416 protein-coding genes, 11 tRNA genes, 1 pseudogene and 1 riboswitch (1 of these 429 cut by a window edge) are annotated in these 452643 nt (G+C 66.6%); of the genes and pseudogenes, 276 read left to right on the top strand and 152 right to left on the bottom strand.

Going from position 1 to position 452643, the window contains the following annotated elements; translation table 11 throughout:
- Window positions 1-212: the 3' portion of an acylphosphatase gene (locus tag FBY21_RS27135; protein ID WP_044414143.1), read on the top strand. It extends 64 nt beyond the left edge of the window; the window shows 212 of its 276 coding nt (coding positions 65-276); the start codon falls outside the window, past its left edge; the stop codon is at window positions 210-212.
- A gap of 28 nt (window positions 213-240) precedes the next feature.
- Here the strand turns inward: FBY21_RS27135 and FBY21_RS27140 are convergent, their stop codons facing one another.
- Together FBY21_RS27140 and FBY21_RS27145 are read right to left on the bottom strand one after the other, a co-directional pair.
- Window positions 241-1197: a hypothetical protein gene (locus tag FBY21_RS27140; RefSeq protein WP_044414140.1), complete on the bottom strand. Its 957-nt coding sequence runs from the start codon at window positions 1195-1197 to the stop codon at window positions 241-243.
- 10 nt (window positions 1198-1207) lie between these two features.
- Window positions 1208-2923, bottom strand: a complete 1716-nt coding sequence (locus FBY21_RS27145; RefSeq protein WP_142015397.1) for a proline--tRNA ligase — start codon at window positions 2921-2923, stop codon at window positions 1208-1210.
- Window positions 2924-3037: 114 nt separating this feature from the next.
- Here FBY21_RS27145 and FBY21_RS27150 point away from each other — a divergent pair, with 114 nt between their 5' ends.
- On the top strand, window positions 3038-3445 hold the full coding sequence (locus FBY21_RS27150) for a PaaI family thioesterase (RefSeq protein WP_253543941.1): 408 nt from the start codon (window positions 3038-3040) through the stop codon (window positions 3443-3445).
- A 71-nt stretch (window positions 3446-3516) separates the two neighbouring features.
- On the opposite strand, the gene FBY21_RS27155 is transcribed toward FBY21_RS27150, so the two are convergent.
- Window positions 3517-4857, bottom strand: a complete 1341-nt coding sequence (locus FBY21_RS27155) for an OprD family porin (RefSeq protein ID WP_074971891.1) — start codon at window positions 4855-4857, stop codon at window positions 3517-3519.
- 614 nt (window positions 4858-5471) lie between these two features.
- Between FBY21_RS27155 and FBY21_RS27160 the strand changes: the two genes are divergently transcribed.
- Window positions 5472-5897 carry an HIT family protein gene (locus tag FBY21_RS27160; RefSeq protein WP_142016632.1) on the top strand — a complete coding sequence of 142 codons (426 nt, stop codon included), beginning with the start codon at window positions 5472-5474 and terminating at the stop codon, window positions 5895-5897.
- 3 nt (window positions 5898-5900) lie between these two features.
- A complete protein-coding gene (locus FBY21_RS27165; RefSeq protein WP_142015406.1) occupies window positions 5901-6110 on the top strand; it encodes a SlyX family protein in 210 nt (69 codons plus the stop codon).
- Between the two features lie 74 nt (window positions 6111-6184).
- Here FBY21_RS27165 and FBY21_RS30405 read toward each other — a convergent pair whose 3' ends face one another.
- The 4 genes from FBY21_RS30405 to FBY21_RS27185 form a co-directional block, all read right to left on the bottom strand.
- Window positions 6185-6787 (bottom strand): cold-shock protein, encoded by a 603-nt coding sequence (locus FBY21_RS30405; protein ID WP_142016635.1) that lies wholly within the window; start codon window positions 6785-6787, stop codon window positions 6185-6187.
- A 158-nt stretch (window positions 6788-6945) separates the two neighbouring features.
- Window positions 6946-8013: a GGDEF domain-containing protein gene (locus FBY21_RS27175; RefSeq protein WP_044414125.1), complete on the bottom strand. Its 1068-nt coding sequence runs from the start codon at window positions 8011-8013 to the stop codon at window positions 6946-6948.
- Between the two features lie 107 nt (window positions 8014-8120).
- Complete coding sequence (locus tag FBY21_RS27180; protein ID WP_044414123.1) at window positions 8121-8591, bottom strand: Dps family protein; 471 nt, start codon at window positions 8589-8591, stop codon at window positions 8121-8123.
- Window positions 8592-8739: 148 nt separating this feature from the next.
- A complete protein-coding gene (locus FBY21_RS27185) occupies window positions 8740-9849 on the bottom strand; it encodes an HD domain-containing phosphohydrolase (RefSeq protein ID WP_142015410.1) in 1110 nt (369 codons plus the stop codon).
- A 244-nt stretch (window positions 9850-10093) separates the two neighbouring features.
- Between FBY21_RS27185 and aspS the strand changes: the two genes are divergently transcribed.
- The 16 genes from aspS (at window position 10094) to nadA (ending at window position 23281) form a co-directional block, all read left to right on the top strand.
- A complete protein-coding gene (gene aspS, locus FBY21_RS27190; RefSeq protein ID WP_142015413.1) occupies window positions 10094-11869 on the top strand; it encodes an aspartate--tRNA ligase in 1776 nt (591 codons plus the stop codon).
- A 62-nt stretch (window positions 11870-11931) separates the two neighbouring features.
- A complete protein-coding gene (locus FBY21_RS27195) occupies window positions 11932-12681 on the top strand; it encodes a YebC/PmpR family DNA-binding transcriptional regulator (RefSeq protein WP_044414115.1) in 750 nt (249 codons plus the stop codon).
- A gap of 133 nt (window positions 12682-12814) precedes the next feature.
- A complete protein-coding gene (gene ruvC / locus FBY21_RS27200) occupies window positions 12815-13339 on the top strand; it encodes a crossover junction endodeoxyribonuclease RuvC (RefSeq protein ID WP_069562198.1) in 525 nt (174 codons plus the stop codon).
- Between the two features lie 21 nt (window positions 13340-13360).
- Window positions 13361-13966 carry a Holliday junction branch migration protein RuvA gene (ruvA, locus tag FBY21_RS27205; RefSeq protein ID WP_044414109.1) on the top strand — a complete coding sequence of 202 codons (606 nt, stop codon included), beginning with the start codon at window positions 13361-13363 and terminating at the stop codon, window positions 13964-13966.
- A 6-nt stretch (window positions 13967-13972) separates the two neighbouring features.
- Window positions 13973-15025, top strand: a complete 1053-nt coding sequence (gene ruvB / locus FBY21_RS27210; protein ID WP_044414106.1) for a Holliday junction branch migration DNA helicase RuvB — start codon at window positions 13973-13975, stop codon at window positions 15023-15025.
- Between the two features lie 86 nt (window positions 15026-15111).
- A complete protein-coding gene (ybgC, locus tag FBY21_RS27215) occupies window positions 15112-15558 on the top strand; it encodes a tol-pal system-associated acyl-CoA thioesterase (protein WP_044414103.1) in 447 nt (148 codons plus the stop codon).
- 2 nt (window positions 15559-15560) lie between these two features.
- Window positions 15561-16256: a protein TolQ gene (tolQ, locus tag FBY21_RS27220; protein ID WP_044414101.1), complete on the top strand. Its 696-nt coding sequence runs from the start codon at window positions 15561-15563 to the stop codon at window positions 16254-16256.
- Between the two features lie 36 nt (window positions 16257-16292).
- Window positions 16293-16751, top strand: coding sequence for a protein TolR (gene tolR, locus FBY21_RS27225; RefSeq protein WP_044414098.1), 459 nt, complete (start codon window positions 16293-16295; stop codon window positions 16749-16751).
- Window positions 16751-17767: a cell envelope integrity protein TolA gene (tolA, locus tag FBY21_RS27230; protein ID WP_142015418.1), complete on the top strand. Its 1017-nt coding sequence runs from the start codon at window positions 16751-16753 to the stop codon at window positions 17765-17767. The genes tolR and tolA overlap by 1 nt, the downstream gene beginning before the upstream one ends.
- 2 nt (window positions 17768-17769) lie before the next feature.
- Complete coding sequence (tolB, locus tag FBY21_RS27235; RefSeq protein WP_044414092.1) at window positions 17770-19074, top strand: Tol-Pal system beta propeller repeat protein TolB; 1305 nt, start codon at window positions 17770-17772, stop codon at window positions 19072-19074.
- Between the two features lie 59 nt (window positions 19075-19133).
- The gene (gene pal, locus FBY21_RS27240; RefSeq protein ID WP_044414089.1) at window positions 19134-19631 is read left to right on the top strand and encodes a peptidoglycan-associated lipoprotein Pal; all 498 of its coding nucleotides are present in this window, start codon (window positions 19134-19136) and stop codon (window positions 19629-19631) included.
- A gap of 5 nt (window positions 19632-19636) precedes the next feature.
- Window positions 19637-20458 (top strand): tol-pal system protein YbgF, encoded by an 822-nt coding sequence (ybgF, locus tag FBY21_RS27245; protein ID WP_142015421.1) that lies wholly within the window; start codon window positions 19637-19639, stop codon window positions 20456-20458.
- 118 nt (window positions 20459-20576) lie between these two features.
- Entirely contained in the window at window positions 20577-21224 is a 648-nt protein-coding gene (gene queE / locus FBY21_RS27250) for a 7-carboxy-7-deazaguanine synthase QueE (RefSeq protein WP_142015426.1), read from the top strand.
- Between the two features lies 1 nt (window position 21225).
- The gene (gene queC / locus FBY21_RS27255) at window positions 21226-21900 is read left to right on the top strand and encodes a 7-cyano-7-deazaguanine synthase QueC (RefSeq protein WP_142015430.1); all 675 of its coding nucleotides are present in this window, start codon (window positions 21226-21228) and stop codon (window positions 21898-21900) included.
- A gap of 59 nt (window positions 21901-21959) precedes the next feature.
- Window positions 21960-22035, top strand: a tRNA-Lys gene (locus tag FBY21_RS27260).
- Between the two features lie 187 nt (window positions 22036-22222).
- A complete protein-coding gene (gene nadA, locus FBY21_RS27265; protein ID WP_044414080.1) occupies window positions 22223-23281 on the top strand; it encodes a quinolinate synthase NadA in 1059 nt (352 codons plus the stop codon).
- A 60-nt stretch (window positions 23282-23341) separates the two neighbouring features.
- Here nadA and FBY21_RS27270 read toward each other — a convergent pair whose 3' ends face one another.
- The gene (locus tag FBY21_RS27270; RefSeq protein ID WP_044414076.1) at window positions 23342-24775 is read right to left on the bottom strand and encodes a M48 family metalloprotease; all 1434 of its coding nucleotides are present in this window, start codon (window positions 24773-24775) and stop codon (window positions 23342-23344) included.
- 106 nt (window positions 24776-24881) lie between these two features.
- Between FBY21_RS27270 and FBY21_RS27275 the strand changes: the two genes are divergently transcribed.
- Both FBY21_RS27275 and FBY21_RS27280 read left to right on the top strand, forming a co-directional pair.
- Window positions 24882-25121 carry a sulfurtransferase TusA family protein gene (locus tag FBY21_RS27275; protein ID WP_044414073.1) on the top strand — a complete coding sequence of 80 codons (240 nt, stop codon included), beginning with the start codon at window positions 24882-24884 and terminating at the stop codon, window positions 25119-25121.
- Between the two features lie 22 nt (window positions 25122-25143).
- Window positions 25144-26223: an AI-2E family transporter gene (locus tag FBY21_RS27280; protein WP_074971884.1), complete on the top strand. Its 1080-nt coding sequence runs from the start codon at window positions 25144-25146 to the stop codon at window positions 26221-26223.
- Window positions 26224-26275: 52 nt separating this feature from the next.
- Here the strand turns inward: FBY21_RS27280 and FBY21_RS27285 are convergent, their stop codons facing one another.
- Window positions 26276-26749, bottom strand: coding sequence for a peroxiredoxin (locus FBY21_RS27285; RefSeq protein WP_142015434.1), 474 nt, complete (start codon window positions 26747-26749; stop codon window positions 26276-26278).
- 16 nt (window positions 26750-26765) lie between these two features.
- On the bottom strand, window positions 26766-27323 hold the full coding sequence (locus FBY21_RS27290; RefSeq protein WP_044414064.1) for a glycine cleavage system protein R: 558 nt from the start codon (window positions 27321-27323) through the stop codon (window positions 26766-26768).
- Window positions 27324-27489: 166 nt separating this feature from the next.
- Between FBY21_RS27290 and dapA (FBY21_RS27295) the strand changes: the two genes are divergently transcribed.
- The 4 genes from dapA (FBY21_RS27295) to FBY21_RS27310 all read left to right on the top strand — a co-directional run bounded on the left by dapA (FBY21_RS27295) (window position 27490) and on the right by FBY21_RS27310 (window position 30732).
- Entirely contained in the window at window positions 27490-28368 is an 879-nt protein-coding gene (gene dapA, locus FBY21_RS27295) for a 4-hydroxy-tetrahydrodipicolinate synthase (RefSeq protein WP_044414061.1), read from the top strand.
- Between the two features lie 18 nt (window positions 28369-28386).
- Complete coding sequence (gene bamC / locus FBY21_RS27300; protein ID WP_044414059.1) at window positions 28387-29502, top strand: outer membrane protein assembly factor BamC; 1116 nt, start codon at window positions 28387-28389, stop codon at window positions 29500-29502.
- A gap of 122 nt (window positions 29503-29624) precedes the next feature.
- Window positions 29625-30494, top strand: a complete 870-nt coding sequence (locus FBY21_RS27305) for a phosphoribosylaminoimidazolesuccinocarboxamide synthase (RefSeq protein WP_142015439.1) — start codon at window positions 29625-29627, stop codon at window positions 30492-30494.
- 148 nt (window positions 30495-30642) lie between these two features.
- Window positions 30643-30732 (top strand) — tRNA-Ser (locus FBY21_RS27310).
- Between the two features lie 61 nt (window positions 30733-30793).
- Here FBY21_RS27310 and FBY21_RS27315 read toward each other — a convergent pair.
- The 3 genes from FBY21_RS27315 to FBY21_RS27325 form a co-directional block, all read right to left on the bottom strand.
- Window positions 30794-31117 carry a type II toxin-antitoxin system RelE/ParE family toxin gene (locus tag FBY21_RS27315; RefSeq protein ID WP_142015442.1) on the bottom strand — a complete coding sequence of 108 codons (324 nt, stop codon included), beginning with the start codon at window positions 31115-31117 and terminating at the stop codon, window positions 30794-30796.
- Window positions 31114-31350 (bottom strand): type II toxin-antitoxin system ParD family antitoxin, encoded by a 237-nt coding sequence (locus tag FBY21_RS27320; protein WP_142015445.1) that lies wholly within the window; start codon window positions 31348-31350, stop codon window positions 31114-31116. The genes FBY21_RS27315 and FBY21_RS27320 overlap by 4 nt, the downstream gene beginning before the upstream one ends.
- Before the next feature lie 132 nt (window positions 31351-31482).
- Window positions 31483-31767 (bottom strand): hypothetical protein, encoded by a 285-nt coding sequence (locus FBY21_RS27325; protein WP_186355576.1) that lies wholly within the window; start codon window positions 31765-31767, stop codon window positions 31483-31485.
- 86 nt (window positions 31768-31853) lie between these two features.
- Here FBY21_RS27325 and FBY21_RS27330 point away from each other — a divergent pair, with 86 nt between their 5' ends.
- On the top strand, window positions 31854-32390 hold the full coding sequence (locus tag FBY21_RS27330; protein WP_232104215.1) for an Arc family DNA-binding protein: 537 nt from the start codon (window positions 31854-31856) through the stop codon (window positions 32388-32390).
- Between the two features lie 417 nt (window positions 32391-32807).
- Here FBY21_RS27330 and FBY21_RS27335 read toward each other — a convergent pair whose 3' ends face one another.
- The 9 genes from FBY21_RS27335 to FBY21_RS27375 all read right to left on the bottom strand — a co-directional run bounded on the left by FBY21_RS27335 (window position 32808) and on the right by FBY21_RS27375 (window position 44382).
- Window positions 32808-33359, bottom strand: a complete 552-nt coding sequence (locus FBY21_RS27335; protein WP_160158625.1) for a GNAT family N-acetyltransferase — start codon at window positions 33357-33359, stop codon at window positions 32808-32810.
- Window positions 33360-33677: 318 nt separating this feature from the next.
- Window positions 33678-34361: an outer membrane protein gene (locus tag FBY21_RS27340; RefSeq protein WP_044405569.1), complete on the bottom strand. Its 684-nt coding sequence runs from the start codon at window positions 34359-34361 to the stop codon at window positions 33678-33680.
- Window positions 34362-34394: 33 nt separating this feature from the next.
- Window positions 34395-34850 carry an SRPBCC family protein gene (locus tag FBY21_RS27345; RefSeq protein WP_142015451.1) on the bottom strand — a complete coding sequence of 152 codons (456 nt, stop codon included), beginning with the start codon at window positions 34848-34850 and terminating at the stop codon, window positions 34395-34397.
- A 31-nt stretch (window positions 34851-34881) separates the two neighbouring features.
- Window positions 34882-38238: a beta-ketoacyl synthase N-terminal-like domain-containing protein gene (locus FBY21_RS27350; RefSeq protein WP_142015454.1), complete on the bottom strand. Its 3357-nt coding sequence runs from the start codon at window positions 38236-38238 to the stop codon at window positions 34882-34884.
- Window positions 38239-38267: 29 nt separating this feature from the next.
- Complete coding sequence (locus FBY21_RS27355) at window positions 38268-39320, bottom strand: acyl carrier protein (protein WP_142015456.1); 1053 nt, start codon at window positions 39318-39320, stop codon at window positions 38268-38270.
- 99 nt (window positions 39321-39419) lie between these two features.
- Window positions 39420-41186: an FAD-dependent monooxygenase gene (locus tag FBY21_RS27360; protein ID WP_142015458.1), complete on the bottom strand. Its 1767-nt coding sequence runs from the start codon at window positions 41184-41186 to the stop codon at window positions 39420-39422.
- 3 nt (window positions 41187-41189) lie between these two features.
- Window positions 41190-41801: an HAD-IB family hydrolase gene (locus FBY21_RS27365; RefSeq protein ID WP_044405561.1), complete on the bottom strand. Its 612-nt coding sequence runs from the start codon at window positions 41799-41801 to the stop codon at window positions 41190-41192.
- A complete protein-coding gene (locus FBY21_RS27370) occupies window positions 41791-43305 on the bottom strand; it encodes a class I adenylate-forming enzyme family protein (protein ID WP_142015460.1) in 1515 nt (504 codons plus the stop codon). The genes FBY21_RS27365 and FBY21_RS27370 overlap by 11 nt, the downstream gene beginning before the upstream one ends.
- Window positions 43306-43341: 36 nt before the next feature.
- Entirely contained in the window at window positions 43342-44382 is a 1041-nt protein-coding gene (locus tag FBY21_RS27375; RefSeq protein ID WP_044405557.1) for an SDR family oxidoreductase, read from the bottom strand.
- A 534-nt stretch (window positions 44383-44916) separates the two neighbouring features.
- Between FBY21_RS27375 and FBY21_RS27380 the strand changes: the two genes are divergently transcribed.
- The gene (locus FBY21_RS27380; protein WP_044405555.1) at window positions 44917-45510 is read left to right on the top strand and encodes a TetR/AcrR family transcriptional regulator; all 594 of its coding nucleotides are present in this window, start codon (window positions 44917-44919) and stop codon (window positions 45508-45510) included.
- Window positions 45511-45558: 48 nt separating this feature from the next.
- Here FBY21_RS27380 and FBY21_RS27385 read toward each other — a convergent pair whose 3' ends face one another.
- The gene (locus FBY21_RS27385) at window positions 45559-46191 is read right to left on the bottom strand and encodes a TetR family transcriptional regulator (protein WP_142015463.1); all 633 of its coding nucleotides are present in this window, start codon (window positions 46189-46191) and stop codon (window positions 45559-45561) included.
- Between the two features lie 94 nt (window positions 46192-46285).
- On the opposite strand from FBY21_RS27385, the gene FBY21_RS27390 reads away from it, so the two are divergent.
- From FBY21_RS27390 to FBY21_RS27400, 3 genes are all read left to right on the top strand, one after another.
- Entirely contained in the window at window positions 46286-46951 is a 666-nt protein-coding gene (locus FBY21_RS27390; protein ID WP_142015465.1) for an O-methyltransferase, read from the top strand.
- A gap of 275 nt (window positions 46952-47226) precedes the next feature.
- Window positions 47227-48831 (top strand): M28 family metallopeptidase, encoded by a 1605-nt coding sequence (locus FBY21_RS27395; RefSeq protein ID WP_074971869.1) that lies wholly within the window; start codon window positions 47227-47229, stop codon window positions 48829-48831.
- 109 nt (window positions 48832-48940) lie between these two features.
- Window positions 48941-49366 (top strand): LexA family protein, encoded by a 426-nt coding sequence (locus FBY21_RS27400; protein WP_074971868.1) that lies wholly within the window; start codon window positions 48941-48943, stop codon window positions 49364-49366.
- Between the two features lie 27 nt (window positions 49367-49393).
- On the opposite strand, the gene FBY21_RS29670 is transcribed toward FBY21_RS27400, so the two are convergent.
- From FBY21_RS29670 to FBY21_RS27410, 3 genes are all read right to left on the bottom strand, one after another.
- Complete coding sequence (locus FBY21_RS29670; RefSeq protein WP_167368480.1) at window positions 49394-49567, bottom strand: hypothetical protein; 174 nt, start codon at window positions 49565-49567, stop codon at window positions 49394-49396.
- A 204-nt stretch (window positions 49568-49771) separates the two neighbouring features.
- Complete coding sequence (locus FBY21_RS27405; RefSeq protein WP_142015468.1) at window positions 49772-50167, bottom strand: hypothetical protein; 396 nt, start codon at window positions 50165-50167, stop codon at window positions 49772-49774.
- 36 nt (window positions 50168-50203) lie between these two features.
- Window positions 50204-50686, bottom strand: coding sequence for a GreA/GreB family elongation factor (locus FBY21_RS27410; protein ID WP_044405545.1), 483 nt, complete (start codon window positions 50684-50686; stop codon window positions 50204-50206).
- Window positions 50687-50818: 132 nt separating this feature from the next.
- Here FBY21_RS27410 and FBY21_RS27415 point away from each other — a divergent pair, with 132 nt between their 5' ends.
- The 4 genes from FBY21_RS27415 (at window position 50819) to rmuC (ending at window position 54287) form a co-directional block, all read left to right on the top strand.
- A complete protein-coding gene (locus FBY21_RS27415; RefSeq protein ID WP_044405544.1) occupies window positions 50819-51190 on the top strand; it encodes an XRE family transcriptional regulator in 372 nt (123 codons plus the stop codon).
- A gap of 18 nt (window positions 51191-51208) precedes the next feature.
- On the top strand, window positions 51209-51958 hold the full coding sequence (locus tag FBY21_RS27420) for an RES family NAD+ phosphorylase (protein WP_142016641.1): 750 nt from the start codon (window positions 51209-51211) through the stop codon (window positions 51956-51958).
- Between the two features lie 387 nt (window positions 51959-52345).
- Window positions 52346-52759, top strand: a complete 414-nt coding sequence (locus tag FBY21_RS27425; RefSeq protein WP_044405541.1) for a tetratricopeptide repeat protein — start codon at window positions 52346-52348, stop codon at window positions 52757-52759.
- Between the two features lie 166 nt (window positions 52760-52925).
- Window positions 52926-54287: a DNA recombination protein RmuC gene (gene rmuC / locus FBY21_RS27430; RefSeq protein ID WP_174244768.1), complete on the top strand. Its 1362-nt coding sequence runs from the start codon at window positions 52926-52928 to the stop codon at window positions 54285-54287.
- A gap of 160 nt (window positions 54288-54447) precedes the next feature.
- On the opposite strand, the gene FBY21_RS27435 is transcribed toward rmuC, so the two are convergent.
- Window positions 54448-57552 carry a transglycosylase domain-containing protein gene (locus FBY21_RS27435; protein WP_142015472.1) on the bottom strand — a complete coding sequence of 1035 codons (3105 nt, stop codon included), beginning with the start codon at window positions 57550-57552 and terminating at the stop codon, window positions 54448-54450.
- Between the two features lie 161 nt (window positions 57553-57713).
- On the opposite strand from FBY21_RS27435, the gene FBY21_RS27440 reads away from it, so the two are divergent.
- Window positions 57714-58412, top strand: a complete 699-nt coding sequence (locus tag FBY21_RS27440; protein ID WP_074971864.1) for a class I SAM-dependent methyltransferase — start codon at window positions 57714-57716, stop codon at window positions 58410-58412.
- Here FBY21_RS27440 and FBY21_RS27445 read toward each other — a convergent pair.
- Window positions 58394-59557, bottom strand: coding sequence for an OpgC family protein (locus tag FBY21_RS27445; RefSeq protein ID WP_142015474.1), 1164 nt, complete (start codon window positions 59555-59557; stop codon window positions 58394-58396). The two genes, FBY21_RS27440 and FBY21_RS27445, sit on opposite strands and share 19 nt — an antisense overlap.
- A gap of 161 nt (window positions 59558-59718) precedes the next feature.
- Between FBY21_RS27445 and FBY21_RS27450 the strand changes: the two genes are divergently transcribed.
- The 15 genes from FBY21_RS27450 (at window position 59719) to FBY21_RS27520 (ending at window position 81176) form a co-directional block, all read left to right on the top strand.
- Complete coding sequence (locus FBY21_RS27450; RefSeq protein WP_142015476.1) at window positions 59719-60279, top strand: cysteine hydrolase family protein; 561 nt, start codon at window positions 59719-59721, stop codon at window positions 60277-60279.
- The gene (locus FBY21_RS27455) at window positions 60272-61093 is read left to right on the top strand and encodes an aldo/keto reductase (protein WP_142015479.1); all 822 of its coding nucleotides are present in this window, start codon (window positions 60272-60274) and stop codon (window positions 61091-61093) included. The genes FBY21_RS27450 and FBY21_RS27455 overlap by 8 nt, the downstream gene beginning before the upstream one ends.
- Window positions 61094-61202: 109 nt before the next feature.
- Complete coding sequence (locus FBY21_RS27460; protein ID WP_409563824.1) at window positions 61203-61976, top strand: efflux RND transporter periplasmic adaptor subunit; 774 nt, start codon at window positions 61203-61205, stop codon at window positions 61974-61976.
- Window positions 61973-63292 carry an efflux RND transporter periplasmic adaptor subunit gene (locus FBY21_RS27465; RefSeq protein ID WP_142015484.1) on the top strand — a complete coding sequence of 440 codons (1320 nt, stop codon included), beginning with the start codon at window positions 61973-61975 and terminating at the stop codon, window positions 63290-63292. The genes FBY21_RS27460 and FBY21_RS27465 overlap by 4 nt, the downstream gene beginning before the upstream one ends.
- Window positions 63289-65385 carry an HlyD family efflux transporter periplasmic adaptor subunit gene (locus tag FBY21_RS27470; protein ID WP_174244745.1) on the top strand — a complete coding sequence of 699 codons (2097 nt, stop codon included), beginning with the start codon at window positions 63289-63291 and terminating at the stop codon, window positions 65383-65385. Before FBY21_RS27465 ends, FBY21_RS27470 begins: the two co-directional genes overlap by 4 nt.
- Window positions 65386-65422: 37 nt before the next feature.
- Entirely contained in the window at window positions 65423-66223 is an 801-nt protein-coding gene (locus FBY21_RS27475) for an aspartyl/asparaginyl beta-hydroxylase domain-containing protein (RefSeq protein WP_142015488.1), read from the top strand.
- On the top strand, window positions 66220-67188 hold the full coding sequence (locus FBY21_RS27480) for a sulfotransferase (protein WP_142015490.1): 969 nt from the start codon (window positions 66220-66222) through the stop codon (window positions 67186-67188). Before FBY21_RS27475 ends, FBY21_RS27480 begins: the two co-directional genes overlap by 4 nt.
- A gap of 171 nt (window positions 67189-67359) precedes the next feature.
- A complete protein-coding gene (locus FBY21_RS27485; RefSeq protein ID WP_236212253.1) occupies window positions 67360-67857 on the top strand; it encodes a GNAT family N-acetyltransferase in 498 nt (165 codons plus the stop codon).
- An 11-nt stretch (window positions 67858-67868) separates the two neighbouring features.
- Window positions 67869-68177 carry a DUF6916 family protein gene (locus tag FBY21_RS27490; RefSeq protein WP_052807580.1) on the top strand — a complete coding sequence of 103 codons (309 nt, stop codon included), beginning with the start codon at window positions 67869-67871 and terminating at the stop codon, window positions 68175-68177.
- A 72-nt stretch (window positions 68178-68249) separates the two neighbouring features.
- Window positions 68250-68825: a phage tail protein gene (locus FBY21_RS27495; RefSeq protein ID WP_240634142.1), complete on the top strand. Its 576-nt coding sequence runs from the start codon at window positions 68250-68252 to the stop codon at window positions 68823-68825.
- Window positions 68826-68905: 80 nt separating this feature from the next.
- Window positions 68906-69769, top strand: coding sequence for a sulfotransferase (locus tag FBY21_RS27500; RefSeq protein ID WP_107330703.1), 864 nt, complete (start codon window positions 68906-68908; stop codon window positions 69767-69769).
- 41 nt (window positions 69770-69810) lie between these two features.
- Window positions 69811-77181 carry an Ig-like domain-containing protein gene (locus FBY21_RS30100; RefSeq protein WP_301308383.1) on the top strand — a complete coding sequence of 2457 codons (7371 nt, stop codon included), beginning with the start codon at window positions 69811-69813 and terminating at the stop codon, window positions 77179-77181.
- Between the two features lie 49 nt (window positions 77182-77230).
- The gene (locus FBY21_RS27510) at window positions 77231-78727 is read left to right on the top strand and encodes a TolC family protein (protein WP_142016647.1); all 1497 of its coding nucleotides are present in this window, start codon (window positions 77231-77233) and stop codon (window positions 78725-78727) included.
- 199 nt (window positions 78728-78926) lie between these two features.
- Entirely contained in the window at window positions 78927-79940 is a 1014-nt protein-coding gene (locus FBY21_RS27515) for a hypothetical protein (protein ID WP_142015492.1), read from the top strand.
- A gap of 132 nt (window positions 79941-80072) precedes the next feature.
- Complete coding sequence (locus tag FBY21_RS27520; RefSeq protein ID WP_142015494.1) at window positions 80073-81176, top strand: hypothetical protein; 1104 nt, start codon at window positions 80073-80075, stop codon at window positions 81174-81176.
- An 81-nt stretch (window positions 81177-81257) separates the two neighbouring features.
- Here FBY21_RS27520 and FBY21_RS27525 read toward each other — a convergent pair whose 3' ends face one another.
- The gene (locus tag FBY21_RS27525) at window positions 81258-82865 is read right to left on the bottom strand and encodes a methyl-accepting chemotaxis protein (protein ID WP_142015496.1); all 1608 of its coding nucleotides are present in this window, start codon (window positions 82863-82865) and stop codon (window positions 81258-81260) included.
- Between the two features lie 124 nt (window positions 82866-82989).
- On the opposite strand from FBY21_RS27525, the gene arfB reads away from it, so the two are divergent.
- Window positions 82990-83403: an alternative ribosome rescue aminoacyl-tRNA hydrolase ArfB gene (gene arfB / locus FBY21_RS27530; protein ID WP_044411522.1), complete on the top strand. Its 414-nt coding sequence runs from the start codon at window positions 82990-82992 to the stop codon at window positions 83401-83403.
- Window positions 83404-83442: 39 nt separating this feature from the next.
- Here arfB and FBY21_RS27535 read toward each other — a convergent pair whose 3' ends face one another.
- Genes FBY21_RS27535 through phhA form a run of 3 tightly spaced genes read right to left on the bottom strand, consistent with a single transcriptional unit; the run spans window position 83443 to window position 85880 of the window.
- On the bottom strand, window positions 83443-84636 hold the full coding sequence (locus FBY21_RS27535) for an amino acid aminotransferase (RefSeq protein WP_107329711.1): 1194 nt from the start codon (window positions 84634-84636) through the stop codon (window positions 83443-83445).
- The gene (locus tag FBY21_RS27540; protein ID WP_044411526.1) at window positions 84633-84989 is read right to left on the bottom strand and encodes a 4a-hydroxytetrahydrobiopterin dehydratase; all 357 of its coding nucleotides are present in this window, start codon (window positions 84987-84989) and stop codon (window positions 84633-84635) included. The genes FBY21_RS27535 and FBY21_RS27540 overlap by 4 nt, the downstream gene beginning before the upstream one ends.
- A 60-nt stretch (window positions 84990-85049) precedes the next feature.
- Window positions 85050-85880 carry a phenylalanine 4-monooxygenase gene (gene phhA, locus FBY21_RS27545; RefSeq protein ID WP_309042769.1) on the bottom strand — a complete coding sequence of 277 codons (831 nt, stop codon included), beginning with the start codon at window positions 85878-85880 and terminating at the stop codon, window positions 85050-85052.
- A gap of 356 nt (window positions 85881-86236) precedes the next feature.
- On the opposite strand from phhA, the gene FBY21_RS27550 reads away from it, so the two are divergent.
- The gene (locus FBY21_RS27550; RefSeq protein WP_142015498.1) at window positions 86237-87796 is read left to right on the top strand and encodes a sigma-54-dependent transcriptional regulator; all 1560 of its coding nucleotides are present in this window, start codon (window positions 86237-86239) and stop codon (window positions 87794-87796) included.
- Between the two features lie 234 nt (window positions 87797-88030).
- Here FBY21_RS27550 and FBY21_RS27555 read toward each other — a convergent pair whose 3' ends face one another.
- Window positions 88031-88741, bottom strand: coding sequence for an XRE family transcriptional regulator (locus FBY21_RS27555; RefSeq protein ID WP_044411536.1), 711 nt, complete (start codon window positions 88739-88741; stop codon window positions 88031-88033).
- A gap of 147 nt (window positions 88742-88888) precedes the next feature.
- Between FBY21_RS27555 and FBY21_RS27560 the strand changes: the two genes are divergently transcribed.
- The 22 genes from FBY21_RS27560 to FBY21_RS27660 all read left to right on the top strand — a co-directional run bounded on the left by FBY21_RS27560 (window position 88889) and on the right by FBY21_RS27660 (window position 104998).
- Window positions 88889-89419: a hypothetical protein gene (locus FBY21_RS27560; protein WP_142015500.1), complete on the top strand. Its 531-nt coding sequence runs from the start codon at window positions 88889-88891 to the stop codon at window positions 89417-89419.
- Between the two features lie 161 nt (window positions 89420-89580).
- Entirely contained in the window at window positions 89581-89955 is a 375-nt protein-coding gene (locus FBY21_RS27565; protein WP_142015502.1) for a putative holin, read from the top strand.
- A complete protein-coding gene (locus FBY21_RS27570; protein ID WP_044411543.1) occupies window positions 89948-90223 on the top strand; it encodes a phage holin family protein in 276 nt (91 codons plus the stop codon). Before FBY21_RS27565 ends, FBY21_RS27570 begins: the two co-directional genes overlap by 8 nt.
- 90 nt (window positions 90224-90313) lie before the next feature.
- On the top strand, window positions 90314-90847 hold the full coding sequence (locus FBY21_RS27575) for an LIC_12616 family protein (protein ID WP_182850739.1): 534 nt from the start codon (window positions 90314-90316) through the stop codon (window positions 90845-90847).
- A 1-nt stretch (window position 90848) separates the two neighbouring features.
- On the top strand, window positions 90849-92348 hold the full coding sequence (locus tag FBY21_RS27580) for a DUF3383 domain-containing protein (protein ID WP_107329710.1): 1500 nt from the start codon (window positions 90849-90851) through the stop codon (window positions 92346-92348).
- A 62-nt stretch (window positions 92349-92410) separates the two neighbouring features.
- Entirely contained in the window at window positions 92411-92842 is a 432-nt protein-coding gene (locus FBY21_RS27585) for a phage structural protein (protein ID WP_044411548.1), read from the top strand.
- Between the two features lie 2 nt (window positions 92843-92844).
- A complete protein-coding gene (locus FBY21_RS27590) occupies window positions 92845-93252 on the top strand; it encodes a phage tail assembly chaperone (RefSeq protein WP_142015504.1) in 408 nt (135 codons plus the stop codon).
- Window positions 93249-93413, top strand: a complete 165-nt coding sequence (locus FBY21_RS29495) for a hypothetical protein (RefSeq protein ID WP_160158626.1) — start codon at window positions 93249-93251, stop codon at window positions 93411-93413. Before FBY21_RS27590 ends, FBY21_RS29495 begins: the two co-directional genes overlap by 4 nt.
- Complete coding sequence (locus tag FBY21_RS27595) at window positions 93403-95154, top strand: hypothetical protein (protein WP_142015506.1); 1752 nt, start codon at window positions 93403-93405, stop codon at window positions 95152-95154. Before FBY21_RS29495 ends, FBY21_RS27595 begins: the two co-directional genes overlap by 11 nt.
- 9 nt (window positions 95155-95163) lie before the next feature.
- Window positions 95164-95925: a phage baseplate protein gene (locus tag FBY21_RS27600; RefSeq protein ID WP_142015508.1), complete on the top strand. Its 762-nt coding sequence runs from the start codon at window positions 95164-95166 to the stop codon at window positions 95923-95925.
- Window positions 95922-96239: a phage baseplate plug protein gene (locus tag FBY21_RS27605; RefSeq protein WP_044411556.1), complete on the top strand. Its 318-nt coding sequence runs from the start codon at window positions 95922-95924 to the stop codon at window positions 96237-96239. The genes FBY21_RS27600 and FBY21_RS27605 overlap by 4 nt, the downstream gene beginning before the upstream one ends.
- Window positions 96236-97093 carry a phage protein gene (locus tag FBY21_RS27610; protein ID WP_044411557.1) on the top strand — a complete coding sequence of 286 codons (858 nt, stop codon included), beginning with the start codon at window positions 96236-96238 and terminating at the stop codon, window positions 97091-97093. Before FBY21_RS27605 ends, FBY21_RS27610 begins: the two co-directional genes overlap by 4 nt.
- Entirely contained in the window at window positions 97086-97727 is a 642-nt protein-coding gene (locus FBY21_RS27615; RefSeq protein WP_052807641.1) for a Gp138 family membrane-puncturing spike protein, read from the top strand. Before FBY21_RS27610 ends, FBY21_RS27615 begins: the two co-directional genes overlap by 8 nt.
- A 10-nt stretch (window positions 97728-97737) precedes the next feature.
- On the top strand, window positions 97738-98091 hold the full coding sequence (locus FBY21_RS27620; protein WP_044411559.1) for a hypothetical protein: 354 nt from the start codon (window positions 97738-97740) through the stop codon (window positions 98089-98091).
- Window positions 98092-98153: 62 nt separating this feature from the next.
- On the top strand, window positions 98154-99299 hold the full coding sequence (locus FBY21_RS27625; RefSeq protein ID WP_142015510.1) for a baseplate J/gp47 family protein: 1146 nt from the start codon (window positions 98154-98156) through the stop codon (window positions 99297-99299).
- Window positions 99296-99934: a DUF2612 domain-containing protein gene (locus tag FBY21_RS27630; RefSeq protein WP_044411565.1), complete on the top strand. Its 639-nt coding sequence runs from the start codon at window positions 99296-99298 to the stop codon at window positions 99932-99934. Before FBY21_RS27625 ends, FBY21_RS27630 begins: the two co-directional genes overlap by 4 nt.
- On the top strand, window positions 99931-101583 hold the full coding sequence (locus tag FBY21_RS27635) for a phage tail protein (protein WP_142015512.1): 1653 nt from the start codon (window positions 99931-99933) through the stop codon (window positions 101581-101583). The genes FBY21_RS27630 and FBY21_RS27635 overlap by 4 nt, the downstream gene beginning before the upstream one ends.
- Window positions 101583-102080, top strand: a complete 498-nt coding sequence (locus FBY21_RS27640) for a DUF4376 domain-containing protein (protein ID WP_160158627.1) — start codon at window positions 101583-101585, stop codon at window positions 102078-102080. Before FBY21_RS27635 ends, FBY21_RS27640 begins: the two co-directional genes overlap by 1 nt.
- 255 nt (window positions 102081-102335) lie before the next feature.
- Window positions 102336-103637, top strand: a complete 1302-nt coding sequence (locus tag FBY21_RS27645; RefSeq protein ID WP_142015518.1) for a gp53-like domain-containing protein — start codon at window positions 102336-102338, stop codon at window positions 103635-103637.
- Between the two features lie 103 nt (window positions 103638-103740).
- Complete coding sequence (locus FBY21_RS27650; RefSeq protein ID WP_142016650.1) at window positions 103741-104370, top strand: glycoside hydrolase family 19 protein; 630 nt, start codon at window positions 103741-103743, stop codon at window positions 104368-104370.
- Entirely contained in the window at window positions 104367-104747 is a 381-nt protein-coding gene (locus FBY21_RS27655) for a hypothetical protein (protein WP_142015521.1), read from the top strand. Before FBY21_RS27650 ends, FBY21_RS27655 begins: the two co-directional genes overlap by 4 nt.
- On the top strand, window positions 104744-104998 hold the full coding sequence (locus tag FBY21_RS27660; RefSeq protein WP_142015525.1) for a hypothetical protein: 255 nt from the start codon (window positions 104744-104746) through the stop codon (window positions 104996-104998). Before FBY21_RS27655 ends, FBY21_RS27660 begins: the two co-directional genes overlap by 4 nt.
- Before the next feature lie 108 nt (window positions 104999-105106).
- Here FBY21_RS27660 and FBY21_RS27665 read toward each other — a convergent pair whose 3' ends face one another.
- The gene (locus tag FBY21_RS27665) at window positions 105107-105613 is read right to left on the bottom strand and encodes a DUF4124 domain-containing protein (protein ID WP_074971832.1); all 507 of its coding nucleotides are present in this window, start codon (window positions 105611-105613) and stop codon (window positions 105107-105109) included.
- 315 nt (window positions 105614-105928) lie between these two features.
- On the opposite strand from FBY21_RS27665, the gene mgtE reads away from it, so the two are divergent.
- Complete coding sequence (gene mgtE / locus FBY21_RS27670; RefSeq protein ID WP_142015529.1) at window positions 105929-107371, top strand: magnesium transporter; 1443 nt, start codon at window positions 105929-105931, stop codon at window positions 107369-107371.
- A gap of 99 nt (window positions 107372-107470) precedes the next feature.
- Here the strand turns inward: mgtE and FBY21_RS27675 are convergent, their stop codons facing one another.
- On the bottom strand, window positions 107471-107797 hold the full coding sequence (locus FBY21_RS27675; RefSeq protein WP_044411587.1) for an Arc family DNA-binding protein: 327 nt from the start codon (window positions 107795-107797) through the stop codon (window positions 107471-107473).
- Window positions 107798-108248: 451 nt separating this feature from the next.
- Between FBY21_RS27675 and phnN the strand changes: the two genes are divergently transcribed.
- Window positions 108249-108809 carry a phosphonate metabolism protein/1,5-bisphosphokinase (PRPP-forming) PhnN gene (gene phnN / locus FBY21_RS27680; protein WP_142015533.1) on the top strand — a complete coding sequence of 187 codons (561 nt, stop codon included), beginning with the start codon at window positions 108249-108251 and terminating at the stop codon, window positions 108807-108809.
- Here phnN and FBY21_RS27685 read toward each other — a convergent pair.
- The 4 genes from FBY21_RS27685 to FBY21_RS27700 all read right to left on the bottom strand — a co-directional run bounded on the left by FBY21_RS27685 (window position 108806) and on the right by FBY21_RS27700 (window position 110109).
- The gene (locus FBY21_RS27685; RefSeq protein ID WP_044411593.1) at window positions 108806-108991 is read right to left on the bottom strand and encodes a PA3371 family protein; all 186 of its coding nucleotides are present in this window, start codon (window positions 108989-108991) and stop codon (window positions 108806-108808) included. The genes phnN and FBY21_RS27685 overlap by 4 nt on opposite strands.
- Before the next feature lie 16 nt (window positions 108992-109007).
- Window positions 109008-109187 carry a hypothetical protein gene (locus FBY21_RS27690; RefSeq protein WP_044411596.1) on the bottom strand — a complete coding sequence of 60 codons (180 nt, stop codon included), beginning with the start codon at window positions 109185-109187 and terminating at the stop codon, window positions 109008-109010.
- 10 nt (window positions 109188-109197) lie between these two features.
- The gene (locus FBY21_RS27695) at window positions 109198-109437 is read right to left on the bottom strand and encodes a hypothetical protein (protein WP_142015537.1); all 240 of its coding nucleotides are present in this window, start codon (window positions 109435-109437) and stop codon (window positions 109198-109200) included.
- 204 nt (window positions 109438-109641) lie between these two features.
- Entirely contained in the window at window positions 109642-110109 is a 468-nt protein-coding gene (locus FBY21_RS27700; RefSeq protein ID WP_142015542.1) for an Lrp/AsnC family transcriptional regulator, read from the bottom strand.
- 198 nt (window positions 110110-110307) lie between these two features.
- Here FBY21_RS27700 and FBY21_RS27705 point away from each other — a divergent pair, with 198 nt between their 5' ends.
- Both FBY21_RS27705 and FBY21_RS27710 read left to right on the top strand, forming a co-directional pair.
- On the top strand, window positions 110308-113775 hold the full coding sequence (locus FBY21_RS27705; protein WP_142015545.1) for an indolepyruvate ferredoxin oxidoreductase family protein: 3468 nt from the start codon (window positions 110308-110310) through the stop codon (window positions 113773-113775).
- 86 nt (window positions 113776-113861) lie between these two features.
- Window positions 113862-114917 (top strand): Leu/Phe/Val dehydrogenase, encoded by a 1056-nt coding sequence (locus FBY21_RS27710; RefSeq protein ID WP_142015548.1) that lies wholly within the window; start codon window positions 113862-113864, stop codon window positions 114915-114917.
- 17 nt (window positions 114918-114934) lie between these two features.
- Here the strand turns inward: FBY21_RS27710 and FBY21_RS27715 are convergent, their stop codons facing one another.
- A complete protein-coding gene (locus FBY21_RS27715; protein ID WP_044411612.1) occupies window positions 114935-115411 on the bottom strand; it encodes a GNAT family N-acetyltransferase in 477 nt (158 codons plus the stop codon).
- 93 nt (window positions 115412-115504) lie between these two features.
- Between FBY21_RS27715 and FBY21_RS27720 the strand changes: the two genes are divergently transcribed.
- Window positions 115505-115581: transfer RNA gene (locus FBY21_RS27720), tRNA-Arg, on the top strand.
- A gap of 56 nt (window positions 115582-115637) precedes the next feature.
- Here FBY21_RS27720 and FBY21_RS27725 read toward each other — a convergent pair.
- Both FBY21_RS27725 and FBY21_RS27730 read right to left on the bottom strand, forming a co-directional pair.
- Window positions 115638-115943, bottom strand: a complete 306-nt coding sequence (locus FBY21_RS27725) for a putative quinol monooxygenase (protein WP_142015551.1) — start codon at window positions 115941-115943, stop codon at window positions 115638-115640.
- A 105-nt stretch (window positions 115944-116048) separates the two neighbouring features.
- Entirely contained in the window at window positions 116049-116558 is a 510-nt protein-coding gene (locus FBY21_RS27730; protein ID WP_142015553.1) for a DUF2165 family protein, read from the bottom strand.
- A gap of 294 nt (window positions 116559-116852) precedes the next feature.
- On the opposite strand from FBY21_RS27730, the gene pqqF reads away from it, so the two are divergent.
- From pqqF to nahK, 4 genes are all read left to right on the top strand, one after another.
- Entirely contained in the window at window positions 116853-119267 is a 2415-nt protein-coding gene (gene pqqF / locus FBY21_RS27735; protein WP_142015556.1) for a pyrroloquinoline quinone biosynthesis protein PqqF, read from the top strand.
- A 243-nt stretch (window positions 119268-119510) separates the two neighbouring features.
- Entirely contained in the window at window positions 119511-120692 is a 1182-nt protein-coding gene (locus tag FBY21_RS27740; protein ID WP_142015559.1) for a porin, read from the top strand.
- A 403-nt stretch (window positions 120693-121095) separates the two neighbouring features.
- The gene (gene nosP / locus FBY21_RS27745) at window positions 121096-122259 is read left to right on the top strand and encodes a nitric oxide-sensing protein NosP (RefSeq protein WP_074973577.1); all 1164 of its coding nucleotides are present in this window, start codon (window positions 121096-121098) and stop codon (window positions 122257-122259) included.
- On the top strand, window positions 122246-124819 hold the full coding sequence (nahK, locus tag FBY21_RS27750; protein ID WP_142015563.1) for a hybrid sensor histidine kinase/response regulator NahK/ErcS': 2574 nt from the start codon (window positions 122246-122248) through the stop codon (window positions 124817-124819). The genes nosP and nahK overlap by 14 nt, the downstream gene beginning before the upstream one ends.
- Window positions 124820-125360: 541 nt before the next feature.
- Here the strand turns inward: nahK and FBY21_RS27755 are convergent.
- From FBY21_RS27755 to FBY21_RS27765, 3 genes are read right to left on the bottom strand one after another with little or no spacing between them, the layout of a single operon-like run.
- Window positions 125361-126719 carry an HlyD family type I secretion periplasmic adaptor subunit gene (locus tag FBY21_RS27755; protein ID WP_074973563.1) on the bottom strand — a complete coding sequence of 453 codons (1359 nt, stop codon included), beginning with the start codon at window positions 126717-126719 and terminating at the stop codon, window positions 125361-125363.
- A 9-nt stretch (window positions 126720-126728) separates the two neighbouring features.
- The gene (locus tag FBY21_RS27760; protein ID WP_142015566.1) at window positions 126729-128888 is read right to left on the bottom strand and encodes a type I secretion system permease/ATPase; all 2160 of its coding nucleotides are present in this window, start codon (window positions 128886-128888) and stop codon (window positions 126729-126731) included.
- A gap of 19 nt (window positions 128889-128907) precedes the next feature.
- Window positions 128908-130263 (bottom strand): TolC family outer membrane protein, encoded by a 1356-nt coding sequence (locus FBY21_RS27765; RefSeq protein ID WP_142015571.1) that lies wholly within the window; start codon window positions 130261-130263, stop codon window positions 128908-128910.
- Window positions 130264-130735: 472 nt separating this feature from the next.
- Between FBY21_RS27765 and FBY21_RS29500 the strand changes: the two genes are divergently transcribed.
- Both FBY21_RS29500 and FBY21_RS27805 read left to right on the top strand, forming a co-directional pair.
- A complete protein-coding gene (locus FBY21_RS29500; RefSeq protein WP_160158628.1) occupies window positions 130736-145711 on the top strand; it encodes a retention module-containing protein in 14976 nt (4991 codons plus the stop codon).
- A gap of 105 nt (window positions 145712-145816) precedes the next feature.
- Complete coding sequence (locus tag FBY21_RS27805; RefSeq protein ID WP_044412584.1) at window positions 145817-146155, top strand: hypothetical protein; 339 nt, start codon at window positions 145817-145819, stop codon at window positions 146153-146155.
- A 13-nt stretch (window positions 146156-146168) separates the two neighbouring features.
- Here the strand turns inward: FBY21_RS27805 and FBY21_RS27810 are convergent, their stop codons facing one another.
- The 4 genes from FBY21_RS27810 to FBY21_RS27825 form a co-directional block, all read right to left on the bottom strand.
- Window positions 146169-146663: a SprT family zinc-dependent metalloprotease gene (locus FBY21_RS27810; protein WP_074973557.1), complete on the bottom strand. Its 495-nt coding sequence runs from the start codon at window positions 146661-146663 to the stop codon at window positions 146169-146171.
- 80 nt (window positions 146664-146743) lie between these two features.
- A complete protein-coding gene (locus tag FBY21_RS27815) occupies window positions 146744-147340 on the bottom strand; it encodes a Yip1 family protein (protein WP_142015576.1) in 597 nt (198 codons plus the stop codon).
- 150 nt (window positions 147341-147490) lie between these two features.
- The gene (locus FBY21_RS27820; RefSeq protein WP_044412634.1) at window positions 147491-148090 is read right to left on the bottom strand and encodes a Yip1 family protein; all 600 of its coding nucleotides are present in this window, start codon (window positions 148088-148090) and stop codon (window positions 147491-147493) included.
- Between the two features lie 153 nt (window positions 148091-148243).
- Window positions 148244-148837 carry a DNA-J related domain-containing protein gene (locus FBY21_RS27825; protein ID WP_142015580.1) on the bottom strand — a complete coding sequence of 198 codons (594 nt, stop codon included), beginning with the start codon at window positions 148835-148837 and terminating at the stop codon, window positions 148244-148246.
- A 143-nt stretch (window positions 148838-148980) separates the two neighbouring features.
- On the opposite strand from FBY21_RS27825, the gene ttcA reads away from it, so the two are divergent.
- The 8 genes from ttcA to FBY21_RS27865 all read left to right on the top strand — a co-directional run bounded on the left by ttcA (window position 148981) and on the right by FBY21_RS27865 (window position 154453).
- On the top strand, window positions 148981-149805 hold the full coding sequence (ttcA, locus tag FBY21_RS27830; protein WP_044412573.1) for a tRNA 2-thiocytidine(32) synthetase TtcA: 825 nt from the start codon (window positions 148981-148983) through the stop codon (window positions 149803-149805).
- Between the two features lie 12 nt (window positions 149806-149817).
- Window positions 149818-150489, top strand: a complete 672-nt coding sequence (locus tag FBY21_RS27835) for a DNA-3-methyladenine glycosylase I (RefSeq protein WP_142015584.1) — start codon at window positions 149818-149820, stop codon at window positions 150487-150489.
- Window positions 150490-150519: 30 nt separating this feature from the next.
- Window positions 150520-151293, top strand: coding sequence for an NAD-dependent deacylase (locus FBY21_RS27840; RefSeq protein ID WP_044412566.1), 774 nt, complete (start codon window positions 150520-150522; stop codon window positions 151291-151293).
- 67 nt (window positions 151294-151360) lie between these two features.
- Window positions 151361-151954 carry a C40 family peptidase gene (locus tag FBY21_RS27845; RefSeq protein ID WP_142015589.1) on the top strand — a complete coding sequence of 198 codons (594 nt, stop codon included), beginning with the start codon at window positions 151361-151363 and terminating at the stop codon, window positions 151952-151954.
- 163 nt (window positions 151955-152117) lie between these two features.
- Window positions 152118-152648 (top strand): C40 family peptidase, encoded by a 531-nt coding sequence (locus tag FBY21_RS27850; RefSeq protein WP_142015593.1) that lies wholly within the window; start codon window positions 152118-152120, stop codon window positions 152646-152648.
- 21 nt (window positions 152649-152669) lie between these two features.
- Window positions 152670-153329 (top strand): O-methyltransferase, encoded by a 660-nt coding sequence (locus FBY21_RS27855; RefSeq protein WP_142015596.1) that lies wholly within the window; start codon window positions 152670-152672, stop codon window positions 153327-153329.
- Between the two features lie 3 nt (window positions 153330-153332).
- On the top strand, window positions 153333-153653 hold the full coding sequence (locus tag FBY21_RS27860) for a hypothetical protein (protein WP_044412554.1): 321 nt from the start codon (window positions 153333-153335) through the stop codon (window positions 153651-153653).
- Window positions 153654-153712: 59 nt separating this feature from the next.
- Window positions 153713-154453, top strand: a complete 741-nt coding sequence (locus FBY21_RS27865; protein WP_142015601.1) for an SIR2 family NAD-dependent protein deacylase — start codon at window positions 153713-153715, stop codon at window positions 154451-154453.
- A 44-nt stretch (window positions 154454-154497) separates the two neighbouring features.
- Here FBY21_RS27865 and lpcA read toward each other — a convergent pair whose 3' ends face one another.
- From lpcA to minC, 7 genes are all read right to left on the bottom strand, one after another.
- A complete protein-coding gene (lpcA, locus tag FBY21_RS27870; RefSeq protein WP_044412550.1) occupies window positions 154498-155085 on the bottom strand; it encodes a D-sedoheptulose 7-phosphate isomerase in 588 nt (195 codons plus the stop codon).
- Window positions 155086-155096: 11 nt separating this feature from the next.
- A complete protein-coding gene (locus FBY21_RS27875; protein WP_069559737.1) occupies window positions 155097-156386 on the bottom strand; it encodes a M18 family aminopeptidase in 1290 nt (429 codons plus the stop codon).
- 94 nt (window positions 156387-156480) lie between these two features.
- Window positions 156481-157056, bottom strand: a complete 576-nt coding sequence (locus tag FBY21_RS27880; RefSeq protein ID WP_142015604.1) for a class I SAM-dependent methyltransferase — start codon at window positions 157054-157056, stop codon at window positions 156481-156483.
- A 3-nt stretch (window positions 157057-157059) separates the two neighbouring features.
- Complete coding sequence (locus FBY21_RS27885) at window positions 157060-157695, bottom strand: RluA family pseudouridine synthase (RefSeq protein WP_142015607.1); 636 nt, start codon at window positions 157693-157695, stop codon at window positions 157060-157062.
- 57 nt (window positions 157696-157752) lie between these two features.
- On the bottom strand, window positions 157753-158007 hold the full coding sequence (gene minE, locus FBY21_RS27890; protein ID WP_044412541.1) for a cell division topological specificity factor MinE: 255 nt from the start codon (window positions 158005-158007) through the stop codon (window positions 157753-157755).
- Window positions 158004-158819, bottom strand: coding sequence for a septum site-determining protein MinD (minD, locus tag FBY21_RS27895; protein WP_044412538.1), 816 nt, complete (start codon window positions 158817-158819; stop codon window positions 158004-158006). Before minD ends, minE begins: the two co-directional genes overlap by 4 nt.
- Before the next feature lie 102 nt (window positions 158820-158921).
- The gene (gene minC / locus FBY21_RS27900) at window positions 158922-159671 is read right to left on the bottom strand and encodes a septum site-determining protein MinC (protein WP_044412535.1); all 750 of its coding nucleotides are present in this window, start codon (window positions 159669-159671) and stop codon (window positions 158922-158924) included.
- Window positions 159672-159809: 138 nt separating this feature from the next.
- On the opposite strand from minC, the gene FBY21_RS27905 reads away from it, so the two are divergent.
- On the top strand, window positions 159810-160730 hold the full coding sequence (locus FBY21_RS27905) for a lipid A biosynthesis lauroyl acyltransferase (RefSeq protein WP_142015610.1): 921 nt from the start codon (window positions 159810-159812) through the stop codon (window positions 160728-160730).
- Window positions 160731-160769: 39 nt separating this feature from the next.
- Window positions 160770-161960 carry a patatin-like phospholipase family protein gene (locus FBY21_RS27910; protein ID WP_142015613.1) on the top strand — a complete coding sequence of 397 codons (1191 nt, stop codon included), beginning with the start codon at window positions 160770-160772 and terminating at the stop codon, window positions 161958-161960.
- On the opposite strand, the gene FBY21_RS27915 is transcribed toward FBY21_RS27910, so the two are convergent.
- From FBY21_RS27915 to FBY21_RS27930, 4 genes are all read right to left on the bottom strand, one after another.
- Window positions 161957-162805: a pirin family protein gene (locus FBY21_RS27915; protein ID WP_142015616.1), complete on the bottom strand. Its 849-nt coding sequence runs from the start codon at window positions 162803-162805 to the stop codon at window positions 161957-161959. The two genes, FBY21_RS27910 and FBY21_RS27915, sit on opposite strands and share 4 nt — an antisense overlap.
- 141 nt (window positions 162806-162946) lie before the next feature.
- Window positions 162947-163726, bottom strand: a complete 780-nt coding sequence (locus FBY21_RS27920) for a VacJ family lipoprotein (RefSeq protein WP_142015620.1) — start codon at window positions 163724-163726, stop codon at window positions 162947-162949.
- A complete protein-coding gene (locus tag FBY21_RS27925) occupies window positions 163719-165017 on the bottom strand; it encodes a serine/threonine protein kinase (RefSeq protein ID WP_142015623.1) in 1299 nt (432 codons plus the stop codon). The genes FBY21_RS27920 and FBY21_RS27925 overlap by 8 nt, the downstream gene beginning before the upstream one ends.
- A gap of 139 nt (window positions 165018-165156) precedes the next feature.
- The gene (locus FBY21_RS27930; protein WP_052807652.1) at window positions 165157-165723 is read right to left on the bottom strand and encodes a hypothetical protein; all 567 of its coding nucleotides are present in this window, start codon (window positions 165721-165723) and stop codon (window positions 165157-165159) included.
- 133 nt (window positions 165724-165856) lie between these two features.
- Between FBY21_RS27930 and FBY21_RS27935 the strand changes: the two genes are divergently transcribed.
- From FBY21_RS27935 to FBY21_RS27945, 3 genes are all read left to right on the top strand, one after another.
- Window positions 165857-166237: a hypothetical protein gene (locus FBY21_RS27935; protein ID WP_107328568.1), complete on the top strand. Its 381-nt coding sequence runs from the start codon at window positions 165857-165859 to the stop codon at window positions 166235-166237.
- Between the two features lie 111 nt (window positions 166238-166348).
- On the top strand, window positions 166349-167836 hold the full coding sequence (pap, locus tag FBY21_RS27940; RefSeq protein ID WP_142015626.1) for a polyphosphate:AMP phosphotransferase: 1488 nt from the start codon (window positions 166349-166351) through the stop codon (window positions 167834-167836).
- 116 nt (window positions 167837-167952) lie between these two features.
- Window positions 167953-169137, top strand: a complete 1185-nt coding sequence (locus tag FBY21_RS27945) for a thiolase family protein (protein WP_142015629.1) — start codon at window positions 167953-167955, stop codon at window positions 169135-169137.
- A 76-nt stretch (window positions 169138-169213) separates the two neighbouring features.
- Here FBY21_RS27945 and FBY21_RS27950 read toward each other — a convergent pair whose 3' ends face one another.
- Window positions 169214-169420 (bottom strand): DUF6316 family protein, encoded by a 207-nt coding sequence (locus FBY21_RS27950; RefSeq protein WP_044412510.1) that lies wholly within the window; start codon window positions 169418-169420, stop codon window positions 169214-169216.
- A 214-nt stretch (window positions 169421-169634) separates the two neighbouring features.
- On the opposite strand from FBY21_RS27950, the gene FBY21_RS27955 reads away from it, so the two are divergent.
- Window positions 169635-170588 carry a DMT family transporter gene (locus FBY21_RS27955; protein WP_074970044.1) on the top strand — a complete coding sequence of 318 codons (954 nt, stop codon included), beginning with the start codon at window positions 169635-169637 and terminating at the stop codon, window positions 170586-170588.
- A 6-nt stretch (window positions 170589-170594) separates the two neighbouring features.
- On the opposite strand, the gene FBY21_RS27960 is transcribed toward FBY21_RS27955, so the two are convergent.
- A complete protein-coding gene (locus FBY21_RS27960; RefSeq protein WP_142015632.1) occupies window positions 170595-171446 on the bottom strand; it encodes an HDOD domain-containing protein in 852 nt (283 codons plus the stop codon).
- Window positions 171447-171567: 121 nt separating this feature from the next.
- Here FBY21_RS27960 and ung point away from each other — a divergent pair, with 121 nt between their 5' ends.
- The 16 genes from ung to FBY21_RS28040 all read left to right on the top strand — a co-directional run bounded on the left by ung (window position 171568) and on the right by FBY21_RS28040 (window position 186590).
- Window positions 171568-172263 (top strand): uracil-DNA glycosylase, encoded by a 696-nt coding sequence (gene ung / locus FBY21_RS27965; protein ID WP_044412501.1) that lies wholly within the window; start codon window positions 171568-171570, stop codon window positions 172261-172263.
- Between the two features lie 158 nt (window positions 172264-172421).
- On the top strand, window positions 172422-173027 hold the full coding sequence (locus FBY21_RS27970) for an outer membrane protein (RefSeq protein WP_074970048.1): 606 nt from the start codon (window positions 172422-172424) through the stop codon (window positions 173025-173027).
- 53 nt (window positions 173028-173080) lie between these two features.
- Complete coding sequence (locus tag FBY21_RS27975) at window positions 173081-173758, top strand: response regulator (protein ID WP_044412495.1); 678 nt, start codon at window positions 173081-173083, stop codon at window positions 173756-173758.
- The gene (locus FBY21_RS27980) at window positions 173755-175119 is read left to right on the top strand and encodes an ATP-binding protein (protein WP_142015635.1); all 1365 of its coding nucleotides are present in this window, start codon (window positions 173755-173757) and stop codon (window positions 175117-175119) included. Before FBY21_RS27975 ends, FBY21_RS27980 begins: the two co-directional genes overlap by 4 nt.
- Window positions 175120-175229: 110 nt before the next feature.
- Window positions 175230-175643, top strand: a complete 414-nt coding sequence (locus FBY21_RS27985) for a VOC family protein (protein ID WP_044412490.1) — start codon at window positions 175230-175232, stop codon at window positions 175641-175643.
- A gap of 55 nt (window positions 175644-175698) precedes the next feature.
- A riboswitch (cobalamin riboswitch) is annotated at window positions 175699-175913 on the top strand.
- Window positions 175914-175967: 54 nt separating this feature from the next.
- Entirely contained in the window at window positions 175968-177839 is a 1872-nt protein-coding gene (btuB, locus tag FBY21_RS27990) for a TonB-dependent vitamin B12 receptor (protein ID WP_409563807.1), read from the top strand.
- An 11-nt stretch (window positions 177840-177850) separates the two neighbouring features.
- The gene (cobO, locus tag FBY21_RS27995; protein ID WP_142015638.1) at window positions 177851-178462 is read left to right on the top strand and encodes a cob(I)yrinic acid a,c-diamide adenosyltransferase; all 612 of its coding nucleotides are present in this window, start codon (window positions 177851-177853) and stop codon (window positions 178460-178462) included.
- Window positions 178462-179751 (top strand): cobyrinate a,c-diamide synthase, encoded by a 1290-nt coding sequence (locus tag FBY21_RS28000; RefSeq protein ID WP_142015641.1) that lies wholly within the window; start codon window positions 178462-178464, stop codon window positions 179749-179751. The genes cobO and FBY21_RS28000 overlap by 1 nt, the downstream gene beginning before the upstream one ends.
- The gene (bluB, locus tag FBY21_RS28005; RefSeq protein ID WP_107328556.1) at window positions 179748-180398 is read left to right on the top strand and encodes a 5,6-dimethylbenzimidazole synthase; all 651 of its coding nucleotides are present in this window, start codon (window positions 179748-179750) and stop codon (window positions 180396-180398) included. The genes FBY21_RS28000 and bluB overlap by 4 nt, the downstream gene beginning before the upstream one ends.
- Complete coding sequence (cbiB, locus tag FBY21_RS28010) at window positions 180395-181303, top strand: adenosylcobinamide-phosphate synthase CbiB (RefSeq protein ID WP_142015645.1); 909 nt, start codon at window positions 180395-180397, stop codon at window positions 181301-181303. Before bluB ends, cbiB begins: the two co-directional genes overlap by 4 nt.
- The gene (gene cobD / locus FBY21_RS28015) at window positions 181296-182288 is read left to right on the top strand and encodes a threonine-phosphate decarboxylase CobD (RefSeq protein WP_142015648.1); all 993 of its coding nucleotides are present in this window, start codon (window positions 181296-181298) and stop codon (window positions 182286-182288) included. The genes cbiB and cobD overlap by 8 nt, the downstream gene beginning before the upstream one ends.
- Window positions 182285-183751 carry a cobyric acid synthase gene (locus FBY21_RS28020; protein ID WP_142015651.1) on the top strand — a complete coding sequence of 489 codons (1467 nt, stop codon included), beginning with the start codon at window positions 182285-182287 and terminating at the stop codon, window positions 183749-183751. The genes cobD and FBY21_RS28020 overlap by 4 nt, the downstream gene beginning before the upstream one ends.
- Window positions 183744-184262, top strand: a complete 519-nt coding sequence (gene cobU, locus FBY21_RS28025) for a bifunctional adenosylcobinamide kinase/adenosylcobinamide-phosphate guanylyltransferase (protein WP_069564179.1) — start codon at window positions 183744-183746, stop codon at window positions 184260-184262. Before FBY21_RS28020 ends, cobU begins: the two co-directional genes overlap by 8 nt.
- Window positions 184262-185320: a nicotinate-nucleotide--dimethylbenzimidazole phosphoribosyltransferase gene (gene cobT, locus FBY21_RS28030; RefSeq protein WP_142015656.1), complete on the top strand. Its 1059-nt coding sequence runs from the start codon at window positions 184262-184264 to the stop codon at window positions 185318-185320. Before cobU ends, cobT begins: the two co-directional genes overlap by 1 nt.
- Complete coding sequence (cobC, locus tag FBY21_RS28035; protein WP_142015660.1) at window positions 185317-185862, top strand: alpha-ribazole phosphatase family protein; 546 nt, start codon at window positions 185317-185319, stop codon at window positions 185860-185862. Before cobT ends, cobC begins: the two co-directional genes overlap by 4 nt.
- Window positions 185859-186590 (top strand): adenosylcobinamide-GDP ribazoletransferase, encoded by a 732-nt coding sequence (locus FBY21_RS28040; RefSeq protein ID WP_142015664.1) that lies wholly within the window; start codon window positions 185859-185861, stop codon window positions 186588-186590. Before cobC ends, FBY21_RS28040 begins: the two co-directional genes overlap by 4 nt.
- 34 nt (window positions 186591-186624) lie before the next feature.
- Here the strand turns inward: FBY21_RS28040 and sph are convergent, their stop codons facing one another.
- Together sph and FBY21_RS28050 are read right to left on the bottom strand one after the other, a co-directional pair.
- Entirely contained in the window at window positions 186625-188175 is a 1551-nt protein-coding gene (sph, locus tag FBY21_RS28045; protein ID WP_160158629.1) for a sphingomyelin phosphodiesterase, read from the bottom strand.
- Window positions 188176-188374: 199 nt separating this feature from the next.
- Window positions 188375-190195 carry an acyl-CoA dehydrogenase C-terminal domain-containing protein gene (locus tag FBY21_RS28050; RefSeq protein ID WP_142015671.1) on the bottom strand — a complete coding sequence of 607 codons (1821 nt, stop codon included), beginning with the start codon at window positions 190193-190195 and terminating at the stop codon, window positions 188375-188377.
- Between the two features lie 162 nt (window positions 190196-190357).
- Here FBY21_RS28050 and FBY21_RS28055 point away from each other — a divergent pair, with 162 nt between their 5' ends.
- From FBY21_RS28055 to FBY21_RS28070, 5 genes are all read left to right on the top strand, one after another.
- Entirely contained in the window at window positions 190358-190771 is a 414-nt protein-coding gene (locus FBY21_RS28055; protein ID WP_044412450.1) for a MarR family winged helix-turn-helix transcriptional regulator, read from the top strand.
- A 52-nt stretch (window positions 190772-190823) separates the two neighbouring features.
- Entirely contained in the window at window positions 190824-192014 is a 1191-nt protein-coding gene (locus tag FBY21_RS28060) for an MFS transporter (RefSeq protein ID WP_139233616.1), read from the top strand.
- Window positions 192011-192133, top strand: coding sequence for a hypothetical protein (locus FBY21_RS30025; protein WP_260845423.1), 123 nt, complete (start codon window positions 192011-192013; stop codon window positions 192131-192133). Before FBY21_RS28060 ends, FBY21_RS30025 begins: the two co-directional genes overlap by 4 nt.
- 71 nt (window positions 192134-192204) lie before the next feature.
- The gene (locus tag FBY21_RS28065) at window positions 192205-192753 is read left to right on the top strand and encodes a glutathione peroxidase (RefSeq protein ID WP_142015674.1); all 549 of its coding nucleotides are present in this window, start codon (window positions 192205-192207) and stop codon (window positions 192751-192753) included.
- A gap of 130 nt (window positions 192754-192883) precedes the next feature.
- A complete protein-coding gene (locus FBY21_RS28070) occupies window positions 192884-193942 on the top strand; it encodes a DUF2167 domain-containing protein (RefSeq protein ID WP_142015678.1) in 1059 nt (352 codons plus the stop codon).
- 126 nt (window positions 193943-194068) lie between these two features.
- Here the strand turns inward: FBY21_RS28070 and FBY21_RS28075 are convergent, their stop codons facing one another.
- From FBY21_RS28075 to FBY21_RS28085, 3 genes are all read right to left on the bottom strand, one after another.
- On the bottom strand, window positions 194069-195331 hold the full coding sequence (locus FBY21_RS28075) for an OmpP1/FadL family transporter (RefSeq protein ID WP_142015681.1): 1263 nt from the start codon (window positions 195329-195331) through the stop codon (window positions 194069-194071).
- Between the two features lie 191 nt (window positions 195332-195522).
- On the bottom strand, window positions 195523-196002 hold the full coding sequence (locus FBY21_RS28080) for a hypothetical protein (protein ID WP_142015685.1): 480 nt from the start codon (window positions 196000-196002) through the stop codon (window positions 195523-195525).
- 228 nt (window positions 196003-196230) lie between these two features.
- Window positions 196231-197085 carry a sulfurtransferase gene (locus FBY21_RS28085; protein ID WP_044412436.1) on the bottom strand — a complete coding sequence of 285 codons (855 nt, stop codon included), beginning with the start codon at window positions 197083-197085 and terminating at the stop codon, window positions 196231-196233.
- A 93-nt stretch (window positions 197086-197178) separates the two neighbouring features.
- Between FBY21_RS28085 and FBY21_RS28090 the strand changes: the two genes are divergently transcribed.
- The gene (locus FBY21_RS28090; RefSeq protein WP_044412433.1) at window positions 197179-197973 is read left to right on the top strand and encodes a lysophospholipid acyltransferase family protein; all 795 of its coding nucleotides are present in this window, start codon (window positions 197179-197181) and stop codon (window positions 197971-197973) included.
- Window positions 197974-198100: 127 nt separating this feature from the next.
- On the opposite strand, the gene rne is transcribed toward FBY21_RS28090, so the two are convergent.
- Window positions 198101-201220, bottom strand: a complete 3120-nt coding sequence (rne, locus tag FBY21_RS28095) for a ribonuclease E (protein WP_142015690.1) — start codon at window positions 201218-201220, stop codon at window positions 198101-198103.
- Window positions 201221-201782: 562 nt separating this feature from the next.
- Here rne and rluC point away from each other — a divergent pair.
- From rluC to sppA, 3 genes are read left to right on the top strand one after another with little or no spacing between them, the layout of a single operon-like run.
- On the top strand, window positions 201783-202736 hold the full coding sequence (gene rluC, locus FBY21_RS28105; protein ID WP_107329088.1) for a 23S rRNA pseudouridine(955/2504/2580) synthase RluC: 954 nt from the start codon (window positions 201783-201785) through the stop codon (window positions 202734-202736).
- Window positions 202729-203421, top strand: coding sequence for an HAD-IA family hydrolase (locus FBY21_RS28110; RefSeq protein WP_142015693.1), 693 nt, complete (start codon window positions 202729-202731; stop codon window positions 203419-203421). The genes rluC and FBY21_RS28110 overlap by 8 nt, the downstream gene beginning before the upstream one ends.
- Complete coding sequence (gene sppA, locus FBY21_RS28115; protein ID WP_142015696.1) at window positions 203414-204394, top strand: signal peptide peptidase SppA; 981 nt, start codon at window positions 203414-203416, stop codon at window positions 204392-204394. The genes FBY21_RS28110 and sppA overlap by 8 nt, the downstream gene beginning before the upstream one ends.
- A gap of 51 nt (window positions 204395-204445) precedes the next feature.
- On the opposite strand, the gene FBY21_RS28120 is transcribed toward sppA, so the two are convergent.
- On the bottom strand, window positions 204446-205024 hold the full coding sequence (locus FBY21_RS28120; protein ID WP_074970094.1) for a Maf family protein: 579 nt from the start codon (window positions 205022-205024) through the stop codon (window positions 204446-204448).
- A 107-nt stretch (window positions 205025-205131) separates the two neighbouring features.
- Here FBY21_RS28120 and FBY21_RS28125 point away from each other — a divergent pair, with 107 nt between their 5' ends.
- From FBY21_RS28125 to FBY21_RS28210, 18 genes are all read left to right on the top strand, one after another.
- Window positions 205132-205659, top strand: coding sequence for a YceD family protein (locus FBY21_RS28125; RefSeq protein WP_044412418.1), 528 nt, complete (start codon window positions 205132-205134; stop codon window positions 205657-205659).
- A 13-nt stretch (window positions 205660-205672) separates the two neighbouring features.
- Window positions 205673-205855, top strand: coding sequence for a 50S ribosomal protein L32 (gene rpmF, locus FBY21_RS28130; RefSeq protein ID WP_044412415.1), 183 nt, complete (start codon window positions 205673-205675; stop codon window positions 205853-205855).
- Between the two features lie 3 nt (window positions 205856-205858).
- Window positions 205859-206869: a phosphate acyltransferase PlsX gene (gene plsX, locus FBY21_RS28135; protein WP_074970096.1), complete on the top strand. Its 1011-nt coding sequence runs from the start codon at window positions 205859-205861 to the stop codon at window positions 206867-206869.
- 101 nt (window positions 206870-206970) lie between these two features.
- The gene (fabD, locus tag FBY21_RS28140; RefSeq protein ID WP_142015700.1) at window positions 206971-207909 is read left to right on the top strand and encodes an ACP S-malonyltransferase; all 939 of its coding nucleotides are present in this window, start codon (window positions 206971-206973) and stop codon (window positions 207907-207909) included.
- Window positions 207910-207923: 14 nt separating this feature from the next.
- Window positions 207924-208667, top strand: coding sequence for a 3-oxoacyl-ACP reductase FabG (gene fabG, locus FBY21_RS28145; protein ID WP_044412409.1), 744 nt, complete (start codon window positions 207924-207926; stop codon window positions 208665-208667).
- Between the two features lie 188 nt (window positions 208668-208855).
- On the top strand, window positions 208856-209092 hold the full coding sequence (gene acpP, locus FBY21_RS28150; protein WP_016493661.1) for an acyl carrier protein: 237 nt from the start codon (window positions 208856-208858) through the stop codon (window positions 209090-209092).
- Window positions 209093-209200: 108 nt separating this feature from the next.
- Window positions 209201-210445 (top strand): beta-ketoacyl-ACP synthase II, encoded by a 1245-nt coding sequence (fabF, locus tag FBY21_RS28155; protein WP_044412403.1) that lies wholly within the window; start codon window positions 209201-209203, stop codon window positions 210443-210445.
- Window positions 210445-211257 carry an aminodeoxychorismate lyase gene (gene pabC / locus FBY21_RS28160; protein WP_142015704.1) on the top strand — a complete coding sequence of 271 codons (813 nt, stop codon included), beginning with the start codon at window positions 210445-210447 and terminating at the stop codon, window positions 211255-211257. The genes fabF and pabC overlap by 1 nt, the downstream gene beginning before the upstream one ends.
- 3 nt (window positions 211258-211260) lie before the next feature.
- Window positions 211261-212316, top strand: a complete 1056-nt coding sequence (gene mltG / locus FBY21_RS28165; protein ID WP_142015708.1) for an endolytic transglycosylase MltG — start codon at window positions 211261-211263, stop codon at window positions 212314-212316.
- A complete protein-coding gene (gene tmk / locus FBY21_RS28170) occupies window positions 212313-212945 on the top strand; it encodes a dTMP kinase (protein WP_142015711.1) in 633 nt (210 codons plus the stop codon). The genes mltG and tmk overlap by 4 nt, the downstream gene beginning before the upstream one ends.
- Complete coding sequence (locus tag FBY21_RS28175; protein ID WP_142015714.1) at window positions 212938-213924, top strand: DNA polymerase III subunit delta'; 987 nt, start codon at window positions 212938-212940, stop codon at window positions 213922-213924. Before tmk ends, FBY21_RS28175 begins: the two co-directional genes overlap by 8 nt.
- 34 nt (window positions 213925-213958) lie before the next feature.
- Window positions 213959-214315, top strand: coding sequence for a PilZ domain-containing protein (locus tag FBY21_RS28180; RefSeq protein ID WP_044412389.1), 357 nt, complete (start codon window positions 213959-213961; stop codon window positions 214313-214315).
- Window positions 214316-214371: 56 nt separating this feature from the next.
- Window positions 214372-215157, top strand: a complete 786-nt coding sequence (locus FBY21_RS28185) for a TatD family hydrolase (protein WP_044412387.1) — start codon at window positions 214372-214374, stop codon at window positions 215155-215157.
- A 564-nt stretch (window positions 215158-215721) separates the two neighbouring features.
- Window positions 215722-216360 carry a TetR/AcrR family transcriptional regulator gene (locus FBY21_RS28190; protein WP_044412384.1) on the top strand — a complete coding sequence of 213 codons (639 nt, stop codon included), beginning with the start codon at window positions 215722-215724 and terminating at the stop codon, window positions 216358-216360.
- An 85-nt stretch (window positions 216361-216445) separates the two neighbouring features.
- Window positions 216446-217414: a GTP 3',8-cyclase MoaA gene (locus FBY21_RS28195; RefSeq protein ID WP_142015716.1), complete on the top strand. Its 969-nt coding sequence runs from the start codon at window positions 216446-216448 to the stop codon at window positions 217412-217414.
- Between the two features lie 25 nt (window positions 217415-217439).
- A complete protein-coding gene (locus FBY21_RS28200; protein WP_142015721.1) occupies window positions 217440-218327 on the top strand; it encodes a radical SAM protein in 888 nt (295 codons plus the stop codon).
- A gap of 63 nt (window positions 218328-218390) precedes the next feature.
- Window positions 218391-218993 carry a DUF4823 domain-containing protein gene (locus FBY21_RS28205; protein ID WP_044412375.1) on the top strand — a complete coding sequence of 201 codons (603 nt, stop codon included), beginning with the start codon at window positions 218391-218393 and terminating at the stop codon, window positions 218991-218993.
- 10 nt (window positions 218994-219003) lie between these two features.
- Window positions 219004-219564: a DUF1285 domain-containing protein gene (locus tag FBY21_RS28210; RefSeq protein WP_142015724.1), complete on the top strand. Its 561-nt coding sequence runs from the start codon at window positions 219004-219006 to the stop codon at window positions 219562-219564.
- Between the two features lie 58 nt (window positions 219565-219622).
- On the opposite strand, the gene FBY21_RS28215 is transcribed toward FBY21_RS28210, so the two are convergent.
- Window positions 219623-221287, bottom strand: coding sequence for an electron transfer flavoprotein-ubiquinone oxidoreductase (locus tag FBY21_RS28215; protein ID WP_142015727.1), 1665 nt, complete (start codon window positions 221285-221287; stop codon window positions 219623-219625).
- Between the two features lie 322 nt (window positions 221288-221609).
- Here FBY21_RS28215 and FBY21_RS28220 point away from each other — a divergent pair, with 322 nt between their 5' ends.
- Complete coding sequence (locus FBY21_RS28220; protein ID WP_069559679.1) at window positions 221610-222359, top strand: electron transfer flavoprotein subunit beta/FixA family protein; 750 nt, start codon at window positions 221610-221612, stop codon at window positions 222357-222359.
- Window positions 222360-223289 (top strand): electron transfer flavoprotein subunit alpha/FixB family protein, encoded by a 930-nt coding sequence (locus FBY21_RS28225; RefSeq protein WP_142015730.1) that lies wholly within the window; start codon window positions 222360-222362, stop codon window positions 223287-223289.
- A gap of 202 nt (window positions 223290-223491) precedes the next feature.
- On the opposite strand, the gene FBY21_RS28230 is transcribed toward FBY21_RS28225, so the two are convergent.
- Window positions 223492-225042, bottom strand: a complete 1551-nt coding sequence (locus FBY21_RS28230; protein ID WP_142015734.1) for a beta (1-6) glucans synthase — start codon at window positions 225040-225042, stop codon at window positions 223492-223494.
- Between the two features lie 115 nt (window positions 225043-225157).
- Complete coding sequence (locus tag FBY21_RS28235) at window positions 225158-225379, bottom strand: DUF2061 domain-containing protein (protein ID WP_142015739.1); 222 nt, start codon at window positions 225377-225379, stop codon at window positions 225158-225160.
- 223 nt (window positions 225380-225602) lie between these two features.
- Here FBY21_RS28235 and FBY21_RS28240 point away from each other — a divergent pair, with 223 nt between their 5' ends.
- Window positions 225603-225914 (top strand): DUF485 domain-containing protein, encoded by a 312-nt coding sequence (locus FBY21_RS28240; RefSeq protein WP_044412356.1) that lies wholly within the window; start codon window positions 225603-225605, stop codon window positions 225912-225914.
- The gene (locus FBY21_RS28245; RefSeq protein ID WP_142015742.1) at window positions 225911-227578 is read left to right on the top strand and encodes a cation acetate symporter; all 1668 of its coding nucleotides are present in this window, start codon (window positions 225911-225913) and stop codon (window positions 227576-227578) included. The genes FBY21_RS28240 and FBY21_RS28245 overlap by 4 nt, the downstream gene beginning before the upstream one ends.
- 71 nt (window positions 227579-227649) lie before the next feature.
- Here the strand turns inward: FBY21_RS28245 and FBY21_RS28250 are convergent, their stop codons facing one another.
- Entirely contained in the window at window positions 227650-227808 is a 159-nt protein-coding gene (locus tag FBY21_RS28250; protein WP_044412351.1) for a DUF3309 family protein, read from the bottom strand.
- 176 nt (window positions 227809-227984) lie between these two features.
- On the opposite strand from FBY21_RS28250, the gene FBY21_RS28255 reads away from it, so the two are divergent.
- The 7 genes from FBY21_RS28255 to FBY21_RS28285 all read left to right on the top strand — a co-directional run bounded on the left by FBY21_RS28255 (window position 227985) and on the right by FBY21_RS28285 (window position 232527).
- A complete protein-coding gene (locus FBY21_RS28255) occupies window positions 227985-228362 on the top strand; it encodes a DUF2784 domain-containing protein (protein WP_142016656.1) in 378 nt (125 codons plus the stop codon).
- Window positions 228363-228510: 148 nt separating this feature from the next.
- Window positions 228511-229323, top strand: a complete 813-nt coding sequence (locus FBY21_RS28260; protein WP_074970130.1) for an SDR family oxidoreductase — start codon at window positions 228511-228513, stop codon at window positions 229321-229323.
- A 127-nt stretch (window positions 229324-229450) separates the two neighbouring features.
- Complete coding sequence (locus FBY21_RS28265; protein ID WP_253543803.1) at window positions 229451-230590, top strand: CynX/NimT family MFS transporter; 1140 nt, start codon at window positions 229451-229453, stop codon at window positions 230588-230590.
- Between the two features lie 68 nt (window positions 230591-230658).
- Window positions 230659-231087, top strand: a complete 429-nt coding sequence (locus tag FBY21_RS28270; RefSeq protein ID WP_044412337.1) for a hypothetical protein — start codon at window positions 230659-230661, stop codon at window positions 231085-231087.
- A 43-nt stretch (window positions 231088-231130) separates the two neighbouring features.
- Window positions 231131-231463, top strand: a complete 333-nt coding sequence (locus FBY21_RS28275; RefSeq protein ID WP_074970136.1) for a YnfA family protein — start codon at window positions 231131-231133, stop codon at window positions 231461-231463.
- 136 nt (window positions 231464-231599) lie between these two features.
- On the top strand, window positions 231600-231914 hold the full coding sequence (locus FBY21_RS28280) for a hypothetical protein (RefSeq protein ID WP_044412331.1): 315 nt from the start codon (window positions 231600-231602) through the stop codon (window positions 231912-231914).
- Window positions 231915-232101: 187 nt separating this feature from the next.
- Window positions 232102-232527 carry an organic hydroperoxide resistance protein gene (locus FBY21_RS28285; protein WP_044412328.1) on the top strand — a complete coding sequence of 142 codons (426 nt, stop codon included), beginning with the start codon at window positions 232102-232104 and terminating at the stop codon, window positions 232525-232527.
- 45 nt (window positions 232528-232572) lie between these two features.
- Here FBY21_RS28285 and mdtI read toward each other — a convergent pair whose 3' ends face one another.
- Together mdtI and FBY21_RS28295 are read right to left on the bottom strand one after the other, a co-directional pair.
- The gene (mdtI, locus tag FBY21_RS28290; protein WP_044412325.1) at window positions 232573-232902 is read right to left on the bottom strand and encodes a multidrug/spermidine efflux SMR transporter subunit MdtI; all 330 of its coding nucleotides are present in this window, start codon (window positions 232900-232902) and stop codon (window positions 232573-232575) included.
- Complete coding sequence (locus FBY21_RS28295) at window positions 232899-233255, bottom strand: SMR family transporter (RefSeq protein ID WP_044412322.1); 357 nt, start codon at window positions 233253-233255, stop codon at window positions 232899-232901. Before FBY21_RS28295 ends, mdtI begins: the two co-directional genes overlap by 4 nt.
- Window positions 233256-233770: 515 nt before the next feature.
- Between FBY21_RS28295 and acs the strand changes: the two genes are divergently transcribed.
- The 21 genes from acs (at window position 233771) to FBY21_RS28400 (ending at window position 255812) form a co-directional block, all read left to right on the top strand.
- Complete coding sequence (acs, locus tag FBY21_RS28300; RefSeq protein WP_044412319.1) at window positions 233771-235726, top strand: acetate--CoA ligase; 1956 nt, start codon at window positions 233771-233773, stop codon at window positions 235724-235726.
- A gap of 546 nt (window positions 235727-236272) precedes the next feature.
- Complete coding sequence (locus tag FBY21_RS28305; RefSeq protein ID WP_044412316.1) at window positions 236273-237055, top strand: ABC transporter substrate-binding protein; 783 nt, start codon at window positions 236273-236275, stop codon at window positions 237053-237055.
- Between the two features lie 316 nt (window positions 237056-237371).
- The gene (locus FBY21_RS28310; protein ID WP_044412314.1) at window positions 237372-238061 is read left to right on the top strand and encodes an ABC transporter permease; all 690 of its coding nucleotides are present in this window, start codon (window positions 237372-237374) and stop codon (window positions 238059-238061) included.
- Window positions 238062-238077: 16 nt separating this feature from the next.
- On the top strand, window positions 238078-238776 hold the full coding sequence (locus tag FBY21_RS28315; protein WP_044412311.1) for an ABC transporter permease: 699 nt from the start codon (window positions 238078-238080) through the stop codon (window positions 238774-238776).
- Between the two features lie 4 nt (window positions 238777-238780).
- On the top strand, window positions 238781-239893 hold the full coding sequence (locus tag FBY21_RS28320) for a succinylglutamate desuccinylase/aspartoacylase family protein (RefSeq protein WP_142015750.1): 1113 nt from the start codon (window positions 238781-238783) through the stop codon (window positions 239891-239893).
- Between the two features lie 24 nt (window positions 239894-239917).
- Window positions 239918-240682 carry an arginine/ornithine transport ATP-binding protein AotP gene (aotP, locus tag FBY21_RS28325; protein ID WP_044412306.1) on the top strand — a complete coding sequence of 255 codons (765 nt, stop codon included), beginning with the start codon at window positions 239918-239920 and terminating at the stop codon, window positions 240680-240682.
- A 30-nt stretch (window positions 240683-240712) separates the two neighbouring features.
- Window positions 240713-241693, top strand: a complete 981-nt coding sequence (gene argR / locus FBY21_RS28330; RefSeq protein ID WP_142015754.1) for a transcriptional regulator ArgR — start codon at window positions 240713-240715, stop codon at window positions 241691-241693.
- Between the two features lie 360 nt (window positions 241694-242053).
- Complete coding sequence (locus FBY21_RS28335) at window positions 242054-243274, top strand: aspartate aminotransferase family protein (protein WP_142015758.1); 1221 nt, start codon at window positions 242054-242056, stop codon at window positions 243272-243274.
- A gap of 143 nt (window positions 243275-243417) precedes the next feature.
- Entirely contained in the window at window positions 243418-244434 is a 1017-nt protein-coding gene (gene aruF, locus FBY21_RS28340; RefSeq protein ID WP_044412298.1) for an arginine/ornithine succinyltransferase subunit alpha, read from the top strand.
- 72 nt (window positions 244435-244506) lie between these two features.
- Window positions 244507-245532 carry an arginine N-succinyltransferase gene (gene astA, locus FBY21_RS28345; protein WP_044412295.1) on the top strand — a complete coding sequence of 342 codons (1026 nt, stop codon included), beginning with the start codon at window positions 244507-244509 and terminating at the stop codon, window positions 245530-245532.
- A complete protein-coding gene (astD, locus tag FBY21_RS28350) occupies window positions 245529-246992 on the top strand; it encodes a succinylglutamate-semialdehyde dehydrogenase (protein WP_142015761.1) in 1464 nt (487 codons plus the stop codon). Before astA ends, astD begins: the two co-directional genes overlap by 4 nt.
- On the top strand, window positions 246989-248335 hold the full coding sequence (astB, locus tag FBY21_RS28355) for an N-succinylarginine dihydrolase (RefSeq protein WP_142015765.1): 1347 nt from the start codon (window positions 246989-246991) through the stop codon (window positions 248333-248335). The genes astD and astB overlap by 4 nt, the downstream gene beginning before the upstream one ends.
- Before the next feature lie 85 nt (window positions 248336-248420).
- Complete coding sequence (locus FBY21_RS28360) at window positions 248421-248711, top strand: hypothetical protein (protein WP_044412286.1); 291 nt, start codon at window positions 248421-248423, stop codon at window positions 248709-248711.
- 10 nt (window positions 248712-248721) lie between these two features.
- A complete protein-coding gene (astE, locus tag FBY21_RS28365) occupies window positions 248722-249717 on the top strand; it encodes a succinylglutamate desuccinylase (RefSeq protein WP_142015770.1) in 996 nt (331 codons plus the stop codon).
- A gap of 115 nt (window positions 249718-249832) precedes the next feature.
- Complete coding sequence (gene ltaE, locus FBY21_RS28370; RefSeq protein WP_142015773.1) at window positions 249833-250843, top strand: low-specificity L-threonine aldolase; 1011 nt, start codon at window positions 249833-249835, stop codon at window positions 250841-250843.
- A 113-nt stretch (window positions 250844-250956) separates the two neighbouring features.
- Window positions 250957-253578: an alanine--tRNA ligase gene (gene alaS / locus FBY21_RS28375; RefSeq protein ID WP_142015777.1), complete on the top strand. Its 2622-nt coding sequence runs from the start codon at window positions 250957-250959 to the stop codon at window positions 253576-253578.
- Window positions 253579-253722: 144 nt separating this feature from the next.
- Window positions 253723-254961 (top strand): aspartate kinase, encoded by a 1239-nt coding sequence (locus FBY21_RS28380; protein WP_044412275.1) that lies wholly within the window; start codon window positions 253723-253725, stop codon window positions 254959-254961.
- Between the two features lie 181 nt (window positions 254962-255142).
- A complete protein-coding gene (gene csrA, locus FBY21_RS28385) occupies window positions 255143-255328 on the top strand; it encodes a carbon storage regulator CsrA (protein WP_007159101.1) in 186 nt (61 codons plus the stop codon).
- 60 nt (window positions 255329-255388) lie between these two features.
- Window positions 255389-255479: transfer RNA gene (locus FBY21_RS28390), tRNA-Ser, on the top strand.
- Between the two features lie 108 nt (window positions 255480-255587).
- Window positions 255588-255664, top strand: a tRNA-Arg gene (locus tag FBY21_RS28395).
- A 71-nt stretch (window positions 255665-255735) separates the two neighbouring features.
- A tRNA-Arg gene (locus FBY21_RS28400) sits at window positions 255736-255812 on the top strand.
- Between the two features lie 90 nt (window positions 255813-255902).
- Here FBY21_RS28400 and FBY21_RS28405 read toward each other — a convergent pair.
- Window positions 255903-256847: an alpha/beta fold hydrolase gene (locus tag FBY21_RS28405; RefSeq protein ID WP_142015781.1), complete on the bottom strand. Its 945-nt coding sequence runs from the start codon at window positions 256845-256847 to the stop codon at window positions 255903-255905.
- A gap of 116 nt (window positions 256848-256963) precedes the next feature.
- On the opposite strand from FBY21_RS28405, the gene FBY21_RS28410 reads away from it, so the two are divergent.
- The 10 genes from FBY21_RS28410 (at window position 256964) to FBY21_RS28455 (ending at window position 266434) form a co-directional block, all read left to right on the top strand.
- Window positions 256964-257785, top strand: coding sequence for a substrate-binding periplasmic protein (locus FBY21_RS28410; protein WP_107329394.1), 822 nt, complete (start codon window positions 256964-256966; stop codon window positions 257783-257785).
- A gap of 39 nt (window positions 257786-257824) precedes the next feature.
- Window positions 257825-258154, top strand: coding sequence for a DUF4398 domain-containing protein (locus FBY21_RS28415; RefSeq protein ID WP_044412618.1), 330 nt, complete (start codon window positions 257825-257827; stop codon window positions 258152-258154).
- The gene (locus FBY21_RS28420) at window positions 258151-258960 is read left to right on the top strand and encodes an OmpA family protein (RefSeq protein WP_074970161.1); all 810 of its coding nucleotides are present in this window, start codon (window positions 258151-258153) and stop codon (window positions 258958-258960) included. The genes FBY21_RS28415 and FBY21_RS28420 overlap by 4 nt, the downstream gene beginning before the upstream one ends.
- A 255-nt stretch (window positions 258961-259215) precedes the next feature.
- Window positions 259216-260655, top strand: a complete 1440-nt coding sequence (locus FBY21_RS28425; RefSeq protein WP_044412266.1) for a PLP-dependent aminotransferase family protein — start codon at window positions 259216-259218, stop codon at window positions 260653-260655.
- Between the two features lie 324 nt (window positions 260656-260979).
- Window positions 260980-261834 carry a 4-hydroxy-tetrahydrodipicolinate synthase gene (dapA, locus tag FBY21_RS28430; RefSeq protein ID WP_142015786.1) on the top strand — a complete coding sequence of 285 codons (855 nt, stop codon included), beginning with the start codon at window positions 260980-260982 and terminating at the stop codon, window positions 261832-261834.
- Between the two features lie 86 nt (window positions 261835-261920).
- Entirely contained in the window at window positions 261921-263048 is a 1128-nt protein-coding gene (gene rnd / locus FBY21_RS28435; RefSeq protein ID WP_142015790.1) for a ribonuclease D, read from the top strand.
- A complete protein-coding gene (locus FBY21_RS28440) occupies window positions 263048-263341 on the top strand; it encodes a YcgL domain-containing protein (RefSeq protein WP_044412257.1) in 294 nt (97 codons plus the stop codon). Before rnd ends, FBY21_RS28440 begins: the two co-directional genes overlap by 1 nt.
- Entirely contained in the window at window positions 263341-264273 is a 933-nt protein-coding gene (locus FBY21_RS28445; RefSeq protein ID WP_142015795.1) for a D-2-hydroxyacid dehydrogenase, read from the top strand. Before FBY21_RS28440 ends, FBY21_RS28445 begins: the two co-directional genes overlap by 1 nt.
- A 404-nt stretch (window positions 264274-264677) precedes the next feature.
- Window positions 264678-265127, top strand: a complete 450-nt coding sequence (locus tag FBY21_RS28450; protein WP_074970169.1) for a YcgN family cysteine cluster protein — start codon at window positions 264678-264680, stop codon at window positions 265125-265127.
- 65 nt (window positions 265128-265192) lie between these two features.
- Window positions 265193-266434: a hypothetical protein gene (locus FBY21_RS28455; protein WP_232104212.1), complete on the top strand. Its 1242-nt coding sequence runs from the start codon at window positions 265193-265195 to the stop codon at window positions 266432-266434.
- A 12-nt stretch (window positions 266435-266446) separates the two neighbouring features.
- Here the strand turns inward: FBY21_RS28455 and FBY21_RS28460 are convergent, their stop codons facing one another.
- The 7 genes from FBY21_RS28460 to FBY21_RS28490 all read right to left on the bottom strand — a co-directional run bounded on the left by FBY21_RS28460 (window position 266447) and on the right by FBY21_RS28490 (window position 274133).
- Window positions 266447-268084 (bottom strand): BatD family protein, encoded by a 1638-nt coding sequence (locus FBY21_RS28460; protein ID WP_107329385.1) that lies wholly within the window; start codon window positions 268082-268084, stop codon window positions 266447-266449.
- Window positions 268081-269829 (bottom strand): VWA domain-containing protein, encoded by a 1749-nt coding sequence (locus tag FBY21_RS28465; protein WP_142015800.1) that lies wholly within the window; start codon window positions 269827-269829, stop codon window positions 268081-268083. Before FBY21_RS28465 ends, FBY21_RS28460 begins: the two co-directional genes overlap by 4 nt.
- On the bottom strand, window positions 269826-270854 hold the full coding sequence (locus FBY21_RS28470; protein WP_074970177.1) for a vWA domain-containing protein: 1029 nt from the start codon (window positions 270852-270854) through the stop codon (window positions 269826-269828). The genes FBY21_RS28465 and FBY21_RS28470 overlap by 4 nt, the downstream gene beginning before the upstream one ends.
- Window positions 270847-271341: a DUF4381 domain-containing protein gene (locus tag FBY21_RS28475; protein ID WP_142015803.1), complete on the bottom strand. Its 495-nt coding sequence runs from the start codon at window positions 271339-271341 to the stop codon at window positions 270847-270849. Before FBY21_RS28475 ends, FBY21_RS28470 begins: the two co-directional genes overlap by 8 nt.
- Window positions 271338-272270, bottom strand: coding sequence for a DUF58 domain-containing protein (locus tag FBY21_RS28480; RefSeq protein WP_044412235.1), 933 nt, complete (start codon window positions 272268-272270; stop codon window positions 271338-271340). The genes FBY21_RS28475 and FBY21_RS28480 overlap by 4 nt, the downstream gene beginning before the upstream one ends.
- 4 nt (window positions 272271-272274) lie before the next feature.
- Entirely contained in the window at window positions 272275-273234 is a 960-nt protein-coding gene (locus FBY21_RS28485) for an AAA family ATPase (RefSeq protein ID WP_044412232.1), read from the bottom strand.
- 152 nt (window positions 273235-273386) lie between these two features.
- Window positions 273387-274133 (bottom strand): carbonic anhydrase, encoded by a 747-nt coding sequence (locus FBY21_RS28490; RefSeq protein ID WP_142015807.1) that lies wholly within the window; start codon window positions 274131-274133, stop codon window positions 273387-273389.
- A 335-nt stretch (window positions 274134-274468) separates the two neighbouring features.
- Here FBY21_RS28490 and FBY21_RS28495 point away from each other — a divergent pair, with 335 nt between their 5' ends.
- Complete coding sequence (locus FBY21_RS28495) at window positions 274469-279334, top strand: NAD-glutamate dehydrogenase (RefSeq protein ID WP_044412226.1); 4866 nt, start codon at window positions 274469-274471, stop codon at window positions 279332-279334.
- A gap of 176 nt (window positions 279335-279510) precedes the next feature.
- On the opposite strand, the gene FBY21_RS28500 is transcribed toward FBY21_RS28495, so the two are convergent.
- The 4 genes from FBY21_RS28500 to FBY21_RS28515 all read right to left on the bottom strand — a co-directional run bounded on the left by FBY21_RS28500 (window position 279511) and on the right by FBY21_RS28515 (window position 285319).
- Window positions 279511-280485, bottom strand: coding sequence for an FAD:protein FMN transferase (locus FBY21_RS28500; protein WP_142015810.1), 975 nt, complete (start codon window positions 280483-280485; stop codon window positions 279511-279513).
- A complete protein-coding gene (locus tag FBY21_RS28505; protein WP_142015814.1) occupies window positions 280469-282655 on the bottom strand; it encodes a PepSY domain-containing protein in 2187 nt (728 codons plus the stop codon). Before FBY21_RS28505 ends, FBY21_RS28500 begins: the two co-directional genes overlap by 17 nt.
- A gap of 15 nt (window positions 282656-282670) precedes the next feature.
- Window positions 282671-283141, bottom strand: coding sequence for a DUF2271 domain-containing protein (locus tag FBY21_RS28510; protein ID WP_044412218.1), 471 nt, complete (start codon window positions 283139-283141; stop codon window positions 282671-282673).
- A 114-nt stretch (window positions 283142-283255) separates the two neighbouring features.
- Window positions 283256-285319, bottom strand: a complete 2064-nt coding sequence (locus FBY21_RS28515; protein WP_142015818.1) for a TerD family protein — start codon at window positions 285317-285319, stop codon at window positions 283256-283258.
- Window positions 285320-285581: 262 nt separating this feature from the next.
- Here FBY21_RS28515 and FBY21_RS28520 point away from each other — a divergent pair, with 262 nt between their 5' ends.
- On the top strand, window positions 285582-288554 hold the full coding sequence (locus FBY21_RS28520; RefSeq protein WP_160158630.1) for a WG repeat-containing protein: 2973 nt from the start codon (window positions 285582-285584) through the stop codon (window positions 288552-288554).
- A 34-nt stretch (window positions 288555-288588) separates the two neighbouring features.
- Here FBY21_RS28520 and FBY21_RS28525 read toward each other — a convergent pair whose 3' ends face one another.
- Complete coding sequence (locus FBY21_RS28525; protein ID WP_142015827.1) at window positions 288589-290085, bottom strand: aldehyde dehydrogenase family protein; 1497 nt, start codon at window positions 290083-290085, stop codon at window positions 288589-288591.
- A gap of 222 nt (window positions 290086-290307) precedes the next feature.
- Entirely contained in the window at window positions 290308-290514 is a 207-nt protein-coding gene (locus tag FBY21_RS28530; protein ID WP_139233612.1) for a hypothetical protein, read from the bottom strand.
- Here FBY21_RS28530 and FBY21_RS28535 point away from each other — a divergent pair.
- Entirely contained in the window at window positions 290513-290974 is a 462-nt protein-coding gene (locus tag FBY21_RS28535) for a GNAT family N-acetyltransferase (RefSeq protein ID WP_142015831.1), read from the top strand. The two genes, FBY21_RS28530 and FBY21_RS28535, sit on opposite strands and share 2 nt — an antisense overlap.
- Before the next feature lie 37 nt (window positions 290975-291011).
- Here the strand turns inward: FBY21_RS28535 and dctM are convergent, their stop codons facing one another.
- The 4 genes from dctM to FBY21_RS28555 all read right to left on the bottom strand — a co-directional run bounded on the left by dctM (window position 291012) and on the right by FBY21_RS28555 (window position 295648).
- Window positions 291012-292295 (bottom strand): C4-dicarboxylate TRAP transporter large permease protein DctM, encoded by a 1284-nt coding sequence (gene dctM, locus FBY21_RS28540; protein WP_142015835.1) that lies wholly within the window; start codon window positions 292293-292295, stop codon window positions 291012-291014.
- Window positions 292292-292939 carry a TRAP transporter small permease gene (locus FBY21_RS28545; protein ID WP_044412200.1) on the bottom strand — a complete coding sequence of 216 codons (648 nt, stop codon included), beginning with the start codon at window positions 292937-292939 and terminating at the stop codon, window positions 292292-292294. The genes dctM and FBY21_RS28545 overlap by 4 nt, the downstream gene beginning before the upstream one ends.
- 66 nt (window positions 292940-293005) lie before the next feature.
- Window positions 293006-294001, bottom strand: coding sequence for a C4-dicarboxylate TRAP substrate-binding protein DctP (dctP, locus tag FBY21_RS28550; protein ID WP_074970199.1), 996 nt, complete (start codon window positions 293999-294001; stop codon window positions 293006-293008).
- A gap of 318 nt (window positions 294002-294319) precedes the next feature.
- Complete coding sequence (locus FBY21_RS28555) at window positions 294320-295648, bottom strand: hypothetical protein (RefSeq protein WP_142015839.1); 1329 nt, start codon at window positions 295646-295648, stop codon at window positions 294320-294322.
- A 396-nt stretch (window positions 295649-296044) separates the two neighbouring features.
- On the opposite strand from FBY21_RS28555, the gene FBY21_RS28560 reads away from it, so the two are divergent.
- Complete coding sequence (locus FBY21_RS28560) at window positions 296045-297544, top strand: APC family permease (RefSeq protein WP_044412191.1); 1500 nt, start codon at window positions 296045-296047, stop codon at window positions 297542-297544.
- Window positions 297525-298106: a DUF3156 family protein gene (locus FBY21_RS28565; RefSeq protein WP_142015842.1), complete on the top strand. Its 582-nt coding sequence runs from the start codon at window positions 297525-297527 to the stop codon at window positions 298104-298106. The genes FBY21_RS28560 and FBY21_RS28565 overlap by 20 nt, the downstream gene beginning before the upstream one ends.
- Before the next feature lie 8 nt (window positions 298107-298114).
- On the opposite strand, the gene FBY21_RS28570 is transcribed toward FBY21_RS28565, so the two are convergent.
- Window positions 298115-299080, bottom strand: coding sequence for a hypothetical protein (locus FBY21_RS28570; protein WP_044412187.1), 966 nt, complete (start codon window positions 299078-299080; stop codon window positions 298115-298117).
- A 133-nt stretch (window positions 299081-299213) separates the two neighbouring features.
- Here FBY21_RS28570 and FBY21_RS28575 point away from each other — a divergent pair, with 133 nt between their 5' ends.
- Together FBY21_RS28575 and feaR (FBY21_RS28580) are read left to right on the top strand one after the other, a co-directional pair.
- Window positions 299214-299402 carry a hypothetical protein gene (locus FBY21_RS28575; RefSeq protein WP_142015846.1) on the top strand — a complete coding sequence of 63 codons (189 nt, stop codon included), beginning with the start codon at window positions 299214-299216 and terminating at the stop codon, window positions 299400-299402.
- 235 nt (window positions 299403-299637) lie between these two features.
- The gene (feaR, locus tag FBY21_RS28580; RefSeq protein ID WP_142015850.1) at window positions 299638-300588 is read left to right on the top strand and encodes a transcriptional regulator FeaR; all 951 of its coding nucleotides are present in this window, start codon (window positions 299638-299640) and stop codon (window positions 300586-300588) included.
- 72 nt (window positions 300589-300660) lie between these two features.
- On the opposite strand, the gene FBY21_RS28585 is transcribed toward feaR (FBY21_RS28580), so the two are convergent.
- The 7 genes from FBY21_RS28585 to FBY21_RS28615 form a co-directional block, all read right to left on the bottom strand.
- Entirely contained in the window at window positions 300661-301770 is a 1110-nt protein-coding gene (locus tag FBY21_RS28585) for a class II histone deacetylase (protein WP_044412174.1), read from the bottom strand.
- A complete protein-coding gene (locus tag FBY21_RS28590) occupies window positions 301767-302984 on the bottom strand; it encodes an MFS transporter (RefSeq protein WP_142015853.1) in 1218 nt (405 codons plus the stop codon). Before FBY21_RS28590 ends, FBY21_RS28585 begins: the two co-directional genes overlap by 4 nt.
- A complete protein-coding gene (locus tag FBY21_RS28595; RefSeq protein WP_142015856.1) occupies window positions 302968-303837 on the bottom strand; it encodes a transporter in 870 nt (289 codons plus the stop codon). Before FBY21_RS28595 ends, FBY21_RS28590 begins: the two co-directional genes overlap by 17 nt.
- Before the next feature lie 87 nt (window positions 303838-303924).
- On the bottom strand, window positions 303925-304908 hold the full coding sequence (locus FBY21_RS28600) for a helix-turn-helix transcriptional regulator (RefSeq protein WP_142015860.1): 984 nt from the start codon (window positions 304906-304908) through the stop codon (window positions 303925-303927).
- A gap of 142 nt (window positions 304909-305050) precedes the next feature.
- Window positions 305051-305815, bottom strand: coding sequence for an SDR family oxidoreductase (locus FBY21_RS28605; protein ID WP_142015865.1), 765 nt, complete (start codon window positions 305813-305815; stop codon window positions 305051-305053).
- Window positions 305812-306606 carry an SDR family NAD(P)-dependent oxidoreductase gene (locus FBY21_RS28610; protein WP_142015869.1) on the bottom strand — a complete coding sequence of 265 codons (795 nt, stop codon included), beginning with the start codon at window positions 306604-306606 and terminating at the stop codon, window positions 305812-305814. Before FBY21_RS28610 ends, FBY21_RS28605 begins: the two co-directional genes overlap by 4 nt.
- The gene (locus FBY21_RS28615) at window positions 306599-307420 is read right to left on the bottom strand and encodes a molybdenum cofactor biosynthesis F family protein (protein ID WP_142015873.1); all 822 of its coding nucleotides are present in this window, start codon (window positions 307418-307420) and stop codon (window positions 306599-306601) included. The genes FBY21_RS28610 and FBY21_RS28615 overlap by 8 nt, the downstream gene beginning before the upstream one ends.
- Window positions 307421-307611: 191 nt before the next feature.
- Here FBY21_RS28615 and tssI point away from each other — a divergent pair, with 191 nt between their 5' ends.
- The 6 genes from tssI to FBY21_RS28645 are packed head-to-tail and all read left to right on the top strand — an operon-like array spanning window position 307612 to window position 316609.
- A complete protein-coding gene (tssI, locus tag FBY21_RS28620) occupies window positions 307612-309741 on the top strand; it encodes a type VI secretion system tip protein TssI/VgrG (RefSeq protein ID WP_142015877.1) in 2130 nt (709 codons plus the stop codon).
- On the top strand, window positions 309741-310619 hold the full coding sequence (locus tag FBY21_RS28625) for a DUF4123 domain-containing protein (RefSeq protein ID WP_160158631.1): 879 nt from the start codon (window positions 309741-309743) through the stop codon (window positions 310617-310619). Before tssI ends, FBY21_RS28625 begins: the two co-directional genes overlap by 1 nt.
- A complete protein-coding gene (locus FBY21_RS28630) occupies window positions 310616-313825 on the top strand; it encodes a toxin VasX (RefSeq protein ID WP_142015884.1) in 3210 nt (1069 codons plus the stop codon). The genes FBY21_RS28625 and FBY21_RS28630 overlap by 4 nt, the downstream gene beginning before the upstream one ends.
- On the top strand, window positions 313822-314751 hold the full coding sequence (locus FBY21_RS28635) for a hypothetical protein (RefSeq protein ID WP_142015888.1): 930 nt from the start codon (window positions 313822-313824) through the stop codon (window positions 314749-314751). The genes FBY21_RS28630 and FBY21_RS28635 overlap by 4 nt, the downstream gene beginning before the upstream one ends.
- Entirely contained in the window at window positions 314748-315689 is a 942-nt protein-coding gene (locus tag FBY21_RS28640) for a hypothetical protein (RefSeq protein WP_142015893.1), read from the top strand. The genes FBY21_RS28635 and FBY21_RS28640 overlap by 4 nt, the downstream gene beginning before the upstream one ends.
- Entirely contained in the window at window positions 315686-316609 is a 924-nt protein-coding gene (locus FBY21_RS28645; RefSeq protein ID WP_142015896.1) for a hypothetical protein, read from the top strand. Before FBY21_RS28640 ends, FBY21_RS28645 begins: the two co-directional genes overlap by 4 nt.
- 15 nt (window positions 316610-316624) lie before the next feature.
- On the opposite strand, the gene FBY21_RS28650 is transcribed toward FBY21_RS28645, so the two are convergent.
- The 4 genes from FBY21_RS28650 to FBY21_RS28665 all read right to left on the bottom strand — a co-directional run bounded on the left by FBY21_RS28650 (window position 316625) and on the right by FBY21_RS28665 (window position 320019).
- Window positions 316625-317296: a helix-turn-helix transcriptional regulator gene (locus tag FBY21_RS28650; protein ID WP_142015900.1), complete on the bottom strand. Its 672-nt coding sequence runs from the start codon at window positions 317294-317296 to the stop codon at window positions 316625-316627.
- A gap of 74 nt (window positions 317297-317370) precedes the next feature.
- A complete protein-coding gene (locus FBY21_RS28655) occupies window positions 317371-317736 on the bottom strand; it encodes a cupin domain-containing protein (RefSeq protein ID WP_044412141.1) in 366 nt (121 codons plus the stop codon).
- A 210-nt stretch (window positions 317737-317946) separates the two neighbouring features.
- Window positions 317947-319245, bottom strand: coding sequence for an NAD(P)/FAD-dependent oxidoreductase (locus tag FBY21_RS28660; protein WP_142015904.1), 1299 nt, complete (start codon window positions 319243-319245; stop codon window positions 317947-317949).
- A 279-nt stretch (window positions 319246-319524) separates the two neighbouring features.
- Window positions 319525-320019: a GlcG/HbpS family heme-binding protein gene (locus tag FBY21_RS28665; protein WP_142015908.1), complete on the bottom strand. Its 495-nt coding sequence runs from the start codon at window positions 320017-320019 to the stop codon at window positions 319525-319527.
- Window positions 320020-320211: 192 nt separating this feature from the next.
- Here FBY21_RS28665 and FBY21_RS28670 point away from each other — a divergent pair, with 192 nt between their 5' ends.
- From FBY21_RS28670 to FBY21_RS28685, 4 genes are all read left to right on the top strand, one after another.
- Window positions 320212-321270 carry an extracellular solute-binding protein gene (locus tag FBY21_RS28670; protein WP_142015911.1) on the top strand — a complete coding sequence of 353 codons (1059 nt, stop codon included), beginning with the start codon at window positions 320212-320214 and terminating at the stop codon, window positions 321268-321270.
- A gap of 54 nt (window positions 321271-321324) precedes the next feature.
- Window positions 321325-321747 (top strand): homoprotocatechuate degradation operon regulator HpaR, encoded by a 423-nt coding sequence (gene hpaR / locus FBY21_RS28675; protein WP_044412130.1) that lies wholly within the window; start codon window positions 321325-321327, stop codon window positions 321745-321747.
- A gap of 220 nt (window positions 321748-321967) precedes the next feature.
- On the top strand, window positions 321968-323221 hold the full coding sequence (locus FBY21_RS28680; protein ID WP_142015915.1) for a sensor histidine kinase: 1254 nt from the start codon (window positions 321968-321970) through the stop codon (window positions 323219-323221).
- Window positions 323218-323853 carry a response regulator transcription factor gene (locus tag FBY21_RS28685; protein ID WP_044412124.1) on the top strand — a complete coding sequence of 212 codons (636 nt, stop codon included), beginning with the start codon at window positions 323218-323220 and terminating at the stop codon, window positions 323851-323853. Before FBY21_RS28680 ends, FBY21_RS28685 begins: the two co-directional genes overlap by 4 nt.
- Window positions 323854-323992: 139 nt before the next feature.
- Here the strand turns inward: FBY21_RS28685 and FBY21_RS28690 are convergent, their stop codons facing one another.
- The 3 genes from FBY21_RS28690 to FBY21_RS28700 form a co-directional block, all read right to left on the bottom strand.
- Window positions 323993-325261 carry an OprD family porin gene (locus FBY21_RS28690; protein WP_107330851.1) on the bottom strand — a complete coding sequence of 423 codons (1269 nt, stop codon included), beginning with the start codon at window positions 325259-325261 and terminating at the stop codon, window positions 323993-323995.
- A gap of 110 nt (window positions 325262-325371) precedes the next feature.
- Window positions 325372-326232, bottom strand: coding sequence for an MBL fold metallo-hydrolase (locus FBY21_RS28695; RefSeq protein WP_142015919.1), 861 nt, complete (start codon window positions 326230-326232; stop codon window positions 325372-325374).
- A 35-nt stretch (window positions 326233-326267) separates the two neighbouring features.
- Window positions 326268-326867: a glutathione S-transferase family protein gene (locus tag FBY21_RS28700; protein WP_142015922.1), complete on the bottom strand. Its 600-nt coding sequence runs from the start codon at window positions 326865-326867 to the stop codon at window positions 326268-326270.
- A gap of 147 nt (window positions 326868-327014) precedes the next feature.
- Between FBY21_RS28700 and FBY21_RS28705 the strand changes: the two genes are divergently transcribed.
- The 10 genes from FBY21_RS28705 to modC all read left to right on the top strand — a co-directional run bounded on the left by FBY21_RS28705 (window position 327015) and on the right by modC (window position 336882).
- Entirely contained in the window at window positions 327015-327587 is a 573-nt protein-coding gene (locus tag FBY21_RS28705; RefSeq protein WP_142015925.1) for a TetR/AcrR family transcriptional regulator, read from the top strand.
- Between the two features lie 102 nt (window positions 327588-327689).
- Window positions 327690-328910 (top strand): DUF5610 domain-containing protein, encoded by a 1221-nt coding sequence (locus FBY21_RS28710; RefSeq protein WP_142015928.1) that lies wholly within the window; start codon window positions 327690-327692, stop codon window positions 328908-328910.
- A 106-nt stretch (window positions 328911-329016) separates the two neighbouring features.
- Window positions 329017-329256 carry a glutaredoxin family protein gene (locus tag FBY21_RS28715; protein WP_044412105.1) on the top strand — a complete coding sequence of 80 codons (240 nt, stop codon included), beginning with the start codon at window positions 329017-329019 and terminating at the stop codon, window positions 329254-329256.
- A gap of 194 nt (window positions 329257-329450) precedes the next feature.
- Complete coding sequence (locus FBY21_RS28720) at window positions 329451-329927, top strand: MarR family winged helix-turn-helix transcriptional regulator (RefSeq protein WP_044412103.1); 477 nt, start codon at window positions 329451-329453, stop codon at window positions 329925-329927.
- On the top strand, window positions 329920-331392 hold the full coding sequence (locus FBY21_RS28725; RefSeq protein ID WP_142015931.1) for an efflux transporter outer membrane subunit: 1473 nt from the start codon (window positions 329920-329922) through the stop codon (window positions 331390-331392). Before FBY21_RS28720 ends, FBY21_RS28725 begins: the two co-directional genes overlap by 8 nt.
- 14 nt (window positions 331393-331406) lie before the next feature.
- Window positions 331407-332594 (top strand): efflux RND transporter periplasmic adaptor subunit, encoded by a 1188-nt coding sequence (locus FBY21_RS28730; RefSeq protein ID WP_142015934.1) that lies wholly within the window; start codon window positions 331407-331409, stop codon window positions 332592-332594.
- A 10-nt stretch (window positions 332595-332604) separates the two neighbouring features.
- Complete coding sequence (locus FBY21_RS28735; protein WP_074970362.1) at window positions 332605-334140, top strand: DHA2 family efflux MFS transporter permease subunit; 1536 nt, start codon at window positions 332605-332607, stop codon at window positions 334138-334140.
- A 163-nt stretch (window positions 334141-334303) separates the two neighbouring features.
- Window positions 334304-335065 (top strand): molybdate ABC transporter substrate-binding protein, encoded by a 762-nt coding sequence (gene modA / locus FBY21_RS28740; protein WP_142015937.1) that lies wholly within the window; start codon window positions 334304-334306, stop codon window positions 335063-335065.
- A gap of 43 nt (window positions 335066-335108) precedes the next feature.
- Window positions 335109-335789 carry a molybdate ABC transporter permease subunit gene (gene modB / locus FBY21_RS28745; RefSeq protein ID WP_069563663.1) on the top strand — a complete coding sequence of 227 codons (681 nt, stop codon included), beginning with the start codon at window positions 335109-335111 and terminating at the stop codon, window positions 335787-335789.
- 1 nt (window position 335790) lies between these two features.
- Entirely contained in the window at window positions 335791-336882 is a 1092-nt protein-coding gene (modC, locus tag FBY21_RS28750; RefSeq protein WP_142015940.1) for a molybdenum ABC transporter ATP-binding protein, read from the top strand.
- 6 nt (window positions 336883-336888) lie between these two features.
- Here modC and FBY21_RS28755 read toward each other — a convergent pair whose 3' ends face one another.
- The 6 genes from FBY21_RS28755 to FBY21_RS28780 form a co-directional block, all read right to left on the bottom strand.
- Window positions 336889-337542, bottom strand: coding sequence for an HAD family hydrolase (locus tag FBY21_RS28755; RefSeq protein ID WP_107330859.1), 654 nt, complete (start codon window positions 337540-337542; stop codon window positions 336889-336891).
- On the bottom strand, window positions 337542-338528 hold the full coding sequence (locus tag FBY21_RS28760) for an ABC transporter ATP-binding protein (protein WP_142015943.1): 987 nt from the start codon (window positions 338526-338528) through the stop codon (window positions 337542-337544). The genes FBY21_RS28755 and FBY21_RS28760 overlap by 1 nt, the downstream gene beginning before the upstream one ends.
- Window positions 338525-339322 (bottom strand): ABC transporter permease, encoded by a 798-nt coding sequence (locus FBY21_RS28765; protein ID WP_142015948.1) that lies wholly within the window; start codon window positions 339320-339322, stop codon window positions 338525-338527. The genes FBY21_RS28760 and FBY21_RS28765 overlap by 4 nt, the downstream gene beginning before the upstream one ends.
- Window positions 339309-340151: an ABC transporter permease gene (locus FBY21_RS28770; RefSeq protein ID WP_044408876.1), complete on the bottom strand. Its 843-nt coding sequence runs from the start codon at window positions 340149-340151 to the stop codon at window positions 339309-339311. Before FBY21_RS28770 ends, FBY21_RS28765 begins: the two co-directional genes overlap by 14 nt.
- A complete protein-coding gene (locus FBY21_RS28775) occupies window positions 340148-340954 on the bottom strand; it encodes an alkaline phosphatase family protein (RefSeq protein ID WP_142015951.1) in 807 nt (268 codons plus the stop codon). Before FBY21_RS28775 ends, FBY21_RS28770 begins: the two co-directional genes overlap by 4 nt.
- Window positions 340955-341017: 63 nt before the next feature.
- The gene (locus FBY21_RS28780; protein ID WP_142015953.1) at window positions 341018-342076 is read right to left on the bottom strand and encodes an ABC transporter substrate-binding protein; all 1059 of its coding nucleotides are present in this window, start codon (window positions 342074-342076) and stop codon (window positions 341018-341020) included.
- A 302-nt stretch (window positions 342077-342378) separates the two neighbouring features.
- Between FBY21_RS28780 and FBY21_RS28785 the strand changes: the two genes are divergently transcribed.
- Window positions 342379-343095 carry a UTRA domain-containing protein gene (locus tag FBY21_RS28785; RefSeq protein ID WP_044408867.1) on the top strand — a complete coding sequence of 239 codons (717 nt, stop codon included), beginning with the start codon at window positions 342379-342381 and terminating at the stop codon, window positions 343093-343095.
- A gap of 6 nt (window positions 343096-343101) precedes the next feature.
- On the opposite strand, the gene FBY21_RS28790 is transcribed toward FBY21_RS28785, so the two are convergent.
- The 8 genes from FBY21_RS28790 to FBY21_RS28825 all read right to left on the bottom strand — a co-directional run bounded on the left by FBY21_RS28790 (window position 343102) and on the right by FBY21_RS28825 (window position 353261).
- The gene (locus FBY21_RS28790; protein ID WP_142015956.1) at window positions 343102-345102 is read right to left on the bottom strand and encodes a TonB-dependent receptor family protein; all 2001 of its coding nucleotides are present in this window, start codon (window positions 345100-345102) and stop codon (window positions 343102-343104) included.
- Window positions 345103-345205: 103 nt separating this feature from the next.
- Window positions 345206-346060, bottom strand: coding sequence for a transporter (locus tag FBY21_RS28795; RefSeq protein WP_142015959.1), 855 nt, complete (start codon window positions 346058-346060; stop codon window positions 345206-345208).
- A gap of 83 nt (window positions 346061-346143) precedes the next feature.
- Entirely contained in the window at window positions 346144-348258 is a 2115-nt protein-coding gene (locus FBY21_RS28800) for a PQQ-dependent dehydrogenase, methanol/ethanol family (RefSeq protein ID WP_142015961.1), read from the bottom strand.
- 169 nt (window positions 348259-348427) lie between these two features.
- Window positions 348428-349357: a transcriptional regulator FeaR gene (gene feaR, locus FBY21_RS28805; protein ID WP_074970263.1), complete on the bottom strand. Its 930-nt coding sequence runs from the start codon at window positions 349355-349357 to the stop codon at window positions 348428-348430.
- A 172-nt stretch (window positions 349358-349529) separates the two neighbouring features.
- Window positions 349530-351476: a cyclic di-GMP receptor LapD gene (gene lapD, locus FBY21_RS28810; protein WP_142015964.1), complete on the bottom strand. Its 1947-nt coding sequence runs from the start codon at window positions 351474-351476 to the stop codon at window positions 349530-349532.
- A gap of 3 nt (window positions 351477-351479) precedes the next feature.
- Window positions 351480-352121 (bottom strand): cysteine protease LapG, encoded by a 642-nt coding sequence (gene lapG, locus FBY21_RS28815; RefSeq protein ID WP_243899009.1) that lies wholly within the window; start codon window positions 352119-352121, stop codon window positions 351480-351482.
- Between the two features lie 145 nt (window positions 352122-352266).
- Entirely contained in the window at window positions 352267-352668 is a 402-nt protein-coding gene (locus FBY21_RS28820) for a YbaN family protein (RefSeq protein WP_044408847.1), read from the bottom strand.
- 8 nt (window positions 352669-352676) lie between these two features.
- Window positions 352677-353261: a YecA family protein gene (locus tag FBY21_RS28825; protein ID WP_044408844.1), complete on the bottom strand. Its 585-nt coding sequence runs from the start codon at window positions 353259-353261 to the stop codon at window positions 352677-352679.
- Window positions 353262-353399: 138 nt separating this feature from the next.
- Here FBY21_RS28825 and recQ point away from each other — a divergent pair, with 138 nt between their 5' ends.
- The 6 genes from recQ to FBY21_RS28855 all read left to right on the top strand — a co-directional run bounded on the left by recQ (window position 353400) and on the right by FBY21_RS28855 (window position 362355).
- The gene (gene recQ, locus FBY21_RS28830) at window positions 353400-355526 is read left to right on the top strand and encodes a DNA helicase RecQ (protein ID WP_142015970.1); all 2127 of its coding nucleotides are present in this window, start codon (window positions 353400-353402) and stop codon (window positions 355524-355526) included.
- Between the two features lie 175 nt (window positions 355527-355701).
- Window positions 355702-356871: a diguanylate cyclase gene (locus tag FBY21_RS28835; protein ID WP_074970269.1), complete on the top strand. Its 1170-nt coding sequence runs from the start codon at window positions 355702-355704 to the stop codon at window positions 356869-356871.
- Window positions 356872-356970: 99 nt separating this feature from the next.
- Window positions 356971-357981 carry a DUF2804 domain-containing protein gene (locus FBY21_RS28840; RefSeq protein WP_142015973.1) on the top strand — a complete coding sequence of 337 codons (1011 nt, stop codon included), beginning with the start codon at window positions 356971-356973 and terminating at the stop codon, window positions 357979-357981.
- Window positions 357982-358060: 79 nt separating this feature from the next.
- A complete protein-coding gene (locus FBY21_RS28845) occupies window positions 358061-358495 on the top strand; it encodes a MarR family transcriptional regulator (RefSeq protein ID WP_044408832.1) in 435 nt (144 codons plus the stop codon).
- Window positions 358495-359898 carry a DHA2 family efflux MFS transporter permease subunit gene (locus FBY21_RS28850; RefSeq protein ID WP_142015976.1) on the top strand — a complete coding sequence of 468 codons (1404 nt, stop codon included), beginning with the start codon at window positions 358495-358497 and terminating at the stop codon, window positions 359896-359898. Before FBY21_RS28845 ends, FBY21_RS28850 begins: the two co-directional genes overlap by 1 nt.
- Window positions 359899-360150: 252 nt before the next feature.
- Complete coding sequence (locus FBY21_RS28855; protein ID WP_174244747.1) at window positions 360151-362355, top strand: FimV/HubP family polar landmark protein; 2205 nt, start codon at window positions 360151-360153, stop codon at window positions 362353-362355.
- Window positions 362356-362420: 65 nt separating this feature from the next.
- Here FBY21_RS28855 and FBY21_RS28860 read toward each other — a convergent pair whose 3' ends face one another.
- Window positions 362421-364613 (bottom strand): patatin-like phospholipase family protein, encoded by a 2193-nt coding sequence (locus FBY21_RS28860; protein ID WP_142015980.1) that lies wholly within the window; start codon window positions 364611-364613, stop codon window positions 362421-362423.
- A 71-nt stretch (window positions 364614-364684) separates the two neighbouring features.
- Here FBY21_RS28860 and FBY21_RS28865 point away from each other — a divergent pair, with 71 nt between their 5' ends.
- On the top strand, window positions 364685-364969 hold the full coding sequence (locus tag FBY21_RS28865) for a SelT/SelW/SelH family protein (RefSeq protein ID WP_044408823.1): 285 nt from the start codon (window positions 364685-364687) through the stop codon (window positions 364967-364969).
- 118 nt (window positions 364970-365087) lie between these two features.
- Window positions 365088-365594, top strand: coding sequence for a hypothetical protein (locus FBY21_RS29675; RefSeq protein ID WP_174244748.1), 507 nt, complete (start codon window positions 365088-365090; stop codon window positions 365592-365594).
- Here the strand turns inward: FBY21_RS29675 and FBY21_RS28880 are convergent.
- The 3 genes from FBY21_RS28880 to FBY21_RS28890 all read right to left on the bottom strand — a co-directional run bounded on the left by FBY21_RS28880 (window position 365587) and on the right by FBY21_RS28890 (window position 367644).
- Window positions 365587-366474 (bottom strand): DMT family transporter, encoded by an 888-nt coding sequence (locus FBY21_RS28880; RefSeq protein ID WP_142015986.1) that lies wholly within the window; start codon window positions 366472-366474, stop codon window positions 365587-365589. The two genes, FBY21_RS29675 and FBY21_RS28880, sit on opposite strands and share 8 nt — an antisense overlap.
- On the bottom strand, window positions 366471-366809 hold the full coding sequence (locus tag FBY21_RS28885; protein WP_069560974.1) for a tRNA-binding protein: 339 nt from the start codon (window positions 366807-366809) through the stop codon (window positions 366471-366473). Before FBY21_RS28885 ends, FBY21_RS28880 begins: the two co-directional genes overlap by 4 nt.
- A gap of 82 nt (window positions 366810-366891) precedes the next feature.
- Entirely contained in the window at window positions 366892-367644 is a 753-nt protein-coding gene (locus FBY21_RS28890) for a helix-turn-helix domain-containing protein (protein ID WP_142015991.1), read from the bottom strand.
- Between the two features lie 135 nt (window positions 367645-367779).
- On the opposite strand from FBY21_RS28890, the gene FBY21_RS28895 reads away from it, so the two are divergent.
- Both FBY21_RS28895 and FBY21_RS28900 read left to right on the top strand, forming a co-directional pair.
- Window positions 367780-368610 (top strand): UDP-2,3-diacylglucosamine diphosphatase, encoded by an 831-nt coding sequence (locus FBY21_RS28895; RefSeq protein WP_142015995.1) that lies wholly within the window; start codon window positions 367780-367782, stop codon window positions 368608-368610.
- Window positions 368607-369653 (top strand): glycosyltransferase family 4 protein, encoded by a 1047-nt coding sequence (locus FBY21_RS28900; RefSeq protein WP_142016000.1) that lies wholly within the window; start codon window positions 368607-368609, stop codon window positions 369651-369653. The genes FBY21_RS28895 and FBY21_RS28900 overlap by 4 nt, the downstream gene beginning before the upstream one ends.
- A gap of 276 nt (window positions 369654-369929) precedes the next feature.
- Here the strand turns inward: FBY21_RS28900 and FBY21_RS28905 are convergent, their stop codons facing one another.
- From FBY21_RS28905 to FBY21_RS28920, 4 genes are all read right to left on the bottom strand, one after another.
- Window positions 369930-371318 carry an adenylate/guanylate cyclase domain-containing protein gene (locus FBY21_RS28905; protein WP_044408805.1) on the bottom strand — a complete coding sequence of 463 codons (1389 nt, stop codon included), beginning with the start codon at window positions 371316-371318 and terminating at the stop codon, window positions 369930-369932.
- Window positions 371319-371474: 156 nt separating this feature from the next.
- On the bottom strand, window positions 371475-371792 hold the full coding sequence (locus tag FBY21_RS28910; RefSeq protein WP_044408802.1) for an Mpo1-like protein: 318 nt from the start codon (window positions 371790-371792) through the stop codon (window positions 371475-371477).
- A gap of 115 nt (window positions 371793-371907) precedes the next feature.
- Complete coding sequence (locus tag FBY21_RS28915) at window positions 371908-372570, bottom strand: class I SAM-dependent methyltransferase (RefSeq protein ID WP_044408799.1); 663 nt, start codon at window positions 372568-372570, stop codon at window positions 371908-371910.
- Window positions 372571-372644: 74 nt separating this feature from the next.
- Window positions 372645-372854 carry a cold-shock protein gene (locus FBY21_RS28920; RefSeq protein ID WP_044408796.1) on the bottom strand — a complete coding sequence of 70 codons (210 nt, stop codon included), beginning with the start codon at window positions 372852-372854 and terminating at the stop codon, window positions 372645-372647.
- 381 nt (window positions 372855-373235) lie between these two features.
- On the opposite strand from FBY21_RS28920, the gene FBY21_RS28925 reads away from it, so the two are divergent.
- Entirely contained in the window at window positions 373236-374240 is a 1005-nt protein-coding gene (locus FBY21_RS28925; RefSeq protein WP_074970287.1) for an AraC family transcriptional regulator, read from the top strand.
- A 63-nt stretch (window positions 374241-374303) separates the two neighbouring features.
- Here FBY21_RS28925 and FBY21_RS28930 read toward each other — a convergent pair whose 3' ends face one another.
- The gene (locus FBY21_RS28930; protein WP_074970289.1) at window positions 374304-375758 is read right to left on the bottom strand and encodes a TrkH family potassium uptake protein; all 1455 of its coding nucleotides are present in this window, start codon (window positions 375756-375758) and stop codon (window positions 374304-374306) included.
- 94 nt (window positions 375759-375852) lie between these two features.
- Window positions 375853-377307: a TrkH family potassium uptake protein gene (locus FBY21_RS28935; protein WP_074970291.1), complete on the bottom strand. Its 1455-nt coding sequence runs from the start codon at window positions 377305-377307 to the stop codon at window positions 375853-375855.
- A 168-nt stretch (window positions 377308-377475) separates the two neighbouring features.
- On the opposite strand from FBY21_RS28935, the gene FBY21_RS28940 reads away from it, so the two are divergent.
- Window positions 377476-378033, top strand: coding sequence for a nitroreductase family protein (locus FBY21_RS28940; protein ID WP_142016004.1), 558 nt, complete (start codon window positions 377476-377478; stop codon window positions 378031-378033).
- A 30-nt stretch (window positions 378034-378063) separates the two neighbouring features.
- Here the strand turns inward: FBY21_RS28940 and FBY21_RS28945 are convergent, their stop codons facing one another.
- The 6 genes from FBY21_RS28945 to FBY21_RS28970 form a co-directional block, all read right to left on the bottom strand.
- Window positions 378064-379377, bottom strand: a complete 1314-nt coding sequence (locus FBY21_RS28945; protein ID WP_142016008.1) for a sensor histidine kinase — start codon at window positions 379375-379377, stop codon at window positions 378064-378066.
- Window positions 379378-379447: 70 nt separating this feature from the next.
- Window positions 379448-379879, bottom strand: coding sequence for a Spy/CpxP family protein refolding chaperone (locus FBY21_RS28950; protein WP_044408780.1), 432 nt, complete (start codon window positions 379877-379879; stop codon window positions 379448-379450).
- Window positions 379880-380002: 123 nt separating this feature from the next.
- Window positions 380003-380680 (bottom strand): response regulator transcription factor, encoded by a 678-nt coding sequence (locus tag FBY21_RS28955; protein ID WP_142016011.1) that lies wholly within the window; start codon window positions 380678-380680, stop codon window positions 380003-380005.
- A 16-nt stretch (window positions 380681-380696) separates the two neighbouring features.
- Entirely contained in the window at window positions 380697-381134 is a 438-nt protein-coding gene (locus FBY21_RS28960) for a hypothetical protein (protein ID WP_142016017.1), read from the bottom strand.
- Between the two features lie 35 nt (window positions 381135-381169).
- Window positions 381170-381469: a YciI family protein gene (locus FBY21_RS28965; RefSeq protein WP_142016021.1), complete on the bottom strand. Its 300-nt coding sequence runs from the start codon at window positions 381467-381469 to the stop codon at window positions 381170-381172.
- An 8-nt stretch (window positions 381470-381477) separates the two neighbouring features.
- Entirely contained in the window at window positions 381478-382068 is a 591-nt protein-coding gene (locus FBY21_RS28970) for a septation protein A (RefSeq protein ID WP_044408769.1), read from the bottom strand.
- Between the two features lie 66 nt (window positions 382069-382134).
- Here FBY21_RS28970 and FBY21_RS28975 point away from each other — a divergent pair, with 66 nt between their 5' ends.
- The 6 genes from FBY21_RS28975 to rluB all read left to right on the top strand — a co-directional run bounded on the left by FBY21_RS28975 (window position 382135) and on the right by rluB (window position 386856).
- Window positions 382135-383010: a PHP domain-containing protein gene (locus tag FBY21_RS28975; protein WP_142016024.1), complete on the top strand. Its 876-nt coding sequence runs from the start codon at window positions 382135-382137 to the stop codon at window positions 383008-383010.
- A 13-nt stretch (window positions 383011-383023) separates the two neighbouring features.
- Entirely contained in the window at window positions 383024-383659 is a 636-nt protein-coding gene (locus FBY21_RS28980; protein ID WP_044408763.1) for an L-threonylcarbamoyladenylate synthase, read from the top strand.
- Window positions 383660-383778: 119 nt separating this feature from the next.
- Window positions 383779-384477, top strand: coding sequence for a ScpA family protein (locus FBY21_RS28985; protein WP_174244770.1), 699 nt, complete (start codon window positions 383779-383781; stop codon window positions 384475-384477).
- A gap of 3 nt (window positions 384478-384480) precedes the next feature.
- Window positions 384481-385284, top strand: coding sequence for an SMC-Scp complex subunit ScpB (gene scpB / locus FBY21_RS28990; protein ID WP_142016031.1), 804 nt, complete (start codon window positions 384481-384483; stop codon window positions 385282-385284).
- A gap of 9 nt (window positions 385285-385293) precedes the next feature.
- Window positions 385294-385473 (top strand): DUF1289 domain-containing protein, encoded by a 180-nt coding sequence (locus tag FBY21_RS28995; protein ID WP_074970309.1) that lies wholly within the window; start codon window positions 385294-385296, stop codon window positions 385471-385473.
- Window positions 385474-385560: 87 nt separating this feature from the next.
- Window positions 385561-386856 (top strand): 23S rRNA pseudouridine(2605) synthase RluB, encoded by a 1296-nt coding sequence (rluB, locus tag FBY21_RS29000; protein ID WP_044408751.1) that lies wholly within the window; start codon window positions 385561-385563, stop codon window positions 386854-386856.
- Between the two features lie 63 nt (window positions 386857-386919).
- Here rluB and FBY21_RS29005 read toward each other — a convergent pair whose 3' ends face one another.
- From FBY21_RS29005 to FBY21_RS29025, 5 genes are all read right to left on the bottom strand, one after another.
- On the bottom strand, window positions 386920-387849 hold the full coding sequence (locus FBY21_RS29005; RefSeq protein WP_142016035.1) for a GGDEF domain-containing protein: 930 nt from the start codon (window positions 387847-387849) through the stop codon (window positions 386920-386922).
- Window positions 387850-388091: 242 nt separating this feature from the next.
- Window positions 388092-388832: a YciK family oxidoreductase gene (locus FBY21_RS29010; protein WP_044408745.1), complete on the bottom strand. Its 741-nt coding sequence runs from the start codon at window positions 388830-388832 to the stop codon at window positions 388092-388094.
- Window positions 388833-388921: 89 nt separating this feature from the next.
- Window positions 388922-389602: an N-acetylmuramic acid 6-phosphate phosphatase MupP gene (gene mupP / locus FBY21_RS29015; protein WP_174244749.1), complete on the bottom strand. Its 681-nt coding sequence runs from the start codon at window positions 389600-389602 to the stop codon at window positions 388922-388924.
- The gene (gene ubiG, locus FBY21_RS29020) at window positions 389599-390297 is read right to left on the bottom strand and encodes a bifunctional 2-polyprenyl-6-hydroxyphenol methylase/3-demethylubiquinol 3-O-methyltransferase UbiG (RefSeq protein WP_142016042.1); all 699 of its coding nucleotides are present in this window, start codon (window positions 390295-390297) and stop codon (window positions 389599-389601) included. Before ubiG ends, mupP begins: the two co-directional genes overlap by 4 nt.
- Before the next feature lie 25 nt (window positions 390298-390322).
- Window positions 390323-391648: a TRZ/ATZ family hydrolase gene (locus tag FBY21_RS29025; RefSeq protein ID WP_142016045.1), complete on the bottom strand. Its 1326-nt coding sequence runs from the start codon at window positions 391646-391648 to the stop codon at window positions 390323-390325.
- A 119-nt stretch (window positions 391649-391767) separates the two neighbouring features.
- Between FBY21_RS29025 and mtnA the strand changes: the two genes are divergently transcribed.
- From mtnA to FBY21_RS29160, 27 genes are all read left to right on the top strand, one after another.
- Entirely contained in the window at window positions 391768-392844 is a 1077-nt protein-coding gene (gene mtnA, locus FBY21_RS29030) for an S-methyl-5-thioribose-1-phosphate isomerase (RefSeq protein ID WP_142016048.1), read from the top strand.
- 218 nt (window positions 392845-393062) lie between these two features.
- Entirely contained in the window at window positions 393063-395825 is a 2763-nt protein-coding gene (gene gyrA, locus FBY21_RS29035) for a DNA gyrase subunit A (RefSeq protein WP_142016053.1), read from the top strand.
- Between the two features lie 95 nt (window positions 395826-395920).
- The gene (gene serC, locus FBY21_RS29040; RefSeq protein WP_142016057.1) at window positions 395921-397006 is read left to right on the top strand and encodes a 3-phosphoserine/phosphohydroxythreonine transaminase; all 1086 of its coding nucleotides are present in this window, start codon (window positions 395921-395923) and stop codon (window positions 397004-397006) included.
- Complete coding sequence (pheA, locus tag FBY21_RS29045) at window positions 397006-398100, top strand: prephenate dehydratase (protein WP_069560944.1); 1095 nt, start codon at window positions 397006-397008, stop codon at window positions 398098-398100. The genes serC and pheA overlap by 1 nt, the downstream gene beginning before the upstream one ends.
- Window positions 398101-398187: 87 nt before the next feature.
- Complete coding sequence (gene hisC / locus FBY21_RS29050; protein ID WP_044408725.1) at window positions 398188-399300, top strand: histidinol-phosphate transaminase; 1113 nt, start codon at window positions 398188-398190, stop codon at window positions 399298-399300.
- A 4-nt stretch (window positions 399301-399304) separates the two neighbouring features.
- Window positions 399305-401533: a bifunctional prephenate dehydrogenase/3-phosphoshikimate 1-carboxyvinyltransferase gene (locus FBY21_RS29055; RefSeq protein WP_142016667.1), complete on the top strand. Its 2229-nt coding sequence runs from the start codon at window positions 399305-399307 to the stop codon at window positions 401531-401533.
- Complete coding sequence (gene cmk, locus FBY21_RS29060; RefSeq protein WP_142016060.1) at window positions 401533-402216, top strand: (d)CMP kinase; 684 nt, start codon at window positions 401533-401535, stop codon at window positions 402214-402216. The genes FBY21_RS29055 and cmk overlap by 1 nt, the downstream gene beginning before the upstream one ends.
- A gap of 121 nt (window positions 402217-402337) precedes the next feature.
- A complete protein-coding gene (rpsA, locus tag FBY21_RS29065; RefSeq protein ID WP_142016066.1) occupies window positions 402338-404017 on the top strand; it encodes a 30S ribosomal protein S1 in 1680 nt (559 codons plus the stop codon).
- Window positions 404018-404165: 148 nt separating this feature from the next.
- Window positions 404166-404447, top strand: coding sequence for an integration host factor subunit beta (ihfB, locus tag FBY21_RS29070; RefSeq protein WP_142016069.1), 282 nt, complete (start codon window positions 404166-404168; stop codon window positions 404445-404447).
- A gap of 221 nt (window positions 404448-404668) precedes the next feature.
- Window positions 404669-405985 carry a UDP-N-acetyl-D-glucosamine 6-dehydrogenase gene (gene wbpA, locus FBY21_RS29075; protein ID WP_142016073.1) on the top strand — a complete coding sequence of 439 codons (1317 nt, stop codon included), beginning with the start codon at window positions 404669-404671 and terminating at the stop codon, window positions 405983-405985.
- 54 nt (window positions 405986-406039) lie between these two features.
- Window positions 406040-406990: a Gfo/Idh/MocA family protein gene (locus tag FBY21_RS29080; RefSeq protein ID WP_142016077.1), complete on the top strand. Its 951-nt coding sequence runs from the start codon at window positions 406040-406042 to the stop codon at window positions 406988-406990.
- A gap of 7 nt (window positions 406991-406997) precedes the next feature.
- Complete coding sequence (gene wbpD / locus FBY21_RS29085; RefSeq protein ID WP_142016081.1) at window positions 406998-407582, top strand: UDP-2-acetamido-3-amino-2,3-dideoxy-D-glucuronate N-acetyltransferase; 585 nt, start codon at window positions 406998-407000, stop codon at window positions 407580-407582.
- Window positions 407579-408670: a DegT/DnrJ/EryC1/StrS family aminotransferase gene (locus tag FBY21_RS29090; protein ID WP_142016085.1), complete on the top strand. Its 1092-nt coding sequence runs from the start codon at window positions 407579-407581 to the stop codon at window positions 408668-408670. Before wbpD ends, FBY21_RS29090 begins: the two co-directional genes overlap by 4 nt.
- Entirely contained in the window at window positions 408667-409746 is a 1080-nt protein-coding gene (wecB, locus tag FBY21_RS29095) for a non-hydrolyzing UDP-N-acetylglucosamine 2-epimerase (protein ID WP_142016090.1), read from the top strand. The genes FBY21_RS29090 and wecB overlap by 4 nt, the downstream gene beginning before the upstream one ends.
- Before the next feature lie 399 nt (window positions 409747-410145).
- Window positions 410146-411135: an NAD-dependent epimerase/dehydratase family protein gene (locus FBY21_RS29100; protein ID WP_142016094.1), complete on the top strand. Its 990-nt coding sequence runs from the start codon at window positions 410146-410148 to the stop codon at window positions 411133-411135.
- A 2-nt stretch (window positions 411136-411137) separates the two neighbouring features.
- Window positions 411138-412244 (top strand): DegT/DnrJ/EryC1/StrS family aminotransferase, encoded by a 1107-nt coding sequence (locus FBY21_RS29105; RefSeq protein ID WP_142016098.1) that lies wholly within the window; start codon window positions 411138-411140, stop codon window positions 412242-412244.
- 8 nt (window positions 412245-412252) lie between these two features.
- Window positions 412253-412768 carry an acyltransferase gene (locus tag FBY21_RS29110; RefSeq protein ID WP_142016101.1) on the top strand — a complete coding sequence of 172 codons (516 nt, stop codon included), beginning with the start codon at window positions 412253-412255 and terminating at the stop codon, window positions 412766-412768.
- The gene (locus FBY21_RS29115) at window positions 412765-414084 is read left to right on the top strand and encodes a glycosyltransferase (protein ID WP_142016105.1); all 1320 of its coding nucleotides are present in this window, start codon (window positions 412765-412767) and stop codon (window positions 414082-414084) included. Before FBY21_RS29110 ends, FBY21_RS29115 begins: the two co-directional genes overlap by 4 nt.
- Window positions 414077-415528, top strand: coding sequence for an oligosaccharide flippase family protein (locus tag FBY21_RS29120; RefSeq protein WP_142016109.1), 1452 nt, complete (start codon window positions 414077-414079; stop codon window positions 415526-415528). The genes FBY21_RS29115 and FBY21_RS29120 overlap by 8 nt, the downstream gene beginning before the upstream one ends.
- A 38-nt stretch (window positions 415529-415566) precedes the next feature.
- Window positions 415567-417447, top strand: a complete 1881-nt coding sequence (asnB, locus tag FBY21_RS29125) for an asparagine synthase (glutamine-hydrolyzing) (RefSeq protein WP_142016113.1) — start codon at window positions 415567-415569, stop codon at window positions 417445-417447.
- Between the two features lie 52 nt (window positions 417448-417499).
- Window positions 417500-418582 carry a glycosyltransferase family 4 protein gene (locus tag FBY21_RS29130; protein ID WP_160158632.1) on the top strand — a complete coding sequence of 361 codons (1083 nt, stop codon included), beginning with the start codon at window positions 417500-417502 and terminating at the stop codon, window positions 418580-418582.
- Complete coding sequence (locus FBY21_RS29135; RefSeq protein WP_142016120.1) at window positions 418582-419307, top strand: glycosyltransferase family 2 protein; 726 nt, start codon at window positions 418582-418584, stop codon at window positions 419305-419307. The genes FBY21_RS29130 and FBY21_RS29135 overlap by 1 nt, the downstream gene beginning before the upstream one ends.
- Window positions 419308-419379: 72 nt before the next feature.
- Window positions 419380-420126 (top strand): glycosyltransferase family 2 protein, encoded by a 747-nt coding sequence (locus FBY21_RS29140; protein ID WP_142016124.1) that lies wholly within the window; start codon window positions 419380-419382, stop codon window positions 420124-420126.
- Window positions 420123-421088 (top strand): UDP-glucose 4-epimerase family protein, encoded by a 966-nt coding sequence (locus tag FBY21_RS29145; protein ID WP_142016127.1) that lies wholly within the window; start codon window positions 420123-420125, stop codon window positions 421086-421088. The genes FBY21_RS29140 and FBY21_RS29145 overlap by 4 nt, the downstream gene beginning before the upstream one ends.
- On the top strand, window positions 421085-422104 hold the full coding sequence (locus tag FBY21_RS29150) for an MraY family glycosyltransferase (protein ID WP_142016132.1): 1020 nt from the start codon (window positions 421085-421087) through the stop codon (window positions 422102-422104). Before FBY21_RS29145 ends, FBY21_RS29150 begins: the two co-directional genes overlap by 4 nt.
- Window positions 422105-422135: 31 nt before the next feature.
- Window positions 422136-424136 carry a polysaccharide biosynthesis protein gene (locus tag FBY21_RS29155; RefSeq protein WP_142016135.1) on the top strand — a complete coding sequence of 667 codons (2001 nt, stop codon included), beginning with the start codon at window positions 422136-422138 and terminating at the stop codon, window positions 424134-424136.
- Between the two features lie 59 nt (window positions 424137-424195).
- Window positions 424196-424513, top strand: coding sequence for a ComEA family DNA-binding protein (locus FBY21_RS29160; RefSeq protein WP_142016671.1), 318 nt, complete (start codon window positions 424196-424198; stop codon window positions 424511-424513).
- A gap of 134 nt (window positions 424514-424647) precedes the next feature.
- Here FBY21_RS29160 and FBY21_RS30410 read toward each other — a convergent pair.
- The 3 genes and pseudogenes from FBY21_RS30410 to FBY21_RS29180 all read right to left on the bottom strand — a co-directional run bounded on the left by FBY21_RS30410 (window position 424648) and on the right by FBY21_RS29180 (window position 427461).
- Window positions 424648-425803 (bottom strand): annotated as a pseudogene (locus FBY21_RS30410) (IS3 family transposase).
- A 316-nt stretch (window positions 425804-426119) separates the two neighbouring features.
- A tRNA-Asn gene (locus FBY21_RS29175) sits at window positions 426120-426195 on the bottom strand.
- A 69-nt stretch (window positions 426196-426264) separates the two neighbouring features.
- Window positions 426265-427461, bottom strand: a complete 1197-nt coding sequence (locus tag FBY21_RS29180; RefSeq protein ID WP_142016148.1) for an amino acid aminotransferase — start codon at window positions 427459-427461, stop codon at window positions 426265-426267.
- A gap of 186 nt (window positions 427462-427647) precedes the next feature.
- Between FBY21_RS29180 and uvrB the strand changes: the two genes are divergently transcribed.
- Window positions 427648-429663 carry an excinuclease ABC subunit UvrB gene (uvrB, locus tag FBY21_RS29185; protein WP_142016151.1) on the top strand — a complete coding sequence of 672 codons (2016 nt, stop codon included), beginning with the start codon at window positions 427648-427650 and terminating at the stop codon, window positions 429661-429663.
- 7 nt (window positions 429664-429670) lie between these two features.
- Here the strand turns inward: uvrB and FBY21_RS29190 are convergent, their stop codons facing one another.
- Entirely contained in the window at window positions 429671-431167 is a 1497-nt protein-coding gene (locus tag FBY21_RS29190; RefSeq protein ID WP_160480584.1) for an MDR family MFS transporter, read from the bottom strand.
- Between the two features lie 62 nt (window positions 431168-431229).
- Window positions 431230-432267, bottom strand: coding sequence for an HlyD family secretion protein (locus FBY21_RS29195; RefSeq protein ID WP_044408700.1), 1038 nt, complete (start codon window positions 432265-432267; stop codon window positions 431230-431232).
- A 104-nt stretch (window positions 432268-432371) separates the two neighbouring features.
- Between FBY21_RS29195 and FBY21_RS29200 the strand changes: the two genes are divergently transcribed.
- The 8 genes from FBY21_RS29200 to FBY21_RS29235 all read left to right on the top strand — a co-directional run bounded on the left by FBY21_RS29200 (window position 432372) and on the right by FBY21_RS29235 (window position 436859).
- Window positions 432372-433295: a LysR family transcriptional regulator gene (locus FBY21_RS29200; protein ID WP_044408697.1), complete on the top strand. Its 924-nt coding sequence runs from the start codon at window positions 432372-432374 to the stop codon at window positions 433293-433295.
- Between the two features lie 25 nt (window positions 433296-433320).
- Window positions 433321-434805: a glutamate--tRNA ligase gene (gene gltX, locus FBY21_RS29205; protein ID WP_142016156.1), complete on the top strand. Its 1485-nt coding sequence runs from the start codon at window positions 433321-433323 to the stop codon at window positions 434803-434805.
- A 232-nt stretch (window positions 434806-435037) separates the two neighbouring features.
- Window positions 435038-435113, top strand: a tRNA-Ala gene (locus tag FBY21_RS29210).
- A 45-nt stretch (window positions 435114-435158) separates the two neighbouring features.
- A tRNA-Glu gene (locus FBY21_RS29215) sits at window positions 435159-435234 on the top strand.
- Window positions 435235-435284: 50 nt separating this feature from the next.
- Window positions 435285-435360, top strand: a tRNA-Ala gene (locus FBY21_RS29220).
- A gap of 66 nt (window positions 435361-435426) precedes the next feature.
- Window positions 435427-435502, top strand: a tRNA-Glu gene (locus tag FBY21_RS29225).
- Window positions 435503-435774: 272 nt separating this feature from the next.
- Window positions 435775-436422 (top strand): bifunctional 4-hydroxy-2-oxoglutarate aldolase/2-dehydro-3-deoxy-phosphogluconate aldolase, encoded by a 648-nt coding sequence (locus tag FBY21_RS29230; protein WP_044408691.1) that lies wholly within the window; start codon window positions 435775-435777, stop codon window positions 436420-436422.
- A complete protein-coding gene (locus FBY21_RS29235; RefSeq protein WP_044408688.1) occupies window positions 436422-436859 on the top strand; it encodes an acyl-CoA thioesterase in 438 nt (145 codons plus the stop codon). Before FBY21_RS29230 ends, FBY21_RS29235 begins: the two co-directional genes overlap by 1 nt.
- 2 nt (window positions 436860-436861) lie before the next feature.
- Here FBY21_RS29235 and FBY21_RS29240 read toward each other — a convergent pair whose 3' ends face one another.
- On the bottom strand, window positions 436862-437233 hold the full coding sequence (locus FBY21_RS29240; protein WP_142016159.1) for a hypothetical protein: 372 nt from the start codon (window positions 437231-437233) through the stop codon (window positions 436862-436864).
- Between the two features lie 132 nt (window positions 437234-437365).
- Between FBY21_RS29240 and FBY21_RS29245 the strand changes: the two genes are divergently transcribed.
- On the top strand, window positions 437366-438361 hold the full coding sequence (locus tag FBY21_RS29245; protein ID WP_142016162.1) for a tRNA dihydrouridine synthase: 996 nt from the start codon (window positions 437366-437368) through the stop codon (window positions 438359-438361).
- Here FBY21_RS29245 and FBY21_RS29250 read toward each other — a convergent pair.
- Window positions 438319-439065 (bottom strand): SDR family oxidoreductase, encoded by a 747-nt coding sequence (locus tag FBY21_RS29250; RefSeq protein ID WP_142016165.1) that lies wholly within the window; start codon window positions 439063-439065, stop codon window positions 438319-438321. The genes FBY21_RS29245 and FBY21_RS29250 overlap by 43 nt on opposite strands.
- Before the next feature lie 109 nt (window positions 439066-439174).
- On the opposite strand from FBY21_RS29250, the gene FBY21_RS29255 reads away from it, so the two are divergent.
- Window positions 439175-439630 carry an Hsp20 family protein gene (locus tag FBY21_RS29255; RefSeq protein ID WP_044408679.1) on the top strand — a complete coding sequence of 152 codons (456 nt, stop codon included), beginning with the start codon at window positions 439175-439177 and terminating at the stop codon, window positions 439628-439630.
- A gap of 60 nt (window positions 439631-439690) precedes the next feature.
- Here FBY21_RS29255 and FBY21_RS29260 read toward each other — a convergent pair whose 3' ends face one another.
- Together FBY21_RS29260 and FBY21_RS29265 are read right to left on the bottom strand one after the other, a co-directional pair.
- On the bottom strand, window positions 439691-443362 hold the full coding sequence (locus FBY21_RS29260; protein WP_142016168.1) for a PAS domain S-box protein: 3672 nt from the start codon (window positions 443360-443362) through the stop codon (window positions 439691-439693).
- Window positions 443363-443479: 117 nt separating this feature from the next.
- Window positions 443480-444361 carry a LysR family transcriptional regulator gene (locus tag FBY21_RS29265; RefSeq protein WP_044408673.1) on the bottom strand — a complete coding sequence of 294 codons (882 nt, stop codon included), beginning with the start codon at window positions 444359-444361 and terminating at the stop codon, window positions 443480-443482.
- Window positions 444362-444566: 205 nt separating this feature from the next.
- Here FBY21_RS29265 and leuC point away from each other — a divergent pair, with 205 nt between their 5' ends.
- The 7 genes from leuC to FBY21_RS29300 all read left to right on the top strand — a co-directional run.
- Window positions 444567-445994, top strand: a complete 1428-nt coding sequence (gene leuC / locus FBY21_RS29270) for a 3-isopropylmalate dehydratase large subunit (RefSeq protein ID WP_044408670.1) — start codon at window positions 444567-444569, stop codon at window positions 445992-445994.
- 11 nt (window positions 445995-446005) lie between these two features.
- Complete coding sequence (gene leuD, locus FBY21_RS29275; protein WP_044408667.1) at window positions 446006-446647, top strand: 3-isopropylmalate dehydratase small subunit; 642 nt, start codon at window positions 446006-446008, stop codon at window positions 446645-446647.
- Window positions 446648-446667: 20 nt separating this feature from the next.
- The gene (locus FBY21_RS29280) at window positions 446668-447432 is read left to right on the top strand and encodes a class I SAM-dependent methyltransferase (protein WP_142016171.1); all 765 of its coding nucleotides are present in this window, start codon (window positions 446668-446670) and stop codon (window positions 447430-447432) included.
- 51 nt (window positions 447433-447483) lie between these two features.
- Entirely contained in the window at window positions 447484-448566 is a 1083-nt protein-coding gene (gene leuB / locus FBY21_RS29285; RefSeq protein ID WP_074968516.1) for a 3-isopropylmalate dehydrogenase, read from the top strand.
- A gap of 57 nt (window positions 448567-448623) precedes the next feature.
- On the top strand, window positions 448624-449736 hold the full coding sequence (asd, locus tag FBY21_RS29290; protein ID WP_107328359.1) for an aspartate-semialdehyde dehydrogenase: 1113 nt from the start codon (window positions 448624-448626) through the stop codon (window positions 449734-449736).
- 104 nt (window positions 449737-449840) lie between these two features.
- Window positions 449841-450845 carry an aspartate-semialdehyde dehydrogenase gene (locus tag FBY21_RS29295; protein ID WP_142016174.1) on the top strand — a complete coding sequence of 335 codons (1005 nt, stop codon included), beginning with the start codon at window positions 449841-449843 and terminating at the stop codon, window positions 450843-450845.
- Window positions 450846-450997: 152 nt separating this feature from the next.
- On the top strand, window positions 450998-452643 hold a 1646-nt coding region (locus FBY21_RS29300; RefSeq protein ID WP_313904207.1), incomplete at its 3' end, for a FimV family protein.

Below are 452643 nucleotides of genomic sequence, written 5' to 3' on the forward strand. Positions count from 1 at the left end.
CCACCCAGGAAGAGGCCGACCGGCTGGACCTGGATGGCTGGGTGCGCAACCTTGAGGATGGCCGCGTAGAGGTGCTGTTCGAGGGTGAAGAGGCTGCCGTTCGTGAGTTGGCAGCCTGGCTGGAGCAGGGCCCCGAGGAGGCACGGGTCAGCGCCGTGGAACTGGAGGTTCACCCGTTGCAGGGGATCGCGGGGTTCGTGGTCCGTCGCTGAATCGGCATGGCCGTCACCTTGTGACGGCCTACTCGCCTTCACCCGGGTCGGCCACCAGGCGGCCGGCATCCTTCATCAGCGCCTTGAGGAATTCCTGCTGGAGTTCCGGATCATTGCGCGTCAGTTCGATCAGGCTCTGTTCCAGTTCGCTGGCTTCTTCTTCCAGGCCCAGCTCGGAGAGGCGCTTGACGCGGTGGACCCACTGGGACACCTCGTCGTCTTCCAGGTCTTCGTAGATCAGCGCGTGGGCTTCCTTGAGCTTGCCGCGCAGGTCACGGCTGACCATCAGGGTGGTTTCGGCGCGGGCGCCGTCCTGCGGGTCTTCGACGCTCAACAGCAGCTTGCCGACGCGGCTGATGTCCTGGTCGGCGAAGGGGCCATCCAGCAGGTTGAGGCGCAGCACGCCATGGCGGTCGGTGAGCAGCTCGCTGGTCTGCTTGCCGGCGGTGACCATCACCGGGCGTTCCGACCAGGGCAGGCTGGAATACTCGACGCGCTTGTCGCGCTGTTCTTCGTCGATGCTGGCCAGGTTCTGTTCCGAGCGCCCGTTGGACTCGACGTTCATGAACGGGTTGAGCCCGGCGAAACCGTAGCTGATCCAGTCCTTGGTGGCGGTGTCGGGCAGGCTGCCCAGCAGGGCGACGTTGAGGACGTTGGCGCCTACACCGGCCACCACTGCGACGGCCCCGAGCGGGATCTCGTAGATCTCGCGCCAGGGCTGGTAGGGCGTGTAGCGGTCATAGCGGCGGGTGACTTCGAATTCGGTGACTTCGAAGGTCTTCTGGTCATAGACCCGCACGCGGCGTTGCGGCAGTTCGAGGACACGGGGTTCGCCAGCGTCGACCTGCAGGGCGTGGTTGAGCAGCTTGCGCTCGACACGCTCCTCATGTTCGCTGCGTTGGGGCAGGTGGTTGGCGCAGCCGCCGAGGAACAGGGAGCTGCACAAGGCAGCTCCCAGGAGGCGGGTGGTACGACGCTTGGACATGTCTTCTCGATCAGCGGTTGAGGCGGGCCTTGATGAAGGACAGCACGTCGTCGACGGCAACGGGCTGGCTTTCGGTCTCGCGACGGTTCTTGTATTCCAGGTTGCCATCCGCCAGGCCGCGTTCGCTGACGACGACGCGGTGAGGGATGCCGATCAGCTCCATGTCGGCGAACTTCACGCCGGGGCTGGTCTTCTTGTCGCGGTCGTCCAGTAGCACTTCGATGCCGGCGGCGGTGAGGTCCGCATACAGCTTGTCGGTGGCTTCCTTGACGGCGGGGGTCTCGTACTTGAGCGGAACCAGGGCTACCTGGAAGGGCGCCAGGGCGTCCGGCCAGAGGATGCCGCGGTCATCGTTGTTCTGCTCGATGGCGGCGGCCACCACGCGGGAAACGCCGATGCCGTAGCAGCCCATGATCAGGGTGACCGGCTTGCCGCTCTCGCCCAGTACGCTGAGGTTCATGGCCTCGCTGTACTTGGTGCCGAGCTGGAAGATGTGGCCGACTTCGATGCCGCGCTTGATCACCAGGGTGCCCTTGCCGTCGGGGCTGGGGTCGCCGGCGGCGACGTTACGCAGGTCGGCGACTTCGGGCAGCGGCAGGTCGCGCTCCCAGTTGACGCCGAAGTAGTGCTTGTCGTCGATATTGGCGCCGATGGCGAAGTCGCTCATCAGGGCCACGGAGCGGTCGACGATGCAGGGCATGGGCAGGTTCAGCGGGCCGAGGGAGCCTGCACCGGCGCCGATGGATGCACGCAGTTCTTCTTCGCTGGCGAAGACCAGCGGGCTGGCGACCAGGGGCTGGTTGGCAGCCTTGATCTCGTTCAGCTCGTGGTCGCCACGGACGATCAGGGCCACCAGGGTGCCTTCCTCGGCGCCGTGGACCACCAGGGTCTTGATGGTCTTCTCGATCGGCAGGCCGAACTTCTCCACCAGGGCGGCGATGGTCTTGGTGTCGGGGGTGTCGACCAGGCGCAGCTCCTCGCGGGGGGCCTGGCGCTCCTTCTCACGCGGTACGGCTTCGGCCTTCTCGATGTTGGCGGCGTAGTCGGAGCTGTCGCTGAAGACGATGTCGTCTTCACCGGACTCGGCCAGCACGTGGAATTCGTGGGAGCCGCTGCCGCCGATGGAGCCGTTGTCGGCCTGCACGGGGCGGAAGTCGAGGCCCAGGCGGGTGAAGACCTTGCAGTAGGCGCCGTACATGACGTCGTAGGTTTCCTGCAGGGAAGCCTGGGAGTCGTGGAAGGAGTAGGCGTCCTTCATGATGAATTCGCGGCCACGCATCAGGCCGAAGCGCGGACGGATCTCGTCACGGAACTTGGTCTGGATCTGATACATGTTGATGGGCAGCTGCTTGTAGCTGTTCAGCTCGTTGCGGGCGAGGTCGGTGATGACTTCTTCGTGGGTGGGGCCGACGCAGAATTCGCGACCATGGCGGTCTTTCAGGCGCAGCAGCTCGGGGCCGTACTGCTCCCAGCGACCGGACTCCTGCCACAGCTCGCCGGGCTGGATGGCCGGCATCAGCACTTCCAGCGCGCCGGCGGCATTCATCTCTTCGCGGACGATGGTCTCCGCCTTGCGGAGTACCCGCAGGCCCATCGGCAACCAGGTGTAGAGGCCCGACGCCAGCTTGCGGATCATGCCGGCACGCAGCAGCAGCTGGTGGCTGATCACCACGGCATCGGCGGGAGTTTCCTTGAGGGTGGAAAGCAGGTACTGACTGGTACGCATGTTTGGCCGTTTCGTCGGTTGCGATGGGTTTGAGTGGCTGGGCATTGTACGGCGCTCATCGGGGCGCGTACAGGTTGCGGGTCCAACCGTGATAGGAGGGTAGTGATGTCTTCATTGAGTGCTCAGCAGGTGCAGGCGCTGATTCGGGAAGGGGTGCCGATGGCGGCGGATATCGACTTGCAGATCGACCTCCTCGATACCCGCCGTGCCCTGGCACGGGTGCCCTTCCAGCCTCGCCTGGTCCGCCCGGGCGGCACACTGTCCGGCCCGACCATCATGGCGCTGGCCGATGCGGCGATGTACGCGGTGGTGCTGGGCAGCCTGGGGAGGGTGGAGATGGCGGTCACCAGCAACCTCAACATCAACTTCCTGGCGAAACCCAGGCCGGTTGACCTGCTGGCCGATGCTCGCATCCTGCGTTTGAGCAGGCGTCAGGCTGTGTGCGAGGTTGCGCTGTATTCGGTGGGGGCGGAGGAGGAGATGGTGGCCCATGTGACGGGCACCTATGCGCTGCCGATATGAATGACGGGACAGCGGAAAAGAAAAAGCCCGGCTAGGCCGGGCTTTTTCGTGAGTTCGCTATCCGTCCTGTGTTAGAGGATGTCCAGCGGGTACTCGGTGATGACGCGAACTTCATCCACAGCGCTGCTGCCAGCGGAGTAGAAACCGCCCATATCATTGTTGGAGCGCCAAGTCGCGTGACGGACGCGGAAGGACAGGTCTTTCGCCGGGCCTTCCTGAACGACGTACTTGACTTCCAGATCGCGTTCCCACTCTTTGCCGTCGCTGCCAAATGAGCCGGCGTAGGCGCCATTTGCATCGGCCTTCGTACCGTCGGCATGAGTACCGGTGATGTATCGGGCCATAAAGCTCAGGCCAGGAACGCCCAGGGTCGCCATGTTCAGGTCGTAGCGCAATTGCCAGGAACGCTCATTCGGAGCGTTGAAGTCAGAGTACTGAACAGAGTTCGCCAGGAAGATGGAGTCGCCAGAGTTCTGACCGTCCATCGAGATATAGTCGAAGGGCTCGTCACCGTTCACGCGTTGATGAGCCAGGGTCAGCTTGTGAGCGCCGATGGAGTAAGAAGCAGCCAGAGAGAAGGTGGTGTTGGAAATATCACCGGCCTTCGATTTGCCTTCATCATTGGTGCGGTAGATGTTGAAGTCAAAGCCCAGAGCTTGATCATCAGCCAACGGCAGGGTGTAGTTTACGTTGCTGTAGTACTGGCGGTAGATATCTTCCAGCTCTGCACCGTAGAGGCTCACCGACAGTTGATCATTGATGGTGTAGGTGCCACCAACGTAGTCGGCGTTTTTAGCGTCAATTGCGCCACCGTAGGCGAGAGTGATGTCACCGTCGCGGTTAGTGGAGGCGCTGCCGTCACGGATAGAGGTGAAGTGGCCAGCATCAATCGACAGGCCTTCGATCTCTTTGCTCAGGATCTGGAAGCCTTCAGCGCTGCCGGGGAACAGGCGAGCAGTGCCGGTAGCGAACACAGGCGCAACCGGAATCAAGTTGCCGTATTTGAACTCGGTGTTGGAGACGCGAACTTTAACCGCACCGCCAGCGTAGGAGTAATCATCTTGAGAACGACCGTCGGAGCCGGTGGGGAACAGTCCGGTGCCGGAGGTGCCCTTGCCGCTATTCAGTTTGATACCGAGCATGCCGTGAGCATCAACGCCGAAGCCGACGGTACCTTGGGTGTATCCGGACTCGTAGGTGGCCATGATGCCGTGAGCCCACTCATTACGGTAGTTCTGGCGGTCAGAAGCGTTGTTACGGAAGTCACGGTAGAAGGCGTAGTTCTTGTTCAGCACAGACAGCTTGCTGTCTTCGACGAAGCCCTTGGACTCGTCCTGGGCGCTGGCGAACGCCAACTGGGTGGTACCGGCGGTCACGGCCAGGGCCAGTGCGCTCCACTTCATCACTTGCATTGTGATTGCTCCTTTGGTTTTGAAGATTCTCGCCGCTTTCTTATTTATTGAAGGCGGTTCTTTCTTTTTGTGTCGGCGCTAACTTATAGCACGACGTCTCAAGATGGCGATAGCTGGGCTCCGCTCCTTACGAAAACTTCACGGCCATGTCGCAATTCGGGTGGGCGCGTGTCGCATATTCGTAGTTCTTGCTTCAATCCCTTGGTTCTTGTTTTTCTGCGGTCGTTACAGGCACTTAGTGCAACTAGGCCTGGCGCGACGTTCGCGTCCGGAACAGGCGTACCGAGATGACCCGGTCGACCATGGCGTTGCATAAAGCAACATCCGTGCACAAACCATACAAGCCTGCTCTTGCTGCTGTGAGTTTTCCGCCGGGCCTGCAGGTGTTGGGAAGAAATGATAGCTGGGTATTGGTCATTTGTTCTCGATGCGACCGAAACGGCTGCCTGAGGTGTTACGAGGTAACGCCTCACGGTGGTGCGTGTGGTCGATTCTGGTGCATGGCGGTAACCCTGCCGGGTTTGGCTGTCCCGGTCGGTGACGGTTGGGTATTCTTCGCAGCCATTTCTTGCCCCGTTTGATGGGTGTTTTGCATGACTGAGGTGAAGATCGCCATGTTCAATCTGGACCCAAGGCTTCAGCAGGATTGCCGGGTGATCGGGGACTACCCCCTTTCCCGCCTGTTGCTGATGAACGACTCGCAGTATCCCTGGTTCATTCTGGTTCCTAGGCGGGAAGAGGTGAGCGAGCTGTTCCAGCTGGACGCTGCCGATCAGCAGCGGCTCTGGAAGGAGGCGGTGTCGCTGGCCGAGGTGCTGAAGGACAGTTTCGGTGCGGACAAGATGAACGTCGCCACGCTGGGTAACGTTGTCAGCCAGCTTCACGTGCACGTGATCGCCCGGCGCAAGAGCGACGCTGCCTGGCCGGCTCCCGTGTGGGGGCGTGCTCCTGCCATTCCCTACACCGAAGAGCAGATCTCGGACCTGCTGGCACGTCTGCGCCTGGTCCTGACGGATGATTTCCGATTCGCGGAGGAGTAAGGCATGAGTCTGGAAATGCGCGTGATGGAGCTTGAGACTCGCCTGGCTTTCCAGGACGACACGATCCAGGCCCTCAATGATGAGATCGTGGCACAGCAGCGGATCGTCGACCGGTTGCAGATGCAGGTCGCGGCGCTGGCACGACGGCAGGAGGAGCTGCTGAGCCAGTTCGGTGCTTCCGACGGCGATGAGGCGCCGCCGCCCCATTACTGAGCTGTGACTGTTTCGCCTCTGTATAAAGAAGAAGCCCGCCGTGATGGCGGGCTTTTTCATTGGCTTGGTATTGCTCAGCGGCGGCCGGGCAGGGCGGCGATCACGTCTTCCGCCTGCAGGCCTTTGTCCCGCTGCATCACGGTGAACTCGACGCGCTGGCCTTCCACAAGGACGCGATGCCCTTCGCCACGGATGGCGCGGAAGTGGACAAAGATGTCGTCGCCCGAGTCCCGGGAGATGAAGCCGAAGCCCTTGGAGGTGTTGAACCACTTCACCGTGCCGGTTTCACGGTTGCTCATGTCCTGCAGGATCGGGGCGGCCTGGGTGACCTTGCGCAGGTTCAGCAGCAGGTGCAGAGCGACGGCGAGGAAGCTGGCCAGCAGGCTCAGCAGGATGGCGGGCTTGCCGCCGATTTCCGGGATCGGTGCCAGCAGCACGGCGATCTGCAGGATAACCGCGAGCACCAGCAGGACGGAGACAGACGCCTGGAGCTGGCTGCGGGTGCCGCGTGCCCAGACGGGAACGACGGGCGCCATCAGCAGGTTGAGCAGCCCGATCAGAGCGAGGTAGAGGGCGTCAGGTTGCTGCAGGTACGGCAGGGCATCACCGCGCAGGCTGGGAATGAAGGACAACAGGAGCGCAGCAGCGCCCGTCAGCAGATGGACGATTTTCAACATGTTCAATGGACTCACCTTGATAGGAAACGCACAACGGAAAGAGCGGGCGCGCCGGTAATCCGGTAAAGAGGTCGCGCCAGCCTATGCCTGTAACCCTGCTGTGTGGCGGGTTGCAGGCACCGGGCGCTATTTAACAGGAAAGACTAGGGCTACTCAAATCAAGCAGTTAGCGCAGCTTCTGGCGCGCCGGGATGGACCTGGTTGCGGCCGTTGCGCTTGGCCTGGTAGAGGGCATCGTCGGCTCGGGTGAGCAGGCTTTCCAGGTTGTCGCCCGGTTCGGCCAGGGCGATGCCAAAGCTGGCAGTGATGGTGTCCAGCACCTGGTCGGTGCGGCGTACCTTGACGCGCAGGGATTGGAACTTCAATCGCAGCATCTCGGCGAAGGCGCGGGCACTGGCCAGTTCATGGCAGTCGCGCAAGACGACACAGAACTCCTCGCCACCGTAGCGGGCTGCCAGGGCGCGCGGGGGCAGCAGGTCCTTGAGCAACTGACCGACATGCTGCAGCACGCGATCACCCAAGGGGTGGCCGAAGTGGTCGTTGAACTGCTTGAAGTGGTCGATATCCAGCATGATCAGGGCCAGGCCGGCTGTGTTTTCTGCCAGGGCCTGTTCCAGCAGGCGGGTGAAAGCGTGCCGGTTGAACACCTGGGTCAGGCTGTCCAGCGTGGCGGCCATCTGGGCTCGTTCCAGTTGCAGGCGCAGGGTGTGGATTTCGGCCTGGGCGGCGCGCAGGCGGTAGAGGAACTGCTCCTGCTGGTCATGCATCAGCTGGGTGCTCTGGTGCAAGTCGTTCAGCACGCTGGGCAGGTCGTCGATGATCGGGTCATGCAGGGCGGCCAGGCCCGCTTCCAGGCTTTGCTGGTAGACCGTGCTCCCCACGACGCTCCGGCTGACATCCGTCTCGATGTCGTCCACCAGTTCGATGACTTGCTGCTGCCCTGCGCGGGCCTCTTCCAGTTCGCCTCGGATGATGAAGTCGCGGAACAGCTTCACTGCCGAATCAGGCGGGAAAGCGTCGAAGTCCTTGACGATCTTGTCCAGGCGGCGGTTGAGGTCGGGCTGCTTGCCCTGGCTGTAGGTGTACCAGAGGGCGTAGTGGATGGGGTTTGGCGGAATGTCATGGCGAACCATGAGCGGGACGGCCTGCTTGAGCAATTCCGCTGCCTCGCGGGTCTCCTCCGGATAGAGTTCGAGCAGCAGGGGGGATTTGGAGGGCTGGCTCATCAACGGGTACTGACAAGGAGGGAGATTGTGCGAAGCATAGTTCAGGCGGGGTGCTGTCGCCCAGCAAAAAGGCCCGGCGAACCGGGCCTCTCGGAAGGTATGGAAGGTCAGGCAGCCAAAAGGCTGCGCAGCATCCACGCGGTCTTTTCATGGACCTGCATGCGCTGGGTCAGCAGGTCGGCGGTCGGTTCGTCGCTTACCTTGTCCAGTAGCGGGAAAATGCCGCGTGCGGTTCGAACCACGGCCTCCTGGCCCTGGACCAGTTGCTTGATCATGTCTTCTGCAGCCGGAACGCCTTCTTCTTCCTTGATGGAGGACAGGCGGGCGTAGGCGGCGTAGGTGCCGGGAGCCGGGAAGCCCAGGGCGCGGATGCGCTCGGCGATGGCGTCGACGGCCAGGGCCAGTTCGGTGTACTGGGCCTCGAACATCAGGTGAAGGGTGTTGAACATCGGACCGGTCACGTTCCAGTGGAAGTTATGGGTCTTCAGGTAAAGGGTGTAGGTATCCGCCAGTAGGCGGGAGAGGCCTTCGGCAATGGCTGCGCGGTCCTGTTCGGCGATTCCGATGTTGATTTCCATACGTCTCTCCTCAGTGGTGCGGGCCGGCTAGGGCCCGTGATCGGCAGAGACTAGCACAGGGAAATGGCGCTTCGATGCCGGTAAAAATCAATGGTTGCGATGCCTTATGCCTATCGTCGCGCATCGGGGAGCGGCTGCGCGGCGGGCGTTACAGCCGGGTCAGGTGGGGCTCTTCGCCGAGGCAGGCGTTGAATACCTCGACCCAGTGGGCGCTGAACTGGCTGCCGGCCAGGCCATTGATCTCCAGGATCGCACGCAGAACGGGGCGCTTGCTGAGCGTCTGGTGGGCGCGTTCGTGGGTGCGGGCGTCGAAGGTGTCGACGATGTTCAGGATCAGCGCGCCGGGGACGATCTCCGCCTCGCGCAGCCCTTTGGGGTAGCCGCTTCCGTCCGCGTGCTCCTGATGCTGAAGGATGATCTCGGCCGCTTCGTCCCACTGGGGCAGGCGTCGCAGCAGATCGGCGCCCATCCGAGGATGCGCTTGCATCAGACGGCGCTCCTCCCGAGTCAGGCGTTCGGCCTTGTGCAGGAGGGGGAGGGGCATCAGCGCCATGCCCAGGTCATGAAGGCACACGGCCGTGGCGAGTTGGCGCGGGTCGACGGGGTGGCCGGCGCGGCGGTTCATCGCCAGTGCCACCTCCAACTGGCGCTCACCCCGGCCGAGCCAATAGTGCGAGCGCCGCTCGGCGGCTTGCATGAGGTCGAGGAAGAACGCCAGGTCGGGGTCATCCGATAGCCCGTGGCGTGTCAGGGCGCCGGTGGCTGTTACGGGGTCGGCCTGTGGTGTGGTCAGTCGCGTGTTCGGGTCCAGGCGGAACAGCAAGGCCTGGCGCATCTCTGTCTGCCGTTGCCCGGGCGCCTGGGCCAGCGACGACAGCGCCTTGGCCAGTGGCAGGGTGTCGGGTGGCAGCCCAGGCTCACCGGCCAGTGCGCCCCTGACCAGATCGCGCAGGCGATCCAGTATCAGCAGCATGATGTCGCCCAGCAGGCTGTCGAAGGTCAGCCGCCCCTCGCGCAACTGGTCGAGGACATCCTCCAAGGCCTGAGGCAGGGTGTTGAGGCGTTCGAGGCCGACGTAACCCAGGTTGCCCTTGAAACTGTGGACCTGGCGGAAGAGCTGGCGCAGTCGCTCCGGATCGGTTGGCGTGCGCTCAAGGTCGATCAGCAATTGCTCGCAGCGATTGAAGCCCTCGTAGGCTTCCTGGCGGAAATCATCAAGGAGGTCCTGATTGAAGTCGGCTGGGCGTTGGGTGGCCATGGCGAGGCTCCGCGTGCTCGGGGATTTGAGTATAGAAAGCCTGTGGGCGGGCGGCTGCGCGGTATCGATTAACCATATATAATCCGGCCCTTTGCCACGGTTGCGGGCCTGTGCTCGGCCTGCCGAAGCACCGGGGCGATGCGCCTCCGGTCGCCTTGTCGGCCGGTCTGGCGCCGATGGACGATATTTCCCCTCGTGCCCAGCGGCCCGACGAATTCACGACTCAGAGAAGCGAAACACGACCATGATGCGCAGCCATTATTGCGGCCAACTGAACGAGAGCCTGGACGGCCAGGAAATCACCCTTTGCGGCTGGGTTCACCGCCGTCGCGACCATGGCGGGGTCATCTTCCTTGATATCCGCGATCGTGAAGGCCTGGCCCAGGTGGTCTTCGACCCGGATCGTGCCGACACCTTCGCCAAGGCCGACCGCGTGCGCAGCGAGTACGTGGTCAAGATCACCGGCAAGGTGCGCCTGCGCCCCGAGGGTGCGCGCAACGCCAACATGGCGTCCGGTGCCATCGAGGTGCTGGGCTATGAGCTGGAAGTACTGAACCAGGCCGAAACCCCGCCCTTCCCGCTGGACGAGTACTCCGACGTGGGCGAGGAAACCCGCCTGCGCTACCGCTTCATCGACCTGCGTCGCCCGGAAATGGCCGCCAAGCTGAAGCTGCGCTCGCGCATCACCAGCAGCATACGCCGCTACCTGGACGAGAACGGCTTCCTCGACGTCGAGACCCCGATCCTCACCCGCGCCACTCCGGAAGGCGCCCGCGACTACCTGGTGCCCAGCCGCACCCATCCCGGCAGCTTCTTCGCCCTGCCGCAGTCGCCCCAGCTCTTCAAGCAGCTGCTGATGGTGGCCGGCTTCGACCGCTACTACCAGATCGCCAAGTGCTTCCGCGACGAGGACCTGCGTGCCGACCGTCAGCCGGAATTCACCCAGATCGACATCGAGACCAGCTTCCTCGATGAGAACGACATCATGGGTATCACCGAGACCATGATCCGCAACCTGTTCAAGGAAGTGCTGGATCTGGAGTTCGGCGAATTCCCCCACATGACCCTGGCCGAAGCCATGCGCCGCTATGGCTCCGACAAGCCGGACCTGCGTATTCCGCTGGAGCTGGTGGACGTGGCTGACCAACTGAAGGATGTCGACTTCAAGGTCTTCTCCGGCCCGGCCAACGACCCGAAAGGCCGCGTCGCCGCCCTGCGTGTACCGGGCGGTGCGAGCATGCCGCGCAGCAAGATCGACGAGTACACCAAGTTCGTCGGCAACTACGGTGCCAAGGGCCTGGCCTACATCAAGGTCAACGAGCGCGCCAAGGGCGTCGAGGGGCTGCAGTCGCCCATCGTCAAGAACATCGCCGAGCCGAACCTGAACGTGATCCTCGATCGCGTAGATGCAGTCGATGGTGACATCGTGTTCTTCGGTGCCGACAAGGCCAAGGTCGTCTGCGACGCCCTGGGTGCTCTGCGCATCCGCCTGGGCCACGACCTGAACCTGCTGACCTGCGAGTGGGCCCCGCTGTGGGTGGTCGACTTCCCGATGTTCGAAGAGAACGACGACGGCAGTCTCACCGCCATGCACCACCCCTTCACCTCGCCCAAGTGCAGCCCGGAAGAGCTGGAGGCCAACCCGGCCGCCGCGCTGTCCCGCGCTTACGACATGGTGCTCAACGGCACCGAGCTGGGTGGCGGTTCGATCCGTATCCACGACAAGGCGATGCAGCAGGCGGTGTTCCGCGTGCTGGGCATCAGCGAAGACGAGCAGCAGGAGAAGTTCGGCTTCCTGCTGGACGCCCTGAAGTTCGGTGCTCCGCCGCACGGCGGCCTGGCCTTCGGCCTGGACCGCCTGGTGATGCTGATGACCGGCGCCTCGTCGATCCGCGAAGTGATCGCCTTCCCGAAAACCCAGAGTGCCGCCTGCGTCATGACCCAGGCGCCGGGTGTCGTGGATGCCAAGGCCCTGCGCGAGCTGAACATCCGGCTGCGCGAGCAGCCCAAGGCTGAGTAAGTAGAACCAACCGCGACGGCGCCCCAGGGCGCCGTCCGTCAAAGCAGAGTACGGAGTGCGTTATGGCTGGTCATTCCAAGTGGGCCAACATCAAGCACCGCAAGGGTCGGCAGGACGCCAAGCGGGGCAAGATCTTCACCAAACTGATCCGTGAGCTGACCGTGTCGGCCAAGCACGGCGGCCCGAACCCGGCGGACAACCCGCGTCTGCGCCTGGCCGTGGACAAGGCGCTGACCGCCAACATGCCGCGCGACACCATCGATCGCGCCATCGCCCGTGGTGCCGGCAACAACGATGCCGACAACATGGCCGAGCTGACCTACGAGGGTTACGCGCCCAGCGGCGTGGCCATCATCATCGAGGCCATGACCGACAACCGTAACCGCACTGCCGCCGAAGTGCGCCACGCCTTCACCAAGTGCGGGGGCAACCTGGGAACCGACGGTTCCGTCGCCTACATGTTCGACCGCAAGGGCCAGATCAGCTTCGCACCCGGCGTCGACGAAGATGCGCTGATGGAAGCAGCCCTGGAGGCCGGTGCCGAGGACGTGGAAATGGGCGAGGATGGTTCCGCTCTGGTATCCACCAGCTTCCCCGACTTCCATGCCGTGAACGAGGCCCTGCAGGCTGCCGGGTTCAAGGGTGAGGAAGCCGAGATCGCCATGATCCCGTCCATCAGCGCTCCCATCGCCGACCTGGAGACCGCCCAGAAGGTGCTGAAGCTGATCGACATGCTCGAAGACCTCGACGACGTGCAGAACGTCTATCACAACGCCGAGATCCCCGACGAGATCATGGAGCAGCTGGACTGAGTTCCAGCCTGCGCCTGAAGCCGGAAGTCGCCTCGTGCGCTTCCGGCTTTTTTGTTGGAGGGCCGGTCCGTATACTCGCGGCTGGATAAATAGACAGTGTGCTGGTTCGCCGGCACGTGGAGAGACGGGCGGCATGACCCTGATTCTTGGTATCGACCCGGGTTCGCGCATCACCGGCTACGGTGTGGTGCGCGACACCGGGCGAGGGTGCGAGTACGTCGCTTCCGGCTGCATACGCACAGGGGCGGGCCCGCTGCAGGAGCGCCTGCAGATCGTCTTCCGTGGCGTGCGTGAAGTGATCCAGACCCACGGCCCCGTCACCATGGGCATCGAGCAGGTGTTCATGGCACGCAATGCCGACTCCGCCCTCAAGCTCGGGCAGGCCCGGGGGGCTGCCATCGTGGCGGCGGTGGAGGAGGGGCTGGAGGTGGCCGAGTACACCGCCAGCCAGGTGAAGCAGGCCATCGCCGGCACCGGCGGCGCCGACAAGCAGCAGGTGCTGATGATGGTCATGCACCTGCTCAAGCTGGTGCAGAAGCCGCAGATCGACGCCTCCGACGCCCTGGCCATCGCCCTCTGCCACGCCCACCATCGGCAGAGCCTGATTCCCCATGGACTGGCCACCGCCAAGCGGCGCAGTGGCCGCCTGCGTTTGTAACCTCATTTAAGGACGCTCTTCGTGATCGGACGTTTGCGTGGCACCTTGGCGGAGAAACAGCCGCCGCACCTGATCCTCGACGTCAATGGCGTCGGCTACGAACTGGAAGTGCCCATGACCACCCTCTACCGCCTGCCCAGTGTCGGCGAGCCCGTCACCCTGCACACCCACCTGGTGGTGCGTGAGGACGCGCACCTGCTCTACGGCTTCTACGAGCGCCGTGACCGGGAGCTGTTCCGCGAGCTGATCCGCCTCAACGGCGTCGGCCCCAAGCTGGCCCTGGCACTCATGTCCGGGTTGGAGGTGGATGAACTGGTTCGCTGCGTGCAGGCCCAGGACACGTCCACGCTGGTGAAGATCCCCGGCGTCGGCAAGAAGACCGCCGAGCGCCTGCTGGTGGAGCTCAAGGACCGTTTCAAGGCCTGGGAGAACATGCCCACCATCGCCCCGCTCATTGTCGAGCCTGTAGCCGGTGCCGGTGTTTCCAGCGCCGAAAGCGACGCCCTCAGCGCCCTCATCGCCCTCGGCTTCAAGCCGCAGGAAGCCAGCCGCGCCGTCGCTGCGATCAAGGAAGAAGGGTTGTCCAGCGAGGAAATGATCCGCCGCGCCCTGAAAGGAATGGTGTAAGCCCCGATGATCGAAGCCGACCGCCTGATCACTGCCAGTAGCCGCGACCGCGACGAACAGCTGGACCGTGCCATCCGCCCGCTGAGCCTGGCCGACTACATCGGCCAGCCGGTGGTGCGCGAGCAGATGGAGCTGTTCATCAAGGCCGCCAAGGGGCGGGGGGAGGCCCTGGACCATACCCTGATCTTCGGTCCGCCCGGCCTGGGCAAGACCACCCTGGCCAACATCATCGCCCACGAGATGGGCGTCTCCCTCAAGAGCACCTCCGGCCCGGTGCTGGAGCGACCAGGCGACCTGGCGGCGCTGCTGACCAACCTCGAAGCGGGCGACGTGCTGTTCGTCGACGAAATCCACCGCCTCTCGCCCGTGGTCGAGGAAGTGCTCTACCCGGCGATGGAAGACTTCCAACTGGACATCATGATCGGCGAAGGCCCGGCGGCCCGCTCCATCAAGCTCGACCTGCCGCCCTTCACCCTGGTAGGAGCCACCACCCGCGCCGGGATGCTGACCAACCCGCTGCGGGATCGCTTCGGCATCGTCCAGCGCTTGGAGTTCTACAACACCCAGGACCTCTCCACCATCGTGGCGCGCTCCGCCGGCATCCTCGGCCTGCACATCGAGCCGGAGGGCGCCTTCGAGATCGCCCGTCGCGCCCGTGGCACGCCGCGTATCGCCAACCGCCTGCTGCGCCGCGTGCGGGATTTTGCCGAAGTCCGGGCCCAGGGGCAGATCACCCGCGTCATCGCCGACCAGGCGCTCAACCTGCTGGATGTGGATGAGCGTGGCTTCGACCACCAGGACCGGCGTCTACTGCTGGCGATGATCGACAAGTTCGACGGTGGCCCGGTCGGCGTCGACAGCCTCGCTGCTGCCATCAGCGAAGAGCGGCACACCATCGAGGACGTGCTGGAGCCCTACCTGATCCAGCAGGGCTACATCATGCGCACCCCGCGCGGACGGGTGGTCACCCGGCATGCCTACCTGCACTTCGGCCTGAAGCTGCCGGGGCGGCTGCTGGAGGAGCCCTCGGGGGATTTGTTCACCCCGGGTGACGAATGAACATCCCTGCGGTCGAAGCGTGCGTCGGAATGGCGCAAAAACAGTTGTCGGGCCGGATTGGCAACCCTTGGAGTAAGCACTAGAGTATGCGCGCGCAAAATGAGGCCCCACCTTTCGTGCATCGGAGCCGCGTCTATTACGAGGACACCGATGCCGGCGGCATCGTCTATTACGTCAACTACCTCAAGTTCATGGAGCGGGCTCGAACCGAGTACCTGCGGAGTCTGGGTTTTGCCCAGTCCGAGCTGGTCGGGGAGAACCTGTTGTTCGTCGTGCATTCGGCCGAAGCGCGTTACCACAAGCCGGCCCGCCTGGACGATGAACTGGCCATCAGCGCCGAAGTGATCGAATTGAACCGTGCGAGCCTGAAGTTTCGTCAACAGGTGAGGCGGGTTACGGATGATGCGCTGCTCTGCGAAGGGCAGTTCCTGGTGGCCTGTGTGCGCGCCGACAGTTTGAAACCCCGGGCGATCCCCGAAGCGCTGCGTGAAGCCTTCGCCGCCGTACCGGGCCAATCCCCTGCAGGAGACTAAGCGTGGAAGCCAACGTCGTCGACCATACCTCCATGTGGAGCCTGATCAGCAACGCCAGCCTCGTGGTGCAACTGGTCATGCTCACCCTGGTGGCCGCCTCGGTCACCTCGTGGATCATGATTTTCCAGCGCAGCAACCTGCTGCGTGCGGCCAAGAAGTCCCTGGAGGCCTTCGAGGAGCGCTTCTGGTCGGGCATCGACCTGTCCAAGCTGTACCGTCAGGCCGGCAGCAACCCGGATCCGGATTGCGGCGTGGAGCAGATCTTCCGTGCCGGTTTCAAGGAGTTCTCCCGCCTGCGCCAGCAGCCCGGCGTCGACCCGGATGCGGTGATGGAGGGCGTGGCTCGCGCCATGCGCGTGGCCATTTCCCGTGAAGAGGAAAAGCTCGAGCAGAGCCTGCCGTTCCTCGCCACCGTCGGCTCCACCAGCCCCTACATCGGCCTGTTCGGCACCGTCTGGGGGATCATGAACTCCTTCCGCGGCCTGGCCCAGGTTCAGCAGGCCACCCTGGCGACCGTTGCCCCCGGCATCGCCGAGGCCCTGATCGCCACCGCCATCGGCCTGTTCGCGGCGATCCCGGCGGTCATCGCCTACAACCGCTTCTCGGCCCGTGGCGAAACCCTGATCGGTCGCTACTACACCTTCGCCGACGAGTTCCAGGCCATCCTGCACCGCAAGGTGCACACCAGCGACGAGTGATAGACGCAGGTTCAACGAAAGGACAGGTTCCAAGCCATGGCCAGAAACCGCCATAAACGCAAGCCGGTCGCCGAGATGAACGTGGTGCCCTACATCGACGTGATGCTGGTGCTGCTGGTCATCTTCATGGTGACGGCGCCCATGCTCAACCAGGGCGTCAAGGTCGACCTGCCCAAGGTCTCCAGCGAGGTGCTGCCGCAGGACAACAACTCCCGCGTGCTCACCATCTCCATCAAGGCCGACAAGACCTACTACTGGAACATGGGCGAGGAAGTCGACCCGGATCAGGGCAAGGGCAGCGAAACCGCCACGGCGCTGCCGGACCTGGTGCGCACCGTGACCGCGATCATGAGCCAGAACGCCAGCCAGGGTAAGAAGGTTCAGGTCTTCGTCCGGGGTGACAAGGCGGTCGACTATGGCTCCGTCATGGCGGTCATGGGTGGCCTGCAGCAGGCCGGCGTCGGCAATGTCGGGCTGATCACCGAGGCGCCCTGATGCATCAGCAGAGCGAACGCTCCCCCTCTGAAAGCTACTTCTGGCCCGTCGTATGGGCTGTCGGGCTGCATGTGCTCATCTTCGGCATGCTCTTCGTCAGCTTCGCCTTCACCCCGGAGCTGCCGCCGGCGCGCCCCATCGTCCAAGCCACCCTTTACCAGTTGAAGTCCCAGAGCCAGGCGACCACCCAGACCAACCAGAAGATTGCCGGCGAGGCCAAGAAGACCGCGGCTCCGATGTATGAAGCCGAGCAGCTGGAAATGAAGAAGGCGGAAGAGCAGAAAGTGGCTGCCGCCAAGGCCGCGGAACAAAAGAAAGCCGAGGAAGCTCGAAAGGCGGCAGAAGCCAAGAAAGCCGAAGAGACGAAGAAGGCCGAGGACGCCAAGAAGGCGGCTGAGGAAGCGGCCAAGAAGCAGCAGGCCGACATCGCCAAGAAGAAGGCCGAGGAAGAAGCCAAGAAAAAAGCCGAAGAGGAGGCCAAGAAGAAGGCCGCCGAAGAGGCGAAGAAGAAAGCGGCTGAGGACGCCAAGAAGAAGGCGGCCGAGGAAGCGAAGAAGAAAGCCGCCGAGGATGCCAAGAAAAAGGCAGCCGAAGAGGCCAAGAAGAAAGCGGCGGAAGAAGCCAAGCGAAAGGCGGCCCGTGACCAGAAGGCGGCTGCGTTGGCGGAGCTGCTTGGAGATAAGGTCGAGAACCAGCAGGCGCCCGCTGACGAGGTGGGTGATACCACTTCTGGTAATTATGATGATCTTATCCGGCTGAGAGTATCTGAACTCTGGACTCGACCTCCGTCAGCTCGTAACGGTATGTCGGTGCAGGTTCAAATTAATATGCTGCCTGACGGCACCATCACAAACGCAACAGTTGTGCGCTCTAGTGGTGACCCGTCGTTCGACCAGTCGGCCGTCAGCGCGGTTAGGAATGTGGGCCGTATTCCAGAAATGCAGGGTATGAAGCCCTCTGAGTTCAATATTTACCGCTCATTCAAAATGACATTTACCCCTGAGGACCTGGAGTAGTGATGAAAATTCTTAGAGGTTTTCTTCTAATCGCGCTCTGCTTGGCAGGCTTCGCCAACGCTGAAGAGAAAAATATTCTTATTTCGAAAGGGGTAGATAGGGCCGTTCCAATCGCTGTCGTCCCGTTCGGCTGGCAGGGCGGCACCGTGCTGCCGGAAGACATGTCCGAGATCATCGGCAACGACCTGCGCAACTCTGGCTACTTCGAGCCCATCCCGCGTCAGAACATGATCAGCCTGCCGACCCAGGCAGCCGAAGTGATCTACCGCGACTGGAAGGCGCTGGGCGCCCAGTACGTGCTCGTCGGCAGCATCGTGCCGGCTGCAGGTCGCCTGCAGGTGCAGTTCGCCCTGTTCAACGTCGCGACCGAGCAGCAGGTGTTCGCCGGAACCGTCAGCGGTTCCACCGACCAGCTGCGTGACATGGCCCACTACGTCTCCGACCAGGCCTTCGAGAAGCTCACCGGTGTGAAGGGCGCCTTCTCCACCCGCATGCTGTATGTCACCGCAGAGCGCTTCTCGGTGAACAACACCCGCTACACCCTGCAGCGCTCCGACTATGACGGCGCCCGCGCCGTGACCCTGCTGCAATCCCGCGAGCCGATCCTATCGCCGCGCTATGCACCGGATGGTCGTCGCATCGCCTATGTCTCGTTCGAGCAGAAGCGTCCGCGCATCTTCATCCAGCACATCGATACCGGTCGCCGCGAGCAGATCACCAACTTCGAAGGCCTCAACGGTGCGCCGGCCTGGTCGCCGGAAGGCAATCGCCTGGCGTTCGTCCTGTCCAAGGACGGCAACCCGGAGATCTACGTGATGGACCTGGGCAGCCGTCAGCTGCGCCGCGTCACCAATCACATGGCCATCGACACCGAACCCTTCTGGGGCGCCGACGGCCAGACCCTGTACTTCACCTCCGACCGTGCCGGCAAGCCGCAGATCTACAAGGCCAACATCAACGGTGGAGAACCGCAGCGCGTGACCTTCGTGGGCAACTACAACGCCAACCCGAAACTCTCCGCTGACGAGAAGACCCTGGTGATGATCCACCGCCAGGATGGCTTCACCAACTTCAAGGTGGCCGCCCTCGATCTGACCCGTGCCGGGGCCGCTCCGCGCATCCTTTCCAACACCTCGCTGGACGATTCGCCCACTGTTGCGCCCAACGGCACCATGCTAATCTACGCCACCCGCCAGCAGGGCCAGGGAGTCCTGATGCTCGTGTCCACCAATGGGCGCGTGCGGCTTCCAATTCCAACCGTTCAAGGCGATATCCGCGAACCGTCCTGGTCGCCGTACCTGAACTGACGCGGTGCTGACTATTTGCTTTTTGCTAAACACACTGGGGCTCATTAGGAGTTACAACGATGGAAATGATCAAGTTCGGTAAATTCGCAGCACTGGCTCTGGCCATGGCCGTAGCAGTAGGTTGCTCCTCCAAGGGCGGCGAAAACTCCGGCGAAGGCGCCGTAGATCCGAACGCTGGCTACAACGCCAACAACAGTGGTCTGGATTCCAGCCTGAGCGAAGAAGCCGCTCTGCGCGCCATCACCACCTTCTACTTCGAGTACGACAGCTCCGACCTGAAGCCGGAAGCCATGCGCGCTCTGGACGTACACGCCAAGGACCTGAAAGCCAACGGCAACCGCGTTGTCCTGGAAGGCCACACCGACGAGCGCGGCACCCGCGAGTACAACATGGCTCTGGGTGAGCGTCGTGCCAAGGCCGTTCAGCGATACCTGGTTCTGCAGGGCGTTTCCCCGGCTCAGCTGGAGCTGGTTTCCTACGGTGAAGAGCGTCCGGTTGCCACCGGCAACGACGAGCAGTCCTGGGCTCAGAACCGTCGCGTAGAGCTGCGTAAGTAATAGCTATGCGCAAGTGCCGTCGTGCTTTGACTGTATTGGCCCTGGGTAGCCTGCCCTTCGCAGCGCTCGCCGAGGTTCCCGTGGTGGACGGAAACAACGCCGGTTACGGCGCCTATCCGCCCGCTGGTTATGGTACGAACGGCGCCTATGCCGGGACCGGGGCGCAAGCCCCGGTTTCCGCGCAAGGCGAGCTGTTCATGCAACTGCAGCAGATGCAGGAAGAGATCGGTCGCCTGCGCGGCATGGTCGAAGAACAGCAGAACGAGATCCAACAGCTGAAGCAACAGAGCCTGGAACGCTACCAGGACCTGGACAGCCGGCTGAGCTCTGGCGCCGCAGGTGCCCCGGCTCCGGCCCAACAGAATGCTCCCGCCGATGGCGCCATCAACGCCGCCGGTGCCCCGGCCGCTCCCGCCCAGCAACCTGCTGCGAGCAACGAGCCTGCCGACCCCGCCAAGGAAAAGCTCTACTACGAAGCCGCCTTCGACCTCATCAAGGCCAAGGACTTCGACAAGGCCAGCCAGGCCTTCACCGCTTTCCTGCGCAAATACCCCAACAGCCAGTACGCCGGTAATGCCCAGTATTGGCTCGGTGAAGTGAACCTGGCCAAAGGCGACCTGCAAGGTGCTGGCCAGGCCTTTGCCCGGGTCAGCCAGACCTACCCGCAGCACGCCAAGGTGCCCGACTCGCTCTACAAGCTCGCCGATGTCGAGCAGCGCCTGGGTAACGCCGACAAGGCCAAGGGCATCCTCCGCCAGGTGATTTCCCAGTACCCGGGCACTTCGGCTGCCCAGCTGGCCCAGCGCGACCTGCAGCGTCTTCGCTGAGTCCCTCGCGTCCATCGAGAAACCCGCGCCCGTCGCGGGTTTTTTCGTTTAGAATCGCCGCCCTTCTTACCCGCAACGGAGGCGGATGGCCTGTTTCGCCGTCACGCCCGTGGCCCTTATGCAACAGACCCTGCGAATCACCGAGATCTTCTACTCGTTGCAGGGGGAGACGCGTACCGCCGGCTTGCCGACGGTATTCGTGCGCCTGACCGGCTGTCCCCTGCGCTGCCTGTACTGCGACACCGCCTATGCCTTCAATGGCGGGCAACTCCAGTCCCTCGACGACATCCTCGAGCAGGTGGCCGCCTACCGGCCGCGCCATGTCTGCGTCACCGGGGGTGAGCCGCTGGCCCAGCCCAACTGCATCCCGCTGCTGGCGCGCCTGTGCGATGCCGGCTACGAGGTGTCCCTGGAGACCAGCGGCGCGCTCGACATCGCCGCCGTCGACACCCGCGTGAGCCGCGTGCTTGACCTCAAGACGCCCGGCTCCGCCGAAGTCGCGCGCAACCGCTACGAGAACATTGCCCAGCTCACCCCGAACGACCAGGTGAAGTTCGTCATCTGCTCCCGTGAGGACTACGACTGGGCGGTCTCCAAGCTCATCGAGTACCGCCTTGAACAGCGGGCCGGCGAGGTGCTGTTCTCCCCCAGCCACCACCAGGTGGACGCGCGCCAACTGGCCGACTGGATCGTGGCGGACAACCTGCCCGTCCGCCTGCAACTGCAGCTGCACAAGATTCTCTGGAACGACGAACCGGGACACTGACATGAGCGACAAGAAAGCGGTCATCCTTCTTTCCGGCGGCCTGGATTCCGCCACCGTCGTAGCCCTGGCCCGTGCCGACGGCTACGCCTGCTACACCATGAGCTTCGACTATGGCCAGCGGCACCGGGCCGAGCTGCGGGCAGCCGAGCGCGTTGCTCGCCAGCTGGGTGTCGTGGAGCACAAGGTCATCGGCCTCAACCTCAACGGCATCGGCGGTTCGGCGCTGACCGACGACAGCATCGCCGTGCCGGAGAGCCCCACCGAGGGCATCCCCGTCACCTACGTGCCGGCACGCAACACCGTGTTCCTCTCCCTGGCGCTGGGCTGGGCTGAAGTGCTGGGCGCGCGCGACATCTTCATTGGTGTGAATGCCGTGGATTACTCCGGCTACCCGGACTGCCGCCCCGAGTTCGTCGATGCCTTCGAGCGCATGGCCAACCTCGCCACCAAGGCGGGTGTGGAAGGGCAGGGGTTCCGTATCCAGGCGCCGCTGCAGAACCTCTCCAAGGCCGAGATCATCCGGGCCGGTATCGCCCAGGGGGTGGACTACGGCCTGACCGTTTCCTGCTACCAGGCCGACGACCAGGGGCGTGCATGCGGCAAGTGCGACAGCTGCCGGCTGCGCGCCGCAGGCTTTGCGGCGGCCGGCGTGGAAGATCCGACACCCTATTTCTGAAAAATTTTTCCGAGGGGTGTTGAATTCCTGAATAAAATCAGTATTATACGCCTCGCGTTGGGTCGTTAGCTCAGTCGGTAGAGCAGTTGGCTTTTAACCAATTGGTCGTAGGTTCGAATCCTACACGACCCACCATACAAGGCCTCGAAGAGGCCAGCAGAAGCGGGAAGATCGAAAGGTCTTCCCGCTTTTTCGTTGTGGCGCCGCAGCCATCCACCCCGTCATTGATCTGCGCTATCATCCGCCGCCCGCGTGCCTGACCGTCGTCCGGCCCGTGGTTCTACATGGCTTCCACGCTCAGGCGTCCCGCAGGTCCGCAGACATGTCCCAGCTCTCCGAACGTTTCCTCGTCCAGGCCCACCTGGCGGCCAAGCAACCCCGGCAACTGACGCCCGAAGAAGAGACCCAGCTGCGCCAGGCGATCGCGGCCGAGCTCAAGGCGCAGAACGCCGTCCTGGTGGCCCACTACTATTGCGACCCGGTCATCCAGGCGCTGGCGGAAGAGACCGGCGGCTGCGTCTCCGACTCCCTGGAGATGGCGCGCTTCGGCAACCAGCACGCTGCCCAGACCGTCGTGGTCGCTGGCGTGCGCTTCATGGGCGAGACCGCCAAGATCCTCAACCCCGAGAAACGCGTGCTGATGCCGACCCTCGAGGCCACGTGCTCCCTCGACCTGGGCTGCCCGGTGGATGAGTTCTCCGCCTTCTGCGACCAGCACCCCGAGCGCACGGTCGTCGTCTATGCCAACACCTCTGCAGCCGTGAAGGCGAGGGCGGACTGGGTCGTCACCTCCAGCTGTGCGCTGGAGATCGTCGAGAGCCTGATGGACAACGGCGAGAAGATCCTCTGGGCCCCCGACCAGCATCTGGGCCGCTACATCCAGCGTGAGACCGGCGCCGACATGCTGCTGTGGGACGGTGCCTGCATCGTCCACGAGGAGTTCAAGGCCAAGCAGCTCGAAGACATGAAGGCGCTCTACCCGGACGCCGCCATCCTGGTGCACCCGGAGTCGCCCGAGTCGGTCATCGAGCTGGCCGATGCCATCGGCTCCACCAGCCAGTTGATCAAGGCCGCCCAGACGCTGCCGAACAAGACCTTCATCGTCGCCACCGACCGCGGCATCTTCTACAAGATGCAGCAGCTTTGCCCGGACAAGCAGTTCATCGAAGCCCCCACCGCCGGCAACGGTGCCGCCTGCCGCAGCTGCGCCCATTGCCCGTGGATGGCCATGAATACCCTGGAGCGCACCCTGCAGTGCCTGCGTGAAGGCAGCAACGAGATCTTCGTCGACGCCGCGCTGATCCCTCGTGCCGTCAAGCCGCTCAAGCGCATGCTCGATTTCACCCAGGCCGCCCGCATGAAGCTCAGCGGCAACGCCTGAGCCCACGGCGCCCAAGAAAAAGCCCGGACGATGTCCGGGCTTTTTCGTTTCGGCGCAGGCTCAGCGCATCATCTGCTTCACCGCCTTCTGCTGCTCGATCAGCTCCTGCTGGCGCGCGTCGATGCGGGCGGCCAGCGGGAAGTTGCTGCTGGCCCGGCGCTTGGCGAAGTCCAGTTGCTCGATCGCCTGATCGAAATCTCCCACCAGGGCGAAGTATTCGGCACGGGCCTGGTGCAGGCCGATGGTGTTGCCGGCCAGGCCGCGCACTTCCGCCACCTGGTACCAGATGTCCGGGTCGTTGGCGCGGGTGCGGGCCAGGTCGTCCAGCACCTTCTCGGCGTCCTGGGGCTTGTTCTGCTTCAGCAGCAGGTCCACCCGGGCCTGCTTCAGCGGGTAGCTGGCAGGGTAGAGGCCGAGCAGCCGGTCCACCCGCTTCTGCGCGTCCGGCAGGCGGTTGGCGGTGATGTCCAGGTCCACCTGGGCCAGGTTGTAGGCCACCTCGTTGGGTGCCTTGGCCAGCAACTGCGTCAGCGCCTCGCGGGCTTCGTTCAACTGGCCGGCCTTGATCTGGGCGATGGCCAGGCCGTAGCGCGCCGCGTCCAGCTTGGGATCGCTGTCCAGCATGGCGCGGAAGCGCTTGGCGGAGATGCCCGGGGTTTCCTCGAACATCAGCTGCACCCGCGCACGCATCAGCTGGTAGCGCAGGCTGTTCTCCACACCGCCAGCAGGCAGCTGCTCGGCGCGGTTGCGGGTATCGGCGATACGGGATTCGGTCACCGGGTGGGTCAGCAGGAATTCCGGCGGCTTGGAGTCGTAGCGGTACTGGCGCATCAGCCGCTCGAACATGTTCGGCATGGCGCGTGGGTCATAGCCGGCCTTTTCCAGGTTGAGCAGGCCGATGCGGTCGGCCTCCTGCTCGTTCTGGCGGGAGAAGCGCCGCTGCTCCTGGATGGCCGCTGCCTGGGTCGACATGATCGCCGCCATGCCCGCGTCACCGGCGCCGGCCGCTGCCGCGACGATGCCGGCGAGCATCGCTGCCATCACCGGGATCTGCATGCGCTGTTGGGCTTCCACCCCGCGTGCGAAGTGGCGCTGGGACAGGTGCGCGAGTTCGTGGGCCATGACCGAGGCGTATTCGGCTTCGTTGGGCGCATAGAGAAACAGGCCGCCGTTGACGCCGATGATCCCGCCGGGGGCGGCGAAGGCGTTCAGTTGCGGGCTTTTCAGCAGCACGAATTCCAGGCGGCGGTCCTGCAACTGGCTGGACTCGGCCAGCCGGTAGACGCTGCTTTCCACGTATTCCTTGAGCTGCGGGTCGGGCAGTTGCTCCACCTGTGCGCGCAGCAGGCCCAGCCAGGCACGGCCCAGCTTGTGTTCCTGGTCGGGCGAAACGATGGAGGAGCTGGCATCCCCCAGCGAGGGCAGGTCATCGGCCATGGCCGGCGTGGCGAGGAGACAGGCAAGCGCTAGCAGGGTAGGGCGCAACGGGTTCATGCACGGTGGCTCGTAGCGGCAAAGGCGTAAATGTAGCTTTCATTCCGCTCGGCTGGCCAGCGCAGAGAACGCTTCTGTATCCTAGGCGCCCTTCTGGAGATGCCCCATGACCGACGCCGTCCCCTTCGACGCCGAGCTGGATGCCAGTGGGCTCAACTGCCCCCTGCCGTTGCTCAAGGCCAAGCTCGAACTCAACCGCCTCGCCAGCGGCCAAGTCCTCAAGGTCACCGCCACCGACGCCGGTTCGCAACGCGATTTCCGTGCCTTCGCCCGCCTGGCCGGACACGAGCTGCTGCACGAGGACGCCGCCGACGGCGTGTTCCGCTACTGGTTGCGCAAGGCCTGAGCGCCGCGTTCGAGGGATTCCGATGTTCAAGGTGCTTCGTGACTGGGTGCAGCGCTACTTCTCCGATGAAGAGGCCGTGGTGCTGGCCGTCTTCCTCGTGCTGGGCTTCACCCTGGTGCTCACCCTCGGCAACATGCTCGCCCCGGTGCTTGCCGGCCTGGTGCTCGCCTTCCTGATGCAGGGGCTGGTCAACCAGCTGGAGCGCCTGCGGATGCCGGGCCCGGCGGCCGTCTGGGTGGTGTTCACCCTGTTCATCGGCCTGCTGGCGCTGTTCCTCGTGGTGCTGCTGCCGCTGCTCTGGCAGCAGTTGAGCAACCTCTTCAACGAGTTGCCGCGCATGCTCGGGGAGTGGCAGTCGCTGTTGTTGCTGCTGCCGGAGCGCTACCCGCACCTGGTGACCGACGAGCAGGTGCTCAACGCCATCGAGGTCACCCGCAGCGAGATCGGCAAGTTCGGCCAGTGGGCGCTGACCTTCTCCCTCTCCAGCCTGCCGCTGCTGGTCAACCTGATGATCTACCTGGTGCTGGTGCCGATCCTGGTGTTCTTCTTCCTCAAGGACCGCGAACTGATCCTGCGCTGGCTGAGCGGCTACCTGCCCCGCGAGCGGCAGTTGATGACCCGCGTGTGGAAGGAGCTGCACCAGCAGATCGCCAACTACATCCGTGGCAAGGTCATCGAGATCGTCATCTGCGGCGGCGTCACCTACGTCGCCTTCGTTTCCCTCGGGCTCAACTACGCCGCCCTGCTGGCGCTGCTGGTGGGCCTGTCGGTGGTGGTGCCCTACATCGGCGCCGTGGTGGTCACCGTGCCGGTGGCGTTGATCGGCCTGTTCCAGTGGGGCTGGGGCGACCAGTTCATCTACCTGATGGTCCTCCACGGCATCATCCAGGCCCTGGATGGCAACGTGCTGGTGCCGCTGCTGTTCTCCGAAGCGGTCAACCTGCACCCGGTGGCCATCATCTGCGCCGTGCTGCTGTTCGGCGGGCTGTGGGGCTTCTGGGGCATCTTCTTCGCCATCCCGCTGGCCACCCTGTTCAAGGCCGTGCTGGATGCCTGGCCACGTACTTCTGCGGAGCCGGCCGGGCCTGCGCCCATCATGTGACGGGCAAAAAAATGCCGCGAAGATTCGCGGCATTTTTCATTGCGGCGGGGGCTCAGGCCTTGTTCAGCGCCTGCGCAGCGGCCAGCACCTCGTCGGCATGGCCCGGCACCTTCACACCGCGCCATTCCTGGCGCAGCACGCCGTCCTTGTCAATCAGGAAAGTGCTGCGGTCGACGCCCAGGTACTCCTTGCCGTAGAGCTTCTTCTGGCGAATCACGTCGAACAGCTGGCACAGCGCCTCGTCCTTGTCCGAGATCAGCTCGAAGGGGAAGGCCTGCTTGCACTTGAAGTTCTCGTGGGACTTCAGGCCATCGCGGGAGACGCCGAAGATCACCGTGTTGGCGGCTTCGAACGCGCCGTGGCGATCACGGAAGTCCTGGCCCTCGGTGGTGCACCCCGGGGTGCTGTCCTTCGGGTAGAAGTAGATCACCACCTGCTTGCCACGCAGGGCAGACAGCTTCACTTCCACGCCACTGGTGGCGGCAGCGGTGAAATCGGCGACAGGCTGGTCGAGGCTCACGGCCATGGGAAAGCTCCTCTGTTCAGGGGTGTTGCGGACGCCACGGTTCGATCAGCGCGTCCAGGTTCAACGCATCGGCGAAGTCCAGGAACTGATCGCGCAGCCAACTGATCTGGGTGCCGGCCGGCAGCGTCACGGTGATGGTCGCGTTGAGCATCGTGCCCATGGTCTGCGGCGCCTGGTAGGTGTCGCAGGTCAGGTTCTCGATCTCCACACGGTGGTCGAGGAAGAACTGGCACAGCTCGCTGAGGATGTCCGGGCGGTACACCGCGCTCACATAGGCGACGTACGGCATCGAGTTCGGACGCGGCTCCAGCAGGCCGCTGCGCACCATGTGGGTGGTGAAGTCGTGGCGCTTGGCCAGGGCCGGTACACCGGACTCCAGGCGCGCCAGCGCATCCCAGCTGCCGGAAACCTGCAGCACCAGGGCGCAGTACTCGCCGTGGCGGGTCATGCGGCTGCTGACCACGGCACAGCGGTTTTCCTGGCTGGCGCGGCAGAGCACGGTGGTCAGGTCCATCGGGTTCCGGCCAAGGGCACTGATCACGAGGAATTGTTCGCGGGGCGGGGTGGTGGACATGCAGCGTTCCTAAAGCGAGGGGAGGGCGGCGAGGCCGCGTCTATCAAAGCGGGAAGGGTAGCGAAAAGCGCCGCCAAGGGGAATGCTGGCAGGCCCCGTGTCACCTTGTGCTGGACCCAGGCCGCCAGTACCATTACCGCTCTCTTTTTCCGGCAGGAGCGGTTGCATGATTGCGGGCAGTATGGTGGCGCTTGTCACGCCCATGGACGCGCAGGGTCAACTGGACTGGGCGAGCCTGGCCAAGCTGGTGGATTTCCACCTCCAGGAAGGCACCAACGCCATAGTCGCGGTCGGCACCACGGGCGAATCGGCCACCCTGGATGTCACCGAGCACGTCGAAGTCATCCGCCGCGTGGTGGATCAGGTCAACGGCCGTATCCCGGTCATCGCCGGCACCGGCGGCAACTCCACCCGTGAGTCGGTCGAGCTGACCGCCGCCGCCAAAGACGTAGGCGCCGATGCCTGCCTGCTGGTGACCCCCTACTACAACAAGCCGACCCAGGAAGGCCTGTACCAACACTTCCGCCACATCGCCGAATCCGTAGCGATCCCCCAGATCCTCTACAACGTTCCCGGCCGCACCGTCTGCGACATGCTGCCCGAGACCGTCGAGCGCCTGGCCAAGATCGGCAACATCATCGGCATCAAGGAAGCCACCGGCGACCTCAAGCGCGGCCAGGAAGTACTGGATCGCGTCAGCAAGGACTTCCTCGTCTACTCCGGTGACGACGCCACCGCCGTCGAGCTGATGCTCATGGGCGGCAAGGGCAACATCTCCGTCACCGCCAACGTCGCCCCCCGCGAGATGGCCCAGCTCTGCGCCGCCGCCATGGCCGGCGATGCCGCCACCGCGCGTGGCCTGAACGACAAGCTGATGCCGCTGCACAAGGCCCTGTTCATCGAGTCCAACCCGATCCCGGTCAAGTGGGCGCTTCACGAAATGGGCCTGATCCCGGACGGCATCCGCCTGCCGCTCACCTGGCTCAGCCCCCGCTGCCACGAACCCCTGCGCCAGGCCCTGCGCCAGTCCGGCGTGCTTGCCTAACCCTTGGAGCAACAACGCATGAAGCGACTGGCCGGACTCTCCGCGCTCGCCCTGATGATCTCCAGTACCAGCGGTTGCGGCTGGCTCTGGGGCGAAAAAGGCTACTTCCGCGACCGCGGCAACGACTACCAGGAAGCGCGCCAGGCCGCGCCCATGCAGCTGCCGGCGGATGCCGACAGCAAGCGGCTCGACCCGCTGCTGCCGATCCCGGCCAACGTCGCCGACAACCGCACCGACCCCGACTACGAAGTCCCGCGCCCGCAGCCCCTGCAGGTGCGTGGCGAAGTCAGCGAGTACAGCCTGCAGAAGAGCGGCGATTCCCGCTGGGTCGTCGCCCAGCGCGTACCGGCCGAAGTCTGGCCGGTGGCCCGCCAGTTCTTCGAGGACGGCGGTTTCCGCATCGCCGACGAGCGCCCGCAGACCGGTGAATTCAGCACCGCCTGGCAGCGCCTCGACCAGCTCTCCGCTCCCCTGGCCCGCCGCCTCGGCAGCCGCGTGAGCGGCCTGGAGCCCGACAGCGAAGTGCGTGCCCGCGTGCGCATCGAGCCCGGCGTGCAGCGCAACACCTCCGAGATCTTCATCCTCACCACCAGCCGCCCGGCTGGCAGCAGCGCCGACACCGGCTGGCCGAGCCGTTCCGACAGCCCGGGCCTGGAAGCCGCGCTGATGGACGAAATGCTCGCCACCCTGGCCCGCAGCGCCGAACAGGGCGGCTCCGTCTCCCTGCTCGCCGCCCGCGACTTCGACGCCCCCAGCCGCGTCACCCTCACCCAGGACGGCAGCGGCAACCCCGTGCTCAACCTCGGTGCAGACTTCGACCGCGGCTGGTCCAGCGTCGGCCGCGCCCTGGAGATGGGCGACGTCCGCGTCGACGACATCAACCGCAGCCTAGGCGTCTACTACATCAACCTCGCCGAGGGTGCCGAGAAGGACAAGGAGCCCGGCTTCTTCAGCCGCCTGTTCGGCAGCGCGCCGAGCAAGGAAGAGATCGAAGCCCGTGCCGAGCGCTACCAGGTCCGCCTGACCCGCGTCGGTGAGAGCGTCCAGGTCACCGTCGAGAAGGACCTCAACACCGTCGCCCCCGCCGACGTGGCGCGCCGCGTGCTGACCCTGATCCAGGAAAACCTCGGCTGACAGCCGAAACCGGGCGGCCCTTGCGCCGCCCGGCATCCAATGGCCGGCCCCGTGCAGGCTGCGGAACCCGATAGGCGAAACCCCGGTTTCGCCTGTTTCGTTTGATAGAGGCGGAAAACGACATGACCACTCCCAGCACCCTGAGCCTGAAGAAGATCTATTCGGGCAAGGTCCGCGACCTGTACGAGATCGACGACAAGCGCATGCTCATGGTTGCCACCGACCGGCTCTCCGCGTTCGACGTCATCCTCGACCAGCCCATCCCCGAGAAAGGCAAGATCCTCACCGCCATCTCCAACTTCTGGTTCGACAAGCTCAGCGGCATCGTCCCCAACCACTTCACCGGTGACCGCGTCGAAGACGTCGTCCCCGCCGCCGAGCTGCCCCTCGTCGAAGGCCGCGCCGTCGTCGCCAAGCGCCTCAAGCCCGTCGCCGTCGAAGCCATCGTTCGTGGCTACATCGTCGGTTCCGGCTGGAAGGAGTACCAGAAGAGCGGCACCGTCTGCGGCATCCAGCTGCCGACCGGCCTCAAGGAAGCCTCCAAGCTGCCTCAGCCGATCTTCACCCCCTCCACCAAGGCCGCCGTCGGCGACCACGACGAGAACATCTCCTTCGAACAGTGCGAAGCCATCATCGGCAAGGAACTGGCCGCCAAGGTCCGTGACACCGCGATCGCCCTGTACAGCACCGCTGTCGAATACGCCGCCACCCGCGGCATCATCATCGCCGACACCAAGTTCGAATTCGGCATCGACGAAGACGGCACCCTGACCCTGATGGACGAAGTGCTCACCCCCGACTCCAGCCGCTTCTGGCCCGTCGAGAGCTACGTCGAAGGCAAGAACCCGCCCAGCTTCGACAAGCAGTTCGTCCGTGACTGGCTCGAGTCCACCGGCTGGAACAAGGAGCCGCCGGCCCCCGCCGTACCGGCCGACGTCGCCCAGAAGACCGCCGACAAGTACCGCGAAGCCCTCACCAAGCTCACCGCCTGAGCCGAGGGTGCGCCCCCGCCTGCCGTCCCCGATAACGGAGCGGCAGGCGGCTGGAAGCCCGACCTGCTGCAAGCATCTGAAACCACGCGAAAAAATCGCCTCATGGGCTTCGCCATCGGCGGATGAGCTGGTATGATGCGCGCCGTTCGGGAAGATGCCGGAGTGGCCGAACGGGACGGATTCGAAATCCGTTGTGTCAGCAATGGCACCTAGGGTTCAAATCCCTATCTTCCCGCCATACACAGCAAAGCCCCTGGTTCGAGAGAGCCAGGGGCTTTGTGCTTTCCGCGCCGGTGCTTTCAGTCACCCGACTGCATCCAGGCTGGTAGATCCCGATGGCTGTGCGGGACGCGCCACACATCGATGTGGTCTTCGCGTTCCATGTAGAACACCAGATAGGGATAGCGCCCCAGTGCCCATGAGCGCAGCCCCGGCAGGTCGAGTTCATGGGCGTACCGCGATGAGCCCGCCTCGGGATGGCGACCGATGCGCTTGTACGTTCTCTCCAGCGCGTCGATGAAACCGAGTGCCGCCTGCTCGGCGCCTTCGCTGAGGTAGTAGCTGATGGCGTCGTCGATATCCTGGTTGGCCCGTGCACGGGGGATGATGGGTTTGGCCTTCATGCCTTGGCATTCCGGACCCGGTTGCGCAGTGCTTCGAAGTAGGTGTCGTCAGCCGGAGTGGCAGGGGATGACGAGGCGCCCTCCAGGAGCAGGTTGCGCAGGCGCTGACGATCCTGGTCCTTGCGGATCAGCTCGCGCACGTACTCACTGCTGGTGCCGTAGCCGCGCTGGCTGACCTGTTCGTCGACGAAGCTCTTGAGGCTGTCGGGCAGGGAAATGTTCATGGTGCTCATCGCGTTCACCCTTTGGCAAAAATTGCCAAAGAATCTTAGCACCGGATACCGCAGGCCATTGTCGCAGAGCCCTGGGTCAGTCGTCGGCAACCCGGCCCCATGCCCAGCAAGACCCCAGGCCGCTTCGTGCTTTCAGGCATACCCGTGTGCTCCTGGCGCGGGCAGGGGGCGCTGCACCAGCACCTTCATCCGGCGGATGTCCGACCAGAACAGCTCATCCGGAAACGGCCCCGGCGCCAGCGCGTCCTTCACCAGGAAGTAGCCCTCCTCGCAAACCCCTTCCACCGGCACCACCACACCCACGATGTGGTAGCAGCAGAACAGCGGATGCGGCACTTCTTCCCAGTGCAACTCCATCACCACCGTCTGCCCCAGGTTTGCCAGGGCTCTGACGGTATCCAAGGACTCGTTGTTCATTTCTCTTCCCCTCCGGATTCCCAAACGCCGAATAGACTTGCGCGCTTTCCAAGGGCGGCCAGGGGAGCCGCAAAGAAGTCTTTGGGATGCATGAGTTGACTCCGATTATGCCTAAAGGGATCACGGTGGTTTATCTGTATTGGGATGGGATCACGGTGGTTCCATTGCTGTCAATACCACGGTGGTCCATCCTCCCGCGAATGAGCAGAGAAGACCCCCAATTCAAACTGAGAATGCCTGTCCAGCTGCGCGCCCAGGTGGAGCAGGCAGCCAAGACTTCAGGCCGATCACTGAATGCCGAGCTGGTTGCCCGCATCGAAGCCAGTTTTCTTGGCGAGTCCGCTACCGAGAAGTTGATGCCTGCCGCCAGAGCAAGGGAATTGGCGCTGATGGCGAGAGCGGGATTGCCGGATGAGATTCGTAGAAGAGCGATTGAGGCCATCGCGCGTGCCGTCAGGCTGGGTCATGACGGGGTGACGGTTGATGTCGGAGACCTGGGATTGAACTTCGGGCTTTCAGAGGCTGACCTGTCTCGCCTCATGGGGGATGTGCTGCAAGAGCTGTCTGAGGCGGGCTACAAAGCGAGCTGGGAAGAGACAGCTTCTATTGGCATCAAGTTTTGAGACGGCAACGTTCTGAGTAGCCACGAACTGCCGGACCTATTTATTGAGTCCACCTTCACCGCTCTGAAAGAAGACATGTGCGCAATCTAGTCAGCGCACGCTGGACGTGTGCTTGGTCGAGAAGGTGGGGCAGGGAAACTGCCCCTTCAGGAGGCCGAGCGGAGTCGTTGCGCAGGGGGACGAGCGGCATGGATGCCGCGAGAGGCGCGTCAGGCCATGGATGGCCCATCGCGCCGGCCCCCGTAGCAACGATGGAGCGAGGGGAGTCCCGCGAAGCGGGACCCGGATGCAGGGGCGAGCCCTTTTGGTTACTTTTCTGGGCGATTGAGAAAAGTGACTCGCCTGGGAAGGCGAAACAAAAAACATCAGCAGAACTCGATAACCAGCTTGACCCTCATCTGCCCACCCTTGCGTTGCTCATCGCCCCACCTCGTACTCCATCGGATAGTCGAACGGCTCCCGCTCCACCTGCTCCGGCCACAACCACTGCGCATCTACGCAACCCTGACGCTGGTAGAACAGCACCGTCTCCCGTGCCGAGTGGGAAGAGACGTACAGGTGCTGGAAGCCCTTGCGACGAGCCTCTTCAAGGCAGCAGGCAAACAGCAGGCGCCCGATGCCCCGACCACGCTCGCTGGCCTCGACGTGAAACTCCCTCAGCGGGTGGTAACGCCCGCCGGGATCGACAGGCGCGCCGTCCACACAGGCAAAGCCGACGACCCGCCCCTTACAGGTCGCCAGGCAGACCATGCCGCCGTTGGCCAGTACGGCCCGCAGCGTGTCCTTCACCTCCTGGCGTTCGGCCGTGGACCAGTCGTCGATGAAGGGATCGGCGCTCTCTACCGCGCGTCCCGCCTGCAAGCGAATGACCCGATCCACCACCTGCCGCCGCTCGAAGGTGAAAACGAAGTCCAGGTCCGAATCGGCTACCGGGGAGGTGTGAAGGGTGATGTCCGGGGGGCGGCTCATGGGCTTCCTGCTGGCAGTCGAGGGGCGGCCGAGCATGGTAATGCAGCACGCAAAGCATTCGTATCGGGTGCTGTGAATCGATGCGCATCGCGTAGCTCAGCGCATCCTACGGGGCGTGGGGGAGGTTGTACGTAGCTGGGGCGTGCTTCATCGATCCACTGTTCCCGGGCTGAAGCCCGGGCTACGGGTGAGCGTCGGTGTGGGGGAGATGCGCATCGCGTAGCTCAGCGCATCCTACGGGGTGGGGGGAGATTGTGCGTGGGTGGATCGCGCTTCATCGATCCACCCTGCCCGGGCTGAGCCCGGGGCGCCGTTGGGCTACAGCCCGTATTGCACGCCGAGCATCAGCGACTGGGCGTTGTACTGGGTGCTGACGTCGCCCGGTGGCAGGCCTTCGATGTCGCCGAAGTGCGCAGTGCGGGTCTGCAGGTAGCGGTAGTCCATGGAGACGGACCAGTGCGCGTCCCACTGGTAGGCGACGCCGGCGCCCAGCTGCCAGGTGCCGACGTCGTCGCGGTGGGTGGCGCCGAAGGACACGCCGTTGGCCTCCAGGTCGCGGATGGTCAGGCGGGTGTAGCCCACGCCGCCACCGATGTACGGCTTGATGCGGGTGAAGCCCTCGGGCATCGGCAGGTCGTACCAGAGGTTGGCCATCAGGCTGCTGCCGGCCTCCTGGCCCTTGCCGTCGATCTTGCCGCCGCCTTCGTACACGCGGTCGGCGAACTGGTCCAGGCTGTTGCGCCGGTAGGCCAGCGCCAGCTCCGGGCGCAGGCCGATGGGGGAGCGCCAGCCCACGGCCAGGTCCACGGCATAGCCGGAGGACAGCGGCTGTTCGTAGTCCATCTGCACGAAGTCCAGCGAGTTCTGCCGCAGGTTCTGGTGGGCCACCCAGTTGGCGCCGCCCAGCAGGCTGACGTACAGGCCGCTGTCATCGGCGAGGGCCGGGGTGCACAGGCCCAGCAGCAGGGGGAGGGGAGCAAGGCGTCGAAGCGATAGCGTCATGGTGGTCTCGGTTCGGGGTGGGAAGGGGTCGGTTCAGCGCGTAGCGCGCAGCGGCTCGCGGGTGTCCTGCACCGCGCGGGCTTCGGCCAGGCTTCGCAGGTTGCGCAGGGCCTGGCCCATGGCGGCCTGCAGCAGGCGCCGTACCAGCGAGCGGTAAAAGACGCTCAGCCGCCCCTCGATGCGCGCGGCATGGACCACATGGGTCTCGGTGCCGATGGGCGTCAGGTAGTGGCTGAAGGTCAGGCGCATGCCCAGCAGGCGGGCGGTGTTGGTGTAGCTGCGCAGGGGCGTCACCTGGGTGATCTGCAGCGGCATCTTCAGGCCGTTCTTCAGCACGCAGAGCCCCTGGGTGCCCACGCGGAAGGGGCCGTCCAGGGTGCATTGGCGCACGTCGGTGTCCCATTGCGGCGCGTTGGCCACGTCCTCCCACAGCTGCCAGATGGTGCTGGCGGGGGCGTTCATGCGCAGTTCCACTCTCACGTCACTCATGGTCTGTTCTCCTCGGGTCGATGGGCCGGCCTCAGGCCGGGTGCGCCTGCCGGCTGAGCACCTGGGCGGTCACGGTGGCGGCGCCGAGCGGTTGGCCGTCGGCCTCCAGCTCGATGACGATGCGGTTGGTCTTGAAGGCCTGGGCGTTGGCCGGCAGCGCGCTCTGCGGCGCCAGGGCCAGCGCCTGCCGGCGACCGATGGAGCGGGCCAGGGTGAAGTCGAGCACCAGCAGGTTCATGGGCGTCTTCAGCGGGATGCGCAGCGCGCCGTGGGCGATCTGCATGTAGGCCTGCCGGGCGATCTCCAGGAAATACACCATGGAGTGCTGCCGGGGGTGGCCGTCCTCGAAGAACTGCCCCGGCGGGATGGGGCATGCCAGCACCCGCGCCTGCGGGTCGATGTCGCCGACCAGCACGTTCTCCGCGCGGGCCTTGTGCAGCCAGTCCTGTCGCTGGCAGGGGCGTACCGGTGCGAGCGCCCCCCCGGAGGGCGGCACCTGGCCGGGGCTCAGCATCAAGGTGCAGGTGCACATCAGCTGCTCGTCCTGCATCACCCGCGCGGTGTAGCCGTGGGGGCCGTTCTGCTGCAGTTCGATGTCCACCGGGCGTTCCTTCATCACGTAGCGCTGGAAGCGCACGTTCAGCCCGCGGATGAACACCGCGTCGCCGCGCAGGGCCGGCACCGCGTGCTCCATCAGCTGCAGCACGCCTTCGATCAGCAGGATGCCGGGCACGTGGTCCAGCGGGTGGTCGAAGAAGTACGGATGACCCTCGTCGACCCGCAGGGTGGCGTTCAGGCTCTGCGGGCTGCGCCGCAGCACATGGGTGATCACCGTGTTGCGCTCGCTGCGGCGCCAGCTCTCGCCGGGCGCGCGTGCCAGCGGGTCGGGGCGGATGGCCAGCAGCTCGCGCAGGGCACGGCTGCGCAGGTGCAGGCTGCTGAGCAGGGTACGGGTGAGGGTGTCACCGAGGCCGATCAGGTCGACGCCGTCCTCCAGGCCCGGTTCGGCGGGGAGCAGTTGCGCCGCCGGCGCGAGTACCGCGGGGGCTGTGTGAGGCTTGGCGAAACGCAGGGTGAAGGCCGCCCGTGGCGTGGCCGGGGCCGGCGGTGCCTGCCAGGTGGCCAGGCACTCGGCCTGCAGCCAGCAGAGCACCCGCTCGCCGTCGCGCACCTCCACCAGCCGCTCGCCGGGTTCGCCCAGCAGGGCCTGGAGCAGGGTGGCGATGCCCGAGGCTTCGGCCAGGTAGCCGGTGAGTGCCTGCAGCGGGTCGTCTGCCGGGCCCGCCTGCACCTGGCAGGTGAGCAGGCGGGCGCCCGGGGCGATGCCCAGGCGCTCGGCCGCCTGCTGGCGGTCGGTGGCGGCACTGCCCGGCAGTGCTGCGACGAGCCGCAGCAAGGGCGCCTGGGGGCCGTCGGCCCGGTAGCGCTGCAGGGCCAGCACGCCCAGGCCCTCGCCCTGGGGCACCGGCGTGTCGGCCAGCGCGAGCAGCTCGCTGGCGCCGCTGATGAAGCGGCCCGCGCCCAGCAGCAGGGTGTCGATGCCCCGCTCGAACCAGTGCGGCGCCGCCAGCAAGGTGTGCCAGAACAGCCCCGGGCCGCCGGCCAGGGTCTGGTGGAAGCCGCGCAGGTCGAAGAACTTGGCGGGATAGCCGGAGAGCAGGCTGGGCAGCATGCTGGCTACGTCCGCCACCTCGATGCCCGGCGCCGGCCCCTGGCCTTCGCGGTAGTGACGCTCCGCCTCGCTGTAGGCGTTGGTGAAGCGTTCGCCGCCCAGGTTGCAGCACATGACCATGGCGGTGCGGTCCGAGGCGGCGGTGCCCGGCAGGCGCTTGAGCAACTGGCCGACGCGGTCGGTCACCAGCAGCTTGAACGGGTCCACATGGGCGAGGGGGCGGGGGCCCATGCCGTAGCCGTCGATGTCGATCACCCGGTCACGCGCCAGGAACTGCCCGGCCCGCACCGCCACCTGCGGGGCCTGGGCGCCGAAGCGGCCCTGGGGAAAGGGCAGCGGCGCCTGCGGGCCCTGGCGCAGTGCCTGGCCGAACTCGGCGAGGGAGCTGCCACCGGCCAGGGCGGCCTCGGCCTCCACCACCATCAGGTCGAGGCGGATCGGCTCCTCGGAGCGGGCCGGCGCGGGCACCGGTGCCGCAGCGGGCCGGTAGGCCTCCACCACCATGTGCGCATTGGCGCCGCCGAAGCCGAAGCTGGAGAGGCCGATGCGCAAGGGCTGCTCCCCCGCCGCCAGGGCCTGGGGTTGCCCCTCCACCAGGCGCAGGCAGGTGTCGGCCAGTTTGCCGCTGCCGGCGTAGGCCACCTGGGGTGGTAGCGTGCCGTGCCGCAGCATCAGCAGGGCCTTGGCCAGGGACGGACCGCCGGCGGCGGCAAGGGTGTGGCCGATGTTGGCCTTGATCGAGCCGAGGGGAATGGGCCCGGCGACATGGGGGCCGAAGAAGCGCTGCAGCGAGCCGATCTCGGTGGCATCCCCCAGGGGCGTGCCGGTGCCGTGGCTCTCGATGTAGCCCACGCTGGCCGGGTCCAGCCCGGCCCAGGCGCGCTGGTAGGCGGTGTACTGGGCCTGCTTGCCAGGGGTGAAGACCGAGCCTTCGGCGCCATCGGCGGAGAGCCCCAGGGCGCGCATCAGGCCCAGGGGCGTGCGGGCGCCCTCCAGTGCCCGTTGCAGCGGCTCCAGCAGGAAGGCTACGGCGCATTCGCCGGGGACGATGCCGTCTGCCTCCGCGCCGAAGGCCTGCAACTGCGCCCGGGGCGAGAACGCGGTGAGCTGGGAGAAACCCAGGTACAGCGGCGGCGGCATCAGGGTGTTGAGGGCCATGACCACCACCTGCTCCGCCTGGCCGCTGTCCATCAGCCCCTGGGCCAGGTCCACGGCATAGATGAACGAACTGCAGGCGGTGTCCACCGTCAGGGCCGGGCCGCCCAGGCCGCAGGCGTCGGCCAGCCGTGCCACCTGGTCGGCGGGCGTCAGCCCCGGGCGGGGGGCGTTGGCCGGGTCGGCACTGGCGAGGAAGTAGCTCTCGTCACTCCAGGAGGTGGCGACGATCAGCGCCGTGCGCGCACGCGGCAGCGTGGCGAGCGGTTCCAGCAGCTCCTCCAGCACCGCGCAGCCGATGGCCAGCTGGCGACCGTCGCTCAACTGCTCCGGTTCGTCGCCACCCAGGCCGTGGACCTGGTGCAGGTAGACCCGGTCCTTCTCGCCGGGGCGGGGGTGGTGGATCGCCTCGCGGGCCATGCGCCAGCGTCGCAGCAGGTCCTGCTGCGGGGCGCGCTGGCCCTGGCGGAGCAGCTTCCACAGTGCGTCGATGCTGGGGGCTCCGGGGAAGGTGCCGGCCATGGCGCTGAAGCACAGCGGGGCAGGGGAGGGGGCCGTCATGACGTTCTCCTTGTCGTGGGGCACGCAGGTCAGCCCATGCGTCCGAGCAGGGCGGCGGCGTCCTCGGGGCTGCGCCGGGACATCAGCGCCTCACCGGCGAAGGCGCTGGTGCTGCAGGTGCTGGCCATGCGTTCGCACAGGGCGGCGCGGTCGAAGCCGGTCAGGCCCAGTTCGGCGAAGGGGCGGCTGGCGTCGGCGCCCTGTTCCGCCAGCAGCGGTGCCACGGCCTCGCGCAGGCGTTCATCGGGGGCGATGGGCGCTGCGTCGGCGGCCTCGGCACGGGGGCCGTCGGCCAGCAGGCGGGTGACCTGGGCGATGGTCTGCTGGGCACAGATCGCCTCGCTCAGTTCGCTTTCGTGGGGCTTCAGGGCCGGCCACTGGCGGGTGACCAGGTCGAGGAAGTCCAGGCGGATCAGCGAATCCAGCCCCTGCTCCTCGTAGGGTTGGCGCGGGTCCAGTTCGGCGGCGTCGAACCCGGTGATCTCGGCCAGCAGCGCCAGCACCTGGCCGGCCACGTCCACGGGCTCGGTCGCCGGGGCGCTGGCGAGCTGGGCGAGCACCTCGGCCGGGCTCTGCAGGTCGAAGAAGTGCTCGGCGTGGGCGCGGGTCTCGGGGAAGGCCTGGCCGAGGGCATCGAACAGGTTCACCCGGCTGAGGGAATCCAGGCCCATCTCGTCGAAGCGCTGCTGCAGGTCGATGTCGGCGGCGGGCAGGCCGCTCATGGCGCTGATCTCCTCGCGCAGCCAGGCCTCGTAGCCCGGGGCCTCGGCGGGGGCTTCCGGCAGCGGCGCGGCCGGCACCACCCGCAGCGGGGTCACCGACAGCGGCGGGGCTTCGCGGCGTTCGGCGGCCAGGTCCTGGTGGTTGAGGTAGAGGCTCTGCACCACCTGCTGGTGGGCTTCCAGGTACTGCGAGGTGACCAGCTGGGCCTGTTCGATCAGGCGCAGCAGCACCGCTTCGCGGGCGCTGTGGGACTCGCACAGGGAGTCGATGATCTTGCCGGACAGATCGAAGTAGCTCTGGGCGATCTTGCCGTTGGAGACGATGAAATCCTGAACCACGTTATCCAGTGCCAAGTTCATGGGGTTGACCTCAAAAAGGGCGCGACATTGATCCACGGGCGAGCCGCCACGCTGGGGCGGCTCTCCGTCAGGGAATAAGGGTGTGGGTGGGGGCGGGCGTCAGGCCGTGGCCGGCTCCGGGGCATGCAGCGTCCGGCTGACCGGCAGCGGCTGGCGCACCAGGCCCGAGCGCAGCTGCAGGTAGCTCTCCAGCGCCATGGGTTGCAGGCCCTGGAAGGCGATGTAGCCGTCCGGGCGCACCAGCATCAGGCTGCCGGCCGGGGCGTGGTAGCGCTTGTGCAGCCGCCAGTCCGGGTCGAGCAGGGTTCGCGGGTGGGCCGGGAAGTCGCGGGTGTCGAGGGCGTCCACCACGCAGAAGGCCTGCACGGCAGGGTAGTCCCGTTCGATGCGCGCGGCCAGGTCACGGTAGCCGGGCAGCAGCGGGGAGAACTGGTCCTCGCCGGTGAACACCAGCAGGGTGAAGCCCTTGTCGAACAGGTCGATCAGGTGCTGCTCCGGTGCCCCCGGGTTGGCTTGCCATAGCGTCACGTCCGGGGCCAGGTGCCCGGCCAGCGGGGCGCGGCCGTGGTACTCGCCGGCGTGGCCCTTGCGCGCCCAGCGGTTGCGCTGTCTGGGCTCCAGCGACTGCTGGATGTGCTCGCTGGGGCGGTAGTGGTACTGGTGCCCCGAGATCATCGAGGGCAGCACGCGCTGCACCGCGCGGCGGCGGGTGATGAGCGGCAGCAGGTGGTCCCGCAGCCACACCAGCGGGCGCTTCTGCACGGTGATCAGGGTGGTCAGGCGGTGGGCGGTGTTCTCCACCTCCAGGGCCACGGGGTAGCGCTCCTCGTGGTAGCTGTCGAGCAGCGAGGCATCGGCCAGGCCCTGGTGCACGAAGGCGAGCTTCCAGGCCAGGTTGTACGCCTCGGACACGCCCAGGTTCATCCACTGCCCGCCGATGGGGCTGCCGATGTGGGCACTGTCGCCCACCAGGAACACCGGGCCTTTCTGCATCTGCTGCACGCGGCGGTGCTGGAAGGAGGCGATGGTGGTGGAGCTGAGGTTGGACAGGGTCATCTTCTGCCCGCGCCCTTCGCACAGGCGCTGGAAGTTCTCCAGGGTCAGCGGCGGGCGGTCGGCCTCGTCGGCCGGCAGGTCGTAGGGCATCTCGATGAACAGGCGGTAGCGCGACTGCGCATTGATCGGCGCGACCGCCACGTAGCCCTGGGTGTCGCCGAGGAAGAAGGCGCCTTCGTCCTGGCTGCCGTCCCACTGGATGTCGGCGTCGGCGAGCATGAAGAAGCGGTCGTAGAACTCGCCCTCGAAGGTCAGCCCCAGGTGCTTGCGGATCGGGCTGCGCGCACCGTCTGCGGCGGCCACCCAGCGTGGCCGGAGGATCTGCTGCGGGCCTTCGGCCGGCTGCAGCGTCACGGTGGCTTGGTCGCCGTCCACCTGCAGGTCGGTCAGCTCGGTGTTCCACTCCACCGTGATGCCCAGCGTGCCCAGGCGCTCCAGCAGGATGGCCTCGGTCTGCGGCTGCGGCAGGCTCAGCAGCATGGGGTAGGGCGCCTGCAACTGGGCGAAGTCGTAGTTGAGGATGCGGCTGCCGTCGGACTGCACGGAGAACTGGTTGATGGCGAAGCCCTGGGCCACGGCCTGCTCGGCCACGCCCATGGCGCGGAAGATCTCCAGGGTGCGCGAGTGGATGGCGATGGCCTTGGTGGCGGTGGAGGGGCCGGCGTTCTTCTCGATGATGCGCAGGGGGATGCCCTGCTGGGCGAGGAGGATGGCCAGGGTCATGCCGATGGGGCCGGCGCCGACGATCAGGACGGTGGGCGCGCCGGTGGGCCGGGTGGGGGTCTCGGTGGCGAAGGGTTGGCGGCTCATCGGTCAGTACCAGTTGCGGTAGAAGGGGAAGGTCGCCACGTCCAGCAGGTCGCGGTCACCGGAGGAGTCGCCGTAGGCATAGATGTCGTACTGGGCCAGGTCGCCGACGCAGGCACGCAGGCGGGTGACCTTCTCGCGCTCCACGCAGTTGCGCCCGTCGATGGCGCCGTTGAGGCCGCGCTTGTCGGTGGCCAGGCGGGTGCCGCAGACGTGGTCGAAGCCCACCAGGTTGCCCCAGGGCAGCAGGTAGTTCTCCGGGGAGTTGCTCACCAGCGCGGTGACGTGCCCTTGGGCCTGGTGCCACTTGAGCCGGCGCAGGGCCTCGGGACGCAGCCAGCGGGACAGGTGCTCGGTGATGAAGAAGCGCGCGTGCTCGCGCTCCTGCTCCACGGTCAGCCCCTTGAGGTAGCGCTCGATGAAGGCCTGCCGCGCCGTCATCAGCGGCACCAGGCCGAGCAGCACGCCGGCCATCTTCGGCAGCAGCGGGACCATGGCCAGCCAGAAGCGCGCCGGGCCGTGGATGAAGCGCATGTAGCGCCAGAAGGTGTGGCGGTCGGTCAGGGTGCCGTCGAAGTCGAAGACGGCGAGGACCGGTCGGTGGGTTTCAGCTTGCATGGGCTCTCTCCTTGAGCGTGAGGATTTCGAAGACGCGGGGCAGCTTGAAGCCGGACAGGTGGCGGGCGAGCAGGGTGTTCAGCTCGCCCTGGGCGACCTCGTCCGTGCACTGCACGGCCAGGTGCAGGACGTTGATGGCCTTGGCGTCGGGCACCACGTAGGCGCGGGCGGCGGTGACGGCGGGGTGGCGCAGGGCGACCGCCTCGATCTCGGCGAAGTCGATCATCTGCGCCTTGATCTTGGAGATGCGCAGGCGCTGGCAATAGAAGAACAGGTGGCCGCTGTCGTCCTGCCAGACCAGGTCGCCGGTGTGCAGCCAGCCGTCGCGGATGAACCGCGCACTGACCTCCGGTTCACCGTCGTAGGCCTCGATCACCATGGGGCCCTTGATCAGCAGCTCGCCGATCTGCCCGGTGCGCACGTCCTCGCCCCGGCTGTTCACCACCCGCACCTGCACATGGCGGATGGGCAGGCCCATGGCGCCGCGCGAAGTCGGTCGCAGGGAACTCTGCACCAGCATCGGCATGCTCTCGGTCAGGCCGTAGCCCTGCAGCACCGGGCGGCAGCCCAGCAGCTCGCCGAGCTTCTGGCCTTCGTCGGCGGGCAGGTGGCTGCCGCCCGAATAGAGCATCAGCTCCGGGTGCAGCGGCGGCGGCGGGGTCTTGCGCTTGGCCAGGCGCAGGTTGAAGTAGCGGATCACGTCCGGCACCAGGCAGGCGAAGCTGACCTGGTGCTCGGCCAGCACCTCGGCCAGGTCGCGGTTGAGCAGGGTGTTGGTCATCAGCAGGGTGGCGCCGATGCTCAGCGGGAACACCAGCATCACCGACAGACCGAAGATGGCGTACAGCGGCAGCGTCACCAGGTGCACCGAGCCCAGGCCCTGGGGGTGGAAGTGCTCGTGCAGGCCATCGCTGGACAGGGTCAGGTCCAGGTAGCGGTGGGGCACGCCCAGCGGCCGGCCGAGGCCACGGTAGGTGTACTGCAGCGAGGCGATCGGGTTGCCCTCCGGCAGCGCCAGCGGGGCCGGGGCATGGGCGAGCCCGTCGAGGCGTACGGCGTTGGCCGGCAGCGCTGCCTGGCTGGCGGGGCCGTCCACCAGCAGGCAGTGGCGGATGCCGGCGCGGGCGAAGGTGGCGGCGTGCTCCTCGGCCAGTTCGGCGAGGGTGATGAGGGCCACCGGCTGGGCGGCATCCATCACCGCGCCCATTTCATGAGGCGTGAGCTTGTAGTTGAGGATCACCGGCACGGCGCCCCGGCCCAGCAGGGCGAGGTAGAAGGCGATGAACTCGGCGCCGTTGGGCAACGCCAGGGCGACCCGCTCGCCGGGCTCCAGCCCCAGCGCCGCGAGGGCGCCGTTGCGCAGGCAGGCATGGGCGTGGAGCTGGGCGTAGGTGAAGTCGCTGTCGGGGCTGTCCAGGTCACGGATGGCGCAGTGGTCCGGGTGCGCCCGGGCGATGTCGAGGAAGCGGTGCAGGAAGCCGGGAGGGTGGGAGGTGGGGCTCATGGCAAGGGGAACTCCGTCCGGTATCGAGGGGAAGGCTCATTCGGCAGTAGGAAGGGGGTTCCCGGTTTCCGGCAGGTAGCCGTTCGCCCGGTACCAGTTCAGGGTGTCCGCCAGCGTCTGTTCCACGGGACGGAAGCGGCAGCCCAGTTCTTTTGCGCTTTTTTCGTGGCTGAAGTGAGTCCGGTCGCGTTCGCCGGCCATCAGCTTGATGGTGGAGTTGCTGATCAGCACCGGCTTGCCGGTGATCAGGTGTTGCAGTTCATAGAGGGCGGCGATCACCCGCAGCACCGCCAGGGGAACCTTGCGCTCCGGTGCAGGCAGGCCGCTGACCTGGGACAGGGCCTTGAAGATGCTGCCCATGTCCATGTGCACGCCGGCCGCCAGGTAGCGCTCGCCGCTGCGCCCCCGCTCCAGCGCGGCCAGTACGTGCTGGGCGACGTCGCGGGCATCCACCACCGAGAAGGTGCCGGGGAGCACGCCGGGCAGCTTGCCGTGCATGAAGTCGATGAGGAACTGGCCGGAGGAGGTGGGGCCGATGTCGCCGGGGCCGAACATCCAGCCCGGCAGCACCATGGCCATGCGCATGTCGGGGTGGCTGTGGAGGAATTTGCGCACCACGAGTTCGGAGAGGATCTTGCTGCGGTAGTAGTCGTCGGCACCGGCCTCGGGGCGCGACATGGTCTCGTCGATCAGTTGGCCCGGCTCGCCCTTGAGCACGGCGATGGAGGAGACATGCACGCCTCGACGGATGCCGGCCTCGTAGGCAGCGGCCAGCAGGTTCTCGGTGGCGATCACATTGGTGTCGTAGAGCACCTGCCAATGTTTGCCGCCCTTGTAACTGTCGCGGAAGTAAGCGGCGGTATGTATGAGTGCATCGCAGCCTTTCAAGTGAGCGCGAAACTTATCAACTTCCTGCAGGTCGCCCTGAACCAGTTCGACGGGCAGGTCACCAAATTGTTTTCTCGCTTTATCGATGGAACGAACCAGCGCTCTTACTTTGATATTGCGTTGTAAAAGTGCATGTACGGTGTTGTTGCCCAAGAGTCCCGTTGCGCCGGTTACGAATGCACATTCCATTGAAAAAACACCTTGTTTGAACACGTGGGTGAAGGGCTTCCTTTCGCTTGCCAGCGGTCTGTCAGATTTGTCCTAGGACGCTGGCGGCGCAGATTGAATACCAGTCGGTATTCAAAAATCAAGCGGTATCCGAATGTGTCAAAACCCCTGTTCATGTAGGGGTTTTAGGTGCATAACCTGTTGATTTTCATGGCTATGTTGTTCGGGTTCGGTATGGGTGCCGCTCGTCGGATCAGTGCGTTTGCAGGTTAATTTTTTGTGTCATCGCGCCGGATGCTGGCGAATTGATGACCCGCGCCTGGCGCCGGCGAGGGAATGGCCGGGCGCTGTGCGAGCGCTTCGGCAACCGGTGATAACGCGTTATCACCGGCGAGTTGGTTTTGATACCGGGTACGTCCGTGCCGGAGAACGATGCGTTATGCTGCGCCGGGTCAAAAGGCGGTGAAAGCCTGGTATTGCAGTCGGGGGGATGCAGGGCCGACCGGCATCTTTTCAGAATCGAGGTCTGGAGTTAGCACATTGACCAAAACCAGAATGGGCCGCGAAGAGAAGCAACTTCATACCCGCGAGCAATTATTCGAAGCGGCGACGGAACTTATGGTGAGCAAGGGATATCACGCCGCCAGTGTGAGTGATATCGCCGAGCAGGCCGGCTACTCCAAGGGGGCATTCTTTTCCAACTTCGCCAGCAAGGCCGACCTGCTGGTTGCCCTCACCCAGCGCTTCAAGGGCGTGGAGATCGAGCGTCTTGGCCAGGCCCTGGCCAGCGGGGCGTCCACGGCGGAGTTGAGCCAGGGTTTGCTGATGTACATCGACAACCTGAAGAACAACAAGCCGTGCGTGATCCTTGATGTGGAGCTGCAACTGATCGCCGCCCGCGACGCGGATTTCGCCCAGCACTACCACGACCTGCACCAGGCCAACAGCGAGGCGCTGGGCACGCTGATCGAGCTGATCTTCCACCACCGTGGCAAGCAGGCGCCGATGAGTCGGGAGCTGCTGGCCATGACCTTCACCGCTCTCTCCGAGGGGCTGATGCTGCAGGGCCGGGACGATCCGGCGGAGCAGATCCGCCTGGTGCTGGAGGCGCTGATCGAGAAGGCGCCGGGGTTGCCCGCCAGTCGCTGAAGGGCGGTAGCCCGCCCGAGGTGTAGCGGCCGGATCACGGCTTGCCGATCACTCCGCCCCCAACCCCCGCAGGTACGCACAGAGCATGTCCGCCAGCGCTTCGGAGAAGGCATGGATGGCTTCGGCCGTGCGGGGCTGTTCGGAGAAGTTCTTGCCCACGGCGCCGAGGGTGGTGGTGAGCAACTGGCAGGCGAGGGCGCGTTGCTCGTCGGTGGTGGTCGGCAGGGCTTCTTCGACGAAGGTGAGGAACAGCCGTTTGGCGTAGGCCTTGGCCTCCCTGGCTTCCGGGGCATCGCGGTAGAGCGGGGCGGCGTCGTTGAGGGCGGTGCGCATGTCCGCCTCTTCGCATTCCGAGTGGACGAAGGCCTGCACCAGCTGGCGCAGGCGGGCCAGCGGAGGCTGCTCGCGGTCTTCGAGGATCTGTCGCAGCAGGTCGGTGGTGCGCTGCCATTCGTCACTCTGCAGGCGGAACAGGATGGCCGCCTTGTTGGGGAAGTACTGGTACAGCGAGCCGATGCTCACCCCGGCGCGTTCGGCGACCCGGGCGGTGGTGAAGCGCGCCGCGCCCTCCTTCTGCAAAACCTGAATAGCGGCGTCGAGGATGCTCGCCACCAGTTCGGTGGAACGGGCCTGCTGGGGCTCCTTGCGCGTGGCGATGCGCGGGTTTCGGCGTTCGGGCATGGGGGCTCGGCGGAATGCGAATGGGTGAATGTGACGAAATCGTCGCATTCTATTCAGGCGCAACGTAGCGCTCAACCTGACCCACGGAGTCGCCATGACCACCCTCACTTCCGCCCCCCTTGCTTCCCTGCTGGACAGCCTGTTCCAGCAGGCCGACGCCCTGTCCGTCGACGACCATCCCGCCCTGGCCGGGCTGGACGGCGCGGCCCTGACCCGGCTCATGCACAGCAAGACCGATTACCTGGAACTGTATGCCCAGCTGCGCGACCTGCCGCTGCCGGTCTCGCGGGAGACCGGGCGCCTGCTGTACATGCTGGCCCGCAGCAGCGGTGCCCGGCACATCGTTGAGTTCGGCACCTCGTTCGGCATCTCCACCCTGCACCTGGCGGCCGCCCTGCGTGACAACGGCGGCGGTCGGCTGATCACCTGCGAGTTCGAGCCCGGCAAGGTGGCGCGGGCGCGGGGCAACCTGGAGGTCGGCGGCCTGCTGGACCTGGTGGAGATCCGCCGGGGCGATGCGCTGCAGACCTTGCGCACGGACCTGCCCGAGTCGGTCGACCTGCTCCTGCTGGACGGTGCCAAGGCGCTGTACCCCGAGGTGCTGGCGCTGGTGGAGCCGCGCCTGCGAGCGGGCGCGCTGGTGATCGCCGACAACGCCGACCACAGCCCGGAGTACCTCGCCCACGTCCGCACGCCTGCGGGGGGCTACCTGTCGGTGCCCTTCGGCGGTGATGTGGAGCTGTCCATGCGACTGGGCTGAGGCGGGGCACAGGCGCCGGGCCGTGGTGCGGAATCCAGGTGTGAAATTGCTGGCGTCTTGATGGCAAATACCTGGCGTTTCGTCGCCGTTTGCGGCCCTTTGCGCCTTTTTGTATCAAAAAAGCGACAAGTTTCACGAAACCGGCGACTCCCCGGGAGAACCCCGGCTACACCGTCCAGTCTAGGTTCGAGGCCGTCCGAAGGATGCCGTACGGACAATGGCATTGCGCCATTCCCAGGCCTGCCTAAAGCCACTTCAAATGGATTGGAGTCAACATGAAGAACAACGTCAAACGTGTTGCCGGTTCCATCGCATTCGCTCTCTCCACCGCCGCCCTGGCGGGGCCCACCTCGGACGCCGAGCAGTTCAAGGAATACTGGAGCCCCGGCAAACCCAACGCCGCCATCTGCAATTCACCCCTTCTGGTGGGCACACCCCTGGGGCTGCCGCGTTGCATGCAGGCGCGCAACGTGTTCGCGCGGCTGCAGGCCCTGGAAGACATCGCCAGCCTCAACGAGGGCAACCGCGCCGCCGGCCGGCCGGGCTACCAGGCCTCCATCGACTACGTGAAGCGCACCCTGGAGAAGGCCGGCTACAAGGTCACGGTGCAGCCGTTCCCCTTCACCGCCTTCTACCCGAAGGGGCCGGGCACCCTCAGCGCCGTGTCGCCCACTCCGGGCAACTACGTGTGGGAGACCGACTTCAACTACCTCTCCCAGACCGAGGCCGGTGACATCAGCGCCCCGGTGGTGCCGGTGGACCTGGCCCTGGGGGCCGGCAACACCAGCAGCAGCGGCTGCGAAGCGGAGGACTTCGCCAACTTCCCCAGCGGCGCCATCGCCCTGGTCCAGCGCGGCACCTGCAGCTTCGAGGTCAAGGCGGAGAACGCCGCGGCCGCCGGTGCGGCGGGGGTGATCATCTTCAACCAGGGCAACACCGACGACCGCAAGGGCCTGGAGAACGTCACCCTCGGCGACGGCTACGAAGGCGGCGTACCGGTGATGTTCGCCACCTACGACAACGGCGTGGCCTGGTCGCAGACCCCCGGCCTGCAGCTGCGCATGGTGGTGGACGTGGTGCGCGAGAAGACCCAGACCTACAACGTGGTCGCCGAGACCCGCTACGGCAACCCGAACAACGTGGTGATGGCCGGCGCCCACCTGGACTCGGTGTTCGAAGGCCCGGGCATCAACGACAACGGCTCCGGCAGCGCCGCCCTGCTGGAAATGGCCGTGCTGCTGCGCAAGGCCTACCCGCTGAACAAGCTGCGTTTCGCCTGGTGGGGCGCGGAGGAGGCCGGGCTGGTGGGCTCGACCTACTACGTGAAGAACCTCACCGCCGAGGAGAAGAAGAAGATCAAGGCCTACCTGAACTTCGACATGATCGGTTCGCCCAACTACGCCAACCAGATCTACGACGGTGACGGCTCGTCCTTCGGTCTGCAGGGCCCGCCCGGCTCCGGCGCCATCGAGCACCTGTTCGAGGCCTACTTCAAGCTGCGCAACCAGGCCAGCGAAGGCACCGAGATCGACTTCCGCTCCGACTACGCGCAGTTCTTCGAGGACGGCATCGCCTTCGGTGGCCTGTTCACCGGCGCCGAGGACATCAAGACCCCCGAACAGGCGCAGAAGTACGGCGGTGCTGCCGGCAAGCCGTTCGATCCGTGCTACCACAATGCCTGCGACAGCACGGCCAACATCAGCCTGGAGGCTTTGGAGCTGCATGCCGATGCCATGGCCTTCGTCACCAGCTGGCTGTCCATCTCCACCAAGGTGATCGACGACGAGATCGCCGCTGCCAAGGCAGCCGGCGGCAAGGGCCTGCTGCGCTCCCAGAGCGTTCGCCAGAGCGACCGCTGGGGTCCGGACTACGTGCGCTGATCCCAGCTGTTCCCTTGCGCCGATGGCCCCGGCGCAAGGGCTTCTCCCCGTTGACGGCGTTTCCTTTCTCGAAATACTGTATGTATGAACAGTATTCGGAGAATCCGCCATGGGGACTGTCCGCATCATCGGCCGCCTCGGCCCCTCGTACGCCACCCTGCCGCTCTACACCCTCGCCCTCGACCAGGCCCCCCGGCAGCCGGTCCGCCTGCACCTGGCGGGCAGCGCGCCGCTGGACGACCTGCTCGGCGTCGACATCCCGCAGACCTTCAGCCTGCGCCTGGAGGACGACAGCATGAGCGCCATCGGCCTGTACGCCGGGGACATCCTCATGGCCGACCGGGCCCTGGAGCCTGGCGATGGCAGCCTGGTGGTCGTCCGCATCGAGGGCGATTTCTGCATCCGCCGGCTGTGCCTGGAGAACGGCCATAAGGTGCTCCGCGCCGCCAGCGAGGGCTACCCGCCGGTAACGCTCGCACCGGGCGAAGCGTGGCGCGTCCGGGGCGTGGTGACCCACAGCTTCCGCCGGCCCTGAGGCAGGGATGCCCAGGGCCGTTCGGGGTCAGTGGAGGAGTTGGCGCGACTTGCCGGGCTTGCGCGGGTGGGGCGCCTGGCGTGGCGCTCGGGTGGTGGGATGGTGGTGGTGATGGGCGATGCGCAACATGCCCCACAACATGGCCACTGCCACCAGCAGCCAGCCCACGACCAACAGCACGATAAAGCCTTCAGGACTCATAACAACCGCCTTGGCACCCGCGTGTGGGTGCCTGCTGGAAAGTCTAGTCCGCGCCGCTTCGCCGGGTGTGTCAGGGCATGGCCTCCGGTCGGCAGGCGACAGGGCATTCGTCGGATGGCGCCAGGCCACCCCATGCAGGGTTGGGCAACCCGGTGGGCGGAAAGTGCAGGTCGCTTGGTCGGGCCGGTGCCGGCCCAACGGTTCTTACTGGCAGAAGCGCTCGACGTTCTGCCGGGCCTTTTCCGTCGGCGCATTGCGCTGCTGCTCGCGCCAGAACTGGCATTGCGGGCTTTGTGCGCGATCGCGGGCCTCCGCCCGTTCGTTGTCGCGCTGCTGGGCGGCGTCCAGCCGCTCCTGGTAGTGCTGGAACATCTCGCTGCCCTTGTCCACCTGGGGCGCCGGCGCATCGGCTGGCGGGATGGAGGGGAGGGCGGCACGCCCCGACGCCTGGCTCCAGGCCTGGGCCACCACTGCCTGGTAGCCGAGCCACGCAGTGGCCACCACGGCGACCGCGCCGAGCCAGATGCCCAGGGCGATGCACAGCACCAGTTGCAGCGGGGAATAGGTGATACGCAGGGGCGGGCGGGTACGGCGGGTCATGTCGGTCTCCTTCTGGATGGGGGCAAGGCTAGCCGCTCAGGCCACCTGCAGCACCTCGTACACCTGGGGCACGCCCGCAGGGGCGACCACCACTTCGTCACCCTCGCGCTTGCCCAGCAGGGCCTGGCCCAGGGGCGCGCGCGGGGTGATCACCGTCACCTCGGCACCCTCGGCCTGGACCAGCAGGCCGGCCGCCTCCGGGCCGAGGAACAGCCAGCGCTCGCCGCCCTGTTCGTCACCCAGGCACACCAGCGCACCCAGGGCGATGCCGCGCTCTGGGTCGTAGGGCCGCAGCACCAGCGCCTCGTACAGGCCCACCGCCTGGCGGATCTCCGCAGCACGGCGGGCCTGCCCGGTGGCCAGGTAGGACGCCTCCAGGCCGAGGGTGTCGTACTTGTTCTCGGCGATGTTCTCCTCGTGGGTCGCCGTCTCGTAGGCGGTCTGTGCCGCCCGCTGCAGCAACTGCAGGTCGTCGGCCAGGCGGTCGAGGATGAGGCGGAGCAGGTGGGCTTTGTCCATGGTCGGTCCGGTTCGCGTGGGCGGGCCATTCTACGTCCTGGCGCGTGGCTGTCGATGCGCCCGCAGGGCGCTTCCGTGTGTGATAAAGCAGCATCGATGATGTATATTGATGCCAACGCACGGAGGAAGACCATGAGCGCGCTGACCCGCCCCCACCTCGATCCCGACGCCGTCCTGGCCAAGGCCCTGCTCAACACCCGCGAGCAACTGGGGCTGACCCGCCAGCAACTGGCCGACATCGTCGGCGTCCACCGCACCGTCGTCACCCGCTGGGCCGACGCCGGCAGCATCCGCCCGCAGAGCAAGACCGGTGAACTGGCGCTGCTGGTGATCCGCATCTACCGCGCCCTGTTCGCGCTGTTCGGCGGCAACCTCGAGGACATGCGCCACTTCCTGCGCACCGAGAACCGTCACCTCGGCGGCGTACCCCTGGAGCTGATGGGGCAGGTGCAGGGGCTGGTGCGGGTGGTGGAGTACCTCGACGCCATTCGCGGCAAGGTCTGAGAGTTAGAGCGCATGGAAATGGACATCTGGAGCGCATGCGACGGCGAACGCCACATCACCCCTCTGCGCGGGCGCGTGGTACGCCTGGTGGAGAGCCAGGAACAGGTGGCGACCCTGCAACTGGTGGACAACCTCGCCGAACAGGCCCTGCTGGAAGAACTCATCGAGACCAGCAAACCGCTCCTGCCGCGCAGCGCCGAGCCGCTGCACTACCTGCTCAAGACCCCGTTCCGCTACCCGCCGCTGCGCTGGGGCTCGCGCTTCGGCACGGTGCACGAGCCCAGCCTGTTCTACGCCGCCGCGCGCCTGGAGACGGCCATGGCCGAAGGCGCCTTCTACCGCTTCGTGCTGTGGAGCGGCATGGCCACCCCACCGCCCAGCGGACGCATCCTCTCGGAGCACGCCTCCTTCGAGGCGCGCTTCCAGGTGGAGCGCGGCGTGAGCCTGCAGAACCCGCCGTTCGATGCCTACCCGGCGCTGCTCGATCGCCGCGACTACCGTGCCACCCAGGCCCTGGGGGCGGCCATGCGTGCCGCCGGGGTCGAAGCCTTCGAATACCGCTCCGCCCGCTGCCCGCAGCAGGGGCTGAACATCGCCCTGTTCACCCCCGACGCCTTCACCGAACGGCGCCCGCGCAACCTCACCCCCTGGTTCTGCGAAACCACCGCCGACTACGTCGCCTACAAGCACGCCCAGGCGCCGGACCAGCCTCGTTTGTTCCGCCGCGAAGCCTTCCTGGTGGACGGCGTCATCCCCCAGCCGGCGTGACCCGGAATGGGCCCTGTCACCCCCCGCCAAACGCCCTGAAACAGGGCGTTCGCGCGGGGCCGTGAACGCAGTTGTGCACACTCGCGAAGCACCCTGTCATTTCGCAGTCACAAACGCGCGTAACCATTTGATTCTTCGTCTTGTCAATCTAAAACGATGAAAAATAAGGACTTTTTCCACTGGTGAAAAAATCGCCAATCTGTCTGTAAGGCCCGTTCCATCGGGCCCCGGGAGAAGTGTGAGCACGTTTTTCACAAAGTTATCCACAGCTTCTGTGGATTGTCCCAAGGCGGCCCTCTAGAACGCCGCCTGTGGATATTGGCAAGTCTTTACCTGTGGAAAAAAAGGAGTAGAGTGGCGCGCCTTCTCGGCTTCCCCTGCCTTTCAATGAAGTTTCGCACCCCCGCCATCGACCCTTCCCGCACCGATGACCAACGCCTGCCGTTGCGCGTCGCCCTGTGGCTGCTGGACAGCCCGCGACTGAGCCAGGCCGACAGCGTCAAGCGCATCGCCGGCCGCCTGCTCAAGCAGCCCGCCCGCCAGGGCGTGGTCGCCGCCCAGAGCCGCCTTGGGCAGATGCTCTGCCGGGACTGTGGCAACACCCGCGACCGCCGCATCGGCCTCGACCTGCTGCGCCAGGCCGCCCGTGCCGGCGACCGCCGCGCCCAGCTCGAACTGGGGCGTCTTTATACCCAGCCGCGTACCCAGGAACTTCAGCAGGCCCGCCACTGGCTGGAACAGGCCGCCGCCCAGGGTTCCCACGAGGCCAGCCGCCTGCTGACCCGCCTGCCCCAGGCCTGACCGCCCCCAGAGCGCTGGGTATACTGCCCGGCACCCTGCCGCGGAGCCCTCCATGCCACTCGATCTGCCCAACCTGCTGCTTGGCCTGCTGCTGGCCGCCGCGCCGTTGCTCGGCCTGGCCTGGCGCCAGCAACGCCGGGTCACCGTCCTGGAGGCCGAGCGCCTGGTGCTGGACGAGCGCCTGGCCACTGCCCAACTGGCCCAGGACGGCCTCGCCGCCCAGCTGGAGGACTGCCGGGCGGAAGTGCGCGAACTGAACCAGTTCAACGCCGACCAGCAGGCCGAGCTTGCCGCTCTGCGCCGCGAGTCCGAACTGCTGGCCGTGGAGCGCCGCGCCGCCCGTGAAGCCGTCGCCGGCTGGAACGACGAACGCGCCAGCAAGGACGCCGAGCTGCGCCGTCTCGACAGCGAGCGCGCCGCCCTGGCCGCCGAACTGCGCGAGCAGCAGGAGGCCCACGCCCAGCGCCTGGCCGACCTGCAAGCCGCCCGTGACGACCTGCGTGCCCAGTTCGCCGAACTCGCTGGGCGCATCTTCGACGAGCGCGAGCAGCGCTTCGCCGAAACCAGCCAGCAGCGCCTCGGCCAGTTGCTCGACCCGCTCAAGGAGCGCATCCAGGCTTTCGAGAAGCGCGTCGAGGAGAGTTATCAACAAGAGGCGCGCGAGCGTTTCTCCCTCGGCCGCGAACTGGAACGCCTGCAACAGCTCAACCAGCGCCTGGGCGACGAAGCCACCAACCTCACCCGCGCCCTCAAGGGCCAGAAGACCCAGGGCAACTGGGGCGAACTGGTGCTGGAGCGGGTGCTGGAGCATGCCGGCCTGGAGAAGGGCCGCGAGTACCGCACCCAGGTCAGCCTCAACAGCCCCGACGGCCAGCGCTTCCAGCCGGACGTGCTGATCCAGCTGCCCGGCGACAAGCAGGTGGTGGTGGACGCCAAGGTCAGCCTCACCGCCTACCAGAGCTACCTCGCCGCCGAGGACGAGAATGCCCGCCTCCAGGCCCTCAAGGCCCACGTCGGCTCCCTGCGCGGCCACCTCAAGGGCCTCTCGGTGAAGGACTACCAGCGCCTGGAAGGGCTCCACAGCCTGGACTTCGTGCTGCTCTTCGTGCCCATCGAAGCTGCTTTCGCCGCCGCCGTGCAGGCCGACCCCGGCCTGTTCCAGGAAGCCTTCGACCAGCACATCGTCATCGTCAGCCCCACCACCCTGCTGGCCACCCTGCGGGTGATCGACAGCCTCTGGCGCCAGGAACGGCAGACCCAGAACGCCCGCGAGATCGCCGAGCGCGCCGGGGCGCTGTACGACAAGTTCGTCGCCTTCATCCAGGACCTGGACGAGATGGGCAGCCGCCTGCAGCAACTGGACAAGGCCTACGCCGCCGCCCGCAACAAGCTGGTGGACGGGCGCGGCAACCTCATCTCCCGTGCCGAGAACCTCAAGCTGCTGGGCGCCCGCGCCAGCAAGAGCCTCGCCCCCGACCTGCTGGAGCAGGCAGCGGCGTGGGGGGATGAAGACGAGGTACGGGAATAGGCGGGGGGCAAACGGCTTTTCGCAAGCGCTTCAGATTTGCTCACCGTCTGGCGGGCGTCTGCTTCAGAGACCAGGTGCTCGCCCGGCAAGGCGAGCGTGCCCTCGGCCTTTCCAGCTCCTCCGCCCAGCTGTCCACAGGCCGGCAACGCGGCCTTCATCGCTACAACTGCCTTACCTCCAACGCCGTCTGCGGCCCCTGGCACAAGGTGGCACGCCCAGGCTCCAGGTAGGGCTGCAGCAACGGCGCCATGCCCTTCATCACCTGCACCGGCAGCGCCGAGGTGAAGCGGAACCCCGAGGCTTCGTCGCCGGCCACGTACGCGGTCAGCGTGCCGAAGTGGCGTGGGCCCAGGTAGAACACGAAGGTCGCGGTGCGGTTCAGCGCCCGGGAGGCGAGCACCTGGCCGCCCCGGCCGAAGGTCTGCAGGCGGTTGTCGCCGGTGCCGGTCTTGCCGCCCATCACCAGCGGCTGGCCATCTGGCTGGCGGAAGGCGCCCTGCAGGCGTCGCGCCGTGCCGCCTTCCACCACCTGGGCGAGGGCGCCGCGCAGGGCGGCGGCCACCTCGGAGGGCATCACCCGCCTGCCGCCGCTGGTTTCGTGCAGCACCCGGGTTTCGTAGGGGGTGTCGGCGGCGAAGTGCAGGTCGTCCAGGCGCACCGTCGGCAGGCGCACGCCGTCGTTGATGATGATCCCCATCAGCTCCGCCAGGGCCGCCGGGCGGTCGCCGGAGCTGCCCAGTGCGGTGGCCAGCGACGGCACCAGGTGGTCGAACGGGTAGCCGAGCTGACGCCAATGCTGGTGGATGTCGAGGAAGGCCTCCACCTCCAGCATGGTGCGGATGCGCGAGTCCCGGGCGTTCTTGCGCTGGGACTTGAACAGCCAGCCGTAGACCTCGCGGCGTACCTCGCCACTGGCCTCCACCGCCTCGCGGAAGCTCGCCTGCGGGTGGCCTTGCAGGTAGGCCAGCAGCCACAGCTCCAGCGGGTGCACGCGGGCGATGTAGCCCTGGTCGTTGAGGTCGAAGGCGCCCGGCCCGTAACGGTCGTACAGATCCGCCAGGCGCTTGTCGCCGAGGGCTTCGCCGGGCAGGCGCGCGCGCATGAAGGCGGCGAAGGTGGCGCGGTCGGCCTGGGGCTGCAGGTAGCGGTGGATCGCCGCCAGCCGGGCGGGCCAGGGGTTCAGCCCGTCGAGGAAGGTGGCCATGCGGGCGTCGGCGTCCTTGCCCTTGTACTTGTTCCAGAAGCGCAGCAGGTAGGTCTGGCTCTCGCGGGACACGAACAGGTCCAGGTAGCCCTGCCGGCGCGGGTCGCGGTCGTCCCGCAGCAGGGCGGCCTTGTCGCCGTCGGGGCAGTAGATGGCGTGGCGCACCAGGTCGCGCAGCAAGCGCACGAAGGGCAGGTTGATGGATTCGCGCAGGGCCTCGCGCAGGGTCGGGGTGCGGCCGTTGTCCTCGCGACGGAAGTTGCCGAAGGTGTGCATGCCGCCGCCGGTGAAGAAGCGTTCCGCCGGGCTGGCGGAGTAGGTGCGCTCCAGCGCGGCATCGAGCATCGGCGCCAGGCGCGCGTCCGGGTGGCTGGCCAGGTAGTCCAGCGCCCAGCGGCTGAGCACGTCCTGCGGGTCCACGTTGACCTCGCGCAGGGCCTTGGTGTCGAGCCCGGCGTAGCGCTGGTGCAGGCGGGCGACGAAGTCCAGGTAGGTAGCCAGCACCCGCAGCTTGGCGGTGGAGCCCAGCTCCAGCTTGCTGCCTTCGTTGATGTCGAAGGGCTGGTCGGTGTTGTCGGTCTGCACCCGCACCTGGTTGCCCGCCGGGGTGCGCTCGAAGAGGGTGAAGCTGTAGCGCACGTCGCGGGTCTTCTCCGCCGTCAGCATGCGCTCGCCGAGCAGCCCGGCCTGTTGGGCGAAGGCGGGTTCGGCAAGGTCGTGCAGGTAGGTGGTGACGGCCTGCTGCAGCTCGCCCTGGAGGCTGGTGCGGGCGCCCAGGTCGAGGCGGTCGAGGTCGTACAGCGGCATCTGCAACAGGCTCGACAGCCGGGTGCGGGCCAGGCTGATGCCCTTGTTGCCGTCCACCCGTGCCAGCGCCGGGTCCTGTTCCAGATCGCGGAAGGTCAGCCGTGCGCCGAGGGCGGCGTCCCGCAGGGCGGGCTGCAGCACCCCGGCGCCGGCCAGCAGGCGCAGGTGGCTGTCGGTGAGGGCCTCCAGCTCGTCGCGGCCGCGCCCGAGGTAATGGGACGGGCGCCGCTGGGCGATCATCAGCGCCACCGCCTCGCGCAGGGCCAGGCCCCGTTCGGCCAGGCCGCCGGGCTCGTCCTGGGGCTGGCCCAGCAGGCGGTTGCTGCGCTCGAAGTCGGCGCCGAACCACACCCGCAGCCCGTCGGCCAGGCCGTGCACCTCGCCGTGGCCGGGGGCGGCGGAGAGCGGCACGCTGTTGAGGTAGTCCTGCACGATGCGGCGCCGCGCCGGCAGCGTCTCCGGCCCGCCCTGGTAGGCGCGCACACTGGCCGAGGCCATCTGCAGCAGCTTGTCGCGGGCCGAGAGGGTCAGCCCGGCGGGGGAGTGGCGGTACTTCTCCAGCTGGGTCGCCAGGGTGCTGCCGCCGGCGCTCTGGCCGGGCACGTCCAGCACCTTGCCGGCCTGGGTCAGGGCAGCCTTGGCGAAGCGCGGCCAGTCCACCGCCGGGTTGGCCAGGGGCGAGGTGTCCAGCAAGTGGCGGTTCTCGATGAACAGCAGGCTGCTCACCAGCAGCGGCGGGATCTCGTCGAAGGCGCCGTAGAGCTGTTGCGGATAGCGGAAGGTGTACAGCGGTTCGTTGCGGCAGTCGCGGATGTCCAGCCCGGCCTGGACCTTCTCCCGGTAGGGCGGGAACAGCCCGTGCTGGGTGTATTCCAGCAGCGCCGGGGAGAAGCGCACCTGCTGGCGGATCTCGTAGCCGCGCTGTTCCAGGCGCTGCAGCATGGCCGGCAGGTGGGCGTAGCCCAGGCGCTTGTCGAAGGGGCCGTCGTGGGGGAAGAGGATGGCCGGGCTGGGCCCGTCGCCAAGGCGGTAGTCCAGGGTGGCGGCGTAGCGGCTGATCTCGCGGGATTGCAGCCAGGCGTGGCGCATTTCCTCGCGGGCCAGCAGCGCCAGGATCACCGCCACCAGCAGCAGGAACAGCCACACGGCGAGGCGGTGACGGCGTCGGCGGGCCCGGCGGCGCGCGATCACCGGGTCCAGGCTGTGCGAAGACAACCGGGTCGATGATGCGTGGGACTGCCAGGCAACGCCCATGATCGAGAACCCGCCTCAGGTGACTGCTCTCGCTGCAAGCGTAGTCCGTCGCGGCGCACCCGGCGGGCAATGGGGCCGGTGCGCCGATCATCGGCCGCCGGTCATGGGCAGGGTGGGGCGCGCTGTGCTTTCATTCGCGCGTTTTCCCGGGAGCGAGCGCCATGACCGATTCGACGAGCCAACGTATCCGTGACAGCTGGCGGGCCAATGCGCAGGCCTGGGTCGACGCCGTGCGCAGTGGCCGTATCGAGAGCCGCCGCCTGGTCACCGACCAGGCCGTGCTGGATGCGGTGCTCACGCCCCGGCCGCGCCGGGTGCTCGACCTGGGCTGTGGTGAAGGCTGGCTGTGCCGCGAGTTGCTCTACCGGGGGATCGATTTCGTCGGGGTGGACGCGTCCTATGAACTGATCGAGGCCGCCCGGCAGGCCCATGGCAACCAGGGCATCGGCCAGTTCGTGGCGGACGACTACCGGGTCGTGGAGATGGACTACAAGGTCTACGGCCAGTACGACCTCATCGTCTGCAACTTCTCCCTGCTGGAGGAGGACCTGAGGCCGATCCTCGCCACCCTGATACGCCTGCTCGAGCCCCGGGGGCGGGTGGTGATCCAGACCGTCCACCCGATGACCGCCTGCGGGCCGGAAGGCTACCGGGACGGCTGGCGCCTGGAGACCTTCGCCAGCATGGGCGAGGGCTTCCGCGAGCCGATGCCCTGGTACTTCCGCACCGTCCATGGCTGGTTCAACCTGGTCACCGATGCCGGCTTCCGGCTGGAGCGGCTCAGTGAGCCGTGCCACCCGGAAACCGGCATGCCGCTGTCGCTGCTGATGGAGCTGCGGGTTCAGGACGCCGCCGCGTAGGGCGTGGTGCCGTAGCCACGGGCGGCCAGCGCCGGCTTCGGCGGCTGCCGCTGGCCGAGCCGGCCGATCAGGTCCAGCCAGCCGGCCAGGGCCACCATCAGCAGCACACCGGCGCAGGCCAGGGCCACCTGGCCCACGGCCCCTATCCGGTAGAGGGTGGCCAGGGCATCGGCCAGCGGCGCCAGCAGCACGCTCAGGCAGAACACCTCCAGCGAGTGCCGCCCCATGCGCACCACCTCCCGTGCCGGCCAGCGCTGCAGCCAGGTGCCGCCCGGCAGCAGGCGCGCGGTGCAGTAGGCGAGGGCGAGGAAGTGCAGCAGGCGCAGGGGCGAGAGGTCGGTCTTGTCCAGGGGATAGATCACCCGCGCCACCGCGTCCGGCATCCAGGCATCGTGCAGGCCCGGCACCTTCCAGCTCAGCGCCAGCGCCGCGCTGGCCGCCAGGTACAGCAGGCAACCGGTCAGCAGCGTGCCGCGCCAGGCCGGGGTCAGGTTCGGGGCCGGGTGGCGCTGGGCGTGCAGGGCCGCCGCGCCGCCGAGGACGAAGAGGAACTGCCAGGCCAGCGGGTTGAAGAACCATTCGCCGCCCGGGTGCGCCGTCAGGTTCCAGTAGGGCGCGCCCAGGTACGCCAGCGCCGACAGCGCCACCGTGGTGCGCGGGTGGCGCAGCAGCAGCGGCAGCACCAGCGGCCAGCCGGCCAGCAGCACGATGTACAGCGGCAGCGGGTCCATCAGGTTGGGCTTGAAGCGCAGCAGCAGCTCGTCGATCAGCGCCTGCTGCGGGTTGGCCAGGAAGTAGTCCAGGCCCATTTCGTCGATGAAGTCGCGCCCGCCCACCTGGGCGTTGGCGAAGAACACCATCCCCATCAGCACCGCCAGCAGGAAGATGTGGGCGATGTACAGCACCCAGGCGCGACGCAGGATGCGCAGGCAGGCCACTCCATAGCCGTCGCGCCGCAGCAGCTTGCCGTAGGCCAGCAGCGCCGCGTAGCCGGCCAGGAAGACGAAGATCTCCGCCGCGTCGCTGAGCCCCACGTTGCGCGGCGTCACCGCGCCCAGGGGGTTGTGGGGGATGTGGTCCCAGAAGATGAACACCAGGGCCAGTCCACGGAAGAAGTCGATGCGGAGGTCGCGTCCTGTCTGCATGGCGGCGTACTCGGGCGGGCGGCAAGAGGCCGGAAAGGGGTCCTGAAGCTGTGACCGGGGCAGGGGGTGGAGTTTCCGCCGCGCAGACCAGCGGTCGTCTTTACCGGGGCGGCGCCAGCCGGCACTATCGCCAGCCACACCCTCCCTCCCAAGGAACGACGATGAGCAAGGCATTGCTGGTGGTGGACGTGCAGGCGGGGCTGTTCTTCGCCGACCCGGAGCCGTGGCGCGCCGCCGAGTTGATCGCCACCATCAACCGCCTGGCCGACCGCGCCCGCACCGCCGGCGCCCCGGTGCTCTACGTGCAGCACGACGGCGAGGCGGGCAGCGAGCTGGAACCCGGCTGCATCGGCTGGCAGCTGCACCCGGGCCTGGAGCGCGCGCCCCTCGACCCGGTGGTACGCAAGACGGCCTGCGACGCCTTCTTCGAAACCCCGCTCAAGGCCACCCTGCAGGCCCTGGGCGTCACCGAGCTGGTGGTGGTGGGCTACGCCACCGAGTTCTGCGTCGACACCTCCATCCGCCGCGCCACCAGCGAGGGCTTCAGCGTCACCCTGGTCAGCGACGGCCACACCACCAAGGACCGCCCGCACCAGCGCGCCGAGGCCATCGTCGAGCACCACAACTGGGTCTGGGCCCAGTTCATCCAGCCGCGCCATCCGCTGCGCCTGGCGCCGGCCGACTCCATCCGCTTCGAACCCGAGGAGGCGCCCCATGCGTGAGATCACCTTCCCCGACGGCACCCGCGTGCCGGCCATCGGCCAGGGCACCTGGCACATGGGCGAGCGCGCCGACCAGCGCCCCCGCGAAGTGGCCGCCCTGCGCCAGGGCCTGGAGCTGGGCCTGAGCTTGATCGATACCGCCGAGATGTACGCCGAAGGCGGCGCCGAAACGGTGGTGGGCGAAGCCATCGCCGGGCGTCGCGACCAGGTGTTCCTGGTCAGCAAGGTGTACCCCTGGAACGCCAGCCGCCGGGGCATCCCCCAGGCCTGCGAACGCAGCCTGCGGCGCCTGGGCACCGACCACCTCGACCTGTACCTGCTGCACTGGCCCGGCGAGCACCCGCTGGAGGAGACGGTGGACGCCTTCGAGCAGTTGCGCGAGCGCGGGCTGATCCGCCGCTGGGGCGTGTCCAACTTCGACGTTGCCGACCTCGACGCGCTGCCCCCCGGCTGCGCCGCCAACCAGGTGCTCTACAACCCCGAGGCGCGGGGCATCGAGTTCGACCTGCTGCCGCGCCAGCAGGCCGAGGGTCTGCCGCTCATGGCCTACTGCCCCGTGGGGCAGGGTGGGGCGCTGCTGCGGGATGCGGCGCTGCTGGAGGTGGCCCGGCGCCACGGCGCCAGCCCCGCCCAGGTGGCCCTGGCCTGGGCCCTGCGCCAGGACGGGGTGATGGTGATCCCCAAGGCGGTGGAGGCCAAGCACATCGAGCAGAACGCCGCCGCCCATGCCCTGCGCCTGGACGCGGAGGACCTGGCACTGATCGACCGCGCCTGGCCGGCCCCCACCCGCAAGCGGTCCCTGGCGATGGTGTGACGCTTCGTCCTCGGCGGAGGAATCTTTCCGACACCCGATTCCTATTGTCCGAGCGCTCTCCTAGACTCTGCACCACTTGGAATCTAGGGACAGACCTATGAAGCACCTGATGTACGGGCTGGCGGGTTCGCTGGCGATGGCAACCGCCGCCTGGGCCGACGAGCCCTCCGCCCACGATCCGTTGCTGGATGCCCCTGCACCCTCCACCGCCGCCGCATCGGCCCCCTCGCCACGGGGCGTGCTGCGGGCCCGCAACCAGGCGGTGCTGTCCAGCGAGCTGGCCGGGCGCATCGTCGAGATGCCCTTTGCCGAAGGGCAGTCGTTCAAGGCCGGCGACGTGCTGGTGCGTTTCGACTGCAGCGCCTACCAGGCCCAGCTCACCGCCTCCAACGCCGCCACCCGCGCCGCCCGCGAGGAGCTGAAGAACAAGCAGCAGCTGGCCGCCCTCAACTCCGTCGGGCGCTTCGAAGTGGCCCTGGCCGAGGCCCGCCAGGCCCAGGCCCAGGCTGAGGCGCAGGTCTACCAGGTGCAGGTGCAGCGCTGCCAGGTGAAGGCCCCCTACGACGGCCAGGTGGTCAACCGCCGCGTGCAGCCCCATGAGAGCGTGCCCGGCGGCGCGCCGCTGCTGGAGGTGGTGGACAACCGCACCCTGGAGATCCACCTGCTGGTGCCTTCGCGCTGGATCGGCGCCCTCAAGCCGGGCCAGCCCTTCGAGTTCATCCCCGACGAGACCGGCACGCCGCTCAAGGCCGTGGTCAAGCGCCTGGGCGCGCGCATCGACGAAGGCAGCCAGACGCTGCTGCTGATCGGCGGCCTGCCCGAGGATGCACCGGGCCTGGTGGCCGGCATGAGCGGCAGCGCGCGCTTCCCGGAGGCGCGATGAACGCACCGGTGCCCGGTTTCGCCGAGCGCGTCTTCGCGGTCTTCCTCGGCCTCCAGGCCCAGGCCCGGCAGGCCGCCACGACCGAGCAACTGGCCTTCGCCATGGTCAACGATGGCCAGGGCCTGTTCGGCTACCGCCACGCCGCGCTGCTGGTCGCTGGCAAGGTCAGCGCCCTCACCGGCATCAGCGTGGTGGAGCCCAACGCCCCCTTCGTCGCCTTCGTCGAACGGGCGGCAGCCCAGCGCCTGGCCGCCGGCCTGCTGGGCGAGCCTGGCGTGGTCGACCCCGGCAGCCTGGACGAGAGCAGCCGTGACGACTGGCAGGCACTGTCCGCGCCCCATGCCTTCTGGCTGCCGCTGAAGGACCGCCAGGGCGCCGTGTTCGGCGGCCTGTGGATCGCCCGCGACACCCCCTGGAGCGAGGCCGAGCAGGCCCTGCTGGTGCAACTGGGCGGCACCTACGGCCACGCCTGGCTGGCCCTGCAGCCGCGCAAGCCCTGGCGCCTGCGCTGGCCGAAGAAGAAGCTCCTGGCCCTGGCCGCCGCGCTGGCCCTGGTGCTGTTGGTGCCGGTGCGCCAGTCGGTGCTGGCGCCCGCTGAAGTGGTGCCCCAGGGCGGCCGCGTGGTGGCCGCGCCGCTGGACGGGGTGATCGCCGAATTCCTCGTCAAACCCAACCAGAGCGTCGCCGCCGGTGACCTGCTGGTGCGCTTCGACGCCACCACCCTCAAGGCCCAGGCCGACGTTGCCGAGCGCGCCCTGGGGGTGGCCGAGGCGGAGCTGAAGGCCAACAGCCAGCGCGCCTTCGCCGATGCCGAATCCAGCGCGCGCATCGACCTGCTGGCCGCCCGCGTGGAGCAGAAGCGCGCCGAGCGCGACTACGCCAGGCAGTTGCTGGCGCGCAGCGAAGTCCGTGCCGAGCGCGCCGGCATCGCCGTGTTCGCCGATGCCGAGCGCCTCACCGGCAAGCCGGTGCAGACCGGCGAGCGGCTGATGCAGATCGCCGACCCGGCCCAGGCCGAACTGCGCATCGAGCTGCCGGTGGGCGACGCCATCGCCCTGGAGCCTGGCGCCGAGGTGGCGCTGTTCCTCGACAGCGATCCGCTCAACCGCCATGACGCGCGCCTGGAGCGGGCTGCCTACGAAGCCCAGGCCACCGCCGCCGGGCAACTGGCCTACCGCCTCGACGCGGCCTTCGCCGACGCCCCGCCGCGCATCGGCCTGCGCGGCACCGCCAAGCTGTTCGGCGCCCGCGCGCCGCTGGCCTATTACCTGCTGCGCCGGCCCCTGGCGGCGCTGCGCCAGAACCTGGGGTTGTGATGCTGCCGGCCCTGCGTTCCGACCTGCAGTTGTCCGCCGCCGCGCCAACCCGCGAGGGCGCGCCGCAATGGACCCTGGCCGACCCGCTGCGCGGCCGCTATTTCAAACTCGGCGCGGCGGCCGTGCGCTTGCTGCGCCACTGGTCCCTGGGCGACCCCCGCGCGGTGCTGGCGGCGGCCAACGCCGAGCCGGGCGCGCCTCTCGGGGCCGGTGAGCTGGAGCAGATGCTGCGCTTTCTACGCGGGCACGACCTGATCGCCGCCCTCGACCCGGAGCAGCGCGCCAGCTACAGCCTCAAGCGCGCCAGCACGCGCCACAGCCTGTGGCAGCAGGTGCTGCACCAGTACCTGTTCTTCCGCATCCCGCTGTGGCGGCCGGACCGCTTCCTCAACCGTGCCTGGCCGGTGCTGGAGCGCAACGGGCCCTGGCTGCTGCGGCGCGGGCTGCCGGTGATCCTACTGCTGGGGCTGTTCCTGGTGGCGCGGGACTGGGAGCGCTACCTGGCCACCTTCCCGCACCTGTTCAGCCTGGGCGGCGCCCTGGCCTTCGGCATCGCGCTGACCTTCGCCAAGCTCTGCCACGAGTTCGGCCACGCTTTCATGGCCAAGCGCGCCGGCTGCCGGGTGCAGAGCATGGGGCTGGCCTTCATGGTGCTGCTGCCGATGTTCTACACCGACGTCAGCGATGCCTGGCGGGTGCAGGACCGCCGCTCACGCCTGCTGATCGGCGCCGGTGGGGTGCTGGCCGAACTGGTGCTGGCGGTGCTGGCGCTGCTGGCCTGGTCGCTGCTGCCGGACGGGCCGGCGCGCACTGCGGCCTTCATGCTCTCCAGCGCCACCTGGATCACCACCCTGGCGATCAACCTCAACCCCTTCATGCGCTTCGACGGCTACTTCCTGCTCAGCGACCTGTGGGAGGTGGAGAATCTGCAGAACCGCGCCTTCGCCCTGTGCCGCTGGCGCCTGCGCGAGGCGCTGTTCGGCTACGGCGAGCCGGCCCCCGAGCCCTGGCACGAGGCCATGCGCCGGCGCCTGCTGGTGTGGGGCTACGGGGCTTGGATCTGGCGTGCGGCGCTGTTCTTCGGCATCGCGCTGACGGTGTACCACCTGTTCTTCAAGGTGCTGGGCATCTTCCTGATGCTGGTGGAGCTGGTGTGGTTCATCGGCCTGCCGATCTGGAAGGAGTTCGGCGAATGGTGGCAGCGGCGCGACCAGGCCGACCCGCGCAAGGTGCTGCTCACCGGCTCGGCCCTGGGGCTGGTGCTGCTGGCGCTGCTGGTGCCCTGGCGCAATGCGGTGGACGTGCCGGCCATGCTGGAGGCTTCGCGCACCGGCACCCTGCACGCGCCCATCGGTGCACGGGTCAAGGCGGTGCGGGTGAAGGACGGCGACACGGTGGAGCAGGGCGCCCTGCTGGTGGAGCTGGAATCCCCGGACCTGGACGCGCGCCAGGGCATCGTCCGCCGCGAGATCGACATCCTCCAGTTGCAGTTGCGACGCCAGGCCGGGCGCAGCGAGACCGCCGCCGAGACCGGGGTGATCGAGCAGCAGCTGGCCGAGGCCGTGGCCGAGTACCGCGGCCTGGCCGCCCAGCGTGAGCGCCTGCAGTTGCGCGCGCCCCTGGCCGGCGTGGTGCGCGACCTGCCACCGGACCTGGTGGTGGGCCGCTGGCTGCACAGCGGCGAGACCCTGGCGCGGGTGATCGCCCCCGGGTTGCGCCTGCGTGGCTACCTGGCCGAGGAGAACCTCTGGCGGGTTGCGCCGGGCACCGAGGGCCGTTTCATCGCCGACGACCCGGCGCGGCCGGCCCTGCCGGTGCGCCTGGACGAGGTGGACACCACCGGCGTCGCCTTCCTCGAACTGGAGGCCCTGGCCTCCGACCACCACGGCCAGGTGGCCGTGCGACGCAATGCCCAGCAACGCGCCGAGCCGGTGCAGGCCCAGTACGGCGTGCGCCTCAGCCTGCTGCAGGACCTGCCGCCCCCCGACCAGCCGCTGCGCGGCGTGGTGGTGCTGGAGGGCAGCCGGCAATCGCTGCTGGGCTTCGCCTGGCGCCGCATGGCGGCGTTGGGGGTGAGGGAAAGCGGTTTCTAGCTCAACAATCGAACGGACAGCCTGCCAGGAGGGTTCCATGGACGAAGCCTTGCCGATCTGCTCCCGCCTGCCCTGGCGCTTCGACCTGGCGCCGCTGCTGGCGGCCCTGGAACGAATCGCCCCGACGGCCTGGGTGGCGCATTTCAACACCGGCTATTACCAGGGCGACTGGAGCGGCATCGACCTGGTGGCCGCAGTGGATGCGCCGATCCCCCTGGCGCCGGGTTTCGGCCCGGTGGCCCGCAGTGCCCTGTGCGCAGCCGAGCCGGCCTGGCTGGCGGCCATCGAATGGTTCGGCGAGGACCTGCGCAGCGCCCGCCTGCTGCGCCTGGGCGCCGGTGCCAGCATCCGCGAGCATTGCGATCCCGACCTGGGCAGCCCGGAAGGGCCGCTGCGCCTGCACGTGCCGCTGCTCAGCCCGCCGGATGTGGAGTTCCTGGTGGATGGCCGGCAGGTGCCGATGGCACCGGGGGAGTGCTGGTTCATCGACCTGTCCCGCCCGCACCGGGTGGACAACCCTGGCCCGGGGCCGCGCATCCACCTGGTGCTGGACTGCATGGTGAACCCACGCCTGCGCCAGGCCATCGCCGAGGGCCTGGCGACCACGCCCGCGCTGCAACCGAGCCGGGGCATGCGCGCCTTCGCCGCCTTCAACGAGCAGGTGCAGCAGCGCCCGGAACTGGCCCATGCCCTGCAACTGATCACCGACCCCACCGATTTCTGCCGCGATGCGGTGGCTGCCGGCCAGACCCTCGGGCTGGTGTTCAGCGAGGCGGATGTGCGCATGGTCATGCGCCAGGCACGGCAGGCCTGGAGCCGCCAATGGAGCATGCGATGACGGCCCTGGATTTCACCGAGTGGCTGCCGATCCGCGCCTTCGAGCAGGCCGGCAACTGGCAGCTGGACTGGGCCTGGTTCGGCACCACGCCCCTGGCCCGGCCCTTCTTCAGCGACGACGTGGACGAAGCGCTGCGCCTGCCGTTCAACCTGGCCCTGCGCCGCCAGACCGGCCTGGACGCGCTGCTCGACTGGCAGGCCCGCAGCCCCGGCCTTGAGCCTTCGCTGCTGGTGTTCCACACCTCCCGCTGCGGCTCCACCCTGCTGGCGCAGTTGCTGCGAGCCTTGCCTGGGCACGTGGTGCTGTCCGAGCCGCCGCCGCTGGATGCCGTGCTGCGCGCGCATTACCGCGACCCCGGCGCTTCTGCCTGGCAGGCGGAGACGGTGCGCGCGCTGTGCTCGGCCTATGGCCAGCGCCGCCGTGGCGGCGAGACCCGGCTGGTGGTGAAGCTGGACGCCTGGAACCTGTTCGAGGCGCAGCTGCTGCGCCGGCTCTACCCCGAGGTGCCGTGCCTGTTCCTCTACCGCGACCCGCTGGAGGTGGTGGTGTCCCACCAGCGCCAGCCCGGTTTGCATGCGGTTCCCGGATTGCTGGGCCTGTCCGGGCTGGACGGCCTGCCGGGGCGGGAGGCGCTGGCGCCCGGCGACTACCTCGCCTGGATGGTCGGGCAGCTGCTGCAGGCCGGGCTCGACCTGTGCTCGGCCGGCGAGGCGGTGGCCCTGAACTACCGCGAGCTACCCGGCGCCCTCTGGGGCCGCCTGGGCTCGCTGCTGGGCATCGACCCGGCTGCCGTGCCGCACCTGCAGGCCGTTGCCGGGCACGATGCGAAGCGCCCGGCGATGGCCTTCAGCGCCGACGGCGAGGCCAAGCGCGGCGAGGCGGACGACGCCACCCGGGCGGCCGTCGAGCGGTGGGCGAGGGCGCCTTTCGACGCGCTGGAGGCGCTTTCACCCCGCCAGTTGTGAATGCCACTTCACATTCATTGCAGAAACCGCCGAACGGCGGTTTTTCGATGGTGGCCAACTGAAATCCTCGTCTATGCTCCGTGCAGGGAAACTGTAACTACAGTTGTAGGCTCTATTCCCGGGGCCAGCAGGGATGCACGCCGTATGTCTCTCCACACCTTGAACCTCCGCTTGGCAACCGAAGCAGACCGCAATTTCCTGCGGACGCTGTATGGCACCACCCGTGCCCACGAACTGGAGCACACCCCCTGGGACCAGGCCGCTCGCGAGCGTTTCGTCGACCAGCAGTTCCAGGCCCAGCGCAGCTACTACCAGGCGCACTACGCCGACGCCGAGCAATACGTCATCGAGCAGGCTGGCCAGCCCATCGGCCGCGCCTACCTGCTGTGGACCGACACCCACCTGCAGATCATCGATCTGGCGCTGTTGCCCGAGGCCTGTGGCCGAGGCATTGGCGGTGAGCTGCTGGGCCGCTTCCTCGAACGGGCCGACCGCGAGGGCCTCAGTGCGGGGCTGCATGTCGAGTCCTACAACCCGGCCCAGCGCCTCTACTTCCGCCATGGCTTCGAGGTGGTGGGGGAGAACGGTGTGTACCTGAAGTTGCGCCGCCACCCGCGCGGCCATCAGGCCGCCGCCGAACCGGCGCTGCGCCCGGCCATGCCGTCCTGAGGAGCCCGTCCATGTACCCCATGCCGTCCTACGCGCTGCTCTCCGAGGCCGTCGGCCAGTCCTTCCACCTCTGGCTTTCGCCGGAACAGGTGTTGCCCGTCGAGCTGCTCGGTGTCGAGGAGGGCATCGCCATGACCCCTCGCCACCACTGCTACCACGCCCACTTCGTACTGCCGCCGCAGTGCAGCCTGCCCCAGGACGTGTACCGCCTGGGGCCGCCCGGCGAGGAGGGCTGGGCGCTGCTGCTGACCCCCGGCCAGCCCGTCGAGGATGGGCGCCATGTACTCCAGGCCGTGTTCCATACGGATCGGCCGGCATAACTACAACAACGAGCATGCATGTGCGACCGGGATTCCGGTTGCGCGAAACCAGAGCCAGAGGAGAGTCAACACGTGGATCCTTTCATCGGTGAGATCAAGATGTTCGGCGGCAACTTCGCACCCCGTGGCTATGCGTTCTGCATGGGGCAGAGCATGGCGATTGCGCAGAACACCGCACTGTTTTCCCTGCTGGGCACCACCTACGGCGGTAATGGCCAGACCACCTATGGCCTGCCGGACCTGCGTGGCCGCTCGCCGGTCGGCCAGTCCCAGGGGCCCGGCCTGTCGCTCATCGACCTGGGTGAGCTTGGTGGGGTTGAGAACGTGACCCTGCTGCAGACCCAGATGCCCATGCACACCCACCTCGCGTCCGGCACCAGCACGATCTCTGCCGCTGGCACACCGACCAACCCGGCACTGGTTCCGAGTGCGACCAACTCCGTCCTGGGTGGCTCCGCGGGCGGCTCGGCTTCGGCAGCGGCGATCTGGTCGAGCGCGATGTCGAACCCGGTCCCGCTGACCAACCCCAGCACCGTGAACGTGACGGTGCAGATCGCCGGCGGCAGCCAGCCGGTGGCCATCCGCAACCCCTACATCGGGATCAACTTCATCATCGCGCTGGACGGCATCTTCCCCTCGCGCAACTGAGGCACTCGACCCGCCGGTGCCTTGCGGCACCGGTGGCTCTCCGGCCCCGTATCACTGACAGGCAGACGTACACGCAGACCATGGCCCATCCATCACCCACCTATCACTTCATCTCGGGGCTGCCACGCTCGGGGTCCACGCTGCTGGCGGCGCTGCTGCGGCAGAACCCGCGCTTTCACGCCGGCATGACCAGCCCGGTGGGCAGCTTCTTCTCGGGCCTGCTCAAGCAGTTCGGCGCCGACAGCGAGTTCGGCCCGGTGGTGACCCAGGAGCAGCGCAAGCGCCTGCTGGCCGGCCTGTTCAGCAGTTACTACGCGGACCAGAGCGGGCATGAGGTGATCTTCGACACCAACCGCCTGTGGTGCGCGCGTCTGCCGGCCCTGCTGGACCTGTTCCCCCAGGCCAAGGTGATCGCCTGTGTGCGCAACGTCGCCTGGGTGATGGACAGCATCGAGCGGCTCTACCGCGCCAACCCGTACGAGATCACCAAGCTGTTCAACGACGACAGCGAACGCAACACCGTCTACAGCCGGGTCGAGACCCTGGCCCAGCGCAACCGCCTGGTGGGCCTGGCCTGGTCGGCGCTGAAGGATGCCTATTACGGCGAGCACGCCCGCTCCCTGCTGCTGGTGGACTACGACCTGCTGGTGGCCACGCCCGAGCGGGTGCTGCAACTGGTCTACGAATTCCTTGATGAGCCCTGGTACCCGCACGACTTCGAGCACGTTGAGTACGACGTCCCGGAGTTCGACCAGGCCCTGGGCCTGCGCGGTCTGCACAAGGTGCGGCCCAAGGTCGAAGTGGCGGCGCGGCGCACCCTGCTGCCGCCGGACCTGTTCGAGCAATACGCACAACTGGATTTCTGGAAGGACTCGCGCAACAGCGAGGCCCATGTGATCAGGACCTCCCGGGACGCCCGGGCCCTGGAACAAGAACGCAACTGAGCACCTGCCAAGGCGGGCGTCGGAATGAGGAGGTAGAAGTCATGGGCTGGGGTCTTTCGAAGAAGGCAGGTCGCAACGGCAAGGCCAAGGGTGCGGAGGCTGCGCCGCTGGCATGCCCGCTGCCGCTGATCAGTGCGCTGGAGCCGCGCATGATGTTCGACGGCGCGGTGGCGGCTACCGTCGCCGATACCGCCGCCGCGACGGCGACAGCCGCTCCCACGGCCGATGCGGCCCATGACACCGGCGCCCGCGACAGCAGCCACGCGAGCACCCCCGACAACAACCATGGCACCCAGGACCTGCAGGCCAGTCCGGTGACCGATGGTCAGAGCGGCGTGCGCAAGGAAATCGTCTTCGTCGACACCCGCGCGCCGAACTACCAGGAGCTGCTCAAGGCCGTCTCGCCCAATGCCGAGGTGGTGCTGCTGTCCACCAACAAGGACGGCGTGCAGCAGATCGCCGACGCCCTGGCCGGGCGCACCGGCATCGATGCCATCCACATCATTTCCCACGGCGATTCCGGGGTGCTGCTGCTGGGCAACGGCCCGTTGTTCGAGGGCAACCTCGCGCAGTACGCGTCCCAGCTCTCCACTATCGGCAAGGCGCTGACCGCCGAGGGCGACATCCTCCTTTACGGCTGCGAAGTGGGGGCGGGCAGCGAAGGCCATGCCTTCGTCTCCAAGCTGGCGGACATGACCGGTGCGGACATCGCCGCATCCGACGACAACACCGGCGGCAACGCCAAGGGCGGTGACTGGGACCTGGAGGTCACCACCGGCCAGATCGCCGCCAGCAATGCCCTGAACCTGTCGCGCCTGGGCAGTTACGACCACCTGCTGGTGACCACCTCGGTGAGCACCCTGGCCGAGTTGAAGAGCGCCATCACCACGGGCGTTGCCGATAACGCCGACGACGTGATCACCCTCACCGGCAACATCACCTTCACCGGCTTCAACGACACCATTTCCATCCATGTCACCGACGGCCACACCCTGCAGATCGTCGGCGGTGGCTTCGCCATCGACGGGGCCAACAAGGCTCGGATACTGGACGTGAACACCAGCGGCGCCAACTCCAAGGTCGCGCTGGACAACATCACCATCCGCAATGGCCTGATCGTCGGCAACGGTGGCAACGAGAACTCGGCCGCACCCGATAGCGTGGGTGCCGGTATCTACAACGCCGGCGTACTGACCATCACCAACAGCACCATTACCGGTAACAAGGCGTCTGGCGGCGGCGGCGGGGGTGGCGACTCCGGTGGCTACTACGGCGGTGGCGGCGGTGGCGGCGGTGGCTTTGGAACGACTCCCGGCGGCTCCGGCGGTACCAGTGCTGGCGCCGGCATCTCACCCACGCCCGCTTCCGGCATCAACGGCGGCAATGGCGCGGGCGGTACCAGCTCCTTCGGTGGGCGTGGCGGCGGCGCGGCCGGCGGCGCGGGTGGCAGCTACAGCGGTGACGGCAACAGCACCACCGGTTACACCGCAGGGGGCGGAGGTGGGTCGGCCAACAACGGCACCACCAGCATTGGCGGTGGCGGCGGCGGCGGCGGTGTTGCCGCCGTCGGCGGCAAGGGGGGCGCCGCTGCGGGGGGTATCTACAACACCAGCAGCGGCATCCTGACCATCGTCAACAGCAGCCTGACCAACAACCTGGGGGCTGGTGGTGGCGGCGGTGGCGGTGTTTCCAACGACGCGGCCACGGGGCCTGGCAACAGGGTCGGCAATGGTGGAGCGGGCGGTGCCGGGGTCGGTGCCATCTGGAACGCCGGCGGCACCGTGCGCATGGACAACACCAGCTTCAATACCCTGACCAACGGCAACATCGGTGCAGGTGGCCTGGGTGGCAAGGCGGCCGGCGGCACGAACGTCAACGGCGCCGACGGTGAGTCCACCTCGACCCTCTACACCACCAATGGCGGCATCACCGATACCAACTACAACCCCAACGCCGCGCCCACCCTCGGCAACCTCAACGGTGACAGCGTCGCCTGGGGCGGCGTGGGCAATACCGTGCGCCTCGACGTGGGCAGCAACGCCAGCCTGGCCGATGCCGAGCTGGGCGCGCTGAACGGCGGCAATGGCGATTGGTCCGGTGCCAGCCTGGTGATCCAGCGTAACGGCACGGCGGTGGGTGCCGACTTGCTGGACTTCGACACCGCCAGCGCGCTGTTCACCGTCAGCGGCAACAACCTGCAGGCGGGCGGGCTGACCTTCGCCACCTTCACCAATACCGGCGGCGTGCTGACCATCACCTTCACCAGCAGCGGTACCACGGCCACCACGGCATTGGTCAACGACGTGGCGCAGCGCATCACCTACCGCAACGACACGCCGGCCGGCGATGCCAACGTCAAGGTCACCCTCAATGACGGTGCCGGCGCCAGTGCCACCGCCAACGTCACCGTGGCCACGGACTTCATCTACGTCACCAACACCACCGACACCGCGACCATCGACCCCAGCAACGGCACCAGCTTCAGCGAGGCCGTGGCCATCGCCGCGGCCGACAGCACCGGCACCCAGACCATCATTTTCGCCAGCAACCTGGCCGGCCAGGCGCTGAACCTCAACGCCGTGTCGATCAACGAAAGCCTGACCCTCGACATGGACCAGGCCAGCGGCCTGATCCTCACCGGCGGCACCATCACCCTGGGCGCTGGCACCACCCAGACCTTCACCCATGGCGCCGGCGACACCGCGACCATCGCCAGCATCATTACCGGCAGCGGCGCCCTGACCAAGGCCGGGGCCGGCAACCTGACCCTCTCCGGCGCCGCCAATGCGTTCTCCGGTGCCACCACCATCAGCGCCGGCACCCTGACGGTGAGCGGCGGGGATGCGATCTCCTCCAACAGCAGCGTGTCCGTCGCCGCAGGCGCCACCCTGGCCCTGGCTGGCAACGAGGCGATCGGCAACCTCTCCGGCGCTGGCTCGGTAACGCTCGGTAGTTTCAGTCTCACCAGCACCCAGACGGCGGACACCACCTTCTCCGGCGCCATCAGCGGCACCGGTGGGGTGACCATCAACCAGGCAGGTTCCGCCACCTACTCGACGACCTTCTCCGGCACCAACACCTACACCGGGGTCACCATCCTGGCCAACTACGGCTGGCTGAAGCTCGACGGCGATGCCTCCATAGCCAACAACAGCGCCGTGCGGGTCAACGGCAACAGCACCCTGACGCTGCTCTCGGACCAGACCATCGGCAGCCTGGCAAGCAACAACGCCAATGCCAGCATCCAGCTGGGCAGCTACACCCTCACCGCCGGGGGTGACAACACCACCACCTCGGTGATCGGGGTGATTTCCGGGACCGGTTCGCTGGTCAAGCAGGGCAGCGGCACCCTGACCCTGTCCGGCAGCAATACCTACGGTGGCGCCACCACCGTCTCCGGCGGCACCCTGTCGATCTTCGGTGACAGCAACCTGGGCGGCGACACGGTCACCCTGGCGGGTGGAACCGTGCTCGACGTCTCCGGCGCCACCACCATCAACAACGCCATCGTCCTGACCGGCAACAGCAGCATCGGCAACAGCAACGCCGTCACCCTCAGTGGTGCCATCAGCGGTGCCTACGACCTGACGAAAACCGGCAGCGGCACCCTGACCCTGTCCGGCAGCAACAGCTACGGCGCCACCTACGTGAGCGCCGGCACCCTGAGCGTGAGCAGCGACGCCAACCTGGGCTCGGGGGCGGTGAACCTGGCCGCCGGCAGCACCCTGTTGGTGTCCAGCGCCACCACCATCGACAACGCCATCGTTCTCGGCGGCAATGCCACGGTCAGCGCAGCGGCCAACGCCACCCTGTCCGGGGTGATCAGCGGTGCCTTCACCCTGACCAAGTCGGGAGTCAACACCCTGACCCTGTCCGGCAGCAACACTTACGGTGCCACCACCGTGAGCGCCGGCACCCTCAGCGTCGCCAGCGACAGCAACCTGGGCAACGGCACCGTTACCCTGGCCTCCGGCTCGACCCTGGCGGTGACCAGCGCCACCACCATCGACAACGCCATCGCCCTCAGCGGCAGCGCCACGGTGGACACCGCCGCCAACACCACGCTCTCCGGCGTCATCAGTGGCAGCAACAGCCTGACCAAGTCCGGTGCCAGCACCCTCACGCTGACCGGCAGCAACATCTTCACCGGCAGCACCAGCGTCAACGCCGGCACCCTGAGCATCGCCAGCGACGCCAACCTGGGCGCCGGTGCGCTCAACCTGGCCAACGGCACCACGCTGCAGATCACCGGCACCACCACCATCGACAACGCCCTGGCGCTGACCGGCCTGGTCACCGTCAATGCCGGCGCCGCCGCTACCCTGTCTGGCACCATCAGCGGCACCGGCAGCCTGACCAAGACCGGCGCCAGCAACCTGACCCTCTCCGGCAGCAACACCAACAGCGGCGCCACCACTGTGGCGGCGGGCACCCTGGTGGTCGACGGCAGCACCAACAGCACCACCACTGTGGCCAGCGGCGCGACCCTGGCCGGCAGCGGCACCCTGGGCGGCGATGTCACCGTGCAGAGCGGCGGCACCCTCTCTCCGGGCGGCACGGGCGTTGCCACCCTGACCGTCAACGGCAACCTGACCCTGGCCTCGGGCAGCACCCTGGCCCTGGACATCAACGGCACCACCGCCGGCACCGGTTACGACCGGGTGGTGGTGAACGGCGCCGTCGATGTGTCCGGTGCCACCCTGGCGGTCACCCACGGCTACGCGGCCGGCAGCGGTGACAGCTACACGGTGATCGTCAACGATGCCGCCGATGCCGTGACCGGCACCTTCAGCGGCGTCACCGAGGGCAGCAAGTTCAACGCGTCGGGCAACGGCACCGAGCTGACCACCAGCTACATCGGCGGCAGCGGCAACGACCTGACCCTGACCGCGCCCATCGCCCCGACCGTCACCAGCGTCTCGTCCAGCACCGCCAACGGCACTTACAAGATCGGCGACGTCATCACCGTCACCGTGCGCTTCGACAGCGCGGTGAACGTGACCGGCACCCCGACCCTGACCCTGGAGACCGGTGTCACCGACCGTGTGCTCGACTATGTGTCCGGCTCGGGCACCGACACCCTGACCTTCAGCTACACCGTGCAGGCCGGCGACAGCTCAGCCGACCTCGACTACGCCTCCAGCTCGGCCCTGAGCCTGAACGGCGGCACCATCAAGGATGGCGCCAACCAGAACGCCATCCTCACCCTGCCGACCCCCGGCGCCGCCGGCTCCCTGGGTGCCAACAAGGCCTTGGTGGTGGACGGCGTGCGCCCGGCGGCCACCAGCATCACCCTCAGCGACACGGCCTTGCGCATCGGCGAGACCGCCACCGTCACCGTGACCTTCAACGAGCGGGTCACCGGCCTGGACATTGCCGACTTCAGCGTGGCCAACGGCAGCCTGAGTGGGCTCAGCACCAGCGATGGCGGCCTGACCTGGACGGCGACCTTCACCCCCAGCGCCAACATCAGCGACGCCACCAACCTGATCACCCTCGACAACACCGGGGTGATGGACCAGGCGGGTAACATCGGCAGCGGCACCACCGATTCGGTCAACTACGCCATCGACACCCAGCGTCCGACGGCCACCATCGTGGTCACCGACACCGTGCTGAAAGCCGGGCAGACCACCACGGTCACCATCACCTTCAACGAGGCCGTGGCCGGGCTGACCACGGCGGACTTCAGCGTTGCCAACGGCACCCTGAGCGGCCTCAGCTCCAACGACGGTGGCGTCACCTGGACGGCGACCCTGACGCCCAGTGCCAGCGCCAACGATCCGACCAACCTGATCACCCTGGACAACACCGGCTACACCGATGTCGCCGGCAACGCCGGCAGCGGCACCACCGACTCCAACAACTACGCCATCGACACCCAGCGCCCGACGGCCACCATCGTGGTCACCGACACCGCGCTGAAGGCCGGGCAGGGCACCACCGTCACCATCACCTTCAGCGAGGCGGTGACCGGGCTGGGCATTGGGGACTTCAGCGTCGCCAACGGCACCCTGAGCGGGCTCAGCTCCGCCGACGGCGGCATCACCTGGACGGCGACCCTGACGCCCAGCGCCAACGTCACCGACCCGACCAACCTGATCACCTTGGACAACACCGGCTACACCGATGCCGCCGGCAACACCGGCACCGGCACCACCGATTCCAACAACTACGCCATCGACAGCCGCGCCCCGGCCGTCACCTCCGTCGGTGTACCGGCCAATGGCACCTACCTGACCGGCAACACCCTCGACTTCACGGTGAACTTCGATGAGGCCGTGACCGTCGACACCACCGGCGGCACGCCGCGCCTGGCCATCACCCTGGACACCGGCGGCACCGTCTACGCCAACTACGTCAGCGGCTCGGGCGGCACCGCCCTGGTGTTCCGCCTCACCGTCGCCAGTGGCCAGCAGGACAGCAACGGCATCGCCGTCGGCGCCAGCCTCGATGCCAACGGCGCGACCCTGCGCGATGCCGCCGGCAACAACGCCCAGACCGTGCTCAACAACGTGGGCTCCACCGCCGGCGTGCTGGTGGATGCTGCCGCCCCGCAGGTCACCAACATCGCCATCGATGGCACCTCGCCGACCCGCGACACCACCCTCAGCTTCACCGTGACCTTCAGCGAGAACGTCAGCGGCGTCGACCTGGCCGACTTCGCCCTGGCCACCAGCGGCAGCGCCAGCGGCACCCTGCTGTCGCTGGTGCAGGTGGATGCGCGCACCTACCGCGTCACCGTCAGCGGCGTCACCGGCCAGGGCACCCTCGGGCTGTCCCTCGCTGCCGCCGGCAGCGGTATCACCGACACCGTCGGCAACGCCATGGCGAACAACTTCGCCACCGTGGGCTACGTGCTCGGCGGGGTCGAGGGCGATCCGGAATTCCGTGCCAACCCGACGCCCAGCGTGCCGACCACGCCGACCGCACCGATCCAGCCCAACGTGCCCAGCGTGCCGCCCTCCAGCACCACCTCGCCGTTGTTGCCGCCGCCGCTGTTCGAGCAGCCGACCCTGGGCAGCGGGGTGCCCACCGTGGGCAACATCTTCATCAACCCGAACGCCCTGGCGCCCAGCTACATCGCCCAGGTCTTCGCCAGCAGCGACAGCTCCGCCAGTGACGGCGGCGCCAACGGCTTCCTCGGCTTCGGCGGGGGCGACGGCGGCGTGTTCGGCAGCAGCAGCTTCTCCAGCATGTTCGGCAAGGATGTGCCGCAGCAGGACATGCAACTGAAGGTATTCGACGGTAAGCAGTGGCGCGGTGGCGACACCGGCAAGAACGGGCGGGGCCTGACCGGCGCCCCCACTCTCGGCCAGCAACTGCACGCCATGAAGGAAGCCGACCTGCGCCCGGTGCGCGAGTTGGCCCAGGCCCTCGGGCAGGTGGCGGGGGCCACCACCCGTGGCTGACATGACAAGAAAGGGAATCACCGTGCCGTACCAGGGGGCGGCCGCCAGCATGAACCAGACCTACAAGCTCTTCACTGCCAGCCTATTGGCCTTGGCCATCAGCGGGTGCGCCGTGACCACCCAGCCCATCGACCGCAGCGAGAGCGAGGCCCGCGCACGGGCGGACCTCTCCAGCATGTTCAAGGACCAGGAGCCCCTCAGCGGGCCCCTGACCCTGAACGAAGCCATGGCCCGCGCCATCAAGTACAACCTCGAGGCGCGCCTCAAGGTGATGGAGCATGCCCTGGCCGAGCGCCAGCTGGACCTGGCCACCTTCGACATGCTGCCGCGTATGGCGCTGTCCGCTGGCTACGCCGGGCGCAACAACGTCAGCGCCTCCAGCAGCCGCAGCATCGAGACCGGTTCCCAGTCCCTGGAACCGTCCACCTCCCAGGACCGCGACCGTGGCGTGGCGGACCTGACCATGGTGTGGAACGTGCTCGACTTCGGCGTCAGCTACATGAGCGCCAAGCAGCAGGCCGATCAGCGCCTGATCGTCGAGGAGCGCCGTCGCAAGGTCATCCACACCATCACCCAGGACGTACGCTCCGCCTACTGGCGAGCCGTGGCCGCCGAGCGCCTGCTTAAGCAGATCGACAGCCTCATGGCCCGTGTCGACAAGGCCCGCGATGACAGCCGCAACCTCAGCACCCAGCGCATCGGCGATCCGGTGCAGGCGCTGAGCTACCAGCGCGCGCTGATCGAGGCCACCCGCCAGCTGGAAGAGCAGCGCCGCGCGCTGTCCCTGGCCAAGACCGAGCTGGCCGCGCTGATCAACCTGCCGCTTAACACCGACTTCCAGCTGGCCGCCAGCAACGACTACGCGGTGCCCGAGCTGAAGGTGAACTTCGCCCAGCTGGAGCAGCAGGCCCTGGCCAGCCGCCCGGAACTGCGTGAGCAGGACTACCAGGCGCGCATCAGCGCCGCCGAGACCCGCAAGGCCATGCTGCGCCTGCTGCCCGGCCTGGAGTTCTCCGCCGGTGGCCACTACGACAGCAACAGCTTCCTGGTGAACCAGAGCTGGGCCGACTACGGCGTGAAGGTCACCTGGAACCTGTTCAACGTGCTCTCCGCGCCCGCGGCCATCGACGTGGCCAAGGCCGGCCAGGACGTCACCGCGGCCCGCCGCCAGGCGATGTCCATGGCCATCCTCGCGCAGCTCTACGTGGCCAGCGCCAACTACGCCGAGGCCCGCCGGCAGTTCCAGACCAGCCAGCAACTGGCCGACCTGGACGGGCAGATCGCCGAACAGTTGCGCAACCGCTACAGCACCCAGAGCATCGGCGAGCTGGAGCTGATCCAGGGCGAGCTGAACACCCTGCAGGCCCAGCTCAAGCGTGACCTGGCCTACGCCGACCTGCGCAACGCCTACAACCAGGTGTTCGTCAGCGCCGGTGTCGACCCGCTGCCCGGCTCCCTGCCGGACACCCGCCTGAGCACCCTCGCCAACGCCCTGGCCAGCAGCCAGGCGCGCCTCGAACAGGGCGACATCAGCCCGGCCAAGTAAGCGCCGGCGAGCCTGCCCGGTGGATCGTGCCCCTGCGATCTGCCGGGTGGGCCCGCATGCCTTCCTTCCTCTTCCTGACGATCCTGCGTCCGTCTTGTGAATCCACGAGTGTGATCGGCCTCGCGGATGGCCACCTGCGCCTGTCCGCCTTCCCGGGCTTTCTGCGAGCATGGGCGCCTGCCATTGCCGAGGTGCGCCGATGATCCCCGTTCCCAACCCCACCGTGTTCCTGATCATCGGGTTGATCTACCTGCTCGGCGTGCTGGCTGTGCCCGTGCTGCTGGCCCTGGCGGCCTCCCTGTGCTGGCCGCGCTCGCGTCGGCATGTGCTGGCGCGTCCCTGGCGCTACGGCCTGCTGACGCTGGTGATGCTGGTGCCGGTGGGGCTGATGGGCGCGTTGTGGTTGCATGAGCGCGAGTTCGCGGCGGAATTCGCCGCCCGCCAGGCGGCGCTCAACCCACGCCTGGAGCAGCCGTTGACCCTGGGCGACCTGACCTTCCCGGCGGGCAGCCAGGTCAAGCTGGAAACCCTCGATCCGCTGGACTGGCAGGACCAGCCCCAGCCCCACGGGCTGGAGAGCCTGAAGGAGGCCGAGCTGCCCGCGCCCATGGCACTGCTCGGCTTGCAGGTAGACGCCCTGGACCTGCCGACCGGCTATGACTCCAGCCGTGTGCGCCTGGCCCGCGAAGGCCAGGTGGACGGGTGGCCCTGCGCCGCCGGGGAGTGGGTGGAGTTCCGCCGCACCCAGGAGGACCGCCTGAAGCCCACCGGCTGGCACTTCGAGAGCTGCCCGCTGACCCCCGGCCACTCCGTGCAGGGCATCGACTGGCCGACCGGCACGACGCTGCGGCAGCTGGGCGAGCACTGGGTGCTGCGCAACGACGGCCCCGCCGACCTGCCGTTCGATGGCCTGCACTGGCTGTCCCTGGTGCTGGAGCTGGATGCCCGGCGCGAGCCGGTGTTCTGGGAGGGCGAGCTGGCCCGGCCGCTGGTGTTGGGTGGCTGGCACTACCCGGTGGGCACCCGTGTGCGTCACGAGGGGGATGGCCTGTCGCTGTTCAGCCCCACCGACCAGGCCGTGGCGGTCCGCGAGGCGGACGGCCTGAAGCAGGGCGCCGGTCGCTCGATCCTGCAGCGGCGCAGCGACGGCCAGGTGCTGAAAATGCCGGCCAACGACGAGGTGGGTGTCATCGACTGGATGGTCCTCGAATAGCCCCGGGGCCCCTTTCGGACCGGGCTTTCCGACCTTTCGCCCGCACCCGTCACTGGGTCCCGATTGCCCGTTGCAGCCAGCTCTGGGAGGGTAGCCGCTGCCCTGAGGCGTTGGAATTTTCGGGAGTCAGTCATGAAACTCGTTCTGCACTTCGACGGTTCTGTCGCGATCAATACCCTGCGCCAGGTGCTCCTGGCCGCTGGTGAAAACACCACCGTGCACTACGGGGCCGCCCACGGCCTGGATGCGGGGGCGCTGCTGTCGGTGGTGAGCGCCGCCGGCAGCGACCGCCGCCTGGTGCTCGGTTTCGACGGGGCCCGCGCCGAGACGCGCAACCTCCAGCAGGCGGTGAGCTTCGCCGGCCCGCACACGGCGGTGGAGATCAACGCCGCCCAGGCGGTGAACCCCGCTGCACTGCGCTCGACCCTGGCGGCGGCCGGTGATGGTCGCCAGGTCCGCGCCACCTTCACCGGCGGCCGCGCCAGCGCCGAAGCGCTGCTGGCCGCGCTGGGCGTGGCGGGTGAGCGGGTCGACATCGGCATCGGTGCCGCCCAGTCGCTGACCCCGGAAGCGCTGCTGGCGGCCCTGGAAGCGGCCGGCGACGGGCGCAACCTCGCCGTGGAGCTCAGCGGCACGCAACCGGCCGCGCACCTGCTGCAGGCGGTCGAGGCGGCCGGGGCGAGCACCGGCATCGTCATCGGTGGTGCCCAGGCCCTGACGGCGGACGAGCTGCGCGACACGCTGGGCGCCGCAGGCAACGGCCGCCACCTGAGCCTGGTGTTCAACGGCGCGCAGGCCGGCGAGACCGACCTGGCGAGCGTGGTGGCGGGCGCCGGCACCAACACCCTGGTGCGGGTGAACACTGCCGAGTCCCTGGACAGTGCCAGCCTGCTGGCCTGCATCGGTGCCACCGGCAACACCCGGCAGCTCTCGGTGGAATTCAACGGCGCCCTGCAGGCGGAAGTGAACCTGGCCCTGGCGCTGGAAGCGGCCGGGGTGAGCACCGCCGTGGCGGTGAACACGGCCCAGGAGGTGGCCGAACCCAGCCTGCTGGCGGCCTTCGAGGTGGCGGGTGACCAGAAGCGCTTCGACGCCGCCTTCAACGGCGCACAGCTGACGCCGGAAGCCTTGCAGCGTTATGCCGGGGCCGCCGGCCAGCAGGTGACCCTGAGCATCGGCGGCGCCCATGCGCTGCCGCTGCCGGCGTTGCTGGAGGCGGTTCGCCTGGCAGCCTGACCGCTGGCTTGGCCGCACCACGAAGCCGCCTTGCCCTGATGGGCAAGGCGGCTTTCTTGTGGGCGGGCAGGGGAGGGCGGGCTAGACCTGGAAGCGCGACACCGAGGACTGCATGGCGGCGGCCACCTGGTCCAGGCGCTGGGCGGCTGCGGCCAGTTCGTGCATGGCCTCGGTGTTGCTGCGGGACATGTGGGCGATGAGTTCGACCCGCTGGGCCACTTCGCTGCTGGCCTTGGACTGCTCGCCGATGGTGTGGGAGATCTCGTCCACCACTTCGGCGGCCTTGTGGGCACCCTCGCGGATCTCGCTGATGGAGCTGCCGGCCTGGGTGGCGAGGGTGACGCCATCCTGCACGCGGGTGACGCCGGTCTGCATGCTGTTCACCGCCTGGTCGGTGCTTTCGCGGATGCGCGCGATCATGCCGGTGATCTCCTGGGTGGACTGGGCGGTGCGCGCCGCGAGGTTGCGCACCTCGTCGGCCACCACGGCGAAGCCACGCCCGGCCTCGCCGGCCCGGGCCGCTTCGATGGCGGCGTTGAGGGCCAGCAGGTTGGTCTGCTCGGCGATGCTCTTGATCACCTGGATGATGGAGTGGATCTCTTCGGACGAGCGGCCCAGGGCGGTGATGGTGTTGGAGGAGCTGTTCACGGCCTCGGCGATGCGGTTCATGCCGTCCACCACGCCGAGGATGACCTGCCCGCCACTGCTGGCCAGGCCTTCGGAATGGGCGGAAATGCCTTGGGCGTTGCGCGCGTGGTCGGCGATCTGGGCGATGTTGGTAATCATCTGCTCCATGGCGGCGGCCATGCTGGCGGCGCTCTCGGCCTGCTGGTTGGCGCCGTCGACGATGCCCCGTGAGGTGTCGCTGAGGGTGGTGGCGGTGCCGCGCAGCTCTTCGCTCTCCAGGCGGATGCTGGCGATCATCTCGCGCAGGCTGTTCTGCATCTGGGCCAGGGCTTCCATCAGCTGGCCGGCTTCGTCGCGACTTTCCACCTGGATGCTGTTGCGCAGGTTGCCCTGGGCGATGGCACGGGCCACGTCGATGGTCTTCTTCAGCGGGCGCATGATGGCGCTCATCAACTGTACGGTGGCGAGGCAGAGCACGACGCAGACCAGCACCAGCCCGCCCAGCAGCCACCAGGCGGCGCTGTGTACGGCGTCGCTGGCAGTCTGGCGGGCCTCGTCGGCGCGGGTTTCGATCAGGGTGCTGAGCTTCTCGTTGCGTTCCTCCAGCTCGCTGAAAATGCGCTGGAAGTCGCTCAGCTGCGCGCGGCTCGCCTGGGGATCGCGCAGGGCGTCGTCCACCAGCTTGCCGGCTGCTGCGATGTAGGTGTCGATCAGCGGGCGCAGGTCGCGGATGGACTGGCTGAGCTCGGGACTCAGCGGCAGCTTGGCGTTCTCGTCCATGACCTTGCGGAACCACTGGCTGTGCTCGCTGAAGTCGTTGCGAACCTGGCTGGCGGCGGCGTTGTCGCCCGGGGCGGCGACGAAGGCGGCGAGCACGTCGGCGCGCAGGGCGTCGTGCATCATGTCGCCTTCCATGTGGTTGCGCAGGGCCGTGACGCTCAGCTGGTTCTCGGCCAGTGCATCGGCGAGGCGGTTCTGCCCGAGCAGGCCGATGCCCCCCAGCAGTGCGGCGGCGAGCACGCTGATGACGCCCGATGCCACCAGTTTCTGACGGATGTTCATCCCCTTGGCCTCCCTTGCGAAGCGGATCGTTGGCTAAGCGTAGTTCAGTGTTGGCGGGCCAGCGTGCTCGCACCAGGGCCTTTGCGCGGCGTATTCTGGGCGCCCTTTTTCGCGGGTCGTCGTCATGCTGCAGATTTCCTCCAACGTCCAGATCCCCGACGACGAGATCGAACTGACCGCCATCCGCGCCCAGGGCGCCGGTGGGCAGAACGTCAACAAGGTCTCCAGTGCGGTGCACCTGCGCTTCGACAGCCAGGCCTCGTCGTTGCCGCCGTTCTACAAGGAACGCCTGCTGGCGCTGCGGGATGCGCGCATCACCGCCGATGGGGTGGTGGTGATCAAGGCCCAGCAGTACCGGACCCAGGAGCAGAACCGTGCCGATGCGCTGGAGCGCCTGGCGACGCTGATTCGCGAGGCGGCGGTGGTGCAGAAGAAGCGCCGGCCGACGCGCCCCACCCTCGGCTCCAAGACCCGTCGCCTCGACGGCAAGAGCAAGCGCGGGGCGATCAAGGCCGGGCGCGGCAAGGTGGATTACTGAGCCGACCGGGCGACCCCGGGCAGGGGCCGCCCGGTGCGCTCAGCAGACCTTGGCGATGGCGGCGGCGAGGTCGCCGATGCGGCTGAAGTCCAGCCCGGCGATGTTGGCGCGGCCGGTGCCCACCATGTAGATGCTGAACTCGTTGCGCAGTCGCGCCACCTGCTCCGGCGACAGGCCGGTGTAGGAGAACATGCCGCGCTGCACGCCGATGTGGGCGAAGCGCTCGGCCAGGCCGTAGGGCTGCAGGGCTTCCACCAGGCCCCGGCGCAGGTCGGCGACGCGGCGGCGCATGCCCTCCAGCTCGGTGATCCATTCGGCCTTCAGCTTGGCGTCCTCGAGGATGGTGGCGACCACGGCGGCGCCGTGGGCGGGCGGGGTGGACCACAGGTTGCGCGCGTGGAAGGCCAGTTGGCTGCGGACGTCGGCGAGCTTCTCGGCATCTTCGGCGCAGACGATGAGGGCACCGGTGCGTTCGCGGTAGAGGCCGAAGTTCTTCGAGCAGGAGCTGGTGACCAGCACCTCCGGCAGGTTTTCGGCGAACAGGCGCACGGCCCAGGCGTCGTCGTCCAGGCCATCGCCGAAGCCCTGGTAGGCGAAGTCGATCAGTGGCAGCAGTTCGCGGCGCTTCACCACCTCCAGCACCCGTTGCCAGTCGGCCTGGGCCAGGTCGAAGCCGGTGGGGTTGTGGCAGCAGGCGTGCAGCAGCACCACGTCGCCGACGGGAATGCGCTCGAAGGCTGCCAGCAGGCCTTCGACGTCGAGGCGGTTGGCGGCGTCCACGTAGGGGTAGTGGCTGATCGCGACGCCGACGGCGTTGAAGATGGTTTCGTGGATCGGCCAGGTCGGGTCGCTCAGCCAGACGCCACGGCCCGGCAGGTTGCGGGCGATGAACTCGGCGGCCAGGCGCAGGGCGCCGGTGCCGCCCGGGGCCTGGGTGGTGCCGGCGCGACCGGCGCGCTGTACGGGGTTGCCGATGCCCAGCACCAGGTCCTGCAGCAGGCGGCCGAAGGCGGCATCACCGTGGCCACCGACGTAGGTCTTGGTGGTTTCCAGCTCCAGCAGGCGCTGCTCGGCGTGCTTCACGGCGTGGGGGATGGGGGTGAGACCACGGGCGTCCTTGTAGACGCCGACGCCCAGGTCGAGCTTGTTGGGGTGGGTGTCCTGGCGGAAGGCGTCCATCAACCCGAGGATGGGGTCGCCTGGCACCCGGCCCACGGCGGCGAAGTGGCTCATTTGCGGCCCTCGGCGGTTTCGGCGATGCGGTCGGTACGCGCGGCCATGATGAAGTCGTTGCGGTGCAGGCCCTTGGCTTCGTGGCTCCACCAGGTGACGGTGACCTTGCCCCACTCGGTGAGCAGGCCCGGGTGGTGGCCTTCTTCCTCGGCGGCGGCGCCGACGGCGTTGGTGAAGGCCAGGGCATGGCGGAAGGTGCGGAACAGGAAGACCTTCTCCAGCTGCATGATTCCGTCGCGGACTTCGATGTTCCAGTCCGGGATCTCCTTGATCAGCGTGGCCAGTTCGTCGTCGGAAACCAGCGGGGCGCCGGCGCGGCAGGCTTCGCAGTGGGCTTGGGACAAGGCGGTCATGGGGTTCTCCGTTGTTCGTTCGGCCGGCGTGGCTCGCCGGCTCCTTGAGTCTGGTTCGGTTCAGGCCGCCTTGGGCGGGAATTTCGGCGCGTGCAGGCCGAGGGCCATGGCCTGGTGGACCAGGGCCATGATGTCCTCGTGGGCCAGCTCGAACAGGCGCTTCAGCTCCGGCAGCACGAAGTACAGGGGTTGCAGGATATCGATCCGGTACGGCGTGCGCATCGCTTCCAGCGGGTCGAAGGCCTGGTGCTCGGGCTCGCTGGACAGCGAGTAGACCGTTTCCTTGGGCGAGGAGAGGATGCCGCCGCCATAGATGCGGCGGCCCTGGGGCGTGTCCACCAGGCCGAACTCGATGGTCATCCAGTAGAGGCGGGCGAGGTACACGCGCTCTTCCTTGGTGGCCTTGAGGCCGAGCTTGCCGTAGGTGTGGGTGAACTCGGCGAACCAGGGATTGGTGAGCAGGGGGCAGTGGCCGAAGATCTCGTGGAAGATGTCGGGCTCCTGCAGGTAGTCCAGCTCCTCCGGGGTGCGGATGAAGGTGGCCACGGGGAACTGCTGGCTGGCCAGCAGCTCGAAGAACGTCTGGAAGGGGATCAGCGCCGGGACGCGGGCAACGCGCCAGCCGGTGGCGGCCTGGAGCACGCGGTTGATCTCGTCGAGCTGGGGAATGCGATCGTGGGGCAGAGCGAGGCGTTCGATGCCGTCCAGGTAATCCTGGCAGGCGCGCCCTTCGATCACCTTGAGCTGGCGGGTGATGAGGGTGTTCCAGACGGCGTGCTCGCTGTCCGGGTAATGGATGAAGCCGCTGTCGTCCGGCTCGCGGGCCACGTAGTGGGTGGTTTTCATTCGGCCTCCCAGGGCGCGACGTTGTTGTTGTGTTGACCCAGGGATACCGCGTTTCGGTGGGCTGGGGCGGTGCAGGAGGTCGGGCTGGATGGGGAGGCGGGGGTGTGTTTCGTAACGAATTCTTTACGATTTTGCCGGTGGCCGGTGTTTCGGCCTTGCTGGTGCGTCGAAGCGTCACATATTCTTGACGGAAAAATCGGGCAGGACGCTGATTTTCCCGGCACTGCCCCTGGTGTGCGCCTCTAAAAACGTAGGCGAGGCAGTCAGCGCAAGGCAAAAACAGGCGAAAAAGCGCAGTTTACGTGGTGTAAATGAGCACTTTGAGTCGGTTTTTAACGCAGCGATGACAACGCAGGTAGTTTTTGGAGGTGCACTGACAAGAGCCCGTTTCGGGGTGCCTAATGCGTATCAAAGTCCATTGCCAGAACCGCGTAGGGATCCTGCGCGACATCCTCAACCTGCTCGTCGACTACGGCATCAACGTCAACCGTGGCGAAGTGGGCGGGGACCAGGGCAACGCCATTTATCTGCTGTGCCCCAACCTCATCAACCTGCAACTGCAATCCCTGCGGCCGAAGCTGGAGGCCATCTCCGGCGTATTCGGCGTGAAGCGCGTGGGGCTGATGCCCAGCGAACGCCGTCACCTGGAGCTGAACGCCCTGCTGGGGGCGCTGGAGTTCCCGGTGCTGTCGGTGGACATGGGCGGCTCCATCGTCGCCGCCAACCGCGCGGCGGCGCAGTTGCTGGGTGTGCGGGTGGACGAGGTGCCGGGCATCCCGCTGTCGCGCTACGTGGAGGATTTCGACCTGCCGGAGGTGGTGCGGGCCAACAAGGCGCGGGTGAACGGCTTGCGCATCAAGGTGCGCGGCGACGTGTTCCTGGCCGACATCGCGCCGCTGCAATCCGAGCACGACGAGAGCGAGGCCCTGGCCGGCGCGGTGCTGACCTTGCACCGCGCCGACCGGGTGGGGGAGCGCATCTACAACGTGCGCAAGCACGAGCTGCGCGGCTTCGACAGCATCTTCCAGAGTTCGCGGGTGATGGCGGCGGTGGTGCGCGAGGCGCGGCGCATGGCACCGCTGGACGCGCCGCTGCTGATCGAGGGCGAAACCGGCACCGGCAAGGAGCTGCTGGCCCGTGCCTGCCACCTGGCGAGCCCGCGCGGGCAGTCGCCGTTCATGGCGCTGAATTGCGCCGGGCTGCCGGAATCCATGGCCGAGACGGAGCTGTTCGGCTACGGCCCCGGGGCCTTCGAGGGCGCCCGGCCGGAGGGCAAGCTGGGGCTGCTGGAGCTGACCGCCGGCGGCACGCTGTTCCTCGATGGGGTGGGGGAGATGAGTCCGCGCCTGCAGGCCAAGCTGCTGCGCTTCCTGCAGGACGGCTGCTTCCGCCGGGTGGGCAGCGACGAGGAGGTGTACCTGGACGTGCGGGTGATCTGCGCCACCCAGGTGGACCTGTCGGAGCTGTGCGCGCGGGGCGAGTTCCGCCAGGACCTCTACCACCGCCTCAACGTGCTGTCCCTGCACATCCCGCCGCTGCGCGAATGCCTGGATGGGCTGGCGCCGCTGGTGGAGCACTTCCTCGACTCGGCCAGCCGGCAGATCGGCTGCCCGTTGCCGACCCTGGCGCCCCAGGCGCTGGAGCGGCTGTCGCGCTACCACTGGCCGGGCAACGTGCGGCAGCTGGAGAACGTGCTGTTCCAGGCCGTCTCCCTGTGCGAAGGCGGCCAGGTGCGTGCCGAGCACATCCGCCTGCCAGACTACGGCGCGCCACAGCCCCTTGGGGACTTCTCCCTGGAAGGCGGGCTGGAGGCCATCGTCGGGCGCTTCGAGCGGGCGGTGTTGGAGCGGCTGTTCGCCGACCACCCCAGCAGCCGGCAACTGGGCAAGCGCCTGGGGGTGTCGCACACCACCATCGCCAACAAGCTGCGGCAGTACGGATTGGGTCGGGAAGAGGCTTGAGCCGGCAGGCCGCTGGGGTTCCAGGCGGGGCAGCACAGGGCGTGTTCAACGGCCTGTTAGACCTTGGTGCAATGGTTGGGCCGGCGCTCGGGGGGTACAAAGGACGCGTCTGAATCTTGCGTGATCGGACACAAGCGTTTCTAGCATTCCCATCCCGGAATGAATTGGGCGGGCGACCAGATGGTCGCCCATTTTTTTGCCTGTGTTCCGGAGGTCACGCGGTGCCAGCGCTGCCTAGAGCAGCACCGAATACCAGAACACCCGACCAATGACGTTGATGTGCTCGGCCACTTCGGTGGCCTCGTAGCGCTCGTCGGGGTGTTCGTCGCTGTTGAAGCTGCGGATGCGCAGCCCGCCGCCAGGGAGGCGGTAGAGCAGCTTCACCCGCAGTTGCCCGTCGTGGTCGAAGGCGTACATGTCGCCGTCCTTGATGGTGCGCGAGCTGGTGTCCACGCCCACCGTGCTGCCGTCGGGCAGGACCGGTTCCATGCTGTTGCCGTTCACCGTCACGCAGGCCGCGCTGGCCGCGTCGATGTTCTTCTTGCGCAGCGAGTACTTGCCGAAGCGCAGTTTGCGCCCGGTGGTCTGCAGCACCACGGTGCTGCCCTTGCCGCCGGACAGTTCCACTTCCTTGTAGAAGGGCAGCTCGACCTCGTCGGGGTCCAGCGGGGTGTCGTCGTCCCAGGACTCCACGGCGCCGGCCCAGTTGGCGTTCGCGCCGGACGGCGGCATGCGGGTGTCGAGCATGCCGCCGTGGCCTTCGGCGAGCCAGCGCGGGCTGACGCCGCAGACGGTGGCGATCTGCGTGGCAAAACTGGTCGCGCGCGACTTGCCACGCTCCAGATCGGAGATGGAGGCCTGGGTCATGCCAGTCGCCTGGGCGAGCTGGACCTGGCTGAGGTTGGCGTGCTTTCGCGCCGCCCGGATTCGGTCTTTGAGTTCCATGGGGCAGCAGATTAACGGTGCGCCTATTTCATTGCAAGCACCTATATATGGGTATTATTATATATGCCTGTGCTGCCCCGTTGCCGTGAACCGGTCGACGGGGCTTTTGTTTAGCCCCGCCACGGGGCATGGAAAAGGAGACAGCCCATGTTTAACAGCACCGAACAGGCCCTGGCCGTAGCGTATTGGATGGCTGAACACCGGGTGGGGCCGAAGTCGTCCACGGCGATGGCGATCGATGTGCTGCGCGAGCGCTTCGACACTCAGTTCGTCGAGCGCCTGCCCAGCGGCCTGAGCCCTCACGAATGGCAGGCCCAGGCCACCATGACGATCCGTTTCGCCCAGCGCCTGCTGGCCGACCACCCCCTCGAACTGGCCGTGGTTCAGGCCGAATACGCCCACGGGCGCGACTTCGTGCTTGCCATGGCGGCCCTGCGTGACTGGCTCAAGCCGCAGGCCGATTCGGCCGAGCAGCGTGCCGCCCTGGCGCTGCTGATGCGCATGTTCCGCCGCCCGCCCCACAGCATCCGCGAGATCGAGCGCCTGACCGGCCTGTCCAAGAGCACCCTGCACCGCTGGGACCAGGATTGGCGCGCGCGCGTGGCCCTGAAACTGCGCGAAGCCCTGGCGCGCCTGGAGGTGCCGATGAGCCGTGCGGGGATTGTTGTGGCGCATTGAAAATATTTTTGAAAAAACAGTTTATCCCATATTGACCTGTTGGGACGATAAAGGTAACCTAGCTCCAAGATCGAAATCAGACCATCAAGAGCCCGCCCACCAGCGGGCTCTTTCGTTTCCGGGCCCGGTCGATCATCGGGCCCTCTTCAAGGAGTCCCATCATGACCGAGCCCAGTGTCGCTGCGGCAATGGCAGGGGGGATGACCGGCGCGGGGTTGGCGATCCTGATCCCCAGCATCGATGGCAACGCGCTGATCGGAGGATTCGGCGGTGCCATCTTCTTCGTGGTGTTCGCCCGTGACTACAAGCCCCTGACCCGCGCCAGCTACCTGCTGGTGTCCTGGGTGGGGGGCTACTACGCCGCCGTCGAGGCGGTCAGTCGTGGGCTGGCCCAGACCAGCGGGGTGGTGGCCTTCGTGGCCGCCACCCTCTGTGTCACCGGGGGGATCGGGATGCTCGAATGGATGCGCGGCGGGCAGTTGCCCAACTGGCTGCGCACCTTGTTGCGCCGAGGCGCGGGAGGCCGCAATGGATGACCCGTTGGCCACCGCGACCCTCTTCGTCTGTTCGGCCATCTGCCTGCGGCTGATCACCTACCGGCGGCGCGGTTCGCGCTTCCGCCCCGGTGTTTCGCTCTGCGCCTACCTGATGGCGCTGTGCACCGGCAGCCAGGCCCTGAGCATCGCGGTCGGCCGCTACCCCGTGGGGCAGCTGTCGCCGTGGATGCTGGGGGTGTTGCTGATCCTGCTGGTCCTGGTCTTCAGGGCCCGCGGCAACCTCGCCCGCATCCTGCGCCTGGGCTGACGCCCGGCGCCCACCCGTTCCATCCCCGGCCTGGCCGGGCGGCCCCGGTCGCCCGCGCTGGGTCGTGCCCTGCATATAAAGGAGAACACCATGAGCATCACCGCCACGCGGCTGGATGTGGCGGCCCTGCGCGAAGCGCTGCGCAGCCTGCTGGAGCTGCCGGCCGGGGCGCTGGTGGCCGCCGACCAGGCCGCTGCGCCGCCGGCGGGCCTGTACGCCAGCCTGCGCGAGCAGCAGTCCGCCGAGGTGGGCGTGTCCCGCCGCGAGTTCAACGGCAATGGCGAGCGGGAAACCGTCGTCACCGCCTGTGAAACCACCTTCCACCTCATCACCCATGGCCCCGGGGCGCTGGATCTGGCGCACGACGCGCGCTCGATCCTGCAGTCCAGCCGGGCCCTGGACAGCTTGCGCCGGCTGGGCGTTGCCCTGCCGCGCATGAAACCCATCGACAACCTGTCCGCCGTCGAGGCGGGCGTGGCCAAGGAGCAGGCCCGTCTGGAACTGGTCCTCGCTCATGGCCACCAGGTGGTCCTGGAACAGAAACGCATCGCTTCCTCGGTGGTGACCGCCCACACCGATACGGGCCTCACCGCCACCCTTACAGTGAATCCAACGGAGACCTGATATGTCCCTTCCGCTTTCGCAGATCGTCAACGTACAACTCAACGTTCAACCAGTGGCCAGCCCGCGCCGTGACTTCGGCCAGCTCGCCCTGTTCACCCCCGAGGCCGGCAACGTCTTCACCGACGCCGCCACCCTCTACATCAGCTGCGCTAGCCAGGCCGAGGTGGAAGCCGCCTTCGGCAGCACCTCCCAGACCGCCCTGGCCGCCAGCGCCTTCTTCGCCCAGAGCCCGCGACCCAAGCAACTGCTGGTGGCGCGCTGGCTGAAGAACACCCGCAACGTGCCGGCGGTGAAGGCCGCCCTCAACGGCACGCCGCTGGTGGCCACCCTGGACCAGCTCAAGGCCATCAGCGCCGGCCAGTTCTCGGTGACCGTGGACGGCGTCCGCCAGGACGTCACCGGCCTGAACTTCAGCGCCGCCAGCGACCTGCCGGCCATCGCCGCGCTGATCGACGCCAAGCTCACCGCCCAGGCCGTCAGCTGCCGCTACGACGCCGTGGCCAACCGCTTCATCCTCGAAGCCGACGTCGCCGGCCAGGCCAAGTCCGTCGGTTTCGTCCAGGACCTGGGCGCCACCGGCACCTACCTGGGTGGCCTGTTGCGCCTGGAGAACGGCATGGCGCAGAAGGTCGCCGGCCGCGATGCCCTGGTGCTGGCTGCGCAGACCCTGCCCGAGGCCTTCACCGCGCTGCTGGAGGTCAACTCCGGCTGGTACGCCGCCACCGTCGCCGCGTCCCTGACCGACGACGAGATCGAACAGGCGGCCGCCTGGGTGCTGGCTGCGGACAAGAAGGTCTTCGGCGTCACCACCCAGAACCCCAGCCACCTGGAGAACGTGCCGAGCAACCCGTTCAAGCGCCTGAAGGATCGCCAGAGCTACCGCACCGTCGCGGTCTACGACAAGAACGACCCCTACGCCGTGGCCAGCTGGCTGGCGCGCGCGCTGTCGGTGAACTTCGCCGCCAACAACTCCACCTTGACCATGAAGTTCAAGCAGTTGCCCGGCATCAGCGCCGACAACCTGACCCTCACCGAAGCGGACAAGTGCCGGAAGCTGGGCCTGAACTTCTACACCTACTTCGACGAGTCGGCGATGGTCGCCGAGGGCACCGTGATCGGTGGCCGCTTCTTCGATGAAGTGCACATCCTCGACTGGTACGTCGACGCGGTGCAGAAGGAGGTCTTCGCCACCCTCTACCGCTCTTCGAGCAAGGTGCCTCTGACCGACGCCGGTGTGGCGCGCCTGCTGGCCGCCGTGCGCAAGGTCTGCCGCGAGGGCGTGAACAACGGTGCCTTCGCCCCCGGTGTGTGGAACGGCGACCCCTTCGGCAACCTGGTCAGCGGCGAGCGCCTGGACGAGGGCTACTACGTCTGGGCCGACAGCGTCGACAACCTGTCCACCTCCGACCGCGAGCAGCGCAAGGCGCCGCCGATCCAGGTGGCCCTGAAGATGGCCGGCGCCGTTCACTCCGTGGACGTGCTGGTCAACTTCGACCGCTGATCCCGACCCACCCAACGTTTTCCGGCCCCCGCGTGGGGCCTTTCTATTTCCGGAGATTTTCCATGGCTATCTACGACCAGAAACAACTGTCCGTCCTGATCAACGGCTACGAGATCAGCGACTGGGGCGCCGGCGCCGATGTCCTCAAGCTGGCTTTCACCGCCGAATCCGGCTCCATGAAGATCGGCAGCAACGGCACCGGCGTGTTCGTTGCCAACAACGACCGGTCCGCGACCCTCACCCTGAAGCTCAAGCAGCATTCGCGTGACAACAAGTTCCTCAACAGCCTGCGCCTGCTGCAGGAAGGCAACCTCAAGGCCTTCACCCCGCTGACCCTGGAAATGCGCGACCTGCTCAACGAAGACCTGATCAGCGCCACCCGCGGCTACTTCACCAAGCGTCCCGAGGTGACCCGTGGCAGCGAGGCCAACGACACCACCTGGACCATCGTCTTCGAGCGCGCCAACGTGAACCTGGAACAAGGAGTCGCCTGACCATGAACGCCGAACATCGCATCAACCTCGACGGCTTCGACTACGTCATGCGCCCGGCCAACGCCATGCCGGCCTGGAACGCCCTGAAGAAGGCCGCGCGCCTGCTGCAGGGCGTGGAGATCAAGCGCGGCGAGGGCGGCGACAGCCTGGCCATCGGCGCCATCCTGGCCAACCTGGGCGATCCGGTGGTGGCGGAGATCGAAGCGCTGGTGATCCAGCAGACCAACGTGCAACCGGTCGACGGCGCGGCATTCCGCCTCGCCGACCGCGCCGAGGCGCACTTCAACCAACACCGCGGGCACCTGGTGCCGCTGCTGGTGGAGGGGGTGAAGTACCAGTTCGCCGATTTTTTCGCCGCCGCCGCGCCAGCCCTGTCGGCGATTCTGCCGGGACCGGCCAAGGCGGAGTGACCGACTGGTTCCTGTTCACCCCTGTCATGCGCCAGCTCTGCACCCTGCATGAGCTGCGCGCGCTCTACACCCTGGCCGACCTGTGCGACTTCCATGACGCGATAGCCGAATGGGATGACGCACAGCGTCAGGCCCACGAGAGGCAGGCCAATGGCAATTGAAATTGGAATCCAACAACTCAGCACGCAGTTCGCGCTGGGCCTGCAGCAGATCACCAACACCCTGAAGCAGGAGCTGAACGTCATCAGCAATACGCTGGTGCAGGAGATCAGCGTGGTGAACCACCTCAGGCAGAACGTCGAGGTCACCCGCAACACCCTGCTCTCCAGCAACAAGGCCCACTACACCTACATCGAGACCCTCAACCAGGTTCAGGGCAAGGCGGCGCAGGTCGAGGGCAGTACCTCCAGGATCGGCGGCGCCATTTCCCAGGTGTCCTCCAAGCTCTTCGACTTCGTGCAGTCCTCCCTGGGCAGCCTGAAGGACCTCAAGGCCGGGCCGGATGCCCTGGGCGTCGTCACCGACGAGCAGGCCCAGTCGGCCAAGGACTACCAGACGTCCATGGAGAAACTGGACAAGGTGCTGGACGGGGTGAAGGCACGGGTCGGCCTGGGCCTCGCCCCGCAGCTGTCATTCCTGGCGGATCGCTTCCTCGCGGTGGTGGACGCCAACAAGGAGCTGATCACTGAAGGGCTGCAGAAGACCATGACGCTGGTCGCCGAAGGCCTGGACGCGGTCTACAACTTCGGCCGCGCGCTGGACTTCGTGGTCAGCGGAACCGTCGGATGGGACAACGCCCTGATGATGCTCGGCACGGCCCTGCTCTGGGTCGGCCGCGCCAGCCTGATGGCCTTCGCCACCAACCCCATCATGTGGATCATCGCCGCCCTGGTGGTGGTGATCGCCCTGGTGGACGACTTCATGACCTACCTGGACGACGGCGAATCGGCCTTCGGCGGCGTCTGGGAGCCGCTGGTGAAGGGCTTCAAGGAAGTCGGCGCCATCCTGGCGGACATGAAGGCGCAGTTCGACGCCTTCTGGGCGGAGAACGGCGAGATGGTGATGGCCTTCGCCGACGGCCTGATGATGTTCATCGGCGCGGGCATCAGCAACGTCATCAACCTGTTCAAAGGCTTCTTCGCCTTGCTCAGAGGAGATTTCGACGGCGTCAAGGAAGCGTTCGGCGGGATATTCGAAGGCTTGGCCACGCAGTTCGAAGTGATCGGCAGCCTGTTCTCCTGGGAGCCGTTGCTCAATGGTATCGCTGCGGTAGAGGCCGTGCTGAATGGGCTGAAGGCGCAATTCATGGCCTTCTGGACGGAGGTCAGCGAGTCGGTGATGGCCTTCGCCGGGAGCCTGATGGCCGGCATCGGGACCAGCATCAACTACGTCATCAACCTGTTCAAAGGTCTGTTCGTCCTCGTCAAAGGCGGCTTCGACGGCGTCAAGGAAGTCTTCAACAGCTGGTTCGAAGGCGTAAAGGCCAAGTTCGAGGCACTCAGCGCCGGGTTCAAGAAGGTCGCCGGGATGTTCGGCTTCGGTGGCGACAAGGAGGGCGCGCCCGAGGCGGCCAAGGAATCGCCGGGGATGTTCTCCGGCGTGGCCAACCTCTTCGGCTGGAACAGCGACGACGACAAGGCCGCCACGGCACCTCGCCTGGTGGAAGGTGCCAGCCAGTTCACGGCCGGTGTGCAGGACGCACAGAGTCGTGCGGCCCTCGGCGCCGGCGTCGGCGCCGCCGCCCTCGTGGCCCCGGTGAGCAACAACAGCTTCAACCAGTCGGTCACGGTCCACGTGAGCGGAGACAACCCCCAAGCCATCGGACGGGAGGTCGCCGAGCAGGTGGCCTCCAACCAGCAGCGCCTGGCCACCCACAACAACCAGAGTGACATCAGACAGTGAGGTGAATCGATGGTCATGCTGATCAACCGCCGCATCGGCACGATGAGGCTCGATGCGGTCATCAACGAAACCCACACCGCTGAACTCAAGATCACCGAAAACCCGGTGGAGAGCGGCGCCAACATTGCCGACCACGCCTATGCGCAGCCCCGCACATTGAAGATCAAGGGCATCGTGGTCGAGCATTACGACCCCCTGGCGGCCCTGGCCGCCGAGGTCACGCCGGGGTTGCGCAGCAGTGTCGACTTCGTCGACGAGGTGAAGCCGGGGATCCTGGCCAACCTGACCCGGCAGGCCCGCAATCGGGCCCAGCGCGAGCTCAAGAGTTGGCTCAAGCCCCAGGTGGACACACCCAAGGCCCGGCCCCTGGCGCCCTGGATGCTGGAGTACCAGCCGCTGTCGCGCTTCGACAGCTCGCCCAGCCAGTCGCGCCTGCAACAGGTCTACCAATGCCTGCTGGACACCCAGAAGGCCGGTGAGCTGCTGCAGGTGCAGACCGGTTTCTACCTGTACAAGAACATGCTGCTCACCACGATTTCCGCCGTGCAGGCCATCGATGGCGCCATCGAGCTGGACCTGACCCTGCGCGAAGTCCTGGTGGTGGATACCCGCGTCATCAATGGCGTGGTTACCCCGGCGGCCGGGACCAAGCGCTCCGGCCGCTCCCAGTGCCAGGCAGCGGAGAAGAAGTCCAAGGGCAAGACCACGCCCAAGAACAAGAAGCGCAATGAGAGCTTTGCGCATGCGGTAGGCAGGACGGTGTTCTCATGAAGCAGATCCCCATCAGCAGCGACCCGCTGCAGGAGCAGAGCTTCGAGTTCGCCGGCTACCGCCTGCGCCTGACCCTTCGCTACAACAGCATCGGCGACCACTGGGCCATCGACCTGCTGGACGAGGCCAAGGGCACCTGGCTGGCCCAGGGACTGACCCTGGTGACCGGCGTGCCGATGCTCTGGCGAAGCACCCTGCCGTTCTTCCTCTGGCTGGAGGATGTCAGCGGCGTCGGCCTCGACCCCATCGGCGGCGATGACATGGGCAGCCGCTGCCTGCTCCACATCGGCGAGAAAGCGGAGGTGCAGCCATGAGGCAGTTCGGCCGGCGTTACCGCCTGATCCTCGGTGCCGACCAGGAAGGGCTGGTGATCGACAGCCTGCGGGTGGCCTTCGACTTCACCAAGAGCATCGACAACAAACCCAACCCGGGGACGATCCGCGTCTGGAACCTCAACCCCGAGCACCGCGAACAACTGCAGGACGGCACCTTGCGCAAGGCCTGGCTCTGGGCCGGCTACAGCGAGCTGCGCCTGCTCTACGCCGGCGACATCGCCGAGGCGGCGGTGGAGCGCAAGGGCCTGGACAACATCACCGTGCTCACCTGCGCCACCGGCGCGGTGGATTACCGCGAGGCGCGCATCAGCCGCTCCCTCGCCGCCGGCAGCACTGCCGACGACCACGTCAAGGCAGCGGTGCAGTCGATGAAGTCCACCACGCCGGGGCAGATCACCCTGCCCAAGCAACGGCCCCTGCCGCGCGGCAAGGTACTGGTGGGGCTGAGCCGCGACGTGCTCAGCCAGGTGGCGGCGGAGCAGGGCGCCGACTGGTCCATCCAGGACGGCGAACTGCTGCTGCTGCCCGCCGGCAACGTGCTGGACGACCAGGCCGTGTTCCTCTCCCAGGAAACCGGCCTGATCGGCTCACCCAAGGAAGTGGAGGGCGGCCTGGAGCTGACCTGCCTGATCGACCCGGCACCCCGGGTCGGTGGCACGGTGCGGGTGAAGTCCATCGAGCCGCGCTTCGACGGCGACTACAAGATCGTCAGGATCATCAGCAAGGGCGACGTCATGGAGAAGGACTGGTTCTGCGTGCTCACCGTGAGCAAGGGCGAGTTCCAGCCGGCCGGCGGCGCCAAGAGCCAATCCGGAGGCAAGAGCAATGGGTAACTACGACTGGCAGACCCCCTCGACCGAGGTCGCCATGGGCACCGCCCTCGACACCCGCATCAAGCGCCTGCACACCGCGCTGCCGGGGCGCATCGTCGCCTTCGATGCCGCCCGCCAGGTGGCCAGCGTGCAGCCGATGATCGAGCAGCAGCTGATGGATGGCTCGCGCCAGCCCCTGCCGATGCTGCCCGACGTGCCGGTGCAGTTCCCCCGGGGCGGCGGCTTCGTGCTGACCTTCCCGGTCAAGCCGGGCGACGAGTGCCTGCTGGTGTTCAACGAGCGCTGCATCGACGGCTGGTGGCATTCCGGTGCCTCCAGCGAACCGCTGGACTACCGCCAGCACGACCTGTCGGACGCCGTGGCGGTGATGGGCATCAGCTCGTTGCCCCAGGTGGTGCCGGCCTTCGCCACCGACGCGGTGGAGCTGCGCCGGCTGGACGGTTCGGCCTACGTACGCCTGGACGAGGGCGGCACCCTGACGCTGGACGGCGCCAAGGTGCTGATCAAGTGCCCGGTGGTGTTCGAGGCCGGCATGACCGGCAAGGGCGACGTGGTGTCCAGCGGCATCAGCCTGGAACGCCACCTGCACGGCCAGGTCATGGCCGGCCCGGCCGTCACCGGCGTGCCGCAATGAGGACACGACAATGAGAGTGAGACGAATAGACAAGGACGGCGACTGGACCTTCGGCCAGGGCCGCAACAACTACGCCGACGGCGGCGAATGCGTGGCCCAGCGTGTGTGCACGCGCCTGCGCTCCTTCCAGGGGGACTGGTTCCTCGACCTGGAGCACGGCCTGCCCTGGCTGCCCCGCATGGAGCGGCCGGCGGACCTGGCGCAGATCGAGGTGGACATCAAGCGCTGCATCCTCACCACCGAGGGGGTGAGCGAGATCCTCGATTTCCAGCTGGACGTCACCCCCGACGACCGGCGCCTGGCCATCGGCGTCACGCTGCGCGACAACCTCGGCAATGACCTGAGCACCCGCGTCCAGCGCTGATCGGCCGCCGCCGTCAAACCGAAGCCCCACCTCGCGTGGGGCTTTTTCTTTGGAGAACCAACATGGGACAACTGACCAACAAGGGCTATGTCGGTGTACGCCTGGACAGCATCCTTGCGGAGCTGGACCAGGGGTTCCGAGCCATCTATGGCAACGACATCGACCTCGCGCCCGACAGCCCCGACGGGCAGATGCTCGGGCTCATCGCCCAGGTCCGTGCGGACCTGGAGGAGCTGGGCGAGGTCATCTACCGCGCCCTCGATCCGGACCACGCCAGTGGCGACTGGCTCGAACAGCGGGTCGCCTACGCCGGCTTGACCCGGCGCCAGGCGCGCTACAGCTACCTGCGCGGCACCGCCCTCACCGGGCGTGCCGGCACCCAGATTCCCGCCGGCGCCGTGCTGCGCGACGCCAACCGCGGGCGCTGGCTGCTCACCGCCGACGTCACCCTGGGTGTCGACGGCTCCGCCCGCGCCGACCTGCGCAGCGAAGAACTCGGCGCCTACAACCTGCCGGCCAACAGCAGCCTCACCCTCGAGACCCTGGTGCTGGGCTGGGACACCGCCACCACCCAGGCGCCCGCTGAAGTGGGCGCCGAGGAGGAGACCGACGCCGAGCTGCGTGCGCGCTTCTTCCGCAGCCGCGCCCGCCCTGCGCAGAACAGCCTCGATGGCCTGGTGGCCGCGCTGCTGCAACTGCCGGACGTGCGCCAGGTGGTGGGGCTGGAGAACACCGGCCCGACCGTAGACGCCGACGGCGTGCCGGGCCACAGCCTCAACCTGATCGTCGATGGCGGCGAGGAGCAGGCCATCGCCCAGGCGATCTTCCAGCGCAAGCCGGCGGGCACCGGGCTCATGGGCCAGCAGTCGCGCACCGTGGTGGACGGGCAGGGCATGAAGCGCCTGATCCGCTTCGACCGCCCGGCGTTGGTGGACTGCAAGGCCTTCGTCCAGCTGCGGCGCGACGCCGAGTTCACCGCCATCGACGTGGCGGCGATCAAGGCGCAACTGGCGCAGCTGGACTTCCGCATCGGCCAGGACGTGCAGCTGTCGCGGCTCTACAGCCCGATCAACACCGTCCAGGGCTTCTGGGTCGAGCAGCTGAAGATCAGCCGCCGCAGCGGCACCCCGGCGGCGGACAACATCGCCATCGGTGTGCGTGAACGGGCGCGGTTCGCCCCGTCCGACATCGAGGTGGTGGTGCTATGAGCTATGACCGCCTGCTGATCTGGCAATACCAGGGCAAGCCCCGGGCCGCCGCCACCGCCGAACTGATCTCGCGACAGTTCGGTGACACCTGGCAAGGCCTGTCGAGCCTGCCCGACGCGCTGGACATCGACCGTGCGCTGGGCGCCAACCTCGACCTGGTGGGTAAGCACGTCGGCCAGAGCCGCGTGCTCAACGGGCTCGCCCCGCGCAGCCTGTTCGGCTTCCACGAAGTCCCCGGTGCCCGTGGTTTCGGCACCGGCAAGTGGTACCGCATGGGCGACCCGCTGGAAGAGTCGGCGGTGCTGGATGACGACGACTACCGCTTCCTCATCCGCTGCCGCATCGCCCGCAACTACCAACTCGGCACCGTCGACGACATCAGCGCAGCCCTGCGCTTCATCTTCGACAGCGAGAGCCTGGTCTTCGACCAGTACGACATGAGCCTGACCGTGGTCATCCGCAGCGACCAGGTCAGCGACTTCAAGCGCTATGCGCTGAACACCCTGGACATCCTGCCGCGACCGGCGGGTGTCCGTATCCAGTTCTACGTCGCTGTGCCCCAACGGGCCTTCGGCTTCCGGGGCGCCGCCGGCGCACTCGGCTTCAACCAAGGAAAATTCGCGAGGTTCCTATGACGCATTACTCCCGTCCTGACGAACTGGTCTTCGCATCCGGCGCCAAGCCGGGCGAGGTCCAGGGTTTCCCCGACATTCCCCGTGGCTGGGGCGTGGCCTACGACCAGACCGCCGGTATCCCGCCGATGGAGTGGTTCAATGCGCTGTTCAAGCGCGGTGACGAAGGCCTGCGCTACCTGCTGCAACGCGGCATCGCCGACTGGTCGGCCACCGAGGACTACCCCGTGGACGCCCACGTTCAGGAGGGGGGTAAGGTCTGGAAGGCCAAGGTGGCAAACCTTGGCAAGCGGCCGTCGGTCAACCCCGGCGAATGGGTGGAGACGGCGCTGACCCGTGAGGCGTTGAAGGCGCTGATCCAGGAGCAACTGGGTGGCGGCACCCTCAACTTCGGCCAGTGGCAATGGAGCAGCGCCACCTCCGGCGGCGTGGCCAACGGCTACCTGGCGCTGAACGCCACCAACCCGGCCGACGCCACCGCGCTGATGATCGCCAAGTCCAGCGCCGAAGGCCTGGACTACAGCCGCAGCGTGGCCCTGCTGCGGGCCGGCGACACCCTGTGCATCCAGAGCCGCCCGGGCGGCACCGTCGCCCACCGCTTCCGCGTCACTGGCGAGCTGGTGGACAGCGGCGCCTACCGCTCGGTGCCGGTGGTGTACGTCAGCGGGGCAGGGGGCGTACCGGCCTCCAATGCGCTGCTGCAGGTGTTGATGACGCCGGCAGGGGCTTCGGACATGGGCATGCCGCTGCTGTCCGTCCAGTGGTGGGTCAGCCGCGCCAGCATCCCCGCCGGCTGCGCCCCGGCCGACGGCCAACTGCTGAGCCGCGCGCTGTACCCCGACGTCTGGGCTGCCATTCGCGATGGCAAGGTGCCCAAGACCAGCGAAGCGACCTGGAGCAGCGATCCAACCCAGCGCGGCATGTTCACCGAGGGTGACGGCAGCACCACGTTCCGCATGCCGGATTACAACGGCAAGGCGATGGGGTCGTTGGGGGCGCTGTTCCTGCGGGGGGATGGGGCGTTGTCGGCGGGTGGTGCCGGCGTAGTTCAGCGAGATGCGCTTCAGAATATCGTTGGCAGTTTTTCCGTTCCTCCCTATTTGGGGCAGCTTGCTTCTGGTGCATTTCAGTTTCTCGGTTCTGACGGTACCGGGGACGTTGCGCGGCAGAGCAATAACGGGCGCCAGATGGGCTTCGATGCGTCTCTGGTAGCACGTACGGCGAGTGAGACACGTTCTCTTAACGTAACTGGCTGCTGGATCATCAAGATGGGCAGCGGAGTGAACAACCCCGGGGTGATCGATGCTGCTGCTGTTTCTTCGACCTATGCGAAGTTGGTGACGCGAGTTGAAGCGATGGAGGCGCGTTCACGTGCTTTAGGTGATGGCCAGAGTTGGCAAGATGTAATCGCAAGCAGAGCTTTGAATACTAATTTCACCAATACGACTGGCCGAACTATCGCTGTTTTAGTTGGAGCTGTGGGTGGAGCTGTGAGCAGTATTGGAGTTTCCGTGAATGGGGTGCAAGTAAGCTATGGGGGTTACAACAGTCCCACGAGTGCTGCACCTTGCTCATTTGTTTTGATTCCGCCGGGAAGTGTTTATTCGGTAACTTCCTATACTGCACTTAATAAATGGATGGAGCTGCGCTAATGAACTATCTACGTTCACCTATTACTGGAGAGGTTTATGCATTTTCTTCTGATGGGTCGGAAGATGCATTTATCCCTAGCGGTCTTATCACCATGACCTCCGCTGAGGTTGAGGCGCATCTCAATCCGCTCCGGGTAATGACACCGGGTGATGTGGATATTGAGCGCGATCACCGCCTTGCAAGTGCTATCGAATTCCAAGGCGCGTTGTTCCAGTCCAGATCCATCGACCGCGAACGAATCACCGAAGCCGCCCAACTGGCTTTCATGGCGGTAGCCAGTGGTGCCAAGTCGGGGGATTTGCGTTGGTTGGACCCGGGGCAGGACTTCACCTGGATTGCCGCCGACAACACTCTGGTGCCCATGGATGCACCTACTGTGGTGGCCTTCGCCAAGGTCATGGCGGCGCGCACCCAGGCATTGGTCCTGGCGGGGCGTCGCCTGAAGGACATGGACGCCATTCCGGGCGACTACACCGACGATAAGTGGTGGCCGTGATGGCGCCTCTTGCCAAGCCTCTGACCTCCCCGCGCCCCTTGGCGCCCGACCGGCTCGACTGAGCCTTCTCTCCCCAGCCCGCTCATGCGGGCTGGGCGTTTCAACCTGAGCCATGGCGAGCATCGATTCGTGATCGGTGGGGCGTTTGCCCCTCCTTTGTTCCCGAGCGCCAGCCCCCTTCCAGAGTGGGCCGCGCTCAATCGCCGGCCGTTGCGCCGGCGATTTTCTAGCCACGAATCGAATGAGGTTTTACCCATGACTCAATACAAACGTCCTGACGAGACGGTCTTTGCATCCGGCGCCAAAACCGGAGAAGTCGAGAATTTCCCCGACATCGCCCGAGGTTGGGGCGTGTCGTTCGACCAGACCAACGGCATCCCGCCAATGGAATGGTTCAACGCGCTGTTCAAGCGCAATGACGAAGCCCTGCGCTACCTGATGCAGCGGGGTATTGCCGAGTGGTCGGCGACCGAGGATTACCCCGTGGGCGCCCATGTGCAGGAGAGCGGCAAGGTCTGGAAGGCCAAGGTCGGTAGTTCTGGAAGAAGGCCATCTCAGACTCCTTCTGATTGGATAGAGACCGCACTTACCCGAGATGCCTTAGTTACTCTGATTCAAGAGCAACTAGCTGGAGTCAAGGCTCGAGTGCGAGCAGCCAGTACTACAAATCTAAAGCTGAATGGCCTGCAGACTATCGATGGAGTTAATTTGGTTGATGGTGACAGGGTTCTAGTAAAGAACCAGATTCTTGAGGTGGATAATGGAATTTATGTGGTTTCTCTAACGGATTGGACTCGTGCTAGTGACACTGACAGTAGCGCAGATTTGCAACCAGGATTGTTGGTTTATGTTGAGAGTGGACAAGCCCAACTGAATAGTTTTTGGCAACTGGCAACCGATGGGCCAATAGTCTTGGGCTTGACTGGGCTAACTTTCGAAATGGTAGCGGGCTACACAGGAGTTGATCCCGGTACCTATCGGTCGATAACTGTAGATCGTTACGGCCGGATAACCGCAGGTAGCAACCCGAGCACATTGGCCGATCACGGTATCAGTGCTGCGACTCAAGCTGAAGCGGAGGCTGGCTCCGATAATTCTAAGCCGATGACGCCATTGCGAGTCGCTCAAGCTATTCAAAATCGGTTTGTTCAGGCGACTGAGTCAGTACTTGGATTAGCTAAAACAGCAACTCAGGCACAGATCAACGCTGGCGCAGATGATGCAACTATAGTTACACCAAAAAAAATGCGAGCTGGATTTTCTGCAAGCCTAGGTGTAAATGGCTATATCTCGTTTCCGACTTGGCTTGGAGGTTTGATTTTTCAGTGGGGGTACTATAGCGGTAGTCTTGATGACTTGACGGCGCTAATAACGTTTCCAATTCCTTTTCCAAATCTAAATATAAATGTCTCCGTAACTGCGGATGGTGGACAGTCAGGTGCAGGTTATTTTGTCGCTGCTGGTGCGCAAAAGGTGAGTGCTGCGCAATTTCGGTTGAACGGTTATGGAACCAATATGCCAACGAATGGCTATCACTGGTTTGCAATCGGATACTAAGGTTTTTACGCGGGTAAGTATTTTGTTAGTGGTAGTTGGCTCTAATGTAGTAGCCGGCAGTCGATTGATGTGGGTGGATATAGACTATCGAAGGTGATTGTTTGTGCATGCGAAAAATGAAATTCTTTTGCTGTTATCTCCCGGCGCCCATTCTTATGCGGCTGTTTTCATTTCAGCTCTATGTAGTGAGCTGTCTCGCTTCTCCCTCACCACCCCCACCCGCCAATCCGCCTTCCTCGCCCAAGCCGCCCACGAGTCCGCCGGTTTCACCCGGCTGACCGAGAACCTCAACTACAGTGCCACCGGCCTGGCCGCTACCTGGCCGGGTCGTTTCCGGGGTGCGGATGGGCAGCCCAATGCGCTGGCTCGCGGCCTGCACCGTCGGCCCGAGGCGATTGCCAATGTGGTGTATGCCAACCGCATGGGGAACGGTTCCGAGGCTTCCGGAGACGGTTGGCGGTACCGGGGCAGGGGGCTGTTGCAGATCACCGGTCGGGCCCAGTACCAGCGTTGCGGTGCGGCGCTGGAGCTGCCCCTGGTGGAGCAACCGGATCTGCTCGCCCAGCCGGAGCCGGCCGTGCTCTCGGCCGCCTGGTTCTGGCAGGTGAACGGGCTGAACGAACTGGCGGATGCCGGGGACTTCGAGGCCATCACCCGGCGCATCAACGGTGGGCTCAATGGCCTGGCCGAGCGTCGGGCGTTGTGGGCGAAGTTCCGGGAGGCGCTGGCATGAGTGCCTTCCTTTCTAGCCGCTGGCTGGCCTGGGGGCTGTGCGCTCTCGGGCTGGTCGGGTTCGGCGCGTGGATGGCGGGGCAGTTCTACCGGCCCCGGTTGGACGAGGCCCGTGCGCAGTTGGTCGCGTTGCAACAGGCCGATCAGGCCAATCGCCTGGCGTTGCTCAAACAGGGCGCGGCGATGGCCGAACTGGAGCGCCAGGGACGTGCGCGCAGCGAGCGCGCCGAGGCAGCTGTTGCCGAGGCGCGGTCCCGGTCCGCCCGTGACTACCACGCCGCCGCCCAGGTGATGCTGGAGCCCACGCCCGTGGCCGATGCCTGCGAGGCGGCGAGGCACGCGTTTGCCGAGGAGCTGCGGCGCGAGCGTGCGCCATGAACGGGGTGTGGCTATTGCCCCTGGGTCTGCTGGCCGGGTGTGCCGCGCCAGCTGTGCCGCCGCCCATGGAGGTGCGCGTGCCGGTGCCGGTTCCGTGTCGTGTCGAGCTGCCGGCTGCTCCGGCGTTTGCGGTATCGGCACTGGCGCTGGATGCGCCGATCGATCAACAGATGAAAGCGCTGCGGGCCGAACGCCTGCAGCGCATGGGCTACGAGCGAGAGCTCGTGGCCGCCCTGGACGCCTGCCGCTAGCGGGCTGTTGAACACCTGGACGCTGCTATGGCAACGCCACGGTTTATTCAGCGGCCTGCCGGGGCGGGCGTCCGTTCCCTTCCCATTCCCTGCCTTCCAGGCGCTGCTTCAGCGCCTTCCCTTGACGCAGCCTTGTTCGTCGAATGCGACGACCTGGCTGCGTCCCTTTCCTTTCTTCGGCGTGTAGTGGTAACGGGTCAGCCCGTTGCTGCGGGTGATCCGGTCCGGTTTGCCGAGCATGCTTTCCACGTCCCGTTGTGTCATCCCGGTGCGCACCTGCTTGCGCAACATTGCCTGGCGCCGTTCGGTGCCGGTGATCCGATTGCCGCAGCCGTCCTGTCGTTCCCCCACCACCGTTATTTCGCGCCGATTCTCGGCCGCTTCCTTCCGACTCCTGCGCACGATCCGTTCGGGTTTGGCCGGCGGCAGCAGGTACTCCGCTTCGCCGTGGGCAGGAGCTGTTTCCTGGCTGGCGATGCGCTGGTCGTCGGGGCAACCCAGTTGCGAGTAGGTGATGCGCCCGTCCGGGCCCTTGCAGTGGTAGATGGTGGCGGCCTGGGGCGCGTTGAGCGGTGCAGCGAGCAGCAGGGCCAGGGTAGCGACGTATCGAAGCATGAGCGGTCCTCCATGACGATGAGCCTCGAAGGTATCTGCTTTACTTGCTTCCCAACGGTGCCTCGCCAGGGCGTGACGGCGTCCCACGGAAGGTGCAAGCAATCTCAGCTTTATGCTGCAACCGATTGTTCTGGCCACGATTTTGTAACGCGCAAAATGACTGACCGGTGTTATCATTGCGCGGTCAGCCTCGCCGAGGCTTTTGGACACCCCTCATGGACTTACCCAGTAGTTACTCAAGATCTCGATTTGCCAATCGCGTATTGACTGATTGACCCTCCTTGGCGTGCGCCGCCACTGGGGGTGGAGCGCGCTATGACCGAAGTAGAAGTAAAGAAGCCTCAAGAGAGCCTGCAGGATCGCCTGGCCCAGGTGGTCGAACTGCTGCATCGCCACAAGCTGGTGGAAGACCTGACCCACCGTCAGGAAGGCCAGCACCATGACCTGGTGGAAAATCTCGTCCACCGTCAGAACCTCGCCGAACTCCAGCGCAAGCTCGACGAACTTCACCCCGCCGACATCGCCCACATTCTCGAATCCCTGCCGCTCGAAGACCGCCTGACGGTCTGGCAGCTGGTCAAGGTCGAGCGCGATGGCGACATCCTGCTGGAAGTCTCCGACGCCGTCCGCGAGACGCTGATCGCCGACATGGACGATCACGAGCTGCTCGCCGCCGCCAAGGAGATGGACGCGGACGAACTGGCGGACCTGGCCCCCGAGCTACCTCGCGACGTGATCCACGAGCTGATGGAGTCTCTCGACGCCCAGCAGCGCGAGCGCGTGCGTTCGGCACTGTCCTATGAAGAGGATCAGGTCGGTGCGCTGATGGACTTCGAGATGGTCACCATCCGCGAAGACGTCACCCTCGAAGTGGTCCTGCGCTACCTGCGTCGCCTGAAGGAGCTGCCGGGCCACACCGACAAGCTGTTCGTGGTCGATTACGACGGCATCCTCAAAGGGGTGCTGCAGATCAAGCGCCTGCTGGTGAACGATCCGGACAAGCTGGTGGCCGAAGTGATGGCCAGCGACCCGGTGAGCTTCCACCCGGACGAGGACGCCAATGACGCCGCCCAGGCGTTCGAGCGCTATGACCTGGTATCGGCACCGGTGGTCGACAAGAACGGCAAGCTGATCGGCCGTCTGACCATCGACGAGATCGTCGACCTGATCCGTGAGGAGAGCGAAAGCGAAGTCCTCAGCATGGCCGGTCTGCGCGAAGAGGAAGACATCTTCGCCTCGGTCTGGAAGTCCGTCGGCAACCGCTGGGCCTGGCTGGCCATCAACCTCATTACCGCCTTTGTCGCCTCGCGGGTGATCGGCCTGTTCGAAGGTTCCATCGAGAAGCTGGTGGCCCTGGCTGCACTGATGCCCATCGTCGCCGGTATTGGCGGCAACTCCGGCAACCAGACCATCACCATGATCGTGCGCGCCATGGCGCTGGATCAGCTGAGCCCCGGCAACACCTCGCGCCTGCTGCGCAAGGAGCTGGGCGTGGGCCTGGTGAATGGCCTGGTGTGGGGCGGGGTGATCGGCGTCGTCGCCTTCTACCTCTATGGCAGCTGGTCGCTGGGGCTGGTGATGACCGCCGCGATGACCCTCAACCTGCTGCTCGCTGCCTTGATGGGCGTGCTGATCCCCATGACGCTCGCCCGCGTCGGCCGTGATCCGGCCATGGGCTCCAGCGTGATGATCACCGCCATGACCGACAGCGGCGGCTTCTTCATCTTCCTCGGGCTGGCGACCATCTTCCTGCTCTGATCACAAGGCCCCGCACCAGCGGGGCCTTTTTCTTCCAGTCTGAAAATCCCGGGCAATAAAAAGCCGCCTCGAGGGCGGCTCTTGAATGTCGCAACGGACTCACGCTTCTTCGGCGGCGAGTTCCACGTCGTGGGCGATCAGCGCGACCAGGGCGTTCTGCTGGCGGCGGGAGAGTTGACGGAAGCGCTGAAGCAGCTCGCGCTCATGAAGGGAAAGCTCCGGGCTGTCGATCCGCATGCTCAACCCCTCATCCAGCGCGCCTTCCTGGAGCATGCTCTGCTCCAGTCGCGCGATGATTTCGGAGTTCATGCTGCGGTGGTGGTTGCGAGCCACATCGGCGATGCGTTCACGCATGCCTTCGGGCAGACGGACGACGAACTTGTCAGCGGTACGGCTGGAGTAGATAGCCTGTTTCATAGGGCGCATACATTCATAAACCGGTTAGTTCAGGGAGCGATGCTGGCAATGAGCTACGTGATTGTCACCGGTTTGACAATCCTTCGCATCAGGCGTTCCGCCCGACATCGCATTTGGCGTCAGGAGCGACCCGGCGGGTCAGTGCAACGTTTCCTTGACGTCAAAACTGTGTCGTAAATTCTGGTCTGGGTGCAGGCTTTTTGCCAGCACCAATTGTCCGAAATGCGAGTCACTGTGCAATTCGGAGCCCTGGACAGAGCGCTTGCCGGTGAATCGACCGTCAGACAGCCGCATCGTTCCGTAAGGCTGCCGAACGGTTGCCATGATAACGCCGCTACGCTGGCGTTTTGATACTGTTCGACGTTCGGTGATTCCAGGTGACCGAGGCTGCCAAAACAAGCCCGATCCCGGTATCGTGGCGGCCGTTTCCAGGCCCCTCGGTAGCGCGAGCGAGAACCCCATGAACGGCAGGCTCTTCTATCTCATCGGACCTTCAGGATCGGGCAAGGACAGCCTGCTTGACGCCGCCCGGCCGCAGTTGGCCGAGCGCGGTTGCCGGGTGGTCCGGCGGGTCATCACCCGCTCCGCCGAAGCGGTGGGGGAGGCGGCCGAAGCGGTTACACCCCAGCGTTTCAATGAACTGGAAGCCCAGGGCGCCTTTGCCATGAGCTGGCATGCCAACGGTCTTTCCTACGGCATTCCCAGGGAAATCGATGACTGGCTGGGTAATGGACTGAATGTCCTGGTGAATGGTTCCCGCGGCTATCTTCCCGAAGCGCGTAGGCGCTACCCCCAGCTCCAGGCCATTTTGCTCGACGTGGCGCCGGACGTTCTGCGCCAGCGCCTGATGCGCCGAGGGCGGGAGACCGCGGACGAGATCGAAGCCCGCCTGGCCCGCAACGCCGCCTTCACCCAGGCCCTGCTGGCCGAAGAAAGTGAAGGGCTGGTGATACTCGACAACTCCGGCGACCTGCAAACCACCCTCGAACGCCTGCTGACGATCCTCGCTACAGCGGACTAACGCAGCACCGGGTCGAACTTGACCCGCTTGCCCACCAGCAGCGCCAGCACCAGCAGCACGCCGCTGGTGGCCAGCCCGATCTTCAGGGCCTGCGCCAACCACGCGGTTTCACCCGGCTCCAGCCACAGCCCGAACGCGCACAGCACGCACACCATCAGGCAGATCAAGGCCGACTTCGACATTTCGGGCTCCTTGCACTCAAAAGAAAGGGTCGTATTCCGAGTCATCCCCATTGGGGCGCTCGGCACGTCGTTGCTTGGCCTGCTGGTCCGGTGAGGTGACGCAGTCGATCACCCAGAACGCCAGGCAGGCCGAACCAGCCAGCACCAGGACCGAGACCGGGAGCGCCAGGCTCCAGAGGGCGTAGTCGAGCTGCATCTCACCGCCCTCAGAACGACAGGCGCTCGACCGGCGTGGGCACCTGCTGCTCGGTCATGCGCAGAGCCTTGGCCGCAGGCTGGCTGGTAGCGGGTTGCCGTGCGTGCACGAACTCCATCGGTGCGATGCGGATATCGGCGATCGCCTGGCGGGTGGCGTACTGCTGGTACTGCCCGTGCAGGGCAGCGAAACCAGAAGCCACGAGCAGGGTGGCGGCGATGGCGACGAACAGGGTGAAGAGGCTGTTCATGGGAGGGTCCTGCATCCATAGGTCCTTTTGCCATGGATAAGAGCAGGTGTCGTGCCAAGCCGGATTTTATAAAAAACCCATATAAATCAGATAGTTAAATACAAAACAAAACACTCGTTCCGTGCACTTTGCAAGGTGGGGTATTCCCGGCATTGCAAATTGCACGGTGACGCGCAGGCGCTCTGGAACGGGCCTGTCGCCGGCTCAATCGAGGGGCAGTTCGGTGGTCCGCTTCACTTCGCTCATGGCGATGTTCGAGTGCGCTTCCTGCACGTGGGGGCGCTGCAGCAGATGGTCCCGCAGGAAGCGTTCATAGCCCGCGATGTCCTTGGCCACCACCTTCAACAGGTAGTCCGAGCCGCCGGCCATGGTGTAGCACTCCAGCACCTCCGGGTAGCCGACGATGGCTTCCTCGAACTCCGTCAGGTTGTTGCGGCCGTGGGCCGACAGCTTCACGTTGACGAACACGGTGATGGAAAACCCCAGGCGCTGGGGATTGAGCAGGGCGACCTTGCGCTCGATCAGCCCTTCCTCCTGCAGGCGGTGGATGCGTCGCCAGCAGGGCGACTGGGACAGCTCCACCCGTTCCGCCACTTCGGCGGCGGAGAGGTCGGCGTTGTGCTGCAACAGGCGGAGGATCTTGCGATCGATGGGGCTGAGAAGGTTGTGCATGAATCAGTCCGTAATCTTGTTCTTGTTGGATGGATCATGCGCAAGTCTGGCCTTGGCGCCCGAAAATAGAAAGAAAAAAGCAGAACCCTTCGGTCAGATTATTGGGCATGCGTTCCGGGCAGCGATCCTGCCCAGGGACGGGACGATGGCCCCAACCGTGGTCATCCTGGTCGCCATAAAAATAAAAGGAGCGCCCGCATGTCACTGGCCGAGATCCGCCTGGATGACAAATACCGCCTCGAAACCGGTCACCTCTACCTGACCGGCACCCAAGCCCTCACCCGCCTGCCCATGCTGCAGAAGCAGCGGGACAAGGCCCACGGCCTCAACACCGCCTGCTTCATCTCCGGCTACCGGGGCTCGCCGCTCGGCAACCTCGACAAGAGCCTCTGGGAGGCCAAGTCCTTCCTCAAGGACAACCACATCCACTTCCAGCCCGGCGTCAACGAAGAACTGGCCGCCACCGCCGTCTGGGGCAGCCAGCAGACCAGCCTGTTCCCCGGCGCCCGCTACGACGGCGTGTTCGCCATGTGGTACGGCAAGGGCCCGGGTGTGGACCGCTGCGGCGACGTCTTCAAGCACGGCAACTCCGCCGGCGTGTCCGCCCATGGCGGCGTCCTGCTGCTGGCCGGCGACGACCACGGCTGCAAGTCCTCCAGCATCGCCAACCAGAGCGAGCACGCCTTCATCGCCGCCTCCATCCCCGTGCTCAACCCCGCCAACGTCCAGGAGATCCTCGACTACGGGATCATCGGCTGGGAACTCTCGCGCTACAGCGGCTGCTGGGTGGCCCTCAAGACCATCGCCGAGAACGTCGACTCCTCCGCCGTGGTGGACGTCGACCCGCTGCGGGTCCAGGTCCAGGTGCCCAAGGACTTCGTCCTGCCCGAGGACGGCGTGCACATCCGCTGGCCGGACCCGCCCCTGGCGCAGGAAAAGCGCCTGAACATGTACAAGATCTACGCCGCCCGCGCCTTCGCCCTGGCCAACAACCTCAACCAGGTCAAGCTCGACTCGCCCAACCCGCGCCTCGGCATCATCACCACCGGCAAGTCCTACCTCGACGTGCGCCAGGCCCTCAACGACCTCGGCATGGACGAAGCGCTCTGCGCCCAGGTCGGCCTGCGGGTGCTCAAGGTCGGCATGAGCTGGCCGCTGGAGCCGGTCTCCGTGCACGAATTCGCCCAGGGCCTGGACGAAATCCTCGTGGTGGAAGAGAAGCGCAGCATCATCGAGGACCAGCTCACCGGCCAGCTCTACAACTGGCCCGTGGACAAGCGCCCGCGCGTCGTCGGCGAATTCGACGAGCACGGCAACTCCCTGCTGCCCAACCTCAGCGAACTGACCCCGGCGATGATCGCCCGCGTCATCGCCAAGCGCCTCGCCCCCATCTACACCAGCGAGCAGATCGAATCGCGCCTGGCCTTCCTCGCCGCCAAGGAGAAGGCCCTCGCCGCACCCAAGCACACCACCGTGCGCACCCCGCATTTCTGCTCCGGCTGCCCGCACAACACCTCCACCAAGCTGCCCGAAGGCAGCCGCGCCCAGGGCGGTATCGGCTGCCACTACATGACCCAGTGGATGGATCGCAACACCGACACCTTCACCCAGATGGGCGGGGAGGGCGCCACCTGGATCGGCCAGGCCCCCTTCACCGACACCCCGCACATCTTCCAGAACCTGGGTGACGGCACCTACTTCCACTCCGGCCAGCTGGCCCTGCGCGCCGCCGTCGCCGCCGGCGTCAACATCACCTACAAGATCCTCTACAACGACGCCGTCGCCATGACCGGCGGCCAGCCCATCGACGGCGAACTGCGGGTGGACCAGCTCAGCCAGCAGGTCTTCGCCGAAGGCGTCAAACGCATCGCCCTGGTCACCGACGAACCCGAGAAGTACCCCACCCGCGCCACCTTCGCGCCCATCGTCACCTTCCACCACCGCCGCGAGCTGGACGCCGTGCAGCGCGAACTGCGCGAGTTCAAGGGCGTCTCGGTGATCATCTACGACCAGACCTGCGCCACCGAGAAGCGCCGCCGCCGCAAGCGCGGCAAGCTCGCCGACCCGGCCAAGCGCGCCTTCATCAACCCTGCCGTGTGCGAGGGCTGCGGTGACTGCAGCGTCAAGTCCAACTGCCTCTCCGTGCTGCCCCTGGAAACCGAACTGGGCCGCAAGCGGCAGATCGACCAGAACGCCTGCAACAAGGACTTCTCCTGCGTCGAAGGCTTCTGCCCCAGCTTCGTCACCGTTCACGGCGGCAGCCTGCGCAAGCCCGAGGCCGCCGGAGCCAAGGCGCTCTTCGTCGCCCTGCCCGAGCCGCGCCAACCGAGCCTCGCCCGGCCCTGGAACATCCTCCTGCCCGGCGTCGGCGGCAGCGGCGTCACCACCGTCGGCGCCCTGCTGGGCATTGCCGCCCACATCGAAGGCAAGGGCTGCACCGTGCTCGACCAGGCCGGCCTGGCGCAGAAATTCGGCCCGGTCATCACCCACATCCGCATCGCCGCCAAGCAGGACGACATCTACGCCGTGCGCATCGCCGCCGGCGAGACCGACCTGCTGCTGGGCTGCGACCTGGTGGTCGCCGCCAGCGAAGAGGCCCTGGCCAAGCTCAACGACCGCATCGCCACCGCCGTGGTCAACAGCCACGAGGCCGCCACCGCCGAGTTCACCCGCAACCCCGACGCCCAGGTGCCCGGCGCCGCCATGCGTGACGCCCTGGTGGAGGCGGTGGGCGAAGCCAAGACCCACTTCGTCGACGCCACCCGCCTGGCCACCCGCCTGCTGGGCGACAGCATCGCCACCAACCTGTTCATGCTCGGCTACGCCTACCAGAAGGGCCTGGTGCCCATCTCCGCCGCCGCCATCGACAAGGCCATCGAACTCAACGGCGTCGCCGTCACCCTCAACCAGCAGGCCTTCCTCTGGGGCCGTCGCGCCGCCCACGACCTGCCGGCGGTGGAGAAGCTCGCCCGCCCGGCCGAGATCGAAGCCCCGCGCTGCGAAACCCTGGAAGAGATCGTCCAGTACCGCGCCGACCACCTGCGCGCCTACCAGGACGCCGCCTACGCCGAGCGCTACCGCGCCCTGGTGGAGCGCGTGCGCCAGGCCGACATCGGCGAAGACAAGGCCCTGACCCGCGCCGTGGCCCGCTACTACGCCAAGCTGCTGGCCTACAAGGACGAATACGAAGTGGCCCGGCTCTACAGCGACGCCAGCTTCCGCAAGCAGCTGGAAGCGCAGTTCGAGGGCGACTACAGCCTCGAATTCCACCTCGCCCCGTCCTGGCTGGCCAAGCCCGACCCGGCCACCGGCGAGCCGCGCAAGCGTCGCTTCGGCCCCTGGATGCTCAAGGCCTTCGACGTCCTCGCGCGCTTCCGCTTCCTGCGTGGCAGCGCCCTCGATCCCTTCGGCTACAGCCACGAGCGCAAGCTCGAACGCCAGCTGATCGACGAGTACGAAGCCCAGGTGGAACTGATCCTCAAGGAGCTGCGCCCCGGCAACTATGCCGCCGCCGTCGCCCTGGCCGAACTGCCCGAGCAGATCCGCGGCTACGGCCCGGTGAAGGAACGCGCCCTGGCCAAGGTCCGCCAGCAGGAGCAGCAGCTGCGCGCGCGCCTCACCGCCAGCGACGTGCAGGTCTTGCACCTGTTCGACCCGGCAGCCTGACGCCCGATCAGAGGCCCCTCTCCCGGTCCATGGGGGAGGGCGCCCCATCGACTTGAAACACGACCAACCCGAATCGAGGAACTCCCATGTCCGTCTTCAGCCACGTCGAATTCGACCACCACGAACAGGTCGTCTACGGCCATGACAAGGCCAGCGGCCTCAAGGCCATCATCGCCATCCACAACCGCAACCTCGGCCCCGCCCTCGGCGGCTGCCGCATGTTCCCCTACGCCGACGACGAGCAGGCCCTGCGTGACGTGCTGCGGCTGTCCCGTGGCATGACCTACAAGTCCGCCCTGGCCAACCTGCCGCTGGGCGGCGGCAAGGCCGTCATCTTCGGCGACCCGCGCAAGGACAAGACCGAAGCGCTGTTCCAGGCCATGGGCGACTTCGTCGACAGCCTTGGCGGGCGCTACATCACCGCCGCCGACTCCGGCACCGGCCCGACGGAAATGCAGATCATGGCCGAGCGCACCCGCCACGTGGCCGGCGCCAACACCCGCGAAGCCTTCGACGGCGGCACCCGCAGCGGCGACCCGTCGCCGTCCACCGCCTACGGCGTGTTCATCGGCCTCAAGGTCGCCGTGCAGCACCGCCTGCGCCGGGACGACCTCAAGGGCCTGCGCGTCGCCATCCAGGGCGTCGGCCAGGTGGGCTTCCACCTCGCGCGCCTGCTGCATGACGCCGGGGCCGAACTGTGGGTGACCGACATCGTCGAGGCCAACGTGCGTCGCGCCGTCGAGCAACTGGGCGCCAAGGCCGTCGGCCAGCACGAGATCTACGGCCTGGACGTGGACGTCTTCGCCCCCTGCGCCATGGGCGGCATCCTCAACCTGCAGACCCTCGAAGCCCTGCGCGCCCCCGTGGTCGCCGGCGCCGCCAACAACCAGCTGGCCGACGCGCAACTGGCCGAGGAACTGCGTCGCAACGGCTGCCTCTACGCCCCGGACTACGCCATCAACGCCGGCGGCATCATCGACGTGCACTACGAGCGCAGCGGCGGCAGCACCGCCGCCCTCAAGGCCCACATCGAAGGCATCGGCGCCACCCTCAAGACCATCTTCCAGCGCGCCGACCAGGAGGGCCGCACCACCACCGAGGTGGCCGACCGCCTGGCCGAAGAGCGCTTCGGGCGGATCTGAAGCGCGCGATGCCGGCGCTACAGGTCCAGGTAGAAACTGACCCCGTGGCGCCGGTACCCCAGGGACTCGTAGAAGGCATGGGCCGCCTCGCGGCCCAGCCCGCTGGATAGCACCAGCTTGTAGCAGCCCAGCGCCCGGCCGCGTTCCGCCGCCTTCTCCATCAGCGCCTTGCCCACCCCCAGGCCACGGGCCTCGGCATCCACCACCACGTCCTCGACGATGGCCGAGCGGGCGAAGTTGTGGGCCAGGTGCTCCACCAGGATCACCGTGCAGGTGCCCAGCAACTGGCCCTCCCGCTCCGCCACCAGCACCTCGCGCCCGGCCGGCAGGTTCTCCAGGCGCAGCGCCAGCAGCGTCGGGTCCGGCTGCGGCTCGTCCGGCCCCAGCTGGTGCAGCAGCAACGCCAGCGCCGGGGCATCGGCCGGGCTGGCGGCGCGCAGCTCAAGGGTCATGAAGGGGGAGTCGGGGAGGGGATCAAGGCGGCTCGGTTGCATGGTGTCGCTCCTTTTTTCCGGAAGTCTGAGCCTAGCCGGTGGCAGTGGCATGACAAAAACGCCGAGCGCCGCTAACATGCCGCCCGTTCCGATGTCCCAGTAGCTCAATTGGATAGAGCATCCCCCTCCTAAGGGGAAGGTTGGTGGTTCGAACCCACTCTGGGACACCATGAATGACAAAGCCCCGCACAGCTCGCACTGGCGGGGCTTTTTAGTGGACGCTCGTTCAACCTGGGAAAGGTGGCGGCTCCACCCCATCCATGAACAGGAATGTCCCTTTCTGCCGCTGGTATGAATCGATCAATGGCACCAAACGCTGGAAGTGCTCGGTCTGGCAGTGCCGGTCCAGCGCGGCACGGTCTGGCCATTCCTCGATGAAGATGAAATGCCCCGGGTCGCGCTGGTCGATGTAGAGGTCATAGGCGATGCAGTCGGGCTCCAGGCGAGTCTTCTCCACCAGCTCGTGGTACAGCGGCAGCACGCGGTCGATGTGCTCGGGGTGGATGAAGTCCTGGGCGATCACTTTCAGCATCGGGCGCTCCTTGGCTTGTCTCTGGAGGGCGCACGCTAGCGCCGCCGCAGGCTGATCGGCAAGGGCCAGGTAGCCGGCCCGCGGAGGGCCGGGCCGGCCGCTCACTCAGGCGTTACCGGTTTCGCCGCCGTCGTTGGGCATAGTCAGGTAGATCAGCACCACCAGCAGCGTGATGAAGAAGCGGAAGGCATCCGGCACGCCGTTCCACTGCTTCGACATCCACATCCCGAACCATTCCCCGCCCACCGACATGAAGCCCACCTGCCAGGTCAGGAAGCCCAGGGTCAGGCCGGCCACTGCCCAGCCCTTGGCCGCGCGGAACGTCTCGGCCGGTGCCTTGATCGCCCGCAGCAGGCGCACGCCGCCGATCCAGCAGAGCAGGGCGGTCAGGCTTTCCAGCGCGATGATGAAGATGTAGCCCGCGTGGTGCAGCCAGGGCGTGGTGATGGAGCGGTACATGATCTGGTTGTCGGGGAACAGCGTGTCCATCAGGAACACGTGGCGCACGAAGGCGAAGTTGGTGCCGTAGTCGGTGATGTTGCCGAAGGCGACCAAGGTGGCGAAGAAGGCCATGGCCAGCACCATGGCGGCCTTGGACAGGCGGATCAGGGTCATGTCGTTTTCCTTTGGGGTAGGGGTGACCGCGCGCCCGAGGCAAGGCAGCCGGGCTCTGGGTCGGGTCGAAGGGGGGCGCAGGGCGCGCGGGTGCGGACATCGGGACTGGAAGACCTGAGGCCGGCGCCGCGCGGGGAAGCACGGCGGCTCGGCTGGATGGAACGGCCGCACCGGGAGGCGCGCGGATTCTCGGCAGGCCAGGCCGGAGCGTCAAGGCACCGCTGACGTCCAAAGAAGCATTGCCCTGTGCGCATGGGTTGAGGATGCTGTGCGCATTTGTCGACGGTGCTGCCCATGTCCGAGACGCCTGCCCCCTCCAGCCCGCTCCCCCTGCGCACCTGGCAGCAGCCGGGCCCCTTCGCCGCCGTGCTGCTGCGGGTCCACGCCGGCAGCCATGATGCGCCCCGCGAGTGGCCGGGCCTGGCGCACTTCCTCGAGCACCTGCGTTTTCTCGGCGGCCAGCGCTTCACCCAGGGCGAGCGGCTGATGCCCTTCGTCCAGGCCTGTGGCGGCCGCCTCAACGCCAGCACCCAGGCCCACCACACCGACTTCTTCTTCGAACTGCCCGCCGACCGCCTCCAGGCTGGCCTGGAGCGGCTCGCCGACCTGCTCCAGGCGCCGCTGCCCAGCCTCGACCTGCAGCGCCGCGAGCGGGAAATCCTGCAGATCGAATACCTCAACCGGGGGCGCGACCCCTGGACCCAAGCCCAATCCGCCCTGGCTGCCGCGCTGGCGCCGGGTCACCCCCTGGCCGACTTCCATGCCGGCCACCGCGACAGCCTGGCCATCGACGCGCCCGCCTTCCAGGCCGCCCTGGCCCGGTTCGCCGAGGCCGGCGAGCGGCAGCTGTGGGTGGTCGCGCCGCAGCCGGCGGAGCAGGTGCAGGCGCTCGTCCAGCAGGCCTTCGCCGGCTGCCCGCCGGGCCAGGCGCTGCCACACCGGGCAGCACCGCCCCTGCTGCCGTTGGCCTGCCACAGCCTGCGCCTGCAACTGCCCGGCGCCCCGCGCCAGTGGCTGGCCTTCGCCCTGGAGCGCCAGCCCGAGACGCTGCCCGACGCCGTGGCCCTGCTCAGCGAACTGCTGCGGGACGAAAGCCCCGGCAGTTTCCAGGGCTGGCTGTGCGAACAGGGCCTGTGCGACGGCCTCGACCTGCACCTGACCTATCACCACCAGGGCCAGGCCCTGCTGGTGCTGGAGCTGGCCCTGGCGGATGCCAGTGCCGACACCCGTGCCCGCATCGAAGGCGGCCTGTTCGCCTGGCTCGCCGCCCTGCGCGAGCGAGAGCCCTGGGCGCGCCTCCTGCATGAGCGGCCCGCCGCGCCCCGGCAGGCGCCCCTGGAGTTCATCCGCGACCAGGCACAGCGCCACGGCACCTTGCCCGCCAGTGCCCTGGCGGCCCTGCTGGCCCAGCTTCAGCCGGCCCGCCTCGTGCGCCTGCTGGGCGATGCGCGCCCGGTGTCGGCCCGCTGCCTGTCGGCCGGTTTCGAACTGGCGCTGGAGCCCGCGCCCCTGGCGCCGCCCCTGCGCCCGGAGGTGCGCTGGCGCTTCGGCCCCGCACCGGCCTTCCAGGCCTTCGTCGCGCCGTCCCAGGCGCCCTGCGCGGCACCTCCGCTGATGCGCTGGCCGGGGGACCCCGGGCACGCCCAGCTGCTCCTGCGCTGGCGGCTGAACCCCGGCGTTCGCGACCCCGCCCACTACCCGGCACTGCAGCGCGCCTTGCGCGGGTTGCGCAGCCAGGCCCAGCAACAGGGCGGTGACCTGCTGCTGCTGGAGCAGGGGCTGGATTGGCAACTGCAGGTCAAAGGCCGTTCCGGTGACCTCCCGGCCATGCTCGCCGCCGCCCTGCGCACCCTGCTGGCACCGCCGCTGGCCGCCTGCGAACAAGGCCCCCGGCTGCTGCAGGCCGGGCGCAACCGGCTGGCTGCCGAGCTGCCGATCCGGCAGTTGCTGCAGCGCCTGCCCGAAGTGCTCGCCACCCCGCGAGGGGCCGCTCCGGCGCAGGCCGTCGTCAGCCCCGCCAGCATCCGCCGCAGCCTCGACGCCAGCCGCTGGGACGTGATCGCCCTCGGCCTGGCCGACGACGACCTGCCCAGCGTGCAGGCCCTGCTCGACGCCCTGCCCGGCGAGGCAATGCCCCGCAGCCTCGCGCCGCCGGCGCTGGCCCCCGGTTACCACTGGCATCACCTGCCGGGCCAGGGCGAACCGGCGCTGGTGCTGTTCTGCCCGGTGCCGGATCGCAGCGCCCGCAGCGAAGCGCTCTGGTACTGGCTGGGTCGCAGCCTGGAATCGCCCTTCTACCAGCGCCTGCGCACCGAGCTGAACCTCGGATACGCCGTGTTCGCCGGCCTGCGCCACGTGGCCGGCCAGGCCGGGCTGGTCTTCGCCGTGCAGGCTGCCGACACGCCGGTGCCCGAAGTGCTGGTGCAGGTCCAGGCCTTCCTCGACCAGGCACCGCCCTTGCTGGCGCAGGCCGAGCCCCTGCGCGAGGCGCTCCTGCAGGCATGGCGGCAAGCGGCCGAGGACCTGCCCGGCAACGCCAGCCCCCTGCACCTCGGCGCCCGGCCGGCGGACTGGCACCTGCAACTCGCCCTGGCCCTCGCCACCCTCGGCCCCGACGACCTGCACCGCGCCCTGGCGCGGCTGGCGGCCGGGGAGGGCGGCTGGCACCTGCTGGCCAACGCCACGTCGCCCGGCCTGCCCTGGCGCTGACCCCTCCCTCCGTCCTACTCCTTCCGCAGCGACCCGCCCCCTGTCCAAGGGGGCGGGCCCTTGGTCGTCCGCCGTTCGCGACCTCCGCCCCGGGCCCGTCCCGCGACCTTCCGCCAGGCCCGCCCGCGACCCGCCAAGGAACCGCCGAAACAGCGCCAAGGCCTCATATGGCGGGGGTTCCGGCGTTTCGATAATCGCCTCCGACACGGCCCGGACGGGTCGTCCCACACCGCGGAGAGCGCCATGCACAACAACAAGAACGCCGTCATCGGATTCCTCCCCCTCGCCCTCACCACCGGCCTGGCCCTGGCCGCCATGGAGCAGGCCAAGGCCGAGATCGTCCTCTACGACAAGGACGGCACCACCTTCGCCACCGACGGCTACGTCAACGCCTTCTACGTCAACAGCGACGTCGACCGCGAAGGCGAGCGCTACGACCGCCGGCAGTCCCGCGTGAAGATGGGGTTCCTGCCCAACTGGATCGGTTTCAACATGGGCAAGCAGGTGGATGACCTCACGCTCGGCGGCCGCGCCTCCTTCTGGGTGACCATCAACGACAGCGAGACCAACGGCACCGACACCGCCATCGACGTGCGCCAGTTCTACGGCACCGTCGCCAGCGACTGGGGCGAAGTGCTGGTGGGCAAGGACTTCGGCCTGTTCGCCCGCTCCAACATCCTCCTCGACGAACTGCTCGCCGGGTACGGCCAGGTCAGCGACACCCTCGGCCTGGTGGATGGCGGCGGCGTGTCCTTCGGCAACATCGGCAGCGGCTACCCCTATCCCTTCCCCACCTCGCAGATCACCTACCGCACCCCCAAGTCCGACGGCCTGCGCCTGGCGGTCGGCATCATGGACCCGGTGGACACCAACGACAGCAGCGCCACCGGCAAGGCCTACCAGGAGAACCCGCGCTTCGAGTCCGAACTCACCTACGAATTCGAACTGGGCGGCGCGCAGATCTACTCCTGGCTCAACGGCGGCTACCAGACCTCCGACAACACCGACCCGGCCGTGGACAGCGTCACCTCCAAGGGCCTGGGCTACGGCGTGCAGGCCAAGATGGGCGCCTTCTCCATGGTCGCCTCCGGCTTCCAGGCCAAGGGCATCAACCCCTTCTTCACCAACAACGCCGGTGAAGCGACCCTGCGTGAAGTGGACAGCGACGGCTACCTGCTGCAGGGCTCCTACCGCTTCGGCAAGAACCGCCTGGCGCTGTCCTACGGCAAGACCAAGGACGACGGCAACGGCGCGGTCAATGCCGGCGCCGACTACAAGACCCGCGGCGTCGCCCTGTTCCACGACGTCAACGACAACCTCAAGCTGGTCGCCGAATACAACCAGTTCGAGATCGACGGCCACGCCGGCAGCACCCAGAACGAAGACACTGACACCCTCGCCCTGGGCGTGGTGCTCAACTGGTAAGCCCCACCCCTCGTTGCTCCCTTGGATTGGCGGGATGGCCTCGGCCTCCCGCCTTTTTTCATGGCACCGTGGCACGTAGCCCGGGCTTCAGCCCGGGAGCCGTTGGCGGATGAAAGTCCGCCATCCACCCGAGCCCCGGCATGATGCGCTTCGTGGCCTCAGCACATCCTACGAACCGGTAGCACCCGTAGGATGGGCTGAGCTGTGCGAAGCCCATCGCGGTACCGGCAGGTGCTTCGCCGGGCGCCTTGGTGGATGGAAAAATCGTCATCCACCTCACAACCCCATGCGCCCCGGCGCCTCCTCCCTTCGAACGAGCCCGCCCGCTACCCAAGAAGGATGGGGCCGGCCTCGGGGGCTCCGTAGAATTGCGCCAACTGCTGTTCGACACGCGAGGCGCGTCATGCAAGAGCTACAGGCCGAAGGCGTGGTCACCGCCATGTCCGCCGCCGACGACGCGGAGGTCGTCGCCCAGGACCTGGCACGCCAGCTGGTGCACCCGCACCTGGGCTTCGTGCTGTTCTTCTGCTCCGCCGAATACGACCTCCAGGCCCTGGGCGACGCCCTGGCCCAGTACTTCGGCGGCATCGAACTGGTGGGCTGCACCAGCGCCGGCGAAATCACCCCCCAGGGCTACGGCCGGGGCTGCGTCAGCGCCGTGGGCTTCGACTACCGCAGTTTCTCCATCGCCAGCGCCCTGGTGGACGAGATGGAGCGCTTCAGCCTGATCGACGCCCAGCAACTGGTGGAGCGCCTGGTGGGGGATTGCCGGGGCCACGACCTCGCCCCGATCAAGGACCACAGCTTCGCCCTGACCCTGCTCGACGGCCTCTCCAGCCGCGAAGAAGTGGTGCTCGCCGCCCTCAGCGCCGCCTTCGGCAGCATCCCCCACTTCGGCGGATCGGCCGGTGACGACAACCACCTCACCCACACCCACGTCTACCACGGCGGCCAGTTCCACACCGGCGCCGCCGTGGTGCTGCTGGTCAACACCGCGCTGGACTTCGAAGTCTTCAGCACCCACCACATCGAGCCCAACGGCCAGAAACTGGTGGTCACCCAGGCCGACAGCCACAGCCGCCGCGTCTACGAGCTGGACGCCGAGCCCGCCGCCCTGGCCTACGCCCAGTGGGTCGGCGTACCCGTCTCCGCCCTCGACCACCCGCTGTTCGCCGCCCACCCCCTCGCCGTAAGGGTCAACGACCAGTACTACGTGCGCTCCATCCAGCAGGTCCATGACGACCTCAGCCTCAGCTTCTACTGCGCCGTCGAGACCGGCATCGTCCTCACCGGCATGCGCCCCGGCCCTCTGCTGCCCAACCTCCAGGCCCTGTTCCAGCGCCTGGAGGCGCGCCTCGGCCCGCCACTGCTGACCATCGGCTGCGACTGCTTCCTGCGGCGCCTGGAGGCCGAATGCAACGGCCGCGACGCCGAGATCGGCGACTACCTGCGGCGCCAGCGGGTGATCGGCTTCAACACCTACGGCGAGCAGTACAACGGCATGCACGTCAACCAGACCTTCACCGGCGTCGCCATCGGCCGCCGCAGCCGCCATGGCGGACGCTGAACAGGGCGCCCGGCTCGCCGAGCTGGAGCGGGAGAACGCCAAGCTGCGGCGCATCAACGCCGCCCTGATCGAACGGGTGGAATCCGGCGGAGCCCGTCGCGAAGGGGCCTATGCCGCCTTCGAGCATTCCGTGGTGCTGGCCGAACAGGTGCGTGAACGCACCGACGCGCTGAACCAGGCCATGTCCGAACTCAAGGCCAGCAACCGCCTGCTCAGCGATGCCCGCCTGCGTGCCGAGACCGCCCACCAGCACCTGGTGGACGCCATCGAGAGCATCTCCGACGCCTTCGTCCTGTTCGACGCCCAGCAGCGCATCGTCCTGTTCAACAGCCGCTTCAAATCCTTCTGGGCCCGCAGCCGCGCCCGAATCATCAGCGGCACCCGCCTCGACGAGATCCGTCGCCTGGCCCAGAGCACCGGGCTGATCGTCGAAGAACAGCGCAGCAGCGACAACGAGCACAGCCTCTACCGCCTGCACGACGGGCGCTGGGTGCAGGTCAGCGAACGGCCCACCCGCGAAGGCGGGCTGGTGATCCTCTACACCGACATCACCGAACTGAAGGTCAGCGAAACCATGCGCCGCGAGCAGGCCCTGGCGCAGAAGTCGCGCCTGCTGCAGCGCGCCGTGGACAACCTGTCCCAGGGCATGGCCATGGTCAGCGCCGAAGGCACCCTCGAGCTGTGGAACCACCGCTTCCTCGAACTCTGCGGCCTGGCACCGATCCAGGCCCACCGGCCCTTCGCCGAGGTCATGGCCGACAGCGAGCTGGCGCTGCTCACCCCCGCCAGCCGCGACGCCGAGGGGCGCCCTCAGCGGCAGATGGAGCAGCGCCTGTTCGATGGCCGGATGCTGGAGGTGCGCACCCACCCGTTGCCCACCGGCGGCTTCGTCAACACCTTCACCGACATCACCGAGCGCTACCGCCACGCCGAGACCCTCGCCGAGAGCGAGCGCTGGATCCGCCTGATCACCGACCAGGTGCCCGCGCTGATCGCCTACCTCAATGCCGACCTGGTCTACGAATTCACCAACAAGGTCTACGAAGAGTGGTACCGCTGGCCCCGGGGCGGGCTGCTCGGCCAGCGCCTGCGCGACGTCCACAGCGAAACCCACTGGGAGCGCCTGGAGCCCTACGTCGAGCGCGCCCTGTCCGGCGAGAACGTCACCTTCGAAGTGGCCGAGGTCAACCTCGCCGGGCAGGAGCGCTACATGCTGCGCTCCTACGTGCCCAACCGCCTGCCGGGCGGCGAAGTGGTGGGCATCTTCGTGCTGATCCGAGACATCACCGAACGCCGCCGCACCGCCGAAGCCCTGCACCTGGCCTACCAGAACCTGGAGCAGCGGGTGCGCGAACGCACCGCCGAGCTCACCCAGCTCAACGAACAGCTGCTGCGCGAAGTGGGCGAGCGGCGCCAGGCCGAACAGCGCCTGCGCGAGGCCAAGCGCGAAGCCGAGCAGGCCAACCTGTCCAAGACCAAGTTCCTCGCCGCCGTCAGCCACGACCTGCTGCAACCGCTGAACGCCGCCCGGCTGTTCACCAGCGCCCTGCAGGAGCTGCGCGAGCCCGCCCGGGGCGACACCCTGGTGCGCAACATCAGCAACTCGCTGGATGACGTGGAGAACCTGCTCGGCACCCTGGTGGACATCTCCAAGCTGGACGCCGGGGTGATCCGCCCCGAAGTGGCGCCCTTCGCCCTCGGCGAACTGCTGGACAACCTCGCCACCGAGTTCCGCCAGCAGGCCGCCAGCGAAGGGCTGGCGCTGCGCTACGTGCCCTGCTCGGCGCTGGTGCGCAGCGACGTGCAACTGCTCGCCCGCATCCTGCGCAACCTGCTCAGCAACGCCATCCGCTACACCCCCAGCGGCCGCGTGCTGCTGGGCTGCCGGCGGCGTCGCCGCAGCCTGTCCATCGAGGTCTGGGACAGCGGCATCGGCATCCCGGCGGACAAGCTCAAGGAGATCTTCCAGGAGTTCAAGCGCGGCGACTCCCAGCGCCCGCAGCAGGACCGTGGGCTCGGCCTGGGCCTGGCCATCGTCGAGAAGATCGCCGGCATGCTCGGCCACCGCATCCGCGTCAGCTCCCAGCCGGGGCGTGGCTCCTGCTTCGCCCTGGAAGTGCCCCTGGCCCGCCGCGCCCCCCGTGCCCGGCCCGAGGTGGAACTGCCAGTGGCGCCCCTGGAACGGCTGCAGGGCGCGCGGGTCTGGGTGCTGGACAACGACGCCGCCATCTGCGCCGGCATGCGCACCCTGCTGGAAGGCTGGGGCTGCCGCGTGGTCACCGCCCTCTCCGAACAGGACCTGGCCCGCCAGGTGGACGACTACCAGGCCGAGGCCGACCTGCTGATCGCCGACTACCACCTGGACAACGACCACAACGGCGTCGACGCCGTCGCCCACATCAACGCCCACCGCGACCACGCCCTCCCGGCGCTGATGATCACCGCCAACTACAGCCACGAACTGCGCCAGCACCTGCGCGAACTCGGCCACACCCTCATGCACAAACCCGTCCGCCCCATGAAGCTCAAGGCCGCCATGAGCCACCTGCTGGGCGGCTAGCTCCCCGGACCGCCTCCTGGCACGCAATTGCCGGCGAGCACCGTGGGTGGATCACGCTTCACCGATCCACCATTCGTGGCCGTGCCGAGCGTCATTGGTGGATGGAAAGAGCGCCATCCATCCGGCGCGGTGACGCCCCTCGATGTGCTCTGGATGACGCCGTACAAGCGCCTGAAGCCCCGGCGTGATGCGCTTCGTGCCTCAGCGCATCCTACGACCGAACCGGTAGAACCGGTGGCACCCGTAGGATGGGCTGAGCTGTGCGAAGCCCATCGCACCCTGGCACGCGATTACCGGCGAGCACCGTGGGTGGATCGCGCTTCACCGATCCACCATTCGTGGCCATGCCGAACGCCATGGGTGGATGGAAAAAGCGCCATCCATCCAATGCGGTGCTCGCCCCTCGATGTGCTCTGGATGACGCCGTGCAAGCGCCTGACCCCGGCGTGATGCGCTTCGTGGCCTCAGCGCATCCTACGGACCGGTGGGCCTATCGCACCCTGGCACGCGATGGTCGGCGAGCGCCATCCGCCACCCTGCACTAGCGTTCGCGCATGGCTTCGGAGCGGGCCTTGAGGACGGGTTTGAGGAGGTAGTCGAGCACGCTTTTCTCGCCGGTGATGATGTCCACGGTGGCGACCATGCCGGGGATGATCAGCAGCGGTTTGGCGTCGCTGCCGAGGTGGCTTTTGTCGGTGCGGACCTGGATCAGGTAGAAGCTGTTGCCCTTGTCGTCGGTGATGGTGTCGGCGCCGATCAGTTCCAGCTTGGCCTTGAGCCCGCCGTAGATGGTGTAGTCGTAGGCGCTGAATTTCACCATGGCCTTCTGCCCGGGGTGGAGGAAGGCGACGTCCTGCGGGCGGATGCGTGCTTCGATCAGCAGGTTGTCCTCCAGTGGCACCACTTCCACCATGTCGCTGCCCGGCTGGACCACGCCGCCGATGGTGTTGACCTTGAGCTGCTTGACGATGCCGTGCACCGGCGAGAGCACGGTGGTGCGCGAGACGCGGTCGTCGATGGCGCGGCCGGTGGAGGTGATCTTCTGCAGCTCGGTGCGGGCTTCGTTGAGTTCCTTGAAGGCGTCGGAGCGGAACGACAGCTGGCTCTCCTCCATCTTCCGTTCGATCTCCTTCACCGCCGCCTCGGCCCGGGGGATGGCCAGGTTGGTGCCGTTCAGCTCGCCGCGCATCTCCACCGCGCTGCGCCGCAGGCGGAGGATCTCCACCTCGGAAATGGCGCCGGTGCCCACCAGCGGCTGGGACATGTTCAGCTCCTGCTGCAGCAGCGCCAGGCTGGAGGCGTACTGCTGGGACTTGGAGCGGAACTCGGCCAGTTCCTGCTCCTTCTGCCGCAGCTGTTCCTTGAGGATGTGCTGCTCGCTTTCCAGCCGCTGCAGGCGCGTGCGGTTCAGCGCGCGTTCGTCCTCGGCCAGCTGCGGCGCGCCCTTGGCGATCTCGTCGGGCACCTCGAAGGGGCGGCCCTCGGCTTCGGAGGCCAGGCGTTCGACCCGCGCCATCAGCGCCAGGCGGTCGGCCTCGGTCTCGCCCTTGTTGGAGAGGAAGCGGGTGTCGTCCAGGCGCAGCAGCACATCGCCCTTGTTCACCACCTGGCCCTCGCGGACGAAGATCTCCGAGACGATGCCGCCCTCCAGGTTCTGGATCACCTGCACTTTGCTGGAGGGTATGGCCTTGCCTTCCCCGGTGGTGACTTCCTCCAGCACGGCGAGCTTGGCCCACACCAGGGCGACGATCAGCAGGCTGCAGGCCACCCACACGGTGATGCGGGTGCCGGTGGGGGAGTCTTCGAGGATGGCGCCGTCCACCTCGGGCATGAACTCGGTGTCGGCACGGGCCGGGGCGCGGCCGCCGAAGTACTGGGCGGGGGTTTGAGCGTTGGCCATGGAGCCCTCCTAGACAGCCGCCGGGCCGACACGGCCCTTGCGCAAGGCATCGATGACGGCCTCTTTCGGCCCGTCGGCGACGATGTGCCCGGCGTCCAGCACCACCAGGCGTTCCACCAGGCTGAGCATGGAGGCGCGGTGGGTGATGAGCACCACCGTCTTGCCCTGGGCCCAGGCGTGCAGGCGGTTGCGCAGCAGGTCTTCGCTGGTGTTGTCCATGGCGCTGGTGGGCTCGTCCAGCAGCAGGATGGGCGGGTCCAGCAGCAGCGCGCGGGCCAGCAGCACGGCCTGGCGCTGGCCGCCGGAAAGCAGCTGGCCGCGCTCGCCCACCGGGCGGTCGAAGCCCTGGGGATGCTGCCGGGCCAGCTCGGTGACGCCGGTCAGCTCGGCCACCTCCAGCATCCGCGCGTCGTTCACGTAGCGGGCGCCGAGGGTGAGGTTGTCGCGCAGGCTGCCGGAGATCAGCGGCATGTCATGGGTGACGAAGCCGATCTGGTGGCGCAGGTCGGCCACGTCCAGCTGGCGCAGGTCGATGCCGTCCAGCAGCACCTGGCCTTCCTCGGGGCTGTAGAAGTTCATCAGCAGCCGCGCCAGGGTGCTCTTGCCCGAGCCGCTGCGGCCGATGATGCCGACCCGCTCGCCGGCGGCCATGCGCAGGCTGACGTTGTGCAGCGCCGGGGCGTTCTGCTCGGGGTAACGGAAGCTCACCCCGCGCACGTCGATGGCGCCGCGGATGTGGGTGCGTTCCAGCGGCTGCTGGGTGTTCTCCCGCTCCTGGGGCAGGCCCATCAGCGAGTCGGTGCTCTTCATCGTCAGCTGGGCCTGCTGGTAGCGGGTGATGAGCCCGGCGATCTGCCCGAGCGGCCCGAGCACGCGGCCGTTGAGCATGTAGCTGGCCACCAGGGCGCCGACGCTGAGGTTGCCGCCGATGATGCTGTAGACCCCGGCGACGATCATCGCCAGCCCGGCGAACTGCTGCAGGAACAGGGTGCCGTTGGTGACCAGCGCGGAGAGGAAGCGGGCGTGGCTGTCCAGACGGGTGAGGGCGCCGTGGGTGCGCTCCCAGCGGTGCTGGCGCTCGCTCTCGGCGCCGCAGGCCTTGAGGGTTTCCAGGCCGGAGAGGGTTTCGATCAGCAGTGCCTGGCGTTCCGCGCCCAGGGCCAGGCTGCGCTGCACGGTGTCGCGCAGGCGGGCCTGGATGATCCAGGCGAAGATCGCGGTGATGGGGAAGGCGAGGATCGGGATCACCACCAGCCAGCCGCCGAGCAGCCCGATCACCACCAGCATGAGGACGGAGAAGGGCAGGTCGATGAGGCTGGTGAGGGTGACGGCGGTGAGGAATTCCCGCAGGCCCTGGAAGTCATGGATGCTCTGGGCGAAGCCGCCGATGGTGGCCGGCCTGGCCTTCATCGACATGCCGGTGATGCGCTCGAAGAGGGTGGCCGAGAGCACCACGTCGGTCTTCTTCCCGGCGGTGTCCAGCAGGTGCGCCCGCAGCACCCGCAGCAGCAGGTCGAAGCCGGTGCCGATGAGCAGCCCGATGGTCAGCACCCAGAGGGTGGAGGTGGCCTGGTTGGGCACAACGCGGTCGTAGGTCTGCATCACGAACAGCGGCACCAGCATGCCCAACAGGTTGATCAGCAGGCTGGCCAGCACCGCGTCGGTGTAGAGCCAGCGCGACAGCCGCAAGGTGTCGCGGAACCAGGACTTGACCCGGGGCATCAGCGGCTTGCGGGTCTCCTCCAGCTCGTGGCGGGGGCGGGCGAACAGCGCCTGGCCGCTGTACTCGGCGGCCAGGGCCTCGCGGTCGATCCATTGCTGACCACCGTCGGACTCGCTGGGCAGGATCAGCGCGCGACCATCCTTGCCCCACTGGTGCAGCACCGCGCTGCGGCCGTTGCGCAGCAGCAGCAGCACCGGCAGGTTGAGCGGCGAGATGGCGTGCAGCTCGCGGCGCAGCAGGCGGCTCTGCAACCCGGCCCGGGCGGCTGCACGGGGCAGCAGCTCCGGGGTCAGGCGCTGTTCGGCCAGCGGCAGGCCGGCGGTGAGGCTGCCCCGGCTGGCGGGGCTCTCGTGCAGCCTGCAGAGGATCAGCAGGCCGTCGAGCAAGGGGTCATCGTGGCTCTGCCGCGGGTCGACTGCAGGGCCCGCCAGTTCCATGGTGGTCATCGACTGCTCCCGATCCGGGTTACTTCAGGTCCGGCAGGTGGGCCTCGCTCTTCACCTCGGTGGCGGCCACGGCTTCGGCCGGTACCACCACCCGCTGGCGCTGCAGCAGGCCGCCCATGGCCGCGAACACGCGGTACATGGCGAACTCCTCGGTGTAGCGGACTTCGACGTAGCGGCGGTTGGCGGTGAACAGCTCGTTGTCGCTGTCCAGCAGGTCCAGCAGGGTGCGCTGGCCGAGGCCGAACTGCTGCTGGTACGCCTCGCGCACGCGCTGGGTGTAGTCGGCGTATTCACGCGCCTTGGGGGTTTGCAGGCGGGCGTTCTCCATGGCGTTCCAGGCCAGGGCGAGGTTCTCGTTGAGGGTGCGCAGGGCGTTGTTGCGGATGTCCATCGACTGGTTGATGGAGTGGGCGGCGGCCTGCAGGCGGGCCTTGTCGCGCATGCCGTTGAACAGGTTGTAGTTCATCACCACGGCGGCGCGCCAACCCTTCACGTGGCCCTCGTCACCCTGCACGTCGTTGTCGGCGTTGGTGGCCAGCTCGCCGTCGAAGCGCGGGTAGAACGGCGACTTGGCCGACTCGTACTGGCTCTCGGCGGCCTGTACGTCGGCCTGGGCGGATTTCAGGTAGGGGTTGTTCTCCATCATGGTCTGGCGGGCCGCCAGCAGGTCGGCAGGCATCTCGCCACGGACGCTGGAGGGGGCTTCCAGTTCGTCCGCCGGGCGGCCGACGGCGCTGAAGAAGTTGGCCTCGGCATCGGCCAGGTTCACTTCCTCGGTGTAGAGGTTGTTCTCGGCCAGGGCCAGGCGGGCGGCGGACTGGTCGGAGTCGGCGGTGCTGCCCACGCCGCGCTGGCTGCGCAGGTTGATCTGGTCACCGACGCGCTGGTGCGACTGCAGGTTGTTGCGGGCCAGGGCCACCATTTCGCGGCGCTTGAGCACTTCCAGGTACACCTCGATGGTGCGCAGCGCCAGGCTCTCGGCGGTGGCCAGGGTGTAGTAGGCGCGGGAGTTCACCACCGATTGGGTGCGGCCTACCTCGTTGGGGGTGTTGAAGCCGTCGAACAGCATCTGCCGCAGGCGCAGCTCGGCGTTGCTGTAGTTGAGGGTCTCGGTGTTGTGGTTGCCCTGGGCGCGGGTGCTGGGGTTGTCGGTCATCTGCCGGCCGTAGCCGGCGATCAGGTCGACGGTCGGCAGGTAGCCGCCCTTGGCCACCTTCACCTGCTCGTCGGCGACCAGCCGGGCGTTGGAGGCGGCGCGCAGTTCGGGGTGGGTGTCGAGGGTGCTCTGAATCGCTTCCGTGAGATTCATCGCCTGGACCTGGGTGCTGGCGAAGGCCAGCAACATGGCGCTCCAGAGTGGGGTGAGTGCTCGCATGAGGGGTGTCTCCTTGTCCGATGCTTCTTGCTGCTTTCTTCTGGGTCGCCATTTTTTTGGCGAAATCGCCTGTTCAACCGTTTCAGGCTTGTAACATCAGAGCTAAGAACAACTTTTGACGGAGCTAAGAAATTTTTTTCACAACGGATATGCCGAAAAAATCTTATGCAGGTGCGGCAAACCGGCACATCTTGTTTTCCTGTCAGCCGCGGAATTCGGGCCTTTCAGGCATTCGCGGTCTGGTTTCAGGTGGTCAGTTGCGCGATTCGAGCCCTGGGGAGACGCGGTTTTTGCTGGAGCAGTTCGACACGGAAAATAAGTGACGTTTTTCTGTCGCGAATTTTTTGACCAAAAAATTGTCGCCCCGCCCCACGCATTTTTCCCCCCTTGAGCACCGCTCCTACGCAGCGCTGGCCCTATTCGAGAAGGGTTGTCGGCAGTGGTCGGCAGGTGTGCGCTGGAGGAAGGATTCATGGCTACGGTAATCGGTGTCGTCAGGCAGGTCGTAGGCGAGGTGTTCGCGGTAGCAGGCGATGGAACGCGCCGGCCGTTGGTGGAAGGGGACCGGGTGTTTGCCGGTGAACAACTGGTTACCGGCGCCGAAGGCGCGGTGGCCATCAACCTGGCCAGCGGCGGCGAGCTGACCCTGGGGCGCGACAGCAGCACCACCCTGAGTACCCAGATGCTCAGTGCCGGTGGCGACAACGCGGCGCCGGTCGACCCCACCGCCGACGCCCAGCCGCAGCCCCCGAGCCAGCAGGAGCTGACCGACGTCGAGCAACTGCAGGCCGCCATCGAGGCCGGCGTGGACCCGACCCTGGCCGCCGAGGCCACCGCAGCCGGCCCGGGCGCTGGCGGTGCCGGTGGCGCGGGCGGTGTGGGGGGCGGCCACTCCTTCGTGCTGCTGTCGGAAACCGGCGGTGCGGTGGACCCGACCATCGGCTTCCCCACCGGGCCCATCGACTTCACCCCGCTGTTCCCCGAGGGCGACATCCCCCCGCTGCCGGACGATTCCACCCCCTCGCTGACGGTGGTGTTCCTCGACCAGTCCGGCACCGTGGTGACCGGCCCCGGCGTGGTGGATGAAGAGGCCCTCAACGGCGGCGAAGGCGGGGGCGGCAAGGCCGGCAGCAATGCCGGCAGCACTGCCGAGAGCACCTCCGGCAGCCTGGTGATCACCTCGCCGGACGGCATCGACCGCGTCGAGGTGCTGGACGTCAACGGCAACTGGATCAACGTCACCGGCGGCGGCACCGTGCAGGGCGCCTTTGGCGTGCTGGTGTTCGACGGCGCCGGCAACTGGACCTACACCCTCACCGACAACAGCCTCGACCACGGCAACCCCAACGCCACGGGCGCCGACGACCAGATCTTCGACAACTTCAGCGTGCGGGTCTTCGACCTGGACGGCGACGTGTCGCCCACCGTGCCCCTGACCGTGGCCATCAACGACGACGGCCCCACGGCCGGGCTGCAATTCAACCAGGAAGGCGGCTTCGTGGTGCTGGACGAGACCGCCGGCCTGCAGCCGGACAGCCAGGAAGTGCCCGGCCCGCTGGCGGTGTTCGCCTCGGTGGCCAATGCCTCTGCTGACATGCTGGCCTTCGCCCAGGGCAGTGGCCCGGTCGTCGTGGGGGCCTTTGACACGGGGGCTGACGAAGCCGGCTCCTCCGCGGTGTTTTCCCTGGCCCTGGGCGAGGGTGATGGCGAAGGCGAGGGCGGCAGCGGCCTGTTCACCACCGCCGGCAGCCCCATCACCCTGGCCCTGGAGAACGGCCTGGTGGTGGGCCGTGATGGCAGCGGCAATGCCGTGTTCGCCATCGCCATCGACCCGGATTCCGGGCAGCTCAGCGTGGTGCAGTACGAATCCCTGCGCCACCCCGACAGCGGCAGTGATGACGAGGGCCTGAACCTGTCCGGCCTGGTGCGGGCGGTATTCACCGTCACCGACGGCGACGGCGACAAGGCCACCGCCAGTGCCGACATCGGCAGTGCCATCCGCTTCGAGGACGACGGCCCCACCGCAGTGATCCGCGTGACCGAGGGCGGCAGCGTGACCCTCGACGAAAGCGCCGGCCTGCAGAACGGCACGGCCACGCCCGGTGTCCCCGGCGATGCCGGCAACCAGGACACCAGCGACCCGGCCGTGGCCGCCCTGTTCAGCGGCGTGGCCAATGCCGGCAGCGACCTCGCCAGCCCCGGCTATGCCCAGAGCAACGGCCCGGTGGTGGATGTTTCCGGCAGCAGCACCGGCGAGGACGAGGAGGGCGCCACCACGGTGCTGAGCCTGTCCATCGTCGGCGGTGACGGCGCCGATTCCGGCCTGACCACCACCGACGGGCGCTCCATCGTCCTCAGCCTGGAAGGTGGGCTGGTGGTCGGGCGCATCGTCGGCGGCAGCCTCGACGGCCAGGCCGCGTTCGCCGTGGCCATCGGCCAGGACGGCACCCTCCAGGTCGCCCAGTACGTGTCGCTGTTCCACCCGGACACCAGCAGCGGCGATGACAGCGTCAGCCTCGCCGGCAAGATCAACGCCGTGGTCACCGTCACCGACGGCGATGGCGACGTGGCCGTCGACCAGGTCGGCGTCGGCGGAGCCGTGCGCTTCGAGGACGACGCCCCCACCGCCAGTATCCAGCTGGTGGAAGGCCGCAGCGTGACCCACGACGAAAGCCCCGAACTGCAGAACGGCACCACCACCCCGACCCCGGCCGGCGATGCCGACGACAACGACGTGGGCGGCAAGGCGGTCGCTTCGCTGTTCGACAGCGTGGCCAACGCCGGCACCGACCTGCTCGGCTTCGCCCAGAGCGAAGGCCCGCTGGTGAGCACCGCCGGCAGCAGCTTCGGCGAGGACCAGGAGGACGCCACCCTGGAACTCAGCCTGGCCATCACCGGTGGCAACGGCACCGATTCGGGCCTGACCACCACCGACGGCCAGGTGATCCGCCTGTACGTGGAAAACGGCCTGATCGTCGGCCGTGTCGAAGGCATCGACGGCCCCGGCCAGGCGGCCTTCGCCATCGTCCTCGGGGCGGATGGCACGGTGAGCGTGGCCCAGTACATGTCCCTGCATCACCCCGACACCGGCAGCGGTGACGAGTCGGTGGACCTGGCCGGCCTGATCAAGGCCGTGGTCACTGTGACCGATGGCGACGGCGACGTGGCCCGGAGCGAAGTGGACATCGGCGGTGCCGTGCGCTTCGAGGACGACGCGCCCAGCGCGGCCATCCAGGCCGTGGAAGGCCGCGTGGTGATCCACGACGAAACCCCCGGCCTGCAGAACGCCAGCGCCACCCCCGGCGTCCCCGGCGATGCGGCCAACCATGACACCAGCAACCCGGCCGTGGCAGCGCTGTTCGCCAGCGTGGCCAACGCCGGCACTGGCCTGGCGGCGGGCTATGCCCAGAGCACCGGCGCGGTGGTGGACACCTCCGGCAGCACCGTCGGCCAGGACCAGGAGGGCGCCACCACGGTGCTCAGCCTGTCCGTGCAGGACAGCGACTCGGGCCTGAAGGCCCTCGACGGCTCGTCCATCCTGCTCAGCGTCGAGAACGGCCTGGTGGTCGGCCGCGTGTCCGGTGGCGCCCTCGATGGGCAAGCCGCGTTCGCCGTGGCCATCGGCCAGGACGGCACCCTCAGCGTGGCCCAGTACCTGCCGCTGCAGCACCTGGACGGCAGCAACGCCGACGACGCCCTGAGCCTCACCGGCAAGATCAACGCCGTGGTCACCGTGACCGATGGTGACGGCGACGTGTCCGTGGCCTCCACCGGCATCGGCAATGCCGTGCGCTTCGAAGACGACGGCCCCACCGCCAGCGACGTGCGCGCCGAAACCGTGCTGGACGACGAAGGCCTGGCCGGCGGCATCAACGGCGGCCCCGGCGATGTGGCCGGTGCCGACACCAGCACCAGCGGCAGCCTCGGCTACGACGGCGGCGCCGACGGCGTGAAGAGCGTGGAACTCACCGGCCCCAGCAGCCTGGGCAGCGAGAGCGTCACCTCCACCTGGGATGCCAGTACCAACACCCTGACCATCAGCTCAGCCCGGGGCGCGCTGATGACCGTGGTGCTCACCGACCCGGCCACCGGCGCCTACACGGTCAACCTGCTGCAACCGTTGATGCACCCGCAGGGCGGCACCGAGGACAACATCACCCTCAACGTCGGCTACACGGTCACCGACGGTGACGGCGACAGCGCCAACGGCTCCCTCGCCGTGGTGATCAACGACGACTCGCCCAGCGTGCAGGCCAGCGAGCTGGACCTGAATTCCTCGGTGACCTTCCTCGGCACCAATGCCGGCTACTCCAACACCTACGGCTACTACATCAAGGGCGATGACGGCACGCCCCAGGGCGGCAAGATCATCTGGGCCAACGTGCACGACCAGAGCGTGGGCGACCAGGCCAGCCTCGATGGCCTGGACCCGGCCCACACCGGCTTCTTCATCATCCCCGACGGCGCCGCCAACGGCGGCCTGAGCAATGGCGCGGAGGTCACCTTCCAACTGGTGGGTGGCAAGTGGCAGGCCTTCATCGGCAGCACCCCGCTGGTGGGGGCCGACGGCGCCAACGTGCTGTTCAGCGACGCCGCCCTGAACCCCGGCGGTTCCCACCTGCAGGACACCGGCAGCGCCGGCAACCAGAACTGGGAAGACAAGACCGCCACCTCCGACTACGACTACAACGACGTCAGCGCCAACGTCACCTGGGGCTCGGCGATCGCCCTGCAGGTTGATGAATCCAACTTCGCCCAGGACGCCACCGCCAACTTCAGCGGCGTGTTCAACGTGCAACCCGGCGCCGACGGCGTGGGCAGCCAGACCTACAGCCTGAGCGTGCAGAACGCCAACTCCGGCCTGGTGGACACCGCCACCGGCGAGGCGGTGCTGCTGAGCCTCAACGGCTCGGTGATCGAAGGCCGTACCGCCGGCACCGGCGAGCTGGTGTTCACCCTCAGCGTGAACGCGGCCGGCACCGTCACCCTCGACCAGCAGCGCGCCGTGGTGCACCCCACCAGCGACGCCGACGAGGCCAAGTACCTGGGCGCCGGGCGTGTCAGCCTGACCCTCACCGTGGTGGACAAGGACGGCGACAGCGCCAGCGGCGCGGTGGACATCGGCAAGGTCATCAGCTTCAAGGACGATGGCCCGAGCATCAGCGCCGGCCAGGCCGGCGTCGCCAGCCTGGAGGTGGACGAAACCAGCCTCGGCATCGACGCCACCACCGATTTCAGCGGCGCCTTCACCAGCAGCTACGGCGCCGACGGTGCCGGCAGCATCGCCTACAGCCTGGCGGTGAGCGCCAACGGTGCCTCCAGCGGCCTGAAGGACAGCGCCAGCGGCAGCGACATCAAGGTCTACCTGGAAGGCAACCAGGTGGTCGGGCGCGTGGGCGGCAGCGGCGGCGCCGTGGCCTTCACCCTGACCGTGGACAGCGAAGGCAAGGTCACGCTCGACCAGAAACTGGCCATCCAGCACAGCCCGGATGCCGGGCCCGACCAGGCCACCGGCCTGTCGGCGGCGGACCTGGTGAAACTGGTGGCCACCATCACCGACAAGGACGGTGACTTCAGCAAGGCCAGCCTCAACCTGGGTGACGCCATCAGCTTCCGCGATGACGCCCCGGCCATTCGCGCGGTCTCCATCCCGGCGGACATCCTCCAGGTGGACGAAACCAACCTGGCCGGCGATGCCACCACCGACTTCAGCGGCGCCTTCATCCGCAACTACGGCGCCGATGGCCCCGGCACCACCACCTACGCCCTGCAGGTCAGCGCCGACGGCGCCAGCAGCGGGCTGAAGGACACCGCCAGCGGCACCGACATCAAGGTCTACCTGGAAGGCGGCCAGGTGATCGGCCGCGTGGGTGGCCCCTCGGGCGCCATCGCCTTCACCGTCAGCGTGGACAGCACCGGCAAGGTCACCCTCGACCAGCGCATCGCCCTGCAACACAGCCCGGACAGCGGGCCGGACCAGGAGGTGAGCCTGGGCAGCGCCGACCTGGTGAAACTGTTGGCGACCATCACCGACAAGGACGGCGACTCCAGCAGTGCCAGCCTGAACCTGGGCGACGCCATCAGCTTCAAGGACGATGCGCCCGGCATCCGCGCGGTGGAGATCCCCTCGGACATCCTCCAGGTGGACGAGACCAACCTGGCCAGCGATGCCACCGCTGATTTCAGCGGCGCGTTCATCCGCAACTACGGCGCCGATGGCCCCGGTACCACCACCTATGCCCTGCAGGTCAGCGCCGACGGCGCCAGCAGCGGGCTGAAGGACACCGCCACCGGCAGCGACATCAAGGTCTACCTGGAAGGTGGCGAAGTGGTCGGCCGCGTGGGCGGCCCCTCGGGCGCCATCGCCTTCACCGTCAGTGTGGACAGCACCGGCAAGGTCACGCTCGATCAGCGCATCGCCCTGCAGCACAGCCCGGACAGCGGGCCGGACCAGGAAGTGAGCCTGGGCAGCGTGGACCTGGTGAAACTGGTGGCCACCATCACCGACAAGGACGGCGACAGCAGCAGCGCGACCCTCAACCTGGGCAACGCCATCAGCTTCAAGGACGACGCGCCGACCATCAGTGCTGGTCAGGCCGGCGTCGCCAGCCTGGAGGTGGATGAAACCAACCTGGCCATCGACGCCACCACTGACTACAGCGGCGCCTTCACCGGCAGCTACGGCGCCGACGGCGCGGGCAGCATCGCCTACAGCCTGGCCGTCAGCGCCAGCGGCGCCAGCAGCGGGCTGAAGGACACCGCCAGCGGCAGCGACATCAAGCTCTACCTGGAAGGCGGGCAAGTAGTGGGCCGCGTGGGCGGCAGCGGCGGGGCCGTGGCCTTCACCCTGACCGTGGACAGCAGCGGCAAGGTCACCCTCGACCAGAAACTGGCCATCCAGCACAGCCCGGACGCCGGGCCGGACCAGGCCACCGGCCTGTCGGCAGCGGACCTGGTGAAACTGGTGGCCACCATCACCGACAAGGACGGTGACAGCAGCAGCGCCAGCCTCAACCTGGGTAATGCCATCAGCTTCCGCGATGACGCACCGGCCATTCGCGCGGTCTCCATCCCGGCGGACATCCTCCAGGTGGACGAGACCAACCTGGCCGGCGACGCCACCACCGACTTCAGTGGCGCCTTCATCCGCAACTACGGTGCCGACGGCCCCGGTACCACCACCTATGCCCTGCAGGTCAGCGCCGACGGTGCTTCCAGCGGACTGAAGGACACGGCCACCGGCAGTGACATCAAGGTCTACCTGGAGAGCGGCCAGGTGATTGGCCGCGTGGGTGGCCCCTCGGGCGCCATCGCCTTCACCGTCAGCGTGGACAGCACCGGCAAGGTCACGCTCGACCAGCGCATCGCCCTGCAGCACAGCCCGGACAGCGGGCCGGACCAGGAGGTGAGCCTGGGCAGTGCGGACCTGGTGAAACTGGTGGCGACCATCACCGACAAGGACGGCGACAGCACCAGCGCCACCCTCAACCTGGGCAACGCCATCAGCTTCAAGGACGACGCACCGAGCATCAACGCCGGCCAGGCCGTGGCCGACAGCCTGCAGGTGGACGAAACCACCCTGGCCACCGACGCCACCACCGACTTCAGTGGTGCCTTTACCGGCAGCTACGGGGCCGATGGCGCCGGCAGCATCGCCTACAGCCTGGCGGTGAGCGCCGAGGGCGCCAGCAGCGGGCTGAAGGACACGGCCAGTGGCAGTGACATCAAGCTCTACCTGGAAGGCGGCCAGGTGGTCGGCCGTGTCGGCGGCAGCGGCGGGGCCGTGGCCTTTACCCTGACCGTGGACAGCAGCGGCAAGGTGACCCTCGACCAGAAACTGGCGATCCAGCACAGCCCGGACGCCGGACCGGACCAGGAAGTGAGCCTGGCCGGTGCGGACCTGGTGAAACTGGTGGCGACCATCACCGACAAGGATGGCGACAGCACTAGCGCCAGCCTCAACCTGGGCCATGCCATCAGCTTCAAGGACGACGCGCCGACCATCAGCGCCGGCCAGGCCGGCGTCGCCAGCCTGCAGGTGGATGAAACCAACCTGACCGTCGACGCCACCACTGATTTCAGTGGTGCCTTCAGCGGCAGCTACGGCGCCGACGGCGCGGGTAGCATCGCCTACAGCCTGGCCATCAGCGCCAGCGGTGCCAGCAGCGGCCTGAAGGACACCGCCAGCGGGACGGACATCAAGCTCTATCTGGAAGGCGGCCAGGTGGTGGGCCGTGTGGGCGGCAGCGGCGGGGCGGTGGCCTTCACTGTCACCGTCGACAACGCCGGCAAGGTCACCCTGGACCAGCGCATCGCCATCCAGCACAGCCCGGACGCCGGGCCGGATCAGGCCACCGGCCTTTCAGCGGCGGATCTGGTGAAACTGGTGGCCACCATTACCGACAAGGATGGCGACAGCACGAGCGCCACCCTCAACCTGGGTAATGCCATCAGCTTCAAGGACGATGCGCCCACCATCAGCGCCGGCCAGGCTGGCGTCGCCAGCCTGCAGGTGGATGAAACCAACCTGACCCTCGACGCCACCACTGATTTCAGTGGCGCTTTCTCCGGCAACTACGGTGCCGATGGTTCCGGCAGCCTCGCCTACAGCCTGGCCATCAGCGCCAGCGGTGCCAGCAGTGGCCTGAAGGACACTGCCAGCGGCAGCGATATCAAGCTCTATCTGGAAGGTGGGCAGGTGGTGGGTCGCGTGGGCGGCAGCGGTGGGGCGGTGGCCTTCACCGTCACCGTGGACAGCGAAGGCAAGGTCACCCTCGACCAGCGCATCGCCATCCAGCACACCCCCAACACCGGGCCGGACCAGGCCACCGGCCTGTCGGCGGCGGACCTAGTGAAACTGGTGGCCACTATCACCGACAAGGACGGCGACAGCAGCAGCGCCAGCCTCAACCTGGGCAACGCCATCAGCTTCAAGGACGACGCGCCGAGCATCAACGCTGGTCAGGCCGGTGTCGCCAGCCTGCAGGTGGATGAAACCAACCTGACCCTCGACGCCACCACTGATTTCAGTGGCGCCTTCTCCGGTAACTACGGTGCCGATGGTGCCGGCAGCCTCGCCTACAGCCTGGCCATCAGCGCCAGCGGCGCCAACAGCGGCCTGAAGGACAGCGCCAGCGGCGGCGACATCAAGCTCTACCTGGAAAGCGGTCAGGTGGTCGGCCGCGTCGGCGGCAGCGGCGGGGCAGTGGCCTTCACCGTGACCGTGGACAGCGTCGGCAAGGTCACCCTCGACCAGCGCATCGCCATCCAGCACAGCCCGGACAGCGGGCCGGACCAGGCCACCGGCCTGTCGGCGGCGGACCTGGTGAAACTGGTGGCCACCATCACCGACAAGGACGGCGATTCCACCAGCACCAGCCTCAACCTGGGCAATGCCATCAGCTTCAAGGATGACGCGCCCACCGCCGGCAACATCGACGTGAAGCTGGACGACGACACCCTGGCCAACGGCAACCCCGGTGGCGTGGGCGACGACGTGGATGCGCAGAACACCAGCGGCACGGTGGCCCACAGCTTCGGCGCCGACGGCGCGGGCTCGATCACCTGGCTCACCAGCGGTGCGCCCAGCGGTTTCACCTACGAGACCTCGGGCAGCAACCTGCTGGTCAAGCAGGGCGCCACCACGGTGCTGACCGTCACCCTCAACAGCACCAGCGGCGCCTACCAGGTGGTGCAGAACGCGCCCATCCGCCACCCGGACGGGCAGGACGAGAACAACGTCCAGTTCCAGCTGACCTACAAGGTCACCGACAAGGACGGCGACAGCGCCAACGGCACCCTGAGCCTGAGCGTGGATGACGACACCCCGGTGGCACGCAACGACGTGGCCACGGTGGCCGAGTCCAACGCGCCGGACATCAACATGGTGTTCGTGCTGGACTTCAGCGGCAGCATCGACAACACCGAGCTGAACCAGATGCTGGATGCCGTGAAAGCCGCCGCCCAGGCGCTGTTCCAGGGCACCCCGGGTGACGTGCAGATGCAGGTGGTGGCCTTCTCCTCCACCGCCCAGGCCTATGCACCGGTCACCTCCTATGCGGCCTTCGAGTCGCTGGTCAACTCGCTCAACCCGCTGGATGGCGGCACCCGGCCGTTCGACGGTGGCACCGACTTCACCGATGCCATCAAGGCCACCATCGCCAACTACGTGCCGCAGGCGGGGTGGAGCAACCAGGTGGTGTTCGTCAGCGATGGCAACCCCAACGAGCAGACCGGCACGGGCGGCAACGCCCTGGCCGATGCCACGGCCACCGCCTGGGCGCAGTTCATCGCCAACAACGGCCTCAACGTCACCACCGTGGGCGTGGGTAACGGCATCGACGACAGCAAGCTGCAGAACGTCGACCTCGACGGCAGCGGTTCGCCGATCCGCGTCGGCACCTTCGACCAGCTGGTGGATGCGCTGCTGACCGGCGTCAGTGCCGGCCAGGTGAGCGGCAACGTGCTCAAGGGCTCCGATGGCGTGGCCGGCACCGCCGACGACGACAGCTTCGGCGCCGACGGCAAGGGCGGCATCAACTCGGTGACCGTGAGCGGCGTGACCTACACCTGGAACGGCAGTGATGCTACCGCCCAGCTGTCGGTGAACACCGCCCTGGGCGGCAAGCTGCAGTTCAACTTCAAGACCGGCGACTGGAGCTACACCGCGCCCTCGGGCTTGACCGGCAATGTTTCGGAAGTGGTCGGCTACAGCATCAGCGACGCTGACAAGGACGGCACCAACGGCCAACTGACCATCAACGTGACGGCCACCAACGATGCCCCGGTGGCGGTGAACGACACCTTCACCACCGCCGAGGACAGCCCGCTGACCATCACCGCCGACGGCCTGTTCGGCAGCGACGGCACCGGGCCGGTGAACGACCGCGACAGCGACTCCGGCAGCTTCACCGCCATCAAGGTGACCCAGCTGGCGAGCAACGGCGTGCTCACCCTCAACGGTGTGGCGGTGACCCTGAACCAGGTGATCTCGCTGTCCGACATCAACGCCAACAAGCTGGTGTTCGTCCCTGATGGCAACGAGAACGGTGCGCCCTACGCCACCTTCAAGTACCAGGTGAGCGACGGCACCACCTTCAGCAACGCGGCCACGGTGACCATCAACGTGACGGCGGTGAACGATGCGCCGGTGGCCGTGGATGACAACCTCACCACTGCCGAGGACACCTCGCTGACCATCACCACCACGGCCCTGTTCGGCTCGGACGGCACCGGCCCGCTGAACGACAGCGACGTGGATTCGGCCAGTTTCACCACCATCCGCATCACCCAGCTGGCCAGCGACGGCGTGCTGAAGCTCAACGGCGTGGCGGTGACCCTGAACCAGGTGATCAGCCTGGCGGACATCACCGCCGGCAAGCTGGTGTTCGTGCCGGACGGCAACGAGAACGGCTCGCCCTATGCCACCTTCCAGTACCAGGTGAGCGACGGCAGCCTGTACAGCAACACCGCCACGGTGACCATCGCCGTGACCCCGGTGAACGATGCGCCGGTGGCGGTCAACGACACCTTCAGCACCAGCGAGGACACGGCGGTGACCATCACCAGCGCCGGCCTGTTCGGCAGCGATGGCACCGGCCCGGTGAACGACAGCGACATCGACTCGGGCAGCTTCACCGCCATCCGCATCACCCAGCTGGCCAGCGACGGTGTACTGAAGCTCAACGGCGTGGCAGTGACCCTGAACCAGGTGATCAGCGCGGCGGACATCGATGCCGGCAAGCTGGTGTTCGTGCCCGATGGCAACGAGAACGGCACGCCCTACGCGACCTTCCAGTACCAGGTCAGCGATGGCAGCGCCTACAGCAACGTGGCCACGGTGACCATCAATGTGGCGGCGGTGAACGATGCGCCGGTGGCGGTCAACGACACCTTCAGCACCACTGAAGACAACGCCGTGACCATCACCAGTGCCGGGCTGTTCGGCAGTGACGGCACCGGCCCGCTGAACGACAGCGACGTCGATTCCGGCAGCTTCGCCAACATCAAGGTGACCCAGCTGGCCACCGACGGCGTGCTGAAGCTCGATGGCGTGGCGGTGACCCTGAACCAGGTGATCACCATTGCCGACATCGCCGCCGGCAAGCTGGTGTTCGTGCCCGATGGCAACGAGAACGGCGCGCCCTATGCCACCTTCCAGTACCAGGTGAGCGACGGCAGCCTCTACAGCAACACCGCCACGGTGACCATCAATGTGGCGGCGGTGAACGACGCCCCCGTGCTGGATCTGGACGCCAACAACAGCAGCGGCGCCACCGGGGCCGACTACCGCACCACCTTCACCGAAGGCCAGCCGGCGGTGGCCATCGCCGACCTGGACAGTCAGATCACCGACGTCGACGGCAGTACCATCGCCTCGGCCAAGGTGGTGCTGACCAACGCCCAGGCGGGCGATGTGCTCAGTGCCACCGGCATGCCGGCCGGCATTACGGCGGTGGTGGACACCAGCGTGGCCGGCAAGATCACTGTCACCCTCACCGGCGTGGCCAGCCAGGCCACCTACGAGACGGCGCTGGAGGCGATCCGCTTCTCCAACACCAGCAACACGCCGAGCACCACCCCGCGTGACGTGACGGTGACGGTGAGCGACGGCGCCACCGACTCCAACACCGCCCACACCACCATCAACGTGGTGGCCGTGGACAACGGGCCGGACGCGAAGGACGACGTGGCCAGCGTGGTGGAAGGGCACGGCCAGGACTTCAACGTGGTCTTCGTGCTGGACTTCAGCGGCAGCATCGACAACACCGAGCTGAACCAGATGCTCAGTGCGGTGCGCCAGGCCGGCAGCGAGCTGTTCGACGGCACCAGCGGCCATGTGCAGCTGCAGATCGTGGCCTTCTCCTCGACGGCCACCTCCTATGCGCCGGTCACCAGCGTGGAGGCGTTCTCGGCGCTGATCGCCAGCCTCAACCCCGCCGAGGGCGGTACCCGGCCGTTCGCCGACGGCACCGACTTCACCGCGGGCATCCAGGAAACCATGGGCGTGTACCAGCCGATTGCCGGCTGGAGCAACCAGGTGGTGTTCATCAGTGACGGCAACCCCAACGAGCAGACCGGCAGCGGTGGCAACTCGCTGACCGATGCCACGTCGACGGCCTGGAACAATTTCGTCGACAACAACGGCATCAACGTCACCACGGTGGGCATCGGCGATGGCATCAACACCGCGCGCCTGCAGGACGTCGACCTCGATGGCCAGGGCTCGCCGCTGAGCGTCTCCGGCTTCGGCCAACTGGTGGATGCGCTGCTGGGGCAGGTGGTTGGCGGCGATGTGACCGGCAACGTGCTCAAGGGCTCCGATGGCGTGGCCGGCACCGCCGACGACGACAGCTACGGGCCGGACGGCGCGGGCTACATCAAGTCCATCACCATCGGCAGCATCACCTACACCTGGAACGGCAGCAGCACCATCACCCCGAGCAGCGGTTCGCCCATCAGCGGCAACCAGCTCACCGGGATCGACACGCCGCTGCACGGCAAGCTGACCTTCAACTTCGCCACCGGGGCCTGGAGCTACGTGGCGCCGGAGGGACTCACCGCCAACGTCACCGAGCAGTTCAGCTACACCCTGGTGGACAGTGACGGCACCCCGGACAGCGCCAACCTGACCATCAACGTGATCGACGCCAACAGCCCGCCGGCCGGTGCCGACGCCACCCTGAGCCTGCTGGAGGACACCAGCCATGTGCTGACGGCGGCCAACTTCGGCTTCTCCGACAGCGAGGGCAACAGCCTGGCGGCGGTGAAGATCACCACGCTGCCCACGGCCGGCACGCTGTTGCTCAACGGCAGCGCCATCAGCGCCGGGACCTTCGTCTCGGCCGCCGACCTGGCTGCCGGCAAGCTGGTGTTCAGCCCGGCGGCCAACGCCAATGGCAACGGCTATGCGAAGTTCACCTTCCAGGTGCAGGACAACGGTGGGACGGCCAACGGCGGGATCAACCTCGACCCGAACCCGAACACCATCACCTTCAACGTCACCCCGGTGAACGATGCGCCGACCGCCGACATCAGCCGGCTCACCTACAGCATCGGCGAGAAGAGCAGCCTGACCCTCAGCGGCACCGGCATGAGCGTGGGTGACGTGGACGGCGGCAGCGACCTGCGCACCGTGACCCTGGCGGTGGCCCAGGGCGCGCTGACCGTCTCGGCGGGCAACAGCGGGGTGACCAACATCACCGGCAACGGCACGTCGCAGGTGACCTTCCGCGGAACCCTGACCCAGCTGAACAACCTGCTGGGAGGGATCGATACAGGGGCCGGCTCGGCGGGGAGCATTTCCTTCCTGGCCAGCACCAACACGGCGGCTGCGGTGGCGCTGATGCTGATGATCAACGACGCCGGCGCCATCGGAGGCGGCGCGCTGACGGCGGTGGACACGGCGACCATCAACGTCACCCTGGTGAACGATGCACCAACGCTGACCGGCGATTCGCTGATCACCAACGTGGCCTCGGGGGTCACGGTGCCGGTGCCGGAATGGGCACTGCTGTACAACGACACCGACCCGGACACCAGCACCTTGCACATCAGTACCGTGGGCAGTGCCAGCGGGATGACCGCGACCTTGGCGGCCGGGGTGGTGAGCGTCACCGACACCGGCACGCTGGGTGGCTCCTTCAGCTACATCGCCGAGTCGACGACTGCCTCGGTCAGCCTGACCCGCGACACCGACGGGATCCTCGATGGCAACAGCAGCGACAACCTGCTGGTGGACGGCCTGTCGGGTGGGCACACCCTCAACGGCAACGGCGGCAACGACGTGCTGCTGGGCAACGACGGCGACGACACCCTCAACGGCGGGGCCGGCAACGACCTGCTGGTGGGCGGTTCCGGCAATGACTACCTGGACGGCGGCAGTGGCACCGACACCGCCGGCTACCAGGACGCCACGGCCGGGGTCAACGTCAACCTGGGCATCACCGGGCAGCAAAACACCGGCGGGGCAGGGCTGGACACCCTGGTGAACATGGAGAACCTGACGGGCTCGAACTTCAACGACACCCTCACCGGCAACAGCGGGGCCAACGTGCTCAGCGGGCTGGCCGGCAACGACACGCTGATCGGCGCGGGCGGCAACGACACCCTCACCGGCGGCGACGGCGCCGACACCTTCAAGTGGCTGCTGGGCGACACCGGTACCACCCACATCACCGACTTCACCAAGGGTGTGGATGCGCTGGACCTGTCGCAGCTGCTGACCGGGGAACAGGCCAACCTGGGTAGCCTGAGCCAGTACCTGACTTTCAGCTTCGGCACCAACACCACCATCACGGTGGACAGCAACGGCAGTGGTAGCGGTACGGGCGGGCCGACCATCGTGCTCGATGGCATCAACCTGCAGGCAGCCTACGGTGCAGCCGATGCGGCGGGGGTGATCAGCGGGATGCTGGGTGACGGCACGCTGAAGACCGATACGGTCTGATGCGGCGCAGGGCCCGCCTCCTTTTGGGGGCGGGCCTTTTCACGTGTGGATGGGCCGCGCGCGGGGCGGTGGCTGTTCCTTCCTGGGCTACAGAGGGTGAAGTCGATGGTCTACGTACAACGAGACGAGCGGGGCCGGGTGCTGCGGGTGGAGCATGAGGCCTTCCCGGGGATGACCCACCGGGTGCCGGAAGCCGACCCGGAGGTGCGCAGCTGGCTGGCGAGCCGCTCGCTGCACGAGCACCTGTTGTCGCTGCAGCATTCGGACCTGGAGCTGGTGCGGGTCATCGAGGACCTGGTGAACGTGCTGGTGGACCGTGGGGTGATGCGCTTCACCGACCTGCCCGAGGCCGCGCGCAACAAGCTGCAGCACCGGGCCAACACCCGGGCGCAGGTAGAGGGGTTGTCGGGGCTGGTGCCGGATGACGGGGCGCTGCCGTATTGAGGGCAGGAACGGCCTATTCCTGTCGCTGCTCCCCGCTGAAGCGCAGGGTGGCCCGGCAGCGCCGGCAGAAGTAGCGGCGCCCTCGGCCGACCAGGGCGTGGCGCTGGGGCGAGAAGGGGAATTCGCCGTCGGGGCAGGCACACAGGTAGATGAAGCGGTTCACCGTGCGGCGCTGCACTTCGTAGCTGTGGCAGCGGTTGGGCGGCAGTTCGTAGACGCCGCGCATGATCAGCTGCCATTCCTCGCCGTGGGGCTGGATGCGCGGGCCGAACAGTTGATGGGCGACCAGGTGGGCGACTTCGTGGGCGACGGTCTGGCGCAGGAAGTCCTCGCGGTTCTCCCGGTACAGCTGCAGGTTGAAGCGCAGGCGGTTTTCGGTCAGGTGGGCGACGCCGGCCTTCTGGCCGCGCAGCTTGAAGCTGACCTCGGGGCGGGTGAACGGGCGTTGGAAGAAGGCTTCTGCCTGCTGGTAGCAGGCTTCGACGCGGGCGTGTAACTGCTCGGGCATAAGGGGCACTCCAGAGTGCGGCGATTATGCCCAAAGCGGTGGACGCCCGCTGCGTTCTCCTGCCGAGTGGTGCGACCGGGTCAGCGGTATTCCGGGGTCAGGTAGAGGAGCCAGTGGAGGATCACCGTTACCAGCACGTTCACCAGCACCAGCAGCCCGACGCCCCAGATCGAGGAGGCGTAGAGGAAGGCCTGCTCACGGTTCAGGCGCATGAACACCGGGGTGCCCAGGTAGAGCAGGACGCTGGCGTAGGCGCCGGCCAGGCCCAGGACCAGCACGGCCAGCCAGCGGGTGGGGTAGAGCGCGGCGAGCCCGGCGATGAACAGCGGGGTGGCGGTGTAGGCGACGAAGCCGACGCATTCGTTGAAGCCGGGGCGGGTTTCGAAGGCTCGCGCCATCCAGCGCACAAAGGCGCCCATCAGCAGGGTGCCGAGCACGGCGGCCAGGTACAGGCCGGCGCACAGCTCCAGGGCGCTGGCGGTGTCGAGGCGCACCACTTCGTCCTCGGCCAGGCTCCAGCCGACCACGGTGGTGCCGATGTAGAGGCTGATGGCAGGGATGAGGGCGAGCAGCAGCAGGTGCCCGAGGTAGTGCAGCGGGTTGCGGGTCTCCTGGGCGCGGATGTCCTGCCAGGCTTGTTCGGGGCGGGTGAAGAGGGTGAGCAGGTGCGGGGCCATGTCCGTCTCCTTCTATTCCGGTGGTCGGGCACGGGCCCGGTCTCGAAGGGTTGGAGGACGGCGGCGGGGGAGGTTTCAACGTTTCCGGCGAATGGTATGGCGCACAGCAAAGGGCCACCCCGTGGGGTGGCCCGGTTCACGGCAAGACGGTCAGCGGATGTAGACGGGGCCGACGCCCATGCCCCAGAGGATGACGGAGGTGGCGATCATGGCCACCAGCACCACCAGGCCCACCGCCAGCACGGAGCTGGAGAAGAGGAAGCCTTCGTCCTGCGGGATGTTCATGAAGGTCGGTATGCCCACGTAGAGCAGGTACACCGTGTAGCAGATGGCGGCGGTGCCGATGACCATGCCCAGCCACAAGTGCGGGTAGAGCGCGGCCAGGCCACCGATGAACAGCGGGGTGGCGGTGTAGGCGGCGAACACGATGCACTCGGTCAGGCTCGGCGAGGCGTCGTAGGTGCGCGCCATCCAGTGGATGAAGGCGCCCATGACGGCGACGCCGGCGAGCATGGCCAGGTAGGACAGCACCGTCATCTGCAGGGCGCTGGATGGTGTGAGTAGCACGGGGTCGCCCTTGCCGATCACCCAGCCGACCTGGGTGGTGCCGATGTAGGCGGAGATCGCGGGTATGGCAGCGAGGATCAGGATGTGGGTGAGGTACATGTGGCTGATGCTTTCTTCTTCGCCACGAATGTCCTGCCATTCCTGATCGGGATGGGTGAAGAGCCCCCAGACGTGATGGATCATGCTGAACACCTCCTCTCTTTTTATGAGACCGCCCCCTGTTCGGGGCGCGGGGTGCGGGCCTGCCGGTGGGCTGGGCCTGCGACCTTGTGTCGCAGTATAGGGCAGGCTGGAGGCCACGCAGCTCGGGGCTTTAGAGCAAATCGCGCTTAATCCTCAGTGGTAATAGCGTTGCAATATTTCCATCGCCTTGTTGATCGACTGCAGGCGGCTGGTGCTGCCGCCCCGGTCGGGGTGGTGCAGGCTGACCAGTTGGCGGTAGCGGCGGCGGATCACGGCGAGGTCCAGCGGGGCCTCGGTGTCCAGCTCGAACAGCTCCAGGGCGGCACGCTTCTCTTCGCCGCCCTGCATGCGCGTCCAGAAGCTGGCCAGCAGGCGGTCGACGTCGCGCTCGGTGGTGTCGCGCAGCTGGTTCATGTCCAGGTAGTAGGCGCGCAGCGGGTCGGGTTCCTCCAGGGCGGCCTCGCCGGCCTGGTAGGGCAGCAGCTGGATGTGCAGGGCGCCGATGGCCAGCCAGCCGCTGCGCTCGGCCAGCAGGCGGTCGCGCAGACGATAGAGGGCGTTGAACAGCAGGAAGTGGGTGCGGAACAGCACCAGGTGGTCGTTCAGGCCGAGCTGGGGGATGTGGGTGCTGTGACCGGCCTTGAGGCGCTTGATCAGCTCGAACTCGCCGAGGCCGTCGGGGGCGGCGCGCAGCAGGTCGAGCACCTGGTCGGCGAGGTCCTGGGTGGGGTCGAGGTCGTGATTCATCGGGCGAGCCTAGCAGGTTGTGCTGCAAGGGGAATGCGACGCGGGCCGCAGGTGGTCGCCCGGGCTCTGGAGGGGCTGGGGCGGCGCGTGCTTTGTGCGTAAAATGGCCAGCTTTTCGCATCGCACCCGGACTCCAGAGCACCATGGGCACCCTTTCGGTCAACCAGAACAAGCTGCAGAAACGCATCCGTCGCCAGGCCGGCGAGGCCATCGCCGACTTCAACATGATCGAGGACGGCGACAAGGTGATGGTCTGCCTGTCCGGCGGCAAGGACAGCTACACCATGCTGGACGTGCTGCTGTACCTGCAGAAGGTCGCGCCGATCAAGTTCGAGATCGTCGCCGTGAACATGGACCAGAAGCAGCCGGGCTTCCCCGAGCACGTGCTGCCGCAGTACCTGGAATCCATCGGCGTGCCGTACCACATCATCGAGAAGGACACCTACTCGGTGGTGAAGGAGAAGATCCCGGAGGGCAAGACCACCTGCTCGCTGTGCTCGCGCCTGCGCCGGGGCACTCTTTATACGTACGCCGACGAGATCGGGGCGACCAAGATGGCGCTGGGGCACCACCGCGACGACATCCTGGAGACCTTCTTCCTCAACATGTTCTACGGCGGCACCCTGAAGGCGATGCCGCCGAAGCTGCTGGCCGACGACGGGCGCAACGTGGTGATCCGCCCGCTGGCGTACTGCAACGAGGCGGACATCGAGGCCTACTCGCGGCTGAAGGAGTTCCCGATCATCCCGTGCAACCTGTGCGGCTCCCAGGAGAACCTGCAGCGCCAGGTGGTGAAGGAGATGCTCAACGAGTGGGAGCGCAAGTCGCCGGGGCGTACCGAGATCATGTTCCGCGCCCTGCAGAACGTGGTGCCGTCGCAGCTGGCGGACCGCAACCTGTTCGACTTCGTCAACCTGCGCATCGACGAGACCGCCACGCCCCGTACCCTCGACCTGGTGAACCTCTGACGGAGCGCCTGCATGCGTGACTATCGCTGGCTGCGTGAGTACTGCCTGAACCGCTTCGGCTCTGCCGAGGCGCTGGAGGCGCGCCTGCCGCAGCCCCGCTCCGAGGGGGAGCTGCGCTCGATCCCCGATGACCGCTACCTGTCGCTGCTGGCGCTGCGGGTGTTCCGTGCCGGGCTCAAGCACAGCCTGGTGGATGCCAAGTGGCCGGCCTTCGAGGAGGTGTTCTTCGGCTTCGACCCGCAGAAGGTGGTGCTGATGAGCGCCGAGCACCTGGAGCGGCTGATGCAGGACACCCGGCTGATCCGCCACCTGGGCAAGCTCAAGAGCGTGCCGCGCAACGCCCAGTTCGTGCTGGACGTGGTGCGGGAGAAGGGCTGCTTCGGGGCGCTGATCGCCGACTGGCCGGTGACCGATGTGGTCGGCCTGTGGAAGTACCTGGCCAAGCACGGCAACCAGTTGGGCGGGCTGTCGGCGCCGCGCTTCCTGCGGATGGCCGGCAAGGACACCTTCATCCCCACCGACGACATGGTGGCGGCGTTGAAGGCCCAGGGCGTGATCGACAAGGCGCCCACCAGCCAGAAAGACCTGGCCCTGGTGCAGGCGGCGTTCAACCGCTGGCACGAGGAAAGCGGCCGACCGCTGTGCCAGCTCTCGGTGATGCTGGCGCATACCGTCAACCATTGATCGAGGCCGCAAGGCCAGGGAGTGCAGCCGATGGACCTGAGCAGCCGAATCCGCCGCGTCGCCGAGGCCCTGTCGCGGGCCGAGCGCATCCTGGTGATCACGGGGGCGGGCCTTTCGGCGGACTCCGGCCTGCCGACCTACCGCGGGCTGGGCGGGCTCTACAACGGCGTGACGGAGGAGGGCATCCCGATCGAGGAGGCCATCTCCGGGCCGATGCTGCAGCGCGACCCGGCGTTGTGCTGGAAGTACCTCGCCCTGCTGGGGCGCGCCTGCCTGGCTGCCCGCCCCAATGGAGGGCACCGAGCCATCGCCCGCTTGCAGGCGCTCAAGCCCCAGTGCTGGGTGCTGACCCAGAACATCGACGGCTATCACCGCCAGGCGGGCTCGCCGGCGGAGCGGCTGATCGAGATCCACGGGGAGATGGCGCCGCTGTTCTGCCAGTCCTGCGGCCGGGAGAGCGACCACGTGTCGCAGTACCTGGAACGGGAATTGCCTCCCCGTTGCGACGGGTGCGGTGGTATCCTCCGCCCCCCTGTCGTGCTGTTCGGCGAAATGTTGCCGGAACACGCCATCGACACCCTCTACGCGCAACTGCGCCAGGGCTTCGATGCGGTGCTTGCAGTGGGCACCACGGCTGGCTTCCCGTACATTTCCGAGCCCGTCCTGCGCACGCGCCAGCAGGGCGGCTTCACGGCGGAGATCAACCCCGCCGTCACCGATCTCTCCCCCGTCGTCGATGTTCATCTCAAGGGTCGCGCCTTAGATGTTCTGGAAGAACTCCTGAGTCACATTTCGATCGATTAAATTTGCAAATCAGATCGATAGAGGGCATAGTCGCGCCTTCATTCAAAAAATCGACACGGTCGTGCCCATGCTCAAGCGCTTCGCACCCCTCGTGCCCCTCGCATTCGCTATTTTGTTGACCGCCTGCGCCGGTGTTTCGCCCAAGCCGCAATCGGTCGCCATCCAGGAACCCCAGGTCGAAGAACCGACCGCCCAGGAACTGGCTGATTTCACCGACGACAAGCCCTACGAGCTGCCGTCGCTGGCTGATGGCCTCCTGGAACGTGGCTTCGAACTGATCGGCACGCCCTACCGCTTCGGTGGCCGTTCCGAGAAGACCGGTTTCGATTGCAGCGGTTTCGTCGGCTTCCTGTTCAAGGAAGAGGCGGGCATCCAGCTGCCGCGCTCCACGCGCGAAATGATCAACCTCGACGCCCCGCTGGTTTCCCGCAATGAGCTGAAGCCCGGTGACATCGTCTTCTTCAACAACCGTGGCCGTGGTCGCGTCAGCCATGCCGGCATCTACATCGGCGACGACCAGTTCATCCACTCCTCCAGCCACCGCAGCGGTGGTGTGCGGGTAGACAGCCTGGATGACCGCTACTGGAGCGCCAGCTACATGGAAGCCAAACGCGTACTCGCCCAGGCTTCCCCGCAGCCGACCCACCCGCTGCACCGCTGATCGATCTGCTCACCTGACGGCCCGGACATTGTCCGGGCCGTTTCGTTTGTGGCATCCGTTGCCGGTCGTCGCTGGGGCCGCGCTGAAAGATGGCTTTTTGCTTGCATTATTCGAACTGGATCAGCACATTAGCGTGCAAACCTCAAGTCGGGACTGACTTGCCATGCGCGCCTTCCTCCGTTTTTCCCTCATCGCCCTGGCTGCCACCCTCGCTGCCTGCTCCGGCCACGCCCCGACTCCCGAGCCCGTCTACACCCCGCCCGTCTTCAGCAATGCCCAGAGTTCGCCCGAGGCCGAGGACGTGCTGTTCCGCGCGCTGGGCCTGGTGGGCACGCCCTACCGCTACGGCGGCAACACCCCCGACAGCGGGTTCGATTGCAGCGGCCTGATCGGCTACGTGTACCGCGACGCCGCTGGCATCCAGCTGCCGCGCTCGACCCGCGAGCTGATCGCCATGCGGGCGCCCTACGTGGGGCAGGATGCGCTGCAGAGCGGTGACCTGGTGTTCTTCGCCACCAATGGCGGCGGCCAGGTCAGCCATGCCGGCATCTATGTCGGCGAAGGGCGCTTCGTCCACGCGCCGTCGAGCGGTGGAACGGTGCGTCTGGACAGCCTGTCCAACCGCTACTGGCAGAAGAGCTACCTGAATGCCAAGCGCGTGCTGGCGGAGCCGAGGCTGGCCCGCACTCCCTGACGGCTTACCTGCGGTCCCGCCATGACCAACCGAACCCTGGCCCTCGACGACGCCCTCCACCGCTACCTCCTCGATGTCAGCCTGCGCGAGTCGCCCCTGCTGGAGCGCCTGCGTGCCGAAACGGCTGCCCTGCCGACGGCCAACTGGCAGATCGCCCCGGAGCAGGGCCAGTTCATGGCATTGCTGGTGCGCCTCATGGGCGCGCGGCGCATTCTCGAGGTCGGCACCTACACCGGCTACAGCGCCCTGGTGATGGCTGAGGCGCTGCCCGAGGACGGCCGGGTGGTCTGCCTGGACCGGGCGGGGGATTACCACGCCATTGCCCGGCGCTACTGGCACGAGGCCGGCGTCGAGGCGCGCATCCAGCTGCGCACAGGCGAAGCCCTGGCCTGCCTGGAGGCGCTTGAGCGGGAAGGGGGTAGGGCGTTCGACCTGGCCTTCATCGATGCCGACAAGGCCAACTACCCGCGCTACCTGGAGCATGCCTTGCGCCTGGTGCGTCGCGGCGGGCTGGTGTTGTTCGACAACGTGCTGTGGAGCGGCCGTGTGCTGCAGGCCGAGCCCGACAGTGACGACACCCGTGGCATCCAGGCGCTCAACCGTGCCTTGAAGACGGATCCGCGGGTGGAGGTCAGCCTGCTGCCCCTGGGTGATGGCCTGACCCTGTGCCGCAAGCGCTGAGCCATGGCCGACGTCATCCGCCTGCCACCCCAGCCCGAGGCCTGTGAGCTCTGCGGGCGCGCCACGCTGCTGACCCGCCACCACCTCATTCCCAAGGCGCTCCACGACAAGCCCTACGTGCGCAAGCGCTTCGACCGCAGCGAGCGCATCACCGCGACCCTCTGGGTCTGCCGGCCCTGCCACAACCAGATCCACCGGCTGTTCACCGAGAAGGAGCTGGCGCTCACCTACAACACCCGCGAAGCGCTGATGGCCCACGCGGACCTGCGCACCTTCGTCGATTGGCTGGCCACCAAGCCGCCGGGGTTCTCGCCGCGTCACTGACGCCGTTTTTCGGCCTGACCGAAGCGGGCACAATGGCGCTTTTGACCGAGGTGCCCGGAATGCCGCCGATCCCCGCCGAACTGACCCAACGCCTTGCCCGCAGCCAGCGCCTGGTGATCTTCACCGGGGCCGGGGTGTCTGCGGAAAGCGGGATCCCCACCTTCCGTGAGGCTCAGACCGGCCTCTGGGCACGCTACAACCCCGAGCAACTGGCCAGCCCCGACGGGTTCCGGGCGGACCCGCAACTGGTCTGGGACTGGTACGCCTGGCGCCGACAGCGCTGCCTGGAGGCGCAGCCCAACCCCGCGCACCGGGCCATCGCCGCCCTGCAGCAGCGCCTGCCGGGAACCGAGCTGATCACCCAGAACGTCGATGGCCTGCATGCACGGACCGGCAGCACGGGGTTGCTGGAATTGCACGGCAACATCCACCAGCTGCACTGCTTCCGCTGCGGAGCCAAGGGCGGCGAATGGCCTGAGGAGGCGGGGCCGGTGCCGCGTTGCGCGTGCGGCGGGCTGTTGCGCCCCTCGGTGGTGTGGTTCGGCGAGAACCTGCCGGCGCCCGTGCTGGCCAAGGCGGTGCAGGCCAGCGAGGCGGCCGACCTGTTCCTCAGCATCGGCACCTCCAGCCTGGTCTACCCGGCGGCGGAGCTGCCCTACCTGGCCCGGCACCAGGGTGCCTACCTGGTGGAGATCAACCCTCAGCCGACGCCCCTCAGCGCCCATGCTGACCTGTGCCTGCACGGCTCGGCGGGCGAGGTGCTGCCGGCCCTGCTGGCGAGCCTCGATCAGCCGGAGTAGGGAGGGATGCGCCGCTGTGGCCATGCCACAGCGGTGCGAGAGGGTCAGGCGTAATTCTGCGGAGCCAGCTTGCGTTCGACCAGCTCGATGAGGATGTGCACCACCTTGATGTGCAGCTCCTGCACGCGGTCGGCGAAGTCGCCGCCCGGCGCGCAGACGCACACGTCCGCCAGGGCTTCCAGTTGCGAGCCGGGCTTGCCGGTCAGGGCGATGACCTTCACGCCCAGCGCCTTGGCGGCTTCGGCGGCCTTGATCACGTTCGGGCTGCGGCCGCTGGTGCTGAAGGCCAGCAGCACGTCGCCTTCGCGGCCGTGGGACTCGATGTAGCGGGAGAAGATGTGGTCGTAGCCGAAGTCATTGGCGACGCAGCTGATGTGGCTGGCGTCGCTGATGGAGATGGCGGCGATCCCCGGGCGGTTCTTGCGGTAGCGCCCGGTCAGCTCCTCGGCGAAGTGCATGGCGTCGCACATCGAGCCACCGTTGCCGCAGGAGAACGCCTTGCCCTTGTTCTCGAAGCTGGCGACCAGCAGGTCGGCGGCCCGTTCGATGTTGCGCAGGGTCGCCTCGTTGTCGATGAAGGCGTCCAGGGCGCGCCTGGCTTCCTCCAGGCTGTTGCGGATGTGGCTCAGCATGGTGACTCCCTTCAGGGCAGATCGTGGCTGGAGTAGAACGCGGACAGCACCTTCACCAGGTGCGCCAGGTCATGGCTGCCGGCCAGTTCGCGGATGGAGTGCATGGCGAAGGTGGGCAGGCCGATGTCCACGGTGCGCACGCCCAGCTGGCTGGCGGTGATGGGGCCGATGGTGGAGCCGCAACCCATGTCGCTGCGGGTGACGAAGCTCTGCACCGGCACTTCGTTCTCCAGGCACAGGTGGCGGAAGAACCCGGCGGTCTCGCTGTTGGTGGCGTAGCGCTGGTTGCTGTTGATCTTGATCACCGGGCCGGCGTTGAGCTTGGGCCCGTGGTTGCCGTCGTGCTTGTCGGCGTAGTTGGGGTGCACGCCGTGGGCGTTGTCGGCGGAGACCAGCAGCGAGCGCTGGATCACCCGGGCGAAGGTGTCGCCTTCGGGCAGCAGGCGGCGCAGCACCTGCTCCAGGAAGGGGCCGTCGGCGCCGCAGGCGGAGCAGGAGCCCACTTCCTCGTGGTCGGTGCAGACCAGCACGCAGCTTTCGTCGCCCTCGGCGGCCAGCAGGGCCTGCAAGCCGGCGTAGCAGGAGAGCAGGTTGTCCAGGCGGGCGCCGGCGATGAAGTCACCGCCCAGGCCGATCACGGCGGCGTCCTGGGTGTCGTAGAAGCTCAGCTCGTAGTCGAGCACGGCATCGGCGGTGACGCCGTGTTCCAGGGTCAGCTGTTCGGCCAGCAGGTCACGGAATTCGCGGGTCTCGCCGGTGGCCAACTGGGCCAGGATCGGCGGCAGCTCGGTTTGCGGGTTGATCGCCCAGCCCTGGTTGGCCTCGCGGTTGAGGTGGATGGCCAGGTTGGGGATGACGGCGATGGGGGCCTGGAAGTCCACCAGCTGGCTTTCCACGCGCCCGGCGGAGCGGTAGGTGACGCGGCCGGCGATGGACAGGTCGCGGTCGAACCAGGGCGCCAGCAGGGCGCCGCCGTAGACTTCCACGCCCAGTTGCCAGAAGCCCTGGCGGTGCAGCTCGGGGTTGGGCTTGATGCGCAGGCACGGGCTGTCGGTATGGGCGCCGACCAGGCGCAGGCCGCCTTCGAGGGGCGCGCGCTTGCCGAGGCGTACGGCGATCAGCGAGGAGTCGTTGCGGGTCACGTAGTAGCGACCACCGGCTTCGGCACGCCAGGCTTCGCGCTCATCCAGATGCACGTAGCCGGCGGCTTCCAGGCGCTTGGCCAGGCTGCGGGTGGCATGGAAAGGGGTAGGCGAGGCCTTGAGGAAATCGATCAGGCCCTGGTTCAACTCTTCGCGCATAAAACACTCCAGGCGGCAGTGGGCCGGAGTTTATCCCATCAGGCTCGGGGTTTAGCAGGCGAAGGGCGATGAATTTTGGCCAGCGGGGCGATAGTCACGGGCGCCGTGCGATCAGGCCGTACAGGTGCCAGTGCTTGGTGCGGCCTCGGGCAGTGGTGCCGTCGCGGTCGATTTCCTCCAGGTGCAGCACCTCCCAGCCGGCCAGCAGGGCGTCCAGTTGCGTGCGGGTGAAGGTGCAGACCTCGGGGCTGGCCCAGTCGTCGCGCTCGCCCAGCAGGTTGCCGCAGAACAGCCCGCCGCCGGCCAGTGCCCGCTCGATGCGGTGCCACAGGCCGGGGAACTGCGTCGGGGCGCAGAAGGGCAGGGCGAAGGCGCTGTTCACCAGGTGGGCGGCGGGCAGCTCGGTGTGTTCGAAGGGTTCGCAACGGGTTTGCAGGCGAGGCGCCCAGGCGGGGTCGAGCTGGGCCTGGAGGCGCTCCAGGGCTTCGGCGGCCCTGTCCACCGCCAGCACCTGCCAGCCCCGGCGCAGCAGCTCCAGGCTGTCGCGCCCGGCGCCGCAGCCCAGGTCGATGGCCAGGCCATCGGTGCGGCCGAGGAGTTCCAGGGCCTTGAGCAGTTCGGGCCAGGGCGGTGCCCCCTGGGTGCGGTCGTAGTAGAGGCGGTCGGCCATTGCTCAGAACGGTGCGGGGCACTCGAAGCGCAGGCGCTCGCCGCTCACCGGGTGGGTGAAGGCGAGCATGCTGGCGTGCAGGCACAGGCGTTCGTGGGCGGCCAGGGCTTCGTCGTGGGCGTACAGGCGGTCCCCCAGCAACGGATGGCCGATGGCGAGCATGTGCACGCGCAACTGGTGGGAGCGGCCGGTCACCGGGGTCAGTTCGACCCGGCAGTGGTTGTCGCAGCGTTCCAGCACGCGCCAGAAGGTCAGGGCGTGGCGGCCCTGCTCGTGGTCCACCACGTGGCGTGGCTTGGTCGGCGGGTCGTAGCGCAGGGGCAGTTCGATGCGCCCGCTGTCCTGCTCCGGCTGGCCCCAGCACAGGGCGGTGTAGGCCTTCTCGGTCTCGCGGTCATGGAACTGGCGGGACAGCTCGCGGTGGCTGTCCGGGTCACGGGCCAGCAGGATGATGCCCGAGGTCTCCCAGTCCAGCCGGTGCACGATCAGCGCCTCCGGGTAGCCGTTCTGCTGCAGGCGGGTGATCAGGCAGTCCTTGTTGTCCTCGGCACGGCCGGGGACGGACAGCAGCAGCGTCGGTTTGTTGATGACCAGGAAGGCCGGGTCCTGGTGGAGTATCTGGATCTGCGAGAGGGGCATCTGGGGTACCGGAAATGACGACGGCGGCCGAGGCCGCCGTCCTTGCTCACCCGCCGATCAACGATCGGGGAGGGTGATGTTCAGCTCGAGGATGGAGCAGTTGCCCTGGTCCTCCAGCATGACCTGGACCTGGTCCTGGTCGATGTTGACGTATTTGCGGATCACCTCCACGAGCTCCTTCTGCAGGGCCGGCAGGTAGTCCGGCTGACTGCGTTGGCCACGCTCGTGGGCCACGATGATCTGAAGTCGTTCTTTAGCGATCGAAGCGCTGCTCTGCTTCTTCCGCTCGCGAAAGAAGTCAAGAATGTTCATTCACGGCCTCCAAAAAGGCGTTGCAGGAATCCTTTCTTCTGCACATCGAGGAAGCGGTGAGGCAGTTCCTTTCCGAGCAGGCGGTCGACGGCATCGCTGTACGCCTGACCGGCGTCGCTCTGATCGTCGAGGATGACCGGAATGCCCTGGTTGGATGCCTTGAGCACCGCCTGGGATTCCGGGATGACGCCCAGCAGGCGGATGGCGAGGATTTCCTCGACGTCCTCCACGCCCAGCATTTCGCCCTTGGTGACGCGTTCAGGGTCGTAACGGGTGAGCAGCAGGCGCTCCTTGATCGGCTCCTCGCCCTTCTCGGCGCGGCGGGACTTGCTGGCCAGCAGGCCGAGCATGCGATCGGAGTCGCGCACCGAGGAGACTTCGGGGTTGGTCACCACGATGGCCTCGTCGGCGTAGTACATGGCCAGGTGGGCGCCCTTCTCGATGCCGGCGGGGGAGTCGCAGACCACGTATTCGAAGCTCTGTGCCAGCTCTTCGATGACCTTGCCGACGCCTTCGATGGTCAGGGCGTCCTTGTCACGGGTCTGGCTGGCGGCCAGGACGTAGAGGTTGTCGAGGCGCTTGTCCTTGATCAGGGCCTGGGTGAGGGAGGCTTCGCCGTTGATGACGTTGACGAAGTCGTACACCACGCGGCGCTCGCAACCCATGATCAGGTCCAGGTTACGCAGGCCGACGTCGAAGTCGACGATGACGGTTTTGTGGCCGCGCAGTGCGAGGCCGGTGCCGATGGCGGCGCTGGTGGTGGTTTTGCCGACGCCACCCTTGCCGGACGTGACAACGAGGATCTTGGCCAAGGTGATTCACCCCAAAGAAGATAGAAATGGCGGGTAGCCTGCAGGCCCGGGATCGGCCGTCCTGGCGCCCGTTCAGGTCCCTTAAAATCGCGGCAGTATCCGTTAAAGGCGGGTGATGTTCAACACATCCCCCGACAGGCTGACCTGCACGGAATGGCCCCATGACGGATCGCGGCGCAGGTCCTCCGCGACCTTGTACTGGCCAGCCACCGAAACCAGTTCGGCGGCCAGTTGCTGGCAGAAGATCCGCGCCTGGGTATTGCCCTTGATGCCGGCCAGGGCGCGGCCTCGCATCGGGCCGTACACATGGATGTTGCCATCGGCCAGAAGTTCCGCACCCGGGCTCACCGGGGCGAGCACCACCAGGTCTCCACCGGGGGCGTAGACCTGCTGGCCGCCGCGCACCGGCGTGGTCACCAGCTTGGTGGGGCGGACCACCGGCTCCGGCGGCTTCTCGGGGGCTTTCTCTTCCTTCTTCACGGCGCCGGGCTCAACCGGGTCGATGGGGCGCTCGCGGGCGCCGGAGGGCGGCAGCACCGGCAGGTCCAGGGCATTGGCGGCCGCGACGTCCTGCTCGCGGCTGGCACGGATGGCCAGGGTGCGCAGGCCGTGGCGACGGCAGATTTCCATCAGCGCCGGCAGGTCCAGCTCGCCTTCGCCCTCGGGCAGCTTGTCCAGGGCCATGACCAGGGGCGTGTTCTGGAAGAAGTTGGGGGCCTGGGCGACCTTGTCCGCGAGCTGGCGATCCAGCCGTTCGAGGTCGTTGTGCGCCAGCTCCATCACGGTGATGGCGAGCATGCTGCCCTTGAGTTGGAACACGGGATCTTGGTCGAGGAGGTCAGCTTGGCTCATGGTCGTTCTGCGGGGTTCGGTGGGCAGGACTTATAGCGATATCGACCCGCCGTCGCAACCCGGATTCCGTGCCGGGGAGGCCGAGCGGCGGGCAATTCTGTAGAATGCCGGCCCTTGTCGATCTGCTTCGGAATCCTGATGGAACGTCCCCGTTTCCGTGCCGCCTTCCTGCACCCGCGTTTCTGGCCGCTGTGGCTGGGCCTGGGGCTGCTCTGGCTGCTCACCCAACTGCCTTACCCGGTGCTGGTGCGCCTCGGGCGCGTGCTCGGGGGCTGGATGGGGCGGCTGGCCGGCTCGCGTCGGCGCATCGTCCGGCGCAACCTCGAGCTGTGCTTCCCGGCCATGACGGCGGAGGCCCGTGAGCGCTTGCTGCGGGAGAACTTCGCCTCCACCGGCATCGCCTTCTTCGAGATGGCCATGAGCTGGTGGTGGCCGGCCGCGCGCCTGCGTCGCCTGGCCCACATCGAAGGCCTGGAGCACCTGCAGCAGGCCCAGGCCGAAGGGCAGGGCGTGATCCTCATGGCCCTGCACTTCACCACCCTGGAGATCGGCGCGGCGCTGCTCGGCCAGGTGCACACCATCGACGGCATGTACCGCGAGCACAAGAACCCGTTGTTCGACTACATCCAGCGCCGGGGCCGCGAGCGCCACAACCTGGACGCCACCGCCATCGAGCGCGAGGACGTGCGCGCCATGCTCAAGGTGCTGCGTGCCGGCCGTGCCATCTGGTACGCGCCGGACCAGGACTACGGTGCCAAGCAGAGCCTGTTCGTGCCGCTGTTCGGCATCACCGCCGCCACCGTGACCGCCACCACCAAGTTCGCCCGCCTGGGCCGTGCCAGGGTGCTGCCCTTCACTCAGGAGCGGCTGGCCGATGGCTCGGGTTACCGCCTGGTGGTGCACCCGCCGCTGGCGGACTTTCCCGGCGAGAGCGAAGAGGCGGACTGCATCCGCATCAACCAGTGGATCGAGCAGGAGGTCAGCCGCCTGCCCGAGCAGTACCTGTGGGCGCACCGGCGCTTCAAGAGCCGGCCCGAGGGCGAGCCCAAGCTCTATTAGCGCTGGCCTACACTTGCGAGAAAAACAGCGGACGCCGCCATGACTTCGACCCCCGCCGCCACACCCGTCACAGGCCTGATCCTTTCCGGGGGTGGCGCCCGGGCGGCCTACCAGGTGGGGGTGCTGGCCGCCATCGCCGACCTGCTGCCGGATTCGGCGTGCAACCCCTTCCCGGTGATCGTCGGCACCTCCGCCGGTGCCATCAATGCCGTGGGCCTGGCCTGCGGCGCCCTGCACTTCAGCGAGGCGATCCGTCGCCTGACCGCCGTCTGGCAGGGCTTCGAGACGCACCAGGTGTACCGCAGCGACTGGCCCGGGGTGATGCGCCAGAGCCTGCGCTTCCTCGGCCACAGCCTGCTGGGCATGAACCGCCACTCGCCGGTGGCGCTGCTGGACAACGCGCCGCTGCGCACCCTGCTGGAGCGCGAGCTGGATTTCTCCGGCATCGCCGCCGCCATCCGCATGCGCCAGCTGCGTGCCGTGGCGGTGACCGCCTTCGGCTACGAGACCGGCCAGGCCGTGACCTTCTATCAAGGCCGCGCCACCATCGATCCCTGGTTCCGCCACCGCCGTGGCGGTGTGCCGACCCGGCTGAGCGTCGAGCACCTGATGGCCAGCGCCGCGATCCCGCTGATCTTCCCGCCGGTCAGGCTGCACCGCGAGTACTACGGCGATGGCGCGGTGCGCCAGTCGGCGCCCATCAGCCCGGCGCTGCACCTGGGCGCCAGCCGGGTGCTGGTGGTGGGGGTGAGCGGCAACCCCAGGGAGGACGCCCGTGACAACGGCATGGCCCGCCTCGGCACCGGCAACCCGCCGAGCCTCGCGCAGATCGGCGGGCACATGCTCAACAGCACCTTCATCGACAACCTGGAAAGCGACATCGAGCTGCTGGAACGGATCAACCAGCTCAGCCGGCTGATCCCCGACGAGGCTCACCGGCGCAGCCTGGGGATGAAGCCGGTGGAGGTGCTGGTGGTGTCGCCCAGCCGGCCGCTGGATGAAATCGCCGCGCGCCATCGGCGCGAGCTGCCCCGTGCCATCCGCACCTTCCTGCGCGGACCGGGCGCCACCAAGGCCAGTGGTGCCGGGGTGATCAGCTACCTGCTGTTCGAGGCTGGCTACTGCAACGAGCTGATCGAGCTGGGCTACCAGGACGCGATGGCGCAGAAGCTGGAGCTGCAGGCGTTCCTTGGCCTGGTCGAGGACGCCACGCTGCCCGAACCGGCCTAGCCGGCCAGGCGGCCGTCGCGGTAGTCGCGCAGCGCCTGTTCGATCTCCTCCCGGCTGTTCATCACGAAGGGCCCGTACTGCACGATGGGCTCGCCCAGCGGGCGGCCCGCCAGCAGCAGCACCTTCGCGCCCTCGCTGCTCGCCAGCTCGACTGCACCCTGTTCCGAAAGACGCGCCAGGCGCCCCTTGCCGACCGGGTTGCCGTTCACATGCAGCGCGCCTTCGTACACGTACAGCAGCACCCGCAGGCCGTCGGCCAGGTGCGGCGCTACCCGGCTGCCGGCGGGCAGGTGGAGGTCGAAGAGGTGGGGTTCGGTGTGCGGGCGCTGCACCGCACCGTCCTGTTGCACCTGGCCATCGTCGAAGCGACCGGCGATCACCCGTGCCTCGACCCCACCGGCCGTGCGCAGGTGTGGAATCTCGGCCGGGGCGAAGTCGCGGTAGCCGGGGTCGCCGAGCTTGTCCCTGGCCGGCAGGTTGAGCCAGATCTGGAAGCCGCGCATGACGCCCTCCTGCTGCTCCGGCATCTCGCTGTGGATGATGCCGCGCGCGGCCGTCATCCACTGCACGCCGCCGTTCTCCAGCAGGCCGACGTTGCCCAGGTGGTCTTCGTGGCGCATGCGCCCTTCGAGCATGTAGGTGATGGTCTCGAAGCCCCGGTGCGGGTGGGCGGGGAAGCCGGCGACGTAGTCGTCCGGGTTGGCCGAGCCGAACTCGTCGAACATCAGGAAGGGGTCGAAGCGCGGGATGCCCTGCTCGGCGAAGACGCGGATCAGGTTGACCCCGGCGCCGTCGGAAGCGGGCTGGCCGGGGCGTTGCTCAAGAAGCTGGCGATAGGTGCTCATGGGAGCCTCCCTGGATGACGGACCGGGCGATCCTAATCCAGGGAATTGAATGAATGGTGCGTGATTTTGCGTGATTTCAATCGAGGTGCTGGATGAGTGGCCGATGAGCCCCCCACCCGGTTCCCGGGTGGGGAGGGCGCATCACTCGGCGATCTGCAGCTTGCGCGACTCGGTGTAGACGTAGCGGATCTTCTCGTACTCGAACGGCGAGTTGAGCTGGCCGTAGCGGAAGCTGGTGGTGTAGCGCTTGTCGACGATGCGCAGCGCGGTGATTTCCGGGTGGTCGCTGCTCACCTCCGCCACGTTGAGGAAGTTGATCTGGTTCTCTGCGGCGAAATCTACCACCAGGCCGGTGGTGTCGCGCAGGTTCGACGGCCCCAGCAGCGGCAGCATCAGGTAGGGGCCGGCGCCGACGCCGTAGAAGCCCAGAGTCTGGCCGAAGTCCTCACTCTGCTTGGGCAGGCCCATCAGGGTGGCCGGGTCCCACAGGCCAACCACGCCGATGGTGGTGTTGAGCAGCAGGCGCCCGGTGACCTCCATGGAGCGCTGGCCCTTGAACTGCAGCAGGCTGTTGACCAGGTTGGGCACGTCGCCGAGGTTGCTGAAGAAGTTGCTCACGCCGCTGCGCACGAAGCGCGGCGTGACGTAGGTGTAGCCACGCACCACGGGCAGGAACACCCACTGATCGAAGCGGTAGTTGAAGTGGTAGACGCGGCGGTTCCAGGACTCCAGCGGGTCGTAGACCTCCAGGGCGTCGAAGGTCGAGCGCTCGAACTCGCGCTGGTCCAGGCCGGGGTTGAACGTCAGCTGGCGCAGTGGCTGGGTGAAGCCGTCCGGGTCGGCAACGGGTTTGGCTGGGGTGTCGGCGAATGCCGGCAGGCTGGCCAGCAGCAGGGCGGGCAGGAGTGCGTACTTAGCCACGGAAGAACTCCAGCATGGCGTCGCTGTTGACGCGGTAGTTGAGGTTGCCGCAGTGCCCGCCATGGGGGTAGACGGTCAGGCGGTCGCCGAAGGTACGGCGCAGGAAGCCCAGGTCACCGGTGCCGAGGATCACGTCGTCGGCGTTGTGCATCACCGCGATCTTGCTGCTGCTTTTGAGGTAGTCCTCCAGGGCGTAGAGGCTCACCTGGTCGATCAATTGGGTGAGGCTGCCGCCGTCGAAGCGCGCGCGCCAGAAGGGGATCAGTTGCTCGGTGATGTAACAGTCGAAGTCACACAGCAGTGCGCCCTTGAAGTAGGGCGTCAGGTTGGTGCCTTCGGTGATGGGCATCTTCACCGGGGTGATCAGCCCGCGACGGTTGATCAGGTCCGATGTGAAGGCGATATCCGAGGCGGAGAAACGGAACGAGGTGCCGATCAGCATCGCCATCTGTTCGTTGGAGAGCTTCTGCTTGGACTGCTGGAAGTCGTAGAGCATCGCGTCGTTGATGTCGACGTAGCCGCGCTGCTGGAAGTAGCGGGTCAGCTTGCCCAGCACCACCTCATAGAAGTTGGTGTTGGTGTCGATGCCCTTCACCCGCGTCTGCACCAGGCGGTCCAGGTTGCTGATGGAGGTGTAGAGGTTCACCGGCGGGTTGAGCAGCAGCACGCGCTTGAAGTTGAAGCTGCGCCGGGTCTCGTCCAGGTGGCTGACGAAGGCTGCCTCCAGGGCGCCCAGGCTGTAGCCGGTGAGGTAGAAGTCGGTGACCGGCAGGCGCGGGTGCTGTGCGCGCACGGCCTGCATCACCCGGTACAGGTCGTCGGCGTCCTCGGTGGACAGGCCGGGGGTGGCGAAGCGCGAGGCGGCGGCCATGAAGTCGTAGCTGCTCGGCGAGGACAGCTGCACTACATGGAAGCCGGCGCCGTAGAACAGCTTCTTCAGGTACTCGGCGAGGGTGCTGGAGTAGTGCGCACCGGTGCCGGCGATGATGAACACCAGCGGCGCCGCGTGGTCCTGCTTGGCCAGGCGGTAGCCCAGGGTGCGCACCGGCCAGAAGTTGTCCGGCAGCTGGAACTCCCGCTCGGGGCGCAGCTTCAGCGAGTAGTCGGCCTGGTCGATGTCCTCGTCGTCCGGCAGCTCGGGACGCAGTTCGGGCGGCGTGGTGGCGATGGTCGCCTCGAATGGGTTGGTCAGCGGATAGCCGTAGCTGGCCGCGTCGATGTCGGCCGCCCACAGCGGGGCACAGAAAAGCAGGCCGCCAAGCAGGGCGGCGATACGGCGGGTCAGGGCCATGTGGGTCGTTCTCGTGGCTGGAGCGTGAGGGCCGAGTGAAGTACGCAGGCTATGACAAGCGCAACCGCAGCAAAGTGCCGCAGTGAGTGGCAATCTGCCTGCCCCCGGCCAGGCTGGCAAGAACAAAGCCGTGGGCGGCTCAGTCCAGGCGCTCGATGCGCTCCAGCCAGACCAGTTCGCAGGCACCGTTGCCGGTGTCCTCGCGGGTCAGCGAGCTGACCCAGGTGAAGCCGTCGTCGCCGTCCACCCTCACCAGTTGCCCGCTGATGCGGATGCGCTGGCCGGGCGCCACGTCCGCCAGGTCCCGGGCCACCTGCGCTGTGGCCGGGATCATGTGCATGTTGGCGCTGTGGGTCTCGATCTCCCGCCGGGGAATGGGGAAGCGCTCGGTGGACCAGTGGTACCAGCGGTTGCCCTGGGTGATGCGGATCTGCGCCAGCACCGCCGGATCGGCCATCGGCCCCCAGCCCAGGGCCAGGTCGGTGGGGGAGAGGCGGGCGCCGGCGTCGAAGCGGTAGTCCTCGCGGCCGAGGATGCGCGCCTCCAGCTGGAAGGGCTGCAGCGGGGTGATGCGGTCCTTGCCCACGCGCAGCTCCCCGGAGGCGCTGTTGGCCGGCGGTGCGTGCGGGGTGGGGCGGGCCATGGTGTAGAGCATCCAGGCCAGGGCCAGCGCCGCGCAGAGGTAGACGAAGCGGGACAGGTTCATGGGGCGCAGTGTAGTGGCTGCACGGCAAGGCGGAACCCGGCGCCTCGCCCCTCGTCACAATTGTGCGAAGCACCTTGCATAAGGCTTGCGGCGGTTTATCCTTGGCGCCGCTTTTCATCCACCGGAGAGAACCATGTCCCGCCGTTTCCCCCTCATTGCCCTGCTGGTGCTGTTCGCCCTCTGGTTGGCCGGCAGCTACGGGTTGCGCTATGCGCTGATGGAGGATGCCCAGTGGGTCGGGCTCTGCGTGGAAGACGCCCAGCGCTGGGAATGCCAGCTGCGTGCCGGCCTGGGCCTGTTGATCCACCACCGGGTGATCGCCCTGGGTGCCCTGGGCCTGGCGCTGGTGGCTTTCTTCCTGCCCGGCCGCGCCGGCTGGCGCCTGGGTGTGCTGGGCATGCTGGTGGCCCTGCCGGCCATGGTGTTGTACAGCGCCAGCATCGGTGTGTTCGCCGTGGTGATCGCAGCCCTGCGGCTGGTACGTCGTTCGGCGGGAACGCCCGCCACGGCCTGACGGCCCATGTCACTGGAAAGGGATGCCGAGGCATCCCTTTTTTATTGACGTCGTTCTGTACGCACTCACGCCGGCTCCGCTATTTTTTCCCGATCAACCAGGGAGAGACGCATGTTCGAATCTGCGGAAATCGGCCATTCCATCGACAAGGACACCTACGAGAAAGGTGTGCTGGAGCTTCGCGAGGCGCTGCTGGAGGCGCAGTTCGAGCTGAAGCAGCAGGCACGCTTCCCGGTGGTCATCCTGATCAACGGCATCGAGGGGGCCGGCAAGGGCGAGACGGTCAAGCTGCTCAACGAGTGGATGGACCCGCGCCTGATCCATGTCGAGAGCTTCCTCACCCCCACCGACGAGGAGCTGGCGCGGCCGCCGCAGTGGCGTTTCTGGCGCAAGCTGCCGCCCAAGGGGCAGATCGGCATCTTCTTCGGCAACTGGTACAGCCAGATGCTCCACGCCCGGGTGGAGGGCGACATCAAGGACGCCCGCTTCGACCAGGCCATCGACGGCGCCGAGCGCTTCGAGCGGATGCTCTGCGACGAGGGCGCGCTGATCTTCAAGTTCTGGTTCCACCTTTCCAAGAAGCAGCTCAAGCAGCGCCTCAAAACCCTGGAAAGCGACCCCCAGCGCAGCTGGCAGCTCAACCCGCTGGACTGGAAGCAGAGCGAGACCTACGACCGCTTCGTGCGCTTCGGCGAGCGCATGTTGCGCCGTACCAGCCGCGACTATGCGCCCTGGTACGTGATCGAGGGCATCGACGAGCATTACCGCAGCCTCAGCGTCGGCCGCATCCTGCTGGAGGGCCTGCAGGCGGCGCTCAAGCGCAAGGACCGCCAGCAACCGCAGCCCCATGCCGCACCGCTGACCTCCAGCCTGGACAACCGCAGCCTGCTGGATGCCCTCGACCTCGGCCTGTCCCTGGACAAGGACGAATACCGCGAACAACTGGCCGCCGAGCAGGCGCGCCTGGCCAAGCTGATGTGGGACAAGCGCTTCCGCAGCCATGCGCTGATGGCGGTTTTCGAGGGCAACGACGCTGCCGGCAAGGGCGGGGCGATCCGCCGCGTCACCGGCGCCCTCGACCCGCGCCAGTACCGCACCGTGCCCATTGCCGCCCCCACCGAGGAGGAGCGCGCGCAGCCCTACCTGTGGCGTTTCTGGCGGCACGTGCCGCCGCGCCGGCAGTTCACCATCTTCGACCGCTCTTGGTACGGCCGGGTGCTGGTGGAGCGGGTCGAGGGGTTCTGCAGCCAGGCCGACTGGCTGCGGGCCTACAGCGAGATCAACGACTTCGAGGAGCAATTGCACGACCACGGCATCGTGGTGGTGAAGTTCTGGCTGTCCATCGACAAGGACGAGCAGATGAAGCGCTTCAAGGAGCGCGAGCAGACCTCGTTCAAGCGCTACAAGATCACCGAGGAAGACTGGCGCAACCGCGACAAGTGGGACCAGTACGTCAGCGCGGTGGGCGACATGGTGGACCGCACCAGCACCGAGATCGCGCCCTGGACCCTGGTGGAGGCCAACGACAAGCGCTACGCCCGGGTGAAGGTGCTGCGCACCATCAATGACGCCCTGGAGGCCGCCTTCCGCAAGTCCTGAACCATGGGCGCGCATACGCCGGGTGAATGATCGTCGCGGGCGAGGATAGTCGGCATCTATCCTCGCCCCATCGTCAATGGACACCCGTCCTCCAACCGACAAGAAAGAGGTGCCTCATGCGTGAAGTGGTGATAGTCGACAGCGTCCGGACCGGCCTGGCCAAGTCCTTCCGCGGCAAGTTCAACATGACCCGGCCCGACGAAATGGCCGCCCACTGCGTGAACGCGCTGCTGGCACGCAACGACCTGGACCCGGCGCTGGTGGACGACTGCGTGGTCGGGGCCGGCTCCAACGAAGGCGCCCAGGGCCACAACATCGGTCGTAACGTGGCCGTGCTGTCCGGTCTGGGCATCGGCGTCGCCGGCATGACCCTGAACCGCTACTGCTCCTCCGGCCTGCAGGCCATCGCCATCGCTGCCAACCAGATCGCCTCCGGCTGCAGCGACGTGATGGTGGCCGGCGGCGTGGAGTCCATCACCCTGACGCTGAAAAGCATCAACCAGGACAACTTCGTCAACCCGCGCCTGAAGCTGGAACACCCCGGCATCTACTACCCCATGGGCCAGACCGCCGAGATCGTCGCGCGCCGCTACAACGTCAGCCGTGAGGTCCAGGACCTCTACGCCCTGCAGAGCCAGCAGCGCACTGCCCGCGCCCAGGCCGACGGCCTGTTCGCCGACGAGATCGTGCCGATGAACGTCAAGTACGCGGTGGAGGACAAGGCCACCGGCGAGAAGCAGGTTCTCGACGGTGTGGTCGACCGCGACGACTGCAACCGCGCCGACACCACCCTGGAGGGCCTGAACAGCCTCAAGCCGGTGTTCTCCGAAGACGGCAGCGTCACCGCCGGCAACTCCTCCCAGCTCTCCGACGGCGCCTCCATGACCCTGCTGATGAGCCTGGACAAGGCCATCGAGCTGGGCCTCAAGCCCCGTGCCTTCTTCCGTGGCTTCACCGTGGCCGGCTGCGAGCCGGACGAAATGGGCATCGGCCCGGTGTTCTCGGTGCCCAAGCTGCTCAAGGCCCGTGGCCTGAGCATCGACGACATCGACCTGTGGGAACTGAACGAGGCCTTCGCCTCCCAGTGCGTCTACGCCCGTGATCGCCTGGGCATCGACAACGAGAAGTACAACGTCAACGGCGGCTCCATCTCCATCGGCCACCCCTTCGGCATGACCGGCTCGCGCCAGGTCGGCCACCTGGTGCGTGAGCTGCAGCGTCGCGGCAAGCGCTACGGCATCGTCACCATGTGCGTGGGCGGCGGCATGGGCGCCACCGGGCTGTTCGAAGCGGTCCGCTGAGTTCCGGCGGCCCATATGCGCGAAACCCGCTGGAGGGGACTCCAGCGGGTTTCGTCGTTTCAGGGCGGCAGGTTCGTCAGGCGCGGCTGGCGATCATCTCCTTGGCCTGGACCATGCGGCGGATGTAGGAGGTGATTTCCCGCTCGGCATCGGCCCGGGTGAAGTAGGGGCCTTCCAGGGTGCCTTCGCGGGTGGCGAAGAAGTACTGGCCGTTCACCGAGCTGATCCGGTCGCTGCGGTAGTGGGTGCCGGGACCGGCGTCTTCAGTGCGTTGGCCGTACATGCGGGCTCTCCAAAAGCGGCGTACAGATGCCTGGAGTCTAATGCGCCGCCGCTGCGCTGCACGGGCCGGCGATGGACGGTTGTGATCACAGGTGCGGGTGGTCGACAGGTACAGTTGGCGGGCAGCCTTGCGGGCGGGTGTAGCTGTCCTGCCGGCCGGGCCCGCCCTAGAATGGCGCACCCGCCGTCCTGCGGGCCCTGCCCTGAGGTTTCCCATGCATGTTTCATCCGGCCGCTGGTTTCTCGGCCTGGTTCTCGCCCTCGTCACTGCGGTGCTCTGGGGCATCCTGCCCATCAAGCTGAAGGAAGTGCTGAAGGTGATGGACCCGGTCACCGTGACCTGGTACCGCCTGGTGGTTTCCGGCTCCCTGCTGTTCCTCTACCTGGCGGCCACGCGGCGCCTGCCGACGTTCCGACCGCTGGGGCGCAAGGGCGGCTGGCTGGTGGCGCTGGCCATCGCCGGCCTGTTGGGCAACTACGTGCTCTACCTGATGGGCCTGCGCATGCTGACGCCGGGCACCACGCAGCTGGTTATCCAGGTGGCGCCGATCCTGCTGTTGCTGGGCAGCCTGTTCGTTTTCAAGGAGCGCTTCAGCCTCGGCCAGGCCCTGGGCCTGCTGGTGCTGGTGAGCGGGTTCGGGCTGTTCTTCAACCAGCGCCTGGAGGAGTTGTTCACCTCCCTGGGCAGCTACACCACCGGTGTGCTGATCGTCCTTGGCGCGGCCTTCGTCTGGACCTTCTACGGGCTGGCGCAGAAGCAGCTGCTGACGGTGTGGAATTCCATGCAGGTGATGATGGTGATCTACCTCGGCTGCGCCCTGCTGCTGACCCCCTGGGTCTCGCCGCTGGAGGCGCTGCAACTGAGCCCGCTGCAGGGCTGGCTGCTGCTGGCCTGCTGCCTGAACACCCTGGTGGCCTACGGCGCCTTCGCCGAGGCCCTGGCCCATTGGGAGGCCTCCCGGGTCAGCGCGACGCTGGCCATCACCCCGCTGGTGACCTTCGCCTCGGTGGCGGTCGCCGCCAGCCTGTGGCCGGACCACGTCCACCCCGAGCAGATCAACGGCCTGGCCTACGGCGGGGCCGTGCTGGTGGTGCTGGGTTCGGCGCTGACCGCCCTGGCTCCCTCACTGGTGCGCAGCTGGAAGGCCCGCCGCCAGCGGGCCGGGTGATGCCGCTCAGGCGTGGCCCTTGCCGCCCATCAGCTTGAACCAGAACGCCACACCGCTGGCCAGTTCGGTGCGCAGGGTGGCAGCGTCCAACTGGTCCGCCCGCTCCCTGAGCACCCGCCGCCAGGCCGGTAGCTGGGGCAGGCTTTCGTCGTCCGGCTCGCTGGCGCAGAGGCGGCTGGCCACCTGCACCAGGTCGGCCAGGTCGGCCCGCTCGCCGTGCTGGCGATCCCAGTGGGTGCGATGGCGCGCGCAGTCCACCAGCACCGGGGGCAACTTCCAGGCGGTCAGCACCACCACGCCGATGTCCGCCGAGAGCTGGTCGCACAACTGCTCCAGCACGGCTTCCTCGCGGGGGATCTCGGGCCACTGGTCTGCCTCGTCCAGCAGCGGCAGGCTGCCGATGTCCTGCACCAGGCCGGCGAGCATGGCGTCCTCCAGGGAGAGGCGGGTGTAGTCCTGGGCCAGGCAGGCGCAGTAGGCGGCACAGAGCAGGGCGGTGTTCCAGCGATGGCGGAAGACCTTCTGCAGCACCGGGTCCTGGGTGGTCAGCAGGTTCTGCAGGGTGAAGCTGAGCACCAGGTTGTTCAGGCGCTGCATACCCAGGCGGGCGATCACCTCCTGCAGGTTCACCCCCGGCCGCAGGTTGCGCAGCAGCGGGGTGGCGGCGAACTGCATCAGGTAGGCCGCCAGCGGCGGGTTGCTGTGCAGCAGGCGCGTCACCTGCTCCAGGGAGGCGTGCTCGGACGAGAGCAGCTTGCGCAGCTGCATCGAGGTCTCCGGCATCTGCGGGACCTTGGCCTCGCCCTTCATGAAGTGGCTGAGCAGCGAGAACTTGAGGCGGTCGTAGCGGTTATCCATGGGGTGTGTCCTTCCTCCCTCCTCGATTGACAAGAGTAGAGGGCATTTCTTAGGGTGCCCGACCACTGGACGGCCGGCCGGCCGTGCTCATGCGCCACGGGCGCCGCAGACGGGATGCACCATGACTGAAAGCGATCGGATCAAGCTCGAGGCAGGCTGGAAAGAAGCCCTGCGCGACGAATTCGACAAACCTTACATGAAAGCGCTGGGAAATTTCCTACGCACTGAGAAGGCTGCCGGAAAAGAGATCTACCCGCCGGGACCGATGATCTTCAACGCCCTCAACTCCACGCCGCTGGACCAGGTGAAGGTGGTGATCATCGGCCAGGACCCGTACCACGGCCCGGGCCAGGCCCACGGCCTGTGCTTCTCGGTGCAGCCGGGGGTGGCCATCCCGCCGTCGCTGCTGAACATCTACAAGGAACTCAAGCGCGACCTGAACCTCGACATGCCCAGCCACGGCTACCTGCAGAGCTGGGCCGAGCAGGGCGTGCTGCTGCTCAACACCTCCCTCACCGTCGAGCGCGGCCAGGCCGGTTCCCACGCCAACCAGGGCTGGCAGCCGTTCACCGACCGGGTGATCGAAGTGGTCAGCCAGCACCAGCCGCACCTGGTGTTCCTGCTCTGGGGCGCCCATGCCCAGAGCAAGCAGCGGCTGATCGACACCCAGAAGCACCTCGCCCTGCGCTCGCCGCACCCCTCGCCGCTGTCGGCCCACCGGGGCTTCCTCGGCAACGGGCACTTCAGCCGCTGCAACAAGTTCCTCGAGCAGCACGGGCTGGCCCCCATCGACTGGCGCGTCCCGCCGCTGGACTGAGTCGCCGCAAGGGCCGCAACCCCCGCCCCGGGCCTGATTTCCTGATCGACCGGCTGTTCAGCCGAGGTTCAGAGAGGGTTCAGGGGCGGTTCAGTGACCCGCCTGCATCATGGCTCCCGAGTTCGACACCTACATACGTCAACAGGGAGAACCCCCTCATGAAGAAGATCCTCACCCCCCTCGCGCTGGCCACCACCCTGGGCTTCACCGCACTGTCCGCCCAGGCCGCCGAGCCGTTCGTGGGCCTGACCTGGGGCCAGACCAACAACAACATCCAGAACTCCTCGGCGCTGAACGCCAACATGGACCACCCGAGCCTGGACAAGGTCATCCACAAGACCGGTACCTGGGGCATCCGCGCCGGTCAGGCCGATGACAAGGGCCGCTACTACGCGACCTACGAGAACTTCTCCGACACCCACAGCGGCAACAAGCTTCGCCAGCAGAACCTGCTCGGCAGCTACGACCTGTTCCTCCCCCTGGGTGACAACAACACCAAGCTGTTCGGCGGTGCCACCCTGGGCCTGGTCAAGCTCGAGCAGGACGGTTCCGGTCTGCGTCGCGACAGCGACATCGGCTACGCCGCCGGCCTGCAGGCCGGTATCCTCCAGGAGCTGAACAAGAACACCTCCATCGAGGCCGGCTATCGTTACCTGCGCACCAACGCCAGCACCGAAGTCGCGCCCCACGGCGGTCCCAAGCTGGGCTCCCTGGACCTGCACAGCAGCTCCCAGGCCTACGTTGGTGCCACCTACAAGTTCTGACCCGCTGCACCCACGGGCCGGGCACCTGCCCGGCCCTCTTCATGGAGACGCTGATGAAACTGCTGGTCGTGGAAGATGAGGCGCTGCTGCGCCACCACCTCTACACCCGCCTGGGCGAGCAGGGCCACGTGGTGGACGCTGTCGCCGATGCCGAGGAGGCGCTGTACCGCGCCGAGGAGTATCACCACGACCTGGCCGTGGTGGACCTGGGCCTGCCCGGCATGAGCGGGCTCGACCTGATCCGCCAGCTGCGCAGCCGCGACAAGACCTTCCCCATCCTCATCCTCACCGCCCGCGGCAACTGGCAGGACAAGGTGGAAGGCCTGGCCGCCGGCGCCGACGACTACGTGGTCAAGCCGTTCCAGTTCGAAGAGCTGGAGGCCCGCCTCAATGCGCTGCTGCGGCGCTCGTCCGGCTTCGTCCAGTCCACCATCGAGGCCGGGCCGCTGGTGCTCGACCTGAACCGCAAGCAGGCGATGATGAACGGCGAGTCCCTCGGGCTCACCGCCTTCGAATACCGCATCCTCGAATACCTCATGCGCCACCACCAGCAGGTGGTCGCCAAGGAGCGGCTGATGGAGCAACTCTACCCGGACGACGACGAGCGCGACCCCAACGTCATCGAAGTGCTGGTCGGCCGGCTGCGGCGCAAGCTCGAAGGTGACAACGGCTTCCGCCCCATCGACACGGTGCGCGGCCAGGGCTACCTGTTCACCGAGCGCTGCCGATGAGGCGACACCCCCTGGCGGGGTTCTCCCTGCGCCTGCGCTTGATGCTCGGCGCCGCCGGCCTGGCGGTGCTGTTCATGCTGGCGCTGCTGCCGGTGCTCAGCAAAGCCTTCGACACCGCCATGGAGCAGGCCATCGAGAAGCGCCTCGCGGCCGATGCCAGCGCACTGATCGCCGCCGCCCGCATCGTCGACGGCAAGCTCGACATGCCGGACAAGCTCCCCGACGAGGAATTCGACAACCTCGACGCCCACCAGCTCGGCTTCATCTACGACAGCGACGGCCGCCTGATCTGGCAGTCGCGCTCCTCTCAGGACGAGAGCGTCCACTACATGCCGCGCTACGACGGACGTGGCCACGAGTTCACCCAGATCCACGACGACCGCGGTCGGCGCTTCTTCGTCTACGACGTCGAGATCGACCTGCTGCGCGACCAGGCCGCTGCCTTCAGCATCGTCACCATGCAACCGATGAGCGACTACCAGGTGATGCACGACGGCTTCCTCCAACAGCTCTACTTCTGGCTCGGCACGGCCCTGCTGGTGCTGCTGGTGATGCTCTGGTTCGGCCTCACCTGGGGCTTTCGCAGCCTGCGCCGCCTCAGCGAGGAGCTGGACCAGGTGGAGTCCGGCACCCGCGATGCCCTGAGCGATGCCCACCCCCGCGAGCTGCTGCGCCTGACCAAGTCCCTCAACCGCCTGCTGGACAGCGAACGCCGCCAGCGCGAGCGGTACCGCCATTCCCTCGACGACCTGGCCCACAGCCTCAAGACGCCGCTTTCGGTGCTGCAGGGCGTCAGCGAGACCATCGCCACCCGCCCCGGCGACACCGAACCGGCGCGGGTGTTGCGCAACCAGATCGAACGCATGAGCCAGCAGATCGGCTACCAGCTGCAACGGGCCACCCTGCGCAAGAGCGGCCTGGTGCGCCACCGGGTGCAGCTCGCCCCGCTGCTGGACACCCTCTGCGACGCCCTCGACAAGGTCTACCGCGACAAGCGGGTCAGGGTCCTGCGGGACTTCGACCCGAACCTGCAGGTACCCGTGGAGCAGGGCGCCCTGCTGGAGATGCTCGGCAACCTGCTGGAGAACGCCTACCGGCTGTGCCTCGGCACCGTGCGGGTCAGCGCCCGAGAGCACGAGGCCAGTTGCGAGCTGGTGGTGGAGGACGACGGCCCCGGCGTACCGCCGGACCAGCGCGCGCGCATCCTCCAGCGCGGCGAGCGGGCCGACGCCCAGCACCCGGGGCAGGGTATCGGCACCGCCGTGGTGCTGGACATCGTCGAGAGCTTCGAGGGCGAACTGGCCCTGGGCGACTCGCCCCTCGGCGGCGCCGAGTTCCGCATCCGCCTGCCCCGGAACTGAGCGGCACGCCGACGCCGTTCGCCGGACGGTCATCGACAATCCGGCGGATCGGCGGAGCATGAGGGGGACGCCACGGAGCGTGGCGGAACCCCACAGGGAGGAACCCCCTCATGCGCATCAATGCCTACCTGATCTTCCCCGGCACCTGCCGGGAGGCCTTCACCTTCTACGCCGATGTACTCGGTGGCGAACTCCGGATGATGACCTTCGGCGAAACCCCGGCCGCTGCCCACGTACCCACTGATTGCCACGGGCACATCATCCACGCCTGCCTGACCCGCGACGGCCAGTCGCTGATGGCCTCCGACAGCCTGCCCGAGCAGCCCCACGCCGGCATTCGCGGCTGCTCGGTGTCGCTCAACGTCGACAGCATTGCCGAGGCCGAGCGGGTGTTCAGCGGGCTCAGTGCCGGCGGCACCGTGCAGATGCCCCTGGAGCCCACCTTCTGGGCCGTTCGCTTCGGCATGTTCGAAGACCGTTTCGGCGTGCCCTGGATGGTCAACTGCGAGAAGGACGGCGCCTGAACCCTCCCGTCCGGCGCGGCGCGGGCTCGATTGACCCTGTCCCGCCGCGCCACTAAGCTGCGCGCCTGCACCAGGTGCCCCACGGCTTTTGGCCGGTGGGGTGAAACAGGGAAGCCGGTCCATTCCATCAAGAATCCGGCGCTGCCCCCGCAACGGTAGGCGAGTCAACCACCGCATCCAGCCACTGTGCCCACGCATGGGAAGGCGCGGTCGGGGAACCCCAGGTTCCGCTCGCAAGCCCGGAGACCGGCCCGGTGCGAGCGAGCATGGCCAAGCCATGCATCCATCCCTGGAGTCGCGCGGGTGGCGCGACGGAGACCCCACATGCAGTCCCCCGTATCCCGGGCATCCGCCACATGGATGCTGCTCGGCCTCGGTGCCGTTCTGCCGGCCCATGGCGAGCCCCTCGAACTGGCGCCCCAGAGCGTCACCGCCACGCGCACTTCGCAGCCAGTGCGCGCCAGCCTGGCCGCCACCACCGTCATCGACCGCGACGCCATCGAGCGCAGCCAGGCCCACTCGTTGCCCGAGCTGCTGCGCCAGGTGCCCGGCGTCACCCTCAGCAACAACGGCGGCCCCGGCAAGAACACCACGCTGTTCATGCGCGGTACCGAATCCGACCATGTCCTGGTGCTGGTCGATGGCGTCAAGGTTGGCTCCGTTAGCGCGGGCCTCACAGCCTTTCAGGACCTGCCGGTGGAGCTGATCGAGCGTATCGAAGTGGTCCGTGGGCCACGCTCCAGCCTCTACGGCTCCGAGGCCATCGGCGGGGTGATCCAGATCTTCACCCGCAAGGGGCATGGCGACGGCGCGACCAAGCCCTGGTTCTCCGCCGGCTACGGCACTCACGACAGCTATCAGGGCAGCGCTGGAGTGGCCGGTGGTGACGAGGAGGCCTGGTACAGCTTGGGTTTCAGCAGTCAGGACTCCGACGGCATCAATGCCAAGAAGCCTGATCGGTTTGATTCGTCGATCTATGAGCCGGACAGTGATGGTTACCGGAATATCTCTGGGCACTTCCGAGCGGGCTACACGTTCGACAGTGGCCTGGAGTTGGACGGCTCTGTACTGCGGACCAGGGGACACAATGACTATGACGGAATCTATGACGATTGGGATTCCGGTAGCAGGGTGGGTTTTCACTCCAATGCGGATGTGAACCAGACGGTGCTGGGCGCGCGCGCGCGGTACTCACCGTTGGATCCCTGGACCTTAACGTTGCAGGTAGGCAGAAGCGACGACAAGACAAGTGATTATCGGGATGGTGTGTTCGATACCCGAATTGATACCCGCCGTGACAGCGCGGCGTGGCTGAACGATATCTCCCTTGCAGATGGCCATACTTTGACGGTTGGAGTTGACTGGCAACATGAGCAGGTCAGCAGCAATAAGGAGTTTGGTGGGGATTCTCGCCTGAATAAGGGGTGGTTCGCTCAGTACATAGGCGAACATGAGCAGCAGGACTGGCAGCTCTCGCTGCGCCGCGACGACAACGAGCAGTTCGGTACCCACGACACCGGCAGCGCAGCTTGGGGCTACGCGTTCACCGATGAATTGCGCTTCAGCCTGAGCTACGGCACTGCCTTCAAGGCCCCCAGCTTCAATGAGCTCTACTACCCCCAATATGGAAACCCCGAGCTGGGTGCAGAGACCTCGGAGAGCTTCGAGGTGGGGCTTTCCGGGCAGCACGATTGGGGGCACTGGTCTGCCAATCTGTTTCGCAGCCATGTTGATGACTTGATTGCCTACGACAGCACGATCCTGGGCCCCAACAACATCGGCAAGGCCCGCATCGACGGCCTCGAGCTGGTGCTCGGCAGCCAATGGCTGGGCTGGGACTGGAGCGCCAACGCCACCTTCATCGATGCCGTGAACCGCGACCACGGTAGCAACGCCGGCAACGAACTGCCGCGTCGCCCGCAGCAGAGTTTCAACCTCGACCTCGACCGGCGCATCGGTCGCTTTGGCGTCGGCGCCACGCTGCACGCCGAAGGCCGCAGCTACGACGACCTGGCCAACCGCAATAAGGTGGCCGGCTACGCCACCCTCGACCTGCGCGGCGAATACTGGCTGACCGAGGAATGGCGCTTACAGGCCAAGGTCACCAACCTGCTGGATGCCGACTACGAAACCGCGCTGGACTACAACCAGCCCGGACAGGCAGTGTTCTTCAGCGTCCGCTACCAAGCCCTTTGACAGGAGCCCCCATGACCGAATCCATCGAACGCGATGCCCGCCACAAGGCGCGCATGCAGCGCAAGAAAGCCCTGATCGACGAGAAGATCGCCCAGGCCCAGGACGAGTACGGCCTGCTGCTGGTGCACACCGGCAACGGCAAGGGCAAGAGCAGCTCCGCCTTCGGCATGGTCGCCCGCGCCCTCGGCCACGGCTTCAAGGTGGGCGTGGTGCAGTTCATCAAGGGCGGCATGTCCACCGGCGAGGAAGCCTTCTTCCGCCGCTTCCCCGAAGAGGTGAGCTTCCACGTCATGGGCGAGGGCTACACCTGGGACACCCAGGACCGCCAGCGCGACATCGACAAGGCCCGCGCCGCCTGGGCCGTGGCCCGTGAACTGCTGGACGACCCCGAGGTGGGCCTGGTGGTGCTCGACGAACTGAACATCGCTCTCAAGCACGGCTACCTGGACCTGGAGACCGTGCTCCGCGACATCGAGTCCCGTCCCGAGCACCAGCACGTGGTCGCCACCGGCCGGGGCGCGCCCGAGGCGCTGATCGAGGCGGCGGATACCGTCACCGAGATGAGCCTGGTCAAGCACGCCTTCAAGGCCGGGGTGAAGGCCCAGAAAGGCGTGGAGTTCTGATGACCCGCACCTGCCCCGCGCTGCTCATCGCCGCCCCCGCCTCCGGCCAGGGCAAGACCACCGTCACTGCTGCCCTGGCACGCCTGCACGCCCGCCAGGGCCGGCGCGTGCGGGTGTTCAAGTGCGGGCCGGACTTCCTCGACCCGATGATCCTCGCCCGCGCCTCGGGCCACCCGGTCTACCAGCTGGACCTGTGGATGATCGGCGAGGCCGAGAGCCGGCGCCTGCTGTGGGAAGCGGCGGGGGAGGCGGACCTGATCCTCATCGAGGGCGTCATGGGGCTGTTCGACGGCTCGCCGTCCGCCGCCGACCTGGCGCGGCACTTCGGCGTGCCGGTGCTGGGGGTGATCAACGGCGCCGCCATGGCCCAGACCTTCGGCGCCCTGGCCGTGGGCCTGGCCACCTACCAGCCGGACCTGCCGTTCGCCGGCGTCCTCGGCAACCGCGTCGGCAGCCAGCGCCACAGCGACCTGATCCGCGACAGCCTGCCGGACTGGATCCGCTGGCACGGCGCCCTGCCGCGCAGCGCCGAGGTGGAGCTGCCCAGCCGCCACCTGGGGCTGGTGCAGGCCGAGGAGCTGGCCGACCTGGACGCCCGCCTGGACGCCGCCGCCGACGCCCTGGCCGCCAGCGCCGAAGTGGCGTTGCCGCCCGCCGTGGCCTTCGCCGCGCCGGCAGCCGAACCCCTGGAGCCCTGGCTCGAGGGCGTGCGCATCGGCGTCGCCCGTGACACCTCCTTCGCCTTCCTCTACCAGGGCAACCTCGACCTGCTGCAGCACCTGGGCGCCGAGCTGGTGTTCTTCTCGCCCCTTGCGGACGCCGAGCTGCCGGCGGTGGACAGCCTCTACCTGCCCGGTGGCTACCCGGAGCTGCACCTGCCGCAGCTGGCCGGCAACCCGGCCATGGCCGCCGCCATCCGCGCCCACCACCAGGCCGGCAAGCCGATCCTCGCCGAGTGCGGCGGCATGCTCTACCTGCTGGAAGCGCTCACCGATGCTGCCGGCCAGTCCGCCGAGCTGCTGGGCCTGCTGCCCGGCCGCGCGGTGATGCAGAAGCGCCTGGCCGCCCTGGCCCTGCAGGAAGCTGCCCTGCCGGAAGGCACCCTGCGCGGGCACACCTTCCACCACTCGCTGCTGGAGTCCCCCGAGGCACCGCTGGTGCGCGGCCTGTGTCCCAACGACAAGCCGGTGGCCGAGGCGGTGTACCGCATCGGCCGGCTGACCGCCTCGTACATCCACTTCTACCTGCCGTCCAACCCCCGGGCGGCTGCGGAGCTGCTGCGCCCATGAGCGACCACGCCTACCGCCCCGAGGACCGCGAGGCGATCTACCGGGTCATCGCCGAGCGTCGCGACATGCGCCACTTCGCCAGTGGCGAGGTGGCGCCCGAGCTGCTGGCGCGGCTGCTGGAGGCCGCCCACCAGGCGCCCAGCGTCGGCCTGATGCAGCCCTGGCGTTTCATCCGCATCCGCGACCGGGCGCTGCGCGAGGCCATCCATGGCCTGGTGGAAGCGGAGCGGGTGCGCACCGCCGAGGCCCTGGGCGAGCGTTCCGACGAATTCATGCGGCTGAAGGTGGAGGGCATCCTCGACTGCGCCGAGCTGCTGGTGGCCGGCCTGATGGACGGGCGCGAAGCCCATGTCTTCGGGCGACGCACCCTGCCGGAAATGGATATGGCTTCGCTGGCCTGCGCCATTCAGAATCTCTGGCTCGCCGCCCGCGCCGAAGGGCTGGGCATGGGCTGGGTCTCGCTGTTCGAGCCCCAGGCCCTGGCCGACCTGCTGGGCATGCCGCCCGGCAGCAAGCCCCTGGCGGTGCTCTGCCTGGGCCCGGTGGAAGCTTTCTACCCGGCGCCGATGCTGGCGCTGGAAGGCTGGGCGCAACCGCGCCCGCTGAGTGATCTGCTGTTCGAGAACCATTGGGGACACACGCAATGAGCCTGGGCCTGACCACACTGGTCGCACTGCTGCTGGACGCCCTGTTCGGCGAGCCCCGTCGCGGCCACCCGCTGGTGCTGTTCGGCCGCTGGGCCGAGCGCCTGGAGCGTCGTTTCAACCCGGGCGGACGCGGCTGGCGCAGCCATGGCGTCAGCGCCTGGCTGCTGGCGGTGCTGCCGCCGACGGCGGTGGTCTGGCTGCTGGCCGATATCCCCGGGCTGGGCTGGGTGGTCAGCGTGCTGGCGCTGTATGCCGCCGTCGGCCTGCGCAGCCTCAACGAACACGCCGAGCCGGTGGCCCAGGCGCTGGAGCAGGGCGACCTGGCCCGCGCGCGGGAGCGGGTCGGCTACATGGTCAGCCGCGACACCCGCGAGCTGGACGACAGCGCCGTGGCCCGCGCCGCCACCGAGTCGGTGCTGGAGAACGGCAGCGACGCGGTGTTCGCCGCACTGTTCTGGTTCGCCGTGGCCGGCGCGCCGGGCGTGGTGCTCTACCGCCTGGCCAACACCCTCGACGCCATGTGGGGCTACCGCAACGCGCGCTTCGAACGCTTCGGCTGGGCGGCGGCGCGCATCGATGACGTCCTCAACTACATCCCCGCGCGCCTGGTGGCGCTGACCTACGCCGTGCTCGGCAAGACGGCGCTGGCCCTGCAGTGCTGGCGCCAGCACGCGCCGCTGTGGGACAGCCCCAACGCCGGCCCGGTGATGGCCGCCGGTGCCGGCGCGCTGGGCGTGCAACTGGGCGGGCCGGCGATCTACCACGGCGAGCTGCACGAGCGGCCGCACCTGGGGGAGGGCGAGCCCGCCCGCGCCGCCGACATCCAGCGCGGCATGGACCTGGTGCGCCAGGGCGTGATGCTCTGGGTCGCCGTACTGATCGTCGGAGGGTGGCTCCTTGCTTGAACATGGCGGACGGCTGCGCCTCGCCGCGCAGCGCTATCGCATTCCCGAAGGCGACTGGCTGGACCTCTCCACCGGCATCGCCCCCTACGGCCTGACCCTGCCGCCGATCCCCGCCCAGGCCTGGGCCCGCCTGCCCGAGCGGGACGACGGCCTGGAAGACGCCGCCCGCGACTACTACGGCGCCTGCGGGCTGCTGCCGGTGGCCGGCTCCCAGGCGGCGATCCAGGCCCTGCCGCGCCTGCGCAAGCGCAGCCAGGTGGGCATCATCTCGCCGTGCTACGCCGAACATGCCGCCGCCTGGCGCCGTGAAGGCCACCGCCTCGAAGAGATCAGCGAAGCCGGCGCCCGCCGCGCCGTGGACCGCCTCGACGTGCTGCTGGTGGTCAACCCCAACAACCCCACCGGTCAACGCTTCACCCCGGACCTGCTGCTGGACTGGCACGGCCGCCTGGCCGAGCGCGGTGGCTGGCTGGTGGTGGACGAGGCGTTCATGGACGTCACCCCGGAGCAGAGCCTGGCCACTGCCAGCCACCTGCCGGGGCTGATCGTGCTGCGCTCCTTCGGCAAGTTCTTCGGCCTGGCCGGCCTGCGCCTGGGCTTCGTGCTGGCCGAGGGGCGGCTGCTGGGCGAGCTGGACGAACTGCTCGGCCCCTGGACCGTCAGCGGCCCGGCCCGCGCCCTGGCCCGGGGCCTGCTGGAAGACCGCGCCGGCCAGGCCCGGCAGCGCGAGCGCCTGCAGGCCGACGGGCAGCGCCTGGAGGCCCTGCTGGTCGGCCACGGCCTGGTGCCCACCGGCGGCTGCGCGCTGTTCCAGTGGGTGGCCATGCCCCACGCCAAGGTGCTGCACGAGTACCTGGCGGCGCGGGGCATCCTCACCCGGCTGTTCACCGCACCGCCCAGCCTGCGCTTCGGCCTGCCGCCGGACGAGGCCGGCTGGCGCCGCCTCGACGAGACGCTGGCCGGCTTCAACCAGGAGTTCGCATGACCACCCTCATGGTGCAGGGCACCACCTCCGACGCCGGCAAGAGCACCCTGGTGACCGCGCTGTGCCGCTGGCTCAAGCGCCAGGGCGTGGCGGTGGTGCCGTTCAAGCCGCAGAACATGGCATTGAACAGCGCGGTGACCGCCGACGGCGGCGAGATCGGCCGCGCCCAGGCGGTACAGGCCCAGGCCTGCGGGCTGGCGCCGCACACCGACATGAACCCGGTGCTGCTCAAGCCCAACAGCGACACCGGTGCCCAGGTGATCATCCACGGCCGCGCCGTCACCTCGATGAACGCCGTGGCCTACCACGACTACAAGAAGGTTGCCCTGCAGGCGGTACTGGCCTCCCACCAGCGTCTGCAGGCGGGCTACCAGGTGGTGATGGTGGAGGGCGCCGGCTCCCCGGCGGAGATCAACCTGCGCGCCAACGACATCGCCAACATGGGCTTCGCCGAGGCGGTGGACTGCCCGGTGATCCTCATCGCCGACATCGACCGGGGCGGCGTCTTCGCCCACCTGGTGGGCACCCTGGAACTGCTCTCGGACAGCGAGCAGGCGCGGGTGAAGGGCTTCGTCATCAACCGCTTCCGGGGCGACATCGCCCTGCTGCAACCCGGCCTCGACTGGCTGGAGCAGCGCACCGGCAAGCCGGTGCTGGGGGTGCTGCCGTACCTCACCGACTTCCACCTGGAGGCCGAGGACGCCATCGACCGCCGCCAGGCCGACAAGACCGGCGAGGTGCTGCGGGTGGCGGTGCCGGTGCTGCCGCGCATCAGCAACCACACCGATTTCGACCCCCTGCGCCTGCACCCGCAGGTGCAGCTCACCTTCGTTGCGCCGGGGCAGCCGCTGCCACCGGCGGACCTGGTCATCCTCCCCGGCTCCAAGAGCGTGCGCGCCGACCTGGCGCGGCTGCGCGAGCATGGCTGGGACCGCGCCCTGGCCCGTCACCTGCGCTACGGCGGCAAGGTGCTGGGCATCTGCGGCGGCTACCAGATGCTCGGCCGGCGCATCGCCGATCCCCATGCCCTGGAAGGCCCGGCGGGGGATAGCCAGGGCCTCGGCCTGCTGGAGCTGGACACCGTGCTGGAGCCGGAGAAGCAACTGCGCAACGTGCGCGGCCGCCTGAGCCTGGGCGACGTGCCGGTGAGCGGCTACGAGATCCACGCCGGAGTCAGCCAGGGCCCGGCCCTGGAGCGACCCGTCGCCCAGCTGGAGGATGGCCGCTGCGACGGTGCCCTGAGCCCGGACGGCCAGGTGCTCGGCACCTACCTGCACGGCCTGTTCGAAGGCGCCGAGGCCCGCGAGGCGCTGCTGCGCTGGGCCGGCCTGGAGCAGGTGCAGGCCGTGGACTACCCGGCCCTGCGCGAGCGCGACATCGAGCGCCTGGCCGATCAGGTCGAGCGCCACCTGGACACCGACCTGCTGCGCCGCCTCTGCGGCCTGGAGCCTGCCCATGGCTGAACTGATCCTCGGCGGCGCCCGTTCGGGCAAGAGCCGCCTGGCCGAACGACAGGCGGCCGACTCCGGCCTGGCGGTGGTGTACATCGCCACCAGCCAGCCGCTGGATGGCGAGATGAGCGCCCGCGTCGCCCATCACCGCGCCCGCCGGCCCGACCACTGGGGCCTGGTGGAGGAGCCTGTGGAACTGGCCCGCGTGCTGCGCGAGCACGCCAGTGCCGGCACCTGCCTGCTGGTGGACTGCCTGACCCTCTGGCTCACCAACCTGCTGATGCTGGAGGACGAGGCACGCCTGGCCGCCGAGCGCGATGCGCTGCTGGCCTGCATCGCCGAGCTGCCCGGCCGCGTGCTGCTGGTGAGCAATGAAACCGGCCTGGGGGTGGTGCCCCTGGGTGAACTGACCCGGCGCTACGTGGACGAGGCGGGCTGGCTGCACCAGGCCCTGGCCGAGCGTTGCACCCGCGTGACCTTCACCGTCGCCGGCCTGCCCATGCTGTTGAAGGGAGCTTCCTGATGAACACCGACGCCTGGTGGCTGGCTGCCTGCCAACCCGAAGACGCCTCCGCCCGCGACCTGGCCCTCGCCCGGCAGGACCAGTTGACCAAGCCCCGTGGCGCCCTGGGCCGCCTGGAGGACGTGGCTGTGACCCTGGCGGCCCTGCAGGGCCGCGAGCGCCCGCGCATCGAGAGGCCCTGGTTCACCGTGTTCGCCGGTGACCACGGCGTGGTGGCCGAGGGCGTGTCGGCCTATCCCCAGGCGGTGACCGGCGAGATGCTGCGCAACTTCGTGCGCGGCGGCGCCGCCATCAGCGTGCTGGCCCGCACCCAGGGCGCACCGCTGGAGCTGGTGGACCTGGGCACCGCCGTGCCCATCGAGCCGCTGCCCGGTGTGCTGCACCTGAACCTCGGGCCGGGTACGGCGAACTTCACCCAGGGCCCGGCGATGAGCGAGGCGCAGTGCCACGCCGCCCTGGCGGCCGGTCGCGACAGTGCCGAACGTGCCCGTGCCGAAGGTGCCGACCTGTACCTGGGCGGCGAGATGGGCATCGGCAACACCACCACCGCCAGCGCCTTGGCCGCCGCCCTGACCGGCACCTCCGCCACCACCCTGGCGGGCCCCGGCACCGGCCTGGACGCGGCGGGCGTGCAGCGCAAGGCCCAGGTGATCGACCAGGCCCTGGCGCTGCATCGAACTCACTGCGAAGCCCCGCTGGAAGCCCTGCGGCGCCTGGGCGGCTTCGAGCTGGCGGCCCTGGCGGGCGCCTACCTGGCCTGTGCCCAGCGCGGCATCCCGGTGCTGGTGGACGGCTTCATCTGCAGCGTTGCCGCGCTCTGTGCCGTGCGCCTCAACCCCACATGCCGCCCCTGGTTGCTGTTCGCCCACCGCTCGGCCGAGCCGGGCCACCTGGCGGTGCTGGAGGCGTTGGGCGCCGAGCCGCTGCTGGACCTGGGCCTGCGCCTGGGCGAGGGCAGTGGTGCGGCGGTGGCCTTGCCGCTGCTGCGCCTGGCTTGCGAGCTGCACGGCGGCATGGCCACCTTCGCCGAGGCCGCGGTCTCGGACCGCCCGGCATGAGCCGGGTCATCGACCTGCTGCGCCATGGCGAGACGGAGCGCGGGGGCGGCTTTCGCGGCAGCCTCGACGATGCCCTGACCGCCACCGGCTGGACGCAGATGCGCGCAGCCGTGGAAGGCGCCGGGCCCTGGACGCGGATCGTCAGCTCGCCGCTGCAGCGCTGCGCCGCCTTCGCCCGTGAGCTGGCGGAGCGGCTGGCGCTGCCCCTGGCCTTCGACGAGGACCTGCGCGAGCTGCACTTCGGTGACTGGGAAGGGCGCAGCGCGGCCGAGCTGATGGAAACCGACGCCGACGGGCTCGGTGCCTTCTGGAACGATCCCTATGCCTTCACCCCGCCCAACGGCGAGCCGCTGGAGGCCTTCGAGGTACGGGTGCTGGCGGCCCGCCAGCGGCTGCTGGAGGGCGGCGATGGGCCGGTGCTGGTGGTCAGCCATGGCGGGGTGATCCGCCTGTTGCTGGCGCAGGCCCGGGGCTTGCCTCGGCAGCAACTGATGAGCGTCGAGGTGCCCCACGCCTCGCTGCAACGGATCGTCCTGCCATGACGCCGTTGCTGATCGCCCTGCAGTTCCTCACCCGTCTGCCGGTGCGCCTGCCGGGCATGCCCGAGCCGCAGCAGATCGGTCGCTCGCTGCTGTTCTACCCGCTGGTGGGCGCGCTGCTCGGCCTGTTGCTGCTCGGCCTGGAGTGGCTGTTGGGGGATACCGCGCTGCTGCTCAAGGCGGCGCTGCTGCTGGCCGCCTGGGTGGCCCTGAGCGGTGGCCTGCACCTGGATGGCCTGGCCGATACGGCGGACGCCTGGGTCGGCGGCTACGGCGACCGCGAGCGCACCCTGGCGATCATGAAGGACCCGCGCAGCGGCCCCATCGCAGTGGTGGTGCTGGTGCTGGCGTTGCTGCTGAAGTTCGCTGCGCTGGTGGCGCTGCTGGAGCAGGGCCCCATCGCTGCGCTGCTGCTGGCGCCCTGGCTGGCGCGCGGCCTGCTGCCGCTGCTGTTCATGACCACCCCCTACGTGCGCCCGGGCGGCCTGGGCCAGGCCCTGGCCGAGCACCTGCCGCGCCAGGCGCTGCCCTGGGTGCTGGGCGCCCACGCGCTGCTGGGCCTGGTGTTCGGCTGGGTGGCGCTGGTGTCGCTGGCGGCGGCCCTGGCGGTGTTCGCCGGGTGGCGGCGCGGCCTGATGCGCCGGCTGGGCGGCACCACCGGGGACACCGCCGGGGCGCTGGTGGAGCTGGTGGAAGTGGGGGTGCTGGTGGCGGTGGTGCTGCTGGCCTGAGCACCGGGGCCGCGCGGCCCCGGTGCGACCCGGCTCAGAAACGCAGCTTGCTGCGCCAATCCTCATGGACGGCGGTGGGGGCTACTTCCACACGGAAGCGGCTGCCGTCCTGGGCGTTGCCCCAGAGGAACAGGTGGTCCTTCCAGGCGCCGTCGGGCCAGATCTTCAGGTAGTAGTCGTGGCCGGGCAGGGGGCGTTGCCCGCTGTAGTCGATGAAGGCCACCTGGTCGCCGTCCTTCAGGCACTGCCCCTGGTCGTTGTCGATCTGCACGCGCAGGTGCCGCGAGGGCTTGCCGGCGGCGGGGTAGTAGCCCCATTTGCCGGCGCCGTGTTCGTACCAGGTGAGGAAGTAGCCGGGGTAGGCGCGGGATTCCAGGGTGACGTAGTCGCCGTTGCGTACGCAGAAGCTGGCGAAGTGGTCCCAGGCATTGAGGCTGAAGGTGCTGGCGTCGTCGCGGCCGTTGCCGGTGACGGTGACCCAGTTGGTGGCCTTTGCCCCGGTGCGCAGGGCGTTGCCGTTGTCCAGGCTGCGCAGCACCACGCGGGCGTAGCGGTTGTCGGTGGGCTTGTAGGCCTGCTGCGGCGTGCGCAGCGGGTCGGCGTAGGTGAAGGCGGCCACCGGGTAGTGGTCGGAGTAGTCCTGGTAGTACCAGGTGTTGACGCCGTCGCTGGCGCTCCAGCGCGGGGAGGGGATGTCCAGCGCCTGGTTGTGCCAGTAGGACACCTGGCCGTGGCGGTTGGAGACGAGGATGTAGTCGAGGTACTCCGGCGGGTTGCTCGGCGCCTTGCCGGGGCCGTTGTCCTTGTAGGGGTACTGGTAGCCGGTGACGCCGTTGCGCCGGGTGTCGAAGGTGGCGGAGGCGCCGGCGTAGCTGTCGGGCTCGCGCAGGTCCAGCTGGGCCAGCATGTGCGGGTATTCGTCGCTGCCGCGGATGACGTTGAGGTCGCCGCCGATGAACAGCACTTCGTTGGCGGGGATGTTCTCGCGGTCGATGAAGGCGCGCATTTCCCTGAACTGGCTTTCCCGCACGGCACGGCCTCCATCCGGGCAGGCGCTGTCGGCGGCCTGGGTGTGGGTGGCGATGACGTGGAAGGGGCGCTCGCCGCGCAGCACCTTGACGTAGACGAAGCCCTTGTTGGCCAGCCGGTCGGCGCCACAGGCATCGTGGTAGAGGTATTGCACCCGGCGTGCGATGGGCCAGCGGCTGACGATGGCGACGCCGCCGTCGTCGAGGTTGGCGGCGGGGTTGCCGGTGGTGGCGTCCCAGCCGGCGCTGGAGCGGCCGAGCACGGGCGTCTGGTGCGGGTAGCGGTCCTTCAGGCCGTTCAGCAGGATGTCGGAGGCGGCGTTGTCGAACAGTTCGTTGAAGATGATCAGGTCGCGCTCTTCCAGGTAGTCGGCGCGGGTCATCAGCCGTGCGCGATCCTGGTTGCTCCAGCTGAACTTGAACGGCAGCGGTGTGAGGAAGAAGGCGTTGTGGGTGAGCAGGTTGTAGGCGTCGGGCCGGGGATCGGGGGCGGCCTGGGCCTGGGTGGCGGCGAGGAAGGCGAGCAACGCTCCGGTGATGCGGGCAGATGGGGTCATCGGCATGTCCTTGATGGGGGCTCAGGGCGGCGCGACGCTACCACCCGTTGGCGGACCGGCTAAGGCTTCGTCCGTTTCGTCCGCTGTAAGAAACATCAGCTGTATGACGGCGAGATTTCATGGGGATAGCTGAAGGCCTGGCGTCGTCTGCCCCAGGCCTCCCGCCTGGAGCGCCTGGGGCGATGCCCCACCCGGTGCCTCATTCGAAGACGAAATGCTCCCCCGGCAGGCCCATCACCGAGCCGGTGGGCTTGGTCATGGCGGCGGCGTGGCCCTTGGCGCGGGGCAGCAGGCGGTCGAAGTAGAAGTCGCTGGTGGCCAGCTTGGCGCGGTAGAAGTCCTCGGACTCGCTGCCGCCTTCACGCAGGTGGCGGCGGGCGGCGGCCTCCTGCAGGGCCCAGGCGTAGGCAAGGGCGGCGTAGCCGGCGTACATGAGGAAGTCGTGGCTGGCGGTGCCCACCAGGTCGCGGTCCTTGCGGGCGCGCAGGGCGATGCGCAGGGTCAGGACGTTCCACTGCCCGGCGAGCTTGAGCAGGGTGAGGGCGCGGCCGCGCATGGCGGGCTCCTGCTTGATCAGCTCCACGGCGAAGCGGGCCATCTGCCCGGTGAAGTCGCGCACGGCCTTGCCCTGGGTCATCAGCAGCACCTTGCGGCCGAGCAGGTCGAGGGCCTGGATGCCGGTGGTGCCTTCGTAGAGGGTGGCGATGCGGGCGTCGCGAACGATCTGCTCCATGCCGTGCTCGCGGATGTAGCCGTGGCCGCCGAACACCTGCATGCCGAGGTTGGCGCTCTCCAGGCCCAGTTCGGTGAGGCAGCCCTTGAGGATGGGGGTGAGGAAGCCGAGCTTGTCGTCCCAGTGTTCGTACTTGCCGGTGTCGTTCTGCAGGATGCCTTCGATCATGCGGTCGGCGTACTGGGTGGCGAGGTAGACCAGCGCGCGGCCGCCTTCGGCGATGGCCTTCTGGGTCAGCAGCATGCGCCGCACGTCACCGTGGTGCATCAGCACGTCGGCCACCTCGCCCGGCTCCTTGGTGCCGGAGAGGGCGCGCATGGAGCGGCGTTCGCGGGCGTAGGCGAGGGCGCCCTGGTAGGCCAGTTCGGCAGTGGCGACGCCCTGGATGGCGGTGCCGATGCGGGCGCTGTTCATGAAGGTGAACATGCATTCCAGGCCCTTGTTCGGTGGGCCGATGAGGTAGCCGGTGGCGCCGTCGAAGTTCATCACGCAGGTGGCCGAGGCCTTGATCCCCATCTTCTTCTCCAGCGCGCCGCAGCTGACGCCATTGCGCGGGCCGAGGCCGCCGTCGGCGTCGGGGAGGAACTTGGGCACGATGAACAGGGAGATGCCACGGGTGCCCTTGGGCGCGTCGGGCAGGCGGGCGAGGACGATGTGGATGATGTTCTCGGTGAGGTCGTGGTCCCCGGAGGAGATGAAGATCTTGGTGCCGGTGAGGGCGTAGCTGCCGTCGGCGTTGGCGTCGGCGCGGGTCTTCACCTGGCCCAGGTCGGTGCCGCACTGGGGTTCGGTGAGGCACATGGTGCCGGCCCAGCGGCCTTCGGTGAGCGGGGTGAGGTAGGTGCGTTTCTGTTCCTCGGTGCCGTGCTGCATGAGGGTGTTCATGGCGCCGAGGGAGAGGCCGGGGTACATGGAGAAGGGCCAGTTGGCGGTGCCGAGCATCTCCTGCTTGAGGGCGCCGAGGCTCATGGGCAGGCCCTGGCCGCCGTATTCCACCGGGTGCGAAAGGCCCTGCCAGCCGCCGGCGACGTAGGCGTCGTAGGCCTCCTTGTAGCCCTTGGGCGTGCGCACTTCGCCGTTCTCCAGGTGGCAGCCTTCCTCGTCGCCGCTGTGGTAGAGCGGGGCGATGACTTCCTCGCAGAGCTTCGCGCACTCGCCGAGGATGGCGTCGACCATGTCGGGGGTGGCGTCCTGGCCGTTGGCGAGGCTGCGGTAGTGGGCGGGGAAGTCGAAGACTTCGTTGAGCAGGAAACGGGTGTCGCGCAGGGGCGCCTTGTAGCTGGGCATCGGGACCTCGGCAGGCAGGTGGCAGTCGCGCCGAGTTATACGGCGCACCGGTCATGTCGGCCTTGGCAGCGGGAACGGGGGCGTCTGGCAGTTCGGACAATACCGGCCTGCGGTTGCGGTTTTCGTTGACGCTTTCCTTGATGCGGGTATATACACGCATCCATGTCGACCTCCCCCTGCCTGTGCACGCGGCTGCGCCGCGCCAGCCGCAACCTGACCCGCATCTACGACGAAGCGCTCGAATTCGCCGGGATCAACGTCGCCCAGTATTCGCTGCTGAGGAACCTGCAGCGGCTGGATCGGCCGAGCATCACCGACCTGGCGGAGGCGCTTGCGCTGGACCGCAGCACCCTGGGGCGCAACCTGAGGGTGCTGGAGGGCAAGGGCCTGGTCGGGCTGGGGGAGGGCGAGGACCAGCGCAACCGCGTGGCGTTTCTGACCGCTGAAGGCCAGGCCTGTGTCGCCTTGGCGCTGCCTGCTTGGGAGTCGGTGCAGCGACGGATGGTTGAGCGCCTGGGCGAGGGGCAGCGCGATGCGCTGATGGCCCTGCTGGGTGACGTGGAATCCCTGGACTGACTGTTTCGCGATAACGCGGGTGCCTGCCCGTAGAGGACATGCAATGAATTCGATGTGGCGCACGAGTGGTTGGGTGTTGCTGGGGGCGTCGCTGATCCTGGCGCTGTCGCTGGGCATCCGCCACGGCTTCGGCCTGTTCCTGGCCCCGATGAGCGGGGAGTTCGGCTGGGGGCGGGAGGTGTTCGCCTTTGCCATTGCGCTGCAGAACCTGATCTGGGGGCTGTCGCAGCCCTTCACCGGGGCCCTGGCCGACCGCTTCGGTGCGACGCGGGCCGTGGTGGTGGGCGGTGTGCTCTATGCGCTGGGGCTGGTGCTGATGAGCCTGTCCCATACGCCGCTGCAGCTCTCGGCCAGTGCGGGGCTGCTGATCGGCATCGGGCTGTCGGGGACGTCGTTCTCGGTGATCCTCGGGGTGGTCGGGCGGGCGGTGCCGATGGAGCAGCGCAGCATGGCCATGGGCATTGCGGCGGCAGCCGGTTCGTTCGGCCAGTTCGCCATGCTGCCGGGCTCCCAGGGGTTGATCAGTTGGCTGGGCTGGTCGTCGGCGCTGCTGGCGCTGGGGCTGCTGGTGGCGTTGATCGTGCCGCTGGCGGGGATGCTCAAGGACCGTCCGTTGCCCAGCAAGGGGCCGGAGCAGAGCCTGGCCGAGGCGCTGCGCGAGGCGGCGGCGCACCGGGGGTTCTGGCTGTTGTCGCTGGGCTTCTTCGTCTGCGGGTTCCAGGTGGTGTTCATCGGCGTTCACCTGCCGGCCTACCTGGTGGACCAGCACCTGCCGGCGACCGTGGGTACGACGGTGCTGGCACTGGTGGGGCTGTTCAATGTGTTCGGCACCTACATCGCCGGCTGGCTGGGCGGGCGCCTGGCCAAGCCTCGGCTGCTGACCGTGCTGTACCTGCTGCGGGCAGTGGTGATCCTGGCCTTCCTCTATATGCCGCTGTCGGTGTGGAGCGCCTACGCCTTCGGCATGGCGATGGGGCTCTTGTGGCTGTCGACGGTGCCGCTGACCAACGGCACGGTGGCGACCCTGTTCGGGGTGCGCAACCTGTCGATGCTGGGCGGCATCGTCTTCCTCTTCCACCAGCTCGGGGCCTTCCTCGGTGGCTGGCTGGGCGGCTACCTGTACGACCACACCGGCAGCTACGAGGTGGTGTGGCAGATCTCCATCCTGCTCAGCCTGATGGCGGCCGCGCTGAACTGGCCGATCCGCGAGCAGCCGGTTGCGCGCCTGCAGGTGGCGGTGTGAGGGCGCGCCTGGCGCTGGTCGCTGTGGCGGCCCTGGTGCTGGGTCTGACCGCGTTGGCCTGGTGGGGCTGGCAGCGGGGTGGCCTGGCGCTGCTGCAACTGAACATGAGCCTGTGCTGATTGCCGGCCGGCGGGCCCGGCGCTAGCCTTGCTCCACCGCTTGACCCGCCGCGTGCCCGAGGATGTCTGCCATGAAACGCCTGTTCGCCGTGCCCCTGCTCGCCCTGTTCACCTTGCCCGCCGTGGCGGCGGACTGCCCACCTCTGTTGCAGCACAGCCTGCCGCAGTTGCGGGCCAAGACGACGGTGGACCTGTGCGAGCGCTTTGCCGGCAAGCCGCTGCTGATCGTCAACACCGCCAGCCACTGCGGTTTCACCCCGCAGTTCAAGGGGCTGGAGGCGCTGTACCAGCGCTACAAGGCCGAGGGCTTCGAGGTGCTGGGCGTGCCTTCGGATGACTTCAAGCAGGAGGCGGCCAATGCGGAGGAGACCGCGAAGGTCTGCTACGTGAACTACGGCGTGACCTTCACCATGACCGAGCCGCAGCACGTGACCGGTGACGAGGCGACGCCGCTCTATCGCGAGCTGATCGAGCAGTCCGGGCAGGCGCCACGCTGGAACTTCTACAAGTACGTGGTGGATCGCCAGGGCAAGGTGGTGGCGCATTTCTCCAGCCTCACCAGCCCGGATGACGAGGACCTGCAGAAGGCGATCCGCCAGGCGCTGGACAGCAAGCCCTGACCCGGCGAGGGGGCGAAAAGGCTGATCAGCCGGGAGTGTGTTTCAGAATCTTTCGGCTGGTTCCGGTTTGCGTGGCGTTCCTGTGATAGGGTTCGCGGCCTGTTTTTCACCCCCTCTCCTGGAGACACCCATGTCGATCAAGGACCTGATCCTGGCCGGACTGCTGGCCGCCGCCATTCCCACCGCCTTTGCCGCCAAGCCGGCTGCCCCCGTGGAAGAGAACGCTGCCCAGGCCGAACAGGCCACGGACGAGGACGTCTCGGCCGACGAAGAGCAGGGCATCAGCGAGGAAGAGTTCCTCAACAGCCTGAACTTCAAGCAGGGCAAGGTGGTGATCGGTGACAACCTGGCCACCCTGGATGTACCCGAGCAATTCGTCTACCTAGACGGCAAGGACGCCGAGCGCGTGCTGGTGGAGGCCTGGGGCAACCCGCCGGATGCCGAGGAACCGCTGGGCATGATCCTGCCCAAGGGCATTTCTCCGCTGGCCGATGAGTCCTGGGCCGTGACCATCGAGTACGAGGAGAGCGGCTACGTGTCCGACGAGGATGCCAGCGACATCGACTACAACGAGATGCTGCAGGGCATGAAGGACGACACCAAGGAAGACAACAAATGGCGCGCCGAGAACGGCTACGAGCCGGTGCAACTGATCGGCTGGGCCTCCCAGCCGCGCTATGACGCCAACGGCCGCAAGCTGCACTGGGCCAAGGAGCTGAAGTTCGGCGATTCCGAAACCCACACCCTGAACTACAACATCCGCGTACTGGGCCGTAAGGGCGTGCTGGTGCTGAACTTCATCGCCAACATGGACCAGCTGCCGACCATCGAGCAGAACCTGCCGGCGGTGCTGGCGATGACCGAGTTCAACCCGGGCAACCGCTACGCCGACTTCAACCCGGACCTGGACAAGGTCGCGGCCTACGGCCTGGGCGCGCTGATCGCGGGCAAGGTCGCCGCCAAGACCGGCCTGCTGGCCATCCTGCTGGTGCTGCTGAAGAAGTTCTTCTGGGTGCCGATCGCCATTGGTGGCTGGGTCATTGCCCGTGTCCGCGGCAAGAAGAAGGAAGCCTCCCAAGTTGCCGAGCCGGCCCAGCCGGAGGTGGCACCGGTGGTGCAGCCGAGCAAGCCGGTGGAGCCTGCTGCGACGGTGATGGACCTGAACCGCGAAGAGCCGCCGAAGTCCTGATGGTGGCTGCTGCCTGGGTTGATGCGTCACCCCGGGCGCACATGAAAACGCCGCGATACCCGAGAGGGGATCGCGGCGTTTTCGTTTTGGGGTGTACCCCGGCGGCGACGGCCGCCGGGGTTCAGGTCAGAAGCGGTAGGTGACCTGGGCGCCCAGGCCGTGGGCGCTGTTCTTGTAGGTGGAGGAGTAGCTGCCTTTGGTGCTGCTGCTCTGGTTGATGGTGGCGTCGTCTTCCTTCAGGTAGGAGTAGGCGAGGTCCACGGTCCAGTCGTCGTTGGGGCTCCAGGCGGCACCGAGGCTGAGGATCTTGCGGTCATCGGTGGGGATGCGCGGGGAGCGGTACTCGTTGCGGGTCGGGCTCTGGTCGTAGGCCAGGCCGGCACGCAGGGTCCACTCACGGTTCAGCTTGTAGGCTGCGCCGACGGCGTAGGACCAGGTGTCGCGCCAGTTCTGTTCCTCGGTGATGGTGCCGAGTACTCCGGCCAGCGGGCCGCGCACGCCGTCGTTCTCCACCTTGATTTCTTCCAGGCGGCTCCAGCGGGTCCAGGTGGTGCCGGCGTAGAGGGTCCAGTCGGCGTTCAGGTCGTGGGTGATGGAGAAGTCGACCGATTCGGGGGTCTCCAGGTCAAGGGAGGCGTCGTACTTGCCGGACGAGCCGGCCAGTAGGCCATTGGTGGAGACGGTGGTGTCGCCACGCAGCTTGTACTTGACCTTGGAGTGGTAGGTCAGGCCCAGGCGGGTGCTGGGATCGACCTCGAACAGGACGCCGGCGTTGAAGCCCAGGGCGGTGTCGTCGCCCTTGACCTTGACCTTGCCATCGCTGCCACCGGGGAAGGGGTTGTTCAGGGCAGAGGTCAGCTCGCCGTCGATGCGGTTGATGGTGGGCCCGAAGCCGACGGAGAGCTGGTCGTTGATCTTGTAGCTGACGGTGGGCTGCAGGGTGACCACGCGGACTTCGCTGCGGGTGCCGTAGTAGCGGCCCTGGAAGCCCTTCTCATAGTCGGTCACCAGGCCGAAGGGCACGTACATGCCGAGGCCGAAGGTCCATTTGTCGTCGATGGGTTTGACGTAGTAGCCCATGGGCACGCCGATGAACGGGACCATGTCGCCGTCATTGCTGCCCGATACGGAGCCGCGGCCATGGTCGATGTCGGTCTTGGCGTCCAGCAGGGCGACACCGCCGCTGACCTGTTCGCGCTTGAGGCGCGACATGCCGGCGGGGTTGCCGAAGACGGTGGAGGCATCGTCGGCCGAGGAGGAGCGGCCGGCGAAGGCAGTACCCATACCGCTCACGCTCTGTTCGTTGATGGCGAAACCGCCGGCGAGGCTGTAGGTGGATGCGCCGGCAACAGCGAGAGCGAGGCTGGTCTTTATGATTCTTGTGATCACGGTTGACTCCTGGGTCTGGTAAGGCAGGGGGCGGAAACTAGCAGGATTTCCAGACCCTTTCCAGCCACGTTGAGTTCCCGCTAAATCGGCGTTCTAGAGGCTTTCGTGTGGCAAATTGCCGCTAATTTCACGCTTCGTGCAAAAAGCCTTGGACGCTCGTTCCTGACTGATTGGTCAGTGATCGATTTGTCCTAGGCAGCCTGTTGAGGAAGTCCTACGCAGCGATTCCAGGCAGCGAGGTAATCGCTGGGATTTCCCTGCGGGTTGAATACGCGCCGCCAGACATCCGCCATGCCCGGCCAGTCATCCGCCGAGGGCATCACGAGGACTTCGCTTTCCACCAGCAGCCAGGCGATGGCGGTGGCGTAGCGCAGGTTCACCGCGAGCTCCAGGTGGGGAGCGCCCAGGAAGGCATGCTGGCTGGCCAGGCCTCGCACCAGGCTGGCCAGGTCCGGATCGCGGGCCAGGTGCTGGTCCCAGAGCTGGCAGTGGTGGGCTTCGCTGATGTGGTAGAGGCCGTAGCCGGCGCGATCCCCCAGGGCCGTGCCAAGGTCGGACTGGCACGCGGCGGCGCCGAGCAGGAGCACTTCGGCCGTGGGGGAGGGGCGTTGCAGGTAGGCCAGGGTTGGGCGGATGACGTGTTGGCAGAGATCGTGTGCGGCTATGCCCATGATGCCCTCGCGGAAGGTGCCGGCGGGGTCGGGGGCGTGTGGCAGCTTCTCGTTCTGGGAAAGGACCCCGCCGGGAGCGGGGTTAGCCGCTCGATTTGAAGTGTAGTGGGATAAAGGTGCTGTAAAGGCCTGTTTTTAAACTGTTTGGCGTCTTGCGCCAGGCGCCATATGCCAGGCAGTCATTAACAGGCTGCGGAGTAGGCCGCCCGGTATGACGGGCGGCCGGGATCACAGACCGGTGGCCACGGGGCGACTGGGGTCGGTTATCCATTCGCTCCAGGAGCCTGCGTAGAGCGGTGCGAGCGGGTAGCCGGCAAGGCTCAGGGCGAACAGGTTGTGGCAGGCGGTGACGCCGGAGCCGCAGTAGGCCACGAGGCTGTCTGCTGGGCGGTCGGCGAGGAAAGCCTGGAAGCGCTGGCGCAGGGCCTGGGCGGGCAGGAAGCGGCCGTCGGCACCGAGGTTGTCGGTAAAGGCGGCGCACTGGGCTCCGGGGATGTGCCCGGCGACGGGGTCGATGGGCTCCACCTCGCCCTTGAAGCGCGGCAGGGCGCGGGCGTCCAGCAGGGTGAGTGCGTGGGAGTCGAGGCGAGCCTGGAGCTGACGGGCATCCAGCACCAGGCTGAAGTCGGGGGTGCCGGTGAAACTGCCGGTGCGCTCGGTGGGCTGCTCCGCATCCAGGGGCAGGCCGGCTTCGCGCCAGGTCTTCAGGCCGCCGTCGAGCAGGTAGACGCCATCGCGCTTGCCCAGCCAGGCGAGCAGCCACCAGGCGCGGGCGGCGAAGGCGCCGGGGCCATCGTCATACAGCACGATGGTGCTGGCGTTATCCACGCCCCAGCGGCGTAGGGCTGCGACCAGTCGATCCGGCTCCGGCAGCGGGTGGCGTCCGGTGATGCCCGGTTGCACGGGGGCGGAGAGGTCACGCTCGAGGTCGGCGAAATGGGCGCCCGGGATATGCCCTTCGGCATGGCTGCGCTGGCCGTAGGACGGATCATCCAGGGCGAAGCGGCAATCGAGGATCACCAGGCCGGGCTCTCCCAGTCGAGGCGCCAGTTCATCAGGGCGGATCAGTTGCGCGAGGGGCATGACGGTCTCCTGTGTCGAATCGATGACGATGCGCATCATAAGGAACGATCGCGCGTTGCGTCGCGCGGATGAACACGAGATGGGAGGGCCACGATGCCAAACCTGCATTCATTCGCCCAGAGCGCCACCCTGGCACGCCGCGTCGGCGTGGTGGTCGGTTCGGTGCTCTGGACCCTGTATTTCTGCTGCCTTGTCCTGTGGCTGGCGCTCTGGCGGCGCCTGGATCGCCAGCGTGTGGACGGTTTCACGCGGGCCTGGTCGCGCGGGCTGCTGCGCCTGGTGCGGGTTCGCCTGTCGGTCCATGGGCAGTGGCCGGATTTCAATGATGGCCGGCGCTACCTGATCCTCTGCAATCACTCCAGCCACTACGACATTCCGGCCTCTTTCGTGGCGCTGCCGGGTTCCATCCGCATGCTGGCCAAGCAGGAGCTCTCCCGCGTGCCTTTCCTGGGCGCGGCGATGAAGGCGGCGGAATTCCCGTTCATTGACCGGCACAACCGGCGACAGGCGCTGGAGGACCTGGCCAAGGCGCGCGCCATGATGGAAAGCGGCATTGTGCTGTGGGCCGCGCCGGAGGGGACGCGTTCCCCGGATGGTCGGTTGCAGCCATTCAAGAAGGGCTGCTTCCACCTGGCTCTTGATACCGATGCGGTGATCGTGCCGGTGGCCATTCGTGGCATTCATCGGGTGCTGCCGGCGCGCTCCTGGCGTTTCAACCTGGGGCTGCCGGTTTCCGTGCATGTGGGTGAGCCGATCGATGCCAGCCAGTACGACGTGGCACGTCTCGGGATGCTCATGGAACTGACCCGTGAGCGCATGGAGGCCTTGTTGGAGCCTGGGGTGGCGCAGCCGGAAGCGGTGAGGCAGGTGCTGCTGGAGCCGGCCTGAAGCTGTTCGCAGCGGCGAAGGGGGAGGGCGCTTAACGAGCTGCCCAGCCTGAGAGGGCTCAGTGCTGTGAACGAGGCATGAAAAAAGGGACGCCATTGGCGTCCCTTTTTCATGGAGCAAGCAGGCCTCAGACGGTCGGCTTGTCCTTCTCTTCCTCGCTGGCCTGCTGTTCTGCAGCAGGTTGCTCGGCTTCGACGGTTGCGGCTTCTTCTGCCTGGGCCTCGGCCTGGGCGGCTTCAGCTTCGGCAGCCGGTGCGGCCTCTTCGGTCGGCTGAGCTTGTGCCTCGGCAGGGGCTTCGGCCACGACCGGCTCCTCGACCACCGCAGGTGCAGCCTCGGCTTCGACCGGGGCGGCGGCAGCGGCAGCAGCGGCTTCACGAGCCAGGCGCTCGGCTTCCTGCTGGCGACGACGAACCTCGCGAGGATCGTTGGGCGCGCGGCCGGTGCTGCTCACGCTGGCAGCGGGGGCAGCTTCGACGCTCGGAGCGGGCTCGGCGACGACCTCTGCCACGGGTTCCGGCTGAGGCTCGGCGGCTTCGGCCTGGGGCTCGACGGCAGCAGTCGGCTCGGCAGCTTCGGCGACCTCAGCCGGCTGGGCCTGAGGCTCGCTGGCCACTTCGGCGCTTTCGCTCTGCTCGGTCACGGCAGTGGCCGGTTCGTTCGCTTGCGGCGCGTCTTGCGGCTGGATCAGCTCCAGGCTGGCCTGCTGCTCGGTGGTTTCGCTGACGGCGTTCGCTTGCGGCTCGACCTCGGCTGCCTCTGCTGCTTGGCTGGCGGCTTCGACGGCGATCACGGAGCCGGCGGCGACCGCTGCAACCACGGCGGCTTCGGAGGGCTCGTTGGCCTGCTCGGCATCGCCTTCGGCTTCTTCATTACCGTCCAGCGACTCGTCGCCATTCACTTCACGCTGACGCTCGCGGCGGTTGCTGCGGCGGCGTTGGCCGCGGGAGCGACGACGGGGGCGTTCGCCGTCCGCGCCTTCCTGGCCGTCGTCCAGCAGCTCTTCGCTGTCGTTCAGCAGTTCTTCTTCGCTCGGGGCGGCGGCAGCCTGCTCGGGGCGCGGTTGGCGCTCTTCACGGGGCGGACGCTCACCACGCTCGCGGCGGTTCTCCTGGCCTTCACGCGGCTCACGGGCTTCGCGTGGCTGGCGCTCCTCACGGGGCTGACGCTCTTCGCGGGGTTGGCGTTCCTCACGGGCCTGGCGTTCTTCACGCGGTTGGCGCTCTTCGCGAGGCTGACGCTCCTCACGGGGCTGGCGCTCTTCGCGCGGGGCGCGCTCTGCACGAGGTTGGCGCTCTTCGCGCGGCTCACGGCCTTCGCGGGGCTGGCGCTCTTCACGCGGTTGACGGTCTTCGCGAGCCTGACGTTCTTCACGCGGCTGGCGCTCTTCGCGAGGCTTGCGCTCGTCGTCACGACGGCCTTCACGGCCTTCGCGGCGGCGGTTCTGCTGACGACCGTTGCGACGCTCCTCACCGGTACGGGCGGGGCGCTCGCTGGCGGCGGCCTTCTCGGGCGCGGGGCTCGGCTCGTCCTTGCCGGCGAACAGGCTGACCAGCGACTTCACCAGGCCCTTGAACAGGCTCGGTTCGGCGGCTGCAACGGCGGCGGTGGGCGGTGCCATCGGGGCCGGTGCGGTCGGGGCGGGAGCCGGACGCTCGGGGGCGACGGTCTTCACGGCGGCTTCCTGGCGAACCAGGGTGCGGGTGGAAGCGGCCGGGTGGTGTTCCTCGACTTCGGTAGGGGTCATCTCGTAGCTGGACAGACCAGTGAGGACTTCCGGGTTGTCGTCGCGCAGGCGCTGGACTTCGAAGTGCGGGGTTTCCAGGTGGTCGTTCGGCAGGATCACGATGCGTGCGCGGGTGCGCAGCTCGATCTTGGTGATGCTGTTGCGCTTCTCGTTGAGCAGGAAGGCGGCTACCGGGATCGGGACCTGGGCGCGGACTTCGGCGGTGCGGTCCTTGAGGGCCTCTTCCTCGATCAGACGGAGGATGGCCAGGGACAGGGATTCGACGTCACGGATGATGCCCTGGCCGTTGCAACGGGGGCAGACGATGCCGCTGGTCTCGCCCAGGGACGGACGTAGGCGCTGGCGGGACATTTCCAGCAGGCCGAAGCGGGAGATGCGGCCGACCTGTACGCGGGCGCGGTCGGCTTCCAGGGCTTCGCGGACCTTTTCTTCCACGGCGCGCTGGTTCTTGGCCGGGGTCATGTCGATGAAGTCGATGACGATCAGGCCGCCGATGTCGCGCAGGCGCAGCTGGCGGGCGATTTCCTCGGCCGCTTCCAGGTTGGTCTGCAGGGCGGTTTCTTCGATGTCACCGCCTTTGGTAGCACGAGCGGAGTTGATGTCGATGGACACCAGGGCTTCGGTCGGGTCGATGACGATGGAGCCGCCGGAAGGCAGCTTCACTTCGCGCTGGAAGGCGGTTTCGATCTGGCTCTCGATCTGGAAGCGATTGAACAGCGGAACGCTGTCCTGGTAGAGCTTGATCTTGTTCTGGTACTGCGGCATCACCTGGCGGATGAAGCTGAGGGCTTCTTCCTGGGCTTCGACGCTATCGATCAGCACTTCGCCGATGTCCTGGCGCAGGTAGTCGCGGATCGCGCGGATGATGACGTTGCTTTCCTGGTAGATCAGGAAGGGGGCGCCACGCTCACCGGAGGCTTCCTTGATGGCGCTCCAGAGTTGCAGCAGGTAGTCGAGGTCCCATTGCAGCTCCTCGCTGGAGCGGCCGAGGCCGGCGGTGCGCACGATCAGGCCCATGTCGGCCGGTGCGTTCAGGCCGTTCAGGGCTTCGCGCAGTTCGTTGCGCTCTTCGCCTTCGATGCGACGGGAGATGCCGCCGGCGCGGGGGTTGTTCGGCATCAGCACCAGGTAGCGGCCGGCGAGGCTGATGAAGGTGGTGAGGGCTGCGCCCTTGTTGCCGCGCTCTTCCTTCTCGACCTGGACGATGACTTCCTGGCCTTCGTTGAGCACGTCCTTGATGTTGACGCGGCCCTCGGGGGACTTCTTGAAGTATTCGCGGGAGATTTCTTTCAGCGGCAGGAAGCCGTGACGTTCGGCACCGAAGTCGACGAATGCGGCTTCAAGGCTGGGTTCGATGCGGGTGATGCGGCCTTTATAGATGTTGGCCTTTTTCTGTTCGCGGGCGCCCGACTCGATGTCCAGATCATACAGGCGTTGGCCGTCGACCAGGGCAACACGCAACTCTTCGGGCTGAGTTGCGTTAATCAGCATTCTTTTCATGTAGTACCGTCGGTTTCCGGGGCTACCGGAAACGGCGACCGGCACACACGACTCTCGCGGTCGGTGTCAGGTGCGTGTCAGGAGCGGGTTAATGCTCCCGTGTCCAGCGACATCAGGCCATCTGGCCGGAGTCGCGACGACGTCTCCCGCTGCTGTTGTCGTAACAGAAGCAACGTTTATCAGGAGGAGGAATCAGCCATCGGCAGCGGACGGAATAAAACGTCTTGGTTGAAGCGCTGCTACGCAGTCCGACGGTTGTGCATCTCCACCCTACACTTATCCCTTGAAAATCGGGTGCCGCTCGCAGAATCCGTAGCGGGTTGCATTTACCGCGACCGCCCTAGGGTGGTCACGCGTCATGGCTCAAGGCTTTTTTCTCCGAATGATCGCTGTTCTGGAGCGAAGATTCTGACGGACGGCCTGACGTCCTGAATGGGTTGCACGTGGCTGGGATGGCAGTTTTGGCGAGCATCCGGGGCACGGCCGCTTTTGGCGGCGTTCGCGACTATAGCAGCAATCATTAAGTGCTTCAAATCCATAAAAAATTGTTATGATCGCCGCCATGACGACTCCCTCCTCTCCAACTTCCGGCGTGCAAATGCTCGAAGTTGCGCCGGAATATGCCGGTCAGCGTATTGATAATTTCCTCCGGACCCAGCTGAAAGGCGTCCCCAAGACCTTGATCTACCGCATCTTGCGCAAGGGCGAAGTGCGGGTGAACAAGGGGCGCATCAAGCCTGAGTACAAGCTTCAGGCTGGCGATGTAGTTCGGGTGCCGCCGCTGCGTCTCGCGGAGCGGGATGAGCAGGTACCGGTTGCCCAGGGGCTGCTGGAGCGTCTCGAAGCTGCCATCGTTTATGAAGACAAGGGGCTGATTGTCCTCAACAAGCCGGCCGGCATTGCCGTGCATGGCGGCAGCGGCCTCAGTTATGGGGTGATCGAGGCGTTTCGCCAGCTGCGGCCCGATGCGCGCGAGCTCGAGCTGGTCCATCGCCTGGACCGGGATACCTCGGGCCTGCTGATGATCGCCAAGAAGCGCAGCATGTTGCGTCACCTCCACGAAGCACTGCGCGGTGATGGTGTGGATAAGCGCTACCTCGCCCTGGTGCGGGGGAGTTGGCCGACGTCGAAGAAGAAGGTCAGTGCACCGCTTCTGAAGAACACCCTGCGCTCCGGTGAGCGGATGGTGGAGGTGGATGACGAGGGCAAGGATGCTCTGACCGAGTTCCGCGTGCTGCGGCGTTTTGGTGAGTTCGCCACTTTGATCGAGGCGAGCCCGATTACCGGTCGTACCCATCAGATCCGGGTCCATACCCGGCATGCTGGTCATGCCATTGCGGGTGATCCCAAGTACGGCGATGAGGATTTTTCTCGTGAAATCCGCGAGTTGGGCGGCAAGCGCCTGTTCCTGCATGCCTATGCGCTTTCCCTGGTTTTGCCCGATGGCACGCCCCTGAGTCTTGAGGCGCCAGTGGATGAAATGTGGTCGCAGACCCTGGAGCGGTTGGGTGCCTGACTATCAGCTGCTGATCTTCGACTGGGATGGCACCCTGGTGGACTCCATTTCGCGCATCGTCGAGTCCCTTCGGGTGGCGGCGGAGGCTTGCGGTCTGTCGCAATTGGACGATTCGGCGCTCAAGGGCATCATCGGCCTCGGCTTGCCCGAGGCGATTGCAGTGCTTTACCCGGATCTGGCCGATCCGCAGCGGATCGCTCGCTACCGCGAGGTCTATGCGTCGCACTACAGTCATCTGGAGGCGGCCTCGTCGCCGCTCTTTGCGGGCGTGGAAGATGCGCTGGAGTCGTTTCGCGAGGCTGGTTATCGCCTGGCGGTGGCAACGGGCAAGACGCGGCGCGGGCTTGATCGTGTCCTGGCGGGGCGTGGTTGGGAGTGCTACTTCGATATCACTCGCTGCGCTGACGAAACGGCGAGCAAGCCTGATCCCTTGATGCTGCGCCAGATCATGGCGCATTGCGGTGTCAATGCCGGTGCGTCGCTGATGGTGGGGGACTCGCCCTTTGATCTGCGCATGGCACGCAATGCGGCAATGGACTGCGTGGCGGTCGGTTATGGCGCGCAGTCGCTTGATGTCCTGCGGCTGGAGTCGCCGACGCTGGCAATCGAGCGTTTTGATGAGCTGCGCCATTGGTTGGCTGGTGGCGCGAACAACCCGGTGAACAAGGTGGAATTGCATGTCTGATGAATGGAACGCATCGGCACCCGCTGGTGGTGATGACAAGAGTTGGAGGCTGCTTGAGAAGGCTGTCCTGGCGGGCGTTCAGGAACAGCGGCGAGCTCGGCGCTGGGGTATTTTCTTCAAGCTCCTGACCTTCCTTTATCTGTTCGGCGCGCTGCTGATGTTTTCGCCGTTGTTCGATCTGCAGAAGACGGCGGCGCGTGGTGAGACCCATACGGCACTGGTCGAGGTTCGCGGCATGATTGCGGATAACGAGGCTGCGAGTGCCGACAACATCGTGAGCAGTCTCAGGGCGGCCTTCGAGGATCCGAAGACCAAGGGGGTTGTTCTGCGCATCAACAGCCCGGGCGGCAGTCCCGTCCAGTCGGGCTACATCTATGACGAGATCCGGCGGCTGCGGGGTGAGCATCCCGATACCAAGGTCTATGCGGTGATCACTGATCTTGGGGCATCTGGTGCCTACTACATTGCCAGTGCAGCGGACGAGATCTACGCGGACAAGGCGAGCCTGGTGGGGTCCATTGGTGTCACGGCGGCCAGCTTCGGTTTCGTCGACCTGATGGGTAAGCTGGGTGTCGAGCGTCGCGTCTACACCTCGGGCGAGCACAAGGCGTTCCTTGATCCGTTCCAGCCTCAGAAGGACGACGAGACTCGCTTCTGGCAGGGTGTGCTGGATACCACTCATCGCCAGTTCATCGAGAGCGTGAAGAAGGGGCGAGGTGATCGGCTGAAGGTCGATGGGCATCCCGAGCTCTTCAGCGGCCTGGTCTGGTCCGGTGAGCAGGCTCTTGAGCTGGGTCTGGTGGATAAACTCGGTAGCACCAGCTACGTGGCGCGCGAGGTCATCGGCGCCAAGGAAATCGTCGATTACACGAAGCAGGACACGCCGTTTGATCGCTTTGCCAAGCGCCTGGGTGCGAGCATGGCTGAGCAGTTGGCGATGTGGATGGGGTTCCAGGGGCCTTCGCTGCGCTGAACCTCGCAGGTAGTTGCCAGAAAAGCCCGGCTTGTGCCGGGCTTTTTCGTTTCAGGGGACCTGTTGGCCTTCGGCGAGCAGCATGTCCACCAGGCGGATCAGTGGCAGGCCAACCAGGCTGGTGGCGTCCTCGCCCTCTGTGGTGCGGAACAGTGCGACGCCGAGCCCTTCCGCCTTGAAGCTGCCGGCGCAGTCGTAGGGCTGCTCTGCCTGCAGGTATCGCTCGATGGTGGCTTCGTCCAGTTTGCGGAAGTGCACGGTGAAGGGGATGCAATCCACCTGGCAGCTGCCGGTTCGCGTATTGAGCAGGGCTAGGCCGGTCAGGAAGCTTACGCTGGCGCCGCTTGCGGCCATGAGTTGCTGCTTGGCGCGGGTGAAGTCGCCGGGCTTGCCCAGGACCTGCTGGCCGAGCACGGCAACCTGGTCGGAGCCGATGATCAGGTGCTGCTCATGGATGTGCGCCAGGGCACGGGCTTTCTGTTCGGCAAGGCGGCGCACCAGTTGCTCGGCGCCTTCTCCCGGGTGGCGTGTTTCATCGATGGCGGGCGCGCTCCAGGTGAAGGGAAGGCCCAGGCGCTCCAGCAGGGCGCGCCGGTAGGGTGAGCTGGATGCGAGCACCAGATTGGTCATGATCGACTCCGCGAAAAAATGCCGCGATTCTATCGGGCGTGCCGTGCGGCGGACAGGTCGGAATTTGTTTTGACAGGGCAGGGGGGCATCCCTAGAATACCGCGCCTATGTTGAATGGGCCGATTCCAACTCACGTCGATCCGCGCAAGATGGCTGATCGCAGCGCCACCCTCCAGGGTGAGCTGCCTCTCGCCAGTCTCGAGCGTTTGTGCGATCCCCTCTCCGATGACGCAGGTCGCGTCACCGTGAGGCTTTCGTTCGAGCGCGACGAGCAGCGCACTGTGGTGATCCACAGCGAGCTCGACGTCGAGGTCAAGATGGTATGTCAGCGTTGCCTGGAGCTGGTCGCGCTGCCGATCCACAGCGAGTGTACGTACGCCGTGGTGAAGGAGGGTGCGGACAGCCAGTCACTGCCCAAGGGCTATGACGTGCTGGAAGTGGGTGAGGATCCGCTGGATCTTCTGACTCTGGTCGAGGACGAGCTTCTGCTGGCCTTGCCCATTGTTCCGGCCCATGACCCTGAGGAATGCCAGCAGCCGGCGGGGCTTGATGAGCCCGAACCGAGCGAGGACGAGGTTCCGCGGTCCAACCCGTTCAGCGTACTGGCGCAGTTAAAGCGTGACCCAAACGTTTAGGAGTTAATTGATTATGGCTGTTCAGCAGAACAAAAAATCCCGCTCTGCCCGTGACATGCGTCGCTCCCACGACGCCCTCGAGGCCAATGCCCTGTCCATCGAGAAGAGCACCGGTGAAGTTCACCTGCGCCACCACGTCTCCCCGGACGGCTTCTACCGTGGTCGCAAAGTGATCGACAAGGGCTCGAACGAGTAATCCTTGTCTGTCTCTGTTATAGCGATTGACGCAATGGGCGGGGACTTCGGTCCCCGTTGCATTGTTCCGGCCAGCATTGCCTGCCTGGCTGAGTTCCCCTCCTTGCATCTGGTCCTTGTCGGCCAAGCCCCTGTCCTTGAAGAGCTCATCGCCCGCGAAAGCGGAGTCGATCGTCGACGCCTGTCCGTCGAGCATGCTGCCGAAGTGGTGGCGATGGACGAGCGGCCCTCGCAGGCGCTGCGCAGCAAGCCCGACTCTTCCATGCGTGTCGCGCTGGACCTCGTCCGTGCCGGGCGTGCCCATGCCTGCGTGAGCGCCGGCAATACCGGTGCGTTGATGGCGCTTTCCCGCTATGTGCTCAAGACCCTGCCGGGAATCGATCGACCTGCCATGGTGACTGCGATCCCCACGGCGCGCGGCCATTGCCACCTGCTGGACCTGGGCGCCAACGTGGATTGCAGTGCCGAGCATCTCTATCAGTTTGCGGTGATGGGCAGCGTTGCGGCTGAGGCGCTCGGGTTGCGCAGCCCTCGTGTGGCGTTGCTGAACGTCGGCACGGAGGACATCAAGGGCAACCAGCAGGTCAAGCTCGCTGCCAGCCTGCTTCAGCAGGCCAATGGGTTGAACTACATCGGCTACATCGAGGGCGATGCGCTGTATCGCGGCGAAGCGGATGTGGTGGTCTGCGATGGCTTCGTCGGCAACATCCTGCTCAAGTCCAGCGAGGGTCTGGTGGCGATGATTGCCGCGCGCATCGAGTCCCTGTTCACCGAGAATCTTGGCTCCCGTCTGGTTGGTGCGCTGGCACTGCCGCTGTTGAGTCGTCTCAAGGGTGACCTGGCTCCGTCCCGCCACAATGGCGCGAGCTTTCTCGGGCTGCAGGGGATCGTGGTGAAGAGCCACGGCTCCGCTGGCGCGGATGGTTTCCAGAGTGCGATTCGTCGTGCCGTCATCGAGGTGCGGGAGAATCTGCCGCAGCGACTCCATGGGCGGCTCGAGGATCTGTTGCTCTAGGATGTGACCGCTGGCCGAGGGTTGTCATCCAACTGTCAGTCCGTTGCGCCTGGCGCCGCCAGGTGTGCGAATCGAACAAGGCAAACACGGGAACCGTTCCAATGTCCGCATCCCTCGCATTCGTTTTCCCCGGTCAGGGCTCTCAGTCCCTTGGCATGCTGGCTGAGCATGGCGCTTCGAGCCGCCTGGTCGCAGAGACCTTCGGCGAAGCCTCCGAAGTACTCGGCTACGACCTGTGGGCCCTGACCCAGCAAGGTCCCGAGGAAAGCCTCAACCAGACCGACAAGACCCAGCCGGCGATCCTGACCGCATCCATCGCCTTGTGGCGCCTGTGGCTGCAGGAATGCGGCGCACGTCCCGCCTATGTAGCCGGTCACAGCCTGGGCGAATACTCCGCTCTGGTAGCCGCAGGCAGCCTGCAGTTCGCTGACGCCGTGAAGCTCGTCGAGCGCCGTGGGCAGTTGATGCAGCAGGCCGTCCCGGCTGGACAGGGCGGCATGGCGGCCATCCTGGGTCTCGAGGATGCCGATGTACTGGCAGCCTGTGCCGAGGCTGCAAAGGGCGATGTGGTCAGCGCGGTGAATTTCAACGCGCCGGGCCAGGTGGTGATTGCCGGTTCGGCTGCAGCTGTCGAGCGTGCCATCGAAGCCTGCAAGGCGCGCGGTGCCAAGCGTGCGATGCCGCTGCCGGTGAGCGTGCCGTCCCACTGCGCCTTGATGAAGCCTGCTGCAGAGCGTTTCGCCGAGTTTGTCCAGGCGCTGGACTGGAAGGCACCCGAGATTGCGCTGGTGCAGAACGTCAGTGCCTCGGTGGTGACCGATCTTGATGTGCTCAAGGCCGACCTCCTTGCTCAGCTCTACAGCCCGGTCCGCTGGGTCGAGTCGATGGTGCGCCTGTCCGAGCAGGGTGTGACCGATCTCGTCGAGTGCGGCCCCGGCAAGGTCCTGAGTGGCCTGAACAAGCGCTGCGTCAAGGGCATCGCTACCCATAACCTGGATACCCCCGACGCCTTCGCAGCCGCTCGCGCTGCGCTGGCCTGATCAAGGAGAAGACCATGAGTCTGCAAGGTAAGGTCGCACTGGTTACTGGCGCGAGCCGTGGTATCGGCCAGGCCATCGCCCTGGAACTGGGCCGCCAAGGTGCCGTCGTCATCGGTACCGCCACCACGCCGGGCGGCGCCGAGCGCATTGCCGAGTACCTGAAGGAGCACGGCATCGAAGGGGCCGGCCTGGTTCTGGATGTCAGCAGTGATGAATCCGTCGCCAGCACGCTGGAGCACATCCAGCAGCATCTGGGGCAGCCGCTGATCCTGGTGAACAATGCCGGCATCACCCGCGACAACCTGATGCTGCGCATGAAAGACGACGAGTGGTTCGACGTCATCAATACCAACCTGAACAGCCTGTTCCGCTTGAGCAAGGCAGTTCTGAGGGGCATGACCAAGGCGCGCTGGGGCCGCATCATCAACATCGGCTCCGTGGTCGGTGCGATGGGCAACGCCGGCCAGGCCAACTACGCTGCTGCCAAGGCCGGTCTCGAGGGCTTCGGTCGGGCGCTGGCCCGTGAAGTGGGCTCTCGCGCCATCACCGTCAACTCCGTTGCCCCTGGCTTCATCGATACCGACATGACTCGCGAACTGCCCGATGCGCAGCGCGAGGCCCTGTTGACCCAGATTCCGCTGGCTCGCCTTGGTCAGGCCGAGGAGATTGCGAAGGTGGTCGGATTCCTCGCTTCCGATGGTGCTTCCTACGTCACAGGGGCTACCATTCCGGTGAACGGTGGGATGTACATGAGCTGAATGTGACGAATCCCCTCAGGAAACTGTCATACGAGCTGTCTAAAATCCGGTACTCGAGTGCAATTGGGTTCTGGACGGCTCCTGACGGGGCCTGAAGGGGTTCGGAGTCCTGCTTGAAAAGCAGAAAACCCTTTCTATACACTGCAGCCCAAGCTGCACGGATTTTTCCATAGGAGTGAAAACAAGGTATGAGCACCATCGAAGAACGCGTCAAGAAGATCGTCGCCGAGCAACTGGGCGTCAAAGAAGACGAAGTCACCAACAGCGCTTCCTTCGTTGAAGACCTGGGCGCCGACTCCCTTGACACCGTTGAGCTGGTGATGGCTCTGGAAGAGGAATTCGAGACCGAGATTCCGGACGAGCAAGCCGAGAAGATCACCACCGTTCAGGAAGCCATCGATTACATCAACGCTCACGCGCAATAAGTAATCGTCGGTTCCCCGACCTGGAAAAGCCGCACGACCCTGAAGGTCGTGCGGCTTTTCTTTAAGCGGTTTTTGCCGCCGATCAGCAACATGTAAAAGGAGAGCGCTGTGTCGCGTAGACGCGTCGTGATCACCGGCCTTGGCATGCTGTCGCCCTTGGGCAACACCGTCGCCGATAGCTGGCAAGGCATCCTGGCTGGCCGCAGTGGCATCGGCCTCATCGAGCATATGGATCTGTCGGCCTATGCCACCCGTTTCGGCGGCTCGGTCAAGGGCTTCGATGTCGAGCAGTACCTGTCGGCCAAGGAAGCACGAAAGCTCGACCTGTTCATCCAGTACGGCCTGGCCGCGAGTTTCCAGGCCGTGCGTGACGCTGGCCTGGAAGTGACCGATGCCAACCGCGAGCGCATCGGCGTGGCCATGGGGTCGGGCATCGGTGGCCTGACCAACATCGAGAACAACTGCCGTTCGCTGATCGAGCAGGGACCGCGGCGCATCTCGCCGTTCTTCGTCCCGGGGTCGATCATCAACATGGTGTCCGGCTTCCTGTCGATCCACCTGGGTATCCAGGGGCCTAACTATGCCATCGCCACGGCGTGCACCACCGGCACCCACTGCATCGGCATGGCTGCGCGCAACATCGCTTACGGTGAGGCGGATGTGATGATCGCCGGTGGCTCCGAGATGGCGGCCTGCGGCCTTGGTCTCGGCGGCTTCGGTGCGGCCCGTGCACTGTCTACCCGCAACGACGAGCCGACTCGCGCGAGCCGCCCGTGGGACAAGGGTCGCGATGGCTTCGTGCTGTCAGATGGCGCCGGTGCGCTGGTGCTTGAAGAGCTGGAGCACGCCCGTGCCCGTGGCGCCACCATCTATGCCGAGCTGGTCGGCTTCGGCATGAGTGGCGATGCCTTCCACATGACCTCTCCGCCGGATGACGGCGCCGGTGCCGCGCGCTGCATGCGCAACGCCCTGCGTGATGCTGGTCTGAATGCGGACCAGGTGCAGTACATCAATGCCCATGGCACCTCGACGCCGGCCGGTGACCTGGCGGAAGCCGCTGCCGTGAAGAGCGTCTTCGGCGATCACGCCTACCGCGTTGCGGTGAGCTCGACCAAGTCGATGACCGGCCACCTCCTGGGCGCTGCCGGGGCCGTTGAGGCGATCTTCAGCGTGCTGGCGATCCGCGACCAGGTGGCTCCGCCGACCATCAACCTGGAGGAGCCGGACGAAGGCTGTGACCTGGACTTCGTGCCTCACCAGGCGCGCTCCATGCCCATCGACGTCGTTCTGTCCAACTCCTTCGGTTTTGGCGGCACCAACGGTTCCCTGGTGTTCCGTCGCTTCGAGGGCTGATGGACGACTGGATCGATGGCCGGCCGGCCGCCTCCCTTCCCATGAGGGATCGCGGCCTGGCCTACGGCGATGGACTGTTCGAGACCATCGCCGTTCGCCGGGGCGTTCCAAGCCTGTTGGAACGTCATCTGGCGCGCTTGGCTGAAGGCGCGCGTCGGCTCTTCCTGTCCCTGGATCTGGAGACGGTTCGTAACGAGCTCCTGGCATTCTCCGCCGAGTTGGGGGAGGGCGTTGCAAAGCTCATCGTCACCCGGGGTGATGGCCTGCGCGGCTATGCACCCTCCAGCGGTCCGGCCCGTCGCCTGCTGATGGCCAGTCCATTGCCTGCCTACCCATCGGTATGCGCCGAAGAGGGCATCGAGCTTTTTCCCTGCACCACGCGCCTGGCCGAGCAACCCCTGCTGGCTGGCCTCAAGCATTTGAACCGGCTTGAGCAGGTTCTCGCGCGTGCCGAGTGGAGTGATTCCCGCTATGCGGAAGGGCTGGTACGAGACCATTCGGGCCGGCTGATCGAGGGCGTGTTCAGCAACCTTTTCCTCGTGCATGACGGCCAGTTGCTGACGCCGGACCTGCAGCGCTGTGGTGTGCAGGGTGTCATGCGCGCGGCATTGCTGGATCTGGCCGCAGCCGAGGGAATCAACGTCCAGGTCCGCGACATCGCGTTCGACGAGTTGGCGGTCGCTGACGAGGTCTTTACCTGCAACAGCCTCTATGGCATCTGGCCGGTGCGCGCCTGCAGCGAGCATGTCTGGTCGGTGGGCCCGCTCACCCGTAAACTGCAGCCCCTTGCCCTCGCCCAACTGGACTGCTGATTCGTGATTCGCAAATTGCTCATGCTGCTGCAGGGTGGCCTGTTCCTCGTTGGTCTCTTGCTGGCGTTCGCGGGTTGGCAACAGCACCTGGCCCTCACCCAGCCCCTCGACCTCAGCGAGGAGCGCCTGCTCGATGTTCCGGCGGGTGCCACCCCGGGTGGCATGCTCAATCGACTGGAGGAGCAGGGCGTGATCCACAGCGCCTTCTGGCTGCGCCAGTACTGGCGTTTCAACCTTTCCGGCCAGGCACTGCACAGCGGTGAGTACCGCATGACCCCGGGCATGACCGCCGAAGGGTTGCTCGGACTCTGGCAGCGGGCCGATGTCGTCCAGTACAGCCTCACCCTGGTCGAAGGCTGGAATTTCCGCCAACTGCGAGCCGCGTTGGCCAAGCAGGTCAAGCTGGAACAGACCCTGGCCGGTGCCAGCGATGATGAAGTGATGAAGCGCCTCGGTCTGGAAGGCCAGCATCCCGAGGGGCGATTCTTCCCCGATACCTACCGTTATGTACGCGGCATGCGTGATACGGACCTGCTTCGCCAGGCTCACCAGCGCCTGGAGCAGGTCCTGGACGAGGAGTGGCAATCCCGTGCCCAGGGCTTGCCCTACAAGGATGCCTACGAGGCATTGATCATGGCCTCGATGGTGGAAAAGGAGACCGGCGTCCCGGAGGAGCGTGGGCAGATCGCCGGCGTGTTCATCCGTCGCCTCCAGCAGGGCATGTTGCTGCAGACCGATCCCACGGTGATCTACGGCCTGGGTGAGCGCTACACCGGCAAGATCACCCGTGCCCACCTGCGCGAGGCGACGCCCTACAACACCTACGTCATCGCCGGAATGCCGCCGACACCCATCGCCATGGTGGGGCGCGAGGCCATCCATGCGGCCCTCAACCCGGTGGAAGGCAAAAGCCTTTACTTCGTCGCCCGTGGCGACGGTAGCCACGTTTTTTCGGAGACCCTCGAGGCGCACAACAAGGCGGTCCGTGAGTTCCAGCTCAACCGCCGTGCGGACTACCGCTCGAGTCCCGCTCCCGTCAGCAAGAAGGACACCCCGTGAACGGCCTGTTCATTACGCTCGAAGGCCCCGAAGGGGCCGGCAAGAGCACCAATCGCGACTTCATCGCCTCTCGCCTGCGCGAGCGTGGCGTTGAAGTCCTGCTAACCCGCGAGCCCGGTGGCACGCCGTTGGCCGAACGCATCCGCGAGCTGCTGCTGGCGCCCAGTGACGAGTCGATGGCGGTGGATACCGAACTGCTGCTGATGTTCGCCGCCCGCGCCCAGCACCTGGACCGCGTCATTCGCCCTGCGCTTGAGGCCGGGCAAGTGGTGCTGTGTGATCGCTTCACCGACGCCACCTACGCCTACCAGGGCGGTGGCCGGGGTGTGTCGATGGCGCGTATTGCCGAACTGGAGCGCTTCGTCCAGGGCAGCCTGCGCCCGGACCTGACCTTGGTGTTCGACCTGCCGGTGGAAGTGGGCCTCCAGCGCGCCGCAGCTCGTGGCCGGCTGGACCGTTTCGAGCAGGAGAACCGCAGCTTCTTCGACGCCGTTCGCCAGACCTATCTCGAGCGTGCCGCCCAGGCGCCCGAGCGTTACCGGGTGATCGATGCGGCGAAGCCCCTGGCCGATGTCCAGCGTTACCTGGACGCTCTCCTGCCGGAGTTGCTGGAGCGCTGCCATGGCTGAAGCCTACCCCTGGCAGGACTCGCTCTGGCAGCACCTGGCCGGTCGCCCGTGTCATGCCCATGCCTACCTGCTGCATGGGCCGGCCGGCATCGGCAAGCGTGCGCTTGCTGAACGCCTGATGGCACGGCTGCTGTGCCAGCAACCTGCGGGAAACGATGCCTGTGGTCAGTGCAAGTCCTGCTTCCTGCTGGCAGCGGGCACTCACCCTGACAACTACGTGCTGGAACCGGAGGAGGTCGACAAGGCAATCCGTGTCGATCAGGTGCGAGACCTGGTGGATTTCGTCGTGCAGACCGCTCAGTTGGGGGGGCGCAAGGTCGTACTGCTCGAGCCGGCGGAGTCCATGAACCTGAACGCGGCCAACGCCCTGCTCAAGAGTCTGGAGGAGCCCTCCGGCGACACCGTGCTGCTGCTCATCAGCCACCAGCCGAGCCGCCTGCTGCCCACGATCAAGAGCCGCTGTGTACAGCAGGCATGCCCGTTGCCAGGTGAGGCGGAGAGCCTGGCCTGGCTCGCCCGGGCCCTGCCCGACAGTGATGCCGCGACTCGCTCGGACCTGTTGGCCCTGGCCGGCGGCTCGCCCCTGACCGCGTTGCGTCTGCACGGACAAGGCGTGCTGGAGCAGCGTGCCCAGGTGGTGGAGGGGGTGAAGAAGCTGATCAAGCAGCAAGTCGGCGTCAGTCAGTTGGCCGAAGGCTGGAACGCAGTGCCGCTGGTGCTGCTGTTCGACTGGTTCTGCGACTGGGCCCAGTTGATGCTGCGCTACCAGTTGACGCAGGACGAAGCGGGGCTGGGGCTGGCGGACATGCGCAAGGTCGTCCAGTACCTGGCGGACAAATCCTCCCAGGCCAAGGTGCTGGCGATGCAGGAGTGGCTGCTACAGCAGCGGCAGAAGGTGCTGGGCAAGGCCAATCTCAACCGTGTCTTGCTTCTCGAAGCCTTGCTGGTGCAGTGGGCAAGCTTGCCCGGACCGGGCTAGAATCGCCCACTGAGCCAGCCAGCAGGAACGCCGAATGAGTCTCCCACCCAATCTAGGCCCGCGTAACGGGATCCTGTCCCTGACGATCAAGGACAAGTCCGTGCTCTACGCCGCCTACATGCCGTTCATCAAGAACGGTGGCCTGTTCATCCCTACCAACAAGAGCTACAAGCTCGGTGACGAGGTGTTCATGCTGCTGAACCTAATGGATGAGCAGGAGAAGATCCCGGTGGCGGGCAAGGTGGTGTGGATCACCCCGAAGGGCGCCCAGGGCAACCGGGCTGCCGGTATCGGCGTTCAGTTCAACGATGGCGACACCACCGCCCGCAACAAGATCGAGACCTACCTGGCCGGTGCGCTGAAGTCCGATCGTCCCACCCACACCATGTAATCTCCGGCGCCGCCCAGGCGGCGCTTCCCTGTATCCCTCCAGTGGCACCCCGCACCATGTTGGTCGACTCTCATTGTCATCTTGATCGCCTTGACCTGGCTGCCCATGGCGGCTCCCTCGATGCAGCGCTCGATGCGGCGCGCGCCCGGGGCGTTGGGCAATTCCTCTGCATTGGCGTGAGCGCCGACAACGCTGCCGCAGTGAAGGCCCTGGCCGACCGCTACGGTGATGTGCACTGCTCGGTCGGCGTCCATCCGCTGGACCTCGCGCCTGGTCAGCCCCCAGCCTTGGACTGGTTGCTGCAGGAACTGGATCACCCGCGTGTGGTGGCCATTGGCGAGACCGGGCTCGACTATCACTACGAGCCGGAGGCAGCGGAGCTCCAGCAACAGGCTTTCCAACTGCACCTCGAGGCTGCACGGATCACCGGCAAGCCGGTCATCGTCCACACGCGCGAGGCGCGGGCGGACACCCTTGCCCTGCTGCGAGAAGCTGCCTTGCCCCAGGCAGGCGTGTTGCATTGCTTCACCGAAGACTGGGACATGGCCCGGGCTGCGCTCGACATCGGCTTCTATATCTCCCTTTCAGGGATCGTCACCTTCCGCAATGCCGAGGCGCTGCGTGAGGTCGCTCGCCAGGTGCCTGCCGATCGGTTGCTGGTAGAGACGGATTCCCCCTACCTGGCACCGGTGCCCCACCGGGGCAAAGCGAACCTGCCGCAGTATGTGCGCGAGGTGGCGGAGTTCCTGGCGGAGCTGCGGGGTGTGTCCTATGACGCGCTGGCCGAGCAGACCACGGCCAACTTCTACCGTCTGTTCCCGCTGGCCCAATCGGCTGCCTGACGCACAGGCAAAAAAAACCCGGGTTCTGGGGGATGAATCCGGGTCAAGACCATTAGGAGTAAAACAAAGTACGCGATCCTCGGTACTTTGGCCGGCGGGGCACTTGGGGGGAGATGCCGCGCACCGGTAAAGGGAAGTATTGGCCAATATCCCCGAGCGTCCAGAGCAGATCGGTCGTTTTTTAAACAGATTTGGAATACTCCCGCGCCCGCTGAGTCCCCCCTGTTCCTGCCTACCGTCTTGCATGCCGCAGCCCCAAAGAATGGGCGCAACATGACTTTTTCCACTTTGATCGGGCTTACAGCGAGCGTCGAATCGTCTGGCGTCGTCTTATAGATTGCTGATCGAATCCGGTCGGATTGATGTCTGGATATCTTCCAGGCGTTCTGTTTGGAGGGGGCGAAACCCTTCTGGGTCGCGCTTTCCAGCCATCCGGGGGCGTGTCGGCTGCTGCCTAATATGCCCGGCTGGGTGCTGGCAATACGCTCATAGTCGGATGTTCCGTGCATTTTGCCGGCATTTAGGCATAATACGCGGCTTGATTTTTGACCCTATAGTCCCTTTATGCAGAAAGAACCCCGTAAAGTCCGTGAGTTTCGCCGCCGCGAGCAGGAAATCCTCGATACCGCGCTCAAACTGTTCCTGGAGCAGGGCGAGGACAGCGTCACCGTCGAGATGATTGCCGACGCAGTGGGTATCGGCAAAGGCACGATCTACAAGCACTTCAAGTCCAAGGCCGAGATCTACCTGCGCCTGATGCTGGACTACGAGCGCGACCTGAACGAACTGCTCCACTCGGCGGACGTGGATCGCGACAAGGAAGCCCTGTCCCGCGCCTATTTCGAGTTCCGGATGCGGGATCCGCAGCGCTACCGCCTGTTCGACCGCCTGGAGGAGAAGGTGGTGAAGAACAGCCAGGTGCCCGAGATGGTGGAGCAACTGCACAAGATCCGTGCGTCCAACTTCGAGCGCCTGACCCAGCTGATCAAGGGGCGTATCGCCGAAGGCAAGCTTGAAGACGTACCGCCTTACTTCCACTACTGCGCGGCCTGGGCGCTGGTGCATGGCGCCGTTGCGCTCTACCACTCGCCTTTCTGGAGCAACGTCCTGGAAGACCAGGAAGGCTTCTTCCAGTTCCTGATGGACATCGGCGTGCGCATGGGCAACAAGCGCAAGCGTGACAATGAATCGCCATCCGGCTGAGTGATGGACGCCTGCTGGGCGCCGAGCCATGGGACGGGCTCGGGGCCCGGCGATATACTGCGCCACCCCCTCCTCGGAGCGTCCCGTGATCGTCGATCGACAAGGCAGGCGGTTTCGTAACCTGCGCATCAGCCTCACTGCCGCTTGCAACTATGCCTGCACCTACTGCGTGCCTGACGGCAAGCGCCTGGTCGCCGCCCATGACGAGTTGCCTGCCGATGCGCTGGTGCGCGGTGTGGCCTACCTGATCGAAGCCGCAGGCATCGAACGGTTGCGCATCACCGGCGGAGAGCCCTTGGTCAGCCCCAAGCTCGAAGCCTTTCTGGATGGCATCGGCCAGCTCGGTCTCGATGACATCAGCCTGACCACCAATGGCCAGCTGCTTTCCCGCAAGTTGCCCGCGCTGCTTGCCAGCGGCATCCGTCGCCTCAATGTTTCCCTGGATACCCTCGATGCGGATGCCTTCCGCCGGATCGCCAGGGGAGGAGACCTGGCGTCCGTGCTTCGTGGAATGGATGAAGCGGCCGCTGCCGGGATCAGGATCAAGGTCAACATGGTGCCGCTGCGGGGCCAGAACCTCGACCAGGTGCTGCCCCTGCTGGAGTACTGCCTGGCGCGCGGCTTCGAGCTGCGCTTCATCGAACTGATGCGCATGGGGCACCTGGCACGCGACGCGGCTGGCTTCCTGCGTCAGTTCGTCGGCCTGGATGAACTGCTGGCCGCCATTGGCGAGCAGTACGCCTATGTCCAGGCCGATGCGCCGGTGGACGCGACCGCGTTGCGCTATGAGATTCCGGGGCGCGGCCACTTCGGGGTGATCGCCAATGAGAGCGTGCCCTTCTGCCGGACCTGTTCGCGGCTGCGCCTGTCGTCCACGGGCTGGCTGCATGGCTGCCTGTCCTCCAGCAATCGTCACTATGTGGGGGACTTGCTGCACAAACCCCGTCACCAGGCACTCCCTGCACTGCAGCGGCTGCTCGTCAGCGCGTTGGCGGACAAGCAGGATGTCGCCTTCTCCGGTGGTGTGACGGTCATGAAGATCATCGGCGGCTGATGGCCGCCTCGGCGAGAAACAGCCCATGAGCTTTCCCGTTTCCTATATCGAACCCGTGTTCCGGCCGCCGAGTGAGGCGAACTCCCTGATCCTGCCGGTGACCAACGGCTGTTCGTGGAACCAGTGCACCTTTTGCGAGATGTACACGCAGCCCCAGAAGAAATTCCGGGCGCGTGATGAAGCGCAAGTGCTGGAGGAAATCCGTCGCTGCGGCGAACAACTGATCGTCCAGCGGGTTTTCCTGGCTGATGGCGATGCGCTGGTGCTGCCGACTCACCGCCTGCTGACGATTCTCCGCGCCATTGCCGAGCACCTGCCGGAGGTGAGGCGTGTCTCCAGCTATTGCCTGCCGAGGAACTTGCGTCGCAAATCGGTCGAGGAGCTGAAGGAGTTGGCCGATGCGGGCTTGGGGATGGTGTATGTCGGTGCCGAGTCGGGGGACGACGAGGTGCTGGCCCGGGTCAACAAGGGTGAAACCGCGGCCTCGACCCGCGATGCACTGCTGAAGCTCGGCGAGGCTGGCATCACCCGTTCGGTGATGATCCTCAACGGGTTGGGCGGAACGGTGCTCAGTGACCAGCATGCTGATCATTCAGCGCAGTTGATGAACGAGACCCAGCCCGAATTTCTATCCACGCTGGTGGTCAGCTTTCCCATGGGGGATGACCGCCTGCGGTCGCGTTTCGAGGATTTCCGCCCCCTGGACCAGATCGGCCTGTTCCGCGAAGTCGAGCGGATGCTGGAGGGGCTGGAGCTGCACGACACCGTCTTCCGCAGTGACCATGCGTCCAACTACCTGGTCCTCAAGGGGCAGCTGGGAGCGGACAAGCCGCGCCTGCTGGAGCAGGTGCGCCAGGCCATCGCTATGCCTGGGCGCGCCAATCTTCGCCAGGAATGGCAGCGCGGGTTGTGATGGCGCGGAACCTGCATTTCATACCGCCAGTGCCGGATTTACGTCGCTGGACGGAGGAACGTTATGCATAGGCTGATGGTGTTGCTGGTGATCGTGGCGTTGGGTGGCTGCATGAAGGTGAGCGACCTGGCCCTGGGCGCGCGGGACCATATGAGCGATGCGGGCCTGCTGGACCACAGCGAGACGCGCCGTGCCAATACGTGGCGCCTGCAGGCGGACTCCCTCATCTATATCGCCCAGAGCGCCTTCATGCCGGAGAACGGCACCCATACCCGGCCGAACGTGGTGGCGGAGGAGGCGTTCCGGGGCTTCGTCGAGTATTTCCCCATGGTCCGTCGCGCACGCCAGCCAGTGAGCCTGGAGCAGGCGATGAGCGAGGCGCGGGCGGTTGGGGCGAACTACCTGCTGTATACGCGCTTCGCCGATGCGGATGACCGGATCGGCACGCTGGAAGAGTGGGAGGACCAGGAAGCGGTGGATAGGCTCGGCGTCGACAACGGCGTGATCCAGCTGATGCTGATCGAGACCAACACCCGCTACCTGGTGGACACCGCGCGGATCACCAACCGCGGCGGGCTGTTCACCTTCTATGACCAGAAGCCCGAGGACCTGATCGGTCCGCCCCTGAGAGAGTATGCGCGCAGCCTGTTGGGGCTGAGCCGCTGAGGAGGATGCCATGAGCGATACAGGCAAGGCAGGTGATCTGCTGGCACAGCTGCCCAAGGGAAAGGGGCTGCCACCTGTCCACCTGTGGAACCCCGATTTCTGTGGCGACATCGACATGCGCATCGCCCGGGACGGGACCTGGTACTACCTCGGTTCGCCCATCGGGCGGAAGCCGATGGTGCGGCTGTTCTCGTCCATCATCCGCCGCGACGGCGATGACTACTTCCTGGTGACACCGGTGGAAAAGGTCGGCATCACCGTCGAGGACGCGCCCTTCGTTGCGGTAAGTGTCGAGGTGAGCGGGGAGGGCGAGCGTCAGGTGCTGCGCTTCGTCACGCATGTCGAGGACGAGGTGGAGGCCGGCGCCGAGCATCCCATTCGCGTAGTGATCGATCCGGTCACCCAGGAGCCTTCGCCCTATGTGCATGTGCGGGCCAACCTGGAGGCGCTGATCCACCGCAACGTCTTCTACCAACTGGTCGAGTTGGCGGTGGTGCGCGAAATCGATGGTCGTCGCTGGCTGGGGGTGTGGTCGGGCGGGGAGTTCTTCCCGATCGGCGAAGAGCCTTGATCGGCTTTCCCACAAGCAACAAAAAAGGCCCCCTTGGGGCCTTTCCTGTTTGTGGCGATTACATGTTGGGGTAGTTCGGGCCACCGGTGCCTTCCGGGGCAACCCAGGTGATGTTCTGCGCCGGGTCCTTGATGTCGCAGGTCTTGCAGTGGACGCAGTTCTGGGCGTTGATCTGGAAGCGCTTGTTGCCGTCTTCCTGGGTCACCACCTCGTATACGCCGGCCGGGCAGTAGCGTTGGGCGGGTTCGTCGTACAGCGGCAGGTTCTTCTCGAGCGGAATGCTCGGGTCGGTGAGCTTCAGGTGGCAGGGTTGTTCCTCTTCATGGTTGGTGTTGGAGAGGAATACCGAGGACAGCTTGTCGAAGCTGATCTTGCCGTCCGGCTTCGGATAGTCGATGCGCTGGGACTGGGCGGCGGGCTTCAGGCAGGCGTAGTCCGGCTTGTTGTCACGCAGGGTGAAGGGAATCTTGCCGCCGAACCAGTTCTGGTCGATGTAGTTGAACGCACCGCCGACCAGGGCGCCGTACTTGTGGATGGCGGCACCGAAGTTGCGGCTGCAGAACAGCTCGTCGTACAGCCAGCTGGACTTGAAGGCATCGACGTAGCCGGTCAGTTCGTCGCCACCTTCCTTGCCGGCGGCCAGGGCGGCGGCGATGGCCTCCGCAGCGAGCATGCCGGACTTCATGGCGGTGTGGCTGCCCTTGATCTTGGCGAAGTTCAGGGTACCCAGGTCGCAGCCGATCAGCGCGCCGCCCGGGAAGACCATCTTCGGCAGGGAGTTCAGGCCGCCCTTGCAGATGGCGCGGGCACCGTAGGCGACGCGCTTGCCGCCTTCCAGGTACTGCTTGATCACCGGGTGGTGCTTGTAGCGCTGGAACTCGTCGAACGGCGAAAGGTAGGGGTTGGCGTAGGACAGGTCGATGATCAGACCCACGACCACCTGGTTGTTCTCCAGGTGATAAAGGAAGGAGCCGCCGGTGTTCTCGGTGCCCATGATGTCCATCGGCCAGCCGGCGGTGTGCACCACCAGGCCCTGCTCGTGCTTGGACGGGTCGATGTCCCAGATCTCCTTGATGCCGATGCCGTAGTGCTGGGCATCGGCCTCGGAGTCGAGGTTGTATTTCTTGATCAGCTGCTTGCCGATGTGGCCACGGCAGCCTTCGGCGAACAGGGTGTACTTGGCACGCAGTTCCATGCCGGGGGTGTAGTAGCCTTCCTTCGGGTGGCCTTCACGGTCGACACCGAGGTCGCCGGTGATGATGCCGCGAACCACGCCATTCTCGTCGATCAGCGCTTCCTGGGCGGCGAAGCCCGGGTAGATCTCGACGCCCAGGCCTTCGGCCTGCTGGGCCAGCCAGCGGCACAGGTTGCCCAGGGAGATGATGTAGTTGCCCTCGTTGTGCATGGTCTTGGGCACGAAGAGGTCGGGGATCTTGATCGCGCCCTCGGCATCCTTGAGCATATAGATGTCGTCGCGCTTGACCGGAGTGTTCAGCGGAGCGCCCAGCTCCTTCCAGTCAGGGAACAGTTCGTTGAGCGCGCGGGGTTCGAAGACTGCACCCGAGAGGATGTGGGCGCCGACTTCGGAACCTTTCTCGACCACGCATACGCTGATCTCCTGACCAGCTTCGGCGGCCTTCTGCTTCAGTCGGCATGCTGCGGACAGGCCAGACGGGCCGGCGCCGACGATGACGACGTCGAATTCCATGTATTCGCGTTCCACTGTCTATCTCCTCAAGGCTCTCTTCGATGTTTTATGTGGGAGGGCTAGGCTCGATCCCTGACCAGAGCTGGCGCATTATATCCACACCCTTTGGCGGGTCCAATACAAACGTTTGTTTGAATTTTGTCAAAGCCTGATAGGATAAGGCTCTGCGGCTTATGACTGGGTATTTTCCCGTATTGACCGGTTTGGGTGTTACGGTCAAGATACGGTCGGTTTTGCACTCGCCGTATGGGCTGACCGTCGGTTCCGGCCGATGAGCATCACCCGCCAGGTTCGCCTTGGCGACATTCTTATTTCACCGGAGAGTAACGAGGAATCCATGAAGGTTCTTGTAGCTGTCAAACGAGTGGTCGACTACAACGTCAAGGTCCGCGTCAAGGCGGACAACTCCGGCGTCGACCTCGCCAACGTCAAGATGTCGATGAACCCCTTCTGCGAGATCGCTGTCGAAGAGGCCGTGCGTCTGAAGGAAAAAGGCGTCGCGACCGAAATCGTCGTCGTCACCATTGGCCCGAACACCGCTCAAGAGCAGCTGCGTACTGCCCTGGCCCTCGGTGCTGACCGCGCCATCCTGGTCGAGTCGGCCGATGAGCTGAACTCCCTGGCCGTCGCCAAGCTGCTGAAAGCCGTCGTGGACAAGGAGCAACCCCAGCTCGTGATTCTCGGCAAGCAGTCCATCGACAGCGACAACAACCAGACCGGCCAGATGCTGGGCGCCCTCACTGGCTTCGCCCAGGGCACCTTCGCCTCCAAGGTCGAAGTCGCTGGAGACAAGGTCAATGTCACCCGTGAGATCGACGGCGGCCTGCAGACCGTGGCCCTGAACCTCCCGGCCATCGTCACCACCGACCTGCGTCTGAACGAGCCGCGCTACGCTTCGCTGCCGAACATCATGAAGGCCAAGAAGAAGCCGCTGGACGTGGTTACCCCCGACGCCCTGGGCGTTTCCACCGCCTCCACCGTCAAGACCCTGAAAGTCGAAGCGCCTGCTGCCCGCAGCGCCGGCATCAAGGTCAAGTCCGTGGCTGAACTGGTCGAGAAACTGAAGAACGAGGCGAAGGTAATCTAAATGGCTATCCTGGTTATCGCTGAACACACTAACTCCGCCCTGGCCGCCGCTACCCTGAACGTAGTGACCGCTGCCCAGAAGATCGGCGGCGACATTCACGTCCTGGTTGCCGGTTCCGGCGTTGGCGGTGCTGCCGAAGCGGCTGCCAAGGTTGCTGGCGTTTCCAAGGTACTGGTTGCTGACAGCGCGGCTTTCGCCCATCAGCTGCCGGAAAACGTCGCGCCCCTGATCGCCGAGCTGGGCAAGGGCTACAGCCACGTCCTGGCTGCTGCCACCACCAACGGCAAGAACTTCCTGCCGCGCGCTGCTGCGCTGCTGGACGTCGACCAGATCTCCGAGATCATCGCTGTTGAAAGTGCCGACACCTTCAAGCGTCCGATCTACGCCGGTAACGCCATCGCCACCGTGCAGTCCACTGCTGCCATCAAAGTGATCACCGTTCGTACCACCGGCTTCGACGCTGCTGCTGCCGAAGGTGGCTCCGCCGCCATCGAAGCCGTGGGCGCTGCCAACGACGCTGGCAAATCCGCCTTCGTGGGTGAAGAGCTGGCCAAGTCCGACCGTCCCGAACTGACCGCAGCCAAGATCGTCGTCTCCGGCGGCCGTGGCATGGGCAACGGCGACAACTTCAAGCACCTGTACTCCCTGGCCGACAAGCTGGGCGCTGCCGTCGGTGCTTCCCGCGCCGCCGTCGACGCCGGCTTCGTGCCGAACGACATGCAGGTCGGCCAGACCGGCAAGATCGTCGCCCCGCAGCTGTACATCGCCGTGGGCATCTCCGGTGCCATCCAGCACCTGGCCGGCATGAAGGACTCCAAGGTCATCGTCGCTATCAACAAGGACGAAGAAGCTCCGATCTTCCAGGTGGCTGACTACGGCCTGGTGGCTGACCTGTTCGAAGCCGTACCCGAGCTGGAAAAGCTGGTCTGATCCCGCTGCTCCAGTCGTGAAGAAGCCCGCCTACTGGCGGGCTTTTTCATGCCCGCATGATTCCTGGCGGCAACCATCCTGATCTGTCTCCTGAGGTCTGCACGTACGTCCCTGCTCCGCTCATGGACGGCGCTGCAGCCCCCGTTCGACTCCCAACAAAAAGCCCGCCATGAGGCGGGCTCTTCGAGCGGTCCAGCCGATCTCAGCGTGTCAGCTTTAGGCTGCGAACCATCGCCAGGGTCATCAGCAGGGCGGTGGCCGCCCAGCCGATGGCCTGGATGTTGCCCAGGGTTTCCTCGACAAGCTGGGGAATGATCCCCAGGCCGATCATCAGGGCCAGCAGCAGCGTCTCGCGGCGCGAGGCGCTGACCGGGCGGGCGAGATAGAACAGAGCCGGCAGCAGCAGTGCTGCGCTGGGGAAGCTGCGGTAGCGCGCATCGAATACCAGGCCCAGCATCAGCACCGCGCCGACGAAGCCGGCACTGAGCAGCCACCAGCCGCCACGGGCTTCCAGCCAGGCGAACAGGCGTTCACGCGCTGCATCCCGGGCGGACAGGCTCAGCACACCGTGGGCCAGCACCACCAGGTTCAGCGCCACGATGGCGGCGGCCCAGGCCCACTCGCCGGCATAGCGTGCGGTCACGCGGGTCAGCTCGGCCCACATGCCGATGCTGCCGGCGCCCAGGGCGGCCAGTAGCGGCATCAGCCAGGCCGCGCGCACCGAGGCGGGGCGGCCACCCAGAGCGAGGGCGACCAGGAACAACAGGGCGCTGGCGCCCAGCCAGTTCGGCCAGTGGGGGAGGTTGGAGACCGGCCCGGCCAGCACGCCTTTCTCGGTACGGTCGGCGCTGAACAGGCCCCAGTAGCCGCCCACCGCGCCTTCGCTGACGCGCTTCCAGGGCTGGTCGAAGGCTTCGATCAGGTTGTAGCGCCAGCCGTTCTCCTCGGCCATGTGGACGAAGCCACGGATGAACTTGGCCTCGTTCACGCGGCTGGGCAGTGCGGTTTCGCGCTGGCGTCCCTCGCTGGGCCAGCCGGTCTCGCCGATCAGGATGTCCTTGGGCGCGAAGCGCTTGCCGAAGTCCTCGCGGATTTCGCCGACGTGGGCGAGGGCCTCGTCGATCCCCGCCGGGTCGTCTTCCCAGTAGGGCAGCAGGTGGATGGTGAGGAAGTCCACCGCCGGAGCCACCTCCGGATGGCGCAGCCAGAACTCCCACACATCGGCGTAGGTCACCGGTTGCTTCACCTGGGCTTTCACCTCGGTGATGAGCTTGGCCAGCTGGGCGCCGGTCACCTCCTTGCGCAGCAGGGTCTCGTTGCCGACGATCACTGCCTCGACCACGTCCGGGTTGGCGTTGGCGGCTTTCACCAGCGCGGTGATTTCCTTGCCGGTGTCCACCGGGTTGCCGTTGACCCAGGCGCCGAGCATCAGCTTCAGCCCGTGCTTGCGGGCCAGCTCCGGCATGGCTTCGAGGCCGGTCATCGAATAGGTGCGCACGCAGTAGAAGCGCGTCGCCAGCAGCGCCAGGTCGGCATCCATGCGTTCGGGGCGCAGGACGAACGGCTGGTCGAACGGCGATTGGTCCTTGTCGAACGGGCTGTAGGACGCACATTGCAGCTTGTGGGTCGGCGTGGCGGCGTCCGGCAGGATCACCGGCTTGCCCTGGCCGTACCAGAGGCCGGCGAGCGACAACAGGGCGATCAGAGATGCGAACAGGTAGGGAAACAGGGGGAATCGGCTGGTTGGGCTCATTGGATGTGTCGCGACTGGCGGCAAAGCGCCGAATCTTAGCGGATTAGCACCCTGCGTAGGAATGTGCCTTTCCTTCCGATCCGCCGCTGCCTGTGTCCAGTCGTTACCGATGCCTTCAGGCGTGGCGATGACTCCAGCCCGCAAAGCCGTTCGCACCATCGATGCCCCGGGCTTCCAGGCGCTTCCAGAGCTTCTCGTGCAGGTGGAAACCCACCGAGTTCACCAAGGGTTCCACCAGGGCCACCAGGCCGCCGACCGTCACGCTGCCGGTGAGCAGGTAGGCCACCGTGAAGGCGATGCCGAAGTGCATGAGGGTGAAGGTCACGGTCTTGAGCATGATGGTGTTCCGCAGTTGCGAATGATTCATGTTCGCCAGACTAATGGCCGTGCAGCGTGGAAGGAAATGCAACGCGGGAATGGTGACGATAGCCCCGGTCAATCAAGGGTGTACGACCTTGGTCTAGAAAGCGGCGGCGCTACGACTAAGGTCGTCTGTCACCCGTGCATGGTCGATCTAGAGTTGCTTTCACCACCCATGTGCTGTGGAGGACAACAACAAAATGAACGACAGCATTTACCAACGGATTCACGAGAATCCGCGCTTCAAGGAACTGGTGACCAAGCGTGAACGTTTCGCCTGGTTGCTCTCTGCCATCATGCTCGGCCTCTACCTGGCCTTCATCCTGCTGATCGCCTTCGAGCCGCAGGTACTGGGCATGCGCCTCAGCGCCGACTCGCCGATCACCCTCGGCATTCCGATCGGCGTCGGGATCATCCTCACCGCCTTCGTCCTGACCGGTGTCTACGTGCGCCGCGCCAACGGCGAGTTCGACCGGCTGAACCAGGAAATCCTCAAGGAGGCGCAGCAATGAGCGCGCGTATTCTCTCGCTTCTTGCCGCCGCGGGCCTGATGGTCGCCGCGCCGGCACTCTGGGCAGCCGGTGCCATCGAAGGCGATGTGCAACGCCAGCCGGTGAACGTGTCCGCCATCGTCATGTTCGTGGCCTTCGTCGGCTTCACCCTCTGCATCACCTACTGGGCCTCCAAGCGCAGCAAGTCGACTGCCGACTTCTACACCGCCGGCGGCAGCATCACCGGCTTCCAGAATGGCCTGGCCATCGCCGGCGACTACATGTCCGCCGCGTCCTTCCTGGGCATTTCCGCGCTGGTGTTCACCTCGGGCTATGACGGCCTGATCTACTCCATCGGCTTCCTCGTCGGTTGGCCGGTGATCCTGTTCCTGATCGCCGAACGCCTGCGCAACCTCGGCAAGTACACCTTCGCCGACGTCGCCTCCTACCGCCTGAAGCAGAAGGAAATCCGCACCCTTTCTGCCTGCGGTTCGCTGGTGGTGGTGGCCTTCTACCTGATCGCGCAGATGGTCGGTGCCGGCAAGCTGATCGAGCTGCTGTTCGGCCTGAACTACCACGTTGCCGTGGTGCTGGTGGGCATCCTGATGGTCTGCTACGTGCTGTTCGGCGGCATGCTGGCCACCACCTGGGTGCAGATCATCAAGGCCGTGCTGCTGCTCTCCGGCGCCTCCTTCATGGCGATCATGGTGCTCAAGCACGTCAATTTCGACTTCGCCGCCCTGTTCAGCGAGGCCATCAAGGTCCACCCGAAAGGCGAGGCCATCATGAGCCCCGGCGGCCTGGTGAAGGACCCGATCTCGGCCATCTCCCTGGGCCTGGCGCTGATGTTTGGCACCGCTGGCCTGCCGCACATCCTGATGCGCTTCTTCACCGTGAGCGATGCCAAGGAAGCCCGTAAATCGGTGTTCTTCGCCACCGGCTTCATCGGCTACTTCTACATCCTGACCTTCATCATCGGCTTCGGCGCCATCCTGCTGGTCAGCACCAACCCGGCCTTCAAGGACGCCACCGGCGCCCTCATCGGCGGCAACAACATGGCAGCGGTGCACCTGGCCAACGCCGTGGGTGGCAGCCTGTTCCTCGGCTTCATCTCCGCCGTTGCCTTCGCCACCATCCTCGCGGTCGTGGCAGGCCTGACCCTGGCGGGCGCCTCGGCCGTGTCCCACGACCTGTACGCCTCCGTGGTCAAGAAGGGCAAGGCCAACGAGAAGGATGAGCTGCGCGTCTCGAAGATCACCACCGTCGCACTGGGCGTCCTGGCCATCGGCCTGGGCATCCTGTTCGAGAAGCAGAACATCGCCTTCATGGTGGGCCTGGCCTTCTCCATCGCCGCCAGCTGCAACTTCCCGGTGCTGATCCTTTCCATGTACTGGAAGAAGCTGACCACCCGTGGCGCCATGATCGGCGGCTGGCTGGGGCTGGTAACGGCCGTCACGCTGATGATCCTCGGCCCGACCATCTGGGTTCAGATCCTCGGCCACGCCGAAGCCATCTACCCCTACGAGTACCCGGCCCTGTTCTCCATCCTGGTGGCCTTCGTCGGTATCTGGTTCTTCTCCATCACCGACAAGTCCACGGCTGCTGATGAAGAGCGTGCGCGCTTCTTCCCGCAGTTCGTCCGCTCCCAGACCGGCCTGGGTGCCAGTGGCGCCGTCGCCCACTGATCGCTCGGCCAACAAGAAGAAGGGCAGCCATTGGCTGCCCTTCTTCTTTTCCGAGCCGGTCGTTCGCCGCGCTAGATGCGCCCCAGCAGCATCAGCACGATGAGGATCACCAGCAGCGCACCGACGATGCCGGACGGGCCATAGCCCCAGGAGCGGGAGTGGGGGAAGACCGGCAGTCCGCCGACCAGCAGGAGGATCAGGATCAGCAGCAGGATGGTGCTCAGGCCCATGGTGGACTCCTTGTTTCTGATTGGTTCTGGACTTCCTGGCGCAGGGCAGCGAGGCTTTGCGGCCTTTTCTACCCGTGCCTATGTGTTCCGACTTCAGCGGTGCGCAGCGGGTTCAGGGTGTTTTCATTCCAGCCTTTATCAAGGAGGCGGCGCGGGGATGCGCCGACAGCGAGCGGATGATCGAACGGATCGCGGCGGATGCGGTGGTGCTGGTGCACCTGGCCTTCATTCTTTTCGTGCTGCTGGGTGGGTTGGCTGTGCTGATGCGCAACTGGATGGCGATGCTGCATCTGCCGGCCGTGGCCTGGGGCGCCTGCGTGGAACTGCTGCACCTGCGCTGTCCGCTGACGGACCTGGAAAACAGCTTGCGGCACGCGGCAGGCGAGTCGGGCTACCCCGGTGGCTTCGTCGAGCGCTACATCCTGCCGGTGATCTACCCGGCCGGGTTGACCGACGCCATCCAGCTCTGGCTGGGCGCCGTGGTCATCAGTCTCAACCTGCTGGTCTACGGGCTGGTGCTGTGGCGTGGACTGAAGCGCCGCACGGCCTTCTGAAGCGTTCTCGGGGATGCCGCTCGCGGGGCGCTGCGCAAGCCCGTGAAGCAACGTTTTGCACCGGTCATTCAGCGTCCTGATTTCGCGCTTCGGCGCCAGGGGCCTCGCTACACTGCGGGCATCTAGCACAGCAGAAGGCACCCTCACCATGCACAACCGCATCATGATCACTGGCGCCGGCTCGGGCCTGGGCCGCGAGATCGCCCTGCGCTGGGCCCGCGAAGGCAGCAAGCTCGCCCTGTCCGACGTCAACGAGGCCGGCCTGGCGGAAACCCTCGCCCTGGTTCGCGAAGCCGGCGGCGATGGCTTCACCCAGCGTTGCGACGTGCGTGACTACAGCCAGCTCACCGCATTCGCCCAGGCTTGCGAGCAGAAGCTCGGCGGCATCGACATCATCGTCAACAACGCTGGCGTGGCCTCCGGCGGCTTCTTCGAGGAACTGTCCCTGGAGGATTGGGACTGGCAGATCGCGATCAACCTCATGGGCGTGGTCAAGGGCTGCAAGGCCTTCCTGCCGTTGCTGCAGAAGAGCCGTGGGCGCATCGTCAACATCGCCTCCATGGCGGCGCTGATGCAGGGCCCGGCCATGAGCAACTACAACGTGGCCAAGGCCGGCGTCGTGGCCCTGTCGGAAAGCCTGCTGATCGAATTGCGCCAGGAGGGCATCGGCGTCCATGTGGTCTGCCCATCCTTCTTCCAGACCAACCTGCTGGACTCCTTCCGTGGCCCGACCCCGGCCATGAAGCAGCAGGTGGGCAAGCTGCTGGAAAGCTCGCCGATCAGCGCCGCCGACATCGCCAGCTATATCTACGACGAAGTGGCCGCCGGCACCTTCATGATCCTGCCCCACGAACAGGGCCGGATGGCCTGGACCATCAAGCAGAAGAACCCCCAGGCCCTCTACGACGAAATGGCCACCATGGCCGAGAAAATGCGCGCCAGGAACCGCCAGGCGTCCTGATCGCTCGGTCAATTTATGGGGCTTCCAGCCTTGCCTGGCCGGGGAGGGGAGTAGTAGGGTTCCGCTCCCCGACCTGCCTGTCGACGACCCTGGAAGCCCTGTGAAGCCTGTATCCCGAGCCCTCCTGATGCTCGCTCTGGTGCTGGGAGCGATCAACCTTCGCCCCGGCATCACCTCCCTCGCCCCGCTCATCGAGCGCATTGCCGCCGAGTTGTCCCTGAGCCGCGGGCTGATCAGCCTGACCACCGCACTGCCGGTCCTCTGCATGGGGCTGCTGGCCCCGCTGGCGCCGCGTCTGGCTGTGCGCTTCGGGCTGGAGCGGGTCATCGCCGGATGCCTGGGCTTGATCGGCTTGGCTCTGGCGGCCCGTCTCGGGTCGCACCACAGCGCCGTGCTGATCGGCAGCGCGGCCGCCCTGGGCGCCGGCATCGCCATCGCCGGCCCACTGATGTCGGGTTTCATCAAGCGCCATTTCCATGACCACGTCGGCCGGGTCGTCGCCTGGTATGCCCTGAGCATGACCGTGGGCGGTGCAGCCGGTGCGGTGCTCACCGAGCCGGTGGTGGTGCTGGCCCAGGGTGGCTGGCACCTGGGCCTGGCCGCCTGGGCCATTCCCGCCGGGGTGGCGATGCTGCTCTGGCTGTGCCTGCCCAACCGGGCCGAGAAAGCCGAGGAGGGCGGGGCGGCTGGCCTGCCCTGGCGTGAGCCGCGTGCGTGGTTGATCACCGCTTTCTTCGCCATCCAGGCCGGCTTGTTCTACGCCCTGGCCACCTGGCTGGTGGCCCGCTATGGCGAGGCCGGCTTCAGCAGCCTGCGCAGCAACAGCCTGTTCAGCCTGTTCATGCTGATGGGGCTGCCCAGTTCCTTCGTGCTGCCCTGGCTGGCCCAGCGTTTCGGCAACCGCTATCACCTGCTGCTGGCGTGCGGCTTCATCAGCACGCTGTGCCTGGTGATGATCACCTTCGCGCCAACCCAGGCGCCCGAACTCTGGGCGCTGTTGCTGGGCCTGGGGCTCTCCGGTTCCTTCTCCCTGGCCATGGTGCTGCCGCTCTATGAGGTGAACAGTTCCCTCGCCGTCAGCCGCTGGACGGCGATGATGTTGTTCGCCGGCTACAGCCTCGGCAGCCTGACGCCGGTGCTCGCCGGCCTCGGCCGGGACCTTGCGGGCGACTACCAGGGGCCCTTCATGGTCATCACCGCGCTGGCCTCGCTGCTCTGCGTGCTGGCCTGGCTACTGGGGCGCGGCAAGGCGGATGCGCGGAAATAGCGCGCAGTTCCTTTCCTGGCCGCCGGCCCTGTGTTAGAAGGCTGCCTCAGTTTTCCTGGAGTGCTTGTGTGGACTCTGAATCCATCGTCTATGGCTGCATCCGCGATTGGCCGTCCGATGATCCCGAGGTGCTGGATCATCGCCGCGAGACCAACCGCGCGGTGATCGAGCGCCTGCCTGCCGGCGATATCTGGCCCTTTCTCGGCCGCGAGATGTTCTCCTTCAGCCGCCGCCCCGGGCTCGGCCTCTACCAGACCCAGGTGATTCACTTCGGCGCCAGCTACCCCGCCATCGAGTACGAGTGGAACCTCTGGGTGAAGCAGTTCGAGGCGTTGCTGGAGCAGCTCTACTGGGGCAGCGCCGTGGTGCACCTGGAGACGGAGCTCAACGGCACCCACACCTTCCGCTGGGAAAGCGAACAGGGCTTCCACAGCCCGCAGGAAGCCGGCCTGCGCGTGCGCTGCGCCTGGGAACGGGAAGGCGCGTTGCGCGGTTGACATCAGGCGGCCGGCCCCGGTCGCACTCGCCCTGGAGGCACCCATGCTCAACTACCTGTGGTTCTTCCTCGCGGCGCTGTTCGAGATCGCCGGCTGCTACGCCTTCTGGATGTGGTTGCGGCTTGGACGCAGTGCGCTGTGGATCGCCCCCGGGCTGCTGAGCCTCACCCTGTTCGCCCTCCTGCTCACCCGGGTCGAAGCGGCCTACGCGGGGCGGGCCTACGCCGCCTACGGCGGGGTCTACATCGTCGCGTCACTCTGCTGGCTGGCCTTCGTCGAGCGCACCCGCCCGCTGGCCAGCGACTGGCTGGGCGCGGCGCTCTGCATCATCGGTGCTGCCATCATCCTGCTCGGGCCGCGCGTTTCTTCGTCCTGACCCCTCCGTCGCGTTCGTCTGATCCTGTTACTGGTTGGGGTGGAAAGCCGCCCTGCGACTGCTAGATTTTCGCACTCGGTGTTCGAAGATCCCTACGTCAGGCCCGCTCAACCATAACAAGCAGGACGGACCCGCCATGGATACCTGCCAATCGTTTTCGACCGTCGAAATCAAGAACCTGGTGTTCCAGCACCTGTGCGACTGCTCGCCTGCCCAGCAGGTGGTGTTCGCCGCCTGCCGCGTGCCCTTCTATGCCTGCACCCGCCTGCGCTCCGGCGAGCCGGAGGATGTGCTGGTGGTGGCCGAACTGCCCAACGGCATTCTCTACTTCGGCGAGGGTGACGAAGGCTTCGGGCTCGGCCTGCCGGACGGGCAGGGGCGGCTGCATTGCCAGGGGCAATACGCCCTCGCACTGACCCAGGCGCTCAGCCGAGCGGGTTTTCATCGCTAGGCGCGCGGGCGCTGCGCTGGGCTTATGCCTCGCTGGAATGAGGTCATAGCGAAACGATCCAATTAAATATCTTGCGCGCAAAATTAATGAGCGATAAATTAATCGCCATGAAGATTTGAGCGCTAAATTAAATCGCGCAAATCGAATCGGATCTACCCCAACGCAACCTGATCACGAGGATCGCACCATGAGCATCGAAAACGTCGTATACCGCGCCTACGCAGAAGCCACCGGTGGCCGTGATGGCCGTGCCGTTTCCTCCGATGGCGTGCTGGACGTCGCCCTGACCACCCCGCGCGAACTGGGCGGTGCCGGCGGCTCGGGCACCAACCCCGAGCAACTCTTCGCGGCCGGTTATTCGGCGTGCTTCATCGGCGCGATGAAGTTTGTCGCGGCACGGGACAAGTACCCGATGCCGGCTGACGCCTCCATCGAAGGGATCGTCGGCATCGGCGCCATCCCCAACGGCTTCGGCATCGAGGTGGAGCTGCAGATCAGCCTGCCGGGGATGGACAAGGCCCAGGCCCGCGAACTGGTGGACAAGGCCCACATCGTCTGCCCGTACTCCAACGCCACCCGCGGCAACATCGACGTCACCCTGACCCTGGTCTGACCGTCGGCACAAATGAAGAAGGCCCCTCACGGGGCCTTTTTCATGTCAGGCGAGTTTCAGCAGGGTCATGCCGCCTACCAGCAAGCTCAGGCCGAGCCAGCCGCGCCAGGCCAGCCGCTGGCCGAACAGGGCCCAGCCCAGGGCAACGGTGGCGATGATGCCGAAGCCGCCCCAGATGGCGTAGGCCATCGACAGCTCCATGCCCTGCACCGCTTGGGCCAGCGCGGTGAAGGCCGCGAGGATGCAGAGGATGGACAGGCCGCCGAGCAGGCGCCGGCGGAAGCCGTCGGAGTACTTGAGCAGGATGTTGGCCAGGACTTCCAGGACGATGGCTACGCCCAGCCAGGCGAAGTGAATCCAGGTCACGGTGCTCATGCTGCCACCTCCTGGCGAGTCGGCTCGGTCGAGCTGTGGGTACCGAACTTGATCAACAGGATGCCGGCGATCATCACGCCGATGCCCAGCGCCTTGGCCAGGCCGAGGCTTTCCCCCAGCCAGGCGACGCTGACGGCGGTGATCAGCACGATGCCGATGCCCTCCCAGAGGGCGTAGGCGACCCCGACCGGGACGCGTTTGACGGCCAGTGCCAGGAAGAAATACGACAGGCCGATCAGCCCGTACATCAGCAGGTGCCCCAGCACCGGGTTGTTTTCGTTGGCAAAGGACATGGAGGTGGTGCCGACGACCTCGAAGAAGATCGCCGTCAGAAGATAGATCCAGGAACGCATGGTGCCCTCCCATGGGCATTGCGGGCTCGCCGGCAATGGCGAATCGCCCGTGTATCGGTTTCGGGTGTGCGCAGGGCGCAGGTGGCCGAAGTCGTCCGGCCCGAACGGGAGGGGCGCTACAGGTCGCCGGTCCAGTGGCCCTCGCGGGACACCAGACGGGAGAAGGACAGGGAAGGGGAGTGACTGTTCAACATAATGAACGGAATATTAACTTTAGGTATCCATGCGTATCAATCGATAGGTTTTGGCTAAATATTTCCGCGATTTTTACGGGTTTGAGCGCGCCTGCTTTCGGGGTTGGCAAAAACCTGTTCGCTTTATTGATCGTTCTGGGGCTTCGGCGCCCTGGAGCGGCAGACGCTGCCAGGGGCACCTGGAAAACGCGCTGGATGGCCCGTTCCACGGGGCTTAGACCATGGTCCAAGTCCGGTAAGACCATGGTCGAATGGCCCCACTGACAGGCGGGGGATACAAAAGACGGCATACAAAAACAACTACCCGTCGAGGTATGAGACATGAGTGCTGCTTCACTGTATCCGGTGCGTCCCGAGGTGGCTGAAAAGTCGCTGACCAACGAGGCGACCTACAAGGCCATGTACCAGCAGTCGGTGATCAACCCCGATGGTTTCTGGCGCGAGCAGGCTCAGCGCATCGACTGGATCAAGCCGTTCACCAAGGTCAAGCAGACCTCCTTCGACGATCACCACGTCGACATCAAGTGGTTCGCCGACGGCACCCTCAACCTCTCCGCCAACTGCCTGGATCGTCACCTCGCCGAGCGCGGCGACCAGCTGGCGATCATCTGGGAAGGCGACGACCCGTCCGAGCACCGCAACATCACCTACCGCGAGCTGCACGAAGAAGTGTGCAAGTTCGCCAACGCCCTGCGCGGCCAGGATGTGCACCGCGGTGACGTGGTTACCATCTACATGCCGATGATCCCCGAGGCGGTGGTGGCCATGCTGGCCTGCACCCGCATCGGCGCCATCCACTCCGTGGTCTTCGGCGGCTTCTCCCCCGAAGCCCTGGCCGGTCGCATCATCGACTGCAAGTCCAAGGTGGTGATCACCGCCGACGAAGGCCTGCGTGGCGGCAAGAAGACCCCGCTGAAAGCCAATGTCGACGACGCCCTGACCAACCCCGAGACCAACAGCGTCCAGAAGCTCATCGTGGTCAAGCGCACCGGCTCCACCATCAAGTGGAACCCGCACCGCGACGTCTGGTACGAGGACCTGATGAAGGTCGCCTCCAGCCAGTGCCTGCCGAAGGAGATGGGTGCCGAGGACCCGCTGTTCATCCTCTACACCTCCGGCTCCACCGGTAAGCCCAAGGGCGTGCTGCACACCACCGGCGGCTACCTGGTCTACGCCTCGCTGACCCATGAGCGCGTGTTCGACTACCGCCCGGGCGAAGTCTTCTGGTGCACCGCCGACATCGGCTGGGTCACCGGCCACACCTACCTGGTGTACGGGCCGCTTTCCAACGGCGCCACCACCCTGATGTTCGAGGGCGTGCCGAACTACCCGGACGTCAGCCGCGTCGCCAAGATCATCGACAAGCACAAGGTCAACATCCTCTACACCGCCCCCACCGCCATCCGCGCGATGATGGCCGAGGGCAAGGCTGCCGTGGCCGGTGCCGACGGCTCCAGCCTGCGCCTGCTAGGTTCGGTGGGCGAGCCGATCAACCCGGAAGCCTGGCACTGGTACTACGAGAACGTCGGCCAGTCCCGCTGCCCGATCGTCGACACCTGGTGGCAGACCGAGACCGGCGCCTGCCTGATGACCCCGCTGCCGGGTGCCCACGCCCTCAAGCCGGGCTCTGCCGCGCGGCCCTTCTTCGGCGTGCAGCCGGCCCTGGTGGACAACCTGGGCAACCTGATCGAGGGTGCCGCCGAAGGCAACCTGGTGATCATCGACTCCTGGCCGGGTCAGGCCCGTACCCTGTACGGCGACCACGACCGCTACGTCGACACCTACTTCAAGACCTTCAAGGGCATGTACTTCACCGGTGACGGTGCCCGTCGCGACGAGGACGGCTACTACTGGATCACCGGCCGCGTCGACGACGTGCTCAACGTCTCCGGCCACCGCATGGGCACCGCCGAGATCGAGAGCGCCATGGTCGCCCACCCGAAAGTCGCCGAGGCTGCCGTGGTCGGCGTCCCCCACGACATCAAGGGACAGGGCATCTACGTCTACGTCACCCTCAACGCCGGCGTGGAATCCTCCGAAGCGCTGCGCCAGGAGCTGAAGCAGTGGGTGCGCCGCGAGATCGGCCCCATCGCCACGCCGGACGTGATCCAGTGGGCGCCCGGCCTGCCCAAGACCCGCTCCGGCAAGATCATGCGCCGCATCCTGCGCAAGATCGCCGTGGCCGAGTACGACACCCTCGGCGACATCTCCACGCTGGCTGATCCTGGCGTGGTGCAGCACCTCATCGACACCCATCGCACCATGCAGGCCGCCTGACCCGGCGACCTCCCGCTCCAGCGAACGCCCCGCCCGGCCACAAGCCCGGCGGGGCGTTCTGCTTCTGGTCGATTGATATCGGACGGTGCCAGCGGCAGGCGTGTGGCAACGGGGGATAGCGAGCGGTAACAGTCGGGGTGTAACCTTGCGCGCCATTCTGGGGCGCCTGGGAGCGGATTGCCCCGGGCTGGTGCTGAATGAGGTGGGGCTGACAGCCCGGTAGCGGGCTGGAGCGCCCGTTTTTACTGGGGGTGTTGGAAAGTGGTCTGGTAATTGCTTTTCCAGAAGGTTCTGAATTGAACTGCCTAGTCACGAAAGCAGGTTGCTGTCAACCTCTCCCTCCCGGCCGTCCTGGCCTTTTGTAATTTGTTGTCGCATTGAAGAAATATCGACTTTAGGGCTGTCGCTAGAATGCCGCTCACCCGGCCAAGGCCATTTCCCTGAGTTCAATCAAGGTAAATTCCGCGCCTATTTCTACAATTCGCTGAATGGTCTGGGCACGATCTCTCCTGCCAGCAGATGCTTCCCTATTCCAAGGAGTCAAACATGAAGAAGATTGCCCTTCTCGGCGCTCTGGCGCTGACCCTGCTGTCGCCGCTGGCAGCCACTGCCGATGATTCCAAGCCCCTGCGCATTGGCATTGAGGCCGCTTACCCGCCCTTCGCCTTCAAGACCCCGGACGGCAAGATCACCGGCTTCGACTACGACATCGGCAACGCCCTCTGCGAAGAGATGAAGGTCAAGTGCCAGTGGATCGAGCAGGAGTTCGACGGCCTGATCCCCGCCCTCAAGGTGCGCAAGTTCGACGCCGTGCTGTCCTCGATGACCATCACCGAAGACCGCAAGAAGTCCGTCGACTTCACCAACCGCTACTACCTGACCCCGATCAAGCTGGCGATGAAGGCCGGCACCGTGATCAACGACCCGCTGGTGGACCTGAAAGGCAAGAAGGTCGGCGTCCAGCGCGCCAGCACCTACGACCGCTTCGCCACCGAGGTCTACGCCCCGGCCGGCATCGAAGTGGTGCGCTACAGCTCGCAGAACGAAGTGTTCCTCGACATGACCGCCGGCCGCCTCGACGCGACCCTGGCCGATGCCGTGAACATCGACGACGGCTTCCTCAAGACCGAAGCCGGCAAGGGCTTCGCCCTGGTAGGCCCGGACTACACCGATCCGAAGTACTTCGGTGAAGGCGCCGGCATCGCCGTTCGCAAGGGCGACAAGGCCCTGGCGGACAAGATCAACGCCGCCATCGCCGCCATCCGTGCCAACGGCAAGTACAAGGAAGTCCAGGACAAGTACTTCCAGTTCAACATCTACGGCGAGTAATCCCCTCCGCCCTTCCCCGGAAGTGGCACAACCAGGACGTTGAGGCTGCCCCGCGACCACGGGGCACCTCTAAAAACTACCTGCGTTGTCATCGCGGCGTTAAAAACAGCCTCAAAATGCTCATTTACCCCACGTAAACTGCGCTTTTTCGTCTGTTTTTGCCTTGCGCTGACTGCCTCGTCCACGTTTTTAGAGGCGCCCTACGGCACCGCGCGACCGGGCGTCACGGTCGGCGGCTAACCTGCAGGTTGTGCCACTTTTTCATTGCAGCGGTGCTGTCCGGTTTCACCTGGGGCGCTGCAAGAGGACCTGAAACATGCTCAACGGCTACGGCTCGACCATTCTCGAGGGTGCCTGGCTCACCCTGCTGCTGGCGCTGTCCTCCATGTCCATGGCCATCCTGCTCGGCCTGGTCGGCGCGGCCTTCCGCCTGTCGCCGGTGCGCTGGCTGGCCATCATGGGGGATGCCTATGCCACCGTGGTCCGCGGCATTCCCGACCTGGTGCTGATCCTGCTGATCTTCTACGGCGGCCAGCAGGTGGTGAACCTGGTGGGGCCTATGGTCGGCTATGACGACTACATCGACCTCGACCCGTTCTGGTCCGGGGTCTTCACCCTCGGCTTCATCTTCGGTGCCTACCTGTCCGAGACCTTCCGGGGTGCCTTCATGGCCATCCCGAAAGGGCAGGGCGAGGCCGGCTTCGCCTACGGCATGAACGGTCGCCAGGTGTTCTTCCGCATCCTCGTGCCGCAGATGATCCGCTTCGCCATCCCCGGCTTCACCAACAACTGGCTGGTGCTGACCAAGGCCACCGCGCTGGTGTCCGTGGTGGGCCTGCAGGACATGATGTTCAAGGCCAAGAGCGCGGCGGACGCCACCCGCGAGCCCTTCACCTTCTTCCTGGCCGTGGCGGGTCTGTACCTGGTGCTGACCAGCGTGTCGCTGCTGGCGTTGCGCTTCCTGGAAAAACGTTACTCCGTCGGCATCAAGGCCGCCGATCTGTGAGCGAGAGGGCGCATCCGTGATCTTCGACTACACCGTCATCTACGAGAACCTGCCGCTCTACTTCAGCGGCGTGCTGGTGACCCTCAAGCTGCTGGCCATTTCCCTGGCCGTCGGCCTGCTGGTGGCCGTGCCCCTGGCGCTGATGCGGGTCTCCAAGCAGCCCATGGTCAACTTCCCGGCCTGGCTCTACACCTACGTCATCCGCGGCACCCCGATGCTGGTGCAGCTGTTCCTCATCTACTACGGCCTGGCCCAGTTCGAGGCCGTGCGCGCAAGCTGGCTCTGGCCCTACCTGTCCAACGCCACCTTCTGCGCCTGCCTGGCGTTCGCCATCAACACCAGTGCCTACACCGCCGAGATCCTCGCCGGCAGCCTCAAGGCCACGCCCCATGGCGAGATCGAGGCGGCCAAGGCCATCGGCATGTCTCGCGCCAAACTGTACCGCCGCATCCTGCTGCCCTCGGCCCTGCGCCGTGCGCTGCCGCAGTACAGCAACGAAGTGATCATGATGCTGCACACCACCAGCCTGGCCTCCATCGTCACCCTGGTGGACATCACCGGCGCAGCGCGCACCGTGAACTCGCAGTACTACCTGCCGTTCGAGGCGTTCATCACCGCCGGCCTGTTCTACCTGTGCCTGACCTTCATCCTGGTGCGCCTGTTCAAGCTGGCCGAGCGCCGCTGGCTGGCCTACCTGGCCCCGCGCAAGGCCTGATGCCATGGAGCGCATCGATCACGAACTGCCCTGGGGCCTGCCCGGTACCCGTCGCCAGCTGAGCGTCTTCCGCTTCGGCGCCGGCGCGCGCAAGGCGTACCTGCAGGCGTCCCTGCATGCCGATGAACTGCCGGGCATGCGCGTGGCGGTGGAGCTCAAGCGGCGCCTGGCCGAACTGGAGGCCGAAGGCCGCCTGACCGGCTGCATCGAACTGGTGCCGGTGGCCAACCCCATCGGCCTCGGCCAGGTGCTGCAGGCCACTCACCTGGGTCGCTTCGAGTTCACCAGTGGGCGCAACTTCAACCGGGGCTTCGTCGACCTGGCGGCCCAGATCGAGGCCGGCCTGGAAGGGCGCCTGGGTGATGACGCCGATGCCAACCGCACCACCATCCGCGAGGCCATGCAGGCCGCCCTGCGCCAGCTGCCGCCGGCCACTTCGGAGCTGGAGGGGCTGCAGCGCCTGCTGCTGACCCACGCCTGCGACGCCGGCCTGGTGCTGGACCTGCATTGCGACCTGGAGGCGGCCGTGCACCTGTACTGCCTGCCGCAGCACGCCGCGCCGCTGGCCGGGCTCTCGGCCCGCCTGGGGGCCGCGGCCGTGCTCACCGCTGAAGAGTCCGGTGGCAGCTCCTTCGACGAGGCCTGCTCGCTGCCCTGGCTGCGCCTGGCGCGGCGCTTCCCGCACGCGTCGATTCCGCTGGCCTGTGTGGCCAGCACGGTCGAGCTGGGCGGCGTGGCCGATACCGACCGCCCGCTGTCCGAGGCTCGCGCCGAGGCCATCCTCGCAGTGCTCGCCGAGCACGGGTTGATCGACGGTGACTGGCCGGCCGCGCCGCCGGCACTGTGCGAGCCGACCCCTTTCGAGGGCACCGAACTGCTCTATCCGCCCCACGCCGGCGTGGTCAGCTTCCTGCAGCCTGCCGGTGCGCGGGTCAGGGCTGGCGAGCCGCTGTTCGAAGTGATCGACCCCTTGAGCGACCGCCATTCCACGGTGTGCGCCACGGTGGACGGCGTGCTGTTCGCCCGTGAGCGCACCCGCTTCGCCCAACCCGGACTGTGGCTGGCCAAGGTGGCCGGCCGTGAACCCATTCGTCAGGGACGCTTGCTGAGCGACTGATCCAATCGCATCGAGACCGAGACCATGTACAAACTGGAAGTCCAAGACCTGCACAAGCGCTACGGCAGCCATGAAGTCCTCAAGGGCGTCTCCCTGGCCGCCAAGGCGGGCGATGTGATCAGTATCATCGGCTCGAGCGGATCGGGCAAAAGTACCTTCCTGCGCTGCATCAACCTGCTTGAGCAGCCCCACGGCGGCAAGATCCTGCTCAATGGCGAGGAGCTCAAGCTGGTGGCCAACAAGGACGGCGGCCTCAAGGCGGCCGACCCCAAGCAGCTGCAGCGCATGCGCTCGCGCCTGGCCATGGTGTTCCAGCACTTCAACCTGTGGTCGCACATGAGCGCCCTGGAGAACGTCATCGAAGCGCCGGTGCACGTGCTCGGCGTGTCGAAGAAGGAAGCCATCGAGAAGGCCGAGCACTACCTGGCCAAGGTCGGCGTGGCCCACCGCAAGGACGCCTACCCGGCGCACATGTCTGGCGGTGAGCAGCAGCGCGTCGCCATCGCCCGCGCCCTGGCGGTGGAGCCGGAGGTGATGCTGTTCGACGAGCCCACTTCCGCCCTCGACCCCGAACTGGTGGGCGAGGTGCTCAAGGTCATGAAGGACCTGGCCCTGGAAGGCCGCACCATGGTGGTGGTCACCCACGAGATGGGCTTCGCCCGCGAGGTGTCCAACCAGTTGATTTTCCTGCACAAGGGCGTGGTCGAAGAGACCGGCTGCCCGAAGGATGTGTTGGCCAATCCACAATCCGAGCGGCTCAAGCAGTTCCTCTCCGGAAGCCTCAAGTAAATCGTGCCGACTGAGGCTAAGCTGCCTGCCATGACTGCCCAACGAATCGGTTTCCTGCTCTGGCCCGGCACCAAGGCCATGACCCTGGCGCTGGCCGAGGAGGCCCTGCGCGTTGCCCAGCGCCTGCACCCGGAAGTGGTCTACGACCTGCACTTCCTCCAGGCCGAGGCACCGGCCGAAGGCGGCTGGCGCCTGCCGGGCGAGCCCTGGACCGGCAAGCTGGAAGGGCTGACACGCCTGTTCCTGCTGGCCGACGAGCCACCGGCGGCGGTGTCCGTCGGGCTGGCCACGGCACTGAAGCAGGTGGCCCGCACCGGCTGCGTGGTGGGCGGGCTCTCCGCCGGGGTCTACCCGCTGGCGCAGCTCGGCCTGCTGGACGGTTACCGCGCGGCGGTGCACTGGCGCTGGCAGGACGATTTCAGCGAGCGCTTCCCCAAGGTCATCGCCACCAGCCACCTGTTCGACTGGGACCGCGACCGCCTCACCGCCTGCGGCGGCCTGGCGGTGCTCGACCTGCTGCTGGCGGTGCTGGCCCGTGACCACGGCGCCGAGCTGGCCGGCGCGGTGTCCGAGGAACTGGTGGTGGAGCGCATCCGCGAAGGCGGCGAGCGCCAGCGCATCCCGCTGCAGAACCGCCTCGGTTCCAGCCACCCGAAGCTCACCCAGGCGGTGCTGCTGATGGAAGCCAACATCGAGGAGCCGCTGACCACCGACGAGATCGCCCAGCACGTGTGCGTGTCGCGCCGCCAGCTGGAGCGCATCTTCAAGCAGTACCTCAACCGCGTGCCCAGCCAGTACTACCTGGAACTGCGCCTGAACAAGGCCCGGCAGATGCTGATGCAGACCAGCAAGTCGATCATCCAGATCGGCCTCTCCTGCGGCTTCTCCTCCGGCCCGCACTTCTCCAGCGCCTACCGCAACTTCTTCGGCGTCACCCCCCGCGAAGACCGCAACCAGCGGCGCAGCGGCGGCCCCTTCGACAACCAGCCGGCACTGTCCGAGCGCGGCTGATCACCGGCGCCGGGCGGGCGGCTTGCAGCGCCCGGCGCCTCGTTCCTGTCTTCCTTGTGCTGGCAGCCCCGGTCGCGGGTGCGGCGTGCCGGTGCATGGCGTCTCGATGCGCTGTCTCGCCTGGTGTCCTTGCGCATGACGGATACCCGCCGGTCATCCCGTGGCGAATACGCTGTGCCCCGTGCGTCCTGTGGCGATCCGCGTTTAAACTGCGCCTTCCCGACGCTTTCTGTCGCATTTCCGAAAGCCTCGGATTTTCGCGGGTTTGGGCTGTAAGAAGTTGTCGCTTGGCGGCAATGCCAACCCCGGATCACTCCCTACAATCCTTTCACCACTAGCCGCTTCAGGCAGGAGAAACTGATGTCCGTTGAGCATGCGCAGGTCGAGCGCGCCGATTTCGATCAGCTGATGGTCCCCAACTATGCCCCCGCCGCGTTCATCCCGGTGCGAGGCCAGGGTTCCCGCGTCTGGGACCAGAGCGGCCGTGAACTGATCGACTTCGCCGGCGGCATCGCCGTGAATTCCCTGGGGCATGCTCACCCGGCACTGGTCAAGGCACTGACCGACCAGGCCAACAAGATCTGGCACGTTTCCAACGTCTTCACCAACGAGCCGGCCCTGCGCCTGGCCCGGAAGCTGGTGGACGCCACCTTCGCCGAGCGCGTGTTCCTCGCCAACTCCGGTGCCGAGGCCAACGAGGCCGCGTTCAAGCTGGCCCGTCGCTACGCCCACGACGTTTATGGCCCGCAGAAGCACGAGATCATCGCCGCCACCAACAGCTTCCACGGGCGCACCCTGTTCACCGTCACCGTGGGCGGCCAGCCGAAGTACTCCGACGGCTTCGGTCCGAAGATGGAAGGCATCACCCATGTGCCGTTCAACGACCTGGAAGCCCTGAAGGCCGCCATCTCCGACAAGACCTGCGCCGTGGTCCTCGAACCCGTGCAAGGGGAGGGCGGCGTGCTGCCGGCCGACCAGGCCTACCTGGAAGGCGCCCGCAAGCTGTGCGACGAGCACAACGCCCTGCTGGTGTTCGACGAAGTGCAGAGCGGCATGGGCCGCAGCGGCCACCTGTTCGCCTACCAGCACTACGGCGTGACCCCGGACATCCTTTCCAGCGCCAAGAGCCTGGGCGGCGGTTTCCCCATCGGCGCCATGCTGACCACCACCGAGATCGCCAAGCACCTCTCCGTGGGCACCCACGGCACCACCTACGGTGGCAACCCGCTGGCCTGCGCCGTGGCCGAAGCGGTGCTGGACGTGATCACCACCCCCGAAGTGCTCAGCGGCATCACCGCCAAGCACGAGCGCTTCAAGGCACGCCTCGAGGCCATCGGCCAGAAGTACGGCCTGTTCAGTGAAGTGCGCGGCCTGGGCCTGCTGATCGGCGCGGTACTGGCCGATGCCTGGAAAGGCAAGGCCAAGGACGTGCTCAACGCCGCCGAGAAGGAAGCCGTGATGGTGCTGCAGGCCAGCCCGGACGTGGTGCGCTTCGCGCCCAGCCTGGTGATTCCGGATGCCGACATCGATGAAGGCCTGGACCGCTTCGAGCGCGCCGTGGCCAAGCTGACCCAGGCCTGAGGGCCCGGAAGGCGCGGCACAGGAGGTGCCGCGTCGCACAACCAGGGATGAAGGTTTTTCATGCGTGATCGGCGGCCCATTGGCCGCCGTTTTCTCCGGTCGGCCAACGGCGCCGCCGGAGCCTTTATTGAAGGAGTGACCCCATGCTGGTGATGCGCCCCGCGCAAATGGCCGACCTCGCCGATGTTCAGCGACTGGCCGCGGACAGCCCCGTGGGTGTCACGTCCCTCCCGGACGACGCCGGTCGCCTGGGCGAGAAGATCACCGCCTCCGAAGCGTCCTTCGCTGCCGAAGTGAGCTTCAACGGTGAGGAGAGCTATTTCTTCGTGCTGGAAGACACCGAGCGCGGCTGCCTGGTGGGCTGCTCCGCCATCGTCGCCTCCGCTGGTTTCTCCGAGCCCTTCTACAGCTTCCGCAACGAGACCTTCGTGCATGCGTCCCGGGAGCTGAAGATCCACAACAAGATCCACGTCCTCTCGCTGTGCCACGACCTCACCGGCAACAGCCTGCTGACCAGCTTCTACGTCGAGCGCGACCTGGTGAACACCGCCTTCGCCGAACTCAACTCCCGCGGCCGCCTGCTGTTCATGGCCAGCCACCCCGAGCGCTTCGCCGATGCGGTGGTGGTGGAGATCGTCGGCTACAGCGACGACCAGGGTGAGTCGCCGTTCTGGAACGCCGTCGGGCGCAACTTCTTCGACCTCAACTACGTCGAGGCCGAGCGCCTGTCGGGGCTGAAGAGCCGCACCTTCCTCGCCGAGCTGATGCCGAACTACCCCATCTACGTGCCGCTGCTGCCCGACGAGGCCCAGGAGTCCATGGGGCAGGTGCACCCGCGCGCGCAGATCACCTTCGACATCCTCATGCGCGAAGGCTTCGAGACCGACAACTACATCGACATCTTCGACGGTGGCCCGACCCTGCACGCCCGCACGTCCGGCATCCGCTCCATCGCCCAGAGCCGCGTGGTGCCGGTGCGCATCGGTGCCGCGCCCAAGGTGGGCCGCCAGTACCTGGTGAGCAACGGCCAGCTGCAGGACTTCCGCGCCGTGGTGGCCGAGCTGGACTGGGCCCCGGGCAAGCCGGTGGAACTCACCGCCGAAGCCGCCGAAGCCCTGGGCGTCGGCGAGGGCGCCAGCGTGCGCCTGGTGGCGATTTAACCCCGAGTGCCAGCCCTGGGCGGCGTGCCGCCCGACCTGCCGCTCGCAGCACGAAGCTCTAACGGAGTGACTATGATCGTTCGTCCCGTACGCAGCGCCGACCTGCCGGCCCTGATCGACCTGGCGCGCAGCACCGGCGCCGGCCTGACCACGCTGCCCGCCAACGAGGAGCGCCTGACCCACCGTGTGGGCTGGGCCGAGAAGGCATTCCGTGGCGAGGCCGAGCGGGCCGATGCCGACTACCTGTTCGTGCTCGAGGACGACGACGGCAAGGTCGTCGGCATCTCCGCCGTGGCCGGCGCCGTGGGCCTGCGCGAGCCCTGGTACAACTACCGCGTCGGGCTCACCGTCAGCGCCTCCCAGGAGCTGAACATCCACCGGCAGATCCCCACGCTGTTCCTGGCCAACGACCTGACCGGCAACTCCGAGCTGTGCTCGCTGTTCCTGCACGCCGGCTACCGCACCGGCCTCAACGGGCGCCTGCTGTCCAAGGCGCGCTTCCTGTTCATCGCCGAGTTCCCCGAGCTGTTCGGCGACAAGGTGATCGCCGAGATGCGCGGCATGTCCGACGAGCACGGCGTCTCGCCGTTCTGGGAAAGCCTGGGCCGGCATTTCTTCAAGATGGAGTTCTCCCGCGCGGACTACCTCACCGGCGTCGGCAACAAGGCCTTCATCGCCGAGCTGATGCCCAAGTTCCCGCTCTACACCTGCTTCCTCTCCGAGGCGGCGCGGGACGTGATCGGGCGCGTGCACACCGACACCGAGCCGGCCCTGGCAATGCTCAAGGGCGAGGGCTTCAGCTTCCAGGGCTACGTCGACATCTTCGACGCCGGCCCGGCCATCGAATGCCAGACCGCGAAGATCCGCGCCGTGCAGGACAGCCAGGCGCTGGTGCTGGCCGTCGGCACCCCCGGCGAGGACGCCACGCCGTACCTGATCCACAACCGCAAGCGCGAGGATTGCCGCGTCACCGCCGCTCCGGCGCGTCTGGCTGCCGGCACCCTGGTGGTGGACGCCGACACCGCCAAGCGCCTGAAACTCTCGGCTGGCGCCTCGGTTCGCGCCGTGCCCCTGTCGGCCAAGGAGTCCGTGAAATGAGCACCCATTACATCGCAGGCGCCTGGCAGGCCGGGCAGGGCGAGGCCTTCGACTCGCTGAACCCGGTCACCCAGGCATCCGTCTGGAGCGGGCAGGGCGCCAGCGCCGAACAGGTCGAAGCGGCCGTGGCTGCCGCCCGTGCGGCCTTCCCGGCCTGGGCCCGCCTGAGCCTGGACGCGCGCATCGCCGTTCTCGAACGCTTCGCCGCCACCCTCAAGACCCGCGCCGACGAACTGGCCCGTTGCATCGGCGAGGAGACCGGCAAGCCGCTGTGGGAGTCCGCCACCGAAGTGACCAGCATGGTCAACAAGGTCGCCATCTCCATCCAGAGCTACCGCGAACGCACCGGCGAGAAGAGCGGCCCGCTGGCCGATGCCACCGCCGTGCTGCGCCACAAGCCCCACGGCGTGGTCGCCGTGTTCGGCCCCTACAACTTCCCTGGCCACCTGCCCAACGGCCACATCGTGCCCGCGCTGCTGGCCGGCAATGCCGTGGTGTTCAAGCCCAGTGAGCTGACCCCCAAGGTGGCCGAGCTGACGGTCCAGTGCTGGATCGAAGCGGGCCTGCCCGCCGGCGTGCTCAACCTGGTGCAGGGCGGCCGCGAAACCGGCGTCGCCCTGGCCGGCAACCCGGGCATCGACGGCCTGTTCTTCACCGGTTCCAGCCGCACCGGCAACCTGCTGCACCAGCAGTTCGCCGGCCGCCCGGACAAGATCCTGGCGCTGGAGATGGGCGGCAACAACCCGTTGGTGGTGGACGAGGTGGCCGATGTCGATGCGGCCGTCTACACCATCATCCAGTCCGCCTTCATCTCCGCCGGCCAGCGCTGCACCTGCGCCCGCCGCCTGCTGGTGCCGGTCGGCGCCTGGGGCGACGCGCTTCTGGCGCGCCTGGTGGCGGTGGCGGCGAGCATCCAGGTCGGCGCCTTCGACGCCCAGCCGGCGCCCTTCATGGGCTCGGTGATCTCCCTGGACGCCGCGCGCCACCTGCTCAAGGCCCAGGAGCACCTGATCGCCCAGGGCGCCACGCCGCTGCTGGCCATGTCCCAGCCGCTGGAGACCGCCGCGCTGCTGACCCCCGGCATCCTCGACGTCACTGCAGTGGCCGAGCGACCGGACGAAGAGTTCTTCGGCCCGCTGCTGCAGGTGATCCGCTACGACGGCTTCGAGGCCGCCATGGCCGAGGCCAACGCTACCCAGTACGGCCTGGCTGCCGGCCTGCTCTCGGACTCCCGCGAGCTGTACCAGCGCTTCTTCATCGAGAGCCGCGCCGGCATCGTCAACTGGAACAAACAACTGACCGGGGCCGCGAGCAGCGCGCCCTTCGGGGGTGTCGGCGCGTCGGGCAACCACCGCGCCAGCGCCTACTACGCCGCTGACTACTGCGCCTACCCGGTCGCCTCGCTGGAAAGCGAAACCCTCGCCCTGCCTGCAACCCTGACGCCTGGAGTCAGCCTATGAGCGCCCATGAAGTGAACTTCGACGGTCTGGTCGGCCCGACCCACAACTACGGTGGCCTGTCCTACGGCAACGTGGCGTCGCAGAGCAACAGCCAGGCCGTCTCCAGCCCCAAGGAAGCCGCCCTGCAGGGCCTGGCGAAGATGAAGGCGCTGATGGACATGGGCTTCCAGCAGGGCGTGCTCGCCCCGCAGGAGCGCCCCAACGTCGCCGCGCTGCGCAGCCTCGGCTTCGCCGGGACCGACGCCCAGGTGATCGAGAAGGCCGCCCGTGAGGCCATGCCGCTGCTGGCCGCCTGCAGTTCGGCATCCAGCATGTGGACCGCCAACGCCTGCACCGTCAGCCCCAGCGCCGACACTGCCGACGGCCGCGTGCACTTCACCGCTGCCAACCTCAACTGCAAGTTCCACCGCAGCATCGAGCACCCCACCACCAGTCGCGTGCTGGGGGCGATGTTCGCCGACGAGCGCCACTTCGCCCACCACGCCGCGCTGCCGGCGGTGGCGCAGTTCGGTGACGAAGGCGCGGCCAACCATACCCGGTTCTGCAAGGGCTATGGCGAGGCCGGCGTGGAGTTCTTCGTGTTCGGCCGCAGCGCTTTCGACAGCCGCTTCCCGGCGCCCTCGCGCTACCCGGCGCGGCAGACCCTGGAGGCCAGCCAGGCCGTCGCGCGCCTGCACGGGCTGAGCGAGGCCGGCGTGGTCTACGCCCAGCAGAACCCGGCGGTGATCGACCAGGGCGTGTTCCACAACGACGTGATCGCGGTAGGCAATGGCGAGGTGCTGTTCCATCACCAGGACGCCTTCCTGGAGACCGACAAGGTACTGGCCGAGTTGCACGACAAGCTGGGCCGCGTCGGTGGCCGCTTCCAGGCCGTGTGCGTGCCCCGCGAGGCGGTGACGGTGGAGGACGCGGTGCGTTCCTACCTGTTCAACAGCCAGCTGCTCAGCCGCGCCGACGGCAGCATGCTGCTGATCGTCCCGGAGGAGTGCCGCAACAACGCGCGGGTGTGGCACTACCTGCAGACCCTGACCGCCGAGGACGGCCCGATCCGCGAGGTGAAGGTCTTCGACCTCAAGCAGAGCATGCAGAACGGCGGTGGCCCGGCGTGCCTGCGCCTGCGCGTGGCCCTGAAGGACAACGAGCTGGCGGCGGTCAACCCGGGCGTCATCCTCACCCCCTCGCTCTACGACACCCTGACCGCCTGGGTGGAGAAGCATTACCGCGATCGCTTGAGCGAAAGCGACCTGGCTGATCCACAATTGCTCACCGAATGCCGCACGGCATTGGATGAACTCACCCAGATCCTTAAACTGGGCGCCGTTTATCCGTTCCAACTGAACTGAGCGGCGTGCGGCCGGCGGTGAGGTGTTCCTCGGAACCCTCCGCCCCGCCCGCCGCTCTCTGCCTTACGATCCTGGAGTTCTACACATGTCCGACGCCCTGCAACTCATCCTCGAAGACACCGACGGCACCCAGCTGGAAACGTCCTGCACCCGTTTTGCCGTGGTCTGGCAGGGCAAGGAGGTCTGGATCCAGACCGCCGGCAACGGCCAACTGCTGATCGGCGTTGACGTGGAGGAGGGCGATACCGAGTACGCCAACCTGCTGCTGCGCCCGCTGGCCACCAACTTGGTGAGCCTGCAGCTGGAGATGGAACCGGCCGACGCCGACGACGAAGACGGCCACGTACACGGGCCGGACTGCAACCACGACCACTGAGGACGCGCGGATGCTGGCCCTTGGCAAGCTGCTTGAACTGACCCTGGCCGGCCGTGAGCCGACCGAGAAGATTCAACTGACCGCTGAGGGCACGCGCCTGCACTGGCTGGCGGAGGGCGCCCTGGAGGTGACCCCGCCCGCCGGCGCCGATGACGGCCTGGACCTGCTGCTCTCCGCCGGCATCCACGGCAACGAGACGGCGCCGATCGAGCTGCTCGACCGGCTGATCCAGGGTGTGGCCCGGGGCGAACTGAAACCCCGCGCACGCATCCTCTTCCTGCTCGGCAACCCCGAGGCCATGCGCCGGGGCGAGCGCTATGTGGAGCAGGACATCAACCGCCTGTTCAATGGCCGCCACGAGCAGACCAGCGGCACCGAGGCCATGCGCGCCAACGAGCTGGAACACCTGGCCGCTGCGTTCTTCGCCCGCGAGGGCCGCACCCGCCTGCACTACGACATGCACACAGCCATCCGCGGTTCGCGCATCGAACAGTTCGCCCTCTATCCCTACCGCGAGGGGCGTGCCCATTCCCCCCGCGAGCTGGCGCGCCTGGCCGCTGCCGGGGTCGAGGCCGTGCTGCTGCAGAACAAGACCGGCATCACCTTCAGCTCCTACACCTACGCGCGGCTGGAGGCCGAGGCCTTCACCCTGGAACTCGGCAAGGCCCGGCCGTTCGGGCAGAACGAGGGCGTGAACCTCGACCGCCTGGAGACCCGCCTGCGTCAGTTGATCGAGGGCGCCGAGCCGGAGGCGGACGCGCTGGGCGACCTCAAGCTGTTCGCCGTGTCCCGCGAGGTGATCAAGCACAGCGATGCCTTCCGCCTGCACCTGCCCGACGATGTGGAGAACTTCAGCGAGCTGCCCACCGGCTACCTGCTGGCCGAGGACATCGCCGGGACCCGCTGGGTGGTGGAAGAGCAGGGCGCGCGCATCATCTTCCCCAACCCCAAGGTGAAGAACGGCCTGCGCGCCGGCATCCTCATCGTGCCCGCCAACGTCGACTGATCCAGTGGGCCGAGCCCCTGCGGGCTGAGGCCCGCTTCGTGGGGCGCCTGGCGCCCCTTGCCCCACTCGCCGCGCTCCTTTAGGGTCACCCCCTTACCCAGCCAAGGAGCCCGAGATGTCCGTCATAGACCTGCGCAGCGACACCGTCACCCAACCCACTCCGGGCATGCGCGAGGCGATGAACCGCGCCCCGCTGGGTGATGACGTCTATGGCGAAGACCCCACCGTGAACCGCCTGGAAGCCTGGCTGGCCGAGCGCCTGGGGTTCGAGGCGGCGCTGTTCGTCCCCACCGGCACCATGAGCAACCTCCTGGGCCTGATGGCGCACTGCCAACGGGGCGACGAGTACATCGTCGGCCAGCAGGCGCACACCTATAAGTACGAAGGCGGCGGCGCGGCGGTGCTGGGCTCGATCCAGCCACAGCCCATCGAGGGCGAGGCCGACGGCAGCCTGGACCTGGCGAAGGTGGAGGCGGCCATCAAGCAGGACGACTTCCACTTCGCCCGCACCCGCCTGCTGGCGCTGGAGAACACCATGCAGGGCAAGGTACTGCCCCTGGCGTACCTGGCAGCGGCCCGCGAGCTGACCCGCCGCCGTGGCCTGGCGCTGCACCTGGATGGCGCGCGGCTGTACAACGCCGCCGTGAAGCTGGGGGTGGACGCCGCCGAGATCACCCGCCATTTCGACTCCGTCTCCGTGTGCCTGTCCAAGGGGCTGGGCGCGCCGGTCGGGTCGGTGCTGTGCGGCGGGACCGAGTTCATCCAGCGTGCCCGCCGGCTGCGCAAGATGGTCGGTGGCGGCATGCGCCAGGCTGGCCTGCTGGCCGCCGCCGGGCACTACGCCCTGGAGCACCAGGTGGCGCGCCTGGCCGACGACCACGCCAACGCCGCACGCCTGGGTGAAGGGCTTGCGGCGCTGGGCTTCAGCGTGGAGCCGGTGCAGACCAACATGGTCTACGTCGACATCGGCGAGCGGGCCGCTGCCCTCAAGGCCTTCATGGCCGAGCGCGGCGTGGTAGTGAGCGCGGCGGCACGCCTGCGCATGGTCACCCACCTGGATGTCGACGCCGCCGGAATCGAGCGGGTGATCGAGGGTTTTGCCGCGTTTCTGGATCATGCGGGCTGAAATCCCCCCGATAGCCCCTTTCTATCGCACAAGGCACTATCCGCGCGGCAAAGGGCCGATATAATGCGGCCCTTTGCCGGCGATTCTTGACCGCAGATTCCGTGGACGAACCTATGAAAAGCGCAGAAATCCGTGAAGCCTTCCTGAGCTTCTTCGAAGAGAAGGGGCACACCCGCGTCGCCTCCAGCTCCCTGATCCCGGGCAACGACCCGACCCTGCTGTTCACCAACGCGGGCATGAACCAGTTCAAGGACTGCTTCCTGGGCCTGGAAAAGCGCGCCTACACCCGTGCCACCACCAGCCAGAAGTGCGTCCGCGCCGGCGGCAAGCACAACGACCTGGACAACGTCGGCTACACCGCGCGCCACCACACCTTCTTCGAAATGCTGGGCAACTTCAGCTTCGGCGACTACTTCAAGCGCGATGCCATTCACTACGCCTGGGAATTCCTCACCGGCGACAAGTGGCTGAAGCTGCCCAAGGAAAAGCTCTGGGTCACCGTCTACGCCAGCGACGACGAGGCCTACGACATCTGGACCCAGGAAGTCGGCATCCCTGCCGAGCGCATGGTCCGCATCGGTGACAACAAGGGCGCGCCCTATGCGTCCGACAACTTCTGGGCGATGGGCGATACCGGCCCGTGCGGCCCCTGCACCGAGATCTTCTACGACCACGGCCCGGACATCTGGGGCGGCCCGCCCGGTTCCCCGGAAGAGGACGGTGATCGCTACATCGAGATCTGGAACAACGTCTTCATGCAGTTCAACCGCACCGCCGATGGCGTGATGCACCCGCTGCCGGCGCCCAGCGTGGACACCGGCATGGGCCTGGAGCGCATCAGCGCCGTGCTGCAGCACGTGCACTCGAACTACGAGATCGACCTGTTCCAGAGCCTGCTCAAGGCCGCCGCCGAGGCCATCGGCTGCGCCAACGACGACGCCCCGTCCCTGAAGGTCGTGGCCGACCACATCCGCTCCTGCTCCTTCCTGGTGGCGGACGGTGTGCTGCCGTCCAACGAAGGCCGTGGCTACGTGCTGCGCCGCATCATTCGCCGCGCCTGCCGCCACGGCAACAAGCTGGGCGCCAAGGGCACCTTCTTCCACAAGATCGTCGCTGCCCTGGTGGCCGAGATGGGCGAGGCCTTCCCCGAGCTCAAGCAGCAGCAGGCGCACATCGAGCGCGTGCTGAAGACCGAGGAAGAGCAGTTCGCCAAGACCCTGGAGCATGGCCTGAAGATCCTCGAGCAGGACCTTGCGTCCCTGCAGGGCCAGGTCATCCCGGGCGACATCGTCTTCAAGCTCTACGACACCTACGGGTTCCCGGTCGACCTGACCGCCGACATCGCCCGCGAACGCGAGCTGACCGTCGACGAGGAAGGCTTCGAGCGCGAGATGGAAGCCCAGCGTGAACGCGCCCGCGCCTCCAGCGCCTTCGGCATGGACTACAACAGCCTGGTCAAGGTCGACGGTGACACCCGCTTCCTCGGCTACGCCGGTACCAGCGGCAGCGGCAAGGTCGTCGCGCTGTTCAAGGCTGGCGCTGCCGTCGACAGCCTCGTCGAAGGCGAGGAGGGCGTGGTGGTGCTGGACCAGACCCCGTTCTACGCCGAGTCCGGTGGCCAGGTGGGTGACTGCGGTTACCTGGAAGGCGCTGGTATGCGCTTCGACGTCCGCGACACCACCAAGGCCGGCGGTGCCTTCCTGCACCACGGCATCGTGGCCAAGGGCGGCCTCTCGGTCGGTGCCGGCGTCAAGGCCGAGGCCGACTCCACCGTTCGCAGTGCCACGGCGCTGAACCACTCCGCGACCCACCTGCTGCACGCAGCCCTGCGTCGCGTGCTCGGTGAGCACGTGCAGCAGAAAGGCTCCCTGGTGGACAGCCAGCGCCTGCGTTTCGACTTCAGCCACTTCGAGGCCATCAAGCCCGAGCAGCTGAAAGCGCTGGAAGACATCGTCAACACCGAGATTCGTCGCAACACCGCAGTCGAGACCGAAGAGACCGACATCGAGACCGCCAAGGCCAAGGGCGCCATGGCGCTGTTCGGCGAGAAATACGGCGACCAGGTACGCGTGCTGAGCATGGGCGGTGATTTCTCCGTCGAGCTCTGCGGCGGTACCCACGTCTCCCGCACGGGCGACATCGGCCTGTTCAAGATCACCAGCGAAGGCGGCGTAGCCTCCGGCGTGCGCCGTATCGAGGCAGTCACCGGTGCTGCGGCCCTGGCCTACCTGAACGGTGCCGAGGAGCAGCTGAAGGAAGCGGCCGTGCTGGTCAAGGGCAGCCGTGACAACGTCCTGGACAAACTCGCAGCCCTGCTGGAGCGCAACCGCCAGCTGGAGAAGGAAGTCGACCAGCTCAAGGCCAAGGCGGCCAGCGCGGCCGGCGACGACCTGGCGGCATCGGCGGTGGAGGTCAAGGGCGTCAAGGTCCTGGCCGCGCGCCTGGACGTGGACGGCGATGCGCTGCTGGCGCTGGTCGACCAGTTGAAGAACAAGCTCGGCCGCGCAGTGATCCTGCTCGGCGGGGCGCTGGAGGGCAAGGTGACACTGGTCGCCGGCGTCACCCAGGACCTGACCGGCCAACTCAAAGCCGGCGATCTGATGAAGCAGGCCGCGGCAGCGGTCGGTGGCAAGGGCGGTGGCCGTCCGGACATGGCGCGTGGCGGTGGTACCGACGCGGCAGCCCTGGACCAGGCCCTGGCACTTGCCGTTCCGTTCGTCGAGCAGGGGCTCTGATGCCGTTGGCGCCCGGTTGCCACACGCACCGGGCGCCCGCCGGAACCCTTCGCCAGGAGCTCCGCGCCACGCCCGGCGGGCCCTTGGCAGTGTCCTGCGTTGATTGTTTAATGGGCGCCCTTCACGGGATTAGGCGGCTTTGAAATGGCTTTGATCGTACAGAAGTTTGGGGGGACCTCGGTCGGCACCATCGAGCGCATCGAGCAGGTGGCCGAGAAGGTCAAGAAATTCCGCGAGCGCGGTGACGACATCGTCGTGGTGGTTTCCGCCATGAGCGGCGAAACCAATCGCCTCATCGATCTGGCCAAGCAGATCAGCGACAACAAGCCGGTTCCGCGTGAGCTGGACGTGATGGTGTCCACCGGCGAGCAGGTGACCATCGCCCTGCTGGCGATGGCACTGATCAAGCGCGGTGTGCCGGCCGTCTCCTACACCGGCAACCAGGTCCGCATCCTCACCGACAGCGCCCACAACAAGGCGCGCATCCTGCAGATCGACGACCAGAAGATCCGCGCCGACCTCAAGTCTGGTCGCGTCGTGGTGGTCGCCGGTTTCCAGGGCGTGGACGAGCACGGCAACATCACCACCCTCGGTCGTGGTGGTTCCGACACCACCGGCGTGGCCCTGGCGGCTGCCCTCAAGGCGGACGAGTGCCAGATCTACACCGATGTAGATGGCGTCTACACCACCGACCCGCGCGTTGTCCCCCAGGCCCGTCGCCTGGACAAGATCACCTTCGAGGAAATGCTGGAAATGGCCAGCCTCGGTTCGAAGGTGCTGCAGATCCGCTCGGTGGAGTTCGCCGGCAAGTACAACGTTCCGCTGCGCGTGCTGCACAGCTTCCAGGAGGGTCCGGGCACCCTCATTACCCTTGATGAAGAGGAATCCATGGAACAGCCGATCATTTCCGGCATCGCCTTCAACCGCGACGAGGCCAAGCTGACCATCCGTGGCGTGCCGGACATCCCCGGCGTGGCCTTCAAGATCCTCGGCCCGGTGAGTGCGGCCAACATCGAAGTGGACATGATCGTGCAGAACGTCGCGCACGATAACACCACCGATTTCACCTTCACCGTGCACAACAATGACTACCAGAACGCCCTGGCCGTGCTGGAGAAGACCGCTGCTGAGATCGGTGCCCGTGAAGTCGGCGGCAACACCAACATCGCCAAGGTGTCCATCGTCGGTGTCGGCATGCGCTCCCACGCGGGCGTCGCCAGCCGCATGTTCGAAGCCCTGGCCAAGGAAAGCATCAACATCCAGATGATCTCGACTTCCGAGATCAAGGTCTCCGTCGTCATCGAGGAGAAGTACCTCGAACTGGCCGTCCGTGCCCTGCACACCGCTTTCGAACTGGATGCACCCGCTCGACAGAGCGAGTGAGCCTTATAACGAAAGGCGCGGCTCACCCCGCGCCTTTCGTCGTTTTTGGTCTGCGGTGGTGGAACTTTCCTTTTGCCACCGCTGGTCAATACTTGGGTGGACGCCCCTTGAAATTCATGGGGGGCCGACGCCATTTCTTTTTTGCAGACTGTCCCTGAAACACATCCGTGAGGAGAAAGGAATGCTGATTCTGACTCGCCGGGTCGGAGAGACCCTGATGGTCGGTGATGAAGTCACTGTCACCGTATTAGGCGTGAAAGGTAATCAGGTGCGCATTGGCGTCAACGCCCCGAAAGAGGTAGCCGTGCACCGTGAGGAAATCTACCAGCGCATCCAGAAAGAGAAAGACCAGGAACCAAACCACTAATTTTTCTACTTTTTTTCTTTGCAAACGGGGAAAACATGGTTATCATGCGCCCCGTGTTGCGGAGAGGTGGCCGAGTGGCCGAAGGCGCTCCCCTGCTAAGGGAGTACACCTCAAAAGGGTGTCGGGGGTTCGAATCCCCCCTTCTCCGCCATTATTCAGTGTTGTAGAGATGTCAGCGGTTAGTTCGATAAGTTATTGAAAAGTATCGAAAAAATCAGTTGACGGTGGTTTTGAAGTCTCTATAATGCGCGCCCACAACGCACTCGTAGCTCAGCTGGATAGAGTACCCGGCTACGAACCGGGCGGTCAGAGGTTCGAATCCTCTCGAGTGCGCCATTTTCAATCAGCTGATATAGCGTCGGTTGATTGAAGAAACCAGCGGTGATCTGGTCTAAAAACACCACAACGCACTCGTAGCTCAGCTGGATAGAGTACCCGGCTACGAACCGGGCGGTCAGAGGTTCGAATCCTCTCGAGTGCGCCATACAAGAAAGGCCTGCAGAAATGCAGGCCTTTTTCTTTTCCCGCCTTTTTTATTTCTCCGGTAATTGCGTCGCTCTGTACGAGCAAGCGGTCACGGTGTGGCCGTGCCGGTGGCGAGATCGTCGAGGAAGGCCTGGTAGTGGCGTGCCGTCTCGGCGGGGCGCTCGATCATCGGGGCGTGTCCGCAATCCTTCATGACCACCGTACTGGCGTGCGGGATCAGCGGCTTCATGACATCGAGGCTCGATACATCCAGCACGCGGTCCTGATCGCCCCAGAGCAGCAGGGTAGGGGCCTGGATCTTTGGCAGTTCCGGCTCCAGGGGGATGTAGCGCTGAACCAGTTGCTGAAAGACCGCTTCATAGTGGACCTGGTTGGCGATGGCCCTGTCGGCGAGGTAGCGCTTGAGCGGGGCTGGCAGGATCGGCGGATCGACGAAAACGAAGTCCATCAGCCTGTCGTAGTCGGAGACGCGGGTGACCACCAGGGGATTGGGGCGGCCCTGTTCCAGCAGGTCGAACAGTTCGCTCTTGTGTGGTGCAGTGACCCCCGCGTTGTCGAAGAGCGCCAGCGAACGCACGCGGTCCGGGTAGCGCGCCGCATACAGCGCCACGATGTGCCCACCCATGGAGTTGCCCACCAGATGGACCTTGCCCACCCCCAGCGCCTGAATGAAGTCCGCCAGCCGCTCGGCCTGAGTGCCGACGTCGTAGCTGCCCGCCGGCCGGCTGCTTTCACCGAAGCCCGGCAGGTCGGGTACCACCACGTGGTAGCGGCTGCTGAAGTGCCGGGCCATGCGCAGCCAGTTGTCCTTGTCCGCACCGAAGCCGTGGACCATGACGATGGTCTCGCCCAGCTTCGGGCCGCCGTCGTAGTAGGCGAAATCCAGTTCGCCCGCTGTCACCACCTGATTGCTCAGGCCGGCCAGATGGGTTTCCACCAGTCGCGCGCTGGCCATCAACGCAGGCGGATAGAAATAAAGCGTGGCCGCCACTGCTGCCAGCAACGTCACAAGTCCTGCAAGCAGTTTCTTCATCAAGGCTTCCTTATGACAAAAAACGATTTCAAATGGCCTAAGCTAGCACGGCGTTATGGTCGTGCAGTGACACGGCCGGCGTCTTCCCAACCAAGCTCCAGTACTGGGACTCCATGATGTACAGACGTCTCTTCCTCGCTCCGTTGCTGATCGCCAGCCTGCTGGTGCCGACCCTCGCCCTGGCGGCCAAGAAGTGCGAGCGCCTGGTGGCCACGGGAAACCCCGAGTACCCGCCCTACCTGTGGCGCGACCCACAGAACCCCAAGCTGCTGGTCGGCGCCAATGCCGACCTGCTGCACCGCATCGGCGAAGAAATCGGCGTGAAGATCGACGTCCTCTATACCGGCCCCTGGTCCCGCGCGCAGGACGAAGTGCGCACCGGTCGGGTCGACCTCATCGCCGGGGCCTTCCTCACCCTGCCGCGGCTGGAAACGATGGACTACATCCACCCCGCCTTCCTGGACACGCCCAGCGTGGTCTGGGTCAAGCACGGCCGCGCGTTCCCCTTCCAGGGACGTGACGACCTCAAGGGGCGTACCGGTGGCACCCTGGTGAACAACAGTTTCGGCCAGGACTTCGACCACTTCGCCCGCGACAACCTCACCCTCGAAGAAGTCCCCAGTGTCACCCAGGCCTTCCAGAAGCTGCTGCTGGAGCGCACCGAATTCGTCCTCTACGAGCACTACCCCGGCGTCGCCCTGGCGGAAACCCTCGGCATCACCCATGACCTGGAAGTGCTGGAACCACCTATCGCCAGCGAAGGGCTGTACCTCACGCTCTCTTACAACTCCGCCTGCAACGACCCCTGGCTGCGCGGACAACTGGCGAAAAAGATGACAGAATTGGTCGCCGCAGGGGTGCCGCAGGCCCTGCTGCAACGCAATCTCGAGCGGTGGCGGACCCAGCAGGTACAGCCCGCCACGGCCCCGAAACCGTAGGAAACCCCAGTGATCGAACACCGCATACTGGCCGCCGGCCTGGCACTTCTTGCCCTGTCCGGCTGCGCCAACGATCCCGCCCCCGTCGAGCAGATGCGCCTCTCCGAGCAGGCCGTGGCCCAGGCCCGTGCCGTCGGCGCAAGCGCCGACCAGATCCCCGAGATGAAACTGGCTGAAGAGAAGCTGGCCCGCGCCCAGAAGAACATGGGCGAGCAGGACTACAAGCGCGCACGCTTCTTCGCCGAGCAGGCCGAACTGGACGCCCGCCTCGCCGAATCCTTGGTGCTGACCCAGAAGAGCAAGGCCCAGCTCAACGACCTGACCGCCCGCATCAATCGCCTGCGCAAGCAACTGGGGGACCTGGAATGACCCCGCGTATCGCCATGGGCGGCCTCGTCGCCGCGCTCCTGTTGCTCGGCGGCTGCGCCTCCTCGCGCCAGGCCGAGCAGAGCCTGGATGAAGCCCGCAACCGCTTCCAGCAGGTGAAGGAAGACCCCCAGGTACTGGCCAGTGCACCCAAGGACGTGATCCGCGCCGGGGAATCCCTGGCCCGCGCCGAGCGCCTCGCCACCTACTGGGGCAACGACGGCGACGTCGAGCACTATGCCTTCCTCAGCCAGCGCTACAGCCAGATCGCCACCCAGCACAGCGAACTGGCCCGCGACCAGGAGCGCGCCGTGCGACTGCAGGGCGAGCAGGAGCGCCTCCAGCAATCCCTGCGCGAAGCCAAGCTGCTCAGCGCGCAGCAGAAGGGCAACTGGCTCGAGGAGCAGATGGTCGCCCTCGCCGCCACCGAGACCGATCGCGGCCTGGTGATGACCCTGGGCGACGTGCTGTTCGACACCGGCCGCTCCGAGCTGAAGGGCCGGGCCAACCGCACCGTGCTCAAGCTCGTGCAGTTCCTGCAGATCAACCCGCGCCGCACCGTGCGCATCGAGGGCTACACCGACAGCAGCGGCACCCGCGAGGAGAACCTCGCCCTGTCCCGTGACCGCGCCCAGGCGGTGGCCGACGTGCTCACCGACCTCGGGGTCGACGCCAAGCGCATCGAGGTGAAGGCCTATGGCGAAGCCTTCCCCATCGCGGAGAACGCCTCCAACAGCGGCCGCGCGCAGAACCGCCGCGTCGAGATCGTCATCTCCGACGAAAAGGGCAACCTCGGCGAAGCCCGCTGATCGCCCCCGCGCCTCCACAGGAACCCCGGCGGCCTCGCGGCCCCGGGGTTTTTTCATGCCCGCTCGCCACGCCTCGCACCCATACAGCTCGGGTTTGCAACGGGGCACTTGCGCAACGAGGCGCAACCGTCGGTCACTGTGGCGGTACAGTCCCTGGCAAATTTCACTGTATGGTCCACAATTTTGCGGACTGTACCGGTGCAATCCCGTCTCGCTTCGGTACTGTTACGGTCCAGTGAGACAGGTGCCGCCGCCATGACCAATCTGCTGCTTTACCAACGCATCGCCCAGCAACTGGCCGAAGACATCCGGCGTGGCGTGTACCAGCCCGGCGAACGGGTGCCCTCGGTGCGCAAGCTCAGCGCCCAGCTCAACGTCAGCCACGCTACCGTGCTGCAGGCGTACGCCAACCTGGAAGACCAGGGCCTGATCCGCGCGCGGCCGCAGTCCGGCTTCTACGTCCACCAGACCCCCGCGCTCACCGCCTCGACCCCCGACATCGCCCGGGTCGAACGCCCCGGCCTGGTCACCCGCGCCAGCATCATCAACCAGGTGCTCACCGAATCCCGCCGCGAGGGCGTGTTCCCCCTCGGCGCCGCCGTGCCCCACGTGGACTACCTCCCCGTGCGCGCCCTGCATCAGCAACTGGCCAAGGTCACCCGCTTCCACAGCCCGCGCGCCTTCAGCTACATGTTCAGCCCCGGTTTCGAACCGCTGCGCCGCCAGGTGGCGATCCGCATGCGCGATGCCGGCGTGGTGGTCGACCCGTCCGAAGTGGTCATCACCCATGGCTGCGTCGACGCCATCCAGATGAGCCTGCGGGTGCTGACCCGCCCCGGCGACCTGATCGCCACCGAATCGCCCACCTACTACGGCCTGCTGCAACTGGCGGACCTGCTCGGGCTCAAGGTGATCGAGATCCCCAGCGACCCCACCACCGGCATCAGCCTCGAAGCCCTGCAACTGGCCGCCAACCAATGGCCCATCAAGGCCCTGGTGCTCACCTCGCGCCTCAGCAACCCGCTGGGCGGTACCGTGCCCGAAGAGCGGCAGAAGCAGCTGCTGCGCCTGGCATCGGACTTCGACATCCAGATCGTCGAGGACGACATCTACGGCGAGCTCATGTTCGAGCAAGGCCCCTCCAAATCCCTCAAGGCCAGTGACCGTGACGGCCGGGTGATCTACTGCTCCAGCTTCTCCAAGACCCTCTCGCCCGGCGTGCGGATCGGCTGGATAGTCGCCGGCAAGTACCAGGACGAAATCCAGCGCCTGCAGACCTTCACCACCCACTCCGCCTGCAGCGTCACCCAGATGGGGGTCGCCGCCTACCTGGAGAACGGCGGCTACGACCGGCACCTGCGCTACATCCGCCAGGAGTACCGCAAGAACCTCACCGCCTTCCAGCTGGGGGTGCAGCAGTACTTCCCCGACGGCACCCAGATGACCCGGCCCAACGGCGGTTTCATCCTCTGGATCAGCCTGCCGGCCAAGGTCAACACCAAGGACCTGCACGTCCGCGCGCTGCAGCAGGGCATCAGCATCGCCCCGGGGCTGATCTTCAGTAACACCGAGCAGTTCAACCACTGCGTGCGCCTGAACTGCGGCATCCCGTGGAACCGCGAAGCCGAGCGCGCCATCATGACCCTCGGCATGCTCGCCAAGCAGCTCTGCCAGGAAGCCGGCGGCAGCTACTGAGACCAGGCGGAGGAGGGCGGACGCTCATCGGCGTTGACAGCCCTCCACCGTTCCCCGCAGTATCCAGCCCCTCGCAATCTGCAACCTGAGCCCGACCATGCCCGCCCACGCCTTCTCCCGCGCTTTCGTACCGGCCCTGCCGGCGCTTGCGCTTGGCGTCGCCGCGAGCAAGGTCAAGAAACAGCCGCTCATTTGACCGGGGCGCGCTGTCCCGTCAGATGGGCTGACAGGACAGCAGGCGCGAAGGTCGAACCCTCTCTCACTCCCGCATCCCTGTACCCCTCCGACGGCGACGACAGACGGTCAGCCTGAAGGAGTGAAGCAATGCCCGCGTTTTCTGGAGTCTGGGTCGCCCTGGTGACCCCCTTCGCCGACGGCGAACTCGACCTGCCCGCCCTGCAACGCCTCGCCCGGCACCTGCTGGATGCCGGAGCGGCCGGCCTGGTCGCCTGCGGCAGCACCGGTGAAGCCGCCGCCCTCAGCCGCGACGAGCGCCTCGCCGTGCTGGATGCCCTGCTTGAGGTCGTGCCCGGCGAACGCCTGGTGATGGGCCTGGCCGGCAACAACCTCAACGACGTCCTGGGCATGCTCGACGCCATCCAGCAGCGTCCCATCGGCGGCGTGCTGGTTCCGGCGCCTTACTACATCCGCCCCTCCCAGGCCGGCCTGCTCAGCTGGTTCAGCCGCATCGCCGACGCCTCCCGGCTGCCGGTGATCCTCTACGACATCCCCTACCGCACTGGCGCCACCCTGGCCCTCGACACCCTGCGCCAGCTCGCCCGCCATCCCCGCATCGTCGCCCTCAAGGATTGCGGCGGCGACACCGGCAAGACCCAGGCCCTGATCGCCGACGGGCAACTGGCCGTGCTGGCCGGCGAAGACAACCAGGTGTTCACCACCCTCTGCCTGGGCGGCAGTGGCGCCATCGCCGCCTCCGCCCACCACCACACCGAGCGCTTCGTCGAGATGGCCGCTTGCGTGCAGCGGGGCGACCTGGCCCGTGCCCGGGCCCTCGCGCACAGCCTGCAACCCCTGATCGAACTGGCCTTTGCCGAGCCCAACCCCGCACCGGTGAAGAGCCTGCTGGCCCTGCGCGGGCTGATCCGCGATGAGCTGCGCGAGCCCATGCAGCCCAGTTCGCCGGCCCTGGTGGAGTGCCTGCGCAGCCTGCTCGTCTGAGCCGGCTGCCGCCCGCCCGCCGGGCCGGGTGGGGCGGCGCCGGGGTTGCGATATATACTTCGCGCCTCTGAACCGAGGAGAGCCTTGTGGCCATCGATTTTCACTGGATTCGCGACGACGCCGAACTGGCCTCCCACTGCGAACGCTGGCGCCGACTGAGTTTCGTCGCGCTGGACACCGAGTTCATGCGTGTCGACACCTTCTACCCCAAGGCCGGCCTGGTTCAGGTCGGCGACGGCGAGACGGCCTGGCTCATCGACCCCCTGCTGATCCAGGACTGGCGCCCCTTCGCCGCCCTGCTCGAAGACACCGCCGTCACCAAGGTGCTGCATGCCTGCGGCGAAGACCTCGAAGTCTTCCTGCGCCTCACCGGCAGCCTGCCGCAGCCGCTGCTCGACACCCAGCTCGCCGCCGGCTACCTCGGCATCGGCTACTCCATGGGCTACTCGCGCCTGGTGAACGCCGTGCTCGGCATCGACCTGCCCAAGGAAGAGACCCGCTCCGACTGGCTGCAGCGCCCGCTCACCGAGATGCAGGAGCGCTACGCCGCCGAGGACGCCGTGCACCTGGCCGAGATCTACCGCATCCTCGACCAGCGTCTCGACGCCACCAAGCGCGCCTGGATCCTCGAAGACGGCGCCGAACTGGTGGCCAACCTGCGCCGCGAGACCGACCCCCAGACGCTGTACCGCGAGTCCAAGCTCGGTTGGAAGCTGTCCCGCCAGCAACTGGCCGTGCTCCGCGCCCTCTACGCCTGGCGCGAGGCCGAGGCCCGGCGCCGCGACCAGCCGCGCAACCGCATCATCCGCGAGCACGCCCTGTGGCCCATGGCGCGTTTCCAGCCGGACAACCTGGTTGCCCTGTCGCGCATCGAAGACATGCACCCGCGCACCGTCCGCCAGGACGGCAACACCCTGCTCAAGCTGATCCGCGACGCGGCCGAACTGCCGCCCGCCGAATGGCCCGAGGCATTGCCCGAGCCGCTGCCCGCCGAGGTCAACGGCCTGCTCAAGAAGCTGCGCGCCGTCGGCCAGGCCCAGGCCGAGCGCCTGGGCATCGCCCCCGAGCTGATGCTGCGCAAGAAACACCTCGAAGCCCTCATCAAGAGCGGTTTCCCCAACGGCCCCTACCAGCTGCCCGCAGGCCTGCGTGGCTGGCGCCGCGAACTGATGGGCCAGGCCCTGCTGGACGTCCTGGCCGGAGAGACCGCCTGATGAAACGCATCTGCTCGATCTACAAGAGCCCCCGCAAGAACGAGATGTACCTCTACGTCGACAAGGCCGAAGCCCTCAGCCGCGTGCCCGAAGGCCTGCTGGCCGCCTTCGGCGCTCCCCGGCACACCTTCGACCTGGTCCTCAGCCCCGAACGCCAGCTGGCGCGCGAGGACATCCACAAGGTGCTGGAGAACATCGAGAAGCAGGGCTACCACCTGCAGATGCCGCCGGGTGAAGAGGAGTACATCGAGCACCTGCCCGAAGAACTCCTGCGCATGAACGACCCGGTCTGATGCGCGTTCTCCTCGCCGACTCCAACCACGTCCGCCACGCCGAACTGCTGAGCGAGCTCGCCCCCGAGTTGGAGCTGCTGGCTGCAGATTCGCCTGACGAACTGGCCCGCCTGGCCGCCGACTGCCCGGTGTGGCTGGGCAGCCCGGATCGCCTCGCCGAGCTGCTGCGCCGGGGGCTCCGGCCTGAATGGGCGCAGTCCACCTGGGCCGGCATCACCCCGCTGCTGGCCGAAGGCCTGCCGCGCCAGTACCGGCTCACCCGTGCCGTCGGCATCTTCGGCCAGGTGATGGCCGAGTACGTGCTGACCTACCTGCTGGCCCATGAGCGCGCACTGCTGGCGCGCCTGGCGAGCCAGGTGGAAGGGCGCTGGGATGGTCGGCTGCCCCACAGCCTGGCCGGGCGGCGCGTGCTGGTGGTGGGCGCCGGGGACATCGGTAGCAGCGTCGGGCGCTTCCTCGCCCCCTTCGGTGTCGAGCTGCGCGGCATCGCCCGCCAGCCGCGTCCGCTGGAGCCCTTTGCCGAGGTCGCCGGCCTCGAGGCCCTGCCCGAACAGGTCGGCTGGGCCGACTGCGTGGTGAACCTGCTGCCGGACACCCCCGCCACCCAGGACCTCTACGACCGCGCGCTGTTCCAGCGCATGCAGCCCACGGCGCTCTTCATCAATGCCGGGCGTGGCGTTGCAGTGGTGGACCACGACCTGGTCGCAGCCCTCGAAGCCAACGAACTGGCCGGCGCCGTCATCGACGTCTGCCGCCAGGAACCGCTGCCGGGCGAGCACCCCTTCTGGCGCGCCCCGCGCCTGCTGCTCACCGGCCACAGCTCCGCCCCCACCTTGGCCGAGCCGCTGATCAGGCTGTTCACCGACAACCTCACCCGCTTCCAGCAAGGCCAACCGCTGCGCGGCGAAGTGGACTTCCAGCGCGGCTATTGACCCCGAGCGTGGGGGGAATCCGCCGGAACGTAGGATGGGCTGAGCTGTGCGAAGCCCATCATTGCCTAGGCGGCCCGGATTCGATGCGGTTCGCACAGCTCACCGCATCCTACGGGGCCCTTGCCATGGCTCGTGTAGGGTGGGTCGCGCTTCATCGACCCACGCGGAGGCGGAGGCCATCAATCCCATGGCGGGCTCCACTCCCGGGCTGAAGCCCGGGCTACGTCAGGCAGGTGTGTCGGGCGGATTACGCTTCATCGATCCACCGCCGGGGCGGCGCTGCTGGGAGATAGTGCGAACGATTTTCCTTACACCGCGCTACCGGTCGCTCCCGTGGCGGCGGTGCTTGGCCGGCACCGTCGGCGCGACTAGACTACCGCGCCCCTTTACCCAGTCAGATCGCCATGGCCGCCAAAGTCGAACCCTTCTGGAAGCGCAAGACCCTCGCTCAACTCGATCAGGAGGAGTGGGAGTCCCTGTGTGACGGCTGCGGCCTATGCTGCCTGCAGAAGCTCGAGGACGAAGACGACGGCGCGGTGTACTACACCCGCATCGCCTGCAAGCTGCTCGACCTCAAGACCTGCCGCTGCACCAACTACCCCAACCGCCGCGACTTCGTGCCCGACTGCATCCAGCTCACCCCGGCCCAGGCCGACGAGTTCCGCTGGCTGCCGCCCACCTGCGGCTACCGCCTGGTGGCCGAGGGCAAGGACCTGCCGCCCTGGCACCCGTTGGTCTGCGGCGACCCCGAGGCGGTGCACAACGCCGGCATTTCCCAGTCCGGGCGCATGGTCAGCGAGACCAAGGTGGCCGAGGACGACTGGGAGGACTACATGATCTTCCGCGCCGGCTAGCGCACCCCAAGGGATCGAATTGCCGTTCGCCGCGTCATAGGGAAATCGCCACGAGGAAGCCCGCCATGTCCCACCGCGCCACCCTGCTGCTGTCCGCCACTGCCCTGCTGTTCAGTGCCCCGCTGCTGGCGGCCAAGCGCACCGACATCGACTACAAGGTTCGCTTCCTGCCCGACAGCGACCAGGCCGAAGTCCAGCTGGTGGTGGAGGAGGGCGAGAAGGTCCGCCGCCTCAGCTTCGACCTGGGCGACAAGGGCTACTACAGCGACTTCAAGGCCGACGGCCAGTGGCAGCAGGAGGGCGCCGGCCGAGGCACCTGGCAACCCGCAGCGGGCAAGGCCACCCTCAGCTACCGCGTGCGCATCACCCACGACCGCGGCGACGGCACCTTCGATGCGCGGATGACCCCCGACTGGGCCCTGCTGCGCGGCGACGACCTGGTGCCCCCAGCCCGGGCCGACGTGGTGGAAGGCACCGACCTAGCCGCGCGCATCCAGTTCGAACTGCCCAAGGGCTGGACCTCCGTGGAAACCGGCTGGACCCGCGTCGGCAAGAACCGCTTCCGCGTCGACAACGCCGAGCGCGTGTTCGACCGCCCCACCGGCTGGATCATCGCCGGCAAGCTCGGCAGCCGCCGCACCGAACTGGGCAACACCGATGTCACCATCAGTGCCCCGGTGGGCGAGGGCATGCGGCGGATGGACATCCTCACCCTGCTGACCTTCGTCTGGCCCCACGCCCAGGCGGTGTTCCCCCGCGACCCCGGCAAGCTGCTGATCGTCGGTGCCGGCGACCCCATGTGGCGCGGCGGGCTGTCCGGCCCCAACTCCTTCTTCATGCACGCCGACCGCCCGCTGGTCAGCGAGAACGGCACCAGCTCCCTGGTGCACGAACTGGTGCACGTGTTCACCCGCATCCAGGACACCGAGCGCAGCGACTGGATCAGCGAAGGCATCGCCGAGTACTACGCCATCGAACTGATGCGCCGCGCCGGCGGGCTCAGCGAGGACCGCTACCACAAGGTGCGCGCCAACCTGAAGCACTGGAGCCGCAAGATCACCAACCTGCGCGGCGAGCATTGCACCGGGCCGACCACCGCCCGCGCCGTGCTGCTGCTGCAGGACCTGGACGAAGAGATCCGCAAGAGCAGCAAGGGCGCTCACTCCCTCGATGACGTGGTGCGCGGGCTGATGCGCCTGGACAAGGTCGCCACGGCGGACTTCGTCGGCATCGCCGAGAACGTCCTCGGCGGCCCCTCCAAGACCCTCGACACGCCGCTGCTGGACGACAAGGCCGCCGCCCAGTAGCCCTTCAGCGCATCAGTGCGGGTACAGCGGCGGCAGCGCGCTGGCCGTGGCCTGCTGCTGCACCTGGCGCGCCGGCAGCGCGCGGATCGCCTTCCACAGGTCCTCGCCCTGCCAGTGCTGGCCGCTCTCGCTGTAGAGCGCGCCGTTCAGACCGTCCATCGCATCCGACAGGGGCACGAAGCGCGCCGCCATCTCTGCCAGGGTTTCCGGCTGCTGGCGTGCCCAGGCATCCAGCGCCTGGCGGGTCGCCTGCGGGTCGTTGGCCTGGCAGGCGCGCTTGAGGTCGTCCAGCAGCGTGCGCGGGCTCGGCCCGGTCTGCACCGTCGGCAGGATCGCCGGCTGGCGGCGGGCATGCCACCACAGGCCGAAGCCCAGCAGGGTGGTCAGCGCCAGGATCAGCGTCGCCAGCTGCCAGGGCCACAGCGGCGCACCGGCCGGGGCCGGCTGGTCGGCACCGGGTGTTTCCACCGGGGCCTCCGGTTCCATCGCCGGGTTCACCGCCACCTCCAGGGTGCGGGCCGGCAGGCGGCTGTGCTCCAGGCGGTCGTCCCGGGTGTTCCACCACACCACGTCCACCGCCGGCAGCTCGATGCGCCCGGCCGCCGTGGGCACCAGCGCCTCGCGTTCCTCGCGGCTGCCGGTCACCCCGCGTTCGCCCACCTCGTTGGCCAGCTGGGGCTGGTCCGGGTAGCGGCGCAGGTCATTGGCGCTGGTGGCCGGCAGCGCCGGGATCTGCGCGCTGGAGAGCCCTTCGGTCTTCACCATCAGGCTGCGGGTCAGGGAGTCGCCGACCCGCGCCTTGTCCGGCTCCGGGCTCCAGGCCTCCACCAGGGTCAGGTTGCGCGCCGGCAGCCACGGCGCATCGGCCGGGTAGTCCGCCGGGCGCGGCTTCACCGCCAGGGGGATCTGCGGCGAGCTGACCCGCGTCAGGCGGCCCGGGCGCGGCCCGAAGGGCTGGTAGGCGTCCTGGCTGCTGCGTTCGGCCAGGGTCGCGCTGAACACCTGGGAGGGGATCATCAGCTGGCCGCTCTTCTGCGGGAAGATCGCGTAGCGCAGCTCGATCACCCCGTGGCGCACGCCGTTGATCTCCTTCTCGTAGGTGCGCGGCTCACCCAGCTGCTCGATGCGCGCGTCGGCCATCTGCAGCGGCGTCAGGCTGCTGTCGTCGTACAGCGAGACCGAGTGGTAGATGCGCAGGGTGAGGATCGCCTGGGCCTGCACGTAGACGCTTTCCTGGTCCAGGCTGGCGTCGATGAACACCGGCGCCAGCTTGCCGGAGTCCGCGTTGGGGTCGTTCTTCTGGATGTGCAGCGGGATCGGCTGGGTCTCGGCCTCGCCCAGCTTCAGCGGCGGGATGACCACATAGCCGGTCTGCTTCGGCTGCAGGGTGACGATCCAGCGGGTGGCGCGGTTGCTCTGGCCGTTGAGGGTGCTCAGGCGGTTGATCTGGCGGGTGCCGAGCACATCGAACAGCGACTCCAGCGGCGACAGGTCCGGCTTGCCGAACAGCGTCGGGTCGGAGGACTCCAGCACCAGCTCCACCGTCTCGCCTTCGCTGAGGCGGGTGCGGTCGACGCTGGCGGTGAAGCCGGCGGCGTGGGCGAGGCTGGCCAGCAGGAGGAGGATCAGGGCGCAGGTCAGGCGCTTCATTCTTGGTTTTCCTGGCGGCGTTGCTGTTCGTACCAGAACTTGCGGCGCAGCAGTTCGGCGGGGTCGTCGGGAATCTGTCGCAGCCACTGCTCCAGGGACTGGCGGCGTTCGTCGCCCAGGGGCTCGTGCTCGCTGTCCAGCGCTTGTGGCTCGCCGTCCGGTTCGGTGGGCTGGGCGTTGGCTGCCTGCTGGTCCTGGCCGCCGGCGCCCTGGCCGTTCTTCTGTTCGGCTTCCGCGCCGGCCTGCGAATCCTGGCCGGATTCGGGCTTGGCGTCCTGCTCCGCCGGCTGGGGCGTACCCTTGGGCGCGTCCTGGGCGGCATCGTCCTGGCCGGCCTGTTGCTGCTGTGGCGGCGAGGTGGGCTGGGGCTGCTCGGCCTGGGCCTGGCGCTGCTTCAGCAGCTCCTCCACCAGGGCCTTGTTCTTCAGTGCCGGCTGCAGGTCGGGCTGGCGCTCCAGGGCCGAATCGTAGGCATCCAGCGCGGCTTCCAGTTGCTCGGCCTTGGCCAGGGCGTTGCCCCGGTTGTAGTGATCGGCGGCGCTGTCGCCGGCGGCGAAGCGCTCCGCCGCCTCGCCGTACTGGCCGGCCTGGTAGAGGGCATAGCCCTGCCAGGCACGGTCCTGGAAGCGCTGCGCGGCCTCTGCCGGTTGTTGCGCTTCCAGCAGGCGCTGGCCCTGCTGGTCGGCCCGCAGCCACAGGTCGTCCAGCTCGAAGGCCAGGGCCGGGCGGGGCAGCACGAAGAACAGCGGCAGGCAGAAGATCCAGCCCCGGCGGCCGGCGCAGGCGGCGATCAGCAGCAGCGGTAGCAGCAGCCAGTGGCCCTGGTCGGCCCAGGCTTCCAGGCGGGTGGTTTCGCCGCTGTCGCGCAGGGTGGTGGCCCCGCCGAGCAGGCCGAGGTTGCGCAGGTCGCGCTCATCCACTCGGGCCGTGGCGTACTTGCCGCCCAGGTCGCTGGCGAAGCGCTTGAGCCCCGGAGCGTCCAGGCGCGGCAGGAGGATGGCGCCTTGGGCGTCCTTGAGGAAACCACCGTTGTCCTGGGCAATGGGTGCGCCCTGGGCGGTGCCGATGCCGAGGATCGACAAGCGGCCGCTGCGCGAGCCGAGGGCCTTGCGGATACCGTTGCGCTCGGCCTCGCTGAGGCCATTGGTGATCAGCAGCAGCCGGCCTTGGCCGCGCGCGCCCTGTTCCAGCAGCGCCAGGGCTTTCTGCACCGCCAGGTCGGCGCGCTGGCCGGGCTCGGGCATGATCGCTGGCTTGAGGGCGTCCAGCAGGTTGCCGGCGGTCATCAGGTCGTCCGACAGCGGCACCAGGCTGTGGGCGCTGCCGGCGTAGACGACGATGGCTGTCTGCGCGTCGCGGCGGGCATCCAAAAGGTCGCGCAGCTTGCGCTTGGCGTGCTCCAGACGGCTGGGCGGCACGTCGCCGGCGAGCATCGAGGGGGTCAGTTCGAGAATCACCACCAGCGGGTCGGCACGCTTCTGGGTGCTTTGCTCCACCCGCTGCCAGCTGGGGCCGAGCAGCGCCAGCAGGCCCAGCAGCCAGGCCAGGCCGAGGGCGATCCACGGCAGCCGGCTGCCGCGCTGGCGCCCGCCACCCAGCAGCCAGGGCTGGAAGTGCAGGGGCAGCAACTGCTGCCAACGGCCGGTGCGGCGTTCGCGGTGCAGCAGTTGCCAGAGCAGCCACAGCAGCAGCGGCAACAGCAGCAGCCACAGCGGGCGCGACCAGTGGGGCCAGAGTTCGCTCATGAACGCCTCCAGCGGCTGCGGGCCCAGGCCAGCCCCTGCTGGGGCAGGTCGGGCCAGAGTTCACGGGCGATCAGCACCAGGCTCAGCAGCAACGCCAGCCCCAGCGGCCAGCAGTACAGCGCCAGGGCCGGGCGTGCCTGGCTGGGCAGCTGGCTCACCGGTTCGAGGGTGTCCAGTGCCAGCTCGATCTCGGTCAGCTCCTGGCTGGAGCGGGCGCGGAAGTACTGGCCGCCGGTCTGCTCGGCGATCTGCCGCAGTGTGGGCTCGTCCAGGTCCAGCGCCGGGTTGAGGCCGAACAGGCCGAGCATGCCGCCCTGCTCGGGGTCGGCGCCGATGCCGATGGTGTAGATCTTCACGCCTTCCTCGGCGGCCAGGCGCGCGGCGGTCAAGGGCTCGATCTGGCCGCCGGTGTTGGCGCCGTCGGTCACCAGCACCAGCACGCGGCTGTTGGCCGGGCGCTGGCGCAGGCGCTTCACCGCCAGGCCGATGGCGTCGCCGATGGCGGTGTTCTTGCCGGCGATGCCGATCAGCGCCTCGTCCAGCCACACGTGCACGGTCTGCCGGTCGAAGGTCAGCGGCGCCTGCAGGTAGGCCTGGCTGCCGAAGAGGATCAGGCCGATGCGGTCGCCCACCCGGCCGTCGATGAACTCGCCCATCAGGTGTTGCACCAGCGCCAGGCGGCTGACCGGCTTGCCGTCCAGCTGCATGTCTGCGTAATCCATGGAGCCGGACACATCCACCGCCACCAGCAGGTCGCGGCCGCTGGCCGGCAGCGGCTGCGGCTCGCCGACCCACTCGGGGCGCGCGGCGGCGCACAGCAGCAGCAGCCAGAGCAGGGCGAAGGGCGCCTGCTGGCGCCAGGCCGGCAGGTTGGCGCGGGCGCGGCGCCCGGCCAGGGTTTCCAGCTCGCCGAGGAAACTCACCTTCAGCGCCGCCTCGCCGCTGTCGGCCGGCGGCAGCAGCACCCGCAGCAGCCAGGGCAGCGGCGCCAGCAGGAAGATCCAGGGCCAGGCCAGTTCAAACATGCTTGCGAATCCAGGTTTCGACGGCCTGGTGCAGGCCGGCGATGGCCTTGTCGTCGAGTTTGCACTGCGGGCGGTAGGCGCCCTCCACCAGCACCATCCAGCGGGTCAGGCCGGCGGCGGGGCAGCGGTTGTCCAGGTAGGCCAGCCAGGCGCGGCCGTTCAGGGTCAGCACCTGGGCGTCGGGGTAGCGCTGCCGGCACAGGCGCTTGAGCAGCGCATTGAGCTGCTGCAGCCAGGGGCCGGCATGGGCGCCGTCGTAGGGCTTGGCCAGCTGTGCCAGCTCCTGCAGCGCGGCCTCGCGCATCGGGTCCAGAGGCTGGGCCTGCTCGGCCTCCTGGCGCTGCCGCGACAGCCGCCGGGCCAGGCGCCAGGCGCCCCAGGCCAGCAGCGGCAGCAGCACGGCGAGCAGCCACCAGCCCGGCGCCGGGGGCCAGAACGGCACGGGCGGCGGGGCGATCAGGGGTTCGAGCTGGTCCAGCGGGTTCATCGCCGCGCCCCGCGCTGCAGGTGGTCGCGCAACTGGTCGACCATCTCTTCCTGGGTGGACAGCGGTAGCAGCAGCACCCCCAGGCGCAGGGCCAGGCGCTGCCAGCGGGCGCGGCGGGCCTCGCCCTGTTCGCGGTAGGCCTGGCGCAGCTCGGGGTTGTGGGTGTCCAGCTCCAGCTGGGCGCCCAGCTCGCTGAAGCGCAGCAGGCCGGCGGCCGGCAGCGCGTGGTCGAGGGGGTCGGACAGCGGCAGCAGGATCAGGTCGGTGTGCCGGGCCAGCAGCGCCAGTTGCTGCTCGGCGGTGTCCGAGAGGGTGCGCTCGTCACAGAGGATCACCACCAGGCTGCCGGGGCGCAGCACCTCGCGGGCGCGGCGCAGGGCCAGGCTGAAGCCTTCGCGGGGCGTCGCCTGCGGGGTGACCAGGCCCTGGTTGGCGCGCACCAGGCGGTTGAGCAGTTGCAGCAGGCTCTGCTTGCTGCGGCGGGGCTTGATCTCGTGGTGCTCGGCGTCGCTGAAGACCAGCCCGCCGATGCGGTCGTTGTGGCCCAGGGCGGCCCAGCCGATGAGGCTGGCGGCGTGGGCGGCGAGCACCGACTTGAACATCCGCCCGGAGCCGAAGAACAGCCGCTGGCTCTGTTCGACGACGATGAACACCGGGCGCTCGCGCTCCTCGTGGAACAGCTTGGTGTGGGGCTCCTGGGTGCGTGCGGTGACGCGCCAGTCGATGGTGCGCACGTCGTCGCCCGGCTGGTACACGCGCACCTGGTCGAAGTCGACCCCGCGCCCGCGCAGCTTGGAGTGGTGCAGGCCGATCAGCGGGCTGCGCCGCGAGGGCGTGGAGAACAGCTGCACCTCGCGCACGCGGTGGCGGATCTCGATCAGCTCGGCGAGGCTGACCTGCACGCCGGGGACGGCTGCCGGGCTGGTCATGGCGTCAGGCGACGGCGACCACGTCGAGGATGCGTTGCAGCACGCGGTCCTGGTCGATCCCCGCGGCCTCGGCCTCGAAGGTGAGGATCAGGCGATGGCGCAGCGCATCGAAGAGCACCGCCTGGATGTCCTCGGGGCTGACGAAGTCGCGCCCGGCCATCCACGCATGGGCCCGCGCGCAGCGGTCCAGGGCGATGGAGCCGCGCGGGCTGGAACCGTAGGCCAGCCACTCGGCCAGCTCGGCGTCGAACTTGGCCGGGGTGCGTGTGGCCATCACCAGCTGCACCAGGTACTCCTCCACGGCGTCGGCCATGTACAGGCCGAGGATTTCCTTGCGCGCGGCGAAGATCGCCTGCTGGCTGACCTGGTGCTCGGGCCGGGTCTCGCCGTTGAGGGCGACGCCACGGGCCTGCTGGAGGATCTTGCGTTCCACCGAGGCCTCGGGGAAGCCGATCTTCACGTGCATGAGGAAGCGGTCGAGCTGGGCCTCGGGCAGCGGGTAGGTGCCTTCCTGCTCGATGGGGTTCTGGGTCGCCATCACCAGGAACAGCGGCGGCAGGTCGTAGGTGGAACGGCCGATGGACACCTGGCGCTCGGCCATGGCTTCCAGCAGCGCGGATTGCACCTTGGCCGGCGCGCGGTTGATCTCGTCGGCCAGCACCAGGTTGTGGAAGATCGGCCCCTGCTGGAACACGAAGCTGCCGGTCTCCGGGCGGTAGATCTCGGTGCCGGTGATGTCGGCGGGCAGCAGGTCGGGGGTGAACTGGATGCGGTGGAACTCGGCCTCCACGCCTTCGGCGAGGTCCTTGATGGCCTTGGTCTTGGCCAGGCCCGGTGCGCCTTCCACCAGCAGGTGGCCGTCGGCGAGCAGCGCGATCAGCAGCCGGTCGATGAGTTTTTCCTGACCGAGAATCTGGGTGGAAAGGTACTGTCGCAGGGCGACCAGTGCATCGCGGTGTTCCATCGTCGGGCTCGCTCGGGGTGGACGGGGGCAGCCTGGGCCCTCGGAGAAGGCGGGGTACTTTAATCCAAGCAGAGGTCAGCGGCCTAGGCGAGTACGCGAGCGCGCGTCGAAATCGTGACGGGCCGAGCGCTGTGCGCCCGGCCCGTCAGGGCTCAGGCGATCAGTTCGACCTGGCCGCTGGCCAGCCGGTAGACGCCGCCCACCACCTTCAGGCGGCCTTCGGCGACGGCGTCGCGCAGCAGGGTGGAGCGCTCGGTGAGCTGCTTGAGGTTGTCCCGCACGTTCTGCGCGATGGCGTTGTCCAGGGTATTGCCCTCGTGCTTGAGCACCGCCTTCGCCGACGGCGCGATGGCCGCCGCCAGGGCCTGGATGTGGCCGGGGTAGCGGGCACCGTCGCGGGCCACCTTGAGGCCGGCCTCCACGGCGCCGCAGCCTTCGTGGCCCAGCACCATCAGCAGCGGGATGCCGAGCACGGCCACGCCGTATTCCAGGCTGGCCAGGCCGTCTTCATTGACGATGTTGCCGGCCACGCGCACGGCGAAGAGGTCGCCCCGCGCGGTGTCGAAGGCGTACTCCGGGGCGATGCGCGAATCGGCGCAGCTCAGCACCGCCGCGTAGGGGTTCTGGGCCGACACCAGCGCCTCGCGCTCGGTGAGGAAGTCGTGGCGGCGGGTCAGGCCTTCCACGTAGCGCTGGTTGCCCTGCATCAGGCGCTCCAGCGCCGCGTCGGGTGCCAGGCGGTTCTGCGGCTTGGGCGGCGGCGCAGCCGGGTCGGCGGCCAGGGCCGTCTGGCTCAGCAGGGGCACGGCGGCGACGGCCGCGGCGGTCATGCCGGCCAGGCGCAGGAAGCGCCGGCGCTCGGGACGATCAGGGGTGTGGGGTTCGTGGCAGGTGCACATGGCAGGTGCTCCGGTGGGAAAGGGGAGTGGCGAGTCTAGGGGGCACACCGGTCCTGTCGCTGTGGGCGCGCTGTAGGCGCTTCCGAAGCGCTCGTGTCGTCCTCCTTCCGTGATCCATGTCGGCTTGCTGAAGGCGGCTGTCCGAGATTGACCGAATATGTCGCAGGACTAAAAGCGTCGCACCGGGTGCCGCCCTTAATCTGTCCGCGAGGATGACTGCCCGGTCCCAAGCGGTTCCGGCCCGTCACACTGCCTGAATCTCCTCCTGATCCATCACCGCGCGAATAAGCGTTCTACGCTTAACCCCCAACAACAGAGCCAAGCGGAGCACAACCATGGCGTTCTTCACCGCGGCCAGCAAAGCCGACTTCCAGCATCAACTGCAGGTGGCACTGGCGCAGCACGTCAGCGAGCAGGTCTTGCCACAAGTAACCCTGTTCGCCGATCAGTTCTTCGGCATCATCGCCCTCGACGAACTCACCCAGCGGCGCCTGTCCGACCTGGTGGGCTGCACCCTGTCGTCGTGGCGCCTGCTGGAACGCTTCGATCCCGCCAAGCCCCAGGTCCGCGCGTTCAACCCGGATTACGAGAAGCACGGCTGGCAGTCCACCCACACCGCCGTCGAAGTGCTGCACCCGGACATCCCCTTCCTGGTGGACTCGGTGCGCATGGAGCTGAACCGCCGCGGCTACAACATCCACACCCTGCAGAACAGCGTGCTCAGCGTGCGCCGCGACAAGAAGGGCGCACTGCAGGAAGTGCTGCCCAAGGGCACCCAGGGCAAGGACGTGCAGCAGGAATCGCTGATGTTCCTGGAGATCGACCGGGTTGCCGCCCCCGCCGCCCTCAAGGCGCTGGAGAAGGCCCTGGAGGAAGTGCTGGGCGAGGTGCGCGTCGCCGTCGCCGACTTCAAGCCCATGACCGCCAAGGCCCGCGAACTGCTGGCCTGGCTGGACAAGGCCAAGCTGAAGGTGGACCCGGCCGAGCTGGCCGAGGTGAAGGTCTTCATGAACTGGCTGGTGGACAACAACTTCACCTTCCTCGGCTACGAGGAGTTCACCGTGGTGGACGAGGGCGAGGCCGGCGGCCACCTGGTCTATGACGAGCAGTCCCTGCTGGGCGTCTCGCGCCTGCGCCGTGCCGGCCTGACCAAGGCCGACCTGCACGTCGAGCGTGAAGCCGTCGACTACCTGCGCGGCCCGGTGCTGCTGTCCTTCGCCAAGGCCGCCGAGCCGAGCCGCGTGCACCGCCCCGCCTACCCGGACTTCGTCTCCATCCGCGAGCTGGACGCCAAGGGCCGGGTGGTCAAGGAATGCCGCTTCATGGGCCTGTACACCTCCGCCGTGTACGCCGACAGCGTCACCCGCATCCCCTACATCCGTGGCAAGGTCGCCGAGATCCAGCGCCGCTCCGGCTTCGACCCCCGTGCCCACCTGGGCAAGGAACTGGGCCAGGTGCTGGAAGTGCTGCCCCGCGACGACCTGTTCCAGACCCCGGTGGACGACCTGTTCGCCACCGCCATGGCCATCGTGCAGATGCAGGAGCGCAACAAGATCCGCCTGTTCCTGCGCCGCGACCCCTACGGCCGCTTCGCCTACGCCCTGGCCTACGTCCCGCGTGACGTCTACTCCACCGAGACCCGGGTGAAGATCCAGCAGATCCTCATGGAGCGCCTGCAGGCGACCGACTGCGAGTTCTGGACCTTCTTCTCCGAATCCGTGCTGGCCCGCGTGCAGTTCATCCTGCGGCTGGACCCGAAGAACAAGGCCGTGGTCGACCCCGTGCGCCTGGAGAAGGAAGTCATCCAGGCCTGCCGTTCCTGGAAGGACGACTACGCCAGCCTGATCAACGAGACCTTCGGCGAGGCCAAGGGCACCCGCGTGCTGGCCGACTTCCCGAAAGGCTTCCCCGCCGGCTACCGCGAGCGCTTCGCCGCGCACTCGGCGGTGGTGGACATGCAGCACCTGTACAGCCTGTCCGAGCAGCGCCAGCTGGTGATGAGCTTCTACCAGCCGCTGACCCAGGGCGAGCAGCTGCTGCACTGCAAGCTCTACCACGCCGACACGCCGCTGCCGCTGTCCGACGTGCTGCCGATCCTGGAGAACCTCGGCCTGCGCGTGCTGGGCGAGTTCCCCTACCGCCTGACCCGCCAGGATGGCCGTGAATTCTGGATCCACGACTTCGCCTTCACCGCCGCCGCCGGCGTCGAGGTGGACATCCAGGAACTCAACGACACCCTGCAGGACGCCTTCGTCCACATCGTCGGCGGCGACGCCGAGAACGACGCCTTCAACCGCCTGGTGCTGACCGCCTCCATGCCCTGGCGCGACGTGGCCCTGCTGCGTGCCTACGCCCGCTACCTGAAGCAGATCCGCCTGGGCTTCGACCTGTCCTACATCGCCAGCACCCTGCTCAACCACACCAACATCGCCAAGGAACTGGTGCGGCTGTTCAAGACCCGCTTCTACCTGGCCCGCAAGCTCTCCGCCGACGACCTGGAAGACAAGCAGCAGAAGCTCGAACAGGCCATCCTCGGCGAACTGGACAACGTCGCCGTGCTCAACGAGGACCGCATCCTGCGGCGCTACCTCGACCTGATCAAGGCAACCCTGCGCACCAACTTCTACCAGCCCGACGCCAACGGCCAGAACAAGGGCTACTTCAGCTTCAAGCTGAGCCCGCGGCTGATCCCCGACATCCCGCGTCCGGTGCCCAAGTTCGAGATCTTCGTCTACTGCCCGCGCGTGGAAGGCGTGCACCTGCGCTTCGGCGACGTCGCCCGGGGCGGCCTGCGCTGGTCCGACCGCGAGGAAGACTTCCGTACCGAAGTGCTGGGCCTGGTCAAGGCGCAGCAGGTGAAGAACGCCGTCATCGTGCCCATGGGCGCCAAGGGCGGCTTCATCCCCCGGCGCCTGCCGGTGGGCGGCAGCCGTGACGACATCCAGGCCGAGGCCATCGCCTGCTACCGCATCTTCATCAGCGGCCTGCTGGACATCACCGACAACCTCAAGGACGGCCAGGTGGTACCGCCGGCCAACGTGGTGCGCCACGACGCCGACGACCCCTACCTGGTGGTGGCGGCCGACAAGGGCACCGCGACCTTCTCCGACATCGCCAACGGCATCGCCCAGGAATACGGCTTCTGGCTGGGCGACGCCTTCGCCTCCGGCGGCTCCGCCGGCTACGACCACAAGGGCATGGGCATCACCGCCAAGGGCGGCTGGGTCTCGGTGCAGCGGCACTTCCGCGAGCACGGCATCGACGTGCAGAAGGACAACTTCACCGTCATCGGCATCGGCGACATGGCCGGCGACGTGTTCGGCAACGGCATGCTGCTGTCGGACAAGCTGCAGCTGGTGGCCGCCTTCAACCACATGCACATCTTCATCGACCCGAACCCGGACGCCGCCAGCAGCTTCGTCGAGCGCAAGCGCATGTTCGACCTGCCGCGTTCCTCCTGGGCCGACTACGACACCAAGCTGATCTCCGAAGGCGGCGGCATCTTCCTGCGCAGCGCCAAGAGCATCGCCATCAGCCCTCAGATGAAGGCGCGCTTCGACATCCAGGCCGACAAGCTGACCCCCACCGAGCTGCTCAACGCCCTGCTCAAGGCCCCGGTGGACCTGATCTGGAACGGCGGCATCGGCACCTACGTGAAGTCGAGCAAGGAAAGCCACGCCGACGTCGGCGACAAGGCCAACGACGCCCTGCGCGTGGACGGTCGCGAACTGCGGGCCAAGGTGGTGGGCGAGGGCGGCAACCTCGGCATGACCCAGCTCGGCCGCGTGGAATTCGGCCTCAACGGCGGCGCCAGCAACACCGACTTCATCGACAACGCCGGTGGCGTGGACTGCTCCGACCACGAGGTGAACATCAAGATCCTGCTGGGCGAGATCGTCGGCGCCGGCGACATGACCGGCAAGCAGCGCAACACCCTGCTGGCGAAGATGACCGACGCCGTCTCCAACCTGGTGCTCGGCAACAACTACAAGCAGACCCAGGCCCTGTCTCTGGCCCAGCGCCGCGCCCGCGAGCGCATCGGCGAATACAAGCGCCTGATCGCCGCCCTCGAGGCCGCCGGCAAGTTGGACCGTGCCCTGGAATTCCTGCCCAGCGACGAGGAACTCAACGAGCGCCTCGCCAACGGCCAGGGGCTGACCCGTCCCGAGCTGTCGGTGCTGATCTCCTACAGCAAGATCGACCTCAAGGAATCGCTGCTCAAATCCCTGGTGCCGGACGACGACTACCTCGCCCGCGAGATGGAGACCGCCTTCCCGCCGCTGCTGGCCGAGAAGTACGGCGAGGCCATGCGCCGCCACCGCCTGAAGCGCGAGATCATCAGCACCCAGATCGCCAACGACCTGGTCAACCACATGGGTATCACCTTCGTGCAGCGCCTGAAGGAGTCCACCGGCATGAGCGCCGCCAACGTCGCCGGTGCCTACGTGGTGGTGCGCGACGTGTTCCGCCTGGCGCACTGGTGGAAGCAGATCGAGGCCCTGGACTACAAGGTGCCCGCCGAGCTGCAGCTGACCCTGATGGATGAGCTGATGCGCCTCGGCCGCCGCGCCACCCGCTGGTTCCTGCGCAGCCGCCGCGAAGACCAGAACGCCGCCCGTGACGTCGGCCACTTCGGCCCCCGCGTCGCCGAACTGGCCGGCCGCCTGGACGAGCTGCTGGAAGGCCCGGCCCGCGAGCAGTGGCTGGCCCGCTACCAGGCCTATGTCGAAGCCGGCGCACCGGAGGAACTGGCCCGCGTCGTCGCCGGCACCAGCCACCTGTACACGCTGCTGCCGATCATCGAAGCCGCCGACGTCACCGGCAAGGACGCCGCCGAAGTGGCCGCCGCCTACTTCGCCATCGGCGGCGCGCTGGACCTGTCCTGGTACCTGCAGCAGATCACCGGCCTGCCGGTGGAGAACAACTGGCAGGCGCTGGCCCGCGAAGCCTTCCGCGACGACCTCGACGGTCAGCAGCGGGCGATCACCATCTCCGTGCTGCAGATGGCCGATGCCCCGGCGGACATGGACGAGCGCGTCGCCCTCTGGCTGGAACAGCACCGTCCGCTGGTGGAGCGCTGGAAGGTGATGCTCACCGAACTGCGCGCCGCCACCGGCACGGACTACGCCATGTACGCCGTGGCCAACCGCGAGCTGATGGACCTGGCCCTGAGCGGCCAGCACGGGGTGAACATCCCCTGATGCTCGGCCCGACCTGAGTTGTTGTGCTCTCAGCCCCGCCTGTGTGCGGGGCTTTTTTTCGCCTGTTCCCCGGTGTTGCGCGGCTGGCTATCGAGTGCTGCAGCCACTCGCTGATCCGTGAGGCCCGGCGCCCTGCCGTCAGGGGATAGGGAAGAGGGGAGCCAATCCGATGGGCACTACCAAGCGGTGCCGGGCTCAGAAGGTGCGGCGTCACCTCCCTCGATCCGCCCCTCGAACACCGTCACCTCCCGCACCCCATCCCCTTCCCGGATCAGGAAGATCGCCTCCAGTCCCCGCGCCTGCGCCAGCTTCGGCCCGTGCTCGGGGCCGCTGACCATCAGCGCGGTGGCCCAGGCGTCGGCCAGCATGCAACTGGCCGCGATCACGCTGACCGAGGCCAGCGGATTGCGCAGGGGCGCCCCCGTGGCCGGGTCGAAGGTGTGGGCGAGGCGCTCGCCGTCCTGCTCGACCCAGTGGCGGTAGTCACCGGAGGTGGCGATGGCCGCGTCCTGCAATTCCACCACCCCGCGTACCTCGCGGCGGCCATGCAGCGGTTGCTCCAGGGCCACGGCCCAGGGCTGCCCGTCGGGCTTGCGGCCACGGGCGCGCATCTCGCCGTCGATGCCCACCAGGTAGGCGGGGATGCCGAAGCCGTCCAGGGTCTCCGCCAGGCGATCGACCCCATGGCCCTTGGCGATGCCGTTGAGGTCCAGCGCCAGCGGGTGGTGCTTGCGCAGCCGGCTGCCGGCGCGGTCCAGCTCCAGGGCGCCGCGCCGGTGCGGGTGCGCGGGGGCGCCCGCCGTGCCGGGCGGGCCGAACCCCCAGGCCTGGACGGGCGCACCGAGGCTGATGTCGAAGGCCCCGGCGGAGAGCAGGCCGACGTTGAGGCCGGCATCCACCACCCGCAGCAGCGCCGGGGACAGCGGCAGCCAGGTGTCCAGCGGGGCGGCGTTGAGCCGGCTCAGTTCGGAGTCGGGCCGCCACAGCGACATCTGCTGCTCCACGCGCTCCACCGCCTCGGCCAGGGCCTGACGGATGGGCTCCAGGTCGCGTCCCGGCTCGGTGTAGAACAGCGCAGTGAAGCGGCTGCCCATGGTCGGCCCGCTGAGGGTCGCGCGCACCCGGGGCGGGGTATCAGTAGACGTCTTCACGGTAGCGCCCCTGTGCCTTGAGGTGGTTCACGTCCAGGCCCAGCGGGGCCAGTACGCGGTCCAGCGCGTGCATCACGCCCTGGGCCATGTCGCGGCCGCCGCACACCAGTACCTGGGCGCCCTGGGCCAGTAGTTGGCGCAGCACCGGTGCGTCGCCCAGCAGGCGGTCCTGCACGTGCTGGCGCTCGGCATGCTGGGAGAAGGCCGCGCACAGCCGGGTCAGGCGCTGGTCGGCCAGGTAGCCGCGCAGTTCGTCTTCATAGAGGAAGTCCGACGCCGGGTGGCGACCGCCCCAGTACAGGTGCATCGGGTGCTGCTCGCGGTTGTTGCGGATGAAGCCGGTGAGCGGGCCGATGCCGGTGCCGGCACCGATGAGGATCACCGGGTGGCGCCCGCTGGCGGGACGGAACTGCGGGTTCGGCTGGATGAAGGCCTGCACCTGCCCGCCGATGGGCAGCCTGTGCAGCAGGCTGGAGCACAGCCCGTCTTCGTGCCGGCGCACGCAGATCTCCAGCACACCGTCTTCGGCGCCACTGGCCAGGGAGTAGAAGCGCGGCATCGCGCTGCCGGGCGGGACGATGCCCACCAGGTCGCCGGCCTCGAAGGCGGGCAGGGCGGCGCTGCCGGAAGGCGCGCGGAAGCGCAGCACCTGGGTGGGTGCGTTCACCTGTTCGCCGTAGACCCGGCGCTCCATCAGTTCCAGCGGTTGGCTGGCGGGGGCGCTGGGCTGGTGCTCCAGTTGCAGCGGGTGCCCCAGGGCCTCGCCCAGGGCCAGGCCCCAGCGGTGGAAGGCCTGCGGCGATTGGCGGTCGATGCGCTCCAGCGGCAGCAGCGGCCGGGCGCCCCGGGCCTGCAGGGCGGCGTCCACCGCCTCGGCGTAGGCGCAGAAGCGCGGGAACTGGCGGTCACCGAAGCCCAGCACGGCCACTGGCAGGTCGGCCTGCAGCCCATCACGGGCCAGGCGTTCGAGGAAGCGCGAGGCGGATGCCGGCGCTGCGCCGTCGCCGTGGGTGGCGGTCAGCACCAGCAGCTGGCGGGCCAGGGGGTAGTGGGGCGCGAGGTCGTTCATCGGCGCGCAGTGGACGCGGTGCCCGGCGCTCGCCAGGGCCTCGGCCAGGGTGCGGGCGAAGCCCCAGGTGCTGTGGTGCTCGCTGCCCACCAGCACCACGCAGTCGGCGTCTTCGGCCGCGTGGTTGTCGTCCAGCCGCACCCGGTCGCTGCGCCGGCGCCACCACATCTGCACGCCGCTCAGGGTCATCAGCGGTACGCCCAGGGCGGCTAGGCCGAGGACGGCGGCCAGCCAGCCGAGCCCTTCGCCGGTGTGCAGGCGCCAGGCCCATTCATAAGCCTGGTGGGCCGTGTTGTAGGGCTGGAAGCCGAGCCACTGGCCGCTGGCCGGGTCGACGTAGCCTTCGCCGTCGCGGGTGCTCAGGCCGTAGGGCTCACCGGGGTTGTCGGGGCTGGGGAAGGTCAGCTCGCGCAGCTGCGCCAGGGGCAGCGCCTGCAGGGCGCCGAGCTCGGCCACCGGAGCGGGGCGGGCATCGGCCTGCCGCTCGGGGTAGGGCGGCTCCGCCCCGCTGCCATCGTCCACCAGGCCGAAGGTGCCCGCCGCCAGGTACAGCCCGGTGCAGGCGGTGAGCAGCAGCACCGGCAGGGAGGCGCGCGCCACCTGCAGGTGCCAGCGCTGCATCAGGCTGCCCTTGAGCGGGGCGAACAGGCGTCGCCAGCCGCCCATGCGCCGGGCCAGCAGCCAGGCCCCGGAGAGGCTCAGCACCAGCATGGCCAGGGCGCCCAGGGCAGCGCTGGCGTGGCCGGGCGTGCCCAGCAGCAGGGCCCGGTGCAGTTCACGCACCCAGCGCCAGAAGGGCGACGGGGCGTAGGCACCGAGGCTGGCGCCGGTCTGCGGGTCGACCCGCTCGGCCAGGGCCTGCCCGTCGCGGCGGTAATGCACCACCAGCGTGCCGGAGGGCAGCTGGCGCAGCTGCTCGACGTCGGGGAAGCGCTCGCTCACCTGGCCGGCCAGTTGGGCGACGCTCACAGGGGCCTCGGCGCGGGGCACGCTGGCCTGATCCAGCACCGGGGACAGGGCCAGCAGGGCGCCGCTGAGGGCCATCAGCATCACCAGCAGGGCGGCGAACAGGCCGGGCAGGGCGTGGGTCTTGCGCAGCATGGGGGTGCCCTCCGGTCAGAGGTCGTAGCGCAGGGATTGCACGTAGCCGTTGCCGCTCACCGGCTTTCCGGCGCCGTCGCGGGTCAGCGGCACCACCACGTCGGCGCGCACGTCACGGTGGTCTTCCACGGCGCTGTCGATGCGGATCTGGTAGCCGGCGTCGATCAGGTTGTCCGCCACCTCGGCGCTGATTTTGAGGGTGCCGCCGCTGCCGACGCTGGCGCCGGTCAGCCCGTCGAACTCGCTGGCCTTGAGCCCGCTGCCGCGTGCCCAGTCGGTGAGGTGGCGGTAGTACTTGGCCTTCTTCCCGGCGACCCAGAGGGTCTGCTGGTACTGGCCCTGGGCATTGGTGAGGTAGACCGCGAGGTAGGCGTCGTTACCGCTGTAGTCGGTGAGGTCGGCCTGCAGGGTGACTTCGCGGGCCTGGGCGATGCCCGAGACCAGCAGGGCGCTGGCGAGGCCGGAGGTGGTGAGGAGTCTGTTCATGGCAAGGGTCCGGGTGGCGGGAGATGGACACAGCCTGAACCCCTTGTCTGAAACCTGGCTTAAGCGGCCTGAAAAATGTGTGAAAGGCCGTGCACGCCCCGGATGGGGCGTGCCTCAGAGGAACTCGGCGCGGATGCGGTCGAGGTCCAGCGGGTCGATGTCGCCGTCGGGCCCGAAGCGCAGGTCGGCCTCGGCGGGGTCGTCCACCTCGCTGCCACGGGCCTCGGCGTGCAGCTCGAACAGGGTGTGGAGGTCCGGCGTGGCCAGGTCGCTCATGGCCCGGAGCATCAGGGCGATGCCGCTGAGGTTGTTGGCCACGTTGTTCCAGCGCGGGTAGCCACCCAGGCCGATGTCGGTCCAGATCACCTGCCGTGCCTCCAGGTCGAGGATGAACGGCAGGCAGGTCTGCTGGTCGCTGGCCAGGTCCAGGCGGTCTTCCACGGTGCGGGCCTCGAAGGGCTCGCCGGAGTTCACCTGGTCACGGGCCATCCAGCCGGCGAAGCACTCCGGCAGGTCGCAATAGGGCTGCCGGGTGTAGCTGTTGATGCAGGTGACCACGAAGCGGATGCCGCGTGTGCGCAGCAGCTCCAGGTCCAGGTCGATGAATTCCGCTGCGCCTTTCGGGGCGTCGACGATGTCGCCGCTGTGGTGCCCGCCGTAGTGGCGCAGGTTGTAGAAGGAGACCACGTCGCGGTAGCCGAAGCCGCCGTCGAAGAACGCTGCCGAGAGGTCGATGTCGGTGCGCTCGCGGCCGTTGGTCCACCAGAGGAACAGGCGGATGAAGCGGGTGTCCGGCAGCGGCAGGCGGCTGCCGCGCACCAGGGTGCGCAGTGCCTTGGCGGCCGAGCGCTGGGCCAGTGGCACCTTCAGGTCCGCCAGCGCCGGATCCAGGTAGCAGCGGCCCAGCGGAGGGCGTGTGGCGAAGCGCGCCACCAGGGCCGCGCGCAGGTGCGCGATGACCTGGGTGCGCAGCGTACCCGGCAGCGCCGCGCGTTGCTCCGGCGTGCACCAGGCGCGGGCGGCGTCGCCCTTGGGGAAGAAGGTGCGCAGCGCGGCCTGGCCGCGGTGCTGGAAATGCGCCAGGGCCTGCAGCAGCACAGCGGTGGACACCTGTTCGGCCACACGGGCGAAGGTGGCGAGGACGTCCTCGGGTTGGTCGCCGCTGCGCAGCAGGTGGTCCAGCCGACGGGCCAGCTCACCGGGGCGGGTGCGCAGCAGGCGGGTGGCGTCGGCGCTGTGGCCGGCCGCCAGGGCCTGTTCGACGCGGCTGTTGAACCCTTCGAAGGGGCGGTCTTCACGCAGCACCTGGAAGGCGTCCCAGGCCTGGGGGAAGCGCTCGCGCCACTGGCCGGGGTGCAGGGCTTCGCCCAGGCGCTTCCAGCGTTCCTTCCAGCGCAGCATGTCTTCCACCGGCGCCGGGCAGGCTTCCAGCAGCCCCAGCAGGAGGCGCCGCTCGCGCCGCGCAAGGCCCTTGAAGCGGCAGGCCTGGGCCAGGGAGGCATCGCCCTCGCACAGGCACACGGCCAGGCGCAGCACATCGGTGGCGGTGCGCAGCTGGGCCCGGGCAAAGGCCTCGGCGCCATCGAACGGCCCATGGCGCAGCAGCAGCGCGGCGATCAGCGCGAGGTTTTCCTTGAACGGGATGCTTGCCGGCAGCAGCCGCATCACCCCCTCGCCATAGACGCTGACGAAGGTGCGCAGGTCGTCCCGGTCCTCCACCGACAGCGAGCTGCTGGAGGCGGCCAGGCGGGTGAAGATCGCCTCGCGCTCGGCCACGCTGCCCAGGCGGATCAGCCGGGGCGCGCGGCCGTGCAGCAACGGCACGGGCGCGTCCGGCGTGGCCGGGTGTTCGCGAAGCAGGGTCAGGTAGTGCTGCACCGCGCGCTGGTACAGCGCGTACTCGGGCACCTGGCGCACGCTGCGGGGGAACTCGGGGAACAGGGGCCGGTACTGCCGGTGGGCACCGGTGAGCGCGGCCAGGGTGGTGCGCAGCTCGACCAGCACCTCGGCTAGTTGCGCCGTGGACTGGGTGGCCAGCCGCTCCACCAGGGGCTCGTCGAGCACGAAACCGAGGTTCTCCACCTCCTGCTGCACCATCACCACGTCCCTCGGGCTGGCACCGCCGGCCCCGGGCTCCAGTACGAAACGACGGCTGCGCCGCAGGAAGAGTCCGTTCACATCAGCTCCTGGAAATGAAAAGCCCACCAGGCGGTGGGCGGTGTGGAAAGCGGGCACCCTAGTTTCAGAGGTAGAAGGAAGGACGCCCATAGCCACGGCGCGATGATAGTGCGGTCCTGGCCAGCAGGAAAACCGCCGAAGTTGCGAAGCTTCGACGCCTTCGCATTTCCAGGGGCGGCGCTCTGGTGGCGCTGCCCGCGCCGCGCCATCATTGCGCGTTTTTTCGCAGGCCCTCAGGGGGGATGACGGCATGGAGCAGGGCATGGCATGGGAGGCGGCTTCGGGCGCCTGGTTGCACCTCGGGCAGGGCGACGCGCCGCCGCGCTGCCTGGCCTTCTGTGGCGAGGTCCCAGCGCTGTGGCTGGTGCTGCTGGGCGGTGCCCGCGAGGTGCCGGCCGTCACCCCGGCCACGGCGGGCTACCAGGTGCCGGCCATCGGCCTGCGGGTATCGCTGGAGCAGGCCCTGGCCAACTGGCAGCGGCTGAGCGAGTGGCTGCAGGCACACCCGCAGTTCTACCGCGTGCCCGCCCTGGGCCTGTGCCTGGGGGCGGTGGAGGCGTGGTTGCGGACGGCAGCCGAGGGCCAGGGCCCGACCTGGCTGCAGGGCGACCTGGATGCCGTTTCCGGGCCGTTCGACCGCAACGCTCCCTCGCGCAGCGGCTTCTGGCGCTGGAATGCCGATGACCGGCTCCAGGCCCTGGCCGATGGCTCGGCGGACCTGCACCGCCTCACCGGCGTGATGGATTTCGAGGAACTGGGCGAGTGGCACCGTGGGTTCGGCTTCGGCACCCTGCGCCACCCCTGGTTCGAGGCCCTGGGGCAACTGGATGGGTTCGCCGCGTTGGAGCACCCCTTCCCGGCGCTGCCGCCCCGCGAGCCGGTGGAACATGACCCCTGGTGTGAGCACGGCTACCGGGCTCACGCCCTGGGTGATCGCTGGGGCCTGGTCAACCAGGCGGACGGCACCTGGCACGAGGCCCCGCGCTGGGACGCCATCCAGCCGGACAGCCACAGCTTCATCCGCGTCTGGGTACGCCAGGGCGCGCTGTGGGGTGTGCTGCAGATCGAACCGTCGGTGGAGCTGCTGCTGGTCCCGCAATTCGACGCGGTGGTGGACAGCGCCTGTGACGACCACATGGTGGCCAGCCAGGGCGGCCTGCTGGGGCTGATGCACATTCCCAGCGGCCAGTGGCGGCTGCCGCCGCGCTTCCACGAGCTGCGCCGGGAGACCGACGAGCTGCTGCGGGCCCGGGAGGGTGCGCACTACGGCTTCCTCGACCTCGACGGTCAGTGGCGGGTGCCGCCCCGTTACCAGGACACACGGCCCTTCGGTGGCACGCTCGCCTTCGATGCCCCGGGCCTGGCCTGGGTGATGGCGGAGGGCCGCTGGGGCCTGCTGGACGAGCAGGGCCAGGAACGCCTGGCCTGCCGCTACGACCAGGTGGAGTGGCGGCAGGAGCATGACCATCGCGGCTGGCGCGTAGGGCGGGACGGCCGCCAGGGCTGGGTCGGCATCGACGGCCGCGAAGCGGTGCCCTGCGAATGGGACGAGGTGGACTGCTACGAGCCCTACCGGCACCCCCTTCAGGCCGAGGGCATCTACCGGGTGACCCGCAACGGCCTGCACGGCCTGCTGCCGGCGCTGGGCGACTGGCACGTGGCCCCGCGCTACACGGAGATCGAACCGCTGGGGCTCGGCCAGGGGGCCGCGCCGTTGCCGGCCGACCCCTGGCGCAGTGCGCCGGAGCCGGACGGCAGCCTGGCGGCGTGGATCGCCGAGGGCGGTGGCGAGCCCGGCGCGCCGCGGCTGCTGATCCGTGTGCGCGACCACCAGGGGTGCGCGGTGATCGACGAACGCGAACGGCAGTGGGTGCCGCCGTCGCCGGGGCTGGTGGAAACCCTGGGCAACGGCAACCAGCGCTGGCTGAAGCGAACCGATGAGCAGGACCGCCAGCAGCTCTGGAGCCTGGCCCGTGGAGAGCCCGCGCTGCCCGGCTGGCACGCCGGGGTCGAGGTGCTGGAGCTGCCGGACCAGCCGCTGCTGCTGACCTTCGAACGCCTCGACGGCCCCGAGGGTTTCAGCCTGGGCCTGCGCCTGTGGCGGGAAACGGGCGAACCTGCGCTGGAGGGCTGCTTCAGCGCCCTGGCGGGCCAATCGTTCTGGCTACCACGGTTGGATGACGACACCCGCGAACAACTGCTCGAGGCCTGGAGCCGTGGGCAGGACGTACCGGCCGAGGCCTGGGAGGCGGGGCAGGCACAGCCCTGTTTCGTCCGTCCCGGCCAGCCCCGGCAGAGTGCCCAGGCGGCCTGGCAGGCGCGCTACCAGGCCGGCGACCTGCAGGCCGCGTTGGCCCTGTCGCGCCTGGCCGCTTCCCCCACGGAGGCCTACGCCTGGGCCCGCCGGGCTTGTGCGCTCGACGGCGGCACGGGCACGCCGAGCGCGGGCGCCTGGTTGCAGCTGACGCGCCTGGCGCTGCAAGGCGCGGGCGGTGATGACGCCCTGCCGGCGGCCCGTGACTGGGTGGCCCGGGTGCGGGCGTCGGAGCCTGAGCTGGACGAAGGCTTCGAGGCGTCGGCCCTGGAGGCGCGCCTGTGGCTGGAGCCGGCCGCAGGCCCGGTGGATGGCGCGCGGGCCCTGGCGGCGGCCGATTACCTGGTGGCGGTGACCGGCACGACCCAGGCGCTGCACCACGAGGGGCGCTACCTGCTGGGGCGCTGTCACCGTGAGGGGCAGGGCACAGCGGTGGACCTGGACGCCGCCCGCGAGCACTGGCGCATCGCGGCCGCCGACGGCCATGGCGCCGCCACCCGGGCGTTGGTGGAGCTGCTGGCCGAGCAGGCCTCGGCCGAGGACGACCAAGCCGCCGCCGAGCGCCTGTGGCTGGAGGCCCGGCAGCACGCCTGGAATTACCTGGAGCACCCCGGCGACGCCGGTGACGCGGCGGTGATCAGCGCCTTGCACGGGTTCTGTGGTGAGCTGGAGCTGCTCAGCGAACCCCTCGATTGGGCGGCCGCCGAATACCACCTGTTGCAGGCCGCCGAGGCGGGCCATCTGCCTGCCATGGGCTTGCTGGCGGTGGAGGTCTATCGCCGACGCGGGAGTCCGCTGCGGGACGGTCGCCAGGCCCGTGCCTGGGCGCTGCGCCATGCCGAGGCCAGTGGCGCGTTGCCGACGGAAGCGCCGGCCGCCTGGCGCTGGCTGCTCGGCTGGTTCCTCTGGCTGCGGGGGTGAGGCATGGGCCGCCCGGGAGGGCGGCCCGTGGGCATCAGTAGGTGATGCACACCGACTTCAGCTCGGTGAAGCCTTCGATGGCGGCGCGGCCGAACTCGCGGCCGATGCCGGAGTGCTTGTAGCCGCCGAAGGGCAGGTTGGGGTCCACCGGGACGTGGTTGTTGACCCAGACGGTGCCGGCCTCGATGCGCGGGATGAGGTCCATCACCCGGCCCAGGTCGTTGCTCCAGATGCTCGCGGCCAGGCCGTAGGGGCTGTCGTTGACCATCTCCACGGCCTGGTCCAGGTCGGTCCAGGGCAGCACCGACAGCACCGGGCCGAAGATTTCCTCACGGGCCGGGGTCATGGACTGGCTGACGTTGGCCAGCACGGTGGGCTCGACGAAGAAGCCCGGCAGGTCCGGCTGGCCGCCGCCGATGCAGACCCGCGCGCCCTGTTCCCGGGCCTGGCCCAGGTGATGCAGGACGTGCTGCTGGTGGCGGCGCGAGACCAGTGCGTTGATCTGCGCCTCCGGGTCCAGACCGGGGCCGACCTTCATGCCGGCGACGCCGGCACAGAGCGCCTCGACGAAGGCGTCGTAGCGGCTGGCATGCACGTACAGGCGCGAGGCCGCCGCGCACACCTGCCCCTGGTTGAGCAGGCCGCCGCCGATTGCGCCGGCCACGGCCTGGTCGATGTCGGCATCGGGCAGCACCAGCATGGGGTTCTTGCCGCCCAGTTCGAGGGTGAAGCGGGTCAGGTTGTCCAGCGCCGCGTGGCCGACCTTGCGGCCCACGGCGGTGGAACCGGTGAAGGACACCTTGTTCACCAGCGGGTGGGCCACCAGGGCGGCACCGGCGTCGGCCCCGCCCACCAGCACGTTGAACACCCCGGCCGGCACCCCGGCCTGGAGCGCCAGTTCGGCCAGGCGCAGGGCGGTCAGGGGAGTCTCGTCCGCCGGCTTGATGACGATGGTGCAGCCGCAGGCCAGCGCCGGCACCACCTTCCACAGGGCGATCATCATCGGGAAGTTCCACGGCACGATGCCGGCCACCACTCCGGCCGGCTCGCGGCGGGTGTAGGCGTTGAAGCGCGCACCGGCGGGCACGGGGATGGACACGTCGAGGGTCTGGCCTTCGATCTTGGTGGCCCAGCCGGCCATGTAGCGCATGTAGTTCACCGAGGCGCCCACTTCCACTGCGCGGGCCAGGTGGATGGACTTGCCCTGGTTGAGGGTTTCCAGCTGGGCCAGTTCCTCGCCGTGGGCCTCCACCAGGTCGGCGAAGCGCAGCAGCACCCGCTCGCGCTCGGCCGGGGCCAGGCGGCTCCAGGCGCCGGAGCGGAAGGCAGCGCGGGCGGACTGCACGGCGGCATCCACCTGGTCCAGGTCGGCCTGGACGGTCTGTGCCAGCACCTCGCCGCTGGCGGGGTTGTGAATCGGCCGCAGGGTGCCCTGGGCGGGTTGCTGCTGGGCGCCGTCGATGAACGAGGCGTGGTGGCGGGCGACGAAGGCGTCGACGGCGGGCAGGGTGGGAATCAGTGCGTGGCTCACGGGCGGCTCCGGGTTCGAGGCAGTTCAGGGAAGGCCCGGAAAGGGCGTTCCCCAGCTTACGAACCCCGCTGCGACCCGGCTTGACTCTGCCTGCCAGGCGCACATGACCCTGCGTGCAGGGGCGGCGCCCCGTCACCCAGCGGCAACGGTGTTGGCACGCAGGGTCAAGCCAGCCTGCGGCGGCTGGGCGATAGTGAGCCTGCCGCTCGTGGGCGGCAGGCTTTACTTCATCAGCGCTCCGTTTTTCAGTTTTTGTGCCGCCGTGTTGGTCACCGGCGGCTTTTTTTCGCCTGCGGGTTTGTAGGCACGGTGATGCGGTTCGCCGAGCTCACCGCATCCTACGGGGCGCTCTGCATCGCCTTCTTGAAGCGCCGTGAGGCGCCGCGTAGGTTGGTGGGCCGGACTGATAACCCCAAGGATGATGACCATGGCTCTCGTGCGTGTTGCCCGTTCCGATGATCTGCCGGCCGCGAGTGCGGTGTGCCTGGCGGCGTTCCATGGTCGTGTGGCGCCGACCCTGGGGGCGGAAGGGGTGGCCACTTTCGAGGCGCTGGCGCAGCCCGAGGCGTTCGCGGCGCGGCAGGCCGGGGGCAACCGGTTGTGGGTGGCCGAGCACGCGGGGCGGGTGGTCGGGGTGGTGGAGCTGCGTGAGCAGCGGCACCTGTCGATGCTGTTCGTCGACCCGGGCTGCCAGGGGCAGGGCATCGGCCGGGCGCTGGTGCAGGCCGTGGTGCCGGCGGTGCTGGCCGAGGGGCTGACGGTGAATGCCTCGCTGACCTCGGTGGAGGCTTATCGGCGTTTCGGTTTCACCTGCACGGGGGAGGTGTTCGAGCAGCGTGGCCTGGTGTGCCAGCCGATGGTGCTGGCGCTGGAAGATCGCGCGCCCTGAACGCAGAAAGCCCGGCAGGGCCGGGCTTTCTCGGGGATCAGTTCATGCCGATCCAGTTGGGCAGGACCAGGGAGATCCAGGGGACGTAGGTCACCAGCACGAGGAAGCCGAGCAGGATCAGCAGCCACGGCATGGCGGCGCGGATGGTCTGGGTCAGCGGCATGCCGGTCACCGCGGAGGTGACGAACAGGTTGAGCCCCACCGGTGGCGTCACCAGGCCGATCTCCAGGTTCACCACCATGATGATGCCGAGGTGGATCGGGTCGATGCCCAGCTTCATGGCGATGGGGAACAGGATGGGAGCGAGGATCAGGATGATCGCCGACGGTTCCATGAACGCCCCGGCGATCAGCAGCACGATGTTCACCACCAGCAGGAAGGTCACCGGCGTCAGGCCGGCATCCAGCACCCAGGCAGTGATCTGCTGCGGCAGCTGCTCGGTGGTCAGCACGTGGGCGAAGAGCATGGCGTTGGCGATGATGAACATCAGCATGATCGACAGCTTGCCCGACTCCAGCAGCACCTTCGGCACTTCGCGGAAGGTCATGTCCTTGTAGACGAACAGCGCGATGAACGCCGAGTACACCGCTGCCACGGCGGCCGCTTCGGTGGGGGTGAACATGCCCGAGTAGATGCCGCCGAGGATGATCACCATCAGCAGCAGGCCCCAGACGGCACGGCGGGCGGCGGTCAGCCACTCGCGGAAGGTGGCGCGGGGCAGGGCGGGGAGGTTCTTCTTCACCGCGACGATGTAGATGGCGATCATCAGCACCACGCCGAGCATGATGCCGGGCACGACGCCGGCCATGAACAGCTTGCCCACCGAGGTCTCGGTGGCGGCGGCGTAGACCACCATGACGATCGACGGCGGGATGAGGATGCCCAGGGTGCCGGCGTTGCAGACGATGCCGGCGCCGAACGACTGCGGGTAGCCCGAGCGGACCATGCCGGCGATGGCGATGGAACCCACGGCGGCGACGGTGGCGGGGCTGGAGCCGGAGAGCGCGGCGAACAGCATGCAGGCCATGACGGCGGCGATGGCCAGGCCGCCACGGATGTGGCCGACGCAGGCGTTGGCGAAGTCGATCAGCCGACGTGCGACGCCGCCGGTGGTCATGAAGGCGCCGGCCAGCAGGAAGAACGGGATCGCCAGCAGGGTGTAGTGCTCGGAGGTCTCGAACAGCTTGATGGCCAGCGAGCGCACCGAATCCGGGCTGAACAGCATGATGGTCACGGAGCCGGCCAGGCCCAGGGACACGCCGATGGGCACGCCCATGAACATGAGCAGGAACAGCAGGAAGAACAGGAACAGGACGGTCATTTCGAGTCTTCCTTGTGCGGGCTGTCGTCGTGCTCGGAGAGCTTGACCGCTTCGGCGGCTTCATCCGCGAGGCCGAGGCCGGTCTGGCGGCCCTGCAGGATGCGCACGAGGACTTCGGCAAAGCGGATGAACACCAGGGCGAAGCCCAGGGGCAGGATCAGGCCGATGTGCCATTGCTGGATGCCGTAGTGGCCCAGGTCTTCGGCGCCGATGCCGGCGGTGAACAGGGTCTGCACCCATTCGAAGCTGGCGGTGCCCATCAGCCCGGCATAGGCCAGGCAGCACAGGCAGGCGAGGATGCCGATGATGCGCTGGGCCGGACGGGGGAACAGCTTGACCACGGCGTCCACGCCGATGTGGCCGGCGGTGCGCACGCCGTAGGCGAGGCCGAAGAAGATCAGCCAGGCGAACAGGGCCTTGGTCAGCGAGTTGCTCCAGGTCATGGCCTGGGCCATGGCGAGGATGGAGTCGCCGATGCCGAACAGGGTTTCGCTGGCCGACTCCCAACGGTCCGCCAGGTTGTAGAAGAGGGTGTAGAGGTTGTTGAGGATGACGTAGACGAAGGTCACCAGCGTCATGGCCGCCAGGAGGAAGGCGATGAAGGCCTCCTCGAAGTGGTCCCAGACGCGCCGGAGGGCGTTCATGGAGATTCTCCCGATGGCAGGAAGGACGACGGATGCGGGGCCTTGCGGCCCGCACCCGTGGTGGTCTTACGGGGCCTGGTTGGCGGCCTCGGCGGCCTTGATCAGGTCGGGGCCGATCTCGGCTTCGAACTTCTTCCACACCGGCTTCATGGCTTCGCGCCATTCGTTGCGCTGCTCGGGGGTGAGTTCGATGATCTCGCTGGTCTTGGCGTCGATGATGCGCTGCTTGTCGCCCTGGTTGAGGGCTTCGGCCTGCTTGTTCACCTCTTCGGTGACTTCGACGGTGATCTTTTCCAGCTCGCTGCGGACATCAGCCGGCAGGCCGTTCCAGAACTGGGTGTTGGTGATCAGCATGTAGTCCAGCACGCCGTGGTTGGACTCGGTGATGTACTTCTGCACCTCGTGCATCTTTTGCGAGTAGATGTTCGACCAGGGGTTCTCGGCACCATTCACCACGCCGGTCTGCAGGCCCTGGTAGACCTCGGCGAAGCTCATCTTGCGCGGGTTGGCGCGCACGGCCTTGAACTGCTCTTCCAGCACGGCGGAGGCCTGCACGCGGAACTTCAGGCCGCGGGCGTCCTTGGGCTCGCGCAGCGGCTTGTTGGCCGAGAGCTGCTTCATGCCGTTGTGCCAGTAGCCCAGGCCGGTGATGTTCTTGCTCTCCATGGACTTGAGCAGCTTCTGCCCTTCGGGGCTGTGCTGGAAGCGGTCCACGGCCTGGATGTCGTTGAACAGGAAGGGCAGGTCGAACAGCTGCACCTGCTTGGTGTACTGCTCGAACTTGGCCAGGGACGGGGCGATCATCTGCACGTCGCCCAGCAGCAGCGCTTCCATTTCCTTGCCGTCGCCGAACAGCGACGAGTTGGGGTAGACCTCGACCTTCACCTTGCCGGCCAGACGCTCTTCCGCGAGCTTCTTGAACAGCAGCGCACCCTGGCCCTTGGGCGTGTGCTCGGCGACGACGTGGGAGAACTTGATGACGATGGGGTCAGCCGCATGGGCCAGACCGGCGGCGCCCAGTGCGAGCGCACAGGCGAGGGCTTTCAGAGCAGGTTTGAACATTGGATGCATCCTCTTGTTGTTCTGGGTTGGAACGGTCGTTCCATCATTCCTTTGGAGACAACAAGAGAGTCCAGGCGCCATCCCCGGGGTTGGAGGTGGTGCAAAGGGCGCGGCTTGACTGTCGTTCTTGTTGGCTCGCGGCCTCAGGTGGAGCAAGGGATGTGCCAGGGGGTGGCGGGACGGGAAGGCGCGGGGGCGCTGGGCTGTGCGTCAGGGGTGAGATGTGCTGTGGCGGAAAACCGCCATATTCGGTCTTTTTAATGGCGGATTCCCGCCATCAAGGGGCGCGGAGCGGCTGGCACGCTCCGCGCCGTTTCCTCAGAACATCACGGCCAGGGTCAGCTGGCTGTAGACGTTGGTGCCGTTGCCGCCGACCTGGTTGCCGCCGCTGGTTTCGTCACGGTCGGGGCGGTAGAGGCCGACCAGGGGGCTGATCAGCAGGTGGTCGTTGACCGCCCACTCCAGGTACAGGTCCAGCTCGCGGCCGTCGAGGTTGAGCTGCTCGTGGCGGTCCAGGGTGTTGAAGTCGAAGTACAGGACGCCGAGGGTGAGGTTCTCCAGGGGCTTGGCCTTCAGGCCGACATGGTGGATGCCGGTGTTGCGGTTGAACGGGCCGGCGTAGTTGGAGGCCACTTCGCCCTGGAACCAGGTGCCGTAGCCGCTGGAGAAGCCGTTGAACATCGAGTCCCAGTCCTGGGAATAGCGGCTGTAGCGGTAGGTGAGCTTGGGCGCCCAGTCGACGTCGGCGAAGGTGTAGCCGGCCTCGGTGTACCAGGCGGTTTCGCGGCCGGCGTCCTTGTCCTGCCAGGCGTATTCGAAGCCGAAGCTGGCGTTCTCGATGCCGGCATCGCCTTCGCCGCGCAGGCTGTAGATGTCCATGCCTTCGCGCTGCTTCTGGAAGTCGCTGGCCCACTGGTCGGTGACGTCGAGGCCGTGGATCCAGGTCAGCCCCAGGGTGCCGGCCTTGCCGGTGTAGTCGAGGGTGCCGGCGGCCAGCTCGGTCTCGGCCTGGGCGCGGTTGTCGGACTTCAGCCAGAGCACGCTGCCGTGCAGGCCGTCCTGGCCGCCCAGGCGCAGCACGGCGGTGCGGTCGAAGGCGTGGCGGGCGGCGATGTAGTAGGCGCCGCCGCGGTCGAGGGCGCCGTCGGCCGGGCCCTGGCCGAGGTTGGGGCCGTCGTCGTTAATCAGGAAGCCGGTGCCCAGCTTGACCACCTGGCGGCCGAAGGAGACGTCGATGCCGTCCTCACCCAGCACCGGCACCAGGTCGGCGGAGCGCCAGCCCAGGTTGGCGTCTTCGATCTTGGTGGTGCGCTCGCGGCCGAGGGTGTTGCCGCCCGGGTCGCCGTCGCCCCAGGTGGCCGAGCTGACCCAGTTGAGGGCGCCGTAGAGGGTGCCGTTGCCGGCCAGGCCCTGGGTGCCGCTGACGCCGTACTTGATGAAGCCCTCGCGCCAGGTGGAGCCGCCGGAGGTGCCGTCGTAGTTCTTGCGGCTGTTCATCATGCCGTAGACGGCCAGCAGGTCGGCGTTCAGGTGGGTGTCCTCATCGGCGTAGAACTCGTAGGCGCGCGCGCCCTGGCTGGCGGCGAGCAGGGCCGCGCCCAGGGCGATGGCCTGTGCCAGCCTGTGCAGTCGGATCGGGTGCCCCATGGTGTGTCTCCCTTGCGTGGTGTTGTGCGTCCGGGGCGTCGGCCCCGTGGTGGGTTGGCATGCCGTGGCGCGGGGCGACGGCGGGGGCATTTGTGCGCCGATGGGGCTGGGCCGTCTTGTCCGTCCCTGCCAGGCGCTTGACCGCGCCGGACGTGGCCTGGCGGATGTCAGCCAGCTACAAGAGGGGCGGCAGGCAGGGGCAAGACGCTGGCGCGGGGCGGGGGCAAAGTGACCCGGACCCTGCACCGTTGCGCCGGTTTTGCGCAGCCCGGTGGGGGCGACAGACGGGCCTGGCGATGCGCCGAATGGCTGATAGGGGAACGGGGGTTGCCTTCATGCTCTGGCCAGGCCGGTGTCACGACAAATCAGAACAACAGACTCCGAGGTCCACCCACCATGTCGCTCAATGAACAGCTCAGCGTGCACCTGAGCCGAGGCTCGGTCGGCTTCCCGACGGCCCTGGCCAGTACCATCGGCCTGATCATGGCCAGCCCGGTCATCCTCACCGCCACCATGGGCTTCGGCATCGGCGGCAGCGCCTTCGCCATCGCCATGCTGATCGCCCTGGTGATGATGCTGGCGCAGTCCACCACCTTCGCCGAAGCCGCGTCGATGATCCCCACTACCGGCTCGGTGTACGACTACATCTCCTGCGGCATGGGGCGCTTCTTCGCCATCACCGGCACCATCGCGGCCTACCTGATCGTCCACGTGTTCGCCGGCACCGCCGAAACCATCCTCTCCGGGGTGATGGCGCTGGTGAACTTCGAGCACCTCAACACCCTGGCCGAGTCGGCAGGCGGCTCCTGGCTTTTGGGCGTGGGCTTCGTGGTGGTGTTCGGCATCCTCAATGCCTTTGGCGTCAGCGTGTTCGGCAAGGCCGAGGTGATCCTCACCTTCGGCATGTGGACCACGCTGATGGTGTTCGGCGTGCTCGGGGTGCTGGCCGCGCCGGCGGTCGAGCTGGATGGCTGGTTCGGCGCCTCCCTGGTGGGCACCGATGTGGTCACCGTGCTGTCCCTGGTGGGCATGGCGATGTTCATGTTCGTCGGCTGCGAGTTCGTCACCCCGCTGGCGCCGGACCTGCGCAACTCCGCCCGCACCATGCCCCGTGCCATGGCCCTGGGCCTGTGTGGCGTGGCCTCGTGCATGTTCATCTACGGCGCGGCGATGAAACGCCAGGTGGAGAACGTGCTGCTGGACGAGGCCACCGGGGTGCACCTGCTGGATACGCCGATGGCCATCCCGCAGTTCGCCCAGCAGGTGATGGGCGACATCGGGCCGATCTGGCTGGGCATCGGCTTCCTCTTCGCCGGGGCGGCCACCATCAACACCCTGATGGCCGGCGTGCCGCGCATCCTCTATGGCATGGCGGTGGATGGCGCGCTGCCGAAGGTCTTCGCCTACCTGCACCCGCGCTTCAAGACCCCGGTGCTGTGCATTGCCGTGGCGATGCTGATTCCCTGCGCCCACGCGGCCTACCTGGGTGGCAACGCCGACAACATCGTGCCGCTGATCCTCGCGGCGGTCTGTGCCTGGGGCACGGCCTACCTGCTGGTGACGATCTCGGTGGTGCTGCTGCGCCTGCGTCGGCCGGACCTGCCGCGCGCCTACCGCTCGCCGTTCTTCCCGCTGCCGCAGATCGTCTCCAGCGTCGGTATCCTCATCGGCCTGTGGTTCATCGCCCCGCCGGGCATGAGCCGCAGCGACGTCTACGTGCCCTTTGCCGTGATGCTCAGCCTGACCGCCGCCTACGCGCTGTTCTGGACCCTGGTGGTGCAGCGGGTGAACCCGTTCCGCCCGGTGCCGGTGGAGGAGATCCTGGCGAAGGAGTTCAGCCACGAGCCGGGCATTCACCCTGCGGAGTTCCCGGGCCATGTTGCAAAGGCTGTCTGACCGGCTGGGCTGGAACCGCGCACCCTCGGGCTACCGCCCGGGGGTGACCCTGGCCCACCTGCGGCGTGACCTGGCCGGGCTGGACTGCGAGCCGCTGGGCCCCGGCCTGGCGCGCTTCGTGACGGCGGACGGGGTGCCGTTCGAGGCCCGCGAGCGCACCCAGTCCGAGCTGCTGATGCACCTGGTGCTGGTGGAGTTCTCCCTCTGCGTGCCATCCCGCGAGGAGGGCCACGCGCGGTTGGCGCTGCGCCACACTGGGCTGGTACGTCGCGAGGGGCTGGCCATCCGCCGCATGGCGGGCCAGGGCGAGACGCTGGAGGCGCTGGTGCACGCGCTGGAAAACGACCCGGCGCTGAAGGCGGCGCTGATGCCGCTGGACTTCAAGCGCCTGGAGCTGGAACGCACGGGCAGCACCTGGCAGGTGCGCCTGGAGCACATGGGGGCCAGCGAGGTGGTCAACCGCATGCCGGCCTTCCGTCGCTACATCCGCCTCGACGGGCCGCAGCGGGCCCTGCTGCTGGATGCCTTGCAGGAACTGGCGCGGCTGCTGGCGCAGCATTGAGGGCCGGCTCAGGCCTCCGGTGTGGAGGCCTTCTTCTTCATGCCGGGGATCAGCACCAGCTGGCGCAGGTCCGCCACCTTCAGGTCGATGCTCTTGCCGCTGGGGGACAGCGCCAGCTCGCCCATGGCGAATACGCGGAAGTAGTCCACCTCTTCCCGTAGCAGGCTGTCGAGGTAGCCCCGGAAGCGGTAGGCGTCCATCTGCTCCTTGGCGATGTAAAGGAACACCGGTTTGTTGTCGATGCGGTCGTAGAACTTCAGCTTGAAGCCACTGCCGTAGCGGTCCACCAGCAAGGCACCGCCCTGCAGCACGCGGTTGGCATTGCCCAGCCGGGCGTAGCGGATGGCCTTGAAGTAAGCAGCGAGGGGCATCTCGCCTTCACCCACCACCCGCAGGCGCATGGCCTTGAAGTCCTCGTCGGACAGCTCCAGCCGTGCCTGCCGGTAGCACTCCACCAGGCGCTCCAGGCTGCTGGTGCGCTGGTTGGCGGAGGCGCGCTGGCGGGGCGTGCCGGCGCCTTCCTGCGGCTTGGCAGGGGCGGGGTTCGGTGCGGGTTTGGTGGCTGCAGCAGGCTCCTGGCCGGCCGCGGGGCGCTCGGCCAGGGGCTCGAACACGTCGATGTAGTCGTGCAGCTTGCGCCGCGCCTGGCGCAGCCGGGCCTCGGCTTCGCTCTCGCCGGGCAGGCGGCCTTCGGCGTCTTCCTCCTCGGTGCGCATCCACTCGCAGTCGGGGGCATGGGGCGAGTGGGGGTTCTCGCGGAAATGGGCGGCCTTGTAGGTCTCGTTCGGCTGCTTGTCGTAGTTGGCCGCCGTCACCTTGGTGCCCAGCGCGCGGCAGGCGGGGTTGGAGCAGAGGAAGTCGAAGCGGCTGCGCGGCTCCGGCAGGGAGAAGTACGCCCGCCGGGCTTCGGCGATGGACAGCACTTCGTCCAGCTGGACGCAGTAGGCGCGGGTGATGGGGGCTTTGCTGGGCATCCGAGCGGTTCCCTGGCTGGAGGCAAGAGCGGCGATTATGCCGGCCCCGGCGGTGGCGGCAAACGGTTGGCTGGAGTGGTTGCCGAGGCGGTGCTAGGGTCGTGGCGTTCGTGCATTCAACAAGGAGTGAGTCATGGCATCGCACAAGCTCAAGGGCGGCAAGCCCGTCGGCAGCGCCCGCTCGAAGGGCCGGGGAGGGCAGGCCGTACCCGGCAACCGCCAGGGCCGCGCCCCGCGCAACGCCCGCTCGGGGGTGCCGGCACTGTTGATCGCCGGCGGGATCGTGCTGCTGGTGATCGGCCTCGCAGTACTGACCCGCTGAGGCGGTTGGCGTGAGCCAGAAGAGCCCCGGTCATCGTGCCGGGGCTTTTGCATTCAGAGGGTCTGACGGGGCCGGAAGGCTCTGCACAGGGCGCTTGCCGAGGGGCTGGCCGGGCTGTTTCCGATTGGCACCAAACCTGCACAGGACGTGGCGTTGAGCCGCTGTTGCGCCTTCATCGATAACATGTTAACTATTCGCCGACAACAACAAGACAGCCACCCCAATGGAGGTGCCTATGAACGCCGCTCTCGCCGCCCAAGACGGTCTGGATGGCTGGAAAGCCGCGCTGCAAGCCATCTGCGGGAAGTTTGAAACCCAGATCGCCTTCAACCGCTCGCTGTTCATCGGCGACATCTCGCTGCGTGATCATTCCGGCCTCACGATGGCGCACCTGCGCACCAATGCCGGGCTCATTGCCCGCTCGTCGAACAAGGCCGACCACGACAACGACCAGCACTGCTTCCTGGTGAGCCAGCGCAGCGGGCATTCGCAGATCAGCCAGGACGGCGTGGTCATCCACCTTGCCCCCGGCGAGATGCTGCTGATGGATTCGGTGGGCTCCTGCGAGATCACCCCCTTCGGCCTGATCGAGCATTGCTCGCTGTCCCTGCCGCGCCGCGAGGTGGAGCAGGTGGTGAAGCAGCGCACCTTCGGCAAGATCCCCTCCGGTTGCTCCAGCGGGAAGATGTTGCACCTGCTGATGGACCAGCTCTGCCGCGAGGGCGAGGGGCCGGGCGAGGCGGGTGAGCGCGAGGCCATGCAGAGTGCCTTCATCTCGCTGCTGGCGCCGGCCATGGCCCAGTCCGACGAGGAGCTGCCGAGCAGCGAGCCCCTGCACGGCGCCAGCCTGCGCAGCCATGTGCAGAAGTTGATCGACGATTCCCTGTCCCAGCCCAACCTCACGCCGCTGGGGTTGGCCAATCGCCTGAACATTTCCGTGCGCCACCTCTACCGGCTGTTCGAGGAGCAGGGCGACAGCGTCTGCCGCTACATCCAGCGTTCGCGCCTGCAGCGCAGCGCCGCCGACCTGGCCAACCCGACCCTGCGCAGCGAGTCCATCACCGCCATCGCCTACAAATGGGGCTTCACCGACTCGGCGCATTTCAGCCGCTCGTTCAAGAAGCACTTCGAGCGCTCGCCGAAGGACTACCGCGCCAGCGCCTTGATGGTGGCCGGCGGTCGCTGAGCCGCCGCCCCCTGAACGCACAGCGCCGGACGGCCACGAGGACCGCCCGGCGCTTTCGTTTGCAAGCGGTGATCAGGCCAGGCGCGTGGCCAGTGCCTCCACCTGTTGCTCAAGGAACGCGGCGAAGGCCGCGCCCGGCTGCTGCAGGCCGATGAACTCCAGCAGCGGGTCCTCCACCGCCGTCCTCACCCCCGCCAGCGTCTCGATGGCCGCCAGCCCGCAGAAGGGCACGTAGGCTTCCGCATACCCCCCTTCGTGGACCAGCACCAGGCGTCCGTCGCAGAGCTGGTCCGCCGCTTCCAGCAGCAGGGCGGTCATCTGCCGGAAGGAGTCGCTGTGCAGCTGCATGCGCGCCAGCGGGTCCACCGCGTTGGCGTCGTAGCCGCAGGCCACCACGATCAGCTGCGGGCGGAAGCGCGTCAGCGCCGGCACCACGATGCGGCGCATGGCGTGTAGGTAAGCGTCGTGCCCGCTGCCGGCCGGCAGCGGGATGTTCAGGTTGAAGCCCAGCCCGTCGCCGATGCCCCGGTCCTCCACGCCGCCGTAGCCGGGTGGGAAGCAGTTCTCCTGGTGCAGGGACAGGGTCAGCACATCGTTGCGGGCCTCGTAGATGGACTGGGTGCCGTTGCCGTGGTGCACGTCCCAGTCCACCACCGCCACCCGCTCGATGCCGTGGCGCGCCCGCGCCGCCTCGATGGCGATGGGGATGTTGGCCAGCAGGCAGAAGCCCATGGCCTGGTCCGCCAGGCAGTGGTGGCCCGGCGGGCGGGAGAGGGCGTAGGCGTTGTCCGCCTCGCCCCGCAGCACCCGGTCCACCGCTTCGATGGCCAGCCCCGCCGAGCGCAGGGCGATGCCGTAGCTGCCCGGGCCCACTGGGGCTTCCGGGCCCAGCTCGCCGCCGCCGGCATCGCTCAACTGGCGGAAGCGCTCCAGGTAGTGCGCCGGGTGGATGCGCAGCAGGTCCGCCTCGGTGGCGGGCGCGGCGCTGCCCATCTGCAGGTGCTCGGCAAGCCCGGACACTTCCACCAGGTTCTTCAGCCGGCGTTTGGTCTCGGGGGATTCGGCGAACCCGGCGGCGGCCGGCGGTTGCACCCAGCCGCCCACCGGCAGGGTCAGCGCGCGCATGCCGGCGCTGTGCCAGAAACAGTGTTCATCGGAAAGAAAGGCGGTACGGCGACTCATGAGGTGGCTCCAGTGGGATCGAGAGGGGTGAGCGCGGCGCCGGTGGGGCGACGTGCCAGGTGCAGGGCGAGGAACGACAGCAGCAGGCAGCCGGCGCTGACCGCCAGCATGCCGCTGTAGCCCAGCGGGCTTTCCAGCAGTGGCCCGGCGACGGCGGGGCCCAGGGCCAGGCCGCCGCCGATGACCAGGTTGACGCTGTTCATCAGCCGGCCGCTGCGGTCCAGGTCGGCCAGGCAGGCCAGGATCAGCGGCAGGACGAAGGTCCAGGTGTACTTGAACAGCAGCGCCGCCACCGCGAAGCGCAGGGTGCCGGGCAGCCCCAGCAGGAGCAGCACCGACGCCGCCATGGCGGCGTAGCCCAGCACCAGCGGCAGCCCCCGGGGCCAGCGCCCGCCGATCAGGGTGACGGTGGTGGAGCCGGCGATGCCCAGCAGCGAAGCCACCGCCAGCAGGGTGCGGGTGGTGTCCGGGTCGACGCCGGCCCGTTCGGCCAGGGCGCCTATGAAGGTCCACACCCCGCTCAGGCCGATGTAGAAGGCCAGCACCGCAAACAGCCCGCACCAGGCGCGCAGGCGCGAGGGACTGGCAGCGGCCTGCATGCGGGCCTCCGGCGCCTTCATCCCGGCCGGGAAGGCGCGGGTCAGTGGCAGGCACAGCAGCATCATCCCGGCCAGCCCGAGGTACAGCGCGGCCAGGCCAAAGTGCGCGAACAGCACCGGCAGCACCCACAACCCCACTGCGCCCAGCACCAGCTGGCCGATCAGCCAGAAGCCATAGACCCGGTCACGCTGGTCGCTGGCCACCGCGCTGGCGATGCACAGCACCATCAGCGTGCCGCCAGCCAGGGCGCTGGTGAAGCGCAGGCCCATCAGCAGGGGCAGGTAGGCCTTGTCGGTGATGAAGGCCGAGGCCAGGTTGACGGCGATGAACAGCAGGGCCGCGACCCGTGCCACCCAGCGCCAGTCCAGGCGCGCCTGCCAGAGGTAGGCGGGCAGGGTGGCCAGGCTCATGGCCGCCAGCTCGATGGAGAACAGCTGGCCGATGGTGGCGGCCCCCAGGCCGAGCTGGTGGGCCAGCTGGGTGGCGATGGCGGGCGCGGCCATCAGCACCAGGGGCACCACGGCGGCGAACAGCACGATGGCGCAGAGACGCTCGCGGGGCAGCCCCGCCGATTCCTGTGTGGTCATGGCGGTGCCCTCAGAAGACGTGGACATAGCGCAGCAGCACGTTGCTCTGCTCGAAGGCGTTGGTGGTGGCGACGTTGCGGGTCACCCCCAGCAGCACCTGGTTCTGTCGGTCCAGCCAGTGGCCCACCTCGAAGCCCACCTGGCTGTAGCGCTGGTGGGTGTCGTCCAGGGTCCGGCCGTTGAGTTCCAGTTCGCCGCCGTCGGCGTGGATCAGGCGCAGGGCGCCGTAGGTGCTGGGGGTGAAGTCGTAGGAGGCGAAGGCCTGCAGGCGGTAGAGCGGCTTCTGTTCCAGGTCCTGGCCGAAGTAGTCGTCGTTCTTGCCGTAGAGCTGGGTCTCCAGGTTGGCTTCGAGCATCCAGCGTTCGCCGATGCCCTGGGTGTAGTTGTAGTTGAGGTGCAGGGCCCAGCGGTTGGCGCCGGGGGAGGCATCGGGGTTGCGCCCGTGGTACTCGCCCAGGGGCACGCTGAGCATGGTCAGCAGGCCGCTGTAGGTGCGGCGCTGCGGGTCGTTGATGAAGAACAGCGTGCCGCCCACCTGGGGATCGCCCAGGCCGCGTTCCGAGCTGCGGCTGGCGCTGCCCGGCGTGCGGATGTCGATGTCGGCGTAGGAGACGATGAACTGCGGCGTGCACAGCGTGCCGCAGAGGTCGGTGAATATCAGCTGGCGCCAGGCGAAGGCGTTCACCGCCAGGTCGGCCTTGCCGCTGGAGCCGGGGCCGTGGAATTCGCTGGCGCGGGTCATGGGCAGGTAGCCGACGCCGAGTACGGTGCCGACCGGGGCGGAGACGAAGTCCCGCGCGTTGAGGTCGGCGGCGTGGGCCGGGGCGGCCAGCGCCAGGGGCGCGAGTGCGAGCAGGAGCGGAGTACGACGGGCAAGCATGGGGCGGTCCTCGGATTGTGGTGGGCAAAGGGGCTCCGTCCCGCCGGGCGGACCGGCAGGTGGAGCAGACAGGGGGAGGGGCGGGCGTCAGCCCGGGGCGCGGTGCAGCAGCTGGCTGATGCCGGCCTTGCCGTTCACGCCGAGCTTGTCGTAGATGCTGCGGATGTGATGGCGCACGGTGTTGGGCGCCACGCCCAGTTCACGGGCGATTTCCTTGTAGGTGCGCCCGCTGCCGAAGCGCTGGGCGATCTCCGCTTCGCGGGCACTGAGGCGGGCCATCGCCGGTGTGCGACGGGCGCTGAGCAGGAACAGGTCGCCGACCTGCTTGGACTGCAGGCACAGGTTGCGCCCGCTGAAGCCCTCGGGCCTGACTTCGTCCGGCAGCTGTGGCCCGTTCCACTGCGGCCACTCGCCCAGCAGCAGGTCGACGAAACCGGGCTCGGCGTAGTGCAGCAGGCCGTGCCGGTCGCCCACCGCCAGCGCCGTGGCGGTGGGGCCTTCGAGGCTTTCCCGGTGGGTGACCAGGCTGCGCAGCTGGTTCAGCCCTTCGGCGGCCACCAGGTGCGGCATGCACAGGTCGAAGAGGAAGCGCTCCTGGGCGTTGAACGGCGCAGCCCCCTCGCGGCGGTAGAGCGCCAGGTGCACGCTGAGGCGGCTCTGCGGGTCCATGTGCACCCCGCAGAGCAGCTCGCGGAAGCCGTGGCGCTGGCCCAGCCAGCGCAGGCCGGGGGAGCTGGCGTCGGACTGGGTGTCGATGATCACCGAATGGCCCGGGTCGGCGTGGGTGCGCTGCACGGTCGGGTCCTGATCGCGGATGGTTTGCCAGTCCGCCAGGTAATGGCTGGGCAGGTTGTAGAGCTGGGTGCTGTGCTCGCAGGGCAGGCCGTCGATCAGGGCGGCACGGCCCCACCAGGCCTTGTCGAAGTCGATCAGCTGGCGCAGGCGCGACAGCACGCCAGCGTGGAAGCGCTGCATGGCGCGTTCCTGGGCCAGGCGGGTGAGGTCCAGCAGCAGGGCGTTGTAGGCGCCGATCAGCCGGGATGGGATCTGGATATCGGTGAGTGCGGACATGCAAAGCACCTCGCTGCGACTTTGTTGTTTTTGTAGTCATCAGTGGGCGGCCGGTGTCGGGACGACGGGGCAGGGCCATGGCGCCAGTATCCCTGGCGCCGGCAGGCCCCACCATCCTGCAAATGCAGGATGGTGGGGGTGTTCAGACGAACGCGCCGGGGGCTTCCGGCAGGGTGGCGCCGCCGTCCACCACCAAGGTCTGGCCGGTGATGTAGGCGGCCTGCTCGGAGGCCAGGAACAGCATGGCGCCGGCGATGTCGGCGGGCTCCCCCAGGCGCCCGAGCGGCACGCTGCGGGCGATGGCCGCGGCATGGCCGGCGTCCCCCAGGTTGGCCATCGCCGGGGTGCGGATCATCCCCGGCTCCACGCCGTTCACCCGCACCCGGTCGCCTGCCAGTTCCAGGGCTGCGTTGCGGATGAAGCCGTTGACCCCGGCCTTGGACGCGGCGTAGTGGGTCAGCCCCGGGTAGGCGACGCGCGGGCCGGTGACCGAGGAGGTCACCAGCAGGCTGCCGCCCCCGGCCCGGCGCAGCAGCGGGAGGGCGCCCTGGGCGAGCCAGAACAGCGCGCCGAGGTTGACTGCCAGGGTGCGCGCCAGCCGGGCTTCGTCCAGTTGCTCCAGGGGTGTGAGGGGGAAGTAGGCGGCGTTGTGCACCACCACGTCCAGGCGTTCCAGCCCGGCCATCAGCGCCTCGATGGCGCGGCGCTCGGCCAGGTCCACCGCGTAGGCGCGGGCTGCCCGGCCCTGGTCACGCAACCGGGCGGCCACGGCCTCGGCTGGTGCGGCCTGGAGGTCGACGATCAGCACTTCCGCCTCGGCTGCCGAGAAGGCCTCGACGATGGCCAGGCCGATGCCCTGGGCGCCGCCGGTGACCAGCACTGTCTTGCCGCTGAAGGCGCCGCTCATGGCGCACCGCCCAGGCGCTCGAAGGCCAGGGTGGGAACGTCCACCACCGTCGCGCCGCCATCGGCCACCAGGGTCGCGCCGGTGATGATCGAGGCCTCGTCGCTGACTAGAAAGCGACACAGCGCGGCGATCTCTTCCGGCCAGGCCGGCCGGCGCAGCGGCACGTCCGCCGTGACGCGGGCGTAGGCGCTGTCCAGGTCCTCGCCGTAATGGGCCATCAGCGGCTGCATCTCGGCATCGGCCATGGGCGTGCGCACCCAGCCCGGACACACGCAGTTCACCCGCACGCCGTGGGGGCCGTAGTCCCGCGCGAGCGAGCGGGTCAGGCCCAGCAGAGCGTGCTTGGCGGTGGTGTAGCCGCACACCTCGGGGCCGGCGGCGAGGGAGGCGATGGAGCCGAGCAGGACGATGCTGCCGCGCCGCTCCAGCAGCAGCGGCAGGCAGGCGCGGGCGCTCTGGAAGGCGCTGCCGAGGTTGCTGTGCAGGGCGCCGTTCCAGGCGTCGTCGTCGGTCTGGGTCGCGCTGCCCAGGCCGTGGCCGCCGGCACAGGCGATCAGCGCATCGAGCCCGCCGAAGCGCGCCTTCACGCGCTCGACGAAGCATGCCCAGTCCGCACTGCTGGCGGCATCGCCCACCAGCACCAGGCCGCCAGTGGCGGCAGCGACCCGCTCCAGCGGCTCACGGCGGCGCCCCACCAGCACCAGCTGGGCGCCGTCCTCGGCCAGGCGCCGGGCACAGGCCTCGCCGATCCCGGTGCCGGCCCCGGTGATGAGCACGGTGCGCTCACGCATCGCCGTACACCGTGCGGTTGAGCACGTCGCAGTGGGAGCTCACCGGGAAGTTGGAGAGGGCGGCGAAGTCGGCATCGGCATAGCCGAAGATCTTGCCGTCGCTGCGGTGGGCCTTCAGGTCGATCATCACCAGCCCCAGGGTGGGGACGATCTTCTCCCGCCAGACGAACAGGTAGAGCTCATCGGCGATGCGGTAGTAGTGGCAGCGGTCGGTGTCGCACAGGCCCTGCTCGACGCCGGCCAGGCATTGCCAGGTGTAGAACTGCTCGTTGAGGTAGATGTGCTCGTAGACCTCGGTGGGGCTGTAGCGGTAGCGGTTGCGCAGGCCCACCAGCTCGGCGGTCGGTGCGTGGGGGCAGGCGCCCGGCTCCCAGGGGCGGTCCAGGGTGCCGTGGAGGAACTGCACGGACACGTCGGTGAGGTCGCGCCCTTCCAGCGCCCGGCGGTACAGGCCCTGCTCGGTGGCCTCGCGCTGGGGCAACTGGCCGAGCACGGCGGTGAAGGACTGGCTGAGGGTGTCCAGCACCAGGCTCACCGACCAGGCCTGGCCGTTCTCGTGCTTGATGAAGTCCACCAGGTACAGCCCCGGCCGCACCGACGTGGCGCGGTAGGGCGAGCGCCCGCTGGCGCTGCCGTCGGCCAGCGCCCAGTCCAGCTGGCCCTCGGCGAAGACGTGGGCGATGCGCCAGCCGTTCTCGAACACCAGCTCGAAGCGGCGGCCATCCAGGTCCGCCAGGTTGGGCAGGATGAACGCCCCCGGGGCAAAGCCCTCGGCCAGTGCGCCTACGGTGATCCAGTCGGTTGATGCGGTCATGGGAAGCTCCTTGTTCAATGGAGCCTCCATGGTCCGCGCTGGCGGGCGGAGCGGGTATCAACCGGATGGTTGAGGGCGGTTGACACCGCCCAGTGGCGCGGCCGTACACGGCTATCGGAAGCGCCTGATGGAATCGCCCTTGCCCAACCCGGCAGGCTCCGTCCTCCCAGTTCCAATGGACGGAGCCTTTCATGTTCAACCCCGCCAACCAGGCGCACTTCAGCCTCGACATCGAAGGCGCCAACCCTGACTTCAAGGTCCTCGCCTTCACCGGCCACGAAGCCCTCAACCAGCCCTTCCGTTTCGACATCGAATTGGTCAGCGAGCGCAGCCGCCTCGACCTCGAAAGCCTCCTGCACAAACCCGCCTTCCTCGCCTTCACCCCCGACGGGCGCGGCGTCCACGGGCAGGTCTTCGGCATCGCCGTCGGCGAGATCGGCAACCGCCTCACCCACTACCACCTCACCCTCGTCCCCCGGCTCGCCTACCTCGCCCTGCGCCACAACCAGCGCATCTTCCAGCACCTGAGCGTCCCGCAGATCATCGGCCAGGTCCTCGAAGACCACGGCATCCTCGCCGACGCCTACAGCTTCCGCCTCGGCCCCAAGGCACCGCCGCCCCGGGACTACTGCACCCAGTACGACGAAAGCGACCTGCACTTCATCAGCCGCCTCTGCGAAGAAGAGGGCCTGCACTTCCACTTCGAGCATCAACCCGATGGCCACCTGCTGGTCTTCGGCGAAGACGCCAGCGCCTTCCCCAAGCTCGGCCGCCCCGTCGCCTACCTCGCCAACACCGGCCAGGTCGCCGACGAACCCGTCATCAAACGCTTCGGCCTGCGCATGGAAGCCCGCACCCTGCGCGTCACCCGCCGCGACTACCACTTCGAAAAGCCCAGGCTGCTGATGGAAGCCGCCCACACCCCCCAGGACGACCTCTCTCAACCCGACCTCGAAGACTACGACTACCCCGGCCGCTTCACCGAGCGCGATCGTGGCCGCCGCCTCGCCCGCCAGGCCCAGGAACGCCACCGCCGCGACTACCGCCTCGCCGACGGCGACAGCGACGAACCGCGCCTGGTCAGCGGCCACCTCCTCAGCCTCTCCGACCACCCCAAACCGGAATGGAACGACCTCTGGCTGATCACCGCCCTCCACCACGAAGGCAAGCAACCCCAGGTGCTGGAAGAGTTCGCCTCCATCGACGGCATGGTGAAAAGCGCCAAAGGTGCCTTGAGCAACCTGGCCAGCAAAACCCTCGGCGTCTCACTGCCCACCGCCAGTGAACCCGCAACCCTCGACGGCGACTTCAAACAGGGCTACCGCAACCGCTTCCAGGCCATCCCCTGGGACGTCCCCGCCCGCCCTGACCTCAACCACCCCAAACCCCGAGTCTTGGGCAGCCAGACCGCCGTCGTCACCGGCCCAAAGGGCGAAGAAATACACTGCGACCGCCACGGCCGCATCAAGGTCCAGTTCCACTGGGACCGCGAAGGCCAGGCCGACGAACACACCAGCTGCTGGCTGCGGGTCGCCAGCACCTGGGCCGGCAACGCCTACGGCGCCATCGCCATCCCTCGCATTGGCATGGAAGTGCTCGTCACCTTCCTCGAAGGCGACCCCGACCAACCTTTGGTCACCGGCTGCCTCTACCACGGCGTCCATCAGCCGCCCTACGAACTCCCTGCCCACAAGACCCGCACCCTGCTCAAGACCGACAGCAGCCCCGGTGGCGGGGGCTACAACGAATTGCGCATCGAAGACCTCAAGGGCCAGGAACAGATCTACGTCCACGCCCAGCGGGACTGGGACGAGAACATCGAACACGACCAGAAGATCCGCGTCGGGAACCAGCGCCACGACCGGGTGGAAGGCAGCGTCTACAGCGAATTCCTCGGCGAGCAGCACCACACCCTGCACAAGGACCGCAAGACGGAACTGAAGCTGGATGACCACCTCACCGTGGGCAATGAGCAGCACATCCAACTGGGCAGCGGGCAATTCATCGAAGCAGGGCAGGAGATCCACCTATCATCCGGCCTCAAGGTCGTGATGGACGCCGGCAGCGAAGTGACCTTCCAGGCTGGCGGCAGCTTCGTGAAGCTCGACGGCGGCGGCGTCACCCTCAGTGGGCCCAGCATCAAGATCAACTCCGGTGGTGGGCCAGGCAGCGGCAGCGGCGCCGCGCCCATCCTGCCGGGCGCGGTGAAGCCGGCCGACAAGGACAAGGCCGGCGGCGTGCTGATCGCCGCCCAGCGACAGGCGTTGCTGCGCAAGCAACCGTTGTGCGCGATATGCGCGCAAGCCAGGAGGGATGCCTGATGGCCCTGCCGGAATTTGCCCCCGACCTTCCCTGGGCGCTGGGAGCCAGCCTGCTGCTGGATGGCGTCAGCGTGCCGAACCCTCTGCAGCGCGTCTGGGAGTGGGGAGGCACGAGCATGGCCCAGGCGCTCTATGCCCAGACCCAATGGGCTGAACTGACGGATATCTCGCCCTGTCTGGTGCGCGTGTCAGGGCCGGATGACCCTGTGCTCGAGCATTACAAGGCCAGTGGGCAACCTGATTGGGGGTGCCTGCTCTTCAGCGACGCACCCTGGATGGAGCAGGTGCAGCATCTGCGTGGCTTGCTGCAGGTCGTGCACCCGCAAGGTGAAGGGCTTCTACTTCGCCTGGCGGATGCAACCATCGTCCATGCCCTGTTCGGCAACCCGGATAGCGCCGATGCAGGGCGCTTGTTCGGGCCCTTTCAGGAGGTGCTCGGCTATGACCTGGATACCGAGCAATGGTCGAGGCTTCAGAGCCCCGTCGCGCCACATCCCATCAACGCACCGCTGCTTTACCACCTGCGCGAAAGTGACCTCGAACGGTTGGGCCAGGTGCGTCAGCATCAGGTGCTTGAAGGCCTGGATGGCCATATGCACACCCACTTCCCCGCGTGGGGAGAGCAGTGGGATCGCCCCGCCAGGCGTGCCGAATTGCGTGCGCTTGCCGATCAGGCCTATGCCCGTGGCTTCTACGGCGAGGATGACCTTTACCGCTACGCCAACCTGTTCGGGCTGCTCGGCCCCAACGCCCTGGAGGATCACCCGCACGTCGCCAATCAACTGGATGCACGCGACTCGCGCACACCTTCACAACGCCTGAAGGACGCCGCCGACCTCGCCTATGCACTGAGCCTTCTGAAAAGGACGTCCCCATGACTGCCAACCCCAACCAGAGCGTTCCGCCACCCGCAGGCGACGCACGCGACCCCGTCAGCCCGTGCCCGGCTCGCCAGGCCCAGCTCTACATCGTACCTGCCCGCTATGCCCTGGCAGAGCAGCCGGCGAAGCACCCAGGCCTGCAGCCTGGCGTAAAGACGAACAGCCACCCCATGGCACTGCGCGTGTTGCGTGCGGGCTTTCTCTACCTGTGGGCGGGGCAGGGGCCACTCAAGCGCTATGCCGTGGCCAAGAACGGCCTGCTTCAGCCACAGCGACTGGATGTCGGCCGCAAGGTGCTAACGACGGGCAGTCTGGCCGGTGTGGCGTTGGGTAAAGGGGAGGATGCCTGGCTTCTGTATACCGAGCGCCCCTTGGGGAAAAAGGCATGCGAAGAGCTGGCCAAGCCGAAGGGACGTCGCGCCCACATGCGCCGTGTTCCCATGCAGGACATTGCCTGTAACCTCCAGGCCGCCCATTGCGTGCCGCTGGAAAAAGCCGAATCGCTCATCGCCGAGCTGATGCCCGAGGCGTTGGACAAAAGCAGGGCCTATGACCACAAGACGAACGGCAAGCAACACCAGGAGGACGCACGGGTCCTGGGCGAGCAGGTCAAAAATGACCCCACGCCGGAGAAGGTCAGTGCCTATGTCTGGGTGATGGAATGGCTGGGGTCGGGTGAGCAGGCGTTGCAGCGCCATCCGGACATCGAACAGCCGCCAGGCAGCTGGAGTGCAGAAGCCTGGGATGCCCGCCGCGCCACCCTGTGGCTGGACAAGGCCCGCTCGGAAGCCGGCCCCCTCTACCCCGTAGTGGTCGCGCTGGACGATGACCTGGGCGTCCTGCGTGATCTCAACCATGAGCAGGAGCAGCTCGAGGCCCGTCATGAGCGCTGGACGGCGGACAACAACCTGCGCCTGAACATGGCGGGCTTCATCCGCAGCCTGATAAGCGAAGAGGGGGGAGAACTCGCCAACCTCCTCGTCTATCAGTACCGCGAGCACAAGCTCAAGATCACCCAAGCCCAAGGTGATCAACTGCTGAAGACCCAGCGTGCGCTCCAGGGCCTGATCGATGAAGAAACCCAGGTCAACGTGCGCGAGCGGCACCGCATCGGCCATGCCGCCGCCGACGCGCGTATTGCCGACATCGCTCGCCGCAGGGAGCTGGAGTTGCAGCCCGTCCGAGCCTTCATCCCGGCCAACCTGCAGCGGGAGGTGCTGGATGTAGTGCGCGACTATCGCAAGGACAAGGTGGCTCAGCTCAAGGGCGATTCGGCGGGCGCCAAGGTGGCGGAGTACATCGATCTCAAGCGCATGAATGGCTGGTTGGAACGCGAGGCCCCTGCGCACTACAAGCAGGTGGAAGCACGGCACAAGGTGCTGTATGCCGATCGCAAGGTGTTTCTACCCCGGCATGGTCGGGGCACCTGGTTCGTCGATCACTTCAACGCCGAAGACCAGGCGTGGCTGGACGAGCTGGCACAGGCCTGCCTCAGCGCACAGTGCTACCGCCGGCAGGGGGCCGAACAACTGAGCGACCACCTGCGTGCGCGCGATGATGGGGTCTTCCACCTGCTGTTCATGGCCTGGAATCCCCCGCTGGAAGTGGCCTTGAACAGCGCCACCCGTGCGGGAGAGGTGTTGACGGCCCTCAGCCTCGACAACCTTGAAGCCAGCCGGGCAGCGCTCGCCAAGGTCATCGGAGCCCAGGCGATGCAAGCGTTGGACAGGGCGATCAACGCGGCTCATGGCGGGTGGCTGGCAAGCGTCAACCTGGCCAGCGCCGCACTGCTCAACACCGAGGTGGGCATAAAGATGACCCCGCACCAGATCGGCGTATTCGTGGTTGCCCGCCTGAAAGATGACGCCCGCCTGGTCAAGACCTTCAAGAACGGCGTTGCCCACTGGCGCCTGCTGGGGGACAAGGCACAGGCCCTGGGCACGTGGATGGAGCGCACCGCCTCCGGCATTGCCCGGGGTCTACCGGCCCGCATCGTCAACAGCCCGGCCGTGCAGAACAGCGGTGGGGTCCTGCCGCTGGCCATCCTGATCCTCAACATGGTCAACCTGCCGTCGACGGAGGGTATCGAGAGCCCGGATGAGCAACGAAAGAGCGAGGCGCTTTGCGCGAATCTCTATACCAGTGCCGCGTTGGTGGCGGTGATTCAGAGTTGGTTGATTAAGGGAACCGGGGTTGATGAGTTGGGGCGTGGTTCTACTGTGGCGCCAACACTCACGCTGTTTGGTGGCCTGGTTGGCCTGATTTCATTCGCAGCCGCCTCGAAAGAGTTCAGCGTACTCCAGCGACAAATGGAATCTGCGCAGATCGGCGTTGACCCCTGGCTGGATATCCGCCGATTGGCTGTGGCTGGGCAGGTTGCGGTGTATGGGGCCCAGGCCACGCTGGGACTCAGCCTTACGGGCATGCGACTGGCCAATCGCATCACCACCGCTCAAGCCGTGCTGCGTTTTCGCCTGGGCATGGGGCCGATCAACCTGTTGCTCATGGCCGCGGGCAGCATTCACTTCATCGCCTGGTCCAAGCAGCGCACCCCGATGCAGGCCTTTCTGGCGAGCTGTTGCTGGTCCAAAGGGCGTGCCCCAGGCAATGCCTCGATTCCTCCCGCCCAGCAACAGGCGGAGCTGGACGCCTTGTTGAAGCTGCTCTACCAACCCCGCCTCAGCCTTCAGAGCCGTAGCCATCAGGTGTACGGCAGCGCCGGGGATGTGATCGTCGAGGACGCGTACTACCACCTGCAAATCGACCTGCCCGGTGCCTTGCCCCAGCACGCCACCCTGGAGCTGGCCCTGTCGGGTGAGGCCTTGCCGTTCCAGTACCGGGTGGGTGCGAGCAACCGGGAGCCCAGCCTTGACCTGGGGGCGCAATGGCTGGCGCACAGCCGCTGCAGTTGGATACCGAGCAAGGAAGGGCAGGGTCTTCGGCTGGCAGGGCCGTTGCGGCCCAGCCAACGGCAACTGGCGTTGCGCCTGCGCTATCGGTTGCCGCTGGCCGCCCTGGCCCTGGCCTCGAGTGCAGGCCAGGAGGCGGAATACCTCGGCGGGGCGAACGGCGTGGCATTCGTGGCGCAGGCCGATGGCGACGTCATTGACCTGCGCCCGGGTGAAAGCGGCCCAGGGCTGGCCAATGCCCGTAGCCACGCCCTGACCGGGGATGATTACCTGCAACCCAGGGGGCGCTTATGACCCGCCCCACCGCCGGCCAGCAGACCAAGCGCCTGTTCTCCCGTGACGACTACCTGGCCCCGCCTGCCATCCCCACCGGCCAGCCGCCCAAGGATGTGTTGAACACCATCTGGCGCAAGAACGAGGTGTTTATAGATATTGGCGACTACAGCCCAGGCTCTGCTGTGATGGTCATGTGGCCCATGATCTTGCTTTCTCTTTGGTTGAGCATCCCCGCCGATGGAGACGAGTGGGATCTCTTGGTCGTGATTGGGTGCGGAATCATCGTTGGCATCCCTTCGCTAATGATGGCCTGGAGCTTGTTGACTCAACCCGCGCCCTTGCCAACCCGCTTCAACCGCCAGCGCCGCGAGGTGTGCGTACCCCAGGCGGATGGCACCTACTGGATCGTGCCCTGGGAGTCGGTGGAGGCCCAGGCCGTGGCGGTGGATACCTACGGCCAGCACGGCAAGATGACCCACGGCCTGTTGACGATCGGGTTTCGCAACCCGGACCCGGATGTGCCGGAGGGGGAACGGGACTATTCCATCGGCTTCAACTGCGGCGGCGGCACCACGGCCATGTGCCTGTGGGAGTGCATAAGGAGCTACATGGAGGTCGGGCCGGAGGCTGTGCCTGAGAGTCGGCTGGGCAAGCGGCCTTTTCGTGAGACCCAAATCGGCTCGATCATCACCAGCCTGTTCAAGGGGGATGTGCTTGATGTGCTGCATGGCTTGTTTTTCGTGATTTTCCTGGGGACTTACTTCGCGGAGAAAATCCAGAACTTCAAGCTTGGACCACCCCCAGAACTGACCGACCCCGCCATCGTCGAGTGGTCCCAGCGGCTGCCGCCTGAGCAGTGGGCCAAACGCTCCCCGGAACTGGAGGCGGCCATCCAGGCCCGTGAGGCCGAGCTGGCCGCACAGGCGGAGGCCAAGCAGGTATGACCTCGACTGCCGCTGGTAGCCAAACCAAGCGCCTGTTCTCCCGCGACGACTACCTGGCCCCGCCCGCCATCCCCACCGGCCAGCCGCCCAAGGATGTGTTGAACACCATCTGGCGCAAGAACGAGGTGTTCCTGGATATCACGGACTACACCCCCGGTTCTGCTGTGATGGTTATCTGGCCGATGATCTTGGCTTCTTTTTGGATGTGCCTTCCTGCTGATGGAGACGGATTGGATCCTTTGCTGGCAACTGTGTGCGGAATAATCGTTGGCATACCTACCCTGATTGTGCTGTACGGCCTAACTCAACCCGCCCCTTTGCCAACCCGTTTCAACCGCCAGCGCCGCGAGGTGTGTGTACCCCAGGCGGATGGCACCTACTGGGTCGTGCCCTGGGAGTCGGTGGAGGCACAGGCCGTGGCGGTGGATACCTACGGCCAGCACGGCAAGATGACCCACGGCCTGTTGACGATCGGGTTTCGCAACCCGGACCCGGATGCGCCGGAGGTGGAACGGGACTATTCCATTGGCTTCAACTGCGGCGGCGGCACCACGGCCATGTGCCTGTGGGAGTGCATAAGGAGCTACATGGAGGTCGGGCCGGAGGTGGTGCCGGACAGGCTGTCTCGCTTTGAAAACAAGCGGGGGATCATCGCCAGCTATGTCTTTGATGTGATCGAAGTGGGCAAGACCAAGGGTTGGGTCCGGGCGTTGCTGTGGGATGGCCTGTGCGGACTGTTCCTGTTCAACGTCTTGCTGATTTATGCAATCGAGCGGAAGAAGCTGACACCTCCGCCCGACTTCACCGACCCCGCCATCGTCGAATGGTCCCAGCCGCTGCCCCCTGAGCAGTGGACCAAACGCTCACCGGAACTGGAGGCGGCCATCCAGGCCCGTGAGGCCGAGCTGGCCGAGCAGATGGAGGCCAAGCAGGTATGACCTCGCCTGCCGCTGGTAGCCAAACCAAGCGCCTGTTCTCCCGCGACGACTACCTGGCCCCGCCCGCCATCCCCACCGGGCAGCCGCCCAAGGACGTGCTGAACACCATCTGGCGCAAGAACGAGGTGTACCTGGATATCACGGAATACACCCCTGGTTCTGCGGTGATGTGTATCTGGCCGATGATTTTGGTTGCCACGTGGATGACCTTAAAGGTGCGAGCGATGGGATTGGATTATGTATTTGAAATGGCGCTCCTAGGAGGAATCATCGTTGGCATCCCTGCGTTGATAATGGCCTGGAGCCTGTTGACCCAACCCGCGCCCCTACCAACCCGTTTCAACCGCCAGCGCCGCGAGGTGTGCGTACCCCAGGAGGATGGCACCTACTGGATCGTGCCCTGGGAGTCGGTGGAGGCCCAGGCCGTGGCGGTGGATACCTATGGCCAGCACGGCAAGATGACCCACGGCCTGTTGACGATCGGGTTTCGCAACCCGGACCCGGATGCGCCGGAGGGGGAGCGGGACTACTCCATCGGCTTCAACTGCGGCGGCGGCACCACGGCCATGTGCCTGTGGGAGTGCATAAGGAGCTACATGGAGGTCGGGCCGGAGGCTGTGCCTGAGAGTCGGCTGGGCAAGCGGCCTTTTCGTGAGACCCAAATCGGCTCGATCATCACCAGCCTGTTCAAGGGGGATGTGCTTGATGTGCTGCATGGCTTGTTTTTCGTGATTTTCCTGGGGACTTACTTCGCGGAGAAAATCCAGAACTTCAAGCTTGGACCACCCCCAGAACTGACCGATCCCGCCATCGTCGAGTGGTCCCAGCCGCTGCCGCCTGAGCAGTGGGCCAAACGCTCCCCGGAACTGGAGGCAGCCATCCAGGCCCGTGAGGCGGAGTTGGAATGTGGCAAGGCCTGACGCTGGTCGTTCCCCTCAATCCCCCTGCAAGAACAACATCCCCACCAGCTCCGTCCGGTTACGCGCGCCCACCTTGCGGAACAGGTTGAGCAGGTGCGTCTTGACCGTGGGCAGGCCGAGGTCGAGGTGGCGGGCGAGGGCCTTGTTGCCGAGGCCGTCGCGCAGGAGCAGGGCGATCTCCCGTTCGCGGGGGGTGAGTTCGGGCAGGGTGGGGGGGAGGGGGGCGAGGTGTTCGGCGCCAGCCTGCATCAGGCCGTGGAGGGCGCCGAGGCTGGCCAGTTCGGTGGGCTCGAAGGCGGGGAGGCCTTCATGGCGCAGCAGGGAGAGGCCGGCGATGGGGCGGTTGCCGGCGCGGGCGATCACTTCCACCACGTCGATCACCCGGTGCTGGCGCAGGAAGCCGAGGTACTGGCGGTTGTCCGCGTCGCTGCGGTGGGCCTGGCCGGTGCGCAGTGGCACCACGGGCAGGCCGATGGCCTGGCAGGTCTGCGGCTGCAGCGGGTCGAGGTGGCGGTAGTGGTTGAGGTAGTCGGTGTGCATGCCCGGCTGCATGTGCAGCAGCTGGAAGTCGTGGGCCTGCAACTGGTCGTCGATGCGGTAGAAGGCGGCGACGGACGCGGGGACGAAGTGGGTAAAGGTGTTCAGGCAGTGCCGGGCGAAGCCGGCGGGGTCGCGGGGGGCGGTCATGGCGGGTTCCTCGCGCTGGGCGGCCGCTCGCGGGCGAGGGCCGCAGGCCTGCCCCGTGGGGCAGGCCGGGTGGTTCAGGCCACGGCGTAGTAGTGCTTGACGAAGCCGTCGCCGGGTACTTCCCAGAGCACCGGGGTGCCCTTGGCGACGAACCAGCTGTCGCCGGCCTTGAAGCGGGTGGTCTGGCCGGTGGATTCGTCGGTGAGGATCACCTCGCCGCTGACCACGGTGGCCTGCTCGTTGAAGGGGTAGGTCATGCGGAACTTGCCGGCGGTGGTGCCGAAGTAGGCGGCGCTGACCGGGTCGGTGGGGGCGCCAGCGGTCATCTTGCCGAAGGCCTTGACCTCGCCTTCGAGGATTTCCGAGCCCAGGTCGGCCACGGTGCCCCAGGCATCCAGTTCAGCCAGGGTGATTCCGTTCTTGATGGGGGTGAGGGACATGGCAGTTGCTCCTGCGGGTGATGGAAAAGTGTGTTTGCTTGATGGATTCCCGCTTCGCGGGAATTACGGTGTTCTCAACGCTTCCGGCACGAGCGAGCTGGAGCGGTACAAGGCGGGAGCGCCTGCGGAAGCGGAGTTCACATCTGTGAATGAGCATTCCAAGGCCGATCCCAACGCCGTACCGCCGACGCTCAGCTGCGTCGATCACTGTTAGCGGCGGCCGGTCCAGAAGCCGGACACCTGGTGCCAGGACTTGCCGGCGGTGAGCAGCAGCGGGCGCAACTGGTCCTTGCCGACGATGTTGATGCGCCGCACCGAGCTGATCAGGTCGTAGCGCGCCGAGCCTTCGCTCATGCCCTCTGCCAGCACCTTGCAGATGATGTGGCTGGGGGTGACGCCGAAGCCGGAGTAGCCCTGCACGAAGAAGGCGTTGGGCCGGCCGGGCAGGGTGCCGATCTGCGGGAACAGGTTGGCGCTGCAGGCCATGGGGCCGCCCCAGGCGAGGTCGATCTTCACGTCCTTGAGGTAGGGGAAGATCTTCAGCATCAGGTTGCGGTTCCAGGCCTTCAGGTCGCGCGGGATGTGCTCGACGAAGGGGGTGGCCGCGCCGAACAGCAGGCGGTTCTCGTTGGTCACGCGGTAGTAGTCGATGACCGGGCGGATGTCGCTGTACGCCCCGCGGATCGGGCTGATGCGCTGGATGAGCTCGTCGGACAGCGGCTCGGTCATCATCTGGAAGGCGTAGGTGTTGATGGTGGTGCGATGCAGCTCGGGCTCCAGCTTGTTGAGGAAGCTGTCGCAGGCCCACAGCAGCTTGCTGGCCTTCACCGAGCCCTGGCCGGTGCGCACGGTGATGCGCTCGCCGTAGGTCACCTCCAGCGCCGGGCTGTATTCGAAGATCTTCACGCCGTGGCTGGCCAGCGCCTTGGCCTCGCCCAGCAGCAGGTTGAGCGAATGCACGTGGCCGCCGCCCATGTGCAGCAGGGCGCTGTTGTAGGCATCGGAGCCGATGATCTGCTTCACCTCCGAGCCGCCGAGGAAGCGGATCTCGTGGGGCGAGCCGAGGGATTTGAACTCCTTCTCCCAGGCCCGCAGGGTCTTTTCCTGGCGGGCGTTGAAGCCCATGTAGCCGTAACCGTGGCAGAAGTCGGCGTCGATGCCGTACTTGGCGATGCGGCCCTTGATGATGTCGGCGCCCATGTCGCTGATCTCGAAGATCTGCCGCAGGCCGTCCTCGCCCACGTCGTGGCGGATCTTCTCCAGGTCGTGGCCGATGCCGGCCATGATCTGTCCGCCGTTGCGGCCGGTCCCGCCGAAGCCCAGGTAGCGGGCCTCCAGCACCACGATGTTGGTGATGCCCTTTTCCGCCAGTTCCAGGGCGGTGTTGATGCCGGAGAAACCTCCGCCGATTACGACGACGTCCGCTTCCAGGTCCTGCTGGAGGGTGGGGAAGCTGAGGTCGTACTTCTTGGTGGCCGTGTAGTAGGTGGGTGTCTCGATGTTGATCATGACTGCAGCCTGGACAGTGGGGGGACGGCTGGCGCCGAAGCGCACCTCTAAAAACTACCTGCGTTGTCATCGCGGCGTTAAAAACAGCCTCGTGCGCGAGTCCGATCAAAGTGCTCATTTACCGCACTTAAACTGCGCTTTTTCGCCTGTTTGACGCGCTGGTGCGCGCCCTTCGGGCCAGCCTTCGGCTGTTACTCCCGTTGGTCGTTGCGCCTTGCGCTGACTGCCTCGCCTACGTTTTTAGCGGCGCGCCGAGCGGCCCGTGCCTGACGACGGATATTAGGAGCCGCTGCGGGGGATGGCGTCTTGTTCCTCAGTGCCGGGGTTCTTGTCCAGGTTTGACAAGTACCGGGCAACGCTCTGGGACGCGGCCTGGGCGCAGGCGCTGTCGATGGCTTCGGAGGCGCCGGAGACACCGATGGCGCCGATCACCCTGCCGTCATGCAGGAACGGCTCGCCGCCGCCGAACAGCGCCAGGTTCGGCTGCAGGGGCAGGCCCTGGCGCACACCGGGAGAGCAGGCGGCCAGGCGCTGGTCCCAGGTGCGGGTGGCGACGCCGAAGCCGGCGGCGGTGATGGCCTTGTGCAGGGCGATGTCGCGGCTGGGCTGGGGTGCGCCGTCCATGTGGGCGGTGTGGATCGGCAGGCCGGAGGCATCCACCACGGCGATGCTGACGCGCACGCCATGCTGTTCGGCGGCCTCCAGGGTGGCGTGCAGTGCCCGCATGGCGAGGGCGAGGCCGAGGTGGGTCTGCTGGTACAGCGGGGCGGGCATGGCGGCGACTCCGGGCTGGGTGGCGCCCGATCATGAATAGGTTAACGAGTGGCGGCAATGCCCGGTCGTGCAGCCGGGCAGGGCGGCAGGCAGGGACAAGCGCCCGTGGCAGGCAGCGACATGACGGGCATCCCGTGCCCCGGCCTAATGGCGCGTCCCGGCGTATCGCCGGTTGCCGCAAGGAGTCGCGCAATGAGAGTGCTGGCCGGCCTGTTGCTGGTGTGGGCCCTGGATGCCCGCGCCGACGAGGTGCTGCGGGTGCTGAACTGGAAGAACTACATCGAGCCCCAGGTGCTCGAGGCCTTCCAGCAGTCGACCGGTATCCGCGTCGACTACCGCACCATGACGGCAGCCGAAGAACTGGACGCCGCCCTGGCCGCTGGCGAGGCGTTCGACGTGGTGGTGCCGTCGCATTTCCAGCTCGCCCGATTGCTCCGCGAGAAGCGCCTGCAGCCCCTGGATACCGGCGCCCTGAGCCATTACCGCCAGGTCGATCCGGGCCTGCTGGCGATGCTCGCGGGTATCGACGGCGCCAATCGCTACGCCGTGCCCTACCTCTGGGGCTCGGTGGGGCTGGTGATCAACCCGGGGCCGGCCGAAGCGGCCTACGGCGGCGCCCTGCCCAACAGTTGGAGCCTGCTGTTCGACGAGCGCCAGGCCGCCCGCCTGGCCACCTGTGGCATCGCCCTGCTGGACGCCCCGGAAGAGACGGCCTCGCTCTGGTTCAACTACCGTGGCCGCAGCCTCGCCCTGCAAGGCCCCCGGCAGATCGAGCGAGGCCTGCAGGCGTTGCCCGGCATCGCCCGGCAGGCCCGCTACCTGGACAACGAGGCCTACATCGCCGCCCTGGCGGAAGGCCGGCTGTGCCTGGCCATGGGCTGGGTGGGGCACGCCCTCACCGCATCGGCCCGCAACCCGGCGTTGCAGTACCGCATTCCCGACGAGGGCGCGATGGTCTTCATCGACAGCCTGGCCATCCCCGCCAACGCCCCGCGGCCCGACCTGGCGCTGCGCTTCATCGACTTCCTGCTGGAGCCCCGCAACGCCCTGGCCGATGCGCGCGCCAGCCAGTTCTACTCGCCGCTGCCGGCGGATTCCGCCGAGCAGGCCGAACTGGCCCGCGAACGCCCGATGCAGGTGCTCAAGGCCGAGGAGCGGCGCCGCCTCTATCTGCTCGAACGGCTGACGACCGAGCAGAAGGCCGCCCTCGACAAGGTCTGGGCCCAGGTCAAGGCCGCCCGCGCGCCGTGACGCCTGAAGGCTTGATCGTTAAACTGTGAACAATTTTTTCGACCCACCAGACCCATGTCCAACACCCGCACATCCCTGACCCTCAGCCTGCTCCAGGCACGCGAAGCCGCCATGCGCTTCTTCCGTCCGCAACTCAACCTCCACGGCCTCACCGAGCAGCAGTGGCGGGTGATCCGCATCCTGCGCCAGAACGGCGAGATGGAGAGCCACCGCCTCGCGCGGCTGGCCTGCATCCTCAAGCCGAGCATGAGTGGCGTGCTGCTGCGCCTGGAGCGCGACGGCATGGTGCGCCGACGCAAGCAGGAACAGGACCAGCGCCGCGTACTGGTCAGCCTGGCGCCCAAGGGCGAGCAGTGCTTCGAGTCCATGAGCGTGGAGATGGAGCGCAACTACCAGCGCATCCAGGAACGCCTGGGGCCGGAGAAGCTCGCCGAGCTGCTGGCCCTGCTGCAGGAGCTCAAGGGCATCCGTCCCTGACCCTCGGCTGACCAAAGTAGGAGCGCGACCGGTACCAAGGTAGTAATCGGCTCGCCCGGGGGTACGCCTAGCATGGGCGCATCGGAAAATCCGCTCGAGGATCGGCCATGCGTGTGCTTAAGGCCCTGCTGCTGCCCCTGTTGCTGATCATCACCCTGATCGGCCTGGATCGCGTTCATGGCCCGCAGCCACCCAGCGCCCAGCCGGAGCAGGCGCGGCCATGAGCACGGCCCTGCGCATCCAGCTCTGGGTCAGCCTCTGCTTCGCCGCCGTGGCGCTGCTCTGCAGCCTGGTGCTGGTGCATCAGGGCGCCCAGTCCCTGGCCGAGGAACTGGCCACCGAGCGGGCCGCTGCCCATTACCTGCGCCAGGCCGCCGAGCAGGACCCGAACGTGCTCGACTCGGCCCTCGCCGCCGGGCTGCGGCACCTGCAGATCGTGCGCCTGCCGATGAATGCCCCGTCGCCCCTGACCCGCAGTGCCCCGAGCTGGCCCTTCCCACCGGCCGAGACGGTGGGCGACCCGCTGCCCCTGGCTGGCGGTGAACAGGCCTGGCTGCTGCTCGACCCCCGTGACGGCATCGACGAGGTACGCAACGGCGTGCTGCAGCTGCTGGTGCTGTTCGCCCTGGCCCTGGCGCTCAGCCTGGCCGCCATCCGCTGGGCCCTGGCCCGCGGGCTGCAGGCGCTGGAGGAGCTGCAGCAGGCCTTCGACGCGGTGGCGGAAGGGCGCCTGGACGTACGCCTGGCAGGGCACCCGCTGGACGAGGCCCAGCGCCTGGTGGGGCATTTCAACGGCATGGTCGGCACCCTGGAGCGGGTGCGCGACGAAAACGCCGCGCTCACCCAGGCCCTGCTGGACCTGCAGGAGCACGAGCGCAAGCACCTGGCGATGGCCCTGCACGACGACATCGGCCAGTACCTGGTGGGCATCCGCGCGCAGTTGCTGCTGCTGCGCTCGCTGTCCGGCCAGGCACCGGGCACCGTCACGGTGCTGCAGGACCTGGAGGGCAACTGCCAGCGCATGCAGGCGGCCTTCCGCGCGCTGGTGCGCGACCTCTACCCGACCGCCCTGGAACGCCTGGCCCTGGACGACGCCCTGCGCCTGCTCGCCGAGCAGTGGCAGCAGGCCCAGGGCATTCCCCTGCGCCTGCACCTGGGAGCGTCGCTGCCGACCCTCGCGCCGGGCGAGCGCGCGCACCTCTACCGCCTGCTGCAGGAGGCGCTGACCAACGTCGCCCGGCATGCCGGCGCCAGTGCCGTGAGCGTGCGCCTGGAGCGACGCGGGCAGCGGCTGTGCCTGCTGGTGGGGGACAACGGGCGGGGCGCCGAGCGCGCCCCGCAGCCCGGCATCGGGTTGCGCTCCATGTCCGAGCGCGCCCGCTGCCTCGGCGGCCGCCTGCGCCTGCGCACCCGCGCCGGCCGGGGTTGGCTGTTGCGGGTGAGCATGCCGCTGGACGGCCTGGAGGGCCCATGAAGATTCTGTTGGTGGATGACCACTCGGTGGTGCGCCAGGGCTACGCCAGCCTGCTCCGCGCCTTGCTGCCCGAGGTGCAGGTGAGCGAGGCGGCCAGCGGCGAGCAGGCCCTGCAGGCGGTGCAGGAGAGCATTCCCCACCTGGTGGTGATGGACTTCACCCTGCCCGGTATCAGCGGGCTGGAGACCACCCGCCGCCTGCGCCAGCGCCTGCCGCAGCTGCGGGTGCTGTTCTTCAGCATGCACGACGAGTTGCCCCTGGTCCGCCAGGCGCTGGAGGCCGGTGCCTCGGGCTACCTCACCAAGAACGCCTCGCCGGAGGTGCTGGTGGAGGCGGTGCGGCGCATCCTCGCCGGGCACGCCTACATCGAGCAGCCCCTGGCCACCCAACTCGCCTGTCACCCCAGCCGGGAGGCGGGCGACCCGCGCCTGTCGGGCATGACCCAGCGCGAGCTGGAGATCTTCACCATGCTGGCGCGGGGCATGCCGGTACGGCGCATCGCCGAGCACCTGTGCATCAGCGGCAAGACGGTCTCCAACCACCTGACGATGGTGAAGAACAAGCTGCAGATCGGCTCGCAGGCGGAACTGGTGCACCTGGCGATCGATACGGGTGTGTTGAGGGTGGGGTGAGGGGCGCCACGGTTCGGAGGGGCTCGGCTGGTCGAGCGAGGCTGAGCTCGATGATCCGCCTGGTCCCGAGCCGTTGGTTACCGGCCCATGAAAAACGCCGCCCGGTTCAGGGCGGCGTTTTCAACGCTGGCGGCTCGTCTTACCAGAGCGGAATGACGTAGCTGACGATCAGGCGGTTCTCGTCCAGGTCGTTGCCGAAGTTGGTGGAGCGCACGGTGGCGTTGCGCCACTTCACGCCCAGGTTCTTCAGCGGGCCGTCCTGGAACACGTAGGCGATGTCGGTGTTGCGTTCCCATTCCTTGCCATCCGGCCGGCCGGCGCCCAGGTCGACGTTGTCGCCGGAGAGGTAGCGGGTCATGAAGGTCAGGCCGGGGATGCCCACGGAGGCGAAGTTGAAGTCGTAGCGGGCCTGCCAGGACTTCTCGTCCTTGTTGGCGAAGTCGCCGATCTGCACGAAGTTCACCAGGTACGGGTCGGTGCCGTTGATGTAGGCGTAGCCGGTGTCGCCGCTCATGCTCTGGTAGCCGAGGCCGAAGGCATGGCCGCCGAGGGCGTAGGTGAACATGGCGCCGAAGGCCTTGTTGTCCACGTTGCTGGTGCCTTCGTCGGTGGAGCGGGCGTAGCGGATGTCGCTCTTCAGGGACTGCTTGTCACCCAGTGGCAGCGTGTGCACCAGGGTGAAGATGTGCTGTTTGTAGAGGTCGTCGAGGTTGCCGTAGTTGTAGCCGGTGGTGAGGTTATCGTTCCACTTGTAGGTAGCCCCGCCGAAGTTGAACGCATCGCTGGTGGTGCCGCTGCGGAAGGTGATGCCGCGCGCGCCGCCGCTGGTGATGGTCATGTCCTCGTAGTCGGAGGAGTCGCGCTGGTTCACCTGGGTCAGGCGGCCGGCGTCGAGGGTCAGGCCGTCGATCTCCAGGGAGTTGAGGTGGCCGCCCTTGAAGGTCTGCGGCAGCAGGCGCGAGTCGTTGTACTGCACGCTGGGCAGCTTGGGCATCAGGGTGCCGACCTTGAGCACGCTCTTGGAGGCGCGCAGCTTGGCGGTCACGCCGAGTTCGCCGTATTCGTCCTGGGCGCGCTTGCTCTCGCGGTCGCGCTTGAGCAGGCCGGTGCCGCTGCGGTCCGGGCTGGAATCGAGCTTGACCCCCAGCAGGCCGATGGCGTCGACGCCGACGCCGATGGTGCCTTCGGTAAACCCGGACTCGTAGCGCAGCAGGAACCCCTGGGCCCACTCCTCGGCCTTTTTCTGGGAGGCACCCGGCTGGCGGAAGTCACGGTTGAAGTAGAAGTTGCGCAGCTCGACGCTGGCCTTGCTGTCTTTCAGGAAGTCGGCCTGGGCGAGGCCGGGCAGGGTGAGGCCGGTGCCGAGAGCCGCCAGGGTGATGGCGGACGCGAGCGAGGTCTTGCTCATTGTTCTTGTCTCCTCGTTGGGGTTGCAGGGCGGTTGGGGCCGCCCTGTTACAACGCGGAAAAATTAAGCACCCGGTAACAATTTCGTCACCTTAGACATTGGTCGCGCACTTATTGGGTCCACTGCGGGTAGTAACCAATACGGTCCTGCACGGCGGCGTCGTGTGCCGGCACCACGGTCAGCGCGGGGTCGGCCTGGATCAGGTCGTGCACCCGCTGGAGCTGGGCCCGCGTGCCTTCGCGGTCGTTGTCGACCATCCGCCGGCTGACCCAGAACTTCTCGTTCGGGCCGGTGAAGCCTTCCAGACGCCAGCTGGTGTCGCCGGTGAAGAAGAAGCGCCGCCCGTCGGCCAGTGTCAGGAACGCCCCCACCGAGCCCGGTGTATGCCCGGTGAGCGGCACCAGCACCACGCTGCCGTCGCCGAACAGGTCGAGGCTCTCGTCGAAGCCCATGTAGGGCGTCGGCTCGAACTCGAAAGGCTGCCAGCGCACGCCATGGGTGAACTGGCTGGGCAGCACGGCGGGCGGGGTGGCGATGTGGCTGAAGTCGATCTCCGCCCAGGGCGCCCACACCGGCACCTCGGGGAAGTCGGCCAGGGCCGAGGCATGGTCCCAGTGCGCGTGGGTGAGCAGGATGCGGTCGACGCGGATGCCGTCCCGGTCCAGCTGGTCGCGGGCGGGCGTCACCGTCTGGTACTTGAACAACGGCTTGTCCCACCAGGGCATGTCCTTCTCGAACTGCGCGTCCACCTGGCGACCGAGGCCGGTGTCCAGCAGCAGGGTGGCGGCGTGGTGCTGGATGAGCACGGCGGTGTGGTTGACCGGGACGGTCCGGGTCCACTGGCCGCCCTCCACGGTGAAGGCGTCGAGGGTTTCCGCGCCGGAGGTCTTCACCAGGGCGAAGCGCAGGCCGTCGGCCTGGGCGAAGGCGGTGACGAGCAGCAGGGTCAGCAGCAGGGCGAAGCGGGGCATGGTGCGGCGTCCTTGGCAGGGGAGGGGGTGAGCGATCAGCCCGGCAGGCGGGGCGTGTCGATGAAGCCCGGCAGGGCGCGGATGCGCGCCAGCCAGTCGCCCAGGTGGCGATGGGGCGCCAGGTCGAGCCCGCCTTCGCCGGCCATCGCCAGGTAGGGGAAGGCCGCCACGTCGGCCACGCTCGGGGTCTCGCCTTCGGCCAGCCAGCGGTGCCGGGCGAGGTGGGCATCCACCAGGGCCAGCACCTGCTCGCCACGGGCCTGGGCGGCGGCCAGGTCGCCGGGGCGCTTGAACAGCTTGAGCACCCGCGCCTGGGCCGGGCCGTGGTGGATCTCGTTGGCGGTGAAGCTCAGCCAGCTGGCGACCCGCGCCAGGACCAGGGGCTCCAGCGGCAGCCAGGCGGGGGCGTAGCGGCTGGCCAGGTAGACGAGGATGGCCTGGGAGTCGCCGATGGCCTGGCCGTCATCCTCCAGCAGCGGCACCTGGCCGCGCGGGTTGAGGGCGAGGAATGCCGGCTGCTTCTGCGCGCCGGCCGGTAGGTTGACGAAGACGGTCTCCGCCTCCTGGCCGATCAGCCCGAGGAACAGGCGCACCTTGTAGCAGTTGCCGGAGAGGGGGAAGTCGTGGAGGCGCATGGCAGGTCATCCGTGTGGTGGAGGTGGGGTAAAAAAATAATAGACAGACCTGTCTGTTTATTTCAATCTTCTTTTCGCCACACCGCGAACCACGCGGTTTGAGCCGCTGCCGGGGGATGCGCATAATGCGCCGTCCAGGAGATTCCTATGGCTTCCAGCAAACGCGACCAGCTCATCGATACCGCCCTTACGCTGTTCTACCGCGACGGGTTCCATGCCACCGGCATCGACCGCATCCTGGCCGAATCCGGCGTGGCGAAGATGACTCTCTACAAGCACTTCAAGTCCAAGGACGAGCTGATCGAGGCTGCCCTGCAGAAGCGCATGGAAGCCCCCCGCGAGCGCATGGCCTGGGCGCTGGAGCACCTGCCGCCGCGCACTGCGATCCTGGCGGTGTTCGAGGGGCTGCACGGCCTGCTGCACGAGGCCGAGTACCACGGCTGTGCCTTCGTCAACGCCGCCGCGGAGTTCCATGACCGCGACCACCCCATCCACCGCGTCGCCGCCTCCCACAAGGGCCATACCGAGGCGCACTTCCGCGCGGCGCTGGAGCGCCTGGAGGTGGCCGAGCCGGCGCGCCTGGCGCGCCAGCTGCAGTACCTGCTGGAGGGGGCCATCACCATGGCGCACATCCAGGGGCCGGGTGACCAGGCGCTGGAGGCTGGCGCCGCTGCCGAGGTGCTGCTGTGCGCCGCCGGGGTGCCCGACCCGCAGGCATGAATGCAGCCGACCGTCCATCGGTTGCCCCCTAAATAGTCCTCAAGGTTTTTCCGTAGTCGCCGTCAAAAAATTCTGTACATCCGCTCAGACGGGGCTGCCACCATGAACTCGCTCGATTCCCTGGCTTCGGCCACCAGCCGCCCGAACTACCTGACCCGTAGCGACAGCGCCAACCGCAACGCCACCAACGCCCAGAACGTCCTGGCCAACCGTGTCGCCCAGCGACTCGGCGTCGACCCCGCGACCCTCGCCGGCAAGACCCAGGACGACTACACCCCCGACAAGGTTGCCGGGCGCATCCTCGACTTCGTCGGCGGTCGCATCCAGGCCGAAGCGGCCAATGGCGCCGACCCCGAGAAGCTGCAGAAGATGCTCGACCAGGCCCGCCAGGGCGTGGAGAAGGGCTTCGCCGAAGCCAAGAAGATCCTCCAGGGCATGGGTGTGCTGGGCGGCAAGATCGCCAGCGACATCGAAGACACCTTCCAGCGTGTGCAGGATGGCCTGGCCAGGATCGGCAGCACCTATGGCCTGGGTAACGCCCCGGCTGGCGACACCTCCAGCGTCTCCCGCACGGCGGTCAGCGCCAGCACCAGCACCCTGGTAGCCCGCTCCAGCACCTTCGACATGGAGGTGACCACCCGCGAAGGCGACAAGCTGAAGATCTCCATCGCCCAGGCCTCGGCCAACTGGTCCAGCACCTCGGCCAGCGCCAGCAGCACCCGCACCTCGGGCAATGGCGGCACCTCCACCAGCACCAGTGCCCAGGTCAGCGCCTCCAGCGGCAGCCTGCAGATCGGTGGCTGGTCGGTGCAGATCGAAGGCAACCTCAATGACGATGAGAAGGCCGCACTCACCGACCTGCTCGGCCAGGTGCAGGACATCTCCAGCAAGTTCTACTCGGGCGACCTGTCCGGCGCCTTCGACCGCGCCCTGGCCCTGAACATGAACGGCGACCAGCTCGCCTCCATGTCCCTCAACCTGTCCCAGACCACCTACGCCCAGGCCACCAGTACCTACGGCGCGGTGTCGGAGGAGGGCGGCCAGCCCGCCAGCGCGGTGAACACCTCCTTGCGCGACTACGCCCGTGGCCTGCTGGATGCGATGAAGAGCGCGGCGGCCTTCAGCAACGACGCCAAGGGCACCCTGCAGCAGTTGCTCGACGGTGGCTTCTCCCTCAACCAGAACCTCAGCGAAGGCCAGTTGGAGAAGGCCAAGACCCTCAACAGCCGCCTGCTGGAAGGCCTGGCACCGCTGCTGCAGGGCACTGCCGGCACGCCGGCCGAGAAGAGCCCGGTCGACGCCAGCGCGCCCAAGGCCAGTTGATGCCTGGCGGGGGCTGGCACCGTGCTAGCTCCCGTCTTTCCCGCCCGGCAGAAGGGGCGGGAGGCCGTGATAAACTGCGCGCCTTTCCCCTTGCGCGAGCCCTGCGATGCTTCCTGAATGCAGCCTGTTCGGCACCCTCGGATGCCACCTGTGCGAAGTGGCCGAGAACGTGCTCATGCCCTTCGTCGAGCACGGCCTGCTGGTGGAGGTGCTGGACATCACCGACCAGCCCCAGTGGGTGGATGCCTACGCCCTGCGCATTCCCGTCCTGCGTCGCAACGACACCGGTGCCGAGCTGAACTGGCCGTTCGACGCGGCCCAGGTCGCTGCCTTCCTCGAACCCTGACCATCGGTCGGGCGAATGGCTGCCCGGCGCCCCGCGTTTCATCCCCGCCGCGAGGCCCTGAATCGGGGCTTCCGCTGATCAATCCGTTTGCGGCGGAACGGATTGTCGCGCAAACGCAACAGTGACTGTCTTGCCAAATGTGTCTTCAGGCGTAACATCGCCGCATCGATAGCTGCCTAGGCAGATATTAGGAAATGAAGCACTACAGTCCCTCCGATTACCCCTTCAACGGCTCCATCGGCCAGTACCTCGGTCGCTCGGCGCTGCTCAAGGACCGCCTGCTGGACCTCCACCTGGCCCCGCTGGACATCACCGCCGCGCAGTTCAAGGTGCTGGTGTTCATCTTCATGGGGCGCGCCAGCACCCCGGCCGACCTGTGTCGCCAACTGGCCGTGGACAGCGGCTCCATGACCCGCATGCTCGACCGCCTGGAGAAGAAGGGCCTGCTGCTGCGCCAGCGCTGCGAAGAGGACCGCCGCAGCGTGCGCCTGCACCTCAGCGAGCAGGGCCTGGCGCTGAGCCGGGAGACCCCGCGCATCGTCGCCGACGCCATGAACGAGCTGACCAGCCCCTTGACCGCCGAGGAGCTCGGCACCCTGCTCGGGCTGCTGGGCAAGATCCTCCAGGGGCGCGACCCCTTCCTCTCTGCCGGAGACCCGAACCATGAATGAACGCCGTCCCGCCCTGCGCCTGGGGCTGGTGCTCGGTGCCAGCCTGGCCCTGGGCGCCTGCGCCAGCTACAGCGGCCTGGAGCCCGCCGGCCAGCGCCTCGACCCGGCCGGCCTGGCCGCTGGGGACAGCCTCGCCGGCCACGCCGTGGGGCCCGCCGCCTGGCCGCGCCAGGACTGGTGGACCCGACTGGGTGACGCCCAGCTCGATGGGCTGATCGGCGAAGCCCTGGCCGGCTCGCCCGACCTGGCGGCCGCTGCGGCCCGTACCCGCAAGGCCCTGGCCGATGCCCAGGTGCGTGATGCCGATCGCCAGCCCGGCGTCAACGCCAGTGCCGGCTACTCCGGCGCCAGCGCCCCGGAAAGCGTGGTGCCGGCGCCCATCGGCGGGCACTACGCCGGCATCAAGTACCTGTCCCTCAGCTTCAACTACGACCTCGACCTCTGGGGCGGCCGGCGCGCCGCCTGGGAAGCGGCCCTGGGCAAGGCCCGCGCCGCCGAGGTGGACCAGCAGGCCGCGCGCTTGACGCTGTCCGCCGACATCGCCCGGGCCTACAACCAGCTGGCCTATGCCTTCGTCGCGCGGGACCTGGCTGCCGAGGAAGTGAAACGCGCCGAGCAGCTCTACACCCTCAGCCGCCAGCGCATGGCCGCCGGCCTGGACAGCAAGGTGCAGCTGCAGCAGAGCGAATCCCAGCGCGCCACCGCCCGCCAGCAACTGCTGGCCGCCGAGCAGCAGATCGACAGTGATCGCACCACCCTGGCGGTACTGCTCGGCCAGGGGCCGGACCGCGGCCGCGCCATCCAGCGTCCGCAGGTGCTGCAGCCGGCGGCCCTGGCGCTGCCCTCGGAACTGCCAGCCGAGCTGCTGGGCCGTCGCCCTGATGTGGTCGCCGCGCGCTGGCGGGTGGAAGCCGCCAGCCGGGGCATCGACTCGGCGAAGACCGGCTTCTACCCCAACCTCAACCTCAGCGCCATGCTCGGCCTCGCCGCCCTCGGCGGGGATGGCCTGTTCAAGGGCGACAGCCGCTTCTACCAGGTGGCCCCGGCGCTGTCCCTGCCGGTGTTCGACGGCGGCCGCCTGCGCGCCGAGCTCGACGGCGTCGACGCCGACTACGACCTGGCGGTGGCCCAGTACAACAAGGCCCTGGTGGGCGCCCTGGGGGATGTCAGCGAGGACCTCAGCCAGCTCGACTCCCTGGCCCGGCAGATCGAGGCCCAGCGCGAGGCCCGCGACATCGCCCGCTCCAACTACGACCTGGCCATGCGCCGCTACGGCGAAGGCATCGGCAACTACCTCGACGCCCTCAGCGTCGAGCAGCAGCTGCTGGTCGCCGAGCGCCAGCTGGCCAGCCTGGACGCCCAGCGCATCGACGCCTCCGTGCGCCTGGTGCAGGCCCTGGGCGGCGGCTTCCAACCCGACAGCACCCCGCTGGCCCAGGCAGGCCAGCCGACTGCCACCGAATGAACGAGGCACCGACCATGAGCACCGAAACCCAAGCCACCCCCGAACAGGGCAACCCCCGCCGCAAACGCCTGCTGCTGGGCCTGCTGGCCGTGATCGTCATCGGCGGCGGCGCCAGCTTCGCCTGGCAGCAGCTGGTCGGCCAGTGGAGCGAAGGCACCGACGACGCCTACATCGGCGGCAACGTGGTGCAGATCACCCCGCAGACGGTGGGCACCGTCACCCGCATCGGCGCCGACGACGGCGACCTGGTGCAGGAAGGCCAGGAGCTGGTGAGCTTTGACCCGGCCGACGCCGAAGTGGGCCTGCAGCGCGCCGAGGCCAACCTGGCCCACACCGTGCGCCAGGTGCGTGGCCTCTACAACAGCGTGGACGGCTACCGCGCCGAGGTGGCCGCCCGCGAGGTGGCGATGGAGAAGGCCCGCGCCGACTTCGCTCGCCGTCGCAACCTGGCCAAGGACGGGGCCATTTCCCAGGAGGAGCTGGCCCACGCCCGTGACGCCCTGGAGTCGGCCCGCAGCGCCCTGACCAGCGCCCAGCAGCAGCTCAAGTCCAGCAGCGCGCTGGTGGACGACACCGTGATCGCCTCCCACCCCGAGGTGAAGGCCGCCGCCGCGCAACTGCGCCAGGCCTACCTGGAGAAGGCCCGCACCACCCTGGTGGCGCCGGTCACCGGCTACGTCGCCAAGCGCACCGTGCAGCTCGGCCAGCGCGTGCAGCCGGGCACCGCGCTGATGGCGGTGATCCCCCTCGACCAGGTGTGGATCGACGCCAACTTCAAGGAAACCCAGCTGAAGAAGATGCGCATCGGCCAGCCGGTGGAGATCGAGTCCGACCTCTACGGCGGCGACGTGAAGTACAGCGGCACCGTCGACAGCCTCGGCGTCGGCACCGGCAGCGCCTTCTCCCTGCTGCCGGCGCAGAACGCCACCGGCAACTGGATCAAGATCGTCCAGCGGGTGCCGGTGCGCATCCGCATCAACGCCGACCAGCTCAAGGAGCACCCGCTGCGCATCGGCCTGTCGATGAACGTCAAGGTCGACCTGCACGACCAGAGCGGTCCGGCCCTGGCCCAGCAGCCGCCCAAGCAGGCGCTGTTCGCCACCGACGTGTACCAGCGCCAGCTGGCCGAGGCCGACCACATGATCGAGCAGCTGATCCACGCCAACGGCCCGGATGCCGCCCGCCGCACCGCCCTGCGCTGAGGCCGCGACCATGAGCGAGAACGCCGCCGCCAGCTTCACCCCGCCGAACCTGGTCCTGGCCACGGTGGGCCTGTCCCTGGCCACCTTCATGCAGGTGCTGGACACCACCATCGCCAACGTCGCCCTGCCCACCATCGCCGGCAACCTGGGGGTGAGTTCGGAGCAGGGCACCTGGGTCATCACCTCCTTTGCGGTGAGCAACGCCATCGCCCTCCCGCTCACCGGCTGGATGAGCCGGCGGGTGGGGGAGGTGCGCCTGTTCATCGCCGCCGCGCTGCTATTCGTGCTGGCGTCGTTCCTCTGCGGGGTGGCCCAGTCGATGAACAGCCTGGTGGCCTTCCGCGCCCTGCAGGGCTTCGTCGCCGGGCCGCTGTACCCCATCACCCAGACCCTGCTGCTGTCCATCTACCCGCCGGCCAAGCGCGGCATGGCCCTGGCGCTATTGGCGATGGTCACGGTGGTGGCGCCCATCGCCGGGCCGATCCTCGGCGGCTGGATCACCGACGACTTCAGCTGGCCGTGGATCTTCTTCATCAACCTGCCCATCGGCCTGTTCGCTGCCTTCGTGGTCTACCAGCAGCTGCGCAAGCGGCCGGTGGCCCTCAAGCGCGAGCCCATGGACTGGGTCGGCCTGGCGACCCTGGTGATCGGCGTCGGCGCGTTGCAGATCGTGTTGGACAAGGGCAACGACCTGGACTGGTTCGAGTCGAGCTTCATCATCACCGGCAGCGTGATCGCCGCCATCGCCCTGGCCGTGTTCGTCATCTGGGAGTTCACCGATCGCCACCCCATCGTCAACCTGCGGCTGTTCCGCCACCGCAACTTCAGCGCCGGCACCCTGGCGCTGGTGGGCGGCTACGCCGCGTTCTTCGGCATCAACCTGCTGCTGCCGCAGTGGCTGCAGACCCAGCTCGGCTACACCGCCACCTGGGCCGGCCTGGCGGCGGCGCCCATCGGCCTGCTGCCGGTGATCATGTCGCCCTTCGTCGGGCGCTACGCGCAGAACTTCGACCTGCGGGTGCTGGCCAGCCTGGCGTTCTTCGCCATCGGCGCCAGCTGCTTCATGCGCGCGTCCTTCACCACCGAGGTGGACTACACCCACATCGCCCTGGTGCAGCTGTTCATGGGCTTCGGCGTGGCGCTGTTCTTCATGCCGATCCTCAGCATCCTGCTGTCGGACCTGCCCCAGCACGAGATCGCCGACGGTTCGGGCCTGGCCACCTTCCTGCGGACCCTGGGCGGCAGCTTCGCGGCGTCCCTCACCACCTGGATCTGGATACGCCGGGCCGACCAGCACCATGCGTACCTCACCGAGCACATCAGCACCTACGAGCCGGGCACCCGGCAGATGCTGGAGCAGATGGGCGGAGTCACCCAGCAGAACGCGGCGGCGCTGGACCGCATCGTCACCGGGCAGGCCTACATGATGTCGACCATCGACTACTTCACGATGATCGGCTGGGTCTGCATGGGCCTGATCTTGCTGATCTGGCTGGCCAAGCCGCCCTTCGGCGCCAAGGCGGGGGCGGCGGCAAACGCCCACTGAAGTACGGCCTCGCCTGGGCCTTTCAGCGGCGGTTCCACGGCCTGTTTCGACGGTCCGTGGAATTCCTTTTTTCGCTGTGTGGTTTTGTATATAGCGACTGGTGTAGAGTCTCCACCCGCTCACCGCTTCGCCCTTCCCGCACAAGAACAAAGGAGTGCTTCCCATGCTTCAGCTGTCCCGCGTGTTCGTCGCCCTGGCCGCCAGTGCCGCCGCCCACCTGGCCCTGGCCCAGGACGTCCAGGTGGCCGTTGCCGCCAACTTCACCGCGCCGATCCAGGCCATCGCCAAGGACTTCGAGCAGGACACCGGCCACAAGCTGGTGATCGCCACCGGTGCCACCGGCCAGTTCTATGCGCAGATCCAGAACGGCGCGCCGTTCGAGGTGTTCCTCTCCGCCGACGACAGCACCCCGGCCAAGCTGGAGCAGGAGGGCTCCACCGTGCCCGGCTCGCGCTTCACCTACGCCATCGGCACCCTGGCCCTGTGGTCGGCCAAGCCCGGCTACGTGGACGCCCAGGGCGAGGTGCTGAAGAAGAACGACTACCAGCACCTCTCCATCGCCAACCCCAAGGCCGCCCCCTACGGCCTGGCCGCCACCCAGGTGCTGGAGAAGCTGGGCCTGACCGCCCAGGTCAAGGGCAAGCTGGTGGAAGGCCAGAACATCACCCAGGCCCACCAGTTCATCGCCACCGGCAATGCCGAGCTGGGCTTCGTGGCGTTGTCGCAGATCTACAAGGATGGCAAGGTGACCGGCGGCTCCGCCTGGATCGTCCCGGCGGCCCTGCACGACCCGATCAAGCAGGACGCGGTGATCCTCGCCAAGGGCAAGGACAACCCCGCCGCCCAGGCCCTGGTGGACTACCTCAAGGGCGAGAAGGCGGCCGCGGTGATCAAGTCCTTCGGCTACCAGATCGAGAAACCCTGACGCGGCGACCGCCCGCTGCGTGCCCTGATTCAAGGAACCCTGCATGCCCCTGAGCGGTGACGACTGGGCGGCCATCCGGCTGACCCTGGAACTGGCGACCCTGACCACGGCCCTGCTGCTGGTGCTGGGCACGCCCATCGCCTGGTGGCTGTCGCGGACCGACTCCTGGCTCAAGGGGCCGGTGGGCGCGGTGGTGGCGCTGCCGCTGGTGCTGCCGCCCACGGTCATCGGCTTCTACCTGCTGGTGAGCATGGGGCCCCACGGTTTCGTCGGGCAGTTCACCCAGGCCCTGGGGCTCGGCACGCTGCCGTTCACTTTCGCCGGGCTGGTGGTGGGTTCGGTGTTCTACTCGATGCCCTTCGTGGTGCAGCCGCTGCAGAACGCCTTCGACGCCATCGGCCCGCGCCCGCTGGAGGTGGCCGCCACCCTGCGGGCCGGCCCCTGGGACACCTTCTTCCATGTGGTGCTGCCGCTGGCCCGGCCCGGCTTCATCACCGCGTCCATCCTCGGCTTCGCCCACACGGTGGGGGAGTTCGGCGTGGTGCTGATGATCGGCGGCAACATCCCGGAGAAGACCCGCGTGGTGTCGGTGCAGATCTTCGACCACGTCGAGGCCATGGAATACGCCCAGGCCCACTGGCTGGCGGGCGGCATGGTGGTGTTCTCCTTCCTCATCCTGCTGGCGCTGTATTCCAGCCGCCGGCTCAAGCCGGGCTGGAGCTGAGATGAGCACCCACGACCGCATCCAGGCCCGCCTGCGCCTGGCCTGGCCGGGCTTCGAGCTGGACACCGACCTGGACCTGCCAGGGCGCGGGGTGACCGCGCTGTTCGGCCAATCCGGCTCCGGCAAGACCAGCGTGCTGCGCTGCCTGGCCGGGCTGGAACGGGCCGAGGGCCGCGTGGAGGTCAACGGCGAGGTCTGGCAGGACAGCGCCCGTGGCCTGTTCGTGCCCACCCATCGGCGCGCCCTGGGCTACGTGTTCCAAGAGGCGAGCCTGTTCGAGCACCTGTCGGTGCGGCGCAACCTGGCGTTCGGCGAACGGCGCATCCCGGCGGCCCAACGCCGCGTGCCCTTCGACCAGGCGGTGGCACTGCTGGGCATCGAGCACCTGCTGGAGCGCATGCCGGCGCGACTGTCCGGCGGCGAGCGGCAGCGCGTGGGCATGGCCCGGGCGCTGCTCACCAGCCCCCGGCTGCTGCTGATGGACGAACCCCTGGCGGCCCTGGACGGCAAGCGCAAGGCGGAGATCCTGCCGTATCTGGAACGCCTGCACGACGAGCTGGACATCCCCGTGCTCTACGTCAGCCATTCCCCGGAAGAGGTGGCGCGCCTGGCGGATCACCTGGTGCTGCTGGAGGCTGGCCGCGTGCTGGCCAGCGGTCCCCTGGGCGAAACCCTGGCGCGGCTGGACCTGCCCACGGCCCTGGACGACGACGCCGGCGTGGTGGTGGAAGGGCGGGTGGTGGCTCACGACGCCGCTTACCAGCTGCTGACCCTCGGCCTGCCGGATAGCGGCCTCAGCGTGCGGGTGGCCCATGCGCCCGCCGAGGCGGGGCGGCGGGTGCGCTTCACGGTGCGCGCGCGTGACGTCAGCCTGAGCCTGCAGCGGCAGGCGGACAGCAGCATCCTCAACCTGCTGCCGGCCACGGTGCGCGACAGCATCCCGGCGGACAACGCCGCCCACGTGCTGGTGCGCCTGGACGTGGAAGGCACGCCGCTGCTGGCGCGCATCACCCGTTACTCCCACGACCAGCTCGGGCTGCACCCGGGCCAGGCGGTCTGGGCGCAGATCAAGTCGGTGGCGCTGCTGGCCTGAGCGGCCTCAGCGCCAGGCCAGGATCGGCCAGCCGGCCTGCTCGGCGTGGGCGCGCAGCACCGGGTCGGGGTTGACCACGCGGGGGTTGTCCACCATGCCCAGCAGCGGCAGGTCGTTGCGCGAGTCGGAATAGAAATAGGCGCCGTCCAGGCGCTCGCCGTGTTCGGCCAGCCAGGCGTTCAGGCGGGTCACCTTGCCGTCGCGGTAGGTCAGCACGCCCCGGGTCTTGCCGCTGTAGTGGCCGTGTTCTTCGGCCAGGTCGATGGCCAGGACTTCCTCCACCCCCAGCCGCTCGCCGATGGCGCTCACCAGGAAGTGCGCCGAGGCGGAGATGATCAGCAGCCGGTCGCCGGCCTGGCGGTGCCCGGCCAGGCAGCGCATGGCGTCGCTGTGGATGATCGGCTCGATCACGTCCTCGACGAAGGGCTCCACCACCGAGGCGACTTCCTCGGCGGTGCGGCCCACCAGGGGCGAGAGGCTGAAGGCCATGTAGTCCTCCATGGCCAGCTTGCCCTCGGCGTAGAGGGTCATCAGCTCGTGGTCCCTGGCCAGGAACGAGTCGCGGTCGACCCAGCCGAGGTCGGCCATGTGCGCGCTCCACAGGCTGGCGCAGTCGCCGTCGATCAGGGTGTCGTCGAGGTCGAAGATCGCCAGGGCCATCACGCCACCTCCCGGACAGCGTCCGCGTCGATGTGCAGGCCGATGCGCCGGCCCACCGGGTGCAGGTCGTCGGCGGAGCGGTTGAGCACGTCCACCAGCAGCTCCACGCCCTGGGCCTGGACCCGGTAGCGGATGACGTTGCCCAGCAGGCTGTGGCTGCGCACTTCGGCCTCGATGCCGCCTTCGCCCAGGGCGATGGCCTCCGGGCGGATCGCCACGCGGGCGCTGACCGGCCGTTGCAGCAGGCGGCTGGCGGCTTCGGCCTCCAGCAGGTTGTAGTTGCCGATGAAGCCGGCGGCGAAGGCGTCCACCGGCGCGGTGTAGAGGGTCTCGGCGTCGCCGCTCTGGACGATGCGCCCGGCGTTCATCAGGAAGATGCGGTCGGACAGGGTCAGCGCCTCCTCCTGGTCGTGGGTGACGAAGATGGTGGTCAGCCCCAGGTCCTGTTGGATGCTGCGGATCTGCTCGCGCAGGTGCTTGCGGATGCGTGCGTCGAGGGCCGAGAGCGGCTCGTCCAGCAGCAGCAGGCGCGGGCGGGTCACCAGGGAGCGGGCCAGGGCCACGCGCTGGCACTGGCCGCCGGAAAGCTGGTGGGGGTAGCGCTCGGCGTGCTGGTCCAGCTCCACCATGGCCAGGGCTTCCTGCACGCGGCGGGCGCTGTCGTCCTTGCCGACCTTCTGCATGCGCAGGCCGAAGGCGACGTTCTGCGCGGCGGTCATGTTGGGGAACAGGGCGTAGCTCTGGAACACCATGCCGATGCCGCGCTTCTGCGGTGACAGCGGCACCAGGTCCTGGCCGTCCAGCAGGATCTGCCCGCCATCCACCTCGGTGAGGCCGGCGATGCAGCGCAGCAGGGTCGACTTGCCGCAGCCCGAGGGGCCGAGCAGGGTGACGAACTCGCCCTTGCCGATCTCGCAATCGATGTCGGTGAAGATGGTGGTCTGGCCGTAGCGTTTGTGCAGGCCGCGGATCGAGAGAAAGCTCATGCCTTGTCCTTGTTCAGACGGTTGGCTGCCCAGGTGCCCAGCAGCACGAAGAGGAAGTAGGAGATCACCAGGGCGCTGTTGAAGTGGCCACTGCTGTTGCGCATGTTGTTCAGGTACACCTGCAGGGTCTCGTAGCGGGTGCCCACCAGCAGGTTGGCGAAGACGAACTCGCCGAAGAGGAAGGAGAACGACAGGAACAGCGACACCATCAGGCCCTTGCGCAGGTTCGGCAGCACCACCAGGAAGGCGGCCTTCCAGGTGCTGGCGCCGAGCAGGTGGGCGGCGTCCATCAGGTCGCGCAGGTTGATCGCCTGGAGGTTGTTGGTGATGGCCCGGTACATGAAAGGCAGGGCCACGGTGAAGTAACAGCCGATGAGGATCCACGGCGTGCCGATCATCGCCAGCGGGCCGGAGCCGTAGAGCTGCAGCAGGCCCACCGAGGACACCACCGGCGGCACCGCGAAGGGCAGCAGGATGAGGATGTTCATCAGCGCGTCCAGCTTCGGGAAGTGGTAGTGCACCACGAACAGCAGCGGCAGGATCAGCACCACCGACAGCGCCAGGGCGCCGAAGCACACCAGCAGCGACTGGCCGAAGGCGGCGAGGAAGCGGGCGTCGCTCCACAGCGCCAGGTACCACTTGAAGGTCAGCCCGTCCGGCAGGATGGTCGCCGACCAGCTGGTGGACAGCGAATAGAGCAGGGTGCCGGCCAGCGGCAGCAGCAGGATCAGGAACAGCACCCAGACCACCAGGTGGTGGTACAGGCCGGCGGCCCGGGTTTCAGCGCGCGACATGGTAGCTCCTCTTCAACAGCCACTGGTGGACGACGGTGATCAGCGCCATCAGCCCCACCAGCACCATGGCCAGGGCGCTGGCCAGGGTCGGGTTGAGGGCGATGTCGCCGGCCACCATGGCGGCGATGCGGATCGGCAGCACGTTGAAGTTGCCGGTGGTCAGCGCGTACACCGTGGCGTAGGCGCCCAGGGCGTTGGCCAGCAGGATGATGAAGGTGCCCAGCAGCGCCGGGGTCAGCACCGGCAGGCCGATGTAGCGCCAGAAGTGCCAGGTGCCGGCGCCCAGCAGCGCCGCCGACTCGCGCCAGTCCTGGCGCAGGGCGTCGAAGGCGGGGTAGAGCAGCAGCACCCCCAGGGGAATCTGGAAGTAGGTGTAGAGCACGATCAGGCCGGTCTTGGAATAGAGGTTGAAGTCCTCGATCAGCCCGCTCTGCTTGAGCAGCAGGGTCAGCGCGCCGTTGAAGCCCAGCAGGATGATGAAGGCGAACGCCAGCGGCACACCGGCGAAGTTGCTGGTCATGTTGGAAAAGGCCATGACGAAGTCGCGCAGGCGGCTGTCCACCTGGCGCAGCGAGTAGCTGCCGAGCACGGCGATGACAATGCCGAACAGGCTCGACCAGAAGGCGATCTCCAGGCTGTGCCTGATGGCCTGCAGGTAGAACTTGGAGCTGAACACCTTGGCGTAGTTGCCCAGGCCCCAGCCTTCGGGGCTGTTCAGGCTGTTGATGGCCACCCAGGCCAGCGGGGCGATCTGGAAGACCACGAAGAAGACGGCGAAGGGCAGCAGGCACAGGAGGGCCAGCCATTTGCCGCGGTTGGCTGAATTCACTTCAACAGCTCCCGGCAGAAGGGTTTGTCGTGGGGGATGCCCAGCAGCTCGCAGAGGGTGCCGCAGAGTTCGGTCTGCAGCGGGCGGGCGGTCGGGTCGAGGCTGAAGGCGTCGCCGATGACGAACAGCGGCACTTCGCGTTCCTCCGGCAGGGTGCCGTTGTGGGAGCGGTCGACGTTCATTCCGTGGTCGGCGGTGACCATCACCTGGTAGCCGGCATCCACCCAGCGCTGCAGGTACTCGGCGAGGATGACGTCGGCCATGCGCGCGGCGTTGCGGTACTGGGCGCTGTCCAGGCCGTGCTTGTGGCCGGCGTCGTCGATGTTCATCGGGTGCACCAGCAGCACGTCGGGGCTGTGGCGCAGGCGCAGGTGCTCGGCGTCGGCGAACAGGTGCGCGTCGGGGTAGTGGTCGGCCCAGTAGAAGTGCCCGTACTGGATGGGCAGCTCGGGGGCCTCGGTGTGGCGGTCGCGGGCCGGGTCGAAGGGCGAGCGGTTGTACAGCTCGCTGAACCAGTGGTAGGCCGCGGCTGCGGTGCTGAGCCCGGCGTCGCGGGCGATGTGGAACAGGCTGCGCTCGCGGGACAGGCGCGAGACGTCGTTGTGGACGATGCCGCTGTCGATGGGTGGCACGCCGGTGAGGATGCATTCGTAGAGCGGGCGCGACAGCGCCGGCAGCTCGCAATCCAGGCGGTACAGCGCTGCACGGTCGGCGGCGCACCAGGCGAGCAGGTGGCCCATGGCGTGGCTGGCCACCGGGTGGTTCAGCCCGTCGAGCAGGACGAGGACGGCTTTTCTCTTCATTCTGACTGCCTCAAGCGGGGGCTCGCCCCGGTGCGCGTGGCACACCGGGGCGGGCGACCGGGCTTATTCCATCTCGATGATGACCTGCTCCTGCCATTGCTGCGGCAGGGCCTTCGAGGTGGCTTCCCAGGCCTTGGCATCCTTGATCGGCTGGACCTTGGCGTACTGCTCGTTGGGCAGCAGCTTGGCCTGCACCTCGGCCGGCAGGGTCAGGTGCTCGGCGCGGATCGGGCGGGCGTTGCCCTTGGCCAGGTTGATCTGGCCGGCGTCGCTGAAGATGTACTCGCGGGCCAGCTTCGCGGCGTTCGGGTTCTTGGCGTACTTGTTGATGATGGTGGTGTAGCCGGAGATCACCGAGCCGTCGGAGGGGATCAGCACCTCGAAGCGGTTGGGGTCGATCTGGTCACGGTAGGAGAGGCCGTTGAAGTCCCAGACGATGCCCACTTCCACCTCGCCCTTCTCCAGGGTCTGGATGGTCGGGTTGGACAGCGACAGGCGCTTCTGCTTGGCGATCTCGGCGAAGAATTCCAGGCCCGGCTGGATGTTCTTCTCGTCACCGCCGTTGGCGATGGCGGCGGCCAGCACGCCGTTCACCGCCTGGGCGGCGGCGCTGACGTCACCGATGGCGACCTTGTACTTGCCCTTCTTCAGGTCCGCCCAGGACTTGGGCACTTCCTTGACCAGCTGCTTGTTGACGATGAAGGCGATGGAGCCGGTGTAGGCGAGGGCCCAGTGGCCGTCGGCATCCTTGGCCCAGGCGGGGACCTGCTCCCAGGTGCTGGGCTTGTAGGGTTGGGTAACACCCTGCTCCTTGGCGATGGGGCCGAAGGCGGCGCCGACGTCACCGATGTCGGCGGTGGCGTTGTCCTTCTCGGCGGCGAACTTGGCGATTTCCTGCGCCGAGCTCATGTCGGTGTCCATGTGCTTTAGGCCGTACTTCTTCTCCAGGTCGACCCAGGTGTCCTTCCAGTTGGCCCAGCTGTCGGGCATGCCCACGCTGTTCACGGCGCCTTCCTTGCGGGCGACTTCTTCGAGGGTCTTCAGGGCAGCGTCGTCAGCCATGGCCAGGTTGCTCATGGCCAGGGTCGTTCCAATCAGTGAAGCCAGCAGCAGGCGTTTCATATGAAGCTCCTTAGCGGGGTTGTGTTGTTGGTCTAGATCAGCAAGACCCAGGCCAATCTAATGGCCCTGGATGACGGTTTTATTTCACGGCACGCCGCGACCTCGCCTGCGGTCGCGGCGAGAGCAAGCGTAGACCATGGCTACAAGGTGGATGGCGCGTGGGCTGGAGCTATGCTCCTGGCATGGGCCATGCAGGCGCGGGGTGGTGTCACGGAACGGTCATGCAGGCTGCCTAGGATGGCGACGACCCCCCCGGCACCGCACTTTTATGGTGCTGGTCTATTCCAGATTGGAGTCTTTCGATGCGCGATGAGGCGCCCCGTACCGTAACCGCCATCTGCCATGCACTGCAGGCGCAGATCGAGCACGGCCTGCTGCCCCTGGGCGGCAAGCTGCCGGCCGAGCGCCGGCTCAGCGAGCTGTTCGACACCACCCGCATCACCCTGCGCGAGGCGCTGGGGCAACTGGAGGCCCAGGGGCTGATCTACCGCGAGGAGCGTCGTGGCTGGTTCGTTTCGCCGCCGCGATTGGCCTACAACCCGCTGGTGCGCAGCCACTTCCACGCGATGGTGGCCGAGCAGGGGCGGGTTCCGGGGACGGAGGTGCTGGGGGCGCGGCTGATCCCGGCCAGCGTGGAGATCTGCGAGCTGCTGGAGCTGCCGGCACTGTCCAGCGTCTACCAGATCCGCCGGGCCCGGCGGGTGGATGGGCGGCTGGTGCTGTACGTGGAGCACTACCTGAACCCGGCGTACTTCCCCGGCATCATCGAGTTCGACCTGACCCGCTCGCTCACCGAGCTGTATGCCAGCGAGTACGCCATCCGCTACGGGCGGGTGCGCTTCGACATGGTGCCCACCGCGCTGCACCCGGAGGCCGCCACCCACCTGAAGGTGACCGCCGGCAGCCCGGCGCTGAAGATCACCCGCATCAACCGCGACCAGCACGGTCGGCTGATCGACTGCGACCTGGAGTTCTGGCGCCACGACGCCATCCACGTCAGCGTGGAGGTGCCGGAGTAACGCCCTTCAGAAGCTCAGGCTGGCGCCGGCATAGATGACGCGGCCGGGGCCGGGCTCGAAGTAGCGGGCGTTGCCGTCGTTGATGCGGATGTTGTCGTAGTAGTCCCGGCCGAACAGGTTGTCGATGCCCAGGTAGGGCTCCAGGGCCTGGCCGTTCCATTCCAGGCGGGTGCCGAGGCGGGCGTTGACCAGGGTGTAGCCGCCGACCCGCACGTTGTTGGCGTTCTCGGCGTAGAGCCGGTCCTGGGTGACGCTGTTGAGGCGGGCGTAGCCGCCGTCCCATTCGTAGGCCACTTCGGCGAACAGCGACTGGCGCGGGATGCCGGGGATGGCGTTGTGGCCGTAGTCGGCGTTGCCGCTCTTGAACTCGATGAAGCGGTAGTCGTTGTAGCTGTAGGCGGCGGCCAGGCGCCAGTGCGGGTCGAGGCGCCAGTCCAGGCTCAGTTCCAGGCCGTCGCGTCGGGACTTGCCGGCGTTGGCGTAGTAGGTGATGCCGCTGCCGTAGGGCACCAGTTCGTCGTCCAGGTCGATGCGGTAGAGCGCCGCTTCGTAGCGCAGGTCGTTCCATTCGCCTTTCAGGCCCACTTCGCGGTTGGTGGCCTGGGCCGGGCCGAGTGCGGGGTTGAAGCCGCCGCCGGCCGGGTTGGCCAGTTCGTTGGCGGTGGGCGTTTCGAAGGAGGTGGCGTAGCGCGCGTAGAGCACGTGGTGTGCGTCCAGCCGGTAGCTCAAGCCCAGGCTGCGGTTCCAGTCGCTGTAGGTGCGGGCACTGGAGTCGTCGCCGTTGCTGAGGAAGCGGTCGTCCACCTCCAGTTTCACGCTGTCGCGGCGCAGCCCGAGGGTGGCCTGCCAGCGCTCGCCGAGCTGGATCGCGTCTTCCAGGAACAGGCCCTGGCTGCGGGCCTGTTCCCGTTGCTCCAGGGTCAGGGCGCCGGTACGGCCGTCGAGGTTGTTGTGGCGGTCGCGGTCGTCGCGCTGGGCTTCCAGGTCGAGGCCACCGGTGAGCCGCTGGGGCAGGCCGAACCACTCGGCGTGGTGGGTGTACTGAGCGCCAAGGCCGCTGAACAGGCGGTCGTAGCGGGTCTGGCCGTTGTTCTGCAGGGGCAGGCGGTTGCCGAACTGGCGGCTGCCGACCCAGCTGCGCAGCAGGTAGCTGTCGTCGCCGGCGGCCTGGCCTTCCCAGGTCAGCGCCAGGCGCTGCTGGCGGATGCGTTCGTCGGAGTTGAAGCGCAGGCTCTGGGCCCGCGCCTGGCTGCGGTCGGCGCGGACTTCGGCGCGGGTCAGGGCGCCGGGGTCTTCGGAGCGGTTGTCCAGGGCGCTGAGGCTGAGCCCGAGGCGGCCGGCCTCGGCCTGCCAGGCGAGCTTGCCGGTGAAGCTGTTGGATTCGGCGCGGCCGTGGTCGCGGTAGCCGTCCAGCTGGGTGCTGTTGAAGGCCAGCAGGCCGCCGAGGTTGTCGACGCTGCCGCTGGTCTCGGCGCGCACGCGGTGGTAGCCGAGGCCGCCGGCGCTGACGTCCAGCTGGCTGAAGGGCGTTTCCCCCGGCTCGCGGGTGCGGATGGCCAGCACGCCGCCTGCGGCGTTGCCGTAGCTGCTGGCGGCCGGGCCGCGGATCACTTCGAGGCTTTCCACCAGGGCGGTGTCGACGCCGTCCATTTCGGTCTGGCCGTCGGGCATGGTCAGCGGCACGCCGTCCACCAGCACCCGCACGCCGCGCACGCCGAAGCTGGAGCGGGCGCCGAAGCCTCGGATGGCGATGCGCATGCCCTGGGCGAAGTTGTAGCGGCTCTGCACGTAGGTGCCGGGCACCTGGGCGAGCTGGGTGTCGAGGGTCAGGCCCTGTTCACCGGGGCGGTTGGCGGTCTCCACGGCGCTGACGGCGACCGGGGCCGTGAGCCAGTCGGTGCGGGTGCGCGAGGCGGTGATCTCCAGCGGGTCCAGTTCGGCGACTTCCTCGGCCAGCAGCGGGCTGGAGGCGGCGAGCAGGGACAGGGTCAGGGCGGCGGGCTTCATGGCGTGTCGTTCTTATGGCTGGCTCGGGCTGTGCCGATCATAGGGGCCCGTGCCGGGGGATGCACGGCACGGGCCCTGGGCCTTTGGTAGGAGGCGGTGGGGGTCAATAGAAGTAGGCGAGGCGGAATTGCAGGGAGTTGTCGATCTTCACGCCCTCGCGCACCTGGGTGTCGTGCATCACCTGGCCCATCAGCTGCAGCTGCTTGTTGACCATGGTGGCCAGGGAGACGCCCACGGTGCCGTTGTCGCGGCTGGTGGCCAGGGTCTGGCCGTCGAGGGTTTCGCGGCCGCCCCAGTTGTGCCGGTAGGTGAGGGCGGCGTAGGTGTCGGGGGTGAAGTTGTAGCGCAGGTGGTTGTGAAGCTGGATCAGCGGGTCCTTTTTGGCATCGGTGCTGCGCTGGTCGCCGTAGAACTCGGTTTCGGCGATGACGTCCCAGCTGATGCGCTCGGTGAGGCCCTTGATGTAGCCGACCTGGAAGTCCACCGCCCAGCGGTTGTTGCTGAGGGCGAAGCCGTCGTTCTTGTCGCTGCCGGTGGGGGCGGTGACGAACACCGACCAGCCCAGGTGCTCGTTGCGCGCCAGGTCGCCAATGGTCCACAGGGTGCCGCCGAAGGTGATGTCGCCGAGGCCCGAGGTGCGGGTGTCGCTGGCGCCCACCTCCTGGGTGCCGAAGGGGATGACGATCTGCGGGTCCCAGGTGTAGCCGGTGCCGAAGAAGTCGGTGAAGTGGATCAGCCTGAGCACGCCGACGGTCATGTCCAGGTCGAGGTTGTCGGCCACCTTGTGGCCGCCGGAGTAGACCTCGTCGCCCCGTGGGTTCTGCTGGTAGAGCACCACCACGTCGGTGCCCTTGGGCAGGGCGGTGTAGTCGCCGGCATCGGGCTTGACGTCGGCCTGGGCGAAGGGGGCGGCCAGCAGCAGGCCGGTGGCGAGGGTAAGGGCGTGGCGTTTGGGCATGGCGGGGCTCTCTTGTTGTTTTTCGGGCATGGCTGCGCCCGGACGGCGCCCGGGTGGGCGTCGCCTGGGAGGCAGCGGTGGGGTCAGCGGGGGGCGTCGGCCTGTTTCAGCTCGGCCTGAAGGTCATGGGTGCGCTTGACCAGGTACTGGCGGATCAGCTCCATGTCCTCGGGCTTGAGGATGTCGGAGAAGTTGGGCATGCCGCGCCGCATCAGCGCGCCGCTGAGGTAGGCGGGGAAGGCGGCGTGCTTGTCGGCGGTGAGGTAGCGCAGGTCCGGGACTTCGCCACCGCTGATGGCGTTGAGGCCGTGGCAGCCGGCGCACAGACCGTTGAACAGGTCGCGGGCCTGGGCCAGTTGCGTGGGCGTGGCGTTCAGCGGCAGGTCGGCGTTGGGGAACACCGGGGCTTCGCGCGGCGGCGGCAGTTCGCCTTTGGCACCCAGCTTGAAGGCAATGACCCGGGCTTCGGCGCGCACCTTGCCCTTGTTGGTCAGCGGGCCGGTGAGACGCGGGATGATGCCGCCCCAGCCCACGGAGAAGGCGACGTACTGCTCGCCGTTGACGCTGTAGGTGACCGGGCCGGCCATGACGCCGGAGTTGGCGCGGTGCTCCCAGAGGGTGTCGCCCTTGTCGGCGCTGTAGGCCACCACGCGGCCATCGGCGGTGCCCTGGAACACCAGGTTGCCGGCGGTGCTGAGGGTGCCGCCGTTACCCGCGCCGGCGTAGGGGTGGGACCAGGCCGGGGCCTGGCGCACCGGGTCCCAGGCGATCAGCTCGCCGGTCCAGGCGTTGCGGATCTGCTCCAGCACCTTGGGGTCTTCCGGCAGGCTGGGCACGTCGAGGCCGAAGTTCACCACCGATTTGTTGGGCAGGAACATCGGCTCCTTGGCCGCCTTCAGCTCGGCCAGGGTGTGCTGGGCGGGGATGTAGACGTAGCCGGTGACGGGGTTGAAGGACATGGGGTGCCAGTTGTGCCCGCCGAGGAAGCTGGGCTGTACCACCTTGGGCTCCTTGGCGTAGTCGGCGGCGCCGGTGAGGATGGGCCGGCCGGTGGCGAGGTCGATGCCGCTGGCCCAGTTCACCGGGACGTAGTTGCGGGCCGAGAGCAGCTTGCCGTTGGTGCGGTCGAGCACATAGAAGAAGCCGTTCTTCGGCGCCTGCATCAGCACCTTGCGCAGCTGCCCGTCGATCTTCAGGTCGGCGAGGATCATGTGCTGGGTGGCGGTGTAGTCCCAGCGGTCCTGGGGGGTGACCTGGTAGTGCCAGACGTACTCACCGCTGTCCGGGCGCAGGGCGACGATGGAGGAGACGAACAGGTTGTCGCCCTTGCCGTTGCTGCGGAACTGGTAGTTCCACGGCGAGCCGTTGCCGGTGCCGATGTAGAGCAGGTCCAGCTCGGGGTCGTAGGCCATGGAGTCCCACACGGTGCCGCCGCCGCCCCACTTGACCCAGCCGTCGCCGTCCCAGGTCTTCAGCGCCATGGCCATGGCCTTGTTCTCGGGGGGCAGCTTGGGGTCGCCGGGGACGGTGTAGAAGCGCCAGGCCTCCTGGCCGGTCTCGGCGTCGTAGGCGGTGACGTAGCCGCGCACGCCGAACTCGGCGCCGCCGTTGCCGATCAGTACCTTGCCCTTGACGATGCGCGGGGCGCCGGTGATGGAGTAGCTCTTGCTGCGGTCGAGGATGGTGTCGACGCTCCACACCGGCTTGCCGGTGGCGGCGTCGAGGGCGATCAGCCGGCCGTCGAAGCTGCCGACGTAGACCTTGCCGTTCCACACCGCCACGCCCCGGTTGACCGGACCGCAGCAGCCCTGGCCGAGGTTCTCCGGCGGGACCTGGGGGTCGTACTTCCACAGCACGGCGCCGCTGGTGGCGTCGAGGGCGTAGACCACGCTGAAGGCGCTGGTGGTGTACATCACGCCGTCGACCACGATGGGGGTGGCTTCGACGCCGAAGTCCAGCTCCAGCTTGGTGGTCCAGGCCAGGCCGAGCTGGCCGACGTTGCCGGCGTTGACCTGGTCCAGCGGGCTGAAGCGCTGTTCGTCGTAGGTGCGGCCGTGGCTCATCCAGTTGCCCGGCTCGCGGTCGGCCTGGACCAGGCGCTGGGCGTCGACACGGGCGGGGCCGGTGGCATCGGCGGCGACGCCCGGCAGGCTGGTAAGCAGAAGGGGCAGCCCTATCAGCAGCGGAAGGGTCTTCACGGTCGTGGTACTCCGACTCAGGGTTTCTTGTTATGGGGGCCCGCTCGCGGCGGACCACAGGGTGGCAGCGGCACGGGTGCCTGGGGGTATTAGAGGGTTGGCCTCGGTCGGTCGCTTGACCCTGGCTGCCATTCTTTCTTGGCATTCCTTGCCAGGCCGGGGCGGAGGGTCAGGCGCAATGGGCCCGTGCGCGGTAGTCCCGGGGTGACAGTTCGAACTGGCGCTTGAAGGCGCGGCTGAAGTGGGCGGCGTCGAAGAAGCCCCATTTGAAGGCGATCTGGGTGATGGACTCGTGGCGCAGCACCTGGGCGCTGAGGTCCTGGGCGACCTTGTCCAGGCGTGCGCGCTGGATGTAGCGGCAGACGCTCTCGCCCTGGTCCTCGAACAGCCGGTACAGCCGCCGCACCGAGATGTGCAGGCGCTCGGCGAGCAGGGCGGGGGACAGTTCGGCGTCCTGCAGGGATTCGCCGATCAGTTGCAGCGCCACGCCGTAGAGGTCGCCGGTGTGCTCGGGCAGCGCCTCGACACGTTCGGCCAGGGCCGGCACCAGTAGCGCCAGCAGGGCGTCCTGCAGGGCCTGGCCGTCGGCGCTGGGGTCGAGGGTGCCGGCGCTGTCGCCGATGGAGCCCACCAGCGCGCGGATCATCCGGCTCGACAGGCTGTTGCGGGCCAGGCGGCCGAAGGGCTGCTGGCCCTGGAAGTGCTCCATGACCCGTTGCCGGGCCAGGTGCACCGAGACGTTTTCGATCAGGCCCTGGGGGCGGATCTCGAAGGGCAGGGCGGAATCCACCAGGGCGAAGTCCCCGGCGTGCAGCTCCAGTTCCACCCCGCGCTGGCGGATGCACTGGCGCCCGCTGCGCTGGAAGATCAGGAAGCAGTGGCGGTCGTCCTCGCCGTCCACGCCCACCCGTTCCCGTGCGATCAGCCCGGCGTTGGTGCGGATGTGCGCGGTTTCCAGCGGGCCGATGCAATGCGCGTGGATGTCGCCGATGAACTGGTTGTGCTGGGTGGATGGGCGGGTCTCGAAATTGCCGCAGACCGCGCGCAGGGACTGGCTGAAGGTGTCGAACGCGGCAAGGGTGCGAGTCGGAAAGGCCATGGCCGTCTCCTGTTCTTGTTTTTCGTTAACATATTATCGATGCCGGCATGGAGCAAGGAAAAAGCGCGGCGAAGGGGAGGGCGGCAGGGCATGAACGAGGCGCCCCGTCACCGGGGCGCAATGGGGACACTGTCAGAAAACCCGGTGGGTGCTGGCGGTGCCGGGAGCGGGATCAGTCCTTCCAGGGCGCTGGCGCACCCACCAGGCGGCCCATGGCGCCGAGGATGCCGAGGGCCTTGAGCGCCTCCAGTTCGCCGGCGCTCTCCACCATTTCGGCGATCAGCGGCAGGTCGATGCTGTTGGTGGCGCGGTACACGGCTTCGATGAACACCCGCTTGTCCTGCTCCACGTCCAGGTGGCGGATGTAGGCGCCGTCCACTTTCAGGTAGGCGAGGCCGAGGTGGGTGAGGTTGCCGATCAGGCTGAAGCGGCCGCCGAAGTGCTGCAGGCCGATGTTGAAGCCGGCGTCGCGCACCCGCTGGCTGAAGGCTTCCAGCTCGGCGGGCGGGGGCAGGTGGCGTTCGTCCACCTCCAGGGTCATCAGGGTGCTGTGTTGCGGGTGGGCCTTGAGCACGGCCAGCAGGCGGTCCTGGGTGGCGGCATCGCGCAGGGTGGCGGCGGAAAGGCTGAGGGCCAGCGGGGCGGGGTGCAGGTCGAGGTGGTCGAGGGTGTGCTCGAGCATCGCCAGGTCGAAGCGGGTGGCCCAGCCCAGGCGCTCGATCCAGGGCAGGAAGCGGCCGGCGGCGACGGCTTCGCCCTGGGGGTCGAGCAGGCGCGCGAGCACCTTATGGTGCAGCAGGCGGCCGGTGTCGGCGCACTCCACCACGGGTTGGAAGTAGAGCTGCAGCTTGCCTTCGTTGAGGGCCTGGTCGATCCAGCCGCGCCAGTCGTGCAGGCCCTGGCCGGCGTTGGTCTGGAAGTCGTCGAGGCGCTCCCAGTGGCGCGAGGGGTTGCTCTGGGCCTGGGCCAGGGCCTGGTCGGCACGGGCGAGGACGTCGGCCGGGTTCTCCCCGGGGCGGAAGGCGGCGATGCCCAGGTGGGCGACCGGGGTGCAGTCGCTGGCGCCGGTGGCGCGCAGGTTCTCCAGGGCGGCGCTGAGCACGTTGGCGAGACGGTCGGCACCGTCGCCTTCAAGGCCGGGGGCCAGCAGGGTGAACTCGCCACCGCGGTTGCGCGAGGCGAACCAGTCGGGCGTGCCGCTTTCGGCCAGGGCATGGCCGAGCACTTCGCCGACATCGCGGATCAGCGCGTCGGTGCGCTGGCCGCCCAGGCGCTGGTTGAGCCCGCCGAGGTCGTTGACCCGCAGCAGCACCAGGTAGCCGTCGGCGTTCTGCTCGGACGGGTCGAGCTGGTTGGCCAGGCGGGCGTCGAATTGGCGGCGGTTGGCCAGGCCGGTGAGGGTGTCCTGGTAGGCCTCTTCGCGCAGCTTTTCGCTGCGGGCGGCCTCTTCGGCGAACAGGGTCTTGAGCTTGTCGACCATCTGGTTCATGGCCAGCACCACGCGCTTGAGCTCGGGGGTGCGCGGTACGCGGGGCAGGGTGAGGAATTCGCGGCGGCTGATGGCCTGGGCCTGCTGGACCATGTTGTCCAGCGGGCGCAACTGGGTGCGCAGGAGGAAGCCGCCGAGCACGGCGCTGACCAGCCCGCACACCAGCAGCCAGGCGAGCATGCCCAGGGCGCTGTCCCACAGCTTGGCCAGGGCGAACTGCGGGTGGCTGACCACCTCGACCCGCGCGGCCTGCTCCCAGCCGCGCATGATCAGCGCATCGCCACCCTGGGGACGGAGGTCGACGATGCGGGCGAACCACTGCGGGACGGTGCCGGTGACGGTGTCGGTCTGGCGCTCCACCTGCACCTCGCCGTCGCTGATGCGCACCACGCGGATGCGGGCGAAATAGCCGCTGTCGAAGATGGAGCTGACCATCAGCTCCAGCATGGCCGGGTCGTCCACATGGGGCGTCATGGACAGCGCCAGGGCGGTGGCGGCGTCCTGGGCGTGGGAGCGCAGCTGGCTGCGCAGCTGCTCGCGGGAGCTTTCCACGCCGGCCAGGAAGCTCCCGGTGAAGGCCACCACCAGGAACAGGCAGATCGCTAGAAACAGCTGCTTGAGTAACGACATCGTCTATCCCTCTCCGATCGGGAAGCCTTCGGCGCGCATCTTCTGCAGGATGTCCTGCCAGCGCGAGAGCTTCTTGCTGTCACCACTGCGCTTGCCCCCGGTGTAGAGCCCCTCGGCGTTGAAGGCGTAGACCGGCAGCAGGTCCTTGCGCTGGGAGGCGGGGCGGATGTCGCTGATCAGGTTGTCCAGGACCAGCGGGTCCGCCGTGGGGGTGGCGTAGAAGGTGAGCACCATGTGCGCCTGGTTGTAGTTCAGCGCCTTGACGTAGGTGATGCGCAGCTTCTCGGCGGGAATGCCGAGGCGGCGCAGGGTGAAGTACTTGGCGATGGAGTAGTCCTCGCAGTCGCCGGCGCCCTTGACCAGGGCCTCGATGGGCGTGGCCCAGTAGTCGTTCTGGCCCCAGTTGCGCTGGTCGTCGACGAAACGCAGCTTGGCGTTGAAGAAGCGGTTGACGGCGGTGAGCTTGTCCTTCTCCGGCAGCTCGCCGCTGCGCTGGATCAGGTCGCTCCAGTCGAGGATGCGCTGGCGCGCCGGGCCGAGGTTGCCGTAGCGCTTCTCGGCGTTCTTGAGGATCACCTCGAAGTCCCAGTTGGCCAGGGCGAGCAGGCTGAGCAGGGCGCAGGCGACCAGCAGCAGCCACGCCATGCGCGGTCCGGCTGTGCGGGAGTGCTGGTGGTGCCCTAGCTGCATCGTCAGGGTCTCCGCCCCTTGGGTTCATGCAGTCTAGGCAGGCACCTGGCCTTTTGCCTTGCAGGGCGGTCGGAAAGTTCGGGAGGGCGTCGGGGCCGCGTCAGTCGCGGTGCAGGGTCTTCTGCCGAAGGATGTAGACGCTGACCAGCACCGCGCTGGTGAGCATGAAGCCCTGTGCCCAGGGGCGCGGCACCAGGTAGCAGGAGAACAGGATGCTCGCCCACATCAGCACCAGGGCGTAGACCTTGCCGCGCAGGGGGATGCCGTTGCCTTCGAGGTAGTCACGGATCCACGGGCCCAGGTGGGGGTGGTCCACCAGCCAGTGGTAGAAGCGCTCGGAGCTGCGCACGAAGCAGGCCGCTGCCAGCAGCAGGAAGGGGGTGGTGGGCAGCACCGGCAGGAAGATGCCGATGACCCCCAGGGCGACGCTCAGCCAGCCGATGCACAGCAGTCCATAGCGGACCGCTGCGCTGCGGGCGCGGGGGATGTCGCCGTGGGCCATCGCGTGACTCAGTGGCGCGGCTTGAGCAGGGCGGGCTTTTCTTCGGGGGCGTGGCAGAGCAGGAACAGGGCGGTCAGCAGTTCGGGGATCTGCTCGATCATTTCGTCGACCAGGTTGCGATCGGCGGCGATGTCGGCGAATTCCGGCTGTTCGTCGAACAGGCCCGAGCCCACCATGATCGGCAGCAGCAGTTCGCTGACTTCCTCTTCGGCGTGTTCGAACCAGGCGGCTTCACGCAGGAACACGCCTTCCATGAAGCCGATGCACCAGCCGCGCAGGTCGGAGTCGTCGGGCTCGTCGCCCAGGTCCAGGTCGCAGGGCAGTTCGAGGTCTTCGTCGCTGGCCAGTTGGCGGGCGATGTGGGCCTTGAGCTGGAGGAGGGCTTCTTCGATGGCTTCGTGCTCGGCGGCGTCGCGGTAGTGCGGCGGCTCGGCGAACAGGGCGTCGATCCACTCGCGGTCCGGCACCGGCTCGGGGGAGATGTTCAGGGCCGTCAGGTAGCCGTGGGCTGCCACGTAGTCCAGGGCTTCCTCGTGCAGGTCGTCGGCATCGAGAAAGGCTTGCAGGCGGGACAGTTGCTCAGCGAAGGACATCGGGGGGACTACCTTGAGGGGATAAATGAGCGTGGATTCTAGTCCAGTGCGCCGCAGGCGGCAAAAGCCGCGGCGATGGGCGAGGGCATCGCGACGGGCGGGCTGACGTATAATGCGCGGCTTGTTTCGGAGACCCCCATGCTCGACCACGCGCTGCGCATCCTCAAAGACGTATTCGGCTACGACGCCTTCCGCGGCAACCAGGCCGCCATCATCGAGCGCGTGGCCCGTGGCGGCGATGCCCTGGTGCTGATGCCCACCGGGGGCGGCAAGTCCCTCTGCTACCAGGTGCCGGCGCTGATGCGCGAGGGCCTGGCGGTGGTGGTTTCGCCGCTGATCGCGTTGATGGACGACCAGGTGGCGACCCTGGAGGAGCTGGGCGTGGCGGCGGTGGCGCTGAACTCCACCCTCGGCGCGGACGAGCAGCGGGAGATCGCCGACCGCATCCGCCGGGGCGAGATCAAGCTGCTCTACCTGGCCCCCGAACGGCTGGTGCAGCCGCGCATGCTGGCGTTCCTGGAGCGCCTGGACATCGCCCTGTTCGCCATCGACGAGGCCCACTGCGTGTCCCAGTGGGGCCACGACTTCCGTCCCGAATACCTGCAACTGGGCCAGTTGGCCGAGCTGTTCCCCGGTGTGCCGCGCATCGCGCTGACCGCCACCGCCGACCGCCGCACCCGCGAGGAGATCGTCCAGCGTCTGCACCTGCAGGAGGCGGAGCGCTTCCTGTCGAGCTTCGACCGGCCGAACATCTTTTACCGCATCGTGCCCAAGGACAATCCGCGCAAGCAGTTGCTGGGCTTCCTCGCCGAGCGCAAAGGCGATGCCGGCATCGTCTACTGCCTGTCTCGCAAGAAGGTGGAGGAGGTGGCGGCCTTCCTGTCCGAGCAGGGCTTCCCGGCGCTGCCCTACCACGCGGGCCTGGAGAACGAGCTGCGGGCCTACCACCAGCGGCGCTTCCTCAACGAGGAGGGGCTGATCATGGTGGCGACCATTGCCTTCGGCATGGGCATCGACAAGCCCAACGTGCGCTTTGTGGCCCACATGGACCTGCCGAAATCCCTGGAGGCGTACTACCAGGAGACCGGCCGTGCCGGGCGTGACGGCCTGCCGGCGGACGCCTGGATGGCCTATGGGCTGCAGGACGTGATCTTCCTCAAGCAGATGCTCAACAACTCCGAGGGCGACGAGCGGCACAAGCGCATCGAGCAGCACAAGCTGGAGGCGATGCTGGCGCTCTGCGAGGAGACCCGCTGCCGCCGCCAGGCGCTGCTGGCCTACTTCGACGAGGAGCTGCCGCAGCCCTGCGGGCACTGCGACATCTGCGTCGACGGGGTGCAGACCTGGGACGCCACCGAACCGGCCCGCCAGGCCCTGTCGGCGGTCTACCGCAGTGGCCAGCGCTACGGCGTCGGGCACCTGGTGGACATCCTCCTCGGGCGCGACAACGAGAAGGTGCGCGCCGCGGGCCACCAGCACCTGTCGGTGTTCGGCGTGGGCAAGGCCTTTTCCGAGACGGAGTGGCGCACGCTGTTCCGCCAGCTGGTGGCGCGTGGCCTGGCCGACATCGATCTCGAAGGCTTCGGCGGGTTGCGCCTGAGCGAGGCGTGCCGGCCGCTGCTGCGCGGCGAGGTGACCCTGCAGCTGCGCCGCGACCTGTCCACCAAGGCGCCCAAGCCGGCCGCCAGTGCGGCCAGCCAGCTGGTGCGTGCCGACGAGCGCGAGCAGTGGGAGGCGCTGCGTACGCTGCGCCGCAAGCTGGCGGAGGAGCACAGCGTGCCGCCCTACGTCATCTTCCCCGACGCGACCCTGCTGGAGATGTTGCGCAGCCGGCCGTCGAATCTGTCGGACATGGCGCGGGTCAGCGGCGTGGGCGCACGCAAGCTGGAGCGCTACGGCCAGGCCTTCCTCGAAGTGCTCAATGGCGCCGAAGCCGAGGCGCCCCGCGCCGTGGCGGACCTGCGCCACGAGCTGGTCAGCCTGGCCCGCGCCGGCATGACCCCGGCGCAGATCGCCCGCCAGCTGCAATGCACCGAGAAGAACGTCTATGCGCTGCTGGCCGAAGCCATCGCCGCGCAACAGCTCAGCCTGGAGCAGGCGCTGGACCTGCCCGAGGACACCCTCGGCGAGGTGCAGGACGCCTTCCTCGACGGCGAGGGCGAGCTGCCGCCGGTGGCCGAAGTGGCCCAGCTGCTGGGCGGCCGGGTGCCGGAAGGCGTGCTGTATTGCGTGCGTGCGGCGCTGCAGGCGGAGTTCGAGGCCTGACGCCAGGCGCTCACTTGTAGGCCATCCCGCCGGCTACTAATGTGCAACGTGGCGTGCGCGCAGCCGTCGAGGCGCGCGCAGTCTTCGTCATCCATGTGAGGTGGATGCCCGGAGCGCGCCGACGCTGCATGGCCGGGCGCAGCAGTAGGTCCCGGCCCCATAACAAGAGGTGGCCGTGACCACACCCCATGCCTGGCTGGACGATGTGCGTCCGAATCCCTATGCCGACCAGCTCGCCGTCGGCTTCCGCAAGCTGCGTTTCGTGCGTCCCCTGGAGCACGAGTACCGGCAGTTCTTCCTGGAACAGTCCTTCGACCTCAAGCGCATCGTGCTGCTGCTGTCGCTGCCCATGTGGCTGGCCTTCGCTGTGCTGGATTTCCAGCTGGTGAGCACGGCGGAGCGCTGGTGGATGCTGGCGGTGCGGGTGGTGGTGCTGGTGCTGCTGGTGATCTGTGGCGGCCTGGTGCTGCAGCGGCGTCACGTGCACCTGCTGGCGCCCCTCAGCCAGGCGTGCGTCGCCGCGCTGGGGCTGGGGGCGGCAGCGGTGGTGGCCATCGCCCATCGGGTCGATCCGTCGTTTCCCTATGAAGGCTTGCTGCTGGTGTGCATGGCCGCCTACTTCGTGGTGGGCCTGCGCCTGGGGGAGGCGCTGCTGGTGGCGGTGCTGGTGCTCTCGGTCTACGTGGCGCTGGAGCTGTGGGCGGGCCTGCCGCCGGCGCGGCTGGCGAACAACCTGCTGTTCCTGGTCTGCGGCAACCTGCTGGGTGCGGTGGGCGGCTACCTGGTGGAGTACAAGTCCCGCGAGCATTTCCTGGTGAGCCGGCTGATGCGGGTGCTGGCCGACCACGACAGCCTCACCGGCCTGCACAACCGCCGCAGCTTCAACCGGCAGCTGGAGCGGGTCTGGCGGCAGGCTCAGCGGGAATCGAGGCCGCTGGCGCTGCTGCTGTGCGACGTGGACCACTTCAAGGCCTACAACGACCTCTATGGCCACCAGCGCGGTGACGTGGCGCTGCAGCGGGTGGCCGGGGTGCTGGAGGATGCGGCGCGCCGGCCTCTGGACATGGCGGTGCGCCTGGGGGGCGAGGAGTTCGCCGTGCTGCTCTACGGCACCCCGGAAGAGGAGGCGCGCCAGCATGCCGAGCGCATCCGCGCTGCGGTGCAGGCCCTGGCGGTGCCCCACGAGGGTTCCAGCACCGGCGCGGTGCTGACCCTGTCCATCGGCCTGGCCTGCCTGGCCCCCGAGGCCGACAGCCCCATCGCCCACCTCTACGCCCTCTACGAACATGCCGACCGGGCGCTGTACCAGGCCAAGGCCTTCGGCCGCAACCAAGTGGTGGCGTGAGACTGGCGTAGATGGTCGCTCCGGCTGGCGCCATGGGTGACTGTGCCGCCGGGAGGGCGGTGCTAGCATCCCTCGCCCCTGAACCGGAGAGCCCGACCCATGGACATGCTGATCGGCCCGGACGGCCAGCCCCGCTACGGCCAGTTCGACACCACCCCGACCCTCATCAACTACCGGGATTTCGATTTCCGTTCGCCCATGGGGCGTCGCCGTGGCGCGTTGGCCAAATGGCGGCGTTTCCACCAGTTCCAGTACTTCGGGATCATCAGCAACGAGCTGATCGGCGGCTGCGCGCTGGCCAACCTGAGCCTGCTCGGGGTCGGCTTCGTCTACCTGTTCCACCCGGCCAGCGGGCGCATGATCGAGCGCCAGTTCAAGCTGCCGCTGGGTTGGGGCACACGCTTTTCCCAGTCACCCGACAGCGGCACCTGCGAGCTGCGCATGGGCCGCAACCTGCTGCGACTGGAGAACCAGGCCGAGCGCCGGGAAAAGCGCCTGCGCGTGGAGCTGGACGACGGCACCCGCATTGATGCGCTGTTCGCCGAGCAGGACTTCCAGCCCATGGGGTTGTGTACCCCGGCCGGGGCGGACGGCTGGGTCTACGCGCGCAAGGTGGCCGGTGTGCCCTGCCAGGGGCGGATCGAGAGCGCGCTGGGGCAGTTCGACCTCGGCACGCTGGGGGCCTACGCCCACCACGACTGGTCGGCCGGCTACATGCGCCCGGAAACGGTGTGGAACTGGGCCTGCCTGTCCGGCGAGGCGGCGGGGATTCGCCTCGGCCTGAACTTGTCTTGCGGGGTCAACGAGACCAGCTTCACCGAGAACTGCTTCTGGCTGGACGGCGAGCTGGTCAAGGTCGACACCGTGCGCTTCGCCTTCGATCGCCAGCAGCCGCTGGAGCCCTGGCACATCACCTCCCATGACGGGCAGGTGGACCTGCGCTTCCGTGGCGAGGGGCTGCACAAGGAACGCCTCAACGCCGGATTCCTGGCCAGTAACTTCAAGCAGGTCTTCGGCCGTTTCGACGGCGTTCTCCGTCCCCACGGCCGTCCGGCGATCCCGGTGGAGGGGTTGTGGGGCTTTGTCGAAGATCAATATGTGAAGTGGTAGTTACAGTCTGCGGCTTGCTCCGGATCGCCGCCTATGGTTAGCTCGCTAATTATTAGTTTTGGCTGTCAGAGTCCGTTTCATGTCCCACACCGATCAACACCGCTTCGCCATGCAGCTTGCGCAGATGTCGCGGGCCTGGCGAGCGGAGATGGACCGTCGTCTGGTCGACCTAGGCCTTTCCCAAGCTCGCTGGCTGGTGCTGCTGCACCTGGCCCGCTTCGAAGAACTTCCCACCCAGCGCGAGCTGGCCAAGAGCGTCGGCGTCGAAGGCCCGACGCTGGCGCGCCTGCTCGATAGCCTCGAAGCCCAGGAGCTGGTCCAGCGCCTGGCCGTGGCCGAGGACCGCCGGGCGAAGAAGATCACCCTCTGCCCCAAGGCCAGGCCGCTGATCGAGAAGATCGAGTCGATCTCCAGCCAGCTGCGCCGTGAGGTCTTCACCGGCATCGACGAGGACGAGCTGCGTCGTTGCCAGCAGGTGCACGCGAAGATCCTGGCCAACCTGGAACGGCGCTGATGTCGCAGGACCTCGAGGCCCTGCACACCCGCTACGGTTCCCGCTATCCCCACTGGCTGCTGGCGCTGCTGATGGTCGGTAGCATGGCGATGATCCTCGCCTCCACCAGCATCAACGTGGCCTTGCCGACCCTGATGGCGGAGTTCGCCATCGGCCGGCCCATGGCCCAGTGGCTGGCCACGGGCTTTCTCGCTGCGATGACCGCCGGGCTCCTGCTCTCGGCCTGGGCCCAGGCCCGGCTTGGCGCGCGGCGTACCGTCCAGCTCGGCATCGGGCTGTTCATCCTCGCCTCGCTGCTCGCGTTGCTGGCCCAGGCGGCCTGGCAACTCATCGCACTGCGCATTGTCCAGGGCGCCTGTGCCGGGGTCATCCAGCCTCTGGCGATGGTGCTGATCTTCCGCGTGTTCGCTGATGGCGGGCGCGGCATGGCCCTGGGCAGCTACGGCCTGGGGGTGATGGTGGCGCCGACCCTCGGCCCCACCATCGGTGGCTACCTGATCGACCAGTTCGGCTGGCAGGCCGTGTTCTGGCTGCCGCTGCCCATGTGCGTGGCGGCGCTGGTTGGCGCGCAATGGCTGATGCCCAGCGACCGCAACCGGCAGACGCCGGGCGTGGACCTGCTGGCCTTCGGCTTCCTTTGTGTGGCGCTGTTCGCCCTGCTCGGCGCCCTGGCCGAGGCCCAGCGCTTCGGCTGGCTGGCACCGTCGTGCTGGGTACCCGGGCTGCTGGGGATCGCGGCAGTCGGCGGATTTGCCTGGCGCAGCCGGGTGTCGACCCGGCCGCTGTTGCCGATGCGCCTGTGGCGTCATGTCGCGTTCCGCAAGGCCAGCTGGGTGGCCCTGGCATTGGGCCTCGGGCTGTACGGCTCCACCTACCTGATCCCGCTCTACCTGCAGACCGTCGATGGCTACAGCGCCGGCCGTGCCGGGCTGCTCCTGTTGCCCACCGGGGTGGTGCTGGGGCTGGCGTCGTTCGCCGGTGGCTGGCTGAGTGATCGGCTGTCGGCCGCCGCGTTGCTGGTGGGCGGCCTGCTGGTGTTCGCCCTGTCCTGCTTCGGCCTGGGGCTGGTGGGGGAGGGGGCGAGCTTCCTGGTGCTGTGCTTCTGGGCCTGCGTCGGCCGTCTCGGCCTGGGCCTGCTGCTGCCGGCCCTGAGCACTGGCTCGCTGGACGTGCTGAGCGCCGAGGAACTGGCCCAGGGCGCCGGCGCCATCACCTTCGTGCGCCAGCTGGGCGGCGCATTCGGGGTCAACCTGGTGACCTTCTTCCTCGAGTGGCGGCACCTGGCAGGCGGCGGTGATCACGCGGCCAATGCCTGGGCCTTCCAGCAGACCTTTTGGCTGGTAACGCTGCTTTTCCTGCTGGCGATCTGGCCCGCCCTGGGCGTGCGCGCGACAAAAGCCTGACGAAGCCGCTATAACCGCCCAGCGGTTGTGTGAATTCCGTCACTTTCATGACGAAAATCCAGTAAGATTCGTCCGTAATGGCCCGATGCCTTTACTTAGGGCGTTTCGGGAAATTGCATCCATACTAGTTTCAGCCGGGTTACACAGGGATCGGCCCGACATCACATCGTTCAATGCCAACGCCCGCTTTGGCCATTCCATGGATCGTGGAGTCGTCGTGGCGTTCGAGCCGGCATGACCGGGGGAGGGCTCATGGCTCGAGTCAACAAGTTCCTGGTGGCGCTCGCCTCGGGACCGCTGCTTTATTCAGGCCTGGCGTCGGCGCTGGGCCTGGGCGACATCACCCTGCATTCCGCGCTCAACCAGCCGCTGGAGGCGGACATCGAGCTGCTGGACCTGGGCGACCTGGGGGAAAGCGACATCAAGGTCAGCCTGGCGCCGAACGAGGTGTTCGAGCGCTCGGGGGTCGAGCGCTTCATCTTCCTCAACGACCTGCGTTTCAGCCCGATGATCCGTGGCAGCCGGGGCCATATCCGCGTGGCGTCGAGCAAGCCGGTGCGCGAGCCCTACCTGAATTTCATCGTCGAAGTGGCGCGTCCCAACGGCCGCCTGCTGCGCGAGTACACCCTGCTGCTGGACCCGCCGGAGTCCTCGGCCTACCGACCGGTGGCTGCGCCCCTGGCGGATGCCCGTACCGCCAGCGCCCGGCCGACCCAGGCAGTGCCGGCCGCGCCCCGCGAGGCGCCCCCGGCCACCCAGGGCAAGCGCTACACCGTGGCCCGTGGCGACAGCCTCTGGGGCATCGCCCAGCGCCTGAGCGCCGGCAGTGGCATGAGCACGGCGCAGATGATGAACGGCATCCACGCTCTCAACGCCGCGGCCTTCGCCAATGGTGATCCGAACCGCCTGAGCGTCGGCCAGAGCCTGCTGCTGCCGGATGCCGCGCGTGCCGAGCCGGCTGCGCCGGTGGCCCCGGTGTCCGCCCCCGACAGCCTGCGCCTGTCCGAGCCCGATGCCCCGGTCGCGCCCAATGCCCCGGCTCCCCACGAGCTGCCACAGCAGCTGGCCGAAGTGCAGCGTCGCGTCGACACCGAACTGGCCAACAGCGAGAGCGAGCGCCTGCAGCTGCGCCAGGACATCGCCGACCTGCAGCTGAAGCTGGAATCGCTGCAGCAACTGATGGCGGAAAAGGATGCCCAGCTGGCGAGCCTGAAAGGGGCCCTCCAGCAGGGCGCCGTTGCGCAGCCTCCGGCCGAGCCCGTCGCACCCGCTGCCACCACCGATACGCCACCCGCCGAGCAACCGGCTGCACAGCCCCAGGCCGAAGCGGCTCCGGCGCCGGCCCAGCCGAGCGCAGTGCCCAGCGTCGAGCCCGAGGACACCGGCCTGTTCACCTGGCCCAACAGCCTGCTGTTCCTCGGCGTGCCGGCCATCCTGCTGGCGCTTCTGCTGCTGGTCGCGCGTCGGCGCAAGCCCGCGCCTGACGACACGCCGGCCGAGCCGGTGATCGTCCCGGCAACGGAGCAGCAGCGTCCCCGCGCCACCGTCACTCCGCTGGTGCGCCCGGCTGCGCCTGCCGTCGCCACCCCGGTGGAGGCCCCCGTCGCCCCGGCGGCCCGGGTCGAAGCCCCGCTGTCGGCACCCCGCCCGTCCAGCGATTCCCTGGACGGCGCGAACATCTACATCGCCTACGGGCGCTTCCGCGATGCCGAGTCGGCGCTGCGCACCGCCATCGTCCAGGAGCCGCGTCGCACCGACCTGCGCCTGCGCCTGCTGGAGGTGCTGGGCGAGCTGGGCGAGTCCGCCGCGTTCGCCAGCGAGGCGCACACCCTGGCCGAGATGGGCATGGAGCCGGCGCGCATCGATGCGATCAAGGCGCGCTACCCCGCTGTCGATGTGCCGTCCGAGGCGGCGCCGATGCTGGAGGAGACCACCTTCATCCTCAACGAGACGCCCCTGGTCGACGAGGCGCCCAGCGCCCCGCGCGACGGCCTGGACGACGAGTTCACCGACGAGTTCCAGCTCAACCTCGCCGACCTGCCCCTGGATGCCGATTGGGACAGCCTCAGCCCGTTCAAGCCCGATGCGCCCAAGGGCCGTGCGGTGCGTGATGCCGAAAGCACGGCGAAGGCACCGGAGCCGGTGGTGGACCCGTCGTTCAAGAGCAACCTCCACGAGTTGCCCGAAGTGTTCGAGCTGGACCACCTGGGCGAACCGGAAGAAGCCGAGCCGCTGCCCCTGGCCGAGGCCGACGAGGAACTGGTGTTCGACCTGGGCGACGACGACCTGGATCACCTGGCCGCGCGCCAGGAGAACATCATGCGGCTCAACCTGGCCCTGGCCTACATCGACCAGGGCGATATGGAAAGCGCCTGCAACATCCTCAACGAGGTCATCGACCAGGGCGACGAGGAGCAGAAGCAGGAAGCCCGCGAGCTGCTCGCGCGGATCGCCTGATCACGCCCCACCTCCAACCGGCGCCCCAGGGCGCCGGTTTTCTTTGCGCTGTCGTCAGCCCTGGCTCAGAACGTCCGCCCCAGGTTGAGGTAGAGCGCCCGTTCGGCGGCGTCGTTGAGGCCGTAGCTGAAGTCCAGCGGCCCCAGGGGCGTGTCGAAGCTGACGAACAGGCTACCGGCGTTGATGTAGCCGCTGTCGAAGCTGTTGTCGCGGTTCCACGCGCGCCCGCGCTCCAGGCTGGCGCCCACGTAGAAGGGAAAGTCCAGCGGCAGGAACGAGCGCTGGGTCATGCGCCGGTAGTAGATCGCCCGCGCCAGGCTGATGTTCTGCCCGGCCACCGAGTTCTCGCGGAAGCCCGACAGCTGGCGCGCACCGCCCAGCTGGAAGCTGGAGAGCACCACTTCGGTGCTGTCCAGGGTGCGCCCGTAGCGGCCGCCCAGCACCAGGGTGTCGGGGCCCCGGGTGAAGGCCTTGTCCAGGCTGAGTTCCCACTGCCGGTAGCGGTCGTCGGCGCCCAGGCTGGGGTCGAACTGGCGCACGGTGAGCTTGATGTCCTCCCCGCTGTGGGGGTAGTCGACGTTGTCCAGGGTGTCGAAGGAGTACTTCGCCTCGTAGTAGCCGTTGCTGAAGCTGAAGCTGGGCAGGCGCCGGTCACCGATGCGCACGTCGGCCTCACCCCATTCCTGGCCGATGCCGAGGCGCAGTTCGCCGTTGTTGGCGATCTGCCGGCCCAGGTTGAAGCCGTAGCCGTAACGCTGCAGGCGGTATTCGGCGATGGGGTCGTTGTCCAGCGCGGCTTCGATGTTCTGCGCCGAGGCCGCCAGGTAAGGCGCGACGAAGTAGCGCGAGCCGTAGTCCAGCGGCTGGTAGAACTCGCTGTAGAGCACCTGCTCGCTGCCGATCTGGGCCCGGGTCAGCCATTCGGCGCCCAGGTCATTGAGGCCGTTCACCCGGTAGCTGGCGCCGAGGTTGTAGGTGCCGCCGCCGCGCATGTCGTCGGAGAGGTTCAGGCCCAGGCGCAGGTAGTCGGTGCCGTTGCGCTTGCCCCGGGCACTGATCACCAGGGTGTTGCCGTCCTTGTGCTTGACCACGCGGTAATGCACCTGCTCGAAGTAGTCGAGGCCGTAGAGGGTGCCCATGTCGGCCTGCAGGCGCGCGAGGTCCAGGGGCTCGCCGAGCTCCTGGCGGATCTGCCGGCGGATCACCTCGTCGCCCACCTTGGAGTCGTTCTCCACCTGGATGCGGGTGATCACCGGGCGTCGCTCTCCCGGTTGGCGCGCCTGCACCAGTTCCGCGTCCTGGCCGGGGCGGGTATCCCGGCGCAGCGTCGCCAGGCGGGCCTGGAGGATGGTGGCGGCCCGGTAGCCGGCGTCGATCACTTCGCGGGCGTGGCTGAAGTCGGTGGCGCTGTAGCCGGCCAGGGGCGGCTGCACAAGGATGTCGTCGGGGCCGAGGGTGGCGAGCTGCGCCTCGGAGTTGCGCCGGGTCATCAGCGTCACCGACTGGTTGAGCACGTCCACCACGGTGGTCAGCTCCTTGCGGCTGCGCAGGGGCGTGCCGATGTCGACGGTGATCACCCGGTCCACGCCCATCTCCCGCGCCACGTCCACCGGGATGTTGTCCACCATGCCGCCGTCCACCAGCAGGCGCCCGTCCACTTCCACCGGGGCGAACACCGCCGGGATCGACATGCTGGCGCGTATGGCCTGGGGCAGGTGGCCCTTGCGGAACACCACCTTCTCGCCGGTGGAGATGTCGGTGGCCACGGCGCGGAAGGGGATCCCCAGGCGGTCGAAGTCCCGGGTGTCGCTGGTGTGCACCAGCAGGCTTTCCAGCAGCAGCGCGAGGTTCTGGCCCTGGATCACGCCGAGCGGCAGGCCCAGGCTGCCGTCGTCGCGGAAGCTGAGCTTCTGCTTCACCAGGAAGTCGCGGTCGTCCTGCTTGCGGCGGAAGGGCACGTCCTCCCGCGCGGGGGCGTCGGAGAGGGCCTGGCGCCAGTCCAGGGTCAGCGCCAGCTTCTCCAGCTCCTCCACGCTGTAGCCGGAGGCATAGAGCCCGCCGATCACCGCGCCCATGCTGGTGCCGGCGATGGCATCGATGTGGATGCCCTGCTCCTCCAGCGCCTTGAGCACGCCGATGTGGGCCATCCCGCGGGCGGCGCCGCCGGAGAGCACCAGGCCGACGCGGGGCCGTGCGGCATCGGCCACGGCGCAGCAGGTGGTGAGCAGGAGGGTGAGGGCGAGGAGCACGCGGCGCATAACGCTTCCCTGGTCAGGCGGGGGAAAAAGGCCGCTATTATAGGCGCCCGCCCGACTGCCCCGAGCCTGAAATGAGCGCTGCCAAGCCCGAGATCGTCATCACCTATTGCACCCAGTGCCAGTGGCTGCTGCGTGCCGCCTGGCTGGCCCAGGAGCTGCTCAGCACCTTCTCCGACGACCTCGGCCGGGTGGCGCTGGAGCCCGGCACCGGTGGCGTGTTCCGCATCACCTGCGATGGCGTGGAGATCTGGGAGCGCAAGGCCGACGGCGGCTTCCCCGAGGCCAAGGTGCTCAAGCAGCGGGTCCGCGACCGCATCGACCCGGCCCGTGACCTGGGCCACAACGACCGCCCCTGAGCGGCGTGTATCAGAACGTTTACCGCCCCTTTACACAGCACTGACCACGTATCGACCGGCCGCGGCGAATAATTCGCCCGTGGCCGCCGTATGCGGCTGTCCTGCGATGAGGTGAGCGATGTCGGTGAAACGAAGCCTGGTCCTGGCGCTTGTGGCGCTGGGTCTGTCCACCCAGGTACTGGCCGGTCCGCCCGGCCCGGGCGGTCCCGGTGGGCCGGGGCCTGGCGGCCATGGCTGGGGCAATTGGGGGCCAGGCCCGGGAGGCGGCCATGGCCACGGGCTGCCGGACGGAGCCCGCGAACTGTGGATCGGCAGCATGCTGTACTTCGTTGCCGCCGGTTCCTACTACCTGTGGAATAGCACGGCACAACGCTACGAGGTGGTCGCCCCGCCGCCCACGGTGCAGGGCAACAGCGTGGCCAGCTACGAAGTGATCGCCTACCCGGCCAACGGCCAGAGCGTCGACCAGCAGGGCCGTGATCGCTACGAGTGCCACGGCTGGGCCGTCGGCCAGAGTGGCTTCGACCCCGCAACCGCGACGCGCCCGGTGGGCGCCGAGGCCACCGAGCGCTACCGCCGGGCCCTGGGCGCCTGCCTGGCCGGGCGCGGCTACAGCGTCAACTGACCTGGCGTTGCCCGGCTGCGCCGTCCACCGGCGGTGCAGCCCGGGCGGGCAGGGCGATGGCGGCGATGATCAGCACGCCGCCCACCAGCATCCGCAGGGACGGCTCCTCGCTGAACAGCCACCAGGCGAAGGCGATGCCGTAGACCGGCTCCAGGGCGAAGATCACCGCCGTGGTCCGTGCCTTGAGCACCTTCAGGCTGGCCACGAACAGGCTGTGGGCGAGGCCGGTGCAGAGCACGCCGAGCAGGGCGATCCACAGCCAGTCCAGCGCGCGGGGCTCGGCGAGGCTCGGCCACACCGGCAACACCAGCAGCCCGACGATGGTGAGGTTCTGCCAGAGCGCGGCGTGCACCGGGTCCAGCCCCCGGGTGGTGGCGCGGTTGAGCAGCGACAGCAGGGCGAACAGCAAGCCGGAGAGCACGGCGGCGATCAGCCCCTGGGTGGCATCGCTGGCCAGATCGAACTCCGGCGTCACCAGCACCAGGCCGACGCTCACCAGGGCCACCACCAGCACTTCGCGCAGGTGGATGCGTTCGCGGAACAGCAACGCCTCCAGCAACAGGGTGAAGGCCGGGAAGCTGGCGAAGCCGAGGGTGGCGATGGCCACGCCGCCGACCTTCACCGCCTGGAAGAACAGCACCCAGTGCCCGCCCAGCAGCAGGCCGCCCAGCAGCAGCGCGGGTAGCTGGCGCCGCCCCGGCCGTGCGCCGCGGTCACCGCCGACGAAGCGGGCGAACAGTGCCAGGGCGAGGACGGCGAACGCCGCGCGACCGAAGGTGATCACCGTCGGCGAGGTTTCCGCCAGCTTGCCGAAGATGCCGGAGAGGCCGAACAGCAGCGCGCCCAGGTGGATGGCGAGCAGGGCGTTGCGCGGCGTCATGCCAGGCGTGCGCCGTTGGGCAGGGGCTTGTCGAAGCTGGCCAGCACCACCTTCCCCTCGGCGTCATAGACGCCGGTGACCAGCACCTCGGAGCGGATCCCGGCGACGCGTTTGGGGGCGAAGTTGCAGACGCACAGCACCTGCCGGCCCACCAGGTCTTCGGCGGCGTAGTGGGCGGTGAGCTGGGCGCTGGAGGTCTTCAGGCCCAGTTCGCCCAGGTCCACCTCCAGCACGTAGGCGGGCTTGATGGCCTTGGGATTGGGCTGGGCAGAGCGGATGGTGCCGACGCGCAGGTCGACGTTCAGGAAGTCTTCCCATTCGATGGTGGTGGTCATGCTGATCCCCAGTGGAACGATGGCGGCAGTCTAGAGGCTCGTGCCGCCGATGTCTGTCGCGGGGCTCGCGGGCTTTGTCGCGCTACTCGCGCTGGCGGCGCAGGGCGCGGGGCGTGGTGCCGAGGCCACGGGAGAGGGCGGCGGTGAAGGCGCTCTGGGAGCTGTAGCCGACCCGCGCGGCGATCTCGCCCACCGGCAGGTTGCTCTCCAGCAGCAGGCGACGCCCCTGCAGCAGGCGGCGGGTGCGCAGGTAGTCCATGGGCGTCTGCCCGGTGGCATCGAGGAAGCGGCGGTGGAAGCGCGCCACCGAGAGCCCGCAGAGGCGCGCCAGGTCGGCGACCTGCAGCGGGCGGTCGAGGTGGCTGTCGAGGTGGGCATCCAGGGCTGCGAGGGGCAGTTCGCCGGGTGCCTCGCATGCGCCGTTGGGTGCCACCAGGCTGGCCAGCAGCAGGCCGACGCCCTGGTTGGCGATCACCGCGTCGTTGATCGGGCTGGCGGCCAGCCAGCCCACCAGCTGGCTCTGGTTCGGGTCCAGGCGCAGGGCGCCGGGGCGCTCCAGCAGGCGCCGGCCGGCGTCGTAGTGATGACCGAGGGTGTGCTTCAGCCAGGCATCGTCGGGCACGTCCAGCACCAGGCACAGGCTGCCGCGCGGGCTGCCGCAGGCGTGGTGCTCGCCAGGCGGGACCACCGCCAGCTGCTGGCGCTCGACGCGGGTGCCCAGGCTGCCCACTTCGAAATCCAGGCTGCCGCTGAGGCCGAACACCAGCTGGGCGTGGTCGTGGCTGTGGGCGAGCAGGTCGTGGGTGTAGCGGCGCAGGTTCAGCATGGGCTTCATGGGGCGGTCCTCGGCGAGGCGGCCAGTCTACCTGCTGGCGCTGGCGGCCGCAGTGTCATCGTTTTGCAGCCTGCCGGTCACCTGCACTTCACCACCTCCGCGCAAGATCCGGGAAAAGCCGCTGGAGGCCACACGATGAGCAGTGTCGAACGCCTGGAGCCGGTTGACCCGGCACGCCCCCGCAAGCAGCGGGTGAGAACCCTGTGGATCTCCGACGTGCACCTGGGCACGCGGGACTGCCAGGCCGAGCACCTGGCGCGCTTCCTCAAGCGCCACCACGCCGACCGCATCTACCTGGTGGGCGACATCATCGATGGCTGGAAGCTGCGCGGCGGCATCTACTGGCCCCAGGCGCACACCAACGTGATCCGCCGACTGCTGACCATGAGCAAGCGCGGCACCGAGGTGATCTATGTCACCGGCAACCACGACGAGTTCCTGCGCCGCTACTCCAGCCTGATGCTCGGCAACATCCAGCTGGTGGACGAGGCGATCCACGAGACCGCCGATGGCCGCCGCCTGCTGGTGATCCACGGTGACCAGTTCGATGTGATCACCCGCTACCACAAGTGGCTGGCCTTCCTCGGCGACTCGGCCTACGAGTTCACCCTGACCCTCAACCGCTGGCTCAACCACTGGCGCGAGCGCTGGGGCTACGGCTACTGGTCGCTGTCGGCCTTCCTCAAGCACAAGGTGAAGAGCGCGGTGAACTTCATCAGCGACTTCGAGGAGTCCATCGCCCACGAGTGCGTCAAGCGCGGGCTGGACGGTGCGGTGTGTGGCCACATCCACCACGCCGAGATCCGTCGGGTGGGGGAGGTGGAGTACATGAACTGCGGTGACTGGGTGGAGTCCTGCACGGCGCTGATCGAGCACTGGGACGGCACCATCGAGCTCTACCGCCTGGCCGAGGACCAGGCGCGCCAGGCCGAGGTCCGGGCGCCGGCCCTCGAGTCCGCTGCATGAGGATCCTCATCGTCAGTGATGCCTGGGCACCCCAGGTCAATGGCGTGGTCACCAGCCTGCAGGCATTGGTGGCCGAACTGCGCGGGCTCGGCCACCTGGTCAAGCTGCTGTCGCCGCGGGACTTCCGCGCCGTGCCCTGTCCCACCTACCCGGAGATTCCGCTGGTGTGGGACCTGTGGCGGGTGGGGGCGGCGATCCGCGACTTCCGCCCGGACTGCGTGCACCTCGCCACCGAGGGGCCGCTGGGCTGGGCGGCACGGCGCTGGCTGGTGAAGCGCGGCCTGGCTTTTTCCAGCGCGGTGCATACGCGCTTTCCCGAATACGTCCACACCCGCTGGCGGCAGGTGCCGCTGGCCTGGGGCTACGCGGTGCTGCGGGCTTTCCACCGGCCCAGCCAGACGGTGCTGGTGACCACCGAGCGTTTGCGCGAGGAGCTGGGCGGCCACGGGCTGACGCGGCTTTCGCTGTGGCGCAAGGGCGTGGACACGGCACGTTTCCATCCCCGGCCGGAGATGCCCAGGCCGCTGCGCCCGGTGTTCCTCTACGTCGGCCGCATTGCCCCGGAGAAGAACCTGCGGGCCTTCCTCGACCTGGACCTGCCCGGCGAGAAGTGGCTGGTGGGGGATGGCCCCCAGCGTGCTGAGCTGGAGGCGGCCTATCCCCAGGCGCGCTTCCTCGGCTACCGCCATGGCGAGGCGCTGGCCGAGGCCTATGTGTCGGCCAGCGTGCTGGTGTTCCCCTCGCGTACCGACACCTATGGACTGGTGATGCTGGAGGCGCTGGCCTGCGGCACGCCGGTGGCGGCCTTCCCCGTGCCGGGACCGCTGGACGTGCTGGAGGCGGGCGTCACCGGGGTGATGGATGAGGACCTGGAAGGCGCCTGCCTGCGGGCGCTGGAGCTGGACCGTGGTGTCTGCGCCGAGCGAGCGGCGCGGCTGTCCTGGCGGGCGTCGGCGCTGGAGTTCCTGGCCCGGCAGCCGCTGCTGGACGGTGAGCTGTGCGGCGAGGCCGTGGCGCAGCCCGGGGTTCAGGGTGCGTCGTAGCGGGGCGTGTGCCGTGCTGGCGAGGGTTGATCGCGAATGAATTCGCTCCCACCGGGTGTTGCCAGGTGGGTTGGGACAATCCCGGCCGCTACGTACGGGGCATCGATGCGGTTCGCTGAGCTCACCGCATCCTACGGAACAGCCCTGTGTGCCTTGGTCACTGGATGCGTGGGAGTGGTTGCTACCGCGAATCCACGATGGCTGATCGCGAACGAATTGGCCGGGCGGCGCCATGAAAAAGGCCGCCCTGGGGCGGCCTTCGGGTGACTGTTTCGGTCAGAGGATGACCTTGTCGCGCAACTTCTCGGCGGCGGCCTGCAGGGCCTGGATGACCTTTTCCTTGTCGTAGTTCTGGATGCCGTTGGTGTCCAGGTACATGGAGAACCCCGGCAGCTCGTGCTCGACGTAGCTGGAGGTGGCGCCCAGGTCGCGGCGGAAGTCGACCACCTGGTAGATCTGCACCGGGCGGGCGAAGCCCTTGACGCTGATCTGGCCCTTGTCGCGGCACATGATCACGTCCTTCACCAGCGAGTAGGTCTCGTGGGAGATGAGGATCTCGCCGGCTTCGGAGGCGCTTTCAAGGCGGCTGGCGAGGTTCACGTCGCGGCCGATGATGGTGTAGTCCATGCGCGTGTCGGCGCCGAAGTTGCCCACGGTGCAGTAGCCGGTGTTCAGGCCCATGCGGATTTCCAGGGGTTTGGTGATGCCCTGGGCCCGCCACTGCTGGCGCAGCACCTTCATGTGCTTGCGCATGGCGATGGCCATGGACACGGCGGCCACGGCGTCCTTCTTGGCGCCCTGGGTGGTGGGGTCGCCGAAGAACACCATGACGCAGTCGCCGACGAACTTGTCGATGGTGCCGCCGTACTTGAGGGCGATCTTCGACATTTCGTTGAGGTAGTTGTTGAGCAGGTCGGTCAGGGCCTCGGCTTCCAGCTCCTCGGACAGCTCGGTGAAGCCCTTGATGTCGGAGAAGAACACGGTGAGCTTCTTGCGCTGGGTCTCCAGGCGCACGTGGCGCTTGCCGCTGAAGATCATTTCCCAGACCTGGGGTGACAGGTATTTGGCGAGGTTGCGGGCCAGGCGCGCGGCCTTTTCCTGCTCCTGCTTGATCTCGCTGCGCGCCAGCGCCAGGCGCAGGCCCTGCTGGTGCACGAAGAAGGCGGTGATGCAGACGTAGAGCGTGGTGAAGCAGATGCTGACGAAGGCCACCAGCGTGGGGGTGCCGGTCTTCAGGTCGGGGTGGGCGACCACGGTGGTCAGCACCGTGCCGCTGGCGGCTACCAGCAGCGCCAGGCCGAGGTGGCGCAGGCCGCCGACGATCAGCGCGCTGAAGGCGAGCGTCAGCATGAACATCAGGCTGGGCACGGTGGAGAACCCCAGCAAGGCAGCGCCGGAGCCTGCGTGCAGGGCGTCGAGGAACAGCAGCACCAGGTGCGTCTTCTCCGGGTGCTCGCGCTTGAAGCGCAGGCTCAGGTGGTGGGCCAGGTGCGGGTAGAGCAGGGCGTAGGGGACCATCCACAGCACGTCGAAGCCGAAGTGCTGGGTGTAGCTGCCGGCGGCGATGGTGGCAGCGGTGGCGATGTACGCCAGGACCCGGGAGTAGTACTCGCGCAGGGGTAACGTCGGAAGACTGCTAGGCCGATCGGTGGAGGCTGACTTCATTGGCGCGACGATCCCTGATGGTTTTCTGGCACTCGCTGGAGTGCCCGCCAGCCTGCAAGACCTGAGCCAGCATGGCGGGTGCGGATCATAACCAAGTGCCAGCATGGCGGCCAAGCGGGGCCGCCGAACGGCGGGGGGATCGGGGTGGTCGGCAGCCTAGAAGCGGATGCGGCCGGTGAAGGCGTCCTTGAGCATCACCCAGTCGCCCATCAGGCTGTACAGCGGGTACTTGAAGGTGGCCGGGCGGTTCTTTTCGAAGACGAAGTGGCCGACCCAGGCGAAGCCGTAGCCGGCCAGTGGCATGGCCAGCAGCCAAAGCCACTGCTGGGTGGCCAGGGCGTAGCCGAGGATGGCCAGTACCAGCAGGCTGCCGACGTAGTGCAGGCGGCGGCAGACGTCGTTGCTGTGCTCTTGCAGGTAGTAGGGGTAGAACTCGGCGAAGCTGTTGAAACGCTCGGCGGGCAGGCTGCTCATGGCGGGCTCCTTCTTGTTGTGTGCCGGGGAGTGTAGGTGGGGCGGCTCCCCCGGCCAGTGACAATGAGTGCCAGTTTAGTATCCCGTTGCGCCCACCTGGCCGCGCCTCGCCGGCTCAGGCGCGGGCGGCGTCCCGGCTGTAGTGCAGGTAGGAGCCCCTGAACCGTTCGCCATTGGCCAGCAGGCAGTCCGCCTGGGAGATGACCATGTCGTAGCCGAGCTCGGCCATCTCGTCATGGAAGGGCTGGGTGTCCTGCCGGTTGGGGTCGACCAGCAGCACTTCGACCGAGCGTGCCGAATGCCGGTCGATGAAGTCGGCCAGGTCTTCCTGGTTGTCGTCGTCGTAGAGCAGGTCGCTGCCGATGATCAGGTCGAACTGGCCGAAGCTGTCGGCGCCGGCCCAGTCGCAGGTTTCGTAGCGCATGGGGGGCAGGTCGTTGAGGCGCAGGTTCTCGGCGAGGAAGGTGGGGATCAGCGGGTGGATGTCGCTGGCGGTCATGTCGCCGCCCCGCTGGTGGCCCACCAGGCTGGCCAGACCCAGGCCGGCGCCCACTTCCAGTACCCGCAGCCCGGTGAGGTCGCGTCGCGCAACCATCTGCGCAAGGACTTCGCCCGCTGGCCACACCTGCCCGAACAGTGCCCAGGTGCTCTCGGTGATGCCGAGGCTGGCGGCTTCGCCTGCGGGGTCATGAAACTGTTCGGCGTCCAGCAGCGACTGCATGTGGAAGTCGCGGCCGCCCACCCGGAAGGTGGTGGTCTTGATCAGATAGCCCGGCATGTCGGTGTGCTCGCTGGAAAATGGGGAGGCAAAAAAAAGCCCCGGAAAACCGGGGCTTTCTTCGAGAGGGGGTCTTAGACCACCTGGACCTGCTCGGCCTGCAGGCCTTTCGGGCCCTTGGCGACCAGGAAGCTCACCTTCTGACCTTCAGCGAGGGACTTGAAGCCGGTGCTTTCGATCGAGCGGTAGTGAACGAAGACGTCCGGACCTTCCTGGGGGGTGATGAAGCCGAAGCCTTTTTCATCGTTGAACCATTTGACGGTGCCGAGTTGACGATTGGACATGATGTATCTCCAGGGAAATAAAAGGGGCATCGACGCCGGATTGTCCGGGCCGAGACTGAGAACGAAAGCGAAGTAAGCCGAGGAGATGGAAAGATGGGAATCGTTACATCAGGTCAGAAATCGCAATGACACGTTGCATCCAGTGGCGACACCATACACCCATTGTGGAAATAACCCAGGTTTATTTTGTGGAATCACTCGGCAGGGTGCCGCTGGAATGCCTGGAGGCCCCGTCTGGCAAGGCTTTCAGGGCATCCTGCTTTTTGTCGATTGGTAGCCCGGAAAGCCGGGCGTGCCGAACCTGACAAACCCGGGCCGGGGTGAGTATCCTTCCCCGCCGGGCCCTGTCGGGCCTTTCTCCCACCCGAACAAGAAGGCGCCATGAGCGAACGTACCACTTCCTCCAGCTGGGCCCTGGGGATCGTGCAAGCCCTGGAAATGGGCGGGGTCGATTGCCGCCGCCTGTTCCCCGAACTGGGGCTCGACTACGACGCACTCTCCGACCCGGACGCGCGCTTCCCCCAGGACGGCATGACCCGCCTGTGGCTGCGGGCTGTGGAGCTGTCGGGCAACCCGGCCATAGGGTTGAACATGGCCAAGGTGGTACGGCCGGCCTCTTTCCATGTGGTGGGCTACGCGTTGATGTCCAGCCGCACGCTGAACGAGGGCTTCGCCCGCCTGGTGCGTTACCAGCGGATCATCGCCGAGGGGGCGGACCTGAGCTTCCGACCGACCCCGGAGGGCTATGAATTGCGGCTGGCGATCCACGGTGATCGACTGCCCCCGGCGCGGCAGAGTGCGGAAGCGTCGATGGCCTACTGCCTGGCCTTCTGCCGCTGGATGACCGGGCGCGCCATCAACCCGCTGGAGATCCGCTTCCAGGGGCCGGCCCCGGCGGACGTGGAGCCCTATCGGCAGGTATTCCAGGCGCCCCTGCGCTTCGGTGCCGAGCACTATGCGCTGCGCTTCAGCCGGGCCGACATGGACACGCCGCTGCCCACTGCCAACGAATCCCTCGCGCAACTGCATGACCGCTTTGCCGGGGAGTACCTGGCGCGCTTCACCGGCAGCCGGGTCACCCACCTGGCCCGCCAGGTGCTCTGCCGCCTGCTGCCTCAGGGCGAACCCAAGCGCGAGGTGGTGGCCAGCGCCTTGCACCTGTCCCAGCGCACCCTGCAGCGGCGCTTGCAGGAGGAGGGCACCAGCTTCCAGCAACTGCTCGACGACACCCGCCGCGAGCTGGCCGAGCAGTACCTGGCGCAGCCGAACCTGACCCTGCTGGAGATCGCCTACCTGCTGGGTTTTGCCGATCCGAGCAATTTCTTCCGCGCCTTCCGCCGCTGGTTCGACGCCACGCCAGGCGAGTACCGCGCCCGCCTGCAATGACGCTCAAGGGCTGCCGGGGCGCGTAGGGGCGACTTCAGTCGCCCATCGCCCCCTCGCGCCGGTTCAATGCCTCCAGAAGTACGGCGTGCAGATCACCAGCACGGTGATGATCTCCAGCCGCCCCAGCAGCATGCCCAGCGACAGCAGCCACTTGGAGCCGTCGGGCAGGGTGGAGAAGTTGCCCGCCGGGCCGATCACCTCGCCCAGGCCCGGGCCGACACCGGAGACGGTGCTGGCCGCGCCGGTGAGGGCGGTGATCCAGTCCAGCCCCTGCAACGACAGGCCCAGGGCGATCACGCAGATGGTGATGGTGAAGAAGAACGAGAAGGTGAGGATCGAGCGCACGATCTCCTCGTCCAGGCGGTGGCCGTTGTACTTCTGCTTGATCACCGCGCGGGGGTGGATGAGCTGGTACAGGTTGGCCTTGAGCAGGATGTAGGCCACCTGGAAGCGGAAGATCTTTACCCCGCCGGCGGTGGAGCCGGAGCAGCCGCCGATGAAGCCCAGGTAGAAGAACAGCATCAGCGAGAAGTTGCCCCACAGGCTGTAGTCGCCGAGGGCGAAGCCGGTGGTGGTGAGGATCGAGGTGGTGTTCACCGCCACGTGGCGCAGGGCGTCCAGCCAGTGCAGGTCGGTGGTGGCCCAGTACCAGGTGCCCAGTACCAGCCAGATCGCCAGCAGCAGGCCGATGAAACCGCGCACCTGGGCATCGCGGAACAGCGCCTTGCGGTTGCCCCGCAGGGTGGCGACGTAGAGGGCGAAGGGCAGGCTGCCGAGGATCATCACCACCACCGCCACCCAGTGCACCGCCGGCTGCTGCCACTTGGCCAGGGACTGGTCGGAGGTGGAGAAACCGCCGGTGGAGATGGCCGACATGGCGTGGTTGACCGCATCGAAGGCGCTCATCCCGGCCAGCCAGAACGCCAGGGTGCCCAGCAGGGTGAAGCCGACGTACACCGCGACGATGTACTTGGCCACCATGTGCGAGCGCGGCATGACTTTCTCCGAGCGGTCGGAGGATTCGGTCTGGAACAGGCGCATGCCGCCGATGCGCAGCAGCGGCAGGATCGCCACCGCCATGCCGATGAAGCCGATGCCGCCGAGCCAGTGCAGTAGCGAACGCCAGATGAGGATGCCCTGGGACATGCTGTCCAGCCCGCTGAGCACCGTGGCGCCGGTGGCGGTGATGCCGGACATGCTCTCGAAGAAGGCATCGGTGTAGCTGATGTGCTGGGTGAGCAGGAAGGGCAGGGCGGCGAAGATGCCCACCACCACCCAGCTGGAAACCGTCAGCAGGTACATGTCCCGGGGACGCAGGTGCGCCTGCTCCGGGCGCCCGGGAATCACCAGGCCGAGGCCGGTGATGAAGGTGGCCAGGCTCGACCAGACGAAGGCGTGGATGTCCTGCGGGCGGTCATAGGCGATCACGGTCATGACCGGGATGACCATGCTGATCGCCAGGGTGATCAGGAAGATGCCGATGATGAAGCCTATCAGGCGCAGGGTCGGCAAAGCCATGGGGCGTGCTCGGTCCGGGTGAATGAGGGCGCCATTCTAGCGACGTGCCGCTGCCTGTCCACGGGCGCCTGATTCAGGTGTAGTCGATCCGTGCTCAGTGTTTCCAGAAACCCCGGGTGAACAGCACCAGCACGGTGAGGATCTCCAGGCGGCCCAGCAGCATGCCGATGGTCAGCAGCCACTTGGCCGCGTCCGGCAGGGTGGAGAAGTTGCCCACCGGGCCGATGATCGGCCCCAGGCCCGGCCCCACGTTGCACACGGCAGTGGCGGCGCCGGTGAGGGCGGTGGTCCAGTCGACGCCGATCAGGCACAGGCCGAGGGCGATCACGCCGATGGTGACGGTGAAGAAGAAGGAGAAGGTGATCAGCGAGCGGACGATTTCCTCGTCGATGTTGTGCCCGTTGTACTTCTGCCGGATCACCGCGCGGGGGTGCACCAGTTGCTTGAGGTTGGTGCGCAGCATCACCAGCGCCACCTGGAAGCGGAAGATCTTCAGCCCGCCGGCGGTGGAGCCGGAGCAGCCGCCGACGAAGGTCAGGTAGAAGAACAGCATCACCGAGAAGCTGCCCCACAGCGTGTAGTCGCCCAGGGCGACGCCGGTGGTGGTGACCACCGAGGTGACGTTGACCGCGACGATGCGGAAGGCGTCCGGCCAGCTGTAGTCCGAGTTCAGCCACAGCCAGGTGCCGAAGAACAGCCAGGTCGCTACCAGGAAGCCGACGAAGCCGCGCACCTGGTGGTCCTTCACCAGCGCCTTGCGGTGGCCCCGCAGAGTGGCGACGTAGAGGGTGAAGGGCAGGCTGCCGGCCATCATCACCACCACCGCGACCCAGTGCACGGCCGGCTGCTTCCAGTTGGCGATGGAGTTGTCCGAGGTGGAGAAGCCGCCGGTGGAGATCAGCGACATGGCGTGGTTGACCGCCTCGAAGGGGGTCATGCCGGCGAGCCAGAAGGCCAGGGTGCCGAGCAGGGTGAGGGCGACGTACACCACCAGGATGTACTTGGCCACCATGTGCGAACGCGGCATGACCTTCTCGCCCCAGTCCGAGGACTCCGTCTGGAACAGGCGCATGCCGCCGATGCGCAGCAGCGGCAGGATCGCCACCGCCATGCCGATGAAGCCGATACCGCCCAGCCAGTGCAGCATCGAACGCCACAGCAGCAGGCCCGGCGAGGCATGGTCGAGCCCGGTGATGACGGTGGAGCCGGTGGTGGTGATGCCCGACATGGTCTCGAAGAAGGCGTCGGTGTAGCTGATGTGCTGGATCAGCACCATCGGCAGCGCGGCGAAGATGCACACCACCACCCAGCTGGCGGTGGTGAGCATGTACATGTCCCGTGGGCGCATGTGCAGGTGTTCCGGGCGCCCCGGTGCCACCAGGGCCAGGCCGACGATGAAGGTGATCAGGCTCGACCAGCTGAATGCGCCGATGTCATCGGTCCGGTCGAACGCCAGCACGGCCAGCATCGGCACCACCATGCTCACGGCCAGCGTGATGAGGAAAAGGCCGATGATGAAGCCGATGGTGCGCAGCGTGGACAGGGCCATGGGGGATCCGGGCGAGAACGGGAGCGCGGCATTCTACTGGGCTGTTTCACCGCTGTGAAACGCTCCGCACCAGCGGCTTTCACAGGGCACCGCGGCGTTCACGCGCTGCCCTTGGGTGGCCGGGGTTATCGGCTAGAATGCCGGCTTCCCGAAATCAGGAGGTGGCCGATGGAGGCTCTCGACGCTCTGCTCAACCGTGTATCCCTGGCCCGGCTGCAGGAGCCCGCACCGGATGCGGCCCAGCGTGACTACCTGTTCCGCGCCGCCCTGCGTTCGCCGGACCATGGCTACCTGCGCCCCTGGCGCTTCCTCACCATCGAGGGCGGCGCCCGCGAGAAGCTCGGCGAGCTGTTCGCCTCTGCCTTGCTGGCCAAGGACCCGGCGGCCCCCGAGGCGGCGCTGACCAAGGCCCGGGGCATGCCGCTGCGTGCGCCCTTGCTGGTGGTGGTGGTGGCGCGCCTGCAGGCCGGCCACAAGGTGCCCGAGTCGGAGCAGTTGCTGTCGGCCGGCTGTGCGGCCCACGGCATCCTGCTGGCGGCCCATGCGCAGGGCCTGGGCGCCATCTGGCGTACCGGCGACATGGCCTACGACCGCACCGTGGCCCAGGGGCTGGGCCTGGCGGACAACGAACAGGTGGTCGGCTTCCTCTACCTCGGCAGTGTCGAGGGCGAGCGCCGCGCAGCGCCGGACCTGGCGCCGGCGGACTTCGTCAGCACCTGGGGCTGATCAGCCGCCCGTTGAAAACGTGGCAGCCGATCAGGCGGTCGGCAGCGACAGGGTGGCGATGAAGCCGCCCTGTGGGTGATTGGCCAGGGTCAGGCTGCCGCCGTGGCGCTCCACGGCGCGACGGGCGATGGCCAGGCCCAGGCCATGCCCGGCGCCACTCTGGTTCGGCGCACGGAAGAAGGGCTCGCCCAGTTGGGCCAGGTGATCGGCGGCGACCCCGGGGCCTTGGTCGCGCACGCTGATCGTCACGTGCTGTGGTAATGCCTTCACCTCGATGTCCACCGGTTGCCCGGCCGGGCTGAAGCGCAGCGCGTTGCGCAGCAGGTTGTCCAGCGCACGTTCCAGCATGTCCGGCCAGCCCTGCAGGTGCGGTTCGCCTTCGCAGCGGATGCGCACCTCCTGCTCGGGCGCCAGCAGCCGGGCGTCTTCCCTGAGCTTTTCCAGTATCGGCCGCAGGACGATGGGGTGGCGTGCGCCCGGCTCGGCGTCGAGGCGGGCAAGGGCGAGGATCTCGCTGATCAGCGCCTCCAGCCGGTCGCATTCCTGGGCCAGCCGTGGCCAGAGTCCTTCACGCTCCGCCGCCGGCGCCCGTTCGGCCAGGGCCAGGGCCACCCGCAGGCGGGCCAGGGGTGAGCGCAGTTCGTGGGAAACATCGCGCAGCAGCTGCCGCTGGCTGCCGATGAGCCCCTGGAGGCGCTGGCCCATGCGGTTGAAGTCACCGGCCAGCACGCCCAGTTCGTCCCGCCGCCGTGCCAGCCGGGCCAGGCTGTCCTGCTGGTAGGCGGTCTGCCCCAGGTCGTGCACGGCGCTGCGCAGGCGGCCAAGGGGGCGGGTAATGGAGAGGGTCAGCATCAGGCTGAACAGCGTCAGCACCACCAGGGCGATGCCCAGGGCGCTGAGGGGCCAGAGCAGGCTGCCACGGTGCCAGGCCTCCAGTTCCGGGAAGGGGATGCGGTAGATCAGCAGGAAGTTCTCGCCACTGCGGGGGCTGGTGTATTCCTCGGTGATGCGTCGCCACGGCAGGTGGCCGTCGTGCTGGCGCGCTTCGAACGCGGCGGCGCGGGGCGGGAAGGTGCCGCGCACCACGGGCTGGCCGTTGTCGTTGAGGATCTGCACGTCGATGCGGGCGCGGCGCTTGAACTGTTCGAGGAAGCGCTGGGCCTCGCCACGGCCGTTGACCTCGTAGCGCTGCACCAGGCTCTCCGCCAGGCCCTGCAGGGCCGGGTGGCGGCTGAGGATCCAGGCGTCCTGGTTCAGCGCACGGCCGAGCAGCAGGGAGAGGCCGGCTACCAGGGCCAGGGCCAGCCAGAAGGCGCCGAGGATGCGCCAGAACAGTGAACGCACGGGGTGCTCCTTTCAACGACGAAACCCACCCGGTGGAAGCCGGGTGGGTTCGATGACCGGTTCAGGTCGGTTACTGGGCCTTCTGGGCGCGCTGGGCTTTCCAGGCCTCGAATTCGGCGCGCTCGGCGCGGCGTTCGTCCATCTTCTTCACTTCGGCGTCGAAGTCCTTCTGCTGCTCCGGGGTCAGCAGGGCGCGGATGTCGGCGCGGTTCTTGTCTTCGCTGGCCTTGATCTCGGCCTCCATGGCCTTGCGTTCCGCCTCGGGCAGCTTGTCCAGGTACTTGCGGGTGATGTCCTGGCGGGCCTTCATGCTTTCGCCCATCAGCTTGCCCACCTTCTGGCGCTGCTCGCGGGTCAGGTCCAGCTCCTTGAAGAGGTGCGGGCCACCGTGGCCACCAGGGCCGCCGAAGCCCGGCTCGCCACGCGGGCCGCCTTCGGGCATGGCCATGGCGACGGTGGGCAGGGCGGCTGCGAACAGCAGGGCGGCGATAGTCTTGCGCATGGTCTGTCTCCTTGTCTCTTGAACCGGCCGGTTGCCGGATGAGCCCAGTCTAGGGAGCGCAAGGTCAAGGGCGGTCAGCCCTGGGTAAAGCTTGGGTAAAGGATCGTGCAGGCGGGGCGCAGGTCAGACGGCGTAGTAGTAGCCCCGGCTGCGCAGGGCGACGATGCGCGGGCGGCCGTCGGCGTGGGGGCCGAGCTTCTTGCGCAGGTTGCTGACGTGCATGTCCAGGCTGCGGTCGTACAGGGTCAGCTTGCGGCCCAGGGCCATTTGCGCCAGCTCCTGCTTGTCCAGCGGTTCGCCAGGCTGGCGCAGCAGGGCTTCCAGCAGACGGCCTTCGGAGAGGGTGAGGCTGACCTCGTGTCCGCCCACGCTGACCACGCCGCGAATCGGGCTGTAGCACAGGTCGCCCAGCTCCAGCTGGCTGGACTGCGAGGGCCCCTGGCTGCGCCGCAGCACGGCGCGCAGGCGGGCGGTCAGCTCGCGGGGGTCGCAGGGCTTGGCCAGGTAGTCGTCGGCGCCCAGCTCCAGGCCGAGGATGCGGTCCAGGGGTTCGCCCCGGGCCGACAGCATCACCACGGGCAGCTCGGGGTGGTCGTTGCGCAATTGCTTGAGCAGCTCCAGCCCGCTGCCGTCGGGCAGCATCACGTCCAGCACCACGGCGGCGGGGGTGTGGCCTGCCAGCGCGGCGCGTGCGGAGATGCCGTCGTGGCACGCCCGGGCGCTGAAGCCTTCCTGGGAGAGCCAGCTGATCAGCAGCTCGCAGAGCTCCTGGTCATCATCGATAAGCAGCAGTTCGCTCATGTCGCGGGGGTCGTCTTCAGTTGATCCATTGGCGCGGCTGGCGGCGGCCGCCACGCAGCAGGGCGCCGGCGAGCAAGGAAAACAGGCAGGCACCGCCGCCCACGGCGAACCACATCTGTTCCTCGCTGACGAGGGGCGGATTGCGGTTGGCCTGGGCTTCACGCAGCTGCAGCTTGAGGCGCTGGTTTTCCTGGCGCAGGCGAGTCAGTCGCGCGCCATCCTGCTCGCTGGCGTTGCCACGGTCGGCCAACTGGGCGGCCAGGGCCTCCCGTTGCCGCTCGCTCTCGGCCAGGCGCTGAGTCAGTTGGGCAAGCTCCGCCGCTAGCGGGTTCACCGCGGGCGCCGGCTCCACTGCCGGAGCAAGCGGTGGAGTGGAGGGCACAGGCTCTTCGGCATGGGCCAGGGCGGCGGACAGGGCGAAGGCGAACAGCAGGGGCAGCGGAACCTGGCGCATGAGCGGATTCCTTGGGGCTGGCGGCAACGCCGCGATCAGGGGAATACCTGCTTGAACGGCTTGACCACCACCTGGCCGTAGACGCCGGCGAGGCGGAAGGGATCGGCCTCGGCCCAGGTCTGTGCGGCGCTCAGGGATTCGAACTCGGCGACCACCAGGCTGCCGGTGAAGCCGGCGCTGCCCGGGTCGTTGCTGTCCACCGCCGGGTGGGGGCCGGCCAGCACCAGGCGGCCTTCTGCCTTGAGCTGCTCCAGGCGGGCGAGGTGGGCGGGGCGGGAAGCAATGCGCTTCTCCAGGGAGTCGGCAACGTCGGTGGAAATGATCGCGTAGAGCATGGGAGTCCTTATTCTTGCGGTTTGTCCGGTTCGGAATCATGCATATGACGAGCCAGGAAGATGCCCTGGCCCACCAGGAACAATAGCGTCATGCCCAGGCTGCCGAAGACCTTGAAGTCCACCCAGATGGACTGGAAGGTGAAGGCCACGAACAGGTTGGCGAAGCCACAGACCAGGAAGAACACGATCCAGGCCAGGTTCAGGCGCACCCAGATCGGCTGCGGCAGGCTCACGGCATGGCCCATGATCCGCTGGATCAGCGGGCGGTCGCCGATGAAGTGGCTGGCAGCGAAGCCCAGGGCGAACAGCCAGTTGACCACCGGTGCCTTCCACTTGAGGAAGGTCTCGCTGTGGAAGGCCAGGGTCAGGCCGCCGAACACCAGGCAGGCCACCAGGGTCAGCCACTGGCCTTTCTCCAGGCGGCGCTGGCTGATGAACAGCGCGCCGTAGACGACCACGGAAGTGGCGATGAGCACGGCGGTGGCACTGAAGATGCCGCCCAGCATGACGCTGTGGCCGGCGAGTTCGATGGCGCGGGGTTCGAGCTTGTAGACGATGAAGAAGAGAACGAGGGGGATGAAGTCGATGAATTGTTTCACGGCGGCAGCCAGAAGCGGGATGTGGCGGCATAATAACAAACCATTTCTCCAGCGAAAGCGCGCCTCATGCACATCGATCTGCACTGCCACAGCACAGCCTCCGACGGCGCCCTGGCGCCCGCCGCGCTGGTGGCGCGAGCCCACGAACGGGGTGTCCGGGTGCTGGCGCTGACCGATCACGACACCCTCGAAGGGCTGCCGGAGGCTCGCGCGGCCGCCGCTCGTCTGGGCATGCAGCTGATCAACGGCGTGGAGCTGTCCTGCACCTGGGGTGGGGCGACCATCCATGTGCTTGGCTACGGCTTCCGCGACGATGCGCCAGCGCTTGCCGCCGCCATCGCGGACCTGCACCACGGGCGCTGGGCCCGCGCCGAGGAGATCGACCGGCGGCTGGCAGCCAAGGGCATGCCGGGCGCCCTGGAGGGGGCTCGGGCCATCCAGCGCGAGCTGGGCGACAGCGGCAATGCGCCGGCCCGCCCGCACTTCGCCGAGTTCCTGGTGCGCGCCGGACATGTCCGCGACCGTGCCGAAGCGTTTCGCAAGTGGCTGGGGGCCGGCAAACTCGGCGATGTGAAGCAGCACTGGCCGAGCCTGGCGGACGCGGTCTCGACCCTGCGGGCTGCCGGGGCGTGGATCAGCCTGGCGCATCCCTACCACTACGACTTCACTAGAACCAAGCGACGCAAGCTGGTTGCGGATTTCATCGGTGCTGGCGGCCACGCCATCGAAGTGGTCAACGGCATGCAACCGGCGGATCAGGTGGGGACGCTGACCATCCTGGCCCGCGAGTTCGGGCTGCTGGTTTCCGCCGGCAGCGACTTCCACGCTCCAGGCGACTGGTCGGAGCTGGGCATGTACCGACCGATTCCAGAGGACCTGCCGCCCCTCGCGGCACGTTTTGACCATGCACCCAGCCTCGGCAGCCTCAGCACGGCACATTGAACAGGGAGCCAACGTGAGCCAGTTCTTCCAGGTCCACCCGGAAAATCCGCAGGTCCGCCTGATCAAGCAGGCGGTGGAGATCGTCCGGGGCGGCGGCGTGATCGTCTACCCGACCGACTCCTCCTACGCCATCGGCTGTGCCATCGGCGAGAAGTCGGCGGTGGAGCGCATCCGTCGCCTGCGCCGACTGGACGACAAGCACAACTTCACCCTGGTCTGCCGCGACCTCTCCGAGCTCGGGCTGTTCGCCAAGGTCGACACGGCGGCGTTCCGCCTGCTCAAGGCCCACACGCCCGGCCCCTACACCTTCATCCTCAACGCCACCCGCGAGGTGCCGAGGATGCTGATGCACCCGAAACGCCGCACCATCGGCCTGCGGGTGCCGGACCACCCCATCGCCCTGGCATTGCTGGCCGAACTGGGTGCGCCGCTGATGAGCGCGTCGCTCATCCTCCCCGGTGAGGCCCAGCCCATGAGCGACCCCTACGAGATGCGCCAGATGCTGGAGCACCACGTGGACCTGATCATCGACGGCGGCTACGGCGGCGTCGAAGCGTCCACCGTGGTGGACCTGTCCGAAGGCGAGCCGAGCATCTTCCGCGTCGGCTGTGGCGACCCCACTCCGTTCCTGGCGGACGCCGGCGCGTGAGCGGCGAGCCGACGGGCGTCGACCCTCAGGCCGGCGCCCAGCAGGAGCTGCCGTTCGCGCTGGTGTATGGCCAGGCGGTCACTGAGCTTCCCGTCGACCTCTATATCCCGCCGGATGCCCTGGAAGTGTTCCTCGAAGCCTTCGAGGGCCCGCTGGACCTGCTGCTCTACCTCATCCGCAAGCAGAACATCGACATCCTCGACATTCCCGTGGCGGAGATCACCCGCCAGTACATGGGCTACGTCGAGCTGATGAAGTCGGTGCGCCTGGAGCTGGCGGCCGAGTACCTGGTGATGGCCGCGATGCTGGCCGAGATCAAGTCGCGCATGCTGTTGCCGCGTTCCGGCGATAGCGAGGAGGAAGAGGAAGACCCCCGCGCCGAGCTGATCCGCCGCCTGCAGGAGTATGAGCGCTTCAAGCAGGCTGCCGAAGGCCTGGACACCCTGCCTCGGGTGGGGCGCGACCTCATCGTGCCGCGGGTGGATGCGCCCGAGGCGCGGGCCCGCAAGCTGCTGCCCGATGTGAGCCTGGAGGAAGTGCTGCTCTCCATGGCCGAGGTGCTGCGCCGGGCCGACATGTTCGAAAGCCACCAGGTCACTCGCGAGGCGCTGTCCACCCGCGAGCGCATGAGCGAGGTGCTGGAGCGGCTCAAGGGCGGCGGCTTCGTGCCCTTCGTCCAGCTGTTCGCGCCGGAAGAGGGGCGCCTGGGGGTGGTGGTCACCTTCATGGCCGTGCTCGAACTGATCAAGGAACAACTGGTTGAACTGGTGCAGAATGAGCCCTTCGCGCCCATCCATGTCCGTGCCCGAGCCGAGTGACCGATGAACCTCAACGACACCAAGGAGCTGGCTTCCCTGCTCGAAGCCTTTCTGCTGGCCGCCGGCAAGCCCCTGTCGCTGGAGCGGATCGCTGAGCTGTTCGAGGAAGCCGAGCGCCCGGAGCTGTCGAAGATCCGCGACGCCCTCGCCGTGCTGGCCAAGTCCTGCAACGGCCGCGCCTTCGAGCTGAAGGAGGTGGCCTCGGGCTACCGCCTCCAGGTGCGCGAGCGCTTCGCCCCCTGGGTCGGGCGCCTCTGGGAAGAGCGGCCGCAGCGCTATTCCCGGGCGCTGCTGGAGACCCTGGCGCTGATCGCCTACCGGCAACCCATCACCCGGGGGGAGATCGAGGACATCCGTGGCGTCACGGTGAACAGCCAGATCGTCAAGACGTTGATGGAGCGGGAGTGGATCCGCGTCGTGGGCTACCGCGACGTGCCGGGCAAGCCGGCGATGTTCGCCACCACCAAGGCCTTCCTCGACCACTTCAATCTGCGCAACCTCGACGAACTGCCGCCCCTGGCTGCCTTGCGCGAACTGGAGCCGGAACCCGAGCTGGCCCTGGATGACGACGCGCCGGTGCCGGCCGACCTGCAGGCCCGCGCGGACGCGGCACTGGGCGAGGAGCCTGCCGGCGAGCCCCGCGAGGAGGTCAGCTTCCGCAGCCTGCTGGCCGAGCTGGACACCATGGAGGAGGGGCTCAAGACCGACTTCGACGACCTGCTGCCGCCTGACGACGAGCCCGCCCTGGCCGATGAGGCGGAGGATGAGGACACCCCGCTCGCCGACGAAGGCGAGACCCTGCACTGAGGTGACCTGATGAAGGACCCCTGCATCGGCGTGTGCCAGTTTTCCGACGATGTCTGCCGGGGCTGCGGCCGCACCCGCCGCGAGATCAAGGCCTGGAAGAAGCTGGGCAAGGGCGAGCGCTTGGTGGTGCTGGCCGAAGCCGACCTGCGTCTGCTGGCGCTGCAGGCGACCGGCCGGCGCAAAGGCTGACGGCCCGGCCAGGTCTGGCTAGCCTCAGTGACTACCGCCGCGTATGATGCGCGACCTTTTTCGAGCGATACACCGGGAGGTGCCCAGATGAACGAAGACGATTACAGCCCCGCAGGGGAAAAGCTGCAGAAGGTCCTGGCCCGCATGGGGCTGGCCTCGCGCCGCGACATCGAGGCCTGGATCACCGAAGGCCGCGTCAAGGTCAACGGCGCTGCTGCCACCCTCGGCCAGCGGGTCGACAGCCATGACGCCATCAGCGTCGACGGCCGCCTGCTCAAGCGCGAGGAAGAGGCCGAGAGCGTCCGCCGCGTGCTGATCTACAACAAGCCCGAAGGCGAAGTCTGCACCCGCGACGACCCGGAAGGCCGCCCCACCGTCTTCGAGCGCCTGCCCCGCCTGCGTTCCGGTCGCTGGATCAACGTCGGCCGCCTGGACATCAACACCACCGGCCTGCTGCTGTTCACCACCGACGGTGAGCTGGCGAACCGGCTGATGCACCCCTCCTACGAGATGGACCGCGAGTACGCCGTGCGTGTGCGCGGCGAGGTCACCGAGGAGATGCTGGAGAACCTGAAGAACGGCGTGATGCTGGAAGACGGCCCGGCCAAGTTCACCGACATCCAGGAAGCTCCGGGCGGTGAAGGCTTCAACCACTGGTACCACTGCGTGGTGATGGAAGGCCGCAACCGCGAAGTGCGTCGCCTGTGGGAGTCCCAGGGCCTGGTGGTGAGCCGTCTGAAGCGTGTGCGCTTCGGCCCGGTGTTCATCACCTCCGACCTGACCATGGGACGTTGGCGTGAGATGGGCCAGCAGGAAGTGGACATCCTCAGCGAGGAAGTCGGCCTGCGCCCGGTGGCCCTGCCGGCCATGAAGGCCAAGTCCCGCGAGAAGCTGGAGCGCATGCAGCGCAAGTCCGCCAAGCCGGTGGCACCGCGCTCGCGCCCTGCCCGCAGCGAGGGGGACGAGCGCCCGGCTCGTGCGCCCCGTGGCGAGAAAGCCGAGCGTCCGAGTCGTCCCCGTGGCGAAGGTGCGGAGCGCCCGGTGCGTTCGCCGCGTCCGGCCCGTGGTGAGGGTGATGAGCGTCCGGTACGCGCCCCGCGTGGCGAGAAGGCCGAGCGCCCGAGCCGTCCGCGCGGTGAAGGGGCTGAGCGTCCGGCCCGCGCGCCCCGTCCGGCTGGGCGTGGTGAGCCGCGTGGTACGCCGATCGCTGAGCGTCCGAAGGACTCCGGTCGCAAGCCGCAGCGCCCGGCCCGCCCCCAGGGTGATGCCGTGGAAGTGGCCGAGCGCCCGCAGCGCAAGCCCAAGCCGCAGCGTCCGGTGAGCCGCCGCAGCAATCCGCCGGCCGGTGAAGGCCAGCGCCCGGGCTTCGGTCGCAAGCGCTGATGCTGGGTTACAGGCAATGAAAAAGGGGCTCGATGAGCCCCTTTTTCATGTCCGTCGCCTGGGTCAGCCCGCCATGGACAGGCGGTTGCGTCCGTCGCGCTTGGCGACATAGAGGGCGTTGTCGGCGCGGCGCAGCAGGCTCTGCACCGACTCGGCCGGCAGCAGCGTGGCGCAGCCCAGGCTGGCGGACAACTCGATCGGCCGGCCGGCCACCAGGTGCTGGATCTCCATCACGCTCAGGCGCAGGCGCTCGCCCACCATGGCAGCGGCCTCGCGGCAGGTGTTGGAGAGGAGGATGAGGAATTCTTCGCCGCCGTAGCGGAACACCATGTCGACATTGCGCAGGCGGCCTTTCAGTGTGGTGGCCACGGCCTTGAGCACTTCGTCGCCGGTGCCGTGGCCGTACTGATCGTTGATGCGCTTGAAGTGGTCGATGTCCAGCATCAGCACCGACAGCGGCTGCTGGTTGCGGCGCGACAGGTCGACCTCGCGCTGCAGGGCCTGGTCCATGGCGATGCGGTTGCCGGTCTCGGTCAGCGGGTCGCGCAGGGCGGACTGCACGGCGGTGCGGTACAGCAGCGCGTTGCGCAGCGGGAACAGCAGGCAGGCCAGCAGGGATTCGAGCTGCGCCAGTTCGGTCTCTTCGAAGCGCTGGCGGCGGCGGAACACCAGCTCGCCCAGGTACTCGCCCTCGTGGGTCAGGCGATAGCCGGCGGAGTGGGCGGCGCGCTCGCCGAACTCCAGGCGCAGGTCGCTGCCCTGGTGCGCGTAGGCCAGCGCGTCCAGCGGTACCAGGCGCTGCACCTCGCGGAAGAAACTGCCGAGGATGCGGTCCACTTCCAGGCTGGTCTGCAGTTGCAGGGTCAGCTGGCGGCGCAGCTCCAGCAGGGTGACCTGGCGCGGCGGCTGCAGCGGAGTGGGCGTGTTGTAGCCCAGGCGCTGGAGCTTGGCGGCATCGAAATCAATGGTGTTGGTGGGCGTGTGGGGAGCCATTTGGCGAAACCTCTGACGCTTCGAGCGACGACATCCGACCTAAGGCTATTTCCGTGCCAGGTTTCACATTCCCCGGTAAACCCCTTTTCTATCAGTCGCTTATGCGTTTCTGGGGCGGCGGGGTGGCAAGGCGTTGCCGGTTGTCTGACGGGCGAGATGGCAATTTGATGCCTGTTGCGGAGGGGCGCGCCGGTTTAATGGCAGGGCGATGGCGGCGGCCGGGCGGCCGCCGCCGGAAGGTCTTACTGTGCGTCGAATGCCTGGCCGTTGATGCCGGTGCTGTCCGCCCCCATGAGGTAGAGGTAGACCGGCATGATGGCCTCGGGTTCCGGGTTCTTGGCGGGGTTCTCGCCGGGGTAGGCGAGGGCGCGCATGCTGGTGCGGGTGGCACCCGGGTTGACGCTGTTGGCGCGGACGTTGGCGATGCCGTCCAGCTCGTCGGCCAGGACCTGCATCAGGCCCTCGGTAGCGAACTTGGAGACGGCGTAGGCGCCCCAGTAGGCGCGACCCTTGCGCCCCACGCTGCTGGAGGTGAAGACCACCGAGGCGTCGCTGGATAGCTTGAGCACGGGCAGGAGGGTGCTGGTGAGCATGAACATGGCGTTGACGTTCACCTGCATGACGCGCATGAAGTTCTCGCCGGACAGCTGCTCGATGGGCGTGCGCGGGCCGAGGATGGAGGCGTTGTGCAGCAGCCCGTCGAGGCGGCCGAATTCACGCTCCACCAGGGCGGCCAGTTCGTCGAACTGGTGCGGCTGGGCAGTCTCCAGGTTGAAGGGGATGACGCCCGGCTGCGGGTGGCCGGCGGCTTCGATGGCGTCATACACCTCGTTGAGGTGGGATTCGGTCTTGCCCAGCAGCAGGACGGTGGCGCCATGGGCGGCGAAGGTCTTGGCGGCGGCGGCTCCGATGCCGCGTCCGGCGCCGGTCACGAGGATGACGCGGTCCTTCAGCAGGTCGGGGCGGGCGGAATACTGGAACATCGGGAACTCCTTCGAAGCGCTGTGGAGGCTCGCTTCAGGCAATGGGTAGGCGGTACATGGGGGGGCGCTGCGTGGCAGGCCCCCGCCGGTCAGCAGCTGCAGAGCGCGCGGTCGAGAACGGCGCGCAGTTCGAGCGGATGGTCGACCACCACGTCGGCTCCCCAGTGATGGGGGTTGTCGTCGGGGTGGATGTAGCCGTAGGTCACGGCGGCGGTGCGCGTCCCGGCGGCGCGACCGGATTCGATGTCGCGCAGGTCGTCGCCGATGAACAGCACGCTGGCCGGCTCCAGCCCCAGCTGGCTGCAGGCGAGGTGGAGCATCTCCGGGTCGGGCTTGCTGTTGGTGACGTGGTCCGGGCAGATGAGCACGGCCGAGCGCTGGGCCAGGCCAAGCTGCTGCATGATCGGTTCGGCGAAGCGCACCGGCTTGTTGGTCACCACGCCCCAGATGAGCTTGGCGGCCTCGATATCAGCCAGCAGAGGCTCGATGCCGTCGAACGGACGGGTGAGCACGGCGCAGTGTTGCTGGTAGCGCTCGAGGAACTCCAGGCGCAGGGCTTCGAAGCCGGGGGCTTCGGGGTCCATTTCGAAGGTGGCGGCAACCATGGCGCGGGCGCCGCCGGAGACCACGTCACGGATCGATTTCTCGCCCTGTGGCGGCAGGCCGCGCTCGGTGCGCATGGCCTGGCAGATGGCGATGAAGTCCGGCGCCGAGTCGAGGAGGGTGCCGTCCATGTCGAAGAGAACCGCTCGCAGTCGCATGGTCGTCACTCCTCGCGCAGGGTCTGGACCATGTAGTTGACGTCGACGTCGTTGGCCAGCTTGTAGTGCTTGGTGAGCGGGTTGTAGGTCAGGCCGATGATGTCCTTCACGGCCAGGCCGGCGGCACGGCTCCAGGCGCCCAGCTCGGACGGGCGGATGAACTTCTTGAAGTCATGGGTGCCGCGCGGCAGCAGCTTCATGATGTATTCCGCGCCGACGATGGCGAACAGGTACGCCTTGGGGTTGCGGTTGATGGTGGAGAAGAACACCTGGCCGCCGGGCTTGACCAGGGTGTGGCAGGCGCGGATCACCGAGGCGGGGTCCGGCACGTGCTCGAGCATCTCCAGGCAGGTGACGACGTCGAACTGGCCGGGCATCTCGGCTGCCAGCTCTTCGGCGGTGATACGGCGGTATTCCACCGGGACGCCGGATTCCAGCTGGTGCAGCTGGGCCACCGCCAGAGGCGCTTCGCCCATGTCGATACCGGTGACGGTGGCGCCACGCTGGGCCATGGCTTCGCTGAGGATGCCGCCGCCGCAGCCGACGTCCAGCACGCGCTTGCCGGCGAGGTGGGCGCGCTCGTCGATCCAGTTGACCCGCAGGGGGTTGATGTCGTGCAGGGGCTTGAACTCGCTTTCGCGGTCCCACCAGCGGTGGGCGAGGGCCTCGAACTTGGCGATTTCGGCGTGATCGACGTTGCTCATGGTGAACACCTTTATCAAACGTAATTCAGTGACCGGCGATGCGCTGGCCCCATTGGCGGGCGGTGGCGATCAGGCGGTCTTCGTCCTGGCGGGCGAGGCGGCCGTCTTCCAGCAGCGGCTTGCCGTCCACCCACAGGTACCGGACGCGATCGCGCCCGGTGGCATAGATAAGTTGCGATACCGGGTCGTAGACCGGCTGCTGGGCCAGCCCGCTGAGGTCCACGGCGATCATGTCGGCGGCCTTGCCCAGTTCCAGGGAGCCCGTGTCCGCTTCCATGCCCAGCGCGCGGGCGCCGTTGAGGGTGGCCATGCGCAGGGCGCGGTGGGCGTCCAGGGCGGTGGCGGAGCCGGCGACGGCCTTGGCGAGCAGGGCGGCGGTGCGGGTTTCCCCCAGGAGGTCGAGGTCGTTGTTGCTGGCGGCGCCGTCGGTGCCGATGGCGACGTTGACGCCCGCGAGCCAGAGCCGCTCCACCGGGCAGAAACCGCTGGCCAGCTTGAGGTTGGATTCGGGGCAGTGGATGACGCTGGTGTTGCTTTCTACCAGCAGGGCCAGGTCGTCATCGCTGATCTGGGTCATGTGCACGGCCTGGAAGCGCGGGCCGAGCAGGCCGAGGCGGGCCAGGCGGGCCATGGGGCGCTCACCACGCTGCTCGAGGCTCTGCTGCACCTCGAAGGCGGTTTCCTGCACGTGCATGTGGATGCCGGCATCCAGCTCCTCGGCCAGCACCCGGATGTTCTCCAGCTTGTCGTCGCTGACGGTGTAGGGGGCGTGGGGGCCGAAGGCGACCTTCAGGCGGGGGTGGTGCTTGAGGTCGCTGAACAGCTCCAGGCCACGGCGCACGGCTTCGCTGGCGTCGTGGGCGCCGGGGATGGGGAAGTCCAGCACCGGGATGGTGATCTGCGCCTTGATGCCGGCGCCGTGCATGGCTTCGCTGGCCACCGAGGGGAAGAAGTACATGTCGGAGAAGCAGGTGATTCCGCCCTTGATCTGCTCGGCGATGGCCAGCTCGGTGCCGTCGCGGACGAAGTCCTCGTCGACCCAGCGTGCCTCGGCCGGCCAGATGTGCTTCTCCAGCCAGGTCATCAGCGGCAGGTCGTCGGCGATGCCGCGGAACAGCGACATGGCGGCGTGGCCGTGGGCATTCACCAGGCCGGGTGCCAGCAGCATGCCGGGCAGCTCGATGACCTCACGGGCCGGATGGGCCAGGGCTTCCTCGCGCTTGGCGATCAGGGCGATGCGGCCGTCGCGCACCCCGAGGGCGTGGTGGGAAAGCACGACGCCGGCGGGCTCCACCGGGACGATCCAGGTGGGCAGCAGGAGCAGGTCGAGGGGGAGGCGAGCGTGGGGCATGGTGGCGCGTCCTGGGCGCGGAAAATATCGCGGGAGTATACCCGAATAGCCAAGCCAGACCGCCCCTGCATCGCTATAATCCGCGGTTTTTCGCGAAGTTGACTGGGGTGAGGTGTGGCATGCGTGAGCGACTGTTGGCGGCCGAGAAGGTCACGGCCATCGAGTGGCGGGACGGCGTCCTGCGGCTGATCGATCAACGGCTCCTGCCGCGCGAGGAAACCTGGCTGTCCTACGACTCCGCTGCGGGTGTGGCCCAGGCCATTCGTGACATGGTGGTGCGCGGTGCGCCGGCCATTGGCATCAGTGCGGCCTACGGCGTGGTGCTGGGGGCGCGTGAGCGGTTGGCGGCCGGTGGTGACTGGCGCCAGGCGCTGGAGGAGGACTTTGCGCTTCTGGCGGGCTCCCGCCCTACGGCGGTCAATCTGTTCTGGGCGCTGAACCGCATGCGCGATCGCCTCGAGCGCCTGAAGGATGCGGAGGATCCGCTGGTGGTGCTGGAGGCCGAGGCCGTGGCGATCCATGAGAGTGATCGCGAGGCCAACCTGACCATGGCCCAGTTGGGTATGGAGGTGATCCGGCGTCACCAGGGTGCGCCCCAGGCCCTTCTCACCCACTGCAATGCCGGCGCCTTGGCGACCGGTGGTTTCGGTACGGCTCTCGGGGTTATTCGAGCGGCTCACCTGGAAGGGCTGGTGGAGCGGGTCTACGCCGATGAGACCCGTCCCTGGTTGCAGGGCGCCCGCCTGACGGCCTGGGAGCTGGTGAACGAGGGCGTGCCGGTGCGCCTGAACGCCGATTCGGCGGCCGCGCACCTGATGAAGGTGGGTGGCATCACCTGGGTGATCGTCGGGGCGGATCGCATCACGGCCAATGGTGATGTGGCCAACAAGATCGGCACCTACCAGCTGGCTGTGTGTGCGATGCACCACGGCGTGCGTTTCATGGTGGTGGCGCCCAGTTCCACCATCGACATGGGGCTGGAAAGCGGCGAGGACATCCCGATCGAGGAGCGTGCCGGCAGCGAGCTGCTGGAAGTGGGCGGTGCGCGAATCGCGGCGGATGTCGAGGCCGTCAATCCGGTGTTTGACGTGACGCCGGCCGACCTGATCGATGTCATCGTGACCGAGCGCGGCATCGTCGAGCGTCCCGATGCCGAGAAAATGGCCCAGCTGATGTGCCGCAAGCGCCTGCACTGAGGCGTTTTGCCCACGCCCGGCGGGGCTGCCTGCCGGGTGGGGATTGTGGTAATCTCCGCCAGTTCTAGCGCTTCCCTTCGCCGGGGCGGCCGCATCCACGCGACCCCGGCGTAACTCTTTGATTTTTCGTGTCGTCCTGGTGCTGGCCGGGCGGCGGATCCCGCCTCGTCCAGGATGGATGGCGCGGGGTTTCATCAGAAAAAGGAATCAGGCTTCTCATGGGTGAACTGGCCAAAGAAATCCTCCCGGTCAATATCGAAGACGAGCTGAAACAGTCCTACCTCGATTACGCGATGAGCGTGATCGTCGGTCGCGCCCTGCCGGACGCGCGTGACGGGTTGAAGCCGGTCCACCGTCGCGTCCTCTTTGCCATGAGCGAGCTGGGCAACGACTGGAACAAGCCCTACAAGAAGTCGGCCCGTGTGGTCGGCGACGTGATCGGTAAGTACCACCCCCACGGTGATACCGCCGTGTACGACACCATCGTGCGCATGGCCCAGCCTTTCTCACTGCGCTACATGCTGGTGGACGGCCAGGGCAACTTCGGTTCGGTGGACGGCGATAACGCGGCCGCCATGCGTTACACCGAAGTGCGCATGGCCAAGCTGGCCCACGAGCTGCTGGCCGACCTGGACAAGGAAACCGTGGACTGGGTGCCCAACTACGACGGCACCGAGCAGATCCCGGCGGTCATGCCCACCAAGATCCCGAACCTGCTGGTCAACGGTTCCAGCGGTATCGCCGTGGGCATGGCGACCAACATCCCGCCCCACAACCTGGGCGAGGTCATCGACGGCTGCCTGGCGCTGATGGAGAACCCGGAGCTCTCCGTCGACGATCTGATGAAGTACATCCCGGGTCCCGACTTCCCCACCGCCGGCATCATCAACGGCCGTGCCGGGATCATCGAGGCCTACCGCACCGGTCGTGGCCGTATCTACATCCGTGCCCGCGCCGAGATCGAGGACATGGAGAAGGGTGGCGGTCGCCAGCAGATCGTCGTCACCGAGCTGCCTTACCAGCTGAACAAGGCGCGTCTGATCGAGAAGATCGCCGAGCTGGTCAAGGAGAAGAAGATCGAGGGCATCACCGAGCTGCGTGACGAGTCCGACAAGGACGGCATGCGCGTGGTGATCGAGCTGCGTCGTGGCGAAGTGGGCGAGGTGGTGCTGAACAACCTCTACGCCCAGACCCAGATGCAGAGCGTCTTCGGCATCAACGCCGTGGCGCTGGTGGATGGCCAGCCGCGCACGATGAACCTCAAGGACATGCTCGAGGTCTTCATCCGTCACCGCCGTGAAGTGGTGACCCGCCGTACCGTCTACGAGCTGCGCAAGGCGCGTGAGCGTGGGCACATCCTCGAAGGCCAGGCTGTTGCGCTGTCCAACATCGATCCGGTGATCGAGTTGATCAAGGCCTCGCCGACCCCGGCCGAAGCCAAGGAACGCCTGATCGCCACCGCCTGGGAATCCAGCGCCGTGGAAGCCATGGTCGAGCGTGCCGGTGCCGATGCCTGCCGCCCCGAGGACCTGGAGCCGCAATACGGCCTGCGCGATGGCAAGTACTACCTGTCCCCCGAGCAGGCCCAGGCCATTCTCGAGCTGCGCCTGCACCGCCTGACCGGCCTGGAGCACGAGAAGCTCCTGTCCGAGTACCAGGAAATCCTCAACCTGATCGGCGAGCTGATCCGCATCCTCACCAACCCCGAGCGCCTGATGGAAGTCATCCGCGAAGAGCTGGAGAAGGTGAAGGCCGAGTTCGGCGATGCCCGTCGCACCCAGATCGTTGCCTCCCAGGTCGACCTGACCATCGCTGACCTGATCACCGAGGAAGAGCGCGTCGTCACCATTTCCCATGGCGGCTACGCGAAGTCCCAGCCGCTGGCCGTCTACCAGGCCCAGCGCCGTGGCGGCAAGGGCAAGTCCGCCACGGGCGTGAAGGACGAGGACTACATCGAGCACCTGCTGGTCGCCAACAGCCATGCGACCCTGCTGCTGTTCTCCAGCAAGGGCAAGGTTTACTGGCTGCGCACCTTCGAGATTCCCGAGGCGTCCCGTACTGCGCGTGGTCGCCCGCTGGTGAACCTGCTGCCGCTGGATGAAGGCGAGCGAATCACCGCGATGCTCCAGATCGACCTGGAAGCGCTGCAGCAGAGCGGCAGCGACGAGGACCTGGACGAAGCCGATGGCGTGGTGATCGAGGGCGAAGTGGTCGAGCCGGAAGCCGCCAGTGAAGGCGCTGACGATGGCGAGACCGAGCTGGCCAACGACGAGCCCACCGGCGCCTACATCTTCATGGCCACCGCATTCGGCACCGTGAAGAAGACCCCGCTGGTGCAATTCAGTCGTCCGCGCAGTGCGGGTCTGATCGCGCTGAAGCTGGAAGAGGGTGACACCCTGATCGCTGCGGCCATTACCGACGGCGCCAAGGAAGTCATGCTGTTCTCCGATGGTGGCAAGGTCATCCGCTTCAAGGAAAAACTCGTGCGCATCATGGGTCGCAATGCCCGTGGCGTGCGCGGCATGCGCCTGCCGGAAGGCCAGCGCCTGATCTCCATGCTGATCCCGGAAGCCAATGCGCAGATCCTGACCGCCTCCGAGCGCGGGTACGGCAAGCGCACTCGTCTGGGTGAGTTCCCCCGCCGTGGGCGTGGTGGCCAGGGCGTCATCGCCATGGTTTCCAACGAGCGCAACGGCAAGCTGGTCGGCGCCATCCAGGTGCAGGACGGCGAGGAAATCATGCTGATCTCCGACCAGGGCACCCTGGTACGTACCCGCGTCGACGAAGTCTCCAGCTCCGGGCGTAACACCCAGGGCGTGACCCTGATCAAGCTCGCCAAGGATGAGACGCTGGTTGGGCTCGAGCGTGTCCAGGAGCCTTCCGACGATGGCGAGGATGACGTGATCGAAGGCCACGATGAAGAGGCTGTGGCCGCGGTTGAGGGCGTCGAGGGCGACGCCGAGCAGGTCGCTGACGAGTAAGTGTGGCAAGGGCGGGCCTTCGCCGGCCCGTCCGTTCGGTAGAAGAAAAACCTGCGAGGGCGCTTATGCCCTCGCGCTACCCAGTGAGAATGGATGTGAGCAAGCGAGCCTATAACTTCTGCGCCGGCCCCGCCGCGCTTCCGGACGCTGTACTGCAACGTGCCCAGGCCGAACTCCTCGATTGGCAGGGCAAGGGCCTGTCCGTGATGGAGATGAGCCATCGCAGCGATGACTACGTGGCCATTGCCGAGAAGGCCGAGCAGGATCTTCGCGACCTCCTGTCCATTCCCTCCAATTACAAGGTGCTGTTCCTCCAGGGCGGCGCCAGCCAGCAGTTCGCCGAGATTCCGCTGAACCTGCTGCCCGAGAACGGCGTGGCCGACTACGTCGAGACCGGCATCTGGTCGAAGAAGAGCATTGAAGAGGCCAGCCGCTTCGGTCGCGTCAACGTCGCGGCCAGCGCCAAGGGCTACGACTATTTCGCCATTCCTGGCCAGAACGAGTGGCAGCTGTCCAAGGATGCGGCCTACCTGCACTACGCCTCCAACGAAACCATCGGCGGTCTGCAGTTCGACTGGATCCCGGAGGTTGGCGACGTACCGCTGGTGGTGGACATGTCGTCCGACATTCTTTCCCGCCCGATGGACGTTTCCCGTTTCGGTCTGATCTACGCCGGCGCGCAGAAGAACATCGGTCCCAGCGGCCTGGTGGTGGTGATCGTGCGCGAGGACCTGCTGGGCCGTGCCCGTTCGTCCTGCCCGACCATGCTCAACTACAAGATCGCGGCCGATAACGGCTCCATGTACAACACGCCGGCGACTTTCTCCTGGTACCTCTCGGGCCTGGTGTTCGAGTGGTTGAAAGAGCAGGGTGGCGTCCAGGCCATGGAGGCACGCAACAAGGCCAAGAAGGACCTGCTCTACGGTTACATCGACAAGAGCGACTTCTACACCAACCCCATCGCGCACAATGCTCGCTCCTGGATGAACGTGCCGTTCCGCCTGGCTGACGAGCGCCTGGACAAGGACTTCCTCGCCGGCGCCGATGCCCGTGGCCTGCTCAACCTCAAGGGCCATCGCTCCGTAGGCGGCATGCGTGCCTCCATCTACAACGCCGTGGGCCTGGATGCGGTCGAGGCTCTGGTGGCCTACATGGCGGAGTTCGAGAAGGAGCGCGCGTGATGTCCGACCAGGAACTGAAGGCCCTGCGTCTGCGCATCGACAGCCTTGACGAGAAGATCCTCGAGCTGATCAGCGAGCGCGCCCGCTGCGCCCAGGATGTGGCGCGGGTGAAGATGGCGTCCCTGCCGGAGGGCGAGAAGCCGGTCTTCTACCGCCCCGAGCGCGAAGCCTGGGTGCTCAAGCACATCATGGAGCGCAACCAGGGGCCGCTGGACAACGAGGAAATGGCGCGGCTGTTCCGCGAGATCATGTCCTCCTGCCTGGCCCTGGAGCAGCCCCTCAAGGTGGCGTACCTGGGGCCGGAAGGCACCTTCACCCAGGCGGCTGCCCTCAAGCATTTCGGCCATGCGGTGATCAGCTCGCCGATGGCCGCCATCGACGAGGTGTTCCGCGAGGTGGCTGCAGGTGCAGTCAACTTCGGTGTCGTGCCGGTGGAGAACTCCACCGAGGGTGCGGTCAACCACACCCTGGACAGCTTCCTCGAGCACGACATGGTGATCTGCGGTGAAGTTGAGCTGCGCATCCACCATCACCTGCTGGTGGGGGAGAACACCAAGACCGACAACATCACCCGCATCTACTCCCACGCCCAGTCCCTGGCGCAGTGCCGCAAGTGGCTGGATGCTCATTACCCCAACGTCGAGCGCGTGGCGGTTTCGAGCAATGCCGATGCGGCCAAGCGGGTGAAGAGCGAGTGGAACTCCGCCGCCATCGCCGGCGACATGGCGGCCAGTCTCTACGGCCTGACCAAGCTGTGCGAGAAGATCGAGGACCGCCCGGACAATTCCACGCGTTTCCTCATCATCGGTAACCAGGAAGTGCCGCCCACCGGCGACGACAAGACCTCGGTCATCGTCTCCATGCGCAACAAGCCGGGGGCGCTCCACGAGCTGCTGGTGCCGTTCCACAACAACGGCATCGACCTGACCCGCATCGAGACCCGCCCGTCCCGCAGTGGCAAGTGGACCTACGTTTTCTTCATCGACTTCGTGGGCCACCATCGTGATCCGCTGATCAAGGACGTGCTGGAGAAGATCAACCAGGAGGCCGTGGCACTGAAGGTGCTCGGTTCCTATCCCAAAGCGGTTCTCTGAATCGACGGTCACAGGCCGCAAGCCTCTTGCTGAACAGATCCGGCGCGTGGCTTCCGGCTTGTGGTCCAAAGCTTGAGGCGTGCAGCTATGTCCTGTGACTTCCTTGCCCTTGCCCAGCCGGGCGTGCAGAAACTTTCACCCTATGTGCCCGGCAAGCCGGTGGATGAGTTGGCCCGTGAGCTCGACCTCGATCCGTCCGGCATCGTCAAGCTGGCCAGTAACGAGAATCCGCTCGGCCCGAGCCCCAAGGCTCTCGAGGCCATTCGTGCCGAGCTGGCCGAGCTGACCCGCTACCCCGATGGCAACGGCTTCGAGCTGAAGCGCCGCCTGGCCGAACGCTGCGGCGTCACGCCGGCCCAGGTGACCCTCGGCAATGGCTCCAACGACATTCTCGATCTCGTGGCCCGGGCATACCTGGCGCCTGGCTTGAATGCGGTGTTCAGCGAGTACGCTTTTGCCGTCTATCCCATCGCCACCCAGGCCGTGGGTGCTGTCGGCAAGGTGGTTCCGGCCCGGGATTTTGGTCATGACCTGCCGGCCATGCTGGCGGCCATCGACGCCAATACCCGCGTCGTCTTCATCGCTAACCCCAACAATCCCACCGGTACCTGGTTCGGCCCTGCCGCCCTGGAGAGCTTCCTTGCCCAGGTGCCGGAAAACGTTCTGGTGGTGTTGGACGAGGCCTATATCGAGTACGCCGAGGGCGACGAGTTGCCCGATGGTCTCGATTACCTGGCGCGCTACCCGAACCTGCTGGTCTCGCGGACGTTCTCCAAGGCCTATGGCCTGGCGTCCCTGCGGGTCGGCTACGGTCTTTCCAGCGCCCAGGTGGCCGATGTGCTGAACCGCGTGCGCCAGCCCTTCAACGTCAACAGCCTGGCCCTGGCTGCGGCCTGCGCAGCGCTGGACGATGCTGATTACCTTGCTGAAAGCCGCCGGATCAACGATGCCGGCATGCTTCAGTTGGAAGAGGGGTTCCGCGCCCTGGGTCTGACGTGGATTCCTTCCAAAGGCAACTTCATCGCTGTCGACTTCGGTCGTGACGCTGCCCCCATCAATGCCGCCTTGCTGCGCGAGGGTGTGATCCTTCGTCCGGTGGGTGGCTATGGCATGCCCACCTTCTTGCGTGTCTCCATCGGCCTGCCGGCGGAAAACGCCCGTTGCCTGGAGGCGCTGGCCAAGGTGCTCGCCCGTGCCTGATGTCATGACCCTGCAACGGGGTGGCCCTATCTTCGGGCGCCTGGTGGTGATTGGGCTCGGTCTCATTGGCGGGTCTTTCGCCAAGGGTTTGCGCGAGAAGGGTGTGTTCGCCGAGGTGGTGGGTGTGGACAAGGATCCGGAGTCCTGCCGCATCGCCGTCGAGACGGGGGTGGTGGATCGCTGCGAGAGCGATCTGGATGCCGCCTGTCGCGGGGCTGAGGTGATCCAGTTGGCGGTGCCGATACTGGCCATGGAGAAGCTGCTGGGGCAGTTGGCCGCGCTTGACCTTGGAAAGGCCGTGCTGACCGATGTGGGAAGTGCCAAGGGCAATGTGGTGCGCGCTGCACGCGTGGCGTTCGGCCAGATGCCGGCGCGTTTCGTCCCCGGTCACCCCATCGCGGGTTCGGAGAAGAGCGGGGTGGAAGCGGCCAACGCGGGTCTGTTCCGTCGTCACAAGGTGATCCTCACGCCGGCAGAGAATACCGACCCGGCAGCCCTGGAGCAGGTCGACCAGCTTTGGCGGGCCTTGGGTGCCGATGTCGAGCACATGGATGTCGAGCACCACGACGAGGTGCTCGCTGCGACCAGCCATCTGCCGCACCTGCTGGCGTTTGGCCTGGTCGATTCGCTCGGCAAGCGCAGCGAGAACCTGGAGATTTTCCGTTACGCCGCTGGTGGCTTCCGTGATTTCACGCGGATCGCCGGCAGTGATCCGGTGATGTGGCACGACATCTTCCTCGCCAATCGCGAGGCTGTGCTGCGGATCCTGGACGTATTTCGCGCCGACCTCGACGCGCTGCGCGCTGCGGTCGACGCTGGGGATGGGCATGAGTTGCTGGGCGTGTTCACCCGCGCCCGCTTCGCCCGCGAGCATTTCAGCAAAATCCTGGCCCGCAGGGCCTATGTGGACGCCATGCACAATAACGATCTGATCTACCTTGCCCAGCCCGGTGGCCAAATTTCCGGCCGTATTCGCGTTCCTGGCGACAAATCCATCTCCCATCGGTCGATCATGCTCGGCTCCCTGGCCGAAGGAACCACCGAGGTGGAAGGCTTCCTCGAAGGTGAGGACGCCCTGGCGACGCTGCAGACCTTCCGTGACATGGGCGTTGTCATTGAAGGCCCTCATCATGGTCGTGTGACCATCCATGGTGTTGGCCTACATGGCCTCAAGCCGCCGCCGGGTCCCCTCTACCTGGGCAACTCCGGCACTTCCATGCGTCTGCTAAGCGGTCTGCTGGCGGCCCAGCCGTTCGACACCACCCTGACCGGTGACGCTTCTCTCTCCAAGCGCCCGATGAATCGCGTGGCCAAGCCGCTCCGCGAAATGGGGGCGGTGATCGAAACCGGCCCCGAGGGGCGTCCGCCGCTGACCATCCGCGGTGGCCAGCGCCTGACCGGGATGAGCTACGACATGCCCATGGCCAGCGCCCAGGTGAAGTCCTGCCTGCTGCTTGCCGGCCTGTATGCTGCCGGTGAGACCGCCGTTACCGAGCCGGCCCCTACCCGTGATCACACCGAGCGCATGCTCCAGGGCTTTGGCTACCCGGTGAGGGTGGAGGGCAATACCGCGAGCGTCGAGAGCGGGCACAAGCTCACGGCTTGCAAGATCGAGGTGCCTGCCGACATTTCCTCGGCTGCCTTTTTCCTGGTGGCGGCGAGCATCGCTGAAGGTTCCGAGCTGCTGCTCGAGCATGTCGGCATCAACCCGACTCGTACCGGGGTGATCGATATTCTCAAGCTGATGGGCGGCGACATCACCCTGGAGAACCAGCGTGTAGTAGGCGGCGAACCGGTTGCCGACATCCGCGTTCGGGCAGCCAAGCTCAAGGGTATTGATATTCCCGAAGACCTGGTGCCCCTGGCCATCGATGAGTTCCCGGTGCTCTTCGTCGCGGCTGCCTGCGCCGAGGGACGTACCGTGCTACGTGGTGCGGAAGAGTTGCGGGTCAAGGAGTCCGATCGTATCCAGGTCATGGCTGATGGCCTGCAGACTTTGGGCGTGAAGGCGGAGCCGACCCCGGACGGTATCGTCATTGAGGGCGGCCCGATGGGGGGTGGTGAAGTCTGGGCGCATGGCGACCACCGGATCGCCATGTCCTTCACGGTGGCGTCGCTCCGCGCCGGGGCTCCGATCCGAATCCATGACTGCGCGAACGTGGCGACCTCCTTCCCGAACTTCCTGGGCTTGGCTTCGCAGGTTGGAATCCGCGTAGCGGAAGAGGGCAAGTGATGAGTGGCGTACCTGTCATAACCGTCGACGGACCAGGAGGATCCGGCAAAGGCACTCTGTGTGGCTTGCTGGCCAGGCGCCTGGGCTGGAACCTGCTTGATTCGGGCGCGCTCTACCGCCTCTTGGCATTTGCCGCGCGCAACCACGGTGTCGACCTCACCAATGAGGAAGCGCTGACGGTTCTGGCGGCTCATCTGGACGTGCAGTTCCTTTCCGCAGCGGATGGCAGTGAGCGCATCGTGCTCGAAGGCGAGGATGTGTCCAATGTGATCCGAACCGAGGTGGTAGGGGCGGGCGCTTCCCAGGTGGCTGCCTTGCCGGCGGTTCGCGATGCGCTGCTGGAACGCCAGCGTGCGTTCCGTGAGTCCCCCGGCCTTGTTGCAGACGGGCGTGATATGGGAACCGTCGTATTTCCCGATGCGCCACTCAAGATATTCCTGACCGCAAGCGCCGAGGAGAGGGCGCGACGCCGTTATCTCCAGTTGAAGGGCAAAGGCGAGGATGTTAATCTGCCGAGTCTACTTGACGAGATAATCGCACGTGACGAGCGTGATACGCAGCGTGCGGTGGCTCCGCTTAAGCCGGCGCCCGATGCGATCCTGCTGGATTCCACCGATCTCTCGATCGAGCAGGTGCTGGAACGTATTCTCAGTGAGGTCGCAACTCGCGATCTCGCCGGGTAACCCAGAGAGGCATGCGGGAAGACCAGTCTAAAGCCCCGCAAGACTCTTTTTATATGAACAAACCCACATTGTCTGGAGTGTGGCTTTGGGCGAATCTCGCCCTTGATCAACAGGAATCAACATGAGCGAAAGCTTTGCAGAACTTTTTGAAGAAAGCCTGAAATCCCTCGACATGCAGCCCGGTGCGATCATCACCGGCATCGTGGTCGACATCGATGGTGACTGGGTCACCGTCCATGCTGGTCTGAAGTCCGAGGGTGTCATCCCGGTCGAGCAGTTCTACAACGAGCAGGGCGAGCTGACCATCAAGGTCGGTGACGAAGTGCACGTTGCGCTCGATGCTGTGGAAGACGGCTTCGGCGAAACCAAGCTGTCCCGCGAGAAAGCCAAGCGCGCCGAGTCTTGGATTGTTCTGGAAGCGGCTTTCGCTGCCGAAGAAGTGGTCAAGGGCGTTATCAACGGCAAGGTCAAAGGTGGCTTCACTGTCGACGTCAATGGCATCCGTGCATTCCTGCCGGGTTCCCTGGTCGACGTGCGTCCGGTGCGTGATACCACTCACCTGGAAGGCAAAGAGCTCGAGTTCAAGGTCATCAAGCTGGACCAGAAGCGCAACAACGTTGTCGTTTCCCGTCGTAGCGTCCTCGAAGCCGAGAACAGCGCCGAGCGCGAAGCGCTGCTGGAATCCCTGCAGGAAGGCCAGCAAGTCAAGGGTATCGTCAAGAACCTCACCGACTACGGTGCGTTCGTTGACCTGGGCGGTGTAGATGGCCTGCTGCACATCACCGACATGGCGTGGAAGCGCATCAAGCATCCGTCCGAGATCGTCAACGTTGGTGACGAGATCGACGTCAAGGTCCTGAAGTTCGACCGCGAGCGCAACCGCGTCTCCCTGGGTCTGAAGCAACTGGGCGAAGATCCGTGGGTTGCCATCAAGGCCCGTTACCCGGAAGGCACCCGCGTCATGGCTCGCGTTACCAACCTGACCGACTACGGCTGCTTCGCCGAGCTGGAGGAGGGTGTAGAAGGCCTGGTGCACGTGTCCGAGATGGATTGGACCAACAAGAACATCCATCCGTCCAAGGTCGTTCAGGTCGGCGACGAAGTGGAAGTTCAGGTCCTGGATATCGACGAAGAGCGTCGTCGTATCTCCCTGGGTATCAAGCAGTGCAAATCCAACCCGTGGGAAGATTTCTCCAGCCGCTTCAACAAGGGCGACAAGATCTCCGGCACCATCAAGTCGATCACCGATTTCGGTATCTTCATCGGCCTGGAAGGTGGTATCGACGGTCTGGTTCATCTCTCCGACATCTCCTGGAACGAAGTTGGCGAAGAAGCCGTACGCCGCTTCAAGAAGGGCGACGAGCTGGAAACCGTTATCCTCTCCGTTGATCCGGAGCGCGAGCGCATCTCCTTGGGCATCAAGCAGCTGGAAGATGATCCGTTCTCCAACTATGCATCCCTGAACGAGAAGGGCAGCATCGTCCGTGGTACCGTCAAGGAAGTTGACGCCAAAGGCGCTGTAATCTCCCTTGGCAACGATATCGAAGGCATCCTGAAAGCCTCCGAAATCAGCCGCGATCGCGTTGAAGATGCCCGCAACGTGCTGAAGGAAGGCGAAGAAGTCGAAGCCAAGATCATCAGCATCGACCGTAAGAGCCGCGTTATCAGCCTGTCCATTAAGTCGAAGGACGTGGACGACGAGAAAGACGCAATGAAGGAACTGCGTAAGCAGGAATCCGAAAGCACCGGTCCGACCACTATTGGTGATCTGATTCGTGCTCAGATGGAGAATCAGGGCTAAGTCCTGATTCCTTCATCGGAAAGGGCGGCCTGGGTCGCCCTTTTTGTTGTCTGAGTTTTACCCTCGGTTGTTAGGGCTGTTCAAAGCTCCGTGGCCATGCTAAAACCGCGTAGAGCTGATCTAGCCGCTTGATATAGAAGGGAAAACCATGACCAAGTCGGAGTTGATCGAACGAATCGTTACCCACCAGGGCCAGCTTTCCTCGAAAGATGTGGAGCTTGCCATCAAGACTATGCTCGAGCAGATGTCCCAGGCACTGGCCACGGGGGATCGTATCGAGATACGTGGCTTCGGTAGTTTCTCTCTGCACTTCCGTGCACCTCGTACAGGGCGTAATCCTAAGACTGGTGAGTCAGTCCGTCTGGATGGGAAGTTCGTACCTCACTTCAAGCCGGGCAAGGAGCTTCGGGATAGGGTGAATGAGGAGTAAGTCATTTCCCTTCCTCTGATTTATTGCCTCCTTTCACATCCTTCCAGAGTTGCTGTTCGTGCAGAATGCATGCGGCTGATGATGGCCCAGCTGCCCGCAATAGCTATCGGGATTTGCGAATAATTACTAAAATATTGTTCTCTTTCCAGTGGCGCCATCTACAGGCGACTTTTTGGGCTTCTGTCGCGCGACCACGAAATTAAAATTTTGGAGTTAATTTGATGTCAGATCAGATTCGTCTGGCTAGTGTCGCTAGATTCAAGGGAAAAGATGCATTGATCGGCATCGTCGGTCTTGGCTATGTAGGCCTGCCGTTGATGCTTCGCTACAACGCTATTGGTTATCGTGTGCTGGGCATCGATATTGACGAATCGAAGGTGGCAAAGCTCAATGCTGGGCATAGCTATATCGAGCACATTTCGGCGGGTAAGATCGCCCAAGCGCGTGATTCAGGTTTCGAGGCGACGACAGACTTTTCTCGTGCTGTCGAATGTGATGCTCTGATCCTTTGCGTGCCCACTCCGCTGAACAAGTATCGCGAGCCGGACATGAGCTTCGTGATCAATACCACTGATGCGCTCAAGCCTTACCTGCGTGCGGGCCAGGTGGTATCGCTGGAAAGTACGACCTACCCGGGCACTACTGAAGAAGAGCTGCTCCCGCGCGTAGAAGAAGGCGGGCTCAAGGTGGGCGAAAGCATCTTCCTGGTTTATTCGCCAGAGCGCGAAGACCCGGGTAACCCTGATTTCGAGACTCGTACCATTCCCAAGGTGATCGGTGGCCATACCCCGGCATGCCTTGAGGTTGGTGTCGCGCTGTACGAGCAAGCTATCGATCGCGTTGTGCCGGTAAGCTCCACCAAGGCGGCGGAGATGACCAAGCTGCTGGAGAATATCCACCGTGCAGTGAACATCGGCCTAGTCAACGAAATGAAGGTCGTTGCCGATCGCATGGGCATTGATATTTTCGAGGTGGTCGATGCGGCGGCGACCAAGCCGTTCGGCTTCACCGCCTACTACCCGGGCCCGGGGTTGGGTGGTCACTGTATCCCAATTGATCCTTTTTACCTGACTTGGAAGGCGCGCGAGTACGGCCTGCACACCCGCTTTATCGAACTGTCGGGTGAAGTAAACCGGGCTATGCCGGAGTACGTGGTAAGCAAGCTAATGGACGGCCTGAATGACCGTGGCAAGGCGCTGAAAGGTAGCCGCGTTCTGGTGCTGGGCATCGCCTACAAGAAGAACGTCGATGACATGCGTGAGTCGCCTTCCGTGGAGATCATGGAACTGATTGAGGCCAAGGGCGGTGTGGTGGCTTACAGCGATCCGCACGTGCCTGTCTTTCCGAAGATGCGCGAGCACCATTTCGAGTTGAGCAGCGAGGCGTTGACGGCGGAGAACCTGGCATCCTTCGACGCCGTGGTGCTGGCGACCGATCACGCGCGTTTTGACTATGAGCTGATTCGAGAGCACGCCCGCCTGCTGGTCGATAGCCGTGGCAAGTACCGCGCGCCAGAAGCCCATATCGTCAAAGCCTGATTTCGTTGTTTTGCCGCTCCGGCATGCCGGGGCGCAGTTGTTTGGAGTGGACCCATGAAGCGTTTCGCCCTAGTTGGTGCTGCCGGCTACATTGCGCCGCGGCACATGCGCGCCATCAAGGACACCGGCAATGAGCTGGTGAGCGCCTATGACATCAATGACTCGGTAGGGATCATCGACAGCCTGTCGCCGCAGAGCGAGTTCTTCACTGAGTTCGAACGCTTCTACGACCACGCCTGGTCCCTGAAGCGCCAGCCTGGCCAGGCGCTGGACATTGTCTCGGTATGTAGCCCGAACTACCTGCACCATCCCCATATCAACGCTGGCCTGCGTCTGGGCTGCGATGTGATCTGCGAAAAGCCATTGGTGCCGAGCCCGCATCTGCTGGATGACCTTGCGCTGACCGAGCGCGAGACCGGTCAGCGCCTGTGGAACATCCTGCAGCTGCGCCACCATCAGGCGATCATCGACCTCAAGGATCGTGTGCAGGGTGGCAAGAGCGAACACAAGCACGAAGTAGAGCTGACCTACATCACTTCGCGTGGCAAATGGTATATGGAGAGCTGGAAGGGCGACCCGCGCAAGTCCTTCGGTGTTGCCACCAATATCGGCGTGCATTTCTACGACATGCTGCATTTCATCTTCGGCAAGTTGCAGCGCAACGTTGTGCACTACAGCCACAACCACAAGGCCGCAGGCTATCTTGAGTACGAGAATGCCCGGGTGCGCTGGTTCCTCTCGATCGATGCCAACGACCTGCCGGATGCCGTGAAAGGCAAAAAGCCGACCTACCGCTCGATCACCGTCGATGGCGAGGAGATCGAGTTCTCCGAAGGCTTCACCGACCTGCATACCGTCAGCTATCAGGCAATCCTGAATGGCAAGGGTTATGGCATTGAAGACGCCAGGCATTGCGTTGAGACGGTCGACGTCATCCGCTCGGTCGCCCCGGTTACCGCTCGCGATGGGGAGAGACATCCATTCCTCGCCCGCCTGCTGCGCTGAGGTCGTGATGGCTTATCAGGTACACCCCAGCGCCATCGTCGACGACGGCGCGCAGATCGGCGAAGGCAGCCGCATCTGGCACTTCGTCCACATATGCGCAGGCGCGAGAATCGGCAAGGGATGCTCCCTGGGGCAGAATGTCTTCGTCGGCAACAAGGTGGTGATCGGTGACGATGTGAAGATCCAGAACAACGTCTCGGTCTACGACAATGTCACCCTCGAAGATGGCGTGTTCTGCGGGCCCAGCATGGTGTTCACCAACGTCTACAACCCGCGTTCGCTGATTGAGCGCAAGGCCGAATACCGCAGCACGTTGGTCGGCAAAGGTGCCACTCTCGGCGCCAACTGCACCATAGTCTGCGGCGTGACCATCGGCGCGTTCGCCTTCGTGGGAGCCGGCGCGGTAGTTAACAAAGACGTGGCGGCCTATGCACTGGTGGTCGGTGTACCAGGCCGGCAGATTGGTTGGATGAGCGAGTTCGGCGAGCAGTTGCCCCTGCCGCTGGAGGGTGAGGGCGTAGCGCAATGTGAGCACACCGGCGCGTGTTATCGCCTGCAAGGCAAGACGCTGAGCAAGGAACCAGCAGCATGATCGAATTCATTGACCTCAAGACGCAGCAGGCCCGCCTAAAAGAACGCATTGATGCGGGAATCCAGCGGGTGCTCGCACACGGGCAATACATCCTGGGGCCGGAAGTCGCGGAGCTGGAGGAAAGGCTCGCCGCCTTCGTGGGTGTGAAGCACTGCATCAGTGTGGCCAATGGCACCGACGCCCTGCAGATCGCCCTGATGGCCCTCGGTGTAGGTCCGGGTGATGAAGTGATCACTCCCGGCTTCACCTACATTGCCACTGCGGAAACTGTTGCGCTGCTCGGCGCGAAGCCGGTGTACGTGGATGTCGACCCGCGTACCTACAACCTCGATCCCGCGCTGCTCGAAGTCGCGATCAGTGGTCGCACCAAAGCCATTATCCCGGTTTCGTTGTACGGCCAGTGCGCCGACTTCGATGCCATCAACATCATCGCTGCCAGGCACGGCATCACCGTCATCGAAGATGGCGCCCAGAGCTTCGGTGCGACCTACAAGGGTCGCCGCTCCTGCAGCCTGAGCCGCATGGCCTGTACCAGCTTCTTCCCGAGCAAGCCGCTGGGCTGCTACGGTGACGGTGGGGCGATGTTTACCGACGACGACGAACTGGCCATCGTGTTGCGCCAGATCGCTCGCCATGGGCAGGACCGCCGCTACCACCACATTCGAGTGGGAGTGAACAGCCGGCTGGACACCCTGCAAGCCGCTATCCTGCTGCCCAAGCTGGAGATTTTCAGCGAGGAACTGGAACTGCGTCAGCGAGTGGCGGCCCGGTATGCAAGCCTGCTGGGTGAGATCGGCCTGGAGGCCCCGTATGTGGAGGCGCATAACAGCAGCGCCTGGGCGCAATACACGGTGCGCGTGAATGAACGTGACCATGTGCAGCAGCAATTGAAGGAGGCGGGGATGCCCACGGCCGTGCATTATCCGATCCCGCTGAATCGCCAGCCGGCGGTGGCTGATGAGGTGGCGCGCCTGCCTATTGGTGACCGTGTGGCCAATGAGGTCATGAGTCTGCCGATGCATCCGTATCTGGATGAAGCCTCCCAACAAACAATCATTAAGGCTCTAAACGCGAGCCTTTCCGTATGACGCACAAAATTGTCACCATCGTCGGAGCCCGTCCGCAATTCATAAAGGCGGCTGCGGTATCGCGCGAAATCCTCAAGCACCCCGACATGCTTGAAGAGATTGTGGTCCACACCGGTCAGCACCACGACCCTAACATGTCTCAGGTTTTCTTCGACGAACTGGAAATCCCTGTACCTAAGTACAACTTGGATATTTCCGGGGGAACTCACGGCGTCATGACGGGGCGGATGCTGGAGGGGATCGAAAAGATTCTAATCGACGAGAAGCCGAACTGGGTGCTGATTTACGGCGATACTAATTCGACCCTGGCCGGTGCACTGGCCGCCGCCAAGCTGCACATTCCGGTGGCTCACGTCGAGGCCGGCCTGCGCTCGTTCAATATGCGCATGCCGGAAGAGGTCAACCGAATTCTTTCCGATCGGATTTCGACACTTCTTTTCTGCCCAACTCAGACCGCTGTCGACAACCTCGCGCGTGAAGGCCTGACCCAAGGGGTGCACAACGTCGGCGACGTGATGTACGACGTGGCGCTTCACTATCGCGAGCGAGCGCTTGTCAATAGCCATGTGCTGGGGGCGCTAGAGCTGACAGAGAAGGCGTTTGCGCTTGCTACCTGCCATCGTGCTGAAAATACTGATGATCCCGTACGACTTGGGGGCATCATTTCCGCTTTGGCTGAAATTGCTGGCGACATTCCCGTTGTGTTTCCATTGCATCCTCGCACTAAAAAATTTCTTCAGCTTTACGGCCTTGAGCGCTACCTGTCTGACCTGATTGTGGTCGAACCTCTTCCATTTTTTGATATGGTCGCGCTTGAACAGGCCGCCAAGGTGATTCTGACTGACTCGGGAGGTGTACAGAAAGAGGCATTCTTCTATCAAGTGCCCTGCATTACGCTGCGTGATGAGACTGAGTGGGTGGAGACGGTCGAATTGGGCTGGAATCAGTTAGTAGGGGCTAATAAGTCTCGAATCAGCGACGCTTATGCGGGGCTCATCAAATCTACAGTGATGACTCATGAAATGCCATATGGGAACGGTTATGCCAGTCGCCTTATTCTTGAAAAGCTAATATGAAGGCCGGTGGCAAAAGAGGAGTACCTGTAATGTGGGAAATTATTCCACACATTGTTAACAGGGGCAGGTTGCAGGGGAAGAAGTGGTGTAGGCGGGTGATCTGATCGTTTTTCGAAAGTTTTGATCATTTTAAAAGCGGCGAAGGCTGAAATTGACCAAAATGTAGGGCTACTTCAGACCATCCATAAGTTTACTGGTGACTGATAAGGGCGCTTGTGCCTTAGCATAGTGCTTATGGGCTGAAAGCGCCTCGCTATCATACGTATTTAAAGGTAGACGTGCAGTATGCATGCGAGTGCCTAAGTCTTTAATGTCGATGGCCTTGTGTAATATACGGCGCGCGATTATGATTTTTAATTATCGAGACCTTCAAGTCTCGGCAAGCAAGGTGTTAATTAAATGATTGCTGGCAAGAAAATATTCATAACAGGCGGCGCTGGTTTTATTTCCAGTATGCTTATTTCTCGCTTGGCTGAGCAAAATCAGATTGTTGTATATGACAATTACACCCGAAACACGTTGAAGAGCACTGTCTACGACAAGCATCCCAATGTGCAGCAAATCCAAGGCGATGTGCTGGACTATGACTTGCTCAAGTCAGCAATGTCCGGCGCTCAACTGGTGGTGCATGCGGCCGCCATTGCCGGAATCGAGTCGACCGTTCGCAATCCAGTGACGACTATGCGGGTCAACATGATAGGGGCAGCCAATGCAATGCAGGCTGCGCAAGAGCTCGGAGGCGTAGAGCGATTTGTAGATTTCTCTACCTCCGAAGTGTTCGGCTCGCACGCTTTTAAGGTCGATGAAGGGCAGCAGACCGTTACTGGTGCAGTTGGCGAAGCTCGTTGGACATATGCGGTAAGCAAGCTTGCCGGTGAGCATTTGGCACATGCTTATCACAAGCAATATGGTCTTCCGACTGTCACTGTTCGTCCGTTCAACGTCTATGGTCCGGGGCAGACCGGAGAGGGTGCGCTGTCCATATTCGTGCGCAAAGCGCTCAATAACGAGGACCTTGTCATCTTTGGCGACGGTAGCCAGATTCGCGCTTGGTGCTTCGTTGATGACATGGTTGAAGGTGTTCTCTGTGCGCTTGAGCATCCTAACGCTGTGGGCGAGTCTTTCAACATTGGTAATGCGCGAGCTGTCACCACCATCTACGGGCTGGCTCAGGCGGTTTGCCGCGTGGTGAATAGCTCCTCGAAAATCGTATTCCGCGATGCTTTGTCTGCGGACATCGAGTTGCGCATTCCCAAGATCGGGAAAGCCAAAGATTTGATCGGCTTCGAAGCCAAGGTTGATCTAGAGGAGGGGCTCAAGCGCACCGCCACTTGGGTTGCTGCAAACGAAGCTAGCCTTCCGCAACTTTCCTCCCTGTTCAAGAGCTGAGTATGCTTAAGCTTTCCCAACCCAATATTGATGACGCTGCAATTGCAGCTGTCGTAGAAGTTTTGCGCTCTGGCCAATTGGTTCATGGTCAGGAGTGTGAGGCTTTCGAGAAAGAGCTTGCTGAGTATCTCGGTTGTGGTGATGTGATTCTTGTATCATCCGGCACTTCCGCACTTCATGTGGCATTGATGGCTCTTGATATTGGGGAGGGAGATGCTGTCATCGTTCCTGACTTCACATTTCCTGCTACGGCCAATGTCGTTGCATTGACAGGGGCCAAACCCGTTATTGTCGATGTCCTACCTGGAACCTATACGCTGGATAGGGACGCCCTCGAGTCCCTTGTTACTGGCTGGAGGGGCCCGGAGCGTTTGCGCGCAATCATGCCGGTGCATGAGTTTGGATGTCCGGCAGACATGACGTCGATAAATCGAATTGCAGAGGCTCATGGGTTGGCTGTGATTGAGGATGCGGCCTGTGCCTTGGGGGCAACCTATGCCGGTGGTAAGGCTGGCAATCTGGCTGATATCGGTTGTTTTTCTTTCCATCCCCGAAAAACGCTGACGACCGGGGAGGGGGGAGCTATTGCAACTCGTCATCCTGAATTGGCCACTCGTATGCGACGGTTACGCAATCATGGCATGGAACGAATTTCATCTGGCATGCAGTTTTTCGAACCAGCTACAAACTATCGTCTGACCAACTTTCAAGCTGCTCTTGGCCGCCAGCAGTTGCCTCATCTTGATGAGTGGATCCAGACTCGTCGTGATTTGGCAAAGGGCTACTTGAGTAACTTGGCTCCGCTTGTGAAGCAAGGGCTATTGACTTGTCCTGCTTGGGATGAGGGGCATAGTTGGCAGACCTTTATGGTAGTACTTAATCCTTCCTTCGTGCGCAGTGAGGTGATAGCCGCATTGCGTGAACACGGCGTGGAGTCCAACCTCGGAGCCCAGAGCTTGAGTGTGATTGGGATTTATGGCGATCAGGCAGGAAATTGCATAGTTGGACCACAACTGTATGCAAGCGGCTTGGCACTACCTTTATTCGAGCAGATGAGTACCGATGACGTCCAGAAGGTTTGTACTGCCTTGATTGCGGTTCTAGGTTGATCGTTGACATGGAATCATTGTTAAGTGGCCTCAAGAAGTTTTGGGTGTCACGTCGACGTGAGGTTCATGAGCGGTTCAAGCGTACGCTTCCGTTCGGAGACTACGTAGTCGACCGTTGGGAGAAGGCACGGGAGTTAGGGTTCGGTGAGGGGACTTCTGTCTATGACAGCAGTCTTATCCTGGGTGATGTGAAGGTTGGCGAGCACACCTGGATCGGGCCATTTACTGTTCTTGATGGATCTGGAGGAGGCTTGAGCATCGGCTCCCATTGCTCAATTTCTGCTGGTGTACAGATTTATACGCACGATACGGTCGAGCGCTCCCTGTCGGGAGGTCAGGCTCCCATTGAGTTGGCGCCCACTCTAATAGGCTCCAATTGCTATATCGGCCCTAATGCCGTCATTGTGAAAGGCGTGACCATTGGCGATGGTGTGGTCATAGGTGCAAATAGTCTGGTCTTGAAGGATATTCCATCTGGCTGCAAGGCATTCGGTACCCCATGCAGGGTGGTTGGGCGGGCGTGAGTAGTTTGAGCCATAAAAAAAAATTACATGTCTTCTTGGGGCCTGTGGAGATTGCCGGTATCGCTGAGGGGCTTGCCAGTGGGCTTAACGCGCTGGGTGCATCTGCGAGCGTAAGGCTTTCGATTCCTCACCCGTTCAATTATGGGCGTGATGTTCCTCCTTGGTTCTATCGGTTTTGGCGATATATCGGGGCGTTGCGTAATAGCACTCCCCGATCGCGCATAGTACGAAAGCTCGCTTTGGTGGCTGTGCACAGTCTTTGGAGTTGGTTGATTCTTGCTCGCGCAGCGTTCAAGTATGATGCCTTCATCTTTCTGTACGGCCAGACAATAACCAGCTCGTCATTCGAGCTCTGGTTGTTGAGCCGCCTGTCCAGAAAAATCATATTTATTTATGTCGGCAGCGATACCAGGCCTCCTTATATGGATGGTATGCACGCGTTTCCTGAAAGTGGTAGTGCGGCAGCAGTTCAACTTATGCGCCTGTCGCTGAGTAGCAAGAAAAGGCTGAGGTTACAGGAGCGTTATGCTGACTACCTGGTCAACTCGCCTTCCACTGCACATTTTCATGAGCGCCCATACATAAACTGGTTTTCCTTGGGAATCCCCAAGTTTATGCCAGTTGACCTGCCGCCCGCGGAGTGCTCCAGTTCAGGACGGATTCGCATTCTACACAGTCCATCCCATCCTGTTCTTAAAGGCACGGCCATTATTCTGGAAACCATTGATCGACTTATAAGCAAGGGGCACCCTATTGATCTGATCAAGATTGAAAAGATGCCCAATGAGGTTGTACTCAAGGAGCTTGCTACCTGCGATTTTGTGGTGGACCAGTTATATTCGGATACCCCTTTAGCTGTCTTCGCGACAGAGGCAGCTTTCTTTGGAAAGCCCGCCGTAGTTGGCGGCTACTTTTCCGAGCAGGTTGATTGTGTTTTGAGTGGGGCTGAATTGCCTCCAAGCCTATACATCGTTCCTGAGCAGCTGGAAGCCGCTATAGAGCGACTCATCGTCGATGCACCCTTTCGTAAAGCACTCGGTGAGCGCGCCAGGCGTTTTGTCAGTGAGCGATGGAGTTCTTCTGCTGTGGCTACGCGCTATTTGCGTCTACTGAATGATGATGTGCCTGAAGAGTGGTGGCTGTCTCCTGGGAACGTGCAATATTTTCAAGGGTGTGGGCTTTCCCAGGCGAGCGTTGCTCACAGGGTTGCGTTGCTGTTAGAGCATTTCGGTGCAGAAGCATTACAGGTCACGGATAAGCCCTTGCTGGAGCAAGGCTTGATAGCTTTTTCAGCATCGATACCCGCCAATGCTTAAGGCCGCGCTGCGCGACAGTCTGGTATATGGCCTGGCATCGCTTCTATCGAAGGGGCTGGCAATATTCCTTCTTCCCCTTTACACACGGGTTTTATCCCCCGGTGACTATGGCGCCTATGATCTTCTGGTAACCCTGGGCGCCTTGGCCAATCTTGTAGTCGCGCTTGAGGTATCACAAGGGCTGGCCCGCCATTGGGCCGATACTCGTGAGCCTCATGAGCGACGTCGGCTCGCCAGTACGACATTCTGGTTCACTGCCATGATGTATGGTGTTTTTCTGACAGCTGGAGAGGTTTTTGCGCCCTGGTTGAACCGTTGGCTCATAGGGAATGAACACTATTTGACGTCATTCAGGATTGCCATTGGTTTCATTGCGGTCAATGGTATTTTCTACCTGCTGCTCAATCAGTTTCGTTGGGAGTTACGTAGCAAGTCGTATGCATTGGTCAGTTTTCTTTTTGCTTCAGGTACGTTGATTTTTTCCGTTATTTTTTGCTTGTTGTTCGATCTGGCTTTGAGCGGTGTCATTCTTGCGCAACTGGTTTCAGCGGGTGGCGCTACTCTTTTGAGCCTGTGGTTGTTGCGTGGAACGTTCGGTTTGTTGTTCGACCGTGGCCTCCTGAAAGCCATGCTGACGTTTTCCATACCCTTGGTGCCGGCCGGCGTTGCCGTTTTTGTAAGCCTCTATATCAATCGTTTTTTCCTGGGCTACTTTGGAACGCTGGACGATATAGGTATTTTCGGCATTGGCAACCGAATCGCGGGTCTGATTTCCTTGCTGGTACTGGGGGTGCAGGCGGCTCTTACTCCTCTGATATATCAGCACTTCAAAGAGCCTGAAACGCCTCGGCAGATAGCCAGGCTGTTCTCTTGGTTCTTTGCCTTGTCATTGAGCAGTTGTCTTTTTCTTGGTTTGTTTGCAAAAGAATTGTTGATTCTATTCGCGTCCCCAGACTATCTGGGCGCTGCTCCGTTGGTGATGCTGTTGGCGCCGGCACTCTTGCTGTCACAGATGTATATATTTGCTCCGGGCATTGCCATCGCGAAGAAAACACGTTGGCAACTTTGGATTACCCTGGGTGCAGCATTGGTCGGGCTTGCCGCAAACTGGCTTCTTGTCCCACCGTTAGGGGCTTTGGGTGCAGCATTGGCAACCTTGCTGTCTTCGGCCGTCTTCTTCCTGGCTTGGCTGATGGTCAGCCAAACCCTTTATTCAGTTCCCTACGCTTCGTACTCGAGCTTGGCATCGGTGCTGGTGTTTATTCTTTGTGCGTTTCTTGGCAGATACATCGATCACTCCGAGAGCGGCCTGTGGACGGCGTTGCTGCTCAAGCTCTTGCTGTTCGTTGGCTTGCTCATTGCCATGGTCGTGACTCGACTTCTATCATTTTCCGACATTCATTCATTGGCCATTCGACTGCGACGACTTTTAATGCGTGCATAGGCGCGGAGCGAGTGCAGGCCATAGGGAACATATAAACCATGTGCGGTATTGCTGGTGGCTGGTGGGCGAATGCTTCAGGTCTGGATGAGGGTTTTTCTCAGGCGCTGTGGTCTATGCGTCGCCGAGGACCCAATGACAGTGGCCATATGCTGTATGCCCTTGAACGCGGCACCTTTGGTCTCGGACATACGCGTCTTTCGATCATCGACCTCACCGCCGGGGGGCATCAGCCGATGCACACGCCGGACGGCAGTGCATCGATCGTGTTCAATGGTGAGATATATAACTATCGCGAGTTGCGGGCGGAGCTTTCCGCATGTGGCCATGTTTTTGTCTCCAACTCCGATACGGAAGTGCTTCTAGCTGCTTGGCGGCAGTGGGGGCGTTCGTGTTTGACGCGATTGGTTGGCATGTTTGCGTTCGCTGTATATGAAAAACGTTCAGGAAAGCTGACTTGCGTTCGTGATGCGTTCGGCATCAAGCCATTTTTCTATACCTCCACCCCTGAGAGCTTTGCCTTCGCCTCGGAAATTTCGGCCGTTAAGGCGCTGACTGGGCGTCGTATGGGGCTGGACTTGCAACGTGCCTACGACTATCTGGTCCACAACGACTACGACAGCAATGCACGTACTTTCGTTGACGGGGTATTGCAGCTCGAGCCTGGTCACCTCTTGGAGTTCGATTTCTCTTCAGGCGCTCTTGCCTCCCCGAAACGCTGGTGGCTGCCTTCTGTCACAGAGCGAACTGACCTGAGCTTTGACCAGGCGGCGGAGCGTTTCCGCGAGGAGTTCCTTCAGAGCATCAGGCTTCATCTGCGCAGCGATGTTCCGCTCGGGGCCGCCCTTTCTGGAGGGCTTGATTCCTCTGCCGTTGTTTGCGCCATGCGGCATGTCGAGCCCGATCTACCTATCAATACGTTCAGCTACATTGCCAAGGGCACCCCGCTCTCAGAAGAGCAGTGGGTTGACCATATCAATCAGTATGTCGGTGCTACGGCTCATAAGATCACGGTGAGCCAGGACGAGTTGGCAAGTGACCTGGACGACATGATTCGTACCCAGGGAGAGCCTTTCGGAAGCACGAGTATTTACGCCCAGTACCGTGTCTTCCGATCGGCGATGGAGAATGAAGTAACAGTCACGCTGGATGGGCAAGGCGCAGACGAGATGCTGGCCGGATACGAGGGCTATCCGGGGCACCGCGTGAGAAGCATGCTGGAGCGAGGGGAGTACGGACGGGCCTGGAGCTTCCTCGCAAGCTGGACACGGTGGCCAGGCCGCTCCTGGGGGATGGGCATCAAGCAGGTTATGGGCGAGATCGCTCCAGACTACCTGTATGAGAGTCTCCGTAGCCTAAAAGGATCTAGCGGTACTCCGCAGTGGATCAACGCCAGATATCTAGCAGAACAAGGAGTTCTTACAAAATACCCGCGCCAGCAGGCTGGTGGTGCAATAGCGGGGCGTCGTTTGGCTGGTGAGTTGGCGCTTGCTTTGACGAAGAAAGGGCTTCCTGCCTTGCTGCGTCATGGTGATCGAAACTCCATGCGTTTCTCAGTGGAAAGCCGGGTTCCGTTTCTAACCCCAGACCTTGCTCAGTCCTTGCTCTCGTTGCCCGAGGAATACCTTATTTCTCCTCAAGGAGAAACAAAGAGGTTATTGCGTGCCGCATTGCGCGGTATCGTCCCTGACGAGGTCTTGGATCGTCGCGACAAAATAGGTTTTGCAACGCCTGAACGGCAATGGCTGTTGCCAATGGCAGACACTATTCGTGGTTGGTTGAGCGAAGACCTTGAGTTGCCATTCCTAGATCAGATGCAACTGAGGAAAGCATTCGAATCCATTGTTGCTGGGCAGCAGCCATATACTCCGCAGGTGTGGCGTTGGATCAATTTCTGCCGATGGTATTCTCTAGGTCAGTAATCATGAGTGCACTGACTGGCGCTCTGCTTGACTCGTATTGGAGCCTGTTTTAGTGAAGATTGCATATTTGGTTTTTCATGATGCCACCTCTAATGATGGGGTGATAAAGAAGGTGGCATCACAAATAAAGGCCTGGAGAGGGCAAGGGCACGATGTCGAGGTTTTTTGTACAACCCCTCGGCTTGGTGAGTCCATATTGTCTGGGCGACAGTATTTGCGAAAAGGTGATTTCTCCTCGGCTCTGAGGCAGAATGAATCACTTCTAGATGATGTAAGAGAGTTCTCTCCTGATGTTGTCTATTTTCGGTATATAAGCTTTAGTTGTACGTTGCATAAAATTCTCAATGATTATATTTGTGTGACTGAGTTAAACTCACATGATGTAAATGAGTTTCGCCTTTTGGCCCGCCTTGAGCGAACGTTGCGTTCTCGCTTGCGTTATTATGTCTACCGTTTTTTCAGGGGGCTCATTCTTTCTCGCGTCCGAGGGATGGTTAGCGTTACGCGCGAGCTTGCTGCTTCGCCTGATTTTTCGAAGTACTCTAAACCGATATTCGTTGTTCCAAACAGCATTGATCTGGAGCAATATGAGCCCATGAAGGATCTTGGGCCAGGACGTATCGGCCTGTTCTTCATTGGGACGCCAGGCCAGCCTTGGCACGGGGTTGAGCATATCGAACGCTTGGCTGAGGCGCTGCCTGAGTTTGATTTCAATGTGGTGGGTTATTCAGGTGTGGATAGATCTAATCTGTTCTTTCATGGTTATCTTGGTGTCGAGCGATACCGAGAGATCATGAGGCGAAGTCATATCTGCATTGGTTCTCTTTCTCTTTATAAAAATGGAATGCAGGAAGCTTGTCCCCTGAAAGTCAGAGAGTACATTGCCGCAGGTTTTCCAGTGTTCATCGGGTATTCTGATACTGCGTTCTTGGATTGTAGCCCGGCTTGGGTCTTGCAGGCCGACATGCAAGGTGAGCTTGTTGAGGTAAGGGATGCGTTACGTGCGTTTTGCCTTGAGAATCGTGACTACGTTGTGCCACCGGAGTCTGCGAAAAAATTTGTGGGTAGTGATGTTCTCGAAATGCAGCGGATTTCCTTTCTAGAGGATGTTCTTCGAAGAGAGCGTTCAGCGTAATGATCAGCGTATGCCTAGCCTCTTACAATGGAGAGGCTTATATCTCTGAGCAGGTGTCTTCTATCCTCGCGCAGTTATCGCCTGAGGACGAAGTCATTGTCTCGGATGATGGGTCGAGTGACGGTACTCTTGAAAAGATCCATGGATTCAATGACCCCCGGATCAGGTTGCTACAAGGGCCTCGTCAGGGGTTGATCGCCAACTTCCAGAATGCGCTTCTCCACGCACAAGGGGACATTATAATTCTTTCTGATCAGGATGATGTTTGGCTTCCAGGGCGACTGGAAAGTGTCGTGTCCTACCTTCGAGACCATGATCTTGTCGTGTGCGACTGTACCGTTGTCGACCGTGATCTAGGCTTGATCGCTCCCTCATTCTATTTGCTTAATAACTCCGGCCCTGGGTTGCTGAAGAATCTGGTTAGCAACTCTTATCAAGGCTGCTGCATGGCATTCCGAAAGCGCATTCTCGAACTGGCGCTGCCATTTCCTGTCAACATTCCTATGCATGACTGGTGGTTGGGGCTCGTGGCGGAATTGTATGGACGCGTTTATTTTTTTCAGCAACCGGGCCTGCTTTACAGGCGTCACGATGCCAATCAGTCCAGCACGGCTCAAATTTCTACAATAGACCTGTCCACACGCATCCGATGGCGGCTTGGTTTGATCGTCGCTCTGATTTCGCGCGCGCCGGCTGCTTTTCGGGCCAGGCGGGAGCGAAGCTAGAGTGCATTGTTCTTGGAGGTTTGCTTGAAGCTATATGTTTGTATTGTGTCCCATGGGCATGCGGATCTCGTTATGGATTCATTGCCCGCGTTCTTGGGGCTCAATTCAATAGCCGTATGTGTAGTCGATAACCTTGGGGAAGCGGCTCTTAGAGGGTACTGCGAGAATCATTCAATTTTGTACGCGTCGCCTTTGGACGCGCCTTGCGGTTTTGGTGCCAATAATAACCGTGGTTTTCGTCTCTTGGCGGAGCATTTCTCCGTGCGGGATGAAGACTATTTCATCTGCTGCAACCCCGATGTGAAGATCAGCAGGGACGGACTACTGTTGTTGCACGAGGAGCTCTTGCTCTACAGGCCTTCATTGGCGTCCATAAGTCTATTTCGAAACCCTGAGATGTCGGAGCTTGATCCTAGCGTTCGCTTCTTTCCCCGGCTTTCTGATTATGTTGCTCGCTTTCTCAAGATCGGGCGTGGCTCGTTGATCAATCGAGAGATTTATGACTCTCCGGTTTATTGTGACTGGGCGGCTGGCTCTTTTCTCATCATAAAACCTGCGCTCTATACTGCGTTGCGCGGATTCGATGAGCGCTATTTCATGTACTTCGAGGATGTAGACCTTTGCTTGAGGGCTCGCAGGCGTGATTCAGTCCGTTTGCTTTATTTGCCGAAGGTCAAGGCCATTCATACCGGTGCGTTTCAGAACCGACATTTGTTCTCCAAGCACTTCAGCTGGTATTTGCGTAGTCTGCTCAGGTATTTGTTCCGGTTCTATTTTGCCGGGGCCATCCCCAAGCGTCAGATAGAGGGAGTTCAATGACGCGTTGTTTGGTTACGGGCGCAAATGGCTTCGTCGGGAGTGCGTTGATGTCTCGGCTCGTGTCTGAAGGGCGTTTCGCCGCACGAGCCGTAGTTCGAGAGGCCAAGGTTGCAGCGTGCCGCTTTTCGGATGTAAGGGGCGTCGCGGATCTGGGGCCCGATACAGGGTGGACTGAGCTGCTTCAAGGCGTTGATGTCGTTGTGCATTGTGCTGCACGAGTGCACGTCATGGGGGAGTCTGGTGACCAGTCCGAGAAGATGTTTGATCGAGTTAACGTCCAGGGCAGTCTCAATCTGGCCAAGCAGGCTGCTGCCATGGGGGTTCGCCGTTTCATTTTTATCAGCTCGATCAAGGTCAACGGCGAACAGACCCGAGCCAATTGCCCGTTTACTGCGGACGACCTGCCTGCGCCAGGCGATGCTTACGCGCGGTCCAAATTGTTGGCGGAGGAGGGGCTGCAGAGACTTGCACGCGAAACCGGGATGGAGCTCGTTATTATTAGGCCTCCTCTCGTATATGGCCCCGGCGTCGGGGCCAACTTTCTGACACTGATGCGCTGGCTGCAGAAAGGGCTCCCATTGCCGTTGGGGAGGGTTGATAATTCGCGTAGCCTTGTCGCCGTGTTCAATCTGGTTGATTTGATCATCCGGTGTATTGACCACCCCGGCGCAAAGGGCGAGACCTTCCTTGTCAGCGATGACGATGACATGTCTACAACTACACTGCTTTTCCGACTGGGCGAGGCCCTCGGTGAACCAGCACGTCTGATTCCGATACCCGCGAAATTGATTATGTGGGCTGCGACGATTCTGGGTCGACGGGGCATGGCGCAGCGCTTGTGCGATTCTCTTCAGGTCGATATCCAAAAAACAAAGCGCCTGCTCGAGTGGGCGCCTCCCTGCAAGGTTCAGGATGCCCTGAACGAAACTGCTAAGCATCTTATCGAACAGCGGGTTTCATGACTTTTCTGCTCCTTCTCCCTTTTCTGACCCTGGCAGCCTTCCTGCTGACGGGGGTCATGCGTCGATACGCGCTTTCCCGCAGCCTCATGGATGTTCCGAACGAAAGGAGCTCGCATAAGTTGCCAACTCCGCGGGGCGGAGGGGCAGCCGTTGTGTTCTGTTTTCTTCTCTCCCTGTGCGCTCTTCTAGTGGCGGGCTTGATCGAGTGGCCAATTTTTGTCGCCTTCATGGGTGCTGGAGCCAGCACAGCTCTATTGGGCTTTCTCGATGATCATGGTCACATTGCGGCTAGGTGGCGGCTGCTTGGACACTTTGCGGCGGCGGCGTGGGCGCTGTTCTGGCTGGGAGGATTTCCGCCCCTGATCATTATGTGGGTAGAGTTCGACCTGGGCTGGATCGGCCATCTGCTAGCGGTTTTCTACCTCGTATGGATGTTGAATCTATACAACTTCATGGATGGTATCGATGGCATCGCTAGTGTAGAGGCTGTCTGTGCATGTGCCGGGGGGGCGCTACTGATGTGGTTTGCCGCGTCACCGACGCTTCCAGTCCTGCCGCTTTGCGTTGCCTTCTCGGTCGTTGGTTTTTTGTTTTGGAACTTCCCCCCTGCACGGATATTCATGGGGGATGCGGGCAGTGGTTTTCTAGGCATCATACTCGGATTGCTGACGATCCAGGCAGCATGGCTGGATATGCATTTCTTCTGGGGGTGGTTGATCCTTCTCGGCGTCTTCATCTCGGACGCGACCTTTACGCTGATTCGCCGGCTGCTGAACGGCGAGAAGCCTTATGAGGCTCACCGAAGCCACGCTTACCAATATGCTTCCCGTCTCTATGGGCGTCACCTGCCCGTAACGCTGGCAGTGGTCATCATCAACGTCATCTGGCTATTGCCTCTGGCTTTGCTGGTCGGTACCGGTAACTTGAACGAACTTGTAGGGTTGGTACTGGCTTACGCACCTCTGGTTCTGTTGTGCATCAGGTATCGAGCAGGTGTAAAGGAGGGAAGTGCGTGATGGTTATTTTTAGTCCTGTTTGGGAGGGCTCATGGCGCTTCTAGATATGCGAGTGCGTCTCTTGGGGCTCTCTCGCCAGCGTAAGCGGGCCATGCAGGTAGTCGTTGATATTTTGCTTATCTGGGCGGCCCTCTGGTTGTCATTTGCCATCAGGTTGGGCTCCGAGGGGTTCATCAACCCCTTTGCAGACTATTCCTGGCTATTTCTAATCGCCCCTTTCACAGCTGTTCCTCTCTTTATCAATTTCGGCCTTTACCGCGCTGTACTTCGTTATTTTGGCTCCAACGCATTACTCACGATATTCAATGCGGTCAGCCTATCCACGCTTATCTTGGCGGTGGTTATCTACCTGATTCGTCCAGATGAGTTGATGCCACGCTCAGTCATCTTCATCTATTGGTGGCTTTGTCTATGCTTTATCGGTGGCCTGCGCCTGCTCATGCGTCAGTATTTCGCCGGAAGCCTCTTCTCGGACTTCTCCTTACTTTCGGATGATCGTCTGCCCAGAGTGGCGATCTATGGTGCGGGTTCAGCAGGAAATCAGTTGGCAGCTGCACTGCGCATGGGCAAGGCGATGCGCCCCGTTGCTTTCATCGATGATGACGAGAGTCTGGCGGATCGCGTCATTGATGGTCTCAAGGTATACAAGCCAGCAAACATTCCATCGATGATTTCGCAGACCGCTACTCGCGAGGTACTTCTCGCCATCCCATCTGCTACTCGTCAGCGCCGCCGCGAGATTATTGCGTCGTTGGAGCGTTACCCAGTTCATGTCCGCACTGTTCCTGGATTCATGGATCTAGCCAGTGGTCGTGTCAGTGTCAGTGACCTGCAAGAAGTGGATATCGCCGATTTGCTTGGGCGTGACTCGGTCCCTCCCCGAGCTGACTTGTTCGAGCGCTGTATTCGTGGCCGGATAGTGATAGTCACTGGTGCAGGTGGTTCTATTGGCTCCGAGCTCTGTCGGCAGATTCTCAACTGTAATCCCGAGACGTTGATTCTTTTCGAGCACAGCGAATTCAACCTCTACAGCATCCACTCGGAGCTGGAGCGACGTGTTCGCTCTCATAGCCTGCCTGTGCGTTTGTTGCCGATTCTGGGCTCGATACGTAACAGCGATCGGTTGCTGGATGTGATGCGCACATGGAAAGTGGATACCGTCTACCATGCGGCCGCCTATAAGCATGTCCCCCTTGTTGAGCACAACATTGCGGAGGGTGTACTCAATAACGTTATCGGTAGCCTGAACACCGCTCAGGCTGCTATCCAGGCCGGAGTTGAGCACTTCGTTCTGATTTCAACTGATAAAGCCGTGCGTCCAACCAACGTAATGGGCAGCACCAAGCGCTTGGCCGAGATGGTGTTGCAGGCCTTGAGTCGTGAGGCGGCGCCTGTACTGCTCGTACAGAAGGCCGGAGTAAACCAGGTCAACAAGACCCGCTTCACCATGGTCCGTTTCGGTAACGTGCTGGGGTCGTCCGGCTCGGTGATTCCGCTGTTTCGTGAGCAAATCAAGCGGGGCGGCCCGGTCACCGTTACTCACCCCAGTATCACTCGCTACTTCATGACTATCCCGGAGGCTGCTCAGCTTGTCATCCAGGCCGGCTCGATGGGGCAGGGTGGGGATGTCTTCGTATTGGACATGGGGCAGCCCGTCAAGATTGCCGAGTTGGCGGAAAAGATGATCCATCTCTCGGGGCTCAGCGTTCGTAGTGAAGACAATCCAAATGGTGATATCGCTATCGAGTTCACAGGACTGCGTCCGGGCGAGAAGCTGTACGAAGAGTTGCTGATTGGCGAGAACGTCAGTCCGACCGATCACCCGATGATCATGAGGGCGAATGAAGAGCATCTGCCTTGGGAGGCTTTCAAGACTGTCATTGAGCGCCTGCTTGAAGCGGTTGAACAGGACGATTACAAGACGGTGCGCCAGATCCTACGTGAGACTGTAAACGGATACTCTCCCGATGAGGAAATCGTTGACTGGATCCATCAACAGCGTGGAATTGAGCCGCCTCTCTCCAGGGGCTAGCTTGGCTCGGCGGGTTTAGGAGTACCGCACCTCAAGCTAGTCACATGGAGATTTAAGTGATGATCCTCGTACGGATTCTTTCCCTGTTGTTCGTCTTCCTCGGTTTTACCGGGTTCGCCATTGCTGCGGAGACGCCATCCAAGAGCGAGCCGACGAAGGTTGCTACCGAGCAGGTCGTAAAAAAGGTGGATATCAACAAGGCCGATGCTGCTGCGTTGCAGGGGGCGATGGTCGGAGTTGGTGAGTTGAAGGCCAAGGCAATCGTGGAGTATCGCGAAGCCAATGGTGCATTCTCATCCGTAGACGATCTGCTGCAGGTCAAGGGAATTGGCGCCAAGACTCTTGAGGCGAACCGCGACAGGCTTAGCGTCGAGTAAGTGCTGAGGCCTAAAATAAGGAAGCCGGTTTGATAGCCGGCTTTTTTGTGCCCCGTCCTCATTAAGGTTTACATCTTCGCCCTTATTTCAAAATAGCTCTGATTTGGTCTGTCCCGGGACTGGTGGACAGGTAGTTAAGAGCTACTGCTCGCATTTCGCCGCTCAAACTCCATCGGACTGAGATAGCCCAACGTCGAGTGGCGACGGCGGTGATTGTAAAAGCGGATGTAGTCGAACAGGTCGGTTTTCGCCTCCTGGTAACTGGCGTAGCGAGTCAGGTACACCCGCTCAGCCTTCAGCGAACGGAAGAAGCTCTCCATCGCGGCGTTGTCCCAGCAGTTCCCCGGACGTGAATGGCTGGGCACGATTCGATGTCGCCGAAGCAAGGCCTGGTAGTCGTACGCGCAGTATTGGCTGCCACGATCCGAGTGCAGCAGCACTTCTTTTTTCGGCTGTCGACGTGCAACGGCCATCTCCAGCGCGGCATGTACCAAAGCCTGCTGCATGCGGTGGTGCATCGCCCAACCGACGACAGCGCGTGAATAGAGATCGAGCACGACGGCCAGATATAGCCAGCCTTGGGCCGTCCGCACGTAGGTCATGTCCGAGACCCAGTACCGATTGGCGCGATCCGAGGCAAGCTGGCGATCCAGATGGTTCGGGGCAATCGGCAGAGCATGACGACTGCTGGAAACTAACCGCCAGCGCTTGCGCGAACGAACGCGCAGACCGGCTTTGCGCATCAGTCGAGCAACCCGGTGTCGACCACACGCATGCCCCATGGCTACCAACTCGGCTTGATTCGGTGATGGCCATAGATCCCATTCACCTCATGGTGGATGGTGCGGATCTCCTTGCTCAGACGCCGATTCGCCATCTCTCTCGCCGAAGGTGGTCGCTGCTGCCATGCATAGAAGCCGCTGCGGGATACCCGCAGCAGCCGACACATTGGCGCTACGGGATAGCGACCGGCCAACGCCTCGATGGCGCGGAACTTCACTTCGTGGGCTGCGAGAAGATGGCGAGCGCCTTTTTTAAAACATCGCGCTCCATGGTGACCTGAGCCAGTTGCTGGCGTAGACGACGCAGTTCCGCGCTCTCGCCTCGCTGCTTGCCGTTGCCCGGAAAGGCATCGTCACCTTGCTGCTCGTACTGGCGCTTCCATTTGCCCAACAGGCTTTCAGCGATGCCCAGCGTCTCGGCTACATGACGAAGCGGCGTGCCTGCAAGTACCTAGTCTACCGCCTCGCGTTTGAAGGATTCGGGAAAACGTCGTCTGGTCTGGGTCATGAACACTCCTTGCGGTGGACATTATCCACCTAAAGTCAGTGTCCACTCAGCGCGGGACAGACCACACTGACCTCGGACACGCGCGCCGTATGGTGCGCGAAGCCGTCGATATCTATAACCGGGAACGGGCACTCACCTGGCCCTGAAATACAAAACGCCCGATGCGGTCCAACGGGCGTTTTGAGGTCTGGAACTTGGCCTGAAAGGTGTAAACCTATTTCAGGACTAGACACGTACTTCGTAGGGTAATGCGAGGCTGGTACGAATCGGGTGCATAAACGAAAAGCCCTCGGCACATACCGAAGGCTTTTGAGTTTGGCTCCGCGACCTGGACTCGAACCAGGGACCCAATGATTAACAGTCATTTGCTCTACCGACTGAGCTATCGCGGAACAACGGTGCGTATCTTACTGATTAGAAAGGAGAAGTCAAGCACCTGGCTTGAGCTTCTCCTGCCTTGCTCAGAGCACTTGGGTGATGGCGTGGGTGATGCTGTCCAGGTTGCTGCCGTTCAGTGCAGCTACGCAGATGCGACCTGTGCTGACGGCGTATATGCCGAACTCGTTCTTCAGGCGCTCGACCTGCTCGGCGGTAAGGCCGGAGTAGGAGAACATGCCGCGCTGGCGAGCAACGAAGCTGAAGTCGCGCTTGGCGCCTTGGGTGGCGAGTTGCTCGACCATGGCGAGGCGCATGCTGTGGATGCGGCTACGCATCTCGGCGAGTTCAGCTTCCCACATGGCGCGCAGTTCATTGCTGTTCAGCACGCTGGCTACCACGGTGGCGCCGTGGGTTGGTGGGTTGGAGTAGTTGGTGCGGATGACGCGCTTGACCTGGGACAGGACCCGGCCGGCCTCTTCCTTCGAGCTGGTGACGACAGATAGCGCGCCAACACGTTCACCGTACAGCGAGAACGACTTGGAGAAGGAACTGGACACGAAGAACTGCAGCCCGGATTCGGCGAACAGGCGGACAGCGAAGGCGTCTTCGTCGATACCTGCACCAAAACCCTGGTAGGCGATGTCCAAGAACGGAACGTGCTCGCGCTCGCGCAGGACTTCCAGTACCGCCTTCCAGTCATCCAATTCCAGGTCGACGCCGGTCGGGTTGTGGCAGCAGGCGTGGAGGACCACGATGGAGCGTGCGGGCAGGGCTTTCAGGTCTTCCAGCAGGCCGGCGCGGTTTACGCCATGGGTAGCGGCATCGTAGTAGCGGTAGTTCTGGACCGGGAAGCCGGCGGACTCGAACAGCGCGCGGTGGTTTTCCCAGCTCGGATCGCTGATGGCCACAACTGCGTCGGGTAGCAGGCGCTTGAGGAAGTCTGCGCCGGTTTTCAGCGCGCCGGTGCCGCCTACAGCCTGGGTCGTGACGACACGGCCTTCAGCCAGCAGTTGGGAGTCGGCGCCGAAGAGCAGCTTTTGCACGGCCTGGTCATAGGCGGCAATGCCTTCGATCGGCAGGTAGCCGCGGGGTGCATGGGCTTCGATGCGGGCTTTTTCGGCTTCGGCTACGGCGCGGAGCAGGGGGATACGGCCTTGCTCGTTGTAGTAGACGCCTACGCCGAGGTTCACCTTCGTGGGGCGGGTATCGGCGTTGAATGCTTCGTTAAGGCCCAGGATCGGGTCGCGTGGGGCCATTTCGACAGCAGAAAACAGACTCATGATGCGGCTGCTCGAGGAGAGGGAAGGGGAGGGGGCCTGAGCAACCCCGAGCGTCTGCATTGGGGTTGCGCAATCGGGCCGGTATTATAGCGGTCACGGTCGCCAGGGGCGACATCAAACGCCCGCTTTTCGCCAGTTTTGACGCCCTCTGCGCGAGGGGGTCACACCGCAAGTCCGAGGATCGCCATGTCAAACTTTCAGCTCGTCACGCGTTTCCAGCCCGCCGGCGACCAGCCCGAGGCCATCCGTCAGATGGTGGAGGGCCTGGAAGCGGGCCTTTCGCACCAGACTCTGCTGGGCGTGACCGGCTCCGGCAAGACCTTCAGCATCGCCAATGTGATCGCCCAGGTGCAGCGGCCCACCCTGGTTCTGGCGCCCAACAAGACCTTGGCAGCCCAGCTTTACGGTGAGTTCAAGGCCTTTTTTCCGAACAATTCCGTCGAGTACTTCGTCTCGTACTACGACTATTACCAGCCTGAGGCCTACGTCCCGTCCTCGGACACCTACATCGAGAAGGACGCCTCGATCAACGACCACATCGAGCAGATGCGCCTCTCGGCGACCAAGGCGTTGCTGGAGCGCCCGGATGCGATCATCGTGGCCACCGTGTCCTCGATCTATGGCCTGGGTGACCCCGCGTCCTATCTGAAGATGGTGCTGCACCTGGACCGTGGGGACCGCATCGACCAACGCGCCTTGCTTCGGCGCCTGGCGGACCTGCAGTACACCCGCAACGACATGGATTTCGCCCGCGCCACCTTCCGGGTGCGCGGTGATGTGATCGACATCTTCCCCGCCGAGTCCGACCTGGAGGCCATTCGCGTTGAGCTGTTCGACGACGAGGTCGAGAGCCTTTCCGCGTTCGACCCGCTCACCGGCGAGGTGATCCGCAAGCTGCCCCGCTTCACCTTCTACCCCAAGAGCCACTACGTCACGCCGCGCGAGACGCTGCTCGAGGCGGTAGAGAAGATCAAGGAGGAGCTCAAGGAGCGGCTGGAGCAGTTGCGTGGCGCCAACAAGCTGCTGGAGGCCCAGCGACTGGAGCAGCGCACCCGCTTCGACCTGGAGATGATTCTCGAACTGGGCTACTGCAACGGCATCGAGAACTACTCCCGCTACCTGTCCGGACGTGATCCCGGGCAGGCACCGCCCACCCTGTATGACTACCTCCCGCCGAATGCCCTGCTGGTGATCGACGAATCCCACGTCACCGTCCCGCAGATCGGCGCCATGTACAAAGGCGACCGTTCCCGCAAGGAAACCCTGGTGGAGTACGGCTTCCGCCTGCCGTCCGCCCTGGACAACCGTCCGATGCGCTTCGATGAATGGGAACTGATGGCGCCGCAGACCATCTTCGTCTCGGCCACGCCGGGGCCTTACGAGGGTGAACATGCCGGTCGCGTGGTCGAGCAGGTGGTGCGCCCCACCGGCCTGGTGGACCCTGAAATCGAAGTGCGGCCGGCCGCGACCCAGGTAGACGATCTGCTCTCGGAGATCCGCAAGCGTGTCGCGCTGGACCAGCGCGTCCTGGTCACAACCCTGACCAAGCGAATGGCGGAGGACCTCACCGACTACCTGGGGGATCACGACGTTCGCGTGCGCTACCTGCACTCCGACATCGACACCGTCGAGCGGGTCGAGATTATCCGCGACCTGCGCACCGGCGCCTTTGATGTCCTGGTGGGGATCAACCTGTTGCGCGAGGGCCTGGACATGCCCGAGGTCTCGCTGGTAGCCATCCTGGACGCGGACAAGGAGGGCTTCCTGCGTTCGGAGCGCTCATTGATCCAGACCATTGGCCGCGCCGCGCGGAACCTGCACGGCCGGGCGATCCTCTATGCCGACAACGTCACGGGATCGATGCAGCGGGCAATCGACGAGACCGAGCGTCGCCGTGCCAAGCAGATCGCCTTCAACGAGGCTCACGGCATCGTGCCCAGGGGCGTCCAGAAGGACATCAAGGACATCCTCGAAGGCGCGACCGTACCGGGGGCGCGCAGCAACAAACGCAAAGCCCAGGCCAAGGCGGCCGAAGAGAGTGCCCGCTACGAGGCCGAACTGCGCTCGCCCAGCGAGATCAACAAGCGCATCCGGCAGATGGAAGAGAAGATGTTCCAGCTCGCCCGCGATCTGGAGTTCGAGGCCGCTGCGCAGCTGCGGGACGAAATCCAGAAGCTGCGCGACCTGCTGCTGAAGGTCTGATCGGGGATCAGTGGGCAGCAGCGCCGGCCCCGCTGCCACCGGCCGGCAGGCTGCGGGTCAGCAGCACGGCAATCATGCTGACCCCGAGGGCGATGCCGATGAAATGGAAGGCATCGTTGTACGCCATGATTGCCGCCTGCTGGTGGGCGATCTCGCTCAGCTTGCCCAGCGCCGCCTGATCGCTGCCGAGCTTCTCCGAAAGCAGGGCGAGGCGTTCTGCGACCTGGGGATTGCTGGGCACCAGGGATTCACGCAGGTAGTCGAAGTAGACCTTGGCGCGGCTGTCCAGCAGCGTGGCCAGCAGGGCGATGCCGATAGCGCCGCCCAGGTTGCGCAGGATGTTGAACAGGCTGGAAGCCGAGCCGGCATCCTGGGGCAGGATGTAGGCGGTGGCGATCAGCGAAATGGTCACCATCACCAGGGGCTGGCCCAGGGCACGAATGATCTGGATATGGTTGAACTGCGGGCCGGCAAAGTCCGGATTGAGGACGCCCGAGGCGAAGCTGGCCGCGCCGAACAGCCCAAAGCCGATGGCGCACAGCAGCTTCGGCGAAATGATCTTCATCAGCTTGGGCACCAGCGGGATCAGGAACAGCTGGGGCACGCCCATCCACATGATCACCTCGCCGATCTGCAGGGCGTTGTAGCCCTGGATCTGCGCCAGGTAGAGCGGCAGCACATAAATGGAGCCATAGAGCCCCACGCCCAGGCCCAGGCTGGAGATGCTGCTGAGCCCGAAATTGCGGTTGGCCAGGATGCCCAGGTTGATCAGCGGGTTTGGGCGTGAGAGCTGCAGGATGACGAACAGCACCAGGCTCACCAGGGCGATGCTGCCCAGGCCGACGATCAGGTTCGATTCCAGCCAGTCCTTGCGATGCCCCTCTTCGAGGAATACCTGCAGGCAGCCCAGCCCCATGCCGAGGGTGACGATGCCGGCGTAGTCCGTGCGCTTGAGCAGTTCCCAGTGGGGCGCCTTCTTCTCCAGGCCGTACATCAGGCCGGCGATCATCAGCAGGCCCGGGGGCACGTTGATGTAGAAGATGTATTCCCAGCCGAAGTTCTCGGTGAGCCAGCCCCCCAGCGTCGGACCGATGGAAGGCGCGAAGGTGGCGGTGATGGCGAACAGCGCCATGCCCTTGGCGCGGTGGTGTTCCGGCAGCTTGATCAGCGTGAGGGTGAAGGCCAGGGGGATCAGTGCCCCGCCGGTGAAGCCCTGCATGGCACGGAAGACGATCATGCTCTCCAGGTTCCAGGCCAGGGAGCAGAGCAGCGAGGAAGCGAGGAAGCCCAGGGAAACCCACACGGCCAGACGGCGTGCCGAAAGCAGCTGCACCAGCCAGGCGGTGAGGGGAATCATGATGATCTCGGCCACCAGGTAGGAGGTGGAGATCCACGAGCCTTCTTCCAACGTGGCCGACAGCGCGCCTTGGATGTCTTTGAGCGAAGAGTTGGTGATCTGGATGTCCAGCACCGCCATGAAGGCGCCGAGCATGGCGCTCATCACGGCGATCCAGTCTCGTCGGCTGGGTTCGCCGGTGGGGCGCAGCAGCGCGTCAGCGGCCACGGTCATTCATCCCGCTGGATGGAGACCTTCACCAGCACCGACATGCCGGGGCGGATGCGGCCTTTCAGGGGGCTTTCGCGGTCGAAGGTGATCTTCACCGGGATGCGCTGCACCACCTTGGTGAAGTTGCCGGTGGCATTGTCCGGCGGCAGCAGGCTGAACTGCGCGCCGGAGGCGGCGAACAGGCTGTCCACGCGGCCTTCGATCGGCGTGCTGGGGAAGCTGTCGAACACCAGTTCCACCTTCTGGCCCGGCTGCATGTGTTCGATCTGGGTTTCCTTGAAGTTGGCCTGCACCCAGATGTCCTGGTCCGGTACCAGGGACATCAGGTGGGCACCCACCTGCACGTACTGGCCGTTGCGTGCCGCGCGCTGGCCGACGAAGCCGTCGATGGGGGCGCGGATCTCGGTGCGTGCCAGGTTCAGTTCGGCCTGGGCGATGTCCGCCCGGGCGGTGGCGATCTGTGCCTCGAGGCGCTTGATGTCGGCGCGCAGGGCGTCGGTCTGCACGCGCTGGGCCTTGAGGTCGGCTTCGGCCTTGGCCAGTTGCGAGCGGGCGACGCGGGAGTCGGCCGAGAGGGTGGTGACGCGCTCTTCCGACACGTAGCCGGGCTTGCGCAAGGTCTGGGCGCGGGACAAGTCGATCTGGGTGCGGCCCAGGGTGGCCTGGCTCGCGGAGACATCCGCCTCGCTGGCGGCGATCAGGCTGGACTGCTGGGTGAGTTTGCTCTGGGCCTGGGCCAGTTCGGCCTCGCGGGTCGCCAGGGTGGCCTGGGCACGCTCCAGGGCGACGCGGAAGTCTGCCGACTCCAGGCGCACCAGCAGGTCCCCTTTCTTGACGGCCTGGTTGTCCCCCACCAGCACCTCTTCTATACGCGCGCCCAACTGACTCGAGACCCGGGTGATTTCGCCCTGGACATAGGCATTGTCCGTGCTCTCCAGGAAGCGGCCGATCAGCAGCCAATGCGCGAAGAAACCACCGGCCACCAGCACCAACAGCGTCAGGAAGATGAACAGGCGGCGTTTCAACGGGGCAGGCATGGGCAGACTCGAATCTGTGATCAAAGACGCGGGAATCTAGCACTGTTCCAGTCAGGCAAGTAGCCAGTACACTTCGTAAACTTTGTTGCTTATGGGGAACAATAATGGGGCTGGATGATGCGCTGATCTTCACCCGTGTCGTGGAGTTGCACAGTTTTACCCAGGCGGCACACAGCCTGGGCATGCAGAAGTCCACGGTGAGCCGGCGCATCGCACTGCTGGAGGAGCGGCTTGGGGTGCGCCTGCTCAACCGCACCACCCGCAAGCTGCGGCTCACGGAAGTGGGGCAGGCGTACTACGACCGGTGCCGCCAGATCATGCTCGACTTCGCCGAGGCCGAGCAGGCAGTGATGCAGCTGCAGCAGGCACCGTCCGGATTGTTGCGTATCACGGCCCCCATCGAGTTCGGCCAGATGTTCCTCGGCCGGGTGCTCGGGCAATTCATGAGCCAGTACCCGCAGATCACCGCCCAGGTGGAGCTCACCTCCCGGGAAGTGGACCCGCTGGAGGAGGGGGTGGACATCGCCATCCTGGTGGGCCAGCCGCAGGACTCGAGCCTGATCGCCCGCAAGTTGTTCGAGGCCGGACGACGCCTATGCGCCAGCCCGGCCTACCTGGCGGCCCATGGCGTGCCGCGTACGGCCGAAGACCTGGCCCAGCACCGCGCCGTGCTCCTGCCCATCGACTCCCAGCGTTACTGGCCGCTGCTGGATACGTCCGTGCCCTGCCAACGGGTGCTGCACTGCAACAACATCACCTTCGCCCGCGAGGCGGTGCTGGGGGGCGCGGGCATTGCCTCGCTGCCGCTGATGATCACCGAGCAGGCGGTGCGCCGTGGGGAGCTGGTCGAGCTGTTGCCTGGGATTCCACTGCCCAGTGGCGAGATCTACGCCGTCTACCCCTCGCGGCGATTCCAGGCGATGAAGGTCAAGGCCTTCCTGGATTTCCTCATGGCCCGGTTGGCCATGGAGGAGGAGGCCGCGTGGCTGGAGCCCGCCGGCTCGCGCCTGCTAACATCGCGCCCTTGACCGTTCCTCTGTATCAGGACCTTCCATGACCACTGTCCGCACCCGCATCGCGCCGTCGCCCACCGGTGACCCGCACGTCGGTACCGCCTACATCGCCCTCTTCAATCTCTGCTTCGCCCGTCAGCACGGTGGCCAGTTCATCCTGCGCATCGAGGACACGGACCAGTTGCGTTCCACCCGCGAGTCCGAGCAGCAGATCTTCGACGCCCTGCGCTGGCTGGGCATCGAGTGGGACGAGGGCCCGGATGTGGGCGGCCCGCATGGCCCGTACCGCCAGAGCGAGCGCGGTGAGATCTACAAGAAGTACGCCCAGGAGCTGGTGGACAAGGACCATGCCTTCCCCTGCTTCTGCACCGCCGAGCGCCTGGACAAGCTGCGTGCCGAGCAGACCGAACGCAAGGAAACCCCGCGCTACGACGGCCACTGCATGCACCTCCCCCGCGAGGAATCGGCCAAGCGCATCGCCGCGGGCGAGCCCCATGTGATCCGCATGAAGATGCCCACCGAGGGCGTCTGCGTGGTTCCGGACATGCTCCGTGGCGACGTCGAGATCCCGTGGGACCGCATGGACATGCAGGTGCTGATGAAGACCGATGGCCTGCCCACCTACTTCCTGGCCAACGTAGTCGATGACCACCTGATGGGCATCACCCACGTGCTCCGTGGCGAGGAGTGGCTGCCGTCGGCGCCCAAGCTGATCAAGCTCTACGAGTATTTCGGCTGGGAGCAGCCCACGCTCTGCTACATGCCGCTGCTGCGCAACCCGGACAAGAGCAAGCTCTCCAAGCGCAAGAACCCGACCTCCATCACCTTCTATGAGCGCATGGGCTACCTGCCCGAGGCGATGCTCAACTACCTCGGCCGCATGGGCTGGTCGATGCCGGACGAGCGCGAGAAGTTCTCCCTGGCGGAGATGATCGAGCACTTCGACCTGTCGCGCGTCTCCCTCGGTGGCCCGATCTTCGACCTGGAGAAGCTCTCCTGGCTCAACGGCCAGTGGATTCGCGAGCTGCCGGTGGAGCGCTTCGCGGCTGAGGTGCAGAAGTGGGCACTGAATCCCGACTACCTGATGAAGATCGCTCCCCACGTACAGGGGCGGGTCGAGACCTTCAGTCAGATCGCCCCGCTGGCCGGCTTCTTCTTCGCCGGTGCGCTGCCCCTGGATGCATCGCTGTTCGAACACAAGAAGCTCGCGCCCGACCAGGTGCGTCAGGTGCTGCAACTGGTGCTGTGGAAGCTGGAATCGCTGCGCCAGTGGGAGAAGGATCGCATCACCGCTTGCATCCAGGCCGTGGCCGAACACCTCGGGTTGAAGCTGCGCGATGTCATGCCGCTGATGTTCCCGGCCATCACCGGGCAATCCAGCTCGGTCTCGGTGCTGGATGCCATGGAGATCCTCGGTGCCGATCTCACCCGTTTCCGTCTGCGCCAGGCGCTCGAGCTGCTTGGGGGCACGTCGAAGAAGGAAACCAAGGAGTGGGAGAAGATTCGCGACGCCATTCCAGGCTGAGTGATCGAGTACCGAAGAGGCCCGCCTGATGCGGGCCTTTTCGTATGTGTGGGCAGGGTGGTGGCTTCGGTTTTACCGGGCGGCAATGGCAGAGGCGGGTAAGTGTTTGTTCTGCCGACGAAAAATTTTCGATTTCGATGAAAAAACTTGTTGACGACCTCCAGGGTCGCCCTTAATATGCGCCCCGTCTTCGCGACGAACTGAACGTAGCGAAGTGATCCAGCGGTACTTTGGGGCTATAGCTCAGCTGGGAGAGCGCTTGCATGGCATGCAAGAGGTCGACGGTTCGATCCCGTCTAGCTCCACCAATTTACCGGAATATGAAGCGCACGCTTCATGTTCGCGAAGGTTAAGTCCCCTTCGTCTAGTGGCCTAGGACACCGCCCTTTCACGGCGGTAACAGGGGTTCGAGTCCCCTAGGGGACGCCACTTTCCAGCAGCGATTGCCGCCAGGCAAATCGCGCACCGAAGCGGTTTTCGGGGCTATAGCTCAGCTGGGAGAGCGCTTGCATGGCATGCAAGAGGTCGACGGTTCGATCCCGTCTAGCTCCACCAAATCCGATGCGTCCAGCATCAAATCCAAGGCCAGCGCTTAGCTGGCCTTGCTTTTCGAAGGTTACTGTCCCCTTCGTCTAGTGGCCTAGGACACCGCCCTTTCACGGCGGTAACAGGGGTTCGAGTCCCCTAGGGGACGCCACTTTTCCCGCTCTGCGGGGTTTCAAGGGTCATTCCGTCATGGAGTGGCCCTTTTGTTTTTGGGCCTGAAAAAATTCCTCCCTTCCCTCGTGCCTTTGGCCGGCAGGCCCTTGGCGGCGGCCTGCTCGTGCAGGAAGATGGCAGCCCATTGGCGGCCGCCGTGACCGGCTGAGTGCTGTTCGCTTCCAAGGAACACGTCGGCCCGGTGTCGGTCGACATCTGGAATGGCCGGCCCGGTGGGCCGTGGCATCTGCATTGAGGGGATAGAGGCAAATGAGTCTGACGATGGATGTGGTGTTGCGCAGGGCGCGCCCCGTCTTGCCGGTGCTGGTGATCGAAGACACCGCCCTGGCGCTGGACCTGGCCGGTGCGCTGAGTGCCGGTGGGGTCGAGGTGCTGGAGGTGACCTTGCGTACGCCGCGTGCGCTGGACGCGGTCGCGGCGATCCGCAAGGAGTTCCCGGACCTGCTGGTGGGGGCGGGCACGCTGATCCACACCGAGCAGTTCCTGGAGGTTCGCGATGCCGGTGCGCATTTCGCCGTAAGCCCGGGCTGCACCGAGCGCCTGGCCGCCGCTGCCGAGGACTCCGGCCTGCCTTACCTGCCCGGTGTCATGACTCCTTCCGAGGTGCTGCTGGCGCTGGAATACGGCTACCGCTCGCTGAAGCTGTTCCCCGCCAACGGCAATGCCAGCGTGAAGATGCTCAAGAGCCTGAAGGGGCCCTTCACCGGCATCCGCTTCTGCCCCACCGGCGGCGTCACGCCGGACAACCTGCTGAGCTTCCTGCAACTGCCCAACGTCGCGTGCGTGGGCGGCACCTGGATCGCGCCGTCGAGCCTGATCCGCGCTCGCGCCTGGGACCAGATCACCCAGCTGGCGCGAGAGGCCCGGGAGCTGGTGCACAAGGCGGAGCACGGCTGATGAACTGGGACCGACCCCATCCATTCGTGATCGATCTGGTCGTGGCGGCCGATGACATCGACGGCCTCGGCCATGCCAACAACGCCGTCTACGTCAGCTGGCTGGAGCGCTGTGCCTGGCGCCACTCCCAGAGCCTGGGCCTGGACCTGGCCGAATACCGTCGCCTCGACCGCGCCATGGCAGTGGTGCGCCACGAGATCGACTACCTGGCCGCTGCCTATGAAGGGCAGGCACTGCAGATGGGCACCTGGATCGTCGAATCGGACCAGCGCCTGAAGATGGACCGCTGCTTCCAGCTGATCCGCCCCGAAGATGGCGCGACGCTCCTGCGTGCGCGCACCACCTTCGTCTGCATCGAACTGTCGACCGGTCGGCCCAAGCGCATGCCCGTCGAGTTCGTCGAGGGTTACGGCCGGGCGCTGCTGCCGGCCGATTGAACTCATTCCAGGGCGGGCGCCAGGTACAGCTCCGTCGGGCTTTGCATGATGCGCAGGCTGCGGTGCTCCCCCGGTTGCAGGAGGATTGATTGCGGCCGCCCAACCGGGCCGGCGCTGCAGTAGCCCGAAGGCGTTTGCCGCAAGGCCAGCACCTGCTCGCCTGCCGGTACCTCCAGTACCACCGCCTGTCCCGGCGCGAGCTGCGCCACGGCCTCATCCCGCAGGTAGAGGTTGATGTCGCAGGCGTTGGCGGCGTTTTCGTCCCGGCGTACTTCCAGTTCGGCCAGAGCGTCTGGCGCAGGCTGCAGCGCGTCCGCAAAGCAGGTGGCTGCAGCGGTCATGCAGCAGGCGAGGGCTAGGCAGGATGCTTTCATAAGGCGGCTCGCGGTTCTGGTCTTGCGGTTTGGACCACGGACGAGCGGCTTCGGCTCAAGCCCATTCAAGGGTTCTAACCCTCGGGGCCGCCCATTACACTACGCGCCCCTCAACACACCCCTTCAGCTCCTATGCAAATCGCCTTGGCACCCATGGAAGGCCTGGTCGACGAAATCCTGCGTGACGTCCTCACCCGTGTGGGCGGCATCGACTGGTGCGTCACCGAGTTCATCCGCGTGTGCGACCGCTTGTTGCCCGCCACCACCTACCAGAAGCTGGCGCCTGAGCTGGCCGACGGAGCACGTACCCGTGCAGGCACGCCCATGCGGGTGCAGTTCCTCGGCTCGGACCCGGTGTGCCTGGGCGAGAACGCCGCCTTTGCCTGTGAGCTCGGAGCGCCGGTCATCGACCTGAACTTCGGCTGCCCGGCCAAGACGGTGAACAAGTCCCGGGGTGGTGCCGTCCTGCTCAAGGAGCCCGAGCTGCTGCATGCCATCGTTTCCGAGGTGCGGCGCGCGGTACCGGCAGCCATTCCGGTGACGGCGAAGATGCGCCTGGGTTACGACAGCCCCGAGGTCGCCCTCGACTGTGCCCGTGCGCTGGCCGACGGCGGCGCCCAGCAGATCGTGGTCCACGCCCGTACCAAGGTGGAGGGTTACAAGCCGCCTGCCCACTGGGAGTGGGTCGCGCGGGTGCAGGACGTGGTGCGCGTGCCGGTGTTCGCCAACGGCGAGGTGTGGACCCTGGACGACTGGCGACGTTGCCGGGAGGTGAGTGGGGTAGAGGACATCATGCTCGGTCGCGGCCTGGTTTCGCGGCCCTCGCTGGCCCGGCAGATCGCAGCCGTGCGCGATGGTCGCGAGCCGGAGGAGATGACCTGGGAAGCGTTCTTCCCGCTGCTGCAGGACTTCTGGCGCCAGGCCCGGCACAAGCTCGCGCCGCGCTACGCCCCCGGCCGCCTCAAACAATGGGTGGGCATGCTGACCCGGACCTACCCCGAGGCGGTGGCGCTGTTCGCCGAGATCCGCCGGGAGCATGACTGCCTGCGTATCGACAGCCTGCTGGGCTGCGATCTGCTCGCGGTTCAGCGGCCGCCCGAAACGTCCAGGATGGCGCCGGTGGTGTAGGACGCCTCGTCGCTGGCCAGCCACAGGATGGCCGCTGCAATTTCCTCTGCTTCGCCCCCGCGCTTCATCGGCACGCTGTGGCGCACCCGTTCGATCCGGTCGGGCTCGCCGCCGCTGGCATGGATGTCGGTGTGGATCACCCCCGGGCGAACCGCGTTGACCCGGATGCCCTCGCCGGCCAGTTCCTTCGCCATGCCAAGGGTCATGGAATCGATGGCGCCCTTGGCGGCGGCATAGTCGATGTATTCATCGGGAGCGCCGATACGGGCTGCCACCGAGGACAGGTTGACGATGGCGCCACCGGTGCCGCCGTGCCGGGTCGACAGGCGGTGGATGGCCTGCTTCGCACACAGGAAGCTGCCTATCACGTTGGCCCGCAGGACGCGCTCGAAGCGGGCTGCGTCCATTGCCTCCAGGCGCATCTGCCGCTCCAGCATGCCGGCGTTGTTCACCAGCACGTCCAGCCGGCCGAACGCCTCGTCCAGGCGCTGGAACATCTGCTCGACCTGTTCTTCGACGCCCACGTCGGCCTGGATCGCCAACGCTTCGCCGCCCCCCGTGCGTATGGCATTGACCAGTGCTTCGGCCTCTTCGCGCCGCTCCCGGTAGTTGATGCCCACGGCGTAGCCGCGTTGCGCGGCGAGGCGTGCCGTAGCAGCACCGATGCCACGACTGGCTCCCGTGACGAGCATGACCTTGCGCATGATTTGCCCCCTTGAAAAGTATCGGCCTGTCCCTATCTAGGGTACTGCGGGATGCCGAAGTCGGGTCCCGCACCCGTAGAACCCTTGCTGATCTATTCAGGAGAACACTATGAGCACTGCATTTTCCCTGGCCCCCCTGTTCCGCCATTCCGTGGGTTTCGACCGCTTCAACGACCTGTTCGAGTCGGCCCTGCGCAACGAAGGGGGCAGCAGCTACCCGCCCTACAACGTCGAGAAGCATGGCGATGACCAGTACCGCATCGTGGTCGCGGCCGCCGGCTTTCAGGAAGACGACCTCGAACTGCAGGTCGAGCGTGGCGTGCTGACCGTCAGCGGTGGCAAGCGCGACAAGGGCCCCGAGAGCAGCGTGACCTACCTGCACCAGGGCATCGCCCAGCGCGCCTTCAAGCTGTCGTTCCGCCTGGCCGACCACATCGAGGTGAAGGGTGCGTCGCTGCAGAACGGCCTGCTCAACATCGACCTGGTGCGTGTCGTGCCGGAAGAGGCCAAGCCCAAGCGCATTCCCATCGGTGGCAATGGCGGGCCGGCCATGCTGGAGCACTGATCGACTCCTGGCCATGTGAAACAAGGGCGCCCGAGTGGCGCCCTTTTTCTTGCCCGGGAATCAGGCGTTGGCGGCCGTCGCCGGTTTGAGCAGCGTGCGGAAGGCGGAGAAGGGCAGGGGGCGGCTGAACAGGTAGCCCTGATAGAGGTGGCAGCCCTGCTGCTCGAGGAACTCCAGCTGCTCGGGCTGTTCCACGCCTTCGGCCACCATGCCCAGGCCGAGGCTGCGCGCCATGGCAACGATGGCGCGGATGATCTCGGCGTCATTGGGGTCGTTGGTGGCGTCGCGGACGAAGGACTGGTCGATCTTCAGCACGTCCACCGGCAGGCGCTTGAGGTAGGTGAGGGACGAGTACCCTGTGCCGAAGTCGTCCATGGCGAAGCTCACGCCGAGTTTCTTCAACCGGCGCATCTTGCCGATGGTGTCGTCGATGTTCTGGATCACGATGCCCTCGGTCACTTCCAGCTTGAGGAGGCGGCGGGGCAGGTGGCTGTTGCTCAGGCTCTTCTCGATGCGCTCGACGAAATCGTTCTGGCGGAACTGCCTCGGGCTGATGTTGACGCACAGGCTGAAGTCGCTCGGGTCGATCAGGCCATCGGCGATCAGCGTGGCGCAGTTGCGACAGGCTTCCTCCAGTACCCAGCTGCCGACTTCGAGGATCTGCCCGCTCTCCTCCAGCACCTGGATGAACTGGCCCGGTGACTGCGGGCCCAGGGTCGGGTGCACCCAGCGCAGCAGCGCTTCGGCACCGACGATGCGGTTGCTGCGGGCGTCCACCTGGGGCTGGTAGTGCAACTCGAACTCGCTGCGGGCGAGCGCCAGGCGCAGGTCATTCTCCAGGCGCAGTCGCTCGCTGGCCGCTTCCTGCATGGTGGAGCGGAACAGCTGGATGGCGTTGCGCCCGGAGTCCTTGGCCCGGTAGAGCGCGATGTCGGCGCGCTTGAGCAGGTCGGCCGGGGTCTGGCCGTGGTCCGGGATCAGCGCAATGCCGATGCTCGGCGTCACCTGCAGGTGGTGGCCGTCCAGCAGCATCGGTTCGGCCAGCAGCTTGCGCAGCTTGTCGGCGATCTGGCGTACCTGGCGGGTCACTTCCGAGCGCTTGCCCTCCAGGCCGCTGAGCAGCACCACGAACTCATCGCCACCGAGGCGGGCCACGGTGTCCTCCAGGCGCACGCTGGCTTCGAGGCGTGCGGTGACCATCTTCAGCACCGCGTCGCCCACCGGGTGGCCGAGGGAATCATTGATGTGCTTGAAGTGGTCCAGGTCGAGGAAGAGCAGGGCGCCGCGCAGATCATGCCGCTTGAGCAGGGCGATCTGCTGGGTGAGGCGGTCCATCAGCAGGGCGCGGTTGGGCAGGTTGGTCAGCGGGTCGTGGTAGGCCAGGTGGTGGATCTGCTCTTGAGCGTCCTTCAGGGCGCTGATGTCGCGCGCGGTGAGCAGCAGGCAGGCCTTGCCGTCCAGTTCGATGCGCTCCACCGACACTTCCACCGTCTTGGTGTGCCCGTCGCGGTGACGGCCGACCATTTCCAGGTGCAGCGCGCGGCCGTCGCGGTCCAGCACTTCCAGCAATCGGCGGCGTTCGGCCGGGTCCGACCAGATCTGCATCTCGCCGGCGGTACGGCCGATCACCTCCTCGGCGCTGTAGCCGGTGAGGCGGCAGAAGCCTTCGTTGACCTCGATGTAGCGGCCGCTTTCCAGCTCGGTGATGGTGATGGCGTCCGGCGAGCTGTGGAACGCCTTGGCGAACTTCTCCTGGCTGGCCTTGAGCGCGGCTTCCGACTGCTTGCGCTCGGTCACGTCGCGGAAGGTGGTGGTGATGCACAGCTGCCGTTCGACGCGGATGAAGCGGCTGGAGACCACGCAGGTGATCGGCTCGCCGGAGCGCTTCAGGTAGTGCACCTCGACGTTGTCCAGGCCCTTGTCCCGCATCAGTTGGGCGGAGAGTTGCTCGCGCTGTTCCAGGTTGGCCCAGAAGCGGATCTCGGGGGCGCAACGGCCGACGATCTCTTCCGGTTTCCAGCCGAACACGTCAGTGAAGCTGGGGTTGATCTCGATGAAGGCGCCGTCACGCAGGCGGGTGACGCAGATCGGGTCCGGGCTGGCCTGGAACAGGGTGGAGAATTTTTCCTCCGAGGCCGTCAGGCGCTGCTCGCGGCGCACGCGCTCGGTGATGTCCATGAGGGTGCCCGCCATGCGCAGCGGCGCGCCGTTGGCATCGCGGTAGAGCTTGGCGGTGCTCTCCAGGTAATGCACCTCGCCATTGGCGAAGCGCGAGCGGTAGATCAGCTGGTAGCGCGTCTGCTGGCCGTCCTGCAGCTCCTGGTAGGCCTTGCGCATCGTCCGGCGGTCCTCGGCGGGAACGCTGGCGAAGAACAGGTGGAAGTCGCCGTCGAAGGGTTCCGGTGCCAGCCCGTGGAGGGCCGAGGCGCGTGCCGAGCCATACAGCCGCCCGCTGGGGATGTGCCAGTCCCAGGTGCCCAGGTCGGCTGACTCCAGCGCCAGCGCCAGGCGTTCCTGGCTGTCACGCAGGGCACGCTCCTGGGCGCGTACGGCGGTGATGTCGCGCACGGTGAGGACCAGGCAGTCGCGCCCCTGCAACTGGATCTGGTCGCCGTAGATCAGGTTGGTGCTGGTGGTACCGTCGCGGTGGCGGAGTTCCACTTCCACGCCCATCAGCCGGCCGTTGTCGTCCTGGCCGAGGAGCATCTGCCGGCGCTGCGCGGGGTCGATCCACAGGCCCAGCTCGGTGGAGGTGTGGCCGATGGTCTCGGCGTTGGTCCAGCCGAACTGCCGGGCGAAGCTGGGGTTGGCCTCGATGAACAGCCCGCTCTCGCGCTCGGTGATGACGATGGCATCCGGCGAGCTGTGAAAGGCCTTGGCGAACTTTTCCTCGCTGGTGCGCAGGGCGGCTTCGGCCTGCCGACGCTCGGTGGTGTCGAGGAAGGTGCTGATGAAGAAGGCCTCGCCGTCCAGCTCCACGTACTGGGTGGACAGCACGCCATCCAGCAGGCGGCTGTCACGGGTGCGCATCTGCACTTCCTGCACCACGGGCTCGCTGGAGCCGGGGCCGATGCGATAGAGGTGCTCGCGCTGGCGGGTGTCGACCCATAGGTCCAGCTCCAGTGCGTTGCGCCCGATCACCTCGCAGGAGGGCCAGCCGAACAGGGTTTCGAAGTGCTGGTTGGCCTCGGTGATGCGGCCGTCCTTCACGCGCACCAGCATCACCACGTCCGGGCTGAGCTGGAACAGGGTGGAGAAACGCCGTTGCGAGCTGGCCAGGGCCTCGTCGCGCTCCTGCTGGGCGGTGACGTCGCGGATCACGCCGATGACATGGCGACGGCCATCGTCGTCCTGCTGCAGGCTGCCGCTGATCTCCAGCCAGTGCAGGCTGCCGTCCGGCCAGCGGATGCGGTGCCGGTAGGCGTGGGAGATGGGGCGGTTCTCCAGTACCAGCCTGAACAGCCCGATGATCCGCTCGCGGTCGTCCTCCGGGATCAGCTCCATGTAGTCGACCCGCTGCGCCAGCGGTACCCGCGGATCGAAGCCGAACAATGCCTGGGCCCCCCGTGACCAGTTGACCCGGCCGCTGGCCAGGTCCCAGTCCCATGCCCCCAGCCGTGCGCCGTTGAGCGCGGCGATCAGTCGCGGGGCGTCCTGCCAGCTCTGTTCGAACTCGACCGGGTCCAGGGCTGGAATGAAGGGCAGCGGGGGGCTATCGGAAGATTGGGTCATGGCGCCTGGGTCTGTCAGGAGGGTACGAATTGGCGCGGTTGAGGCCTGGAACCGAGGCAGGCATGGGAAGGCCTTTTCTTATCGTTATGGCGTTCACGTTAGCCCCAGCCCCCCGGATCAGGCAAGCGGGTCGCGCTGCCCATCCAGCAGGACCATGAAGGCCCGGGCGGCGTTGGAGAGGGTGCGGTCGGTATGGAAGATGTAGCCGAGCTGGCGGCTCAGCTGGATGTCCTGCAGCGGCAGGCGCACCACCTGCTCGTCGAGCATGGTGCGTGGCAGCACGCTCCAGGCCAGGCCGATGGAGACCATCATCTTGATGGTCTCCAGGTAGTTGGTGCTCATGGCGATGTTCGGCGTCAGGCCTTCCGCCTCGAAAAGACGGCGGACGATGTGGTGGGTGAAGGTGTTGCCGCCGGGGAACACCGCCGGGTGCTTGGCAACGTCGGCGAGGAAGATGGTCTTGTCGCGGGCCAGCGGGTGTTCGGGCGCGGCGACGAAGTCGAGGGCGTCGTCCCACACCGGCACGGCCTGGACCGGGTCGGCGGTCTCCGGAGCCAGGGTGATGACCGCCAGTTCGGCGCGGCCGTGGAGGATCTCCTCGTAGGCCACCTCGGAGTCGAGGAACTGGATGTCCAGCGCCACTTGCGGGTAGGCGCGGGTAAAGGCGCGCAGCAGCGGCGGCAGCCGATGCAGGCCGATGTGGTGGCTGGTGGCCAGGGTGAGCCGACCGCTGATGTCGCCGGACAGGTTGCTCAGCGCGCGGCGGGTGTCGTCCAGCACGTTGAGGATCTGGTAGGCGCGGGGGAGGAGGGCGCGCCCGGCTTCCGTCAGCCCCACCTCGCGTCCCAGGCGGTCGAACAGGCGAACGTTCAACTGCTGCTCCAGTGAGGCGATGCGCTTGCTCACCGCCGGCTGGGTGAGGTGCAGGCGTTCGCCGGCTTCGGAGAAGCTGCCGGTCTCGGCGATGGCGATAAAGGCATTAAGGCTGGCGAGGTCCATCGGTATCGGCTCCTGGCGGCGATGGCGGATGCATCGCGGGCGTGTTCCGGTGCCTGTCGGCTGCCGGGTTATGGATTCCTGTCAGGAATCATTCGGATAAAAAATATGAATTTGAGTTATTCAATGCAAGCCCCTAGCATCCCCACACGAGCCAAGGGGCCTTTGCAGAGCCCCCGCATAGAAACACGCCGATGAGGAAAGTCCGATGGCTGGCAAGACGCTCTACGACAAGCTCTGGGAAATGCATGAGGTGAAGCGCCGCGACGACGGTTCGTCGCTCATCTACATCGACCGTCACATCCTCCACGAGGTGACCTCGCCCCAGGCCTTCGAAGGCCTGCGCCTGGCCGGTCGCAAGCCGTGGCGCATCGATGCCAACATCGCCACCCCGGACCACAACGTCCCCACCACCACCGCCGAGCGCAAGGGTGGCCTCGAGGCCATCGCCGACGAGGTGTCGCGCATCCAGGTCAAGACCCTGGACGAGAACTGCGATGACTTCGGCATCCTCGAATTCAAGATGAACGACGTGCGCCAGGGCATCGTCCACGTGGTCGGGCCGGAGCAGGGCGCCACCCTGCCGGGCATGACCGTGGTCTGCGGCGACTCCCACACCTCCACCCATGGTGCGTTCGGTGCCCTGGCCCACGGCATCGGCACTTCTGAGGTGGAGCATGTGCTCGCCACCCAGTGCCTGGTGGCCAAGAAGATGAAGAACATGCAGGTCCGCGTGGAGGGCCAGTTGCCCTTCGGCGTCACGGCCAAGGACATCGTCCTCGCCGTGATCGGCAAGATCGGCACCGCCGGTGGCAACGGCCATGCGCTGGAGTTTGCCGGCAGCGCGATCCGTGACCTGTCCATGGAAGGCCGCATGACCCTCTGCAACATGGCCATCGAAGCCGGTGCCCGCGTCGGCATGGTGGCGGTGGACGAGAAGACCGTTGCCTACGTCGAGGGCCGCCCCTTCGCGCCCAAGGGTGCTGACTGGGACAAGGCCGTGGCTGCCTGGAAGGACCTGGTGTCCGATGCCGACGCCCACTTCGACACCGTGGTCGAGCTGCGTGCCGAGGACATCAAGCCCCAGGTCAGCTGGGGCACCTCGCCGGAAATGGTCCTGGCCGTCGACCAGAACGTGCCGGACCCGGCCGTCGAAGTCGATCCGGTCAAGCGCGATTCCATCGTCCGCGCGCTCAAGTACATGGGCCTGAACGCCAACCAGGCGATCACCGACATCCGCCTGGATCGCGTGTTCATCGGCTCCTGCACCAACTCGCGGATCGAGGACCTGCGTGCCGCCGCTGCCGTCGCCAAGGGCCGCAAGGTCGCCGCCACCGTCAAGCAGGCGCTGGTGGTGCCGGGCTCCGGTCTGGTCAAGGCCCAGGCCGAGCAGGAAGGGCTGGACAAGATCTTCATCGAGGCTGGCTTCGAATGGCGTGAGCCGGGCTGCTCCATGTGCCTGGCGATGAACCCGGACCGGCTGGAAAGTGGCGAGCATTGCGCCTCCACCTCCAACCGTAACTTCGAAGGGCGCCAGGGCGCGGGCGGCCGTACCCACCTGGTGAGCCCGGCCATGGCCGCCGCCGCTGCGGTGACCGGCCACTTCATCGACGTTCGTGAATTGATGCAGGCCTGAGGAGCAGAGTCATGAAAGCCTTTACCCAACACACCGGCCTGGTCTGCCCGCTCGATCGCGCCAACGTCGACACCGACCAGATCATCCCCAAGCAATTCCTCAAGTCGATCAAGCGCACCGGCTTCGGCCCCAACCTGTTCGACGAGTGGCGCTACCTGGACGTGGGCCAGCCCAACCAGGACAACTCCAAGCGCCCGGTGAACAAGGACTTCGTGCTCAACTTCCCGCGCTACCAGGGCGCCAGCGTGCTGCTGGCCCGCGAGAACTTCGGCTGCGGCTCCTCCCGCGAGCACGCCCCCTGGGCGCTGGATGAGTACGGCTTCCGCGCGGTCATCGCGCCGAGCTTCGCCGACATCTTCTTCAACAACAGCTTCAAGAACGGCCTGCTGCCGATCGTGCTGAAAGATGAAGAGATGGATGAGCTGTTCGAACAGTGCGAGGCCACCGAGGGCTACCAGCTGACCGTCGACCTGGCGGCCCAGACCGTGACCCGTCCGGATGGCAAGTCCTATGCCTTCGAGGTGGACGCCTTCCGCAAGCATTGCCTGTTGAACGGCCTCGACGACATCGGCCTGACGCTGCAGGACGCCGATGCCATTCGCACTTTCGAAGCCGGCTATCGCCAGCGCCAGCCTTGGTTGTTCCAGGGCTGATCAGCCAGAGGAGGCTCACCATGACAGCCAGCCAGCATGAGGATGTGGTCCAGCGCCAGTTCGGCAGCCAGGCCGCCGCCTATCTGAACAGTGCCGTTCACGCCCAGGGCGAGGAGTTCGTTCTGCTGCGGGAGACGGTGGCGGCTGACGCCGGGGCCCGGGTACTCGACCTGGGCTGCGGTGCCGGTCATGTGAGCTTTCAGGTCGCCGAGTTCTGCGATGAGGTGGTGGCCTACGACCTGTCCGCCCAGATGCTGGACGTGGTCGCCCGCACGGCCGCCGAACGGGGGCTGGACAACATCCGCACCCAGCAGGGCGCTGCCGAGCGCCTGCCGTTCGATGACCAGGCCTTCGACTATGTCTTCAGCCGCTATTCCGCCCACCACTGGCGGGACGTCGGCCAGGCCCTGCGCGAAGTGCGTCGGGTCCTGCGTCCGGGCGGCGCGGCGTGCTTCATCGATGTGGTCGCGCCTGGCCTGCCGTTGCTGGATACCCACCTGCAGACGGTGGAGGTGCTGCGCGACACCAGCCATGTGCGCGATTATTCGCCCTCCGAATGGGCACGGCTGGTCGGCGAAGCCGGGCTGGTACTGACCGCCTCCAAGCGGCAGCGCCTGCGCCTGGAGTTCGCCACCTGGATCGAGCGCATGCGCACGCCGGACGTATTCCGCGAGGCCATCCTGGCGTTGCAGCGCTCGGTGGGCGATGAGGTGCGCGAGTATTTCGAGATTGCAGCGGACGGCTCCTTCAGCACCGATGTGCTGGTGCTCTGGGCCGAGCGCTGAACACTGAACACCCCGGCGCCGAGGCGCCGACAGATGAATGACGAGGAAAGCATGAGCAAGCAGATTCTGGTTCTCCCCGGTGACGGCATCGGTCCGGAGATCATGGCCGAGGCGGTCAAGGTGCTCGAGGTGGCCAACGACAAGTACCAACTGGGCTTCGAGCTGGTGCACGACGTGATCGGTGGCGCTGCCATCGACAAGCACGGTGTGCCCCTGGCCGACGAGACCCTGGAGCGCGCCCGCAAGGCCGATGCCGTGCTGCTGGGCGCCGTGGGCGGCCCGAAGTGGGACAAGATCGAGCGTGACATCCGCCCGGAGCGCGGCCTGCTGAAGATCCGCTCGCAACTGGGCCTGTTCGCCAACCTGCGCCCGGCCATCCTTTATCCGCAACTGGCTGAAGCGTCCAGCCTCAAGCCGGAAGTGGTCGCCGGGTTGGACATCCTCATCGTCCGCGAGCTGACCGGCGGCATCTATTTCGGCCAGCCCCGCGAGCAGCGCGTGCTGGAGAATGGCGAGCGCCAGGCCTACGACACCCTGCCGTACAGCGAGAGCGAGATCCGTCGCATCGCCCGCGTCGGCTTCGACATGGCCCGCGTGCGCGGCAAGAAGCTGTGCTCGGTGGACAAGGCCAACGTCCTCGCCTCCAGCCAGCTGTGGCGCGAGGTTGTGGAGGAGGTGGCCAAGGACTATCCGGACGTCGAGCTCAGCCACATGTACGTCGACAACGCCGCCATGCAACTGGTGCGTGCGCCGAAGCAGTTCGACGTGATGGTCACCGACAACATGTTCGGCGACATCCTTTCCGATGAGGCCTCCATGCTCACCGGCTCCATCGGCATGCTGCCGTCCGCCTCCCTGGACGCCAACAACAAGGGCATGTACGAGCCCTGCCACGGCTCCGCACCGGACATCGCCGGCCAGGGCATCGCCAACCCGCTGGCGACCATCCTCTCGGTGTCGATGATGCTGCGCTACAGCTTCAACCAGGGCGCCGCTGCCGATGCCATCGAACAGGCCGTGAGCCGCGTGCTGGACCAGGGCCTGCGCACCGGTGACATCTACTCCCCGGGCACGACCAAGGTCGGTACCCAGGCCATGGGCGATGCAGTGGTCGAGGCCCTGCGTAATCTGTAATCTGTCGGGCCCGCTGCGCGGCAGCGGCCCACTTTTTTCCTGAAAGGTGCAGTTGTCATGAAGCGTGTAGGTCTGATCGGTTGGCGCGGCATGGTGGGTTCGGTGCTCATGCAGCGGATGCTTGAGGAGCGGGACTTCGACCTGATCGAGCCGGTGTTCTTCACTACTTCCAACGTCGGTGGGCAGGGGCCGGCGGTCGGCAAGGACATTGCCCCGCTGAAGGATGCCTACAGCATCGAAGAGCTGAAGACCCTCGACGTGATCCTGACCTGCCAGGGTGGCGACTACACCAACGAGGTCTTCCCCAAGCTGCGCGAAGCGGGTTGGAACGGCTACTGGATCGACGCCGCCTCCAGCCTGCGCATGCAGGATGACGCGGTCATCGTCCTCGACCCCGTTAACCGCAAGGTCATCGACCATTCCCTGGATGCCGGCACCAAGAACTACATCGGCGGCAACTGCACTGTCAGCCTGATGCTGATGGCCCTGGGCGGCCTGTTCGAAGCCGGCCTGGTGGAGTGGATGAGCGCCATGACCTACCAGGCGGCCTCGGGCGCCGGCGCGCAGAACATGCGTGAGCTGATCAAGCAGATGGGCGCCACCCACGCGGCCGTCGCCGATGACCTGGCCAACCCCGCCAGCGCCATCCTCGACATCGACCGCAAGGTCGCCGAGACCATGCGCAGCGAAGCCTTCCCCACCGAGAACTTCGGCGTACCGCTGGCCGGCAGCCTGATCCCCTGGATCGACAAGGAACTGCCCAACGGCCAGAGCCGCGAGGAATGGAAAGGCCAGGCCGAGACCAACAAGATCCTCGGTCGCTTCAAGAGCCCGATCCCGGTGGACGGCATCTGCGTGCGCATCGGCTCCATGCGCTGCCACAGCCAGGCGCTGACCATCAAGCTGAACAAGGACGTGCCGATCGCCGATATCGAAGGGCTGATCAGCCAGCACAATCCCTGGGTCAAGCTGGTGCCGAACCATCGTGAGATCAGCATGCGTGAGCTGACCCCGACTGCCGTGACCGGCACCCTGTCGGTTCCGGTCGGCCGCCTGCGCAAGCTGAACATGGGTTCGCAGTACCTGGGCGCCTTCACCGTGGGTGACCAACTGCTCTGGGGCGCCGCCGAGCCGCTGCGCCGCATGCTGCGCATCCTGCTGGAGCGTTGATCGAGTCTGGCGCGGGTGGGGCTTGCCCGCGCCAATCGGTCCGATTGCCTGCATACGGGGTGACGGTTAAAGTGCCGCTCCCCGTTTCGCCATAGGCAATGACCATGAGCCCGTCCCTTGAAATCGCCGTGATCGGCGCCACCGGCACCGTCGGCGAAACCCTCGTCCAGCTCCTCGAGGAGCGCGAGTTCCCCGTATCCACCCTGCATCTCTTGGCCAGCATCGAGTCTGTCGGCGCCTCCGTGCCGTTTCGCGGCAAGAACCTGCGCGTGCGGGACGTTGCCGAATTCGATTTTGCCCGTGTCCGCCTGGCCTTCTTCGCCGCTGGCGAGGCCGTGACCCGCAGCTTTGCCTCCCGTGCGCTGCAGTCCGGTTGCTCGGTGATCGACCTGTCCGGGACGCTGGAGCAGGGCGTGGCGCTGGTTGCAGGGGCCAACGATTCGGCCCTGGCACAGCTCCAGGCCCCGTTCGCACTGATCAGCCCCAGCCCCTCTGCCGTCGCGCTTGCCAGCGTGCTCGCGCCGTTGCGGGAAGTCCTGACACCTGAGCGCATCTGTGTGACGGCCTGTCTTTCGGTATCCAGCCGGGGGCGTGAGGGCGTGAATGAGCTGGCCCGCCAGACAGCCGAGTTGCTCAATGCGCGCCCGCTGGAGCCGCGCTTCTTCGACCGGCAGGTAGCCTTCAACATCCTCGCGCAACCCGACGCGGTGGACGAGGAAGGCCATGCTCAGCTTGAGCGGCGCCTGGCACGGGAATTGAAAGAGGTCCTGGCTTCGCCAGGGCTGGACGTCGCGGCGACCTGCGTCCTGGCGCCGGTGTTCTTCGGCGACAGCCTGAGTGTCTGCATCCAGTCCGCCACGGACGTGGATCTCGGTGCAGTCAACGCTGCACTGGAAGAGGCCGATGCGCTGGAGTGCGTCGAGTTGGGGGACTATCCCACGGCAGTAGGTGACGCTGTTGGGCAGGATGTGATCTACGTCGGCCGCGTGAGAAAGGGCCTCGAAGATCCACGTCAACTCAATTTGTGGATTGCGTCAGATAATGTGCGAAAAGGCGCTGCGCTCAATGCCATACAGTCTGGCGAGTTGTTGATAAAACACTATCTGTAAAAGATACTTACCTGAAAATTTGAAGTACTTTTCTAGCTTGACAATACTGATCTGGTTGATCGCTGGCGGGGAAGCGCAAAGCGCGCGTTGTGGCGGCGATCAATTACCCTCTCGTTCGAGCGAGAAGAAAAGATAAAACAAGGGATTACGCTATGGTTCGGGTTCGCAAACTGGTACTGGCAATTGCGGCAGCTTCGGCTCTGTCTTCCGGCATGGCACATGCCCTTGGGCTTGGTGAAGTCACTCTCAAGTCTGCATTGAACCAGCCGCTGGATGCTGAGATCGAGTTGCTCGACGTCCGCGATCTGTCGTCCAGTGAAGTCGTTCCCAGCCTCGCTTCCGCCGAAGAGTTCGGCAAGGCGGGCGTTGATCGCCAGTATTTCCTCACGGATCTCAAGTTCACCCCCGTGCTCAAGCCCAACGGCAAGAGCGTGGTGCGCGTGACCTCCAGCAAGCCGGTGCGCGAGCCCTACCTCAACTTCCTGGTTGAGGTGCTGTGGCCCAACGGCCGACTGCTGCGCGAGTACACCCTGCTGCTCGATCCGCCGGCCTATTCGCCTGAAACTGCTGCCGTCGCTCCTGCTCTGGCTGCCACCGCGCCGGCCCAGCAGACTCGCCCGGCCGCGCCGCGAGCTGCTGCACCGGTCGCTTCGGCTCCGTCCGCCTCCCCGGCTGCCAGTGCCAGCAAGGTTGCAGGTGGCGGCGATTACCGCACCACCGGCAAGGACACCCTGTGGGACATCGCACAGCGCAACCGCGCCAGTGGCAGCGTTCACCAGGCCATGCTGGCCATCCAGGACCTGAACCCCGACGCCTTTGTGGGCGGCAACATCAACCGTCTGAAGAGCGGCCAGGTACTGCGCATGCCGACCGAGCAGCAGATCGCCAGCCGTTCCCAGTCCGAGGCCATTGCCCAGGTCGCCGCCCAGAATGCTGCCTGGCGCAGCGGCAGTGCCGTGGCCGATACCGCTGGTCAGCGCCAGCTGGATGCCACCAAGCGCTCCACCGCGGGTGCCGCTCCGGCCAAGGCCGAGAGCAAGGACAGCCTGCGTCTGGTTTCCGCCGAGAGCGGCAAGGCGACCGCCGGCAGCGAGAAGGGTGCCGCCAACGGTAACGCCAAGGCCCTGGCCGAGAAGCTGGCGGTCACCCAGGAAAGCCTGGACACCACCCGCCGCGAGAACGCAGAACTGAAGAGCCGGATGACGGATCTGCAGAGCCAGCTCGACAAGCTGCAGCGCCTGATCCAGCTCAAGGACGATCAACTCGCCAAGATGCAGGGCGATCTGTCCAAGAAGCCCGAGGCCGCCGCTCCGGCAGCACCGGCTTCCGCCACACCGCCGGCACCTGCCGCCGAGCAGCCCGCGCCTGCACCTCAGACCCAGGCGCCCGCCGAGGCGGGCGCCCCGGCGACTCCGCCGGCCGGCGCCGCGCCGGACTACAACTACAACCAGGAGCCGGCCGCACCCGATGCGGCCAGCCAGACCCAGAACCAGCAGCCGGCCACAGAGCCGGCTGAAGCCGTTGAGAAGCCCGCTGCCCAGCCGACCCCGGCCCCGGCTCCCGCGCCGGTTCCCCCGGTCGAGGCCGAGCAGCCGAGCTTCCTCGACGAGCTGATGGGCAACACAATGTTGCTGGGCATCATTGGCGGCAGCGCGCTGCTGGTGCTGCTGGTGGTGCTGATGATCCTTTCCCGTCGTAACGCCATGAAGGAAGCCGAGCTGCAGAACAGCCTGGCCGACCAGGATGGCGATGCCAATGCGGACAGCGATCTAGACCTGCAGGACAACGCCTTCTCCGT

It is taken from the genome of Pseudomonas sp. SLBN-26 (assembly GCF_006715895.1).
GTDB lineage: Bacteria > Pseudomonadota > Gammaproteobacteria > Pseudomonadales > Pseudomonadaceae > Metapseudomonas > Metapseudomonas otitidis.

Coding starts and splice junctions, on each gene's coding strand:
- FBY21_RS27140 (WP_044414140.1), bottom strand. CDS start 1,197: ATGTCCAAGCGTCGTACCACCCGCCTCCTGGGAGCTGCCTTGTGCAGC.
- FBY21_RS27145 (WP_142015397.1), bottom strand. CDS start 2,923: ATGCGTACCAGTCAGTACCTGCTTTCCACCCTCAAGGAAACTCCCGCC.
- FBY21_RS27155 (WP_074971891.1), bottom strand. CDS start 4,857: ATGCAAGTGATGAAGTGGAGCGCACTGGCCCTGGCCGTGACCGCCGGT.
- FBY21_RS27160 (WP_142016632.1), top strand. CDS start 5,472: ATGTTCAATCTGGACCCAAGGCTTCAGCAGGATTGCCGGGTGATCGGG.
- FBY21_RS27165 (WP_142015406.1), top strand. CDS start 5,901: ATGAGTCTGGAAATGCGCGTGATGGAGCTTGAGACTCGCCTGGCTTTC.
- FBY21_RS30405 (WP_142016635.1), bottom strand. CDS start 6,787: ATGTTGAAAATCGTCCATCTGCTGACGGGCGCTGCTGCGCTCCTGTTG.
- FBY21_RS27175 (WP_044414125.1), bottom strand. CDS start 8,013: ATGAGCCAGCCCTCCAAATCCCCCCTGCTGCTCGAACTCTATCCGGAG.
- FBY21_RS27180 (WP_044414123.1), bottom strand. CDS start 8,591: ATGGAAATCAACATCGGAATCGCCGAACAGGACCGCGCAGCCATTGCC.
- FBY21_RS27185 (WP_142015410.1), bottom strand. CDS start 9,849: ATGGCCACCCAACGCCCAGCCGACTTCAATCAGGACCTCCTTGATGAT.
- aspS (WP_142015413.1), top strand. CDS start 10,094: ATGATGCGCAGCCATTATTGCGGCCAACTGAACGAGAGCCTGGACGGC.
- FBY21_RS27195 (WP_044414115.1), top strand. CDS start 11,932: ATGGCTGGTCATTCCAAGTGGGCCAACATCAAGCACCGCAAGGGTCGG.
- ruvC (WP_069562198.1), top strand. CDS start 12,815: ATGACCCTGATTCTTGGTATCGACCCGGGTTCGCGCATCACCGGCTAC.
- ruvB (WP_044414106.1), top strand. CDS start 13,973: ATGATCGAAGCCGACCGCCTGATCACTGCCAGTAGCCGCGACCGCGAC.
- ybgC (WP_044414103.1), top strand. CDS start 15,112: ATGCGCGCGCAAAATGAGGCCCCACCTTTCGTGCATCGGAGCCGCGTC.
- tolR (WP_044414098.1), top strand. CDS start 16,293: ATGGCCAGAAACCGCCATAAACGCAAGCCGGTCGCCGAGATGAACGTG.
- tolA (WP_142015418.1), top strand. CDS start 16,751: ATGCATCAGCAGAGCGAACGCTCCCCCTCTGAAAGCTACTTCTGGCCC.
- tolB (WP_044414092.1), top strand. CDS start 17,770: ATGAAAATTCTTAGAGGTTTTCTTCTAATCGCGCTCTGCTTGGCAGGC.
- pal (WP_044414089.1), top strand. CDS start 19,134: ATGGAAATGATCAAGTTCGGTAAATTCGCAGCACTGGCTCTGGCCATG.
- ybgF (WP_142015421.1), top strand. CDS start 19,637: ATGCGCAAGTGCCGTCGTGCTTTGACTGTATTGGCCCTGGGTAGCCTG.
- queE (WP_142015426.1), top strand. CDS start 20,577: ATGCAACAGACCCTGCGAATCACCGAGATCTTCTACTCGTTGCAGGGG.
- queC (WP_142015430.1), top strand. CDS start 21,226: ATGAGCGACAAGAAAGCGGTCATCCTTCTTTCCGGCGGCCTGGATTCC.
- nadA (WP_044414080.1), top strand. CDS start 22,223: ATGTCCCAGCTCTCCGAACGTTTCCTCGTCCAGGCCCACCTGGCGGCC.
- FBY21_RS27270 (WP_044414076.1), bottom strand. CDS start 24,775: ATGAACCCGTTGCGCCCTACCCTGCTAGCGCTTGCCTGTCTCCTCGCC.
- FBY21_RS27275 (WP_044414073.1), top strand. CDS start 24,882: ATGACCGACGCCGTCCCCTTCGACGCCGAGCTGGATGCCAGTGGGCTC.
- FBY21_RS27280 (WP_074971884.1), top strand. CDS start 25,144: ATGTTCAAGGTGCTTCGTGACTGGGTGCAGCGCTACTTCTCCGATGAA.
- FBY21_RS27285 (WP_142015434.1), bottom strand. CDS start 26,749: ATGGCCGTGAGCCTCGACCAGCCTGTCGCCGATTTCACCGCTGCCGCC.
- FBY21_RS27290 (WP_044414064.1), bottom strand. CDS start 27,323: ATGTCCACCACCCCGCCCCGCGAACAATTCCTCGTGATCAGTGCCCTT.
- dapA (WP_044414061.1), top strand. CDS start 27,490: ATGATTGCGGGCAGTATGGTGGCGCTTGTCACGCCCATGGACGCGCAG.
- bamC (WP_044414059.1), top strand. CDS start 28,387: ATGAAGCGACTGGCCGGACTCTCCGCGCTCGCCCTGATGATCTCCAGT.
- FBY21_RS27305 (WP_142015439.1), top strand. CDS start 29,625: ATGACCACTCCCAGCACCCTGAGCCTGAAGAAGATCTATTCGGGCAAG.
- FBY21_RS27315 (WP_142015442.1), bottom strand. CDS start 31,117: ATGAAGGCCAAACCCATCATCCCCCGTGCACGGGCCAACCAGGATATC.
- FBY21_RS27320 (WP_142015445.1), bottom strand. CDS start 31,350: ATGAGCACCATGAACATTTCCCTGCCCGACAGCCTCAAGAGCTTCGTC.
- FBY21_RS27325 (WP_186355576.1), bottom strand. CDS start 31,767: ATGAACAACGAGTCCTTGGATACCGTCAGAGCCCTGGCAAACCTGGGG.
- FBY21_RS27330 (WP_232104215.1), top strand. CDS start 31,854: ATGCATGAGTTGACTCCGATTATGCCTAAAGGGATCACGGTGGTTTAT.
- FBY21_RS27335 (WP_160158625.1), bottom strand. CDS start 33,359: ATGAGCCGCCCCCCGGACATCACCCTTCACACCTCCCCGGTAGCCGAT.
- FBY21_RS27340 (WP_044405569.1), bottom strand. CDS start 34,361: ATGACGCTATCGCTTCGACGCCTTGCTCCCCTCCCCCTGCTGCTGGGC.
- FBY21_RS27345 (WP_142015451.1), bottom strand. CDS start 34,850: ATGAGTGACGTGAGAGTGGAACTGCGCATGAACGCCCCCGCCAGCACC.
- FBY21_RS27350 (WP_142015454.1), bottom strand. CDS start 38,238: ATGACGGCCCCCTCCCCTGCCCCGCTGTGCTTCAGCGCCATGGCCGGC.
- FBY21_RS27355 (WP_142015456.1), bottom strand. CDS start 39,320: ATGAACTTGGCACTGGATAACGTGGTTCAGGATTTCATCGTCTCCAAC.
- FBY21_RS27360 (WP_142015458.1), bottom strand. CDS start 41,186: ATGAGCCGCCAACCCTTCGCCACCGAGACCCCCACCCGGCCCACCGGC.
- FBY21_RS27365 (WP_044405561.1), bottom strand. CDS start 41,801: ATGCAAGCTGAAACCCACCGACCGGTCCTCGCCGTCTTCGACTTCGAC.
- FBY21_RS27370 (WP_142015460.1), bottom strand. CDS start 43,305: ATGAGCCCCACCTCCCACCCTCCCGGCTTCCTGCACCGCTTCCTCGAC.
- FBY21_RS27375 (WP_044405557.1), bottom strand. CDS start 44,382: ATGGAATGTGCATTCGTAACCGGCGCAACGGGACTCTTGGGCAACAAC.
- FBY21_RS27380 (WP_044405555.1), top strand. CDS start 44,917: ATGGGCCGCGAAGAGAAGCAACTTCATACCCGCGAGCAATTATTCGAA.
- FBY21_RS27385 (WP_142015463.1), bottom strand. CDS start 46,191: ATGCCCGAACGCCGAAACCCGCGCATCGCCACGCGCAAGGAGCCCCAG.
- FBY21_RS27390 (WP_142015465.1), top strand. CDS start 46,286: ATGACCACCCTCACTTCCGCCCCCCTTGCTTCCCTGCTGGACAGCCTG.
- FBY21_RS27395 (WP_074971869.1), top strand. CDS start 47,227: ATGAAGAACAACGTCAAACGTGTTGCCGGTTCCATCGCATTCGCTCTC.
- FBY21_RS27400 (WP_074971868.1), top strand. CDS start 48,941: ATGGGGACTGTCCGCATCATCGGCCGCCTCGGCCCCTCGTACGCCACC.
- FBY21_RS29670 (WP_167368480.1), bottom strand. CDS start 49,567: ATGAGTCCTGAAGGCTTTATCGTGCTGTTGGTCGTGGGCTGGCTGCTG.
- FBY21_RS27405 (WP_142015468.1), bottom strand. CDS start 50,167: ATGACCCGCCGTACCCGCCCGCCCCTGCGTATCACCTATTCCCCGCTG.
- FBY21_RS27410 (WP_044405545.1), bottom strand. CDS start 50,686: ATGGACAAAGCCCACCTGCTCCGCCTCATCCTCGACCGCCTGGCCGAC.
- FBY21_RS27415 (WP_044405544.1), top strand. CDS start 50,819: ATGAGCGCGCTGACCCGCCCCCACCTCGATCCCGACGCCGTCCTGGCC.
- FBY21_RS27420 (WP_142016641.1), top strand. CDS start 51,209: ATGGACATCTGGAGCGCATGCGACGGCGAACGCCACATCACCCCTCTG.
- FBY21_RS27425 (WP_044405541.1), top strand. CDS start 52,346: ATGAAGTTTCGCACCCCCGCCATCGACCCTTCCCGCACCGATGACCAA.
- FBY21_RS27435 (WP_142015472.1), bottom strand. CDS start 57,552: ATGGGCGTTGCCTGGCAGTCCCACGCATCATCGACCCGGTTGTCTTCG.
- FBY21_RS27440 (WP_074971864.1), top strand. CDS start 57,714: ATGACCGATTCGACGAGCCAACGTATCCGTGACAGCTGGCGGGCCAAT.
- FBY21_RS27445 (WP_142015474.1), bottom strand. CDS start 59,557: ATGCAGACAGGACGCGACCTCCGCATCGACTTCTTCCGTGGACTGGCC.
- FBY21_RS27450 (WP_142015476.1), top strand. CDS start 59,719: ATGAGCAAGGCATTGCTGGTGGTGGACGTGCAGGCGGGGCTGTTCTTC.
- FBY21_RS27455 (WP_142015479.1), top strand. CDS start 60,272: ATGCGTGAGATCACCTTCCCCGACGGCACCCGCGTGCCGGCCATCGGC.
- FBY21_RS27460 (WP_409563824.1), top strand. CDS start 61,203: ATGTACGGGCTGGCGGGTTCGCTGGCGATGGCAACCGCCGCCTGGGCC.
- FBY21_RS27465 (WP_142015484.1), top strand. CDS start 61,973: ATGAACGCACCGGTGCCCGGTTTCGCCGAGCGCGTCTTCGCGGTCTTC.
- FBY21_RS27475 (WP_142015488.1), top strand. CDS start 65,423: ATGGACGAAGCCTTGCCGATCTGCTCCCGCCTGCCCTGGCGCTTCGAC.
- FBY21_RS27480 (WP_142015490.1), top strand. CDS start 66,220: ATGACGGCCCTGGATTTCACCGAGTGGCTGCCGATCCGCGCCTTCGAG.
- FBY21_RS27490 (WP_052807580.1), top strand. CDS start 67,869: ATGTACCCCATGCCGTCCTACGCGCTGCTCTCCGAGGCCGTCGGCCAG.
- FBY21_RS27500 (WP_107330703.1), top strand. CDS start 68,906: ATGGCCCATCCATCACCCACCTATCACTTCATCTCGGGGCTGCCACGC.
- FBY21_RS30100 (WP_301308383.1), top strand. CDS start 69,811: ATGGGCTGGGGTCTTTCGAAGAAGGCAGGTCGCAACGGCAAGGCCAAG.
- FBY21_RS27510 (WP_142016647.1), top strand. CDS start 77,231: ATGAACCAGACCTACAAGCTCTTCACTGCCAGCCTATTGGCCTTGGCC.
- FBY21_RS27515 (WP_142015492.1), top strand. CDS start 78,927: ATGATCCCCGTTCCCAACCCCACCGTGTTCCTGATCATCGGGTTGATC.
- FBY21_RS27520 (WP_142015494.1), top strand. CDS start 80,073: ATGAAACTCGTTCTGCACTTCGACGGTTCTGTCGCGATCAATACCCTG.
- FBY21_RS27525 (WP_142015496.1), bottom strand. CDS start 82,865: ATGAACATCCGTCAGAAACTGGTGGCATCGGGCGTCATCAGCGTGCTC.
- arfB (WP_044411522.1), top strand. CDS start 82,990: ATGCTGCAGATTTCCTCCAACGTCCAGATCCCCGACGACGAGATCGAA.
- FBY21_RS27535 (WP_107329711.1), bottom strand. CDS start 84,636: ATGAGCCACTTCGCCGCCGTGGGCCGGGTGCCAGGCGACCCCATCCTC.
- FBY21_RS27540 (WP_044411526.1), bottom strand. CDS start 84,989: ATGACCGCCTTGTCCCAAGCCCACTGCGAAGCCTGCCGCGCCGGCGCC.
- FBY21_RS27550 (WP_142015498.1), top strand. CDS start 86,237: ATGCGTATCAAAGTCCATTGCCAGAACCGCGTAGGGATCCTGCGCGAC.
- FBY21_RS27555 (WP_044411536.1), bottom strand. CDS start 88,741: ATGGAACTCAAAGACCGAATCCGGGCGGCGCGAAAGCACGCCAACCTC.
- FBY21_RS27560 (WP_142015500.1), top strand. CDS start 88,889: ATGTTTAACAGCACCGAACAGGCCCTGGCCGTAGCGTATTGGATGGCT.
- FBY21_RS27565 (WP_142015502.1), top strand. CDS start 89,581: ATGACCGAGCCCAGTGTCGCTGCGGCAATGGCAGGGGGGATGACCGGC.
- FBY21_RS27570 (WP_044411543.1), top strand. CDS start 89,948: ATGGATGACCCGTTGGCCACCGCGACCCTCTTCGTCTGTTCGGCCATC.
- FBY21_RS27575 (WP_182850739.1), top strand. CDS start 90,314: ATGAGCATCACCGCCACGCGGCTGGATGTGGCGGCCCTGCGCGAAGCG.
- FBY21_RS27580 (WP_107329710.1), top strand. CDS start 90,849: ATGTCCCTTCCGCTTTCGCAGATCGTCAACGTACAACTCAACGTTCAA.
- FBY21_RS27585 (WP_044411548.1), top strand. CDS start 92,411: ATGGCTATCTACGACCAGAAACAACTGTCCGTCCTGATCAACGGCTAC.
- FBY21_RS27590 (WP_142015504.1), top strand. CDS start 92,845: ATGAACGCCGAACATCGCATCAACCTCGACGGCTTCGACTACGTCATG.
- FBY21_RS27595 (WP_142015506.1), top strand. CDS start 93,403: ATGGCAATTGAAATTGGAATCCAACAACTCAGCACGCAGTTCGCGCTG.
- FBY21_RS27600 (WP_142015508.1), top strand. CDS start 95,164: ATGGTCATGCTGATCAACCGCCGCATCGGCACGATGAGGCTCGATGCG.
- FBY21_RS27605 (WP_044411556.1), top strand. CDS start 95,922: ATGAAGCAGATCCCCATCAGCAGCGACCCGCTGCAGGAGCAGAGCTTC.
- FBY21_RS27610 (WP_044411557.1), top strand. CDS start 96,236: ATGAGGCAGTTCGGCCGGCGTTACCGCCTGATCCTCGGTGCCGACCAG.
- FBY21_RS27615 (WP_052807641.1), top strand. CDS start 97,086: ATGGGTAACTACGACTGGCAGACCCCCTCGACCGAGGTCGCCATGGGC.
- FBY21_RS27620 (WP_044411559.1), top strand. CDS start 97,738: ATGAGAGTGAGACGAATAGACAAGGACGGCGACTGGACCTTCGGCCAG.
- FBY21_RS27625 (WP_142015510.1), top strand. CDS start 98,154: ATGGGACAACTGACCAACAAGGGCTATGTCGGTGTACGCCTGGACAGC.
- FBY21_RS27630 (WP_044411565.1), top strand. CDS start 99,296: ATGAGCTATGACCGCCTGCTGATCTGGCAATACCAGGGCAAGCCCCGG.
- FBY21_RS27635 (WP_142015512.1), top strand. CDS start 99,931: ATGACGCATTACTCCCGTCCTGACGAACTGGTCTTCGCATCCGGCGCC.
- FBY21_RS27640 (WP_160158627.1), top strand. CDS start 101,583: ATGAACTATCTACGTTCACCTATTACTGGAGAGGTTTATGCATTTTCT.
- FBY21_RS27645 (WP_142015518.1), top strand. CDS start 102,336: ATGACTCAATACAAACGTCCTGACGAGACGGTCTTTGCATCCGGCGCC.
- FBY21_RS27655 (WP_142015521.1), top strand. CDS start 104,367: ATGAGTGCCTTCCTTTCTAGCCGCTGGCTGGCCTGGGGGCTGTGCGCT.
- FBY21_RS27660 (WP_142015525.1), top strand. CDS start 104,744: ATGAACGGGGTGTGGCTATTGCCCCTGGGTCTGCTGGCCGGGTGTGCC.
- FBY21_RS27665 (WP_074971832.1), bottom strand. CDS start 105,613: ATGCTTCGATACGTCGCTACCCTGGCCCTGCTGCTCGCTGCACCGCTC.
- mgtE (WP_142015529.1), top strand. CDS start 105,929: ATGACCGAAGTAGAAGTAAAGAAGCCTCAAGAGAGCCTGCAGGATCGC.
- FBY21_RS27675 (WP_044411587.1), bottom strand. CDS start 107,797: ATGCGCCCTATGAAACAGGCTATCTACTCCAGCCGTACCGCTGACAAG.
- phnN (WP_142015533.1), top strand. CDS start 108,249: ATGAACGGCAGGCTCTTCTATCTCATCGGACCTTCAGGATCGGGCAAG.
- FBY21_RS27685 (WP_044411593.1), bottom strand. CDS start 108,991: ATGTCGAAGTCGGCCTTGATCTGCCTGATGGTGTGCGTGCTGTGCGCG.
- FBY21_RS27690 (WP_044411596.1), bottom strand. CDS start 109,187: ATGCAGCTCGACTACGCCCTCTGGAGCCTGGCGCTCCCGGTCTCGGTC.
- FBY21_RS27695 (WP_142015537.1), bottom strand. CDS start 109,437: ATGAACAGCCTCTTCACCCTGTTCGTCGCCATCGCCGCCACCCTGCTC.
- FBY21_RS27700 (WP_142015542.1), bottom strand. CDS start 110,109: ATGCACAACCTTCTCAGCCCCATCGATCGCAAGATCCTCCGCCTGTTG.
- FBY21_RS27705 (WP_142015545.1), top strand. CDS start 110,308: ATGTCACTGGCCGAGATCCGCCTGGATGACAAATACCGCCTCGAAACC.
- FBY21_RS27710 (WP_142015548.1), top strand. CDS start 113,862: ATGTCCGTCTTCAGCCACGTCGAATTCGACCACCACGAACAGGTCGTC.
- FBY21_RS27715 (WP_044411612.1), bottom strand. CDS start 115,411: ATGCAACCGAGCCGCCTTGATCCCCTCCCCGACTCCCCCTTCATGACC.
- FBY21_RS27725 (WP_142015551.1), bottom strand. CDS start 115,943: ATGCTGAAAGTGATCGCCCAGGACTTCATCCACCCCGAGCACATCGAC.
- FBY21_RS27730 (WP_142015553.1), bottom strand. CDS start 116,558: ATGACCCTGATCCGCCTGTCCAAGGCCGCCATGGTGCTGGCCATGGCC.
- pqqF (WP_142015556.1), top strand. CDS start 116,853: ATGTCCGAGACGCCTGCCCCCTCCAGCCCGCTCCCCCTGCGCACCTGG.
- FBY21_RS27740 (WP_142015559.1), top strand. CDS start 119,511: ATGCACAACAACAAGAACGCCGTCATCGGATTCCTCCCCCTCGCCCTC.
- nosP (WP_074973577.1), top strand. CDS start 121,096: ATGCAAGAGCTACAGGCCGAAGGCGTGGTCACCGCCATGTCCGCCGCC.
- nahK (WP_142015563.1), top strand. CDS start 122,246: ATGGCGGACGCTGAACAGGGCGCCCGGCTCGCCGAGCTGGAGCGGGAG.
- FBY21_RS27755 (WP_074973563.1), bottom strand. CDS start 126,719: ATGGCCAACGCTCAAACCCCCGCCCAGTACTTCGGCGGCCGCGCCCCG.
- FBY21_RS27760 (WP_142015566.1), bottom strand. CDS start 128,888: ATGACCACCATGGAACTGGCGGGCCCTGCAGTCGACCCGCGGCAGAGC.
- FBY21_RS27765 (WP_142015571.1), bottom strand. CDS start 130,263: ATGCGAGCACTCACCCCACTCTGGAGCGCCATGTTGCTGGCCTTCGCC.
- FBY21_RS29500 (WP_160158628.1), top strand. CDS start 130,736: ATGGCTACGGTAATCGGTGTCGTCAGGCAGGTCGTAGGCGAGGTGTTC.
- FBY21_RS27805 (WP_044412584.1), top strand. CDS start 145,817: ATGGTCTACGTACAACGAGACGAGCGGGGCCGGGTGCTGCGGGTGGAG.
- FBY21_RS27810 (WP_074973557.1), bottom strand. CDS start 146,663: ATGCCCGAGCAGTTACACGCCCGCGTCGAAGCCTGCTACCAGCAGGCA.
- FBY21_RS27815 (WP_142015576.1), bottom strand. CDS start 147,340: ATGGCCCCGCACCTGCTCACCCTCTTCACCCGCCCCGAACAAGCCTGG.
- FBY21_RS27820 (WP_044412634.1), bottom strand. CDS start 148,090: ATGATCCATCACGTCTGGGGGCTCTTCACCCATCCCGATCAGGAATGG.
- FBY21_RS27825 (WP_142015580.1), bottom strand. CDS start 148,837: ATGAATCACGACCTCGACCCCACCCAGGACCTCGCCGACCAGGTGCTC.
- ttcA (WP_044412573.1), top strand. CDS start 148,981: ATGGGCACCCTTTCGGTCAACCAGAACAAGCTGCAGAAACGCATCCGT.
- FBY21_RS27835 (WP_142015584.1), top strand. CDS start 149,818: ATGCGTGACTATCGCTGGCTGCGTGAGTACTGCCTGAACCGCTTCGGC.
- FBY21_RS27840 (WP_044412566.1), top strand. CDS start 150,520: ATGGACCTGAGCAGCCGAATCCGCCGCGTCGCCGAGGCCCTGTCGCGG.
- FBY21_RS27845 (WP_142015589.1), top strand. CDS start 151,361: ATGCTCAAGCGCTTCGCACCCCTCGTGCCCCTCGCATTCGCTATTTTG.
- FBY21_RS27850 (WP_142015593.1), top strand. CDS start 152,118: ATGCGCGCCTTCCTCCGTTTTTCCCTCATCGCCCTGGCTGCCACCCTC.
- FBY21_RS27855 (WP_142015596.1), top strand. CDS start 152,670: ATGACCAACCGAACCCTGGCCCTCGACGACGCCCTCCACCGCTACCTC.
- FBY21_RS27860 (WP_044412554.1), top strand. CDS start 153,333: ATGGCCGACGTCATCCGCCTGCCACCCCAGCCCGAGGCCTGTGAGCTC.
- FBY21_RS27865 (WP_142015601.1), top strand. CDS start 153,713: ATGCCGCCGATCCCCGCCGAACTGACCCAACGCCTTGCCCGCAGCCAG.
- lpcA (WP_044412550.1), bottom strand. CDS start 155,085: ATGCTGAGCCACATCCGCAACAGCCTGGAGGAAGCCAGGCGCGCCCTG.
- FBY21_RS27875 (WP_069559737.1), bottom strand. CDS start 156,386: ATGCGCGAAGAGTTGAACCAGGGCCTGATCGATTTCCTCAAGGCCTCG.
- FBY21_RS27880 (WP_142015604.1), bottom strand. CDS start 157,056: ATGGCCGACCGCCTCTACTACGACCGCACCCAGGGGGCACCGCCCTGG.
- FBY21_RS27885 (WP_142015607.1), bottom strand. CDS start 157,695: ATGCCCCTCTCGCAGATCCAGATACTCCACCAGGACCCGGCCTTCCTG.
- minE (WP_044412541.1), bottom strand. CDS start 158,007: ATGAACATTCTTGACTTCTTTCGCGAGCGGAAGAAGCAGAGCAGCGCT.
- minC (WP_044412535.1), bottom strand. CDS start 159,671: ATGAGCCAAGCTGACCTCCTCGACCAAGATCCCGTGTTCCAACTCAAG.
- FBY21_RS27905 (WP_142015610.1), top strand. CDS start 159,810: ATGGAACGTCCCCGTTTCCGTGCCGCCTTCCTGCACCCGCGTTTCTGG.
- FBY21_RS27910 (WP_142015613.1), top strand. CDS start 160,770: ATGACTTCGACCCCCGCCGCCACACCCGTCACAGGCCTGATCCTTTCC.
- FBY21_RS27915 (WP_142015616.1), bottom strand. CDS start 162,805: ATGAGCACCTATCGCCAGCTTCTTGAGCAACGCCCCGGCCAGCCCGCT.
- FBY21_RS27925 (WP_142015623.1), bottom strand. CDS start 165,017: ATGGCCCTGACCCGCCGTATCGCCGCCCTGCTTGGCGGCCTGCTTTTC.
- FBY21_RS27930 (WP_052807652.1), bottom strand. CDS start 165,723: ATGAACCTGTCCCGCTTCGTCTACCTCTGCGCGGCGCTGGCCCTGGCC.
- FBY21_RS27935 (WP_107328568.1), top strand. CDS start 165,857: ATGTCCCGCCGTTTCCCCCTCATTGCCCTGCTGGTGCTGTTCGCCCTC.
- pap (WP_142015626.1), top strand. CDS start 166,349: ATGTTCGAATCTGCGGAAATCGGCCATTCCATCGACAAGGACACCTAC.
- FBY21_RS27945 (WP_142015629.1), top strand. CDS start 167,953: ATGCGTGAAGTGGTGATAGTCGACAGCGTCCGGACCGGCCTGGCCAAG.
- FBY21_RS27950 (WP_044412510.1), bottom strand. CDS start 169,420: ATGTACGGCCAACGCACTGAAGACGCCGGTCCCGGCACCCACTACCGC.
- FBY21_RS27955 (WP_074970044.1), top strand. CDS start 169,635: ATGCATGTTTCATCCGGCCGCTGGTTTCTCGGCCTGGTTCTCGCCCTC.
- FBY21_RS27960 (WP_142015632.1), bottom strand. CDS start 171,446: ATGGATAACCGCTACGACCGCCTCAAGTTCTCGCTGCTCAGCCACTTC.
- ung (WP_044412501.1), top strand. CDS start 171,568: ATGACTGAAAGCGATCGGATCAAGCTCGAGGCAGGCTGGAAAGAAGCC.
- FBY21_RS27970 (WP_074970048.1), top strand. CDS start 172,422: ATGAAGAAGATCCTCACCCCCCTCGCGCTGGCCACCACCCTGGGCTTC.
- FBY21_RS27975 (WP_044412495.1), top strand. CDS start 173,081: ATGAAACTGCTGGTCGTGGAAGATGAGGCGCTGCTGCGCCACCACCTC.
- FBY21_RS27980 (WP_142015635.1), top strand. CDS start 173,755: ATGAGGCGACACCCCCTGGCGGGGTTCTCCCTGCGCCTGCGCTTGATG.
- FBY21_RS27985 (WP_044412490.1), top strand. CDS start 175,230: ATGCGCATCAATGCCTACCTGATCTTCCCCGGCACCTGCCGGGAGGCC.
- btuB (WP_409563807.1), top strand. CDS start 175,968: ATGCAGTCCCCCGTATCCCGGGCATCCGCCACATGGATGCTGCTCGGC.
- cobO (WP_142015638.1), top strand. CDS start 177,851: ATGACCGAATCCATCGAACGCGATGCCCGCCACAAGGCGCGCATGCAG.
- FBY21_RS28000 (WP_142015641.1), top strand. CDS start 178,462: ATGACCCGCACCTGCCCCGCGCTGCTCATCGCCGCCCCCGCCTCCGGC.
- bluB (WP_107328556.1), top strand. CDS start 179,748: ATGAGCGACCACGCCTACCGCCCCGAGGACCGCGAGGCGATCTACCGG.
- cbiB (WP_142015645.1), top strand. CDS start 180,395: ATGAGCCTGGGCCTGACCACACTGGTCGCACTGCTGCTGGACGCCCTG.
- FBY21_RS28020 (WP_142015651.1), top strand. CDS start 182,285: ATGACCACCCTCATGGTGCAGGGCACCACCTCCGACGCCGGCAAGAGC.
- cobU (WP_069564179.1), top strand. CDS start 183,744: ATGGCTGAACTGATCCTCGGCGGCGCCCGTTCGGGCAAGAGCCGCCTG.
- cobT (WP_142015656.1), top strand. CDS start 184,262: ATGAACACCGACGCCTGGTGGCTGGCTGCCTGCCAACCCGAAGACGCC.
- cobC (WP_142015660.1), top strand. CDS start 185,317: ATGAGCCGGGTCATCGACCTGCTGCGCCATGGCGAGACGGAGCGCGGG.
- FBY21_RS28040 (WP_142015664.1), top strand. CDS start 185,859: ATGACGCCGTTGCTGATCGCCCTGCAGTTCCTCACCCGTCTGCCGGTG.
- sph (WP_160158629.1), bottom strand. CDS start 188,175: ATGACCCCATCTGCCCGCATCACCGGAGCGTTGCTCGCCTTCCTCGCC.
- FBY21_RS28050 (WP_142015671.1), bottom strand. CDS start 190,195: ATGCCCAGCTACAAGGCGCCCCTGCGCGACACCCGTTTCCTGCTCAAC.
- FBY21_RS28055 (WP_044412450.1), top strand. CDS start 190,358: ATGTCGACCTCCCCCTGCCTGTGCACGCGGCTGCGCCGCGCCAGCCGC.
- FBY21_RS28060 (WP_139233616.1), top strand. CDS start 190,824: ATGTGGCGCACGAGTGGTTGGGTGTTGCTGGGGGCGTCGCTGATCCTG.
- FBY21_RS28065 (WP_142015674.1), top strand. CDS start 192,205: ATGAAACGCCTGTTCGCCGTGCCCCTGCTCGCCCTGTTCACCTTGCCC.
- FBY21_RS28070 (WP_142015678.1), top strand. CDS start 192,884: ATGTCGATCAAGGACCTGATCCTGGCCGGACTGCTGGCCGCCGCCATT.
- FBY21_RS28080 (WP_142015685.1), bottom strand. CDS start 196,002: ATGGGCATAGCCGCACACGATCTCTGCCAACACGTCATCCGCCCAACC.
- FBY21_RS28085 (WP_044412436.1), bottom strand. CDS start 197,085: ATGCCCCTCGCGCAACTGATCCGCCCTGATGAACTGGCGCCTCGACTG.
- FBY21_RS28090 (WP_044412433.1), top strand. CDS start 197,179: ATGCCAAACCTGCATTCATTCGCCCAGAGCGCCACCCTGGCACGCCGC.
- rne (WP_142015690.1), bottom strand. CDS start 201,220: ATGAAAAGAATGCTGATTAACGCAACTCAGCCCGAAGAGTTGCGTGTT.
- rluC (WP_107329088.1), top strand. CDS start 201,783: ATGACGACTCCCTCCTCTCCAACTTCCGGCGTGCAAATGCTCGAAGTT.
- sppA (WP_142015696.1), top strand. CDS start 203,414: ATGTCTGATGAATGGAACGCATCGGCACCCGCTGGTGGTGATGACAAG.
- FBY21_RS28120 (WP_074970094.1), bottom strand. CDS start 205,024: ATGACCAATCTGGTGCTCGCATCCAGCTCACCCTACCGGCGCGCCCTG.
- FBY21_RS28125 (WP_044412418.1), top strand. CDS start 205,132: ATGTTGAATGGGCCGATTCCAACTCACGTCGATCCGCGCAAGATGGCT.
- rpmF (WP_044412415.1), top strand. CDS start 205,673: ATGGCTGTTCAGCAGAACAAAAAATCCCGCTCTGCCCGTGACATGCGT.
- fabD (WP_142015700.1), top strand. CDS start 206,971: ATGTCCGCATCCCTCGCATTCGTTTTCCCCGGTCAGGGCTCTCAGTCC.
- fabG (WP_044412409.1), top strand. CDS start 207,924: ATGAGTCTGCAAGGTAAGGTCGCACTGGTTACTGGCGCGAGCCGTGGT.
- acpP (WP_016493661.1), top strand. CDS start 208,856: ATGAGCACCATCGAAGAACGCGTCAAGAAGATCGTCGCCGAGCAACTG.
- pabC (WP_142015704.1), top strand. CDS start 210,445: ATGGACGACTGGATCGATGGCCGGCCGGCCGCCTCCCTTCCCATGAGG.
- FBY21_RS28175 (WP_142015714.1), top strand. CDS start 212,938: ATGGCTGAAGCCTACCCCTGGCAGGACTCGCTCTGGCAGCACCTGGCC.
- FBY21_RS28180 (WP_044412389.1), top strand. CDS start 213,959: ATGAGTCTCCCACCCAATCTAGGCCCGCGTAACGGGATCCTGTCCCTG.
- FBY21_RS28185 (WP_044412387.1), top strand. CDS start 214,372: ATGTTGGTCGACTCTCATTGTCATCTTGATCGCCTTGACCTGGCTGCC.
- FBY21_RS28190 (WP_044412384.1), top strand. CDS start 215,722: ATGCAGAAAGAACCCCGTAAAGTCCGTGAGTTTCGCCGCCGCGAGCAG.
- FBY21_RS28200 (WP_142015721.1), top strand. CDS start 217,440: ATGAGCTTTCCCGTTTCCTATATCGAACCCGTGTTCCGGCCGCCGAGT.
- FBY21_RS28205 (WP_044412375.1), top strand. CDS start 218,391: ATGCATAGGCTGATGGTGTTGCTGGTGATCGTGGCGTTGGGTGGCTGC.
- FBY21_RS28210 (WP_142015724.1), top strand. CDS start 219,004: ATGAGCGATACAGGCAAGGCAGGTGATCTGCTGGCACAGCTGCCCAAG.
- FBY21_RS28220 (WP_069559679.1), top strand. CDS start 221,610: ATGAAGGTTCTTGTAGCTGTCAAACGAGTGGTCGACTACAACGTCAAG.
- FBY21_RS28225 (WP_142015730.1), top strand. CDS start 222,360: ATGGCTATCCTGGTTATCGCTGAACACACTAACTCCGCCCTGGCCGCC.
- FBY21_RS28230 (WP_142015734.1), bottom strand. CDS start 225,042: ATGAGCCCAACCAGCCGATTCCCCCTGTTTCCCTACCTGTTCGCATCT.
- FBY21_RS28235 (WP_142015739.1), bottom strand. CDS start 225,379: ATGCTCAAGACCGTGACCTTCACCCTCATGCACTTCGGCATCGCCTTC.
- FBY21_RS28240 (WP_044412356.1), top strand. CDS start 225,603: ATGAACGACAGCATTTACCAACGGATTCACGAGAATCCGCGCTTCAAG.
- FBY21_RS28245 (WP_142015742.1), top strand. CDS start 225,911: ATGAGCGCGCGTATTCTCTCGCTTCTTGCCGCCGCGGGCCTGATGGTC.
- FBY21_RS28250 (WP_044412351.1), bottom strand. CDS start 227,808: ATGGGCCTGAGCACCATCCTGCTGCTGATCCTGATCCTCCTGCTGGTC.
- FBY21_RS28255 (WP_142016656.1), top strand. CDS start 227,985: ATGATCGAACGGATCGCGGCGGATGCGGTGGTGCTGGTGCACCTGGCC.
- FBY21_RS28260 (WP_074970130.1), top strand. CDS start 228,511: ATGCACAACCGCATCATGATCACTGGCGCCGGCTCGGGCCTGGGCCGC.
- FBY21_RS28265 (WP_253543803.1), top strand. CDS start 229,451: ATGCTCGCTCTGGTGCTGGGAGCGATCAACCTTCGCCCCGGCATCACC.
- FBY21_RS28275 (WP_074970136.1), top strand. CDS start 231,131: ATGCTCAACTACCTGTGGTTCTTCCTCGCGGCGCTGTTCGAGATCGCC.
- FBY21_RS28280 (WP_044412331.1), top strand. CDS start 231,600: ATGGATACCTGCCAATCGTTTTCGACCGTCGAAATCAAGAACCTGGTG.
- FBY21_RS28285 (WP_044412328.1), top strand. CDS start 232,102: ATGAGCATCGAAAACGTCGTATACCGCGCCTACGCAGAAGCCACCGGT.
- mdtI (WP_044412325.1), bottom strand. CDS start 232,902: ATGAGCACCGTGACCTGGATTCACTTCGCCTGGCTGGGCGTAGCCATC.
- FBY21_RS28295 (WP_044412322.1), bottom strand. CDS start 233,255: ATGCGTTCCTGGATCTATCTTCTGACGGCGATCTTCTTCGAGGTCGTC.
- acs (WP_044412319.1), top strand. CDS start 233,771: ATGAGTGCTGCTTCACTGTATCCGGTGCGTCCCGAGGTGGCTGAAAAG.
- FBY21_RS28305 (WP_044412316.1), top strand. CDS start 236,273: ATGAAGAAGATTGCCCTTCTCGGCGCTCTGGCGCTGACCCTGCTGTCG.
- FBY21_RS28310 (WP_044412314.1), top strand. CDS start 237,372: ATGCTCAACGGCTACGGCTCGACCATTCTCGAGGGTGCCTGGCTCACC.
- FBY21_RS28320 (WP_142015750.1), top strand. CDS start 238,781: ATGGAGCGCATCGATCACGAACTGCCCTGGGGCCTGCCCGGTACCCGT.
- aotP (WP_044412306.1), top strand. CDS start 239,918: ATGTACAAACTGGAAGTCCAAGACCTGCACAAGCGCTACGGCAGCCAT.
- argR (WP_142015754.1), top strand. CDS start 240,713: ATGACTGCCCAACGAATCGGTTTCCTGCTCTGGCCCGGCACCAAGGCC.
- FBY21_RS28335 (WP_142015758.1), top strand. CDS start 242,054: ATGTCCGTTGAGCATGCGCAGGTCGAGCGCGCCGATTTCGATCAGCTG.
- aruF (WP_044412298.1), top strand. CDS start 243,418: ATGCTGGTGATGCGCCCCGCGCAAATGGCCGACCTCGCCGATGTTCAG.
- astA (WP_044412295.1), top strand. CDS start 244,507: ATGATCGTTCGTCCCGTACGCAGCGCCGACCTGCCGGCCCTGATCGAC.
- astD (WP_142015761.1), top strand. CDS start 245,529: ATGAGCACCCATTACATCGCAGGCGCCTGGCAGGCCGGGCAGGGCGAG.
- astB (WP_142015765.1), top strand. CDS start 246,989: ATGAGCGCCCATGAAGTGAACTTCGACGGTCTGGTCGGCCCGACCCAC.
- FBY21_RS28360 (WP_044412286.1), top strand. CDS start 248,421: ATGTCCGACGCCCTGCAACTCATCCTCGAAGACACCGACGGCACCCAG.
- astE (WP_142015770.1), top strand. CDS start 248,722: ATGCTGGCCCTTGGCAAGCTGCTTGAACTGACCCTGGCCGGCCGTGAG.
- ltaE (WP_142015773.1), top strand. CDS start 249,833: ATGTCCGTCATAGACCTGCGCAGCGACACCGTCACCCAACCCACTCCG.
- alaS (WP_142015777.1), top strand. CDS start 250,957: ATGAAAAGCGCAGAAATCCGTGAAGCCTTCCTGAGCTTCTTCGAAGAG.
- FBY21_RS28380 (WP_044412275.1), top strand. CDS start 253,723: ATGGCTTTGATCGTACAGAAGTTTGGGGGGACCTCGGTCGGCACCATC.
- csrA (WP_007159101.1), top strand. CDS start 255,143: ATGCTGATTCTGACTCGCCGGGTCGGAGAGACCCTGATGGTCGGTGAT.
- FBY21_RS28405 (WP_142015781.1), bottom strand. CDS start 256,847: ATGAAGAAACTGCTTGCAGGACTTGTGACGTTGCTGGCAGCAGTGGCG.
- FBY21_RS28410 (WP_107329394.1), top strand. CDS start 256,964: ATGTACAGACGTCTCTTCCTCGCTCCGTTGCTGATCGCCAGCCTGCTG.
- FBY21_RS28420 (WP_074970161.1), top strand. CDS start 258,151: ATGACCCCGCGTATCGCCATGGGCGGCCTCGTCGCCGCGCTCCTGTTG.
- FBY21_RS28425 (WP_044412266.1), top strand. CDS start 259,216: ATGACCAATCTGCTGCTTTACCAACGCATCGCCCAGCAACTGGCCGAA.
- dapA (WP_142015786.1), top strand. CDS start 260,980: ATGCCCGCGTTTTCTGGAGTCTGGGTCGCCCTGGTGACCCCCTTCGCC.
- FBY21_RS28440 (WP_044412257.1), top strand. CDS start 263,048: ATGAAACGCATCTGCTCGATCTACAAGAGCCCCCGCAAGAACGAGATG.
- FBY21_RS28445 (WP_142015795.1), top strand. CDS start 263,341: ATGCGCGTTCTCCTCGCCGACTCCAACCACGTCCGCCACGCCGAACTG.
- FBY21_RS28450 (WP_074970169.1), top strand. CDS start 264,678: ATGGCCGCCAAAGTCGAACCCTTCTGGAAGCGCAAGACCCTCGCTCAA.
- FBY21_RS28455 (WP_232104212.1), top strand. CDS start 265,193: ATGTCCCACCGCGCCACCCTGCTGCTGTCCGCCACTGCCCTGCTGTTC.
- FBY21_RS28460 (WP_107329385.1), bottom strand. CDS start 268,084: ATGAAGCGCCTGACCTGCGCCCTGATCCTCCTCCTGCTGGCCAGCCTC.
- FBY21_RS28465 (WP_142015800.1), bottom strand. CDS start 269,829: ATGAGCGAACTCTGGCCCCACTGGTCGCGCCCGCTGTGGCTGCTGCTG.
- FBY21_RS28470 (WP_074970177.1), bottom strand. CDS start 270,854: ATGTTTGAACTGGCCTGGCCCTGGATCTTCCTGCTGGCGCCGCTGCCC.
- FBY21_RS28475 (WP_142015803.1), bottom strand. CDS start 271,341: ATGAACCCGCTGGACCAGCTCGAACCCCTGATCGCCCCGCCGCCCGTG.
- FBY21_RS28480 (WP_044412235.1), bottom strand. CDS start 272,270: ATGACCAGCCCGGCAGCCGTCCCCGGCGTGCAGGTCAGCCTCGCCGAG.
- FBY21_RS28485 (WP_044412232.1), bottom strand. CDS start 273,234: ATGGAACACCGCGATGCACTGGTCGCCCTGCGACAGTACCTTTCCACC.
- FBY21_RS28490 (WP_142015807.1), bottom strand. CDS start 274,133: ATGTGCACCTGCCACGAACCCCACACCCCTGATCGTCCCGAGCGCCGG.
- FBY21_RS28495 (WP_044412226.1), top strand. CDS start 274,469: ATGGCGTTCTTCACCGCGGCCAGCAAAGCCGACTTCCAGCATCAACTG.
- FBY21_RS28505 (WP_142015814.1), bottom strand. CDS start 282,655: ATGCTGCGCAAGACCCACGCCCTGCCCGGCCTGTTCGCCGCCCTGCTG.
- FBY21_RS28510 (WP_044412218.1), bottom strand. CDS start 283,141: ATGAACAGACTCCTCACCACCTCCGGCCTCGCCAGCGCCCTGCTGGTC.
- FBY21_RS28520 (WP_160158630.1), top strand. CDS start 285,582: ATGGCATGGGAGGCGGCTTCGGGCGCCTGGTTGCACCTCGGGCAGGGC.
- FBY21_RS28535 (WP_142015831.1), top strand. CDS start 290,513: ATGGCTCTCGTGCGTGTTGCCCGTTCCGATGATCTGCCGGCCGCGAGT.
- FBY21_RS28530 (WP_139233612.1), bottom strand. CDS start 290,514: ATGGTCATCATCCTTGGGGTTATCAGTCCGGCCCACCAACCTACGCGG.
- dctM (WP_142015835.1), bottom strand. CDS start 292,295: ATGACCGTCCTGTTCCTGTTCTTCCTGCTGTTCCTGCTCATGTTCATG.
- FBY21_RS28545 (WP_044412200.1), bottom strand. CDS start 292,939: ATGAACGCCCTCCGGCGCGTCTGGGACCACTTCGAGGAGGCCTTCATC.
- dctP (WP_074970199.1), bottom strand. CDS start 294,001: ATGTTCAAACCTGCTCTGAAAGCCCTCGCCTGTGCGCTCGCACTGGGC.
- FBY21_RS28555 (WP_142015839.1), bottom strand. CDS start 295,648: ATGGGGCACCCGATCCGACTGCACAGGCTGGCACAGGCCATCGCCCTG.
- FBY21_RS28560 (WP_044412191.1), top strand. CDS start 296,045: ATGTCGCTCAATGAACAGCTCAGCGTGCACCTGAGCCGAGGCTCGGTC.
- FBY21_RS28565 (WP_142015842.1), top strand. CDS start 297,525: ATGTTGCAAAGGCTGTCTGACCGGCTGGGCTGGAACCGCGCACCCTCG.
- FBY21_RS28570 (WP_044412187.1), bottom strand. CDS start 299,080: ATGCCCAGCAAAGCCCCCATCACCCGCGCCTACTGCGTCCAGCTGGAC.
- FBY21_RS28575 (WP_142015846.1), top strand. CDS start 299,214: ATGGCATCGCACAAGCTCAAGGGCGGCAAGCCCGTCGGCAGCGCCCGC.
- feaR (WP_142015850.1), top strand. CDS start 299,638: ATGAACGCCGCTCTCGCCGCCCAAGACGGTCTGGATGGCTGGAAAGCC.
- FBY21_RS28585 (WP_044412174.1), bottom strand. CDS start 301,770: ATGAGTCGCCGTACCGCCTTTCTTTCCGATGAACACTGTTTCTGGCAC.
- FBY21_RS28590 (WP_142015853.1), bottom strand. CDS start 302,984: ATGTCCACGTCTTCTGAGGGCACCGCCATGACCACACAGGAATCGGCG.
- FBY21_RS28595 (WP_142015856.1), bottom strand. CDS start 303,837: ATGCTTGCCCGTCGTACTCCGCTCCTGCTCGCACTCGCGCCCCTGGCG.
- FBY21_RS28600 (WP_142015860.1), bottom strand. CDS start 304,908: ATGTCCGCACTCACCGATATCCAGATCCCATCCCGGCTGATCGGCGCC.
- FBY21_RS28605 (WP_142015865.1), bottom strand. CDS start 305,815: ATGAGCGGCGCCTTCAGCGGCAAGACAGTGCTGGTCACCGGCGGCGCC.
- FBY21_RS28610 (WP_142015869.1), bottom strand. CDS start 306,606: ATGCGTGAGCGCACCGTGCTCATCACCGGGGCCGGCACCGGGATCGGC.
- FBY21_RS28615 (WP_142015873.1), bottom strand. CDS start 307,420: ATGACCGCATCAACCGACTGGATCACCGTAGGCGCACTGGCCGAGGGC.
- tssI (WP_142015877.1), top strand. CDS start 307,612: ATGTTCAACCCCGCCAACCAGGCGCACTTCAGCCTCGACATCGAAGGC.
- FBY21_RS28625 (WP_160158631.1), top strand. CDS start 309,741: ATGGCCCTGCCGGAATTTGCCCCCGACCTTCCCTGGGCGCTGGGAGCC.
- FBY21_RS28630 (WP_142015884.1), top strand. CDS start 310,616: ATGACTGCCAACCCCAACCAGAGCGTTCCGCCACCCGCAGGCGACGCA.
- FBY21_RS28635 (WP_142015888.1), top strand. CDS start 313,822: ATGACCCGCCCCACCGCCGGCCAGCAGACCAAGCGCCTGTTCTCCCGT.
- FBY21_RS28640 (WP_142015893.1), top strand. CDS start 314,748: ATGACCTCGACTGCCGCTGGTAGCCAAACCAAGCGCCTGTTCTCCCGC.
- FBY21_RS28645 (WP_142015896.1), top strand. CDS start 315,686: ATGACCTCGCCTGCCGCTGGTAGCCAAACCAAGCGCCTGTTCTCCCGC.
- FBY21_RS28650 (WP_142015900.1), bottom strand. CDS start 317,296: ATGACCGCCCCCCGCGACCCCGCCGGCTTCGCCCGGCACTGCCTGAAC.
- FBY21_RS28655 (WP_044412141.1), bottom strand. CDS start 317,736: ATGTCCCTCACCCCCATCAAGAACGGAATCACCCTGGCTGAACTGGAT.
- FBY21_RS28660 (WP_142015904.1), bottom strand. CDS start 319,245: ATGATCAACATCGAGACACCCACCTACTACACGGCCACCAAGAAGTAC.
- FBY21_RS28665 (WP_142015908.1), bottom strand. CDS start 320,019: ATGCCCGCCCCGCTGTACCAGCAGACCCACCTCGGCCTCGCCCTCGCC.
- FBY21_RS28670 (WP_142015911.1), top strand. CDS start 320,212: ATGAGAGTGCTGGCCGGCCTGTTGCTGGTGTGGGCCCTGGATGCCCGC.
- hpaR (WP_044412130.1), top strand. CDS start 321,325: ATGTCCAACACCCGCACATCCCTGACCCTCAGCCTGCTCCAGGCACGC.
- FBY21_RS28680 (WP_142015915.1), top strand. CDS start 321,968: ATGAGCACGGCCCTGCGCATCCAGCTCTGGGTCAGCCTCTGCTTCGCC.
- FBY21_RS28685 (WP_044412124.1), top strand. CDS start 323,218: ATGAAGATTCTGTTGGTGGATGACCACTCGGTGGTGCGCCAGGGCTAC.
- FBY21_RS28690 (WP_107330851.1), bottom strand. CDS start 325,261: ATGAGCAAGACCTCGCTCGCGTCCGCCATCACCCTGGCGGCTCTCGGC.
- FBY21_RS28695 (WP_142015919.1), bottom strand. CDS start 326,232: ATGCCCCGCTTCGCCCTGCTGCTGACCCTGCTGCTCGTCACCGCCTTC.
- FBY21_RS28700 (WP_142015922.1), bottom strand. CDS start 326,867: ATGCGCCTCCACGACTTCCCCCTCTCCGGCAACTGCTACAAGGTGCGC.
- FBY21_RS28705 (WP_142015925.1), top strand. CDS start 327,015: ATGGCTTCCAGCAAACGCGACCAGCTCATCGATACCGCCCTTACGCTG.
- FBY21_RS28710 (WP_142015928.1), top strand. CDS start 327,690: ATGAACTCGCTCGATTCCCTGGCTTCGGCCACCAGCCGCCCGAACTAC.
- FBY21_RS28715 (WP_044412105.1), top strand. CDS start 329,017: ATGCTTCCTGAATGCAGCCTGTTCGGCACCCTCGGATGCCACCTGTGC.
- FBY21_RS28720 (WP_044412103.1), top strand. CDS start 329,451: ATGAAGCACTACAGTCCCTCCGATTACCCCTTCAACGGCTCCATCGGC.
- FBY21_RS28725 (WP_142015931.1), top strand. CDS start 329,920: ATGAATGAACGCCGTCCCGCCCTGCGCCTGGGGCTGGTGCTCGGTGCC.
- FBY21_RS28730 (WP_142015934.1), top strand. CDS start 331,407: ATGAGCACCGAAACCCAAGCCACCCCCGAACAGGGCAACCCCCGCCGC.
- FBY21_RS28735 (WP_074970362.1), top strand. CDS start 332,605: ATGAGCGAGAACGCCGCCGCCAGCTTCACCCCGCCGAACCTGGTCCTG.
- modA (WP_142015937.1), top strand. CDS start 334,304: ATGCTTCAGCTGTCCCGCGTGTTCGTCGCCCTGGCCGCCAGTGCCGCC.
- modB (WP_069563663.1), top strand. CDS start 335,109: ATGCCCCTGAGCGGTGACGACTGGGCGGCCATCCGGCTGACCCTGGAA.
- modC (WP_142015940.1), top strand. CDS start 335,791: ATGAGCACCCACGACCGCATCCAGGCCCGCCTGCGCCTGGCCTGGCCG.
- FBY21_RS28755 (WP_107330859.1), bottom strand. CDS start 337,542: ATGGCCCTGGCGATCTTCGACCTCGACGACACCCTGATCGACGGCGAC.
- FBY21_RS28760 (WP_142015943.1), bottom strand. CDS start 338,528: ATGAGCTTTCTCTCGATCCGCGGCCTGCACAAACGCTACGGCCAGACC.
- FBY21_RS28765 (WP_142015948.1), bottom strand. CDS start 339,322: ATGTCGCGCGCTGAAACCCGGGCCGCCGGCCTGTACCACCACCTGGTG.
- FBY21_RS28775 (WP_142015951.1), bottom strand. CDS start 340,954: ATGAAGAGAAAAGCCGTCCTCGTCCTGCTCGACGGGCTGAACCACCCG.
- FBY21_RS28780 (WP_142015953.1), bottom strand. CDS start 342,076: ATGAAACGCCTGCTGCTGGCTTCACTGATTGGAACGACCCTGGCCATG.
- FBY21_RS28785 (WP_044408867.1), top strand. CDS start 342,379: ATGCGCGATGAGGCGCCCCGTACCGTAACCGCCATCTGCCATGCACTG.
- FBY21_RS28790 (WP_142015956.1), bottom strand. CDS start 345,102: ATGAAGCCCGCCGCCCTGACCCTGTCCCTGCTCGCCGCCTCCAGCCCG.
- FBY21_RS28795 (WP_142015959.1), bottom strand. CDS start 346,060: ATGCCCAAACGCCACGCCCTTACCCTCGCCACCGGCCTGCTGCTGGCC.
- feaR (WP_074970263.1), bottom strand. CDS start 349,357: ATGGCCTTTCCGACTCGCACCCTTGCCGCGTTCGACACCTTCAGCCAG.
- lapD (WP_142015964.1), bottom strand. CDS start 351,476: ATGTCGTTACTCAAGCAGCTGTTTCTAGCGATCTGCCTGTTCCTGGTG.
- lapG (WP_243899009.1), bottom strand. CDS start 352,121: ATGGCGTGGCTGCTGCTGGTCGCCTGCGCCCTGCTCAGCCTGCTCGCC.
- FBY21_RS28820 (WP_044408847.1), bottom strand. CDS start 352,668: ATGGCCCACGGCGACATCCCCCGCGCCCGCAGCGCAGCGGTCCGCTAT.
- FBY21_RS28825 (WP_044408844.1), bottom strand. CDS start 353,261: ATGTCCTTCGCTGAGCAACTGTCCCGCCTGCAAGCCTTTCTCGATGCC.
- recQ (WP_142015970.1), top strand. CDS start 353,400: ATGCTCGACCACGCGCTGCGCATCCTCAAAGACGTATTCGGCTACGAC.
- FBY21_RS28840 (WP_142015973.1), top strand. CDS start 356,971: ATGGACATGCTGATCGGCCCGGACGGCCAGCCCCGCTACGGCCAGTTC.
- FBY21_RS28845 (WP_044408832.1), top strand. CDS start 358,061: ATGTCCCACACCGATCAACACCGCTTCGCCATGCAGCTTGCGCAGATG.
- FBY21_RS28850 (WP_142015976.1), top strand. CDS start 358,495: ATGTCGCAGGACCTCGAGGCCCTGCACACCCGCTACGGTTCCCGCTAT.
- FBY21_RS28855 (WP_174244747.1), top strand. CDS start 360,151: ATGGCTCGAGTCAACAAGTTCCTGGTGGCGCTCGCCTCGGGACCGCTG.
- FBY21_RS28860 (WP_142015980.1), bottom strand. CDS start 364,613: ATGCGCCGCGTGCTCCTCGCCCTCACCCTCCTGCTCACCACCTGCTGC.
- FBY21_RS28865 (WP_044408823.1), top strand. CDS start 364,685: ATGAGCGCTGCCAAGCCCGAGATCGTCATCACCTATTGCACCCAGTGC.
- FBY21_RS29675 (WP_174244748.1), top strand. CDS start 365,088: ATGTCGGTGAAACGAAGCCTGGTCCTGGCGCTTGTGGCGCTGGGTCTG.
- FBY21_RS28880 (WP_142015986.1), bottom strand. CDS start 366,474: ATGACGCCGCGCAACGCCCTGCTCGCCATCCACCTGGGCGCGCTGCTG.
- FBY21_RS28885 (WP_069560974.1), bottom strand. CDS start 366,809: ATGACCACCACCATCGAATGGGAAGACTTCCTGAACGTCGACCTGCGC.
- FBY21_RS28890 (WP_142015991.1), bottom strand. CDS start 367,644: ATGAAGCCCATGCTGAACCTGCGCCGCTACACCCACGACCTGCTCGCC.
- FBY21_RS28895 (WP_142015995.1), top strand. CDS start 367,780: ATGAGCAGTGTCGAACGCCTGGAGCCGGTTGACCCGGCACGCCCCCGC.
- FBY21_RS28900 (WP_142016000.1), top strand. CDS start 368,607: ATGAGGATCCTCATCGTCAGTGATGCCTGGGCACCCCAGGTCAATGGC.
- FBY21_RS28905 (WP_044408805.1), bottom strand. CDS start 371,318: ATGAAGTCAGCCTCCACCGATCGGCCTAGCAGTCTTCCGACGTTACCC.
- FBY21_RS28910 (WP_044408802.1), bottom strand. CDS start 371,792: ATGAGCAGCCTGCCCGCCGAGCGTTTCAACAGCTTCGCCGAGTTCTAC.
- FBY21_RS28915 (WP_044408799.1), bottom strand. CDS start 372,570: ATGCCGGGCTATCTGATCAAGACCACCACCTTCCGGGTGGGCGGCCGC.
- FBY21_RS28920 (WP_044408796.1), bottom strand. CDS start 372,854: ATGTCCAATCGTCAACTCGGCACCGTCAAATGGTTCAACGATGAAAAA.
- FBY21_RS28925 (WP_074970287.1), top strand. CDS start 373,236: ATGAGCGAACGTACCACTTCCTCCAGCTGGGCCCTGGGGATCGTGCAA.
- FBY21_RS28930 (WP_074970289.1), bottom strand. CDS start 375,758: ATGGCTTTGCCGACCCTGCGCCTGATAGGCTTCATCATCGGCATCTTC.
- FBY21_RS28935 (WP_074970291.1), bottom strand. CDS start 377,307: ATGGCCCTGTCCACGCTGCGCACCATCGGCTTCATCATCGGCCTTTTC.
- FBY21_RS28940 (WP_142016004.1), top strand. CDS start 377,476: ATGGAGGCTCTCGACGCTCTGCTCAACCGTGTATCCCTGGCCCGGCTG.
- FBY21_RS28950 (WP_044408780.1), bottom strand. CDS start 379,879: ATGCGCAAGACTATCGCCGCCCTGCTGTTCGCAGCCGCCCTGCCCACC.
- FBY21_RS28955 (WP_142016011.1), bottom strand. CDS start 380,680: ATGAGCGAACTGCTGCTTATCGATGATGACCAGGAGCTCTGCGAGCTG.
- FBY21_RS28960 (WP_142016017.1), bottom strand. CDS start 381,134: ATGCGCCAGGTTCCGCTGCCCCTGCTGTTCGCCTTCGCCCTGTCCGCC.
- FBY21_RS28965 (WP_142016021.1), bottom strand. CDS start 381,469: ATGCTCTACGCGATCATTTCCACCGACGTTGCCGACTCCCTGGAGAAG.
- FBY21_RS28975 (WP_142016024.1), top strand. CDS start 382,135: ATGCACATCGATCTGCACTGCCACAGCACAGCCTCCGACGGCGCCCTG.
- scpB (WP_142016031.1), top strand. CDS start 384,481: ATGAACCTCAACGACACCAAGGAGCTGGCTTCCCTGCTCGAAGCCTTT.
- FBY21_RS28995 (WP_074970309.1), top strand. CDS start 385,294: ATGAAGGACCCCTGCATCGGCGTGTGCCAGTTTTCCGACGATGTCTGC.
- rluB (WP_044408751.1), top strand. CDS start 385,561: ATGAACGAAGACGATTACAGCCCCGCAGGGGAAAAGCTGCAGAAGGTC.
- FBY21_RS29005 (WP_142016035.1), bottom strand. CDS start 387,849: ATGGCTCCCCACACGCCCACCAACACCATTGATTTCGATGCCGCCAAG.
- FBY21_RS29010 (WP_044408745.1), bottom strand. CDS start 388,832: ATGTTCCAGTATTCCGCCCGCCCCGACCTGCTGAAGGACCGCGTCATC.
- ubiG (WP_142016042.1), bottom strand. CDS start 390,297: ATGAGCAACGTCGATCACGCCGAAATCGCCAAGTTCGAGGCCCTCGCC.
- FBY21_RS29025 (WP_142016045.1), bottom strand. CDS start 391,648: ATGCCCCACGCTCGCCTCCCCCTCGACCTGCTCCTGCTGCCCACCTGG.
- mtnA (WP_142016048.1), top strand. CDS start 391,768: ATGCGTGAGCGACTGTTGGCGGCCGAGAAGGTCACGGCCATCGAGTGG.
- gyrA (WP_142016053.1), top strand. CDS start 393,063: ATGGGTGAACTGGCCAAAGAAATCCTCCCGGTCAATATCGAAGACGAG.
- pheA (WP_069560944.1), top strand. CDS start 397,006: ATGTCCGACCAGGAACTGAAGGCCCTGCGTCTGCGCATCGACAGCCTT.
- hisC (WP_044408725.1), top strand. CDS start 398,188: ATGTCCTGTGACTTCCTTGCCCTTGCCCAGCCGGGCGTGCAGAAACTT.
- FBY21_RS29055 (WP_142016667.1), top strand. CDS start 399,305: ATGACCCTGCAACGGGGTGGCCCTATCTTCGGGCGCCTGGTGGTGATT.
- cmk (WP_142016060.1), top strand. CDS start 401,533: ATGAGTGGCGTACCTGTCATAACCGTCGACGGACCAGGAGGATCCGGC.
- rpsA (WP_142016066.1), top strand. CDS start 402,338: ATGAGCGAAAGCTTTGCAGAACTTTTTGAAGAAAGCCTGAAATCCCTC.
- ihfB (WP_142016069.1), top strand. CDS start 404,166: ATGACCAAGTCGGAGTTGATCGAACGAATCGTTACCCACCAGGGCCAG.
- wbpA (WP_142016073.1), top strand. CDS start 404,669: ATGTCAGATCAGATTCGTCTGGCTAGTGTCGCTAGATTCAAGGGAAAA.
- FBY21_RS29080 (WP_142016077.1), top strand. CDS start 406,040: ATGAAGCGTTTCGCCCTAGTTGGTGCTGCCGGCTACATTGCGCCGCGG.
- wbpD (WP_142016081.1), top strand. CDS start 406,998: ATGGCTTATCAGGTACACCCCAGCGCCATCGTCGACGACGGCGCGCAG.
- FBY21_RS29090 (WP_142016085.1), top strand. CDS start 407,579: ATGATCGAATTCATTGACCTCAAGACGCAGCAGGCCCGCCTAAAAGAA.
- wecB (WP_142016090.1), top strand. CDS start 408,667: ATGACGCACAAAATTGTCACCATCGTCGGAGCCCGTCCGCAATTCATA.
- FBY21_RS29100 (WP_142016094.1), top strand. CDS start 410,146: ATGATTGCTGGCAAGAAAATATTCATAACAGGCGGCGCTGGTTTTATT.
- FBY21_RS29105 (WP_142016098.1), top strand. CDS start 411,138: ATGCTTAAGCTTTCCCAACCCAATATTGATGACGCTGCAATTGCAGCT.
- FBY21_RS29110 (WP_142016101.1), top strand. CDS start 412,253: ATGGAATCATTGTTAAGTGGCCTCAAGAAGTTTTGGGTGTCACGTCGA.
- FBY21_RS29120 (WP_142016109.1), top strand. CDS start 414,077: ATGCTTAAGGCCGCGCTGCGCGACAGTCTGGTATATGGCCTGGCATCG.
- asnB (WP_142016113.1), top strand. CDS start 415,567: ATGTGCGGTATTGCTGGTGGCTGGTGGGCGAATGCTTCAGGTCTGGAT.
- FBY21_RS29135 (WP_142016120.1), top strand. CDS start 418,582: ATGATCAGCGTATGCCTAGCCTCTTACAATGGAGAGGCTTATATCTCT.
- FBY21_RS29140 (WP_142016124.1), top strand. CDS start 419,380: ATGGATTCATTGCCCGCGTTCTTGGGGCTCAATTCAATAGCCGTATGT.
- FBY21_RS29145 (WP_142016127.1), top strand. CDS start 420,123: ATGACGCGTTGTTTGGTTACGGGCGCAAATGGCTTCGTCGGGAGTGCG.
- FBY21_RS29150 (WP_142016132.1), top strand. CDS start 421,085: ATGACTTTTCTGCTCCTTCTCCCTTTTCTGACCCTGGCAGCCTTCCTG.
- FBY21_RS29155 (WP_142016135.1), top strand. CDS start 422,136: ATGGCGCTTCTAGATATGCGAGTGCGTCTCTTGGGGCTCTCTCGCCAG.
- FBY21_RS29160 (WP_142016671.1), top strand. CDS start 424,196: ATGATCCTCGTACGGATTCTTTCCCTGTTGTTCGTCTTCCTCGGTTTT.
- FBY21_RS29180 (WP_142016148.1), bottom strand. CDS start 427,461: ATGAGTCTGTTTTCTGCTGTCGAAATGGCCCCACGCGACCCGATCCTG.
- uvrB (WP_142016151.1), top strand. CDS start 427,648: ATGTCAAACTTTCAGCTCGTCACGCGTTTCCAGCCCGCCGGCGACCAG.
- FBY21_RS29195 (WP_044408700.1), bottom strand. CDS start 432,267: ATGCCTGCCCCGTTGAAACGCCGCCTGTTCATCTTCCTGACGCTGTTG.
- FBY21_RS29200 (WP_044408697.1), top strand. CDS start 432,372: ATGGGGCTGGATGATGCGCTGATCTTCACCCGTGTCGTGGAGTTGCAC.
- gltX (WP_142016156.1), top strand. CDS start 433,321: ATGACCACTGTCCGCACCCGCATCGCGCCGTCGCCCACCGGTGACCCG.
- FBY21_RS29230 (WP_044408691.1), top strand. CDS start 435,775: ATGAGTCTGACGATGGATGTGGTGTTGCGCAGGGCGCGCCCCGTCTTG.
- FBY21_RS29235 (WP_044408688.1), top strand. CDS start 436,422: ATGAACTGGGACCGACCCCATCCATTCGTGATCGATCTGGTCGTGGCG.
- FBY21_RS29240 (WP_142016159.1), bottom strand. CDS start 437,233: ATGAAAGCATCCTGCCTAGCCCTCGCCTGCTGCATGACCGCTGCAGCC.
- FBY21_RS29245 (WP_142016162.1), top strand. CDS start 437,366: ATGCAAATCGCCTTGGCACCCATGGAAGGCCTGGTCGACGAAATCCTG.
- FBY21_RS29250 (WP_142016165.1), bottom strand. CDS start 439,065: ATGCGCAAGGTCATGCTCGTCACGGGAGCCAGTCGTGGCATCGGTGCT.
- FBY21_RS29255 (WP_044408679.1), top strand. CDS start 439,175: ATGAGCACTGCATTTTCCCTGGCCCCCCTGTTCCGCCATTCCGTGGGT.
- FBY21_RS29260 (WP_142016168.1), bottom strand. CDS start 443,362: ATGACCCAATCTTCCGATAGCCCCCCGCTGCCCTTCATTCCAGCCCTG.
- FBY21_RS29265 (WP_044408673.1), bottom strand. CDS start 444,361: ATGGACCTCGCCAGCCTTAATGCCTTTATCGCCATCGCCGAGACCGGC.
- leuC (WP_044408670.1), top strand. CDS start 444,567: ATGGCTGGCAAGACGCTCTACGACAAGCTCTGGGAAATGCATGAGGTG.
- leuD (WP_044408667.1), top strand. CDS start 446,006: ATGAAAGCCTTTACCCAACACACCGGCCTGGTCTGCCCGCTCGATCGC.
- FBY21_RS29280 (WP_142016171.1), top strand. CDS start 446,668: ATGACAGCCAGCCAGCATGAGGATGTGGTCCAGCGCCAGTTCGGCAGC.
- leuB (WP_074968516.1), top strand. CDS start 447,484: ATGAGCAAGCAGATTCTGGTTCTCCCCGGTGACGGCATCGGTCCGGAG.
- asd (WP_107328359.1), top strand. CDS start 448,624: ATGAAGCGTGTAGGTCTGATCGGTTGGCGCGGCATGGTGGGTTCGGTG.
- FBY21_RS29295 (WP_142016174.1), top strand. CDS start 449,841: ATGAGCCCGTCCCTTGAAATCGCCGTGATCGGCGCCACCGGCACCGTC.